The sequence below is a fragment of the Halorhabdus sp. CUG00001 genome, from assembly GCF_009797925.1.
Classification (GTDB): Archaea; Halobacteriota; Halobacteria; order Halobacteriales; family Haloarculaceae; genus Halorhabdus.
On the sequence record NZ_VOLB01000001.1, the window covers coordinates 2,036,388 to 2,485,643 of the forward strand.

General features: G+C 62.9%; 439 protein-coding genes, 9 tRNA genes, 6 pseudogenes and 1 CRISPR repeat array (2 of these 455 running past the window's edge). Of the genes and pseudogenes, 233 read left to right on the plus strand and 221 right to left on the minus strand.

What is annotated here, in order from left to right; genetic code table 11:
• Together FR699_RS10100 and FR699_RS10105 are read left to right on the plus strand one after the other, a co-directional pair.
• On the plus strand, positions 1–72 hold the final stretch of the coding sequence (locus FR699_RS10100) for a DNA polymerase II large subunit (protein ID WP_158855334.1). Its footprint begins 4,959 nt before the window's first position; 72 of the gene's 5,031 nt are visible here — the last part of the coding sequence; its start codon lies beyond the left edge, outside the window; the stop codon is at positions 70–72.
• Between the two features lie 287 nt (positions 73–359).
• A complete protein-coding gene (locus FR699_RS10105) occupies positions 360–1,271 on the plus strand; it encodes a carbohydrate kinase family protein (RefSeq protein WP_154552883.1) in 912 nt (303 codons plus the stop codon).
• A 29-nt stretch (positions 1,272–1,300) separates the two neighbouring features.
• Here FR699_RS10105 and FR699_RS10110 read toward each other — a convergent pair whose 3' ends face one another.
• The 3 genes from FR699_RS10110 to FR699_RS10120 form a co-directional block, all read right to left on the minus strand.
• The gene (locus tag FR699_RS10110) at positions 1,301–2,113 is read right to left on the minus strand and encodes a BtpA/SgcQ family protein (RefSeq protein WP_154552882.1); all 813 of its coding nucleotides are present in this window, start codon (positions 2,111–2,113) and stop codon (positions 1,301–1,303) included.
• A 174-nt stretch (positions 2,114–2,287) separates the two neighbouring features.
• Positions 2,288–2,998 carry a DUF47 domain-containing protein gene (locus FR699_RS10115; RefSeq protein WP_158855335.1) on the minus strand — a complete coding sequence of 237 codons (711 nt, stop codon included), beginning with the start codon at positions 2,996–2,998 and terminating at the stop codon, positions 2,288–2,290.
• A 95-nt stretch (positions 2,999–3,093) separates the two neighbouring features.
• Complete coding sequence (locus tag FR699_RS10120) at positions 3,094–3,561, minus strand: hypothetical protein (protein WP_154552880.1); 468 nt, start codon at positions 3,559–3,561, stop codon at positions 3,094–3,096.
• A gap of 481 nt (positions 3,562–4,042) precedes the next feature.
• On the opposite strand from FR699_RS10120, the gene FR699_RS10125 reads away from it, so the two are divergent.
• From FR699_RS10125 to FR699_RS10140, 4 genes and pseudogenes are all read left to right on the plus strand, one after another.
• Complete coding sequence (locus FR699_RS10125) at positions 4,043–4,342, plus strand: hypothetical protein (protein ID WP_158855336.1); 300 nt, start codon at positions 4,043–4,045, stop codon at positions 4,340–4,342.
• 87 nt (positions 4,343–4,429) lie between these two features.
• Positions 4,430–4,663 (plus strand): annotated as a pseudogene (locus tag FR699_RS10130) (deoxyribonuclease); the annotation flags it as partial.
• 1,491 nt (positions 4,664–6,154) lie between these two features.
• Complete coding sequence (locus FR699_RS10135; RefSeq protein WP_154552877.1) at positions 6,155–7,042, plus strand: hypothetical protein; 888 nt, start codon at positions 6,155–6,157, stop codon at positions 7,040–7,042.
• Positions 7,039–9,402: a VirB4 family type IV secretion system protein gene (locus FR699_RS10140; RefSeq protein WP_158855337.1), complete on the plus strand. Its 2,364-nt coding sequence runs from the start codon at positions 7,039–7,041 to the stop codon at positions 9,400–9,402. The genes FR699_RS10135 and FR699_RS10140 overlap by 4 nt, the downstream gene beginning before the upstream one ends.
• Before the next feature lie 428 nt (positions 9,403–9,830).
• Here FR699_RS10140 and FR699_RS10145 read toward each other — a convergent pair whose 3' ends face one another.
• From FR699_RS10145 to FR699_RS10150, 3 genes are all read right to left on the minus strand, one after another.
• Positions 9,831–11,651, minus strand: coding sequence for a hypothetical protein (locus FR699_RS10145; protein ID WP_158855338.1), 1,821 nt, complete (start codon positions 11,649–11,651; stop codon positions 9,831–9,833).
• A 30-nt stretch (positions 11,652–11,681) separates the two neighbouring features.
• Entirely contained in the window at positions 11,682–12,041 is a 360-nt protein-coding gene (locus tag FR699_RS13345) for a hypothetical protein (protein ID WP_229770477.1), read from the minus strand.
• Positions 12,042–12,156: 115 nt separating this feature from the next.
• Positions 12,157–12,756 carry a S16 family serine protease gene (locus FR699_RS10150; RefSeq protein ID WP_233263392.1) on the minus strand — a complete coding sequence of 200 codons (600 nt, stop codon included), beginning with the start codon at positions 12,754–12,756 and terminating at the stop codon, positions 12,157–12,159.
• A 252-nt stretch (positions 12,757–13,008) separates the two neighbouring features.
• On the opposite strand from FR699_RS10150, the gene FR699_RS10155 reads away from it, so the two are divergent.
• From FR699_RS10155 to FR699_RS10200, 10 genes are all read left to right on the plus strand, one after another.
• Positions 13,009–13,938 carry a hypothetical protein gene (locus FR699_RS10155; RefSeq protein ID WP_154552874.1) on the plus strand — a complete coding sequence of 310 codons (930 nt, stop codon included), beginning with the start codon at positions 13,009–13,011 and terminating at the stop codon, positions 13,936–13,938.
• Between the two features lie 66 nt (positions 13,939–14,004).
• Positions 14,005–15,351, plus strand: a complete 1,347-nt coding sequence (locus FR699_RS10160; protein WP_158855340.1) for a hypothetical protein — start codon at positions 14,005–14,007, stop codon at positions 15,349–15,351.
• Positions 15,352–15,451: 100 nt separating this feature from the next.
• On the plus strand, positions 15,452–17,365 hold the full coding sequence (locus FR699_RS10165) for a hypothetical protein (RefSeq protein ID WP_158855341.1): 1,914 nt from the start codon (positions 15,452–15,454) through the stop codon (positions 17,363–17,365).
• Positions 17,366–17,373: 8 nt separating this feature from the next.
• Complete coding sequence (locus FR699_RS10170; protein ID WP_158855342.1) at positions 17,374–18,123, plus strand: hypothetical protein; 750 nt, start codon at positions 17,374–17,376, stop codon at positions 18,121–18,123.
• Between the two features lie 103 nt (positions 18,124–18,226).
• Positions 18,227–18,778, plus strand: a complete 552-nt coding sequence (locus tag FR699_RS10175; protein ID WP_158855343.1) for a hypothetical protein — start codon at positions 18,227–18,229, stop codon at positions 18,776–18,778.
• A 173-nt stretch (positions 18,779–18,951) separates the two neighbouring features.
• Complete coding sequence (locus tag FR699_RS10180) at positions 18,952–19,509, plus strand: hypothetical protein (RefSeq protein ID WP_233263393.1); 558 nt, start codon at positions 18,952–18,954, stop codon at positions 19,507–19,509.
• Positions 19,510–19,527: 18 nt separating this feature from the next.
• Positions 19,528–20,415: a hypothetical protein gene (locus tag FR699_RS10185; protein WP_158855345.1), complete on the plus strand. Its 888-nt coding sequence runs from the start codon at positions 19,528–19,530 to the stop codon at positions 20,413–20,415.
• A 116-nt stretch (positions 20,416–20,531) separates the two neighbouring features.
• Positions 20,532–21,158, plus strand: a complete 627-nt coding sequence (locus FR699_RS10190; protein WP_158855346.1) for a hypothetical protein — start codon at positions 20,532–20,534, stop codon at positions 21,156–21,158.
• Positions 21,159–21,342: 184 nt separating this feature from the next.
• A complete protein-coding gene (locus tag FR699_RS10195; RefSeq protein WP_158855347.1) occupies positions 21,343–21,879 on the plus strand; it encodes a hypothetical protein in 537 nt (178 codons plus the stop codon).
• Between the two features lie 190 nt (positions 21,880–22,069).
• Positions 22,070–22,621: a hypothetical protein gene (locus FR699_RS10200; RefSeq protein WP_233263394.1), complete on the plus strand. Its 552-nt coding sequence runs from the start codon at positions 22,070–22,072 to the stop codon at positions 22,619–22,621.
• A 150-nt stretch (positions 22,622–22,771) separates the two neighbouring features.
• Here FR699_RS10200 and FR699_RS10205 read toward each other — a convergent pair whose 3' ends face one another.
• Entirely contained in the window at positions 22,772–22,993 is a 222-nt protein-coding gene (locus tag FR699_RS10205; RefSeq protein WP_158855349.1) for a hypothetical protein, read from the minus strand.
• A 20-nt stretch (positions 22,994–23,013) separates the two neighbouring features.
• Between FR699_RS10205 and FR699_RS10210 the strand changes: the two genes are divergently transcribed.
• Together FR699_RS10210 and FR699_RS10215 are read left to right on the plus strand one after the other, a co-directional pair.
• Positions 23,014–23,472 (plus strand): TRAM domain-containing protein, encoded by a 459-nt coding sequence (locus FR699_RS10210; RefSeq protein ID WP_154552865.1) that lies wholly within the window; start codon positions 23,014–23,016, stop codon positions 23,470–23,472.
• Between the two features lie 89 nt (positions 23,473–23,561).
• Positions 23,562–24,347: an SDR family oxidoreductase gene (locus FR699_RS10215; RefSeq protein WP_154552864.1), complete on the plus strand. Its 786-nt coding sequence runs from the start codon at positions 23,562–23,564 to the stop codon at positions 24,345–24,347.
• Between the two features lies 1 nt (position 24,348).
• Here FR699_RS10215 and FR699_RS10220 read toward each other — a convergent pair whose 3' ends face one another.
• Positions 24,349–24,555, minus strand: coding sequence for a hypothetical protein (locus tag FR699_RS10220; protein ID WP_154552863.1), 207 nt, complete (start codon positions 24,553–24,555; stop codon positions 24,349–24,351).
• A gap of 119 nt (positions 24,556–24,674) precedes the next feature.
• Complete coding sequence (locus tag FR699_RS10225; protein WP_158855350.1) at positions 24,675–24,959, minus strand: hypothetical protein; 285 nt, start codon at positions 24,957–24,959, stop codon at positions 24,675–24,677.
• Positions 24,960–25,096: 137 nt separating this feature from the next.
• On the opposite strand from FR699_RS10225, the gene FR699_RS10230 reads away from it, so the two are divergent.
• The 3 genes from FR699_RS10230 to FR699_RS10240 all read left to right on the plus strand — a co-directional run bounded on the left by FR699_RS10230 (position 25,097) and on the right by FR699_RS10240 (position 27,182).
• Positions 25,097–26,032, plus strand: coding sequence for a replication factor A (locus FR699_RS10230; RefSeq protein WP_154552861.1), 936 nt, complete (start codon positions 25,097–25,099; stop codon positions 26,030–26,032).
• Positions 26,032–26,643 (plus strand): RPA family protein, encoded by a 612-nt coding sequence (locus tag FR699_RS10235; RefSeq protein WP_154552860.1) that lies wholly within the window; start codon positions 26,032–26,034, stop codon positions 26,641–26,643. The genes FR699_RS10230 and FR699_RS10235 overlap by 1 nt, the downstream gene beginning before the upstream one ends.
• A gap of 107 nt (positions 26,644–26,750) precedes the next feature.
• The gene (locus tag FR699_RS10240; protein ID WP_158855351.1) at positions 26,751–27,182 is read left to right on the plus strand and encodes a CopG family transcriptional regulator; all 432 of its coding nucleotides are present in this window, start codon (positions 26,751–26,753) and stop codon (positions 27,180–27,182) included.
• A gap of 7 nt (positions 27,183–27,189) precedes the next feature.
• Here FR699_RS10240 and FR699_RS10245 read toward each other — a convergent pair whose 3' ends face one another.
• Complete coding sequence (locus FR699_RS10245; RefSeq protein ID WP_154552858.1) at positions 27,190–27,642, minus strand: DUF5814 domain-containing protein; 453 nt, start codon at positions 27,640–27,642, stop codon at positions 27,190–27,192.
• Between the two features lie 180 nt (positions 27,643–27,822).
• On the opposite strand from FR699_RS10245, the gene FR699_RS13215 reads away from it, so the two are divergent.
• Positions 27,823–27,984 carry a hypothetical protein gene (locus FR699_RS13215; RefSeq protein WP_195837582.1) on the plus strand — a complete coding sequence of 54 codons (162 nt, stop codon included), beginning with the start codon at positions 27,823–27,825 and terminating at the stop codon, positions 27,982–27,984.
• Positions 27,985–28,174: 190 nt separating this feature from the next.
• Here FR699_RS13215 and FR699_RS10250 read toward each other — a convergent pair whose 3' ends face one another.
• The 4 genes from FR699_RS10250 to FR699_RS10265 form a co-directional block, all read right to left on the minus strand.
• Positions 28,175–29,479 (minus strand): dicarboxylate/amino acid:cation symporter, encoded by a 1,305-nt coding sequence (locus FR699_RS10250; RefSeq protein WP_154552857.1) that lies wholly within the window; start codon positions 29,477–29,479, stop codon positions 28,175–28,177.
• Positions 29,480–29,946: 467 nt separating this feature from the next.
• On the minus strand, positions 29,947–30,582 hold the full coding sequence (locus tag FR699_RS10255; RefSeq protein WP_154552856.1) for a DsbA family protein: 636 nt from the start codon (positions 30,580–30,582) through the stop codon (positions 29,947–29,949).
• Positions 30,583–31,117: 535 nt separating this feature from the next.
• Positions 31,118–31,188: transfer RNA gene (locus tag FR699_RS10260), tRNA-His, on the minus strand.
• Positions 31,189–31,323: 135 nt separating this feature from the next.
• Positions 31,324–31,695 carry a spore germination protein GerW family protein gene (locus tag FR699_RS10265; protein ID WP_158855352.1) on the minus strand — a complete coding sequence of 124 codons (372 nt, stop codon included), beginning with the start codon at positions 31,693–31,695 and terminating at the stop codon, positions 31,324–31,326.
• A gap of 144 nt (positions 31,696–31,839) precedes the next feature.
• Here FR699_RS10265 and leuS point away from each other — a divergent pair, with 144 nt between their 5' ends.
• Positions 31,840–34,515, plus strand: a complete 2,676-nt coding sequence (gene leuS, locus FR699_RS10270) for a leucine--tRNA ligase (RefSeq protein WP_158855353.1) — start codon at positions 31,840–31,842, stop codon at positions 34,513–34,515.
• On the opposite strand, the gene FR699_RS10275 is transcribed toward leuS, so the two are convergent.
• Positions 34,516–34,947 carry a class I SAM-dependent methyltransferase gene (locus FR699_RS10275; RefSeq protein ID WP_154552854.1) on the minus strand — a complete coding sequence of 144 codons (432 nt, stop codon included), beginning with the start codon at positions 34,945–34,947 and terminating at the stop codon, positions 34,516–34,518.
• Between FR699_RS10275 and FR699_RS10280 the strand changes: the two are divergent.
• Both FR699_RS10280 and FR699_RS10285 read left to right on the plus strand, forming a co-directional pair.
• Positions 34,931–35,806 (plus strand): annotated as a pseudogene (locus tag FR699_RS10280) (glycoside hydrolase family 3 C-terminal domain-containing protein); the annotation flags it as partial. The gene FR699_RS10275 and the pseudogene FR699_RS10280 overlap by 17 nt on opposite strands.
• Before the next feature lie 77 nt (positions 35,807–35,883).
• Complete coding sequence (locus FR699_RS10285) at positions 35,884–36,090, plus strand: hypothetical protein (protein WP_154552852.1); 207 nt, start codon at positions 35,884–35,886, stop codon at positions 36,088–36,090.
• 37 nt (positions 36,091–36,127) lie between these two features.
• On the opposite strand, the gene FR699_RS10290 is transcribed toward FR699_RS10285, so the two are convergent.
• Complete coding sequence (locus FR699_RS10290) at positions 36,128–37,114, minus strand: ornithine cyclodeaminase family protein (RefSeq protein WP_158855354.1); 987 nt, start codon at positions 37,112–37,114, stop codon at positions 36,128–36,130.
• 93 nt (positions 37,115–37,207) lie between these two features.
• Positions 37,208–38,476 (minus strand): tRNA(Ile)(2)-agmatinylcytidine synthase, encoded by a 1,269-nt coding sequence (locus tag FR699_RS10295; RefSeq protein ID WP_158855355.1) that lies wholly within the window; start codon positions 38,474–38,476, stop codon positions 37,208–37,210.
• Between the two features lie 165 nt (positions 38,477–38,641).
• Here FR699_RS10295 and FR699_RS10300 point away from each other — a divergent pair, with 165 nt between their 5' ends.
• From FR699_RS10300 to FR699_RS10310, 3 genes are all read left to right on the plus strand, one after another.
• A complete protein-coding gene (locus tag FR699_RS10300; RefSeq protein ID WP_158855356.1) occupies positions 38,642–39,601 on the plus strand; it encodes a transcriptional regulator in 960 nt (319 codons plus the stop codon).
• Between the two features lie 65 nt (positions 39,602–39,666).
• Positions 39,667–41,043: a UDP-N-acetyl glucosamine 2-epimerase gene (locus tag FR699_RS10305; protein WP_158855357.1), complete on the plus strand. Its 1,377-nt coding sequence runs from the start codon at positions 39,667–39,669 to the stop codon at positions 41,041–41,043.
• An 84-nt stretch (positions 41,044–41,127) separates the two neighbouring features.
• On the plus strand, positions 41,128–41,463 hold the full coding sequence (locus tag FR699_RS10310) for a multidrug efflux SMR transporter (protein WP_154552847.1): 336 nt from the start codon (positions 41,128–41,130) through the stop codon (positions 41,461–41,463).
• 45 nt (positions 41,464–41,508) lie between these two features.
• Here the strand turns inward: FR699_RS10310 and FR699_RS10315 are convergent, their stop codons facing one another.
• From FR699_RS10315 to FR699_RS10345, 7 genes are all read right to left on the minus strand, one after another.
• The gene (locus tag FR699_RS10315) at positions 41,509–41,763 is read right to left on the minus strand and encodes a glutathione S-transferase N-terminal domain-containing protein (RefSeq protein ID WP_158855358.1); all 255 of its coding nucleotides are present in this window, start codon (positions 41,761–41,763) and stop codon (positions 41,509–41,511) included.
• Between the two features lie 103 nt (positions 41,764–41,866).
• A complete protein-coding gene (locus FR699_RS10320) occupies positions 41,867–43,309 on the minus strand; it encodes an NCS2 family permease (protein ID WP_158855359.1) in 1,443 nt (480 codons plus the stop codon).
• Positions 43,310–43,391: 82 nt separating this feature from the next.
• Positions 43,392–44,108, minus strand: coding sequence for a phosphoribosyltransferase family protein (locus FR699_RS10325; RefSeq protein ID WP_154552844.1), 717 nt, complete (start codon positions 44,106–44,108; stop codon positions 43,392–43,394).
• Between the two features lie 85 nt (positions 44,109–44,193).
• Entirely contained in the window at positions 44,194–44,724 is a 531-nt protein-coding gene (gene pyrE, locus FR699_RS10330) for an orotate phosphoribosyltransferase (protein ID WP_154552843.1), read from the minus strand.
• A 66-nt stretch (positions 44,725–44,790) separates the two neighbouring features.
• Positions 44,791–45,963, minus strand: coding sequence for a hypothetical protein (locus FR699_RS10335; protein WP_229770472.1), 1,173 nt, complete (start codon positions 45,961–45,963; stop codon positions 44,791–44,793).
• 4 nt (positions 45,964–45,967) lie between these two features.
• Positions 45,968–46,339, minus strand: coding sequence for a phosphoribosyl-AMP cyclohydrolase (gene hisI, locus FR699_RS10340; protein ID WP_158855360.1), 372 nt, complete (start codon positions 46,337–46,339; stop codon positions 45,968–45,970).
• A gap of 227 nt (positions 46,340–46,566) precedes the next feature.
• Positions 46,567–47,550, minus strand: a complete 984-nt coding sequence (locus FR699_RS10345; protein ID WP_158855361.1) for an A24 family peptidase — start codon at positions 47,548–47,550, stop codon at positions 46,567–46,569.
• Positions 47,551–47,807: 257 nt separating this feature from the next.
• On the opposite strand from FR699_RS10345, the gene FR699_RS10350 reads away from it, so the two are divergent.
• The gene (locus FR699_RS10350) at positions 47,808–49,214 is read left to right on the plus strand and encodes an ATP-binding protein (RefSeq protein WP_158855362.1); all 1,407 of its coding nucleotides are present in this window, start codon (positions 47,808–47,810) and stop codon (positions 49,212–49,214) included.
• A 158-nt stretch (positions 49,215–49,372) separates the two neighbouring features.
• Here the strand turns inward: FR699_RS10350 and fer are convergent, their stop codons facing one another.
• From fer to FR699_RS10370, 4 genes are all read right to left on the minus strand, one after another.
• The gene (gene fer / locus FR699_RS10355; protein WP_154552839.1) at positions 49,373–49,762 is read right to left on the minus strand and encodes a ferredoxin Fer; all 390 of its coding nucleotides are present in this window, start codon (positions 49,760–49,762) and stop codon (positions 49,373–49,375) included.
• Positions 49,763–50,403: 641 nt separating this feature from the next.
• Positions 50,404–50,485: transfer RNA gene (locus tag FR699_RS10360), tRNA-Ser, on the minus strand.
• A gap of 28 nt (positions 50,486–50,513) precedes the next feature.
• On the minus strand, positions 50,514–50,717 hold the full coding sequence (locus FR699_RS10365; RefSeq protein ID WP_154552838.1) for a hypothetical protein: 204 nt from the start codon (positions 50,715–50,717) through the stop codon (positions 50,514–50,516).
• A complete protein-coding gene (locus tag FR699_RS10370; RefSeq protein WP_158855363.1) occupies positions 50,707–51,096 on the minus strand; it encodes a Rid family detoxifying hydrolase in 390 nt (129 codons plus the stop codon). Before FR699_RS10370 ends, FR699_RS10365 begins: the two co-directional genes overlap by 11 nt.
• Before the next feature lie 89 nt (positions 51,097–51,185).
• Here FR699_RS10370 and FR699_RS10375 point away from each other — a divergent pair, with 89 nt between their 5' ends.
• The 3 genes and pseudogenes from FR699_RS10375 to FR699_RS10385 all read left to right on the plus strand — a co-directional run bounded on the left by FR699_RS10375 (position 51,186) and on the right by FR699_RS10385 (position 53,168).
• A complete protein-coding gene (locus FR699_RS10375; RefSeq protein ID WP_154552836.1) occupies positions 51,186–51,476 on the plus strand; it encodes a hypothetical protein in 291 nt (96 codons plus the stop codon).
• Between the two features lie 231 nt (positions 51,477–51,707).
• Complete coding sequence (locus tag FR699_RS10380) at positions 51,708–51,848, plus strand: DUF2080 family transposase-associated protein (RefSeq protein ID WP_158855364.1); 141 nt, start codon at positions 51,708–51,710, stop codon at positions 51,846–51,848.
• A 3-nt stretch (positions 51,849–51,851) separates the two neighbouring features.
• Positions 51,852–53,168: pseudogene (locus FR699_RS10385) on the plus strand (RNA-guided endonuclease InsQ/TnpB family protein).
• Position 53,169: 1 nt separating this feature from the next.
• Here the strand turns inward: FR699_RS10385 and hisH are convergent.
• From hisH to FR699_RS10410, 6 genes are all read right to left on the minus strand, one after another.
• A complete protein-coding gene (gene hisH, locus FR699_RS10390; protein ID WP_158855365.1) occupies positions 53,170–53,835 on the minus strand; it encodes an imidazole glycerol phosphate synthase subunit HisH in 666 nt (221 codons plus the stop codon).
• A 232-nt stretch (positions 53,836–54,067) separates the two neighbouring features.
• Positions 54,068–55,066: a CAP domain-containing protein gene (locus FR699_RS13350; RefSeq protein ID WP_233263396.1), complete on the minus strand. Its 999-nt coding sequence runs from the start codon at positions 55,064–55,066 to the stop codon at positions 54,068–54,070.
• Positions 55,067–55,429: 363 nt separating this feature from the next.
• Positions 55,430–55,555 carry a hypothetical protein gene (locus tag FR699_RS13425; RefSeq protein ID WP_255470256.1) on the minus strand — a complete coding sequence of 42 codons (126 nt, stop codon included), beginning with the start codon at positions 55,553–55,555 and terminating at the stop codon, positions 55,430–55,432.
• A 12-nt stretch (positions 55,556–55,567) separates the two neighbouring features.
• Entirely contained in the window at positions 55,568–56,326 is a 759-nt protein-coding gene (locus FR699_RS10400) for a VOC family protein (protein ID WP_158855367.1), read from the minus strand.
• Positions 56,327–56,388: 62 nt separating this feature from the next.
• Positions 56,389–56,847, minus strand: coding sequence for a TIGR04206 family protein (locus tag FR699_RS10405; RefSeq protein ID WP_154552833.1), 459 nt, complete (start codon positions 56,845–56,847; stop codon positions 56,389–56,391).
• 4 nt (positions 56,848–56,851) lie between these two features.
• A complete protein-coding gene (locus FR699_RS10410; RefSeq protein WP_158855368.1) occupies positions 56,852–57,964 on the minus strand; it encodes a GTP-binding protein in 1,113 nt (370 codons plus the stop codon).
• A 110-nt stretch (positions 57,965–58,074) separates the two neighbouring features.
• On the opposite strand from FR699_RS10410, the gene FR699_RS10415 reads away from it, so the two are divergent.
• Together FR699_RS10415 and FR699_RS10420 are read left to right on the plus strand one after the other, a co-directional pair.
• A complete protein-coding gene (locus FR699_RS10415) occupies positions 58,075–58,275 on the plus strand; it encodes a hypothetical protein (protein ID WP_154552831.1) in 201 nt (66 codons plus the stop codon).
• Positions 58,276–58,399: 124 nt separating this feature from the next.
• Entirely contained in the window at positions 58,400–58,885 is a 486-nt protein-coding gene (locus tag FR699_RS10420) for a 50S ribosomal protein L11 (RefSeq protein ID WP_158855369.1), read from the plus strand.
• Positions 58,886–59,002: 117 nt separating this feature from the next.
• Here FR699_RS10420 and FR699_RS10425 read toward each other — a convergent pair whose 3' ends face one another.
• The gene (locus tag FR699_RS10425; RefSeq protein WP_158855370.1) at positions 59,003–60,673 is read right to left on the minus strand and encodes a sensor histidine kinase; all 1,671 of its coding nucleotides are present in this window, start codon (positions 60,671–60,673) and stop codon (positions 59,003–59,005) included.
• A gap of 190 nt (positions 60,674–60,863) precedes the next feature.
• Here FR699_RS10425 and FR699_RS10430 point away from each other — a divergent pair, with 190 nt between their 5' ends.
• Genes FR699_RS10430 through rpl12p form a run of 3 tightly spaced genes read left to right on the plus strand, consistent with a single transcriptional unit; the run spans position 60,864 to position 62,918 of the window.
• Positions 60,864–61,502: a 50S ribosomal protein L1 gene (locus tag FR699_RS10430; protein WP_154552828.1), complete on the plus strand. Its 639-nt coding sequence runs from the start codon at positions 60,864–60,866 to the stop codon at positions 61,500–61,502.
• Position 61,503: 1 nt separating this feature from the next.
• A complete protein-coding gene (locus FR699_RS10435) occupies positions 61,504–62,556 on the plus strand; it encodes a 50S ribosomal protein L10 (RefSeq protein ID WP_158855371.1) in 1,053 nt (350 codons plus the stop codon).
• A gap of 14 nt (positions 62,557–62,570) precedes the next feature.
• A complete protein-coding gene (rpl12p, locus tag FR699_RS10440; RefSeq protein ID WP_154552826.1) occupies positions 62,571–62,918 on the plus strand; it encodes a 50S ribosomal protein P1 in 348 nt (115 codons plus the stop codon).
• 61 nt (positions 62,919–62,979) lie between these two features.
• Here rpl12p and FR699_RS10445 read toward each other — a convergent pair whose 3' ends face one another.
• The 4 genes from FR699_RS10445 to FR699_RS10460 all read right to left on the minus strand — a co-directional run bounded on the left by FR699_RS10445 (position 62,980) and on the right by FR699_RS10460 (position 66,135).
• Complete coding sequence (locus FR699_RS10445; RefSeq protein ID WP_158855372.1) at positions 62,980–63,924, minus strand: nucleoside hydrolase; 945 nt, start codon at positions 63,922–63,924, stop codon at positions 62,980–62,982.
• 57 nt (positions 63,925–63,981) lie between these two features.
• Positions 63,982–64,905 carry a ribokinase gene (locus FR699_RS10450; protein WP_158855373.1) on the minus strand — a complete coding sequence of 308 codons (924 nt, stop codon included), beginning with the start codon at positions 64,903–64,905 and terminating at the stop codon, positions 63,982–63,984.
• Positions 64,906–64,972: 67 nt separating this feature from the next.
• Positions 64,973–65,473 carry an RNA-binding protein gene (locus FR699_RS10455; RefSeq protein ID WP_158855374.1) on the minus strand — a complete coding sequence of 167 codons (501 nt, stop codon included), beginning with the start codon at positions 65,471–65,473 and terminating at the stop codon, positions 64,973–64,975.
• 131 nt (positions 65,474–65,604) lie between these two features.
• A complete protein-coding gene (locus tag FR699_RS10460) occupies positions 65,605–66,135 on the minus strand; it encodes a hypothetical protein (protein ID WP_158855375.1) in 531 nt (176 codons plus the stop codon).
• A 117-nt stretch (positions 66,136–66,252) separates the two neighbouring features.
• Between FR699_RS10460 and FR699_RS10465 the strand changes: the two genes are divergently transcribed.
• Positions 66,253–67,572: a ribonuclease R family protein gene (locus tag FR699_RS10465; RefSeq protein WP_154552821.1), complete on the plus strand. Its 1,320-nt coding sequence runs from the start codon at positions 66,253–66,255 to the stop codon at positions 67,570–67,572.
• Between the two features lie 20 nt (positions 67,573–67,592).
• On the opposite strand, the gene FR699_RS10470 is transcribed toward FR699_RS10465, so the two are convergent.
• Positions 67,593–68,480 carry an NAD(P)-dependent oxidoreductase gene (locus tag FR699_RS10470; protein WP_158855376.1) on the minus strand — a complete coding sequence of 296 codons (888 nt, stop codon included), beginning with the start codon at positions 68,478–68,480 and terminating at the stop codon, positions 67,593–67,595.
• Between the two features lie 304 nt (positions 68,481–68,784).
• On the opposite strand from FR699_RS10470, the gene FR699_RS10475 reads away from it, so the two are divergent.
• The 3 genes from FR699_RS10475 to sepF all read left to right on the plus strand — a co-directional run bounded on the left by FR699_RS10475 (position 68,785) and on the right by sepF (position 70,658).
• Positions 68,785–69,015, plus strand: coding sequence for a hypothetical protein (locus tag FR699_RS10475; protein ID WP_158855377.1), 231 nt, complete (start codon positions 68,785–68,787; stop codon positions 69,013–69,015).
• A 223-nt stretch (positions 69,016–69,238) separates the two neighbouring features.
• Entirely contained in the window at positions 69,239–70,216 is a 978-nt protein-coding gene (locus tag FR699_RS10480; protein ID WP_154552818.1) for a phytoene/squalene synthase family protein, read from the plus strand.
• A gap of 82 nt (positions 70,217–70,298) precedes the next feature.
• The gene (sepF, locus tag FR699_RS10485) at positions 70,299–70,658 is read left to right on the plus strand and encodes a cell division protein SepF (protein ID WP_154552817.1); all 360 of its coding nucleotides are present in this window, start codon (positions 70,299–70,301) and stop codon (positions 70,656–70,658) included.
• A gap of 1 nt (position 70,659) precedes the next feature.
• On the opposite strand, the gene FR699_RS10490 is transcribed toward sepF, so the two are convergent.
• Together FR699_RS10490 and FR699_RS10495 are read right to left on the minus strand one after the other, a co-directional pair.
• Positions 70,660–71,055, minus strand: a complete 396-nt coding sequence (locus tag FR699_RS10490; protein ID WP_154552816.1) for a DUF5611 family protein — start codon at positions 71,053–71,055, stop codon at positions 70,660–70,662.
• Between the two features lie 48 nt (positions 71,056–71,103).
• A complete protein-coding gene (locus tag FR699_RS10495; RefSeq protein WP_158855378.1) occupies positions 71,104–71,820 on the minus strand; it encodes a hypothetical protein in 717 nt (238 codons plus the stop codon).
• 152 nt (positions 71,821–71,972) lie between these two features.
• On the opposite strand from FR699_RS10495, the gene FR699_RS10500 reads away from it, so the two are divergent.
• Positions 71,973–72,269, plus strand: a complete 297-nt coding sequence (locus tag FR699_RS10500; protein WP_154552814.1) for a DUF6432 family protein — start codon at positions 71,973–71,975, stop codon at positions 72,267–72,269.
• 161 nt (positions 72,270–72,430) lie between these two features.
• On the opposite strand, the gene FR699_RS10505 is transcribed toward FR699_RS10500, so the two are convergent.
• The 6 genes from FR699_RS10505 to FR699_RS10530 form a co-directional block, all read right to left on the minus strand.
• Positions 72,431–73,243: a molybdopterin-synthase adenylyltransferase MoeB gene (locus FR699_RS10505; protein WP_158855379.1), complete on the minus strand. Its 813-nt coding sequence runs from the start codon at positions 73,241–73,243 to the stop codon at positions 72,431–72,433.
• Positions 73,244–73,307: 64 nt separating this feature from the next.
• Positions 73,308–74,702 (minus strand): response regulator, encoded by a 1,395-nt coding sequence (locus FR699_RS10510; RefSeq protein WP_158855380.1) that lies wholly within the window; start codon positions 74,700–74,702, stop codon positions 73,308–73,310.
• Positions 74,703–74,823: 121 nt separating this feature from the next.
• Entirely contained in the window at positions 74,824–76,434 is a 1,611-nt protein-coding gene (locus tag FR699_RS10515; protein ID WP_158855381.1) for a tryptophan--tRNA ligase, read from the minus strand.
• 204 nt (positions 76,435–76,638) lie between these two features.
• On the minus strand, positions 76,639–77,679 hold the full coding sequence (endA, locus tag FR699_RS10520; protein ID WP_158855382.1) for a tRNA-intron lyase: 1,041 nt from the start codon (positions 77,677–77,679) through the stop codon (positions 76,639–76,641).
• Between the two features lie 54 nt (positions 77,680–77,733).
• Positions 77,734–78,489, minus strand: coding sequence for an endonuclease NucS domain-containing protein (locus FR699_RS10525; protein ID WP_158855383.1), 756 nt, complete (start codon positions 78,487–78,489; stop codon positions 77,734–77,736).
• Positions 78,490–78,685: 196 nt separating this feature from the next.
• The gene (locus FR699_RS10530) at positions 78,686–79,114 is read right to left on the minus strand and encodes a hypothetical protein (protein WP_158855384.1); all 429 of its coding nucleotides are present in this window, start codon (positions 79,112–79,114) and stop codon (positions 78,686–78,688) included.
• A 388-nt stretch (positions 79,115–79,502) separates the two neighbouring features.
• Here FR699_RS10530 and FR699_RS10535 point away from each other — a divergent pair, with 388 nt between their 5' ends.
• The 6 genes from FR699_RS10535 (at position 79,503) to FR699_RS10560 (ending at position 85,234) form a co-directional block, all read left to right on the plus strand.
• Positions 79,503–80,345: a DUF6159 family protein gene (locus FR699_RS10535; protein ID WP_229770471.1), complete on the plus strand. Its 843-nt coding sequence runs from the start codon at positions 79,503–79,505 to the stop codon at positions 80,343–80,345.
• Positions 80,346–80,573: 228 nt separating this feature from the next.
• Positions 80,574–81,377, plus strand: coding sequence for an ABC transporter ATP-binding protein (locus FR699_RS10540; RefSeq protein WP_154552806.1), 804 nt, complete (start codon positions 80,574–80,576; stop codon positions 81,375–81,377).
• The gene (locus tag FR699_RS10545; RefSeq protein ID WP_233263397.1) at positions 81,370–83,106 is read left to right on the plus strand and encodes a hypothetical protein; all 1,737 of its coding nucleotides are present in this window, start codon (positions 81,370–81,372) and stop codon (positions 83,104–83,106) included. Before FR699_RS10540 ends, FR699_RS10545 begins: the two co-directional genes overlap by 8 nt.
• A gap of 113 nt (positions 83,107–83,219) precedes the next feature.
• On the plus strand, positions 83,220–83,636 hold the full coding sequence (locus tag FR699_RS10550) for a DUF2178 domain-containing protein (protein WP_154552805.1): 417 nt from the start codon (positions 83,220–83,222) through the stop codon (positions 83,634–83,636).
• Positions 83,637–83,639: 3 nt separating this feature from the next.
• A complete protein-coding gene (locus FR699_RS10555; RefSeq protein ID WP_154552804.1) occupies positions 83,640–83,843 on the plus strand; it encodes a helix-turn-helix transcriptional regulator in 204 nt (67 codons plus the stop codon).
• Positions 83,844–83,917: 74 nt separating this feature from the next.
• The gene (locus FR699_RS10560; RefSeq protein WP_158855385.1) at positions 83,918–85,234 is read left to right on the plus strand and encodes a DUF6498-containing protein; all 1,317 of its coding nucleotides are present in this window, start codon (positions 83,918–83,920) and stop codon (positions 85,232–85,234) included.
• Positions 85,235–85,737: 503 nt separating this feature from the next.
• On the opposite strand, the gene FR699_RS10565 is transcribed toward FR699_RS10560, so the two are convergent.
• A complete protein-coding gene (locus tag FR699_RS10565; RefSeq protein ID WP_154552802.1) occupies positions 85,738–86,313 on the minus strand; it encodes a response regulator transcription factor in 576 nt (191 codons plus the stop codon).
• A gap of 415 nt (positions 86,314–86,728) precedes the next feature.
• On the opposite strand from FR699_RS10565, the gene FR699_RS10570 reads away from it, so the two are divergent.
• The 5 genes from FR699_RS10570 to FR699_RS10590 all read left to right on the plus strand — a co-directional run bounded on the left by FR699_RS10570 (position 86,729) and on the right by FR699_RS10590 (position 93,025).
• Positions 86,729–87,475 (plus strand): SDR family NAD(P)-dependent oxidoreductase, encoded by a 747-nt coding sequence (locus FR699_RS10570; RefSeq protein WP_154552801.1) that lies wholly within the window; start codon positions 86,729–86,731, stop codon positions 87,473–87,475.
• A gap of 186 nt (positions 87,476–87,661) precedes the next feature.
• A complete protein-coding gene (locus tag FR699_RS10575) occupies positions 87,662–88,093 on the plus strand; it encodes a winged helix-turn-helix domain-containing protein (RefSeq protein WP_154552800.1) in 432 nt (143 codons plus the stop codon).
• Between the two features lie 153 nt (positions 88,094–88,246).
• A complete protein-coding gene (locus FR699_RS10580) occupies positions 88,247–89,899 on the plus strand; it encodes a PAS domain-containing protein (RefSeq protein WP_158855386.1) in 1,653 nt (550 codons plus the stop codon).
• A complete protein-coding gene (locus FR699_RS10585) occupies positions 89,896–91,578 on the plus strand; it encodes a sensor histidine kinase (RefSeq protein WP_158855387.1) in 1,683 nt (560 codons plus the stop codon). Before FR699_RS10580 ends, FR699_RS10585 begins: the two co-directional genes overlap by 4 nt.
• A 100-nt stretch (positions 91,579–91,678) precedes the next feature.
• A complete protein-coding gene (locus FR699_RS10590; RefSeq protein ID WP_158855388.1) occupies positions 91,679–93,025 on the plus strand; it encodes a hypothetical protein in 1,347 nt (448 codons plus the stop codon).
• A gap of 78 nt (positions 93,026–93,103) precedes the next feature.
• Here FR699_RS10590 and FR699_RS10595 read toward each other — a convergent pair whose 3' ends face one another.
• On the minus strand, positions 93,104–93,559 hold the full coding sequence (locus FR699_RS10595; protein WP_158855389.1) for an RDD family protein: 456 nt from the start codon (positions 93,557–93,559) through the stop codon (positions 93,104–93,106).
• A 104-nt stretch (positions 93,560–93,663) separates the two neighbouring features.
• Between FR699_RS10595 and FR699_RS10600 the strand changes: the two genes are divergently transcribed.
• Positions 93,664–94,338 (plus strand): DUF5518 domain-containing protein, encoded by a 675-nt coding sequence (locus FR699_RS10600; RefSeq protein ID WP_158855390.1) that lies wholly within the window; start codon positions 93,664–93,666, stop codon positions 94,336–94,338.
• A gap of 128 nt (positions 94,339–94,466) precedes the next feature.
• Entirely contained in the window at positions 94,467–96,038 is a 1,572-nt protein-coding gene (locus FR699_RS10605) for a bacterio-opsin activator domain-containing protein (protein WP_158855391.1), read from the plus strand.
• Positions 96,039–96,085: 47 nt separating this feature from the next.
• Here the strand turns inward: FR699_RS10605 and FR699_RS10610 are convergent, their stop codons facing one another.
• Complete coding sequence (locus tag FR699_RS10610) at positions 96,086–96,742, minus strand: AIM24 family protein (RefSeq protein ID WP_158855392.1); 657 nt, start codon at positions 96,740–96,742, stop codon at positions 96,086–96,088.
• 104 nt (positions 96,743–96,846) lie between these two features.
• Complete coding sequence (locus FR699_RS10615; RefSeq protein ID WP_158855393.1) at positions 96,847–97,842, minus strand: HAMP domain-containing sensor histidine kinase; 996 nt, start codon at positions 97,840–97,842, stop codon at positions 96,847–96,849.
• A 212-nt stretch (positions 97,843–98,054) separates the two neighbouring features.
• On the opposite strand from FR699_RS10615, the gene FR699_RS10620 reads away from it, so the two are divergent.
• The 3 genes from FR699_RS10620 (at position 98,055) to FR699_RS10630 (ending at position 99,847) form a co-directional block, all read left to right on the plus strand.
• A complete protein-coding gene (locus FR699_RS10620; protein WP_158855394.1) occupies positions 98,055–98,462 on the plus strand; it encodes a winged helix-turn-helix domain-containing protein in 408 nt (135 codons plus the stop codon).
• Positions 98,463–98,567: 105 nt separating this feature from the next.
• A complete protein-coding gene (locus tag FR699_RS10625; RefSeq protein WP_158855395.1) occupies positions 98,568–99,578 on the plus strand; it encodes a hypothetical protein in 1,011 nt (336 codons plus the stop codon).
• 80 nt (positions 99,579–99,658) lie between these two features.
• A complete protein-coding gene (locus tag FR699_RS10630) occupies positions 99,659–99,847 on the plus strand; it encodes a hypothetical protein (RefSeq protein WP_154552789.1) in 189 nt (62 codons plus the stop codon).
• Between the two features lie 414 nt (positions 99,848–100,261).
• Here FR699_RS10630 and FR699_RS10635 read toward each other — a convergent pair whose 3' ends face one another.
• The 3 genes from FR699_RS10635 to FR699_RS10645 form a co-directional block, all read right to left on the minus strand.
• Complete coding sequence (locus tag FR699_RS10635; protein WP_158855396.1) at positions 100,262–101,290, minus strand: hypothetical protein; 1,029 nt, start codon at positions 101,288–101,290, stop codon at positions 100,262–100,264.
• Positions 101,287–102,264: a S49 family peptidase gene (locus FR699_RS10640; RefSeq protein WP_158855397.1), complete on the minus strand. Its 978-nt coding sequence runs from the start codon at positions 102,262–102,264 to the stop codon at positions 101,287–101,289. Before FR699_RS10640 ends, FR699_RS10635 begins: the two co-directional genes overlap by 4 nt.
• Before the next feature lie 277 nt (positions 102,265–102,541).
• Positions 102,542–103,711, minus strand: coding sequence for an outer membrane lipoprotein-sorting protein (locus FR699_RS10645; RefSeq protein ID WP_233263398.1), 1,170 nt, complete (start codon positions 103,709–103,711; stop codon positions 102,542–102,544).
• Between the two features lie 150 nt (positions 103,712–103,861).
• Between FR699_RS10645 and FR699_RS10650 the strand changes: the two genes are divergently transcribed.
• The gene (locus FR699_RS10650; protein ID WP_154552785.1) at positions 103,862–104,503 is read left to right on the plus strand and encodes an HAD family phosphatase; all 642 of its coding nucleotides are present in this window, start codon (positions 103,862–103,864) and stop codon (positions 104,501–104,503) included.
• Between the two features lie 186 nt (positions 104,504–104,689).
• On the opposite strand, the gene FR699_RS10655 is transcribed toward FR699_RS10650, so the two are convergent.
• Positions 104,690–104,860: a hypothetical protein gene (locus tag FR699_RS10655; protein WP_154552784.1), complete on the minus strand. Its 171-nt coding sequence runs from the start codon at positions 104,858–104,860 to the stop codon at positions 104,690–104,692.
• Between the two features lie 112 nt (positions 104,861–104,972).
• Entirely contained in the window at positions 104,973–107,342 is a 2,370-nt protein-coding gene (locus FR699_RS10660) for a DEAD/DEAH box helicase (RefSeq protein ID WP_158855737.1), read from the minus strand.
• A 493-nt stretch (positions 107,343–107,835) separates the two neighbouring features.
• Here FR699_RS10660 and FR699_RS10665 point away from each other — a divergent pair, with 493 nt between their 5' ends.
• The 4 genes from FR699_RS10665 (at position 107,836) to hjc (ending at position 111,064) form a co-directional block, all read left to right on the plus strand.
• Positions 107,836–109,026, plus strand: a complete 1,191-nt coding sequence (locus tag FR699_RS10665) for a hypothetical protein (RefSeq protein WP_158855399.1) — start codon at positions 107,836–107,838, stop codon at positions 109,024–109,026.
• A gap of 46 nt (positions 109,027–109,072) precedes the next feature.
• Positions 109,073–109,483 carry a hypothetical protein gene (locus FR699_RS10670; protein ID WP_158855400.1) on the plus strand — a complete coding sequence of 137 codons (411 nt, stop codon included), beginning with the start codon at positions 109,073–109,075 and terminating at the stop codon, positions 109,481–109,483.
• A 199-nt stretch (positions 109,484–109,682) separates the two neighbouring features.
• The gene (locus FR699_RS10675) at positions 109,683–110,567 is read left to right on the plus strand and encodes a universal stress protein (protein ID WP_158855401.1); all 885 of its coding nucleotides are present in this window, start codon (positions 109,683–109,685) and stop codon (positions 110,565–110,567) included.
• 56 nt (positions 110,568–110,623) lie between these two features.
• Positions 110,624–111,064 carry a Holliday junction resolvase Hjc gene (hjc, locus tag FR699_RS10680; protein ID WP_199268314.1) on the plus strand — a complete coding sequence of 147 codons (441 nt, stop codon included), beginning with the start codon at positions 110,624–110,626 and terminating at the stop codon, positions 111,062–111,064.
• Positions 111,065–111,083: 19 nt separating this feature from the next.
• Here hjc and FR699_RS10685 read toward each other — a convergent pair whose 3' ends face one another.
• Positions 111,084–111,275, minus strand: a complete 192-nt coding sequence (locus FR699_RS10685; RefSeq protein WP_158855402.1) for a hypothetical protein — start codon at positions 111,273–111,275, stop codon at positions 111,084–111,086.
• Positions 111,276–111,513: 238 nt separating this feature from the next.
• On the opposite strand from FR699_RS10685, the gene FR699_RS10690 reads away from it, so the two are divergent.
• Complete coding sequence (locus tag FR699_RS10690) at positions 111,514–111,732, plus strand: hypothetical protein (protein ID WP_154552781.1); 219 nt, start codon at positions 111,514–111,516, stop codon at positions 111,730–111,732.
• Between the two features lie 228 nt (positions 111,733–111,960).
• On the opposite strand, the gene priL is transcribed toward FR699_RS10690, so the two are convergent.
• From priL to FR699_RS10705, 3 genes are all read right to left on the minus strand, one after another.
• Complete coding sequence (gene priL, locus FR699_RS10695; RefSeq protein WP_158855403.1) at positions 111,961–113,043, minus strand: DNA primase regulatory subunit PriL; 1,083 nt, start codon at positions 113,041–113,043, stop codon at positions 111,961–111,963.
• Positions 113,044–113,130: 87 nt separating this feature from the next.
• Positions 113,131–113,736, minus strand: coding sequence for a hypothetical protein (locus FR699_RS10700; RefSeq protein ID WP_154552780.1), 606 nt, complete (start codon positions 113,734–113,736; stop codon positions 113,131–113,133).
• A 130-nt stretch (positions 113,737–113,866) separates the two neighbouring features.
• A complete protein-coding gene (locus FR699_RS10705; RefSeq protein ID WP_154552779.1) occupies positions 113,867–114,610 on the minus strand; it encodes a DNA polymerase sliding clamp in 744 nt (247 codons plus the stop codon).
• A gap of 240 nt (positions 114,611–114,850) precedes the next feature.
• Here FR699_RS10705 and FR699_RS10710 point away from each other — a divergent pair, with 240 nt between their 5' ends.
• Positions 114,851–115,621, plus strand: a complete 771-nt coding sequence (locus FR699_RS10710; RefSeq protein ID WP_158855404.1) for a 23S rRNA (uridine(2552)-2'-O)-methyltransferase — start codon at positions 114,851–114,853, stop codon at positions 115,619–115,621.
• Between the two features lie 42 nt (positions 115,622–115,663).
• Here the strand turns inward: FR699_RS10710 and FR699_RS10715 are convergent, their stop codons facing one another.
• On the minus strand, positions 115,664–116,368 hold the full coding sequence (locus tag FR699_RS10715; RefSeq protein WP_154552777.1) for a queuosine precursor transporter: 705 nt from the start codon (positions 116,366–116,368) through the stop codon (positions 115,664–115,666).
• The gene (locus tag FR699_RS10720) at positions 116,358–116,534 is read right to left on the minus strand and encodes a ribbon-helix-helix domain-containing protein (protein ID WP_158855405.1); all 177 of its coding nucleotides are present in this window, start codon (positions 116,532–116,534) and stop codon (positions 116,358–116,360) included. Before FR699_RS10720 ends, FR699_RS10715 begins: the two co-directional genes overlap by 11 nt.
• A 265-nt stretch (positions 116,535–116,799) precedes the next feature.
• Here FR699_RS10720 and FR699_RS10725 point away from each other — a divergent pair, with 265 nt between their 5' ends.
• Positions 116,800–118,011 carry an inorganic phosphate transporter gene (locus FR699_RS10725; protein ID WP_158855406.1) on the plus strand — a complete coding sequence of 404 codons (1,212 nt, stop codon included), beginning with the start codon at positions 116,800–116,802 and terminating at the stop codon, positions 118,009–118,011.
• Between the two features lie 62 nt (positions 118,012–118,073).
• Here FR699_RS10725 and FR699_RS10730 read toward each other — a convergent pair whose 3' ends face one another.
• A complete protein-coding gene (locus FR699_RS10730; protein ID WP_158855407.1) occupies positions 118,074–120,254 on the minus strand; it encodes a twin-arginine translocase subunit TatC in 2,181 nt (726 codons plus the stop codon).
• Positions 120,255–120,359: 105 nt separating this feature from the next.
• On the opposite strand from FR699_RS10730, the gene FR699_RS10735 reads away from it, so the two are divergent.
• Complete coding sequence (locus FR699_RS10735; RefSeq protein ID WP_199268315.1) at positions 120,360–122,444, plus strand: twin-arginine translocase subunit TatC; 2,085 nt, start codon at positions 120,360–120,362, stop codon at positions 122,442–122,444.
• A 549-nt stretch (positions 122,445–122,993) separates the two neighbouring features.
• Here FR699_RS10735 and FR699_RS10740 read toward each other — a convergent pair.
• Positions 122,994–123,422 (minus strand): hypothetical protein, encoded by a 429-nt coding sequence (locus FR699_RS10740; protein WP_154552771.1) that lies wholly within the window; start codon positions 123,420–123,422, stop codon positions 122,994–122,996.
• Between the two features lie 335 nt (positions 123,423–123,757).
• Here FR699_RS10740 and FR699_RS10745 point away from each other — a divergent pair, with 335 nt between their 5' ends.
• Complete coding sequence (locus tag FR699_RS10745; protein ID WP_158855408.1) at positions 123,758–124,246, plus strand: hypothetical protein; 489 nt, start codon at positions 123,758–123,760, stop codon at positions 124,244–124,246.
• Between the two features lie 4 nt (positions 124,247–124,250).
• Here the strand turns inward: FR699_RS10745 and FR699_RS10750 are convergent, their stop codons facing one another.
• From FR699_RS10750 to FR699_RS10760, 3 genes are all read right to left on the minus strand, one after another.
• Positions 124,251–125,399: a hypothetical protein gene (locus FR699_RS10750; RefSeq protein WP_158855409.1), complete on the minus strand. Its 1,149-nt coding sequence runs from the start codon at positions 125,397–125,399 to the stop codon at positions 124,251–124,253.
• A 114-nt stretch (positions 125,400–125,513) separates the two neighbouring features.
• Positions 125,514–126,518 (minus strand): ATP-dependent sacrificial sulfur transferase LarE, encoded by a 1,005-nt coding sequence (gene larE, locus FR699_RS10755; RefSeq protein ID WP_158855410.1) that lies wholly within the window; start codon positions 126,516–126,518, stop codon positions 125,514–125,516.
• 90 nt (positions 126,519–126,608) lie between these two features.
• Positions 126,609–126,878 (minus strand): hypothetical protein, encoded by a 270-nt coding sequence (locus FR699_RS10760; protein ID WP_158855411.1) that lies wholly within the window; start codon positions 126,876–126,878, stop codon positions 126,609–126,611.
• A 206-nt stretch (positions 126,879–127,084) separates the two neighbouring features.
• Between FR699_RS10760 and FR699_RS10765 the strand changes: the two genes are divergently transcribed.
• The 3 genes from FR699_RS10765 (at position 127,085) to FR699_RS10775 (ending at position 132,027) form a co-directional block, all read left to right on the plus strand.
• Positions 127,085–128,113 (plus strand): LLM class flavin-dependent oxidoreductase, encoded by a 1,029-nt coding sequence (locus FR699_RS10765; RefSeq protein ID WP_158855412.1) that lies wholly within the window; start codon positions 127,085–127,087, stop codon positions 128,111–128,113.
• A 102-nt stretch (positions 128,114–128,215) separates the two neighbouring features.
• Positions 128,216–130,000 (plus strand): PAS domain S-box protein, encoded by a 1,785-nt coding sequence (locus FR699_RS10770; RefSeq protein WP_158855413.1) that lies wholly within the window; start codon positions 128,216–128,218, stop codon positions 129,998–130,000.
• Between the two features lie 47 nt (positions 130,001–130,047).
• The gene (locus tag FR699_RS10775) at positions 130,048–132,027 is read left to right on the plus strand and encodes a helix-hairpin-helix domain-containing protein (protein ID WP_158855414.1); all 1,980 of its coding nucleotides are present in this window, start codon (positions 130,048–130,050) and stop codon (positions 132,025–132,027) included.
• Between the two features lie 18 nt (positions 132,028–132,045).
• On the opposite strand, the gene FR699_RS10780 is transcribed toward FR699_RS10775, so the two are convergent.
• Entirely contained in the window at positions 132,046–132,726 is a 681-nt protein-coding gene (locus tag FR699_RS10780) for a TOBE domain-containing protein (protein ID WP_154552766.1), read from the minus strand.
• Positions 132,727–132,825: 99 nt separating this feature from the next.
• On the opposite strand from FR699_RS10780, the gene FR699_RS10785 reads away from it, so the two are divergent.
• The 12 genes from FR699_RS10785 (at position 132,826) to FR699_RS10840 (ending at position 146,953) form a co-directional block, all read left to right on the plus strand.
• Positions 132,826–133,851, plus strand: coding sequence for an extracellular solute-binding protein (locus tag FR699_RS10785; RefSeq protein ID WP_158855415.1), 1,026 nt, complete (start codon positions 132,826–132,828; stop codon positions 133,849–133,851).
• Positions 133,844–134,677 (plus strand): ABC transporter permease, encoded by an 834-nt coding sequence (locus FR699_RS10790; protein ID WP_158855416.1) that lies wholly within the window; start codon positions 133,844–133,846, stop codon positions 134,675–134,677. The genes FR699_RS10785 and FR699_RS10790 overlap by 8 nt, the downstream gene beginning before the upstream one ends.
• Positions 134,674–135,711, plus strand: a complete 1,038-nt coding sequence (locus tag FR699_RS10795) for an ABC transporter ATP-binding protein (protein ID WP_158855417.1) — start codon at positions 134,674–134,676, stop codon at positions 135,709–135,711. The genes FR699_RS10790 and FR699_RS10795 overlap by 4 nt, the downstream gene beginning before the upstream one ends.
• A gap of 81 nt (positions 135,712–135,792) precedes the next feature.
• Complete coding sequence (locus FR699_RS10800) at positions 135,793–137,034, plus strand: MFS transporter (RefSeq protein ID WP_158855418.1); 1,242 nt, start codon at positions 135,793–135,795, stop codon at positions 137,032–137,034.
• A 65-nt stretch (positions 137,035–137,099) separates the two neighbouring features.
• The gene (gene serB, locus FR699_RS10805) at positions 137,100–137,771 is read left to right on the plus strand and encodes a phosphoserine phosphatase SerB (protein ID WP_255470263.1); all 672 of its coding nucleotides are present in this window, start codon (positions 137,100–137,102) and stop codon (positions 137,769–137,771) included.
• 47 nt (positions 137,772–137,818) lie between these two features.
• Positions 137,819–138,841: an alpha/beta hydrolase gene (locus FR699_RS10810; RefSeq protein ID WP_154552760.1), complete on the plus strand. Its 1,023-nt coding sequence runs from the start codon at positions 137,819–137,821 to the stop codon at positions 138,839–138,841.
• A 103-nt stretch (positions 138,842–138,944) separates the two neighbouring features.
• The gene (gene heR, locus FR699_RS10815; RefSeq protein ID WP_158855420.1) at positions 138,945–139,721 is read left to right on the plus strand and encodes a heliorhodopsin HeR; all 777 of its coding nucleotides are present in this window, start codon (positions 138,945–138,947) and stop codon (positions 139,719–139,721) included.
• A 54-nt stretch (positions 139,722–139,775) separates the two neighbouring features.
• Positions 139,776–140,525, plus strand: a complete 750-nt coding sequence (locus FR699_RS10820) for a dolichyl-phosphate hexose transferase (protein ID WP_158855421.1) — start codon at positions 139,776–139,778, stop codon at positions 140,523–140,525.
• Between the two features lie 121 nt (positions 140,526–140,646).
• Positions 140,647–143,163 (plus strand): bacterio-opsin activator domain-containing protein, encoded by a 2,517-nt coding sequence (locus FR699_RS10825; RefSeq protein ID WP_158855422.1) that lies wholly within the window; start codon positions 140,647–140,649, stop codon positions 143,161–143,163.
• A 98-nt stretch (positions 143,164–143,261) separates the two neighbouring features.
• On the plus strand, positions 143,262–145,649 hold the full coding sequence (locus tag FR699_RS10830) for a methyl-accepting chemotaxis protein (RefSeq protein ID WP_158855423.1): 2,388 nt from the start codon (positions 143,262–143,264) through the stop codon (positions 145,647–145,649).
• Complete coding sequence (locus tag FR699_RS10835) at positions 145,649–146,089, plus strand: chemotaxis protein CheW (RefSeq protein WP_158855424.1); 441 nt, start codon at positions 145,649–145,651, stop codon at positions 146,087–146,089. Before FR699_RS10830 ends, FR699_RS10835 begins: the two co-directional genes overlap by 1 nt.
• A gap of 111 nt (positions 146,090–146,200) precedes the next feature.
• Positions 146,201–146,953 carry a helix-turn-helix domain-containing protein gene (locus FR699_RS10840; RefSeq protein ID WP_154552758.1) on the plus strand — a complete coding sequence of 251 codons (753 nt, stop codon included), beginning with the start codon at positions 146,201–146,203 and terminating at the stop codon, positions 146,951–146,953.
• 131 nt (positions 146,954–147,084) lie between these two features.
• Here the strand turns inward: FR699_RS10840 and FR699_RS10845 are convergent, their stop codons facing one another.
• The 7 genes from FR699_RS10845 to FR699_RS10875 all read right to left on the minus strand — a co-directional run bounded on the left by FR699_RS10845 (position 147,085) and on the right by FR699_RS10875 (position 151,256).
• Complete coding sequence (locus tag FR699_RS10845) at positions 147,085–147,462, minus strand: hypothetical protein (RefSeq protein WP_158855425.1); 378 nt, start codon at positions 147,460–147,462, stop codon at positions 147,085–147,087.
• A 2-nt stretch (positions 147,463–147,464) separates the two neighbouring features.
• Positions 147,465–147,689: a hypothetical protein gene (locus tag FR699_RS10850; RefSeq protein ID WP_154552756.1), complete on the minus strand. Its 225-nt coding sequence runs from the start codon at positions 147,687–147,689 to the stop codon at positions 147,465–147,467.
• A gap of 215 nt (positions 147,690–147,904) precedes the next feature.
• Positions 147,905–148,147 carry a thioredoxin family protein gene (locus FR699_RS10855; RefSeq protein ID WP_154552755.1) on the minus strand — a complete coding sequence of 81 codons (243 nt, stop codon included), beginning with the start codon at positions 148,145–148,147 and terminating at the stop codon, positions 147,905–147,907.
• 42 nt (positions 148,148–148,189) lie between these two features.
• Positions 148,190–149,350: a permease gene (locus FR699_RS10860; protein WP_158855426.1), complete on the minus strand. Its 1,161-nt coding sequence runs from the start codon at positions 149,348–149,350 to the stop codon at positions 148,190–148,192.
• A gap of 57 nt (positions 149,351–149,407) precedes the next feature.
• Positions 149,408–149,590 carry a hypothetical protein gene (locus FR699_RS10865; RefSeq protein ID WP_158855427.1) on the minus strand — a complete coding sequence of 61 codons (183 nt, stop codon included), beginning with the start codon at positions 149,588–149,590 and terminating at the stop codon, positions 149,408–149,410.
• Between the two features lie 71 nt (positions 149,591–149,661).
• The gene (gene arsB / locus FR699_RS10870; protein WP_158855428.1) at positions 149,662–150,849 is read right to left on the minus strand and encodes an ACR3 family arsenite efflux transporter; all 1,188 of its coding nucleotides are present in this window, start codon (positions 150,847–150,849) and stop codon (positions 149,662–149,664) included.
• The gene (locus FR699_RS10875; RefSeq protein ID WP_158855429.1) at positions 150,846–151,256 is read right to left on the minus strand and encodes a metalloregulator ArsR/SmtB family transcription factor; all 411 of its coding nucleotides are present in this window, start codon (positions 151,254–151,256) and stop codon (positions 150,846–150,848) included. The genes arsB and FR699_RS10875 overlap by 4 nt, the downstream gene beginning before the upstream one ends.
• Positions 151,257–151,682: 426 nt before the next feature.
• Between FR699_RS10875 and FR699_RS10880 the strand changes: the two genes are divergently transcribed.
• Complete coding sequence (locus FR699_RS10880) at positions 151,683–154,136, plus strand: cation-translocating P-type ATPase (RefSeq protein WP_158855430.1); 2,454 nt, start codon at positions 151,683–151,685, stop codon at positions 154,134–154,136.
• Between the two features lie 3 nt (positions 154,137–154,139).
• On the opposite strand, the gene FR699_RS10885 is transcribed toward FR699_RS10880, so the two are convergent.
• The 4 genes from FR699_RS10885 to FR699_RS10900 all read right to left on the minus strand — a co-directional run bounded on the left by FR699_RS10885 (position 154,140) and on the right by FR699_RS10900 (position 158,694).
• Entirely contained in the window at positions 154,140–155,774 is a 1,635-nt protein-coding gene (locus FR699_RS10885; protein ID WP_154552750.1) for a TrkA family potassium uptake protein, read from the minus strand.
• Positions 155,775–155,876: 102 nt separating this feature from the next.
• Positions 155,877–157,523 (minus strand): PAS domain-containing sensor histidine kinase, encoded by a 1,647-nt coding sequence (locus FR699_RS10890; RefSeq protein ID WP_158855431.1) that lies wholly within the window; start codon positions 157,521–157,523, stop codon positions 155,877–155,879.
• Between the two features lie 64 nt (positions 157,524–157,587).
• Positions 157,588–158,223, minus strand: a complete 636-nt coding sequence (thiE, locus tag FR699_RS10895) for a thiamine phosphate synthase (RefSeq protein ID WP_154552748.1) — start codon at positions 158,221–158,223, stop codon at positions 157,588–157,590.
• Positions 158,224–158,262: 39 nt separating this feature from the next.
• Entirely contained in the window at positions 158,263–158,694 is a 432-nt protein-coding gene (locus FR699_RS10900) for a DUF123 domain-containing protein (protein WP_158855432.1), read from the minus strand.
• 220 nt (positions 158,695–158,914) lie between these two features.
• Here FR699_RS10900 and FR699_RS10905 point away from each other — a divergent pair, with 220 nt between their 5' ends.
• The 4 genes from FR699_RS10905 to FR699_RS10920 are packed head-to-tail and all read left to right on the plus strand — an operon-like array spanning position 158,915 to position 161,923.
• On the plus strand, positions 158,915–159,154 hold the full coding sequence (locus FR699_RS10905) for a FeoA family protein (protein WP_154552746.1): 240 nt from the start codon (positions 158,915–158,917) through the stop codon (positions 159,152–159,154).
• 2 nt (positions 159,155–159,156) lie between these two features.
• A complete protein-coding gene (gene feoB, locus FR699_RS10910) occupies positions 159,157–161,058 on the plus strand; it encodes a ferrous iron transport protein B (protein ID WP_158855433.1) in 1,902 nt (633 codons plus the stop codon).
• Positions 161,058–161,267, plus strand: coding sequence for a hypothetical protein (locus FR699_RS10915; RefSeq protein ID WP_158855434.1), 210 nt, complete (start codon positions 161,058–161,060; stop codon positions 161,265–161,267). The genes feoB and FR699_RS10915 overlap by 1 nt, the downstream gene beginning before the upstream one ends.
• 41 nt (positions 161,268–161,308) lie before the next feature.
• Entirely contained in the window at positions 161,309–161,923 is a 615-nt protein-coding gene (locus tag FR699_RS10920; protein ID WP_158855435.1) for a rhomboid family intramembrane serine protease, read from the plus strand.
• On the opposite strand, the gene FR699_RS10925 is transcribed toward FR699_RS10920, so the two are convergent.
• Complete coding sequence (locus FR699_RS10925; RefSeq protein ID WP_158855436.1) at positions 161,924–162,679, minus strand: ribonuclease H-like domain-containing protein; 756 nt, start codon at positions 162,677–162,679, stop codon at positions 161,924–161,926.
• 167 nt (positions 162,680–162,846) lie between these two features.
• Between FR699_RS10925 and cas6 the strand changes: the two genes are divergently transcribed.
• From cas6 to cas2, 8 genes are read left to right on the plus strand one after another with little or no spacing between them, the layout of a single operon-like run.
• Positions 162,847–163,659 (plus strand): CRISPR-associated endoribonuclease Cas6, encoded by an 813-nt coding sequence (gene cas6 / locus FR699_RS10930; protein ID WP_158855437.1) that lies wholly within the window; start codon positions 162,847–162,849, stop codon positions 163,657–163,659.
• Positions 163,646–165,817, plus strand: coding sequence for a type I-B CRISPR-associated protein Cas8b/Csh1 (cas8b, locus tag FR699_RS10935; RefSeq protein ID WP_158855438.1), 2,172 nt, complete (start codon positions 163,646–163,648; stop codon positions 165,815–165,817). The genes cas6 and cas8b overlap by 14 nt, the downstream gene beginning before the upstream one ends.
• Before the next feature lies 1 nt (position 165,818).
• The gene (gene cas7b / locus FR699_RS10940; RefSeq protein WP_154552739.1) at positions 165,819–166,898 is read left to right on the plus strand and encodes a type I-B CRISPR-associated protein Cas7/Csh2; all 1,080 of its coding nucleotides are present in this window, start codon (positions 165,819–165,821) and stop codon (positions 166,896–166,898) included.
• A 2-nt stretch (positions 166,899–166,900) separates the two neighbouring features.
• Positions 166,901–167,704 carry a type I-B CRISPR-associated protein Cas5b gene (cas5b, locus tag FR699_RS10945; RefSeq protein ID WP_158855439.1) on the plus strand — a complete coding sequence of 268 codons (804 nt, stop codon included), beginning with the start codon at positions 166,901–166,903 and terminating at the stop codon, positions 167,702–167,704.
• The gene (locus FR699_RS10950) at positions 167,705–170,299 is read left to right on the plus strand and encodes a CRISPR-associated endonuclease Cas3'' (RefSeq protein ID WP_158855440.1); all 2,595 of its coding nucleotides are present in this window, start codon (positions 167,705–167,707) and stop codon (positions 170,297–170,299) included.
• Positions 170,296–170,874, plus strand: coding sequence for a CRISPR-associated protein Cas4 (gene cas4, locus FR699_RS10955; RefSeq protein WP_158855441.1), 579 nt, complete (start codon positions 170,296–170,298; stop codon positions 170,872–170,874). The genes FR699_RS10950 and cas4 overlap by 4 nt, the downstream gene beginning before the upstream one ends.
• A gap of 3 nt (positions 170,875–170,877) precedes the next feature.
• Positions 170,878–171,870: a type I-B CRISPR-associated endonuclease Cas1b gene (gene cas1b, locus FR699_RS10960; RefSeq protein WP_154552735.1), complete on the plus strand. Its 993-nt coding sequence runs from the start codon at positions 170,878–170,880 to the stop codon at positions 171,868–171,870.
• A gap of 1 nt (position 171,871) precedes the next feature.
• Complete coding sequence (gene cas2 / locus FR699_RS10965) at positions 171,872–172,135, plus strand: CRISPR-associated endonuclease Cas2 (RefSeq protein WP_154552734.1); 264 nt, start codon at positions 171,872–171,874, stop codon at positions 172,133–172,135.
• Between the two features lie 102 nt (positions 172,136–172,237).
• Positions 172,238–174,370: direct repeats of the CRISPR family, unit length 21 nt; unit sequence GTTTCAGACGGACCCTTGTGG.
• A 144-nt stretch (positions 174,371–174,514) separates the two neighbouring features.
• Here cas2 and FR699_RS10970 read toward each other — a convergent pair.
• Positions 174,515–175,483: an inositol monophosphatase gene (locus tag FR699_RS10970; RefSeq protein ID WP_370454791.1), complete on the minus strand. Its 969-nt coding sequence runs from the start codon at positions 175,481–175,483 to the stop codon at positions 174,515–174,517.
• Between the two features lie 175 nt (positions 175,484–175,658).
• Here FR699_RS10970 and FR699_RS10975 point away from each other — a divergent pair, with 175 nt between their 5' ends.
• Positions 175,659–177,179, plus strand: coding sequence for a hypothetical protein (locus FR699_RS10975; RefSeq protein WP_158855442.1), 1,521 nt, complete (start codon positions 175,659–175,661; stop codon positions 177,177–177,179).
• A gap of 6 nt (positions 177,180–177,185) precedes the next feature.
• On the opposite strand, the gene FR699_RS10980 is transcribed toward FR699_RS10975, so the two are convergent.
• Complete coding sequence (locus tag FR699_RS10980) at positions 177,186–177,407, minus strand: hypothetical protein (protein WP_158855443.1); 222 nt, start codon at positions 177,405–177,407, stop codon at positions 177,186–177,188.
• 129 nt (positions 177,408–177,536) lie between these two features.
• Between FR699_RS10980 and FR699_RS10985 the strand changes: the two genes are divergently transcribed.
• The gene (locus FR699_RS10985) at positions 177,537–177,905 is read left to right on the plus strand and encodes a hypothetical protein (protein ID WP_158855444.1); all 369 of its coding nucleotides are present in this window, start codon (positions 177,537–177,539) and stop codon (positions 177,903–177,905) included.
• Positions 177,906–177,918: 13 nt separating this feature from the next.
• On the opposite strand, the gene FR699_RS10990 is transcribed toward FR699_RS10985, so the two are convergent.
• Positions 177,919–178,365: a TIGR00725 family protein gene (locus FR699_RS10990; RefSeq protein WP_154552730.1), complete on the minus strand. Its 447-nt coding sequence runs from the start codon at positions 178,363–178,365 to the stop codon at positions 177,919–177,921.
• Positions 178,366–178,464: 99 nt separating this feature from the next.
• Here FR699_RS10990 and FR699_RS10995 point away from each other — a divergent pair, with 99 nt between their 5' ends.
• Complete coding sequence (locus tag FR699_RS10995) at positions 178,465–178,797, plus strand: cupin domain-containing protein (RefSeq protein WP_158855445.1); 333 nt, start codon at positions 178,465–178,467, stop codon at positions 178,795–178,797.
• 41 nt (positions 178,798–178,838) lie between these two features.
• On the opposite strand, the pseudogene FR699_RS13355 reads toward FR699_RS10995, so the two are convergent.
• A pseudogene (locus tag FR699_RS13355) lies at positions 178,839–178,952 on the minus strand (class I SAM-dependent methyltransferase); the annotation flags it as partial.
• A gap of 186 nt (positions 178,953–179,138) precedes the next feature.
• Between FR699_RS13355 and FR699_RS11000 the strand changes: the two are divergent.
• Positions 179,139–179,396: a hypothetical protein gene (locus FR699_RS11000; RefSeq protein ID WP_199268316.1), complete on the plus strand. Its 258-nt coding sequence runs from the start codon at positions 179,139–179,141 to the stop codon at positions 179,394–179,396.
• Between the two features lie 248 nt (positions 179,397–179,644).
• Here the strand turns inward: FR699_RS11000 and FR699_RS11005 are convergent, their stop codons facing one another.
• The 3 genes from FR699_RS11005 to FR699_RS11015 form a co-directional block, all read right to left on the minus strand.
• Positions 179,645–180,151, minus strand: coding sequence for a hypothetical protein (locus FR699_RS11005; protein ID WP_158855446.1), 507 nt, complete (start codon positions 180,149–180,151; stop codon positions 179,645–179,647).
• 5 nt (positions 180,152–180,156) lie between these two features.
• Positions 180,157–180,714: a hypothetical protein gene (locus FR699_RS11010; protein WP_158855447.1), complete on the minus strand. Its 558-nt coding sequence runs from the start codon at positions 180,712–180,714 to the stop codon at positions 180,157–180,159.
• Positions 180,715–181,219: 505 nt separating this feature from the next.
• A complete protein-coding gene (locus FR699_RS11015) occupies positions 181,220–182,554 on the minus strand; it encodes a glutamate-1-semialdehyde 2,1-aminomutase (protein WP_158855448.1) in 1,335 nt (444 codons plus the stop codon).
• Positions 182,555–182,657: 103 nt separating this feature from the next.
• On the opposite strand from FR699_RS11015, the gene FR699_RS11020 reads away from it, so the two are divergent.
• Positions 182,658–183,299 carry a cyclase family protein gene (locus FR699_RS11020; RefSeq protein ID WP_158855449.1) on the plus strand — a complete coding sequence of 214 codons (642 nt, stop codon included), beginning with the start codon at positions 182,658–182,660 and terminating at the stop codon, positions 183,297–183,299.
• A 21-nt stretch (positions 183,300–183,320) separates the two neighbouring features.
• On the opposite strand, the gene FR699_RS11025 is transcribed toward FR699_RS11020, so the two are convergent.
• From FR699_RS11025 to hemB, 6 genes are all read right to left on the minus strand, one after another.
• Positions 183,321–183,974: a DUF998 domain-containing protein gene (locus FR699_RS11025; RefSeq protein ID WP_158855450.1), complete on the minus strand. Its 654-nt coding sequence runs from the start codon at positions 183,972–183,974 to the stop codon at positions 183,321–183,323.
• A gap of 84 nt (positions 183,975–184,058) precedes the next feature.
• Positions 184,059–184,517, minus strand: coding sequence for an Lrp/AsnC family transcriptional regulator (locus tag FR699_RS11030; protein ID WP_158855451.1), 459 nt, complete (start codon positions 184,515–184,517; stop codon positions 184,059–184,061).
• Between the two features lie 15 nt (positions 184,518–184,532).
• Entirely contained in the window at positions 184,533–184,886 is a 354-nt protein-coding gene (locus tag FR699_RS11035) for a P-II family nitrogen regulator (protein WP_154552720.1), read from the minus strand.
• On the minus strand, positions 184,883–186,238 hold the full coding sequence (locus FR699_RS11040; RefSeq protein WP_158855452.1) for an ammonium transporter: 1,356 nt from the start codon (positions 186,236–186,238) through the stop codon (positions 184,883–184,885). The genes FR699_RS11035 and FR699_RS11040 overlap by 4 nt, the downstream gene beginning before the upstream one ends.
• 351 nt (positions 186,239–186,589) lie before the next feature.
• Positions 186,590–186,955, minus strand: a complete 366-nt coding sequence (locus tag FR699_RS11045) for a P-II family nitrogen regulator (RefSeq protein WP_158855453.1) — start codon at positions 186,953–186,955, stop codon at positions 186,590–186,592.
• A gap of 66 nt (positions 186,956–187,021) precedes the next feature.
• Positions 187,022–188,002, minus strand: coding sequence for a porphobilinogen synthase (gene hemB / locus FR699_RS11050; protein WP_158855454.1), 981 nt, complete (start codon positions 188,000–188,002; stop codon positions 187,022–187,024).
• A gap of 187 nt (positions 188,003–188,189) precedes the next feature.
• On the opposite strand from hemB, the gene FR699_RS11055 reads away from it, so the two are divergent.
• Together FR699_RS11055 and FR699_RS11060 are read left to right on the plus strand one after the other, a co-directional pair.
• On the plus strand, positions 188,190–188,834 hold the full coding sequence (locus tag FR699_RS11055; RefSeq protein ID WP_154552714.1) for a helix-turn-helix domain-containing protein: 645 nt from the start codon (positions 188,190–188,192) through the stop codon (positions 188,832–188,834).
• Positions 188,835–189,046: 212 nt separating this feature from the next.
• Entirely contained in the window at positions 189,047–190,648 is a 1,602-nt protein-coding gene (locus tag FR699_RS11060; RefSeq protein WP_158855455.1) for an oleate hydratase, read from the plus strand.
• A 151-nt stretch (positions 190,649–190,799) separates the two neighbouring features.
• Here FR699_RS11060 and FR699_RS11065 read toward each other — a convergent pair whose 3' ends face one another.
• From FR699_RS11065 to FR699_RS11085, 6 genes are all read right to left on the minus strand, one after another.
• Positions 190,800–192,131 (minus strand): glutamate-5-semialdehyde dehydrogenase, encoded by a 1,332-nt coding sequence (locus FR699_RS11065; protein WP_233263400.1) that lies wholly within the window; start codon positions 192,129–192,131, stop codon positions 190,800–190,802.
• Positions 192,124–192,963: a glutamate 5-kinase gene (proB, locus tag FR699_RS11070; protein ID WP_158855457.1), complete on the minus strand. Its 840-nt coding sequence runs from the start codon at positions 192,961–192,963 to the stop codon at positions 192,124–192,126. The genes FR699_RS11065 and proB overlap by 8 nt, the downstream gene beginning before the upstream one ends.
• Positions 192,956–193,081 carry a hypothetical protein gene (locus FR699_RS13430; protein WP_255470257.1) on the minus strand — a complete coding sequence of 42 codons (126 nt, stop codon included), beginning with the start codon at positions 193,079–193,081 and terminating at the stop codon, positions 192,956–192,958. Before FR699_RS13430 ends, proB begins: the two co-directional genes overlap by 8 nt.
• Positions 193,082–193,710: 629 nt before the next feature.
• A complete protein-coding gene (locus FR699_RS11075) occupies positions 193,711–194,481 on the minus strand; it encodes a pyrroline-5-carboxylate reductase (protein WP_154552708.1) in 771 nt (256 codons plus the stop codon).
• Between the two features lie 147 nt (positions 194,482–194,628).
• Positions 194,629–195,369, minus strand: coding sequence for a DNA-directed RNA polymerase subunit epsilon (locus FR699_RS11080; RefSeq protein ID WP_154552707.1), 741 nt, complete (start codon positions 195,367–195,369; stop codon positions 194,629–194,631).
• 175 nt (positions 195,370–195,544) lie between these two features.
• Positions 195,545–196,150 carry an MBL fold metallo-hydrolase gene (locus FR699_RS11085; RefSeq protein ID WP_158855458.1) on the minus strand — a complete coding sequence of 202 codons (606 nt, stop codon included), beginning with the start codon at positions 196,148–196,150 and terminating at the stop codon, positions 195,545–195,547.
• Positions 196,151–196,279: 129 nt separating this feature from the next.
• Here FR699_RS11085 and FR699_RS11090 point away from each other — a divergent pair, with 129 nt between their 5' ends.
• From FR699_RS11090 to serS, 4 genes are all read left to right on the plus strand, one after another.
• A complete protein-coding gene (locus FR699_RS11090) occupies positions 196,280–196,459 on the plus strand; it encodes a DUF5786 family protein (RefSeq protein ID WP_154552705.1) in 180 nt (59 codons plus the stop codon).
• Positions 196,460–196,531: 72 nt separating this feature from the next.
• Positions 196,532–197,110 (plus strand): DUF99 family protein, encoded by a 579-nt coding sequence (locus tag FR699_RS11095; protein WP_158855459.1) that lies wholly within the window; start codon positions 196,532–196,534, stop codon positions 197,108–197,110.
• A 58-nt stretch (positions 197,111–197,168) separates the two neighbouring features.
• Positions 197,169–197,753, plus strand: coding sequence for a uracil-DNA glycosylase family protein (locus FR699_RS11100; RefSeq protein ID WP_154552703.1), 585 nt, complete (start codon positions 197,169–197,171; stop codon positions 197,751–197,753).
• A gap of 379 nt (positions 197,754–198,132) precedes the next feature.
• A complete protein-coding gene (gene serS, locus FR699_RS11105; RefSeq protein WP_158855460.1) occupies positions 198,133–199,491 on the plus strand; it encodes a serine--tRNA ligase in 1,359 nt (452 codons plus the stop codon).
• A gap of 200 nt (positions 199,492–199,691) precedes the next feature.
• Here serS and thsB read toward each other — a convergent pair whose 3' ends face one another.
• From thsB to FR699_RS11125, 4 genes are all read right to left on the minus strand, one after another.
• Complete coding sequence (thsB, locus tag FR699_RS11110) at positions 199,692–201,326, minus strand: thermosome subunit beta (RefSeq protein WP_154553239.1); 1,635 nt, start codon at positions 201,324–201,326, stop codon at positions 199,692–199,694.
• Positions 201,327–201,541: 215 nt separating this feature from the next.
• Positions 201,542–202,567, minus strand: coding sequence for a lysylphosphatidylglycerol synthase transmembrane domain-containing protein (locus tag FR699_RS11115; protein ID WP_154552701.1), 1,026 nt, complete (start codon positions 202,565–202,567; stop codon positions 201,542–201,544).
• A gap of 26 nt (positions 202,568–202,593) precedes the next feature.
• The gene (locus FR699_RS11120; protein ID WP_158855461.1) at positions 202,594–203,742 is read right to left on the minus strand and encodes a sulfatase-like hydrolase/transferase; all 1,149 of its coding nucleotides are present in this window, start codon (positions 203,740–203,742) and stop codon (positions 202,594–202,596) included.
• Between the two features lie 72 nt (positions 203,743–203,814).
• Positions 203,815–204,675 carry a polysaccharide deacetylase family protein gene (locus FR699_RS11125; RefSeq protein WP_158855462.1) on the minus strand — a complete coding sequence of 287 codons (861 nt, stop codon included), beginning with the start codon at positions 204,673–204,675 and terminating at the stop codon, positions 203,815–203,817.
• A gap of 97 nt (positions 204,676–204,772) precedes the next feature.
• Here FR699_RS11125 and FR699_RS11130 point away from each other — a divergent pair, with 97 nt between their 5' ends.
• On the plus strand, positions 204,773–205,861 hold the full coding sequence (locus FR699_RS11130; protein ID WP_158855463.1) for a glycosyltransferase family 2 protein: 1,089 nt from the start codon (positions 204,773–204,775) through the stop codon (positions 205,859–205,861).
• A gap of 80 nt (positions 205,862–205,941) precedes the next feature.
• Positions 205,942–207,765 carry a glycosyltransferase family 39 protein gene (locus tag FR699_RS11135; protein WP_154552697.1) on the plus strand — a complete coding sequence of 608 codons (1,824 nt, stop codon included), beginning with the start codon at positions 205,942–205,944 and terminating at the stop codon, positions 207,763–207,765.
• On the opposite strand, the gene FR699_RS11140 is transcribed toward FR699_RS11135, so the two are convergent.
• Positions 207,762–207,902 carry a hypothetical protein gene (locus tag FR699_RS11140; RefSeq protein ID WP_154552696.1) on the minus strand — a complete coding sequence of 47 codons (141 nt, stop codon included), beginning with the start codon at positions 207,900–207,902 and terminating at the stop codon, positions 207,762–207,764. The two genes, FR699_RS11135 and FR699_RS11140, sit on opposite strands and share 4 nt — an antisense overlap.
• Before the next feature lie 54 nt (positions 207,903–207,956).
• Between FR699_RS11140 and hisA the strand changes: the two genes are divergently transcribed.
• Complete coding sequence (gene hisA / locus FR699_RS11145) at positions 207,957–208,679, plus strand: 1-(5-phosphoribosyl)-5-[(5-phosphoribosylamino)methylideneamino]imidazole-4-carboxamide isomerase (RefSeq protein ID WP_154552695.1); 723 nt, start codon at positions 207,957–207,959, stop codon at positions 208,677–208,679.
• Between the two features lie 31 nt (positions 208,680–208,710).
• Positions 208,711–209,934 (plus strand): sugar MFS transporter, encoded by a 1,224-nt coding sequence (locus FR699_RS11150; protein ID WP_229770465.1) that lies wholly within the window; start codon positions 208,711–208,713, stop codon positions 209,932–209,934.
• Positions 209,935–210,065: 131 nt separating this feature from the next.
• Here FR699_RS11150 and FR699_RS11155 read toward each other — a convergent pair whose 3' ends face one another.
• Positions 210,066–210,845, minus strand: coding sequence for a sulfite exporter TauE/SafE family protein (locus FR699_RS11155; RefSeq protein ID WP_154552694.1), 780 nt, complete (start codon positions 210,843–210,845; stop codon positions 210,066–210,068).
• A gap of 161 nt (positions 210,846–211,006) precedes the next feature.
• Between FR699_RS11155 and hisB the strand changes: the two genes are divergently transcribed.
• From hisB to FR699_RS11175, 4 genes are read left to right on the plus strand one after another with little or no spacing between them, the layout of a single operon-like run.
• Positions 211,007–211,594 (plus strand): imidazoleglycerol-phosphate dehydratase HisB, encoded by a 588-nt coding sequence (hisB, locus tag FR699_RS11160; RefSeq protein ID WP_154552693.1) that lies wholly within the window; start codon positions 211,007–211,009, stop codon positions 211,592–211,594.
• Positions 211,595–211,596: 2 nt separating this feature from the next.
• On the plus strand, positions 211,597–212,115 hold the full coding sequence (locus FR699_RS11165) for an amino acid-binding protein (RefSeq protein ID WP_154552692.1): 519 nt from the start codon (positions 211,597–211,599) through the stop codon (positions 212,113–212,115).
• A gap of 55 nt (positions 212,116–212,170) precedes the next feature.
• Positions 212,171–212,620, plus strand: a complete 450-nt coding sequence (locus tag FR699_RS11170) for a DUF2085 domain-containing protein (protein ID WP_158855464.1) — start codon at positions 212,171–212,173, stop codon at positions 212,618–212,620.
• 36 nt (positions 212,621–212,656) lie between these two features.
• Positions 212,657–213,088, plus strand: coding sequence for a TM2 domain-containing protein (locus tag FR699_RS11175; protein WP_154552690.1), 432 nt, complete (start codon positions 212,657–212,659; stop codon positions 213,086–213,088).
• Between the two features lie 26 nt (positions 213,089–213,114).
• Here the strand turns inward: FR699_RS11175 and FR699_RS11180 are convergent, their stop codons facing one another.
• The gene (locus tag FR699_RS11180; RefSeq protein ID WP_158855465.1) at positions 213,115–213,960 is read right to left on the minus strand and encodes an alpha/beta fold hydrolase; all 846 of its coding nucleotides are present in this window, start codon (positions 213,958–213,960) and stop codon (positions 213,115–213,117) included.
• A 104-nt stretch (positions 213,961–214,064) separates the two neighbouring features.
• Between FR699_RS11180 and FR699_RS11185 the strand changes: the two genes are divergently transcribed.
• Positions 214,065–215,357 carry a glucose-6-phosphate isomerase gene (locus FR699_RS11185; RefSeq protein ID WP_154552688.1) on the plus strand — a complete coding sequence of 431 codons (1,293 nt, stop codon included), beginning with the start codon at positions 214,065–214,067 and terminating at the stop codon, positions 215,355–215,357.
• Between the two features lie 8 nt (positions 215,358–215,365).
• Here the strand turns inward: FR699_RS11185 and FR699_RS11190 are convergent, their stop codons facing one another.
• Both FR699_RS11190 and FR699_RS11195 read right to left on the minus strand, forming a co-directional pair.
• The gene (locus FR699_RS11190) at positions 215,366–215,800 is read right to left on the minus strand and encodes a type II toxin-antitoxin system VapC family toxin (RefSeq protein WP_158855466.1); all 435 of its coding nucleotides are present in this window, start codon (positions 215,798–215,800) and stop codon (positions 215,366–215,368) included.
• Positions 215,797–216,090, minus strand: coding sequence for a hypothetical protein (locus tag FR699_RS11195; protein WP_158855467.1), 294 nt, complete (start codon positions 216,088–216,090; stop codon positions 215,797–215,799). The genes FR699_RS11190 and FR699_RS11195 overlap by 4 nt, the downstream gene beginning before the upstream one ends.
• Before the next feature lie 126 nt (positions 216,091–216,216).
• Between FR699_RS11195 and FR699_RS11200 the strand changes: the two genes are divergently transcribed.
• Together FR699_RS11200 and artA are read left to right on the plus strand one after the other, a co-directional pair.
• Positions 216,217–217,140: a hypothetical protein gene (locus FR699_RS11200; RefSeq protein WP_233263401.1), complete on the plus strand. Its 924-nt coding sequence runs from the start codon at positions 216,217–216,219 to the stop codon at positions 217,138–217,140.
• A 111-nt stretch (positions 217,141–217,251) separates the two neighbouring features.
• Positions 217,252–218,247 (plus strand): archaeosortase A, encoded by a 996-nt coding sequence (artA, locus tag FR699_RS11205; protein WP_154552684.1) that lies wholly within the window; start codon positions 217,252–217,254, stop codon positions 218,245–218,247.
• A gap of 5 nt (positions 218,248–218,252) precedes the next feature.
• Here the strand turns inward: artA and dph5 are convergent, their stop codons facing one another.
• Together dph5 and FR699_RS11215 are read right to left on the minus strand one after the other, a co-directional pair.
• Positions 218,253–219,044, minus strand: a complete 792-nt coding sequence (gene dph5 / locus FR699_RS11210; RefSeq protein WP_154552683.1) for a diphthine synthase — start codon at positions 219,042–219,044, stop codon at positions 218,253–218,255.
• A gap of 98 nt (positions 219,045–219,142) precedes the next feature.
• On the minus strand, positions 219,143–219,979 hold the full coding sequence (locus tag FR699_RS11215; protein WP_158855469.1) for a hypothetical protein: 837 nt from the start codon (positions 219,977–219,979) through the stop codon (positions 219,143–219,145).
• A 239-nt stretch (positions 219,980–220,218) separates the two neighbouring features.
• Here FR699_RS11215 and FR699_RS11220 point away from each other — a divergent pair, with 239 nt between their 5' ends.
• Together FR699_RS11220 and FR699_RS11225 are read left to right on the plus strand one after the other, a co-directional pair.
• Entirely contained in the window at positions 220,219–221,199 is a 981-nt protein-coding gene (locus FR699_RS11220) for a class I SAM-dependent methyltransferase family protein (protein WP_158855470.1), read from the plus strand.
• Positions 221,200–221,316: 117 nt separating this feature from the next.
• Positions 221,317–221,391 (plus strand) — tRNA-Thr (locus FR699_RS11225).
• A gap of 263 nt (positions 221,392–221,654) precedes the next feature.
• Here FR699_RS11225 and FR699_RS11230 read toward each other — a convergent pair.
• Positions 221,655–222,197, minus strand: a complete 543-nt coding sequence (locus FR699_RS11230; protein ID WP_158855471.1) for a type IV pilin — start codon at positions 222,195–222,197, stop codon at positions 221,655–221,657.
• A gap of 178 nt (positions 222,198–222,375) precedes the next feature.
• Here FR699_RS11230 and FR699_RS11235 point away from each other — a divergent pair, with 178 nt between their 5' ends.
• On the plus strand, positions 222,376–222,582 hold the full coding sequence (locus FR699_RS11235) for a YMGG-like glycine zipper-containing protein (protein ID WP_154552679.1): 207 nt from the start codon (positions 222,376–222,378) through the stop codon (positions 222,580–222,582).
• Between the two features lie 11 nt (positions 222,583–222,593).
• Here the strand turns inward: FR699_RS11235 and FR699_RS11240 are convergent, their stop codons facing one another.
• Positions 222,594–223,616 carry a lactonase family protein gene (locus tag FR699_RS11240; RefSeq protein WP_158855472.1) on the minus strand — a complete coding sequence of 341 codons (1,023 nt, stop codon included), beginning with the start codon at positions 223,614–223,616 and terminating at the stop codon, positions 222,594–222,596.
• A 117-nt stretch (positions 223,617–223,733) separates the two neighbouring features.
• Between FR699_RS11240 and aroC the strand changes: the two genes are divergently transcribed.
• The gene (gene aroC, locus FR699_RS11245) at positions 223,734–224,933 is read left to right on the plus strand and encodes a chorismate synthase (protein WP_158855473.1); all 1,200 of its coding nucleotides are present in this window, start codon (positions 223,734–223,736) and stop codon (positions 224,931–224,933) included.
• A gap of 106 nt (positions 224,934–225,039) precedes the next feature.
• Here the strand turns inward: aroC and FR699_RS11250 are convergent, their stop codons facing one another.
• Positions 225,040–225,252 carry a hypothetical protein gene (locus FR699_RS11250; protein ID WP_154552676.1) on the minus strand — a complete coding sequence of 71 codons (213 nt, stop codon included), beginning with the start codon at positions 225,250–225,252 and terminating at the stop codon, positions 225,040–225,042.
• 234 nt (positions 225,253–225,486) lie between these two features.
• Here FR699_RS11250 and FR699_RS11255 point away from each other — a divergent pair, with 234 nt between their 5' ends.
• A complete protein-coding gene (locus FR699_RS11255) occupies positions 225,487–227,217 on the plus strand; it encodes a BCCT family transporter (RefSeq protein WP_233263402.1) in 1,731 nt (576 codons plus the stop codon).
• A gap of 37 nt (positions 227,218–227,254) precedes the next feature.
• Here the strand turns inward: FR699_RS11255 and FR699_RS11260 are convergent, their stop codons facing one another.
• Positions 227,255–229,489, minus strand: a complete 2,235-nt coding sequence (locus FR699_RS11260; RefSeq protein WP_158855474.1) for a PAS domain S-box protein — start codon at positions 229,487–229,489, stop codon at positions 227,255–227,257.
• Positions 229,490–229,594: 105 nt separating this feature from the next.
• Here FR699_RS11260 and FR699_RS11265 point away from each other — a divergent pair, with 105 nt between their 5' ends.
• On the plus strand, positions 229,595–230,227 hold the full coding sequence (locus tag FR699_RS11265) for a uracil-DNA glycosylase family protein (protein ID WP_158855475.1): 633 nt from the start codon (positions 229,595–229,597) through the stop codon (positions 230,225–230,227).
• Positions 230,228–230,231: 4 nt separating this feature from the next.
• Here FR699_RS11265 and FR699_RS11270 read toward each other — a convergent pair whose 3' ends face one another.
• On the minus strand, positions 230,232–230,642 hold the full coding sequence (locus tag FR699_RS11270) for a CBS domain-containing protein (RefSeq protein ID WP_233263403.1): 411 nt from the start codon (positions 230,640–230,642) through the stop codon (positions 230,232–230,234).
• Positions 230,643–230,778: 136 nt separating this feature from the next.
• On the opposite strand from FR699_RS11270, the gene FR699_RS11275 reads away from it, so the two are divergent.
• The gene (locus FR699_RS11275; RefSeq protein ID WP_158855477.1) at positions 230,779–231,519 is read left to right on the plus strand and encodes a DUF2064 domain-containing protein; all 741 of its coding nucleotides are present in this window, start codon (positions 230,779–230,781) and stop codon (positions 231,517–231,519) included.
• Between the two features lie 15 nt (positions 231,520–231,534).
• On the opposite strand, the gene FR699_RS11280 is transcribed toward FR699_RS11275, so the two are convergent.
• The 3 genes from FR699_RS11280 to panB form a co-directional block, all read right to left on the minus strand.
• Positions 231,535–233,799 carry a CDC48 family AAA ATPase gene (locus tag FR699_RS11280; RefSeq protein WP_158855478.1) on the minus strand — a complete coding sequence of 755 codons (2,265 nt, stop codon included), beginning with the start codon at positions 233,797–233,799 and terminating at the stop codon, positions 231,535–231,537.
• The gene (locus tag FR699_RS11285) at positions 233,796–234,023 is read right to left on the minus strand and encodes a hypothetical protein (protein WP_154552670.1); all 228 of its coding nucleotides are present in this window, start codon (positions 234,021–234,023) and stop codon (positions 233,796–233,798) included. The genes FR699_RS11280 and FR699_RS11285 overlap by 4 nt, the downstream gene beginning before the upstream one ends.
• Before the next feature lie 102 nt (positions 234,024–234,125).
• Positions 234,126–234,932, minus strand: a complete 807-nt coding sequence (gene panB, locus FR699_RS11290; RefSeq protein ID WP_154552669.1) for a 3-methyl-2-oxobutanoate hydroxymethyltransferase — start codon at positions 234,930–234,932, stop codon at positions 234,126–234,128.
• A gap of 140 nt (positions 234,933–235,072) precedes the next feature.
• Here panB and FR699_RS11295 point away from each other — a divergent pair, with 140 nt between their 5' ends.
• Positions 235,073–235,249 carry a DUF5822 domain-containing protein gene (locus FR699_RS11295; RefSeq protein ID WP_370454837.1) on the plus strand — a complete coding sequence of 59 codons (177 nt, stop codon included), beginning with the start codon at positions 235,073–235,075 and terminating at the stop codon, positions 235,247–235,249.
• A gap of 22 nt (positions 235,250–235,271) precedes the next feature.
• On the opposite strand, the gene FR699_RS11300 is transcribed toward FR699_RS11295, so the two are convergent.
• Together FR699_RS11300 and FR699_RS11305 are read right to left on the minus strand one after the other, a co-directional pair.
• On the minus strand, positions 235,272–235,808 hold the full coding sequence (locus FR699_RS11300; RefSeq protein WP_158855479.1) for an HAD family hydrolase: 537 nt from the start codon (positions 235,806–235,808) through the stop codon (positions 235,272–235,274).
• Between the two features lie 89 nt (positions 235,809–235,897).
• The gene (locus FR699_RS11305; RefSeq protein ID WP_158855480.1) at positions 235,898–236,506 is read right to left on the minus strand and encodes an undecaprenyl diphosphate synthase family protein; all 609 of its coding nucleotides are present in this window, start codon (positions 236,504–236,506) and stop codon (positions 235,898–235,900) included.
• Between the two features lie 144 nt (positions 236,507–236,650).
• Here FR699_RS11305 and FR699_RS11310 point away from each other — a divergent pair, with 144 nt between their 5' ends.
• Both FR699_RS11310 and FR699_RS11315 read left to right on the plus strand, forming a co-directional pair.
• The gene (locus FR699_RS11310) at positions 236,651–237,991 is read left to right on the plus strand and encodes a DUF92 domain-containing protein (protein ID WP_154552665.1); all 1,341 of its coding nucleotides are present in this window, start codon (positions 236,651–236,653) and stop codon (positions 237,989–237,991) included.
• A complete protein-coding gene (locus tag FR699_RS11315) occupies positions 237,988–238,437 on the plus strand; it encodes a GNAT family N-acetyltransferase (RefSeq protein WP_158855481.1) in 450 nt (149 codons plus the stop codon). Before FR699_RS11310 ends, FR699_RS11315 begins: the two co-directional genes overlap by 4 nt.
• A 14-nt stretch (positions 238,438–238,451) precedes the next feature.
• On the opposite strand, the gene dnaG is transcribed toward FR699_RS11315, so the two are convergent.
• Complete coding sequence (gene dnaG / locus FR699_RS11320; protein ID WP_158855482.1) at positions 238,452–239,774, minus strand: DNA primase DnaG; 1,323 nt, start codon at positions 239,772–239,774, stop codon at positions 238,452–238,454.
• Positions 239,775–240,067: 293 nt separating this feature from the next.
• Between dnaG and FR699_RS11325 the strand changes: the two genes are divergently transcribed.
• From FR699_RS11325 to FR699_RS11335, 3 genes are read left to right on the plus strand one after another with little or no spacing between them, the layout of a single operon-like run.
• Positions 240,068–240,289 (plus strand): DUF3311 domain-containing protein, encoded by a 222-nt coding sequence (locus FR699_RS11325; RefSeq protein ID WP_154552662.1) that lies wholly within the window; start codon positions 240,068–240,070, stop codon positions 240,287–240,289.
• Positions 240,282–241,751 carry a sodium:solute symporter gene (locus tag FR699_RS11330; RefSeq protein ID WP_154552661.1) on the plus strand — a complete coding sequence of 490 codons (1,470 nt, stop codon included), beginning with the start codon at positions 240,282–240,284 and terminating at the stop codon, positions 241,749–241,751. The genes FR699_RS11325 and FR699_RS11330 overlap by 8 nt, the downstream gene beginning before the upstream one ends.
• 35 nt (positions 241,752–241,786) lie before the next feature.
• Complete coding sequence (locus tag FR699_RS11335) at positions 241,787–242,710, plus strand: DUF6293 family protein (protein ID WP_154552660.1); 924 nt, start codon at positions 241,787–241,789, stop codon at positions 242,708–242,710.
• Positions 242,711–242,738: 28 nt separating this feature from the next.
• Here the strand turns inward: FR699_RS11335 and FR699_RS11340 are convergent, their stop codons facing one another.
• A complete protein-coding gene (locus FR699_RS11340; protein ID WP_154552659.1) occupies positions 242,739–243,074 on the minus strand; it encodes a glutaredoxin in 336 nt (111 codons plus the stop codon).
• Between the two features lie 73 nt (positions 243,075–243,147).
• Entirely contained in the window at positions 243,148–243,411 is a 264-nt protein-coding gene (locus FR699_RS11345; RefSeq protein WP_158855483.1) for a BolA/IbaG family iron-sulfur metabolism protein, read from the minus strand.
• A gap of 304 nt (positions 243,412–243,715) precedes the next feature.
• Here FR699_RS11345 and FR699_RS11350 point away from each other — a divergent pair, with 304 nt between their 5' ends.
• Both FR699_RS11350 and FR699_RS11355 read left to right on the plus strand, forming a co-directional pair.
• The gene (locus FR699_RS11350) at positions 243,716–246,388 is read left to right on the plus strand and encodes a valine--tRNA ligase (protein WP_158855484.1); all 2,673 of its coding nucleotides are present in this window, start codon (positions 243,716–243,718) and stop codon (positions 246,386–246,388) included.
• Between the two features lie 75 nt (positions 246,389–246,463).
• The gene (locus tag FR699_RS11355) at positions 246,464–246,655 is read left to right on the plus strand and encodes a hypothetical protein (RefSeq protein ID WP_154552656.1); all 192 of its coding nucleotides are present in this window, start codon (positions 246,464–246,466) and stop codon (positions 246,653–246,655) included.
• A gap of 21 nt (positions 246,656–246,676) precedes the next feature.
• Here FR699_RS11355 and FR699_RS11360 read toward each other — a convergent pair whose 3' ends face one another.
• From FR699_RS11360 to FR699_RS11365, 3 genes are all read right to left on the minus strand, one after another.
• Positions 246,677–247,438, minus strand: coding sequence for a DUF1405 domain-containing protein (locus FR699_RS11360; protein WP_154552655.1), 762 nt, complete (start codon positions 247,436–247,438; stop codon positions 246,677–246,679).
• A 75-nt stretch (positions 247,439–247,513) separates the two neighbouring features.
• On the minus strand, positions 247,514–247,657 hold the full coding sequence (locus tag FR699_RS13220) for a hypothetical protein (protein ID WP_195837578.1): 144 nt from the start codon (positions 247,655–247,657) through the stop codon (positions 247,514–247,516).
• 121 nt (positions 247,658–247,778) lie between these two features.
• Positions 247,779–248,240, minus strand: coding sequence for a universal stress protein (locus FR699_RS11365; protein WP_154552654.1), 462 nt, complete (start codon positions 248,238–248,240; stop codon positions 247,779–247,781).
• A gap of 528 nt (positions 248,241–248,768) precedes the next feature.
• Here FR699_RS11365 and FR699_RS11370 point away from each other — a divergent pair.
• From FR699_RS11370 to FR699_RS11390, 5 genes are all read left to right on the plus strand, one after another.
• A complete protein-coding gene (locus FR699_RS11370; protein ID WP_158855485.1) occupies positions 248,769–250,136 on the plus strand; it encodes a serine hydrolase in 1,368 nt (455 codons plus the stop codon).
• 294 nt (positions 250,137–250,430) lie between these two features.
• Positions 250,431–251,879: an MATE family efflux transporter gene (locus tag FR699_RS11375; RefSeq protein ID WP_154553236.1), complete on the plus strand. Its 1,449-nt coding sequence runs from the start codon at positions 250,431–250,433 to the stop codon at positions 251,877–251,879.
• A 96-nt stretch (positions 251,880–251,975) separates the two neighbouring features.
• The gene (locus FR699_RS11380; protein ID WP_154552652.1) at positions 251,976–255,023 is read left to right on the plus strand and encodes an FAD-binding and (Fe-S)-binding domain-containing protein; all 3,048 of its coding nucleotides are present in this window, start codon (positions 251,976–251,978) and stop codon (positions 255,021–255,023) included.
• 80 nt (positions 255,024–255,103) lie between these two features.
• Positions 255,104–256,420 (plus strand): helix-turn-helix domain-containing protein, encoded by a 1,317-nt coding sequence (locus FR699_RS11385; protein ID WP_154552651.1) that lies wholly within the window; start codon positions 255,104–255,106, stop codon positions 256,418–256,420.
• A 77-nt stretch (positions 256,421–256,497) separates the two neighbouring features.
• Positions 256,498–256,572: transfer RNA gene (locus FR699_RS11390), tRNA-Glu, on the plus strand.
• Positions 256,573–256,873: 301 nt separating this feature from the next.
• On the opposite strand, the gene FR699_RS11395 is transcribed toward FR699_RS11390, so the two are convergent.
• The 6 genes from FR699_RS11395 to FR699_RS11420 form a co-directional block, all read right to left on the minus strand.
• Entirely contained in the window at positions 256,874–257,080 is a 207-nt protein-coding gene (locus tag FR699_RS11395; protein ID WP_154552650.1) for a hypothetical protein, read from the minus strand.
• A 17-nt stretch (positions 257,081–257,097) separates the two neighbouring features.
• Complete coding sequence (locus FR699_RS11400; protein WP_154552649.1) at positions 257,098–258,165, minus strand: TrmB family transcriptional regulator sugar-binding domain-containing protein; 1,068 nt, start codon at positions 258,163–258,165, stop codon at positions 257,098–257,100.
• An 18-nt stretch (positions 258,166–258,183) separates the two neighbouring features.
• Positions 258,184–260,412, minus strand: coding sequence for an ABC transporter ATP-binding protein (locus FR699_RS11405; RefSeq protein ID WP_158855486.1), 2,229 nt, complete (start codon positions 260,410–260,412; stop codon positions 258,184–258,186).
• Complete coding sequence (locus FR699_RS11410; protein WP_229770463.1) at positions 260,412–261,446, minus strand: ABC transporter permease; 1,035 nt, start codon at positions 261,444–261,446, stop codon at positions 260,412–260,414. The genes FR699_RS11405 and FR699_RS11410 overlap by 1 nt, the downstream gene beginning before the upstream one ends.
• The gene (locus FR699_RS11415) at positions 261,433–262,440 is read right to left on the minus strand and encodes an ABC transporter permease (protein ID WP_158855487.1); all 1,008 of its coding nucleotides are present in this window, start codon (positions 262,438–262,440) and stop codon (positions 261,433–261,435) included. The genes FR699_RS11410 and FR699_RS11415 overlap by 14 nt, the downstream gene beginning before the upstream one ends.
• Before the next feature lie 142 nt (positions 262,441–262,582).
• Positions 262,583–264,478: an ABC transporter substrate-binding protein gene (locus tag FR699_RS11420; RefSeq protein ID WP_158855488.1), complete on the minus strand. Its 1,896-nt coding sequence runs from the start codon at positions 264,476–264,478 to the stop codon at positions 262,583–262,585.
• Positions 264,479–264,578: 100 nt separating this feature from the next.
• Here FR699_RS11420 and FR699_RS11425 point away from each other — a divergent pair, with 100 nt between their 5' ends.
• Together FR699_RS11425 and glgP are read left to right on the plus strand one after the other, a co-directional pair.
• Entirely contained in the window at positions 264,579–264,848 is a 270-nt protein-coding gene (locus tag FR699_RS11425; protein WP_154552644.1) for a hypothetical protein, read from the plus strand.
• Between the two features lie 243 nt (positions 264,849–265,091).
• Positions 265,092–266,798: an alpha-glucan family phosphorylase gene (gene glgP / locus FR699_RS11430; protein ID WP_158855489.1), complete on the plus strand. Its 1,707-nt coding sequence runs from the start codon at positions 265,092–265,094 to the stop codon at positions 266,796–266,798.
• Positions 266,799–267,088: 290 nt separating this feature from the next.
• Here glgP and malA read toward each other — a convergent pair whose 3' ends face one another.
• Positions 267,089–269,020 carry an alpha-amylase MalA gene (malA, locus tag FR699_RS11435; RefSeq protein WP_233263404.1) on the minus strand — a complete coding sequence of 644 codons (1,932 nt, stop codon included), beginning with the start codon at positions 269,018–269,020 and terminating at the stop codon, positions 267,089–267,091.
• 691 nt (positions 269,021–269,711) lie between these two features.
• Here malA and FR699_RS11440 point away from each other — a divergent pair.
• Positions 269,712–271,994, plus strand: a complete 2,283-nt coding sequence (locus tag FR699_RS11440) for an alpha-amylase family glycosyl hydrolase (protein WP_158855490.1) — start codon at positions 269,712–269,714, stop codon at positions 271,992–271,994.
• A gap of 30 nt (positions 271,995–272,024) precedes the next feature.
• Here the strand turns inward: FR699_RS11440 and FR699_RS11445 are convergent, their stop codons facing one another.
• Positions 272,025–274,301: an alpha-amylase family glycosyl hydrolase gene (locus FR699_RS11445; protein WP_158855491.1), complete on the minus strand. Its 2,277-nt coding sequence runs from the start codon at positions 274,299–274,301 to the stop codon at positions 272,025–272,027.
• A 619-nt stretch (positions 274,302–274,920) separates the two neighbouring features.
• Between FR699_RS11445 and FR699_RS11450 the strand changes: the two genes are divergently transcribed.
• From FR699_RS11450 to FR699_RS11460, 3 genes are all read left to right on the plus strand, one after another.
• The gene (locus tag FR699_RS11450) at positions 274,921–275,739 is read left to right on the plus strand and encodes a hypothetical protein (protein ID WP_158855492.1); all 819 of its coding nucleotides are present in this window, start codon (positions 274,921–274,923) and stop codon (positions 275,737–275,739) included.
• Positions 275,740–276,102: 363 nt separating this feature from the next.
• On the plus strand, positions 276,103–277,206 hold the full coding sequence (locus FR699_RS11455) for a TrmB family transcriptional regulator (RefSeq protein ID WP_233263405.1): 1,104 nt from the start codon (positions 276,103–276,105) through the stop codon (positions 277,204–277,206).
• Positions 277,207–277,287: 81 nt separating this feature from the next.
• The gene (locus tag FR699_RS11460; protein WP_158855493.1) at positions 277,288–278,769 is read left to right on the plus strand and encodes a glycoside hydrolase family 32 protein; all 1,482 of its coding nucleotides are present in this window, start codon (positions 277,288–277,290) and stop codon (positions 278,767–278,769) included.
• A gap of 54 nt (positions 278,770–278,823) precedes the next feature.
• On the opposite strand, the gene FR699_RS11465 is transcribed toward FR699_RS11460, so the two are convergent.
• The 5 genes from FR699_RS11465 to FR699_RS11485 all read right to left on the minus strand — a co-directional run bounded on the left by FR699_RS11465 (position 278,824) and on the right by FR699_RS11485 (position 284,781).
• Positions 278,824–280,014, minus strand: a complete 1,191-nt coding sequence (locus FR699_RS11465; protein ID WP_158855494.1) for an ABC transporter ATP-binding protein — start codon at positions 280,012–280,014, stop codon at positions 278,824–278,826.
• A gap of 6 nt (positions 280,015–280,020) precedes the next feature.
• Positions 280,021–280,980, minus strand: coding sequence for a carbohydrate ABC transporter permease (locus FR699_RS11470; RefSeq protein WP_158855495.1), 960 nt, complete (start codon positions 280,978–280,980; stop codon positions 280,021–280,023).
• Between the two features lies 1 nt (position 280,981).
• Positions 280,982–281,980, minus strand: coding sequence for a carbohydrate ABC transporter permease (locus FR699_RS11475; RefSeq protein WP_158855496.1), 999 nt, complete (start codon positions 281,978–281,980; stop codon positions 280,982–280,984).
• Between the two features lie 282 nt (positions 281,981–282,262).
• Positions 282,263–283,738 carry an extracellular solute-binding protein gene (locus FR699_RS11480; protein ID WP_158855497.1) on the minus strand — a complete coding sequence of 492 codons (1,476 nt, stop codon included), beginning with the start codon at positions 283,736–283,738 and terminating at the stop codon, positions 282,263–282,265.
• Positions 283,739–284,190: 452 nt separating this feature from the next.
• Entirely contained in the window at positions 284,191–284,781 is a 591-nt protein-coding gene (locus tag FR699_RS11485; RefSeq protein ID WP_158855498.1) for a hypothetical protein, read from the minus strand.
• Between the two features lie 181 nt (positions 284,782–284,962).
• Between FR699_RS11485 and FR699_RS11490 the strand changes: the two genes are divergently transcribed.
• Positions 284,963–286,561: an alpha-amylase family glycosyl hydrolase gene (locus FR699_RS11490; protein ID WP_154552631.1), complete on the plus strand. Its 1,599-nt coding sequence runs from the start codon at positions 284,963–284,965 to the stop codon at positions 286,559–286,561.
• A 165-nt stretch (positions 286,562–286,726) separates the two neighbouring features.
• Here the strand turns inward: FR699_RS11490 and FR699_RS11495 are convergent, their stop codons facing one another.
• Positions 286,727–288,979, minus strand: coding sequence for an alpha-amylase family glycosyl hydrolase (locus FR699_RS11495; protein WP_233263406.1), 2,253 nt, complete (start codon positions 288,977–288,979; stop codon positions 286,727–286,729).
• 109 nt (positions 288,980–289,088) lie between these two features.
• Positions 289,089–290,687 carry a 4-alpha-glucanotransferase gene (gene malQ / locus FR699_RS11500; protein ID WP_255470258.1) on the minus strand — a complete coding sequence of 533 codons (1,599 nt, stop codon included), beginning with the start codon at positions 290,685–290,687 and terminating at the stop codon, positions 289,089–289,091.
• Here malQ and FR699_RS13360 point away from each other — a divergent pair, their 5' ends adjacent.
• Positions 290,688–290,909, plus strand: a complete 222-nt coding sequence (locus FR699_RS13360; RefSeq protein ID WP_233263408.1) for a hypothetical protein — start codon at positions 290,688–290,690, stop codon at positions 290,907–290,909.
• On the opposite strand, the gene FR699_RS11505 is transcribed toward FR699_RS13360, so the two are convergent.
• The 3 genes from FR699_RS11505 to FR699_RS11515 all read right to left on the minus strand — a co-directional run bounded on the left by FR699_RS11505 (position 290,863) and on the right by FR699_RS11515 (position 293,231).
• Positions 290,863–291,843 (minus strand): 5,10-methylenetetrahydromethanopterin reductase, encoded by a 981-nt coding sequence (locus FR699_RS11505; protein WP_158855743.1) that lies wholly within the window; start codon positions 291,841–291,843, stop codon positions 290,863–290,865. The genes FR699_RS13360 and FR699_RS11505 overlap by 47 nt on opposite strands.
• A 52-nt stretch (positions 291,844–291,895) precedes the next feature.
• The gene (locus FR699_RS11510; RefSeq protein ID WP_158855500.1) at positions 291,896–292,651 is read right to left on the minus strand and encodes a coenzyme F420-0:L-glutamate ligase; all 756 of its coding nucleotides are present in this window, start codon (positions 292,649–292,651) and stop codon (positions 291,896–291,898) included.
• Positions 292,652–292,736: 85 nt separating this feature from the next.
• Positions 292,737–293,231, minus strand: a complete 495-nt coding sequence (locus FR699_RS11515; protein WP_154552627.1) for a metallophosphoesterase family protein — start codon at positions 293,229–293,231, stop codon at positions 292,737–292,739.
• A gap of 88 nt (positions 293,232–293,319) precedes the next feature.
• Here FR699_RS11515 and FR699_RS11520 point away from each other — a divergent pair, with 88 nt between their 5' ends.
• A complete protein-coding gene (locus tag FR699_RS11520; RefSeq protein WP_158855501.1) occupies positions 293,320–294,564 on the plus strand; it encodes an NUDIX domain-containing protein in 1,245 nt (414 codons plus the stop codon).
• A 152-nt stretch (positions 294,565–294,716) separates the two neighbouring features.
• Here FR699_RS11520 and FR699_RS11525 read toward each other — a convergent pair whose 3' ends face one another.
• From FR699_RS11525 to FR699_RS11555, 7 genes are all read right to left on the minus strand, one after another.
• A complete protein-coding gene (locus FR699_RS11525) occupies positions 294,717–295,064 on the minus strand; it encodes a rhodanese-like domain-containing protein (RefSeq protein ID WP_158855502.1) in 348 nt (115 codons plus the stop codon).
• Positions 295,065–295,137: 73 nt separating this feature from the next.
• Positions 295,138–295,674: an NUDIX hydrolase gene (locus FR699_RS11530; RefSeq protein WP_154552624.1), complete on the minus strand. Its 537-nt coding sequence runs from the start codon at positions 295,672–295,674 to the stop codon at positions 295,138–295,140.
• Positions 295,667–296,080 (minus strand): hypothetical protein, encoded by a 414-nt coding sequence (locus FR699_RS11535; RefSeq protein ID WP_154552623.1) that lies wholly within the window; start codon positions 296,078–296,080, stop codon positions 295,667–295,669. The genes FR699_RS11530 and FR699_RS11535 overlap by 8 nt, the downstream gene beginning before the upstream one ends.
• The gene (locus FR699_RS11540; protein WP_158855503.1) at positions 296,081–296,539 is read right to left on the minus strand and encodes a DUF5809 family protein; all 459 of its coding nucleotides are present in this window, start codon (positions 296,537–296,539) and stop codon (positions 296,081–296,083) included.
• A 24-nt stretch (positions 296,540–296,563) separates the two neighbouring features.
• Complete coding sequence (locus tag FR699_RS11545; RefSeq protein ID WP_154552621.1) at positions 296,564–297,043, minus strand: DUF5810 domain-containing protein; 480 nt, start codon at positions 297,041–297,043, stop codon at positions 296,564–296,566.
• Between the two features lie 67 nt (positions 297,044–297,110).
• Positions 297,111–297,626, minus strand: a complete 516-nt coding sequence (gene rimI, locus FR699_RS11550; protein ID WP_154552620.1) for a ribosomal protein S18-alanine N-acetyltransferase — start codon at positions 297,624–297,626, stop codon at positions 297,111–297,113.
• Positions 297,627–297,691: 65 nt separating this feature from the next.
• Positions 297,692–299,665, minus strand: coding sequence for an aconitate hydratase (locus tag FR699_RS11555; protein WP_154552619.1), 1,974 nt, complete (start codon positions 299,663–299,665; stop codon positions 297,692–297,694).
• A gap of 276 nt (positions 299,666–299,941) precedes the next feature.
• On the opposite strand from FR699_RS11555, the gene FR699_RS11560 reads away from it, so the two are divergent.
• From FR699_RS11560 to FR699_RS11585, 6 genes are all read left to right on the plus strand, one after another.
• On the plus strand, positions 299,942–300,406 hold the full coding sequence (locus tag FR699_RS11560) for a deoxyuridine 5'-triphosphate nucleotidohydrolase (protein WP_154552618.1): 465 nt from the start codon (positions 299,942–299,944) through the stop codon (positions 300,404–300,406).
• Between the two features lie 302 nt (positions 300,407–300,708).
• On the plus strand, positions 300,709–301,374 hold the full coding sequence (locus tag FR699_RS11565) for a helix-turn-helix domain-containing protein (protein ID WP_158855504.1): 666 nt from the start codon (positions 300,709–300,711) through the stop codon (positions 301,372–301,374).
• A 103-nt stretch (positions 301,375–301,477) separates the two neighbouring features.
• Positions 301,478–301,777: a HalOD1 output domain-containing protein gene (locus tag FR699_RS11570; RefSeq protein WP_233263409.1), complete on the plus strand. Its 300-nt coding sequence runs from the start codon at positions 301,478–301,480 to the stop codon at positions 301,775–301,777.
• Positions 301,778–301,839: 62 nt separating this feature from the next.
• Positions 301,840–302,211, plus strand: coding sequence for a methylglyoxal synthase (locus FR699_RS11575; RefSeq protein WP_154552616.1), 372 nt, complete (start codon positions 301,840–301,842; stop codon positions 302,209–302,211).
• Between the two features lie 58 nt (positions 302,212–302,269).
• Positions 302,270–302,343, plus strand: a tRNA-Phe gene (locus tag FR699_RS11580).
• Between the two features lie 564 nt (positions 302,344–302,907).
• Positions 302,908–303,600, plus strand: a complete 693-nt coding sequence (locus tag FR699_RS11585; RefSeq protein WP_154552607.1) for a type 1 glutamine amidotransferase domain-containing protein — start codon at positions 302,908–302,910, stop codon at positions 303,598–303,600.
• A 244-nt stretch (positions 303,601–303,844) separates the two neighbouring features.
• Here FR699_RS11585 and FR699_RS11590 read toward each other — a convergent pair whose 3' ends face one another.
• Positions 303,845–304,375 (minus strand): 50S ribosomal protein L16, encoded by a 531-nt coding sequence (locus FR699_RS11590; protein WP_154552606.1) that lies wholly within the window; start codon positions 304,373–304,375, stop codon positions 303,845–303,847.
• 147 nt (positions 304,376–304,522) lie between these two features.
• Between FR699_RS11590 and FR699_RS11595 the strand changes: the two genes are divergently transcribed.
• The 3 genes from FR699_RS11595 to serA all read left to right on the plus strand — a co-directional run bounded on the left by FR699_RS11595 (position 304,523) and on the right by serA (position 308,676).
• A complete protein-coding gene (locus FR699_RS11595; protein WP_154552605.1) occupies positions 304,523–305,512 on the plus strand; it encodes a glutathione S-transferase family protein in 990 nt (329 codons plus the stop codon).
• 185 nt (positions 305,513–305,697) lie between these two features.
• Positions 305,698–307,005, plus strand: coding sequence for a hydroxylamine reductase (hcp, locus tag FR699_RS11600; RefSeq protein WP_199268317.1), 1,308 nt, complete (start codon positions 305,698–305,700; stop codon positions 307,003–307,005).
• 105 nt (positions 307,006–307,110) lie between these two features.
• Positions 307,111–308,676 carry a phosphoglycerate dehydrogenase gene (gene serA / locus FR699_RS11605; protein WP_158855505.1) on the plus strand — a complete coding sequence of 522 codons (1,566 nt, stop codon included), beginning with the start codon at positions 307,111–307,113 and terminating at the stop codon, positions 308,674–308,676.
• Positions 308,677–308,700: 24 nt separating this feature from the next.
• On the opposite strand, the gene FR699_RS11610 is transcribed toward serA, so the two are convergent.
• Positions 308,701–309,969, minus strand: a complete 1,269-nt coding sequence (locus FR699_RS11610) for a M48 family metallopeptidase (protein WP_158855506.1) — start codon at positions 309,967–309,969, stop codon at positions 308,701–308,703.
• Between the two features lie 193 nt (positions 309,970–310,162).
• Here FR699_RS11610 and FR699_RS11615 point away from each other — a divergent pair, with 193 nt between their 5' ends.
• From FR699_RS11615 to FR699_RS11625, 3 genes are all read left to right on the plus strand, one after another.
• The gene (locus tag FR699_RS11615; protein WP_158855507.1) at positions 310,163–310,744 is read left to right on the plus strand and encodes a J domain-containing protein; all 582 of its coding nucleotides are present in this window, start codon (positions 310,163–310,165) and stop codon (positions 310,742–310,744) included.
• A 45-nt stretch (positions 310,745–310,789) separates the two neighbouring features.
• The gene (locus tag FR699_RS11620) at positions 310,790–311,482 is read left to right on the plus strand and encodes a phosphoglycolate phosphatase (RefSeq protein ID WP_154552601.1); all 693 of its coding nucleotides are present in this window, start codon (positions 310,790–310,792) and stop codon (positions 311,480–311,482) included.
• Positions 311,483–311,585: 103 nt separating this feature from the next.
• Entirely contained in the window at positions 311,586–311,954 is a 369-nt protein-coding gene (locus FR699_RS11625; protein ID WP_154552600.1) for a hypothetical protein, read from the plus strand.
• A 313-nt stretch (positions 311,955–312,267) separates the two neighbouring features.
• Here the strand turns inward: FR699_RS11625 and FR699_RS11630 are convergent.
• Together FR699_RS11630 and FR699_RS11635 are read right to left on the minus strand one after the other, a co-directional pair.
• A tRNA-Ile gene (locus FR699_RS11630) sits at positions 312,268–312,342 on the minus strand.
• 353 nt (positions 312,343–312,695) lie between these two features.
• Positions 312,696–312,768: transfer RNA gene (locus FR699_RS11635), tRNA-Asn, on the minus strand.
• A 115-nt stretch (positions 312,769–312,883) separates the two neighbouring features.
• Here FR699_RS11635 and cca point away from each other — a divergent pair.
• On the plus strand, positions 312,884–314,236 hold the full coding sequence (gene cca / locus FR699_RS11640) for a CCA tRNA nucleotidyltransferase (protein ID WP_154552599.1): 1,353 nt from the start codon (positions 312,884–312,886) through the stop codon (positions 314,234–314,236).
• Here the strand turns inward: cca and FR699_RS11645 are convergent.
• The 4 genes from FR699_RS11645 to FR699_RS11660 all read right to left on the minus strand — a co-directional run bounded on the left by FR699_RS11645 (position 314,215) and on the right by FR699_RS11660 (position 317,876).
• Positions 314,215–315,225: a histone deacetylase gene (locus FR699_RS11645; RefSeq protein WP_158855508.1), complete on the minus strand. Its 1,011-nt coding sequence runs from the start codon at positions 315,223–315,225 to the stop codon at positions 314,215–314,217. The two genes, cca and FR699_RS11645, sit on opposite strands and share 22 nt — an antisense overlap.
• Positions 315,222–315,662 carry a histone gene (locus tag FR699_RS13455; RefSeq protein WP_154552597.1) on the minus strand — a complete coding sequence of 147 codons (441 nt, stop codon included), beginning with the start codon at positions 315,660–315,662 and terminating at the stop codon, positions 315,222–315,224. The genes FR699_RS11645 and FR699_RS13455 overlap by 4 nt, the downstream gene beginning before the upstream one ends.
• 60 nt (positions 315,663–315,722) lie before the next feature.
• A complete protein-coding gene (locus FR699_RS11655) occupies positions 315,723–317,150 on the minus strand; it encodes a single-stranded DNA binding protein (protein ID WP_158855745.1) in 1,428 nt (475 codons plus the stop codon).
• A gap of 87 nt (positions 317,151–317,237) precedes the next feature.
• The gene (locus tag FR699_RS11660) at positions 317,238–317,876 is read right to left on the minus strand and encodes a hypothetical protein (protein WP_158855509.1); all 639 of its coding nucleotides are present in this window, start codon (positions 317,874–317,876) and stop codon (positions 317,238–317,240) included.
• 116 nt (positions 317,877–317,992) lie between these two features.
• Between FR699_RS11660 and FR699_RS11665 the strand changes: the two genes are divergently transcribed.
• Positions 317,993–318,065, plus strand: a tRNA-Arg gene (locus FR699_RS11665).
• Between the two features lie 444 nt (positions 318,066–318,509).
• Here the strand turns inward: FR699_RS11665 and FR699_RS11670 are convergent.
• On the minus strand, positions 318,510–319,061 hold the full coding sequence (locus FR699_RS11670; RefSeq protein WP_158855510.1) for a hypothetical protein: 552 nt from the start codon (positions 319,059–319,061) through the stop codon (positions 318,510–318,512).
• Positions 319,058–320,401: an NRAMP family divalent metal transporter gene (locus FR699_RS11675; RefSeq protein ID WP_158855511.1), complete on the minus strand. Its 1,344-nt coding sequence runs from the start codon at positions 320,399–320,401 to the stop codon at positions 319,058–319,060. Before FR699_RS11675 ends, FR699_RS11670 begins: the two co-directional genes overlap by 4 nt.
• Before the next feature lie 136 nt (positions 320,402–320,537).
• On the opposite strand from FR699_RS11675, the gene FR699_RS11680 reads away from it, so the two are divergent.
• Positions 320,538–321,158, plus strand: a complete 621-nt coding sequence (locus FR699_RS11680; RefSeq protein WP_154552593.1) for a DUF309 domain-containing protein — start codon at positions 320,538–320,540, stop codon at positions 321,156–321,158.
• 24 nt (positions 321,159–321,182) lie between these two features.
• Here FR699_RS11680 and FR699_RS11685 read toward each other — a convergent pair whose 3' ends face one another.
• The 3 genes from FR699_RS11685 to FR699_RS13225 all read right to left on the minus strand — a co-directional run bounded on the left by FR699_RS11685 (position 321,183) and on the right by FR699_RS13225 (position 324,522).
• A complete protein-coding gene (locus tag FR699_RS11685; RefSeq protein WP_154552592.1) occupies positions 321,183–322,409 on the minus strand; it encodes a proteasome-activating nucleotidase in 1,227 nt (408 codons plus the stop codon).
• Positions 322,410–322,524: 115 nt separating this feature from the next.
• Positions 322,525–324,315: an oligoendopeptidase F gene (pepF, locus tag FR699_RS11690; protein ID WP_158855512.1), complete on the minus strand. Its 1,791-nt coding sequence runs from the start codon at positions 324,313–324,315 to the stop codon at positions 322,525–322,527.
• Between the two features lie 57 nt (positions 324,316–324,372).
• On the minus strand, positions 324,373–324,522 hold the full coding sequence (locus FR699_RS13225) for a hypothetical protein (protein ID WP_195837577.1): 150 nt from the start codon (positions 324,520–324,522) through the stop codon (positions 324,373–324,375).
• 188 nt (positions 324,523–324,710) lie between these two features.
• Here FR699_RS13225 and FR699_RS11695 point away from each other — a divergent pair, with 188 nt between their 5' ends.
• From FR699_RS11695 to trpA, 4 genes are all read left to right on the plus strand, one after another.
• Positions 324,711–324,956: a CopG family transcriptional regulator gene (locus FR699_RS11695; protein WP_154552589.1), complete on the plus strand. Its 246-nt coding sequence runs from the start codon at positions 324,711–324,713 to the stop codon at positions 324,954–324,956.
• A gap of 97 nt (positions 324,957–325,053) precedes the next feature.
• Positions 325,054–325,839, plus strand: coding sequence for an indole-3-glycerol phosphate synthase (gene trpC, locus FR699_RS11700; protein WP_154552588.1), 786 nt, complete (start codon positions 325,054–325,056; stop codon positions 325,837–325,839).
• Complete coding sequence (gene trpB, locus FR699_RS11705) at positions 325,836–327,083, plus strand: tryptophan synthase subunit beta (protein ID WP_158855513.1); 1,248 nt, start codon at positions 325,836–325,838, stop codon at positions 327,081–327,083. The genes trpC and trpB overlap by 4 nt, the downstream gene beginning before the upstream one ends.
• A complete protein-coding gene (gene trpA / locus FR699_RS11710; RefSeq protein ID WP_158855514.1) occupies positions 327,080–327,970 on the plus strand; it encodes a tryptophan synthase subunit alpha in 891 nt (296 codons plus the stop codon). The genes trpB and trpA overlap by 4 nt, the downstream gene beginning before the upstream one ends.
• 33 nt (positions 327,971–328,003) lie before the next feature.
• Here the strand turns inward: trpA and FR699_RS13230 are convergent, their stop codons facing one another.
• Positions 328,004–328,159: a hypothetical protein gene (locus tag FR699_RS13230; RefSeq protein ID WP_195837576.1), complete on the minus strand. Its 156-nt coding sequence runs from the start codon at positions 328,157–328,159 to the stop codon at positions 328,004–328,006.
• A 115-nt stretch (positions 328,160–328,274) separates the two neighbouring features.
• Positions 328,275–328,943, minus strand: coding sequence for a helix-turn-helix domain-containing protein (locus tag FR699_RS11715; RefSeq protein WP_229770453.1), 669 nt, complete (start codon positions 328,941–328,943; stop codon positions 328,275–328,277).
• A gap of 15 nt (positions 328,944–328,958) precedes the next feature.
• Here FR699_RS11715 and FR699_RS13365 point away from each other — a divergent pair, with 15 nt between their 5' ends.
• The 4 genes from FR699_RS13365 to FR699_RS11730 all read left to right on the plus strand — a co-directional run bounded on the left by FR699_RS13365 (position 328,959) and on the right by FR699_RS11730 (position 331,856).
• A complete protein-coding gene (locus FR699_RS13365) occupies positions 328,959–329,864 on the plus strand; it encodes a homing endonuclease associated repeat-containing protein (protein WP_233263410.1) in 906 nt (301 codons plus the stop codon).
• Between the two features lie 70 nt (positions 329,865–329,934).
• Positions 329,935–330,007, plus strand: a tRNA-Gln gene (locus FR699_RS11720).
• A gap of 189 nt (positions 330,008–330,196) precedes the next feature.
• Positions 330,197–330,478 carry a DUF2795 domain-containing protein gene (locus tag FR699_RS11725; RefSeq protein WP_158855515.1) on the plus strand — a complete coding sequence of 94 codons (282 nt, stop codon included), beginning with the start codon at positions 330,197–330,199 and terminating at the stop codon, positions 330,476–330,478.
• Between the two features lie 190 nt (positions 330,479–330,668).
• Positions 330,669–331,856 carry an MFS transporter gene (locus FR699_RS11730; RefSeq protein WP_158855516.1) on the plus strand — a complete coding sequence of 396 codons (1,188 nt, stop codon included), beginning with the start codon at positions 330,669–330,671 and terminating at the stop codon, positions 331,854–331,856.
• 18 nt (positions 331,857–331,874) lie between these two features.
• Here the strand turns inward: FR699_RS11730 and FR699_RS11735 are convergent, their stop codons facing one another.
• Together FR699_RS11735 and FR699_RS11740 are read right to left on the minus strand one after the other, a co-directional pair.
• Positions 331,875–335,063 (minus strand): cellobiose phosphorylase, encoded by a 3,189-nt coding sequence (locus tag FR699_RS11735; protein ID WP_158855517.1) that lies wholly within the window; start codon positions 335,061–335,063, stop codon positions 331,875–331,877.
• Positions 335,064–335,101: 38 nt separating this feature from the next.
• Positions 335,102–337,852 (minus strand): GH36-type glycosyl hydrolase domain-containing protein, encoded by a 2,751-nt coding sequence (locus tag FR699_RS11740; protein WP_158855518.1) that lies wholly within the window; start codon positions 337,850–337,852, stop codon positions 335,102–335,104.
• A 245-nt stretch (positions 337,853–338,097) separates the two neighbouring features.
• Here FR699_RS11740 and bglX point away from each other — a divergent pair, with 245 nt between their 5' ends.
• The 3 genes from bglX (at position 338,098) to FR699_RS11755 (ending at position 341,718) form a co-directional block, all read left to right on the plus strand.
• Positions 338,098–340,296: a beta-glucosidase BglX gene (gene bglX / locus FR699_RS11745; RefSeq protein WP_158855519.1), complete on the plus strand. Its 2,199-nt coding sequence runs from the start codon at positions 338,098–338,100 to the stop codon at positions 340,294–340,296.
• 60 nt (positions 340,297–340,356) lie between these two features.
• Entirely contained in the window at positions 340,357–340,956 is a 600-nt protein-coding gene (locus FR699_RS11750) for an IMP cyclohydrolase (RefSeq protein WP_158855520.1), read from the plus strand.
• Positions 340,957–341,058: 102 nt separating this feature from the next.
• Positions 341,059–341,718 (plus strand): metallophosphoesterase, encoded by a 660-nt coding sequence (locus tag FR699_RS11755; RefSeq protein WP_154552582.1) that lies wholly within the window; start codon positions 341,059–341,061, stop codon positions 341,716–341,718.
• A gap of 41 nt (positions 341,719–341,759) precedes the next feature.
• Here FR699_RS11755 and FR699_RS11760 read toward each other — a convergent pair whose 3' ends face one another.
• Positions 341,760–342,938, minus strand: a complete 1,179-nt coding sequence (locus FR699_RS11760) for an aspartate kinase (protein WP_154552581.1) — start codon at positions 342,936–342,938, stop codon at positions 341,760–341,762.
• Positions 342,939–343,191: 253 nt separating this feature from the next.
• On the opposite strand from FR699_RS11760, the gene FR699_RS11765 reads away from it, so the two are divergent.
• Positions 343,192–344,928, plus strand: a complete 1,737-nt coding sequence (locus FR699_RS11765) for an ABC transporter substrate-binding protein (protein WP_233263411.1) — start codon at positions 343,192–343,194, stop codon at positions 344,926–344,928.
• Positions 344,925–345,791, plus strand: a complete 867-nt coding sequence (locus tag FR699_RS11770; protein WP_158855522.1) for a phosphatase PAP2 family protein — start codon at positions 344,925–344,927, stop codon at positions 345,789–345,791. Before FR699_RS11765 ends, FR699_RS11770 begins: the two co-directional genes overlap by 4 nt.
• 8 nt (positions 345,792–345,799) lie before the next feature.
• On the opposite strand, the gene FR699_RS11775 is transcribed toward FR699_RS11770, so the two are convergent.
• Together FR699_RS11775 and FR699_RS11780 are read right to left on the minus strand one after the other, a co-directional pair.
• A complete protein-coding gene (locus FR699_RS11775; RefSeq protein WP_158855523.1) occupies positions 345,800–346,711 on the minus strand; it encodes an NAD(P)/FAD-dependent oxidoreductase in 912 nt (303 codons plus the stop codon).
• A gap of 130 nt (positions 346,712–346,841) precedes the next feature.
• A complete protein-coding gene (locus FR699_RS11780; RefSeq protein ID WP_154552579.1) occupies positions 346,842–347,225 on the minus strand; it encodes a hypothetical protein in 384 nt (127 codons plus the stop codon).
• Positions 347,226–347,462: 237 nt separating this feature from the next.
• On the opposite strand from FR699_RS11780, the gene FR699_RS11785 reads away from it, so the two are divergent.
• Positions 347,463–348,731, plus strand: coding sequence for an aryl-sulfate sulfotransferase (locus FR699_RS11785; protein WP_154552578.1), 1,269 nt, complete (start codon positions 347,463–347,465; stop codon positions 348,729–348,731).
• A gap of 91 nt (positions 348,732–348,822) precedes the next feature.
• On the opposite strand, the gene FR699_RS11790 is transcribed toward FR699_RS11785, so the two are convergent.
• Together FR699_RS11790 and FR699_RS11795 are read right to left on the minus strand one after the other, a co-directional pair.
• Entirely contained in the window at positions 348,823–349,383 is a 561-nt protein-coding gene (locus FR699_RS11790; RefSeq protein WP_154552577.1) for a TATA-box-binding protein, read from the minus strand.
• 288 nt (positions 349,384–349,671) lie between these two features.
• A complete protein-coding gene (locus FR699_RS11795) occupies positions 349,672–350,514 on the minus strand; it encodes a hypothetical protein (RefSeq protein WP_158855524.1) in 843 nt (280 codons plus the stop codon).
• A 333-nt stretch (positions 350,515–350,847) separates the two neighbouring features.
• Here FR699_RS11795 and FR699_RS11800 point away from each other — a divergent pair, with 333 nt between their 5' ends.
• Together FR699_RS11800 and thsA are read left to right on the plus strand one after the other, a co-directional pair.
• A complete protein-coding gene (locus FR699_RS11800; RefSeq protein ID WP_158855525.1) occupies positions 350,848–351,867 on the plus strand; it encodes a methyltransferase domain-containing protein in 1,020 nt (339 codons plus the stop codon).
• Positions 351,868–352,524: 657 nt separating this feature from the next.
• Positions 352,525–354,072, plus strand: a complete 1,548-nt coding sequence (gene thsA, locus FR699_RS11805) for a thermosome subunit alpha (protein WP_158855746.1) — start codon at positions 352,525–352,527, stop codon at positions 354,070–354,072.
• Positions 354,073–354,262: 190 nt separating this feature from the next.
• Here the strand turns inward: thsA and FR699_RS11810 are convergent, their stop codons facing one another.
• The 3 genes from FR699_RS11810 to FR699_RS11820 are packed head-to-tail and all read right to left on the minus strand — an operon-like array spanning position 354,263 to position 356,818.
• A complete protein-coding gene (locus FR699_RS11810) occupies positions 354,263–355,456 on the minus strand; it encodes a bifunctional oligoribonuclease/PAP phosphatase NrnA (RefSeq protein ID WP_158855526.1) in 1,194 nt (397 codons plus the stop codon).
• 55 nt (positions 355,457–355,511) lie between these two features.
• On the minus strand, positions 355,512–356,405 hold the full coding sequence (locus tag FR699_RS11815) for an SDR family oxidoreductase (RefSeq protein ID WP_154552573.1): 894 nt from the start codon (positions 356,403–356,405) through the stop codon (positions 355,512–355,514).
• Positions 356,402–356,818 (minus strand): DUF5791 family protein, encoded by a 417-nt coding sequence (locus tag FR699_RS11820; protein ID WP_158855527.1) that lies wholly within the window; start codon positions 356,816–356,818, stop codon positions 356,402–356,404. The genes FR699_RS11815 and FR699_RS11820 overlap by 4 nt, the downstream gene beginning before the upstream one ends.
• A gap of 126 nt (positions 356,819–356,944) precedes the next feature.
• Between FR699_RS11820 and FR699_RS11825 the strand changes: the two genes are divergently transcribed.
• A complete protein-coding gene (locus FR699_RS11825; RefSeq protein WP_154552571.1) occupies positions 356,945–358,024 on the plus strand; it encodes a tubulin/FtsZ family protein in 1,080 nt (359 codons plus the stop codon).
• Between the two features lie 6 nt (positions 358,025–358,030).
• Here the strand turns inward: FR699_RS11825 and FR699_RS11830 are convergent, their stop codons facing one another.
• The 4 genes from FR699_RS11830 to FR699_RS11845 form a co-directional block, all read right to left on the minus strand.
• A complete protein-coding gene (locus FR699_RS11830; RefSeq protein WP_158855528.1) occupies positions 358,031–358,675 on the minus strand; it encodes a hypothetical protein in 645 nt (214 codons plus the stop codon).
• 77 nt (positions 358,676–358,752) lie between these two features.
• On the minus strand, positions 358,753–360,096 hold the full coding sequence (locus FR699_RS11835) for an alkaline phosphatase family protein (RefSeq protein ID WP_158855529.1): 1,344 nt from the start codon (positions 360,094–360,096) through the stop codon (positions 358,753–358,755).
• Between the two features lie 336 nt (positions 360,097–360,432).
• Positions 360,433–361,062 carry a class I SAM-dependent methyltransferase gene (locus tag FR699_RS11840; RefSeq protein WP_154552568.1) on the minus strand — a complete coding sequence of 210 codons (630 nt, stop codon included), beginning with the start codon at positions 361,060–361,062 and terminating at the stop codon, positions 360,433–360,435.
• A 54-nt stretch (positions 361,063–361,116) separates the two neighbouring features.
• Positions 361,117–361,650: an inorganic diphosphatase gene (locus FR699_RS11845; protein ID WP_154552567.1), complete on the minus strand. Its 534-nt coding sequence runs from the start codon at positions 361,648–361,650 to the stop codon at positions 361,117–361,119.
• A gap of 189 nt (positions 361,651–361,839) precedes the next feature.
• Here FR699_RS11845 and FR699_RS11850 point away from each other — a divergent pair, with 189 nt between their 5' ends.
• The gene (locus tag FR699_RS11850; protein ID WP_154552566.1) at positions 361,840–362,199 is read left to right on the plus strand and encodes a PadR family transcriptional regulator; all 360 of its coding nucleotides are present in this window, start codon (positions 361,840–361,842) and stop codon (positions 362,197–362,199) included.
• 4 nt (positions 362,200–362,203) lie between these two features.
• Here the strand turns inward: FR699_RS11850 and FR699_RS11855 are convergent, their stop codons facing one another.
• Together FR699_RS11855 and rnhA are read right to left on the minus strand one after the other, a co-directional pair.
• On the minus strand, positions 362,204–362,782 hold the full coding sequence (locus FR699_RS11855; protein ID WP_158855530.1) for a rnhA operon protein: 579 nt from the start codon (positions 362,780–362,782) through the stop codon (positions 362,204–362,206).
• On the minus strand, positions 362,775–363,371 hold the full coding sequence (rnhA, locus tag FR699_RS11860; RefSeq protein ID WP_158855531.1) for a ribonuclease HI: 597 nt from the start codon (positions 363,369–363,371) through the stop codon (positions 362,775–362,777). The genes FR699_RS11855 and rnhA overlap by 8 nt, the downstream gene beginning before the upstream one ends.
• A 320-nt stretch (positions 363,372–363,691) precedes the next feature.
• Here rnhA and FR699_RS11865 point away from each other — a divergent pair, with 320 nt between their 5' ends.
• From FR699_RS11865 to FR699_RS11925, 13 genes are all read left to right on the plus strand, one after another.
• Positions 363,692–364,657 carry a transcription initiation factor IIB family protein gene (locus tag FR699_RS11865; RefSeq protein WP_154552564.1) on the plus strand — a complete coding sequence of 322 codons (966 nt, stop codon included), beginning with the start codon at positions 363,692–363,694 and terminating at the stop codon, positions 364,655–364,657.
• A gap of 137 nt (positions 364,658–364,794) precedes the next feature.
• Positions 364,795–366,690 carry a flippase activity-associated protein Agl23 gene (locus FR699_RS11870; RefSeq protein WP_158855532.1) on the plus strand — a complete coding sequence of 632 codons (1,896 nt, stop codon included), beginning with the start codon at positions 364,795–364,797 and terminating at the stop codon, positions 366,688–366,690.
• Positions 366,691–366,741: 51 nt separating this feature from the next.
• Positions 366,742–368,646, plus strand: coding sequence for a flippase activity-associated protein Agl23 (locus FR699_RS11875; RefSeq protein WP_158855533.1), 1,905 nt, complete (start codon positions 366,742–366,744; stop codon positions 368,644–368,646).
• 61 nt (positions 368,647–368,707) lie between these two features.
• Positions 368,708–369,898 carry a 5-(carboxyamino)imidazole ribonucleotide synthase gene (locus FR699_RS11880; RefSeq protein ID WP_158855534.1) on the plus strand — a complete coding sequence of 397 codons (1,191 nt, stop codon included), beginning with the start codon at positions 368,708–368,710 and terminating at the stop codon, positions 369,896–369,898.
• 84 nt (positions 369,899–369,982) lie between these two features.
• Positions 369,983–371,029 carry an ABC transporter ATP-binding protein gene (locus FR699_RS11885; protein WP_154552561.1) on the plus strand — a complete coding sequence of 349 codons (1,047 nt, stop codon included), beginning with the start codon at positions 369,983–369,985 and terminating at the stop codon, positions 371,027–371,029.
• Positions 371,022–371,810, plus strand: a complete 789-nt coding sequence (locus FR699_RS11890) for an ABC transporter permease subunit (protein ID WP_158855535.1) — start codon at positions 371,022–371,024, stop codon at positions 371,808–371,810. The genes FR699_RS11885 and FR699_RS11890 overlap by 8 nt, the downstream gene beginning before the upstream one ends.
• On the plus strand, positions 371,807–372,643 hold the full coding sequence (locus FR699_RS11895; protein ID WP_158855536.1) for an ABC transporter permease subunit: 837 nt from the start codon (positions 371,807–371,809) through the stop codon (positions 372,641–372,643). The genes FR699_RS11890 and FR699_RS11895 overlap by 4 nt, the downstream gene beginning before the upstream one ends.
• A gap of 78 nt (positions 372,644–372,721) precedes the next feature.
• On the plus strand, positions 372,722–373,363 hold the full coding sequence (locus tag FR699_RS11900; RefSeq protein ID WP_158855537.1) for an AIR carboxylase family protein: 642 nt from the start codon (positions 372,722–372,724) through the stop codon (positions 373,361–373,363).
• 220 nt (positions 373,364–373,583) lie between these two features.
• On the plus strand, positions 373,584–373,988 hold the full coding sequence (locus tag FR699_RS11905; RefSeq protein ID WP_158855538.1) for an NADH-quinone oxidoreductase subunit A: 405 nt from the start codon (positions 373,584–373,586) through the stop codon (positions 373,986–373,988).
• A gap of 3 nt (positions 373,989–373,991) precedes the next feature.
• Positions 373,992–374,690: an NADH-quinone oxidoreductase subunit B gene (locus FR699_RS11910; RefSeq protein WP_154552557.1), complete on the plus strand. Its 699-nt coding sequence runs from the start codon at positions 373,992–373,994 to the stop codon at positions 374,688–374,690.
• On the plus strand, positions 374,687–376,366 hold the full coding sequence (locus tag FR699_RS11915) for an NADH-quinone oxidoreductase subunit D (protein WP_158855539.1): 1,680 nt from the start codon (positions 374,687–374,689) through the stop codon (positions 376,364–376,366). The genes FR699_RS11910 and FR699_RS11915 overlap by 4 nt, the downstream gene beginning before the upstream one ends.
• Complete coding sequence (locus tag FR699_RS11920) at positions 376,363–377,442, plus strand: complex I subunit 1 family protein (protein ID WP_158855540.1); 1,080 nt, start codon at positions 376,363–376,365, stop codon at positions 377,440–377,442. Before FR699_RS11915 ends, FR699_RS11920 begins: the two co-directional genes overlap by 4 nt.
• 34 nt (positions 377,443–377,476) lie before the next feature.
• Complete coding sequence (locus FR699_RS11925; RefSeq protein ID WP_154552554.1) at positions 377,477–377,938, plus strand: NADH-quinone oxidoreductase subunit I; 462 nt, start codon at positions 377,477–377,479, stop codon at positions 377,936–377,938.
• 328 nt (positions 377,939–378,266) lie between these two features.
• Here the strand turns inward: FR699_RS11925 and FR699_RS11935 are convergent, their stop codons facing one another.
• From FR699_RS11935 to FR699_RS11945, 3 genes are all read right to left on the minus strand, one after another.
• The gene (locus FR699_RS11935; protein WP_158855541.1) at positions 378,267–378,695 is read right to left on the minus strand and encodes a type II toxin-antitoxin system VapC family toxin; all 429 of its coding nucleotides are present in this window, start codon (positions 378,693–378,695) and stop codon (positions 378,267–378,269) included.
• Entirely contained in the window at positions 378,695–378,964 is a 270-nt protein-coding gene (locus FR699_RS11940; protein WP_154552552.1) for an AbrB/MazE/SpoVT family DNA-binding domain-containing protein, read from the minus strand. The genes FR699_RS11935 and FR699_RS11940 overlap by 1 nt, the downstream gene beginning before the upstream one ends.
• Positions 378,965–379,027: 63 nt before the next feature.
• Complete coding sequence (locus tag FR699_RS11945) at positions 379,028–379,513, minus strand: DUF456 domain-containing protein (RefSeq protein WP_158855542.1); 486 nt, start codon at positions 379,511–379,513, stop codon at positions 379,028–379,030.
• A 185-nt stretch (positions 379,514–379,698) separates the two neighbouring features.
• Here FR699_RS11945 and FR699_RS11950 point away from each other — a divergent pair, with 185 nt between their 5' ends.
• The 11 genes from FR699_RS11950 (at position 379,699) to FR699_RS12000 (ending at position 390,290) form a co-directional block, all read left to right on the plus strand.
• Positions 379,699–379,872, plus strand: coding sequence for a DUF4177 domain-containing protein (locus FR699_RS11950; protein WP_154552550.1), 174 nt, complete (start codon positions 379,699–379,701; stop codon positions 379,870–379,872).
• 138 nt (positions 379,873–380,010) lie between these two features.
• Complete coding sequence (locus FR699_RS11955; protein WP_158855543.1) at positions 380,011–381,096, plus strand: ABC transporter ATP-binding protein; 1,086 nt, start codon at positions 380,011–380,013, stop codon at positions 381,094–381,096.
• Positions 381,093–381,923 (plus strand): ABC transporter permease, encoded by an 831-nt coding sequence (locus FR699_RS11960; RefSeq protein WP_158855544.1) that lies wholly within the window; start codon positions 381,093–381,095, stop codon positions 381,921–381,923. Before FR699_RS11955 ends, FR699_RS11960 begins: the two co-directional genes overlap by 4 nt.
• A 136-nt stretch (positions 381,924–382,059) precedes the next feature.
• Positions 382,060–382,344: an NADH-quinone oxidoreductase subunit J gene (locus FR699_RS11965; RefSeq protein ID WP_154552547.1), complete on the plus strand. Its 285-nt coding sequence runs from the start codon at positions 382,060–382,062 to the stop codon at positions 382,342–382,344.
• Positions 382,341–382,664 (plus strand): hypothetical protein, encoded by a 324-nt coding sequence (locus FR699_RS11970; RefSeq protein ID WP_158855545.1) that lies wholly within the window; start codon positions 382,341–382,343, stop codon positions 382,662–382,664. The genes FR699_RS11965 and FR699_RS11970 overlap by 4 nt, the downstream gene beginning before the upstream one ends.
• The gene (gene nuoK, locus FR699_RS11975) at positions 382,664–382,966 is read left to right on the plus strand and encodes an NADH-quinone oxidoreductase subunit NuoK (RefSeq protein ID WP_199268318.1); all 303 of its coding nucleotides are present in this window, start codon (positions 382,664–382,666) and stop codon (positions 382,964–382,966) included. The genes FR699_RS11970 and nuoK overlap by 1 nt, the downstream gene beginning before the upstream one ends.
• Before the next feature lies 1 nt (position 382,967).
• Positions 382,968–385,010, plus strand: a complete 2,043-nt coding sequence (gene nuoL / locus FR699_RS11980; RefSeq protein WP_158855546.1) for an NADH-quinone oxidoreductase subunit L — start codon at positions 382,968–382,970, stop codon at positions 385,008–385,010.
• On the plus strand, positions 385,011–386,543 hold the full coding sequence (locus tag FR699_RS11985; protein ID WP_154552544.1) for a NuoM family protein: 1,533 nt from the start codon (positions 385,011–385,013) through the stop codon (positions 386,541–386,543). It begins immediately after the preceding gene.
• Complete coding sequence (locus FR699_RS11990) at positions 386,543–388,036, plus strand: NADH-quinone oxidoreductase subunit N (protein ID WP_158855547.1); 1,494 nt, start codon at positions 386,543–386,545, stop codon at positions 388,034–388,036. The genes FR699_RS11985 and FR699_RS11990 overlap by 1 nt, the downstream gene beginning before the upstream one ends.
• A gap of 111 nt (positions 388,037–388,147) precedes the next feature.
• Positions 388,148–389,119, plus strand: coding sequence for a phosphomevalonate decarboxylase MvaD (mvaD, locus tag FR699_RS11995; protein WP_158855548.1), 972 nt, complete (start codon positions 388,148–388,150; stop codon positions 389,117–389,119).
• A 37-nt stretch (positions 389,120–389,156) separates the two neighbouring features.
• The gene (locus FR699_RS12000; protein WP_158855549.1) at positions 389,157–390,290 is read left to right on the plus strand and encodes an NAD(P)/FAD-dependent oxidoreductase; all 1,134 of its coding nucleotides are present in this window, start codon (positions 389,157–389,159) and stop codon (positions 390,288–390,290) included.
• 48 nt (positions 390,291–390,338) lie between these two features.
• Here FR699_RS12000 and FR699_RS12005 read toward each other — a convergent pair whose 3' ends face one another.
• Complete coding sequence (locus FR699_RS12005; protein WP_158855550.1) at positions 390,339–391,322, minus strand: chemotaxis protein CheW; 984 nt, start codon at positions 391,320–391,322, stop codon at positions 390,339–390,341.
• Positions 391,319–392,230, minus strand: a complete 912-nt coding sequence (locus FR699_RS12010) for a ParA family protein (RefSeq protein ID WP_154552539.1) — start codon at positions 392,228–392,230, stop codon at positions 391,319–391,321. Before FR699_RS12010 ends, FR699_RS12005 begins: the two co-directional genes overlap by 4 nt.
• A 195-nt stretch (positions 392,231–392,425) precedes the next feature.
• On the opposite strand from FR699_RS12010, the gene FR699_RS12015 reads away from it, so the two are divergent.
• Together FR699_RS12015 and FR699_RS12020 are read left to right on the plus strand one after the other, a co-directional pair.
• On the plus strand, positions 392,426–392,932 hold the full coding sequence (locus FR699_RS12015) for a FlaD/FlaE family flagellar protein (protein ID WP_158855551.1): 507 nt from the start codon (positions 392,426–392,428) through the stop codon (positions 392,930–392,932).
• A gap of 113 nt (positions 392,933–393,045) precedes the next feature.
• A complete protein-coding gene (locus FR699_RS12020) occupies positions 393,046–394,194 on the plus strand; it encodes a hypothetical protein (RefSeq protein WP_154552537.1) in 1,149 nt (382 codons plus the stop codon).
• A 15-nt stretch (positions 394,195–394,209) separates the two neighbouring features.
• Here FR699_RS12020 and FR699_RS12025 read toward each other — a convergent pair whose 3' ends face one another.
• On the minus strand, positions 394,210–394,386 hold the full coding sequence (locus tag FR699_RS12025; protein ID WP_154552536.1) for a hypothetical protein: 177 nt from the start codon (positions 394,384–394,386) through the stop codon (positions 394,210–394,212).
• A 136-nt stretch (positions 394,387–394,522) separates the two neighbouring features.
• Between FR699_RS12025 and FR699_RS12030 the strand changes: the two genes are divergently transcribed.
• On the plus strand, positions 394,523–396,394 hold the full coding sequence (locus FR699_RS12030) for a restriction endonuclease (RefSeq protein WP_158855552.1): 1,872 nt from the start codon (positions 394,523–394,525) through the stop codon (positions 396,392–396,394).
• Between the two features lie 79 nt (positions 396,395–396,473).
• Positions 396,474–396,938 (plus strand): methylated-DNA--[protein]-cysteine S-methyltransferase, encoded by a 465-nt coding sequence (locus FR699_RS12035; RefSeq protein WP_154552534.1) that lies wholly within the window; start codon positions 396,474–396,476, stop codon positions 396,936–396,938.
• A gap of 6 nt (positions 396,939–396,944) precedes the next feature.
• Here the strand turns inward: FR699_RS12035 and FR699_RS12040 are convergent, their stop codons facing one another.
• Positions 396,945–397,550 carry a CPBP family intramembrane glutamic endopeptidase gene (locus FR699_RS12040; protein WP_158855553.1) on the minus strand — a complete coding sequence of 202 codons (606 nt, stop codon included), beginning with the start codon at positions 397,548–397,550 and terminating at the stop codon, positions 396,945–396,947.
• A gap of 126 nt (positions 397,551–397,676) precedes the next feature.
• Positions 397,677–399,773 (minus strand): ATP-dependent protease LonB, encoded by a 2,097-nt coding sequence (gene lonB, locus FR699_RS12045; RefSeq protein ID WP_154552532.1) that lies wholly within the window; start codon positions 399,771–399,773, stop codon positions 397,677–397,679.
• 165 nt (positions 399,774–399,938) lie between these two features.
• Between lonB and FR699_RS12050 the strand changes: the two genes are divergently transcribed.
• Positions 399,939–400,496: a nicotinamide-nucleotide adenylyltransferase gene (locus FR699_RS12050; RefSeq protein WP_154552531.1), complete on the plus strand. Its 558-nt coding sequence runs from the start codon at positions 399,939–399,941 to the stop codon at positions 400,494–400,496.
• Positions 400,497–400,546: 50 nt separating this feature from the next.
• Complete coding sequence (locus FR699_RS12055) at positions 400,547–401,314, plus strand: S-adenosyl-l-methionine hydroxide adenosyltransferase family protein (protein ID WP_158855554.1); 768 nt, start codon at positions 400,547–400,549, stop codon at positions 401,312–401,314.
• Positions 401,315–401,337: 23 nt separating this feature from the next.
• Here the strand turns inward: FR699_RS12055 and FR699_RS12060 are convergent, their stop codons facing one another.
• Both FR699_RS12060 and FR699_RS13235 read right to left on the minus strand, forming a co-directional pair.
• Entirely contained in the window at positions 401,338–401,808 is a 471-nt protein-coding gene (locus FR699_RS12060; protein ID WP_154552529.1) for a carotenoid biosynthesis protein, read from the minus strand.
• Between the two features lie 99 nt (positions 401,809–401,907).
• The gene (locus FR699_RS13235; protein ID WP_195837574.1) at positions 401,908–402,078 is read right to left on the minus strand and encodes an HVO_0758 family zinc finger protein; all 171 of its coding nucleotides are present in this window, start codon (positions 402,076–402,078) and stop codon (positions 401,908–401,910) included.
• Positions 402,079–402,194: 116 nt separating this feature from the next.
• On the opposite strand from FR699_RS13235, the gene FR699_RS12065 reads away from it, so the two are divergent.
• The 4 genes from FR699_RS12065 (at position 402,195) to FR699_RS12080 (ending at position 405,656) form a co-directional block, all read left to right on the plus strand.
• The gene (locus tag FR699_RS12065; protein WP_154553230.1) at positions 402,195–403,331 is read left to right on the plus strand and encodes a CynX/NimT family MFS transporter; all 1,137 of its coding nucleotides are present in this window, start codon (positions 402,195–402,197) and stop codon (positions 403,329–403,331) included.
• Positions 403,332–403,399: 68 nt separating this feature from the next.
• Entirely contained in the window at positions 403,400–404,494 is a 1,095-nt protein-coding gene (locus FR699_RS12070) for a glycosyl transferase family 2 (protein WP_154552528.1), read from the plus strand.
• Between the two features lie 43 nt (positions 404,495–404,537).
• A complete protein-coding gene (locus FR699_RS12075; RefSeq protein ID WP_158855555.1) occupies positions 404,538–405,023 on the plus strand; it encodes a hypothetical protein in 486 nt (161 codons plus the stop codon).
• A gap of 42 nt (positions 405,024–405,065) precedes the next feature.
• On the plus strand, positions 405,066–405,656 hold the full coding sequence (locus FR699_RS12080) for a CoA pyrophosphatase (protein WP_154552526.1): 591 nt from the start codon (positions 405,066–405,068) through the stop codon (positions 405,654–405,656).
• A gap of 54 nt (positions 405,657–405,710) precedes the next feature.
• Here the strand turns inward: FR699_RS12080 and FR699_RS12085 are convergent, their stop codons facing one another.
• Positions 405,711–406,202, minus strand: a complete 492-nt coding sequence (locus FR699_RS12085) for an Hsp20/alpha crystallin family protein (protein WP_158855556.1) — start codon at positions 406,200–406,202, stop codon at positions 405,711–405,713.
• Between the two features lie 95 nt (positions 406,203–406,297).
• Positions 406,298–406,453, minus strand: a complete 156-nt coding sequence (locus FR699_RS13240) for a hypothetical protein (RefSeq protein ID WP_195837573.1) — start codon at positions 406,451–406,453, stop codon at positions 406,298–406,300.
• 429 nt (positions 406,454–406,882) lie between these two features.
• Here FR699_RS13240 and FR699_RS12090 point away from each other — a divergent pair, with 429 nt between their 5' ends.
• The 6 genes from FR699_RS12090 to FR699_RS12115 all read left to right on the plus strand — a co-directional run bounded on the left by FR699_RS12090 (position 406,883) and on the right by FR699_RS12115 (position 415,190).
• A complete protein-coding gene (locus FR699_RS12090; RefSeq protein ID WP_154552524.1) occupies positions 406,883–407,941 on the plus strand; it encodes a zinc-dependent alcohol dehydrogenase family protein in 1,059 nt (352 codons plus the stop codon).
• Between the two features lie 175 nt (positions 407,942–408,116).
• Positions 408,117–409,835, plus strand: a complete 1,719-nt coding sequence (locus FR699_RS12095; RefSeq protein ID WP_154552523.1) for a radical SAM protein — start codon at positions 408,117–408,119, stop codon at positions 409,833–409,835.
• A gap of 239 nt (positions 409,836–410,074) precedes the next feature.
• Entirely contained in the window at positions 410,075–411,892 is a 1,818-nt protein-coding gene (locus FR699_RS12100) for a flippase-like domain-containing protein (RefSeq protein WP_154552522.1), read from the plus strand.
• A 250-nt stretch (positions 411,893–412,142) separates the two neighbouring features.
• On the plus strand, positions 412,143–413,114 hold the full coding sequence (locus tag FR699_RS12105; protein WP_154552521.1) for a transcription initiation factor IIB family protein: 972 nt from the start codon (positions 412,143–412,145) through the stop codon (positions 413,112–413,114).
• A 92-nt stretch (positions 413,115–413,206) separates the two neighbouring features.
• A complete protein-coding gene (locus tag FR699_RS12110; RefSeq protein WP_154552520.1) occupies positions 413,207–414,091 on the plus strand; it encodes a methyl-accepting chemotaxis protein in 885 nt (294 codons plus the stop codon).
• 64 nt (positions 414,092–414,155) lie between these two features.
• Positions 414,156–415,190 (plus strand): DNA methyltransferase, encoded by a 1,035-nt coding sequence (locus FR699_RS12115; RefSeq protein WP_158855557.1) that lies wholly within the window; start codon positions 414,156–414,158, stop codon positions 415,188–415,190.
• A 37-nt stretch (positions 415,191–415,227) separates the two neighbouring features.
• Here FR699_RS12115 and FR699_RS13370 read toward each other — a convergent pair whose 3' ends face one another.
• The gene (locus FR699_RS13370) at positions 415,228–415,437 is read right to left on the minus strand and encodes an ArsR family transcriptional regulator (RefSeq protein ID WP_233263413.1); all 210 of its coding nucleotides are present in this window, start codon (positions 415,435–415,437) and stop codon (positions 415,228–415,230) included.
• Positions 415,438–415,562: 125 nt separating this feature from the next.
• Positions 415,563–415,916 (minus strand): TrmB family transcriptional regulator, encoded by a 354-nt coding sequence (locus FR699_RS12125; protein ID WP_158855559.1) that lies wholly within the window; start codon positions 415,914–415,916, stop codon positions 415,563–415,565.
• A 169-nt stretch (positions 415,917–416,085) separates the two neighbouring features.
• Here FR699_RS12125 and FR699_RS12130 point away from each other — a divergent pair, with 169 nt between their 5' ends.
• On the plus strand, positions 416,086–416,763 hold the full coding sequence (locus FR699_RS12130; protein WP_154552518.1) for a type I 3-dehydroquinate dehydratase: 678 nt from the start codon (positions 416,086–416,088) through the stop codon (positions 416,761–416,763).
• A 53-nt stretch (positions 416,764–416,816) separates the two neighbouring features.
• Positions 416,817–417,257 (plus strand): zinc ribbon domain-containing protein, encoded by a 441-nt coding sequence (locus FR699_RS12135; RefSeq protein WP_154552517.1) that lies wholly within the window; start codon positions 416,817–416,819, stop codon positions 417,255–417,257.
• Positions 417,258–417,275: 18 nt separating this feature from the next.
• Here the strand turns inward: FR699_RS12135 and FR699_RS12140 are convergent, their stop codons facing one another.
• Positions 417,276–418,442, minus strand: coding sequence for a 3-dehydroquinate synthase II (locus FR699_RS12140; RefSeq protein WP_154552516.1), 1,167 nt, complete (start codon positions 418,440–418,442; stop codon positions 417,276–417,278).
• 138 nt (positions 418,443–418,580) lie between these two features.
• On the opposite strand from FR699_RS12140, the gene FR699_RS12145 reads away from it, so the two are divergent.
• Positions 418,581–420,260, plus strand: coding sequence for a hypothetical protein (locus FR699_RS12145; protein WP_158855560.1), 1,680 nt, complete (start codon positions 418,581–418,583; stop codon positions 420,258–420,260).
• A 26-nt stretch (positions 420,261–420,286) separates the two neighbouring features.
• Here FR699_RS12145 and FR699_RS12150 read toward each other — a convergent pair whose 3' ends face one another.
• Complete coding sequence (locus FR699_RS12150) at positions 420,287–420,871, minus strand: immunoglobulin-like domain-containing protein (RefSeq protein ID WP_158855561.1); 585 nt, start codon at positions 420,869–420,871, stop codon at positions 420,287–420,289.
• Between the two features lie 122 nt (positions 420,872–420,993).
• On the opposite strand from FR699_RS12150, the gene FR699_RS12155 reads away from it, so the two are divergent.
• Complete coding sequence (locus tag FR699_RS12155; protein ID WP_154552513.1) at positions 420,994–421,602, plus strand: helix-turn-helix domain-containing protein; 609 nt, start codon at positions 420,994–420,996, stop codon at positions 421,600–421,602.
• A 4-nt stretch (positions 421,603–421,606) separates the two neighbouring features.
• Here the strand turns inward: FR699_RS12155 and FR699_RS12160 are convergent, their stop codons facing one another.
• Positions 421,607–422,401, minus strand: a complete 795-nt coding sequence (locus tag FR699_RS12160) for a 2-amino-3,7-dideoxy-D-threo-hept-6-ulosonate synthase (RefSeq protein ID WP_154552512.1) — start codon at positions 422,399–422,401, stop codon at positions 421,607–421,609.
• A gap of 142 nt (positions 422,402–422,543) precedes the next feature.
• On the opposite strand from FR699_RS12160, the gene FR699_RS12165 reads away from it, so the two are divergent.
• Both FR699_RS12165 and FR699_RS12170 read left to right on the plus strand, forming a co-directional pair.
• Positions 422,544–423,743: a pyridoxal phosphate-dependent aminotransferase gene (locus tag FR699_RS12165; protein ID WP_158855562.1), complete on the plus strand. Its 1,200-nt coding sequence runs from the start codon at positions 422,544–422,546 to the stop codon at positions 423,741–423,743.
• A gap of 59 nt (positions 423,744–423,802) precedes the next feature.
• Positions 423,803–424,588: a nucleotidyltransferase domain-containing protein gene (locus tag FR699_RS12170; protein ID WP_158855563.1), complete on the plus strand. Its 786-nt coding sequence runs from the start codon at positions 423,803–423,805 to the stop codon at positions 424,586–424,588.
• A gap of 11 nt (positions 424,589–424,599) precedes the next feature.
• On the opposite strand, the gene FR699_RS12175 is transcribed toward FR699_RS12170, so the two are convergent.
• Positions 424,600–425,049: an adenylyltransferase/cytidyltransferase family protein gene (locus tag FR699_RS12175; RefSeq protein ID WP_158855564.1), complete on the minus strand. Its 450-nt coding sequence runs from the start codon at positions 425,047–425,049 to the stop codon at positions 424,600–424,602.
• A 22-nt stretch (positions 425,050–425,071) separates the two neighbouring features.
• Entirely contained in the window at positions 425,072–425,581 is a 510-nt protein-coding gene (locus FR699_RS12180; protein WP_158855565.1) for a Mov34/MPN/PAD-1 family protein, read from the minus strand.
• A 132-nt stretch (positions 425,582–425,713) separates the two neighbouring features.
• On the opposite strand from FR699_RS12180, the gene FR699_RS12185 reads away from it, so the two are divergent.
• A complete protein-coding gene (locus FR699_RS12185; RefSeq protein ID WP_154552508.1) occupies positions 425,714–427,636 on the plus strand; it encodes a DHH family phosphoesterase in 1,923 nt (640 codons plus the stop codon).
• A 185-nt stretch (positions 427,637–427,821) separates the two neighbouring features.
• Here the strand turns inward: FR699_RS12185 and FR699_RS12190 are convergent, their stop codons facing one another.
• From FR699_RS12190 to FR699_RS12205, 4 genes are all read right to left on the minus strand, one after another.
• Positions 427,822–429,459 (minus strand): phosphatidylserine/phosphatidylglycerophosphate/cardiolipin synthase family protein, encoded by a 1,638-nt coding sequence (locus tag FR699_RS12190; RefSeq protein WP_158855566.1) that lies wholly within the window; start codon positions 429,457–429,459, stop codon positions 427,822–427,824.
• Positions 429,460–429,516: 57 nt separating this feature from the next.
• Positions 429,517–429,732, minus strand: a complete 216-nt coding sequence (locus FR699_RS12195; protein ID WP_154552506.1) for a hypothetical protein — start codon at positions 429,730–429,732, stop codon at positions 429,517–429,519.
• Between the two features lie 13 nt (positions 429,733–429,745).
• Positions 429,746–431,014, minus strand: coding sequence for a HEAT repeat domain-containing protein (locus FR699_RS12200; protein ID WP_158855567.1), 1,269 nt, complete (start codon positions 431,012–431,014; stop codon positions 429,746–429,748).
• 99 nt (positions 431,015–431,113) lie between these two features.
• Positions 431,114–431,824 (minus strand): protein sorting system archaetidylserine synthase, encoded by a 711-nt coding sequence (locus FR699_RS12205; RefSeq protein WP_154552504.1) that lies wholly within the window; start codon positions 431,822–431,824, stop codon positions 431,114–431,116.
• Between the two features lie 125 nt (positions 431,825–431,949).
• Here FR699_RS12205 and FR699_RS12210 point away from each other — a divergent pair, with 125 nt between their 5' ends.
• The 5 genes from FR699_RS12210 to FR699_RS12230 all read left to right on the plus strand — a co-directional run bounded on the left by FR699_RS12210 (position 431,950) and on the right by FR699_RS12230 (position 435,676).
• Positions 431,950–432,369: a plastocyanin/azurin family copper-binding protein gene (locus FR699_RS12210; protein ID WP_158855568.1), complete on the plus strand. Its 420-nt coding sequence runs from the start codon at positions 431,950–431,952 to the stop codon at positions 432,367–432,369.
• Positions 432,370–432,460: 91 nt separating this feature from the next.
• Positions 432,461–433,639: an MFS transporter gene (locus tag FR699_RS12215; protein ID WP_158855569.1), complete on the plus strand. Its 1,179-nt coding sequence runs from the start codon at positions 432,461–432,463 to the stop codon at positions 433,637–433,639.
• Between the two features lie 37 nt (positions 433,640–433,676).
• A complete protein-coding gene (locus tag FR699_RS12220) occupies positions 433,677–434,294 on the plus strand; it encodes a bifunctional 2-polyprenyl-6-hydroxyphenol methylase/3-demethylubiquinol 3-O-methyltransferase UbiG (RefSeq protein ID WP_158855570.1) in 618 nt (205 codons plus the stop codon).
• 276 nt (positions 434,295–434,570) lie between these two features.
• Positions 434,571–435,236, plus strand: coding sequence for a peptide-methionine (S)-S-oxide reductase MsrA (gene msrA, locus FR699_RS12225; protein ID WP_158855571.1), 666 nt, complete (start codon positions 434,571–434,573; stop codon positions 435,234–435,236).
• Positions 435,237–435,343: 107 nt separating this feature from the next.
• Entirely contained in the window at positions 435,344–435,676 is a 333-nt protein-coding gene (locus FR699_RS12230) for a hypothetical protein (protein ID WP_154552499.1), read from the plus strand.
• 253 nt (positions 435,677–435,929) lie between these two features.
• On the opposite strand, the gene FR699_RS12235 is transcribed toward FR699_RS12230, so the two are convergent.
• The 10 genes and pseudogenes from FR699_RS12235 to FR699_RS12280 all read right to left on the minus strand — a co-directional run bounded on the left by FR699_RS12235 (position 435,930) and on the right by FR699_RS12280 (position 444,584).
• On the minus strand, positions 435,930–437,993 hold the full coding sequence (locus tag FR699_RS12235; RefSeq protein WP_158855572.1) for an ATP-binding protein: 2,064 nt from the start codon (positions 437,991–437,993) through the stop codon (positions 435,930–435,932).
• Between the two features lie 430 nt (positions 437,994–438,423).
• A pseudogene (locus tag FR699_RS13375) lies at positions 438,424–438,519 on the minus strand (30S ribosomal protein S3ae); the annotation flags it as partial.
• Positions 438,520–438,582: 63 nt separating this feature from the next.
• Complete coding sequence (locus FR699_RS12245; RefSeq protein WP_158855573.1) at positions 438,583–439,974, minus strand: ATP-binding protein; 1,392 nt, start codon at positions 439,972–439,974, stop codon at positions 438,583–438,585.
• 254 nt (positions 439,975–440,228) lie between these two features.
• Positions 440,229–440,918 (minus strand): hypothetical protein, encoded by a 690-nt coding sequence (locus FR699_RS12250; protein ID WP_158855574.1) that lies wholly within the window; start codon positions 440,916–440,918, stop codon positions 440,229–440,231.
• A gap of 303 nt (positions 440,919–441,221) precedes the next feature.
• A complete protein-coding gene (locus FR699_RS12255; RefSeq protein WP_158855575.1) occupies positions 441,222–441,626 on the minus strand; it encodes a transcriptional regulator in 405 nt (134 codons plus the stop codon).
• Positions 441,627–441,647: 21 nt separating this feature from the next.
• Positions 441,648–441,953, minus strand: a pseudogene (locus tag FR699_RS13480) (DUF6516 family protein).
• A gap of 193 nt (positions 441,954–442,146) precedes the next feature.
• Positions 442,147–442,767 carry a 30S ribosomal protein S3ae gene (locus FR699_RS12265; protein ID WP_154552494.1) on the minus strand — a complete coding sequence of 207 codons (621 nt, stop codon included), beginning with the start codon at positions 442,765–442,767 and terminating at the stop codon, positions 442,147–442,149.
• Positions 442,760–443,005 (minus strand): KEOPS complex subunit Pcc1, encoded by a 246-nt coding sequence (locus FR699_RS12270; RefSeq protein WP_158855576.1) that lies wholly within the window; start codon positions 443,003–443,005, stop codon positions 442,760–442,762. Before FR699_RS12270 ends, FR699_RS12265 begins: the two co-directional genes overlap by 8 nt.
• Complete coding sequence (locus FR699_RS12275) at positions 442,998–444,119, minus strand: recombinase RecJ (protein WP_158855577.1); 1,122 nt, start codon at positions 444,117–444,119, stop codon at positions 442,998–443,000. Before FR699_RS12275 ends, FR699_RS12270 begins: the two co-directional genes overlap by 8 nt.
• Positions 444,120–444,584, minus strand: coding sequence for a 30S ribosomal protein S15 (locus FR699_RS12280; RefSeq protein WP_154552491.1), 465 nt, complete (start codon positions 444,582–444,584; stop codon positions 444,120–444,122). It lies immediately after the preceding gene.
• Positions 444,585–444,882: 298 nt separating this feature from the next.
• Between FR699_RS12280 and FR699_RS12285 the strand changes: the two genes are divergently transcribed.
• A complete protein-coding gene (locus FR699_RS12285; protein ID WP_158855578.1) occupies positions 444,883–446,424 on the plus strand; it encodes a hypothetical protein in 1,542 nt (513 codons plus the stop codon).
• 24 nt (positions 446,425–446,448) lie between these two features.
• On the opposite strand, the gene FR699_RS12290 is transcribed toward FR699_RS12285, so the two are convergent.
• The 5 genes in view from FR699_RS12290 to FR699_RS12310 are tightly spaced (each overlapping or abutting the next) and all read right to left on the minus strand, a layout consistent with a single transcriptional unit that may run on beyond the window.
• Positions 446,449–447,195: a hypothetical protein gene (locus tag FR699_RS12290; protein ID WP_158855579.1), complete on the minus strand. Its 747-nt coding sequence runs from the start codon at positions 447,193–447,195 to the stop codon at positions 446,449–446,451.
• The gene (locus tag FR699_RS12295) at positions 447,188–447,667 is read right to left on the minus strand and encodes a hypothetical protein (protein WP_154552488.1); all 480 of its coding nucleotides are present in this window, start codon (positions 447,665–447,667) and stop codon (positions 447,188–447,190) included. The genes FR699_RS12290 and FR699_RS12295 overlap by 8 nt, the downstream gene beginning before the upstream one ends.
• Entirely contained in the window at positions 447,658–448,623 is a 966-nt protein-coding gene (locus FR699_RS12300) for a hypothetical protein (RefSeq protein WP_158855580.1), read from the minus strand. The genes FR699_RS12295 and FR699_RS12300 overlap by 10 nt, the downstream gene beginning before the upstream one ends.
• The gene (locus tag FR699_RS12305; RefSeq protein WP_154552486.1) at positions 448,611–449,237 is read right to left on the minus strand and encodes a hypothetical protein; all 627 of its coding nucleotides are present in this window, start codon (positions 449,235–449,237) and stop codon (positions 448,611–448,613) included. Before FR699_RS12305 ends, FR699_RS12300 begins: the two co-directional genes overlap by 13 nt.
• Positions 449,237–449,256, minus strand: the 3' end of a protein-coding gene (locus tag FR699_RS12310) for a hypothetical protein (protein WP_158855581.1). The gene runs 517 nt beyond the window's last position; the window shows 20 of its 537 coding nt (coding positions 518–537); its start codon lies beyond the right edge, outside the window; its stop codon occupies positions 449,237–449,239. Before FR699_RS12310 ends, FR699_RS12305 begins: the two co-directional genes overlap by 1 nt.

The following is a 449,256-nucleotide window of genomic DNA, read 5'->3' on the forward strand; positions in this document are numbered from 1 at the left end:
CTCGATCGGTCTATCAAGCGCGTCTTCGAGGACGATACGAGCAAGCAGACGGGGATCGCGGACTTCATGTGAGGAGTCGGTACGATCCGAGCGAAGCGAGGATGGTTTTTTTTGGTCCAGATCTTTGCGCGAGCGGTCGCGAACGCAGTGAGCGACCCCGAGCGGAAAAAGGTGGGAGAGATACGAGCAAGCAGACGGGAATCGCGGACTTCATGTAATGTCTGTAGGACCGGGACTGGAAGGTGTCGACGGATTCTTGTCACGCGATCGCATGGACTGAGATATGTTTAGGTCCGCCGCTGTCTCTGGATCGACTCACCGGACACGATACTCTTTGGACTGTTTGCGGGTGGCCTAGCGTGGCCTCGATACTGACGGTCGGGAGCGCGGTGCTCGATCGCGTCTACACCCTCACAAACCTCCCCGAACGGGACGGTGGGGCCTTTGCCACCGACTCTCTCGAGCGGGCCGGTGGCGTCGCCGCGAACGTCGGCTGTGCCCTCGCGACGCTCGATCACGATGTCGGGGTCATCTCGCGGGTCGGCGACGACGACGCGGCCGAGACCATCGTTGGCTCCCTGCACGATCACGATGTCGACACCTCTGGGGTCCGGCAGGGCGATGGCACGTCCTCGTACACGCTCGTCCTCCGGGGGCCTGACGGCGACCGTATGATCGTCGCCGGGGGGAATAGCGTGCCACAGTTGCGACTTCGGGCGACCGATCGCGAACGGCTACGTGGGGCCGACTGCGTGTTCACGAGTGCTTACGCCCCCGATACCGTCGTGACTGACCTTCTGGACCTCCGTGAATCGGGAGTATTCGACGCTCTCGCGTTCGATCTCGCCGGCCCGCTCGAAGAGCTCGAAGGTCGTGGGACAGCACCCGAGACGATCGATCGTCTCACCGAGAGCGCCGACCTGTTCGTGGTCGGGGAAGTGGCTGCCCGGTCGTATCTCGGAACGGGTCCACGGGACGCCGCCGAGCGACTGTGCGCACGCGGGGCCGACCGGGTTGCAGTTACCGTCGGGGCAGAGGGAGCGTACCTCGCCGCGGACGAACTGTACCGTGTCGATGCTGTCGAGGCCGACGTCGTCGACACGACCGGCGCTGGTGACGCGTTCACTGCGACACTGATCGATACGTGGGTGTTGGGTGACTATCCGGCCGCGGCCGCAGGCCGCCTCGCGGCGGCCGCGGCGGCCCAAAACTGCACCGCCTCGGGTCCCCGTGGTGGGCTCCCCACGCGCGAGGACCTCCCCGAACCCTAACTCCAGCCCTCAGCTTGCGCGCTGGGCTATCAGCGGTCGCCGTCGGCTTTTGCCGCTTCGACCAGCTGCTGTACCCGTTCTTCGTCGACGGGCCCAGTCGTTTCTCCGTCTTGCTTGAGTGCGGTGCCGACGATCGCGCCGTCGGCGAGAGCGAGCGTCTCAGCCGCCGTCGACGCTGTGACGCCGCTCCCGACGAACACCGGCGAATCAACCCCGAGCTCGTCGCGTGCATCGACGACGCGACGGAGATGGTCGCGGTCCGTCTCGGCCCCGGTTCCCGACCCGCTCGCGACGACGCCGTCAGCGTGGCCTCGTTCTAGCAGCTCGGCGATTTCTTCCTCGAGTGGCCGGTCGGCCAGTGGCGCAGAGTGTTTGACGTCCACGTCCGCGAGTATCGAGACATCGGTGTCCAGGCGCTCACGGAGCCGGACTGTTTCGGCTGCCCGCCCGGTGACGACGCCCTGGTCGGTGAGGCGCGCACCCGAGTGGACGTTGACGCGGACGAACGACGCCCCGGCCGCTGCCGCGATCGACACCGCCGCTTCGGCGTCGTTTCTGAGCACGTTGACGCCCACGGGCAGGTCGATCTCTCGACGGAGGTCGGTGACGAGAGCTGTCATCGATGCGACGACGTGTTTTGGCACGTCTTCGGCATAGAAGGGTGCATCACCGAAGTTCTCGACCATCACGGCGTCGACGCCGCCGGCGGCCAAGCGCCGGGCATCTCGCACCATCGTCTCTCGGATCGCGTCCCTGTCGCCGTCAAACGCCGGCGCACCGGGCAACGGTGGTAGGTGTACCATCCCGACGACCGCTCGATCGCCGCCGAAATCGAGACTCATCGGTAGGAGCGCCCTCCTGTTGCAGTCTCTTGGCTTTCGGTCTCAAGCTTGCCAGCGATACTGTTGTCGTATGTCATATCTGACCCACGTGCCACGTGCAGAAATATGTTCAGTCAGCCGGCCGCGTCCGCTCTACACGTGACCTCGACGGATCGACGGTCGGGACCACCGCTCTTACTCTTCAGCAGGGTCGATCTCGGTGACGAGGCTCGGTTCGTCACTGGCGATGACGATGATCCGGTCGGTGACGTCTTCCATCGTGTTGGCGAGGTCGTCGAAACGGATCGCCAGTTCCCGGTACATCAGCGCTTTGGCGGTCTCTTCGTCACGGAATGCGGTCTCGATGACGTCGTTTTTGATCCCGTCACACCGACTCTCCATGTCCCTGATGGCTTCGATCTCGTCGTAGAGCGTGTCTGACCCACTGGTCGTCCCGAGGCCGTGAACGAATCGCTCGACGACATCTTCTAGGGTCTCGGTCATATCAGCGACGTGTTCGGCCATCTCTCGAAGCCCGCTATAGCAGTCGGTGTCGGTCGGTGGTTGCATCATCGAGAGCTCGTCGGCGATCAATTCGGTGACGTTCGCCAGCGAGTCGACTTCCTTGTAGAACTCGATGAGTTCCGACTGGTTCTGGTTGATTCGGGAGTTCAACAGCCCCATATCTTCCGGGTCCGCGTTGGTGATCGAACTCGTAATCGAGCGAATCATCCGATCGCCCTCGCTCTCGAGTTCGCCGATGCGGTCGACGGTCTCCGCGTAGTCCTCGTCGTTCTCGTACTGTTCGAGCAGCTCCGGCAGGAGTCCGACACACTCGTTGAGGTGATCGAGATACGTGTCTGTCTGTGATTCGAGCTCGTCGCCGAAGTCGTATCCTGGTGGCATGTTCTAGCCACGCGCACAGAGCGTAAAGAGCGTTCCTTCCTTCTCCGTGCGTGTATATACCACCCTCTAGCTGATCTGGCCTGCCCTGGCCGGCCTCACTCGCCTGGATCGAGGCGATACCGGGTCGTCGACTGCCCGAGAAAGCGCGGCCCGTCGCCGACAGCGGTGAACGCAGCGGCCTCGACTGCCCGCCGGACAGCAGCTTCCTCTTCGGGGACCAGCAGTTCCACGTCCATGTCCTCACGACGCGCAAAGCCGATCGGCTCCTCGAGCAAGCGTGTACACGCCGGTTCGGTGCCACCGATCTGGGTAACGTAGACTGTCTCACCGCGGACGTCGAAACTCACGAACCCGACGAGTGAGGGCGTCTCGTCCTGCTCTGGCGACGTGCCCGGAGTTTCAGCACTGTCCGCCGCCGGACTGTTCTCGGCGGCCTCCGCGTCGTTCGCGATCGCGACCCGGACCGTCCGGTCGTGGACCAGGTTCCGCATCACGTCCACGGGCGAGTCAGCAAGCGCTGCCAGGCCATTGGCATCAGCTTCGACCGCGTTGCGGACGTCCATCGATTTCCCATGCGGTCCCGACGTAGTTAATCGCTGTGGCGATGACTGTGTTGCGTGCCGGAAATTCCAGCATCTCCCTCACTGGTGCCCATACACTCAATCCAACAACGGCAATGCGGTCTGAAGACAACTATAAGCAGGATCTCCCTGCTGGAGGCACATCGAATACACCCGTTGTGGGGCACTATTACTACATGCAAATCCAGAGGCGACTGATAATATGTCTACCTTAGAGGATCTTAACACGGTTACCAGGAGACAACTCGTGGCGTCCGCCGGCGTGACAGTCACTGGCACGGCAAGTGCATACGTTTATGTCAAGTCTTCGATCGAGGGGACCACCGACATTCGATATCGAAGTCCGATCGGCTGATGGCAGCGTATTGGACTCGACAGAAATCCTCGTCGAATGTGGGCCGGCCGAGGAGATCACCTGATCGCCAGCGAAGCACCGAAGTGAGTGCTCGCGTATCGATTTCATATGTACGTCTCACCGGCAGTCCGTTCGATCCAGCGCCATCCGATCGACGGCGAGATGGCGACACTCCTCGTCCGTCTCGATGACGCGGCCGACGTCGAGACCGTCGCCGAACAGATCCGGGAGTGTGGCGGCACGATCGAACAGCGCCTCGAATTCGATGCGCTGGCGATCACTGTCGACCATTCCGCCGTCGCCTCAATTTGTGAGCTCGATGGCCTCTCAGCCGTCGAAACCGACGACACGCTGACGATGGGGGCCGACGGTGCCGGCGAGGACGTCAGGCTCGGTGACCAGTCATAGTCGCATTCTGCTCGGCAAATCTAACTGATCGGCAAGATCGGACCAGACGCAAACGTTTTGCCGACACACAGATAACCTCGAATCAGCATGCCGGACTGTCCACTCGCCGACGATTGCCCCGAATTTACCGAGCGGATCGAGGGGATGGGGTGTACCCACTATGGCGACCGTGGGGGCGCCGAGTGGTGCAACCACTACAACCAGCCGATCTCGGATCTGCAGTCACAGCCAGTCAAGCCGGGCGAGGAAGTCGTGGTGACCGTCGAAGACATTCACGAGAGCGGGGCCGGCTTTGACCCCATCGCGGACGCGCATACGATCTGATAGTATTCCTTTCCCCGTCAATACTCTCGCTTTTACAGTCCTTACCGAAGCTTCGCCGCCTCCTCACAATACATGTTAGTATATCCTAACAATTAGTATGTTAGTTCAATTAGAAACTTATACGTGTATGTGGAGATCGTATTGCATGATATGAAGACAGTACTAATACCCGGGAAAATACTGCGAACCAATCTCATCTTGGGACTGACATTTAACGAGCTAATCACGCTCGGGACGATACCGCTCGTTGTCGTCCTTCCGAGTTTGTATATCGGCCAAATCCCTCTCTCAATTTCTATCGGAACTATCGTTTTAATGACTTTACTTGTTGGACTAGTCATCGTTCAAACGCCTGAGGGGCAAACCCCCCTCAGCTGGGCTCCAGCTGCGTTCAAACGCCGAATCACTCCTGATACGTATTATCTCAAACCACGGGCAGTCGGCCGAGGCCGGGTGACACATCTGGATATCGTCCATACCATTTCTGAACTGGGAGATACGTCAACAAGCACTGGTCAGTACACAATCCAAGACTCTGACGAAGCGGATAGCAACGGAACACTGTGGAATAAAATCGCGTTTGATGATATTTTCGGGAATTAAATAAAGATGACTAATAGTTCTCCATCTACAGCACCGAGTGAAGAGATCGAAACGGAGGCGGCTCATCTCCTAGAGGAGACAACTGCTTCAGTCCAAGATCGCATTTCTCGGCTTGAATCTCTCCTCGATGGAGAGGAGGCCTTGGAAGATGCCCTGGCCACGTTTGCGAAGGCCGGCGAACAGCACGTGTTAATCGGTGAAGGCCGGCGATTAGCCCACCTCGAGCGATATTGCCAGCGATTACCAGAGTCGTACGATATCACGCTCACACGGATACTGGCTCACACATTGGACAATGGGGTTTCGACGAATTCGCTTCGAGCTGCGATCGAGTCGGCTGACCATCTTTGTACTGAACAGATAGATCATCGGCTATCTCTGCTCAGTTCAATAGAGCAATTATCGTCCTCTCATACTGTAGACCAATCCCAACAAGGCGCATCCGACCCGAAACTGTCGGAGAGACATAGCACGGAACCCCAAGACGGCACCCCAACCGAAGCAACTGCCGAAACGACCGGCCATTTCTCCCGAGAACAGGCCCGTTCACGAGACGCAGATCGTGATAGGCCTCCGAACAAAACTGCCCGGGATAATGTCTCGTCTCCCACTGACCAATCCAGTGAAGATAACACGTTACGGTCCGGTGAACAATCGACGAACGACGACAAAGCTACTAATGAACAGTCTGGAAGTCCCCAATCGGACCGTCTTTCTCAGAGTTCTGTGACAGACTCTTCTTCAGTGGATTCGACAGTATCGACAGCACAGTCAGAGCAGTCTGATGAAGGAGCCGACACGCTTTCTCAATCAGCGACACTCTCGGAGACGGAGACTGTTAGCGACCAAGGGTGCCAGCAAACATCAACTTCCAGTTTTGGATCTATGGAATCGGACGACACGGGTGTCTCCCAAGCACCTGATGACCGTCATCGAGGCACTATCGATCCCCCGCAGCGCCGTGACCCCACTGAAAGTGGTTCGCTGTCGATATCAAATTATGCTCAAGACCTCGTCTCTTTCGATTTTGTTCTCGACTCGAACGAAGAATTCGTACCAGACGACGTTCGGGCTGGCGGCCTCATCAAATTAGATGACAAACAATATGCTGGAATCACCCGTGTCCACCCCCGGACGTGGTCAATCCACACGAATGAAAAGAAAGCGGAGATTGTCGGTGCGTATAAATCTTCGTTCCTAGCGACACTGGATTTCCCGATCCAAATTGTTTCGTATCCTACACACTTCGATATTTCGGACCACTTAGAGCGGCTACAATCTGTACGTAATCTCTCAGAAGATGACTATGGAGAGAGTGGCCTTGCAGATATGGGACGGTCACTCTATCCCGAGTGGCTCACACAGTTTCTATCTGACAACGATATGAAACAGCGCGAATTCTACATCATTGCACCGATATCAGCCGACCAGATCGACCAGTTTCGAAGTGATGATGACGGGTTCCTTGATTCACTGGCTGATTCGTTTCCGCCGGCAGAGCCGGTTGCTGACTTCTTTGGCGACGATTCTGAATCAATCAGCACCCATCAAATACTGCGAGAACTGGATTCACGGCTCAACCGAATTTCGAGCGGACTACAACGGTTCGATGTCCAGTCAGAGCGGCTCACTGATCGAAACGAAGCAATGGCTGTTCTGTACCACTATTATAACAATGAAAAACCATTGACTGATGAATTTTCTAAAGGAATGCAAATTGACACAGAGCCGTTCAATCTGGATAGCTCAAACGTGAGGGATGACGATACATGATAGATAGTGCGACGCCGATCGAGTTTACGATCAGTGGTATTGATCATAGTACCACGTTGGTACCGTTATTGATTCAGGACTTTTTAGACACGTTCGGGGTAGTTCCAACCGTTGGAATCCTCCTTGGTGGCGGTATTGTTTTCATCGGTGCAATTGTTCTAATGGCGCCAATTGACGGCCTTCTCGAAACTGATCTCAGTATGGGGTCTGCAGAGACTTCGAAAGACGATATCGATACAGAGGTTCTCACAGAGGCAGCACGCCGACTCGAACAATCGAGTGAAGATATATCAGAAGAAACGCTTTCAGAGCATATTGAAGCAGTTCAACAGGATAAACACTCTGAAGACTCGACTGATGTCGGTATCATTGGCGATGAGAACAAACGGAGTGAATCAGCCAGAGTCAATGTCGCCCCCGATCGTATCACAGAAACCCAAAGCTATGTCAAACGGTTAGGGGATTCTGGTGGGGAACGATACGCTAGGATACTTATAATTTCGAGTTTTCCGAACCGAGTGGCCCTTGGATGGCTCGACCAGGCATTCACGAGTGGGTTATCGGTAAATGGAGCAGAATTGCGCGTTTCGTACCAGATCTGGCCACGTGATTCCGAGCAAATGAAACGAAAACTCGATGTGAAAGCAACCCGACTCACTTCTCAAATCCGTCGGAAAAAAAGTGATGGGAAACTCAACACGATTGAAGAAGAAAAGCAACTCTCTCACGTTGACCGTCTACGGGAGGGATTGACTGAGGGTTCGACGAAATTGTTCGACTTCGGCGTCTACTTTGAAGTTATTGCCGACTCCGAAGAGACGCTAGACGAAGCAACGAAGGAACTCAAACAAATCCTCTCTCAATCGAACGCTCGTGTGACGACCTTGTACGATAGACAGCTCGAAGCGCAGAATGCCGTTGCTCCTCTCGGAACAGATAGCGTCAAGAATACCCAAATTATGGACCTTGAGGCTCTCGGCACAACCTACCCATTTACTGATAAGTCTGTCGTGGAGTCAAGCGGTGTCCTCATGGGCTTTCAGATGTCAACCAACGCTCCAATAATCGTGGATCGGTTTGCTCAGTCGGGCCACAACATGTTGATATCAGGGAAGATCGGCTCTGGGAAGTCCTATCTAGCCAAACTCGTCATGTGGCGTCGATTGATGATGGATCCCGAGACAGAAGTTCTCATTATCGATCCTGTGGGTGGATTCGGTGATCTGGTGGAAGCGGTAGGTGGGCAGAGAGTAACGATCGACAACCAGACCACGATCAATCCACTCGAAATCAAGCAGGTAGAAAGCATCGACGATATCGAAGGTGATCCGTACGACGACAAGATCCGGAGTGTGATGGGGTTGTTCGAATCGCACTTCAGAGGCAAACGCGAGTTAGGCAAAGAAGAAGAAGGTGTCCTCAGACGGGCGATCCGGTATGCGTACCTCGAACGGGGGATTACGAAGGATATCGGCACCCATCACCAACCCAGTCCTCAAATTGGGGATGTGATAGATGTCTTACGCAAGATGTCCAACGGCGATCCACCAGGAGAGTTCCTCGACGTTCCAGAATCAGTTCGTTCAGAAATAACGACAATAAACACAGAAACATCTGTCGAAGAACGCGAGCAAGCCGAACGAATTGCCGATTACGCTCATAGTGTCTTGCTGGGACTGGAAGACTTCAAACAGGGCGGGCAGCGATCGAATCTCAATGGAGAAACGAACGTCCGCCTCGAAGATCGCATCGTACAGTTCGATCTCTCGAGCGTCGCCGATGGCAGTAACGAAGGGCTCATTATGCATATCGTGCTCGACTGGCTATTCCAGCGAGCGAAGGCGAACACCGAGAACATGGTGGTCATGATCGACGAGGCACACTATATGCTGGGTCACGAACAGGCACTGGACATGCTCAACCTGTTTGCACGGCACAGCCGCCACTATGGAAGCGGTCTCACTCTCATCAGTCAGACCGTCGATGAATTTATGGCCAATTCGAAGGCGAAGGAAATCTACGACCAGTGTGACATTCGTGCGCTGATGCGACACCAGGATATCGGCGACACAGCGATCGAAGCACTCGATCTCACTCCCCGAGAACGGGATTTCGTATTACAAGCCCAGGCGGGTAACTCAGCGGAGTACTCTGAATCGCTACTGTATGTCACTGACAAAGGGAAGATGCGCATGCGAGTCATTTCGAACGAATTCGAACATCACGTCATTGACAGCAATATGAACGTCTGGGCATTACTCTACGATAATGAGATGATCGACTGGACAGATATTCCAGACGACGAGCGACAATCTGTCCACCAAATTCTTGAATCGGACTCGCCCGGCACGGTTAGCTAAGCATCTGTAACTCGCTTTCGGTCAATCGGGACAGTATACAATGAGGTGCCGACCCGCCGGTATAGTGCACTCTTTACGTATAATAATTCGACGCGGGATGTCGGTGCCGTGTGTCTGAGATTTCTGACGGACGGTATTCCAGAACGTGATGTGCCGACTGCAACTCGAATCCGCTTGATGCGGCGCTCGTTCTGAGAGGTCTTTGAACTGCCGAACTACTACGCTGCAGCCGGTACCCGCAACCAATCGAGCGGGAGAACCGGAGTGACAACACTGCATCCGTGATGGTCTGTCTCGCGTCGATAGTAGCCACTGAACGATTGTAAGCAGTTCTCTAACTGGACATTGCGGCGTCCCGAGCGAGTAGTGACCCTTTGAAACCAGTCACACGGACACGTGTGACGTGGTGAGATAGATATGCTCTATATTCATTCGAACAATCCAAAGTGACGGATGTACCCATACAGAAACACGAGCGGCGCTACAAGGAGTATCGTCTCCAGTAGTGAATGCGCTCGCTCCAATAGCAGTACATTCGGAAGGAACGTCCTCGATGCCACTGTTTGTCCGTAAAACACTGATCCTGTTGGGCTTTCCCAGTCGTCTTGTTGCACTCTCGCTCTGACCAGCGTATTCGTTCGTTTTCCCACAACGTCTCCAGAAGCGTCAGTAATGGCGACACCGTTGGGGTTTGTTCGGTTGGGATCGACGCCGTAGAGACGCACTTGGCGACCTCCCAACGGCTGGTTCGTAGCTGGATCTTCGACGTGAATCTTGACTCGGTTATCGGAGATCGCAGTTATCGACACGTTCGGTTGCCGATATTGGAGTACTTCGTCGACATCGACTTCTACTCGCTTGCCGTGGATCGTCCTCAAGGACGTGACGTTACCAGGTGCGTTCTGAATTACGAGACGCGAATATTCGATCGGGACCGACGGATCGATCGTTACCTCAGAGTGATTTGTCTGTGGCAACGTCACGTTGTATCCTTCGAATCCGATTATTTGCGAACTCGACACAGATGACGATCGATCTACCGGGTTGATCGTTGGGCGACGGTCTGTTCCTATCAAGAACGTTCTGGGTACCTGCGGCGGTGAGTGGATAGTATTCGAACCACTCTCGGTAAACCGTCGGGCTTGGGTATACTGTCGCGCAGAATAGGTTCGCCAGGTCGAATCGACGAATGCAGTCCCTGACCCGATCGTCAGGTGGCTCCAGAGTAATCGATCCATGAGGTGCTTCGTACGAACAGCATTGTTTCCGCGCGGACCATCCAGTGTGAGCACGATGTGACTCGTTTCGTTGTTGACGTTGATGATGCGTTGGTGGATGTCTAGATCGCCCGTGTCAGTTACCAAGGTATCATATGATGCACTCGACAAACTAACACTATCCTCCCGATACAAGCTCGGGGATCCTGTTGTACTGTCCCAGTAGCCGTCGCTCCATCCGTCTGCATACCGTGTCCTCGGGTTCCAGTCTCGATAGATACGCGTTTCGGTTACGCGGACGGAGACTGACCCGCGCATACTGAGGTCCACTTTGGAATTCGACGTGAGCCCAGTATACTGAATGGTGTCTTCTCCAGAAAACGATCTTCCACCGATAGACACTCTACGAGTATCTTCGACCTCCATCGAATATCGATAGCAGGTTTGGGAGCCGTCAATCCAAAATGTTTCCACAACCGAATCGTTGTCGTAATCCCTGGTACGTGTGTCTTTGTCCTTGGGTCCACAGTAGTCAGCCGGCGGGATATCCTCACGAATTCGATAGTCGAGATGCGATAACACTGTTCCCTCAGAGCCAATTACAAACGTATTTGCCAGCGCATGTGAGCCGTGGCGCCCGCTTCGTGCCAGACTCATTGCCCCGCCGTGTATGCCCAGAAACGTTACGTGTGCGTCTTTGATAATATTCGAATCAGTAGTTTCTGAACGATCTAATACAAAGGATGAACGCAGGTCTGAATCTATGTTATCCAGACTGTCTTTTTGGTATTCGAAGAGTGTTGTATTTCCAATCTCGTACTCCGGCTTTGTGGTATAATACGGAATATCGGCTATTTTCACAAAATTTTCTGGCTCGTTCGGGTTGGACAACTGGCTTCCGTTGATGTCATCGTCATCAGAGAAGAACGCTCGCTCCTGATCCGATGATACTGCCGTGGCCGTGACCATCGCTCCAGTGACTGCTGTGATCGAGACGAGAACGACCAGTAGCGCTACCAACTCCTTCTTCATTGGTTAGCCAAGGAGATATCTCGAATCAGGTTAGACCATGTTGGCAAGCACTTGCACTGCCATCATGACGATTGCGGCCCCTCCGGCACCGATGAAAGAGTTGCGTATCCGTTTACGGCCTTTGTCACTTTGTTCCGTGTCCGTCCCAGCAGTCATCCACTGGAATAGCCCAAATGCCCCATTGGGTACTGCTACGGCGACGATGACTATCGAGAGAAATTGCCCGACTTGATTGATCTTATTTTTTAGATCTTGCTGGGTCGGGGCACTCGAATTATTTTGCGCAAGGGCAGGGCCAACGGTTAGTGTCAACACGACCGTCAGGATGGCCAGTATTCGTAGTATCTGTCCAAGTTCAGACGTCAATCGCTGGTTGCATCTGCGCGTCATATAGCCAGAGAATACATTATTGTCTTAAAAGATCTTTGATTTGGATGTCTAGAAATGCAATTAAAAATGTATGTACATATTGCCTGTGTGCTGTATAATCGGCTTACAGAGCTGTTTAGCAACTTGCACTCGACTCTAGGGCTCGATCTGCGGCCTGTTCGAACGTCCCAACTTCCACGACGCTGATGCCACTTACATCAATACCCTGATTTGGGGGGACGAGAAATACCTGTATCCCCCGATCACTTGCGGTTTGGGCTTTCTCACGCACGTACTGTACGTCCACGATGGTCCCGTCTGTGGTGAGGCCGCCCGTCGCAGCGACACTCTCGTTTATCCGGGTACAGGAGTTGGTCCCAGCAAACCCGAGCGCGAGCGACAGTGCTGCACTCCCGCCGCCGACGGTCTCCCATTCGGACGGGGGTTGCAATTGGAGCACCGCACCCTGGTGGGCTGGCGGCGTGTCACTCTCACTTGCGACAGTCCACGCCCTGGCCATCGAACGCTGGACGTCTGATGTCTGGGCCACGTCACTGATATCTGTATAGAGCCCATCGACTGGGATCGAAACGACAGTCGCAGGAATCGCAATCCCGTCTCCGGAACGTGTGCTGTAGGCATAGAGTGACACCGATTCTCTCGTGGGCTCGATGCCACTTCGGTTGACACCGGCAAACACACCGAGTACGTCCTGAGAGTCTTCGAGCGTCTCCAACTGTGCTTTTAGCTCGGTAACACGATGATTAACCGCTCCAGTCCAGCTGGCGGTGATGACGACGAACCCTATTAGAACTCCTATAGCAATATGCGAACGGTTCACTATATTGAACGCACCAATTAGATATTCATACGCAGATGGAATAATATTTATGCAATTGGAATATACAGAGTGGTGAAACAAACTGTGCTGTGTGGGGGTACTGATCGACAGCAACGGGCTGCTACCAGCTTGAACGAATAGTTGTATATGAGTGATGTTTTCTGGTCGATTGTGTTGTTACCGTTCGTCCCTGACGTATATAGCGTCCTCAAGGACGCAGTAACGTGGCTGCTCACGACCTTCGTCGACGGTCTCATGGATGCGTTGAACGTCGTTCTCTCGGCGGGATTCGAGACGTTCTTGTTTTTCCCGAATCCGGCCGACGTTCAGGTGCTAGATACGTTATGGTGGCTCTCCCTCAGTATTTTGGCAGCTGCCGGTGCTCTCTCTATCGTCTACGTTCTGCTGTTGTCACAGTTTTTCCCGGGGAAAGACAGCGCTGACCTGCAGTACTACATCGAAAAGTTCCTCAAAACGTTCATTATCGTCTTCATTTCGCGTCCGCTAATCTCGTTCAGTGTTGCATTCTCTCATGGGTTGACTGGGATTTACTACAAAACGACGTACGATCTCTCTATCGCGGTCTCGATCAGTACACAACTCGTCGATCAGTTCGGCTTGTTCGTGGCGCTTTTGTGGGGTTTGCTCGCCTCGGGTGTGTTACTGGTAGCCGGGGTTGGATTTATCATTCTCCTTGTTGTCAGGATGCTTATCGTCTACGTCACCTTCGCGTTGTTACCGGTGTTGATGGGGTTCCAACTCGTTGAAGTCGGCCCCTGGTCGCGAGTAAATCAGATGGGAAAGAAGTTCATCGCGGCGAGTGGGAAATTACTCATCTTTGGGGTGTTCATCACGGCACTCATCTGGGGGAGTACGATACTGACCGACTTCGACCAGTACGATTCCTCGGGCGGGACGTTCGCCGGTGGCACGGCAGAGCAGGCCCAACCGCCGGCGGGTAAGTTTGGGTCGGCTGGTGGCGGCATTTCGACGCTGATACTCGATTTTTTCAAATTAGTCACGCCACTGTTGGTTATCAACTTCCTTGGATTTCAGTACGTGATGGAGGTGATTTGAGATGATCTTGCAGTATGTCCAGCGGTTATCATTACACGCAGTATACCAGAGAAGGGGTCGTGATGTATGATTGGGCGTTTGCAGAACATGCGGATGATCGTCCTTATGTTCGGCATCAAGGACACGATTCGATCGATCATCAACGACCTGTTCAACACAGTGTTCGATTTCATGCTGGAGCTCTTTGCAGATCTCACGAATGCCTTTTTGACGCTTGATCCGGCCCAGCTACAGCCCTTCGAGGAAATTTGGACCGTGGGGACACTCGCCTTTTTCAGCATCCTCACTTTGTATGCTGCTTCGATGCTGGGATTGGCACAGATTTTTCCAGGCGCTCAACAGACCGACCCAGCCCGATTCTTCTCACGAGCGCTCGCTGCGACACTTTCTCTGTGGATCGTCAACCCGCCCGACTGGGGATCGGATCTGTTCTCGAAAGGAGCGTTCGGCTGGGCGTTCGTCGTCGTAAACGAGATCTGTACGGTGTACCTCGATCAGGTCGGGACGACTTTTTCCTTCCAGAGCGAGGCCCTCGCCGGTGCACTGGGTGGTGGATTCATTCTTCTCGGATTCGCCTTCTTCATTGGCTTACCGATACTGGTATTCGAGTTCGTCCTCCTTGCCCTCCTCGTCGCCAGGCAAGTCATTGTCTTCTTTACGTATGGACTCTATCCCGTGTTGATCGTGTTCTGGGTAGCCGACGCTGGTCCACTGCGGTACGGCAAGCAACTCTCTTCGAAACTGTTCAAAACGGCTATCACGGCACTGGTTGGTGGCATCCTCATTGCGGGTATCTTCACGACTGGCATAGCTCTCATCAGTGGTAATAGCCATGTCTTCGGTGGTGGGGTAGTGGCTCAGGGTGTGAGTGGGAGTGCCCCTGTCGCAGAGGGCGTGTTCGCCACAGGATCTTCGAGCGATTACCTGACGACCATCGTCTTCAAACTGATGGTCATCGGTGCAACGTGTCTGTTGCCGACTCTCATGCTGGTCCAGATGCTCGGTGCAATTGGCGGTGGTATTACGTCGGTCGCGCGACTGGGTGCCGCCGTCGTGTCGGGTGGTGCGAGTGTCGCTGCGTCGGGGGCGATGATGGCCACCAAGGAGATGAGCAAGAAAGGCATCAAGAAGGGGACCAAATCGGCAGCCAAAAAGAGCAAAAAGAAGGCCAAACAGGGGATCAAAGATCGGGCGAACTCCGCAGCCAGTACAGCCGCCGAGCGGGCGAATCCCGTCGCCAGGGGGAGCGGAGGGACGGGTAGCGGTGGGGAAAAATCTGTCTTGAAACGCAACGCCCCCCAGCTACAACAGCCCCAGCTTTCAGGGGGCCAGTTTGACGGTGACGAATCAGCGACCGACGAGGACGACGAGACGTCGGGCCAGTCGAAATATCGTCGCGATAACGGTCGATGAGATGCGCAGCCGGTACTGTGGCCGATCCGTCGTGACAGGTACTTTGACAGAGATAACAACCATTAAGTACGCATACGGTACGTAGTTGTAACGTACACCAATGGGGGTGCTGTTTGCGGGTGAGGTCCAGTGGTTGGTTGGCAGCCTCTCCAGCAACGGCGTCGTGTTGATCAGTTTCGGTCTCGACGCGCTCGTCGAGTGGATCAACACGCAGATCTTCAATGCGGTGTTCACGCTGATCGGGTATCTCCTCAACGGGTCGATGCAGACGCTGTTGCACCTGAACCCGACTGCACTCAAGCAGTTTCAGGACATGTGGGAGCTGTCGGTGGGGATCTATTTCGCGCTGTTGACAGTCTTTGCGCTGGCCCACCTCGGGATGTTTCAGTTCTTCCCGGACGGCAAGAAGTCGGACCCGTATCGGTTCGCCGGGCGGGCACTGGCGGCCACGCTGTCGTTGTTCATCATCAACCCCCCGGGGTGGGGGCCGACGCTGTGGGGGCAGGGATTGTTCGCCGCAGCGTTCCAGGTATCGAACGCGACGATCGACATGTTCCTGGAGTCGACGACGTTCACGATATCGGCGAGTCCGAACACGGGCGGCGTGGGATCGTTCGTGCTGTTGTTGTTCGGGCTGGTGATGGGGTTGATCGTCACCATCGGGCAGTTGCTCATGTTCGTGGTGTTGATCGCCCGGAAGGTAATCGTCTACCTGACCTACGGCCTCTATCCCTTGCTGATCGTGTTCTGGATCGGCGAACTCGGCCCACTGAAGTACGCGAAGGCGGTGAGCGAGAAGCTATTCAAGGCGACGGGGATGTTGATCCCGGGTGGCATCCTGATCGCGGGCGTGTTCGCGGTGGGGATGGAGTTTGCGACGGGGACGCTGGCGATGCTGGCGGGCGGGTCGGTCGGCTCGGGCGGGGTCGATGGGGCGTTCGCGTCGGGGAATTCGGTGCATCCACTGCTGGCGGCGGCGATGCCGTTGATGGCAGTGACGGCGATGAACCTGGTGGCGATCACGTACGTGGTGAAGTGGTTGAGCGGTGCGATGGGTGGTGCGGCAAGCAAGATGACGGGCAAAGCGAAGAGTGCGATGAAGGGTGGGGCAAGCAAGGCGAGCAGAGCGGTGTCGGGCGGTGCAAGCGGCGGAATGGTCGGTGGGATGAGTGGCGGACTGATGGGCGGCGGCGATCAGACGGCAGTAAACAACCGATTTGGCGGTGGGTCACCAGCCCCAGCGGGTGCTGCTGGCGGTGGTGGCGGTCGTGACGAGCGTGATTCGAAGACGGTCACCGATACAGCGCCGGACTTAGAACAGTCCTCACTGAATCAGTACGGTGAGGGCAGGCTGGCCGAAGGCCAGCGCGAGGAATACACCGAGCCCGGTCGTGAGGAGTACGAAGAGCCTGATGCCGACAGTGGGGAGCGTAGTGGAGACGTGGAGGGTCGCCTCGACAGACTCGAAAGCGAGGTAGATGCAGGGAGCGAAGAAGATCCGGCAGCGTCGTACACGCCGGGAGAATTAACAATAGACGAAGCGAAGTCGATGACGGACAACGAGGAGATGGCAAAGACGATGGTGGCGATGGATGAGAAGATGGCGTCACTGTCCGAGCCCGATGAGTCGACGGCGATGGGTCAGGAGGCGGCGAAAGGCGCGGTTGCCGGAGCAGCGGGCGCGGGCGCAGGGCAAACGGTCGGTGCGGTGCTAGGCGGCATCGGTGGATCAATTGCAGGGCCAGCTGGGACTGTAGCAGGAGCGGCACTGGGTGGTGCAATCGGCGGGGCGGCAGGCGGTATTGGCGGCCACGCAGCGTCGCGGATGGTCGGCGAAGGGTCAGTGCGAGGCGGCCTCGAACGCGTGTCGGACGCGACGAGTGGGATAACGAACAAGACCAAACAGACGTTTTCGGATGCCTTGCCTGGCGGTTCGGGCGAAGGCGAGTCGGGGAGTGAGGAGTCAGCGAATGTCGGAGACACAGATGGAAAAGATGCAATTAGAAATGACTAATAATATCTATGGAAACTGAAATAACTGGGTCTCACCCCGAGCAAGGCATTGGAGTTGATGTGTACGACGAAAACGACCACTACCACTGGCTTGCGATAATGTGGGATGGCTCCGTTGATGCGCATGAAACCGACGACTACCCCCACGAACCAGAAGACCGAACGGACGACGAGCAGCGGATCATGTGCCAGGTCGAGGAGCGCTCCCGCTACGCGGCTCAACAGGAGTTTCCGGATGCAGACATCCTGGATCCGCTGTGGGACCCGGAGCATATCGAAGAAGGGCTCGAAGCGTTGACGAACTACCCATTAGCAGATTTCCAAGAGCAGTTCAGAGACTACTACGAAGCGTTGCAGCGGCCGTCAGAGTTCGTGGACGACCCGAAGATGGACCCAGAGACGTCGGGGATTGCGAAGCCATTCCGAGTACGCAATGGCCAGGTCGTAGAGGTCTCAGATATCGAGATAGTCTACGAGCGGACAGACGGAACGGCACACTCGACGGGGAAGACGTGGGAGTACCCGCGCGAGGAACTGATATTCTGCAAAATGCCACGAATAGCGTTCGAGGACCACATCACGTTCGAAGAGCACTTCCCGGATTTTCTGGTCAATCACCTGATGGCCCAAATACGAGACATCTACCTGAATATGGGTGAGCAGCCACCGCGGGAATACCGGGTGCAGGGGCACGGAAAATTAGATATCTACGGCGACGAAGACGGATCGGCCGAAGAGTTGCTGCTAGAGGGAATGTAGGTAGAGAAGAGTCGTGTTGCAGTGTCGTCGCGGTCCCCAGCGTTCGAAGGTTTGGAACGCCCTGGTAGCAAAGCCGTCGACTGGCGAGGAGCGTAGTGGAGACGTGGAGGGTCGCCTCGACAGACTCGAAAGCGAGGTAGGTGCTGAAGACGAGGCGTCCGAAGCCGAGAGCGACGAGAGCGTGGTGATGGACGAGCAGGCCTACACAGAGCTAGCTGGTGGTGACAAGCACCTGGCCCAGCAGTTGCAGGCGCGAGACGAACTACTCCAAGAAAAGCTCGAAGGTGCCCAATCAGAGGGACTTTCGAAGACTGTCGGTCGGAAAACGGCGGGTGCGGCGGCCGGGATGGTCGTTGGAACAGCACTGGGCGGGCCAGCGGGAACGCTGGTCGGGGCGGCGGTCGGGGCGGCAGCCGAGCGCAAGAGTGGGCCGCCTATCGAGAAGGGTCAGAGCTTAGCCAGGCAGTTGCCAGATACGGTCCGATCCGGGTTTACCACGGTCGAATCGAAGGCTTCCGAGTACCGGGACTGGGCAGACACAACAGTTGATGACATTCAAGAGCGCGTCTTCGATGACGCTGGCGGTTCGGGCGAAGGCGAGTCGGAGAGTGCGGGCCAAAGTAACGATAGTAGTGGGCGTAAGGAATTCAATTAAATATGGATGCAGAAATATACGGTCACGACGAGGCAAATTGTGGTGTGGAGGTAACCGATGAGAACAATTACCTTCATTCCGTTCTTGTAAATTGGAATGGGGATATTGATGGACATTACGTAGATGAATACCCCCACGACCCAGACGACCGGACTGAAGAAGAACAACGTATCATGTCCCAGGTCGAAGAACGCGCCCGCTACGAAGCCCAGCAGGAGTTCCCCGAGGCAGATATCCTGGATCCGATGTGGGATCCGGAGCATATCGACCGCGGAATCGAAGCGCTGGTGAATCACCCACTGGAGCAATTCCACGAGGAATTCAGAGACTTTTACGAGGCGCTGGACGATCCGGTCGCGTACCTGGGCGAGTCATACGATGGTGTCGAAGACGATTCCTTCACGATCACGAAGTCGTACACGCTGTCGCCAGATGATCGCATTGAGGTGGTCGATGACGTATCGATCTCGTATCGGCGTACCGACGGCACGGCACAGCGAGTCGGGCCGTTTCGCGAGCCGGGAGAGGGCGTCGTCGTCTGTGGGATGCCCTGGTTGGAGTTTAACGACGATTATAATTTCGAGGAAGAGTTCCACGACTTGGTTGTGACGCATTTGCTCGCCCAGATACGCGATATCTATTTCCACATGGGCGAGGAACCACCAGACGAGTACAAGGTACAGGGGATCGGCAAGCGTGATATCCACGGCGATGGAATTGGCGAGACGTAATTAACCAGCGAGCAAGGAATGATCGTTGAGCAGCCCGCGCTGTCAGGCGGCGTGATGGGCGGTGGTGATCAGACGGCAGTGAACAACCGATTTGGCGGCGGCCCGGCTCCGGCAGCGGCGTCGGCTGCTGGCGGTAGTGGCGGTCGTGACGAGCGTGATTCGAAGACGGTCAATGATACAGCGCCAGACTTAGAGCAGACGCCGATGTCGGCCTTAGAAAGTGACCGCCTGGCCGAGGCCGACAGCGACCGGCAGGAATACACGTCCCCGGAGAGCGAGTCCGAGCAATCCACCGCGGATGATTCAGAGCCGACGACGAGCACCGAATCGTCCGATGGGGTCGAGGAGTCACCGTCGGATCTGGAGAGCCCGAAAGCGTCGGATATCCACTTCGAGGAGATCGAGCGCGAGGAGTTGGGTGAAGCGATGACGAAGATGGACGAGGAGGAACAGGGCAAGCTACTGTACGACGTGATGAACAAATCCCGGACGGTGGACCAGGCCCAGGGTGATGATGGGAACAAGTACCTGCGTGGAATCGGTGGAGATGCAGTGAAGGGAGCGGTGGGGACAGGAGTAGGGATAGCAGCTGCTGGTGGAGCAGCGCCGATGGTAGCGGCTGGCGCGATAGCAGGTGCAGCAGTGCTCGGCGCTGGCCAGGGGATTGCTGGGACTGGAATGGAATCGATCACGTCGAAAATCGGCCAAGGGAAGGACCTGAAGAACTCGTTCAAGAGTGAGCTATCAGAGTTCAAGTCGGAGCTGAAAGACTGGACGGAGAAGGGCTCGGTGAAAACGGCGGAGTGGCGCACTGGCGATGGCGAGTCGGCCGGCGGGAGTGCAAGCGCCGACCGTGGATCGACGGGAGATACCGAACACACAGAACACTTCGAAACTGAAACATGAATGTGGAAATAGCAGGTGCTAATGAAGGAAGCTCTGTAGGTGTACGGGTATTTGATGAAAACGACTACGAACACAGAATTACGATTAACTGGGATGGGTCAGTTCGAGTCCACGAAGTGAACGAGTACCCCCACGAACCAGCCGACCGAACGTTCGAAGAGCAGAAGCTGATGACGCAGGTAAAAGAGCGGGCGAAACTCGCGGCCCAACAGGAGTTTCCGGATGCAGAAATCCTGCCGGCAGGGTGGATTCCGGCAGAACTGGACCGGGCGATGCTGGCTTTAGAGACGCTCCACGTCGATGACTTCGCCGAGAAGTTCGAGGACTGCTACCGGATGCTAACGGATCCGGCCTCGGTACCGGAAGTGACAGAGGGATCGGCAGAGATCCTGCACCAGCCGTTTTTGATCAACGATGCGGACGAGGTGGCATACGTGCCGACGCCAGTCATCCAGTATCGAGACGAGTCGGGGGAGGCTCACTACACGGCACGGGAGTCGCGATACGAGGAACTAGTGGGCGAACCCCATCTGACGAAGTTTCAGATCACACTCCCGCCGCTGGAATTCGACGAGGGTGCCTACGAATTCCCGGACGGGTTCCAGATATTCATCATCGAGCATCTGTTGGCCCAACTTAGAGACGTCTATCGGCACGTGGGTGAGGAACCACCGGAGTACTGCAAGGAAACGGACATCTGGGGCAAGCCACTGACGACGGAAGACGAGGAATACTACGACTAGTGACGACGAGCGTGGTGAGTGGTGGCGTTGGGCGGTCGATTCACACGACGCCGGACTTAGAACAGTCATCGCTGGATCAGTACGGTGAGGGCGGGCTGGCCGAAGGCCAGAGCGAACGCGAGGGTACACCGAGCCCGGACGTGAGGAGTACGAAGAGCCATCGAGCGAGGAGCGTAGTGGAGACGTGGAGGGTCGCCTCGACAGACTCGAAAGCGAGGTGGATGCCGAGGACGAGGCGTCCGAAGCCGAGAGCGACGAGAGCGTGGTAATGGAGAAGGAGGCCTACATGGAGATGGCCGGTGGCGACGAGCAACTGGCCGAGCAGTTAGAAGCGCGCGACGAGATGATCGAGTCGAAGCTGAGTGATGATAGCACGGCAAAGGGGATGACAAAGGAGATAGCGAAACAAGGCGTCTCAGTGGCAGTCGGCACAGCGATCGCTGGCTCTGGGCTTGGTGCAGCAGGCGTGGCAGGGATGGCGTTAGCGACGGGAGCGCAGGCGGCTGCGGGCGGGATTGGCGGGTACATGGCAGCGCGAAGTATCGATGAGGGAGCGTTGGGGACGTTCAAAGAAGCGAAGACAGCAGTGACAGATAGCGCGTCGGCGGTAAGTGAGTACACACGAGATACGGTGAGCGAGTACTACGGCACTGGCGGTTCGGGCGAAGGCGAGTCGGGCGGAGGGGATGGTGTTGACCACTCTGACAACCGTTTCTCATAATTTGTAGACAACAATGAAAACCGACATATTGGGGCACGATGAAAAAGCAATTGGCGTTGAGGTAATTGACGAGTGTGACATTCGTCATATTGTAAATATCGAATGGGATGGTTCTATAGAGAAACATTCTCGGGATGAAGGGACATATCCAAAGGAACCAGACGACCGGACAGACGAGGAGCAGCGGATCATGTGCCAGGTCGAGGAGCGCGCCCGCTACGAAGCCCAGCAGGAGTTTCCGGATGCAGATATCCTGGATCCGATGTGGGATCCGGAACACCTCGATGCGGGACTCGAAGCATTGATCAATTACCCGTTGGACCGATTCCACGAGCAATTCAGAGACTTCTACGAGGCGTTGGCCGATCCAGCAGCATTCATTGAGAAGCCGTCGATCAACCTGGAGGGTGTGGTGGTGCTGAAGGTGTTCCGCTTCCAGGGAAGTGAGATACTGGACGTCGCACCGGTATTCGTTCGGGAGGTACTCAACGAGCGAGAAGCAAACGATTACGGAACGTTCCCCGATTATCCCGAGGACGAACAGATCGTGTGTGCCATCCCAGCCTTAGAGTTCGAGGAGGGGTTCACCTACGAAGAGGACTTCCACGAGTTGGTGGTGGAACACGTGATGGCACAGATACGAGATCTATACCTGCACATGGGCGAGGAACCACCGGAGGAGTATCTGGTGCAGGGGGTCGGGAAACTCGACATCCACGGCGATGGCATTGGCGAGACGTAGGGTTCGAAACGACCCACTGGGAGCTGTTCTGAAGGGTCCTGGAGCCTCCGAAGCGGCGATGCCGTTGATGGCAGTGACGGCGATGAATCTGGTGCCGATCAGACGCCGGTCTACGATCCGGGCATTCGATGAAGGAGTCTAAGACAGCGGTCACATCGTTCCGTTCCGATTGCTGTTGCCATAGATGGTTCCCAAGTTGCCAAATCGATCAGTCAACGTCCGATCGATGGCTTCGAATCGGCCGAGACCGAGAACACGCTGGTGATTGACGCTGACGGCGCGGGCGAAGGCGTCGAACAACACTGCTTTCAGAAGAGCTGACGCGGAGCGTTCGAGTGAGTGGACGGATAGACGCAAACGTTTTGCCGACACACAGATAACCTCGAATCAGCATGCCGGACTGTCCACTCGCCGACGATTGCCCCGAATTTACCGAGCGGATCGAGGGGATGGGGTGTACCCACTATGGCGACCGTGGGGGCGCCGAGTGGTGCAACCACTACAACCAGCCGATCTCGGATCTGCAGTCACAGCCAGTCAAGCCGGGCGAGGAAGTCGTGGTGACCGTCGAAGACATTCACGAGAGCGGGGCCGGCGTCGGCCGCACTGAGGACGGATTCATCCTGCTGATCGATGGCGTCCTGCCGGAAGCAAAGGCCCGTGTCAAGGTGACGACCGTCCACTCCAATCACGCCCGTGCAGAGGAACTCGAACGCCTGCCGATGGACGACGAACAACCGCAAGCGGACCCAGCGGACACCGACGAGCCCGTCGACGAGGAGCCAGACGACGATCGTGACGGCCCGGATCGGCCCGAACTCGGCAGCCGTGATAACTTCTGGGGCAGCTAAGTACCCGCCTCGGCCGCCATATGTCGTCAGATATCTCGCCACAAGCCACTCCCCGTGGCCCTTTTTGAGACGCCGTTCGATTTCCGAACATGGATCTCGAGCTATCGGGCAACGTTGCGCTCTGTACCGCAGCCACCAGCGGCCTGGGTCTCGCCAGTGCCCAATCCCTCGCCGCCGAAGGCACGAACGTCGTCGTCTGTGGCCGGACCGAATCCCGACTGGAAACGGCCCGCGAGCGACTCCAAGCGGCGGGACCGGGCGACGTTCACGCCATCGAGGCCGATATCACCGAGCCCGATCACGCGACAGCCTTGGTCGAGGAAACAGTCGAGACGTTCGGCGGCTTAGATCACGTGGTGACCAGCGCCGGTGGCCCGCCCAGCGGCTCGTTCATGGACACCCCGGTCGAAGCGTGGCACGATGCCTACGAACTCCTCGTTATGAGCGTCGTCCGCCTGACCCGCGCAGCGTATCCATACCTCCAGGAAAGTGCGGCGGGAACGATCGTCAACATCACGTCCCGGTCGGTCAGGGAAGTCATCGACGACCTCGTGCTCTCGAATGCGGTCCGACGTGCTGTCATCGGCCTGATGCAGACCCAGGCGCGGGAGTTCGCCCCTGACGTGCGGGTCAATGCCGTCTTGCCAGGCGCACACGAGACGGCCCGGATCGAGGAACTGATCGACGATGCGGTCGATCGTGGGGAGTACGACAGTTACGAGGCGGGCTACGCGGACTGGGCTCAGGACGTCCCGATGGAACGTATCGGTGAGCCACGGGAGCTTGGCGATGTCGTCGCGTTCGTATCTAGCCCCCGGGCGAGTTTCGTGACGGGCACGGCCGTTCCCGTCGATGGCGGGTCGATCAGGGAGTGACCTACCGGCCATCCGGGCGCGTCATCGAGAGAGCGATCATGACGCCGACGGCAATCACCGAGACGCCCATCGCACCGACGTACCCGACTGGCGGCATCTCGCCCCACGGCGGGTTCGGATAGAAGAAATCGACGACCAACACGACGATCGCGCCCAGAGAGACCATCACTGACAGGGCAAAGCCCCAAAACCAGAGGTACCCGCGCATACGGTAGCGTTCTCCGGGATGACTAAAGGAACTTCCGGGTGCCTGCCCACCGCTACAGCTACCCGCGTCACTCCATTTCCGTTTGGCGTGATACTGCGCGCTGTACCTGGGGCGCTCCCTTACCACGTTTCGACGGTGCCGTCCGCGATGTCTTCGATACAGCCCTGGCAGTCGGGATGGTCGGCGTCCAAACAGTGGGGTCGGCCCTCCTCATCGAGCCGAACGGTCCGTCGCTCGGCGTGTCGCCGACAGACGATCCGTGCCTGGCCCTGCTCGTCTACGGGCAGATCCTCCTGGGCCGACCGCTTGGCATCGTCGTAGGCCTGCCTGGCTTCGGCCAGCTGGCGGCCAGCCGATCGAAGCGTCGATCGAACCAGGTTGGTGAGGTGATCGTCCTCGGCCATACGTCTCCATCTGGACTGGCCAGCTATCAATCTTCGCGCCCCGGATTTCACTTTCGGTCCGCTCGCCGCGATTTTAAATAGGAGGGCGACCAAGCTTCGGGTGTCTCCCACCGAAAACACGCGGAGACAGCACAGCTATGACGGATTTGCATACCCACGCGGAAGAGATACACGAGCAGTTTGCCGACCAGCTCGACGTTTCGATCGACGACATCGAGGAACGCCTCGAGACGCTGGTCGAGGAGTACCAGGTTCCGATCAGTGAGGCCCGCCGGAGTGTCACCAACTCCTATCTCGACGAGGCTGACCTGGAGCGCGAGGACATTCGCAGCGGCGATGGGGGCAACGAAACTGTCCAGGCCGCCGACGTCGACGCACCTGAAGAGTGGGTGGACATGACTGCGAAAGTCGTCGAGCTCTGGGACCCACGGAGCGACGCTGTCGCCCAGGTCGGTCTGCTTGGTGACGGGACGGGGACGATCAAGTTCACCAAGTGGTCGAAGTCAGATCTGCCCGAACTCGACGAGGGCAAGACGTACCACCTCCGGAACGTCGTCACCGACGAGTACCAGGGTCGATTCTCGGTGAAGCTCAACCGGACGACCGTCATCGAGGAGGCCGACGAGGACATCGAGGTCGGCGACGATTCCCTGGAAGTCGAGGGGGCCTTGGTCGACGTCCAGAGTGGCAGTGGGCTGATCAAGCGCTGTCCGGACGACGACTGTACGCGCGTCCTCCAGAACGGCCGCTGTTCAGAACACGGTGAAGTCGAAGGCGAGTTCGACCTGCGGATCAAGGGCGTCCTGGACGATGGCGACGACGTTACCGAGGTCATTTTCGATCAGGAAGCCACCGAGAATCTGACCGGGATCACCTTAGCGGAGGCCAAAGACATGGCGATGGATGCACTGGACACGAGTGTCGTCGCCGACGAGATGCGCGAGAAGATTCTCGGGCGCTACTATCGCGTCCAGGGGCCGACCTTCGGTCGGTACTTGCTGGCCGACGACGTAGCGCAACTCGACGATGCCGTCGATCCTGAAGCGGCCCTCATCAAAGCGAGGTCGATATAATGGCTGCAACACCGACCCGAGAGGTTGCCCAGCGTGTCTTTGCCGGCGAGTTCAACGACGCAACCTACACGTTCAAGGAGAGTGACGACGACCGCGCGCCGGTGTACGTCCTCCTCCCGACCGGCGAGCGTGCCAATCGTGTGTTCATCGTCGGCACGCTCACCGAGACCGAGGACGTCGGCGAGGATAGTGAATACTGGCAGGGGCGGGTCGTCGATCCCAACGGCGACACGTTCTTCGTCTACGCCGGGCAGTACCAGCCCGACGCGGCCTCAATGTTGCGGGAACTGGAGGCGCCCGCCTACGTCGCCATCGTGGGCAAACCCCGCACCTACGAGACCGACGACGGCGAGGTAAACGTCTCCGTTCGCCCCGAGTCGATCACGCCGGTCGACGAGGGAACCCGCGACCGGTGGGTCGTCGAGACGGCCGAGCGGACCCTCGAACGCGTCACCCAGTATCGCGAGGCCGACCCTTCCCAAGAAGAGTTCGCGCCCGACGAGTACGTTCGCATGGCCCACGAAGAGTACGAACCGGCCATCGAGAACTATCGCCGACTCGTCGTCGATGCCCTCGAAAGTCTCGACGAGGAGACCGAGACAGAGACCTAACAGTTGTCGTTGGGTCGCGTCGGCTCACAACGCACGAGGCCAGGTACTGCCGCCGGCAATCGTCTGACAAATCATTAAGTAGGTGCGCGAGGGACCGTCCAACAACAATGGGCAACAAAAACAAGACGATCTCTTTTCGGGTCAGCGAAGAGAAATTCGAGACCCTCAGGGAGATCGCCGAGGAGCGTGATCTCTCGTTGTCGGCGGTCTTCCGTGATTACGTCGACAAGCTCGTCGACCACAACGGGCAAATCGAGGTCGTCCCCGAGCACGAACTCAACGGCGGCGAGGAGAGCGACGACGATTCGTTCCCACCGAAAGTCGAGGTGCCAAAGGCCTTCATTCGCGAACACGAGCGCCTCGAACTCGAAGCCGACCACCTCCGGGAACAGTTAGAGGAGTACAAACGCTACGTGACGAATCTCCGAGACGAACTCGATGGCGACGAGGAAGAGGTCATCATGCTCGAAGAGTTAGATGCTAGCGACGAGGAAGACAGCGAGTCGGCCTATCGGATCGGCGAGTTCGAAGAGCCCTAGACCGTCCCTACAGCAACTGTTCGCGTCTGTGCTGTGCCTCTCGCGCGACGTCTCCTTCGCCGTCGACGTCTGCCAGTGATTCGATCGCTTCTAGCGTCCGGACCGAATTGTCGAGAAAGGAGAGCACATCGCCGGGATAGGCATACAGCATGTAATCGTCGCCCATCACGTCGACGATGGCGTCGGGGCCGAGCCCGTTGGCACGCAGTTCGAGCAGATAGTGGGCGAACTTCTCCTGCGGGTGGCCACAGTGCGGTGCCGACTCACAGTCACAGTCCATGAAATCCTCGGCGAAGTCCATGACTCGATCCTGGGTTGCGTCGTCCAGATTCGCCAGATTCTCCCCGCGAAAGAGCACGTCCAGGGTCGCACCGGCGAAGGCACTCTTGGGAAACGACTGTTCCAGCTGGGAGACCAGCTGGCGGTGGTTCTTGACGTACACTTTGTCGGTGATCGCCACGGTAGCTCAATCGACGTGATGGGCGGGCAAAAGCGTCCCGGACGCTGGTGACGTCCCGTTTTTCCATCCCGCTTGGCGGGCACTGTTCGGTCGGCGTAGATAAAGCTCGAAGCACCTAGATCAAACGTCTTTAGGGCACCTAGATCAAACGTCTTTAGGTATCGTTCGCGTAGCATGTGTATGAGCGAGACCGAACACGAGCACGAGAAGACACCGGCTGGCAAGCAGACGGCAGTCACCGTCACGGATCACCTTCAGCACGCGCTGGGTGCCACAGACGACGAAAACGTCGAGTACCACCTCACCACGGCCTTAGAGATGCTCGTCGGCCAAGACCAGTAACCGTGCGCTTGTCGGTGGCCAGCATCGAGACAGCCTGAGCACGGTCGGCGGGCACTTCCGAGCAGCACTTTTGGACCCGATCGAGAGCGCGATACCGGGAGTGGCTTCCAGAGGCTCCTGCCCGGTGTGGGCCAGTACCCGTCCCGACGCTGCTGTCTTCGGGCAACCGTCACTACTGCAATCGACCTCCCTAATCGTCGCCTGCAAGCCCGCTGGTACCGCCCCTCAGGTCCGTTGCCCACACGCCTTCGTCGAGATCGAGTGCGTCGTTCCACTTTCCGACGACCGTCGACACAGCGAGGTCACCGGTGACGTTGTTCATGGTCGCAATCCGTCCGAGGATGGGATCGACGCCGGCGACGAACCCAACGACCTCGAGTGGGAGCCCGACCTGCGTGAGAATCACCGTGAGCATGACGATCCCAGCCCCTGGGACGCCTGCGGTTCCAATACTGATGAGGACAGCAACGAGCAACACGAACACTTGCTCGGGCACCGCGAGTGGCTGTCCAACGGCGTTCGCGGCGAACATGACCGTGATCGCCTGCCGGATCGCAGCGCCGTCCATGTTCGCCGTCGCCCCGACCGGGAGCGTGAACGAATAGATGCGCTCGCCGATGCGAAGATCCTCTTCGGCGTTGCGCATCGTGACCGGGAGCGTTCCGGTCGACGAACGTGTCGCGAACGCCGTCACCATCGCATCTTTTGCCCCGCTGAGGAACGCAATCGGGGACACGTCGACAACTACACCCATGAGAACGATCAGGTAGGTAAAGACGATGTGTACGACGATCGCGATCGCGATCGCCAACACGAGTTCACCAAGCGAGGTGAACACGCCGATGCCCTCGGTCCCGATGCCGGACGCCATCAACGCGAAGATGCCGAGGACACCGAATTCGAGGACGCCTCGAACGATCACGAACATCGCCTCGGCACCGACTTCGAACGCTTCGAACACCGAATCAACAGCGTCTGCGAACTGTGCTTGTTGTGAGCGGACGTAGGTCAGCGCGATGCCAAAGACGATGACGAAAAACACCGTCGCGAGCAAGTTCCCTTCGGCAAGTGCCGCGACGGGATTGTTCGGGACGATACCGAGAATTACCTCCATCAACGACGGTGGTGCCTGTGATTGGGCCTCGCCACTGACAAACTCGACTCCTTTCCCAGGTTGGAGTACGTTCGCAACGACGAGACCGATGACTCCCGCAAACGTTGTCGTCACGGCGTAGAGGGCGACTGTCGCTCCACCGATCTTCCCGAGTTTCGCCGGCGAGAGTTGTCGAATCCCGGTGAGGAGTGTGAAGACGATAATCGGGATGACCAACATATTGAGCAGCCGAAGAAAGAGCTCGCCTACCGGCTGTACGACGGCCATCCGTTCGCCGAATGCAATGCCAGCGGCCGATCCCACCACGAAGGCGACGAAGATACGCCAGATGAGTGGAACCGACCGATATTGACTCCACAAGCGACTCCCGACAGTTACCATGTTCTACAGCACCCGCTGGACTCCCAAAGCGCCGTCCGCCCCGCCAGTATCTGGGGCCATCTCTGATCGACTTTCGTTTGGGCAAAGCTAGCCCTATTTCGATATATCGGATGTATATTGTAACTTATCGCAGGTTTCCTGGATACTCATGGGTGTATACTCTATATATCTGCCTTATTTTAACCAGATGGGATCACAGCGAGCTATAGTTACTGGCAACTTTTGCAGGCTTTTTGGCTGTCAGTGTTCGTGACGACGGCTGCTTCGTTCGACGGTCTTGGGGTGGACCCCGGGCTGTCGTCTCTCAGACCACGCTGTAGTCGATGTGCGCCAGCCACTCGCATCCGTCCATGCTTTCGACCAGAAACCCACGCTCCAACGTTCTCGCCGGCACCTGAGCAAGCTCATGTCTCGACGGCCAGTCCTGTAGGGTCACGTCTGGCCGCTTTAAACGGGGAGAGCGTGAGTTACGTTCCTTCGACGAGTCGTTCGAGTTGTTCGGGCGGGACTGCACCCCGAGCCCCCTGCTCGTCGTAGACGAACGTCGGGACTCCTCTCACACCGGCTTGCTGGGCTTCGGTGAATCGTTTCCGCAGCCGGTCGCGAAGGTGTTCGTCGGCGACTGCTGTTCGAATCTCGTCTCCGTCGATTCCCGTCTCCGCTGCAATGTCAGCCAGTACGTCACCGTCACCGATATCTTTCCCATCGATCCAGAGCGCTTCGAAGATCGCTTCGTCGAAAGCGAGCCACTGCTCGGGATATTCTGTCTTCACGTAGAACGAGGCAACCTGGGCGTCGAGTGAATCCAAATCTTCGGGGAGCTCCTCGAACTCGAGCATCTCGTCTGCGCCGTACTCCGCTTTCAATCGGGCGACGTTCTGTCGGGCCTGCTCGAAATAGTCCTCGTCTTTGCCATCGTCGATCGAGTGATCGATCTCACCGTCGGGACCGCGCTTGTGACGCCGGAGATCGAACGGCTGCCAGTCGATTTCGAGGGCCGTATCGCGTGTCTCCTGATACGCCTCTAATGACTGTCGACCCAAGTAGCAAAACGGACACACGTAATCCGAATACACCGTGATTTGATCGTCGCGTCCTTCCATCGTGTCTCAACACGCCCGCCAACTGGATAAGGCTTCCAGTGGCCGGAATCGTGGTTGGGACTGTTGTCAGTTTGTCTCGGTATGTGGGCCTGTACAGCACTGTCAGTATCGCTGCACCCGACTCGATCGGGTATACCGGTCGTGGTCGTTTGTCCGGCGGCCTGTTCGGCGTGTGCTCTGGGCTCGATCAGTGTCTCGTCGAAGTCGCCGTGACCCCGTGTGTTTCCGGGTGCTGCTGGACTCGGCCGCCCCGCCACCGCTGATAGCACGACGGCTCTGGGACTCCCATGGGGGAGCGTCGTCCGGGCGCGGGAATCTGAACCACGGTCGTTTCGCTCACTCTGTTCGCTCTACTCCCTGATTCAATTCCCTTTTGGGATGTTCGGTTGCTCAGGTTCGTCCCCAGACAGAAAGTCCGGACGCGGGAATCTGAACCGAAGGAAGAAATGCTCGTTTGCCCCGCTCACTGCGCGTTCCTTCCAGGGTTCAATTTCGCCCATAGACCGGTGGCTCGTCACGTCTGTGTCTCAAAAAGGTCCGGGCGCGGGAATTGAACCCACGTCTTGGCCGCCACAGGGCCAAAGGATACCACTACCCTAGCCCGGACACGCACGTGAACGTAGCCGAGTTCGAGTAAAATACGTTACGACTTGTGATCCACCGGTACTTAGATTGCGAGAAGGTTCGTTCCCTGTCTCAGTCCCGCCTGCCCCTCTCATTACTCACCGGAGTAGTCACTCGTCACTGCAGCAAGCGCCGGGCCAGCCAGCCGACCAGGAGACCCACTGTGAGAGCGCCGGCCAGCTGTCGGCGGTCACTGACCCGGACGAACCGTGTGCCATCCTCCGTGATTTCGAGCGCACCGACCGGTTTCGCCATCCCGCCGCCGCCACCGCCAGCCCCAGACCCGCTTCCGGCAGGCTCGCTTTCGCCCTCCGTTTCGGTGCTCGTGGCCGATCCCTCGCCGACGCCACCGCCAAACCCGTAGGCGACTCTGGCGACGGGGACGACAGTCCGGCCGTCGCGGTCGATCGGGTCGCCGTAGACGCGCTCGACGCTCGCCCTTTCGGTGATCTTCTCGACGGCCGTGGTCATCGCATCCGGGACCTCCATGGCTACGCGTACTGTCGCCCGCCGGTAAGATAACCGTTCGTGTGGGGCGGGGTTGCGTTCGCTCCCTTTCGGCGATTCGATCTTGCCGTGTTGGCTCTCGAAGAGTAAGGTATAGCAGTGTCGCCCCCCCAGAGTGGGCCAACGATGCCAGCAGAGCACGACCAGCGAGAACGTGGGTTCGACCACACTCAGATCGAACCCGCCTGGCAGGAAGCGTGGGACGAGGCGGACGTGTTCCGCATCCCCGACGACGCCGAGGACCCGGCGTACGTCCTGGCGATGTTCCCCTACACGTCGGGGAATCTCCACATGGGGCACGTCCGGAATTACACGATTACCGACGCCTTCGCCCGCTTCGAGCGGATGCGCGGCGAAGATGTCCTCCATCCGATGGGGTGGGACTCGTTTGGCCTGCCCGCAGAGAACGCCGCCGAGCAACGAGACACCAATCCGCGAGATTGGACCCTCGATTGCATGGACTCGATGCGTGAACAACTCACACGCATGGGCTTTGGCTACGATTGGGACCGGGAACTGGCCACCTGCGATCCCGACTACTACCGCTGGAATCAGTGGTTGTTCCAGCGCTTCCAGCAGGAAGGGTTGGTCGAACGCCAGGCCGCCGAGCTGAACTGGTGTCCGTCCTGTGAGACCGTCCTCGCAGACGAACAGGTCGAAGGCGAGGCAGAGCTGTGCTGGCGGTGTGACACACCGATCGAACACCGTGAGATGGATCAGTGGTTCCTGACGATCACGGACTACGCCGAGGAACTCCTGGCGGATCTGGATGGCCTCGAGGGCTGGCCGAACAACGTCCGGGAGATGCAGCGCAACTGGATCGGCAAACAGGAGGGCGCGAGCGTCGCCTTCGAAATCGACGGCTACGGCGCGGTGGATATCTTCACGACGCGACTCGACACGATCTACGGCGCAACTTACTTCTCGTTGGCGCCTGGTCACCCCGTCGCCCAGGAAATCGCCGAATACAACGACGAGGTTGCCGAGTACATCGAGATGGCCGAGCAGGCCGAGGAAGACGACCTCGACGTCACCTCGGGCGTGTTCACCGGCGAGTACGCGATCAACCCCGCCACGGGCGCGGAGATTCCGGTCTACGTCGCCGACTACGTGCTGACGGACGTCGGGACGGGTGCGCTCTACGCCGTCCCCGGCCACGACGACCGCGACCACGAGTTCGCGACGGCCCACGACATCCCGATCCAGCAGGTCGTCGAACCAGTCGAGGCTGCCGAGGCTGATCCCGAGGCTATCGACGTTCAGGAAGCGGCCTACACCGAGGACGGCGTGCTGATAAACAGCGGCGAGTTCGATGGACTGGAAAGTGAGGAGGCCCGCGACCGGTTCGTCGCCGAGTTCGACGGCGAGCACCGAACCGAGTACAACCTGCGAGACTGGGGCATCTCCCGGCAGCGCTACTGGGGCACGCCGATCCCGATGGTGTGGTGTGATGACTGTGGCGCGGTACCTGTCCCAGAAGAGGACCTCCCGGTCGAACTCCCGGAGTTCGTCCACACGACCGGCAACCCACTCGACGCCACAGAGGACTGGAAGCACGTCGCGTGTCCCGACTGTGGAGGAGATGCCGTCCGGGAGACCGACACGATGGACACCTTCATCGGGTCGTCGTGGTACTTCCTGCGATACGTTTCGCCGGGCTTGGAGGATGCCCCCTTCGACACCGAGCGTGCCACAGAGTGGATGCCCGTCGATCAGTACGTCGGCGGGATCGAACACGCCGTGATGCACTTGCTGTACGCCCGCTTTTTCACGAAGGTCCTCGACGATATCGACCTGCTCGATGGCGTCCGCGAACCGTTCGAGAACCTGACCAACCAGGGGATGGTGCTGGGCGAAGACGGCCTCAAGATGTCCAAAAGCCGCGACAATGGTGTCTCCCCCCAGCGGATCATCGACGAGTACGGGGCCGACACGGCTCGGCTGTTCATCATGGAGGCCGCCCAGCCCGAGAAGGAGTTCGCCTGGAGCGGGGAGGGCGTTCGCTCGGCCCATGACTTCCTGCAGAGCCTCTACGAACTCGCCAGTGCGTATTCGAGCGGGGCTGTCGAGACGACCACCACAGGCGACGGCGATATCGCCGCGTACGTCGCCCGCGAGATCGAGGCGACGGCCGCAAGCGCCACGGACGAATACGAAGACTTCCGGTTCAACCACGCTCTACAGGCGGTCCGGGAACTCGTCTCGCTGCTCCGGCGCTACCGGGAGGTCACGGCCGTCGATCCCGAGACCTTCGAGGACGGACTGATCACGGCGACGAAGTTGCTCGCGCCGGTCGCCCCGCACGTCGGCGAGGAGATCTGGGCCGAACTCGGCAACGATGGGCTGCTCGCCGAAGCCGACTGGCCGGATGCCCAAGCGCCCGAAGGCTACGACCTCGAAGGCCGCCTCATCGAGGGCACTCGCGAGGACGTTCGAGATATCGTCGAGACGGTCGGAATCGAGGATCCCGCGGCGATCACCCTCGCCGTCGCGCCCGCGTGGAAACACGACGTGGCGGACATCGCTCGCGAGGCCGACAACGTGGTGCCGGCGGTCATGCAAAACGAGGGCCTCCAGCAACACGGCGAGGCTGCAGCGGACTTCGCGAAGGACCTGGCGGCTCGCGGCCACGTCGAAACGTTCCTCTCCCCCGAGCGCGAGCAGGCGGCACTCGAACGGGCCGCCTGGCTGATCGAACGCGAATTCGAGGCTAGCGTGACGGTGCTGGCTGCCGAAGATGCGCCCGACGACCTCGCCGGGGCGGCCGAACCCGGTCGGCCGGCGATCGACATCGCTGAATAATCACAGACGGGTGGCCTTCACGCAGAGGAACACTGGTTCGTTGGATTCGGTTTCGTAGCGCTCCGGCCGCCGTTCTTCGAAGGCTGCGGTCGGCTGTGGTTCGCAGACTGCATCCAGCCGAAATCCGGCCTCCAACAGTGGGTCGATGATCGCTTCGAACGGCCGTCTGTCGTACGGAACGTCCACGGCCCACTCGTGGGTCTGTTCTTCGACCGCGTAGTACGTCGATGACTCGTCCGCCTGGAAGGTGTCCAGCGGATGCATCACGGAGAAGACGAGAAAGCCACCGGATTCGAGGAGCCGTGCAAACTCCGAGAGTGGGGTTTTCCACCGTTCGACGTAGCCGAGTGCGAGGGAGCTAACGATACCGTCGAAGTCGTCGTCGTCCGCAAACGTGAGTGCGTCGCCGAGGTCCCCACGCGTCGAGGGCATCTCGCTGGTCGACAGTCTCACCGGCAATTTCGAGTCTGCTGAACCCGCGGGCGACGTAGATATCGAGAGCGCGGCGGACGCGGCGGCCGAGGCCGACGTCGCCGTCGTCTTCGCCCGCGACGTCGCGACCGAAGCCCTCGATCGGGAGTCACTCGCACTGCCCGATCGCCAGGACGAACTGATCGAGGCCGTCGCCGAGGCCAACGACCGGACGGTCGTCGTGCTCAACACGAGCGGGCCGGTTGAGACGCCCTGGCGCGATGCGGTGGCGGCCATCGTCGAGAACTGGTACCCCGGCCAGGCCCACGGCGAGGCCATCGCTGCGGTCCTGTACGGCGACCGGGATCCCGCCGGCCGACTCCCGGTCACCTTTGCATCCGAGGGAACGTACCCGACCGCCGACGAACAGCGGTTCCCGGGCGTCGACGGGAAGGCCCACTACGAGGAGGGCGTCTTCGTCGGCTACCGCCACTTCGACGCCGCCGACGCCGAGCCGACGTTCCCCTTTGGCGACGGCCACTCCTATGCGGACTTCGAGTACGTCGAGGCGACGCTCGCGGGCGACACGCTCACAGTCACCGTCGAGAACGTCGCCGAGCGAGCGGGCACCGAACTCGTCCAGGCCTACGTTCGCCCGCCGACTGTCGCGGGCGTCGACCGCCCCGAACGGGAACTCGGTGGCTTCGCGGCCATCGATCTGGACGCTGGAGAGCGAACGACCGTCACGATCGACCTCGACGACCGCGCATTCGCCCGGGACGACGAGGGGGCGGGCTGGACGGTCGATTCCGGCGAGTACGTGATCGAAGTCGCTCGCTCCTCGCGGGACGCCCGGATCGAACTGACGACCGAGCGATAGTGGACTGTTGGGCCTGGACTCGGCGACGGACTGCCGGCGGCGCGTGTTTTATACCCTCTCTCCGAGTACGAACCACCATGAGCACGTCCAATGGGGACTCCGAGTCTGTCGTCGAGACGCTCCGGACGGTGACGCCTCTCTCGACGGACAGTCCCGATACTCAGATGAATTTCTTCGGCTACATGGTCGCTGCCCCAATTTTCGTCATTTTGCTCCCGCTGTTGCCGTTCGTCGTCGCGGGATGGCTCGTTTCGAAGGGGCTCGGTGCACTCCGGGGGAGTTGAGACGACCGCAAACCTGTTCGGACTGTTGGGCGAGCAGTCAGGACGTGGTGTCGACCAACCGATAGTCCTCGCCGAGCCCCGCGGCCTGTGCACTCTCGTAGGCCACGTGGCTCGCTGCGACGTCCTGGATTGCAAGCCCGGTCGAGTCGAAGACGGTCACGCCGGTGGCTTCCGTCCGGCCGGGAACTTCCCCGGCGACGACGGCCCCGAGTTCGGCCCCAATGTCGTCGTCGGTCAGGACGCCCTCGCTGTAGGGGACGTTGAGTTCCCCGGAGTGAACACACTGCTCGTAATCGTCGATGACGAGCCGGGCGTCTTCGAGGACGGCGTCGGCGATCTCGTGTTTTCCGGCTGCGTCGGCCCCCATGGCGTTGACGTGGGTCCGCTCGCCGACTGCCATGACGATCGGGTCCCTGACGGGCGTGATCGTCGACACCACGTCGCAGGCGGCCGCTTCGTCGATCGTCCCCTCGCGCACGTCGAAGCGATCCCCAAACCGATCCAGAAACGCCTCGACGGCAGCGCGATCGGTGTCGGCGACGATCACGGTCTCGATGTCTCTGACTGTCGCGATGGCCGCGAGTTGCGTGTATGCCTGTTGTCCCGCACCGACGAGGCCGAGCGACGACGCGTCCTCGCGAGCGAGGTACTTCGTGGCGACGGCCGCTGCTGCGCCGGTCCGCAAGCGCGTGATCGTCGTCCCGTCCAGGATCGCCAGCGGGAATCCGGTCTCGGGGTCGGTGTAGACGATCGTCCCCATGACCGTCGGCAGGTCGTGGTCGGCGGGGTTGTCGGGGTGGACGTTGACCCACTTGACGGCCGCCCCCTCGAACTCGCCCGTATCCAGATAGGCCGGCATCGATCGGAAGTCCCCGCCATACTGGGGTAAGTCGACGTAGGATTTGGCGGGCATCTGGGCGTTCCCGCGGGCCTCGGCGACGAAGGCCGCCTCGACGGCGTCGACCACGTCGCCGATCTCGATTACACTCTTCACTGCTTCGGGGCCGAGCAGGACCGTCTCCATGGGTAAGTATGACTAGCCTGCGTACTTAAGCAGTGGTCCGGTTGTCGCCGTAGATCGGCTACAGGTGGCCCACGCAGTCTCGTCACTGGGCTCTCAGCGCTCGGGATGGGTCGGCGCGTCGAACCCGCCCCGGACCAGCGGTTTCGCGATGTGGCGGCGAGCGACCGGTGGGACCTCGTACCAGCCGACTTCGAGGTCCCGATCGAGGCGACGCTCCGTTTTGCCGTCCCTGCTCGTCGTACAATCCCGGCAGCGATACCCCTGGTCGCGGCCGGCACTCTCCATCGATCGGCCACAACTCGGGCAGGTGGGGGTGACCAATTCGGTCTTTGCGAGGTCTCGGACGGCGAATTTCTCCAGTTTGAGCGTTCCGTCGGCGACTTCTCCACAGGCTGTGATCCGATCGCCAACCCGGAGGTTCCGAACCCGGTCCCGGAAGCGCTTGGTCGGCTCGAAGGCCGCACACTGGAGTCGCTCACTGCTGTCATCGCCCGCTACTTCGAGAAAGACGTGCCCGCCTTCCCGCGTTTCCGGGGCCGTCTCGACGGTGCCCGTCACGCGATAGGCGCGCCCGTCTGTTACCGTCCCGAGGCTCCCTGCTTGCAGGTGGGCGTCGGTTCCCTGATTCGTCACGAACAGCGAGCGGCGTTCGACTGGCTCGCTCTCGATCGACTCGGCGACGTCCTCGACGACAGCGCGATCGTCACCACGGATGCCATGGAGGATCGGCCCGGGGGTGTGGGGGACACAAACGAGGTCGCCCTCGACGCGATCGACGGTGTCCCAGGCGTCGGGATAGGCCCGGTCGGCGGCCCCAAAGACCGACTCGGCGTCGACGTCTCGGGGCGCGCCGCGACGGGCCGGTTCGCGGTAGGAGATACACTCGTCGGTCCACTCATCGTGGGCCTGCCAGGCACCGACGGCAGCGAGGGCGCCGATCAGGCCACGCCCGTTGCCACCCTCGCGAGTCTCGTACCCGTAGTCGCCGATCTGTTCGCGAGCGTCCGCTATCGTGTGATGGCTTCGGACGGCCCCGCGAGAAAATTCGACGACCCTTTCGGGGACCGCGTCCGGATCGTCCGGTGTGACGACGACGCCGGGATTCGTCCGCGGATCGGCACTCGCCACGAGATCGAGGTCGGTTTCGACGGCCTCCAGCGCGGCGGCAGGTGGGGCCGACGTGTGAATCGCCAGCGCGGCGTTCCCGCGGGTTTTGTGCTCGACGGCCGGGTTGAGACGCACGAGGAGGCGCCGCTTGACAGGCCAGTCACTGGCCAGCCGATCGGCGACCCGTGCGGCGAGATACGTCGTGCACATCCCGCGCTGTCGGGAGTCCGTGTCGTCGATCCCGATGACCGTCACAGCGGGTCCTATCCGGGCGGGCGACTAACGGGTTTCGACAGGAATCGAACCGATACATATTTGAAACAACAGTTCGCCCGGGTTAGCCGAATCGACAGAAGGCGGTATATCGGACGGCACAACGCATTTATAGAACGATCTCCATACCTTTAGGTAGCGATACCTATGTCACGATCGGCACTGGTCAGTAACGTCACAGCCATGCTCGAGGACGCGGGCTTCCTCGTCAGCGACCGGTGTGCGATCCGACCGAAGAGCTTCGACATCGCGGCCCGCCGTGGGAGAGACACCGTTCTGGTGAAGATATTGGGGAACATCGACGCCTTCGACGCCCAGACGGGTGCGGAGATGCGACGCCTCGGCGAGTACCTCGAAGCGACGCCGATGGTGATCGGTCTCCGGACACGCGACGAGGAACTCAAGCCAGGCGTGGTGTATTTCCGGCACGGCGTGCCCGTGTTGAGCCCGGATACGGCGATGGACCTGTTCGTCGAGGAAGTCCCACCGCTGATCTATGCCGCACCCGGTGGCCTGTACGTCAACATCGACAGTGACGTCTTGGCCGACGCACGCAGAGACGAAGAGATGAGCCTCGGAAAACTCGCCAACGAACTCGGCGTCTCCCGACGGACCGTCTCGAAGTACGAGGACGGCATGGACGCGTCCGTCGAGGTCGCAGCCGAACTCGAAGATCTCTTCGACGAGCCGCTGACCTCGCCGGTGGCGGTCTTGGAGGGGGCCGAGGACGTTCGCGACACGGAGCCGATGCCCGACGAACCCGAGGTCGAAAGCGAAGACGAACTCGTCATGACGGTCCTGACCCGGGTCGGGTTCGACGTGCACCCGACCACGCGCGCGCCGTTCAAGACGGTCAGTGAGAACGACCGCCGGCGCGACCGGGTGCTGACTGGTCATTCGGAGCTGACCGAAACGGCCGAAAAACGTGCCCGGATCATGTCCTCGGTCGGTCGCGTGACCGAGACACGCGCGGTCTACGTCGTCGACCGGGCGACCCGAGAGGCCGTCGACGGGACGGCTCTCCTCGAAGAGGCCGAACTCGAAGACATCGAAGACGCCGACGAACTCCGCGATCTGATCCGTGAGCGCGGCGAAGAACCGGCCTGACCGGGCCAGTGCGGCTACCGGTCGAAACCGGAACGCACTACTCACTGCTTCTCCCAGAGCATCCTATGACAACGGAGATGACGGTCTACGACGACCGTCTCGCCCGCCAGATGGACAGCGGCGAGTTCGTCCTCGCCGTCGTGACAGCTACCAAACCTGATTTCTACAAACAGGCCCCTGTCGTCACGGCCGCCCGCGAACACGGGATGCCCTGTTTTGTCCTCCACACCGGCCAGCACTACGACGATGTGCTTGGCCACGGTCTCGCCGAGTACGGCATCGAGGACCGCGTTGCCGTCGATCTGGGCATCCGTGGGAGTCTCTCGGAGAAGACTGCCCAGGTCCATCGCCGCATCGACGCTCTCACCGACCGGCTGGCCGAGCAATGGCCCGAGACGACGGTCTTACCGATCGTCCACGGCGACACCCACGCTGCCGGCATCGTCCCCCAGGCGTGGCTCTTTGCCACCAATCAGGCCGTCGCCCACAACGAGGCTGGCCTCCGCGGGATGTCCCCCGACTACGACGATTACGACGATATCGCCGCATTCATCGAACGCCAGTGGAACGGCGAGTGGTCGATCAACCGTGCCGAACCGTTCCCCGAGCAGTACGACACCTTCGTCGGCTCGGCTGGGTCGATCTATCAGTTCGCCCCCGTCGAACTCAACCGCGAACACCTCGAAAACGAAGGGTATCCGGCTGAAGTCGACGGCCAAGAGCGGATCCCGGTCGTCGGCAACAGCGTCGTCGACGCCATCGAGATGAAAGCCGATGCCGACCTCGAAGAGAGTATCTTCGACATCTACCCCGTTCTGGAGGAACGTGACGACTGGCTCCGTGTGGACATCCACCGCCGGGCGAACCTCTTGCCCGATCGCTTCGAGGCGATCGTCGAGGGCGTCATCGGCCTGGTCGAGGCTGGCTACAACGTCAACTTCGTCGAACTGCACGCGACCGAACAGGCCCTCAAAGAGTACGGCTACCGCGAGAAACTGCTCGAACTCGACGAGAATCGGGAGAACTTCCTCTTTACCGGGCTCTGGAAGAAACACGCTCACGTCTATGAGTTTCTCACCTCCGGGCAGTGTTTCGCGGAGTTCACCGACTCGGGAAGCATGCAGGAGGAACTCAACTACATCGACGAGGCGGCCTGTCTGACGGCGCGGTTCAACACCGACCGACCCGAGACGGTCTTCGACGCCCAAACGAACCTGCTGGTCCCACCGATCGACGGCGAGTACGTCACGGACATGATCGAGTACGTCGCCGAGACTGACGCCGTCCGCGAGGAGATCGCGACCGGGCCGAACCTCTACGGTGGTGACGTCGGCGAGACGATCGTCGACTATCTCGAAGACAAACGGGACACAGCCCCCTTCGACTGGGCGCACGAACGCGTCGGCTTTTCGACGAGCGACCAGGACTTCGAGTACCTCTGAGACGGACCGAGCGCGTCGACGACCGCCCTCGAAACGCCACCTGGGTTGGAAACTGACTTGTTCTCTGCCTGCAGTCCAGTGACTATGCGACCGTTCTTTGCCCTCGCCGTCGCGATCGCCTCGGAAATACTGGGTACGACCGCGCTGAAACTCTCTGACGGCTTCACGAATCCGCTCCCGGTCGTCGCAGTCGTCGCTGGGTACAGCGCCTCGTTTTATTTCCTCTCGATAGCGCTGGAAGCGCTCCCGATCGGCCAAGTCTACGCGATCTGGGCGGCCGTCGGTATCGTCGGGACCGCGACGGTCGGCGTTGCCTACTTCGGGGAATCACTCGATGCGACCGCCGTTGCCGGGCTGGCACTGGTCGTTGCCGGAGTCGCGCTGCTGACGCGTTCCGATGCGTACGCGGCCGCCCACTGAGTCGACCACGACCCTCTCTACAGAAAGACTCGGACGAACCCTCCCTTACGCGCCGTTGCCGTAGGTCTCTTCGAGATACTCGACGATATCGTCGCTCTCGGGCATCCCCTCGATGCCGTTGTCGGTGTCGACGAGGACGGGGACGCCCGTCTGACCGCTGACTGCCTTCACTTCCTCGCGGGCGCTCTTGCTGGATGGGACCTTGTGTGACTCGTACTCCAGTCCGAGCTCGTCGAGTTTCTCCGTGACTTTCGCACAGTACGGACAGCCCTGCAGTTCGTACAGTTCGAGGTTTGGCATCGTCGAAAGCTACGACGCCGACTCAAAAGAGTCCGGCGGTTGTCTCAATCTGTCCCTGCCGACGGTGCCGTTCACGCCGTCTCCCACAGAGACGACGGTGTGCTTAGAACGCCACGAACTCCCCGTCGACCAGGAAGAAAAACACGTAGTAGACGACCAAGAGCAACGCAAGAACCCACTGGCCGAGTTTGACGTCTTCGCGCTCACCGGTCGCGGTCTTGATCAGCGGGTAGCTGCTGATCCCGGCTGCGAGCCCGTTGGCGATCGAAGTGGTCAACGGCATCACGGTGATGGTAAGGCCACTCGAAATCGCCCAGGCGGGGTCGTTCCAGTCGATGTCGGCCACGCCCTGGAGCATGATGATCCCGACGACGACGAGGGCGATGTACGTCGCGTACTGTGGGATCAGCGAGATCAGCGGGACGACAGCGAGCGAGACGACGAACAGGAGCCCAACGACGAGCGCGGTGAACCCGGTGCGGCCCCCCTCTTCGATTCCCGTCGAGGATTCGATGTAGGTCGTCACCGTCGAGGTTCCCATCATCGAGCCCACGGTGGTACCAACTGCATCTGCCATGAGTGGCTTGTCCATCTCGGGCAGATTGCCGTCTTCGTCGAGGAATCCGGCGATGCCGGAGACGCCGATCAGTGTGCCGGCGGTGTCGAAGAAGTCGACGACGAAGAACGTGAACACGACGAGTACGAAGATGGCGGGATCCGCAGCAATCTGTCCCAGCCCATCGATGAACCCCTCGACTAGCGGGAGGAAATTGTACTGGGTGTCCAGTAGATATTCGACCGTCCCCTGACTCTGCAACTCGGTGTAGCCCGGTGGCGCGAACGTATCCTCTCCGCCCGACGCCAACAGTGTCAGCAGCCAGCCGAAGACGGCTGTCGACGCGATGCCGATGATGATCGAGCCGTTCGTCCCACGGGCATACAGGAACAGTGTCAGTGCAAGCCCAGCCACCGCAAGGACGGCTACTGGGTCCTCAATGAAGTTCCCGAGCGTCGCGACGGTTGCCTGGTCGGCCACGACGACGCCCATCTCCTGAAGGCCCAGAAATAGCAGGAAGACACCGATCCCGGCTCCGACTGCGCGTTTGACTGGTTCGGGAAAGAGTTTGATTACGTACTTGCGTGCCCCGATAGCAGTGAGCGCGATGAAGACGACCCCCTCGACGAAGACCGCAGCCAGCGCGACCTGCCAGGGGACGCCCAATCCGAGCACGACAGTGAACGCGAAAAAGGCGTTGAGTCCCATCCCCGGTGCCAGCCCGAACGGCCGCTTTGCATACAGCGCCATGACGGCGGTCGCGACGACCGATGCGAGGATCGTCACGACTGACAGTGCCTGCAGGACCTGCTCTTGGCCCCAGCCCGCCGGCGGATCGGTCATGATTGCCGGCCCGATGATCGTCGGATTGACCACGACGATGTAGGCCATCGCCAGGAACGTCGTCGCTCCGGCGAGGGCCTCGGTACTGAAATCCGTGTCGTGGGCGTCGAACTCGAAGTACTCTGCGATCGTGTCGGTTAGCGCCATGTATCCACCACGATCGACCAACTTGCACAGAGAGACTTAATCGTTTATTTATCTACGCCCAAAGTATACAAGAACTTGTATATCACTCGGCGAGTGACGTGAACGCGACGACGGGGGCGTCGGCCCGGTTTCGTACCGATTCGATCCCGTCGTCACCGACGGCGATGAGCGTGATCACGGCTGTGACGGTGACACCGGCCTTTTCGGTGAGTTCCAGCAACAGCTGTTGGGTGTTGCCCGAGCGAACGAAGTCGTCGACGACGATCACTTCGTCACCGCGATCGAGCGCATCGGCGGGCAGCGAGTAGGTGATCTCGATGCCCGGTGTGACCCGCTGGCGGGCCTCGACGAATTCGGGGACGGCAGTCTCGCGGGACTTCTTTGCGTAGACGGCGGGCACGTCGAACTGTCTCGCCATTGCGCTGGCAAACGTGATCCCGTCGGTGGCTGCAGTCAGGACGGCATCGGGCGCGGTGAGACCCTCGGACTCGACGGCGACGCCGGCCACCAGGTCCAGTAGTGTCTGATCGAAGACAACCGCGGTGTTGTCGACGTAGCCGTCCTCGTCTCGGTCGATCCGCGCTTCGATCTCACCGGCGAGGACGTCCGGGCCAACCTCCCCGACGATTCGCCGGGCGCGTTCGACGCCTGGGAGGACGTGGCCGTTGACGTAACGGTTGAGATCGCCCGCCGACAGACCTGTCTCGTCGGCGAGGGTGTCGTACGTACGGGTCGCTTTCAGCTCTCGGAGCATGGAGACGGCCCGCAACTGGAGGGCTGCCTTCTCGTCTCGTCTCATACGCACCCATTGTCACGTCACGAACGTGAATATTTCGAATGGGAAGAACGGAGATCTATACACTTTCGTGGGGTCGGACGCACTCTCACTCGTCGTCTCGCTCGGCCAGTAGCTCCTCGGCAGTCACCAGTGACTCAAGTTCGACGTCTCTTTTGGCGAGGTTCTCGGCAGCACCCGCCTGGCGATCGACGACGACCAGCACGCGATCGACGACGGCCCCCGCCTCGCGCAGTGCCTCGACGGCCTCGACAGCGCTCTGGCCGGTGGTGGCGATATCTTCGAGGACGACGACTTCCTCACCGGCTTCGAGGTCGCCCTCGATCAAGTTCCCCGTTCCGTACTCCTTGCGCTGTTTCCGCACGATGACGTACGGGCTTTCGGTTTCGACGCTCGTGACCGCGACCAGTGGGACCGCACCGAGGGCGACCCCGGCGAGTGTCGTCTCGTCCAGTCGCCGGGCGAACGCCTCGGCGATCGCCCCCAGACAGTCGGGACTGGTCTCGAAGACGTACTTATCGACGTAGTAGTCGCTGGTGCCGCCGTGTGAGAGTTCGAACTCGCCGTACTGTACGGCGTCTGCTGCCCTGAGCGCGTCGATGAGGTCCTGGTTTGCCATGTGCTCGAATCCGCAAGCGGAGAGGTATAATAGCCATCGGAATCGGTGCGCTCGGTCGCTGCTTCGCTATCGCTCCGGGTGGGCGTCGAGGGCCTCGCCGAGCGTCTCGCGTGCGGGCCGTACGGTCGCCAGCTCGTCTTCGACGGCCCCACTTTCGAGCCGTTCGCGTTCGTCGTCGTCGAGTTGCTCTCTGGCACGGACACTCTCCCGCAGGCGCTCGTAGTCGACTGTCTCTGGTAGTTCCCGGATTGTCCGCAGTTTGGTCACCGTCCCGTCGGGGGCAAACTTGCCGACGACCGGGATCAGTTCCCGACACCGCCACCACAGCGTCTCCGGATCCGGCGGGGGCCAACTTACTGTCAGGGGCTCGGCGTCGAGCCGGCGGAGGTACGTCTGGTGGGTAGCGACGTTGCGTTTCAGTTCGCGGGCATCGGGGACGTAGTGCTGTAGTTTCGAGATCGAGTACTCGGCGTATTCGAGCAGCGTCGGAATCGATTCCGTCCCGGCCTCGCTATCGGTGACGTAGGTCGCCAGATCGGTCGGGGGCTGTCTGTATTCGACCAACGGATCGGTCTTGGTCGCCTCGACGAACGCCAGCACGTCGCGGGTCGATCGATCGCGTTTGAACGTCTCGAAGGCCTCACTGACGGAGCGATTGTACTGCTCGATCGGCTCCCGCAGTTGCTCGACCGGGGCATTCAAGTCCGCATCGCCCAGCGCCAGCAGCGACTCCAGGTCGTCGATTTGTCGAGCCAGTTCGCGTTCGCGGGCGGCGACGTCGTGGCGCGCTTCCCGATACTGGTCGCGGGCACGCTCTCGCTCGTCTAACCGTTCGACGAGCGTCGCGATCGGCTGGAGTGCATCCCGTGCCGCCTCGAAGTCCGACTGCTTGACCCACCGCTGGTGCATCTGCTCGTCGACCGCCTCGAAGGCGTCGTAGTGATCTATGTCCTCGGGTAATCGCTCGATGAATCGACCGACCTTCTCCTGAAATTCGATGAACGCCTCCATGTCGACGTCCGTCTCACCGTCACTGGTCGCCTGTTCCTCGTAGCGATCCAGCAATCCCGCAATCTCGTCGTAATACTCCCTGAGTTGCACGAGTCGGTCTTCTCCGGCCTCTTCGACCCGCTTGCACGCCTGCTCGTAAGCTGTCGCTGTCCGTTCTAGCTCGGCCACCAGTGCCTCGGCGTCGGCCTGGACGTCCTCGACCGCCGAGACGTCTGCGTGCTCGCTCATGGATTCACTCGTAGACGGCTTCGGGGTCGAAAACTTGCTCGCCGACGACTTCGCCGTCGATCGTCCGGTGGAAACAGGACTGATACCCCGTGTGGCAGGCTCCACCCTCCTGGTCGATCAGATACAGCAGGGCGTCGCCGTCACAGTCGACGCGGATCTCCTCGACGTGCTGGACGTGGCCGCTCGATTCCCCCTTCTGCCAGAGTTCGTCGCGACTCCGCGAGTAGTAGTGTGCCAGCCCGGTCTCGCGCGTTCGCTCCAGAGCGTCCCGTGTCACGTACGCGAGCATGAGGACGTCGCCCGTCTCGGCGTCTTGGGCCACTGCCGGGAGATACGTTTGCTCGTCGAAGGCGAGATCGACCTCGGCGCCAGTCATATCTTCCCAGTCGGAGGTGTCCCCGCATAGGCCTTTTGTCGCGATCGAAGCTGTCGTTGCAGACACCTTTTGTCGCGATGGCCCGACTGTGAGCCTCGCTTCCGCCGATGGCGGACAACTCACCGGCCCAGCCGGTCCCGAAAACGAGTCCACTGATGGCGAGGCTCGTCCGGATGGGCACGTCCACCCACAGCGAGCCGCCCGATCACCCACGTTTCACTGTCGACTCAAACCGCGCCCAGCCCGACCAGCGAGAGCAACCAGACGAGGATGTCCCCGGCCGTCAGGCTGACCAGCAGGCCACCGAACATCGGGACGAGGAACGGGATCCCCGGTGTGATCCAGACGGTTTCGGCCGACGCGAGGACATCCAGCCCTTCCCGAAGCCCCTCGGGCGTCGTCCCATAGGCCGTGCTGTCGATATCGTCCAGAAACGCCTGGGCTCCCCAGGGGTCGTCGAACTCCCCGCCGTCCGGGAGCGCCACACGGTCCTCGCCGACTGGAATCGACCCATCACCGGGCGGGTTCGGATCGGCCGGGAGCGACTCGGGATCGCGATACGCTTCTGGGTCGGCCCGGAGGTCAGAGAGCGAACACCCACGCCAGCGCAGGTACATCCGTAGGGCATCGAGATCGAGCCCCCGGCGAGTGAAGCCAGCGGGTGTCTCCAGGAGTCGGCCGTACTCCTCGATCGCACGCTCGGCCGAGATCGGTCGCCCGATGAACATCGCCTTGCCGAGGTGGCCGCCCAGGGCGTTCCGACCGGCGAGTGCGAGCGGGTACGCCAGCCCGACGAGCACGGCGTTCGAGAGGATCGTCAGCGAGAACACACCCAGCGTCGGTTCGAGTGCCGGCAGGACGAACCCGTCGAACAGGTAGGTCGGATATGTCGGGAAGATAATCGCCAGGACGATCAACGCTTTGGCGTCAGCACCGCCGAACCCACCGAACCACCAGAAGGCGTAGGCAAACGGCACTAGCAATCCCAGGCTAAACGCCACACGCAGGGCGAATAGCCTGGGGTCTACAACTTGCATGCTCGTCCCAGTCCAGGCCAGCCACCCGTCCCAGGCCAGCAAGACGACTCCAAGCACGCCAAGTGGGAGCCACGTTCGGTTCGGCACTCGCCGCGTTCGCACGTCCCGCCAGGCAGCCCAGCCGAGGACGGGCACGACGACGAGCCTGAGCAGGTCCGGAAGCGTCGCGTTCACAGTCGCATCTCTCGTGGCCGGGAGTTAGCCCTTGTGGAAGCACTCATCCCCTATCGTCTCTCCCGAGCGACTGCTGTCTCTACGACTGGTCGGGTTCCCAACGACGAAAGAGTGGGACGCGTTAGATGACGCGGTTCTCTTTACCCCCGTATTTACATACTCTAACGTTCCGTTGTTCCAACTACCGTAGTTTGAGCTACGATAGTTTGAGCTACGCTATCTGCACGTTTTATGTGCTGGTGGTTCAAAGGTGGGGTATGCCTGCGTTCGTGAACCGAGAACAAGAACTCGACAGACTCCACGATTTATACGACAGTGACTCTGCGGAGTTGAGCGTCGTCTACGGACGTCGGCGGATGGGCAAGACAGCGCTCGTTGTCAAATCCATCGAAAACCGTGACGACGCGGTGTACCATCAAGCTGCACACGGGACAACGGAGCAGCAACTCGACTCCTTCATCGCTGATGCTGCAACGGTGTTCCCGGGAGTCAACCGGATTCGGAAAGACTGGGAGAATGTTCTCACGTACCTCGCTGAACAGGATGCGATCGTAATCCTCGACGAGTTCCCGTACCTCGTGGACGAAAACGAAGCGCTCCCGTCCCTTATCCAGCGGATCTGGGATCACGAAGTCGCTGATACGGCTACGACCTTCGTGTTGACTGGCTCGGCGATCGGGATGATACACAAAATCGCGCTCGACGGGAGTTCACCGCTGTACGGTCGCATCTCGAAACGGCCGAACGGAAAACTCGAAATCGGCCCGTTACCGTTCGGTGCCGCGATGGAGTTCTTCCCGAACTACGCGCCGGCTGAGCAGGTGATCGCGTACGGCGTGTTCGGGGGGACGCCGGAGTACCTCCGTGCTGTGGACGACACGCAGTCACTCCAGGGAAACATTACGGAAACCTTGCTTCTCCGTGATGGCGGCCTCCATGAGGAGCCCGAGGACGTCCTGTACCGGGAACTGGACGAGGTGGATCGGTATTTCGCCGTTCTGAAAGCGGTGGCGGAGGGGAACCACAAGCGAAACGAGATCATCCAGGCTGCTGGTATCAACGCCAACAGCGCGAGTTACTACCTCTCCCGCCTGCGGGAACTCCAGATAATCGAGCAGGAGTACCCAGTAACGGTTGACCCGTCCCGGAGTCGGAACAGCCGGTATCGAATCCGGGACCAACTGTTCGCGTTCTGGTTCCGGTTCGTGCACGGTCGCTCGTCTCGGTACGAAGTGTTCGGGGCGGATGCATACGACGAACTGGTCGAACCACATCTTCCGGACTTCGTCAGTTCGTCGTTCGAACGACTCTGTCAGCGGGCCGTTCTCTACGAGTACGGAGACGTGTACACGTTCACGGAATCCCCGGGTCGGTGGTGGGACACCGACGGACGCGAGATCGATATCGTGGCCCCGACGAACGGCGACACGCTACTGGTCGGGGAAGCGAAATTCCAGCAGCAACCGATGGGGTACGATGTTCTCGCCCAGCTTGAACAGGAGGCACCCGAAATCGAGTGGTCGCCGACCGACGGCGACGTAAACTACGAGTACGCACTGTTCAGCCGAAGCGGGTTCGTGTCGTCACTGGAGGAAGCAGCCGAGGAGCGGGACGGCCTCGGTCTGTTCACAGTTGACGGCGTCGTTGAAACACTGTCCGAATAGTCCGAACGAAACCCGAAAACACAGATCTGTTCTGAACGCAGTTGGTGCTGAAGAGAAACGGTCAGGAGGGAGCTAGTTCAGGCCGGAAACAGCTGGTCCGAACTGTCGCTACCCCTCGAAGGGACCGCATCTGTGTAACGAGCGTTTTACGCTGTTAATTAGATGACGCGGTTTTGCAGGTAATCGAGGTGCTTTGCGTTGTAGACGATTTTGACCTCGTCGGTGGCCGGCGTGCCGACACAGGTCAGGCGGACGCCTTTGTCTTCGACCTCTTCGTCCGAGAGAATCTGCTGCATGTCCATGTCGATGTCGCCTTCCTTGACGATGGAGGCACAGTTGGCACAGGCACCGGCCCGACACGAGAACGGCCAGTCGTAGCCCTGTGCTTCGGCGGCTTCGAGGACGTACTCGCCCTCGGCGACTTCGACTGTCCCGTAATCCTGGTCGTCGAGACCGGCCCCCTCGGCCTTCTCGAAGAGGTCGTCGTCGTCCATGTCCCATCCTTGGTCGTCCAGTGCTTCGTAGTTGAGGTACTCTACAGTGGGCATCACTGCCAGTGTTCACACCCCTGACTGTTAGACTTTGCTGTTCCGGGAGTCGCTTTCCCGGAAACGCCGGCGAAAATCCCCGGAAAACGGTCGATTGTGCCACTTTCGACCACCTGGTACACGCACCGTCTGGCGTCGCCTTTTATGTCTCTCCATCCGGCCGCACTTCACACCCGCCCTATTGCATCTGTGCCGCTCGCGAGTTGCTCGCGTCTCTCACGGTTCGCTCCGCTCACGGGTCAGTTCGTTCCCCGTTCCCAATCCCGCGGTCTCACTTCCCTCGACCGCGCTCTCCCCGTTCGAGAGTTCGGCGACCCCTCACAACGTTCGGGTCGTCCACGCCAGGACTGGGAGTTCGCCGAGCCTCGCGAGGCGAACTTCGGGAGCCGAACGAAGTGAGTCTCCCGGTGGTGAGCAGACGCAGAGCGTCTGCGAGCCTCGCGGGACGCGATGCGTCCCGCGGTGTTTGAACCGGAGGAAGACGTTCCGGGCGTGTGACCTCCTGCCTCACGGCTTCGCCGTTCGGCACCTCGAGGTCGCTTCGCCCCCTCGCAACGCTCGGTCGTTCCGGGACTGTGACTTCCAGGGCTTCAAATTCCAGACTGGTCGCTTCGCTCGTCACGTCTGTTCCTCACAGAAGACGCCAGGACTGGGATTTGAACCCAGAATCCCGAAGGGGAACACGCTTTCCAGGCGTGCGCCTTACCGTTCGGCCATCCTGGCTCGCGGTTGCTGTTCAGTGCGGGCGCGGTTAAGCGTTTACGTTCTCCGCCAGCCGTGGACCGACGATCGCACTCAGTATGCTCGCCCCGATCGTCACTGCCAGGGCCGTCCCGAACTTCACCAGCGGATCGACGGCAATCGCACTCACAAGCTCGTAGCCCTGGAGCAACACCAGATACGAGAGCCCGCCGACCAGTCCCCAGACTGCCCCATTCGGCCAGTTACTCTCCATCGCCAGTCGTCGCGATGGCTTCGATTTCGATGTCGACGCCTTTGGGCAACGCCGCCACCTCGACAGCACTCCGGGCTGGGGGCTCGTCCTCGAAGAACTCCTCGTAAGCGGTGTTCATCGCGTCGAAGCGCTCGATGGAAGCCATATAGACGGTGACTTTGAGCACGTCGGCCATACTCACGCCTGCTTCCGCAAGGACGGCTTCGACGTTTTCGAGGGCTTGCTGGGTTTGTACGTCGATCGCGGCGTCGTCCAGCAGATCACCGTCGGGCGTCAGTGGAATCTGGCCGGCGGTGAACACCAGGTCCTCGGTCGCCGTTCCCTGACTGTAGGCCCCGACCGCGGCGGGCGCGTCGTCGGTTTCGATCGTCCGTTTCATGTGTGTTAGCGTGTCGGCCAAGCGCATAAAACCCACTTTGTGACGGGCGATACCCCGTATTTAATTGAGTGCCCGTCGACGGCGTTGGTATGAACGACCGCTTTCGCTACGGACTGGGCGTGCTCATGCTCGGACTCGGGAACCTGTCTTTGGGTGTCTCACAGCAGCTTTTCGGCGAGCAGCCGACGGTCACGATCGTCTTGGAGGTCGGTGTCGGTGCCGTCTTGACGGTGTTCGGTGGCCTCGTCGTCAACAACCCCGAACGAATCGATCCCGACCAGCTCTCGCCCCGCGTGTTGAAGATCGTCGGCTGGCTCGGCATTGTCCTGGGAATCGGGATGGTGGCTTGGGCGGCAACACTCGTCGTGACGTCGCTTTAGCTGATTGCAGGCGCTAAGCCCCCTTCCTCAAGGAGTAACGCAGGGAGCGGAGCGACCGAGTAGCGTTAACGAGAACGGAGTTCTCGTTCGCACATCAGAAATCGAAGATTTCTGAGGACGCAGTAGGAAGGGGATACAGCGCCGTCTTTGTCTCTTTTGTACCTTCCCGTTGCTGGCCCACAGGCCAACGAACCGACACGCTTATGTTGAAACAATGTCTAAACACTGGTAATGGATAGACACGAAATTGAAGGCCACGAAGTCATCGAAGGCGAGGTGAAAGCCACCGGCAACGGCGCACACGTCCTCGTTCCGAAACGGTGGCGTGGCGCAGACGTGAAAATCGTCCGAACATCAGAACCAACCGACTAACCGATGCACTGCGCCTACAGGTTCCGACTCAAGCCAACCGGCGAACAGCAGCAACTGCTGGACTACCACCGCGATACCTGTAGGCAACTTTACAACCACGCGCTCAGTGAGTTTAACGAGATTCCTGAGTCTGAAGGAACACTCAATCAACGAGTGCGACAAGTCCGCGACCAACTTGCCGACCTCAAAGACTGGTGGGATGGATTAAACGATCTGTACTCGACGGTTGCACAGGCCGCTGTGATGCGTATCGAGGGTAGCGTCAAAGCACTTTCCGAACTGAAAGAGAACGGATACAACGTCGGGAACCTCAACTGGAAGGCACCCAGAGACTTCCACAGTTTCACCTACGTCCAGTCTGGCTTCGAGTTCGACAAGAAGAACGGTCAGACTGTACTCTCGCTGTCGAAACTTGCGGATATACCGATTGAGTGCCACCGGGACATTCCAGATGAGGAGACTGTCAAGGAAGTCACGATCAAGAAAGAGCCGACTGGAGAGTGGTACGCCTCCTTCGCCGTTGACGACAAGGATGAACCTTCCAAACCGCCGCTTGAAGATGTTGACGCCGACGACATGGTTGGCATCGACGTGGGGATTCTGAAGTATGCCCACGACACTGACGGCACAGCAGTTGGTTCACTTGATCTCTCGGACGAACGCGACAGACTTGAACGAGAGCAACGGAAGCTCTCACGCAAAGAGCATGGGTCGAACAACTGGGAGAAGCAACGTTAGCATGTCGCTGAGTGCCACCAGCAAATCAAGCGCAAGCGGCGTGATTTCCTACACAAACTCTCGAACTACTACGCTCAGGAGTACGAGCTAGTCGCGGTCGAAGACCTCGACGTGAAAGGGATGATAGAATCGCCGCGTAACAGCCGCAACGCGGCATCAGCGGCGTGGAATACATTCACCGACCTACTCGAATACAAGTGCAAACGCGAGGGCGCGCACTTCGTGGAGGTTGACCCTGACGGCACCACCAAAGAGTGCGCTCAGTGTGGCGTCAAAACCGAGAAACCGCTGTGGGTACGTGCACACTCCTGTCCTGCCTGTGGTTTTGAGGCTGACAGGGACGCAAACGCGGCGTGGAACGTTCTTTCTCGCGGACTCACCGACCTAGGAGTGGGTCACTCCGAATTAACGTCCCCAGAAATCTCCGATTTCTGGCGGGCGAACGAATCGCAGAGCGATTCGTCAACGCCTGTGGAGACTGCGCTCCCTGTGGACACTGCGGTTGTGTCTGCAAAGCGCGTCGTGGAAACAGGAAGCCCCTGCCTCAAGGAGCCGCCAACGGCGGCGAGTAGGCAGGGGTAGTTCACTCGGCTGTCGACGCTTCAGCACCGACGTAGGCGACGAAGTTCCGTAAAATCGTCAGTCCCGTCTCGCCTGATTTCTCCGGGTGGAACTGCGTCCCGATCACGTTGCCGGCCTCGTTGGCAACGACACTGGCAAAGCGCTCGCCGTAGTCGGTCTTGGCGACGACGGCTCCCTCGTCGTTCGGATCGGCATAGTAGGAGTGGACGAAGTACGCGTACTTGCCGTCAATCCCGTCGAACACCGGGTGGTCGCGCTCGACCCGGAGTTCGTTCCAGCCCATGTGAGGGACCTTCTGATCGGTCGAAAACCGGACGTTCGTCCCGGGGATCAAGTCGAGCCCTTCGGCATCGCCCTCTCCGGCGTGGTCGGCTTCCTCGCTGGTGGTCAACAGCATCTGCATGCCGAGACAGATCCCGAGCAGTGGTGTCCCGGCCTCGGCCGCCTCGATGAGGACGTCCCGGAACGGGCCGGCGTTGTCCATCCCCTCGCTGAACGCGCCCACACCCGGCAGCACGATGCCGTCGGCGGCGTCGATGTCCGCGGGATCGTCCGAGATCGTCACCGCGGCGTCGGCCCGCTCCAGGCCGCGAGTGACACTCCGGAGATTGCCCAGTCCGTAATCGACGACCACGATCTCTGGGGTCGTCCGCCCGCGCTCGCTCATACGAGCCGTTCGTCACGCCCAGTCTTGTCCCTTTCCGTTCGTGGGAGCGTCTCATAGCAAGATCTGCATGCGCTATCCGTTCAGGTCTTGTCAAGACTCGCAAGCAAGATACAGGGCGCAAGTGCAGCACCCCTCCTACCGAGGGTCAGCTCACTACACCCCACTATTTGTGCCTCGTCTGAACGGTTTCAACCAGGGGATTCCAAGTATTGGCACGACCGCCCGAAACGACTCAACAGAAAGTCTGGGAAGCGTATACCTTGTTACCAGACACCGCTATTCCGACGCCAAGTTCAGTCCACTCCTCATTGAGGATATTTGCCCGGTGGCCGTCAGACCTCATCCATCCATTGACTAAGTACTTCGCTAACTCTTTTTCTGTGGTCAGATAGACAGTCTCGTTTGTGCCCCAGGCAGTAAAGCTCTCCTCATAGTATGCACTGGCAGCGTTCTCACCAAAGGAGTATCCCGACCCAGTATAATCACAAACGTCTTGATAGCGCTCTTCTCCGGTTTCTCCGTTTGGTTCAGTGTGGCCGATGTAATCGTGCTTAGCCATGTTTTCGGAATGTTCCCGGGCAGCGCTCGCGATTCGCGGGGCATAACTCACGTTGCTCAGTCCGTGCTGGGAGCGTTCAATGTTAGTATAAATCCAGATCCACCGTCCGATTCTCGTGTTGTTTAGGCCCTTGTCATCAGTATCGGTTGTTGTCGGACGCGAACTGTCGGTCTGTGGAGTGGGAGTATTGTCGTTACCTGCTTTGGAGGGTGATTCGCCTGCAAGCGCACTTCCGTCCGCTACTGAATCGAAACTACCGATAGTAACACCAGCGGTTAATCCTGAGACGACCAATACGGCCGCAACAACCACAACCAGAAGTTTCGGACCAATTACGGTGCGCCGGAACTGTATACTCGGGACAGACCGAGTAATCCATCGGAAGCCCGGCCAACCGGGTTTCCATCCGCACGTGTGGCATTTTAGAATCCATTTTCCCTGCTTTCTGTATCGCTGAGCATCACAGTTGGGACACCGCTCATAATAGATTCCCTGGGTGCCTCGGTTGAGCCAATAACGGATACGGTATACCCATGCAATCACCCATCGGACACAAATGTAGACGACTACGCCAATAGCAAAGCCGGTTCCTATGCTCTGTTCGTTTTGGACAGTAAACCAGATTGCTCCGATTGCGCTAACAGCAGCAATTGCAATCTGGCCCCAATACATACTCAAACACTAAATATTTCAGAGATAAATAATTTATTAGGCATTCTCCTGTTGAATCGGTGAGTCATTTATTGGCGCAGTTAGAACTCACAGTAAGCGATAAATCCTGGAAACTTTGCTTGTTGAGAATCAGATGAAACTGGTTCAAATCACGGTTGCCAACGGCTGAACTTGGGATCGGACGAGTACAGGCCGAGTTTCGGCAGTGCTACCAACAACCTGCTTCTGAAGAGCGTTGCTGGATATATCCTCTGTATCTTGCACGGTCTGCTGCAATCGTATCTGATCTAACAGCTCCTCTCAGGGTATACCGTCCCAGATCGCCTGCGAAGGATTCTATGACAATCTATTCGTGAATTGAGTTCACCGCCGGAGCGACCCCTCGATGAGCGCCGGGTAGGTGCTCGCCACATCCGAGACGCTCGCCTCGCTCGCGTCTCGCTGCTCGCGGATCATTCTTCCCTGCTCGCTCGTATCGAGGCCTCGCATCGCTCGGCCTCGCTACCGCTCGACGATCTCGATCTCGTGGCCGTCGGCGTCCTTGGTGAACGCGTAGTTGTAGTCACAGGATTCGGGATCGCGGTAGTCCTCGGCTTCGCGCCGGCAGAGCGTCTCCCAGGCGTCTTCGAGGGTGCCCTCTTCGACGCGGGCCGCCAGATGGCCCCAGGCGTCGCCCATCTCGTAGGAGCGCCCGTCGTAGTTGTAAGTCAACTCGACGGACATCGCTTCTTGTGGGGCGTCTGCTGGTTTCAGGAAGTACAGCGCGAAGGAGTCGTGTTCGCTCCGGCGAAAGAGATCGTACTCGAGCGCGCGTGTGTACCAGCCAATCGCTTCGTTTGCGTCCTCGACGCGGAGCATCGTGTGGTCGAGACTCCAGCGCGCGCCGTGATCGCGCTCGACGATCTCGATCTCGTGGCCGTCCGGGTCTTTGACGAAGGCATAGCCCGGGTTGTCCTCGGGCCGGCGGTAGTCCTCGACGCCCTCGTCCATGAGTTCGTAATAGGCCTCCTCGACATCCTCGACGCGGACGGCGATGTGACCCCAGGCGTCGCCCATCGTGTACGAGCGCCCGTCGTGGTTGTAGGTCAGTTCGAGTGTCGCGCCGCCCTCGTGGACGCCTTCGGGGGCGAGGTGGACGTTGGTGAACGTCTCGGCCTCCCAGCGATCGACCTCTTCGTAGCCGAAGTGGGACTGGTACCACTCCAGTGATTCCTCCAAGTCCTCGACGCGCATCATGACGTGATCGAGTGTGCCGTCCATGTCTGAATGGACGAGCGCGTCGCCGAAAAACGTGCCGGAGGTGGAGGGTACGTGACGGCGTGTCAGCCCCGATAGCGTTCGAATCGGCCGATCGCTCGCAAGTCCGGCCAGTAGAACCACCACGCGATCGTCCAGGCGAGCAGGGTTCCCAGTGGCACGACAACGTAACTCCCGCGACGTACAAATCCCCAGGCGACCGTCAACTGCGTCACGCCGACGAGCACGAGCAGCCCACCGGTCAGGCGCGGATCACCGCGCTCTATCGTCTCACCGAGCGCGCTCATCACTGCCAGGCCGTAGATGCCGACGCCGAGCGGCCAGGCGAACAGGAAGGGGGGCGGGCCACTGCCCGTGGCGGCGAGGTACTCCGGCAGGAGCGTCAGGTGGGGGCCGAACGGATCGAGGAGTCCCCAGGGTACCAGGAGTGTCACGTATCCGTCACTCAGCAGTCCCGTCCAGGGAACCACCAGCAACGAGAGGACAGCACAGAGCCGTATCCGAGCGCTATCGTTCGTGGGCACGCCATCACCGATTGACGACGATCCGGAGCACGTCTTCGTCTGTGAGCTCGTGGTCACGGCCGACCTGCTGGTCGTCGTGGGCGGCGCTCTCGCCGGAAACGCGCGCAAACCGGAAGCGATCGTCGAAGCGCCCGCCGATCTTTTCACAGGCGTCGCCGACGGTATCGCCCGCGGTGAGGATCAGCGGCTCCTCGTAGTCGATCCCCCGACCCGGCTTGTCCATGTAGATGCGAATGAGGCCGAGTTCGTCCCAGATGCGCTCGGTGAGACTGTCCAGCCCCTTCTCTTTCTCGGCACTGATGAAGATGGCCTCCTCGGGATCGACGTCGACGTCCCGGAGATCTGCCTTGACGGTGTCGACGTAGCTCGGATCGATCAGGTCGACCTTGTTGACCGCGACGATCGAGGGGAGATACTCGCGGTTGTCCATGATGCCGTCGATCAGGCGATCGATGTCGATGTGCTCGCCGATGGTCACGTCGGCGTTGACGAACTCGTGTTCCCGGAGGACGCTTTTGATCGTCTGCTCGTCCAGATCGAGGTCGACGGAGGCGTTGACGGAGATGCCGTCCTTGTGTTTCTTCCGGACGGTGACTCGGGGGGAATCGACGTCGAGCCGCACCTTGTTCCGGTACAGTTCCTCCCGGAGGCGCTCGTACTGCTCGATCTCGAACGCCGAGAGGACGAACAACACGAGGTCGGCCGTCCGGACGACCGAGAGGACCTCCTTGCCGCCCCCGCGCCCGCCCGCAGCCCCCTCGATCAATCCTGGCACGTCGAGTAGCTGAATGTTCGCGCCGTTGTACTGGAGCATCCCCGGATTGACGTCCAAGGTCGTGAAGTCGTAGGAACCGACTTCGCTGTCAGCGTTGGTCAGGGCGTTGATCAGCGTGGACTTGCCGACGCTTGGAAACCCAACCAGAGCGACCGTGGCGTCGCCGGTCTTCTCGACGGCGTACCCCGGTCCACCGCCAGAACCGGACTGGCGCTTTTCGAACTCCTCCTTTTTCTCGGCGAGTTTGGCCTTCAGGCGGCCGATATGCTCTTCGGTCGACTTGTTGTAGGGGGTGGATGCGATCTCCTCCTCGAGTTCCCGGATCTCCTCCTCAAGGCCCATCGTCGAATCCTCGGCCGTCGCCCCTCAAAAGGGCTTCCGTCCGAGACGGTCGATCGCGTCGGATCGGGATTCCGATACACTGATACGACGGGACGGCGAGAACTGAACCGATGTCAACCGCCGCCCGTTTCCGGGACAGCACCCAGATTCAGCTCCCGGCCGACGCTCTCGAGACCGTCGGGCCAGCCCTGACCGATCGGTTTACAGTGACGGTCCGCCACGAGGACGCGGGTGTCCGGATTATCGGCAGCCCGGTCGAGATCAAGCGAGCCAGTGATTTTCTCGCTCGGAACGGGATCGCCGTCGAGTGACAGTCCGGTCGCGTGCAGGCGACCATCGGCGGCGGTTTCGAATCGCTCTCTCCATCCCCGTCAACGAATGGCGGTGCCGATATCGAAAAGCAATTCTTAACTCTGCGCCGACGGATTCTCGTGTATGGCTGAAACGATCGAAGTTCTCGTCGCTGGCGGCCAGGTCGATCCCGGACCGCCGCTCGGCCCCGAACTCGGCCCGACGCCGGTCGACGTCCAGGCCGTTGTACAGGACATTAACGACCAGACAGCGGCCTTCGACGGTACGGAAGTCCCCGTCACTATCGAGTACGAGGAAGACGGTTCCTTCGAGATCGACGTGGGCGTCCCGCCGACGGCCGCACTGGTCAAAGACGAGGCCGGCTTCGAGACCGGAAGTGGCGAGCCCGCCGATGAGTTCGTCGCCGACCTCTCAATCGAGCAGGTCAAAACCATCGCCGAGCAGAAACACCCCGACCTGCTGGCCTACGAACTGACCGAAGCCGCAAAGGAAATCGTCGGCACCTGTGTCTCCCTGGGCGTCACTATCGAGGGCGACGACCCCCGCGAAGTGGCTGCACAGATCGACGACGGTGCCTACGACGACACGTTGGCCGCCGAGACTGCCTGAGACGTCCGGCCACTCCTGCTGCTGGCTGGCGTGTGAGTGCATCGGGAGAGCCGAGCCTCTGTTCGCTTTTCGCCCGTCGTACTCGTTTCTCACCCGACGACGCGCCACGTTGCTCGGTTACTCGTCCGTCGGCGGCGTCGCGGGCGCTGGCAAGTGGATCGTGACGGTGGTTCCTCGGTCGATGCCCGTCGAGACCGAGACGGCCCCTCCGAGCTGGTCGATGAGCCAGTTTGCCAACCACACGCCCAACCCGCTACCGTGTTCGATTGGTGTCTCTTCGAATTGATTGGTCAGCAGTGCTTCTTCGACCATCGGCAGCCCAGGACCGTTATCGGCGACGACGATCCGCGTCTCGTGTTCGGTCTCGATACACTCAGTCGAGTCGTGTTCCGGTTCGACGGTGACGGTCACCGTTCGCTCAGCTTCCGGTAAGTCGTTGTGGACGATCGCGTTCCGGACAATCTCTTCGACGACGATCGGGACCGCCGTCGAATCGAGCGCCCAGGCACATTCTGGCAGCGTCGTTTCGATCGTACTCTCGGGGTACTCTGCGGCCAGTCTCTCCGTCCGCTGTTCGACGATCGTCGTGACGTCGACGGGTTCGATCGTCTGTGTTGGCGTCGCCAGGAGATCGTCGTACAGCGTCCGGGCGTGCTCACTCGTGTTGATGAGCCGGGTCGCAGTCTCGTGGATCTGCTCGACGTCTTGTTTGACTGATGCCGGCGTGTCGTCGTCGGCCAAGGCCCGCTCTGCCCGGGCCGTAATCACGTTCATGTCGTTGCGCAGGTTGTGCCGGAGGACGCGATTGAGCACGCGCAACTGGGAGTCCCGCTGTTCTAGCGTCTCCGCCAGTGAGTTGAACCGCTCGCTTAGCTGTCGCCACTCCTCGATGTTGCCGAGGTCGAGGGCGGTCCGGTAGGCCCCAGATTCCAGATCGGCCGCCGCTTCGAGGAGGTCTCGGATACGCGTCAACGTCGTTCGTGAGATCCAGACGCCGACGATGCTGACCGCCAGTAGTGCGATGAACACGCCACCAAACTGCATGGCCGTCGCCAGGGTAAGTCTGCCAGCGATCGTCGATCGCGGGCGCTCGACAGCGACGGTCCAGCCGGTCTGTCCGACGGTCGCGGTCGCTTCGAGTGTCTTCCCATCGGCCGAAGAGTCTGCCAGTAGCGTCGTTCCGTTTGCCGTGATCCGAATTCGGTCGTCGTCGTGGCCCACGCTGGCGATGTCTCCCAGCAGTGATCCGTCGCCGATCTCGAACGTCCCGCTGAAGACGCCGGCGACGGAGCCCCTCTGGGTTCTGATCGGGGCGGCGATTCGGAAGACGTGTTGGCCCGTTACCGACTGTGTCGGCTGCCCGACGTAGACGTCCCCGGCGAGTGCCTCCTGTACGAACGGTTCGTCCGTGTAGTTGTGCCCGACCAGTGTCTCGAAGTCCTCGGGCGTCAGTCCCGATCCGGCGACCAAGGTGAGGACGCCATCTGCCGTGTAGAGCCCGGCTCTATCGAATGCCGTCCGATTGGTGAACGTATTCAGTGCGCTGAACTGTCCAACCGGGCCATCGCTCGTGACGGCGATGCTCGCTCCCCATAGATCGACGGCTTCGACTGTCGTCGTCAGGCGCGCGTCGATCCGGTTGGCGACCACAGCGGCCGTGCGTTTGACGTCTTCGCGCTCCTGGTCGACGACGCCGTTTTTGTGCATCGTGAACCCGGCGTAGATCGTCCCCGAGAGGACGACTGCGACGAGGAGTAACACGCCGAGCAGCGTCGTCCGGAGGCGCATCGGGCTAACAGAGGCCCGAGAGCGGTGAAAAGCTCCGCGGTCGACGGCAACCGGCGGTAGATCGACGTTACCTGCCGTCCTGACGGTTCGACGGGTTTAAGTGTCGCTTCGGCGTTGCTTCGGTCGAGACAGGCAAGCCGCCTGTTTCACTGACCCGTAGGAGCCAAATGGCGCACTACGGAGGTGAACAATGGCAGATCAGGACATAGAGGATGCAGTCTCTCGCGCACTCGAGGATTCGCCCGACCGGAATTTCACCGAGACGGTGGACCTCGCAGTCAATCTGCGCGATATAGACCTTGACGACCCGTCGAATCGTATCGATGAGAGCGTGGTTCTTCCAGCCGGCACTGGCCAGGAGACCACCATCGTGGTCTTCGCCGACGGCGAGACCGCGATCCGTGCCGAGGACGTCGCCGACGACGTTCTCGACGGCGACGATCTCGAAGACCTCGGCGACGACGACGACCAGGCCAAAGACCTCGCCGACGAGACCGACTTCTTCATCGCCGAAGCGTCGCTGATGCAGGATATCGGTCGGTATCTCGGGACTGTGCTCGGTCCACGCGGGAAGATGCCCGAGCCACTCCAGCCCGACGACGACGTCGTCGAAATCGTCGAGCGGATGAAAAACACGGTCCAGCTGCGCAGCGGCGACCGACGCACGTTCCACACGCGCGTCGGTGCCGAGGACATGTCCGCCGAGGAGATCGCGGACAACATCGACGTCATTCTGCGCCGGCTCCACGCCGACCTGGAGAAAGGGCCGCTGAACCTCGACTCGGTGTACATCAAGACGACTATGGGTCCCGCTGTGGAGGTGGCCTGAGATGAGCGCCGAGCGCAAGACCGAGACGATTCCCGCCTGGAAGCGGGAAGAAATCGACGACCTCGTCGAGACGCTTCAGTCGTACGACAGCGTCGGTATCGTCGACCTGACGGGGATCCCCAGCCAGCAGCTCCAGGACATGCGCCGGAACCTCTACGGCACCGCGGAGCTGCGGGTCAGCCGGAACACACTCGTCGAGCGTGCCCTCGAAGCGGTCGACGACGGCCTCGGAGAGCTCGTCACGTACATCTCGGGCCACGTCGGCCTGATCGGGACCAACGACAATCCCTTCGGGCTCTACCAGCAACTGGAAGCCTCGAAGACGTCGGCCCCGATCAACGCCGGCGAGGTCGCACCCAACGATATTGTCATCCCCGAGGGTGACACGGGAATCGACCCCGGGCCGTTCGTCGGCGAGCTACAGAGCGTCGGCGCCAACGCCCGCATCCAGGAAGGCTCGATCAAGGTCCTCGAGGACTCGACAGTACTCGAAGCCGGTGGCGAAGTCTCGGCCGAGCTTTCGAACGTGCTGGCCGAACTCGGCATCGAGCCCAAGGAAGTCGGGCTGGACCTGCGTGCCGTCTACGCCGAGGGCGTCCTCTTCGAACCCGCGGACCTCGAACTCGATATCGAGCAGTACCGCAGCGACGTCCAGGCGGCGGCCGGCCGTGCCCGGAACCTCTCGGTCAATGCCGTCTTCCCGACGGCCGAGACGGGGCCGACGCTGCTCCAGAAGGCCCGCGGCGAGGCAAAGAGCCTCGGCCTGCAGGCCTCCATCGAGAGTCCGGACCTGGCCGACGACCTCGTGAGCAAGGCCGACGCACAGGTTCGCACGCTCGCGAGCCGGATCGACGACGAGGAGGCCCTGCCGGAGGAGCTTCAAGGCGTCGAGGTCACCCCCGAGACCACCGAGGAACAGGCAGACGAAGACAGCGATGCCGAGGACGCCACCGAGGAAGCCGAGGCGGCTGACGCCGACGGCGACGACGGCGACGACGGCAACGACGGCGACGACGAAGACGGCGGCGATGCACTCGGCGAGATGTTCGGATAACGGAGGATACACCAATGGAATACGTTTACGCAGCACTCATCCTGAACGAAACGGGCGAAGAGATCAACGAAGACAACCTGACGGACGTGCTCGACGCTGCCGGCGTCGACGTCGAGGAATCCCGCGTGAAGGCCCTCGTGGCCGCCTTAGAGGACGTCGACATCGACGAGGCCGTCGAGGAAGCCGCTGCCGTGCCTGCCGCGACGGGCGGCGCTGCCGGCGGCGAAGTCGAAGCTGCTGAGGAAAGCGACGACGAGGAAGCCGAAGCCGACGACGAGGACGAAGGCGGCGACGAGGAAGAAGCCGGCGACGACGATGACGAGGAGGCCGACGGCGAAGGCCTCGGCGAGTTGTTCGGCTAACTGCCGACGGCACCGTCTTTTCGACGTTGACTCTGCCCCCACAGCGACTGGTCGGTCTCGTTTACTCGCGTGCCCGATCCGGGTCGCCAGCGACGAGCGTCTCGACGAGCACTGCTTGGAAGCCGTCCGCATCGACGGACTCGATGACGTCGGTTCGTGGCTCGCGGTCCGTGACGTCATCGCTGTCGACGGACGTGTACCCACGCGTCAGCCCCTCGCGGTCGTCTACGTCGACGGCGTCGGTCCGGCGTCGCTCGATCAGCTCCGGGAAGACAGCCACAGCGGTCGCGAGCGCGTCGGGCTGGATGCCGGAACCGTCGACGTCACCCGGCTGGAAGACCGTCTCGTAGAACGAAGCCAACCGGGCGTCCTCGGCGGCGTCGACGATTCGCTTTTCGGCGGTCCCATCGAGCGTGCCGTCCCGCAGGGTGAGTCCCCAGTCGACCAGCGTGACGTCGAAGCGGTCGAGAACGATCTTTGCCGCGTCGGGGTCGGCCCAGAAATTGAATTCGGCAGCCGGCGTGACGTTGCCCGCAGTGTGGACGTTCCCGCCCATGACGACGATATCGGCGAGGAGGTCGTTCAGATTCGGCTCGCGTTGGACGGCGAGTGCGAGGTTGGTGAGCGGGGCCAGACACACGAGCGTGATCTCGTCGGGATGCTCGCGGGCCATCTCGACGATATACTCTGGCCCGAAGCCATCGGCCGAGGGGACGTCAGTCTCAGCGACGAGATCTGGCCCGAGTCCGCCTTCGCCGTGGACGTCCGTGGCGTGGTCGTGGTCTTTGACCAACGGCGATCGTGCGCCCTCGTAGACAGGGATCTGCGCGGCGGCGTCAGCGAGCTGTAGCGTGTACTTCGCATTTTCGACCTGGCGATCGAAAGCAACGTTGCCGGCCCCGATCGTCAGTGCTTCGACAGTGACGCGGTCGGATAAAACGGCAAGCAGAATGCCAAGTGTATCGTCGGTCGCGGTGTCGGTGTCGACGATGATGCGGTCTGCCATGTCGTCGGTTCTGGTCCTCGACTTAGATATCTTGTGTCGCGCGGCCTGCCGGGTCTTTCACGCGTCTTGACGGATGTCTTGGATCGCTGTCCGCCTCGGCAGCGAGGGCGTCGCACCGGCCTCGGTCGCCGCGAGTGCTCCGGCGGCAGTCCCGAGATCGAGCGCGTCACGGAGCGAGAGGCCATCACCGATCGCCGTAGCGAACGCACCGACGAACGCGTCCCCTGCCCCGGTGGTGTCGACGGGATCGACAGCGTAGGCGTCCAGCTCGATTGTCTCCGACGGTGTGCTCGCGAAGACGCCCGCCCCGCCAAGCGTGACGACGACGACCTGCTCGTCGTGTGCACGCAGATCTGCGGCCGTCGCCGCCAGCTCGGCCATCGAGAGCTCGCTGTCGGCGTCTCCATCGCTGTAGAACAGGGCTTCCGTTTCGTTCACGACGAGATAGTCGACGACTTCGAGAAGCCCGTCACGAACGTCCTCGGCCGGTGCCGGGTTCAAGATCGTGGTCGCGCCCCGGGACTGTGCCCACTCGAAAAATGCCTGGATCGTCGGCTGTGGGACCTCGAACTGGGAGAGGGCGACGGCCTCACCGGTTATTTCGACGTCTGTGACGTGTTCCGGGGCGAGTGTGGCGTTGGCTCCGGGGACGGCGACGATGGCGTTTTCGGCGTCCGCATCGACGGTGACGAGCGCGACTCCGGTCGAGGTGTTCGGCATACGCCTGACGTGTGCCGTCGAGAGTCCGTCTTCAGCGTCGAGATCGGCCAGCAATTCCTCGCCGAATCGATCGCTGCCGACGGCGCCGAGCAGGTCGACGGACGCCCCCGATCGTGCGGCTGCAATCGCCTGGTTGGCTCCCTTTCCGCCAAGCGCGTACGAGACGGACTCGCCCGAGACCGTCTCGCCGGGCCGCGGTCGGCGCTGGACACGCGCCGTGATATCCTGGTTGATGCTGCCGGCGACGTAGACGTGGCTCATACCGTCCTATCCGTCGGCTCGCGAAATACGTCTTCTCCCCGAAGTCCGTGTCTCCCGGACCGGTGACTCAGCCCGCAAACTCGTAGAGGTCGTCCCCGACGTGGTGGATCGTGTCGACGACCTTCCCCTCCTCACCGACCATCTCTGCGCCGTCGACCCGCGCCCGTCCGACTGCCAGCACTTTCCCGTGGTTCTCCTCGGCGATGACGACCAGATCGCCGGCCGCGATCGACTCGTCGGCTTCGGTGATCCCGGGCCGCATCACGTCTGCCCCGTCGGAGACGAACGAGATCGCGCCGGCGTCGACGGTGACGACGTTCTCGGCGGGTGGGTGGTCGTTGGCACCCCGGACCGTCAGGAACGGGTCGTCGGCCCCGCCGGAGTCGTCGTCGGGGACATAGAAGACAGTGGGTTCCCCGTCGACGAGGACGACCTCCCAGTCGCTGTCCTCGAAGGTGACTTTCTCGTAGGTGTCGGCGCCCAGTTCGACGCCCAGTCCGTCGGCCAGGGCGTCCTCGATCGCATCGATGGCGTCCGCCCGGAGGTGGTGGCGGGATTTGACGTTCATATCCGTCCACTGGCGTCGGCAGGGGTTAAATCGACCGCTCTCCGCCACCGGCGTCTCGCTCGGCCGGTGTCTCCACCTGCATGGTCGTCTGCCAGGAGCATTGCACTCCGTTAGGGGTCGATACCGAGGAGTCACTCGTCCCAGGACTCGTTGCTCACGTAGATTTTGTACCCGACGGACTCTGGGTCTGCGTCGCTGAGATTGAGAGGGCCGAGACTGAACGTGCCGGTTTCCGCTGGATCGAGATTCCCCACGAACATCGCGTCCGTCTCGCGTCGGTCGTTGGGATACTCGATATCGAGGAGAACAAACGAGCACGTACTGTCGCTCCCCTCGTTTCGGACGGTTCCCTCGACGTAGTATATCTCGTCGGTCGTGGCTGCCAGCGAGTGGTTCACCACGTCGATGTCGTCGTGGTCGGGACAGAATGCAACGTCAGGTGCGGTGGCCACGTCCGTTGGCTCCTCGACGGTGACGTCTTCGACGGTGACAGTCTCGACAGTCACGTTCGCCGGGTCCGGAACGGTGATATTCCCGACCGTCGGGACGTCGGCGGTCGGGCCAGCGCTGGAGGTCGCGGTGTCCTCGCTGCCTTCTGTGCAACCCGCCAGGGCACTCCCGACGACGCCACCGAGGACAGCGAGGAGGTCACGACGCTTCATGGCCCAAACTACGCACAATAGTCGGAAATAATTGCCCCTAACGCTGTGTCATCGCCCAGCACTTCGTCGGTGGACGGCGTCGAAACGCCTACCTACCGGCTGACCGTACCGGTGGGCATGACCGCCCAAGAGGAAGACGCCCAAGCCGCCCATGGCACGCCCGAGGGTCAGGGGCCAGTCGAGATCGACGAGGAGATGGCCCGCCACTTAGCGAACAAACGTGAGGAACTCTTCGAGAAGTTCGAGATTCCAGACGGCTTCCCCCCAGACGTCATCGAGGAGGCCGAGGAAGCGACGACGAACTACGAAGCCGACATCGCCGACGCCGTCGACGAGCGCCAGGATCTCCGCGAACTGACGACGTGGACGACCGACCCGATCGATGCCCAGGACTTCGACGACGCTATCTCGATCGAACGCCGCGACGACGAGATCGTCCTGTGGGTCCACATCGCCGACGTGACCCACTACGTGAACCCGGACACGGCGATGTGGCGTTCGGCCGTCGAGCGGGCCAACACCGTCTACTTGCCGGGCTACACCGTCCACATGTTGCCGCCGATCCTCGCCGAGACCGTCTGTTCGCTGGTTCCCAACGAGGACCGGCTGGCTCACACCGTCGAGATGCACTTAGATCCCGAGACCCTCTCATACGAGAACATCGAGATCTACAAGTCCGTCATCCGCAGCGACGCCCGGTTGACCTACACGGAGGCCGAGCGCTTGCTCGACGAGCCAGAGACGGCCGAAGATGTCCTCGAAGACCAGTCGGTCGATCTCGCCGAAAAGACCCAGCAGGTCTGGGAGTTGGCCGACCAGATGCACGAGCAGCGCAAGGAGGACGGCAGCCTGGTCTTGAATCCCCGTCGGGATCGTGCCCACACGATCATCGAAGAGTGCATGCTCAAGGCCAATAAGGCCGTCACGCACGTCCTCATGTGGGATCGCGGCGTCGAGGCGATGTACCGCGTCCATCCCCAACCTAGCCCCGACGAGTGGAGCGAGGCCCTCCAGGAAATCCAGGATCTCGATGGTGTCTCGATACCCGGCGGGGCCTGGGACGACCCCCGCATGGCCGTCAACGCCACCCTCGAAGATGCCCCTCAGCGCCAACTGGACAAGATCCAGTGGGCCGTCATGAAGGTGATGCCCCGGGCGAAGTACATGAACGACCCCTTCGGGGGCCACCACGCGCTGAACTTCGAGATCTATGGGCACTTCACCTCGCCCATCCGCCGACTTTCCGATCTCATCAACCACTGGATCGTCCACACCAACGACGTGCCCGAAGACCTCCTGGCGTTGTGTGATCGAGCCAGCGACAAACAGCAGGACGCAGAACAGTGTGAACGTGAGTACAAAGGCTTTCTCGAAGAAGTCGGTCTCGACCCCGCGGCGGTCAACAACCGCGGCATCGAAGTCGTCGCGGACGACTGATCGCCGCCACTGGAGCCAACTTAGACGAACGCCGGCCCGCTGATCGATTCGTCTTCGGCGGTTTTCCAGGAATGCTCTGGTTTCCAGTCCAGCAGTGACTCGGCCTTTGCAGTCGAGAACGCCGATTGCTCGCCCGTCAGGTCACAGTCCTCGGGCAGGGAGCCAAAGCCTGCCTCGATTGCTCTGGCCGTCTCGACACCGAGGAAGTTGTCGGGGCCGAACGCGTTGAACACTTCGTGGCCCTCGAAGTCAGCCTCCAGTGTCGCCTCGACGAGCGAGGCGACGTCCCGCACGTCGATGTACGACCAGAAATTGCCGAAGCGTCCGGCACTCTCGACGTCGAACTGCTCCCGGAGCGGCGTCACCTCGTATCGGCCGGGATACTGGACCCAGGAGACACGCAGTGAGGCGACGGAGACGTCGAACGCGTTCGCTACACGGGTGGCTGCTGCCTCGCCCGCGAGCTTCGACGTCTCGTAGCCGTTCCACGGCTCGACCGGCTGTGTTTCAGGTATCGGCAGTGAGTCCGGGAGTTCCGGCTCGGGCCAGTGGGTCCCGTAGACGGTTTCACTCGACGTCCAGACGATGTCCGCCCCGGCCCGCCCGGCCGCTTCCAGGGTGTGATACGTGCTCGTGACGTTGTTCTCGTAGACGTCCCCACCGGCGTTGTCTTCCTCGTGAGGAACGTTCCCACAGTGAACGACTGCGGCCGGATCCGCATCCAGAATGGTCTCCCAGACCGGTCCCTGGTCGGTCAGATCGACCGCCTGGAAGTCTACACTATCGACAGTGGTTGTCTCCGGCAGTGTCAGATCGACGGCGACGACGGTGTACTCCCCTCGTAGTCTCTCGACGAGCCAACTCCCGACACCGCCGAGTGCGCCAGTGACGACGATTGTCTCGGGCATAGGTCGCTTTCTGATCCGCTGGACATAAAGATGCGTTCTGCCCTTCCACGAGCTACATTCCGGCGTGGTGTTCAGCGGAGATCCCTCCCCGTCGACGAACATCGAGGCCAGTTGCCGGGCCCGCCAATGAGACGCAGACGTAACCGACCGTCCATAACTTATGCGTTGAATATAAATATATTTTCGTAACTTTTATGTGTGTTTTATAGAATAATGCAGACTGTTTCGCGTGTGTTCGTTCAAGTCTTGCAGAATTTTTTTAGTGCGGACAGCGATTAGTGACAGACGAGGTGAAACGATGGCTGTGAGTGATCGTTCCCGCGGTTTGACCGTCGGCAAGCGCCCACTTGCTCTGCGGTCCCGGTACGATATCCATCTCGCGGCCATTCCCGTGGTGTTCATCGTGGCCGCGATGATGAGCAGTATCGGCTCGCTACCGATCCACGTGACGATGGTTGGGGCCTCGCTTCTGGGTGCGGTGGTCGTACTCGATGGACTGTTCTTCAATCCGCCCCGGGTCGGCGACTCGCCGTGACTCGCGACACATTTTCGTGGCCCCTCGTTCGGTGTGCGTGATGTCGCTTGCAAAGCTGACTCGTCGGGAGCCGGCAGTGGGTGTCGTTCCCAAACTGGTTGGGTATTCTGTTTAACAAAATCCTCAGCTAATGTCTCACGTGACAACGAAGTCACCACATTGCGACTGTCGGTACCCTTACAAACGACGGATGCTAACAGCGTCACTGTCACGATAGATCTCGATGTCATCTGAACCCATCACAACCAGCAAAGCCATCCATCGCCGCACAGGGACGACGTTCTACGTCGCGACGAGACTACTGCCAAATCGGACTCGGCGAGCGACGTACGTACTGTACGCGTTCTTCCGGATCGCAGACGAGGTCGTCGATCAGGAGGATCCCCCACCTGTCGACCAACAACGGCACAAACTGAACGCGATTCGCGCTGCGGCGAAAGGTGAGAGCGCGGAGACGTCAGTGCTCTCGGCGGACGAACGGGAGGTTCTCGATGCGTTCCGGACGCTGGCCGAGCGCAACGACCTCGATTCCGACGAGATCGATGTCTTCGTCGATGCCATGGAGCAGGATATCGAGAAAGCACGCTACGAGACCTACGACGAACTGACCGAGTACATGCGTGGGTCGGCTGCCGCCGTTGGCAACATGATGATGACAGTCATGGACGTGGCCGAACGCGACCGCGCCGACCCTCACGCCCGGTCGCTGGCGGAAGCCTTCCAGCTGACGAACTTCGTCCGTGACGTTCGGGAAGACATCTGTGAGTACGACCGGGTGTATCTCCCCCGTGAGACTCTCGAACGCTTCGACGTGACGGAAGACCAGCTCAGACGGGGCGAGATGACCGAGGACGTCGCTGCCGCGATCCGGACTGCTCTGGCCCGAACGGAGTCGCTGTACCGCCATGGAGTCGCGGGGATCCGCTATCTGCCTTCCGACGCCCAGTTTGCCGTCCTGCTGGCGGCGGTCCTCTATGCCGAGCACCATCGGCGCATCAGAGCCATCGACTACGATGTCTTGAACGAAGACGCTTCACTGTCGAAAACCCGGCGGCTGTGGCTCGTCGCCAAGACCTACTACCACTGGCGCCGCACCGGCGACCCGGAGACGGCGTTCTACGCCGCCAGTGCGATCGGCGACACCGACGAGGACGCCGATCGAAGCCGGGCTTTCCGGACTGTCCCGGAGCAAGTCGCCTGAAGTGCTCGTGCCTGGACGTCTGGCGTTCCCTGCCACTGTGTCTGACGTAAAGCCTAAACCCGTTCCGGCCGCTCACACGCCTATGGGACTAATGAGCAAGATTCTCGGCGGCACTGGTACCTCTCGGCGGACAGACGATTACGTCGAACTGGACGCACAAGACATCGACACGACAGCGGAAACCGCCCAGCGAGAGGTCCGGATCGCCCGGATCGGCGAGAAACAGGACGTCATCGAGATCAAGGATGCGGTCTACGACGGCGATATCGTGATCGCCGATATCACGCGCCACACGACCAAAGATCGGACGATGGAACACATCAGCGACGAACTCAAACAGGTCGCAAACGAGGTCGGCGGCGACATCGTCCAGAAAGACGACGACCAGTTGATCATCACCCCATCAGGGGTCGCGGTCAGTCGCGAACGCCTCGGCCGGTAGATTACGAGATATCGTCGGGTGCGTCGGCGTCGTCTTCGACGTCTCGCTTCATCGAATCCCGGCGTGCTTTCGCGTCACGACCGGTCGACTCTTCGAGGAAGTCGTTTTTGATCGCGACGGCTTCTTCGGCGGCTTCGACGTCTCCTGCCGCGATGACTTCCTCTGCGGGTCGTTCCTCGATGTCGAGTGCAAGCTTGTCTTTCTTGCCGCTGTAGGGGACAGTGCCGACCGTTACCCGTTCGAAGACGGGGTTGTCCGGGTCTTCGACGATGAGCAATTCCGTGTCGTTGTACGGTTCAGTGCCGGCGATGGGGCCGAAAAACTCCTCGACTTTCGCCCGCATGTCCGGGACGCGCTCTTCGAGATATTCGCCCCGTCGCATCTTGTACTCGCGCATGGAGGTCCGTTCGTGAAGCGCGGGTTTACCCTTTTCGCGTCGGTTCGATCACTCGGCCTCGTGGACGAGTGTGCCCCGGTGACACTCCGGACAGTAGTCCCCAGCGCGGAGCGACGAGGCTTCGACCGAGGTACTGAACGCACACTCGCTACACTGGAACTGCCCGTCCGGGACGGTTGCCGTCGTCTCACTGGCCTGCTCGCCATCCAGATCGGGTGCCGTCTCCGACCAGACGGCCGAGTCGGCTTCTTCGGCGTGGTCCTCGACCGACGGTGACTCCTCGCCGACAGACAGCTCTTGTTCGGGCGGTTCCAGATCCACCGGCGGTTCGGCCTCCGGTTCCGCGGTCTCTTCTTCGGGCCACTCCCCAGGGTCACGACCCGATTGCTCGGGTTCGTCGTCTTCGAGGATGACACCGTCGTCCTCGGCCGCCGACGTCGGCGGCTCGACGGTTGCTTCCTCGGGGCCAGAATCGGGGGTCCCGCCATCGTCGCCCGCTTCTGCGTCGACGATCTCGGCGTCGCTCTCGGCTGGGTCCTCGGCTTCCGACTCGTCTGCAGCGTCGGCCCCTCCTAACGCCACGTCGTCGGGCGTTTCGACGGTCGTTACTTCCTTGTTCTCGGAGACGACGCGCGTTTCGCCACAGCGCTCGCACGTTTCGACTTCCCGGATCGTGATGACGACCTCGCTCCCTTGCTCTTGGCGCTCGCGCTCGACGGCCGCCTCACCGAACGCGTGTCCGAACAGCGAACACTTGATACCCATTGCCATGAAGTCGCCGCCTACAGGTTAAAAGCGTACTGCTTGGCGGAGTCGTCGGTTCCCCTTCGAACGAGGACGCCGTCGTTCGATCCTCGGGTTCTCTGCTGGGCCGTGTCGGGAACAAGCGTAAATCCCATCGCCTCGAACACAGCGATATGCAAGTCAAGCCGGAGTACCGCACGCGTGAGGAGACTGAGGTCGCGGTACTCGATGCGCTCGCCGAACGCGCCGAGGACGGCATGACTGTCTTCGAGATTCGGTCGCGTGTCTCGGTCGACATCGACCGCCTGGAGACGGCCCTGGCCGATCTCAAAGCCGACGACCTGATCGAGGCGACCGAGGAAGACGACGGTCGGACAGTCATCGTCCCCGACGAGGACGTGATCGGGCCGGAGTCGGACGAGCAATCCCCATCACTCTTCGAGCGCGTTCGCGACCAATTTGGCGTTTGAATTCGTCGTCGCCGCGACCACCGAGTGGAGTGGGCTCGGCAATAACTGAGTCGACAGGGGCCGCGCCACGGGGCGTCGATACCACTGCAGGCCCCACCCGATCCCAACAGTCCTTGCTTGTTGGCCTTTCGTGAATACGTGTCGGACCCGCTGCTCGTCGCTCACTCTGTGATCGCACAGTCGCCCTCGTAGGTGACGGCCTGGACCGAATCGACGGCCGGCTGGTCGCCACAGATCGGGCACTCCGGCCGGGATTGCAGCGGGACTTCATCGACGTTCATCGTCGTCGCGTCGTAGTGGAGCACGCGGCCCTGAAGAGAGTCCCCCAGCGCAAGCAGGTGTTTGATGGTCTCGGTCGCCTGGATGGTCCCGATCGTGCCGGGCAAGATCCCGAGAACGCCCGCCGTCGCACAGTCGGGGATGGCATCTTCCGGTGGGGCCGTCGGGAACAGACACCGGTAGCAGGGACCGGTTCCGTCGAAGGTCGTGACCTGTCCTTCGAAGCGATAGACGGCACCGTGGACGAACGGCGTGCCCGTCAGCGTACAGGCATCGTTGATGAGGAACCGAGCCGGGAAGTTGTCGGTCGCGTCGACCACCACGTCGTACTCGTCGATGAGGGCCGGCGCGTTCTCGGCCGAAAGCGTCGTCTCGTGGGTCTGGACCGTGACGTCCGGGTTGAGATCGCCGACGAACGCCGCGGCGCTGTCGACTTTCGGCCGCCCGACGTCCTCGGTTCCGTGGACGACCTGTCGCTGGAGGTTCGATCGTTCCACGACGTCGCCGTCGACCAGCCCCAGCCGGCCAACGCCGGCGGCGGCCAGATACTGGACGACCGGCGCGCCGAGTCCGCCGACGCCGACGACCAATACGGCACTGTCGAGCAGTTGCCCCTGGCCGTCTGGGCCGACTGATTCGAGGACGATCTGCCGGGAGTAGCGATCGAGTTGCGCTGGATCGAGCGACGCCGCCATACCTACGCCTGGGGGGCCTGGATCATAAGCGGGTCGTTCCAGCCGACCGATCGCTCGGGGCGTCTCACTCTCTGGCTTGGGTCCGCACGTCGACTCGCGTCTCGCCCCCGCTGTCGTCGATATCGATCGACCAGCCGTGAGCCTCGGCGATCGTCCGGGCAATCGCCAGTCCGTAGCCGTGCCGGTCGGCTTCGGTCGTGTACCCGACGTCGAACAGTCGATCGTGCTCGCCCGCCGGTGGACCCGGCCCCTCGTCGGTCACAGCGAAACCCGCTGCGGTCTCGCGAACCGTCACCGTCGGTTCCGGACCGCCGTGGACCTCGGCGTTCTCGAGCAACTCCTCGAGGAGTTGCTCCAGTCGCTTGGCCTCGGCTTCGATCGTCGGGTCGCCATCGACGGCCAGCGTGCCCGCAGTGTCGAGGCGATCCCAGCTTTCTCGCGCCAGTGTCTCGACGTCGATGGTCGACGTCTCGTCGACCGGCTCGCCGGCTTCCGCGAGCGTGACCGTCGTTTCGATGCGCGCCTCCAGATCCCTGTGTGCCTGGAGTACCGTCGAGAGATGCTCGCTGTTGCAGTCCTCGGTGACCAGTTCGAGGCGACCGGCCGCCAACTGAAGCGGATTTCGTAGCTCGTGGGAGACGGCGGTCCGGAGTCCTTCGACCAGCCGGTGATAGCGGTCACACTCCCGCTTTGCGTCTTCCCGTTCGGTCACGTCCCAGGTCGCCCCGACCACTCCAGTCACTTCCCCGTCCTCGTCGCGCCAGGGGACTTTCGTGTTCCGAACCCAGATGTCACGTTCCGGGTCGTACCGCTCTTGATCGACGATCGGTTCGCCGGTCTCGATGATTTCGAGTTCTTCGCGGGTGGTTTCTTCGGCCCACTCGGCGTCGAAGTACTCGGCGTCAGTCTGCCCGACGAGGGCCGGTGAGCCGAAGCCGTAGTCGCTGACCCAGGTGTGGCGGGCCTGCTCGTCTTTGACGTAGACGTGTACCGGGACGTGTTCGAGAATGGCTTCGAGCACCCGGTCTTTTCGGCGAAGTGATCGTGTCTGATCGCTGAGGCGCTGTTGGGCGCGGTGCTGCTCGACGGCGTTTTCGATGCGGTTTGCCAGGATCGCCACCCGCTCGGTGCCAGTCCCCTTCCGGACGTAATCGGTGACGCCGGCGGCGATGGCGTCACTGGCGATTTCCTCGCTGCCCTTGCCCGTAAACAGGACGAACGGAAGATCCGGGTACCGTGTGCGGACCCGATCGAGTAACTGTAGACCGTCGACCCCGGGCATCTGGTAGTCACTGACGACACAATCGAAGGTATCACTCGCCAGCCGACCGGGCACGGCTGCCGGGTCCGATTCGATCTCGACGTCGAAGTGGTCGCTGTGGCTGGCCAGTAGTTCGGCGACCACTTCGGCGAATTGCGGATCGTCGTCGACCTGTAGTATCCGAACCGGCCCGTCCATACGCCCCCATTCAGCACACGGTGCCAAATCTCTATCCCCGTCACGCCAGGCCCCCCAGGCCTCGGTTGTCTCCTTTAACGGTTGCTGACTGCTCCGCGAACGCTTTTATTCTGCAGCCACGTCACCGCTTGCGGGCCGAATCGAACGACATATCGAGGTCGTCGAGTCGCTCCGCCCACTCTTGGCGGTCCTCTTGGTGGTCTTCGAGGAACTGTGCCATCAGTTCGGCGGCCTGCTCTTTACAGCCGCCACAGAGGCGTTCGCCGCCGGCACACTCCTCGTAGACCTCGGTCGCCAGGTCGTCGTCGTCGTTCGCCAGGAGATACGCGTACAGCTCGTAGACCGGACACTCGTCGGGCTTGCCGCCCTTCTCGCGTTGCTCGTCGGCTGTCTCGCGGCCACCCGTCGTCGCGGCTTTGACTTTGTCGTACCCGTCTTCGGGGTCGTCCAACAGGCTGATGTGACTCGCCGGGACCGACGAGGACATCTTCCCGCCGGTCAGCCCGGTCATAAAGCGGTGATAGATCGAGGATGGCGCCAGGAAGCCATAGCCGCCGTGGTCGAGTTCGACTTCGCGAGCGAGTTGCTCGGCTTCGGCGTGGTCCAGGTCGAAGGCGTCGATGTGTTCGTCGTAGACGCGCTTTTCGCCGTCGATGGCTTCGATCAGCGCCTCGAAGGCCGCCTCGGTCGCGTTGCGATCGAGGAACCGAACCCGGGGCCGGAGTGGTTCCTTTCCAGCTTCCCGGAGCATCGTGATGACGCGATCGACGGTCATCGCGTCGGGATCGGTGGCGTCGCGATCCCGCCCGTTGTCCAGATACGTAGCGGCGTCGCCACACCGGATGGTCTGGTCGGGATGCTGTGCTGTGAGCGTCTCGTAGGCCGCCGCGAGGAGCTGCCGTTCCTCGTCGTCGGTCTCGAAGGAGGCGTAGGCCGCCGTGACGCCGAAGTATCGCGTCCGGGCGGCGACGTCCCGTGCCAGGCGCATGTGTGGGTCCTGGTCGGGGCCGACCGGGATGACGGTCGGCTTTGGCTCCGCGAGTTGTGGGTAGAGGATGTCGGCCATCTGGGTGACGACGCTTTGCATGTGGCTGACGTCGGTCTCACCGTCGAACCCGTAGATCCCCTCGAACTCGGCAAAGCGGGCCTCTGCGCCGAGTTCGAAGGCCAGGTCCTGCAACTCGCGGTTCTCGGACTGTCGATAGAGCGTCCCTTCCTCGGGGTCGAAGCCGAGTGCGAGCAGCGAGAGGATGTAATCCCGGGCGTGCTCGTCGATCTCCTCCCAGGTGAGCCCGCGGGCGGCGTGGGCTTCCAGATCGGCGATCAGCCCGTAGGCGTCCCCGCCCTGCTGTTGATGCCAGATGATCTCGTCGAAGACCAGCTTGTGGCCGATGTGGGGGTCGCCGGTCGGCATGAACCCCGAGAGGACCGCAAAGGGGTCGCCATTGCGCATCGCGCGGGCGACCGGTCGGTAGTCCCGATGGCCGAAGATGACGCCACGGCGCATCAAGTAGTGGGGATCGGGCACTTCGGGGAGTATCGTCTCGAACTCCTCGATGCCGAACTCCTCGAAGAGATTGCGGTAATCGGCGACCGTCGAAGACCCCCACGGATCAAGCGTCGTGTCGTCTGCGCCGGCGGCGGCCCCGCCGTCAGTGCGGAGATGTGGGTCTATCGGCCCGCCCTGTTGGTTGTCTATCGATTCGTCGTCGGAGTGTGTATCTCGCGTCATTGCTGTCGTGTCTTGCGTGATTGGAGTCTGCAACCACCGGGCCGAGAAAGCGGAGGGAGCATCGCCCGCCGGGCGACGAGTTACGCCCGCCGGCCGGCGACGGCGACACTGTCCACTTCCCGGGGGTGCCAGCGACGGCCGTCGGGGGAAGTGGACGCCATGTGCGTACGTCTCCACCAGGAGGGCTTTAATGGTTTTCCATCCTCACGGCGTCAGTCGGCCGACTTCGAGCCACTCGATGTCCGTCTTGCTGTCGGAACTACTCACCAGTGCGAACACCATCCGTTTGCGGACGCCGTGTGCGAGGCGTACGTCGAGCGCGAGGTCACGCGGCGAACACGCGTGGTCGGCGGGCAGCACTCGGACGAGCAACTCGGAGTGGCCCAGTGAATCGACGGTGTCGACGTCAGCGTAGGTCCGGAAGTCCGCACCGAACTTGTACCCCGTCTTGGGCACGACGCCACGGTCCCGGAGGGCGCGGTAGACTGCAAGCCGGCGGTCGAATCGCTCGCCTTCGACCTCACGGCCACACTCGACGATCGCGTCCTCGCCACCCGCGACCTCGAGCACGCCACGCCCGGCCAGGGCCGCGGCCTCGACCAGTGAGAGCTGGAGCGGTTTGCCCGCGTCGTCGTCCAGCGGCTGTCCGTAGAACCCTTCGTGGTAGAGTCTCGACGGGGGCTCCCATACCAGCACCCGATCGCCCAGCAGGTCGGCCTCGACGTCGGTCGGTAGATCGAGCCCGGAAGTGCCCTCGACAGTCGGGTAATCGGTTTCGAGATACGTGATCGCCGACTCCTCGTCGACGACCGCCAGGACGCTCTCGCCGAGCGAGGCCGCCGAAACGGCCGTCCGCTCACTTTCGGCCCGCACGCGGTAGGCCACCTCCTCGTCCCAGGGGCCGTTCCCACGAGGATAGACGACGAAATCCGCCCCCGAAGGATCGTCGACCCAGCCGTCCCGTGCCGGCGAGAGGTAAAAGCCCCGATCCCGCAGGTCCTTATACACGAGGACGTCGATCTCGGAGACGGCAGCCGAGGACAGCAGTGCCCGGAAGTCCAGCGATTCACCGCTTTCCGCGTCTCGAACGGACTCGATGTCGCTTCGATACAGCAGGTGGGCCGCCTCGACGGGGGCCAGTTCGAGGCCCTCCGCGACCGGCCGGCCGTACCCTCGCGAGTCGTAAAACTGCTCGCGAGCCCTGCCATCGCCACGGACGACACCGCTTTCGAGGACCAGTTCCATGTACTGAGGTTCTAACGCGGGATCAAAGGGCCTGCGGTCCGCCCTCGGCGTGCCTCAGGCGTTCGCCGGTGTCTCTGATTCCGGTGTCCGCCAGGCTTCACAGGTCGCGTCCAGACACCGCTGCCCGCCGGCCGTCTCGAACAGCGGCAGGCCACAGTCACATTCGTCCACGACGACACCGGCTGGGAACGCAAATCCCGTGTCACACGCTGGGTACTGTTCACATCCAGCGAGCAACCCACCGCGGCGAATGATCCGAAGGGCACTTTCGCAGTTCGGACAGTCCCACTCCCGATCGAAGGCCTCGGTGACGGCCTGGTCCATCGACTCACAGTCCCGGTCGACACAGACTTCGAACGCCCGGCCTCGTTCGACTCGCATCCGCGGGAGACCACACTCACACTCGGTCTCGAGCACCTCGGCGTCGCCGGGGAGTCCGTACCGGGCGTCACACCCCGTACAGACCACCGCGTCGGCGGCCCGGACCAGCACATCACGACAATCCGGGCACTCGCCCACTGGCGTCCCGGCGGCGCTTGCGGGGTAGCGACCGCTCGCCGTTTCGTCGTGAATCGTGACCGCGAGGCGCTGGTCGCCGTCGCTGGCAACGAGGTGTGCCCCGTCGATCGTCACCGTCTCGGCGCGGGTGAGCCAGGCGATCGGCTGGTAGCCGTCGGCGTCGTGGACCAACACGGTGTTGTCGGGTTTGACGACCACCAGTACCTGGCCGCGCTGTTCGTGCTCGCGAACCCGCGAGCCGTCGAAGGTAGTCGTACACTCTCCGGCAACGACGTAGATGCCATCGTGCATACGCCCGCTGGCCGCCCTCTCCGGTATAAACGAACGGCACGATCGACCCCTGCGGCCCGGATCGACCAGCCTCAATCTCCGGTGTCTCCGTCCCATGCTGCCGCTGGTCGCGGCCCGCTCGCCGCTTCATGGCGGTCGGTCACCCTGTCGGGTACCGCTCGTGTTTGCCGCCGTTCCGAGAGGCCAGTGTCATCTCTCACCGTGTGCCCGGCTCGACGATCCAGTCGGCGTCCCCCTCGACGGCGTTGTGGATCGTCAGTCGGGCCACTTCCGGGTGGGCGTTGGTCTCTCCGCCGGCAGGGAGAAATTCCATCGTCTTCGGGCTGCCACTGTCGCCGAGGTGTGCCGCGAGGGTGAGGACGGTCCCCGCCTCGGCAGCGACGAACTCGCGGTAGACCTGGGTTTCGCCGCCGGGGACCGTCGTTTCGAGCGCCGCCTCGCAGTCGTCTTCGAGGACCGTGATCGAGACCCGTACCGACTGGTTGGCCACGTTCTCGATCACGACCGTTCCGCCTGGGTGTGTCGGCTCGGTCCCGTCGAGCACCCCCGGTCCGGACCAGGCGAGGATCGATGCGACTCCGAGCGCGCTTCCGACCGCTGTGAGGAACTGGCGTCTGTCAGCCATCGGTTCGGGAGTCGCCGCTGGCAATCGCTCGGGGCACTGTTTGCCAACTCTGTCTCTCGATTCTTCGCTCGCTGTAGCCTCGTCTGGAAGGGACCGACGTCCCGCCCGACGTGAGCCGGGGGAGACGAACGCTTCGGCCCAGTGCGATGCCGACGGAGGCGAACGTGGCGGGCATGGGTTGGATTCCTGACGTGGGGCAACGGGTCGACGTCTCGTTCTACGGGCGTCGGGACCGATCGTCGATACTGCGTTCGTTGTCCTCTTCGGACGGAGTGTCATATACGGGTTGTCCAGCGTTTCGCGTTGGGAAACTGTGTCTGGCCTTTATCCGTCCCCGTCCGGAAACGCGGGCATGGGTATTTTCAGACGCTTCAAAATCGGGTTCGGCATGGCACGCCGGAGCGGTCGCGTGCTCAGAACCCATCCGAAACTCCTCGTATTCCCACTGCTCGGTGCGCTCTCCGGTATCGCGTTTCTCCTGACGCTGTTCGGGAGTCTCCTCGTGGCTGGGCCGGTGTTCGAAGAACCCGGTCTGGCGATCTTCGGTGCGCTGTTCGTCGCGTACCTCGTCGAGACGTTCCTCGCGTCGTTTTTCACGGCGGCACTGATCGCGGCGACCCGGACCGCCTTCCGTGGTGAGGACCCGTCGATCCGTGCCGCTCTGGCGGCCGCCTGGCAGCGGAAATTGCCACTGCTTGCCTGGTCGATCATCGCCGCGATCGTCGGCGTGATTCTCCGCGCAATCGAGAGCGAGGACAATCTCGTCGCCCACCTGCTCGCCGCGGTCTTCGCCGTCGCCTGGAGCGTGATGACGTATTTCGTCGTCCCGGTGATCGTCTTCGAAGACCCCTCGGTCACCTCGATGTTCAAACAGAGCGCGCGGACGTTCAAGGACACCTGGGGTGAATCCATCGGCGCGTTGGCCACGATCGACGTGGTGACGCTCCTCCTGGCACTCGTCGGCGTTGTCCTCGGTGCGATCACCTACGTGGCCACGACCGGCCTGGGGACTGTCCAGCTGGTGGCGACACTGCTGGTCGGTGGCACCGCTATCGTCATCGGCTTGCTCCTCGGTAAGGCCCTCAGCGGGATCGCCAGAACTGCCTTGTACGTCTATGCGACCGAGCGTACCGCGCCCGAACACTTCGACGGCATCGACTTTGGCGAACTCGGCACCGACGGACCGTCTTCGACCACCGCCTCCCGTGGCGGCGGTTCCGGTCGGATCTGAGCGGTCGTTTTGCGGGGGTCGGCCACTTCCACAGCCCCTGAGCAACTGCTGTCGATTGTTCGCCGTGTCACATCGTCGCCACATTTATGCACCTGTGTAAAACATGCTTTACTGTAAAGAGTAATTTACACCCATGCTGGACGACTTCCCACCACGGTCCCTGCGGCACGCATCGCCACGCTGTCGACGCCTGCCCGCCGATCGTTTGTCCGCGCGGAGTGATAGCTCGTGACCGACCCTGCGATCGTCGCCGACGGCCTCACGAAACGCTACGGCGACGATATCGCCGTTGCTGACCTTTCGCTGTCGGTTCCACGAGGGAGCGTCTACGGCTTCCTCGGGCCGAATGGGGCCGGCAAGACCACGACGATGCGACTGCTGGTCGCCCTCACTGAACCGACAGCCGGATCCGGGGAAGTGGCCGGCGTGTCCCTCTCGAATCGGCCGGCGTTGACCCACAAGATCGGCTATCTCCCGGCCGACCCGCCAGTCTTCGACGAGCTCACTGCCTGGGAACACTTGCGCCACGTCGCCCGCCTCCAGGGCATGTCAGACGCTCGGGCCGACGAACGGATCGAGACGCTCCTCGATCGGTTCGGTCTGCTTGGCGATGCCCACAAGCGCATCGAAACCTACTCGACGGGGATGACCAAGAAAGTCGGCATCATCGCGGCGCTGTTTCACGATCCCGACGTGGTCTTTCTCGACGAACCCACGAGTGGCCTCGATCCACGTGCCGCCCGCACTGTGCGGGACACGATCGCCGATCTCGTCACCCGCGAGATGACCGTCTTTCTCTCGACGCACATCCTGCCGGTCGTCGAAGAGCTGGCCGACACCGTCGGCGTCATCGACGACGGGACCCTCGTCGCCGAGGCCCCGCCCGCACAACTGAAACAGCAGGCCGCGGCATCGCCCGACCTCGAGACGGCGTTCCTCGAGATCACGGCCCAACGGGACGGCCCAGCCCCTGACCAGCCGGCCTCGGCAGCTACCCAGCCAGCCACTGATGGAGGCGGGGCGGATGGCTGATGGGTCTGCCAGCCTCTCGGGGTCCTCGGCGCACGTCTCGGACGACCCCGGTGTCCGCTCGCCAGCAGGCAGACGTAACTCACTCGTGCCAGTCCCTGCCCGGAGTGTAGAGATCGCCCGGATCGACCTGCTTCGGGGGTACCGTTGGGTCAGACAGCAGGACCTCTGGCTCGCGTTCATGGCGGTCGTGGGCGTGATGGGCGTGTTCTTTCTCGTCCAGACCTACGCGGTCGCGAGCGATGTCGGCGCGGCCCTGGCCGCCGGGGAGGGACTGCCACCGTGGCTCGTCGTGGCGACCAGCGTCGTCTGGCTCTTCCTGACGGTCTTGTTGGCGGCAGACGCGTTCGGAACGAACGGTGACCTCGATCACGGTGGGCAGTACCTGACGATCCGGCCGACCCCGGACGTGATCGGCGGCTTGTTGCTCTCGGCCGCGGCGAAGTTTTCGGTGTACACGATCGGCCTGGCCCTGGCCGGCGGCGCGGGGCTCGTCGCCGGGACTGGCTCACCGCTCCCGTTGGTCGGGATCACCGCCACAGCCGTGCTCGTTCCGGTGACGGCGACCGCCGTCGGCTACCCGATCGGCCTGGCGCTGAAAGGCGTTGTCCGTCGCTCGGCGAATCTGGGGCGGCTGGCGACGCTGTTCGGTGTCGCGATCGGCTTCGCGTACGTCACACTCTCGGTGACCGGTGAGTTGCTCACCCTGATCGTCCGTCTCCAGCCGGTTCTCACCTCACCCCCGCTGACGTGGTTCGGCGCGCTCGCGTTCGCGACGACACCCGGTGCCGGTGTGCCAGCCGTCGACGTCTTTGCCCTCCTCGCTGTCGGCCCGCTTGCCGTCGTCGGTGGCACGATTCTCTCGGTCCCGGTCGCTCGCTACGCGTGGGTGGCGGATCCGACCCGTACGACCGTCGACGCGGATTCGACTCTCCAGACGCCCCCCGATTCCCGGCTCGATGCCGTCCTCGCCGGGCTCTGTCGAGCGCCCGCGACGCGTGGCGTCGCGAGTACGACACTCCGCCGGGCGGTCCGGTCGCCCTTCCAGTTCGTCTTCGTCGCCCCGCCGTTGCTGGCCGCGATCCTCTTCGTCGAGCGCGCCCTGACGACCGGCACCGTCCCGTGGTACCTCCCCTGGTTCGTCGTCTGGTACGGCGCGTGGGCGGCCGGTGCGGTCGTGCCGCTGAACCCACTGGGCATCCAGGGCGCGACGCTCCCGGCGTTGCTGACGGCCCCCGCCCGGGGTCGGCACGTCGTCCATGGGACTGTCCTGGCGGCGATGCTGGTCGCCGCTGCCCCGACCGTCGGCATCGCGCTCGGGGTCGGCTACCTGGCTGGCAGTTCCCCGCCCGTGCTGGCCGCCCTCGGCGTGACTGGCGTTGCCGCGGTCGGCGCAAGCGCTGTCCTTGCCAGTGGTATTGGCTCGGTCTTTCCACGCTTCGAGGGGCTCAGTCTCGACGGCGCTCGGCGGGCGACACCGCCGAGCAAGCGTGCCTACACGCTCTTTTCGATCGCACTGAGTATGATCGTCCTCGCGATCGTGGTCGCCGTCGAGGAGACCGCCCGGGTGCTTGGCGCTGTCTTGCTGTCGCGGTGGCTACCGTTCGGACTCGACGTCAGTCCTGGCACGGTTACCACGGGTGGGTGGCTCGTCCTCGCCAGTGCTGTCCTCGCAGTTCCGCTCGCCTACCGGCTGGCCGTCCATCGTCTCGAAACCTACCAACTCCCGTGACTGTGGCCGCTCGCCTCTCTCGTTCCCGATCGACCCGTCTCACCAGAAGCCGGATGACGCCACCTTTATTATCTCGGTGTAAACCACTCTTTACTACGAGACGGAGCTCAATCGTGACTACTACCAACGGACCGAAACTGACGCGCCAGCGCTACCGTGGACTCGTTTACGGCATCGCCGCCGTCGCCATCCTCGGATTCCTGGCCGGGTTCGTCCTCGACCAGCACCTCGCCGGGGCGGTCGTCTACATGCTCGGGGCGTGGCTCGGGGGCGGCATCGCCGTGGGGGCACCGCTGTGGAGTGACCGGACGCTGCAAGACGAGCGCGATTACCACCTCCACAACCGGGCGAGTGGGTTGCTCGTCGGGATCACGATGGTCCTTGGTTTGAGTCTGCTCCCAGCGCTATACGTGCTCGACGCCGGTGATATCGTCGAGATCTCGGGTGTCGTCTCGGGCATCGTCCTCACACTCTCGGCGCTGTTCTTGCTGTATGGCGTCTGTTTCGGGATCGCGAAACAGATGGAGTGACCGATGCGCAACGACCTCTCTGCACGGCGGGAAGCCGAGGGCCTCAGCCAGGGCGAGCTCGCCCAGGCAGTCGGTGTGACCCGCCAGACGATCAACGCGATCGAGCGCGATCGCTACGATCCGTCCCTGGAACTGGCCTTCGCTCTGGCCGAGCACTTCGAGTGTGCCATCGAGGATATCTTCGATCCGGTCGAGATCGATCCGTGAGTCCCGATCCAGTGACCACCGCCGAACTGCTCGACCGACAAACCGAAGCCAATTCCGGCCTGTAACCTCGATACGTGCGCGCCGCCCCCTCCATCACCGATTCGTTGCCCGCACCTGCTTGGCTTCGTGATCTCCCCGTCGTCGTGGGCAATCTCGTCCCGATCGCCGGCGTCGTCTTCTTTGGGTGGTCACCGACGGCGTTGTTACTCGTCTATCAGGCCGAACTGGCCGCGATCTGCGTCTGGACCATTGTGCAAATCCCCTTCGCCCACAAGCGACCCAACAACGCCATCGACGACCGCTTTAGACTGCTCGGGCCGCTACAGGAAAAGCGAGGGGCCATCCGACTGCCGGGACCACTCCCCCCAGTGTATCCGCGCAATCTCCCGACGCTCGTCTTCTCGGTGGTCATCGCGCCCGTCGTCGTGGGACTGGCCTTTTTTGCCTTCGCTCTGACGCGACCGACGGTCACCGAGGCTGATGCGGCCGCGTTCCTCCTCGGTGGGGCCGCCGTCTTTCTCACTCGTGGGATCGACACCTACCGCGAGTACTTCCGTGAGAGCGGGTATCGCGAACACTCTCCGCGATCCTTGCTTCTCGTGCCGTTCAAGTACCTCTTCGTCGTTGGTCTCCTGTTTATGGTCTTTCTCGGCCTCGAATCGACCGTAAACACGACCGCGATCCTCGATCCCGGGCGGTCGGTTCTCGCCCTCGCGATCGGCAAACTCGCCTACGACATCCGGGCGAGCCGACTGGAACGTGACGACGATCGCCGGAGTCTGTTCTCGCTGCTGTACGGCAGCAAACGTACCGAGATCGAACCCGAACCGGTCGAGATGCCCGCGGGAGAACCACGTCTCCGGACCTCGATGAGTCAGCGGGCGGCGATCGTCGACGCCCTGCTTCACGGCGGTGCCTATCTGGCGGGCTCGATCGGGTTCGTCACCACTTTGATCGTCGGCTTTGGCGTGCTCGCATCGAGCGTCGGGATCGTCGTCGTTGGCCTCGGCCTGGGTGGGTTCTTCGTCGCATTGCGGGCGACAATCCGCTATTTCCGGTACGGGACGCTCGAATACTACTGCTACGACGACGTTCTGGTGGCCTACGACCGACTGCTCGAGGAACCACAGGCGAAACTGGACGCCCACACGGTCACCGGGGTGACCCGTTCTGCGGGACGGCTCGATCGCTTGCTTGGCACTGCGTCCCTCGAATTCGACGTCTACGCGACGGACGAGACGACAGTCGAGCTGTTCGTCCCGGCCCCCGAATCGGTCGACACCGACGACGATGCCAACGAGAGTGTCCCGATGACCGTTCCGCACCTCTCGGAGCCTCGTTCGATCGTCGAGACGCTTGGTCTCTCGTGGCGTCTCGACGACGAGGACTGAGTGAACGCGCCTGCGACCCTGGCGGTTGCTCGGCGCTCGGACAGAGCGACTGGCTCAAACACGCGTTTGACCGTCTGTTAGGTATATAGTCGTGGCTCGTGTCCGGTGAGATGTGGCGATATCACAATGGCGCTGCTGAAATGTTCCCACTGCTCTCGTCGGTTCGACTCGCTGTCAGACGTCCGTGCCCACGTTTCCAGCACCCACGAGCGAAACTCGACAGCCGGTTCCCGTCGTTGAGAGGCCTCGCCGACGCCCTTTCCGGCGGCGACCTCCGCTCGTCGCGGACTGTTTCACGGGCAGAAATCCGGTCCGGGGCTTGATGGTCCATCCCGCCGTCGCTTCGCTTGCCCGCCCGGTTGGCGGGCAGCGAGTCGCCCCCACTTTCCCCGTCCGACGGCCGTCACGCTCTTTCCCCCACCTCCCGACTGCTTTTGGCCGTGCTGGCAACCGGGGCCACCGAGGCCGCGTTGGTCGGCCACTGTGGCGGGCCACTGGGCGGGTTACCGACTCCCGCGGGCGATATCGTCGAACGCGTCGAGGAGGGCCTCCGCATCGCCAAGCAGCCGGCGCGCACGCTGTTGTAGTTGTCGTGCCTGCTGGTGGCTGTGCTGATACGCCTCGTGGGACTCCCGCTGCTCGGCCGGGAGCTCGGCCGCGATAACCTGGCGCGTGGCCTCGACGCTGAAGTACTCTCCGAGCGTCGCGTAGCCGAGGATCGTACACTGCTGGGTCACGGCCGCCCGGACGTCCTCGCGGTCGACCGGCTTGCAGAGATAGTCGTCGAACGGCATGTCGAGGATGTCGAAGTCGGGATCGATCGCGGTGATCATGATGACGCGACCGGCAAAATCCATCGCTTCCAGTTCCGCCAGAACGTCGTCGCCGGATAGACCGGGCATGTGTCGATCGAGCAACACCACGTCGATCTCGCGATCGCTGACGATTTCGACGGCGCTTTCGCCGTCGTAGGCGGTCTCGACGTCACAGAGTCCGCGCAAACGCAGTGCGTAGGCGTCGGCGACCTCCCGCTCGTCGTCGACGATCAACGCCTGCGGGAGCTCTTCGGTGGCACCCATCGGTCACAGTTGGACGGCGACCGCCTATAAATGCCGGTCCTTCCAGCAAGATGGGGCGCCGTTCGTTCTTCCGCCCTCGAGCCAGCCTCGCTCACAACCGAGTAGCGCCCGTCCCGCCTCCTCTCGGTTCTGTTTGACGACTCGATGGTGTCGCTACTCTGCCATTCTGTCAGTGGCTCCGATCCGATCGCCATAGCGCATTCCTTTGGGTACGTTACGCTATTTTCTACGTATACTATCATACAGTTATTCACTAACTATCGGGATGCCAAATGGTACGAGCAATAGGTCTCCGTTTAGCGTTCCAAACTTGGAAAATAGTGTCACGATCGGTTAAAATTTCGGCATATTTCATCGGTTCTGGAAGTATCCACTGTACTATCATCGAATCGATCGAAGTCCTTGCCGTCGTACGATGAATGGCATCCAAGATTCGGTGGCGATCGTGACAGGTGCGAGTACCGGGATCGGTGTGGCGGCTGCAAAGCGCTTCGCTGGGGAGGGCGCCGCGGTCGTGGTGGCCGACGTCAACGTCGAAGCCGGGACGGAGACAGTGACCGAAATCGAGGCGGCAGGCGGTGAGGCGACGTTTGTCGAGACGGACGTCAGCGATCCCGACGCCGTCGATGCGATGGTCGAGACGGCTGTCGAGACCTACGGTGGTCTCGACTTTGCGTTCAACAACGCGGGTATCGACGGAGAGCGTGCACCGACCGCCGATCAGTCTCTCGATACCTGGGAGCGCGTGATCGATGTCAACCTGAAGGGCGTGTTCCTGTGCATGCAAGCCGAGATCCCTGCCATGCTCGAGGGTGGCGGCGGGTCGATCGTCAACACGTCTTCGATCGCTGGCCAGGTCGGGCTAAGCCACGTCAGCCCGTACGTGGCGAGTAAGTTCGGCGTGATTGGCCTGACGAAGAACGCGGCCCTGGAGTACGGGGCTGAAGGGATCCGCGTCAACGCGATCTGTCCCGGATTGATCGAGACGCCGATGACCGATACCAACCAGGAGTTTGTCGACCGGGCGATCGCAGCCACGCCGATTGGCCGAGGCGGACAGCCCGAAGAGATCGGTGACGCCGCCGTGTGGCTCTGTTCGGAGGACGCTTCGTTCGTCACTGGCGAAGCGATGGCTATCGACGGCGGCTATACCAGCCAGTAGTCCGAGCGTCTGTCGGCACACCGACGTCGCCGTGCGGTCGTTTTCTCTCCTCGGCCCGGTCTGGCACTCTCGTGACCATCCGTGGGCCACCGTTCTGGATCTATATAACTAGATCGTGCTGGTCGCCGGGACCTCGATAGCTAGCTGCTATCGATACCAGCTCGGGCTGTCTGTCTCAACGTATCGATGTCGAGCGAACCAGTCCGGCCCCGAGTTGGTCCCGACGCTCCGAAAGCGGCCCCACACGCGAAGAACCGAGACGACGAATGGCACCACGACGATCCGACGGCACTGCTCGACGCGCTCGGCGACGAGTACACGCGGGCAGCCTTCCAAGCCGTGCTCGATCGTCCACGAAGCGGACGGGAAGTCGCGGCGGCGACTGCCATGTCCCGGCCGACTGCGTTTCGCCGACTCAACACACTTCTCGAAGTTGGCCTGCTCGAGACCGAGCGTCGGATCGACGCGGCTGACGGCCACCACCACAAGGTCTATCGCCCCGTCGTCGAGTCCATTTCAGTGACGATCGACGACGAAGCGGTCGCTGTCGTCCTCGAATCCGCTCTGCCGGCCAGCCCCCAAGTCGAGCAGTCGACACCCGTGCCAGCAAACGACTGACCGCATCACGGTACCATTTCCTCACCCCTGGCATCCAAGTGTCCCCGGCTGTCACTCGAAACCACGCGCTGACGATCGGCTGTAGTCGTCCGCCAATTCGTCGCTGTGAGGCTCGTTGCAGGCGGCTGCCGATCCCTCCGGATCGACTGACCCATGGTGTTGTTCACCGCACTCCGGCTTGGAATGACTGCCCTCGCGGCGGGCGTAGCTGTTGGGCTGTTCGCGGCGCTCCTGGCCGACCGGGAACGGGCCAGTGCCCGGGCGCTCCTCGGTGTGAGCGTGGCTGTGGTGGTCGGGACCGTCTGTCACTTGCTCGTCGCCGATCTCACGCCGCCGAATGCGGCCCTCGCAGTGACGGGCTGGGACTTCGAGTCGACGACGTGGGTCCTCCTCGCTACGGCCACCGCGGTCATCGTCGGCGGGCTGTGGGTCCTGTTTGCGTTTCGGTACACGGGCCGCTCACGGCGCCTCAACCGCGTTACCACTGGCATTGTCGCCGTGGTCTCCGTTGGAACCATCGGCATCGTCGCGGTCACGATCGGGGACCCCTCGACGATCGCGTTTCAATTGCTGACGGTGACGTACCTCCTGATCGGATTTCTGGTGACGATCGGCGTCTTCTTACTCGTCTGGCTATCGGTCGGACAGCAGGCGGTTCCTCTCCGGGAGCCGCTGTTGCTGTCTGCCGGAGCGGTCGTGTTGGTCTCCGGGAGTTTCGTCGCACAGGTCTTCGAACGGCCGCTACTTCTCCCCGTGTGTACGTCGATCGGGAGTGGCTTATTGCTGGTTGCCGTCTGCCGGTATCCAGTCTTCGAGACGCCGCCGGCGGCCCGAGTGTTGGGCCGTGATCGGGTCGTCGAGGAACTGGCCGATGCCGTTCTCATCTCCGATCGGCGTGGACGGCTGCGGGACCTCAATCCCGCGGCACAACGAGTGTTCGACGTCTCACGCGCGTCAGTTCTCGGGGACTCGATTGCCTCGCTTTTCCCGTCCGCGATCGATCCTGAGAGCCTGGCCAGAGCCGAGGAGCCGATCCGGATCGAACTGGCCGAGGAGACAACACTGTCCGTGACTGCTGATGTCGTCACCGACGACCGGGGCCGCTCGTTCGGGCACCTGGTGCGCTGTACGGACGTCACCGACCAGCGCCGGCGGGAGAACCAACTGACGCTGCTCAGCCGGTTCGTCGTCGACGTGATGCGCGATCGCATGGCGGCAGTCGCCCAGGAGGCGTCCCCGCAGGCAGCGACAGCCACTGACACTGGGGCCGTCGCGGATCGCATCTGGACCGATACGACCGAACTGACGACCCTCATCGCCCAGACGCGATCGATCGAGCGTGCTATCGCCGAGGGACCGGCCAGCGCCGACCAGCGACTCGCCGTCGAGCCCGTCGTTCAGGACCTCCAGGAGTCGATCGCGGCCGCGGACGATCGATCGGTGGCGGTCGCTGTCCAAGGCGAGGCCATCGACACGACCGTCAGCCAGGCGCTGCTGTCGTCCCTGCTCGAACCGGTCCTCGCCGATGCCTGCTCGCACGCGGCGACCCGCGTCGAGATCAGCGTCGCCAGTGGGGAGCCGACGATCCGGATCGCCGACGATCGACCGGTAGCGACGGATCGCGGCGGTAGGCGACGTACGCCAGCGCTGCCACTGGCGGTCACGCGCCTGGCACTCGACCAACTCGGCGGCTCCTTGTCGGTGAGACGGACAGACGCCGGGCGACGGCTGGTGGTCCTCGCACTCCCCCACAACGAGACACGCGAAGACGGGCACACCGTCGTCACCGGGGGTGCTGGTCGGTGAGCCAACTCGGCTGGGCCGCTCTCGGTGTTCTCGTGGTCGCGACCGGTGTCCTGATCGCTGGACGCACCGCCCGCCGCCATCGCCATCCCGGGATCGTCCCGTATGGACTGCTTGCCGTCCTGCTGGGGACTCTGGGCGGGGTGATCGCGTTCAGCCGGTCCGGCATCGTCCCTATCGAACTGACTGCCCTCAGCGAGTTGCTGCTCATCGGCGGGTACGCCTTCGCGTCGTTACTCTGGATCGCGTTCGTCTTCGAGTACACCGGCCGGGGGCCGTCGATCACGTCGCGTCGCTGGGTCGGACTCGGACTCCTCGGTGGCTTGACGGTCGCCAGTACGGCGATCACGTGGGCTCAGCAGACCGGCCGGATGCAGCTAGGCCCGCTCGGGCGAGTGGCCGCACTCACGACGTTCGTCTTGCAGATGACGGTCTTTTCCCTGGGGCTGCTCGGTGTGGTGTTGCTCGTGCGTTCGGCCGTGACATACGACGATCTGCCGGCCGGGTCCGGGGCGGCGTTCGTCTTTGCGGGACTCGGTATCACGTTCCTCCCGCTTGCGATCGGCTACGGGGGGCAACTGGGTGAGGAGTCGATCTATCTACTCGCCTTCGTCCAGATCGCGGCCGTCGTCGCCATTTTCGCCTGGATCGCCTTCGGCACCGACGCCTTCGAGCGCGGTGCTGCGGCCGGCCATCTCGCCCGCGAGACGGCCCTCGATGCGATGTCGGTTCCCGTGGTTGTCGTCGATCGATCCCGACGACTGCTTGACGTCAACCGGGCCACAGAGCGCACCTTCGGCGTCGAGCCGACCCGACTCCGGAAACGATCTCTTGCCGCCGTCGCGGACATCCCCGACTCTCTTCCCGAGGAGCGGCCACTCACCCTCCAGACGACGGCCGGACGACGCGAGTTCGTCGTCGACCGAACCGAGATCACCGATACGGACGGTAACGTACTCGGCCAAGCCTACCGGTTTGCGGACGTCACGGACCGCCAAACCCGCAAACAGCGGATTCAGGTTCTCAATCGAGTCATCCGTCACAACCTTCGCAACGACCTCGACGCGATTCGCGGGTTCGCCGAACCGATCCGTGAGGAGGGCCTGCCAACAGCGGAGGCGAGCCAGTATTTCGATCGGATCGAGACGCTCGCGACCGGGCTGGTCGACCTTGCCGATACAGTCAACCGATCCGAACGCGTGTTGACGGAGGCACGACTGAAACGAGAGCGGTGTGACCTCGTTGCGATCGCCCGGACGGTTGGGACGGGGCCGATGGACGCCGATATAACGCTCGAAGTCCCCGACAGCGTCTCGATTCGCTCTGACCCGGACGCGATCGAGTTGGTACTCGAAGAGCTACTCGACAACGCCGTGACACACACCGACCGTGCGACGCCGTCGGTGACGATCCACGTCCGCTCGACGGCCGATGGTGGACGGATCGCGGTGGCAGACGATGGGCCGGGGATCCCACCCGAGGAGCGGGCCGTGCTCCTCGAAGGCAAAGAGACCCCGGTCAGACACGGGAGCGGCGTTGGCCTGTGGCTGGTCGCCTGGACCGTGACACGGCTTGGCGGTAGCCTCTCTTTCGAGACACGGGAGCCACGCGGGAGTGTCGTGCTCGTCGACCTCCCCGATTTCGATACCGTAGCCCGTCTCGGCCCGACCGAGGGCGACTAGTGTCGACCGCCGGCCACGGCCCGTGAGGACATGGTTTATGCCGCTGGTTGCCCAACGATTCGGCCAAGACGGCCGCTCTCCCGGTCGGTGATCGCTACCCATGACATCCCTCCATCGCCGTCGATTCCTGCGCCTCGGTGGGGCAGCGACAGCTGTCGCACTCGGCGGTTGCCTCGGCACGACGAACGGCTCTCCCTCGTATGCGGAGTGGCTCCCGGCGCCGGACGGCGGCGTCAACGTCGCCTATCTGGATTTCAGCATCGCGAGTGAGACGGCGGGCGGCGACGAACTGCTGCCCCTGATTCTCCCGGCAGACACGGCTGGAGGCGCCGATCGCGTCTTGACCGACGTCTCGGGCTTCGATAGCGTCGATGATCCGTTGCTCTCTTGGCCACTCGCCGTGGGCGGGCGGCTGGTCGCCGGGGCTGCCCTGGCGATTGCCGTGTCCGGATTCGGGCCTCTCATCGACCCCGAACAGCCAGATCGCGGGATCGGTGAGCTGTTCATGGCGGGCAACGTCGCGATCGGATTGGGCGAGTTCGATCGCTCCGAAGCCGCGGAGACGCTTCGCTCCGGGTCTGCTGGCCCGGTCGGTGACGTCCCGTTCGAGGAAACGGGGTCTATCGGCTCGTTCACGCTGTATGCACCCCCTGGTGAGGAATTGGACGGTGTGACGGCGATCAACGACACCGCTGTCGTCGTCGCAGACACCCGCGAGGAGATCCGCCGTGTCGTCGAGACCGCGAACGGCGATCGTGCAAGCGCGATCGAGCACTCCGAGACTCTGACGTGGCTCCTGGAGACGGCCGGGACCGGCCACGTCGCTGGCGGGTGGCTCGGCCCGGTCGATCTCGACGACGCGTATTTCGGCGAGCCGGCCGACCGTCCCGTGACTGACCTCATCCGCCCGACGGACGATGTACTCGCCTCGGTGACGTTCGAACCCGACACCGGCCACATTCGGGCCGATTTCGCCGTCCAGCGCTCTCTCGATGACGAGGTTGCCAGCCAGTTCGACGCACGGTTTGGCTCCGCAAGCGAAACCCACTCCGTGTCGATCGACGGCGATCGGGTGACTGCCAGTGGGACCTACAGTGAGGGCGTCCTCGATTTCGAAGTCATCCAGCCAGATCGAACGACGACCGCGACCCCGGACACGAGCGCCCCTGTCGATCCGCCCGAGGCAGTCGCGACAGCCGTTCCGGACGAGGCCTTCGCGTTCACCTACGAGGCCGACCAAGAGCGCGTTCGGGTCGGTATCACCAAGCCCCTCGACGTCGACGAGGTGGCCTTCGAGGCGGTCGAATCGGGCTATGAAGCCTCGACGACGACTCCGCGGGCGGACATGTACATGTATCTCTACGTCGATCCAGACGGCGACACCGTCGTCGTGACCGCTACCGTCGACGGCACGTCGGGCGTCGTGGCCCGCCGAGCGGTTCCGTGAGTCCCTGGACAGCCACGCGCTCTCCCAGGCGTCCCGACGGGCGCATCGAGGTGGGGCCCCCTCACCCAGTCGTGTCGATCAGGACCGCACGACGATCGTCTTGCCGACGCGATCACCGAGACGCCTGTCCGTCTCCGAGACCGCGATCGTGACGATCCCGACCAGATACAAGAATGGCAACCAGTCGATAAGCCGGAGCACGTTCCGGGCGAGCGAGCCACGCAACGACGGTAACGACCCGTCCGGTCGCGTGACGCTGATGGCGACGAGATACTTCCCGAGCGTCTTGCCCCACCGCCACTCCAAGAGCGTGTGATACAGGATCGAGAGCCCAAGCCAGAGGGCAGTGCCTCCCAGCGCCGGACCGCCTTCGAGGTGGGTTTCGATCCCTTCGCTCGTGGTCTGTAGCTCCCCGGTCAGGAGGCCGACCGCCGAAACAGCACCCATGAACAGCGCGATCCAGACGATCGAGTCGATCGCCATCGCGACGCCACGGATACCGACGCCACACCGTCGTTCGGGACGCTTGGTCATCGTTACTCAGGTGTAGACGGTCTCTCCGTATAGTTCGGATTCGCGTGTTTCTACCGGTGAAACGCCTGCCGATGTGTTATTGTGCTCGGACCATACTGACCGCTATGGCATCGACTGACCGATCAGCACGCACTGGCCCCGAACCGACGCCCGCCTTCGACCGACCGCTCGACTGGGCGATCGGTGCCGTCCTGGGCGTCTTTGGCCTTCTGGTTGCCCTCGGCGGGGCGGCCCTCCGGGCGGCGATCGAGCGCCCGGCTATCGCGACACTCCTCCGAGACAGCGAGTTTCACTCCGACGTCCTCACCGAGGCCGAGGCGATCGATACCCTGGTTGCACTCGGTGAGTGGGGTGGGCTCGGCCTCGTCGTTGCTGGCGTCTCGATTGCCCTCCTCGGGATCGCCGTCGTCGTGGCCCACGGGCGGGCCCGACGCGACGGCCGGCCGACGCCCCGGTGGATCCTCGGTGTGGTCGGTGCGATCGTCAACACCGTGCTCAGCTTCGTCCCCCTCTCGCCGATCCTCGGCGGCGCGGCCGCGAGTTACCTCTCGACCGATCGCGACAGTGGTGTTGCGACCGGTATCTTCGCCGGCCTCTTTACGATCGTCCCGGCGCTTCTCGTGGTCGTGTTCGTCGGCGTCGGACTGTTTACCGGACTTCCGGGGCCGAGTGCGGCGGCTGCCGTTGCAGTGGTGGTGGTCGCTGGCCTGTTTGGGATCGCTTACGTCGTCGGGCTGAGTGCACTCGGTGGCTACATCGGCCGCCGGAGCAACGCCTGAGGGGCGACCGGCCACGGTGTATGGTAGCCAGCTTTCCCGGCCCGTCGAGGGTGGGGACTGCCATTTTGGTCGTCTGTCATCGCCGCCAGGCGTACCCTTAACAGGCCGCCAGACGGTGACTCAATACGATGGATACTGGGTTCGCGCACGCACCGATCGGGATTCTCGAAGTACGCCCGGACGGAGTCGTTCGTGACGGCAACGACGCCGCCGAGACGCTTCTCTCTGTGGACATGGGCACTGTCGCCGGCGAGTCGATCGCGACTGTCTTCCCGGACTCCGTCGAGGGCCGCGTCCCGCAGGCCTTCGAGACCCCGGACGGGGAACTGTCCGTCGAAGAATACTACCCGGAGCTGGACCGATGGCTCGCAGTCGATCTCGTCCCGGCAGAGGAGGCCGTCTACGTCTATCTTCGAGACGAGACCGACAACCGACGTCGCGAGCAGCAACGAGACGCCCTCCAGTCGGACCTCCATCGGCTGACGATCGGTACCGAACTCATCGCGGACGTCCTCGGTGACCTCGTGGCGGCCTCGACGCGGGAGGACATCGCCGAGACCATCTGTACCCAGTTGGGCGGAACCGACATCTACGAATTTGCCTGGGTTGGTGAGCGCGCTGTCGGGGCCGAGACGATCGTGTTGCAGGCCGCCGCCGGGACGACCGGGCGCACGCTCGATCGGATCGAGGCGGCCCTCGACGACGACGCGGACCTGCCCGAATTGCGCGCGATCGAACGGGGTGAACCGACGGTCGTCGCGTCGCTTGGCGAAGACGAGTCCGTGCCCGAGCCGATCCGTCGGGCGGCCTTTGCCGACGGACTCGGGTCGTTGCTCGCCGTCCCGCTCACCTACGGGTCGAGTGTCTACGGCGTCGTCGGCGTCTACGCGACCGAACGTGACGCCTTCACGGCCCGCGAGCGTGAGACCTTCGGGACCGTCGGGGAGATGGCCGGCTTTGCTATCAACGCGACCCGCAACCGATCGTTGCTCGCGGCCGATCGGGTCGTCGAACTCACGCTCAGACTGTCCGATCCCGCAACCCCGTTCGTCGCTGCGACCGCCGATACCGACGCCCGGATCGACGTCACGGGCGTCATCCAGCAGGGCGAACAACTCCTCTGTTATGTCGACGCTGCGACCGCTTGCCGGTCGGTCGAGGCGATGGCGACGACGCTTTCGGCCCACGAGGCCGTGACCGAGACGCGGGTCGTCGCCGAACACGACGGCGGCGGTTCGATCGAATTGATGCAGCGTATCGAGACGCCACTGGGCCAACTCGTCAGTCAGGGCGGGACGGTCCAATCGGCCACGTTCGGCGCTGCCGACGATCGCATCGTCGTCGAACTCCCCCCGGACGAAGACGTTCGCCGGATCGCCGACGCGATCACGCGCCGCTACGACGCTGCGGTACTCGCAAAGCGCGAGCGCCGACGGGACGAACAGACGACGGGGGCGGTCCGAGACACCGTGACTGCCCGATTGACCGATCGCCAGGCCGAGGCCCTTCGGACTGCGTTCTTCGCGGATTACTTCGAGTCTCCACGAGGGAGTACCGCCGAAGATGTCGCGACAGCCCTGGGGATCACCGGCCCGACGCTGCTTCACCATCTCCGGGCCGGACAGCGGAAACTTCTGGCAGCGGTGTTCGACGCAACCGACGAACAGACCGATTCGGGACGATCGAACGGCGACCGTTGATGTGTCTCTGCTCGTTTGCTCTCTTTGGACCCAGCGGACAGTGCCGATCAGGCGTGTTCTTCGAACGGCTGGACGACGACGAAGCCACCGGCGTCCGTGAATTCCATCTGGAAGCGTTCACCCGATTCCTGGCCGATCATGTCCGAGAGATTGGTGTTGACTTCGACCGCCGGCGTGGTTGCGCTCCAGGCGACTGTCGCCCCCGGGTCCGTCGTGACGGGTGGGTCCAGTACGACCGGCTCGCCGTGGGTCGTCAGCGCGACGTGGCCGGGACCTTCGAGGGTAACGTTGGTGAACCCGCCGGCAAACGAGCCTGCGAGGCTGTCCATCGTGGTGATCTCGTAGGACAGTCCCGACTCGAAGGCGAGTACGTCCTCGCCGTTGATCGTGATCGACTCGCTGTCGTCCAGTGTGAGGATCTGAACTTTCTTCTCACGATCGGCGAGCATGAGCGTCCCGGTACCCTCGACGCGCATGATCGGTGTCCCCTCGCCGGTGGCGGCTTCCTTCAGAAAGCCAGTGATGCCGCCTTCAGGGGTTGCCTGGCCCGTAAACGAGAGGTCTCCCGTGTAGGCGACCATCGAACCGGCTTTGGCCAGTACCGACCCGTCGACGGCGACGTCGAGTGTGTATGTGTTTTCGAGGCTGAACGTCTCGGCGGCGTCTGTGGGCGCGTGTTGCGCGGTGAAATCTTCTACGTTCATGGGTTTCGGGAGTCGTGCAACTTTCCTCCGGGTTCCCATCGAAGGGATACGGCCATGAACGGTAGCACAGGGTTTCTGTCTGCGAAATCCGTTCGACCTGTCGCTCACGGGCGTTCGAGACCGGTAATCTCGAAGCGAGCGCCGCCGGTCGCGGCGTCGGTGACGGCGATCGACCACCCGTGGAGGTCGACGATGCGGCTGACGATCGACAGCCCCAACCCGGTCCCGTGGTCGTCGGTACTGAACCCGGGATCGAAGACGCGTTGGCGTCGCTCCGGTGGGATGCCCCGGCCGTCGTCGGTGACGTAGAATCCCGCCGCGTCGGCGAGTGGGCCGACCGTTACCGTCACGTCTGTCCCCCCGTGCTCGACCGAATTTCTGAAGAGATTTTCGAAGAGCCGCCGGAGGCGATCGGCGTCGGCGACGATCGTCGGCAACGACCTGTCGAGGACGACTGTCGCGTCGTCGGTCTCGACGGTTTCCCACGCTGCGTTCGCGGCGGCGGCGAGCTCGACTCGATCGTCGGGCTGGACGACTGCGGTGCCCCTGGCCAGCGTCAGTACGTCTTCGACGATCCGTTCCATCCGCTCGTGGGCCGTCGCGACGTGTTCGAAGTGTTCGGTCTCGCCGGTTTCCCGGGCTGCGTGCAAGCGGGCTTTCGCGACGTCGAGGGGGTTTCGGAGGTCGTGACTGATCGCGCTGGCCACGTGGTCGAGCCCAATTTCGCCGGCCTCCTGGGCCGCCGTCGGGAGGGGTGTAAAGAGGAGGACGCCGCCGTCTGCCTCTGCGGTCACGACGCGAAGGAGAAACCGGTCACGCGAGGGTGTTCCCGAGGTGGATGGCTGTGTTTCAGTTTCGACGACGAGCCGATCGTCGGTCCTCCCGACGGCACCCGGATCGGCTTGGCCCTGTACGATCGAGAAGTCACCCGTCTCGAACAGCGCTCGTACCGGTTCGCCCGCCGATACGGGTCCGAATGTATGCTCGAAGGCGTCGTTCACCGATTCGACGACTGGGGTGCCATCGGCATCGGCGTACTGACAGAGCGGATCGGGCCACTGCTCGCCGGCGAACGGTCCCGTCGTCTGTGTCTCGGTCATCGCTCGTGTGTCCCTGTCTGTGACTTCTGTGGTGTGCCGATCGGGCACAGTCGTGCGGCTCTCATCTTTCGGGAGCGATGATCGTCGTTCGCCCCGTCCGGCTAAAGTCCTGAAGGCTAGGCATATAGACAGCACCGGCCTGGCCCGGTCCAGTTCCCGACTCAGTGTGCCTAGCCAGCGAATTCAGGCGGCCGTCGGATGTGTCTCTCCCTATGACCGGACGACACCCACGCGGCCGTAGCGGGGCTGGAGCAGCGACCGACGCGCCCGGCCACCAGCACTGCGAGCAATCTTCCCCGGACAGCGCCTCGAGTGGGGCGCTTCTCTCGTTGCTCGGGGATACCTACGCCCGCCAGATTCTGGCGTTGCTCGTCGAACAGCCACGGACGGGCCAGGAACTCGGCGCGGCCACGGAGATGTCCCGACCGACGATCTATCGACGGCTCGAACGATTGGTCGAACACGGCCTCGTCCGGACGGAGATGCAGTTCGATCCGGACGGCCACCACCGGAAGCAATTTCACGCTACCGTCGACGGCTTCGAGTTCTCGCTCGGCGAGGACGGGATCGACTCTCAGGCTCGGCGTCCGGATGCCGACCTCCCCGACGACCATCAGTGAACGCGAGGGCGTTGGCGGCCGCCACCCACGGGCTGGACGAGCACGCCTTTCTCGTTTAGAAACAGCGCACCCATTCGTAAGGTCGCCGTCGCCGTCCCTCGATACATGCCGACCAGACGAACGCTCCTCTCACAGGTTGCCGCCATCACGCTCGGCTCCTCACTGCTGGGTGTCGAAGCGACTGCAGCGAGTCCGCCCGCCGAAGACGACACGTCTCCGTCCCCTCGACAGGACGTCACGACTGTCTCTGTTTCGGGCGATCCGACCGTCTTTGGCCACCTCGGCTTCCCGGCGGCGGCCAGTGGGTCCCTCGGAGCGATCGGCCCCTACGCCACAATCCTCTCCTCGAGTGACGTCTCTTGGGTCTCCGGGACCGTCCAGACCCGGGACGGGGCACTCGACGCCGGATCGGGCACGGCTGTGGGTGCGTTCGATCCGAACACGATCGCCACCGACCTTAAGCGCCACACCGCCTTCAGCCGGCTCGACCGGTCGTCTAGATCCACTGCCGGTGTGAGCCCAGACGTGTCCCGTGTCGGTGACTCGTCCGCCCCATCCCAGCCAGACCGTCGGTACAGCACGACGGACGCGCGCAGTGAGACCCTCGTCCAGAGCGCTCCCGCTTCGGTCGCGCGCATCGCGCCGACCCGGATCGACGTGGCCGTCGACACCAGCCGTCCCGATGTGAGTGCGCGACTTGCGAGGCGGCGACGCCGCTTGGCAACCGCCGACGACTGTGCCTCCCGGACTGTCGACCCCATCTCTGTCCACCAGCGTGACCTGCTCGCCCACGTCGATCTCGGCACCTCGATGCGAGGCCGCCTCCTCGATATCGTCCCCGCCAGTGCCCGGCAACTCAACCGGTTCGTCCGGTCGATTCGGGAAGCGAGCGTCGCGATCGACGCAGGGCCGGAGACGACTGCTCTCCAGTATGGGGCTTTGCTTTCCGAGGGCGACCGGGCCAGCGAGGCATTCCGGGGGCTGCTGGCGGCGCTCTCGGCCGACGAGCGGACACAACTCCTCGACCGTACCGTCACCGCCCGTACCGTCAGTGCCCACGTCTCGATGCCGACAGATGCGGTCTGGAACCGCCACGGCGGCCTTCTCGATGAGTGATTTGCCGTGTTGCACCTCGCTTGTGGCCCGTCCGCGATGTCGAACGGCATATCCGCCGGCCGACAGTACACACCCCGCGTATGAGTGAACCCAATTTCGTGCAACTCACGACGCTGTGGTTCGTGATCCTGGTTTTCATCCAGACGAACCCGGGGAATGCCGACGGGGCCCTGATCACCGCAGTCGGCATCCTCGCGATTCTGCTCATGTACTTCCTCCCGGTCCTGATTCTCTCAGCACTTCTCGCGCGGTTCATCGAATCCGAATAGGCTGTCAGCACTTCCTCGTCCCCTTTCGACGGCCCGAGACTGGAGCGATCCGACACAGTTTGCCCCGGTGAGACTGCTGGCGCGTACGTGTGTTGCTCCCCCACGTCGTGTCGGATCCGAGCGTGCTGGCGTCGGCGTCTGTGCGTTCGCCGTCGCTTGGCACGGGGACCGGCTTGGGATGAGGGTCGGGCTCTTTGTCGGCACGATGTCATATCGTTGCCATCGATCGGAACGCCCTGTGGCTGTTGCTGTTGCTGTGGCTCGCTGGACCGTTCCGCGAAAATATCGGTCGTATCCGCTGTTCAACCAGCCGTCACAGTACTAACTGGATCTGTGTTGTGAGCCATCCGCTTCGACTCGAGAGGAGGGTCGGCCAGAGCGTTCCTCTCTGTCCGACCGGTCACGACGGCCGTCTCACGGGTCCCTCGGCGACTGCACTCCCCCGTTTCCCGGGACTGCCCCATCGCTCGATTCGCCCAGTTGCTCGCGTGCACTCTCGTTGACTGTCCCGGTGACCAGGTAGTCCGCGACGTTGCCGATCAGTACGTTGTTGTCCGCGCGGTAGGCGTTCTCCGGTTGCAGGAAGCTCGTATCGCCCACGATCGCGACGTTCTCGGACACGGCCGCGACCCCGTAGGTAGCGGTTCGCTGTGTCGTCGAGCGTTCGGCGTTCGGTTCGACGACCAGTGCGGGTGTCCTCTCGGCGTGGCCGATCGAGGCCGCGCCACGGAAGACGACCTGCTCGACGCCATCAGTTAGGCCAGATGCGCCCGTCGGCTCGGCGAAGATACTGAGGTAGTTCTGATCGTTCTCGGCGACGTTGTACAGGTAGCCCGTCTCCTGGTAGATGCCGATGGCAGCACCGATGTCGGTGACGCCGCGTGCCTCGCCGGGGTCGGCCCCGACGAAGACCCGCCCGCCCGCGTCGGCGAAGTCGGTCACCGTCTCCCGGTCTGCCGCCGAGAGCGCGCTCGGGGCAGTCGTGAGGAAGGCGTCGGCGTCTGCCAGTTCGTCGGCGAGCGTCGGCGACTCACCGAACGAGTTGGTGCTCGTCGATCCAGTGTACAACGTCACGTCGTGCCCGTTGTCCACGAGCGTCGACAGCAGCGTCGTGACACCTCGTTCACGGCCGGCAGCCGAGCCAGTCGTGATCGCTTTCTCTGCTCCCTGGAGTGGGATCCCGTCCAGCACCGACCCGCCACTGCCCTGGGCCGTCCCGACGTGGACGACCACAGTGTTCGTCGGCTCGGTGCTTGCCATCTCGATCGCCCCAGCCTCGCTGGCGCTGTCTGGCTGGACGTTGTCTAGTTGCCACTGACTCGTCTCGAGTCCGGGCTGGTCGGGCGTCTCTTCGGTGAGGACGACCCCACCGACGGTGGCGGTCCCGACGGTCACCACCAACACTGCGAGGAACACCCCGAGTGCGGTCACGTATCGGTTCATTCGGCGTCACCTCCAGTGTCTGAGGCCCGCTCGCCGGCCGGTCGACGCCGCTCGTCGGCTGTGGCGGTCGTGCCGGAATGGGAGACGATCTCGACGTCGTCCCCGACAGCGCGATCGAGGAACTGTGGGGCAACGGCCAAAACGAGCTGTCGGTCGAGTCCATCGTCCGTCCGGACGGTCACGACGGCGTCGCTGTCGGCGTCACCGATCGGCAAGCTACCGAGGAGGCTTCCCTGTTGTTCCATCTCGTGGGTCTCGACCGCGTAGGTATCCAGGCCGGCCCGGTCGGCAACGTCGGCGATCGCGTCGTCGACGAAGCCCAGCTTGTCGGCGAAGCCGTTATCGACGGCCTCTGTACCCAGATAAATCTTCGCTCTGGAAATTTCCGTCCGGTTCAGCTCGATCTCGTCGCCGCGCTGGGTCAACACACTTTCGACGAACAGCTCGGCGAGGACTTCCCGATCCTCTCTGGCCTCGTCGGGGTGGAGGCCACCCTTGTTCGGCCCGGTGTCACCGGCCGACGGCGACAGGGGCCGTGGGGCGGCTCCAGTCACGCCGACGCTCCCGATCGCCTGGGCCGACGGGGCGACGTAGATCTCGTCGGCCGGGACCATCGAGAGATACGCGCCCGAGGCCCCAAGCGTATCGACCGTTGCGATCACGGGCATCCGCTCGCTCGTCCGCTCGACTGCCGCGTAGATCCGTTCGCTCTGGCCCGGGAGCCCACCCCCGCTCTCGACGTCGAGGACGACTCCCTTGATCGAATCGTTGTGCCGGGCGTCCCGGAGCTGTGCCTCGACGAACTGGGCCGTGGGCTCGTCGATCGTCCCGGAGAGTTCGACGACGGCCACGGTTCCATCCGGCCCGGTCACTGCACTGTACACCTGTGGTGTGAGTATCACACCGGCTCCGATCGCGAGAATCGCGACCAGAACGAGTCGGTTTCGTCTCGAACTGTCTGGACCAACGACCATACAGCCCCGATTCTACCGGGACAGCAAAGGTGGGCACGCGCTGTTTCTGACTCTGAGACACTGAATCGTACTTTAGGTGTCTCTCGGGCGTCGGTTGCGCTATGCGTTCGACCGCAACACGCATCGCCGGTGTTGTACTGCTCGTGATCGCCTTCGTCGCCGCGCTCAAACTCCGTCGCGGCCCCGATAGATCAGCGTGAGCCCGACCGCGGTCGCTGGCCAGTCCGCGTCGGTTCCTTGTCCTCACCCATTCTGCCGCTGGTCGCGATCGCGTTTTTCACCCGCAGTCGATCGATTCGCCGACAGCGCGGGCTGTCTCCCCCGAGATATCGCCAAAGACACTGTACCGATACCCGCCACAGGACCACCGGAGCGACGTCCCACTATCGAAGGTCTGTCCGATGGCCTGCTGGCCGTTGATCTCGAGGCGCTCGCCCTCTGTGAGCGTCTCGATGTCTCCTCTCGGGTCTGCCTTCGTCACTCGGAGCGTCGCCGTCTCGTTTGTGTACTGGAGTGACGTCCTGACGGTCCCGTTGTCGTTGAACCGCCGTCCGGAATCGAACGCCAGGGAGTCGGGCACCGACGGCTCCGGAATCGTCATCTCGCTGGCCGCGGCTAGATCGGCTCTGGAATCGAACGACTGGCTGGTGACGGTCCGTTCGACGATCGTCGCGTTCGCGGGCGGTTCGAACGTGAACGTCCCGGCCGGGATTTCGGGGTTGAACGTGACGTTTCGGAGGGTCGTCGTCACGGTCTGTGGCCCGTTCTCGCCCGAAATCGTCGCCTGCCACTGGATCGGATGGTACCACTCTTGGTCGAGCCACATCGTCATGTTGCTCGCCTGTGTGTCCCCGCCCGGTACGATTTCTACCACGAACGTCTCCCGACCGTCGACGGCCTCCGTCCCCGCGTAGCTCAGCGAGGCGTCTGTGAACTGTTCGAGCACTCCCGCGTACGGTTGGCCGCTGCTACCAGTAGACGGGAGAATAAGCGGATTCAACACGCCGTCCGCGTTGGCGTCGTCGCCGTTCGCGCTCAACCGCCCGAACATCGACTGCAGCACTTTCGCATATTCGGTGGTATTGCGCCCGCCGCTGTCTGCACCGTGATGGGTCAGACGAACGGTATTCGCTGCCCGATCGTATCGCCAGGTCACCGACTCGTTTGCCACGACCAGCGTTTCGGACCCGCTTGCTTGGGTCCTCGCCCGTCGCCGCTCCGTTCCGAACTCGAACACTGTTTGGTGTTTGGATATCGCTGTGCCGTCGAGCGAGGATACGATCGTCGCTTCGACTGTATCGAGTTCATCGACAGTCTGTTCGACCGCTTCCTCCGTCGGTAAGGTTGTCTGTTGGCTCCCCAGTGAGACACAGCCGGCAAGCAATCCGCTCACTGCAAGCGTCACTACCAGGAGCAGATACATGCGAGAGATGGAGGGCGTGTGCATATCTGGCTCCTTCTGGATCGATCCAGTTCAATTGTGTGGCTCCTGGCGAGGCTTTCCAGGCCGGTGGCCTCGGTGTCCGGGGCCAGACAGGCCGTTTCGGTCCGGAAGCTGAATCGCCATGGCTTTGTCCCGCCTGCCAAACATCGAGGTATGACTGCAGTCCTCTGTGACATGGACGGCGTGATCGTCAGCTCCGAGGCCCACTGGAAGCGCCACGAGAGCCAAGACATCTATCCCGAAGTCGTGCCCGAGGAGGATGTCCCGCCCGAGGAGACGACGGGGATGTACTATCGGGAGATCTACGACTACCTCGACGATAATTACGGCGCGGCCATCTCCCGCGAGCAATTCCTCGAACTGTTTGAGGCTGCCGGCCGGCAGATCTACGGTGAGGAAGCCGAGATCGTCGCGGGCGTCCCCGAACTCCTTCGGGACGTTCGCGCGGAGGGGGACAGTGTCTCGCTGGTGACCTCCTCGCCCCACCACTGGATCGACGTCGTCTTGGACCGCTTCGGGCTGGAAGATGACTTCGACGCGATCGTCAGTGCGGCCGATGTCGAGGCAGGCAAGCCCGCCCCCGACGTCTATCAGCGGGCCGCCCGGCTGGCCGGCGAGGATCCGAGTGACTGTATCGCGATCGAGGACTCGACGAACGGGGCGTCGGCGGCGAAGGCCGCCGGTGCGTTCACGATCGGCTTTACCGGTGTCCACGACGGCATCGACCGCTCGATCCCGGATGTCGTCGCCGAAGACGTCGACGAACTGCGCGAGCTGCTGCTCGAACGGGTCTAATCCTGTTTTCCCCGGCGCGTCACTGCTGGCACGTCGTGAGCGGCAATTGCCTCATCGGCTTGCGTTGGCCGGGAAGAGCCACCTAGCGAGGCCGTTGCTGCCGGGACGGTCGCCCACTGACGTGTCTCGTCGCCGAGCGATGGCTCTGCCTGCAACGCCTCGCCAGCGACGATAGCTACCCGACTCCTACGAGAAGATCTGGTAGAGCAAGAGTACCGACAGCAGCCCAATGACTGTCGTCTCGAAGGTCACCAAACTGAGTCCGTGGCCTGCGTACAACCCCACGAACAAGACTAGTCCGATGACGTCCCGTGGCGGCACTCCGTCCCCCTCGGAACGTGCTGTCTCTGCCTCCATGGTGTGTCTCGGAGCTATGACATACGACTATCAAAAAGCCCGCTGTTTGGGATGACGGCGACAAACCACGCCTCTTCGTACCGATAGCAGGGCTCTTCGAGCGGTGACGATATCACACGACGGCGACCGATCTGGTCGCCACCACGGGCTGGAGGGGCAACTCCGGGAACGTCACTTCGATCGCGAACTCCAACTCCTCGGCGTCGCCACCGAAGACACCCACCGGAAGCGTCTCTTCGCCGAGGTAGCTGTCGGTACTCGACATCTCGACATCGTTGACGGTGACGCGGACGCCGGCCCGTGTACCGCCGGCACTGTTGTGGACGGTCACTTCACACATCTCGTTGTCGCCGTGGGCGATCGTCTCGGGGAACTCGCCCCACTCGACGTCGATGGCCGGCAACTCGGCCGCGCTATCGCGAACGCGTTCTGCCACCCCTTCGCTCAGCCCCGCTTCGACGAGACCGTCGACCCCTGCCGAAACGACGTCAGCGGGCGTTTCCAGGCCTTCTGTGGCGAGTTTGCTCGCGCGTCCCGAGCCGACGCCGTCGACGGCTGTCAGTCCGACAGCGCTGGCGCTGATCCCGTGCTCGACGCGGGCCTCGACTCGACGGGCGAGATTGGCTCCACGTGACCCGTCGAATTCGTCGAGAAAGGCCCGCAGGGCCGCGAGCAAGCGCATCGCGTTCTGGCGGATGACCCAGGCGTCACTCTGCAGTTCCGCGGGCGTCGTCCCGCGCATGCTCGCCTCCAGGATCGCCAGGACCTTCCGCTGGCCGGCATCGAGATCCACGTCGAGGATGGTGGCAGGCTCGTTGGCCTCACCCAGGACCGCACGGACGGCATCGCGTTCGTCCGTCCGAGCGTTGACGCTGTCGAACTCGCCGGCCCCAGCGACCGCCGTCAGCACGTCTCGCTCGGTGAGGTCGACGTCGCTGGCCGCCTCGGCCAGATCGGCGAAGTGCCGGGCGGTATCCAGCCGGAGGTAGAACCGGGAGGCGAGCCGACCCAGCGGTGTCGCCGAGACACGGAGGTCCTCGTCCATCTCGACGAACCCGCGATCGACCAGCCCGCGGAGGGCACTGGAGGCTTGCTCCCGGAGCGATCCGGCCGCCTCGTAGCGGTCCGGGGCGGCCTGTGCCCGGACGTAGTAGAAGGTGGTCTCAAGCCAGTCCAGGACGTCATCCAGATCCCGCAACGTCCCCATCGCAATCTCGGCGTTGAGGTGGGCATCCAGGCTCTCGGCCAGCCGGGACTCGATCTCTTTGCCGTCACGCAGCAAGCGCCGGTACTTGTCGGCGTCACTCCGATCGGCGATGACCCACGCATAGCCCTGGTCGTCGTAGCCTGGCCGGCCCGCCCGCCCCAGCATCTGGAGGACGTCCAGCGGACTCATGTCCACCTCCCCTTCCAGGGGATCGTGGAGTTTCGTATCCCGAATGACGACACAGCGGGCGGGGAGATTGACACCCCAGGCGAGCGTCGAGGTCGAAAAGAGGATCGCCAGTTTCCCCTCCCGGAACCAGGCCTCGACGCGGTTCTTGTCTTCCCGGGAGAGGCCGGCATGGTGGAAGCCGACCCCGTCCAGCACCGACTGCCGCAGCGTGTTGTTGTTCAAATCCGACGCCTCGTTGTGGAAGTCGTAATCGCCGCGAGCGCCGACGGGAATGTCTCGCTCGGCGAGTTCGTCACGGGTCTTCTTTGCGGCCTGGACGGTGTCCTGGCGGGAGGAGACGAACACGAGCGCCTGGCCGTCCTCCCGCAGATGGGGTTCAGCCAGATCCAGTGCTCGATACAGTCGGCGGTACTTATCGGCGAAGGCGTTCTCGCCGTGGCTGTAGGTCTTGACGTCGGCGTTGAGCGGGACGGGACGGTACTTCTCGCCGAAGGCGAAGGTGGCATCGGGCGGGGCATCGAGCCACTCGGCGACGTCTTCGATGTTGGTCATCGTCGCCGAGAGGGCGACGATCCGGGGGTCACAGAGCCGTCGGAGCCGCGAAATGGTGACTTCGAGGACGCTCCCGCGCCGAGCGGCGTCGAGCAGATGCACTTCGTCGATGACCACACAGTCGACGTCGGTGACGAACCCGTACCGGCGAGAGTCGTGCTTGCGGGTCGCCGAGTCGGCCTTCTCGGGGGTCATGACGAGTACGTCGGCCCGCTCGGCCCGGCGGGAGTTCAGATCGCGCTCGCCCGTGACGACGTAGACGGAATAGCCCAGCTCCTCGAAGCGCTCCCACTCGCTCTCTTTCTCGTTGGTGAGCGCTCTGAGAGGGGCCAAAAAGAGGGCCGTCCCGCCCCGATCGAGGACCTTCGAGATGGCGACCTCGGCGACGGCGGTCTTGCCGCTTGCGGTGGGCGCGCTGACGACGACGTTCTCCTCGGTCTCCAGCAGGGCCGGGAGCGTTTCGGCCTGCATCGCGTTGAAGGCCTCGAAGGGGAACGCGTCGGCGAAAGCGGGCAACACGTCGGCGACGGGTATCTCGCTGGTCTCGACTGGCTCTGCCACGCGTACATCAACGACAGGGCTGGGGCGGCCATAGGCGTTTCTGTCGCGGGCGGCGAAAGCGTCACGCTACTCAATATAGCTCGGAAACAGCGTACACAGAGGATTCTCTCTGGTTGGAGAGGAATTAACGAGCGTCACGAATAGTGTATCAATTAGCACCAAAGGTTTTGGCTAGCCAAATATAAAAATTTAATAACCTTCCGTAAAACTTCCAATTTGGTTGTTCAGTATGGCTGAACCGAATTGGTCCCGCGGAACGAGTCGACGCACGGTCCTCAAAACGACTGCCGCTTCGATTGCCGGGCTCTCCGGAGTGAGTTCACTGTCATCGCTCGCTCGGGGTGCCGAGGCCTCGGGTCCGCAGCCAGTCACCGATCCGGATCCCGCGCCCGCACCTGACCTCTACATTGGCCCGGACCTTCGCGAATTCAACTGGCTCGTGCTTTTGGGCAACGAGCGTGATTCGATGGCCGACGCACTCACAGGTTACGTTGACGAAGCGACAGTCGATCGGGAACAAAAGCGCGCGGCCCGCGAGTCGCTGAAAGACATCTGGGCGGATATCGAGATCAAATCCCAGACCAAGCCCTGGCACGTGATCCAGAAGCAACAGGAGAAACGGAAGCGCAAGCGGAACAAAAAGCGCAAACAGGAACGAAAACAACGCAAGCAGAAGCGCGAGAAGGATCACGGGCCCGAGAAAGAAGGCAAGACGACGCTTTACACACTCAAGAGTGACAAGTCGTCGGCTACCCAAACACTCGAACGCGTTGAATCGAACCTTCAAAGCTCAAAGGGTATCCGGACAGCCAGTACACAAAAATCAGAAGTGACAGCACTACCTGCCCTTTCTGAAATCATTAATTCTGGCGTGAGTGATAGCGAACCCGATAGTGGTACTGTGATCAGGCCGATGTGGTTCCGAAATCCATCTCATTTTCAAATAACTGGTGCAGCAGTTGACAATTGGAATAGTTTCCAACCTCCATCGAAGAACGATTTATGCAGTTGGTCAACCTGGCCTGATGAACCAGATCAGCATAGTGAAATAGAATATAATTTGGTCGTTCCAGATTGGTTCCCGATTGATGTGTTCCCCGAAGATGGTGCGAAAGCATACGCACACGCGTTCAATCCACAATATGATGCAGCAGATTATATTTCCCCGGCCCCTATTCCGGCTGGTGACGGACCAAACTACACGGATCAATACATGACGACTGCAATTGGGAAAGCTAGTTACAAGCATCTAGGATTTGCATTACATATCATCGAAGATCTGGCAGTTCCCTTTCACACAGGAGCCTGGGCAAGAGGGACTGGGCTTTCCAACGCTCAATCACGGTATGAAAATGCTGTAAATGCGAGCATCAAAGAGGATTATCTTGATCATTTAGAAAGTATCGATAACTGCTATGTGGTACCTGACTCTGCGTGGTGGGATCCAGATAGCGGTTTTGTCAAGCACGCGAAGAACATTGCTAACAAATCAACCGACTACGCTCATTCGTTTACTACGAAGATTACGGAATGTGATGAGGATCAGCCACAGGAACTAATCGATGCATGTGGGATCAAGGAGGAGACACAGCATTTACTCGGTCAGGCGACTATGTATGCTATGGGCCTCATCCGAGAATTCAAAAGAGAAACATAACCAGATTCACGAAAACAGTTAGGACTGTCAAATGAGATCGAAGTTAATGGTTATGACCTTGTCGTTGTTGCTCGGCTTCATACTCGTTACTAGCGGTTGCTTAGGTATAGTCAGCAATGACGGGCCACCAGACAAGTTCAACGTAACATTCGAAGAACCCACAACAGGCGAAGTATTTACCAATATGTCCTATTATGGTCATACCCACAGCGAGCTCAGCTATGAAGTAAATGCTTCTACTGCAGTTGACCGGACCGATGAAATTCGGGTCTATAGACAAAACAATGATAGCTGGGAACTATTCTATCGGATTAACATAACGTCTGATTTTGTTCACTTCGATATTCATGCTCCACCCAGCCGATTCGCCTCTCCAAAACATCATCAGATACGGGCCTGGAACGAGACGTACGGTGTGATCGATATACTCAACGCGACATCTCGTTACGAAGGGTGATACTGCCAGCTGTTACATTTCGAACGAATTCGGCCTGCCGGTGGGCCGAATATCTTCACGAACTCACGGCCGGCAGTATGAGTCTGGCCGATTACTACCTGCCACAGATTCTCCAAGATGGGGACCGATGCGTGCATAGGCGTTTCTGTCGCGGGCGGCGAACTGTTTTCACTTCGCCGTCACAACGTCTACATTGAACATGTACGACCAAATCCTCCTCCCGGTCGACGACACTACCGGACCGGCGGAAGTGCTGCATCACGCCGGCGAAATGGCCCACTATCTCGACAGCGAGATCCGACTGTTACACGTCGCCGATACCGAACAACACAGCGTAACCCTCACCGAGGAGGGTGTCGTCGACGGCCTCGTCCGGCAGGGGGAACGGATCGTCGCCGACGCGGGCGAGACGCTGGAGACGCTGAACGTCGCGTATTCGACCGACGTCGTCCAGGGGAGTCCGGCCGAGACGATTGTCGCGTACGCCGCCGAATACGACTACGACCTGATCGTGATGCCGACCCACGCTCGCCAGGGACTCGCCCGGTACCTGCTTGGCAGCGTCACTGAGAAAGTGGTCCGACTCTCGGACGTGCCCGTCCTCACGGCTCGAATGCAGGAAGACGACGAATTCACGGTCCCCTACGAGGACATTTTGCTTCCGACCGACGGCAGTGCGGGCGCCAGACAGGCCGCCAGCCACGGCATCGACCTTGCGACGACCACAGACGCGACCGTCCATGCGCTCTCGGTGGTCGAGACGGCCGCACTCGGGCCGGACGTCCGTTCAGACGTGACAATGGGTACGTTCGACCAGGGCGCACGCGAGGCAGTCGACGAGATCGCCGGCATGGCCGACGAGCAGGGCGTCGACGTAGCGACCCACGTCCAGAATGGTTCGGCCGACGAGGAAATCCTGGCGGCGATCGAGGCCCAGGACTGTGATGCCGTCGTGATGGGAACGACCGGCCGCCGGGGTGTCGACCGAATCTTGCTGGGTAGCGTCGCCGAGAAAACAGTCCGCACGGCACCAGTACCAGTCGTGACCGTCCGGCACGCAGACCAGGGTGACGACGGGCAGTAGTCGACCGCGGGATGGCAGCCGACGCGTTCAAGACCGCGGCCGGCCAGGTGCCGACAATGGCAAACTCGAATGCGAAAGGTGACCGCCGCGAGCGCGAACTCGTCAACGAACTCGACGAGGCGGGCTTTGCGGTGATGCGAGCGCCCGCCAGTGGGTCGGCCACCGAACGGGAGCTGCCCGACGTACTCGCCGGTGACGGGGAGGACTTCTACGCCATCGAGGCCAAATCCAGTGCTGGCGACCCCATCTATCTCGACGGCGAGGAGGTCGAAAATCTCGTCTACTTCGCGCAGAACTTCGGCGCGAAACCACGCATCGGTGTCCGTTTCGACCGCGAAGACTGGTATTTCTTCCACCCGGCCGATCTCTACACCACCGACGCCGGAAGCTATCGGGTCAAAAAGGAGACCGCACTCGCGGATGGGACCGACTTCACAGAGCTGACCGGCGAGAGCGAACGGACGAACCTGACGGAATTCGACGGCGACGAGGCCTGACCGCTCTCCCGAGGACGATTCAGTACCTCTCGTCGATATCGCCACTCATTGCTAGTTCGCTCGTCGTCGTGTGAGCGTTGGTCTCGGACGGTCCCGCTCCGGTGACGAGCTCCTCGCGAGCGTGGGAACGCGCGTCCTCGGCGACGACGGTATCTGTCCCGCTGGCACTGTCGACGCCGTACTGGCCCGCACGGCGTGTGCGATCGGCCATCAGTTCGAGCATGGCCCGTGCCGCGTGGTCGTCCAGCGGCCGCAGGTCAGCTGCGAGTGGAACGCGTGTGGCTCCCGTGGGTGGTGGCTATCGGTCATCTACGGTCGGACACGGCTCGTTTCTGGTATACGTCCACACGAAACGAGGGGATCCAGGGGCCGTCATCGTACGGCGAGCGGTGGCTGTCAACAGTGCTTCGAAGCGCTTTTCGGGCGTCCCGCGGAACGCTCAGCACAGAATGGACCGAAAAACGCAATTACAGATCGGAGTCTCTATCGGCGTCGTGTTGGCGTTCATCGGTGTGCTGGCGGTCCTGAGTACGTCCCTCTCGACGAACGCTGGGATGACCGAAAACGGTGGGTACGCGTTGGTCGCCGCACTGCTCGGGTTCGTCTTCGTCCTTTCGGGCGCTGGCTTGTGGATTTCCAGCCGCTTCGACGATAGCGACGCGAACTAACTCCGTCAAACCGTTCTGTCGGTGGCCGATCACTCGTCGCTATCGTGGCTCGCGGGTCACTTCGCTGCTCGCTCGCTTATTCCGAGGCCGCCTGCTGGTCGGCCTCGCAGCTCGCGGTTTCACCGCTCGCAACCTCCGCGCTCTCACTTTGTTCGACCGCGCGGTTCGTGTGTCGCGCTTTCCAGTCGCTCCCGCTCGCTTATTCCGAGGCCGCCTCGTTCCTTCAACTCACTCGGCGGCCTCGCGCTCCCGCCAATCGACCACTTCATCTTCGTCGGTATCCTCTAACTTGGCCTCGTAGTAGGACAGCGGATGGGAGATCTCCTCACAGAGATCGTCCATGTTCACGCAGTCACCGTAAGACTGCATGGTCGCACAGGCGGGCGGGGAGTATTCGGTCGGTGACGTTTCGCCCCGGATGTGGTCGGTCTGGTAGCGCGTCATCTCCTCGCCGAAGCCAGGATTCATCTCGTAGAGGTCGACGATATCGTCGGTCGTCATTCCGATCGAAGTCAGAAACGAGGTGATCGCGAACCGCGAGTGATGGGCGAGGTGTTCGCCCTTTTGTATCTGATCGAGCAAGGCGGTCATACAGGGGGGAAACAGTTCGGGCACGACGGTATCGATCTCCCGGGTCAAATCGAGTTCGTCGAGTCGCTCGCTGATGGTCTCGACGTCCTCGGTGAGCCCCTCGGCGATCGGCTCGGGGACGTTCAGGGGCAACCCCTCTAGTACTCGTTCTTCGACGGCCGCCCGAAGCAATTCGAGCAATTCCTCGCGGTCGATCGGCACCCGACCGTCGGCAAGCGACCGGTTGACGAGCCGCCAGTCGTCGCCGTACTCCCCGGCCGCCAGTTCCAGGTAGGTCCCGACGGCCACCGAAAACCGATCGGCATCGTCCAGACCGGTGGTCCCGACCGGCTCGACAGCCCCGCGCAGATCGAACTCGGCAAGCAACGTTCCGAGGGTTAGCTGCTGTCCGTCCGTCGAACGGAACGACGTTGCCGTCAAGTCCTCCTGAAAGCGCTCGTGGGCTGTTGCGGCCTCGGCACGGGCATACCGGTGGGTCAGGGCCGGCTGGTCGACCAGCGAGACGAGGACTCGGGCCACCGGATAGGAGAGCAGTTCCACGCGGGGTCGGCGATGGGTCTGACCGACTGTCCCCTCGAACAGCCCCGAGAGGATTCGCTCGCGACCGCGATCGACGGCCGGTCCGCCTTCGCGGGCAACAGTCACGAGATCGACGTCGGCCGCTTCGACGGCCTCCCTGGCCGAGCCCAGAAACGGATACCGCGCGTGGCGTGGCTCCATCGACGGCAGGGTTGCCACTGCGGGCGAATAAACCCTCGGGAGCGCTCCCGACGACGCGATCGGTCGAACCGGCGAGGAGAGGGGGCCTCAGTCGTCGTATTTCGACTCGATCTCCCGGATTACCTGCGACTCCTCGCCGCCGTCGCTGATCGCACGAGCGTACCGCTGGTAGTCCTCGCGGCTCACCTCGACGGTTCTGGTCTTCCCCTGGCGAGTGACGCGCAGGCGAACCGTCCCGTGGGGGTTGTTCCGGACGTGCGCGCCGGCCATCGCCGCAAAGACGAACCACAGCGCCAAACAGCCCCCGAGAAAGTAGACGACGGCCGTCGGGAACGCCAGACTCTGTGGGCTTGCCGTCCAGCGACTGGGATAGGCGTAGGCAAACAATGCGACGCCGCCCACGGCGATGGCTGCCCCGACGACGACCCCGATGCGCTGGCGACGCGAGGTCGGCAGGACGGCGACGACACCCAGGAATGCAGCGGGCACGCCCAGGCCGGCGACGATCCCGGCGACGCGATAGGTTTCCATTTCACCGAGACCGAACACGGCCGAAAGCGGTGTCGTTACGAGCCCGATCGCAGCCACGATCGCGATTGCCCCGGCAGCGAAGACGGCAATCCCCGCCCAGACCTGTCTGGGGTCGCGATCGCCCCACCGGGAATCGCCGTAGGCGTCGCCGAGACTCGGCATACGCGGGTGTTCGGACTTCGCACACAAAACGATGCGTCAGACGCGCGTCCGACGCCTGGGGACCAATCCACGGGTCGTGTGAGCGCGGGCCGGCCGAGCGGTCCTGTCGAACGGACAGACAGCCACTCGATCAGTCGCTCTGGACGCGTGGGGCGAGCATGTACGTGACCGACCCCTGTCCCTCGGCGATGTCGAAGTGCATCTTGACGGGGAATTCCTCGCCAAGTTCCATGCGCACCTCGGCGTCGCTCGGGATCGCCTTGTTCATGTCCTTCAGATAGTCCAGCGAGAACAGCGACCGCGCGGGACCGGCGGTGAGATCGATCAGCTCCTCGCGACCGAGTTCGAAGTGGACGTCGTCGGTGTCGCCCTCCGCGTCGACGTAGAACATGTCTTCGGCCTCGTCGACCCCCAGGGCGATGTGATCTGACACCATATCAGATGCCTTGACGGCCCGGTTGACGTCCCGGCCTTCGAGGACGATATCGGCAGACAGATCCAGATCGGGGAGATCGGGTTCCTGGCGGATCGAGTCGGGGTCGATCAGCGCCAGGGTGTACTCCAACCCGTCGATGGCGATTTCGAGTTTGCGGGTCTCCTCGTCGAGTTCGAGGTGCACCAATTGGCCTGCCTCGGCCATCCCGGCGATGTCTTCGAGTCGCGAGAGGTTCACGCCGATGACGCCGCCGTCGGTCTCGTAGGACTCGAAGGCTGCCGCCGACAGCGAGAGATCGACCATCCCTACGTTGGCCGGGTCGACGGCCCTGATTTCTAGCCCATCTTCCTCCAGCCGGAGCTTGCATTCCTCGACCAGCACGCTGACCGAATCCAGCGCCGTCCGCAACGTATCCGCGCTCACGATGGCGTTGAACATCTTGAAATCGAATACGATCGCATCATTTAAAAAGACTTCATGTTCCGGCGGCGAACGGCGGTGGTTTCGCTGTCGTTTCCAGTCCCCTGAGCGTCTCCCGGAATCCCGTCGTCCTGGCAGGCTGGGCCTGCTTCGTGGCCACCAGCATCTATCCGACGTGTATTTCCCCCTCGGTGGCGTCTAGCCGTCTATGAACGCGCATTCGCCAGCGACCGACGGCGACCTCACGGTGAGAAATCCATGAGCGGCAAAGACGAGTATTACAACCGCGCCAAACAAGAGGGCTATCGCGCCCGCTCGGCCTACAAACTCCAGCAACTCGACGAGACCGCCGATTTGCTCGGTGAGGACCGTACGGTCGTCGACCTCGGGGCTGCGCCCGGCGGCTGGCTGCAGGTGGCTGCCGAACGCGTCGGCGAGGGCGGCCGCGTCGTCGGCGTCGACCGCCAGCGTATCGATTCACTCGAGGAGCCTGCGGCCCTCGTCGAGACGATTCGTGGCGATATCACCGACGAGGCGACCATCGAGGCGATCACCGATTCGGTCGGGGAAGCCAACCTCGTCCTCTCGGACATGGCGCCGAACGTCACCGGCGAGTACGACCTCGACCACGCCCGGTCGGTACACCTGGCCCGACAGGCCCTGGAGGTGGGCCTCGAACTCCTCGCTGCCGGCGGTGATCTCGCGGTGAAGGTCTTCGACGGCCGCGATCTTGACGACCTGAAAGCCGACATCGAGGCGGAGTTCGAGTACGTCCGTGAGGTGCGCCCGGACGCCTCGCGTGATTCCTCCTCGGAACTCTATCTGGTCGGCAAGAGTCGCCTGACTGCACCCGTTCGCGAGGGTGACTCTGTCGAGGTCGAGATCGTCGACGAAGGTGAGGAGGGAGACGGTATCGCCAAGGTCGAGGACTTCACGCTGTTCGTCTCGGGGGCAAGCGAGGGCGAGACGGTGACGGTCCGGGTCGACGACGTGAAACCGCGCTACGCGTTCGCACAGCCAGTAGAGTAAGCGGGTGTCAGGCGATCACTCGCCTGGGAACGTATCGACCGATTAGTCTCCGACTGCGGGCGACGGCGAGCGGCCGCGACGCCGGACGAACCCGACGACGGCGTAGACGAATGGCGTGTCGAACAGTGCGACGCCGAGTTTGATCAGGTACTGGCCGACGATCAATCCCAGGGCGTCGCCAAGGGGCATCCCTTGAAAGACGATGAACGCGACGGTGATGAAGATCACCGTGTCGATCGCCTGGCTAGTCAGCGTCGAGCCGAGGTTGCGCACCCACAACAGGCGGCCATCCGTGCGGTCGCGAAGCCAATGGAAGGTGACGACATCCAGATTTTGGCTGACGAGATAGGCGAGCATACTCCCGACCACGATACCCGTACTGGAGCCCAGCACGTCCGAAAACGCCGACTGGCCGACCGGCGAGTTCGCGAAGATGGGTGCTTCGATGGCCAGCCAGACCAGCCCAAGCAGGACGAAGTTCATCGCGAAGGCGACGTTGACCAGCCGCGTCGCGTCTTCTCGGCCGTACAGCTCGGCGTAACAATCGGAAGCAAAGAACGTCACTGCGTAGGCGAAGGCTGCGGCGGGAACGAGTATCATCGACTCGACGAAGGGCAACGAGACCGGCAATTCGATCCCGATGACTTTGCTCGCGGTGACCTGGGAGGTCACTAACGCGGTGACGAACACCGCAATCAGGCCGAGTTGTGGCAGCGGGATCGAGACACTCTCCTGGTTAGTGTTCATCCTCTGCCCTCCCGTGTCGCTGGTCGATTTCGTCTAAGAGATCCAGCGTCTTCCGGACCGACGCCCGGATCGCCTCGCTACGGTTGACGAACTTTCTGTCTTCGCCGACGTGATCGTCGAGGTCGGTGAGTAACTCCGCGGGCACCTCGACGCTTATCTTGGGCATATTCAGCGATTCGTTCGGGAATACTTGAGCATCGCGATCCGCAGCGGCCGGTGCTTTCACTCGCGTTACGTTTTTCTCACCCGAAAGCTGTGCCAAGATAGCCGCCTTCCTGCGTGGTCTGAGACCAGCGAGGCACAGACCGAGACATCCCCGAGTCGACTGTCCCATCGTGATCCCTTTCGGGCAGTCCCGTCGGCTCTGCCCTAACCGTGCGATTGATAGTGGGCACGGCAGTAGCCACCGACGACACACTCGGGGTGATCGAATGGTCGAGACGCTACTGGTCGTCGGTGTTCTGATCGCGTGTTTCGTCGCGTACAACGTCGGCGGTGCCACGACGGGGCCGGCCTTCGGGCCGGCCGTGGGTGCAGGCGCGATCGGGAAGGTCGCTGCGGCGGGGCTCATGTCGGTGTTTTTCTTCCTGGGGGCGTTCACGATCGGCCGCCGCGTCGTCGACACTTTGGGCCGGGACCTCTTGACCGATCCCGGTGTCTTCTCGCTGCCGGTCAGCATCGTCGTCCTGTTTTTCATCGGCGGGGCGCTCTTGCTCGGCAACGTCTCAGGCGTTCCCGCTTCGACGTCGATGACGGCTGTCGGGGCGATCGCCGGCCTCGGCATCGCGACCGGGAACCTCGATTGGGGAGTCGTCGGCGGCATCGTCTCCTGGTGGCTGGCCTCGCCGATCCTCGGGTTCTGGGTTTCGGCGGTGATCGGCCGGTACTTCTACCCCCGACTCCGACGGTTGATCGCGATCGACCAGTCGGCTGGCCCGCTCGTGGTACTCGACCGGGAGGGGTTCGTCCCGCGTCCCGTCCCCGGACCGGAGACGAGCCGACGGGAACTGGTCGGGACGGTCGTCCTGGTCGCGATCGGCTGTCTGATGGCCTTCAGTTCCGGGACGAGTAACATCGCCAACGCCATCGCGCCGCTCGTGGGCTCGGGCGAATTGGATATGAACGTCGCTATCGTCGTCGGGTCGGTCGCCGTCGCTGTCGGGACCTTTACTATTGCCCGCCGGACGATGGAGACACTCGGCAACGACATCACGGACCTGCCACTGACCGCGGCGATCGTCGTCGCAATCGTGGCATCCTCGATCGTCATCGGGCTGTCGGCGGCCACGATTCCCGCGAGTTTCGTCGTGATCGCCACGACCTGCATCGTCGGTCTGGGATGGGGGCGTGCAACCCGCGCCGTTGCCTTCGAGGAGGCGGTTGCTGGTCAGGAGTCGCCCCGAATGTCGGTCGGTGCCCTGGCGGCAGACGACGACGAGGCGACCGTCGGCGACCCGGATATCGAGGCCCCCGAGCAACCGGAACCGGAACCGATCGAAGCGGGTGAACCCGAGAGGGTCCCGAACGCGGCTGACCTCTTCGATCCCGCCACGACCGGTCGCGTCCTCTTCATGCAGAACGTGGTGCCGGTGCTCGCCACGGTCGCCTCTGCGGTCACCTTCGAGATCGCGTTTGCGCTGTGACCGAACGCTGTTGCACGATTCAGCTCACGGCAGCGACGGCCGTCGTTTCTTACCGTGGGACGTTACCCGGCGACTTCTGGTTGCCGACCGCCGCCCCGCCGACCGCCGAGCGTGATCGCCCACAGGAGTCCCAGCCCGAACAGGTACGCCAGCGCTACTGGCAGGGCAAGCAGGAGCATCGAGAACATGCCACTCGGGGTCAGCAGTGCTGCGACCACGAAGATGGCGATCACGACCCCACGCCAGTACTCGCGCATCGTCTGATAGGAGACGATGCCGCCCCGATCGAACAGCACCATCGACATCGGGATTTCGGCGAGCAGCCCGATCCCGACCGTCGTGAACACGACCAGCCAGCCGAAGCTGTTGATCCGGTAGGCGACGACCATGTGTGCCTCCAGGGCGTCGGCAGCCAGCCAGGAGATGACAGACGGGGCCAAAAACGTGTAGCCGATATAGCTCCCGAGCGTGAGGCCGGCGACGATCGAACCGCCCCAGACGAGCAACACACGGCGGTCGCCGGTCGCATAGCCTCGCTCTTTCAGCGCTGGCCAGATGTAATAGAGGATCAGCGGGAGGACGACGACCAGCGCCAGCAGCGTCGAGAACTTGATCTCGAAGATGAGGTGCTCGACGGGGTGGAGGTTGACGATATCGACGTCTGCGGCCATCTCCGCCGGGAGTCGCGAGACGAAGTCTCCACGGATGTCGTCGATCCCACCGGTGTACAGATACATGAACGCCGCCGCCAGAACGGTACCGAACACCGCGACTACCCGGAAGGCCTTGGACGTGAGCGAGTCGAAGATGAAGGCGAGGTCGTAGTAGTACCCGCCGATGTCTTCCTCGGTAGTCTCCTCCTCGGTGAAGGCATCGACGACGTTGGTCGTCGTCTCGGAGACGACACCGCCCTCCTTGGCTGCCTCGCTGTCTTGGCTTTCCGTGCCGTCCTGGTCGGCCCGTTCGACCGCCTCGTCGAAGCGCTCGATGATGAGTTCAGCCTTCTCGGGGTCGTCGTCGTCCATCGCGCGCTGGGCGTGAGCGAGTGCCTCTTCTTCGGCGAGCGATTCGAACGCTTCCGGGGGTGCTGCCTCGACGCCGGCCGCGTCGAGGTTGTCCAGGTCGATCGCGCTGGGATCACCGAGTGTCTGGGCCGCGAGGCCGGCTTGTTCGTCCAGCCGTGCCGAGACGGTCCGGTAGGCGACCCAACCGACGACCAGCAACGCGACGATACTCGCGACCAGCGCCGACGCGAGAGCGTTCGAGACGCCCAGCGCCTCACCGAGTGTTGGCACGCCTCCGATGTCGTATGGCACGGCGTCTAAGCCACGGTTGATGGCCGCGATTCCGCCGCGGGCGAAAAACGCCCAGACGGCACCGAAGGCAACCACGGCACTGCCGGCGAGGACGTTCCAGCGCTCGCGTAACGCGGCCATCACGTCGATGCGATCACTGGAGCGTTTGGCCACGACGACAAGCCGTGTGATCCGGAGACTGACGGCATAGAGGCCGACCAGCGGCGTTGCCCACATGAGCTGGGTCAACGGATCCGGCGGCGTGAACACGGCACCGCCGGCGTACAGGCCCAGGACGGCGTATTTCCACTTGTCGCGGAACGTCTCGTAGGGAACGATCTCGCTGTAGGCGAGCGTACTCATCATCAGCGGGAGTTCGGCCGCGAGACCAAAGGAGAGTGCAAGCAAGGCGACGAACTGAGCCCACTTGACGATGTGATAGGTCGGGGTAAACCCGGCGTTGATCGCGTTCGTCGCCAGGAACGAGAACATGATCGGGAAGAAGACGGTGTAGGCATAGAAGATCCCGCCGACGAACAGGACGACCAACGCCGTCGCCAGCAAGACGAGCTTCCAGCGGGCGACCGGTGCCTGTGGCCACCAGCCCCGACGGCGAAGCGCGTCACGGGAGAAGTAAAGCAACAGCGGGACCGCGAGCAGTCCACCGACGATGAGGCCGATTTTCACCTGCAGGAGGATCACGTCGAAGGGCGTGACGGCGACGACGCGTGTCGCCTCGCGAATCTCCGGGGGCATCTGGGCGAAGAGATCGACCTTCAACCGTTCCCAAGCGTAGGTGCGTAGGAACCAGATCGAGCCCACGAGACCGAGGACGAACGCGATGAAGATCTTCTGTAAGTCCTTTTGGGCCGATCGCATCACTGCACCGACCGTCTCCCGGCCGCTGGCGAGGGTGCGACGGGTGTCGTCGTCGAGCGCGCCGGACATAGCCGTTCGGTTGTGGTAACGAACTCTGTGTTATCAATTTGTTCATCGGCTCTCCCGGAAGCGAAAAGAAGGCTTACAATAGCCGGGGGCTAACCCGGCGAAACGATGACCGACGGCGACGTCCCCGATGGCGACGACGATGACGCCACCGCGGACGAACCCGCCCCCGAGCGATCGAACGGCCCAGACGACCAGAGCGATCACTCGGCGGCTTCTACCGAGACCAACGGGGACGATCGCTGCGAGGAGGCCGCGACGGCCGACGCGGACGACGACAGCCCCGATCCTTCGACGGCTGCTGCGGGCGACAAAGCGGCCGGTGTGGGTGGCCAAGAGGGTGACGACCGAGCCGAGGCGGACCCAAGCACCGAAGACGATGACGGACCCGCTACCGAGAGCGGCCACGAGTCCGGCGATGGGAACGGTGACGCGTCCGATGACGACGGTATCGAGCCCAGCGAAGAACTGGCCAGAGAACTCATCGACGAGGACAGCGTCACCGACATGGAGACGATGGAGCCGGATCCTGTCGATGGAAAGATCACCAGCGAAGACGAGTTCAGCACCGTCGAATGGGAGCCCGAAGACGACGAAGATCCCGATCCGGCAGCCCACGGCGACGCTGGGGTCCCGACCGAGGGTGGCGATGGCGACGATAGCGCCGACGAGTCCGAAGGAGTCCCCGACGGGCCCCAAGAGCAACGTGGCGACCGAGCGGCGGGACAGCCACCGTCTCCTCGACAGGACCACGCCGAGCGTGTCGACGACGATGGCCACCCAGCAGCGGGCGACACCCCAGAAGGCGACGCCTATCGAGGCGGCGAACCCGCAGGCGATGTCGCGCCCGATCACGCTCCCGACGACGAGGAGATGCCCCTGGCGGTACACGTCGAAGAGATGGTCAAGCGGTTGGGCTTCGTGATCGTGTTGATGGCCGGCGTCAGCGCCGTCGTGTTTCCGTTTGGTGAACAGATCATCAACACGATCTGGTACGCGTTCCTGCCGGGATCGTTCGAATTGTGTCCGACGACGAGTGCCGTTCCTCGGCAGCCGGCGACTATCGTCACGGGCGTGATGGGAGACGTTGGTGCCGGGCCGGGCGTGGCGATGGCCGATGCTGCGACGATCAAGCCGGCTTGTCCGCGGGTCTATACACCGCTGGCGACGATTTTTGCCCGACTCAAAGTCTCGACACTGGCTGGCTTCGTCATCGCGCTGCCTGCTTTCGTCTACCAGACGTACCTGTTCATGCGCCCCGGTCTGTTCCCGCGTGAACGGCGCTACTATCTCGCGGCCGTTCCGACGAGTCTCGTCCTGGCGGCGGTCGGTGTCGCCTTCGCGTATCTGCTCGTCCTCCCGGCGATTTTCACGTACTTCCTGTACTACTCCGAGGGGGCCGCGGACATCGCCTTCGGGCTGACCCAGACGTTCGACCTGATGGTCCTGATGATGGGCTTTTTCGCCGCGATCTTCCAGATTCCACTCTTTATCATGCTGGCGATCATGATGGGTGTCACCTCCCGGCAGTGGTTGGCCGACCGGCGCCTGCTGTTCTGGGCGGCCTTCGCCGGGGTCGCGTTCATCTTCAACCCGGACCCAACCGGGATGGCGCCGTTCATCGTCGCCGCGACCATGATCGTGCTGTTCGAGGGGACGCTCCTCCTCCTGTCTTGGACGGGCAGTGAGGGACTGTTGCCCGCTCCGGACGCGGTGGCTGCGCGCCGACCTTACGCCTGGGTTGTGGCCGGGCTGACGGGCTATCTCGCCAGTAGCGCCCCGTTACCGGAGGGGTACTACGATGTGCTCCCGGCCCTGGTCCGTGGGTTCATCGAGAGCAACGACCTGCTGGGCGTGACGCCGCTGGTCGTCGGTGGGGCGATCATCGCCGGCTACGAAATTGCGATGGTCCTGCTCCGACGGTACCTGCCGATCGGCAAGTGGCGTCGGAAACTGTTCACCGGCCGAGTGTCGCTCTTCCGGCTTCGGTCGCCGGTGTGGCTGCTCTCGCTGGTGGTGGGCTATCTCACGAGCCCGAATCCGTTCCTGCTGGATCGGGCCGCCGAGGTGGCGCTTGCCCCGATCGAGGCCACCGGGCTGACCGTCGGGCTGATCGTCGCCTTCGAAGCACTGCTAGTGCTGTGGCGATACCTGCGGCCCGAGAAAGGCGAGCGACTCCCGCTCGAGCAATAAGTTATTGATCAACGATTGGATGAGGGTGTTTGAGCTGTCCGTTACAAGCAGTGAACACAGAGTGCGACAATGGAGGCCATGTATAGAAAGACTGTCGAGAGCTACTCCGTGTTCACGTCGTCAAGGAGCATTCGCTTAAAGGCAAGCAGAATTCGTTTCATCCCGTTGTCGCTGAGTCGGGTATACTGCCCGTCGATGTCCGCTGGTGCAACGTTGAACGTTCCCCAAGGCGTGATCACTGAGTCGTTCTTGAGGGATGGTTTACCCTCTGCGTCCGGTCTTTCGGCAATGGGACGGTCCAATCGTGTTGTGCATACTGGCCACTCGAGTCTTTCGTGATTGTGACAAGTGAGTAGATGCGTCCGATGTTGGGGTGGTTTGGTGTTTTCATACCGTCGATAACGACTGCTGACCGGGTTCCAGACGCCCTGTATGGGTCATAGGAGAGATTAACCACATCGCGCTGTTGCAGCGCAAACATACAATACAGAGGTCCGCTCTAGAATAAAAACGCGAGCACTTGCTGGGTCCGCAAGCGAAACGCCATCGTTAGGCGTCGGGTAGTTCGTCGTCTATCTCCGATATTTCGTCATCAACAGCAGCATTAGAGAGCGAGTCCGAGTTACTGTCGGCCGATCCATCGTCGAGGTCCACTTCGTCAGCGGCAGCAGTCTTCTGGGCCATGTCTTGCTGGTGGGCGCTCCCGAGGGCGCGACGCGCGGCGGCGGCAGTCGCGTCGTCCTGTGGCAGGTAGTAGTGGCCGTTCTCGCTGTCCGCCGCGCCCATTTCGGCGAGACGTTTACACACGGTTGGGGCGTTGTCGGCCGGGATATCCGCGCGAGTGGCGATCTCCATCGGTGTGAAGGCCATCTCGGGGTTGCTCACGAGCACGGCAAGTGCGGCCGCCTTCTGGGTCCCCGGGGTGATCGAGAGTCCCGCTTCGGCCTGCGCTTTGAGATCGGCGATCTGCATCGGCATTGATATTCTATGTTAGTTCTTGTTATCGAGCGTTATTAACTGTTGGTTCTCTCGGGGAATACTGAGTCCAGTCGATCGATTACTGCCGAGCCACATCCAGCAATCACAGTAGGGCGACGATCCACCGTACCACACCCAATCAAGGGAGAAGCACGAGAACACTGTCCGGGCAAGCGGTTGGATTCCAGATCAACGACTCGGAGATGCGGAAATGGAGGCAAGCCCGTGGCGTTCCAGCCGACGCATCACAACACCCAGACGTAGAAAACAACGTCCAAGTCAGAGCACAATGCTTCCAAGGCAGCGACATACCCGACAGTCAAGACGCAGGAGTGGTGTCGAACACGACAGCGACCGTCGAACTCGGTGACGGCGAACCTACCCGGGTTGTCACCGAGATACCGGAACGAGACTCGTTGACTCAGGACGAAAAGAAACAGTTCCAGTGTCTCTACGGATTCGTCCAAAACACCGGTATCGACCTTTTGCCAATCCACAACTCCTGGCGCGGCGACAATGAAATCACAGGCTACACCTTTGACGTAGACCCTGTACCACAAGACGGAAGAATTATAGAAGGAATCCCCGCTGACTCACCAACAGACTACGGTGGACTAATCAACCTCAATTCAGGCACATTACTCAAAACAGAAGAAAACGAACTCGACCAATACGCCTCCAACATCAACAACCAAGACGTCTACAGCGACGGAGACACCCTATTCGGACAATTCCCCGCCGAAACAACAGCATCAAGTAGGGGTGGAAATCCGGTTAATAGAAACCCCCGGGCCTATTGTGAAGATCCTGATAATGAATGTTAGAAGATTAAGAGGGTGAAGGAGCCATTCCGGCTCCAGTATCCCACTCCTCCAACTCGCCGATGTCGTACAGGAACTCTGCATCCTCTACGCTATCAACTTCATTTGTATTGGCATCTATCCTCACGAATTCATCATCTTCAAGAGCGTGTTCATATTCTTGGACTCCCTGTCTGGCTTTCTCATATTCTTCGTTGATGTGGTCGAGGAATTTCCATCCATCAAAGTTCTCGAACTCGCTCTCAAGTAACTCGTAACCTGCTTCTGTGAATCCTATCTCGAAATCTTCAGGGGCGATGCCATCTTCATATGAGATCTGGTCAAATGCATCGCCGTAAAGTACCTGATGCAAGTCTTCATGAGTTTGCTCCCAATCTTCTTGACCCCAATCTTGATGACCTGTCTGCCAGAAGCTTTTGTCAAAACTGGAGCTAGCAATGTCTCCATCATCGCTGAAGAATTTACTTCCGGGCAGGTTTTGGATCATGTTTTGTTTGTCGGTGATGCCTGCTTGGGGGCTGAATGCGTCGAATCGTTTTTGTCCGTTTTGTGTTTTGTAGAGGAGTTGTGTCCAGTCGCCGGGGCCGCCGTTGTAGAATCGGGTGTGGTTGCCGCGGAAGTTGTTTTCGTTGGTCCAGTCGAGTTCTGTTTGTGCGATGTAGTTGATTGCGTCTGCGGCGGCGTCTCTGTCGTATGCTTCTATTGAGGCTTGGATGCCGAGTTCTGTGAGTTGTTCTCTCCGGGTGTCTTTTGCTTTGATTTCTTCAAGGTTGATGTCTCGAAGGACTGGGTCGATGTTTGACGGTTTGGATTCTTCCAGTCTCTGGGCGTGGATGTCTCCCGCAGTGATCTGTGATGGTTCGTAGTCATGCGGAGTGACTGTGTCTTCCGGTGTCGTTGTGTTTCCGGGTGTTGTAGTGGTGTCTTTAGGTGTGGTTGTTGTTTCTGTTGGCGTGGTTTCGTTTGTGACTGTGGTTGTGCCGTTTGGTGTTTCGACCGTGACTTCTGTTTCATTTGGCTGATACTCAGTATAGGTGTGGACCGGTGTTCCATTCGTGGTGTTTGCTGGCCCTGCATCGCCGCTGCTCGAACAGCCAGCGACGGCCCCTGTGATCGAAGCGCCGAGCGCGACGAGGAAGTGACGGCGCGTTTTCATACCAGGACTGTCCCGGGACTGGTACTTGATTCTGCTGGTCGAACCGGAGCACGCTCTGGCACGGCCCTCGATATCGGACGTGACGGACGGTATCTCGGAACCGCCACCAAGCGGTTACTGATCGCCCGCAGTGGGATATTCCGCCGAAAACACGTCCCCTTCCACAGAATTCTCACCCTCGCTGCTCGCGGCTTCGCCGCTCGCATTCTTCGAGACCTCACTCCGTTCGGTCTCGCTCCCGCTCACTCGCGGGTCACTTCGTTCCCCGCTCGTAGTTTCCGAGGGCTCCCTTCGGTCGCCCTCGCTCGGACTCACACTGCCCGTCCGATACCCCTCAAGATCCAGCGTGACGTGCTCGAAACCCAGATCACCGATATGCTCGCGGGCCGCGGCGACGAATTCGGGATCGAGCGCGGCTTCGAGTTCGTCTTCGCCGACTTCGATCCGGGCGATGCCGTCGTGATCACGCACCCGAAATTGCTCGAAGCCCCACGTCCGGAGGACGCGCTCGGCCTTCTCGATTCGCGTCAGTTTCTCCTCGGTGACTTCCAGACCAGTCGGAATACGGGAGGACAGACAGGCCATCGAGGGTTTCTCGGCGACTGAAAGGTCGTAGTGGCGGGCGATCTCCCTGACTTCTGCCTTGGTGATGTCGTGTTCGAGCAGCGGCGAGTAGGCATCCAGTTCGTCGACAGCCTGCAAGCCGGGGCGATGGCCCTCGCCGGGATCAGAGGCGTTGGTGCCGTCACAGACGGTTTCGATGCCGAGGTCCGCCGCGTGGTCGAACATCGCCGAGAGACGCATCGATCGGCAGTGATAGCACCGATCGCCGTCGTTTGCGGCGAACGCCTCGCTGTCGAGCTCCGAGAACTCAACGATGTCGTGCCGAATGCCGACCTCCTCGGCGACACGTTTGGCCTCACCGAGTTCGGCCTCGGGTAACGTCTCACTTCTGGCCGTACAGGCGAGGGCGTCTTCGCCCAGTGCCTCGGCGGCGATCGCGGCGACGACACTGGAGTCGACCCCGCCGGAGAACGCGACCAAGACCCCATCGCGCTCGGCCAGATCGGCACGGGCCGCCGCGAGTTTTTCCGTGACGGACCGCTGGCTGGATTCCATTTGACCGCGGTACGGTTCCGACGCCGAAAAGCCCGTTGTCCGATCCAAGCGGTCCCGACCAGCGTCCGGCCTCGACGCGCGCCGGGCGACTCAGCGTTTCGCCCCGACGGTCTCGCTCACCGTCGGAAGCACTGTCGAGACGGCCGTTGCGTAGCTGTACCAGCCAACGTATCGATCGATTTGGTCGAACACACTGTCTTCCTGTGCGATCCAACTATCATCGTCTGCAATCCGATCGGCGATCCGTTCGTCCGCAAGCGCGACTGCGGCTGCCATATCGGCGAGCATGGGACGGGAAAGCAACGGATACGACAGTTGGTCGCTCGCAGTTTCGAGGGTATCGATTGCCGAGCGATACACCCGGCGAGTCCGGACAGCGTGAGCGCTACACTCTGGAGGGCAGACCGCCGCGACAGGGGCATGCGTGAAGAGATCACATCCTTCAAAACAAACATTTTGGTATTGTACCCACCCAGCCGGAGCGACCGAATGAACGAGCGAGGAACCGACCGACTCAGCGTTGCTGGTTACCGAACGATTACCCCTGGCGACGCCCGAATATCGGCATGGATCTCTCGATTGTCGACCTCTCGGCGGTCCCCGACGGCGGGACCGCAACCGACGCCTACGCAAATACCGTCACTGCCGCACAGCAGGCCGAGCAACTCGGCTTCTCCCGGTTCTGGGTCGCCGAACACCACGCGATGGGTGACACCCTCGCGGGCACGACCCCGGAAGTGCTACTCGGCCATCTCGCGGCCGCAACCGACTCGATCCGGCTCGGATCGGGGGCCGTCCTGCTCAACCACTACAGTCCCTACAAGGTTGCCGAGAGTTTCGGCACACTCGACGGGCTCGCGCCGGGCCGGATCGACGCCGGCCTCGGCCGAGCCAACGGGTCGCCGGCCGCCGACCGCGCTTTGGGCACCGACCGCCGTGTCGACGATCCCGACGAGGACCACAAAGAGAACATCGAGGCCGTGATCGCCCATCTCTACGACGAGTATCCCGACGACCACCCCTACAGTGACCTGGAAATCCCGCGCTCGGGCGCGGCCCCGCCCGTCCCGTGGGTACTCGGGTCGAGTCCGTCGAGTGCGGCGATCGCTGGTGAACTCGGCCTCCGGTACTGTTTTGCGGCGTTCATCCGCCCGGGGTTCGCGACACAGGCGTTCGACGCCTACCGCGAGCACTTCGAGGCCTCGGACAGCGGTACGGGACTCGACGAACCTACGGGAATGGTCGCGGTCAATGCCATCGCCGCCGAGACCGACGCGGCGGCAGCCCGCAAGCGCGCGGTCGCCGAGGCATCGTTCCAGCGCATGGCTCGCGGGGTCGTCGGCTCGACGCCCTCCGTGGAGACGGCGATCGACGAACTCGGGGGCGTTCCCGAGCCGACGCCGGCGACACTCGATCCGGGCGAGTGGCCGCGGGCCATCTCGGGCAGTCCGGACACCCTCGCTGGATTGCTCGACCAGCTCGCCGACCGGGTGGGTGTCGAGGAAGTCATGCTCCAGCAGGTCGTCGCCGACCACGACGATGCGCTCCGGTCACACGAACTGTTGGCCGAAGGTGTCGGCATCGAGCCAACGTGATCCCAGCCGATCGCCTGCCGGGCCGGCCAGGGGCTGATTCGCCGAGATAGCAATGCCGCCGCCGAAGACACGCTTAAAGGTATTGTTGCCCAATAACTGGTAATGGATTCGGATGCCCTCGCCCAGCAGGCTTTCGAGGAGGCGGCGACGATCATGGTCATCCTCGGAGCCGACGGGACGATCCGGCGCATCAACGATCGGGGCTGCCGGATACTGGGGTACGATCGATCCACGCTCGATGGGGCCGACTGGTTCGAGACGGTCGTCCCCGCGGACAGCGACATTGGCTTGGCGGACGTGCTGTGGGCGCTTCGAGACGAAGACGGGTTCGACGTCCACGAGAACACGATCCGGACCGACGACGGGGAGATCCGCTGTATCAAGTGGCACGTCACGGGCGTCCGGGACGACACCGGGGCGATCACGTCACTGCTCGTCTCGGGATCGGACGTGACCGAGCGCGTCGAGACAGAACGCCGCCTCCGCCGGTACGAACAAGCTGTCGAAAGTTCGACGAACCTCCTTGCGGCCATCGACTGTGACTACACGTACCTTCTGACCAACAGCCGGTATCGGACGTTTCACGGGATCGACGACACGGCAGCGGGAGCGACAGTGACTGAGGTAATGGGGAGAGCTGGATTCGAGGACGTCAAAGCGCATATCGACAGTGCGCTCGACGGGGAATCGGTCGAGTACGAGACAGCACGCACCGGCCCGGACGGAGACGAACACGTCTTTGCCGTCCGGTATTTTCCGCTGGAAGCGGCCGACGGCTCCGTTCAGGGTGCCATGGCGTCGCTGCGAGACGTCACCCAACGTCGCGAGCGCGAGCGGAGGCGCAAAGAGACATTGGATACGTTCGAAGCACTGTTTCATGGCATCAACGACGCCATATTCGTCCACGATCTGGACGGCCGCTTTCTCGCCGTAAACAACACGGCTCACACGCGCCTCGGGTACGAAGAGAGCGAATTGCTCGGGATGACGCCGTGGGACATCGAAGCCAACGACGCGGGGGCGAAAATCGACGACCGGATCGAGACGATCCAGGAGGCTGGTACCTTGACCTTCGAGACGGCCCACCTCACGACCACTGGCACGGAAATTCCGGTCGAAATCACGTCTAGCCTCGTGACGTACTTCGGTGAGGACGCAATCTTGAGCGTCGCCAGAGACATTTCCGAGCGGAAAGAACGGGAACGAAAGCTCCGTCGGGAAATCGACCGCCTAGAGGAGTTTGCGGGCGTCATCTCTCACGACCTGCGAAATCCGCTGAACGTCGCCCAGGGACGGATCACACTGCTCGATGAGGAGTGTTCGACCGAACACACGCACATCGAGCCCATCGAGACCGCTCTCGACCGGATGGAGGCGATCATCGAGGATACGCTCACGCTCGCCCGCCAGGGCCAAACCGTCGGAGAGACCGAACTGGTCGCCATCGCGAACGTGGTCGAGCAGTGCTGGGACGGGGTGTTGACGGAGGCGGCGACCCTCGAACGCGACGCCGACTTTACCGTCCGGGCCGACCGCGACCGGCTCCAACACGTCTTCGAGAACCTCTTGCGGAATGCCATCGAACACGGCCAGACACGCTCGGACTCTCGGGCCGACCGGGACGGCCACCCCGACGACGCCCTCACCGTCCGGATCGGCCGGCTCGAGGACACCGGTTTCTACGTCGAGGACGACGGGCCTGGCATTCCGGTTGCTGACAGAGAGCGTGTCTTCGAGCCAGGAGTCACGACACAGGAACACGGGACTGGCTTCGGGCTCTCGATCGTGCGCCAGATCGCGGATGCACACGGCTGGACGGTGAGCGTGACCGACAGTTCGTCCGGCGGCGCGCGGTTCGTCTTCGAAGGCGTCGAGATTGTCGAGTGAGCGGGCGGCCGGGAAGTTTTTCTCGTGGGGCTGCAAGACACCGATAGATGGAACTGACGGCGATCCCGGGCGTCGGCGAGAAGACCGCCGACCGGCTGGCCGAACTGGACGACCCGGCGGCGGCGATCGAAGCCGGCGACGTCGCACGGGTCGCCCGTGCACCGGGGATCGGTGAGGGGCGGGCCGCCCGAATCGTCCGGGCGGCGATCCAGCAACGCCACGACGACACGGCGACGTTCCTCGCGACGCCCCGCGCCCAGGACGTCTATCAGGACGCCCTCGCACTGCTGGAAGACCGGACCGTCACCGACTACGCGGCCGCACGACTCCGGACTCTCTATCCCAGCGCCAGCCAGAGCCGCATTACCGACGTCCGTCACCTGGCCGAGCGGGCCATGGAACGGGATCCTGACGAGGCGACGCTGTCGGCACTGAGCGGCGTCGAGCCGCTCGACGAACCGGGCGACGTCCGGGTTCGGGACCGCTGTCTGGCGACGACGGACGGCGAGACCTACGCGACGGCGCGGGAGGCAATCCCCGAGGTCAGCGTCGAAGTCGTCGAGGATACCCGGGACCTGGCGGAACTCGCCCGCGGGTACGCGACGGTGATCGCCCTCGATGAGGCCTTTGCCGGTGTCGACGTCGATGGTGACGTGCGAGTCGAACCCAACGCCGTCGAGGACCCGGCCGCAGTCGTCCCCGAACGGCCCCTTTCGTTCTTTGCGCACAATCGTGACCGCCTGCTCGCTGCGATCGCGGTCCACCGGCACGCCGACCTGGAACCTCCCTGTGATCTGGATGCCCTCGAAGCAGCCCTCGATCGACTCGACGAGGATGGCACCCCGACCGGTGACGAGGAACTACAGCGACTCACCCGGGCCGTCGACGATCTCGACGCGGCGATGAGCGAAGCCGAGTCCGTCGCGAACGACCGTCTCCGGGCGGCAATCGAGCAACAGGACGTCACGATCGAAGGCGCGGATCTGCTGTCGCTGGTCGAACGCGGCGCCGGCGTCGACGAAGTGCTCTCTCGGGAACTGGCCGCCGAGTACGCCGATGCCGTCGCGGCGGCTCGCGAGCATGTCGTCGACACCTTGGATCTCCGGGAGACTGCCGATATCGCCCGGCGGGCGTTCTCGGACGAACCCACGTTTCCCGTCGAGCGTGAGGATAGCATCGTTTCACGGGCTCGTGAGGAACTGACGACTGCCCGCGATCGGCGCGCCGAGGCGCTGAAAGCAGACCTGGCCGACGACCTGGCGGCGATGCGCGAGCAGAGCGAGACCCTGGTCGAGGCCGCCCTCGAACTGGACGTCGAACTCGCGATCGCCCGCTTTGCCGCGGATTTCGACGCGACGTTGCCCGAACTGGGTGGCGAGGGGGTTGCGATCGAGGGCGGCCGGTCGCCGTTGCTGGACGTTCCCCACGAGGAAGTCGAACCTGTCGATTACGAGGTTTCCGGCGTTCGCCTCCTCTCGGGGGTCAACAGTGGTGGGAAGACCTCGACGCTGGATCTGCTCGCACTAGTGGTCATCCTCGCTCACATGGGGCTGCCAGTGCCGGCCGAGCGGGCTCGTCTCGGCCGGATCGATGCGCTGCACTACCACGCAAAGACTCAGGGGACCTTAGACGCCGGGGCCTTCGAGAGTACGCTTCGCTCGTTTGGCGAGCTGGTCGTCGAGGCCGCAAGCGAAGCCGAGACGCTCGTGTTGGTCGACGAGTTAGAGAGCATCACCGAGCCGGGGGCCAGCGCGAAGATCATGGCCGGCATCCTCGAAGCACTGGGCGAGCGCGACCAGACTGCCGTGTTCGTCTCCCATCTCGCTCGGGAAATCCGTGAGACTGCCGACTGCGAACTCGGCGTCGACGGTATCCAGGCCCTCGGGCTCGAAGACGGCGAGCTACAGGTCGACCGGACCCCACGAAAAGACACATTGGCGCGCTCGACGCCCGAACTGATCGTCGAGAAACTGGCTGCCGACGACACCGACGGCTTCTACACGACGCTGCTCGGAAAGTTCGAGTAGTCCGGCGCTGGTGTCCGGTCAACGCGCCAGTGCCCGCGTCGCCGTGGCCTTGAACGTCGCAACGACGGAACTACCGACCGTCAGGTCGAGTGTCTCGACGCTCGCGAGTGTGACGAGTACGTCGACCAGTCGGTCGTCGGCGACCGCGACGGTGACGTGGGCGATCGCTGCGCCACGTTCGATGTCGGTGACGGTCCCACGAAAGCGATTGCGCGCGCTCGTGTCGGCGGCTGGCGGGGCTGTCTCAGGGTGGTGGAGCGTGATCGCATCGGCCCGGAACAGGACTTCGACGTCCGTGGCAGCCTCGAACAGCAGGGCACGGATCGTGCCCGCCTTCGTCTCGATCGTCGCGAGTTCGCCCTCCCGATCGCGAACGGTTCCCTCGAGGACGACTTCCTCGGTCCGGGCAGTCCCTTCCAGAGTAGCCTGCAGGCGGGCGAATCGCGCCAGCAGCTCCTCGGCGTTGTCGGTGAGTTCACTGCCACCGCCGTCGGCCCCACCCCGGCGGCGTTCGACTAACGGGCCAACGGCCGCTTCGAGCTCGGTCACACGATCGTGGGCGCGTGAATACGACCGCCCGAGTGCGTCGGCCGCGGCCGAAAGCGAGCGGTGGGCGTCGATCGCCCGCAATAGGGCTGCGTCCGCAGCATCGAACGTGCAGCCGTCGATCACGAGATGGGCCGAAAAGCCCGCATTCATGTGCTCATCGTTCGACCGGCCCGTTCATAGACGTTACCACCACGACCGTGTTCGACACAACCGTTATGTCTGCTGGGACATATCGAACGCACGTCTTCGATGGTCTATCGACCGACGGCTCCCGACAGCACCGTCCGACAGCGGGTGCCGGGTCACCGTACCCGTCGACGATTCCTCGCCGGAGCTGCGAGTCTCGGTGTGGGTGCTCTGGGTGGGTGCCTGGGCGGTGTTGAGACAACGGTGTCGGTCCTCTCGGCCGGCAGCCTCGCAGCGGCATTCGAGGAGCAGGTCGGCCCGGCCTTTGCCGACGCGACCAGTTTCGCGTTCCAGGGGACCTACTACGGCTCGCGGGCAGTCATGCGACTGCTCGTGGACGAACAGCGACAGCCGGACGTGGTGGTCAGCGCCGATGCCACCCTCCTCCGTGATCGCCTCCAGCCCGCCATCACTGGGTGGGATGTCGTCTTCGCGACGAACGCCCTGGCCATCGTGTACAACCCGGCGACTGACGTGGGGCGTCGGCTCGGGGCTGGCGACCCCTGGCACGAAGTGCTGGCCTCCCCTGGGGCCGACATCGCCAGGACTGATCCGGCCCTGGACCCGCTTGGCTACCGGGCAATCCAGCTGTTCGAGCTCGCCGAATCGTACTACGACCACCCGGGGCTGGCCGCGACGCTCCGAGACAACACGACCATCGAGCCCGAAGAACCGCAACTGCTGGCGGCCGTCGAGAGTGGCCAACGCGCGGCGGCTATCGCCTACCGGAACATGGCTCACGACTGGGGGCTGCCAGCCGTCGATCTGCCGCCGAAACTCGATTTTTCGGCCCCTCGACTGGCCGATCACTACGCGACGGCGACCTACACGGGTGCGGACGGCACGTCACTCCCTGGACGGCCGATCAGGTACAACGCGAGTGTCCCGGACAGTGCGACGAACCCAGACGCAGGCCGACGGTTCGTCCGCTATCTCACCGAGCACCCGGACCTGCTCGAACAGACGGGACTGGTCGTCCCCGACAGCGTTCCGAGTGCCCACGGTGCCGTTCCGGAGGCGGTCCGCCCGTCAACCCCACGGTCTGGCGAGCCCGGAGCGAGCGACCACGAGGGGGACCACGATGAGTGAGGACACCCGTGCCGAGGAGAGGCTCACCGATCGACCAGTGCCGACACTCGGAGCGACCAGCCAGTGGACGGTCCTCGCGCTGTTGGGTGCCGTGCTGGCGCTATACCTGGTCGGTCCGTTCCTCGCGTTCTTACTCGAGAACGGACTCCCGGCCCCGTCGGCGTTCGCCGAGCCGGCAGTGGGGGCGGCGATCACGGCCTCGGTGGTGACGGCACCGGTAGCGACGCTGCTGGCGACGGTCTTTGGCGTCCCACTGGCGTACGTCCTCGCGCGGTACAGCTTCCGGGGGAAGCGACTGCTCGATGCGCTGGTCGTGTTGCCCCTCGCGATGCCGCCGGTCGTCGGTGGCGTCGTCCTGTTGAGTGCGTTCGGACGCCTCTCTGCGGTCGGCGGTCTGGCAGCCGCGATCGGGGTGCCCCTGACTGAGGGGTATCTCGGTGTGATCCTCGCACAGACGTTCGTCGCCGCCCCGTTTCTCGTCGTGACTGCTCGCTCGGGCTTTGCCGCGGTCGATCGCGATCTCGAACGGGCTGCCCGGAACCTCGGGAACGGGCCACTGGCGACGTTCTTTCGGGTCTCGCTTCCGCTGGCCAGGGGCAGCATCGTCGCCGGGATCGTCTTGACGTTTGCCCGCGCACTGGGGGAGTTCGGTGCGACGATGTTGCTTGGCCATCCGCCCGAGACAATGCCGACGCGCATCTGGGTCGAGTTCGTCAGTGGCGGGACCGAGGCGACGGTGCCACTGGTCGTGGCACTGCTTGCTGCCGGCTTGACGGTCGTGTTCGTCTTGCAACTGCTTGGGGAATCCCTGGAGGTTTCGCCGTGACGCTCGAACTGGCCGGCCTCGAAACCGCTTACGAGGGGTTCGCGCTCGGCCCCCTCTCGCTCACTGTCCCCGACGGCGTCACGGCCGTCCTTGGCCCCTCTGGGGCGGGCAAGTCGACCGTGCTCGAACTGATCGCCGGCTTCGAGAGCCCCGCGATGGGGACGATCACCCTGAACGGAGCGCGGATCGACCAGGTTCCGCCCGAGAATCGGGACGTGGGCATGGTGTTTCAGGATGCAGCGTTGTTCCCACACCTCTCCGTCGAAGCAAACCTTCGATTCGGCGCGCCAGCCGGAGCCGATATCGACGAGACAGTCAGCACACTCGCCGTCGGTGACTTGCTGTCCCGCGATCCGACGACGCTCTCGGGCGGGGAGCGCCAGCGCGTCGCCCTGGCCCGGACGCTGGTGACCGATCCCGACGCCCTGTTGCTCGATGAGCCCCTCTCCAGTCTCGATGCACCGATTCGACGCCGCCTTCGACTCGACTTGCGTGACGTACTGGCTGGCCTGGATATCCCGGTCGTCTACGTGACTCACGATCAAGACGAAGCCGCTATCGTCGGCGATCGGCTGGCTGTCATCATCGACGGCGAGATTCGCCAGGAGGGGGCCATCGAGGCTGTCTTCGACGCCCCGGCGACGCCTGCGGTGGCTCGCTTTCTCGGTGTGGCGAACCTCATCGAAGGGACGGTCATCGAGCGGACGGACGGGCGGACGACGGTCGATATCGGCCCCACGACACTCTCCGTCCCGATCGCAGACGATGGCGAGCCACTTCACGTGACTGTTGGGGTTCGTCCAGATGCGATCACCGTCCAGCAGCAGACGGCCCAGCCGAATGCCCTCTCCGTTCGTGTCGAGCGCGTTTTCTCTCAGCACGCGGCTGCCATCGTGGTTGCCACGAGCGACGACGTTGGCCCGCTCCGAGCGACGGTCGACGAATCCACGGCAGCAGCTCTCACTCTCGGACAGCGCTGTTCGTTCGTACTCGCCCCCGAGCAGATCCACCTGTTTCCCGCCGAGCACGCCTGATGAACGACGACCGCTCGCTGCCGCGCAAGCGATGAATTGATTCGTAACACATTTGGCTGCGCATTGGCGACCCACGAAAGAATGGATCTCAGTCGCGACCGGTTGCAGTTCTCTTCGCTGTATACGATGCGGTTTGCGGGAAGTTTCGGCTTCATGACGGTGATGACGCTGTTGCCCGACTACATCGACGCCCTCGGAGCGACAGGAATCACCATCGGCGTGTTCGTGACAGCACTGGAACTGGCCCGGACGGTCGGAATCGTCCCGATCGCGTGGGCTGGGGACCGCTATAGCAAGCGCACGGCCCTGCTGGCAGGGTTGGTGACCAGCGTTCTCGCGTACGCGGCCTTTGCGGTAATCACCAGCATCGAGGGATTCCTCGGCGCGCGCCTACTTCAGGGACTTGGCATGACTGGCGTCGGGTTGCTCGGGCTGGCAGTCGTCGGTGATCTGGCTCCCGCGAGCGACCGGGCGAACTACATCGGGAAGTACAATGCCTTCCGGATGGCCGGCGGCGGACTGGCCCCACTCGCCGCCGGTGGACTGTTCGCCCTCACCGGCTTCTCGACGGTGTTCGTCCTGGTCGCGGTCATCATGGGTATCGCGACAGTCGGCGTCTATGTGTTCGTCGAAGACGACCAGACGTCCATCGAGGGCTTTGCGTTCGCTGATCTGGCGGTCAATCGCCGCATTCTGACGATGGCGACGTTCCGCGTTCAATATGCCGTCGCGGTCACGCTCGTCCGGAAGTGGGTGCCGATCTTCGTCGGCGTCTCGGCCGCGAAGGGTGGGCTGGCCTACGGCTCGCTCGTCGTCGGCGCGGTCTTGGCTGCCGAACAGTTCGCGAACATGCTCGGCCAGCCCTACACCGGACGGCTGGCCGATCGGTTCGGCCGCGCCCCGTTCGTCATCGTCGGCGGCAGCGCCTACGGCGTGATCGCGATGGCGTTCCCCTTCATCTCCGGTGCAGAGGGGCTGTTCACTATTGGGGTGCCGATCGCGGGGGAGATTACCGGGACCGTTCTGGCTGCGATCGTCCTGAACGGATTGCTCGGTGCCGCCGACGCGTTCCGTGAGCCCGCAAGTATGGCACTGTTCGCCGACGAAGGCAAGGGAGAGGGGATCGCCAGCTCGATCGGGATTCGCTCGCTGCTCTGGAAGCCCGGCAGCATCCTCGCGCCATTACTGGGTGGGTGGCTGATGGGGGCGGTCGGGATCGAGTGGGTGTTCTTCCTCGGTGGTGTCGCCGCGTTGACCGGAGTCGGCTCGTTCCTCGCGGCGTTGACCTATCAATATGGCTGCGGTGCGTTTGCCCCCTGGTGAATGGAATCGTCCCGTGCTGACAGCCCGGATAGCCTGGTGTTGCGGACTGTGCCGTCCGGACGCGAATCGCACCCTTTGAAAAGGAGCGTCGCAAACCCGAAGCCATGATAGTCGCCTTCGACTTCGATGGCACCCTCTCCGGGGACGAGATGACGACGTTCCTGGCCGAGCGCTGTGGCGTCGTCGAGCAGATGGATTCGATTACCGAGCGCGCAATGGCCGGCGAGATCGAGTACGCCCAGAGCCTTCGCGAACGGTGTGGGCTCTTGGAGGGCTTGGACGACAGCGAGGCCGTCGAGGCCTTCCAAGAGGTCCACTTGCGACCCGGCGCAGCCGACGTGATCGAGGCGCTGAACGACGCCGGCGTCACCACCGCGATCCTGACTGGCGGCTTCGAGCGCGGGGTCGCGGCGGCACTCGAAACGGCCGCCGTTTCCGTCGACCGGATCGTCGCCAACCGATTGCCCGTCGAAGACGGCCAGCTCACGGGGGAGGTCGAGGGACCCCTGATCGAAGGTACCAAGGACGACGCCTTGGCAGCACTGGTCAGCGAGTACGGTGTCGATATGGACGAGACAGTCGCCGTCGGTGACGGCGCCAACGACCTGCCGATGCTGGAAGTCGCGGGGCTTGCCGTCGGTTTCGAGCCGAAATCGGCCGTCGAGCCGGCCTGTGATGTGGTCGTCGAGTCGATGCCCGAACTGCAGGCGCTTCTCGAAGACGACGGCGTACTCTGATAGCGGTCGACAGCGCCTAAGGGGATGGGATGCAAACGACTCGATAGATGAGCGAGTCCCCAGCGGGAACCGAAGACGACCCATCGGGTGCCGACGGGCCGGCCGTCGCCGTCCACGAGGACGTGACTTACGCCAGCCGGGACAGCGGCGATCTTCGGCTGGACCTGTTCGTGCCCGAGACTGCGGGACGGCCGCCGTTGGTCGTCTACGTCCACGGCGGCGGCTGGGTGTTCGAGACCCGAAAGAACGCACCGGCTCTACAGCGGTATGCGGCCGAGTGGGGGGTCGCGATCGCCAGCGTCAGTTACCGACTGGCCGAAATCCCGGATGGCGTGGCGATTCCGTTCGATATCGATCCCGAGAACCCGACGCCGCGGGGCGTCTTCCCCGACCAGATCCTCGACGTCAAAGCCGCGATCAGGTGGCTCCAGGCCCGGGCTGAGGCGTACGGCTTCGATCCCGACCGTATCGCGACGTGGGGGGCCTCGGCTGGCGGGCACCTCGCGTTGCTTGCGGGCTTCGTCGACGATGTCTCGGACGTCGCTGGCAACGTGTATGCGCCCGAGCGCGTCGAAAAGACAGTTGCGCCCGAGCAATCCGGGGCCGTCCAGGCTGTCGTCGACTGGTACGGTGTCACCGATCTGACTGCCGTGCCCGTCGCGCCTGCTGGCGTCGCGTCGTTGCTGGTCGGTGGCTCGATTTCACAGCACCGTGATCGTGCGCGCCGAGCCAGCCCGCTCACCTACGTGGATGCGGATAGCCCGCCTGTCCTCGTCATGCACGGACGGGCCGACGATGTCGTGTCGATCGAGCAGACCCGCTCGCTGGTTTCGGCCCTCCGAGGCGTCGACCTCTCGGTCACGAGCTACGAACTCCACGGGATGGGCCACGTCTTCGGGGCGGACTCCGAACGAACGGCGATGGCACAACTCACGGGCGAGGAGCGGCCAACCCAGACCGTGACGGCCAGCGCCAGCAGCGATCCGGGGGCCAGCGACGACCGACTCCTCCCGGCCCATCCGTTTGCCGGTCCGGACGCGATCGAGACGTTCCTCGATCGGACGCTTTAGACGGCCTGGGACCTCTGGCGGCTCGCGACCGTCCGAGTCCAGTCGGTCCGTCAGCGTCCCAGCTCGGGCAAAGAATCTTCATGGGTCCCTGTGAACAGCGAGTATGTCGAGTGCAACTCCCAGTGACTGGCATCTCCGCCGGTTCAACGCGGTGATGGCTGTCGTTCACTTCCTCCAGGGTGCGTTGATGGTTTACCTGAGCTCCTCCCGGGAGTGGACGATCAATGCGACATACCTCGCATTCGATACCGAGGCTGAAGTACTGACACCCGTTTTGACCGCGATCGGGGCGATCGAACTCGCCTCCCTGGCTGCTGGCTTCTTGTTCGTCTCCGCGATCGCTCACGCACTGATTGCGACGGTGCTGTACGACCGGTACGTCACGTATCTCGATCAGGGCATGAACCCGTATCGCTGGTACGAGTACGCTGTCAGCGCCTCGCTGATGATCGTCCTGATCGCGATGCTCGCCGGCGTCTGGGATCTGGGTACCCTGATCGCGCTGTTCGGTCTCGTCGCCGTGATGAACCTCTGTGGACTCGTGATGGAACGGCACAATCGCTTGACCGAGGAGACCGACTGGAGTGCCTTCCTCGTCGGCTCGCTTGCCGGCCTCGTCCCCTGGATCGCGATCGCTGTCACGATCGCGGGCACCTACACCTTCGGCGAGGGGAGCCCCCCGGACTTCGTGATCGCGATCTACGTCTCACTTTTCGTCCTGTTCAACCTCTTTGCGATCAACATGCTCCTCCAGTACAAGGGCGTCTGGAAGTGGAAAGACTACCTCTATGGCGAAGTCGCGTACATCGTCTTGAGTCTGGTCGCGAAGTCACTGCTGGCCTGGCAGGTCTACTTCGGGGCACTGAACTCCCCGGTGTAGCTCTCCTTTAGGCCAACCTAAAGCCTCAAGTGTGCGTGGACGAACGGGCGAGTAATGAGTGACGACGGGACCGGCGAGGACGTCTACACGTTCGCAGACGTCAGTGTCGTGATGGGGACGTACAACGAGCGTGAGGCGATCACCACTGTTCTCACAGACATCGATCGAGTGACCGACGGGCAGGCCGAAGTCGTTTGTGTCGACAGTTCGAGCGATGGGACCGCCGAGGTCGCCCGCGAACATGGGGCGACAGTGATCGAGCAAGAGCCACAGGGCTACGGTGTGGCCGTCCACGAGGCGATCACGACGCCCGACAGACCGGTGATCGTCACGACTGACTGTGACGACACCTACCCGATGGAGCGATTGCCGGACTTTCTGGACGCCATCAACGATGGCTACGATGTCGTCAGCGGTGATCGGCTCTCGAAGGGTGCACAGACGATGCCGCGATTCAATCGCCTCGGAAACCACGCCTTCGCGTGGTTGGCCAGCGCATTGATCGGCCAGCGCGTCCACGACACGACCACGGGGATGCGAGCCTATCGCCGTGAGGTGATCGAAGCCATCGAGTGGACCGAGAACACCGGACTGTCGGCGGAACTGATAGTCCGGCCGCTGTGTCGGGGCTACCGCGTGACGGAAATCCCGATCGCGTATCGCGAGCGGCTAGGAGAGACGACGCTGAACCCATTTACCGGTGGGGCGGCCATCGCGAAGTCGATCTGTAAAGTATCGCTTCTCGAGCGATTTGGCCGCCAGTCGGCGAGCGATCGCCCAGGGATCGATCGGGCAACGGAGTGACCGCTGGCGACCGTGTCTCGCCAAGCAACTGGATCGGTTCCGTGACGTCCGCCTCATCGGCCGCTCTCTCGACAGTGCCGACGGCCGTAAATATCTTGTTGGACGATACCAGTAAGCACGTATGCAATCTGTCGCGGGGGCACTTCGGATTCTCGCCGTTGGTTCGGACAGCGAGTGGCGGCGCTCGATCCGGGACGCCCTCGGTAGCGACCACCCCGAGGGCGACCTCTCGGTATCCGAAACCGTCGCCGAGTCGACGCCGCTGCTGGAAGCCAACGCCATCGACTGTGTATTGGTCGGCTGGCAGGGGAAACAAGCGTTCGTCCGGACCGTCGAAACGCTCCAGCAGGCTGATGCCACGATCCCAGTGGTAGCGGTGGTGGCCGACGACCGAATCGATACGGCCAGCAACGCGATCGATGCAGGCGCAGACGAGTACGTCCCAGCAGGGGTGGTCGTTGACTATCCGGAGGTGGCGCTGTCCCGAATTCGCGGGGTGATCGAGCACGGGAGGCCGCCCCGAGTCGACGCGTCCGACCACTGGATCACAGAACGCTCTGCTTCTGACGATGCTTCGACCGTCCCAGCAGCCCCGGAAGACTGCCTTGCCAAAGCTGTCTTCGATGCCTTTCCTAACGGGGCGGTGACGCTCGTCAACGAGCAGTTGACCTATCTGCTCGCCGGTGGCGATCTCTTCGACAACCTCTCGTCCGAACCGGGCGACGTGATCGGCTCACACGTCAGCGACGTGGGGCAGGGAGATCGAGACGTCTTCGTCAGGGCCTACACGGAGACACTCGCAGGGTCCCAGACGGCCACGGAGACGACGATTGGCGAGATGACGCTGCAACTGCGTACGGCACCGGTACGCGCTTCCGATGGCTCGGTCATTGCTGCTGTCGGCATGACACAGGATATTACCGAGCGCAAACGGTACGAACGGAACCTCAAACGCCGCGAGCGTATCCTCCAGGATCTTCACGTTGCCACGCGAGCGTTATACCCACCGGAGTCGCCCAGCGAGGTGTGGGCGTTCCTCGTGGAATTCATCGAGGAGTCTTTCCAGTTCCCCTACGTCAGCGTGAAACGCTTCGACGAGCAGGCAGGGGTGTTGCGTCCAGGCCCGAAGTCAGTGGCCTTTGGCGACGAGACCGACGGCCCCGGCGTCGTCGAACCGGGTACTGGTCCGCTCTGGGAGGCCTATCGCGTCGGCGAACGCCGCGAAATTGACATCTCGACGGTAGCGGGCCTGGCCAACAAGCCCCTTTCAGGTGTCCTTGCTGTTCCGCTTGGCAACTACGGCCTGATCGTCGTCGGCCAGCGCGACGGTACGATCGATGCCGTCGACCGGGATTTGATCGAACTGGTGGCCACAAACGCCAAAGCAGTCCTCGATGTCCTGAAACAAGCAGAACAACGGGCGAGATTAGCAGGCCAGCTGGACGCCGAACAGCAGTCCCTCCACGAGATGCGGACCGTCGTCACGGCGATCCAGGCGATTCAAAAGCGGCTCTCCGAGGCGGAGAGTCGAGACACCATCGAGACGGCAGTCTGTGAGGAACTTACCGGCATCGAGACGATCGATTTCGCCTGGGTCGGCCACCCACAGCGCAGTGATTCCGACCTCGAACCGAGTGCGTGGGCCGGTCACGGGACAGAGTATCTCGATTTCGCCTTACAGGAGACGGCAGGGTCACTCCCGGCTCGGCAGGCTACCGCAAATCGGGAGGCCTACGTCGTCCCCCGGATCTCAGAACGTGTCCACGACGATGCCTGGGCCAAAGAGGCCCTCTCGGCTGGATTTCGATCGGCGATGAGTGCGCCGCTGCTCTCCGATGGGGTACTGTACGGCGTCTTGACGGTGTATCTCTCTGTCGACGGCGAGCTCGATTCGGTCTACAGGGACTTAGTCGAAGACGTTGCCTCGTTGCTGGTTACCTACAGCCGACTCCTAGAACAGCGCCACTCAGGGGCGAACCAGCGGTACACTGCACTCGAATTCCAACTGGCCGATACCTCGTATCCGCTCCAGCGCCTCGCCGAGCAGACGGGTGCCCACATTCGATACGACACCGTTGCCGAGGTCGACGACGAATCTATCCGGATTCTGGTGACTGTGACCGACGGTGACAGGCAGGCGGTTCTGCAGCGGGCAACGGAGAGTCCTGGCATGGGCGAGCCACAGTGGTTCGGGGACAGCGATACAGGCCAGTTGACACTCTCTGTCGACCGGCCGTTTCTGGCCGACATTATCGTCAAGCACGGCGGCACTCTTTGCCAGGCCGTCTCGGAGCCTGCGGGAACCCGACTCAGCGTAGCAATCCCACAATCGACCTCGACGCGTCCGCTGCTCGAAGCACTGACCAGTCACTACACGGATATCGACCTCCGCGCCCAGCACAGCGAGGTCCAGCGTCCCGACGACTCGAAGTCCCTTCTCACCGAGCGACAATACGAGATTTTGAACGCCGCGTATCACGGCGGATACTACGAGACGCCACGATCTGTGACTGGTGAAGACCTCGCCGATACCTTCGACATCTCCGGGCCAGCAGTGTCGAAACACCTCCAGGCTGCCCACCGGAACGTGATCGGCTCGTTCCTCGATGGTGGGAGCAATATCAGGAATGATAATTGAATATTAAGATAGTAACCACCGATCCGGAGCAGGCCTTTCACACCTAACGGATTCCTTGACAACTCTTCACATTGTACCTCTATAGAGAGGAAAGACCAATGTCATTCACAGATCGCCTCACGATCGATCGATTCGACCTCCGGGCAAAGCTCGTCTTCGCGTTCGTGCTCGTCGCGGTACTGGTCGTCGTGACCGGTGCAGTCGGCTACTTGGCGGTCGGAAGCGTCGACGCAGAACTCCACTCGATCGTCGAGGACGACGTTGCCGAGGCCGACGCGGCGATGGAGATGAAGTACGACCTCGAAATGGAACGACGTGCGTTACTCGCTGTCCTCGCTGGGGACGACGGTGCCGTCGAGGAGTATCGTCGTGCCTCCGCGGACTTCGAGGAGTGGTACTCACAGCTGGCACAGCGGGACGATCTGACCGACCAGCAGCAGACACGTCTCTCGGAGATCGAAGCGGATCACGAAGAAGCCAGCCAGACGGCTCAAGCAGCGATATCGGCGATGGAAGCCGGGAACGAGGAGTTGGCCCGCGAACGTATCAATGACGCAGACAGCATTTACGAGGAACTCGAATCGGATACGATCTCGTTCGAAGAGGACGCCAACGAGAAGATGGAAGCGTCAGTCGCCGCGGCTGACGCCACGACCGATCAGAGTCACGTGGCCATCATCGGGTTGACGATCGTCGCCTTCGTCGTCGCGATTGCAATCGGGCTGTTCGTCGCCCAGCGGATCACGACGCCCGTCAAGCAACTCGAAGCAGCCTCGATTGCCATGAGTGAGGGCGATCTGACGACCGAGGTCGACGAGCACGTCGAGAACGACGAACTCGGGCGGATGAGTGGGGCATTCACGGAGATGCAGACGAACCTCCGGGAGGTGTTCGACGAGATCAACACCTTTAGCAACAATCTTGCGGCTGGCGACGACGATCTTCGGGACCGCGATCGGCAGACGGATTTCCCCGGGTCCTACGGCGAGATCATGACCAACCTCGATCGAGGGGCAGACGAAATGGTCGGCGGATTCGAGGAGATTCGAGCGGCCAGTGATGATCTGCAGAACGGCCGCCTCGATCAGGAGATCGACACCGATCGGCCGGGCAACTACGGCGCGATTCTGACGAGTTTCGACGATGGCATGGAAACTCTCTCGACCAGCTTCGGGCAGATCGCTGCTGCCAGCGAGGGCCTGAAAGACGGGCAGTTGGACCAGCGCCTCGATACGGATGCCCCCGGTGCGTACGGGCAGACGCTCGCAGACTTACAAGCGGGCATCCAGCAGCTGGGTGATAGCATCGAATCCGTCCAGTCGATTGCCACTGACGTCGCCGAATCCAGCGAGGAAGTGACCGCCAGTGCCGAGGAGATCGAGACCGCAAGCGAGGAAGTCGCGAACTCGGTCGAAGAGATCTCACACGGGGCCGAAACCCAGACCGAGAACCTCCAGGAAGTCGCCAACGAGATGAACGACATGTCCGCCACTGTCGAGGAGATCGCCTCGTCCTCCGAAGAGGTAGCCGCAACGGCGACGACGGCCGTCGAGCGAGGCGAAACTGGTCGCGACCACGCCGCCGAGGCCTCCACGGAGATCGAAGCCATCGAATCGACTGCCGAGGAAGCCACCACGCAGGTCCAGACCCTCGACGACAAGATGGACGAGATCGGCGAGATCGTCGAAATGATCACCGACATCGCCGAGCAGACGAACATGCTCGCGCTGAACGCCTCGATCGAGGCTGCCAGGGCCGGCGAGGCGGGCGAGGGCTTTGGCGTGGTCGCAAACGAGATCAAGTCACTCGCAGAGGAGGCTGGACAGGCGACGACGGAGATCGAAACCCGGATCGGGGAAGTGCAAGCGACGACCGACACGACGGTCGAAGAAATGGAAGAGATGCGCGAGCGGGTCGCTAGTGGGTCAGAGACGATCGAAGACGCCATCGACATGTTCGACGACATCGCCCAGGCAATCGAGGAAGCCGAAAGCGGCATCCAGGAGATCAGCGAGGCGACCGACGATCAGGCCGCCTCCAGTGAGGAAGTCGTCTCGATGGTCGATGAGGTCTCGAGCGTTAGCGAACAAACGAGTGCCGAAGCCAGCAACGTCTCGGCGGCAACGGAAGAACAGGCCTCGTCGCTCTCTGAAGCGACGACAAACCTCCAGCAAATGTCCGTACTGGCCGACGATCTCCACGACGAAGTGTCCGATTTCGAGGTCACTGCAAACGGTAGCGGGCAACTCGACACGAGTGACTACCAACCGACCCCGGAGGCTGCTAGCCACTCCGCCACGGCAAGCGCCAGCAAACCGGCCCAAGCGAGTGCGAACCAGGCTGTGGTGACCAACGGCGGTCGGGTCGAGACGAGCGACGAAGACGAAACGGACCAGACAGCCTGGACCGATTCGGGTGGGGACGTTCTCGATTCGCTCGACGACGAGGAGGACGCCGAGGCGGCCACGACGGGAGGGGACGACTGATGGCCAGTGCTGTCGCTTCCGTCGAACCACCGGCGCAAGTACTCGTGTTCTCGCTGGCCGATGAAGAGTACTGTGTCGGGGTCGACTGGATCGACGAGATCGTCAAGGCCGAAGCCGTCAGACCCATCCCTGACACCCCACGCATGGTCGATGGCGTGATGGACCGCCGCGGAGAGACGACGACGATCGTCGATTTGACCGTTCCCTTTGGCGTCACTCGTTCGGCCGACGAGCAACAGGTAATCGTCTTCGAGACCGACAACGATCGAAGTGTCGGTTGGCTTGTCGATTATGCCGATCGAGTGAGGGACTTCGAGAACCCGGACCTCGAATCGGTCGAAGACAACCGCTACATCAACGGCATTGTCCAGGCCAACGACAAATTTATTTTCTGGGTCGACCCCACGCAGGTGAACGACCAACTCGCGTCGACTGGGTAGCCGACGGGACCTCCGGCTGTGAAACCGTGGGTGATCTCTCTCCCATCCGGTTTGGGGTAATCGGCTCCGACTGGGGAATCGATTATCCTTCGTGAACGCCTTCGTCGAGACATGCGCGAACTCGTCTTCGCCCTGGAATACGATCCAGGGTGCAACGCCGTCGCGGATACGCTTGCGGAGTTCCCCGACGCACACATCCGCTCGCTGTCGCTACACGCCACCGACGAGCGTCTCTGGCGGGTCGACCACGCAAGCGGCTCGCCCGACGCCCTCGATGCCATCGAAGATACCTTCAAATCGACGGACTACTACGCCGACTGCTTGGCGACTGACGACTGCGGGGCGAGCCAGACGATGGACGTCCTCGACCGGTCGGCCGAGACGCTCGTGCTCTATTCGTATTGGGAGCGGACGCCCGTCTGCGTGTCCGTCCCGCATCTAGCATTGGATCACCTCGGCGACGGATTGCTCTTTGACACCCGCCACGAGGGCCGCCACTACACCTGGCGGCTCATCCACTCGGGGACCGGCGACGTGGCGGCTTTTTTCGACGCACTGGAGGCCGCTGTCGGTGACTGTGCCGAGATGGAGATGCTCCGGACGGGCGCGACGGCCGAGCCCGGGAGGGGAGTGGACGACGAATCAACGGGCCTCTCGGGCGAACAGGAGGCCGCGCTTCGGGCCGCTGTCGAACACGGCTACTACGAGACGCCGCGAGAACTCGACGTCAGCGAACTCGCCGACCACCTAGACGTCCCACGGTCGACGCTGACGTATCGATTGCGACGCGCCGAAGACTCTCTGGCGAAGGCATACGTTGCCGACGAGACGCGTCCCGATGCTTCACACACCGGGCGACCGTGAGCCCCAGATGTCCGCAGTCCCCATTGACCGGCCGGGTTGACTGTGCCGCCGAAAGAACGGCGAAGGCGGTGTCCCGAGTACCCGCTCTTAGCTGTCACTGCCCGGCCGAGGACGGGCCGAACGCGCCCCTCTCATCGAACTCGCAGCACTGCGGCAACCAGTGCCTGGGGGCGTACTTCGAGTGGCCCCAGCGACAGGGCTCGCCCTAGCCGACCGGGCGTTGCCTCCGCTCCGGCGAGGGCGACCACCGCACTTCCGACCCGTATCTCGGCGGTCAGAGCGGCCGCCGAAAGCACTCGCGAGAGCCGTGGAAGGCGCTCCCGTTGACCCCGCAGCAGACGAACGCCAGCCTCGACTGAGGGCACCTGTACGCGGATGCGATCTTCGACCGTGCTGATCGCGAGGTCGACATCGTCGATGCACACTGAGAGATTAGCTGTGACGCTGAGGGCTGGCCTGCTGCGAGCGAGACTCTCGATGGGTCCGACCACGTCGTCGCTCGCTGCCACGTTCAGTCCCTCTCGTCGGTCGTGATCCGAACTGTTCCATCGACGTGCCAGTGAGCGTGATCGGCGTCTTCCCCGACCTTGCTCGGAACGGCCACGTCCATGTCCTCGAACTCGTAGACGATCTCTGCCCCTCGGCCGGTCAACCTATCGTACAACCCGACTGCCAGTTCCGGCCAATTGGTTGTCTCGCCGATGTGGGCGTCGGATTCTTCGCCAGATTCACTCATGGTTTTTCGTTATGGTCCTGTCAACTTATACCTATGCCATATTTCAACAGCAACGACGACTCACGCGCCGGGACGCTCCCGACGGAGACACCGAGACAGGACCACCGACCACTTGCCCGTTCGCGTCGGTCTGTCGCTACTTGCTCCGCTCACTCGCGTTGTTTTCCCGCGCCGTCGCTCTGTGCGACCGGGTAGCCCCGACTCGCCCGGGCGGATTACGCGGATTCGAATATTTCGACGAGCTGGTCGACGTCTGGAATGTCGCCCTCGGTCTGGACGTCACCGTCGACGGCGACGGCGGGCGTGTGCATCACGCCGCGGTCGATGATCTCCATCTGTGCTTGGACTTTCTCGACGGTCGCATCGAACTCGTCGTCGAGTGCTTCGAGTGCTTGCTTGACGTGCTGTTCTGTTTTTTGGCACCTGGCACAGCCAGGGCCGATGACTTCGATTTTCATGGATTGTGTGGTGTTTTGTCGTGGTCGTTCGAGATCGATACGTCAGACGAGCACCAGGCCCCAGAGCAGGCCCGCGATGGTGGCTGCGACGGCGACGAGGCTGACGTACAGCGCGGTTCGCTTTGCGCCCATGGTCTTCCAGATGACGAGCATGTTCGGCAGCGACAGCGACGGCCCGGCAAGTAACAACGCCAGCGCCGGCCCCTCAGCCATCAGGCCGTTGGTGTAGCCGAACAACGAGCCGATGATCGGCACTTCCAGTAGCGTCGGCATGTAGAGGATCGCGCCGATAACCGATCCGAGGCCGGTCGAGAGCACGGTCGTCTCGCCGAAGATGTTCTGCGTGAGCAGGCCAGGTGCGACTTTGTGCGCGACGAACGTCTCCCCGCCCCGCGTGATCATCTCTAGAGGCCCCATATTCTGGGCGATGGCTGCGATCGCGCCGATGAGGCCAATGACGAACGTCCCGGCGATCAACAGCGGGAAGATCGTCCGCGTGAAGAACCACGTCTCCTGGAGCCACTCGTCGATCACGTCGCGATCGAACTTGGCCCACAGCAGATACCCAAGCAGGGCAAACAGCGGCACGAGTAGCGGCGCTTTGACCGCCCAGGTCAGCAGGCCAGTGGCGGCGATCAGCAGGATTGCAACCTGCGTGCCGAAGAAGCCGCCCGTCACCCACAGGGGGCGCTGGCGTTCGGTGACGACCTCTCCGCCGTCAGTCATGGCGGGTTGTGCCTCGGTGCTCTCGGCCTCACTACTCCCGAAGACGAACGCCATCGTCAGGCCGATCGCCCCAGCCATCGTGACCGCGAAAAACGCTCGTGCGCCCCCCAACGGGAGGCTGAGCGCACTCGCGGTGAACACCACGGCCAGGACGTTGATCGCCGGCCCGGAGAACAGGAAGGCCGTCGCGGGGCCGATCCCCGCGCCCTTCTTGTACAGGCCCGCGAACATCGGCAAGATCGTACAGCTACACACCGCCAGCGCGATGCCCGACACCGAGGCGATCGAGTAGGCCTGGAGTTTCGGGGCCTGGGCACTCAGGTACTTTTTGACGAAGTGATCCGACAATACGGCCGAGATCCCGCCGGCGATGAAAAAGGCGGGTACCAGGCAGGTGATGACGTGCAACGTCAAATACGATAGCGTCTCGTCGATCCCTGCCCGGAGTATCTGGACGAGGAGTTCGACTGGTGTCACTGGCTCACCACCATTTCAAATTAGATTTGAACAGCGTCGCACAAATACGCACCGGTTTCAAATAGTATTGAAATACGGTCGGTCAGCCAGCCGACGGCGACTGCTCTGTTCGGTGCGGTCGACGCCGACGTCGGCCATCGTCTCGATCACTGTATCGTGGACCGCCTCCGCGGGATCGGTGTCGCCGGTGAGAACCGCCAGTCGGCCGTCGAGTCCGCGTTCGGCGACGGCTGTGGACATCTGGGAGCGGCCGGCGTCCTGAGCACACCTGCACACGAGACGAGTCTTTGAGCCGATGGGTCAGGCAGGGCCTAGTCGTCTTCGGTGAGTGGGTCCGTGCCGCTCTCTGGGACACTCGGTGGTTTCGTACTGTCGAGTTGCCCGGTGGTGTGGCCACGCCAGTCGACATTGCGCTGGAGCCACAGCGCGACAGACACCAGCGAGAGCAACACGGGCACCTCGATCAGCGGGCCGATAACGGTCGTGAAAGCCACCTCAGAGCCGACACCGAAGACCGCGACTGCGACGGCGATCGCGAGTTCGAAGTTGTTCGAGGCCGCTGTAAATCCGATCGCCGTGGTCGTCGAGTAGTCCGCGCCGATCCGGTGGCCCATCGCGAAACTGACGACGAACATCACGACGAAGTAGATCGTCAACGGAACGGCGATCAACAATACGTCGGTCGGCTGAGCGACGATCCGCTCGCCTTGCATCGCGAACATCACGATCACAGTAAACAGCAGTGCGATCAACGTCAGTGGATCGACCGTCGGGACGAACTTCTGATCGTACCACTCGACGCCCTTGCTTCGAGTGCCGACGTACCGCGAGACAATCCCAGCGGCGAAGGGGACCCCGAGGAAGATCGCGATCGCTTTGAACACCTCGCCGGCAGTGACCTCGAACGCGGCGATCCCGGCGGTCAGTGTCTCCAACCCGAGTACCTCGGGCAGGAACAGCGCGAAGACGGTGACGTAGATCCCGTAGGTCAGGATCTGAAAGACGCTGTTGAACGCGACCAACCCGGCGGCGTACTCACTGGATCCGTCGGCAAGGTCGTTCCAGACCAGCACCATCGCAATGCAGCGGGCCATTCCAATGAACACCAACCCGAGGAAGAATTCGGGGCGCGCGGGCAGGCCCGGGACGACCCCACCGAAGAAGACGAGCGCCAGTCCGAACATCAACGTCGGACCGATCACCCAGTTTTGGATCAGACTCAGGCTCAATACGCGCCACTGGGCGAACACCCGTGGCAACTGGCCGTAGTTGACCTTCGCCAGTGGCGGGTACATCATCAGGATCAGGCCGATCTCGACGAGATGGAAGTCGTCGATCGGTTGGGTGACACTCGGTGCGATGTATCCGAGGCCGACGCCGATCGCCATCGCGCCGAAGATCCAGACGGTCAGATACTTATCGAGGAAATCCATCGACCGCGGATCCCCACAGTCCGGACAGTCACACTCCGGCCCGTGCTCGTGATCGACGGCACTCATTGATCTTGCTCCGTGCTGGCTCCCACGCTCCCTTCGAGGACCGTCACGATCGCGACCGCGCGGTTGGTGGCCCGGTATTTCTTCCAGCGACCGTCTTTCCGGCCTTCGACCAGTCCGGCCTCGACGAGCTCTGTGAGAGCGTGACTCAGCCCGCTCTCGCTGACGTCGACCAGCGGCTGGAGCTCACACACGCACAATTCATCCGCCGCAGCGACCAGCACCCGAACGAGCGTGTATCGGGTGTCACTCGCCAGCGCCGACAGTATGTCGAGTTCGGCTGCCAGCTGGTCGCCGACCGCTCGCTCTACGGTTCCCAACTCTTCGAGGCGCGCCTGGACGTCTTCGTCTCGGCACTCCCCCAGCTCGTCTTCCATATATCGCCGGAGTCGATCTGTCGCGTGACTCATCGCCAAATGGTTGAATAAGGCTTCAATTAAAGTTGTCGGATAACTCCGAGTTTTCCGCTCAGATGACCGGTCTTTAGTTTCCCGTCGTGTTGCTATACCCGAGTACGGAAGTCTCGTGTGTGGCTCCTCTCTGCGTCGAACGTGGCAAAATGCCGTTTTGCGGCCACAGCCATTTACTTGAAAATCTATTCAACAAAAAGTGCTCCCACCGCGGTCACCTGCTGCTCGCCTCGGCCTCAGCAACGCGCTGTTTGGCTACCTACTGCCCAACCGATCCTCGGGCAAGCGGCCACAACTCGTGGTCTCGCGTGTCTTGTCTGTCTTCTTTGTCTCATTCTCGTCCATCCCTCCCCGTTTCGACGAGCCAGCGGCACATTGGAATATTCCAACGAAGGCTTATCGAGCTGTCTCCCTTACGAGGCGGTAATGAGCGATGACGAGACTGCGGGGCGATCGATCGATCGCGAGGCCACCGGGCCGGCGGCTGATCGCGAGCCAGCCGATACGGTCACGACCCGGCTTGCCGTCCCGGAGATGGACTGTCCGTCGTGTGCGAGCAAAGTCGACGGGAGCCTCGAACGCGTCGCGGGGGTCACCGACGTGTCCCTCTCGCCTACGAAGGGCACCGCGGCAGTGACGTTCGATCCCACACAGACGACCGAAGCCGACGTGATCGCGGCGATCGAGGGCGCAGGGTACGAGGTCCTCGACGACGATAGCGGGGCCGACGGAGCCGCCACCGGCGGCCCTGACGTTGCCCCACCGACGGCAGTCTGGACGAGTCCGCGGGCGATCAAGACCTGGGTCGGGGCCGTCTTCCTGACGCTCGGACTGGCCATCGAGTTCGTCTTCACGGGCGCCAACGTCGACATCGCTGCCGTCCTGGCGTCTCCGATTACCGTCGCTGACGGCCTCTTTCTCGTTGCCATCGTCGTCAGCGGTGCGCCCGTCGTCCGCGGTGGGATCTATTCGGCGCGCAACCGGAGTCTGGACATCGACCTGCTGATGGGTGTGGCCATCATCGCGGCGACGGGGATCGGCTACGTCGTCGAGGCGGCGACGCTTGCGGTCCTGTTTTCCATCGCCGAACTGCTCGAAGACTATGCGATGGACCGGGCACGAGACTCTCTGCGTGAGTTGCTGGAACTTTCGCCCGACGAGGCGACGGTTCGCAGGGACGGTGAAGAACTGACTGTCCCGGCCGAGGCTGTCGAGGTCGGTGAAACCGTCCTCGTCCGTCCCGGCGAGAAGATCCCGCTGGACGGCGAAGTCATCGAAGGCGAGAGCGCGGTCGACGAGTCGCCGATCACCGGCGAGAGCATGCCCGTCGAAAAGAGCGAGGGCGATGCGGTGTTCGCAGGTTCGATCACCGCAGAGGGGTATCTCGAAGTCGAAGTCACCTCGACGGCGGGAGACTCGACGCTCGCCCGGATCATCGAACTGGTCCAGAGTGCCGAGGAAAACCGCACCGACAAAGAGCAGTTCGTCGACCGCTTTGCGGGCTACTATACGCCCGCCGTCGTCGTGGTGGCGATCCTGACTGCGGCCATCCCCCCGCTGCTGATCGCCGACAGCGCGACGTTTGCGGTCGCGGGGTACGAACTCGTCTTGCCCGGGGGTTGGCGACCCTGGTTCGTCCGCGGGTTGACGCTGCTGGTGATCGCGTGCCCGTGTGCCTTTGTCATCTCGACGCCCGTCTCGGTCGTCTCGGGGATCACGAGCGCCGCCAAGAACGGCGTTCTCATCAAGGGCGGCAACCACCTCGAAGCGATGGGTGCGGTCGATGCCGTCGCCCTGGACAAGACCGGGACCCTCACCCGCGGTGAACTCACCGTGACCGACGTCATCCCGTTGGGCGAACGCGACGAGCGCGATGTCCTTCGGCGGGCGGCCGCCCTGGAACGCCGGAGTGAACACCCGATCGCCGCCGCGATCCGCGACCGTGCGGGCCGTACAGGACTCGACGATGTGCCCGACCCTGCCGCCTTCGAGAGTTTGACCGGTAAGGGCGTCCGTGCCGAGATCGAGGGCGAAAGCGCTTACGCGGGGACGCCGGCCCTGTTCACGCAACTGGGCCACGACCTCGCGGCGGTCGGCGGTGGCGACAGTGACGACTCGCCACACCCCGACGGCGGGACCCTCCACGCGCGACCGGCGGCAGCGTCCATCAAAGAGCACGTCGAGACGCTCGAAACCGAGGGGAAGACGATCGTCCTCGTCGGCACCGAACGCGAGGTATGGGGGATCCTCGCGATCGCCGACGAGGTGCGACCCGGTGCCAGTCGGGCGGTCGAGCGCCTCCACGAACTCGGTGTCGAGACGGTCGTCATGTTGACCGGGGACAACGAGGGCACTGCCCGGGCGATCGCCGAGGCAGTCGGCGTCGACGAGTATCGTGCGGAACTGCTCCCCGAGCAGAAGGTCGCTGCCGTCGAGGAGTTACAGGAGACGTACGGCGGCGTAGCGATGGTCGGGGACGGTATCAACGACGCGCCGGCGCTGGCGACCGCGGACGTCAGCGTGGCGATGGGGGCCGCCGGCACGGACACTGCCTTAGAGACGGCCGATATCGCCTTGTTGGGTGACGATATCGGGAAGTTACCCTACCTCTATTCGCTGTCGCACGCGGCAAACGGCGTAATCAGACAGAACATCTGGACCAGTCTCGGCGTGAAGGCCCTGCTCGCGGTCGGCGTGCCGCTGGGCTACGTCAGCGTCGCGATCGCGGTCGTCGTCGGCGACATGGGGATGAGTCTGGGCGTCACCGGCAACGCGATGCGTCTGGCTCGACTCTCTCCCGATCACGGCACCGGTGTCGAACGCAACCAGGCGACGGCGGTACCCGGCACCGACGAGACGCCGGATCCGACCGCCGAGTGACGCTCATCCGAATCGTTCGTTGAACGCTCGAATCCCCTCGTCGGTGCCCGCGATGACGAGTTCGTCGCCGTCCTCGATCCGTACGTCCGGCCCCACGTCCGTCAGAATCTCATTCTCGCGTCCGACGCCGACCACGGTACAGCCCGTCTTCGAGCGGACGCGGGCCTCGCCCAGCCGGGTCCCGACGAGTCCGGGGGCGGCCGTCCGGACGACCTGGATCTGGGCTTCCACCGAGAGGACGGCCTCGTCGTCGAGGATCGCCGAAGCGATCATCCGGCCGCTGACGGTCGCAAGCGCCAACACGTAGTCGGCACCGGCGCGGTACATCTGCTTGACGTTGCGTGGTTCTTCGACGCGAGCGATAACCTCCGTCGTCGGGCTCAGATCTCGAACGACGAGTGTGGCAAACTGGGTCGTCGTGTCGTCGGGCAGGGCGAGGATGACCGACCGGGCGTCGTCGATGCCTGCCGCCCGGAGGGTCTCTGGATCGACCGCGTCACCGACCACGTCGACGCCATCCATCGCTTCCTGGTCGACGACCGTGAACGGCAAGCCCGCGGCATCGAGTGCGCCGACGATCGTCTGGCCGACTTCGCCGTACCCAACCACGATCGTTTCCCCGTCTCCGAACCGGCGAACGTCTGCGAGTGTGTGCTCCCGTAGCCGCTCGATGTCGCGTTCGTGACCCGCAACGAGCAGTACTGTGCCGTTGGTCAGTGTCGCCCCGGGATCCGGTGGAGCTTGGAACTCCCCGTCGAACCACGCGCCGATCACGTTGCCTCCGGCGTCTTCACGGATCCCGCTGTCGGCAAGCGTAGAGCCGACCAGCGGGCTGCCACGCTGGAGGGGCAACTCGACGAGCTCGAAATCCTCGCCGATCTCGACGGCATCCCCCAGATCGGCGTCGAGACTGGTCGTCACCTTCGCGGCCAGGCTCTGTCCGAGCAACGGCCGCGGCGAGAGTACCTCGTCGGCCCCGGCAAGGCGGTGATACGGTCGGCTCCCGGGCTCTTCGAGGACGCTGATGACCGGCACGTCGGCGTCGACTTCACCTGCCGCGAGGACGATGCTCGCATCTACCGCATCGGAGACGTCCGCGACGAGCGCTCGCGCCCCCGCCAGATTCGCTGCTTCGAGGCCGGCTGCCGTCTCCGGGTCCGCGTTGACGACCCGATACCCCGCATCCGAGAGTGCGGTAGCCTGCTGACGGTCCGGTTCCAGAATGAGATAGGGGACGTCCCACGAGCTCAGTTCGTCGATCAGCGCCTCAGCGCGGGACGTGTACGTACAAATGATGACGTGATCGGTGACCCCATCCGGGGCACGTTCGGGAACGGTCGTCTCCAGTAGTTCTTCGAGCAGCGGGATCGCAAGCACCGGCAGGGCCGTGACAATGAGAACGACGCCTGCAAGGTCCATGAAAATGACATAGACGGTCATCACCGCGCTGTTCCACGGGGAGTCGGCCCCGTACCCGGTCGTGGTGAACGTCTCGACGACGAACTGTACGGACTCCAGAAACGTCCGGGGTCGCCCGTCGTACACGGCCATCCCCTGCTGATAGAGCACGGCAAAGACGAGGATAACCACCGCCAGGATGGCTGCGTACCCGACGGTCCGGCGCTGCCAGGTCTTCATGCTGTGGGAAATCCGTTGCAGGCCCAAGAAACCACCGTGCGATATCTGGGCAGTGACCCGGATGGCCGCCGAGCTTGTCGAGACACCCCTCACGACGCCGCTTCACTCAGTCATCTGCTCGTCGGCGTGCCACGCACTCGGCGTCGGCAGTCGGATGGTGACGACGCTGCCGCGGGGCTCGTTCTCCTCGAAGGTCACCGTCCCGTCCGAATACTGGACGATCAGGTGTACCAACCACAGACCGATGCCACGGCCGTGATACAGCGGCTCGATGTCCCGATCCCCGGTCAGGACGTCTCGCTCCATCTCGGGCATCCCTGGCCCGTCGTCCTCGACGCTGATCTCGACGACGCCGTCGGTCGTCGCCAGGGAGACCTGCACCGATGGGGTCGCCCGATCGGAGTGGGTGACCGCGTTTTCGAGCAGTTCTTCGATCGCCCGATCGATGTACGTGACGGCAACGACCGGCTGTGAGGCGGGTCGCTCGACCGTCAGGTCGGCGTGTGGATATTCTTCTCGAACGTCCGTGACGGCACTCTCGACGATCGTGACGCCATCGTGCTCGACTGTCGGTCGTGATTCGGACAAGAACGTGGTAATCTCGCGCTCCTTTCTGGTGGTGGCCTGGAGTCGCTCACCCGTCCGGATGATGCGTTGGGCACTCCACTGCGGGTCCTCGACCTCTTTGTCGGCGATCGACTCCGCGTTACCCAGGATGACCGTCAGCGCATTGTTGAGGTTGTGCCGGAGCACGCGATCGATCGTCCGGATCTGGGTCATCCGTGCCTGCCGATCGGAGACGTCCCTGACGAGACCGATATAGCCCGTTATCTCTCCGTCTACTGTCCGGCGATAGAAGATGTTCGTCTCGCCTGGAAACACCTGGCCAGACTGTTTCTCGTAGCGGACCGTCTCGACGAACGTGGGATCGGCAGCCTGCCTGTCGAGCGTCTCGCCGATCGCCTCGAATTCCGCCTCACTCTCGTAGAGCAACGCGGTCGACTCCCCTTCGATCTCCTCGAGTGTGTACCCGAACAGCTCGGTAAACGCCGGGTTACAGTCGACAATGTGGCGGTCGGTATCGGCGACCAAGATGGCGTCCCGGATGCTGTCGAACAGTGACTCGTAGCGTTGCTCGCTTTGCTTGAGTTCCGCGACGATCGCTTTGCGTTCGGTGACGTCGCGGGCGATCGCGATCCGGTAGGCGCGGCCATCGATATCGACCGTCGCGGCCGATATCTCGACGGGGAACGTAGTCCCGTCGGCCCGCACGTGTGTGGTCTCGTAGTACTCTATGTCCTGCCCTCCGGCCGAGTCGATGAATGCCGCGAACGCTTGCGGGTCTTCGAATTCCGGGTTGATCTCGGCGACCGAGCGGCCCAGTAGCGCCGAGCGATCGTACCCGAGTGTCTCACAGGCTCGATCGTTGACGTCTGTAATCCGTCCCGTCTCCGGGTCGATGACGTAGACGCTATCGGTTGCTTCATCGACCAGGCGTCGAAACAGCGTCGCCTCCCGTTCACGTTCTTGCATCCGACTGGCTTGTACTGCCGTGACGAGCCCGAAGGCCACGAAGACAGCCAGGATGAGCACTCGAATGTACAACTCGTGGGCAGGAACATCGGTCACGAGCACTGCGAGAAACGACATCTCGCTGTAGAACAGGAGTGCATCGAGCACCGCATCGAGCACCCACACGCCGATGCCGAGCCCGGCGGCCAGGGCCAGCATCCGCCGTGGCGTTCCCATGTTCACTATTGACACCCGGCCCGTCATTAATTCCTCGGGCACGGGCAATCGACGGCCAGCTCGGTTACCGTGCCTCAGCAACGATCGCGCCCAACTCGCGGGTCGGGACTGCCGGCTCGGCCCCGTCCGTGATCTCGGTGATGACAGCGACGCCCTCGGCACCTGCCTCGATCACTTCGGCGGCGTTTTCGCTGGTGACACCGCCGATCCCGACGACTGGGATGTCCACGGCCGCGACGATATCGGCCAGTCGGTCGGTCCCGATGGCGTACTCCTCGTCGTCGATGTCGTCTTTCGAACCAGTGGCGTAGATCGCCCCGACGCCGAGGTAGTCAGCGCCGGCGGCTTGGGCGTCTTTGGCGTCTTCGACGAACGAGACCGAGCGGCCAATGGTCGCCTCCTCGCCGAGTAACTCACGGGCCACGGGGACCGGCAGATCCGCGTCGCCGAGGTGGACGCCGTCGGCATCGAGAGCCAGCGCCAGGTCGACGCGATCGTTGACGAGCAACGGCACGCCGGCTTCGCGTGTCAGTGCCCGCACTTCACGCCCGATTTCGTATCGCTTGCGGGCACTGACGTCTTTCTCCCGGAGTTGCACCACGTCGACGCCGCCCTCGATCGCCGCCGCCACGACCGCGGGCGTCGACTGCTCGCCCGAGAGCGATTCCTGCGTGACGAGATAGACGTCCCAGTCAGTCATGGCCGAAGGTGTGACCGGATCGATGGTGTGTATTGCGGTTCACTCCCCAGACCGAGCCTGCCGGTGGGCACGCTCGATCACATCGACCAACGCCGCCACGTCGGGCGCGTACACGAGATGCGTGTCACAGCCACAGTCCGAGGCCCCGATCCCGTCGATCGGCGTCGTCTCGGCTGTGAGCGTGCTGGCGACGGTACATTCGACGTCTTGTCCGGCCGTCGTCACGACAGCTTCAACGTGACTCTCTGGGTGGCAAAGCAGGTAATCGACGTGCCAGTGGCGCGTCTCGCGCTCGCCGGCGGCGAGTTCGCGATGGCGGTCGATCCGACTGAATCCGCCCGCGCCGAAGGCGCTGCCCGTGTACGCGTAGCCGCCGGCCTGGAGGTCGCGCTCGCCGGCTGCCCCGAACGTCACCGTCGTCTCCGTCTCGAGTACGATGCCGAGCGTATAGGTCCCTTCACCGTCAGTCATCGCCGGGACTCAGCGGCCAGCGGGCAAAGCCCCAGCGGTTGCGGGCCGTCACGTTTCCGGCTGGCTCCCACGCCGGCCCATACCACCGGCTGCATCCCCAATCTCACGAAGAGAGCGGTCGCCCTCATCTCTCACGTTTGTCCACATCTGTTTTCAGAAGTCGGGAACACCCCCTTTTCTTTTTGGTTGGCCTAGCTTATGCCGACTTAGGTGAGACTAAATGGCTGAGGTACTCGGCGACGTGGACTCGGGTGAGTTCGTCCGGCTGGCCGATGTCCCGGATGGAGACACTCGGGCGCGGCTGTTGCGGTTGGGGTTTTTAGACGGGACCGTGGAGTGTCGCCACCACATCCGCAAGGGGCCGGTCATCGTCCGGCGAAACGGGACGGAACTTGCGCTCGGTGCGGATCTCGCCGACTCGATCGAAATCGAGCGGCCACGCCCGGAGGCCAGTGATTGATCATGGAGGGGTGTCACGACGCCGGCTGTGACCCGACCGAGATCGATGCCGAGGACACGCTCGCGCTGGTGGGCTGTCCGAACGTCGGCAAGAGCGTCGTCTTTGGCGAACTCGCCGAGCAGTACGTCGACGTCTCGAACTACCCGGGGACGACCGTCGACACGACGCTGGCTGAATTCGGCGACTACACGCTGACCGACACGCCGGGTGTCTACGGCATCTCCTCGTTTTCCGAGGAAGAGCGCGTCACCCGCGACATCGTTTTAGAGACCGATGCCGTCATCAACGTCGTCGACGCGACGCACCTCGACCGTGATCTGTTCTTGACGCTGCAGTTGCTCGATATGGGCATCCCCACCGTCGTTGCGCTGAACATGATGGACGAGGCCGAGGCCGACGGGATCGATATCGACGTCGAGGCCCTCGAAGCGGCCCTGGGCGTCCCCGTCGTCACGACGGTCGCCATCGACGGCGAGGGGTTCGACGAACTCCGCAAGCGGGTCCCGGAAGCGACCGCGCCCGAACAGACGGCCATCGACGAGTTCTACGACGAACTCCCCGAACAACTAGAGGCCGATCGGCCGGAGAAGACCTTGCTGGTCGAGGGTGACGAGGAACTCCCCACGGCGTTTGACGTCGGCGGCGTCATGGCCGACGGTGGCTCGCCAGCACTGGTCGAGTCGGGCCTGCGTGAAGAGATCTACAGCCAGCGCCGCTCGCGCGTCCAGTCGATCGCTGACTCGGTCCAGACGGTAACCCGCACCGACGACTCGATCGCCGAGCGGGTCAGCGATCTCATGATCAACCCCCTGACCGGGACGCCGATCGCGCTTGCCCTCCTCGGGTTGATCTATTACTTTATCGGTGATCTCGTCGCTCAGCGCCTGGTCGATACCCTCGAAGGGGAACTGCTTGGTCCCCACTACATCCCGGCCGTCGAATCGTTCGTCGCCGGGCTGTTGCCCGACGTGGCCTGGCTCGAACCTCTCGAATTCCTGTTGATCAACGACAATCTCGGCCTGCTGACGGTCACTGTCCAATACGTTATCGGCACCCTCTTGCCACTCGTCGTCGCCTTCTACCTGGCGATCAGTGTTCTCGAAGACTCCGGCGTTCTCCCCCGACTCGCCGTGTTGACCGACCGTGGCCTCAACCGGATCGGTCTGAACGGACGGGCCGTCGTCCCGATGATCGTCGGTGTCGGCTGTGTCACCATGGCCGTGATCACCACCCGGATGGTCGGCTCGAAACGCGAGCGGACGATCTCGACGGCGCTTCTCGGGCTGGCCGTCCCGTGTTCGGCCCAACTGGGCGTCATCATGGGGCTGATGGCCGGGCTCGGGTTGATCTACTGGTTTGGCTACCTCGGTATCTTGTTGGTCGTGCTGGGGGTCGTCGGCGTCTTCCTCGACCGAACCCTGCCGGGCCAAAGCGAGTCCCTGGTGACCGAACTGCCGCGAATGCGCGCGCCACGACCGGGAAACATCCTCCGGAAAACGTACAACCGCGCGAAGATGTTCCTCCGTGAGGCCATCCCCTTGTTCGCTGGGACGGCGGTGGTCGTCTCGGTACTGGATTACGTCGGCGGGCTGGCGGCGATCAAGGATGGACTTCGGCCGCTGACCGCGCTTGTCGGGATGCCCGCGGACTTCGGGCAGATCCTCGTCCTCGGGTTGATCCGCCGGGACTTCGCTGCCGCGGGCATGACCGATATGGCTCTTTCGAGCGCGCAGGTCTTTATCGGCCTCGTCGTGATTACGCTGTTCGTACCCTGTATCCTCTCGATGGTGATGATCCTCAAAGAACGAGACGCAAAGAGCGCCGCGTTGATGTGGCTCGGCTCCTGGGTCACGGCGTTCACCGTCGGGGGCGTGCTCGCGGCCGCCTTCGGGGTGTTCGGGTGATGCAGTGTCCGACCTGCGAGTACGAGTTCGATCCTGCGGGCGACCTCCAGTGTCCTCGCTGTGGCTCGATGCTCTCGTGTTCGGCGACCGCCTGCGCAGAGTGTGACGGCTGTTCGGGACTGCTCGAACAGCTCCGCCGGAACGGCAAAGATCGCCTGCGATCGGACGGTGGCACACAAACTGATTCGGTCCCCTCCGACAACGACTGACCCGACCGACCGTTTTTGATCGCTCGGCTCCACACTCGCGTATGGATAGGGCCACGAGTCCGACCACGACGCTGATCGGCGTACTCGTCGTCGTCTTCCTGCTGCAAGTCGTCGTGGGACTGTTTGGCGGCTCTCCCGATGCGTTCGCACTCGCCTGGCCGCTGACCGAGCGCCCCTGGACCCTCCTGACGAGCGTCCTCGCCCACGGCGGTCCACTCCACCTCGCGACGAACGCCATCGGGCTGTTCGTCCTCGGACTCGTCCTCGAACGCCGGACGGAGCCCTGGCGGTTTTACGTGTTCTTCTTCGTCGTCGGAGCGATCGCCGGCGGTACAGAGGTCGCTGTTGGCCACGTTCTCGGCAACGAGATCCCGGTGTTGGGGGCCAGCGGTGCGATCTTCGGGCTGTTCGGGTACGTGCTTGCTGGCAACCGGCTCACTGATGCCATCGCCAGCCGGGTGGCCGTCAGCCCCCGCGTGGCGATCGTCGTCGTCCTCGGCGTCGCCCTCGCGATCACGTGGCTGACGCGGGGCCGTCGGGTGGCACTGATCGCCCACTTCACGGGCCTCGTGTTGGGACTGCTCGCCGGCCGGGCACACGTCCTCCGGCGTCCTGGGTCGACGACCGCGCGTGACGGTGACTGTCGTCGCGTCTAATCAGAGCCCACAACCGTCGGGCACCGTTCGCTCGTGAAGTCTGGTGACGACCCGATCGGCGACGGTCTGGAGATGATCGACATCCTCGCGGTTGTAGCCGACGAGTGTCTCCAAGGCGGCCTCGTCACCACGCTGGTAGTCGTTCCACAGCCGAACGGCGTCCTTTCCCGAGAGGTCCGGCCGGTCGCGCTGGATACCGACGTCTTTCTCGATCTGTTTCAGTCCGCCCGTCAGGTCGAGTCGCCGACAGGGATACATGAGATCGAGATGTGGTCGATCGAGCACACCGTCGAGGTCGAACGACTGCTCTAAGAATGGCACGTCGAAGCGCTTGCCGTTGAACGAAACCAGCAGGTCGGCGTCCGTGAAGGTTTCCCGGAGGCGCTGGGCCGTGAGGTCCCGATCGCGGACGAAGGTTTGCGTCTCGCCGCCCTGGCGGACGCTGACGGTCGTTACCGCGTCGTGGCGTTGATCCAGCCCCGTCGTCTCGATGTCGAAAAAGGCCGCCGACTCTTCGAAGGTCTCGTAGAGTCGCCACTGGGCCTGGCTGGGGAACTGCCGGCCGAAGTAGTGGCTGTCACGCTCGGCCAGGCGCTTGCGGGCGTCCTCGATGAACGCCTCGATGCGGTCGGCGGTGGTTGTGCCGACGGCGTCCGGTTCGAACTCGTCCCAATGGGTGATCCCCTGTTCCCACAGCGATCGCTCGGTCTGCTCGCCGACGCCCTCGACCGGGATGAAACTTGCTTCGACGCGCACGATGACTGGTCTCGGTCGTGGATCGCCCTAAAGGTCGCGGTGACGGGCGAAACCTTGTCTCTTAAGGGCTTCACTTTCACCTTGATACAATGAACCTTATTACAGAGCCGTCTGATTTCGAGGGCGCAATGCTGACAACTAACCGACGCGAGGTAGGGTGACTCTGGATGCGTGTACTCGCCCGCTTGCGGGCACGAGCCGACGCGGCTTATGACAACGCGTATCATCACAAACTCCGCGGGCGACTCTGGGGAGCGCTCGACGGGACAGCATATGAGGCCAGTCACGACGAAAACCGCCCGAAGGCGTTTACGTACTCGAACCCGTTTCCGCCGGGCGACATGGAGGAAGGTGACGAACGGACGCTACTCGTCGCCTCGCCGGAGGAAGAGCTACTCGCCCACGTCGCCGCCGATCTGAAGGACGACCCCGAGTTGAATATCGGCGAGATGCCATTCACCGTCGAGGAGCTTACGCCACTCTCGCCCGATGTCGGCGAGCCCGGAACGAACGGGACCATTTCGACTGGAACCGGCGTGTTGGTTCGGATTCCGCCCTGGCGTTTCGCGGAGTACGGGATCGACACCGAGCACGACGAGGCTGAGTTCTGGCGGCCCGAGCATTCGATGGAGCCGTTCCGCAACCAGATCGAGGCGAATCTGGACAAGAAACACGATCTGTTCTGTCCGGACTATCTGCCCGGACCGAGCGAAGTCGACGGCGAGTTGTTCGACGGCTACGAGTTGCTCAAGACCTTCGCGATCCCGGTGACGCCGACGACTGGCGAGACCGAGACGTGGGTGTTGAGCAAGTGGCGCTTCGAGTATACTGTTCGGGACGACGACCATCGACGGCACTTGAACCTGCTGTTGGATGTCGGGATCGGCGAACGGAATTCGCTCGGGTTCGGGTTCGTGAACATCGTCGACAAGACAGAAACAGGCGAGACGGAACTGGAGGGCGAGAATGCTTTCGCCTGATGAATTTCGCGAGGAGTACCCACCGGAGCGACTGGACGACGAGCTTCCGGACACGCCGATCACGTCGCTCCGGACGATACAGTACCTCTACGGAAAACTTTACACGCTCGCGACGGCGGGCGGTGGGACATACGGCCCCTATCTCACGCCGGACGAAGCGGGCGATCTCATCGACACCGACGACAGCCTGATCGTCGTCCGCGTGGATCTGAGCGGTGAGCAACCAGTCCTCGCCACGGACGGTAGCGGCCCCATTGAGGTCACCCGCTACAGTGCCGACCTGGTCGAACGCGTGGGCCACTGCAAGTATCCGGCTGCAGCGGGCATCGATCACAGTATCACCCACCAGGCGGGCCGGAACAGCGACCCCGAGAAACTCGCCCGCTATGCGAAAGAGCGCCTCACGAAATGGGCGACCGATCCGGTCGTCCAGGAGGCTTCAGGCGACCACGAGGACGGCTGGATCGTCGAGGCACTGGCGACACTCGGCGAAGACGATGACGCACTCGACCGTATCGAGGACGAACTCACCACCAAACTCGGCGGCGAGTCGACGACTGCACTGCTCACTGTACGGGTCAAAACCGAGCCCGACGGTGAATACCAGTGGCCCGGTGATCTCGACGTGTTCAAGGAGGCGATGCGCCAGCGCAAGCTCTCGAAACTCGTCACGAAGAACAAGGCCGACGATTCCTCGGGCGAGGCGACCGATCTCGTCACCGGACAGCGAACACGGACCGTCGGCACGTCCGAAGACCCGCAGAACTACTTCCTGGGCAAGCAACTGGAGAAGTTCCCTGGCCTCGATATCGAGGAAGCCTGGCGAACCCATTCCATCTCCGAAGACGCGGCAGTGACGGTGATGAACGCCGAGACGTTCGTCGAGGCCTGTAAATACCCAACCTTCGGAGCGAAGGTGTACTACCTGCCATACTTCTTCGGTCGGGCATCGACCGAGGAGATCTACGAGTTGTACAATCTGCTGTACCAGGCCACAACAGAGGATGACGACCTGACGCCAGTCGAGAAGGCCTACGAGGACTTCCAGGACCAAGACGACACGGCGCTCCGATTCTACGTCTCGGCAGTCATGCCACACCAGATGTCTCGCTACGACGTCTTCGGTGAGACACTGAACGGGCGGCTGCTCTATCCCCGGGATCTCGCCAGACATCACAATCGGATCGTCAGCGACACCTCGGCGTTCAACACTGACACGGACTGGAGTGCGCCGCTTCCGACCAACGAGAACTGGGGACTGCTGACAGCAGACACCGAAGCACTCCACTCAGTCTCGTCGGGATGGTACTTCTACCAGACGTTCGCGGAACGCGACGACGACGAAGCCGACGCCGACGACCCACGGATCGAGGCGCTCGTCAGCGTTCTCGGCGGGGATGCCATCGCCGTCGAGACGCTCCTCTCGGAGTACGTCGACCGGATCATCGCTGACGAAGACGACGATGACCTTGAGGGATTTCCGTCGTTCCGAGTCGCCTCACAGTTCGCCCAACTGTGCGCTCTGGCGACCGAGACACTCGATCTCCTGACGACCGACGACCCAGGGAAGCGACCGATCACGATCGAACCAGACTACGAGGTAGACATAATGGAATCACTCGAAGACATTCAAATCATCCCAGACGGCGGCCATCCCGCCGCACCGAAACTCGAATCGTTCATCGAAGACACGCCTGCGATCGCGCGAACGTCAAATGCTGACGAAGTGCTCGATGAGGCTGACGCAGAGCACCGCCAATCGGTCAGAAACCAGCGTCGAGGCGCGTTCATGCTCGGTGCTCTCGTCGGGGAGGTCGGGAGCTATCAGGAGTACAGCGAAGATCGGTCGACGACGCTCGTCGATCAGTTCCCGGTGAAGTCGATCACGCAATCCCGGGTGAAGAAAGTCACACGCGAAGCGATCGGCAAGACGCTCACCTACACCCGTCAGGAGAAGAAAAGCGGCGGCAGTTTCCCGGGCACGAAATTCGAACACGTGGTCGAAGAACTGCGGAAGACGATCGTCAAGCCCGACCCAGACGACTGGGACATCGATACCGAGGACCTCCGGTTCTACTACGCCCTTGGCGTGACGTACGGATTGAACGACCATCCCGAATGGGACAATCAAGCTGACGACACCGAAGAGGACATCTAACATGAGCGAATCCACACAGACCGTCGAGAACCGTTCCGAGATCGTGTTTCTGTACGATGCCGTCGACGCAAACCCAAACGGCAATCCACTGAGCGGATCGAACAGGCCGCGTATCGATCCCCAGACCCAACAGGCTATCGTCACGGACGTTCGGCTGAAGCGGTATCTTCGCGACCAGTTGGACGACGACGGTCACGGCGTCTACATCCGGAACGTGCAAGACGAGGGCGAGCAGTACACGCGCGCAGAACTCCTCGAAGACCGGCTGAAGGCCGTCGATCCCGACGATTACGACCTCGATGACGACGAGGAAGCGGCGCAGTTCCGAGACGATGTCTTCGGAGAGTACCTCGAAGAGAGTGCAGACGTGCGGTACTTCGGAGCGACGATGTCCGTCGATACGGACAACGCCTACGCGAAACACCTCCCGGACCACTTCACTGGTCCAGTCCAGTTTTCGCCAGGCAAGTCGATCCACGCTGTCAACGAAAACGAGGAATACGACAGTCTCACGAGCGTTATCGCCACTCAGGAAGGGAAAGAACAGGGTGGATTCGACCTCGACGACCACCGCATCCAGTACGGGCTCATCCGATTCCACGGACTCGTCGACGAACACGGGGCCGCCGATACAAATCTCACGCGAGCGGACGTAGAGCGTCTCGATACGCTCTGCTGGCGGGCGATCAAGAACCAGACCATCAGTCGGAGCAAAGTCGGCCAGGAGCCACGTCTCTACTGTCGGGTCGAATACGGGGAGGAGAGCTATCATCTCGGCGGCCTGGACAAGGATCTCACCCTCGACGACGAGGCCTCGAAGGACCACGACGAACTCCGAAACATCCGCGATCTCACGCTGGACATCGATGATTTCGTGGATCGGATCTCGAATGCCAGCAACCAGATCGAACGCATTCGAGTCGTGGCGAGCGATGTCCTGAAGGTTTCTCACGGGACCGACAGCGGTGGGCCGGACCTCCTGTACGACGCGCTTCGAACGGCAGTCGGAGCGGACCGAGTCGATGTCGTCGATATCTACGACGAGTACCCTGAAACGCTGCCACAGAACACTGGCGAGTGACCATGGATCAGGAATCGCCGAATCGGAGGGCCGGGATTCCCGGTGAGAGCGACGGCGATTTGGATCGCTGTCTGTCCTTCGAGATTCGGGGTCCGTGGGGACACTTCCGACGCGTCGAGGGGAATATCGTCAAACAGACCTACCGAATCATACCGCGAACGACGGTCGCCGGGTTGATCGCGGCGATGCTGGGCATCGAACGGGACGGGTATTACGACCTGTTCGGACCGGACGTATCCGCGATTGCCATCGAACCCGTCGAGGAACTGCGGACGGTCAACATGCCGATGAACACCCTCTCGACGGCAGCCAGTGACCTCACCTCACTCAATCCACGTGGGAAGATCAGCATCAAACTTCCCAATCCCACGAAACTCCGCCAGCAACACAACTACGAGGTACTCGTCGACCCTGCCTACAGGATCGACGTTGCGCTCGCTGACGACGAACGGTACGAACAGCTTCGTGAAACACTGGCCGCCGGGAAATCTCACTACGTCCCGAGTCTCGGTCTCTCCGAGTACCTCGCCGAGATCGACTACCTCGGGGAGTTCGATGTCGAACCTGGCCCGTCTTCTGGGACCATGGCCGTCGACTCGGCTGTGCCCGACGCGATGGACGACGTCGTCCTCGATTCCGAGACCCGCTGCCAGATCGAACAGTCGCCGGCGTTCATGGCCTCCGACGGGGGCGGACGGACGACCACTGAGTACACTGCGTACACTTACAATCCCGACGCAGAACCCTTGCAGGTCAGGGACGTACAAACCTCGCGAGTGGACGACCGGACCGTGGTGTTCGTCTGAATGGCAGAACCGTATTCCCATCCGCCCGAGGACGGGCGTGAAGGGGTCGCACTCGAAGCCCATCTTTCCGACGTCGCCGACCGCGTGGCACACGTCGTCCCTGACGATGCGACCACCCCGACCGACGAATCACTGCGATCTGTCGTCGAAACGCTGGCCTGGGTTCACGACTTCGGGAAAGCGACGACCTACTTCCAAGAGTATCTCCTCAAAGACCACGACGCTGACCCGCCGATGCTTCGGCATCACGCCCCGATCGGGTCGTTCGCGGCTTACCAGGCCCTCGACACGCAGGGGTTCGACACCGAAACGTGTCTGGCGGGCTTCGTCGCCGTGGCGAAACACCACGGCAACCTCCCGAACGTTGCGGAGTACGTCGTCGATCGAACACACCGACGAGACGGCGCTTCGAGACAGAACAGCGTGGAAAAGCGTCAAACGGTGGTACTCAAACAGATCAAGGACATCTACGACAATGTCCCGGATCTCGCAAAGAAGGTGTTCGAGAACGCGACTGGTAGTGCCGAGGGCTGGGAATCGTTCGTACGAAAATATCAGTCGGGGTCGCTACTGAGTGAGATCGAAGAAACGGTGGGAACGGAGACGGCCGGTCGCGGCGTCGACCCGGATACACTCTCCTCGTCGTGCTACGGGCTCGTCTTGCAGTGCTGGAGTGCACTCGTACTCGCAGACAAAACCAGTGCCGCCGGTGCAACGAACGAATCGGAGACGTACACACCCAGACAACCGGGATTAGAGACGCTTTCCGAGTATATCGAGGATCTGGAGGCTGGCGTTACAGCCGATACGGACGGGACGAAAACCGAGCGCCTGAACTTCCATCGATCGGAAGCCCGGAAAGATGTACTCGACAACGTGGCATCGTTCGCCGAGAGTGGAGGGGGCATTGGGACACTTACGCTCCCGACAGGAATGGGCAAGACGCTGACCGGATTGTCGGCCGCATTCGCACTCAGGGACGCCCTTGATGGCGATCGCGTGGTGTATGCGCTTCCGTTTACGAGCATCATCGATCAGGTCGTCGACGAGATCGAAGCGATCTATGAGACCGACACGGCAGGACGACTCTTCACTGCCCATCACCATCTCGCCGAGACGACGATTCGCGATATCGACGATCAGTCCGCCGACGATGCCGATCGGAACGACGACATCGCAGGGATGCTCGGTGAAAGCTGGCGGGCGGGCCTAACTGTCACGACGTTCGTCCAGTTGTTCGAGAGTCTGGCCGGACCGCAAAACAGGCAGTCGATGAAGCTCCCGGCACTCCGTGACGCCGTCGTCATCCTCGACGAACCACAGAGTCTCCCGCTGGACTGGTGGAAACTCGTTCCACGGCTCGTGGATGTTCTCACCGAGCAGTACGACGCGACGGTGATTGCGATGACCGCCACACAGCCACGACTGTTCGAGGACGAATTCGAACTCGTGGACGACCCGGACCGATATTTCGAAGTCGTTCGTCGCGTCTCCTACGCTCTCGACGAATCGACCGAGCGGTATATCGAGTCTCAGAGCGAGCCGAAACCCTACGCAGCAGCTGCCAACGAACTCCGTGAAGTCGTCGAATCGGGACAAACTACGCTCGCCGTTTGCAACACCATCGACAGTGCGCGAGAACTCACAGAGCAGGTCGGCGACGATGGCTTTGTCGATGTTGGTCGCCTTTACGACGACGAACTACAGAACCAGGGGACAGTTGAGGATGTTGATCCTGTAGAGATCGCGAAAAACGTTGCAGCGACCGACGATAATGCACTCCTTCACCTGTCGACTCGACTTCGACCAGCAGATCGCCTCACGTTGATCGAGACGGCGAAAGAGCTCACCGAACGGGACCATCCAACGCTTACGATCTCGACACAACTCGTCGAGGCCGGCGTCGACATCAGCTTCGATCGAGTGTTTCGCGACCTTGCTCCGATCGACAGTATCGTTCAGGCAGCCGGCCGGTGTAACCGATCCTTCGAGCGCGAACAGGGAGTCGTCACTGTCTGGTGGCTCGACGTGCCCGACGATCAGTCGAAGACGCCGGCCGAAGCCGTCTACAATCGGGGGACGACCCTGCTCCCCACCGTCGCAGATACACTCCGACAGATCCGGGACGAATCCGGATCGCTTTCCGAGATCGACGTAGCTCGAAGGGGCGTAGAGCGGTATTTCGAACGGCTACGAGAGGACAAGGATGTCGGGAAGCAAACGTACGCCGACTGGGTTGACGACGCGAAAGCGAAAGAACTCGGAACTATTTCGCTCATCGACGAACAGCTTTCGGCAGAGATCATCGTCAGTCGCACGCCTGCTGAACGGGAGCGGGCGGAAGCGATACGGAACGCCCAACACAATTTCGAATTCGAGGAACTGCGCCAGTTGCTTGACGAGACGAAACCGTTGCGTATCTCGGTCCCGTATTACTCCGAAGATAGCGAGACCGCCGACGCGATCACAGATCTACCCCCACTCGTCGAGGACGAAGGAATATACGAACTCGACGTACAGCAGAATCCGTCACACTTCGATCGAACGACGGGCTTCGTCGTTCCCGAGGCGAGCGTCGATCACCAGTTCCTATGAGTGGATCCGCTGACGATCGAACCGGAGAAGCCGATCCCGTCGATCTCCTGCTTGAATCCGCCCGCGACGAGGCCGTCGAGTCGCCGTTTCACGTCACCGGCGTGATGATGCAGTATTACGAGGTCTGTGAGCGCGAACTCTGGTTCGAAAGCCGGGACATCGAGATCGACCGGGAGAACCCGAACGTCGTCCGTGGCACGCACGTCGACGAGACGGCCTACGACGAGAAACGACGGAACCTGAGTATCGACGGCCGGATCGCGCCCGATTTACTCGACGACGGTCGCGTCGTCGAGGTGAAACCGTCCTCAACGTTGGTCGAACCCGCCCGCCTCCAGTTGCTGTACTATCTCTGGTATCTCGATCGGGTCGTCGGTGTCGAAAAGGAGGGGGTGCTGGCTCATCCAACCGAACGGAAGCGTGAATCAGTCGAGTTGACAGACGAAAATGAACAGCAAGTCGAAGACGCGATTCGTGGAATCTACGACGTTGTTCGGAGCGACACGCCACCGCCTGCAAAAGAAAAGCCGTTCTGTGAGTCGTGTGCGTACCACGACTTCTGCTGGAGCTGTTGACCCATGAACGACAACTATCACATTTTCTCGGACGGACGGGTCGAGCGGCATAACGACACCGTACGGCTCGTCACCGATGACGACGAGAAGAAGTACCTTCCAATCGAGAACGCCGAAGCGCTGTTTCTCCACGGGCAGATCGACTTCAACACGCGAGTGATCTCGTTTCTCGACGATCACGGCGTGGCGATGCACGTCTTCGGCTGGAACGACTACTACTCGGGGTCGATCATGCCCGAGCGCGGTCAAACGTCAGGTCAAACCGTCGTCGAGCAGGTTCGGGCCTACGACGACGAAGCCCACCGGGGTAAAATCGCTCGCGAGATCGTCGACGGGAGCATTCACAACATGCGGGCGAACGTCACCTATTACGACAACCGGGACTACGACCTCGATTCGACGCTCGATGCACTCGACCGTCGTCGTGAAGAGATACAGTCCGCCGAGTCCGTCGAGGAGGCCATGGGTGTCGAAGCAAGTGCTCGACGGGCCTACTACGGGATCTTCGATCAGATCCTGCCGGAAGGCTTCGTCTTCGGGGGTCGAAAGTACAACCCGCCGAACAACAAGGTGAACAGTCTGATCTCCTTTGGGAACAGCCTGGTCTACGCGAACATCGTCTCGGCGATCCGGGCGACGGCACTCGATCCGACGATCAGTTATCTCCACGAACCCGGCGAGCGACGGTACTCACTGGCGCTCGATCTCGCGGACCTGTTCAAGCCGGTACTGACTGATCGCGTGGTGTTTCGCCTCGTGAATCGGGGACAACTGTCCGATGACGACTTCGATTCGGAGATGAACGCGTGTCTACTCACCGAGACCGGGCGAGAGACGTTCTCCAAGGAGTTCGAACAGACACTCGATCGGACGATCGAACACCCTCGTCTTAACCGAAAGGTGAGCTATCAGTATCTCCTTCGAGTTGAGGCGTATAAACTCAAGAAACACCTGTTGACTGGCGAGCCCTACGAATCCTTCGAGCGGTGGTGGTAACGTGGTGTACGTCGTCGCCGTCTACGATGTCGAGGCGGATCGAACGCGCCTCTTCTTGAATTTCCTGCGCCGGTATCTGACTCACGTCCAGAATTCGGTGTTCGAGGGAGAGATCACGGAAGGCGATCTCGAAGAGATCAAGCGAGAACTCGATTCGATGTTGGAGGCCGGTGAATCCGTAATCGTCTACCGGATGAGCTCCGAACAGTACGTCTCGCGGACGGTCTATGGCGAAGACCCGACGGACGACAGTCACTTTCTATAGTGTCGTCATCGACCCCCCGGGTTTGAGGGGCCATTGCGGGTCGACGAAAATACTAACTCCCAGGCGCAGGTATGACGCTCTATATGGTCGATTTCGGCCATGGTTTCAGACGGACCCTTGTGGGGTTGAAGGTACGTTCTCAGTTACCTCGGGTGACTCTCAAATGAAGTTTCAGACGGACCCTTGTGGGGTTGAAGGCCTCCTTGGATACGATGTTGACAAGCAAGGGTATATCGTTTCAGACGGACCCTTGTGGGGTTGAAGGTTTGAGTCTGCACCGGATTTTGACACCCACACTTGTTGTTTCAGACGGACCCTTGTGGGGTTGAAGGGGTCAGCAGAAGGTGCCAAGCAACTCAAGCACGATAGTTTCAGACGGACCCTTGTGGGGTTGAAGGACTCCACGGGAGAATATACTCAAATAACTCCGGTAGTTTCAGACGGACCCTTGTGGGGTTGAAGGCATTCCGGGCTTCAGCGTATCTATAACCTGTTCGTGTTTCAGACGGACCCTTGTGGGGTTGAAGGATGATCGGGACGAACGGCGGGGAGAGCACGAGCCAGTTTCAGACGGACCCTTGTGGGGTTGAAGGGTGATAGGCGAGGTTAGTCATCGGCGACCCCCTCGAGTTTCAGACGGACCCTTGTGGGGTTGAAGGACTTGCGCTAATGGTTTTGCCAAGTTCTTCCTGCTGGTTTCAGACGGACCCTTGTGGGGTTGAAGGGTCGGCGGCTTTGTACCATTCACCCTCCTTTTTGAGTGTTTCAGACGGACCCTTGTGGGGTTGAAGGCATTGACAAACGGAGACTCCCAATCAATGTTGCTGGGTTTCAGACGGACCCTTGTGGGGTTGAAGGCCTTGTGGCGAGTCCGTCGTTGATGGATGCTCGCACGTTTCAGACGGACCCTTGTGGGGTTGAAGGACGTAGACTTCCCGGACGTAGTACCCATCTGCCTGGTTTCAGACGGACCCTTGTGGGGTTGAAGGCCCGCGATCATCCATATCATCCTCGGCGCTCTTGCGTTTCAGACGGACCCTTGTGGGGTTGAAGGTGAGCAACCGGCGCGACTAATCGCACTCAAAGCATGGTTTCAGACGGACCCTTGTGGAGTTGAAGCGTCCCTGCCTCCGCTGCTCCGGGAGACAGTGAGACCGGTTTCAGACGGACCCTTGTGGAGTTGAAGCAACGACAGCGGACAGCATGAGCTACGATTTGCGTGTTTCAGACGGACCCTTGTGGAGTTGAAGCAACGTGAGTTTGAGATTAGCACTGAAAGCGACGTTGGTTTCAGACGGACCCTTGTGGAGTTGAAGCCAATCCTAACCACTGGCCTTGCAGTTTCGACTAAGAGTTTCAGACGGACCCTTGTGGAGTTGAAGCGAGACGTTGCCCACGTCAAAGTACGTCTCATTTGCGTTTCAGACGGACCCTTGTGGAGTTGAAGCCTGATCGGCGATCCGGGCGTCGGGAAATCCGTGGCGCGTTTCAGACGGACCCTTGTGGAGTTGAAGCGCACCAACTACCGATATATTGGCCAGTTTCGGCGTAGTTTCAGACGGACCCTTGTGGAGTTGAAGCGTCATCAATGAACCGGATGTAATCAGTCCCGAGCGGTTTCAGACGGACCCTTGTGGAGTTGAAGCGCACCGAAGGAAGCGGCCAAGAGACTTCGGAATAGAAGTTTCAGACGGACCCTTGTGGAGTTGAAGCGCTATCATCCATTATATCCGTCCGGCGGTTTTTGATGGTTTCAGACGGACCCTTGTGGGGTTGAAGCTATCGGATGCTTTTGTCGCCCAGGCATCACACCCTTCGTTTCAGACGGACCCTTGTGGGGTTGAAGCAACCGACCTTCGAGCAGTGTGCCTTCTGTGCTGGAAGTTTCAGACGGACCCTTGTGGGGTTGAAGCCCCACGGAAACAATCTCAGACCTGAACGATGGGCTTGGTTTCAGACGGACCCTTGTGGGGTTGAAGCCGCCCCTGTAAGTGTTTGGGTGTAGAGGTAGCTGTGGTTTCAGACGGACCCTTGTGGGGTTGAAGCAAGAAAGTCCGTCTGTTGCCTGGGGACCGAACGGAAGTTTCAGACGGACCCTTGTGGGGTTGAAGCTGCGACATCTCTTGCAGTTTATGTCGAAAACCTCCGTGTTTCAGACGGACCCTTGTGGGGTTGAAGCGAGGACGGCCCGCTGGCCCTGCCACTGTTTGATTGGTTTCAGACGGACCCTTGTGGGATTGCACCTTCACACGTCGTGTTTGTGCGGGCCACTGAGCGGTCGAGGGTGCTGAAACGAACTCGTGTCTTCGTCCAGGCCTACTGTTCCTGGTGCTGCCCCGAGCCACGTTCAAATACTAATATTCCTTAAAAGTGAGTCGTCTAGTTCTCTTTGGCGGCTTCGATCTCTTGGGTTGCTTCGAGGACGAGATCGTGTGCACCACCGTTCGAAGCGACCAGGCCCGTGCTGTCCGGTCCCCAGGCGTCGCCGTTCAGGTCTGTCACCGTCCCGCCGGCCCATTCGACCATCGCTGCACCGGCGATCGTGTCCCACGGGTTCGTTTCGAGATTCGTGATCGCGGCTTCGATCTCGCCGGCAGCGACGAGTGCGAGTGCCAGTTGTGTCGAGCCGACCCGCCGGAGATCACTGAAGCGCTCGACGACGGCACGCGCCGCGACGGCGAACTGCTCACGGCTGTCGAAGCCCCAGAAGTACGTCGGTGCGACCATGAACCCGCTCGGGTCGGTGCGGTCGCTCACACTGACGGGTTCGCCGTTCCGGCGAACGCCTTCCGGAGTGCCGACGTAGGCGTCGTCCAGCGCTGGGGCGACCGAGGCGGCTGCGACCGGCTCGCCCTCTTCGACTGCAGCGACACTGGCACACCAGAGACGGTTGCCCCGGGTGAAGTTGTACGAGCCATCCAGTGGATCGACGACGAACGACAGTCCCGAGTCAGGCACTTCCTTCGCTGCGTCACCTTCTTCTCCGACGATCGTCGCATCGGGCTGTAGTCGTTCGAGCGTGTCCATGATCGCCGCCTGCGCCCCGCGGTCTGCTTTCGTCACGACGTTTGCCTTCGTGTCGTCTTTGTATTCGACCTCAATATCTCGGCGGAAGAGATTGGCTGCGACGGCGCTGCCGGTTACTGCTGCCTGTTCGACGACTGGCGCGTAGTCGGTATCGGTTGGCATGGGTGTCGGTTGGGTTTCGGTCGCTGTGTTGGTCTCCCGTTGCTCCGTCTGGAGGGATTCGGTTGTCTCCTGGCCCGAGGAACAACCAGCGAGCCCGATGCCCGCCCCGCTCGCTACGATCCCTTTAATATACGATCTCCGGTTAAGTGAGCGGACCATCGGCCAATTTTACCTATTTAGGCCAAATAAATGTTTTCTTTATATATTGAAACGTACTAAAAACACAGTGGCCGTGGTGGCCTGGGACCGGTAGCGGAACACGGCGTGGTGTGGTGGCCGGCGCGCTACTGGTCGACCCACCACGTTCAAGGGAGCCGACAAACAAGCCGCGGGCATGTCAGCCTCGGCGCTCGCCGCTGCGGTCCGTGAGGCGCTATCGGTCGATCACGAGGCGTTCCTGGCCAGAGCCGACCAGGAGGCCCACGACCTCAAAGCGGAGGTCAGGGCAGGGACGTTCGACAACAACCAGGCGATCGTCGGCTTGGAGTTCGAACTGTACGCGGCCGACGAACAGACCGACGCCCTCCGGCGAGTCCCGCGGCAGTTGCTCGAACGCATCGGCTTCGAGAAGGAACTCGGCCTGCACAACGCCGAAATGCAGACCAGTCCTCAGCCGTTGAACGACTACGGGCTCGACGCCCAACAGCGGGAGTTACAGGCCAACCTCGCGCCGGCCCTCGAACGGGCCAACACCGAGGACATCCGCCTGGTCAGTGACGGCCTGTGGACGGTGCCGCCAAACGGTGAGACAGCCACCGCGTATCTCTGTGACTCCGTTGCAGAGGACGGCATCCGCATCGGGACGAACATGTCTGACAGCGTCCGGTATCACGCAATCGCCAACACCGACTACCCGTGTGCGTTCGAACTCGATGCCCCACACGTCTCGGTGCAGGCAGACACCGTGATGCCCGAGAGTCTGATCACGTCGATCCAGCCCCATTACCAGATCCCTCACGCCCCCGACCTCCCGACGTATTTCCAGTACGCCCTGCGGATCGCTGGCCCGCTGCTCGCCCTGGGTGTGAATTCCCCGTTCTTTCCACCGGAGTGTTACGACGGAGACGCCCGCGATCGCGAGATCGTCGCCGACGCCCACATGGAACACCGGATCGGTGTCTTCGAGTCCGTCCTCAACCCGCCCGACGGCAGTGACGTCCAGCCGAAAGTCACCTTCCCCCGGGACCTCGAATCCGTCGAGGAAGCTATCGATCGCATCGTCGCCGATCCGTTGATCGTCCCGATGGACGTCGAGACCGGCCAACGCTTCGACGATCGCTTTGCTCACGTCCGACACAAACACGGCAGTTACTGGCGCTGGATCCGGCCGGTCTTCGACGGGGCAACGCGGTCGGACGCCAACGCCCGCATCGAATTTCGACCCCTGCCCGGCCAGCCGACGATCAGGGACGCGGTGGCCTTCGAAGCGGTCTTCGGCGGCCTGTTGGAGAGCCTGCCACGCCGGGACCACCCCGTACGGGATCTCGACTGGGAGACGGCACGGGAGAACTTCTATGCGGCGGCCCGTGATGGGCTCGAAGCGGAGTTGACCTGGCTCACGGACGACGGCGAGACGACGGCCATCGAGGAACTGTACGCCGACCTCTTCGAATACGCCCGGGACGGACTCGAACTCCGGGGTCTCTCGACCGAGCAGGCCCAACGATACATCGAGCCACTCCGCGAACGCCTCGACCGGCGGTTGACACCTGCCCGGTACAAACACGACATCGTGAGCCAGCAGGTCCAGGCCGGGGTACCGCTGGGTGAGGCGATCTGGGGCATGCAGTCACAATACATCGCCCGGCAGCGCGAGACGCTACTGGAGGGAACCTTTGTCGAGTGGCTGGCCTGAGAGCTGTTATCGACGTCTGACGAACGCTAGCCAGCGCTGCCAGACACGTTCACGAAGGTCTTCGGTGAACCGCCAGACGACGTATACGGGGATGACATAGTAGGCGGCGAAAGCGATGACGAATGGGGCCCCCAACCAGAAGCCCTTGGGCGGGTACAATTGCATCCAGGTATGGATAGAGACAAACCACAATGTGGTCGCCAAAAACAGGAATTCGATCCGATCCATAGTTCACCGATCACATCGAACTCTCAAAAGAGTATTCTATTCAATGCCAAGAACGTCCTCGGTGCCGACAGTCAAACCGAACGCAAACTGAGGGGAAACGCACTTGCCGTCGCTGGCCGGGAATAGCGTATGGCCACGGCACGGTTCGGCGTCGATCCGCGGCGGATCGCCGTTAACGGCGGACTTGGCGTGACGATGGCACTGTTCGGGGCGTTTCTCGTGGGGTCCTGGCGAGCGCTCACGAGTGAGACAGTTCCCGTCACTGAGATCGTCTTTACCCTCGCGGTCTTTTTCGTCTCGGCCCTGTTCTTCCTCTCGACGGTCGACCGATCGGCGCGAAGCCAACACCAGGGGCCGATCGCGGTCGGTGGCGCGCTCTTGGGTATCGGTGTCGCCCTCTTCGTCCCGCCCGTCTGGAGTGACCTCTCGGTCGTTCAGCTCCTTACGTATCCGTTCGTGCTGCTGTGGGTCTTCGCGCTCGTGGCGACCGGCGAGTGACGCCGCCGTCTCGTCACTCCTGTCTTCCCTGTTCGACGTATTCGACGGCCGCTCGCGGCGACGTGACCGCCTCGACGCCAGCAACGTCGTGGGTCTGTAGACCCGCAACCGGCTTGCCAGCGTCCAGTGCCAGTGCGATCTCCGAGAGCGTGCCCGTTCCCCCGTCGATCGCGATGGCGGCGTCCCCGTTCATGACGACCAGTGCGTTCCGGGCGTTGCCCAACCCCGTGGCGATCGCCGTCTCGACGTACTCGTTGGCCGCGGATCGATCGTCCCCCGGAAGGATGCCGATCGTATGGCCGCCGGCCTCGCTGGCCCCGCGACAGGTTGCCTTCATCACGCCACCGCGCCCACCACAGACGATCTCGTGGTCGCGCTCGGCCAACAGTCGGCCGACAGCACGAGCCTGTTCGGCCAGTTCCGGGCCGACTGTGCTCCCGCCGATGACGCTGACGCGCATAGTGGGAGCTCACTGCCCAGTTCCGTAGCCCTATCGGTCGCTCCGGTTGCCGAATATGTTCACCAGCAGCCCCAAGCGTGGGCCGGCCGAACGACGGGTATGAGCGACAATCAACTCGCGGACTTGGCCGGATCGGCACTCGAAGTTGCGGACTTGCTGGACTATCAGGACGGGGCGATCGTCAGCCGAACCTTAGTCGACCGGGAGGCCGCGACGCTGACGGTCTTTGCCTGTGACGAGGGCCAGACGATCAGCGAGCATACGGCTCCCCACGAGGCACTCCTGCAGGTGCTCGATGGCACGGCACGCGTCACCATCGACGGGACCGACCACGAACTGACGGCGGGCGAATCGATCGTCTTTCCCGCGGATACACCTCACGCCGTCGCTGCCGAGGAGCGGTTCAAGATGTTGTTGACGATGGTTCGATAGATCGCTTCGACGGCGCGTTCGGGGGCGGACTGTTCAGGGGTCCGAAAGACCCGAATCGTGTCCCGATTCGTCCGTTCACAGACGATCTGGGCCAGCCTCAGATCTGTGAAAACATCCTTCCAGTCGCGACGATAGAGCGGGAAGTCGTTCACGACGGATCGGTTGTTCCGACGGCATCTGTCTCTTCGGTCGTGTGGTGGTCGCCGATTCAATTATGCTACCTTAGCGTATCAACGCTCAAAGTATCATATTCAGAGTACGATCATGGAAAATACTATCGTCGATGCGGAGATATAACGGGGACGGGACAGTGGTGGTACGACGATCACGGGAACGACGTGATGGGCCTCACGACGGGCGAGACGCTGATCGCCGGCGAGTGTAAGTTCACGCAGGCTCCGCTCGGGTACGACGCATTCTCCAAGCTCCAGAACCACGTCGAGGAACTCCGATGGACGCCCAAAGACGGAGGCAATCGGGTCGAGACGTATGCGCTCCTTTCCCGGAGTGGGTTCATGTCGGCAGTCGAAGAAGCCGCTGCGGAACGCGACGATCTGAAACTGTTCAGTGCTGAGGATGTCGTCGAGGTACTCACATGAGCAAGTTTTGGGATGATGGAGCGGAAGGACTGCGTAATCGTCATTGGCTCTTCCCTAACTGAGCGAAACAACGGTCAGATTCTAGATATTATTACTGGTTGCCGTGCAAGATGAAGCGCGCGTATTCAGCACGAGCGGTTGTGTCCATTCCTCGATAGCGACTGTTTCACTATGTCCGGCAAGACCTTCGTGCCTTCATCAAGCACCACGAGCACATGAGAGAACCGGATTCGTGAGGAGCGGCTGTCTCACTGAACGTCTTCCTTCGAGACGCTGGGGATGTCGTCATCCCAGTCGATCACATCGAGGATGTCCACGAGATCATCGATTCGTCGATCAAAGACATTGAGCGGATGGACATCGAGAAATGCTGCACGCTCTCGTTGTACTGTCTCCCCGTTGTAATCGATCTGGAAATGACACTCTCCGAGATCCATATGGGTTTCGTCCTGATGCCATCCGAGCATGAGTTCACGTTCTGACTCGACCCACTGAATAGAATAATAATCGTGGGCGGCGTCCGCGGGAAAATCGAACGAGACTTGCAGCTCAGCTTCCTCGGCAGGGTAGGACGTCCCGAGGAACACGCTGGGAGTGATCCTCGCCTGGACGCCGACTTTGTTCCCTTCTGAGGTATGATACCAGACCTGTTCAATCGGCGACGTCTCGTCAGTGGCCTGGGTCTGAAGTTTGTTGTGGAGTCGCGTGAGGAGCGTCCGTGTATCGAGGTTCGCGCGATTAGCGAGGAAGATCATCGGGACTACTGAGTGAGTGAGACTGAAGAAGTCGAGGACGCGTTCCCTCCGGGATAGAGCGACCGAGCATCGTCGTAGAGTTCCAGCGCGTGCTTGAGGAGTCGTTTGTTGTCCTCGTGGCGCTCCCACTGACGGAGTACGCTGTTGCGGTCCCGAACAGCTTCACTGGTAAGCTCGTTGTCGGCCAGCGTCGATTCGAGTTCGTCTCGGGATTCGACGTCGAATTCACGCTTCCATTCGTCGATTGTCTCTTGGATCGTGGCGATCTCCTCACGCAGTTCCTCGCGCGTGTGACTGTTGATCAACTCGGCCACTTCGTCGAAATAGCGTCGCTGGTAATTCGGCGCGTACTTCGTGTTTCCGTCGTCACCCTCAATGGCGTGGATTTGCCCGAATTCGACGAGCATCTCCAACTCGTCTTTGGCGGTCTGCCAGGCGGAGACCTGCGCCTGGTCGCGCACCCACTCGACGGATTGCGGTTCGGTGAGCGTCGTTGCGATCTCCCTGACGCGTTCGCGGGCCGTCATGTCCTTCGTCCACGATTCGAGACCCTGGTCTGTCATATCCGATAGTAGTCTCCACACTCTATTATAGTTTTGGATGGATCACGGATATACGAGAGTGGGAAGCAATCTTGATACAGCGAAGGGGCCTCGGCGTCGATGGCGCTTCGCGCCGTCTGCCCGTGGCGTCGATAGTGATTCAAAGAAGTTCTGGGTACAACTTCAGCGAGACATGCCGCGTTCAACTCTGTAGACGGTGGACTTGTAGCCCGATATACCCAGAACTTCGCTTAGGTACTATCGATCTTCCGAACGACCCCAAGGCACTCGGCCTGCTCCGCCTGTAGAGGCATATCCCGCTCAAGAATAGTTATCGAGACCCAATGAAAGTGCCAGCGGTACGTTAGCAACTCACATGTAGGTTGTTCCGCAGTTCAAGATGCGGGACGAACATTACTCGCTTGCTAAGCCCACACTCTGCACAGGTCGATCCTATAATTTCGAGAGGAATACCGCTGTTTCGCTGTCTTCGGAAAGAACCTTGTTGCCTCAGGCTGACGCCGCGCTACAACGCTTCCTTGTACGCTTCAAGCGCTTCCTCGATGTCGCCCTCAGTATGAGCGGCAGAGACGAACTGTGACTCGAACTGGTTGGGGGTGAGGAACACACCCTCCTCCTTCATCGCCGGCCAGAACAGGCGCTCCCAGCGCTCGGTCTCGGCGCGATCGACGTCGGTCCCGTGTTTCGGACAGGTCTCGTAGCTCGGACAGGATTCCCGCTGGCGACAGCCCGATCCGCAGTGGTTCTCGCCATTCTCGCCGTCCCGGGTGAAGATCACCTTGAACATCGAGTCCGTCCCGACGACGGTGTACTCCGGGGCTCGATCCTCGACGATATCGGTCAGGCCCGCCCGCATCTGCCGGCCGAGGTCGTTGACCTGTTCCCAGACGTTGTTCTCTGTCGCGTACCGGAGTGTCTCTAGCCCCGCGGCCATCGTCACCGGATGGCCGGAGAAGGTGCCCGACTGGAAGACGTCGCCGGCGGGCGTAAACTGTTCGATGATCTCGCTTTTCCCGCCGATCGCACCCACCGGGAAGCCGCCGCCGACGATCTTTCCGAACGTGGTCACGTCGGGCTCGATCCCGAACTTGCCCTGGGCACACTGCGGGCCGCCGACTCGGAAGCCCGTGATTACCTCGTCGAAGACGAGCAGCGAGCCGTACTCGTCACAGAGGTCCCGCAGGGTCTCGTGATAGCCCTCCACGGGATGGACGATGCCGTGATTGCCCAGAATCGGCTCGGTCAGGACGGCCGCGATCTCGTCGCCGTGGTTCTCGAAGACGCCCTCGACGTATGCCTCGTCGTTGAACGGGACCGTAATCGTGTGCTCGGCGAAGCTCTCGGGAATGCCCGGGCTGGAGGGCTGGGTATGGTGACCCTCGCCCTCGACGAGGGTCGACTCCTGAGCGCCGTGATAGGACCCCTGCATGATGACGATCTTGTCCCGGCCCGTATAGCCACGGGCCAGCCGGACGGCCGAAACGGTCGCTTCGGTCCCCGAGTTGACGAACCGGACCATCTCGACGCTGGGGACGTGGCGCGCGACGAACTCCGCGAGTTCGACCTCGACTTCGGTGGGCGTGCCGTACATCGGCCCTTCGGCCGCGCGCTGCTGGATGGCCGACTGGACTTGCTCGGGCAGGTCGTGACCCAGCAGGAGCGGGCCATACCCCATCACGAAGTCGAGATAGCGATTGCCGTCGGCGTCGATGACGTGGCCGCCGTCGCCGCGCTCGACGAAGAAGGGGTACGGTTGGATCGCCCGGACCGAGGAGTTGACCCCGCCCGGGGCGACCGACAGCGCGCGATCGTACAGGTCCCGTGAGCGATCGTGGTTCATGGGCGGCGGTTCGGCCGGCAGTCGAAAGTACTTGACGACGAACGCGCCCCGATCGTTCGCGGGGTGCCCGTGGCTTTACTGTGCCTGCCGTCGCCGTTCACGTATGCGCGATCTCACCCACCCGATCGAGACCGGGATGCAGACCTATCCCGGCGATCCACCCGTCAGCGTCGAGCCGGTCGCCACCCACGAGTCGGATGGCTATCGAGAGTCCCGTCTCTCCTTGGGCTCACACACTGGCACGCACGTCGACGCCCCGGCCCACATCGTCCCCGGCGGTCGCACGCTCGACGAATTCGATCCCCAATCGTTCGTCCGGACCGCCCGCCGGGTCGACTGCCGGGATGTCGAGGCCCGCGAGGCGATCCCGGCCGATCGCGTGCCGAAAGTCGAATCGGCAGTCGACTGTCTCGTGTTCTGGACCGGCTGGGACGACCACTGGAACACCGACCGCTACCTCGATCACCCGTCTCTCTCGCCAGCGGCCGCCGAACGCTGTGCCGACCAGGACCTGGCGGTCGCACTCGATACGCTCAATCCCGATCCGACACCCAGCGACGGGGCCAGCGATGCCGAGCCCGAGGGCTTCCCGGCCCATCACGCACTGCTGGGATCGGGGCTGTTGCTCTTCGAGAATTTGCGGAACCTCGGGGCCGTCGACACGCGGTTCGAACTCCGGGCGCTCCCGCTCAAAATCGACGCCGATGGTGCCTCGGTTCGCGCTGTCGGAGTCGATCGCTCCTGATCGGGAGAAATCAGCGGCATCTCACGTCCGTGGGTCACGATCGGAATGCTCGTGTGCGGTTCCGATGAGCCACCCACCGAAGACGATCGTCCAGCACTGAATCGGGAGACTCACCACCCGTTCGAGCCCGCCGCGTCCGAGTGGCGTCTCCCCACCGAGTACCAGAAAGGCCAGCAGTGCCACCAGCGCGCTCGCACCGAACAGGACCGATAGCCAGCGAATCGCGCCTCGTGTCTCCCAGGCCGCAAAGAGGGCCGTCAGACCGCCACCGGCGAAGGCAACCAGTGCGGCGATGGCGTGTGGACCACCGACGTCCAACGGAAACACGGCGACCCCGACGACACCGGTCCCCGTTATCACGAGTGCACTCGCCAGCCGTCGGCCGAGTTCCGATCGAGCCACGGTACCGGCCAAAACCACAAGCACGCCGGAAAGTGCCATCGCCAGCGTAAACACCGCCGCGGCAGGCTGGAACCGTTCCCCCGACGGCCCGGTCGCCCCGAGTTCGCTGATCGTCTGGGTGTGTATCGAGTAGTCGGGATACAGCGCTCCAGCAACCACGATGCCGACCGTGATGAGCGTCCCCGCGACAGCCAGCGCTTCACCGGCCAGTCGACGACGGCCAGCCTCGTCTAATTCGGAAAGCAATGCCACGGCCCAACGATGTCGGCCCATATGCGACGTGTATGATCAACTGCCAAAATATCGTCGACCGTTCGACGGCTACGGCCAAGCGCCCACCCGGATCGACTGGGTGATTCAATCGTCCGAGTCGCCCAATCGAATCGGCTCGCCCGCCCGAACGGTGTCCAGCACCACGTCGACGGTGACCGACCGGACCGTCGGCTCGGTCAGCAGTTCGGCCACCTTCCCGTGCATGTCGTCGGTATCGCGGACGGTCCCGACCAGGATGCAGTCGTCCTCGCCGGTCACTTCGTATGCCGAACGAACCCAGGGATAGTCCCCGAGCGTCTCGCCGACGGTTTCGGTCGACTCGCCGACCCGTAGTCGGACGACGGCGGTCACGTCGTACCCGAGTTCGTCGTAATCGACCTGGGCAGTGTAGCCTTCGATGACGCCGGCGTCTTCGAGGGCTTCGATCCGACGATCGGCCGTCTCGACGGCGACACCCGCCTCGCTGGCGAGTGCCTGGATCGACGCCCGACCGTCCGCCATGAGGGCATCGACGAGCGCGCGATCGGTGTCGTCTATGTCCATGGCGTCCCCGTGTTCTCAGACTGCTTCGGGGCCGCTCTCGCCGGTGCGGACCTGCACGGCGTCCTCGACGGGGAGGACGAATATCTTCCCGTCGCCTTTCTCGCCGGTGTGGGCCGCCTCCCGGATCGCCTCAACCACGTCCTCGGCAGGGACTTCGGAGACGACACACTCGATTTTGACCTTCTGGAGCAGGTCGACCACGTACTCTTCGCCGCGCCACTGGCCCTTCTTTGCGGCCTGGGAGCCCCGGCCAGACACCTGGGTTACCGTCAGCGAGGGGGCTCCGATCTCCGCTAAGGCCTGTTTGACGGCCCCCAGGCGATCGGGCCGGATCATCGCCATAATCAGCTTGATGTCGTCGTCACTCATTCGTGTTCACCTCCGTTGGGCGAGCGACCGCCGTCGGTCCGGACTTTGCCCCCGTCGGGACTGACAGTCGGGCCGCTCCCGATCGAACCGGGTTCGCCGCCGACGAACTCGGGGTAGACCGTGACGCCGTGTTCGCCCTCGTCGAGGCCGACGGTCTCCTCTTCGTCGGTGACTCGAAGGCCGAACAGCAGGTCGGCGAGGCCGAAGGCGATCACGCTGCCGATCACGGCCCAGAGGCCGATCACGACCACGCCAACGATCTGCATCACGAGCTGCGTGCCCGAGAACCCGGCCGTCGCAAAGACCGGGATCAGCGCCGTGCCGAGGCCGCCGGCCATGCCGTGGACGGCGAAGACGCCACACACGTCGTCGATCTTGAGCGTGTCGACGGTGAACCGGAACGTCGGCAGCACGAGTGCCCCGGCCAGCAGGCCGAGGATGAGGCCGCCCCACCACTCGACGTGGGGGACCGCGCCGGTGACGGCGACGAGTCCGGCCAGCAGCCCGTTTGCGGTCCACAGCGGATCCGGCTTGCCCTGCCAGTACGACGAGACTGCCATCGCAGCGATTCCACCGCCGCCCATGCCGAGCGTGGTGTTCAGCGCGACGCGGCCGAGTTTGGCACTCAGCAGTTCGCCGCTGGCGTTGAAGATCGACGACGTCCCGACGTTGAACCCGTACCAGCCAAAGGCCAGGATCAGCGTCCCGAGAACGGCAAGCAGCATCGAGTGGCCGGGGATCGGCTGGCTGTTGCCGTTGTCGTCGTAGCGGCCCTTGCGGGGACCGACCATGTACGCGCCCACGAGCCCGGCGATCCCGCCGAGCATGTGAACGACCGTTGCACCGGCGAAGTCCTGGTAGCCGGTGCCGATCGCTTCGCCGAGGAACCCGCCCGAGGCCAGCAAGCCATCCCACCACGCGAACGCCTCGCTGACGGGGTAGATGAACGCGGTCATCACGAAGGCGACGACGACGTAGGCCCTGAAGTCCATCCGCTCGGCGACCGCGCCGGAGACGATCGTCGCCGCCGTCATCGCGAAGACGGCACCGACCAGCCAGGTGACCCAGCCGCCGGGGCTGCCCCAGTAGGCGAAGGCGGCACCGACGTCGATGCCGCCGCCGCTGGTCGCCGGGCCGACGATCCCGGCGATCCCGTACCCCAACAGGAAGTACGCGATCACGCCCAGCGTCCAGTCGGTCATGTTCTTCATCAGGACGTTCCCGACGTTTTTGGCCCGCACCTGTCCGGCCTCAAGCAGCGCGAACCCGGGCTGCATGAAGAAGATGAGAAACGCCACCGTCAACGCCCACACCATGTTGATGCCGCTGGCTATCTCACCACCGACTGCCATCTACGACACCTCCATTTCAGCGTTCGACGCTATTTCTGCTATTCCGTCTGCTTTTCTGCCGTATTCAGCAACGTTCGTGGTTGCCATCTCGGTTCGGCCCCAGGAACAGATGGTATATAATTCCTTGGGTGAACGCGTTTTTATTTCGGAGGCATAATAGGACAAGTGTCCAAACTGCAATAGAATATTATCTGTATAAGGTTGTTGTTCGTCAAGTGGTCCCATCGAGTACTCCGGCGAACTGGACGATCGTCGAGTGGGGGAGCCATCGCTGTCGCGTTCAAGCAGGTCGAAACGGCGCGCGCGCCGGATCCAATCGAAAATGTGGGGGCCGAGCGTCGGGGTCGGCGATCAGAGCGCGTCGACGCCGCGGTCGCCGGTCCGGACTTGAATCGCGTTGCTGACCGGGAACACGAAGATCTTGCCGTCGCCTTTCTCGCCCGTGTGGGCACCCTCTTCGATCGCTTCGACGACGGTCTCGGTCTGGTCGCTCTCGACGACACACTCGACTTTGATCTTCTGATGGAGGTCGACGACGTACTCTTCGCCGCGCCACTGGCTCGTCTTGGCTGGCTGGGAACCGCGACCGGAAACCTGGGTGACCGTCAGCGACGGCGCGCCGGCTGCCGCCAGCGCGGCTTTGACCTCGCTCAACTTCTCCGGCCGGACGATCGCCATCACCAGTTCGAGGTCGCCGTCGGCATTCTCAGCTGCCATGATCTTGACTGCCAGGCGTGACGGCATAAAACTCACTGCCGGCGTCGAGACCGGGTTCGGGGTAACTCAGAGGTGCGTGGCCAGGTCCTCGGCGAAATACGTCAGGATCAGGTCCGCGCCGGCCCGTTTGATCGAGAGTAGCGACTCGTACGCGGTTTCCTCCAGATCGAGCCACCCCTGCTCGCTCGCGGCGTGTACCATTGCGTACTCACCGCTGACGTTGTAGGCCGCCACGGGATGGTCGAAGCGCTCCCGGACGTCTCTGACGATATCGAGGTACGGCAGTGCGGGTTTGACCATCAACACGTCGGCACCCTCCTCGACGTCCAGTTCGACCTCGCGCATGGCCTCGCGGGCGTTGGCGGGATCCATCTGGTAGTGGCGGCGGTCGCCGAAGGCGGGTGCGCCGTCGGCGGCATCCCTGAATGGGCCGTAGAAGGCCGACTCGTACTTGGCGGCGTAGCTCATGATCGGGACCTCGGTGTGGCCGGCCTCGTCCAGTTCCTCGCGGATCGCCCCGACCATGCCGTCCATCATCGCGGATGGGGCAACCATGTCCGCGCCCGCTTTGGCGTGTGAGACGGCTGTCCGGGCCAGCACGTCGAGGCTCGCGTCATTGTCGACCGTCAGCGTCGGCTCCCCGCGAGCGTCTGCTTCGAGGATCCCACAGTGGCCGTGGTCGGTGTACTCACAGAGACAGACGTCGGTGATGACGTAAGCATCCGTCTCCCGGGAAATCTTTCGGACCGCCTTCTGGACCACGCCGTCCTCGACCCAGGCACGGGATCCCTCGTCGTCTTTCGATTCGGGCACGCCAAAGACGATGACGGCCTCGACGCCCGTCTCGCGGATTTCTGCGACGCGCTCGGCGGCCGCACTGACGGGCACGCGCTCGTGGCCGGGCATCGTCTCGATGGGGCGGCGTTCGTCGGTCGTCGCATCCACGAAGATGGGGGCGATCAGATCCGACGCCTCCAGGTCGGTCTCGCTGAGGAGGGGTCTGATCCCGTCGGTTCGGAGGCGGCGTGGCCGAGCAGACTGATTCATGGGCTATCGTAGCCGTCTCGGGGCCAAAGCCGTGACGCTTAGCCGGCGAGTTGTCGTCTATCACGTTCGCTCTCACCGTCCGCCTTCGATTGGCCGATGCGATACACGTGGTTTGCTTTCCCAGTAGCAGTTCCTCTCAACAGAATTATGCGTCGGCATTAACTCGGCACGTGCCAAATCAGCAACTATGAGCCTCGTTTGTGAGTTCGAACTACTCTCGTCGACCCTCCCCCTCACAGCGGTCGCCAGCGACCTCGAAACCGTGCTTCACGTCGACGACGTGATCTCCGGGACGAAGGCGGTCCCCGCGTTGGTGTTCTCGGTGACGGGTGTCGACCCCGACCGCCTCGAGGAGCGCCTGGATGAGCGGGCACTGATCCGTGAGTACGTCGCCCTCGAGTCAGCGTACGTCGAATCCAGATACCGGGTCAGGCTCGACGAGGATCCGACTGGCGTCTACACCCAACTCGTCGACCTCAGGACCCATCCGATCGGGGCGGTGGTAACCGGACGCGGGTGGAAAGTCAGTGCCCGTTTCGCGGACCGAAGCGACCTCGATGCGTTCCGCAACGCCTGTGGCGGAAGCGATGTCGAGTTTCGTCCGTTACGTCTCTTCGAGACCGAGGCCGATCCGGCCGACGACTACGGCCTGACCAGGCCCCAACACGAGGCGCTTCTCGTTGCCGCTCGGATGGGCTACTTCGACGTGCCGCGAAACGCGACGCTCTCGGATCTCGCCGACGAACTCGATTCGACGACATCGGCCCTTTCAGAGCGGCTACGGCGGGGACAACGCCAGTTGGTCGAACGGACGATCGCCGGGTCTGCCTGAGAATCGACGAGAGATCCGATGGATAAGCAGCAGGATATATCCTGCAAACTGTTAGCACCGGGGCGGTCGTAGTACCATGTGTGTAGAGCCGACGGACGATGCGAGTTGTGATCCGTCGCCATCGAACACGAGGGACCAGCTATGATCGCACTACTGAGGGTCGACCCGAGCATCGCACGCAGAACCGCGAGTGACGTGCTGGAGGGAGACCGATGACCGTCCGGAAACGTCCCCGCAAGCCCCGGGCCAGCGAGCGTGTGGCCCACTTCGCGGGCGGCGGTATCGCTGGACTCGCCGGGGCCGCCTTCCTGATCCGGGACGGCAACGTCCCTGGCGAGAACATTCACGTCTACGAGACACTCGACGTGATGGGCGGCGCGATGGACGGTGCTGGCGATCCCGAGGAGGGGTACGTCATCCGGGGCGGGCGGATGTTCAACTTCCCCGCCTACGAGTGCACTTGGGACCTCTTCCGGACGATTCCCTCCCTGGAAGACTCCGATCGCTCCGTCAAAGAGGAGATGAACGAGTTCAACCGGATCCACGAGTCCTACGCCGAGACGCGGCTGATGTCGGGCAGTCGCCGGATCGACGCCTCCCGGTACGAACTTGACACGCGGGATCGACTCGCGTTGGCCCGCCTGCTTGCGACGCCCGAGGAGCGCCTGGGCGACACCCGGATCGAGGAGTGGTTCCGCGAGGAGTTCTTCGAGACGAACTTCTGGTACGTCTGGGCGACCATCTTCGCCTTCCAGCCCTGGCACAGCGTCGCCGAGGTGCGCCGGTACATGTACCGCTTCTTCCACGAGTTCCCCCGCCTGCACACCATGGAGGGCATCGACCGGACGAAGTACAACCAGTACGACTCGATGATCCTCCCGCTCCGGCGGTGGCTCGACGACCACGACGTGAACTTCCACTACGACACCGAGGTGACCGACATGGACATCGTCACCTCGCGTGAGGGCCGGACGGTAGAGCGCATCCACGTGGAGACCGACGACGGCCACGAAACCGTCGGCGTCGATCCGACGGACATGGTGTTCGTCACGAACGGCTCGATGACCGATGGGTCCGACCTCGGGGCGATGGACGAAGCGCCCGAAACGAACGAGACCGGGGCGTCCTGGGAGCTCTGGCGAAATCTCGCCGAGGACAATCCACAGTTCGGGAATCCCGAGGTGTTCGCCGGCAACGTCCAGGAGACCAAGTGGGAGTCCTTTACGGTCACGTTGCACAACACCGACCTGTTCGAGCACATCGTCGAGTTCACGCGGGAACAACCGGGAAACGGGTTGGTGACCTACGTCGACTCGAACTGGCTCCTGTCGACTGTCGTCGCCGCCCAGCCTCACTTTGCGAACCAACCCGACGACGTGAAGATTTTCTGGGGCTACGCGCTGTTCCCCGACCGGAAGGGCAACTACGTCGAGAAGAAGATGTCCGAGTGTACGGGCCGGGAGATTCTCGAAGAACTGTGCTACCACCTCGACTGCGAGGACCGACTCCCGGAGATCCTCGAGGACGTCAACTGTATCCCCTGTATGATGCCGTTCATCACGGCACACTTCCAACCCCGGACCCCTGGCGACCGGCCGAAGGTCGTCCCCGACGGCTCGAACAACCTCGCCTTTCTCGGCCAATATGCCGAGCTGGACCGTGACGTGGTGTTCACCGTCGAGTACTCCGTTCGGTCGGCGATGACTGCCGTCTACGAGTTCCTCGATCTCGATAAGGGGGGGATCCCGCCGATCAGCAAACACTATCGCGACCCCACTGTGCTGTTGGACGGAATCAAAGCCGCCTACCGGTGAACCGCCTCGGGGACAGCGACTGCCGTTCGGCAGGCCAGACAAGAGTGGGGTGAGCTCGGTCAACAGCCGAATATTTCGGGATTGAACAGCAAGAGGCTCTGTCCTGTCGCACCCATAGCTTCTCCAGGTGGGACCTTCCGGGTGCTCGTCTCTAGAAGGGCCCCTCGAAATCCTCGTGAGTGAACGGCACGGCGTCCTCGCCGGCATAAGAGGCCACGAGGTGACCGTCGCCTTCGAGGTAGTACTTGTAGGTCGTCAGCCCCGCCAGGCCGACCGGGCCACGGGCGTGGATCTTGCCCGTCGAGATGCCGACTTCGGCGCCGAGGCCGTAGCGATACCCGTCGGCAAAGCGCGTCGAGGCGTTGTGGAAGACGCTGGCGGCGTCGATTGCGGTCATGAATTTTCGAGCCGCTTTCTCGTCCTCGGTCAGAATCGACTCGGTGTGTTTCGAGCCGTTCGCGTTGATGTGATCGATCGCCGCCGTCAGGGAGTCGACGACCTTGATCGCGAGGATCAGGTCGCCGTACTCGGTTCGCCAGTCCTCGGCCGTCGCTTCGAGCACGTCGACGCCCGTGTCCGCGAGAATCTCCCGCGTGCGTTTGTCGCCCCGCAGTTCGACACCGGCCTCGGCGTAGCGATCAGCGACCGCGGGCAGGAACTCCCTGGCGACGTCCTCGTGGACCAGCAGCGTCTCGACGGCGTTACAGACGGCAGGATACTGGACCTTCGCGTCGTAGGCGACCTCGACGGCCTCCGCTAAGTCGGCCTCGTTGTCGACGAAGACGTGACAGACGCCCTCGGTGTGGCCCAGGACGGGAATCTGCGTGTTGTCCTGGACGTAACTGACGAAATCCGAGGAACCCCGGGGCATCAGCAGGTCGATATGGTCGTCCATTTCGAGAACGGTATCGACAGCCTCGCGGGCCTCGATCAACTGAACCCAGCCGTCCGGGATGGCCTCGACTTCCTGGGCGGCTTCGCGGATGATCTCGAACAGTTCGCGGTTGGAATGGCTGGCCTCGCTGCCGCCCTTGAGGATGACTGCGTTGCCCGACTTCAGTGCGAGGGCGGCGATCTGGACCAGTGCGTCCGGTCGAGACTCGAAGACGGTGCCGATGACCCCGATCGGGACTGCCACCTTGTAGAGGTCCAGATCGTCGTCGAGATGGCGCGCTTCGAGGGTCTCGCCCAGCGGGTCGTCCATCGCGGCGACGCTGTCGACCATCTCGACGATGGAGTCGACCTTGGCGTCGTCGACTTTCAGTCGATCGACCAACGCCTGGGTGTACTCGCCGGCTTCGAGCAGTTCCTCGGCGGTCGTGACGTCCTCGTCGTTGACCGCGATGACCGCTTCGCGGTGCTCGTCGATGGCGTCGGCGATCGCCGCCAGGGCGGCGTTGCGGTCGGCGTCGTCGACGTTTGCGAGTTCGAGTGCCGCTTTTTCGGCGGCCTCGACCTTGCGTTCGGTGTCTCCGTCAGTCATCGTAGGCCCCGTTGACAGGCAGGAATATTGTGCCCACCGGTTCACCTTCGGCGATCCGTTCGAGGACGTTTGGCTCGGCCGATCCCGCGATCACGGCCGGGCTGCCGTGTTCGTTGACCGACCGCGCGCCCTCGACTTTGGTCGTGATCCCGCCAAAGCCATCACTGGAACTCTGCTGGACGATCTGCTGGATCGCGCCGTAATTTGTCCCCACGGCCTCGATCTTCTGTGCTTCCGGATCGTCTTTCGGGTTGCCCGTGTAGACTCCATCGACGTCCGTCAACGTCACCAGCAGGTCCGCGTCGATGCCGACCGCGATCGACGACGAAAGCATGTCGTTGTCGCCGATCTGGATTTCCTCGATAGCGATGGCGTCGTTCTCGTTGACGATCGGGACGACACCCCAATCAAGGAGGGTCTCGATCGTGTTGTGGAAGTTGGTGAACCGCTCGGGATCGTCGAGATCGGCCTGCGTGACCAGGATCTGGGCAACCTTGCGGTCGTAGCGCTCGAAACTCTCCGTGTACCGGCGCATCAGGTGGCTCTGGCCGACCGTCGAGAGTGCCTGGGAGGCCTCGACGGTATCGGTCTCGGATTCGACTCGCCCCTGGCCGGCCCCGATCGCTCCCGAGGAGACGAGGATGGCCTCTTTGTCGTGTTCGAGGAGGTCCACCACGTCGTCGACCAGTTTGTCGAGTTTGGCGTCGTCGAGGTTCGAGTCGTCGTCCGTCAGGGAGTTGGTTCCGGCCTTGACGACCACGCGTTTTGCACCCGCGGCCTGCTCGCGGGCACGTTCGATCGTCTCTGCTGCAAGGGGTTCCGTTTCAGTCATCGTCGACCTCGCTGGTGATCTCCGCCGACCAGCGCTCGGCGGTTGCGCAATCGTCAGTGCCGTCCCGTGTGTAGGATGTCTGCCCACTTTGGTGATCGATCAGAGTGGCGTGTCTCATTGTAGTGTGCCAAATGGGCGACGGACAAACCTACTACGATCCGTAACGAGTTCGGTCGGTACACTACAACCATCTCCAACGTGGATTTCGTATATCGCTCACGCGCAGATTCATATGGAGAATAATACAATCAGAGAATAGATATCGAGTATGGATTATAGAGTATCAAATAGTGTCGTCACTGTACTCTCCGTGGGCGTTATGGGATGGAGCCTCCTGTGGCTTGGCCAACTACTATTCGGGGTTGTGGTCGTCGCCGGTTTGACAACGACATATACCAGGTGGCGACAACAAAAACCCGCGGAGGCAGGTTTACTCGTGGCCCTCTGGAGTTTGATTGCGGTCGCTGCTTGGACAAGCAATCTACGCCTCATCGTCGGATCGGTCACAATAGCGGCAATTGTTTACGCAGCGTGGTCACTATGACGAATATCGGTATTTGAGGCTGTCCATGCCCCTCTGCGAACGCGTCCGAGAATGTGGCCCACCGAGACCCATCCACCCAGAACTGGTTTCAGTTCATCTTCTACACCCAAGCGAAGCGTCATTCCAACGCAGTCTCTCTCCACGACGGGGGTCAAGTTCCGCTGGTGAGTAGCGATTCGAGTGAACCTGTGGCCCCCATCAACTCACTCATCGCCGACCTCGCTGGTGATCTCCGCCGATCGCTCTTTGGTGGCGGCCACCGTCTCGCCGAGGACGGCTTCGACGTCGCTGTCCCACAGCACCTCCATGCCCTCGATCGTCGTGCCGCCTTCCGTCGCGACGGCGTCGATCAACTCGTCGACGCCCGTCTCGCTCTGGAGGACGGTCTCGGCGGCCCCTTTGAACGTCTGTGCCGCGAGGGCGTGGGCGGCGTCAGGATCGAGCCCACCGTCGATGCCCGCCTCGGCCATCGCACCGATCAGGTAGAAGACGAAGGCCGGCCCGCTGCCGTTGATCGCCGTCGCGAGATCCATGTGGGCCTCGTCGATGGGCACCCACGTCCCCAGGTCATCGAGCAACGTGGCGACGTTCGCTCCCGGCTCGGGCGAGACTGCTGCGGCCATCTCGCCGTACTCGGCCGCCACATTGGGCATCATCCGGACGACTGTGGCCTCCGTTCGTGCGTCGAGGAACGCCGTCGAAATCCCTGCTGCCACCGAGACGACGGTCTGGTCGGTACCGAGAGACAGGTCCCCCAGGAGAGCCCCAACGATATCCGGCTCGATGGCGAGGACGACGACCGGAGCCTCGGCCGCCTCCGTGAGGTCGGTCGTCGTCTCCTCGGCGACTCCGGCTAGCTCTTCAAGCGCCGATTCCTCGACGTCGCAGGCCGTCACCCGGTGCTCGCTGTCGGCGAGCCCACGGACGATCGCCCCGCCCATGTGGCCACAGCCGATGACGCTCACGTGAACCATTTCTTGTCTTCTCTGGGGCACTGAGCGATATACCGATGGCGATTCCCTCTGAACAGCGACCGGCCGCCAAGCACTGACTGTGACATCCGTCGGCAGTCCCGACGAGCCGGTGTCGGTTGCGTGTCTCCGGCGTCGTGGTGCAACCGCCTAGGCAGTGTCCGCGTCGCTTTCCTCGGCAATTGCCCACCGCTTGACGTTTTGACCGGAGCGACCGAAGACGGCGTCTCGAAGCCCCTGCTCGTCGAGTTGCTCGTCTAAAACCCGATCGAGTCGGTTGACGCTGGTCATGTCCAGCCCGTAGCTGTCGATCAACTGCCGGTATCGCTCGTCGTCGGTGATCGACTGGAAGTGATCGTACAGTGAAGCCATCTCGTCGGGCGTCAGTGCGGCGAGTCGCTCGGGGTCGTCCAGGCCGAGTGCCCCCTGGCGCTCGCTGTCGACGACGTGCTGGATGACCACTAGAGCGACCTTGGGGATCGCTCGCTGGCTGCCAAACGCCGTGAGGTCGATCTCGGTCACGATGCCAAGCACGCGATCGCGTTCCCAGGGCGTCAGATCCAGGGCGTTACACAGCGCGTGGGTGATCCGGGCCTTATCGAGGCGGTGCATCCGTTCGGCGTGGCCGGCCATGGCGGGATGTTGCTCGTTGTGGAGTCGCCGCAGTGAGTCATCGAGGTCGTCACCGGGGCGATCCGGGCGACCGATCGTGGTCGCACTGGGCGTCACCATGTCCCATTGCCGGATCAGTTCGTCCCGTCGGGCTTCCGCTCGCGACAGTGCCCCGTCGCCCGGCTCGGCGGAGACGTCTCGTTGCTTTCGCCACTCGCGACGCTCACGCTCGGCCGGTTCGGCGACCTGCCCACTGCTATCGACGCCCTCGCCGTTCATCGTCACCTAGTCGTCGCTACGAACAGTTGAATCCACGGGCTTTGGACCCACCACTCACGAGTATTGCTCCCGGAGAAACCCCGTCTATATCTTCACCTTGTAACCAGAACCACTTAAAGAGATGCGGGCAACAACTCGGGTGAAGCTCGGTCGGGAGAGCGGATTGTCCAGGTATTCAGTCGTATTTGGGCTCTCGTCGCTCGGCTCGTTGTAGTGCCGTCTGGACGACATCCCGGACGTCACCGTGGAAGACACCGCCGTGACCGCTATACATGTGTTCGACTCCCGCTGGTAGCCGATCGAGGATCTCGCGAATGCTCTCGATAAGTCGCTCACGGGACTGGCCCGGCTTGTCCGTCCGCCCGAAACTGCCGTTCTCGAAGGCACCGTCGTCGTGGACCACGACGTCACCCGAGAACAGCGCCGACTCACTGACCAGCGAGACGTGATCGTCGGCGTGCCCGGGCGTGGCGATGACCTCGAACGACTCGTCACCGATCTGGAGCGTGTCGCCGTCTGCGAGCGCGTCCGTCCGGCGTGGATGCCCAGCCTCGGCGTACAGATCCGCGTCGAAGGCATCGAGGACCGCATCGAGTTCGGCAACGTGATCGCCGTGCTGGTGAGTGAGCACGACGGCGTCCACTGTGTCGGTATAGTTCCGGATCACGTCGACGACACCAGCCATCGCACCGGCATCGACGAGCGTCGGACGCTCGCCGGTCGCCAGGTAGGCGTTGGCGGTGAACGTCTCCGCGTCGGCTGTGACATTGTACACGTCCATAGACGAGCGTGGGGCCAGCGCGCTGTTGAGTCTGACGGTGGTCTACGATGCGCTCTGTCGTGTCGCGTTAGCATGGAACGTGGAGTGTGCGTGTGATTTTTCACCACGAACGTCATAGCATCACACGATATGGGGTTCGGGAGTTACGACGAATCCGAACAGGAGAACCAGGACCTCGATGCCGATTTCGACGATGATGAAGGGGTTAACGCCGCGGAAAACACACACAACGGTGACGTCGAATTCGAGTTTACCGCCTCGAACGACGAACTGCTCGATAAGTTATCCGACATCAAGGAGAACACGTAACGTGAGCAGCGTCGCCGTCTCCGGGACCGCCTTCGAGAGGCACCTTGTCGACTACTCGGGACAGTTCCTGTCGTGAAATCCGGCGTCCGTGTCCTCGGGATCGCCGAATCCTTCGTCGGCGAGCAGTCGACGCTCTGTGGCGCAGTGGTCCGTGCGAGTCGTGTCGCCGACGGTTTCGTCTTCGGGCGGTGTACCGTCGGCGGGCGTGACGCGACCGCGGCCGTCCTCGGGATGGTCGATCGCTTAGACCGAGCGGACGTCCGCTCGCTTTTGCTCGCGGGGATCGCACCCGCGTGGTTCAACTTCTTCGACCTGCCGCGGCTCCACGAGGAGACGGGGCTGCCTGTCGTTGCCGTCACCTTCGAGGACAGTTCGGGCCTCGAAGCGACGCTCCGTGAGGAATTCGACGGCGAAGCACTCGCCTGGCGGCTGGCCACCTACCAGGCACAACCGACACGAGAGTCCGTCAGTGTCAACGGCGAGACGGTCTTCGTCCGGCAGGTCGGCTGTGATCACGCGGAGGCCCGAGAACTCCTCGCCGCGTTTACGCCCGACGGCGGGCGACCCGAACCACTCCGAGTGGCTCGACTGGCCGCCAGAGCTGCCGACGAACGGTTCGAAGACGACAGCGGGAGTCGATCGAGAGACTAGAGCACACGGCTCGGGAGCGATAGCGACGCTTTTGCCGCCCCGCGCCCCAGACCCGGCTATGGAACACATGGACGGCCTCTCCGTGAGGGGGTGTCGACGCTGCGAGGCGCTCGTCGAGTCGCGCTCGCGGATCGTCGACGGCGTTGGCCCCGCCGACGCCGACTTGCTGTTGGTCGGTGAGGCCCCGGGCGAGCAGGAAGATCAGGGGGGCGAACCCTTTGTCGGCCGGAGCGGGGGCGTACTGGACGAGGGATTGCGGGACGCGGGACTCGCCCGCGCGGACGTACGCATCACTAACTGTCTGCGGTGTCGGCCACCGGAGAATCGCGATCCGACGACCGAAGAACTGGAGCATTGTCGACAGTACCTCGAACGCGAGATCGAGATCGTCGACCCCGAAGTGATCGTCACGCTGGGAAAAGTACCCGGCGAGCACCTGCTCGGGCGAGACGTTGCCGTCACCAACGAAGCCGGCTCGATAGAAGACGTCGAGATCAGAGGGACGACCCGGCGTGTGCTGGTGTGTGTTCATCCTGCCGCGACGCTGTACGATCGGAGTCAGCGCGAAACCTTCGACGCGACCATCCAGCAAGCGAGCGACCTGGCCGGCGACGGCGGGCAAGCAGAACTGGGCGACTTTTGACTCCATCCCGAGCAACGACGCCTCGGCTGGACTCGACGGAGGTTCGCGCGTGTAACTGCCACCACCTGTCACCCAAGGTGACGCCAGGCGTGGTCGAATCGCAGCGTCATCGCGGCTCCATGGTCCACGTCGTGGGACGGCGAGCGCCTCTGATACCGCTGGATTCCGTTCGTCCACAACCCGGCACAGGCCACCTGACGGCAGCCCAATCGGCCCTGGATGACGATCGCGGTTTCCTTTAAGTGGTTCTGGTTACAAGGTGAAGATATAGACGGGGTTTCTCCGGGACACTTCGCTGAAAGCGGCTGTGCCGTCAGTCAGCAGCCGTGGCGACGGCCAGAACGATACGGTTTTGGGACGCCACCGAGAATCCGCGTCCATGTTACCACGCCAGTACATTCGCGAGCACCCTGAAGACGTCCGGAAGATGCTCGCGGCCCGCGGCGTCACTGACGTCGATCTCGATGCCGTCCTGGAGATCGACGAGGAGTGGCGCGAGTTGAAGGCCCGCGGCGACGACCTCAGACACGAGCGCAACGAAGTCTCTTCGAAGATCGGCCAGCTCAAACAGGACGGCGACGACGAGGCTGCCCAGGACGCTATCGAGCGCTCCCAGGAACTCAAGACCGAACTTCAAGACGTCGAGGAACGCGCCGACGAACTCGAGCGCGAGCTGGAACAGCGCCTCCTCGAAATCCCGAATATCCCACAGGACGACGTTCCCGAGGGTGACGACGAGAGCGATAACGTCGAAGTCCGCCGCTGGGGCTTCGATGAGCGCCGAGATCTCCCCGAGAACGTGGCCCCACACTACGACCTTGGCGAGGAACTGGACATCTTAGACTTCGAACGCGGCGCGAAAGTCTCGGGCGGCGGCTTCTACTTCTTGAAGGGCGAGGCTGCCCGGCTGGAACATGCCCTCATCCAGTTCATGCGCGATATCCACCGCGAGCAGGGGTACGAAGAGGTGTTTCCGCCGATCCCTGTTTCGAGTGAGTCGATGACAGGGACGGGTCAACTCCCCAAATTCGCCGACGACGCCTACAAACTCGAAGACGAGGACCTCTGGTTGTGTCCGACCGCCGAGGTGCCGGTGACGAACATGTATCGCGACGAGATCCTCCTCTCTGAGGATCTGCCGTTGAAACACCAGGCTTACACCCCGAACTTCCGCCAGGAAGCCGGCGAGCACGGCACCGAGACCCGTGGGATCGTTCGTGTCCACCAGTTCAACAAGGTGGAGTTGGTCAACTTCGTCGAACCCGACGACAGCGACGCACGTCTCGACGGATTGCTCGATGAAGCCGAAGCAGTCCTCCAGCGGTTGGGCCTCCCCTATCGCGTACTCGATCTCTGTACTGGTGATTTGACATTTGCGTCGGCCAAAACCTACGATATCGAGGTCTGGGCCCCCGGCGACGACATGGCGGAGGGTCCGGCGGAGGGCGGTCGCTGGCTCGAGGTCTCTTCGGCGTCGAACTTCGAGGACTTCCAGGCCCGCCGGGCCGGGCTACGCTACCGGCCAGAACGGCACGAATCGGCCGAGTATCTCCACACGCTGAACGCCTCCGGGGTCGCGCTGCCCCGCGTCTTGGTGGCGATTCTGGAGTACTATCAGAACGACGACGGCACCGTGACCGTCCCCGAGGCGTTACGCCCGTACATGGACGGCCAAGCACGCATCGAAGGCTCGGAGAAAGTCGGCGAAAGTGCCCTCGGTGCCGGCGACCGGGACTGAACGACTGACTCGATTCCGTCGCCCTCAAAGTTTCTATCTGGCACTTCGAAGCAGGTAGCTGTACTCTTTGGTCAAAACCTACGTATCGAACGGACAGAATCGCGTTGCTTTGCGTCGAGAGCGATTCGGGGGAGACGCCGGCTGGGCTGGGGGCCGATGGCCCGCTCGGCTGTCCGGAGAGTCTCAGTTCCTCGGCTCTCCTACATCATGCCGCCCATACCGCCGCCCATGCCGCCCATGCCGCCGGGGGCGCCGCCCGGACCGCCTTCGCCTTCCGTCTGCTCGGCCTGGATGATGTCGTCGATCTTCAGGACCAGGTTGGCGGCTTCTGCCGCACTGGAGAGGGCCTGGGTCTTGGCGTGGGCCGGTTCGACGACGCCGTCGTCGTACGTGTCGACGACGTCACCGCTGAAGACGTTCAGACCGGCGCGCTTGTCGCCGCTCTCGTGGGCCGAGCGGAGTTCGACCAGCGTGTCGATCGAATCGAGGCCGGCGTTCTCGGCCAGGACGCGCGGGACGAGTTCCAGCGCATCGGCGAAGGCTTCGACGGCGAGCTGTTCGCGGCCACTGACGCTGTCGGCGTAATCGCGGATCCGGCCCGCGAGTTCGACTTCCGTCGCGCCGCCACCGGCAAGCACTCGCCCGTCGCTGACTGTCGAGGCAACGACGTCCAGGGCGTCGTTGATCCCGCGTTCGAGTTCGTCGCTGACGTGCTCGGTCGAGCCACGGATCAACAGCGTCACGCCGTGGCCGTCGCTTTCGACGACGAACCAGCCATCGTCTTCCTCCCGGGTGATGTCGCCGGTGCCGAGGTCGGCCTCGGTCAGCGATTCCAGGTCCGAGACGATCCGTGCGCCAAGCACTTCGGTCAGGAATTCGATGTCGGATTTCTTGGTGCGTTCGACGGCCAAAATGTCTCGCTTGGCCAGGAGATGCTCGACCATGTCGTCGATGCCCTTCTGGCAGAAGACGACGTCAGCGCCGGCCGCATCGATCGTCTCGACCATCTCCCGGAGCTGGGCCTCTTCTTGCTCGATGAACTGCTGGAGCTGCTCGGGATCGTCGACGCTGAGCTGGGCGTCGGCTTCGGTCTCGTCGAGTTCGAGTGCCGTATCCAGCAAGAGAGCGTTCGCGTCCGTGAGGTCTGTCGGCATGTCCTCGTGGACGGGATCCTCGTCGACGACCGCGCCCTCGACGAGCGTGGAGTCGCTTGCGGGACGGCCCGGCTTGGACTCGATGTCGACGAACTCCAGGTCGACGATCGTCGAGCCGTCCTCGGCGTCGACGGTGACAGCCTGGATCGCGTTGACGACCAGATCCGAGAGGAGGTCGAGGTTGAGTTCGGCCCCCTTGCCCGTCATACTCGTCTCGGCGACGGACTTGAGAATCGCCTCGTCGTCAGGGTCGACAGCCTCGGCGATGTCGTCGATCTCCTCGCGGGCCTGCTTGACGGCCATGTCGAACCCACGAATGATCGCCGTCGGATGAATGTCCTGTTCGAGCAGGTCCTCGGCGTTTTTCAGGAGCTCGCCGGCCGTCGCGACTGCCGTCGTCGTGCCGTCGCCGGCCTCGTCCTCCTGGGCCTCGGCGACCTCGACGACCATCTCTGCCGTCGGGTTGTCGATGTCCATCTCCTGGAGGATGGTGACGCCGTCGTTGGTGACGGTGACGTCCCCGATCTGGGAGACGAGCATCTTGTCCATTCCTTTCGGTCCGAGTGTCGACCGGACCGACTGTGCGACCGCCCGAGCCGCCGAAATATTGTGACTCTGGGCGTCGTCGTCTTTCATCCGCTGGGCCTCGTCGTCGAGAATGACCATCGGTTGGCCCTGCATTTGCTGGCTCATGTGTCGATCGAAAGTTTGTCTGTGGTTCTATATAAATGTACGGGTTTCTGTCTCCGCCCGCGAGGGCGCTCACGGCTCACAGTTTGCCCGATAATCGCCGTACAGCGGGCAGAAATCGACTATCGTGCCATGGAATGGCATACGACTGGCCTGGGGCCATGCATCGTCTCCGATGCGGTATTTATATACAGTATGACGCTTGCTCACTCGCCGCTCGTCCGGGAGAGATCGAGCTGGATCGTGGGGTACCAACCCGCCAACGCCGGCAGGTAGACTCCCAGGAATCGATCGACCAGGATCGTCGGCGCACCGACCGCCGGTGGGACGCCCAGCGCGGCCAGGACGAGCGTTCCCGAGGCTTCGGCGACGCCGACACCGCCGGGCGTGACCGGCACGAACGTGACGGCGTAGGCGGTCACCAACGCCAGTGGGAGGAGGATCGCGGGGGTAAACGGCTCGCCGACGGCGTCTAAGAGCAACCAACTCCGTGCGGCGGGGACGGCCATGAGCGCGACGATCCACCCGGCAGCGTACGCGATTGGCGTCCGGGGAGAGCCAAGCAGCGTGGAAAACGTCTCGGCGGCATCGGCGCCCAGGTCCGGCAGCGCTCCCAGAAACCGCTCGATTGCCTCGCCCGCGAGCGGAATGCGATCAGTGGGAAGCCGTCGTTCGAGCCCGCTGGCGAGTGTGCCTACCCCGTCGAGGCGTGTCCCAGCGACGATCACCGTCACTCCGACAACGAGGTAGACCGCCGCCGAGACCGCCAGCGCGGCCAACAGCCACGGCGCCATCGACAACCCGAACACGAGTAGACCGACGGTAGCGACCAGCCCGTACAGCGTCGCGTACAGCGCGGTGTGGAGTGCGGCGACAGCAACGAGTGTCCCCCACGATCGGCCGGTGTACTGTCTGAGGACGACGGGAGCGAGCGACCGCCCGACGGCCTGGGTCGGGCTGAGGTGATTGACGAACGCGACCGACAGGGTCGTGCCCGCAGCCACGCGAAACGGCGTCCGGGCGAGTCGATTGAGCAGGACGTGCCAGGTCCAAAAGCGGGCCAACAGTCCCACGATAGAGAGGCCGAGGATCGCCACGACGACCAGCGGATCGATCTGCCCGAGAGTGCCGGCGACTTTCCCCCAGTCGGTCTGGCTCACCAGCCACGCCAACACCGCCAGCCCGATCGCGTAGCGGGCAGCGGTCACCAGGCGCTGTCGGCTCTCACTCATCGTCTCGCGCCTCGCTTGGGCGCTGACTAGCCAGCGTCAGCATACCCCAGATCCTTGAGTTGTTGCTCGACGGCCGCCGAGACGTCACTCGAACTGACGGCCGCCGTCTCCTCGCCGCGCTGGAACGATACCTCGGCGTCGCGAGCGATCAGTTTCCGCTCGAAGTCCTGCCAGCAGACCGTCGCCTGCTCGTGCCACGGCGCAACCGTTAGTGTCTGCTCGGTCCGTCCACTCGTGAGATCTGTCCCCTGCCAGGCGTTAGGGGTCTCCAGGCCGACGCCCGCGACCAGCGTCGGCGCGATATCGAGCAGACTCAGCCGCTCGCCAAGCGTCTCGATGCCGTCGAGGACCACCGGCACCTGTATCAACGAGTCGGCTACCCGGCGGCGATAGCCCTGGTGGTAGTAGTAGCCCTCTTCGCCGAGTTCTTCGCCGTGATCGGCCGCGAACGCGAAGATGGGATCGCTGTCGAGTGCGTCGAGCAACTGTTCGATCCGCTCGTCGGCCCGCCCGAGAGCGTCCCGATAGGCCGAGACGATCCGTTCGTGGCCCGCGTCGCTCACTTCGTTCGAGCCGAACCAGTGGCGCCCGCCCGCGGCCTCGGCCGTTCGATCGAGGGCGTTCGGGATCGCGTCGTCGCCCGAGCCGTACGGGCGGTGGGTGCCCATGAGGTGGACCCACAGAAACCGCGGCCCATCGGCGTCGTTGAACTGCTCGATCGCGGTTTCGAGGACTTCCTCGTCGTCGGGCAGGTCGTCCATATTGGCGGCCATCGGGTAGACGCGCCGGTAGACCTGCCGGACGAGATCGAACGAGCCCAGGTACTCCCGGAACCGGCTGCGTCGGTTCTTCGCGGGGTTGCCTGCCCCGGACATGAAGTTGTCGTAGTACTCGAAGCCGGCGTCGAAATCGAAGGTTGGATCGGCCTGGGCGGATGGCACGAGACCGATGGTGGTGTAGCCCGCCTCGCCGAGCACCTCCGCAAGCGTCGGCCCGATGACTTTCGACTCGACGGCAGCGCGCACCCGGGAAGATTGCAGTGCCGCCAGGCTCGGGCGCGTGTAGTGGCCGGCGGTCACCCCGGTGAGGACGTCGTGGCCGTCGAGAAACGACATCGCGTCGACGAAGTCGCGTCGCACGGAGTCGGCCGTCACGAGAACGATGTCGTCGGTCATGTCGATCTTGGGTCAACCTCCCCCCGGGCGAATACAATAGCTTCGGTCTGGCGATGGGCTTGGTCGGGTACCCTAGTTGTCCGGCGCCGCGCCCGGTTCGAAGGTGTCGGTCTCGCTCTCAAGTACCGAACGGGCAGTCACGAACTCGAAGTCGGCCTCCAAGATGCGTTCGAGCGCTCGCCACATCCACGCGCCGGTCCGGACGTACACCCGACGGGGCACCCCTTCGACGCGTGGCAGGTCGGCGAACTCCCAGGGGTGGACGTACAGCACCGGCGCAATCCCGCGCCGTGCCAGCCATCGCATGCCGGCGATCGTATAGCGGACGCCGAAAAAGCGCAGCCACGTCCCCGTCAGTGGTAGTCGAAGTCCGGGCATCACGGCGACCGGGAGTTCACCGATCGACGCGTTCGCGCCCGACTGGATTGTGTCGGCGGTCGTCGGCCGCTGGATCGACCACTCGCCGCCGTACCAGCCCGGAATCGACCGGCACGGGACAGTACTGGAGTCGTACTGGTAGCCCGTCTCGGCGAGCATCTCGAAGTGATCGGCCCCAATATCGAAGGATGGGGCACGGAAGCCAGTCACCGACTGGCCCGTGATGGTTTCGAGCGATTCTCGGGAGTCCCGCAGTTCCGCTTGGCGTGTGTCGGCAGCCAGATCCGTGAGGTGACGGTGAGTCACCGTGTGGGACCCGATCTCGTGGCCGTTCGCGGCGACCTCCTCGATCCGATCGGGGTGATCGCGTGCCAACTCGCCGACGACGAACCAGGTCCCTCGGGCGTCGTACTCGGCCATCGTCTCGACGAGTCGGTCGATCTGTTCGGGGCCGACATCCGGATCGGCGACGGTGCCACCGGCCGTCCGGTAGGCGGGCGTGTGGGCGAAGCTCTCGGCGTCGATCGTGAGGACGGCCCGCGGTGGTGACGCCATGGGTCGGCCCGGGAGTTCTCGCCCGGCCCACCTACGCCTGTCGGTGTCGGGGCCCGATGCACAAGGCCTAATATCCGCATCGCCGATCGTCTATCCAATGGGAGTATTGCCCCTCAAGCCGTTCGATTTGGGAGCGACGGTCCTCCAGACGCCCGCGCTGGGAGGGCCAGAACTGACGGCTGTGTTGGGTGTGTTGGCCGTTATCGTCTTCCTGTGGGGCCTGGAGCGCTACCGGACGACCTTCTCGAAGGCGGAGCTACTGGTCTCGCTGGCTCTCTCCGGTGGGATCGCGCTCATGGCCTTCGCGCCGACGCTGTTCAATCGGATTGGGACCCTGCTCAACATCGAACAGCGCCCGCTGGTCATCGCGTTGTTGTCGAACGTGACGCTGACGGTGCTTGTCCTCTGGCTGTTCGCCCGGACACGCTCGAATCAGCTCACGATCGGTGACCTCACCCGCTCGCTGACGGTCGAACGCGCCCCGACGGTCGAGACGCCGGAGGGGCCGGTCGCGTTCGTCGTCATTCCGGCCTACAACGAGGGTGGGGCAGTCGCCGATGTGGTCGCCTCGCTGCCCGAGCGTGCCGGTGGCTACGCCATCCAGCCGGTCGTCGTCTCGGATGGCTCGACGGACGACACCGCGAGCGTGGTCGCCGACACGCGCGCGATCGTCGCCGAACATCCGATCAACCAGGGCCAGGGTGGCGCCCTCCAGACTGGCTTCGCGATCGCCCAGCGCAACGGTGCCGACGCGGTCGTGACGATGGATGCTGATGGCCAACACCCCGTCGAGTACCTCGGAGAGTTGTTGGAGTTGATCGCGACCGACCAGGCCGACTTCGTGGTCGGGTCGCGGTACGTCGGCACCGACCGTTCGGACAACGGGCCGGCCAGACAGGCTGGCATCCGGGTGTTCACCGCACTGATCAATTTGGTCGCGAAACTCGACGTCACCGACTGTACCAACGGGTACCGGGCGATACGTGGGTCTGCTCTCTCCGCGTTGACCCTGACCGAAGAGCGATTCAGCGCCCCCGAACTCCTCATCGAGGCCCGGAAGAACGCGCTCCGGATCGAGGAGGTGCCGGTGACGATCCGGCAGCGAGACGACGGCGAGAGCAAGAAACCGACGCTTGGCTACGCGTTCGGCCTGACGCGGACGATTTTCGTTACTTGGCTGCGGTAGGCGTTCTGTCTGGCCCACGCTGGCCCGCTGCTCGGTCGCTCTCGGCAGGTTTATTCGGGCGAGCGCCGGATGATCCCCCGATGGGCGCCCTCCGTGAGTGGGTCGGTCGTGCACGCAGACAGGTCAAAACCGACCTGGCGGTAGACCGGAAACTCCGGTATATCCTGCTGTTGTCGGCGGTCCTGTCGCTGTTTTGGATCTGGCACCGCGTGCCCAACTTCGCGACCCGAGACGAGCGCTGGCGCGTCGTGGATCCGCTCGAAGTGCTGGGCTTTTATCTCGACGATCCAAGCATCCAGGGGATCCGGGACGGTCTGTCTCACTGGCGGGCCTACGGTCCGACGATGTACCTCTACGGACTGACGGCCTTGCCCGTCATCGCCGCGACGGCGTTTACGGGAGACTTCGAGACCTTCGCCAATATCCGGGCGACGGCGACGAAGGATCTCTTTGCCAACTGGCACGCGCTCCCAGGGTGGGTCTGGACGGGGAGTATCATCGCCGCGCGACTCGTGACGGTGCTCTTGGCCGTCGGTTGTGTCTATCTCGTCTATCGGATCGGAACCCAGTTACGGGACCGGGCAACCGGTCGACTGGCCGCGCTGTTGTTGGCACTGACCTGGGCGCTGGTCTCGCTGGCCCACGAAGCCGGCGAGGACATCCCCATGCTGTTTTGTTTACTCTTGGTCCTCTATCTCTCGCTCCGGTTTCTGGAAACTGGCGACGGGAACCTCGTGGTCGCTGGGGCCGGGCTGACTGGACTGGCGATGGCGTTCAAGCTCACCGCCGGGATCGGCGTGATCTTCTTTGGGGTCGCGTACCTGCTTCGGGCCCGACGGTCGGCTGATTTCTGGGGGTCGGTGTACCGACCGACGGTGATCAAGCGCTCGGTGCTACTCGGCTTGGTGGTGTTTTTCCTCTCGTTCCCGAGTGTCTTCGCCGAGGGGCCGATGGTCGTGCTCGAACGGATCGGTCGCGGTGTGTCCGCGAAGTCCTCGCCCCACGGCTGGCTGTACGATCACCCCTCGTGGTGGTGGCTCACCAGAAGCTACCTCAACGGCCTCGGCTGGCCGCTGTTCGTCGGTGTCCTCGGCGGCGTCGCCGTCTCTCTCGGGCGACTCCGTGACCGAACGCGAGAGACAGATGGCCTGCTCGTCGTCCTCTCGGGACTGTTCGTCGCACTCGCGGTGTTCTCGATGTGGTCGTACCTCCGGACCCACCACCTCTTGCCGACGATTCCGCTGCTCGTCGTCCTGCTTTCGATCGCGCTCAGACGACTGGCCGAGCGCCGCCAGCGCCTCGCCCGCGTGCTGGCCGTTGCCCTGGTGGTGTCGACGGCCGTCTATACCGGGATCGGCACGGTCGGCTACGCTACACAGCCCCGTGACCAGGCTGTCTCGTACGTTTCGAACAATGCCGGCCCGAACGCCACGGTCGAAACCTACCCGTGGGATCCACAGGAAGCAGCCGTCCCGCACGGGGTCGAGACCTATCGCTGGTCGAACCGCACTGATCCAGGCCAGTCGATCGGCGAGTGGATGCGTGATCTGCCAGCGCGGTGTCCGGAGTTCATCGTTCTCAACCACCAGCAGGCGCTGCTGTATCTTGCCCCTTCGAACCACAGCGCTCTCGCGGCACGTTACGAGGATCCGATCGTCGAAGCGTACCTCCGGGACCTCCTCGCTACCGACACCTACCCTTACGAGATCGGCGGCCGGTTCGGCCCAGCACCGATCTTCCGGTCGACTGGCGCGCCTCGCGATTCGACGTGGGATCTCCTCCAGGCTGGCGTCAACCCGCGTTCGATCCAATACGGTGATCCGCAGGACTTCGGTGTCGACCAGTACGCGATCGTCTTCGAACGGACCGGGGCCTGTTCGGTCGGGAACGCGACCGGCTCCTAACCGTCCCGGTTCAATCGCCCGACTGCCTCTTGGATCTGGTCTCCGTTGGCTGTCTGTACTTCGTTCCCGGCAGCGACCTTGGCGACTGCTTGGGCGATCGTCCCGCCTTGCTCGAGGATCGCTGCCAGATTCGCCACCGTGGTCTCGCCTCGATCGACACCCTTTATGGGGTGGCTGACGGCCAGAGAGGTATGTTCCCGGAGTTCGAGATCATCCCCGCGGTCGACATGCAGGACGGCGAGGTCGTCCAGCTGGTCGGTGGTGAACGTGGGACCGGAAAGACCTACGGCGAGCCAGTGGCGGCGGCAAAGCGATGGGTCGAGGCCGGCGCGGACACGCTCCACGTAGTCGATCTGGACGGTGCCTTCGAGGGCGAACGCCACAACGCCCCGGCGATCGAAGCCATCATCGACGCTGTGGATGTCGATATCCAGCTCGGCGGTGGCATCCGTACGGCAGAGGACGCCCGCGCCCTGCTCGATACCGGCGTCGATCGGGTCATCCTGGGGACGGCTGCCGTCGAGAATCCCGAGATCGTCGCCGGAATCAGCGAGACCCATCCGGGCAGCGTCCTCGTCAGTTTAGACGCCAGCGACGGCGAGGTCGTCGTCTCGGGCTGGACGGAGGGCACGGGACTCGATCCCGCCGAAGCCGCCCAACGGTACGCGGATCTCGGGGCCGGGGGAATTTTGTTCACCGACGTCGACGTCGAGGGGAAACTGGATGGGGTCCGCACCGGCCCGGTCGAGCGCGTTGTCGAGGCCGTCGATCTCCCCGTCATTGCAAGCGGCGGCGTCGCTTCGATCGCGGACGTTCGCGCCCTGGAAGGGGCCGGCGCGGCCGCAGTCGTCGTCGGTAGCGCACTCTACGAGGGCTCGTTCACACTCGGCGAGGCGATCGAGACGCTCCGGTGAGCACCTGTCGCTCGACGCCCGGTCGACATCGGTGGACTCAACTCGCCTCTGGGCCTACGCCGAGAGCGTGACCGACAACGGGCAGGCTCTGACCCGGCGGTTCTGGACGGGAGCGATCCTGCTGGCGGTCGTCCTGTCGGGGCTCGGCCTCCAGATGCGGGGTGCCGTCGTTCCGGAACTCGAAATCGAGTTCGTCGTGGGCAAGGACCTGCTCGGCTTCGTCGGACCCGCTGGCACCCTCGGCTATGTCCTTTCGATCGCGGTCGTCGGCGCAATCGCCGGACGGCTCCATCTCGTTCGCTGGTACACAGTCGGCCTCGCGGTGACGACTCTCTCGATTGCCGGGCTGGGACTTGCCCCGACGCTGTTGACCTTCCTCGCGGTCCTCGTCGTTCGCGGCCTGGGTGACGGCATCATTCGCGGGCTCGACCGTCCGATACTCAGTCACCTCTATCCCGACGACAGGGGTCGAGCCTTCGGGATCTACGACCTGGCGTGGGCAGTCGGCTCGGCTGCCGGCCCGCTGGTGATGACTGGCGCCATCGCGCTTGGCGACTGGCGGCTGGCCTACTTCGGACTGGCGGCAGCGCTCGTCCCGCTAGTCGCGTTCGTCTGGCGTCTCGATCTCCCCTTCGAGGCGGGGCGAGAGGCGATCCTCGACCGCGAAGCGCTGGGCGAACTGTTCCGGACCAGTGAGATCGTCGCGATGGCGCTGGCGATGTTCTTTCACACCGGTCTGGAGGGCGGCCTGTTCCTCTGGTTGCCCACCTTCGGCATCGAGGCCGCTGGACTCTCCCAGTCGAATGCAAACCTGTTGTTGTCGACCTTTACCATCGCCTATGTTCCCGGTCGACTCATCGCGACGGCCATCGTCGAGCGCTACGACTACAGCCTGTTGCTGGTCGGGATCGAACTGTTACTGGTTCCGACCTTCTTCGCCTCGTTTTTCGTCGTGGGCGGGGTCGCCACGTTCCCGATGGTGTTTGCCTTGGGGATGCTTGTCTCTGGGGTCTATCCCTTGCTGGTCGCGTTCGGGACCGACGCCGCCCCAGAGTACAGCGCCCCGATCAACGCCATCGCCGCGGTCTCCTCGTCGATCAGTTTCGCGCTCGTTCCGATGGCGATGGGGTTCGTTGCGGAAGCCCAGGGTATCCGGCCGGCGATGTGGATTCCGCTTGCCCTGACAGTCGGCGTGTTGCCGACGATTCTGGCCGCCCGGCGGTCGATCTCGATTCGGGACGGGGTCGGAACGTAACCCCCTCCAGTCTCGCTTTCATCGTCGTTTCGGTTCCCACACAGGTCGGGTTGTTCACCGACGGTCCGAGTCCCCGACTGTCCTGTTCAACGCACGGTTCCCGCCTTTCGAGTCCAACGCTTTCGCCCCTCTCACAGCACGAGTTGCTGGAAGACGACGAACCCACCGAGGCCGACGAACGCGAGACCGATGACTGTCGAGAGGCGTTCCTCGGAGACTAGATTCGCGTACCGCGCGGCGAGGAAGGCCCCGGCGATCCCACCGATCCCGCTGACACCCACGGCAACGAACGGGACGGACGACTCGACGACGAAGTGGCTTACGCCACCGAACAGCGCGGTAAAGATCATGATGAGGACGGACGTCCCGACGGCGGTGTGGACCGGATATTCGAGGACGAACGTGAGGGCGATGAGGATCATCACGCCCCCGCCAGCGCCGAAGACGCCGGTCATCGTTCCGATGAACGCGCCAGCGAGCACCGAGACGCCTGTCTTGTGGGCCCGGACAGTCGAGAGGTCGGCCCGCTCTCTGAAGGCCGCTATCCGCTCGTCGAGTGACTTCCGCATGAACGAGACGCCCATGAGCAAAATGACGATCCCGGATAGCCCGCCGAGCGTCGTCGAATCGACGCCCCCTGACGCCCAGCTCCCGACGATCGCCGCGAGAACCGCCGCTATCGCGATCCCCAGGCCGCTCCGGAGTCGGACGTTCCCGTTCCGCCAGTAGGTCGCTGCGGACACAGTAGAGGCAAAGACGTCCGTCGCGAGACTGATGCCGATCGCCGTGTAGGGGTCGTATCCCAGGACTGTGACGAGTACCGGCGTGACGACCACTACCGCGGACGCGCCGATCAGCCCGGTGACGACGCCGGCACCGATACCAGCGAGCAAGACGACAAGCAATTCCATGCAGCCGGTGATAGCGCTCGCCGGTATTTCTGATCGCGGGTTCGAACTCGCCCGTGTGAGTGATCTTGCATCCCGGTCGCTGACGGCATCTTGAGAGTGGTGGCCGCAAGCGGGACCTCCAGTGAGGTAGACACTTAACCCATGGCGACGTGTTCCAGGATATGACCGATCGAACCGCCGTAGTCTCCCGCGAGACGGGCGAGACGTCGATCGAGGTGACCCTCGATCTCGACGGCAGCGGCGAGGCGACCGTCGCGACGGGGATCGGGTTCCTCGATCACATGCTCGACTCGTTTGCCACCCACGGCCTGTTCGACCTGGCCATCGAGTGTGACGGCGACCTCGCTGTCGACGACCACCACACGACCGAGGACGTCGCGATCACGCTCGGAGAAGCGATCGACGCGGCGCTGGGTGACCGAACGGGCATCGTCCGCTTTGCCGACCGACGCGTTCCCCTCGATGAGGCCGTCGCCGAGATCGTCTTGGACGTGTCCGGTCGCCCGTTCTTTGCCTTCGACGGGGAGTTCTCTCAGGGCGAGGTCGGGGATCTCACGAGTGTCATGGCCGAACACTTCCTGCGCTCGCTGGCGACCAACGCCGGTTTGACGCTACACGCGAGTGTCAACGGCCAGAACGCCCACCACGAGATCGAAGCGTTGTTTAAGGGTCTGGCCAGGGCGCTCGATGATGCAACCCGAATCGACGACCGCCGGACCGACACGCCTTCGACGAAGGGCGAGCTGTGACCATGGCCGAGTCGGCCTCTTTCGAGGCGATCATGGAGAAGTTCGCAGACAGCCCCAGCCAGCAGCGGGTCATCCGGCTCTTGCTTGCACGCGGGTTCTCGGTCAACGACGAAGGGCGGGTCGTCTCGGGCGGCATCGAGATCCCTAATACGGGCATCGCCCGCGAGATCGATGTCGATCGTCGGGTGGTCGACGCCACGACCGACGCGATTCTGGCGGATCCACAACTCCGTCGGATCTTTCAGAATATCTCCTCGATCCCGAGTCTCCTCGATTTGGCTCCCGTCCTCGACTTGGCGGCGATGACCGTCACCGTTCGCGAGGCCGACGAGTCGGGGATCGTCGCCCGGGTCACGAACATGCTCGCCGAGCGGGAGATTCCGATCCGGCAGGTCATGACCGAGGATCCGGAGTTCACCGACCAGCCGCGGCTGTACGTCATCACCGACGAGCAACTCCCCGGCGAGTTCATCAACGAGATTCGCGCGTTACCCTTCGTCATCAAAATCGAGTTGCAGTGACCGCTCGGGCCCCTGATGGCGGGGATTGATGTCCGGGTCGGCCCACGCTATCGATATGGGTCTGTGGATCGAACTGCGACGGGGCCTCGCCCGAGCCCGTCCGTACCTCCTCACCCATCACCGCCCCGAGCAGCGCTATCGCTGCTATCGAGTGTCTCTCTTTGGCTCCCGGATCGCCCTTTGTGCGCGGTGTTCGGGCCTTTACCCGGGTGTCGCGGTCGGACTCATCGCGTTCTTTCTCGCTGGCCCGCCGTTTGTCGGCCTGGTACCGATCGCGTTACTTCCGGCACCGGCGCTCTGTGATTGGATCGTGACGTCGGTGCGTGATCGTCGCGGATCCAACGTGATCCGGACGGCGACTGGTGCGTTGTTGGGCTACGCGTACGGCCTCGGACTGGCCACGCTGTTTCTCGATGGCGACCTTCGTGTCCTCGGTATCGGGGTTGGCTATGCCGCGATCGCGGCGGTCCTTCTGGGCGTCGAGCGCGCCCGCTGGTCGGCGTAGTTATTTGTTTGTCGTGGCCGAATACTGCCCATCGAGATGAAACATTGCATCAACTGTGGCGTCGAGATCGCCGAGCAAGCCGACGTCTGTACGGAGTGTGGCGTCGACCAGTCGACCGAACTCGACGGTTCGTACGGCGATCGCGAACCGGACGAGCGGTACTGTCTCGCCTGTGGCGAACTGATTTACAAACAAGCCGCCATCTGTCCGGCCTGTGGCGTCGACCAACCGTCGACTGGCTCCGGCGACACCGACCAGGTTGCCGCGGGCATCCTCGCGATCCTGCTTGGCGGTCTCGGCGTCCACAAGTTCTACCAGGGGAACACACGCAATGGCGTGCTCTACCTCTGTTTCTTCTGGACTGCGATCCCTTCCTTGCTGGGATTGATCGAGGGGATTCTCATGCTCGTCGCCGACGAAGCCGAATACGACGAGCAGTTCTCGGATGGCTCAATTCTCGGGAAGTAAGCGACAGTCGCTTCGACGGCCGCCTGTCAGACTGAATCGAGAAACGCCTGGAGTTCGCTCGTCGCCCGTTCGCGCTCGTCCCGGAAGACCGTGTGGCCGGCACCGTCGACGTGAACGAGTTGGCCGTCAGGGAGCTGTGAGGCGATCGATCGATGCTGGTTCCGTGCCGCTTTGTCGGCGTCGGCCTTGATGAGCAGCGTCGGTGCCGTGATGTCGGGGTAGGTTTCGCGTGGATCCAGCCACCCGTCCTCGAAGACGGCCACGATCGCCGGATCGACGCGTCGACGGGCGGCCGCAAGTCGCTTTGCCAACCGCTTTTCCCCGGCCTCGACGTGTGCCTGGAGTTCCGGATCGGCTTCGATGAGCTCCTCGGTCGTGTGGTCGTGCCACTCGGCGATCTGTTCGCGGACCGCCGCGACGATCTCGTCGTGGTCCCGTTCGGGATCGTCGTCTCTTCCGCTGTCGAGCAGTCCGGCAGGATCGATCAGCGCGAGGGCACGAACGCGGTCGGGGTGGGTCCCAGCGGTCGCCGCGACGGTATCCCCGCCCATGGAGTGACCGACAAGTGTTGCTGTCTCGATCTCCAAGGCGTCCAGCAGGCCCACGAGGTCGGCGACACGATCGGCCATCGCGTATCCCGACTGTGGAGCCGAGGAACGACCGTGCCCGCGGGCGTCGTAGGCGATCACGTCGTACTCCCCGGAGAGTGCCGCTATCAACGGTTCTCGACATAGCGCGTCGTCGAAGGCCCCGTGGGCGATCACGAGCGGCGGGCCGTCGGTCCCTGTTCTGACGTAGTGCAGCTCGATGCCGTTTGCCTGCACCGTCGCGCTCGTCCAATCCGCCGCCAGTCCGGGCGTCTCGTCGTTCATCGATCGGGTATTCACCGGACGCGATCAAAAGGCTCCGGTCGATTCCCGTTCGACGCTCGCTCGGGATCGATAGAGGTACGTGGGTGCCGACAGATCCCTGTCGTATGCAGGTAGACATCGGCAACGCACTTGCGGAAGTCGCTTCGCCGGGTATTCCCCGTGACGCACTCGACCGACTCGACGACCGGGTTGGGACGGCCCACGAACGCATCGAGGACGGGCGAGCCAACAACGAACACGGGTACGAAGCGCTCAACCAGCCCGACAACGTCGACGTCGCGGCCATTCAGGAGGCCGTCGAACCGTTCGAGGACTGTGAGACGCTCATCAACGTCGGCATCGGCGGCAGTGCGCTGGGTGCGGCGACGATTTCGGCTGCCCTCGATAGCGACGTCGAGGCCTACTACCTCGACAACGTCGACCCGAAGTGGGTGGCCGATCACGTCGACGAGATCGACCTCTCGAAGACGGCGTTGAACGTCGTCTCGAAATCCGGGACGACTGCCGAGACGCTCTCGAACTTCCTGGTCGTCCGGGACGCCATGGACGAGGCTGGCGTCGACTGGACCGAACGGACGTGGGTCACGACCGGTCCCGAGGGCAACCTTCGGGACCTCGCCGAGAAACACGATCTGCCCTCGCTCCGGGTCCCTGACGGCGTGCCCGGCCGCTTCTCGGTCCTCTCGACGGTCGGCCTCGCGGCGGCGGCCCTCCAGGGCCACGATATCGAGGCTATTCTCGACGGCGCGCGGGCTGCCGACGAGGACCTCGGCCCGTCGCTCTTTGACTCGCCGGCCTACGCCTACGGCGCGGTCGCCTACGCCCTCGACCAGCGCGGTGCGGGCATCAACGCACTCTTGCCGTATGCCGAATCCTTAGAGACGCTCGCCGAGTGGTACTCCCAGCTGTGGGCAGAAAGCGTCGGCAAAGACGGGCTCGGCCAGACACCCGTCCGGGCGATGGGCGCGACCGACCAGCACTCCCAACTGCAACTGTACCGGGCTGGCCCCCATAACAAGATGGTGACGTTCATCCGCCCGACCGAGCGTGAGGACACGGCGATTCCCGAGACCGATCTGGAGGGCCTCTCGTATCTGGGCGGCTCGACGCTGGGTGAGTTGATCGACGCCGAATTCGAGGCCACCGAGGCCAGCCTCGCGAACGCCGGACTCCCGAACGTCCGCGTCGAGATCGACCGTGTCGACGAGCACGGGATCGGCGAACTCCTCTACAGCATGGAGGCCGCGACGGTCATGGCCGGCGAGTTGTACAACGTCGACGCGTTCGTCCAGCCGGCCGTCGAGTGGGGCAAGAAAGCGACCCGCGGGTTGCTGGGCGGTGGCGACTTCGAGGAAGCCGACGAAGTGGCCGAAAAGACCGAGCTCACGATCGAGTAGGCCTCTTCTCAGGATATCTCGCCCGGATCGAGACGGTCGACGATCCCGTCGAAATCGTCGTCGAACGCCAGTACGTGGTCGATGTCACGATCCTCGACGAGTGCAATCGTCGTCGCATCGGTGAAACTCAGATCGTGGTCGTCGTAGCGCTCGAACGTGTCGACGGCGCGTTCGAAGTCCGCTTGGTCGGTTACGAGGCAGTCGATGGCCGATGGAAACGCTCCACGCCCGAGAATTCTGTCCGCGGCTTGTTGTGCTTCGTCGTAAGAGTCGGTCCGAGCCCGGACGAGCGTTACTGCCTCATCGAACACGTAATCGCTTGTGAAAACCAGGCCGTACTCCGAGCTGAGAACAGTCTCGAACGCGGCTTTTGCTACCTCGTGACGGGTTGCCCGTTCGTTCTGGAGCGCGTAGAACAGCCCGGTATCGAGAAACACGCTCATTCGTCCAGTGGCTCCTCCTCGTAGAGGATTCGGTCGACCTCTGCCTCACTCGTTTCCATTCCCCAGTCGCTCGTCCCCGAGAGGAACTGTTCGATCTCCGCCTCCGAGAGTCCCTCGAAGTCGTCCCGGAAGGAGTCGATCAGCGCCCCCTTCGAGTCGAACCCGTGTCTGACGAGCCGATCGAGCAACTCCTGTTGGGTCACCTTCCGCCCCGTTTCGAGCTTGATCTCGGCCTGTAACTGCTCGAGCTTGTCCTTCGTGTTCGTCGCGATCTTCACAGACGTCGTCATGATTACCCGTAGTAGTTACTACTCTGTATACTTTTCCACCCTTTACTCTCCACGGTCTTCCCGATAACTCAAACGCCTGTTGTAGTCATCTCAAGCCCCTTTACACGAGATTTCCAAATGACAGCTATGCACCGACGCGAGCTTCTGACACTCGGCGGACTCGCTCTCGCCGGTCTCGCCGGCTGTCTCGACAACTCCGGGGCCAGCGGTGACGACCAGACCGAAACAGAGCCATCGACACCAACAGACACGAACACATCGACCGTAATTGGGACGACCACGCCGACCGAGACGAACACGGAGACACCGACGGAGACCACCACGATTGGAGAGAGTTCTCAGTTGTCAGTCTCTATCGAGCGTCTCCAGCCGGCCGTCGTGGAGATGGGGACGCCAGATAGCCTCACAGTGACCGGCGGCGAAGAAACACAGTACCTCTATCTCTGGATCGAGGTGGCGGCAGGGAAAGCGCCGGCATGGGACGATCTGACATTTCGCCTCGGGGGCGAGCGCCACGCGCTCCGGCCGTCCGAGCACACGCTTGGGCTCTGGCGGGCGTACAACCACAGCGAGAAGTGCTACGATGCCGAACGCGGCTCGGGCTGGGTTCTCTTCGAACTCTCCGACGTCGACGATGCAAGCGATCCAACGCTGGTCTGGCCCGGCGGCGAGTGGCAACCAGGGGCTGACATCCGCCAACGCCTTTCCTCACAGGCCCCATCGCTATCCGTCGAGTGGTCGGCCCCCGACACCGTTACTGTGGGCGACCAGCCGCCCATCGAGTTCACCGTGACAAACGAGAGCGACCGACCGGGGCGGTTCGTGGCGGCACTCAACCGAACTGGCGGCGGGATCGTGTCCATGCCCGTGGCAGGGATCAGCAAGTCGGTCCCGGCTGGTGAGACCGTCTCCTGGTCTCTGACCGACACCTACGATATTCGGGCACCCGGCGGAGATGAACAAATCGGCGATGGCGAACCCGATATGACCTACAACCTCGCTTTGATCGGCGATCGGCTGGAGCAGGATATCCGCATCGTCGCCGGGTGATCGGCCGGTGTGGACTGATCTCGTGTGGGGTACGTCGGTCCGACAGCAATCGCCGAGCAGTCGACAACGACAAGCCCTTTATTCGGACTGACGAAAGGATAGACAGACTCAATGGTAGAGCCGATCATCGACGCCCTGGCGGCGCTACACGGCTATGCGGGTTCGATCGCCTGGCTCGTGCTCGGGGTGTTCCTCGCCGGGACTCTCCTCGAACGGTACGACGAGGAGTTGGGCGCTCGCGTCTACGCTGCCGGGTGGGTGGTCCTCTCCGGGTACTGGCTCGCGTACGTCCACTACTTCGTATTCGCTCAGAAGTCGATCACCGAGAGCGCCGGCGTCATCATCGGTATCCCGCTCTCGCTGTACGTCGCCTACTTGATCGTCGACGGGCGCCATCGTCTGCTGGTTGTCTCACGAGCCGTGACCTTTGCCTGGGTGTTCTTCCTCCCGTTGTCGGCACTGGCGTTCGTCCGCCGGCCACTGATCGAGCTGACGACTGCTCACACCGATTTCGTCCTGTCGCTGCTGGGGAACAACTATCAACTCGGAGACTGGTATCCGGCACTCCCGGCTGGTCTCGAACTCCCCGGCGGGTCGACGCTGGGCACCGAGAGCACGCTCCCGGACAAGAACTTCCCGTATCGGAACACGTTCCTCTATGCGCCCGACGGGCATGCAGTCACGTACACGATCCGGATGGCCTGTACTGGCATCGGTAGTATGTCCATTTTCGTCGGTCTGATCGGTGCGGTCCGGGGCACACTTCGGAAAAAAGCCACGGCACTTGCGGCTTCGATCGGCGTCATCTACGTCCTCAACATCGTTCGGAACGTCTTTATCGCCTACACGATGGGCAACCAGCGGCTCCACATCTTCCCCGACGTGATCCTGTCGCTGTTCTCCGCGACCGATCCGTATCTGGTGTCGTACTTCATCGGTGATCGCATCATCGCCCAGTTTGGCTCCGTGATCGCGCTCCTCGCCATCACGTGGCTCGTCGTCCGCTGGGTACCGGACGTCCTCCGCGTCGTCGAGGAGGGAATGTACCTCCTCACCCGCCGCGAGTACGACCTCAAAGGGGCACTGGGCGTCGAAACGACTGAATAGCCGATTCACTCGGCGAGGGAGTCCTCGAGCAGTGACTCGGGAGCGTCGGCGATCGTCGCCAGTGCATCCCGCTCGATGTAGTGGAGTGAACTCGGGAGCAAAAGCAAGTGAAGCGGCTCGCCAAAGTCCATCTCAGCGAGTGCGTCGAGGCGGTCGGCCCGGACGACGGGATCGGGACTCCCGGCCCGAGCGACGACGACCCCGAGGGCATCTGGACGCCAGTGTTCGGCGAGCAGTTCGCCAGCGGTGTCACCGGCCATGTAGGCCTCTCGGTCGTCGTCGACGTCGATGTCCAGAAAGACCAGCGTGTGCAGATCACGCTCGGCGTTTGCTTCGATCGTCTCGATAACGCTCGCTGGCACCCCGTCGCCGCCGTGTGAGCGCTCGAAGGGGAGGGTCGTTGCCTTGCCAAACCGGTAGTTTTGCAAGCCAGTCAGCGAACTGGCGGCCGCCTGGGCAGTCGTCCCGTGGATGAGGCGGGTCTCGATGCCTCGCTGTTCGGCCCGCAGGCGGAGGTCGACGTGCGTCGTCGAGATCATCGTATCCCCGGCCGTCAGGAAGACCGCGTCGCCTGCTGCTGCAGCGTCGAGAATCGGGTCCGGCGCTTGCTCGACGCCCGCTCGGTCGCGAACCTCGATGTCGACATCGTGGAACACTTCGAGGTCAGCGACGGTCGCGTCGACGAGGCGACTGGTGTAAAACTCCGCAAAGATACGGTCAGCGTTGGCGATGGCGTCCCGGCCGGCGAGCGTGATCGAGCGCTCGTCGTAGAGCCCGAGCCCGACGAACGTGAGCATACTGTTTCTCGGCGTGCTGGCGGGAAAAGCGCCCGGATCCGCTATCGATAGTATCGACCGGCGAAGCCCCTTCCCGTGGCCGCGTGAGAACGCCGGTCTCAGCCGATCCAGTAGTTGTCGGGATCGTTGCCGCCGATAACGGTCCCACAGCCGCTACAGCGCCAGGCGTTCGCCCCGACTTTCTCGTAGCCGGATTCGAGGTCGGGGCCGTGCCACGTGCCCCAACTGAGGCTACAATCCGGACACTGCTTTGGCAGGCCACTTATTGTCGGATCGTTATCCTCGCGAACATCGTTGATCATCCGTTTCATTTCCTCTCGGCGATCCCGTATATTGTCGAGATCGCCGGGTTGGAGATACTGTTTGAAGTACGTGAGGTGTGATTCCATCAGATCTCGCGACGCCGTGAGTTTCCGGAGTCGTTCGTCATCGTGTTCCTCTTCCAGCTTGGCGAGTCGGTTTTGCCTGGCGATACACAGCGAGTAGTACCGTTGTAGTGCCGTTTCGTAGTATGCCCGAATGTAGAGCCGCTTGAGCCGATTTTGAAACGTCTTGCGGTCGGCCGACTTGTAGAAAATTTCGTCGTGTGGGATCGGCTTCTCCCTGATTCGGTCCCGGTCGCCCGTCAGGAGTCCAATTCTCGCGTATTTCGTTTCCTGGACCGTGCTGAGACTCGCTGTCAGTAACTCGGCTTCGGGGAGCCCCATCGAGAGCAACACCACTGCAACGTTTCCGGCCAGTCCCTCTGTGAGCGTGTCCGCGTCTTCGTAGGTTCGCACGGAAATTACCTCCGGAATTGCCTCCTGAATCGACCGCTTCCGGGCTCGATCCCGGGCGAACAAGAAGATCTCGGCCCGGAGCTCCGGTGCCCTCCCTTCGATCTCGTCTCCAGCGGTCGCTTCGAATAGTTCGTCTTGCTGATTGGACTGTTTCATCCGCCGTTGCTGTGTGTATTGTTGCCATTCCTAATAAATCATTGTTCGTTTGTCGATTCTGGGCACGCATCGGCTCCGACAGTCTCCTGTGGGCACTTTCGACACGCTCGGCTGTGATAGCGGTCTGGCCCACTGTTTCGGGTGGTTCGCCGCCAGTTACAGCGGAGTCGTCTTCGCGCCGTCCCACCGGTCTGTCGGTGAAGCGTTAGGCTTACCGCGAGCAGGGACTGACTCGACGTATGACCGTCCCGTGCGTTCGCGTCCCGCGTGCAGACGGCGAGGAAACCAGAGCGGCCCTTGCCGACCGGGACGTCATCGCCGAAGACTACCAGATCACCGTCGAGGACGGATCGCTTTTCATTCCTGTGACAAACCCTGACACAGTTCCGTCGGCATACACCGTCGTCGAGCGAGCGGTGCCCGTACGGAACACGCAGACGATGCCCGAAGATATTCTGGGGTTCGAGCCCAGCTACGAGCGGTTGGGTGAGGTCGTCATCCTCGACGAAGATGATCCCGACCGCGCCCGGGAAATCGCCGAGGCGATCATGGCCTCGGATCTGCCGGCCGAGACGGTACTCAACCGTGCCTCGAAAGTCAAAGGCGAACAGCGCGTCCGCGAGTGGGACGTCCTGGCCGGCGATGGCACCGAAGCCCTCCACCGGGAGTACGGCTGTGAATTCGCGGTCGACCTCGCGAAGGTGTATTTCTCGCCGCGTCTGGCCACCGAGCGCCACCGCGTCACCGAGCAGGTCACGGCCGGCGAGCAGGCTCTGGACATGTTCGCCGGCGTCGGTCCCTTCGTGATTCCCTTCGCCGACCGCGGTGTGACCTGTGTTGGCGTCGACGTCAATCCCGATGCGATCGAGTACCTGCGGGCAAACGCCCGGCACAACGGTGTCGAGGAACGCGTCACAGCAATCGAGGGCGACGTTCGGGAGATCGTCCCCGAGTACGCAAACTGGGCCGACCGGATCGTCATGAATCTGCCCCACAGTGCCGGGGAGTTTCTCGACACGGCGATCGAACTGGCCGGTGACGAGGCCGTGATCCACTACTACGACATTCAACACGAGGACGACCCCTTTGGCCCGGGCGAGCGCGCGATCCGCGAGGCGGCCGGCGATGAGTACGACGTCGACGTCCAGACTCGACGAACCGTCCGGTCGTACGCCCCCCACGAGTTGAACGTGGTGCTGGACGTGGCACTGACTCGCTAAGGGATTCGGATTCGCAATCCTTATTGTGGTAATCAGACCTACGTTGTGGTACGCGCCGGTGTCTCGCCGAACGCAGCGAGGCAAGGCTCGGGGCGCGAGGAACGGAGTGACGAGCGCGCCGGTGTAGCTCAGACTGGCTAGAGCGAATCCTTCGTAAGGATTAGGCCGGGGGTTCAAATCCCCCCACCGGCTTTCTGCTGCGAACGAACTTGCCCAGCGAAAGCAATGGAGATTTGAATCAGGGAGTGGGGCGTAGCGGAACGACCGTGGTTCACAATCTCCCCCACCGGCTTTCTGCTGTGAACGAACCTGCCCAGCGAAAGTCATAGCGATTTGAACGAGACGAGACGCGCAGCCAAGCGCGTCGTCTCGGCGGCGTTCACACGTCTCTATCGGCTTCGGTGGCGTCTCTGCAACGCCGTTGTGTACACCGTCCTGTCGGGATCCGTGCTCGCTTAGGTTGCGGACAACGTTCGTTCGATTACGACCGCGTTTGTCGGCGTATGGACGACGCGAACAGTGATCGTCTCACCGCTGTTGAGTTGGCATCCTCCGCTCTTAATTCGAAAAGTAGCAGTTTCGCCAGCACTCCAAGTCCCGTCTGCACTCGTATCAAGTTCTCCTCCGTCCGGGCTATAATAGTCAAATATGTTATCGCCGTCGTAATTTGTCGAGCCAAGGGTGTTTGTTGGGAGATTTACAATCCGCGATCGCTTCCCACAGGCATCAGTTGCGTCCACAACTATTTCCAACTCGGATACGGTTAAATCATCGCCCGCAACGTGGGTAAGTCGAACGATTTGATCATCACGTGTGCCGGTCGGTTGGTCAGAAACAAGTTCCCCGCTCGACTGGCCGACGATCGGGCCGGGTTGGGCCCCGTCCTCGGCAACTCCGAGTGCAAACGTGGAGGCCGTCGCGGCGAGTACCACTACGATCGCGACCAGCAAAATATTCCCGACGACCGGTGTCGCCGCCCGCGATGATTCGGAGAACACGTTATGTCTGGTACTCGTCCAGTGCCACTAATTTGTTTCCCCTCCGTCGGCACTTGCAGCCGTGGGCGGGACGGATCGTTTCCAGCGGCGAGGGCCGGCGATTGGCTGGGTCTTTCCTCGCCCGCCGTTTGCTCACGCCCCGCGTACCTTTATGATGCTTTCACTCGTTCGTTTCCGTATGGGAAAACGAATGCAGAAAGCCCTGAGTCGAGCGAAGTTCGCCGCGGCCGGTGGAGCGATCGGTGCCGCCGCCGGTGCCGTGATCAGCCGCAATGCCGCCAGCACGGGCGCGGGCGTGGGCGCACTCGTCGGTGCGACGATCGGCGAGAAACGCGTCGACTTGGGTGACATGGCCGAGAAAGTCACGGACCGTTCTGCCGAGTGAGGTGCTGGGTACTACCGCGGGCGAACACACACGGGGGCCGGGACAGCAATCGGCTGGTCTGTTGCCGCCAGGCGCCCGGTCGCGTCGTCGATGGCGAACGGGACGAGTGTATCCGTCTCAGCGTTTGCGACGAGCAGCTGCTCGCCGTCGCGATCGAGCGCGAAATCGCGGGGCCACTCGCCGCGGGTCGAAACGGTGTCGACGACATCCAGGCCGGTCGCAGTGACTTCGAACGTCGTGATGCTGTCGTGGCCCCGGTTGGACGCGTAGACGAACCAGCCCGAGGGATGGATGGCGACAGCACCGGGTGCGTTCTCGCCGTCGTAGTCGGGCGGGATCGTCTCGACAGTCTCGCGGACCGTCAGCGTGCCGTCGGTCGCCCGATCGAAGACCGAAAGCGTCGAATCGAGTTCGTTGACGCAGTAGACCCTTCTGTCGGGAGCGTACTCGAACTGGCGCGGCCCGGCACCGTCGTGCAGAGAGACAGCCCCCTTCGTATCGAGTGTTCCCGTCTCGGCCTCGAGCACGTAGCGGACGATCTCGTCCGTCCCGAGATCGGCGACGTAGACGAAGCGACCGTCAGGGCCTGGTTTGATCGTGTGCGGATGGGGACCGGTCTGTCGCTCCGGATCGACACTCGAGCCTGCACGTTCCTGAACCGTCGGTTCACCCAGGCGACCGTCGTCGTCGATCGGCACCACCGAGAGTGCCCCGCCGGTGTAGTGGGCGACCAGTAGGTACTGGCCCGTCGGATCGACGCTGCAGTGGCAGGGATCGGCCGGACCGATCGCCCGGCGGTTGAGTCGGCGGAGGTCGCCGTTGGCCTCGATCGCAAACGCGGTTGCCCCACCGTCCTCGACTTCGTTGACGGCGTAGAGATAGTCACCGGACGGATGAACGGTCAGATACGACGGATCCGTCGCGTCGGCACCTAGCCGTGCCTCGCCACGCTGTCCACCGTCGGTATCGATGCGGTAGATCCCCTCGCTGTCGCCGTCGGTGTACGTGCCGACGTACGTGTGGGCGGTAGGCATTGCTGGCCTGTCGTCCGGCCGGCCCATGAGCGTGTCGGCGGTGAGGACCTGCCGGTCACCGGCCAGGGACCCGGCCATTCTCAACAACTAAATGGCCCCACACCCCACACCGGGACAATGAACGGCAACAGTTTCGGTCGACTCTTCGACGTCACCACGTTCGGGGAGAGCCACGGCGAGGCGATGGGGTGTACCGTTTCGGGTGTCCCCGCCGGTGTCGAGTTGAGCGAGGACGACATCCAGCAGGACCTCGACCGGCGCAAGCCCGGCCAGTCGATGATCACCACCTCGCGGGACGAACCCGACGCCGTCTCGATCAAGTCTGGCCTGCAGGACGGCTACACGACGGGCACGCCGATCGGGATGGTCATCCAGAACAAAGACTCCCGGTCGGGCAAGTACGAGCCGTTCGTCACGGCTCCCCGTCCGTCCCACGGCGATTTCACCTACTCGGCGAAGTTCGGCACGCGCAACTGGGGCGGGGGCGGGCGCTCTTCGGCCCGAGAGACCGTCAACTGGGTCGCCGCGGGGGCCATCGCCAAGCAGGTCTTAGACCAGAGCGAGTACGACGTCCAGATCAAGGCCCACGTCAACCAGATCGGTGACATAGAGGCCCCAGAGGTCTCCTTCGAGGAGATGCTCGAACACACCGAGGACAACGACATCAGGTGTGCCCATCCCGAGACGGCCGCGGCGATGCGCGATCTCGCCGAGCAGTACCAGCAGGAGGGCGACTCCATTGGCGGCTCGGTCTACTTCGAGGCCCGCGGTGTCCCGCGCGGGCTGGGTGCGCCCCGCTTTGACTCCATCCCGTCGCGGCTGGGCCAGCTCATCTACTCGATTCCGGCGGTCAACGACTTCGAGTACGGGGTCGGCCGCGACGCTCGCACGATGGCCGGCACCGAGTACAACGAGGACTGGGAGTTCGACGAGAACGGTGATCCCACGCCCGTCGGCAACGATCACGGCGGCATCCAGGGCGGGATCACGACCGGCGATCCCATCTACGGCGAGATTTCCTGGCATCCGCCGGTTTCGATCCCGAAAGCCCAGGAGACCGTCGACTGGGAGACGGGCCAACGCAAGGAGATTCAGGTCGTCGGCCGCCACGATCCCGTTTTGCCACCCCGTGCGGTCCCCGTCGTCGAGTCCCTGCTGTACTGTACAGTGCTCGACTTCATGCTGCTGGGTGGCCGCCTCAACCCCGACCGACTCGACGACCGGCCCGGCGAGTACGACACCGACTATCACCCGAGCAGTCCGGTCAACGATCCAGACGACGCCCCCACGCAGGCCGAGACACTCGACGACGAGTAAGTCTGTGCACGGGCCAGGGCCACGTCGCAGCTGGCGGACGAGCGACGGGCGAAGCCGCTCTCTCAGGCCGTGAAAGCGGCGGACTGGCTGTTACCCTCGTGGTCTGTCAGTCCCCGGTTGATGCGTCCTCACCCACCAGCGAGGTGTCCATCGACCGCCACCCGCGGACGGCACACACCAGTGAGTCAAGGCCCACGATGGCGACGCCGACGATCCCGAGCAACTCGAGTGTTGGATACGTTGTGAACACGCCTGTAAACTGCTGGACGACGATGAACGCGAACAGGTACACCACGCGTCCGATGCGTCGACGTGACATACGTCGTGTTAGGGCCTCACGCATATGAGCGTACGGACTGCAGCCGAACGTCTCGCGGCGTTCGTGCCATTGCCTGCCGACGCGGCTTACTTATTTGATGGCGGACTGTGATTGCTCGTGTATGTCTCGTCTCGACGCCGGTGTGCTGGCGTTCGGGCGCGTTCGCGGCCTCGCCGACTCGTCGCTTTGGCACCGCGATCGGACCTCTCGCCGTGTCAGCGTCGGTGGTGCCCGGTGACCGATCCCACCGAAGAGACGGTGACAGATGGTGAAGAGACGATCCGGGAACGCCTGTTCTATGCGGACGTGGCGCGGGAGCCTGGCGATACCAACGTCCGCCACTGGGGTATCGAGGTCCACCCGGTCGTGTTCCCGCTCGCGTTGGCGTTCATCGTCGGATTCGTCGCGCTGACGGTCGGATTCGGTGACGGTGCCGCCACCGCGTACGAAACGGTCTTCGATGCCGTCACTGCAAACTTCGGCTGGTTTTACGTTCTGTCGGTCAACGTCTTCCTCATCGCGCTGGTTGCGTTCGGGCTGAGTGAGTACGGCACGATCAGGCTCGGCGGTCCCGATGCTGACCCCGCGTTTTCTACCGTTGCCTGGCTGGCAATGTTGTTCAGCGCCGGCATGGGGATCGGGCTCCTGTTTTTCGGTGTGGCCGAACCGATGTACCACTTCCTGTCGGGCGGTGGATCGTTTTTCGACGTGCCGGCTCGCTCACCGGCCGCGGCGCGGTCGGCGACGGCCCTGTCGATGTTCCACTGGGGGCTGCACCCGTGGGCGATTTACGGGATCGTCGGCCTCGGACTCGCCTTCTTCTCGTTCAACCGTGGCCTGCCGATCACCGTGCGATCGGTTTTTTACCCCCTGCTCGGTGAACGGATTTACGGCTGGCCCGGCCACATCGTCGACCTCGCAGCCGTTCTCGCGACGGTGTTCGGACTGGCGACCACGGTGGGGCTGGGCGCACTCCAGATCCATGCCGGCCTCGACTTCTTGGGCCGGAACTACCTCGCCACTGGCTTGCCAAGTGCGACCTGGGTGACGACTGCGATCGTCGCGGTCATCATCGGCCTCACCACGCTCTCGGTCGTGGCCGGGCTCGAAGGCGGGATCAAACGGCTGTCGACGGTGAACGTAGTGCTCATGGTCGGGCTGCTCGGGTTCACGCTCGTCGCTGGGCCGACGGTCTATCTACTCGATGGCTTCGCCAGCGGTCTCGGTGTGTACTTGGGGAACTTCTTGGCGTTGAGCTTCTACGCGGAAGCGTTCGCTGGGGCTGATGCCGGCTGGCAACACGACTGGACGACCTTCTACTGGGGCTTTTGGATCGCGTGGGCGCCGTTCGTCGGCATGTTCATCGCTCGGATCTCGAAGGGGCGGACGATCCGCCAGTTCGTGGGCGGCGTGTTACTCGTCCCGACGCTGTTTTCGCTGCTCTGGATGGCGGTGTTCAACGGCTCGGCGCTGTTCGTCGAACTCAACGTCCTCAGTGGTGGCATCCTCGGCCCGCTGCAAGAACACGGGCGAGCGGTCGCGTTGTTCGAACTGCTGTCGTCCTATCCGCTTACCTTCCTCACGAGCGTCGTCGTCACTGCGAATCTGCTCACGTTTATCGTCACCTCGACCGATTCGGGGGCGTTAGTGACGAGCTATCTGGCTGCTGGCGGCAAGCAAGACACTCTCGCCCGCCAGCGGGTACTGTGGCCACTCCTGATCGGCGCCACCGCGGTGGCACTGCTCGTCGGGAACGGCCTGAACGGCCTCCAGACGGCGGTGATTGCGGCTGGCCTGCCCTTCGGCGCGATCATGCTGCTGATGGTCTATACGATCTCTCTCGGTCTGCGTCGTGAACTCGATATCCACCGGTCGCCAGCGTATCGCGCGGCCGTCGAGGACGCTACAGACCAGGGGACTACCGCTGGCGACTCGTCGTCGAAGGCCCGCGGCCGGAGGGAGTGACGTTTCTGCCACGTTGCACGCCTGCTGTGTCACACGCTCAGGTCACTCTCGGGAGTTCTACGACGAACACCGCGCCCGCGGGATCGGTGTCCTCGATGTCGACCGCGCCGCCGTAGCTTTCGACCAGTGTCTCGACCAGATACAGTCCGATACCGGTCCCCGAACTTTCCAGTCCCGTCTCGCCCTTGCCGAAGATCGCGTCTTGCTGTGCGGGCGGGACGCCGGGGCCGTTGTCCGCGATGCGAACGACAACTGACGCTTCTTGGGCCGTCGCCGAAACGGTGACTTCCGGGACGTCTTTATCGTTGTGCTGGACGGCGTTTTTCAACAGGTTCCGGAAGACCGACGCGAGCATGCTGCTGGCCCGGACTGTTTCGGCCGGAATCTCGGTGTCGACGGTGAAGACGGCGTCGGGATAGGCCGAGCGAACCTCGTCGAGTTCGCGTTCGAGGACTCCTTCGAGGTCGACGTGCTCGATGTCGTCGTCCGCCGAGAGCATCACGTCGGCCATCTCTCGGGCCGTCTGCGTGAGTTCGATCGCGTGTTCGGCACTTTCCAGCACCGTTTCGATGTACTCTCCGGTCGATTCGTCGTCGGATTCTTCGGCGACGAGCTCGGCGTAGGCGGTGACCAGTTGCAGATCGTTCCGGATATCGTGGCGCAACACGCGATTGAGCACGTCGAGGTTGTCCCGTTGGGCTTGGAGGCGCTGTTCGTACTCTTTGCGTTCGGTTATGTCCCGGACCAGGGCGTGGAGGGCGGGCTCGTTCTCGTACTCGAAGCGACTGAGCTTCACCTCGGCGGGAAACGTCGTGCCGTCGGCCCGCTGGTGGGTCCACTCGAAGAACGCTTCGCCCGTCTCGAAGGCCCGCTCGATGTGTTCGAAGGCATCGTCCTTCGAAGGCGTGCCGTCGGGCTGTGTCTGTGGGGCCAGTTCCCAGGGTGCGCGGTCGACGAACGCCCCGACCGAATCGAGGCCGAACAACTCGAGGGTCCGTTCGTTGCAGTCGATGTAGCCGTCCCGGTCGAGAACCATGAGCGCATCGCGGGTACCTTCGAACAGATTTCGGTACTTCCGCTCACGCGCTTCCAACTCGCGCTCGTGTTCTTTCCGTTCCGTGACGTCGACGAGATAGCCCAGCAAGTAGCCCTGCGCTGCCGGTTCGTCGACGATTTTCGTATGCTCCATCACCCATCGAACAGCCCCGTCCGCGGTCCTGATTCGATACGGGTCCGGACTGAGGCGGTTGCTCCCGTTTGAGCGTTGCTCGGCAACCTCTTTGGCGACCCGCTCGCGATCGCCGTCGTGGAGGAGGTCGCTGAAGCGGACGTTTCCCGTCTGGAGTTTCTCGGGCGCGTACCCAAACACCGCCTCGACGTTTTCCGAGACGTACTCGATCGGCCACCCCGCCGCGTCCGCCCATTTGAACACGACGGCCGGCCCGTCCGTGAACATCTCCCGCTCTTCTTTCAGCGCCAACTCGGCCCGCTTGCGATCGTCGATGTCCTGGTGGATGCCGACCGCCCGCAACGGCGTGCCGTCATCGGCACGCTCGACTACCGTCCCCATCGTCCGGACCCACTTCCAGTCGCCCGCCTTCGTCTGCAGCCGGTACTCACACTCGTAGTACGGCGTCTGGGCTTCGACGTGTTCGGCCAGGGCTCGGTCGTGTCGCTGCTTGCCCGCCGGATGGACGAGCGCTTCCCAGTCACGCAGGTGCGCCCCCATCTCGGCGGGCGTGTAGCCGAGCATCTCGGTCAACAACTCGTCGCGTTCTACCTCGTCGGTCACCATATCCCAGTCCCAGATCCCGAGGTTTGCCCCCTCTAGGGCCATCCGCATGCGTTCTTTCGTGGTGGCGAAATCGGTATCGCGGGCCTCGCGCTGGTCGATCGGGCGGCTGGTCACGAGAAACTCACCGCCCACGCCGTCGGGCACACACACCACTCTCGATTCGACCCACCTACAGGACCCATCTGCCCGCCGTGTGCGGACTTCGACGGTCTGTGGTTCGTCGGCACTGACCCGTCGTTCCTCGATCGTCTCACTGACGGACGCACGATCAGCGGGATGGATGTATTCGCTGACCAGCTCGCCCGTCAGGTCGTCGGGGCTGTATCCGAGAATCGCTTCTACCGCAGGGCTGACGTACACTATCGTCCCATCTGCGTCTACGATCGTTGCCGCGTCGGGTGACAACTCGACAAGCTGGCGGTGCCAGTCTGGCCCCGCCTGGTCGCCGTTGGTCGCCGTGTCCCCGGGATCGGCCATCAGTGTCTCTACTGTCGTCGGTATGGGACTTAAACTGGGTGCCCGTTGGCGGGCCTCGTCGCCGCAACCAGTCGCGTTTTGAGCCAGCCCCACTAGTCCAGTCCTATGACTCCCCACGCGCCCGATCCACAGAACCCCTACGGCATGGACGCGGAGTGTCAGAACTGCCCGGCACTCGTCGAAACGCGCGAACAGGTCGTCCACGGGTACGGTGACGTCGAAGCCGACGTGGTCGTCCTCGGTTCGGAACCCACTGCCGGCCCCGATCGCACCGGGGTCCCTTTCACGGGCGACGAACCCGGCCGGAGCGTCCAGCGGATCCTCGCCGAGTTGGGATTCAACGACGCTGCCCCGGACAGTACCGAACCCGAGCTCGAAAACATCTATCTCACCTACGTCACGCGCTGTCGCCACCCGGATCGCGACGCCACCGACGACGAGACGCGCAACTGCGAGGGGTATCGGACCGCCGAGTTGCGGATGATCAACCCCGAACTCATCGTCGCCGTCGGGCAGGCGGCTCTGGACGCCTTGGCGTTCGAGTACACGACCCGCAGCGCCGAGGAGTTAGACGTGACTAGCGAACACGCGACGACGATCCGGGGCCGTGGCTTCGAGATTCTGCCGATGCGCTCGCCGAGCGAGGCCAGTGAGGCCCAACTGGAAGCGTTCCGAGCACACTTCGCCGACGAACTCGGTCGGGATTATCGACAGACCAAAGGGCAACGTCGGAAGTGAGCGCTCAATCCAACTCCCACTCCTCGGGTCGCGTGTTCAACTTGCCGACTTCCGCGCGGATGTCAGAGAGATGCCAGACGATGTCGGTCAGCGTAATCATGCCGACCAGTTCCAGCCCGTCCATCACGGGCACTTTCTTGACGTCGTTGTCGGCCATCTTCTCTGCGACCCCCTGGACGGTCGTCGCGGGATCCGTCGTTACGACCGGATGGTGGGCGAGCTTGTCGACAGGGATCTCCTCGAAGGGTCGCTCGGTGACGTAGCCCGCCCGGAGTGTGTCGGATTCGGTGACGATTCCCACCGGGTTCCCCTCGTCGCTGAGGACGACCACCGAGCCGACTGCGTGTTCGAGTAGCTGCCCGACTGCATCTCGCACGCTCGCATCGACCGGGACCGTGATGACCTCGGTCGACATCAGGTCCTCGACGAGCATTTGCCTGGGATAACTACGTGGCCGAGACGTATAATGGCACCTGGTGGCACGATGACGACTCACTGCGCACACTCATTCGAGCGGCGGGTTCAAGGATCCACTACGCGAAGGTGACGACATGGCTACTGTCGCACTCCGCACACAGCGACCAGTCGAGGGCAACGCACTGGCTGAACTGGCGGCCGGGACGCCGTTGACCGACACTGAGGCGGCGACGCTGTATCGCCACGCCTGCAAGGATGTTGCCGAAATCGCCGAGTCCAGTGGGGCATCGCTGCTCGTCACCTATCCGGAGGGGAGCGAGGCACAAGTCATCGAGATGGTCGAGCCGGCGCTCGATGACCCCTCGGAAGCACGATTCGAGCCACAGGTCGGGTCGACGCCAGCGGCGCGCATGGGGAACACGGTCACGCACTTACTCGAAGCAGAAGCCGAATCGTCGGTGGCGGTGCTCGATCCGACGGCCGTGCTTGCCACCCGGAGCACGATCGATCAAGCGGCGATGAAACTCCGGTCCAGCGCAGTCGTCGTCGGGCCGGCCGCCGCAGGTGGGATCTACTACGCGGGGTTCACCGACACGCTGGACTTCGAAGACATCGATCGCCAGCCGATGGTCGAAACCCTCGTCGATCGGGCCGCCGAGGCAGGGCTCTCGACGGACGTCCTCGCGCCGTCGCCCACACTGTCGACCGTGCCGGACTTGCAATCGACGCTGCCGATCCTGTGTGGGCGTCGCCAGGCCGGTCTGCCAGTCCCCGAGCGGACGAGTCAGTATCTCGCCGACCTGGATCTACACGTCACTGCATCGGACGAAACTGGTGTCGAAAGCAAGAAATCGTCACCGGCGGGCGGCGAGTAGTGGCGGCAGCGGCCCTTACTGGAAGGTCCGGGACGTTTCGGTCTCTTCGAGTTCGTTTTCGCGCTTGTCGAAGCGCTGTTCGATCTCCTGGTAGCGCTCGCGGGTGTCGCTGTCGACGCTCGGACCCACCTCGTCCATCGCAGTCTCGAAGTGTTCGGCGTTGATCAGGACGTTCCCCATGCTGTCGTCGACGTCCTCGGGATCGACGCTCCGGATGAACTCCCGGGTGGCCGCCATGGCGGCTTCGCGGGCGACGGCTTCGATGTCGGCCCCGACGTACCCGTCGGTCCGGCGAGCCAACTCGTCTAAGTCGACGTTCTCGGCCAGTGGTTTGTCGCGGGTGTGGACCTCGAAGACTTTCCGGCGGGCCTCCTCGTCGGGAACGGGGACGTGGATGTGTCGGTCGAGTCGCCCCGGCCGCAAGAGTGCAGCGTCGATGAGGTCCGGTCGGTTGGTCGTCGCGATGACCACGACATCCTCCAGGTCCTCCAGGCCGTCCAGTTCCGTCAGCAACTGGGAGACGACGCGTTCGCCGACGCCGGAGTCACCCATGTTGGCCCCGCGTTCGCCGGCGATGGAGTCGATCTCGTCGAAGAAGATGACGGTCGGGGCATTCTCACGAGCCTTGCTGAAGACCTCGCGGACGCCCTTCTCGCTCTCTCCGACGTACTTGTTGAGTAGTTCCGGTCCTTTCACGGAGATGAAATTCGAGTCCGCCTCGTTGGCGACGGCTTTCGCAAGCAGCGTCTTGCCGGTCCCTGGCGGGCCGTACAGCAACACGCCCTTCGCGGACTGCATGTCCATCTGTTCGAAGACCTGCGGGTACTCCAGGGGCCACTGGATGGTCTCTCTGAGGCGTTCGTTCGTGTCTTCGAGGCCACCCACGTCCTCCCAGGAGACGTCCGGCACTTCCACGAACACTTCCCGGAGTGCAGAGGGCTCGATACCCTTGTGGGCGGCCTTGATGTCCGTCTCGGTCACCTCCAGGGATTCGAGGATCTCGGCGTCGATCTCGTCGGCTTCTAAGTCGATCTCGGGGCGAATGCGCCGGAGGGCGTTCATCGCCCCCTCCTTTGCCAGTTGTTCGAGGTCGGCCCCGACGAACCCGTGGGTCCGTTCGGCGTACTCGTCGATGTCGATCTCCTCGTTTAGGGGCATCCCGCGGGTGTGGACCTGCAGGATCTCCTTGCGGCCTTTCTTGTCCGGGACGCCGATCTCGATCTCCCGGTCGAAGCGCCCACCACGCCGGAGAGCGGGGTCGAGCGCATCGAGGCGGTTGGTCGCACCGATGACGATGACGTCCCCACGCTCTTCGAGCCCATCCATCAACGAGAGCAGCTGGGCGACGACCCGACGTTCGACGTCACCGCTCGTGTCGTCGCGCTTGGGCGCGATGGAGTCGATCTCGTCGATGAAGACGATCGCCGGGGCGTTCTCTTCGGCCTCGTCGAACATCTCCCGCAACTGCTCTTCGCTCTCGCCGTAGTATTTGGACATGATCTCCGGCCCCGAGATCGTCGTGAAGAACGCGTCGATCTCGTTGGCGACGGCCTTGGCCATCAGCGTCTTGCCGGTTCCCGGTGGGCCGTGCAGGAGGACGCCTTTGGGCGGTTCGATACCGAGCTGATTGAACAGCTCGGGGTGGCGCATCGGCAACTCGATCATCTCACGGACTTGCTCTAGCTCGTCGTCGAGTCCACCGATGTCCTCGTAGGTCACGTCCGGGGTCTGGCGCGCCTCCTCGGGTGCCTCCCCGGTGATCTGTTCGGCCGGCTGCTGGCTGACCTCGATCTCGGTCTGGTCGGTGACGACGACCGTCCCTTCGGGGTCAGTGTCGGCGATCTTCAGCGGAATCTTCTGGCCGCCGACCGACGAGACCGGCCCCAGTCCCAGCGAGAACGGGACGGTCTGGCCGGTCGTGACGGCCTGCCCGGAGAGCTTGTTGCGGACGTGCGGGCCGATGTTGCCCCGGACGCGGAGGTTCTGGGGGAGAGCGACGGAGATCGATCGGGCGGGCTTGACGTCGGCCTTCTCGACGTCGATACGGTCGTCGATCCCGACGTCGGCCTCCTGGCGAAGTTGCCCGTCGATCCGAACGATTCCCTCGCCCGTGTCCTCGGGATAGCCCGGCCAGACGCGAGCGACCGCTCGCCCGCCTTGACCATCGAGTACGACGTAGTCCCCGTTCTCCAGGCCGATTTCGTCCATCGCCGCGCGATCGACGGCGGCCAGGCCACGGCCGGCGTCTTTCTGTTTCAGTGGTTTGACAGTGAGCTTCATTGGTCCACCTCGATAGTGAGGACGCCGTTTTTCATAAACGCTGTTGCGCCCTGATTTTCGGGTAGCGAGAGGTCGTACTGCCCGTCGTCGGTGACGACGATCGCGGTGTTGCCCACCACGTCGATCTCGGCCCCGTCACCGAGATCAGCCACGAACGTCGTCGCGTCGTCGTAATCGAACCGGCGGATCTCCGCGTCGCCGACCGTCTGCTGTTCGAGTGTCATGCTAACCTTGAGTTAGCTCTAGGAGTATATAAATCTTTCTCCAATGTGACCCTTCAGTCCGGGGGTAACAGACTAACGGTTGAATTGCGGTTCACACCGAACTCAGTCGAGATCGAGGGTGGATTCGTCGTGGGTGTGTTCCCTCGCGGGGAACGAGTCGTCTTCGACCGCCTCGACGTACGACTCGATCGCGTCGGCGTACGCTGAACGGACGTCGCCAAAGGCCTCGGCGAACGGCGGCGTCGATTCGCTCAGGCCAACGGCGTCGTCGACGACCAGCACTTGGCCGTCACACTCCGGACCAGCGCCGATGCCGATTGTCGGGATCGAGAGGTCCTCGGTGACGGTACGTGCGAGGTTCGCGGGGACGTGTTCGAGGACCAGTGTGAACGCGCCGGCGTCCTCGTGGGCGCGGGCGAGTTCGCGGATCTCGTCGGCCGCTTGCTGGGTCGTCCCCTGGCGGGTATAGCCCAGGCGATTGACGTGCTGGGGTGTCAGTCCGAGGTGGGCCATGACGGGGATGCCCAGGTCGGTGAGGCGCTCGGTCAACTCGACGGTGTGGGGACCACTCTCGATTTTGACAGCGTTCGCGCCGGCTTCCTTGAGCATGCGCCCACAGTGCTCGATCGACTCGCTCTCGTCGACGCCGACGCTGAGAAAGGGCATGTCGGCGACGACCAGCGCGTCGTCGGTCCCGCGGACGACCGCGGCCGTGTGGCTGTGCATTTCTTCGACGGTCACTGGGAGCGTAGTGTCGTGCCCGAGGACGACGTTGCCCAGGCTGTCCCCGACCAGGAGCACGTCCACGCCCGCTTGCTCGGCCAGCTCGGCGGTCGTGGCGTCGTAGGCCGTCAGCATCGTAATCGGTTGCTCGCCAGCCTTCTCCCTGACGTCCCTGACCGTAGGCATAGCCGAAGATCCTCGTGGCTCGGTCTTACGCCTTCGGGTCCGGAACGACCGATAGACGCAAGACCCAGGCGTCCCCAGCAGTTCGTGTGCCAGACCGTCTTGGCAGTACTGACCCGGAGGGCGTCGACTACGGGTGGGTTATGCAGGTCACGTTCGCGCTGACGATCGTCGCCGGGGCTCCGATCGTCGCGGTTGCCTCCCTCGGTGTGGCGCTTCCGACCTGGAGTGAAAAAGCGATCTTCGCTGTCCGGGTCGGAGCTGTCGTCTGGTTCCTCACGGCGAGTGCAGTCTATCTGTACGCACGCTCGCGGCGATAAGCCTCTCCGAGGCTTCTTTGGGCTATGCCGACAGCCGTTGTTCGACGTACTGAAACGGCATGCCGGCGCGCTCGGCCGTCGTCTCGTCCGTCCGGGAATCGCCGACGAACACCGTCTCGGCTGGATCGACGCCGAGCCGATGCACGACGGTACGTAGCGGTTCGGGATGGGGTTTCTGTGTCGCGACACTATCTCGGCCGACCACGGCGTCGACGGCCATTGCCAGGTCGTGGCGCTCGAGGGCCATCCGGACGGCCGACTCGGCGTTCAACGAGCACACCCCGACCGGGACCCCAAGCGGCAGTTCCTCCGCCAGTGCCAGCCGATCTGACGTCCGCGCTCCCACGCGTTCGTGGGCCGAAATGACTTCTTCGGCGACGTCGCCGACCCCGGCAGCATCGGCTCGTTTCAGCAGCGTCCACAGATCGACGTCAGCCGTCGCCACACCCCGAGATTCGAGACGGTCGGCGACCTCGCGTGTGACGACAGCCCAGTCGACGTCGAGGCCGACCAGGGTTCCATCGAGGTCGTAGACGACCGCCTGATACGACTCGCCCATACCGGACGTTTTCGGGTCCACACCAAAGGCGCTTCGACGTCACCTGCTGCTTTCCTGGGTGGGCTGGGCGCACGGGATGGCTGTTCCGATCACCGTCCGTATCGCCGCTGTCGCTGCTGGTAGTCACGGATCGCCCGGAGATACTCCCGCTTGCGGACGTCCCGCCAGTTGACGTCGGTGAAGTACAGTTCGGAGTACACCGATTGCCAGATCATGAAATCCGAGAGTCGCTCGGCACCCGTCTTGATGACGAGATCGGGTTCGGTCGGAAACACGAGTCGGCGTTCGATCTCGTCTTCGTCGATGGCAGCGGGGTCGAGATCGCCGGCCTCGACTTCCCTGGCGAGCCGCCTGACGGCGGTGGCGAACTCGTGTTTACCTCCCAGACCGATCGAGATCGCGATCGGGGCCTGGGCGCGCTGGTCGTCTTCGGGGCCACGGACGGCGACCGCTCGCGGGGCATCGATCGCTTCGAGTTCTCGCTGTAGGGTCGGTACAGCGCCCTCGTCGAGGACACTCACGTAGACCATCAGCTGCTCGGCACCGTACTCGATGGCCCACTCGAAGACGGATTCGAGTGTCTCGTATGCCCCTTGTTCGAGCAAGTCCCGTTCTGTCAGGACGATCGCGACGCGCTCGGGCAGGGCAGCGTCACTGTAGCGGACGCGAGCGGCGAGGTAGCGGTCGTACAATCCCACGGCCCGGCTTTTGGCCGGGTCGACAAGAAGGTCACGGGATTGCCGACTGACTGGCGCCCGCAAACGAGACACTGGACGAACACGTCCGCTCGCGGTCGGGCGCGGGTCGGAACTGGTAAGTATCTCTCGGGGAAACCGCCGACAGTGACGACCGCAGTCCGACGCGCGGGAGCGTTCGCCGTCGTCGGGGCGGGGGCGCTCCTCATCCCACTCGCCGCTCGACAGCTGCCGCCGGCGGCCGCGACGGTTCTCGGGACGGTCCCGTTTCTGGCGCTGGCAGCCGCCGCCTTGCAGTTTATCGACGCGGGATTCGTCTTCGAGCTGTTCGCTCGCCCGGGCGACCGACGAGACGGGCGATTGTACGGCCTGGCCGGATTTTCGCTTTCGATCGCCGCACTCGGGCTGCTCGCTTTGCAGTTCGACATGCCGGTCGCCGTCCCGGTGATGGCCGCGTTCGTCCTCGGGGTCGGCAATCTCGGTGGCCACGTCGCTAGCGACTTGGGGGCCGACCCCGTGGGATCGACGGCCGGGTTCGTTGCCACCGGCTCGGTCGCCGGCGTCCTCGGCCAGCTCGCGAGCAATGGGATCGTCGGAACCACAGCGGCGATGCCCGTGACCGTGTTCCTGGCCGTCAGCGGTGCCTTACTCGGTGCGCTCCTCCGGTCTGTCTTGTTCGAACGCGACGATCCACTCGTGCTCATTTCGATCGGACTGCTGCTGTGGCTGTTCGCCGATCTGCCACTCTCGGTGACGCCGACCGGCATCGCGCTCGCGCTCGCGATCACGGTCGCATTGGGGTACGTCTCTTATGCCCTGGACACCGCCTCGCTGCCGGGGATGTTGACCGGCGTCTTCCTCAGCCTGCTGACGATCGTCGTCGGCGACTACGGCTGGTTCGCCATGCTGATCACTTTCTTTGGCGGTGGCGGGTTGGCCAGCAAGTTCAGATACGCCGAGAAAGTAAAGCGCGGGGTCGCCCAGGAGAACGAGGGGGCACGCGGCAGCGGGAACGTGTTGGCGAACTCGCTGGTCGCTCTCGGGGCCGTCCTGGCGGCCGCCGCAAGCCCCCGACTCACGACGCTCTCCCCGGAGGTGTTTTTGTTCGTGTTTGCCGGTTCGGTTGCGGCGGCCATGAGTGATACACTCTCGAGTGAGTTTGGCGGGCTCTACGACGCGCCGCGACTGATCACGACGCTGGAACGCGTCGAACCGGGCACTGACGGTGGTGTCACCTGGCAGGGGGAACTCGCCGGGTTGTCGGGCGCGGCGCTCATTGCGGCTATCGCGCTGGTCGCCTTCGAGACCATCGCCGCGTTGGGCGCGACAGTCATCGTCTGTAGCGGATTCGTGGGCATGACCGTCGACAGTCTCCTCGGGGCGACACTGGAAGGCCAGTGGCTGGGCAACCAGGGTGTCAATTTCCTGGCTACGCTGTCGGCCGGTGTGGTCGGCGGGGTGCTCGCCGTCGGCGTGGGGCTGGTGTGACCGACGCCACACCGGCCGTCCGGATCAGGTCTGCCAGGGAGAGTGACCTGCCGGTGCTCCGGTCGATTCAGCACCGAACACTGGCCGAACCAGCCCCGGACGTCCTGACTACGATCGTCGGAGGGGCTGGGCTGGCCCTGGTTGCCGTCCGTGCCCAGCCAGTCGGCTACGTGCTGGCGTTGACGCCGGGCAAACTCGCGTACGTGCCGGAACTCGCCGTTGTGCCCGCCCACCAGCGGAACGGGATCGGGACCCAACTCCTCGAACGTGTCGTCCAGCGAGCGGGAGCCGATGGAGCGAGGCAACTACGTGTGACTGTTCATGCCGACGACGAGTCGGCCAGACGGTTTTATCGCGACCGCGGGTTCGACATCGAGAAGCGTCTGCCCGAGCAGTTCGATGCCGGGTCCGGTGTCGGTCTGCTCTTGGTCCGGGACTGCGGGTGATCGAGGGGTGGACGTCAGGCCACTTCCACGGTCGAGACGCGCACGCTCGTCGGTTGTTTGACGAACTCGTCGCGGTCGGCGGCGACGATCCGGCCCACACCGCGCTGGGCGGCCACGTCGAGCAACCGCTGGGTGACCCCGCCATCGAGGACGACCGTCGCGGGGACCGGATCGGCGCCACGGACCGCTTCGAACGCTTCCTCGGCCGGGGCCTCGGCCAACGTTGCCAGTGAGTCATCGAGAAGGCGGACGGCTGCGGTGCCGTCACCGATCACGGCCTGGACGTGATCGTCCAGGGTCTCGTCTGCAGCCGGCTCGGTCTCCGTCTCTCCCCCGCCCTCACCGTCACGTTCGCGTGTCGCGGGCTGGTCGCTGGTCGCCTCGTCCGTTCTCGCTTCTTGGGTGGTGTCGGCGGGTGGGGTCTGCTCGTCCTCGCGGCCCCCGCGTTCACTCTGTGCTTGTAGGCTGTCTTCTGTGGCTCCGCCGTCGGCTCCCTTCGCGGAAGCGTCCCCGCTGTCGGCCCGCCCGATCATCTCCTCGGTGACTGCTTTGGCGGGGACCTTCTCCTGTAGTGCCCCGGTCACTTCCGACCGCGAGAGGTCCTCGACGGACCGGCCCGCTGGGGCAAAAGCGACGTAATCGACGCTGCCGACTTGCGCGAGTTCTTTCAGGATGAGGTCGCCCCCGCGATCGCCGTCCAGAAAGGCGGTCACGGTTCGCCGCTGGGTCAACTCGGCGATGGAATCGGGAACGTCAGTTCCTTCGACAGCAACCGCGTTCTTGATTCCGTATTCGAGCAGCGTCGTTACGTCGGCACGACCTTCGACGACGACGATCGCATCACTGTTTGCGACGCGTGGGCCGGCCGGCAGCCCCTCGTAGTCGGTGATCCGGTCGACCCGGACCCGACGGCGGACCTCCTCGACGAGTTCCTCGCTGGTGACGGCCTCTTCGTCGAAGGCCGCGAGCAGTTCCTCGGCTCGATCGACGATCGCCCTGCGTTTTGCCGTCCTGACGTCCTCTAACTCGGTGACTTCGACGTCAGCCCGGCACGGACCAACGCGGTCGATCGACTCCAGGGAAGCCGCGAGAATGGCCGTCTCGACGCGATCGAGGCCGCTGGCGATAGTGACGTTTCCGCGCGATTGCCCGTCCTGTGCCTGGACTTCGACGTCGATCCGGCCGACTTTCGAAGACTCCTGAAGCGTCCGGAGATCGAGGTCGTCGCCGAGGAGCCCTTCGGTCTGGCCGAAGATCGCGCCGACGACGTCACTCCGCTCGACCACCCCGTTGGCTTCGATCTGTGCGTGAATGAGGTATTTCGATGAATCTTGCATTGGTGATCTGCCCCGTGATGAGGCGTGATGATGGTGATGATGCCATGGCCGGTCGCATGGACGCCCACGAGTACGGTATCCGATAGCAAATACCTGTCGGGATGCAGACATCGGGTGTCCGTTGCCAGGGGCAGAGGCACTCTCGCCGGCTGCCGTTGCCCTCTTTGGGCCGTTCGCGTACTGAATGGCCTTCTTCCGTTTGACTCCAATTTGTTCAGATTTTCTTTTCGAACGGGCCGATTGGATATGGGTAGTAACTATTAAACCGAAACGTCGACACATCGAATATACAGATGGGAGACGCCCGCGAAACGTGGTTTTGGGGTGCCGTTGCCCTCCTGTTGAGTGGCCTGGCGATTCCGTGGTTTCTCTGGGGCAGCGACACCGTCGTCGCCGGCCTTCCGGTGTGGCTGTGGTGGCACGTCGGTTGGATGGGTCTGACAGCCGTTGTCTTCTATCTCTTCACCAGGCGCGCCTGGGGTGTCGGCATCGACGGGGGTGTCACGGATGGCTAACGTGGCCGTCCAGGTCGGCATCGTTGTCGGCTATCTGTTGGTCGCGTTGGCGGTCGGACTGGTCGCGTACCGCCTCACCGAGCGCTCGGCCGAGGACTACTACCTGGCCGGCCGGACGATCGGGACTGTTGTCCTCCTGTTTACGACCTTCGCGACGCTGTTGTCGGCGTTTACCTTTTTTGGCGGCCCCAACCTGGCGTTCGGTGCTGGCCCGGAGTGGATCCTCGTCATGGGCCTGATGGACGGCGTTATCTTCGGGATCCTGTGGTACGTGATGGGCTACAAGCAGTGGCTGATCGGCCGGGCACACGGCTATGTCACCGTCGGCGAGATGCTCGGCGACCGGTTCAACTCCCGCAACTTGCGCGGGCTGATCGCGGCGATCAGTCTGTTCTGGTTGTTGCAGTACGTGATGCTCCAGCAGGTCGGGGCCGGTCGCGCACTCGAATCGCTCACTGACGGTGCGATCCCCTACTGGGCGGGCGCGACACTGATCACCGTCTTCATGATCGGGTACGTCGTCCTGGCGGGGATGCGTGGTGTCGCCTGGACGGACACGCTCCAGGGGCTGTTCATGCTCGGGTTGGTCTGGATCGCTCTGGGCTGGGTCGTCCTCTCTGCTGGCGGGCCGAGCGAGCTGACGGCGGCGATGGGCGAGGCCAAGCCCGCGTTTCTCGCCTTGGGCGGGGGGCTGTACTCGCCACAATACATGCTTTCGATGGCCATTGCCATCGCCTTTGGCGTCGCCATGTTCCCCCAAATCAACCAGCGATTCTTCGTTGCCCGCAGCCAGCGCGTCCTCAAGCGAACCCTCGCGTTGTGGCCGGTGCTGGTCATCTTGCTGTTCGTCCCGGCGTTCATCCTCGGTGCCTGGGCGGCCGGACTCGGCATCGCCCCGAACGCCGAGGGCAATATCCTCCCGCCGCTGTTGAACGCCTACACGCCGACGTGGTTCGCGGCGCTGGTCGTCGCCGGCGCGATGGCCGCGATGATGTCTTCCAGTGACTCGATGCTGCTGTCCGGGTCGTCGTACCTGACGCGGGACCTCTATCGGCCCTTCGTCGACCCGGATGCCAGTGACCGTCGGGAGGACTTCGTGGCTCGGCTGGCTGTGGTTGCCTTCGCGCTGATCGCGCTCGTGATGAGTCTCGGGACGGACTTGACGCTGATCGAGATCGGCGCGACGGCTTTCAAGGGCTACGCACAGCTGACCTTGCCCGTACTGGTCGCGCTGTACTGGCGGGGAACCACGCGAGCGGGCATGCTCGCCGGGATCGGTCTCAGTCAGGCGTTCTACCTGCTAGCGACGTTCACCGACGTCGTACCGGCGACCTACTTGGGCTGGCAGGCCGGTCTCGTCGGGATGGGGCTTGGCCTCGTGTTGACGGTCGGTGTCTCGCTGGTGACCACCGCCAGCCAGGACGCCGATCGGTCGCTGTTCGAGGGGCTGAACGCAGACTGAGTACGTTTAACAGGTGTACCTGAGAACTCATACCCATGCAAACACACATCGTTCCGGTCGGGTTCGACTACGACCGGCTCATCGCGCCGCTGGTCCGGGAGCAACGTACCGTCGACCGCGCCATCCTGCTGGAAGGAGCGATCGGCACCGAAGCCAACGCCGAATACTCTCGGCTGTTGACTAGCCAACTGGAGAAAGACTTCCAGAACCTGCTTGGCTCGAACACCGAGCGCATCCTCGTCGAGGACGTCTACGACTACGATGCCGCCTTCGAGCAGGGTTTCTCGCTGATCAGCGCGGAACTCGACCGCGATCCCGACGCCGAAGTTTGGCTCAACATCTCGGCGATGCCACGGACGGTCAGCTTCGCCTTCGCCACTGCGGCCCACTCGATCGCCGTCGAGCGGGAGGGCGATCGCGAGCGGATCCACACCTACTACACGGCCCCCGAGAAGTACCTCGAAACGGAACTCGCCGAAGAGTTGCGCGAGCAGATCGACCTCTTAGAGGATCTCTCGGCGGATGTCGACGCCGAACAGATCGACGACCGCCTGGCCAGCGCCACGGATCTCATCGAGGAGTTCGACGAGCGCGGGACGACCATCGGCGCAAAGGAGATCGACGGCAGCTACATGGTCGAAATCCCCGTCGCCTCCTTCTCGAACATCAAACCCTTCGAAGAACTCATCCTCTTTACGCTGGGCGAACACGGCGAGTTCGAATCCGTCTCGGAACTCGCTCAGGCCCTGGCCGAGGACCTAGAGGAGGAGTACACTGATAGTTTCCGCTCGAAAGTTCTCTACAACGTCGATCGCCTCGGGCCGGGCGGGAAAGGCTACATCGAGCAAGAGGAACACGGCAAGTCCTATCGGACGCGCCTCTCGCGGATCGGCGAACTCTGGGTTCGTGCCCATTCTGGCGAGCGACCGGACGCCGCTGTTTCCGGCACCGGCTCGTAGTCGCCGTCGGTGAGCGTTCTGTTCCCTCTCAGGCCTGTAGAACGGCGGCGAGATCGCCGCTGTCCTCGTGTTCCTGCAGGATGTCGCTGCCACCGACGAACTCCCCGTCGACGTACGTCTGGGGGACCGTCTCCCAGCCGCTGTGGTCCTCTAAGGCCCCCCGGTACGCGGGCAACGATTCGAGGACGTTTACCGTCACAAAGTCCTCGCGATGGGCACGTATCAACCCGACCGCCCGCTGAGAGAATCCACACTGGGGGCGCTGTGGTGTCCCTTTCATGAACAGGACTACTTCGCTGTCGGCGATAATTCGATCGACCTGATCGGCGACAGCTTCCGAGCCTGTGGGTGTCTCTGTTGACATCGTCAGTGCCACGCCTCGTGGCGGGCTACCTGTTGGGGACGGAGCAATATCCGCCCCTTCCTGTGACGTGCTATCAGGGGTCGGGGTCGTCGACGCTCGACTCGGCTTCAGCCGGCGTGCGAGTCGTTACCTTCAGCGCGTGGATGTCCGTCGTCATCTCCGCTTCGAGGGCGTCGTAGACCAGTTCGTGTTGGTCGACGAGTGACTTCCCTTCGAAGGCGGGTGAGACGACCTCGGCGGCGAGGTGCTCGGTGTCGTTCGGTCGCGGGTGGGTGACGGTCGCCTCCGCATCGGGAATGGCCGCTTCGATTCGGGCCTCGACGTCGGCGGGGTCCATAGCTGTGCTGGCTGATCACCGGCCAAAGGGATTGTGCTCGTGACAATCTTCGTCCCGCGGTCTCTGTCCGAACCAACACGAAACCTTCAATCCGGCGGGCCGTCGAATCGGGTATATGCGACGGTACGTCCAGTCTGCCGGCCGCGCCACGCCGCCGACCGAGCCCGCTGTGGACGCCCATCTCGTAGTAGTAGGGGCGGCCTAGCCCCACCACTCTCCTCACCAACGTTTCAGTTGCAGATTGTGAGCACAGCCAGTCAGCGAATACGGAACACGGAAATCACCGACCACCAACGGACAAATAATGAGCACGGATCACTCAGACGACGCGAGCGACGAACCGACACCTGATGCCACACTCGATGGGGACTACGACCCCAGCGAGGCAGAGCCTGCGTGGCAGGACTACTGGGTCGAGACGGATACCTACGCCTACGAGGAACCCGACACGCCCGACGCCGATACGCAGTTCACCATCGACACGCCGCCGCCGACGGTTTCAGGCGATCTGCACATGGGCCACCTCTATCAGTTCACCTTACAGGACTTCGTGGCCCGGTTTCACCGGATGGCCGAGGACACGGCGTACTTCCCCTTTGGCTACGACGACAACGGCATCGCTTCCGAGCGCCTGACCGAGCGGGAACTGGGGATTCGCCACCAGGACTACCAGCGCCACCAGTTCCAGGAGAAGTGCCGAGAGGTCTGTGCCGACTACGAGGCCGCCTTCACCCACAACGTCCAGTCGCTTGCTATCTCGATCGACTGGGACAACACCTACAAGACGATCGAACCCCGCGTCCAGCGCCTCTCTCAACTGTCCTTTCTCGACCTGTACGAACAGGGCCGGGAGTACCAACAGCGCGCGCCGACGATCTGGTGTCCCGACTGCGAGACGGCCATCTCCCAGGTCGAACAGGAAGACACGGACAAGGCAACCACGTTCAACGACATCGCCTTCCCCTTGATCGAGGACGGGGCGGGCGATGCCGACGACGGTGAGACGCTGACGATTTCGACGACTCGCCCGGAACTCCTGCCGGCCTGTGTCTCGATTTTCGTCCATCCCGACGACGACGAAAATCAGCATCTCGTCGGCGGGACCGCCGAAGTCCCCCTCTTTGGTCAGGAAGTCCCGATCATCGAGGACGAGCGCGTCGACTTAGAGACCGGTAGCGGCGTCGTCATGTGTTGTACCTTCGGCGACCAGACCGACATCGAGTGGTACCAGGCCCACGACCTGCCCCTCCGGATCGCTATCGACGAGTCGGGGACGATGACCGACCGCGCCGGCGAGTACGAGGGTCTGAGTACCGAGGAGGCCCGCGAGGCCATCATCGAGGACCTCGACGACGCGGGACACCTCCTTGAGAGTCGCGACCACCAGCACACGGTCCAGGTCCACGAGCGCTGTGAGCACGAAGTCGAGTACCTCGTCACCGAGCAGTGGTACGTCGAGATGCTCGATCGGACCGACGAATACCTCGAAGCCGGCCGGGAGATGGACTGGTACCCCGAGAAGATGTTCTCCCGCTATCAACACTGGATCGAAGGGCTCGAGTGGGACTGGTGTATCTCCCGCCAGCGGGACTCGGGTATCCCGATCCCGGTGTGGTACTGTGATGAGTGTGGTGAGGCGATCCTCGCCGACCACGAAGACCTGCCGGTTGATCCACTCAGTGACGACCCCCCCGTCGACGCCTGTCCGGAGTGTGGTGGGGAGTCGATCACGCCTGAGGAGGACGTCTTTGACACCTGGGCGACCTCCTCGCTGACGCCGCTGATCAACGCCGGTTGGGACTACGATTCCGACGCCCAGGCGTTCACCTTCGACAACCCGGAACTGTACCCGATGAACCTCCGGCCCCAGGGCCACGACATCATCTCCTTTTGGCTGTTTCACACGATCGTGAAGTGCTACGAGCACACGGGCGAGGTCCCCTTCGAATCGGTGATGGTCAACGGCATGGTGCTCGATGAGAACCGCGAGGCCATGTCCAAATCGAAGGGCAACGTCGTCACGCCTGCGGAGGTTCTCGACGAGTTCCCGGTCGATGCCGCCCGCTACTGGGCCGCCGGGACCTCCATCGGCGACGACTTCCCCTTCAAGGAGAACGACCTCGAAGCCGGCGAGCGCTTACTCCAGAAACTCTGGAACGCCTCGAAGCTCGTCGACCAACTCGCCCCCGAGACCGAGCCCGCCGAGCCCGACGAGCTGGCGGCGATCGACCGCTGGCTGCTGGCGAGTCTGGACAACACCGTCGAGAACATCACCGAGAAACTCGCCGACTACGAGTTCTCGAAGGCCCGTGACGAACTGCGAACCTTCTTCTGGTCGACGTTCTGTGACGACTACCTCGAAATCGCCAAACAGCGTGAGGACGACTCGGCGGCCTACGCACTCTCGGTCGCTCACCGCACGTTCCTGCAGTTGTTCGCCCCGTTCTTGCCCCACGTCACCGAGGAGATCTGGCAGGCTCGCTACGCCGACGGCGAGTCGATCCACACGACAGACTGGCCGGAAGTGCGGGGCTATACGGCCGATATCGCGGCCGGCGAGCAAGCGATGGCCGTCATCGGGGCGCTTCGACGGTACAAGACCGAGAACGGTCTCCCGCTGAATGCCGATCTGAATCGGGTCGAAGTCTTCGCGGATGTCGCCGGCTTCGCCGAGGCCATCAGCGGCGCGATGCACGTGGGCGAACTGATCGTCAGGGACGACGCCCCCGAGATCGGGACCGAAATCGTCGACATCGACCTCGATTACGCGACGGTCGGCCCGAAGTACGGCGACCAGGTTGGCGATATCGAGGCGGCGATCGCCCAGGGTGACTACGAGATCGACGGCGAGCAGTTACACGCTGGCGACATCACCCTCGAAGCCGACGCCTTCGAGGTTCGGGAGGCCCACACCTACGCCGGCGAGGGCGAGCTACTCGAGACCGAGGGCGACCTGGCGGTCGTCGTGCAGGATTGAACACTGGCCGATAACTCCCGACAGCCTTCGCCGCTTCCCGACGTGGGTTATCCGTCGAACCCGTAGGCCGACTCGATGGCACTCGAATTCGACGGCACGACGACCGGTATTGCCTTTCTGGTCCTCCTGGCCGTCTTGATCGGTGGTACCGTGATGAGCCCCATGCAAACGAGCACTGTCGCGATGGTCTCGGGCGGGCTGGCTGTCTTTGGCCTGGTGACGCTGTTGCTGGGCGTCAAACACGGCGAGTATCGCGCCGGGCACTGACCACGACTCGTTTCTGGGCGTTCACTCCCGTTGTTTGATACGGTGGGTCAAGAGCGCAAGCACCGTCGCGAGGACGGTCAATCCAACCGCCCCGATAGCGGCGAGGTGGTGGGCGGCGACAGTGTGGTCGAAGGCGCCATTGACGTAGGGTTCGGCCCGCAGCCAGGTGTGATGTGGCCCGTCCAGTACCGGCCAGAAGTAGTCGACGAGATCGTTCAGCCCGTACCAGCCGACGGCGAGGCCGATCGCGGGCAAGCTGAAGGTAGCGTAGCGGTGGATGACGAACGCTTCGAGAGCCATCGCCAGGTGACTGCCGATCAGGAAGACGTACAGCCAGGTAGCGATCCCCTCAGGGCCGTTGAGAAATAGCTGGACAAACGGGGTCCAGAATCCGAGCTTGATACAGCCAAAAAAGGCCAGCACGTGCAGCCAATCGACGTCGAGATCGAGTCGCCAGGCGATCAACGAGAGCCCGATCAACAGCGTCGCCACGGGGCTGTCGGGGATCAGCGGCCAAGCTGCAAGTGGCGCCGCGCCGAGTTGCCCTTCGATCAGCGGCGGGGTGACGTCCAGTGGTCGACCGGCGTAGTACCAGACCCCAAAGACAGTGCCAACGAGATTGACGATGGCGATCGGCCAGGCAAGTCCCAAACCAACGTCTTCGAGCCACGCGGGCAACGGCGCGACGTAGCGTGGGGCGTCACCCCGTTGTGGCAGGTCGGCGGACGTATATCGGGCGACGATCCCTCCCGGGCGCCGCCCTGGCCCGTGGCTGTCGGTCATACACAGGGCAACGGCGACCGGAGGCAAAACTCCCGTGATCGGCGAGTGTGTCGGTGATATCGAGCCCAGATCCCGTCAGGCTCGCCACTCGTGGCCACACGCCTCACAGGCGAAATAGCGCCAGTCGATGCCGCCCGGGACCTGATCGGTGCTGACTCGTTCGCGGTCGCCGCTGCCACATGCCGGACACGCCGAGAGGGATGACACACTCGTTGCCATGGCCGACGAATCGATGGCCTGACAAAAAGAACTTACAGAAGGGGCAATCTCGAAGGGGTTCTCTGTGGCTGCCCACCTGGGCTCGACGGCGACGGTCGCTGACGTGGCGTTCAGGAGCCGATCACTCCATCGAGAGCGTAATCTCTCCGTCGAAGTTCAGGATAACCTCCTGGGTGACGTCGCCGAACAACGCTTTGCCGGTCGGTGAGCGTCGCTGCCCGACGAGGAATACGTGTTCACAGTCGTTGTCTCTGGCTGTCGAGAGGATCGTCTCGGCACGCTCGTCGTCGTCGACGATAGCCAGGCGCACCTCGGCAGTCACGTCAGTTCCGTCGGTGGCTTCCTCGGCTGCCTTCCTGGCATCGCTTTTCAGCCCCTCCCGGAGTTCGTCGTCGGAGTAACTCCGTTGTTCGACCTCACCGATCGTCTCCATGGTCTCTGCCATCTGATCGTAGTCTGCCGGGGAAGCGGTACGCAACACCAGCAACTCCGCTCCACGACAGTCACTGAACGCCGTCGCCGTCTCCAGCAGCTCGATCTCTCGCTCGTTGCCGTCCATGACGACAACCAAGTGTCGTGCCATGCCCACACGTCCGGCCGAAACCGTAATCAACGTGGCGGTCAGCCAGGCACCGGAGTCAGCTCCGCCCGTGCAATCCCGCCCGACGGGGGTACGAGCGAGACTGAAGCCGGCCGTCGGGAGTCGATCCGAAGAGGAGTGAAATCAGGCGAAAAATCATCTTTCGTAGATACGTCCAAGTCCCAACGCGATATCGCCGAGGACACGCTCACCTGTCCAGTATTCACTATTGTGTGGCCCGTTGGTGGTCTTTCGCCTGCTGCACGGCGCCTATCGCGTGACAGATGCGATCTGGCTGGGCCAGTACTTGGCCGACGCCGTCGGCGCGCTGTCCAGTGGCAAATCCTCGGCGATGCTGGTCGCTGTGAGCGGAGGGTCGACGCCACGTGTCCTGGCCCGATCGCTGTCCACTCGCCCGAGGCGTCTTTGCTCTCCATGTCCACGATGACTCGCCGACAGGTGTCAATAGCCAACGGAGCCATTTTTCCGCGTTCCAAACCTTGAACCGCATCTTGGGGTCACGGTGTACGTATGGGAAAGCCCTCCAGACGATCGGTGCTCGTGAGCCTCGGGACGGCAATCGCCGGACTCGCCGGCTGTTCGGACGCGACGACGTCACCGACCAACAGCGGACCCAGCGACACGACCGCACCGATGGGGACCACTACAGCGACGCCGACGCACAGTGGGACCGAGACGACAGCCCGGGCCGAAACGATCCCGAAGACCGGTCAGCCGGGCGGCGTCGAGACCTTCGACGAGGCACTTCCTCCATTTCTGGAGGAGTGGGGGATTCCGGGCGCGACGGTAGCGGTGATGGAGCGGGAACAACTCGTGTTCACGCGCGGGTACGGGACCGTCGGCCCGGACAGCGACGAACCCGTCCGCCCGGCGGCCCCATTCCGCATCGGCAGCCTCTCGAAGCCGATCACCGCCGTCGCAACCCTTGATCTCGTCGAGAAGGGGACACTGTCGCTCGACGATCGGGCCTTCGAGATCCGTTCGGACCTGCTCCCGGCCGAGGGACCGGCCGATCCCCGTGTCGAGGAGATCACGGTCCGCCAACTTCTCGCCCATACGGCTGGCTGGGACCGCGGGACGATCGGGTTCGATCCGGTATTCGCGCCGACCAAGGTGGCCAAAGCACAAGGGACAACGCCGCCAGCCAGCGCGGAAACGACGGTCGAATTCGCGCTCACCCGGGACCTCGGCTACGATCCCGGAACCCAATTCCAGTACGCTAATTTGGGCTACTGCGTCCTTGGCCGTGTTATCGAGGGTGTCACCGGCGAGGACTACGAGCGTCACGTCCGGGAGACCATTCTGGAACCGCTCGGCGCGGGGGATGTCGCCATCGGTGCGACCCGAAAGACGAACCTCCGCGCCGAGGAGGTCAGCTATCTGAGTCACGCCACGGTCGAGTCCCCGTTCCCCGGTGAAGGGGAGGTTCCGCGTCCCTACGGCGCCGGAGTCCTGGGAGAAGCCCTGGACGCCGACGGCGGGTGGGTCGGATCGGCCCCGGACCTGTTGCGGTTCGTCCGTGGCATCGATGGGCTGGGTGGTGTCCCGGACGTACTCGACGTCGAAACCAGGGAGCAAATGTTCGCTCGCCCGGACGTGAGCCACTGGGACGGTGCCGATCAGTACTACGGCCTGGGCTGGTTCGTCGATCGCAGTGGGGACGGGACGCTGCTCTGGCATAACGGATCGCTGCCCGGCAGTTACGCCTTCCTCGCACACGACCGGACCAACTCACGAACCCTCCTCGCCCTGTTCAACGGACGGTCACCGGACCAGCTGTTCGAACAGTTCAACGTGGCCGCCCAGCGAACCCTCCTCCGAGCCACTCGCAACGTCGACACCTGGCCCACTCGTGACTACTTCGAGAACGACATCTGAGACAGGGGCGACCACGATTGGAGACGAATACGGTCGAAGGCACACACCGTCTAGCTGTTGCGGAATCGCTTTTGACCTCGTTCGAACGCACTTTGTCAACCTCCCGGAGGATACCGACTGGCTGTTTGCGGAGAGGATTCCACGGCCAGTGACTGTTTGCGGGGGGGACCGACGACCGGCGAACACCCGGACGGCAACGATCCGAAGAGTATTAAACCACAGCGGGTGAACTATTTCTTCGTGGGGAAGTCTGAGTCCCAGAGCGATATCACCGAGGGGACGCTTATCCGCCCGATGCTCTCTATCGCCTGGCCGCTGGTGGTCTTTCAACTGCTGAACGTCGCCTACAACGTGACAGATACGATCTGGCTGGGCCACTACTCGACCGACGCCGTCGGTGCGCTGAGCATCGCCTGGCCCCTCATTTTTCTCTTTATTTCGATCGCTGGCGGGTTCAACTCCGCCGGCGCGATCCTCGTTGCCCAGTACACCGGTGCTGACAGCGATGGCTCGGCCGGCAAAGTGACGGGCAACCAGTTGACCTTCGTCATCAGTATGGCCGCGATTCTGGGCATCACGGGCTTTTTGTTGTCCGACCAGTTGCTCGCCTTGCTGCCGTCCGGGGCGGCGACGACCGAGCGGATCATCCCGATGGCCAACGACTACATGGAAGTCTTCTACCTCGGGTTGCCGTTCCTGTTTACCTTCTTCGTGTTCTCGACAGTGATGCGTGGGTACGGCGACACGAAGACGCCGATGTACGTCATGGCCGGCAGCGTCGCACTGAACCTCGTTATCGATCCCATCCTCATCTTCGGGTTCGCCGACAACCCACTGTTCTACCCGCCCGGTCTCGACGCGATCGGTGCGACGCTGGCCGACCTGACGGCCTTTGGCGGCCTCGGCATCGAGGGTGCAGCCATCGCGACGGTCTCCTCGCGCGGGCTGGCAGCCGTCGTCGGGATCGCGCTGCTGTTCTTTGGCGGGTACGGCCCGGCTGTCGAGATCCGCCACCTGTGGCCGGATCTGCGTGTCATCCGGGATATCGTCGACCTGGGCTTGCCGACGACGGCCGAGCAATCGGCCGCAGCGCTGGGACAGATCACGATGACGGCGATGGTTTCGATGTTCTCGCCCGCGGTCGTGGCCGCCTACGGCCTCACGAATCGCATCGGGACGATCGTGTTCCTGCCGTCGATGGGGCTGGGTCGGGCGACCAACACCATGGTCGGCCAGAACCTCGGGGCCGGCAAGCCCGAGCGGGCCGAACGGGCCACCTGGCTCGCCTCGAAAGTCGCTGTCGGCGTGCTGTTGGTCGCGGCCGTGGTGGCTTTCATCTTCCCCGAGCAGATCGTCGGCGTGTTCCTCGGGACCGGGACTGAAAAAGCGGCAGTTACGCTCGCGTTCGCGGCGACGTACCTGCAAGTCAGGGCCTTCGAGTTTGGCTTTATGGGCCTGTTTCAGGTCATTCTGGGGGCGTTCCGCGGTGCGGGCAACACCCGGATCGCGATGGTCCTCTCGATCGTCGCGCTGTGGCTCGGTCGTGTCCCGCTCGTGTACCTGCTCGCGGTCGATCCAGGGATGCTCGGCGAACTGGGTATCTGGATCGGCTTCGCGGCCGGTGACGTCATCGGTGGGATCGTCGCCGTGTTGTGGTTTACTCGTGGGACGTGGAAAGAGGCCGTCATCGAAGAGTCCAGTGGCGAGGAGTCCGCTAGCGAGGAGGCTCCCTCTGCTGGATAGACGGCAACGGCCGCGGCCACCGTTCCCTGTTCGGTCAGTGACACCCGGCGCGCCGAGAGCGTGACATATATCTCGGTTGGGTCGTAGCCTACTCCCATGGGAACGAGTAACCAGGTCGGACCGGGGGTACCCGAGCACACGGATCCGGCTACGGACGTCCGCGCGGATTATGACTATACGAGCGAGGAGGTACAGCGGCCGGGGCTCGTCGCGGATCTTCGCGAGCGGATCGACGGGGACGTCCGCTTCGATGAGTATTCACGGGAACTGTACGCGACCGACGCAAGCGCCTACGAGGTGTTGCCCATCGGCGTCGTCTTCCCGACATCGACGGCCGACGTGGCCAGTGTCGTCGAATACTGTGCCCAACGGGAGATTCCGGTCCTGCCACGGGGTGGGGGTACGAGTCTGGCCGGCCAGACTGTCAACGAGGCCGTGGTCCTGGATTTCACTCGCTACATGGACTCGGTGCTGGAGACGGACCCCGAGAACGCTCGGGCTCGGGTCCAAGCCGGGACGTACATCGGCGACATGAACAAGGAGTTCGCCGAACACGATCTCAAATTCGCGCCCGACCCGGCCTACGGCGACAAAAGCGCCGTCGCCGGCGCAATCGGCAACAACTCTACCGGCTCACACTCGCTGAAGTACGGCAAGACCGACGCCTACGTCGACTCGGTTGAAGTCGTCCTCGCGGATGGGACGGTCACGGAATTTGGCGAGGTCACGCTGGAGGAACTACAGGATCGAGCCGATCCGGACGGCGACCTCGAATCGCGGATCTACGCGGAGGTCGATCGGATTCTCGAGGAGGAGGCCGACACCGTCGACGAGCGGTTCCCGGACCTGAAACGCAACGTTTCGGGATACAACCTGGATCGGCTGATCGAGGAGGCCGCGGAGGGCACGGTCAACCTCGCGCGCCTGTTGGCCGGGAGCGAGGGTACCCTCGCCGTCATCACCGAGGCCGAGGTCTCCCTGGAGCCGGTCCCCGAAACGAAGTCCATCGCGCTGTTGGCCTACGAGGATCTCGTCGCCGCGATGGAAGACGTCGCCGTCATCCTCGAACACGATCCATCGGCGCTTGAAGTGCTCGACGAGACACTGCTGGAGCTTGCGGGACAAACCGAGGATTTCGGCCCGCTCGTCGCGGAGATGGTTCCAGAGGGGACGGGGGCGATGTTGCTCGTCGAATTCTACGCCGAGACCGACCAGGAGGGCCGCCAGAAAGTCGCCGATCTGATCGCCGACCGTGTGCCCGATGGCGAAAGCGAACTGCAACCCAGCGACGGGGCCACAGAGATCACCGACGATCCCCACTACGCCTTCGACGCTCAGGAGGCCCACGCCGACGACGAGCGCAAGCGCTTCTGGAAACTCCGCAAGAGCGGCAACCCAATCTTGCTGGGCCGGACGACCGACGCCAAACACATCAGCTTCATCGAGGACACGGCCGTCCCGCCGGAGAATCTCCCCGAATACGTCGCGGACTTCCAGGAGTTGCTCGAAGACGTCGGGACCTTTGCAGCCTTCTACGCCCACGCCGGCCCGGGCTGTCTGCACATCCGGCCCTTGGTCAACACCAAGACCACGGAGGGCATGGAGCAGTTCGAGGCTATCGCTGAAGGGGCGACCGATCTGGTCGTCGAGTACGGCGGTAGCGTCTCTGGCGAACACGGTGACGGGCGGGCTCGCTCGCAGTTCAACCGCAAACTGTACGGCGATGATCTCTGGGAGACCTTCGAGGAACTGAAGACCGCGTTCGATCCCGACTGGTTGCTCAATCCGGGCAACATCTGTGGCGACCACGACATGACCGAGCACCTCCGGTTCAGCCCCGACTACGACTTCGAGCTCGGGTTCGAGCCGACCCTCAACTGGGACAACGACAACGGGATGCAGGGTATGGTCGAACTCTGTCACGGCTGTGGTGGGTGTCGCGGTCCCCAGGATACGACCGGCGGCGTGATGTGTCCCACCTTCCGGGCAAGCGAGGAAGAGATCACCTCGACTCGGGGTCGAGCGAACATGCTCCGCCAGGCCATGAGTGGCGACCTGCCCGACGACGTGACCGACGAGGAGTTCGTCACGGAGGTGCTCGATCTGTGTATCGGCTGTAAAGGTTGTGCCAAAGACTGCCCCAGCGAGGTCGACATGGCCAAGCTCAAAGCCGAAGTCGTCCACCAGCACCACCAGGAACACGGCTCCAGCCTCCGGGACAAGCTGTTTGCCAACGTCGATCGACTGTTCCCACTCGGGAGTGCACTCGCGCCGGTTTCGAACTGGGCACAGTCGGTGCCCGGAGCGAGCTTCCTCCAGGAGAAACTTCTCGGGATCGCTCGCGAACGGAGTTTCCCGACGTTTTACCGGGAGACGTTCGTCGACTGGTTTGCCGACCGCGGACCGCAGGTCCCCATCGAGGAGGCCAAGCACAAGGTGTTGCTGTTTCCCGATACGTTCTCGAATTACAACCGGCCCCAGGCCGGCAAAGCTGCCGTGGAAGTGCTCGAAGCTGCCGGGGTCCACGTCGAGGTCCCCGCCGCGGTCGAAGACAGCGGCCGGGCAGCCCACTCGAAGGGCTTTCTCGATATGGCCCGCGAGCACGCCCGCGAGAACGTCGATACGCTCGCGCCCCGGGTCGCCGAGGGCTGGGACGTGGTGAGCGTCGAACCCTCCGTCGCGGTGATGTTCCAGCTCGATTATCTGGATCTCCTCTCGGGTTCGGACGTCGAAACGCTCGCCGAGAACGCCTACGGCGTCTTCGAGTATCTGGAGACGCACGGGCTGGTCGAGCAACTTGACGTCGAGCCGACCGGCGAGACGTTGACCTACCACGGACACTGCCAGCAGAAGGCCGTCAAGAAAGACCATCACACGTCGTCGGTGCTGTCGCGCGTCGGGTTTGCAGTCGATCATCTCGACAGCGGCTGTTGTGGGATGGCTGGTTCCTTCGGCTACGAGGCCGAACATTACTCGTTGAGCCAGGCCGTCGGGCAGATCTTGTTCGATCAGATCGAGTCGAGTCCGGGCGAGCGCGTCATCGCCCCTGGTGCGTCTTGCCGCCACCAGATCGGCGAAGGTGAGACTGCCAGTGACGATCCGCCCCATCCCGTCGAGGTGTTGGCCACGGACCTCGTGGCGTAATTGGTCGCCGATTCACCCGACGTGGCGGGGACGAACCCAGTCACAGCGCTTATATGCTGGCGAGCGGACTAGTCGAACAGATGTCCCGACGGGTCGCTGCGGTCGGGTTCGTCCTGGTGGTCGCCGCCCTCGTCGGGGCCCCGATCGCAGCTGCAAACGGTCTGCCTCTTGCCTTCTCGTCCGGTGACCAGCTGGACGAGGCGGCTCCGTCTTCCCCCTCACCTGCCGTCGCGGCTCCCGATCGTGGGGCGACGCTTCTGGCGGTCGGGGCCGAGGACTTCGATCAGACTTTGTTCCGCATCGAGGTTTCACAGACGACTGCTGCACGTTGGACGTTCCAGTATGCGCGGGTATTCGGCGACAACGAGTCTGAACGGGACAACTTCGAGGCGTTTGCAGCGAACTTCCGGACCAACCAGACGGATCTGTATGCTGGGTTCGTCGATCAAGCAACAGCGCTCGCGGCGACTGGGGCGAACGTCACCGGGCGCTCGATGAACGCGACGAACTTCAGCCGTGATGCCTACGTCACACCACTGGGTAACCGTGGCGTCGTCGAAATGTCGTTCACGTGGACGAACTTCGGGACACGCCAGGGCGAGGACATCCTCGTGAGTGACGTCTTCCAGGGCGGCCTCCACATCCAGTCCGACCAGCGACTGCGGTTCGTCGCCGGGCCCGAGTTGGCGTTCGAACGCGCCACCCCATCACCGACCAACAGCTCCGGATTGACGATCCCACAGAGCGACTCCATCACTTGGGTTGGCGAGCAAACGTTCACCGACCAGCATCCGTCCGTCGTCTTCCAACCGTCCAGTGCCCTTCTCACGCCAACGACGACAACGCGCCAAGCCGGCGGGACCGAGCCAGGCGGAACCGGATCGACACCGACTGCGACACCAGCCCTGACGACCACCGGTCAATCGCCGACGACCGCCGCCGGGGCCACGGGTCCCGATTTCGGTCCCCTGGTGGTCCTGGCAGCACTCGGTCTCATCGCCCTCGGGATCGGGGTTGCAGCCTGGCTGAATGGCGTCTTCGACCCGGATGAAGCGGGCGCCAGCGGGACGACCACCGACGACACTGACCGACCGGCCGACACTGTGGCCGACTCCCCCACCCCCGCCGAACCGAGCGTCGACGAGGCCGAGTTGCTCAGCGACCGTGATCGGGTTGTGAATCTTCTGGAGGAGCATGGTGGGCGGATGCGACAGACCGCTATCGTCGACGCCACCGAGTGGTCGAAGTCCAAGGTGAGTATGCTCCTCTCGGAGATGGAAGACGACGACGAGATCACCAAACTGCGGGTCGGCCGAGAGAACATCATTAGTTTGCCGGGCAACGAGCCTGCGGCCGCTCGATCACCGTTCGACGATATCGATGACAGCGAGCAGTGAGCGTGGCCCTGTGAGAGAATAGCGTAATCGAGTGAAAGCGGAACCGTTAAACCCGTCTCTACGCAACGTCTGAGTGCGCTCTGGTGGTGTAGTCCGGCCAATCATCTTGCCCTCTCACGGCAAGGACCAGGGTTCAAATCCCTGCCGGAGCACTTCTGTCGCGAGCAAATCCGTGAGTGACGCATGCAGCATTTGAACCGGGGCCACAGTCCCAGAACTGAAACGAAGTGAGCACCCCGGGACGTCTTCACTCGGCTCAATCCCTGCCGGAGTTCTCGTGAGCGAGCGTTCGCGAGCGAACGAGGGCACGGGAGACGGGCGGCACTCGTCTCACGGTGCACTTCTGTCGCGAGCAAATCCGCGAGCGACGCACATTCCCCGGGTTTTGACCGATCACCATTCACGTGCGACTCGAGAACCAAGTGAGTTCGAGCAATCAGCGCCGGGTGTCGGCTACGCTTCAGATCCCGAAAACGGCACCCAATCGACACGGAGAATGAGGACGATACCGGCCAGAATGATGAGCTGTAGGATACCTGTCACGATTGCGATGGCGTGGACGGCCGTGCCAGGTTCGATCACTGGGAACACCAGTGCGAGCATCGTCATCAGGATGAGATCCATCGTCAACAGGAACGACCACAGCGTGTTCATACTCATAGCTGGCAGCTACTCTATTACTTGTGCAGGGTGATATCAAGTGCCCGGTAATCCTCGAGGAACGCCCCTTCGCCACCCACTTTGATCTCATCTGCCCCGATCTGTAGTTTGAGGCCGTATTCGAGGGGGAAACTGTTCGTCGTGGGGGCGACGAGGCCCTGGATGACATCGATGACATCGCCTGTGATCTCTCGTTTCCGGGTCCCGTTGACCGGCACGGCAGTAGCCGTGGCCTTGATGGGTTGGTCTCTGGCGACGTGGAGGATCGCCTGAATGGCTGCCGGGCGGATATGATGGTAGGTGAGCGGCAGGTCCCGCGGCGGAGCCAGATATATCTCTTCGCCCATCTGCCAGAACCCACTCACGTACGAACCGAACAGGGCGGTCGTCAGGCGTCGCTCGACGACCGAGATACTGTCCGCTTCGGGCCGTGACCCGGCGATGAGGTCGTGATCACCGATCATGCCAGCCCGGTTGTCCCGCGCCAGGACGAACGGCGTCGGCTCTCCCCAATGTCGGACGACGGTCGCGGCGCCCTCGTACTGTTCGGTATTCTCTCTGAGGTCTTGTCGGTTCCCGGCTGTTTTCAGCAGGTAAATCGAGACGTCCCGATCGATCGCCCCAGAGAGTGACGGCCGCAGCTCGTCGAAGGTGGACTTCGGGGCGACGAGGAACAGCTCTTCTTCGGCGTCCCCGATCATTTCTCGAAGCTGTTTGAGGGCCGTCTGGCGGGATTTGATCACGTCGAAGGTGATCATCTCGTCGGGATTCTCGTCGTATCGCCGTGAGAGGAGATCACCAACCGCTTCGAGATCGCCGACGATCTCGTCGATCACTTCCTGTGGCGGTCGACTTTCGATGATCCGGGGTTCGGTGTAGTCGTGGACTTTCACGAAGCCGTGGTCTTCGAGCTCTTCGACGAGACTGTAGACGTATCGCCGCGAGATATCGGCGTTCTCGGCGATCTCACTCGCAGTCCCCTTCCCCAGATCAAGGATCTCCAGATACGTCTCGATCTCCTTATCCGAGAGGTCGAGCCGTTCGAGTTGCTCGATGATCTGTGATCGCTGTTTCGCTTGACTCATGACAGGCGAATGTGGGCGTTATACCGTTTCGTCGATGGAAGCCATTGTGTCTTCGTCGGTGAGCGGTTCACTGTCCCAGTATTCGTGATCTTCGTCGTCCCGGAAGCAACTTGCGGAATGGGTTCGTCCACCTTCGATGTCGCCACCGAGGGCCGGAGACTCGTGTTTACAGACTTCTCGGGCTTCAGGACACCGCGTGTGGAACCGACAGCCCGACGGCGGGTTCACCGGATCGGGGATGTCGATCGATCGAATCGGCGGCTCCGAAACCTCCTGGTCGGGTTCGACCGAGGCAGTTGCCCACTTCAGGACTTTCGTGTAGGGATGTTTCGGATCTGTGAGCACTTCGCCCGCAGGACCGATCTCGACGATCTCGCCCAGATACATGATGCCGAGTCGACCGTCGGATTTCTCGGCGAGATACCGGGCGTTCGAGAGGTTGTGAGAGATGAACAGGTAGGACGTATTGAACTGCTCTTGGAGCTCCAACATGAGGTTCATCATCTCGACGCGCAGCGAGACGTCGAGCGCCGAGACGGCCTCGTCGGCCAAGATCATGTCGGGGTTCATCAACAGTGCGCGGATCAGTGCGACCCGCTGTTGTTCGCCACCCGACAGTTGGTGTGGATAGCGATTGGCGTAATCAGCTGCCGGTTCGAGCCCACACCGCTCGAGCATTCCCAGGACGCGTGCCTGTCGGTCTTCGCTCTCTAAGTCCGGTTGCCACCGCTTTAGCGGTGCGGCGAGAGATGCCATTACGGTCCGGTTGGGGTTCAACGCGCCGCCCGGATCCTGGTGGATGATCTGGAGGGATTTGCGGATCTCCTTGTAGTCGATCTCGCCGATCCCGTCGTCTTTGGTGGCCCAGATGTCCTGACCTCGATAGGAGACAGTCCCGCCCGTTGGTCGCTGGGCGGCGATCCCGGTCTTGCCAAGCGTCGTCTTGCCACAGCCACTCTCCCCGACCAGCGCCACCACGTCGTTTTCTGGAATTTCCAGGGAGACGCCGTCGACGGCCCGGACGATGTCCGGCTCTTCGAAGAGATCGAGGATGTTCTGGTCTTTCTCGAAGTGGACTTCGACGTCATCGAGAGTGACGACTGTCTCGTCGTCGGCCGTCGGGCGCCGTTCCCGATCGACGGTACCCTCGTAGGCGTCGGCGTCGATCTCGAGTGGCATCTCCGCTCTGGCTCGCTCCCAATGATAACACGCCGCGAAGTGGTCTTCGTCCGTCGACGCTGCCCCGCCGTTGTCCGTCCCGATGTCGTGGAAGGGCGGGTGTTCTTCTAGACACTCTTCGGTCGCGAGCGAACACCGGTCGGCGTACGTACAACCTGCCGGGATATTCGAGGGATGTGGGGCCGATCCGTCGATTGGTTGCATCGTGTCCAGTGGCGCATCGAGGTTCGGAACGGCCTTCAACAGCGATCTGGTGTAGGGGTGGCCCGGCTCCGTGATGATCTCGTCTGATGGCCCCAACTCGACGATCTCGAAGGCGTACAGGACACCCAATCTGTCAGCCAGCCCCGCGACCAGCGGGAGGTCGTGGGTGATGAACACGATCGAGAGATTGTACTTCTCCTGGACGTCGTCGATCAGGCTCAAAATCGAGCGCTGCATCAACAGGTCCAGGGCGCCGGTCGGCTCGTCCATGACTAGCACTGACGGTTCGAGGACGATGCTCAGCGCGATCAGTGCTCGCTGGGACATGCCGCCACTGAGTTCGTGTGGATACGAATCCAGTACCCGATCCGGATCGAGATACAGGTCAGAGAGCAGTTCCCTGGCCCGCTCGATGCCTTCGTTTTGACCGACGTCGTGGGCTCTGAGCGTCTCCTCGAAGTGGCCCTTGATCGTCATCGTCGGGTTGAACGAACTGAGTGCCCCCTGGAAGACCATCGAAATCTCCTCCCAGCGAAGCGACTTCAGCTGTGCGGTCGGGATGTCGAGGACGTCGATCGCCTCACCTTCTGCTGGTTGATAGGTAATGTCTCCCGAGACCTTTCCGGGCTTCTCGACGGCGTCGAGCAGTGCCGAGGCGAACATCGACTTGCCACTGCCGCTTTCGCCGACGATACCGAGGATCTCTCCTCGGTGGATATCGACGTCGACGCCGTTGACGACGTTTGCCTTGCCTTCGCCCGTCTCGTAGGAGACGACCAAATCTCGGACGGTCATGATATCGTCTTGCTGACCGCCGATCGGTTCCGCCTGCGTCACCGTGTCGATAGAATCGTTCGTTGCCATTATGAAACCGCTCCTACGGAGGTTGTCGGTTCACTTTCTTCGTCCTCTTCGGGTCCGTCTTCCCCGGTTACTGTCTCGGCGTGGCGCGCACGCACGCGCGGGTTGAATAACCTGTCTGCCGACTGCGCGAGCAACGTCAGGCCGAGTGCGACGAGGACGACTGCGAACATCGGCACTGCGAGCCAGTGGAACGCCTCGAGTGACGTGACAGCACCGGCTTTCTGGTATGCCGAGTTCATCATCACTCCCCAGTTCGTGCTGCTGTAGGGCAACACGCCGAGGAAGTACAGTGCGACAGAGTTGAAGATCACCCAGCGGGCCTGCTGGACGAAGTTCATCGCGATGTACGGCATCAGATTCGGAATGATGTCGATCCCGAGGATGCGCGTCAGCGAGATATCCATGATCCGTGAGGCCTCGACGTACTCAGACTCCCTGAGCGTCAGCACCTGCGAGCGCAGCGAGCGGGCCAGTCCCGCCCACGCGTTGATCGACAGCAGAATGCCAATGAGGTACGGATTCCCGGCGATCGGCAGCGATGCCGCGAGGATGATAACCAGGGGCAGGCCGGGGATCGTCATGGCGATGTCAGAGATCGTCATCAGGACGCCATCGACAGTCCCGCCCTTGTATCCGGCCGTCGTCCCGATTACCGTCGCGACGACGACGGTGAACAGGGCCCCGGAGAGGATCATCTTCAGCATGCTCGGCGCGCCGTGGACGAGCTGTGCCAGTACGCTCTCGCCGAGATAGGTCGTCCCAAGCGGATATTCGAGGGTTCCCCACGGCCACGGTGCTGCCAGGAGCGGGCCGAGTGGTTCCGGCCGCGCGACCAGGCTAGGCGCGATCAACGAGAGAAAGAGGAACAGCCCGATGATGAATAGTCCGATGCGTGCTCGCCAGTCTGTCCAGAGGATCCGGGCTGGGGCAAGCAGGAACTGGTCGACGCGATGGCGGATCCGATCGCGCCGTGACAGTGTCTTTTCGGCCGTTACTTCGAATGCATACTCCGAATCTGCGTTAGTACGACTCACGTTCAGCACCTCCGCTAGCTCGCGGGTCGATAAGACCGTACGTCAGATCGGCGATGAAGACGCCGATCACCACTGCGATCGTGATGAGGAGGAACGCACCCATCATCACAGGGAAGTCACGCCGCCCGATCGACTGGATCAGCTTCCGGCCCAGCCCCGGATACGCGAAGATCTCTTCGAGGATGACCGAGCCGCCAAACATGTAGCCAATCGAGATGAGCAACAGCGTGTACATCGGCAACAGCGCGTTCCGGCCGACGTATCGCAGCGCGATGCGGCCCTCCGAGAGTCCCCGGAGTCGCGCGACCCGGAGGTAATCTTCTCCGAGGATCCGGATACTGTTGCCCCGCATGTTCAGCGCCCAGCCCCCGAACCCGGTCAACACGAGTGAGCCGACCGGGAGTGTCGCGTGTTTGATCGAGCTAATGACGAATTCGAGGTTCAATCCAGGTGTGACCCCGGACGCGTAGTGGCCCCCGGTGGGCAACAGTTCCCACTGGTAGCCGACGAACGCGATCAACACCAGTCCAACGACGTAGAACGGGACTGACTGCAGGAGGATCCCAACGCCCGTCGTCGTGATGTCGAATTTGCTCCCTTCCCGGTAGGCCATGAACGCCCCGAGTCCGATCCCGATGACGAACATCAGGAACAACCCAGTCGTCATGATGAACAGCGTCCACGGCGCTCGCTCGGCAAGGACCATCGAGACTGGCTCGTTGAGCCAGACGGACTGGCCTAAGTCACCTTGGAGGAGCCCCCAGAGATAATTGCCGTACTGTACCCAGATTGGTTCGTCCGGAGAGATCGCCGTCAATGCCTCGATCCGTGCCTGCAACTCGGATGGAGAGATGCTCGGATTTTGCTGCATGAGGTAGCCGCGCAGGGCTTGCATTGGGCCACCGGGTAACAATCGGATCAACCCGAACGTGAGCGTGATGACGGCCCAGACGGTAAAGACAGCGCGTCCGGTTCGTTTTAGTACATAATTCATGGTTATTCGTCGTGTATTGTGGACGAAACGGAAGTATTTGTGGTGGTTTCGTCACCGGCGTGCCGAGCGAGCGACCCTGTGGGGAAGTGGACGATCGGCGTGTGGTGGACAACCGCTCGCTCGCCAGCCGGTGTGTCGTTGTCTATTCGAGCTTGGCCGTCCAGTCTCCCCGTCGCGGGAGCCACTCGTTGGGCCAGTAGGTCTGGAGCTTGTCGCTATCCTTGGCCGGGACGTTCCAGTCGTCGGTCGTCATGAACGTCTGGGCCTGTTTCTCCATCATCGGGATCGCCGGCAGTGACTGGTTGATGATCCAGGCCAGCTCTTTGACGAGTTGCGCGGCCTGGTCACCGGTCGCAGACGACAGCTTTTGGAGCTTCGGAAGCGGGTTGACTTCTTCCGGTTCGGCGTCCGGCTGCCCGTACGGCGGGACCTCGACGGTCTCGGGCACGTTCCAGTAGGACGTCGCATCGTTGCTGTTGAGCATCCAGCTCTGGTGGAAGAACGGGTACCGTCGGCCGTAGTCCGTCCAGGACTGGGTGGCCATATCGAAGTCGCTGTTGACGTAGGATTTCCCCCAGTACGTCGAGGACGATTCCGTGATCAAATTGGCGTCGATCCCGAAGTCCTGTAGCAGTGAGACGATGGTCTGGTCGGCAGAGACCCAATCGGAGAACGCCGACGTCACTTTCAGATTCATCGAGATCTTGTTCCCGTCGCTGTCGCGCCACATGCCGCCGGATTTGGAGTAGCCGGCCTCGCGCATCAGCGTGGCTGCCTTCTCGGTGTCGTACTGGTACTTTTCGAACTTGTCGTAGTCGTCACCGAGCCACTCCTTGACGTCACCGGTCAGCTGACTGGTGATTCCACTCGGCACGTTGACGCCGGCCTTGGTGCCGGTGCCGCCGCCGGAGTTACGAGCGACGAGTTGACGCCTGATCGCGTAGGCGAACGCCTGGCGGACCTTTCGCTTACCGAGGTGCTCGTTGTCCCAGTTGGGAATCAGTCCCATCCCGTAGTGGCGCGGGATGGTTCCGATCGTCACGCTTTCGGGGAGTTTCTTGACCTGGTTTTGGGGCATGAACAGGGTGTCGTACCCGTCCGTGACCCCGTTCTGGAGCATCTGCCAGCGCTTTTGATTCGACGGCGCGTAGAGGTACTCGATCTCCGGGAAGTTGAACTGGTCCGCATCCGGATGGTCCTCGTACTTCGTGAGGAGGGTCCGCTGTGAATCGGCGTCTTCGAACTGGAAGGGACCAGCGCCGACCGGATCGTCGTCGGGTGTGATCGTCCACTTGCTGGTCAGTTCGTTGGTGACTGCCGAGCGCTCGTCGTCCGTCGTGGCGTCGTGATAGCGCTCGACGAACCGCCCGAAGCCGTCGTAGGACGCCCCATCGAGAGTGTAGGGCGTGTAAATGTGCTTTGGCTGCAACAGGCCCATCGCGATGGACGTGTTGACATCGCTCAACCGGAGCTCGACCGTCTTGTCGTCGATCTTCTGGACGGATTCCTGAATGTCCCCAGCGAGGTAGTTCTTCAGGGTCCCGCCGGTGTACATGTCCAGTTCGAGCTGGGCGAGGAGGTCGTCGGCGGTGACGGACTGGCCCGTCTGCCACGTGAGCCCGTCCCGGACGGTCAGGGAAATCGTGTTGCCGTCCCACTCCCAATCCGAGACAGCGTAGCCCTCGTACTCTCCCGACGCCAGGTTGAAGTACATGAACCGGTCGAACATGAACCGGCGGGGCTTCGGGAAGTTCTTCGTGTTGTACGGGTTGTAGTTCGACGAATTCGGATTGGGCCACTGGGCGAACGAGAGGGTTGGATCTGCCGGATCGCCCTGCTCGCTGGTCTCGGTTTCCTCGCCAGTGTCTCCCCCTCCGGTGTCCGTCTCCGTCGGCGTCCCATTGCTGTCTTCCTGTGTCGTCGTGTCGCCGCCACCACACCCGGCCAACATGCCAACTGCCGCCGCACCGCCGGCACCCAGCAGCCGGCGTCGTGTCATCCAGTTCATCTCCGTCGCGTCGGTATTGCCGTCCGGCATACCCCCATAGTTTATAGCCGTGGTTGAAATAATTTGTGCTCCAGTTGTTCACCCCGATTGGTGACACAATATTTATAACGGAAGACGAGAATGTACCAGTATGAACGCAGATTCTACCGCCAAAGCGGCTCCACAGTCGCTGCTTGGTGGCTTCAGGGACGACCACCCGGCAATCGTCGGTTTCGTCGTATTGGAGCTGGCTGTGGTACTCTTATCAGTCATGACGAGTGTTCTCGCCGGCGGGCAAGGTGGTGAACAAACGTTACTCAACGAGCTGGCTGGACTATTGTTCGCCGTCGCGATCATTTACGGCGTTGTCGGGACGATCGGGTTCGCTATCGTCCTCAGTGTGCGCTTTTTCACCACGTGAGGAACTGGACACGTTCACGCTTTGCCCGCGCGACGCGAGTTGCTTATAAAAACATAGGATCGCAGAAATCTGAATAAAACTATCTCTTTTTCAGATTGAATATAAAATAGCGAAAAATCATCGTTGAGCTCTTCTAACGTCGGTATTTAGCAGTATCGGTCGTTCATTCGATATCTGTCGTTTTCGTTAGCACTCGAATATTCCATCAGATTTTTAAATGCGGGTAATCGAGATGCGAGAACGATGACCGCAACCGATACGACCACCGACTTCGATGGACGCATCGCCTACTATACGATGGAGATCGCCATCGACAATGCCCTCAACACCTACAGCGGCGGTCTGGGTGTCCTCGCCGGCGACACGATCCGCTCGATGGCCGATATGGAGGTTCCCGCTGTGTGTGTCACACAGCTCAACGAGAAAGGGTATTGCCGACAGACCCTCGAAGAAGACGGTTCACAGATCAGCGAACCGGACCCCTGGCCGGTAGAGAAACACTGTGACCGACTGGACGTCGAGACGACCGTCTCCGTGTTCGGCCGTGATGTGACCGTGACGGCCTGGCGGTACGACGTCGAGTCGACGAAGAGTGACGGCGTCGTCCCGATCATCTTTCTGGATACCAACGTCGACGACAACGACGACAAAGCCCGTCAGTTCACACAGCGCCTCTATGCGCCGGGATACGGTGAGGACGTCACTCTGGCCCAGGAACTCGTTCTCGGGATCGCCGGGACCCGGATCCTCGACGAACTCGGCTACGACGTCGACACCTACCACATGAACGAGGGCCACGCGGCGTTTCTCACGACCGAACTGCTGCAGGGCCGCGGACTCTCCCCGGAGCAGGTTCGTGAGAAGAGCGCGTTCACGACCCACACGCCGGTCGAGGCCGGTCACGACGAGTTCGATTGGGAGATGGTCACGGACGCCCTCGGCCCGTCCTTCGACGTCGACGCGCTTCGGGCCTACAGTCACGATCAGGGCCTGAACATGTCGCTGCTGGCGTTGCACCTCTCGGGGTACGCAAACAGTGTCGCCAAGAAACACCAGGAGGTCTCGCAGAACATGTTCCCCGAGTTCGACATCGATGCGATCACCAACGGCGTTCACGTCCCCTACTGGATCGGGGACGCCTTCGGTGACCTCTATGACGACCACATTTCGGGGTGGCGCGAGAACCCCTACAAGTTCAAACACGCCACGGTGCTTCCCGACGAGGATCTCTGGGAGGCCCACCAGGCACAGAAGCGCGAGACAATCGAGTTCATCAACGAGCGTGAGGGCGCCGACCTCGATCCCGAGACGCTGACGATCGGCTTCGCCCGGCGGGCGGCCGCCTACAAGCGTGCCGACCTGCTGTTTTACGATACTGACCGTCTACGGGAGATCGCCGAGACCGTCGGTGACTTCCAGGTCATCTACGCCGGGACGGCGTTCCCGGGAGACGAGAACGGCGAGCAGAAGATCCGCGATGTCGTCGCCAACGCCAAAGACCTCGAGGGCGTCGTCGACGTCGAGTACGTCCAGAACTACGACATGGAACTGGGCGCAAAGCTGACCTCGGGTGTCGACGTCTGGCTCAACAACCCTCGCCGCCCACTCGAAGCCTGTGGGACCTCCGGGATGAAGGCTGCCTACAACGGTATCCCGCAGTTTGGAACCCTGGACGGCTGGTGGGTCGAGGGCCACATCGAGGGCGAAACAGGCTGGAAAATCGGCCCCGAACCTGCAGAGAGCACCCCTGACCAGACCTCCGACGAAGAAGAGACCCGTCAGGACGCGATGGCGCTGTACGATCAACTCGAGAACGAAGTCGTCCCGACGTACTACGACGACCGCGAGCAGTGGATCGACGTGATGCGCCAGACGATCGCGTTCAACGGTCCGTACTATCACACTCGCCGGATGGTCCGGGAGTACCTGATGGACGCCTATACGAACTGACCGGCGCTGAGAACACTTTCTTCGCGTCTCTTTTGTGTTCGTCGCGGGAATCGCTTCGATACGTCCACTCGCCCGCCTTCGACCAGCGGGGAGCACGCGTGATCAACCACTGTGGCGGCGCGGAGACACGATTGCCGTGCCAGCGTGGAGGCACGATTCGAACTCACTGGCGGTGCCTTCGTGGAGTCTCTGCCTGTTTTCTCTTGGCTGCTGTACGACATCCGGCACTGGCGGACTGCCCAGCCGTGTACACGTCTTTTCACGCACCCGGTCGAAACGCTCCCGTTTCCTTACTCTGCCGGGAGGATGACGGCGTCCTCGACGGTAACACCGGCCTCTGTGGCTACGTTCTCGTCGCTCAGTTCGTCGACTGGCTCGACAGCTGTCTCGGGGAGTCTGACTGCTCTCGGTTCGTGGCCGAAGTTCAACACGACGACGTAGCGGTCCGTCCCGCTCCCGCGAGCGTAGGCTACGACTCGTTCGGAGTCTGTTTCGACTTCGACGGGTTCGAACTCAGCCTCGCCTCCTAGGGCGTCGATCTCCTCGCGCGTGCTACTGAGTTGTCGGTAGAATTCGAGTAACTCCTCGTCCGGGTGGTCCCAGTCGGGCTCCCCGCGCCGCTTGCGCTCGCCGAACTCCTGGCCCGCATAGAGCATCGGCATGCCGGGCAGCGTGAACGTCGCTGTCGCGGCCGCCCGGACAGCGTGGGTCCCGACTGCCGACACGTACCGTTCCTCGTCGTGGTTCTCGATGTACGTCAGGAAGCCTGCGTGATCCGGGAAGCCGATCCGGTAGCGACTTTCCAGGGACTCATAGAGCTGTTTGGCCGGCTGATTGCCCCGTCCGATCTGCAACAGGTCGAAGTACAGCCCGGCGTCGAAGTGGACGTCGAAACAGAGGTTGTGGAAGTCTGCGACGTACGGAATCGTCTCGTCCATCAAGAGGAACTCCTCGTCGACGGTCTTGACTGTCTCGCGGATTTCCTGCCAGAATGGCATGGGGACAGCCCAGGCCATGTCACACCGAAAGCCGTCGACGATCCCGGCCCACTTCTGGACCGCATCCAGCAGGTGGCGACGGACTTCGAGGTTCGTATAGTCGAAGTTCGCGATCAACTCCCAGTCGAAGTACGTCTCGGGTTCACGGGCCTCGCGGTCCTTCCAGTCGTACCATTCGAGGTACTGTTCGTCACCGGCCAGGGCACGCTGGTAGAACTCGTGGTCCCGGGCCGAGTGATTGAGCACGAGATCGAAGAGGACGCGCATGTCCCGATCGTGGGCCTCGGCGACCAACGTCCGGAACGCGTCTTCCCCACCGAGGTCTTCTGCGATCGAGAAGAACGCCGTGATATTGTAGCCGTGATCGTTGCCGTCATGCTGGAGGACGGGCGTGAACCACAGCGTGTCGACGCCGAGATCTTGCATGTAATCGAGTTTCTCGGTGATCGCCTCGAACATCGACTGGCCGGGCTCGGGGTCGACGTATCCTCGGACGTAGATCTCCGAGAGCGTCATCTCCTTGCTCCAGGCCGGGGGCTCGTTGAGCCGGTCGACAGTCCCATCCGGGTGGAGGCAAACCGAATCGGGTACGCTGTACTGCTCGCCGACCGCGATGGCATGAACGCGGGCGTCGTCGTCGAGTGCCTCGATTGGGACGTGTAGTTCACGACCGTCGACTGTATACCCATCCAGTGTATCACGGTCGTCGACGTAGAATTCGACGTCGAGATCAGCGGCTGGCGCGCCGCGGTGTGGTTCGGTCTGTGGCTGGGCTCGCAAGACGACTGTGCTCCCGTCTTGTTCGCTTTCGAGTGTCAGTCGTGGTCGCGCTTTGCCGGGCTTTGGAGGGCCATGCCCGGAGCCAACGCCCGAATCGGATCGGCCTGTGGTCCCGCTTGTCTTTCCAGTCTCACTGCTACCGCTCGCGCCGCTGTGTCCGTTCGTGGGCGTCGCTGTCTCGTCGGCGATTGCCATCTCAGCCGGGAACGTTCGGATGGTGAGTTCGTGTTCCCCGTCCGGTGCTGAGAGGACGATAGTGTATCGCCCCGGGACATCCGGGGCGAACGTCTCGACGGCATCGTCGCCCACTACTGTGTGACTCCCGTCTGGAGCCTCCTCGATACGCCAGGTGTACGTACCCGACGGGTCGGGCTTTCGCGGGGCGAGCTCGGTCGACTCTCCCACGGCGAGAAAGCGCGGTGGTCCAGGATGGTGCATGGACATAATCTACCTGTTTGGTACGGGTGTTGAAAATAACTGTGGGAGTGACGTTCACCGACCACTCTGCCTCGGGGCTCTACTGGCCAAGGGGGACCACGCTCTCGGACACCCTTTCGCATTATCGGCGGAGCAAACGCAATACTACGGCTATTCGACCGTGGATTCGCGCTGGCACTCCACGATACAATCCATCGGCAACACCACAGCTGGCCATTCCACGGTGTTTAAAAATAAGCGACCCATACCAATGAGTAGCAGATATAAACCGCATGCAGCCTTTGGGTCTGTCGTATCCAGAACCACTCCCAGATGGTTGCTGCATCTCATCGACTACACGGCCTAACGGTCGAAATGCCCGGCGAGTGCGGTTATCATCGCCGCCCAGTGTGTACGGACGAAGATGATGCCGGTCGTGTTGGGCGTGGCTTGTGGGAGTGCACCCGATGCGGTATCGTTGCACAGAGCGACGTGCACGGAATCGGTACCAGCAGACAGAAACCGCTCCCCGTGACTTCCCACTCGGTGATAGCTAACGGCTGTGTGGCACAGCTATCGCCACACTTGTTCGACTGCGCGGGCGGGACGTCCACCACGAGAGAACAGGCCGTCTCGTCGACCGGCAAATGTCCGACTTGCGGTACGGGACGCCGTCCCTCTCCGCTTATGGCGGAGAGAACATCACTCGATAAATACGATGACAGAACACGACGATTCTGACAGCCACCATCCGGGTCCGCCACGGTTTCTCCAGTTGGGAGAGAGCATCGCCGACCCGATCTACGTCGACATGGAACATGGCTACGACAGAGACAACCTCGCGCCGACGATCACGGGCACGCCTGAACGCGATCCCGACCCATATCGGAAAGAGACGTTCGTCTGGCGCCTCCGAGAGAAACCAGAGGGCAGCAAAGCGGGCCTCGAGTACGCGCCGACGCCCTTCGAGAACGACGCCGAGCAGTACGACGAGGGGACACACAATACCGCCGAATTCGAACCGGACAAATCGGGGACGTACGTCTTCGAACTCGATGCACCAGACGGTACCCACGAGCTGACCATCGAGGTGGTTCCGCCGCCAGTTACCGAAGACGGCACCGAGCTATTCGATATCGAAGACGAACTCCCGACCGACGCCCGAGAGGCGACCGGCGGGCCGCCACGGCTCGCACTCGACGGGGCCTACGATGCTGACGCCGGTGAGTTCGTGATCGAATCGAACCCGGAACTCGCGCCCGATAGCTACGCGGCCCCCGAGGATCTGGCTGTCTTGGTTCTCCCGCACGACGCCGCGTCTCTCGATCGTGACGAGATCGACGTCGAGGGGAACACTGCCCGCGTGCCCATCGAGGCACTGGATGGGCCGACGCGAGTGTTCGCCGCTCCCTACGATGGCGTCCGCCTGGGCACGACCGACGAGATCGTCCTCGACCCGGACGAGACGGCGGTGTCTTACCCTAATCGTGCCCCCGAGTGGCTCGACGATGCCGTCGTTTACGAGATTTTCACGCGGTCGTTTGCCGGCCAAAAGGGCGAAACCGACTTCGAGTTCCTCACCGAGAAAGTAGAGTACCTCGACGAGTTGGGCATCGACCTCCTCTGGTTGACGCCGATCGTCCCTGCCTGGAGCGGGACGGCCGACACCCCGCCGGGCGGTCCCCACGGCTACGATACCAGCGATTACTTTACCGTCGCCGAAGATCTGGGGACGATCGAAGAGTTCGAAGCGTTCGTCGAGACCTGCCACGATCACGACATCAAAGTAGCGTTCGATCTCGTCGCCAATCACGTCGGCTGGGACCACGCGTACTGGCAAGACACGATCGCCGATCTCGGCGACGGTCCGGAAGATCCCAACGGGTTCCCCGAGGTCGACGCCTGGGATACCGACTCGCCGTACTTCGACTGGTTCGACCGCCAATCCCGGACCAACGGCATCGACGCCACCCCGGCCCAGACGAGCTTCTTCGACGTCCGCCTGCACCCGAACCTGAACTACGGTAATCTGGCGCTGCGAGAGCACATTCTTGCCGTCGTGGATTTCTGGTCGGATATCGTCGACGCGTTCCGGTGTGACATCGCGTGGGGCGTCCCCCACTCCTTCTGGACGGAAGCCCGGCGGTTGACCCGCGAGAAAGACGAGGCCTTCCTGTGGCTCGATGAATCGATCCCACGCATCCCGGAGATGGGCGAGTCCGAATTCGACCTGCACTTTGACTCGACGGAGTTCATGCGGACGGCCCACGCCGTCGCTCGCGGGGAACGACCGCCAAAAGACCTCATCGGTGCCATCGAGGTGCGGCAAAACGATGGCTTCCCGTCGTACTCACGCGTCATCAACGCCACCGAGAACCACGACGAGTCCAGACTCTACTACGAGGCGACAGCCAACGGCCACCGCACCGACCCCGCGGCGGCCCAGCGTGCGGCCCTCGCCGCCGCGTTCACGCTGCCGGGCGTCCCCTTCCTCTATTATGGCCAAGAGCGCCTGATCTCCGAATACGGGGAGCGCCGGGAGAGCCCTTATGCCGGTCGCGAGGACCAGACGGGCGACATCAAGGCCGACCCGTACAAGCGGGCGTTCATGAACTGGGCGGAATACGACGCCCCACACCTCGAGTTCGTCTCGGCCCTCGTCGACTTCTATCACGAGTCGCCGGTCTTGGGTCCAGAGGCGACCCTCGTTCGGGAGGCCCACCGGGCGGCGGCCGGTGACGACGTGCTGGTGTTTGGCCGCGACGCTGGCGAGGAAAAACGCGTCGTCGTGATCAACTTCGCTGATCACTCTCACTGGGTCGACCTCCGGCTGCCGGTCGAGACACACGATCTATTCACTGGCGAGGACTTGCTCGTCGATCGCAAAGACGACGCGGTGACCGTCGAAGTCGAGACGCTCGCCGTCTTCGAGACGCCGACGCTGTTCGAGCAGGGTGGCAACTACTGGCACGAGGACGAACCACTGCCGAACGATCCGTAACCTGTCTCCCGGTCCCGTGTCGGACCCTGGTTACGGACGATCCAGCCCGCTGAGTACTGTCCCATCGCCGGCCGTTGCCCCGTAGCGGTCTGGTGACCACTCGACTACCTTGCCGTCACGCTTTTTGAGCCACTCGAACTCGAAGGTGGTGCCTTCGGGAACCTCGATCTCGGCCGTCCACGTCGGGTACTCGTCGGCGGCCATCGGGACTGCTTTGTCGGGATCGAAGTTCCCGAGTGCGTCGAGACTCCCTGTGAGGTAGACTTCCGTTCCCCATTCGGTCTCGACATCGACCGCGATGGGCGTCGAGACTGGCTCACCCGACTCGAACTCGGGAGCGGGCTGGACCCACCGATACCCGTACGGAGCCACCAAGAGTCGGCGGTCGGCGAAGGTCACTGTCTCGTCGTCGAGGATGTCTACGAGTCCGCCCCGCGTCCAGACGTCCGCGAGTCCGTCCAGTGGCACTGCCTGTGGCTCGCCCGAGAAGTTCGCGAATGCCAGCATGCGCTCGTCGTCGTAGACGCGCTCGACGGCGAAGACCTCGGCTGGCCCGACCTCGAGGACGCGCTCGTCGCCTTGGGCGTGTACCGGCGTCAGTCCCTTTCGGGCATCCGAGAGCGCGGCGATCCCGTCAAATAGCCGCTGTTGGACGGTATCGTCTTCGGTTCGCTTCTCGGCGGCGTCCCAATCGAACGACGGGCGGTGGACCCACCGGTTGTCGTCGGCCTTGAGCGGATCAGCGAGATACGAGAAGTCGTTGCGCTGTCCGATCTCGATGCCGCTGTAGAGGAGTGGCATGCCCTTCATTGCGTAGACGACGCTGTGCAACAGGAGGCCACGGCGGATCGCCGTATCGACATCTTCACCGTCGCCTTCGATTTGGGCACGCTGGAGACCGGTTAGGGCCGCCATCGTTCCGGAGGTACGGGCCTCGCCGGTCGCTTCATCGACCTGGAAACGGTACCCCTCTGCGTAACTGTCTGTCGTGTCGCCGGCGTAGAAGTCCGCACAGAACCGGCGTTCGGCCGTCGGATCGCGCCCGAGGGCGGCTTGGACGTCGCCGTTGTCCAGTCCCCAGCCGATGTCGTCGTGACACCGGACGTAGTTGAGCCAGGTCGCCGACTCGGGTGTCTGTGGGAGTTTTGCCATCGCCTGAGAGAGCAATCGGGCGTCCTCACGGGCCAGTGCGTGCCAGGCGTGGGCCATCAGCGGCGCGCCGTAGGCAATCTCACATTCCTCGCCCTCGTGGCCGCCCGTCCCGAGGTACTTGACCGTCTCTTCGGGTGAGACGATCGCTTCGGCCTTAAAGAGGACACCCGGCGCGGCAATCCGCACCAGGGCGCGGTAGGCCCGGAGAATCTCGTGGGCCTCCGGCCGGTTCCGGCAGTCTGTCCCCATCTCTTTCCAGAGGAATGGGACTGCATCGAGGCGAAGCGAATCCGTCCCAACGTTTGCGATAAACAGCATCTCCCGCAGCATCTGAACGAAGACGTCCGGATTCGCGTAATCGAGATCCCACTGGAAGTCGTAGAAACTCGTCCAGACCCACCGGTCCATCGCTTCATCGTAGGTGAAATTGCCCGGCGCAAAGTCGGGAAAGACCTCGGGAACGGTCTCCTCGTATTGGTCGGGCTCGGTCCGGTCCTCGAAGGTGAGATAGAACTGCTCGAAGCGCTTCTCGCCGGCACGGGCGGCTTGTGCCCACTCGTGTTCTCGGGCAGTGTGGTTCATCACGAAGTCCAACGATAGCAAGATGTCCTCCTCTCGGAGATCCGCGGCGAGGGTGCGGAGATCCCCCATCGTCCCGAGATCGGAATCGACCGACCGGTAGTCTTTGACTGCGTACCCTCCGTCAGACCGCCCGTCCCGGGGCTCTAGCAGTGGCATCAGGTGGAGATAGGTCACCCCGAGCTCTTTCAGGTACGGGATCTTCTCGCGGACACTATCGAGATCACCGGCAAACAGGTCTACGTAGGCCATGTACCCGACGTGGTCGGGTTGCTGGAACCAGTCGGGCTGCTGGGCGCGCTCACGATCGAGTGCCCGGAGTTCCTCGTCGCGACTTTCGTATCCCGAAACCGCCGCATCGACGGCTCGAATCGCCCACTCGGCCGATCGGGCGTCGTCGCCGTAGACCGTCGAGAACGCTTCCCAGAACGTCTGTAGGTTCGCTTCGAGACGGTCGAGGATGGTCTCGGCCTCAGGGTGGTCGGCATAGCGGTCCGTGAGTCGTTCGTGTAGTGCTTCTACCGGATTGTTGTCGTCCCAGTTGGCTGGGTTGACATCGGGATCGTGTCTAACCATCGTATCAGGCTTCTCTTATACTGTGTGCAGTGTCCGTCACTAGCGCTCGATGCTCCGCTCTTCTGTTAGTTTCTTCGACCGCCGGCACCGAGTCGGTGCCTCCTGTGGGGGTGTTCTTGTCCGCGTCACTCTGTGAGACGAATCGTCGTCGGTCACTCCCGGATCGACCGGATATAGCCGTCCGATCGTCCCGAGAGACGGGACGGCAACCTGCCTGCTGGCTCGTTTCGAGCCTACCGTCCCCTTTCGCTTTGCTGGCATCCCGGTGTCGGCACTGACGGCGTTATCGGTCCTGGCCCGTCTCACAACGCGAGCTCTCGTTTGGGTCTCGTACGCTCATCTGCGGGCCTCGCTCATTGCTGTTTTGATCGATCGTTGGCGCAGTTCGGTGACAGACGCCCGCTCGGTTGGGTTCACTGCTCGACGTTCGAACAGCCGCTGCATTTCCTTCCGGGGTGCCCCCACAACGACGAGAACGCGTCCCTGGCAGGCGGCCTGGCGATCATCTATCGAGACTGCCTTCGCTCTCGCTTGCTCGATTGGCCCTCCGCCACGTGAGTGTCATTGTGAGACATCGTATCCACAGCAGTCATTACGACCCGTCACGACAATCGGAGATATGGATCCTCTCAAGCAACTCACGGAGCCAGCCTACACCGGCGAGAATCGGTGCTTGCCGTGTACTGTTGTCAACACCGTTCTGGTGGGTGTGGCCGCGGCGCTGCTGTATCGACGAGAGCGAACGCTCACCAGTCTCGCGGTAGCCGCGATCGGCGCGGGCCTGGTTTACCTCCGTGGCTATGTGGTCCCGTACACGCCGAAGTTCGCTCCGCGCCTCGTCGAGGCGGCCCCGATCCCGTCCTCGATATTTCACGACGGAACACCGACACCAGGTCCCGAAGCATCTACATCGCTCGGCGACGTCGAAGACGACGGCGATGCCGTCTTGGACGAACTCGCGGCAGCTGGTGTCGTCACGGTCGCCGACGACACGGTCGAACTCACTGATGCGGTCGATTCGAGTTGGCACGACGAAATGCAGCGACTCGCGGCCCTTTCCGACGAGGAGCTTGCAACCGAGATCGAACGAACGATTCCACATATCACCGACGCCGAACCACTGGACGTCGAGGACCAACTGTGGTTCGTGCTCGGGGCCAACGACGAATATCTCTCCCAACTCGTCGCAATCACCGAACTGGGTGCCTATCGGGCGCTGGAATCGTCTCTCGACGATTCGCTTCGACTCGCCGGGGCACGCTCTCTCCGGATGTTTCTCTCTGTCTGTCCCGTCTGTGGCTCCGAGATCGTCCCCTCGACAGAGGCCAACTGCTGTGGGGCCTACGCGGATTCCGGTGTCCCCCCGAAGGATCTCCTCGTCTGCCCGGAGTGTGAACAGCGAGTGTTCGAGTTTCCCGCCGAAGACAGCGTTGCCTGATCAGGTGCCAGTGCCAGTTTACGGTCACCAGCCGTTCAGGAGTACCCGAGGGACGTCGCCATCACGGGCAAATTCGTCTGTGCCAGCCGATCGGTTCGCTGTGTCCCACCGCTGTCCGGGACGTCGCCGTCTGCGGGCGTCTCTTCGAAGGCGCGTTATGTCCCTCGAGTCGACGAACTGACCCGCGAAAAGATTTTTACAATTCGGGTTGTAAATCTATTGCTAGTATGGGTCACGACACTCCGCAGTTCACGTCGCTTTTGCGAGGCGATACTGGTGGCCCGGGTTCGACACGTCGGTACAGCCGGACAATCGCCGGTAGCGTGCCGACCGCGATCGTATCGACGACATCTATCGAATACAATGACTGACACTTCCGAAACGCAGGCGATGAACGAGGCGACACTCACGACGATACTCGAAGACGCTGGGCTCTCTCCGTACCAGGCCAGTGCGTACGTCGAGATTCTCAAGCTCGGATCGGCGTCGGCGACGACAATCGCCAAGGAGAGTGACGTTCCCGATCCGCGGATCTACGACGTGCTGCGAGATCTTGAGGAAGCTGGGTACATCGAGACCTACGAACAGGACAGCCTCCGGGCCAGAGCGTTCAGTCCCGCGGCCATCTTGGAGGATCTCCGTGAGCGGGCGACCAACTTCGAGACTGCTGCCGACGAGATCGAGAACCTGTGGGAAGCGCCGACAATCGAGACTCACACGGTGAATTTCGTCAAGCGGATCGACACGGTTCTCGATCAAGCTGCGGCGATCATCCGCGAAGCGACCGACCAGGTGCAGCTGGCAGTGAACCTCGACCAGTTCGAGCAACTCCGCCCCACGCTTGAGGCGGCCCACGAGAACGGCGTTCACATTCGGATTGGGATCTATATCGACGAAGACAGTGACGAACCGTTTCCCGACCTCGACGAGCTGGAAAACGTCGCGACGGAAGTCGGTTACCGGCCAGTCCCGGTCCCCTTCGTGGCGGTCGTCGATCGGACGACGACCTGTTTCGCGCCGCACAAACTGTCGATGAATCGATACGGGATGATCGTCAAGGATCGAACCTACGCCTATATCTTCCACTGGTTTTTCCTCGCCGGTATCTGGGAGTCGAACTTAGAGCAACTCGTGACGGACGCTGACGCCCCACCGATGACGTACATCAACGTCCGTGAATGCATCCGAGACATTGCCACGCCCCTCTCGGACGGGGCCACGATTACGGCGACGATCGACGCTGTTGCTGTCGACACCGAGGCTTCTCGTTCCCTCGCCGGGACGATCGTCGACGTCTACTACACCGGACTCGAGAAATATCCGGCCGACGCGCCAGTCCTGTATCACGGCGGGCAGGCGACCATCGTCTTAGACACTGGAGAGCGGGAAATCGAGATCGGGGGCTGGGGTGCCGTCATCGAAGATTACGAGGCGACCCGCATCGTCATCGAATCGATCGAAGACTGACGACCGCTTCGAGACGAATTCGCCGACGAAACGTCGGGGCCGTCCGTCGGGTTTTATACTCCCGCTCGCTCGCACCAACGTATGGACCACGTGACGGCACTTCCGGACCGGATTGCGGAGCGAACCGCCGAGGCGCGGGCCCGGCGACGACGCTTCGACGATGACCCGTTCCGTCCCAACTACCATTTTTTCCCGCCGGGGGGAGTGCTTCACGATCCTAATGGAGCCCTGTACTGGAACGGTCGGTATCATCTGTTCTATCAGTTTTGGCCGCCGACTATCCCCGAAACCCGCGAGTGGGACGCAGCTATGCACTGGGGGCACGCTGTCAGCGACGATCTCGTCCACTGGCGTGATCTCCCGATCGCTCTCGGGCCAGACAGTGGTCCCGAACGCGGGTGTTACAGCGGACAGGCACTCGCCGAAGACGAGCGCGTACTCCTGGCGTACTTCGGAACGGATGCGGGGATCTGCCTCGCGACTGGAACTGACGAGTATCTCCTCGACTTCCAGAAGTTCGAGGCGAATCCGGTCGTTCCGGTCGACGAGGACGCGCCCTACGAGATCTTCGATCCCTGCCTGTGGGCCGACGGTGAGATCTATCGCTTGCTGTCGGGCTGGAAGACCGACCGCCGGGCCACCGAGTTTCTCTTCGAATCCGACGACCTCCGGGAGTGGACCTATCGCGGGCCACTCCTCGAAGACGGGTTCTATACCGACCCCGACGAAGACGGGGCGGTCCCGAACTTCTTTGCCCTCGACGGAAAACACGTCCTTCTCTGTTTTTCCCATCCGCGAGGACCTCACTATTACGTCGGTGAGTACGACGATACAGGGCCGACCTTCGATATCGAAACGCACGGCCGCTTGAATCACGGCCCCGTCGACCAGGGGAACCTCCACGCACCGTCGGTCCTCCACGAGGGCGACCGACGCGTCGCCTTCTTCAACGTGGTCGAGGGCCGGCGGGACTGGCAGGACACTCCCACTGAGGGCTGGGCGGGCGTGATCGGTCTGCCCCGCGACCTCTCGATCGAGGACGGCCAACTCCGCCTCGAACCCGTCGAAGAACTCCGGACGATACGGCGCGATCACCGTCGTGTCGAATCAGTCTCCCTCTCGCCCGAAGACGAGTGGCAGTTCCCCGAACCCGGCGGTCGGAGCATCGAACTCCACGCGACGGTCGATCTCGGTGATGCCGACCAACTCGATCTCGGCGTGTTGGGGTCCCAGGATGGGTCCGAACGGACGACGATCTCCTACTGGCGTGGAAGCGACGCCCTCGGGATCGACACGAGTCACTCGAGTACCGACGCCGCGGTACTGGCCCGCCCGCCGGAAGTCGGTTCGCTCGTACTCGACGACGACGAGTTACTGGACCTCCGGGTGTTCGTCGATACAACTATCGTCGAGGTGTTCGCCAACGGCCGCCAGACGCTTACGGCGCGGGTGTATCCGAACGTGGAGAGTACTGCTATCTCGCTGCTCGCGCGTCGGGGATCGGCCCACCTGCACTCTCTGGACGTCTGGACGATGGACGATATCTGGCACGCCAACGAGTGAGTCAGACGCCCGACGATCGGTCCGGCCAGACTACGCCCGAAAAACGACCGCCGTTCAGTCGTCGGCTTGTGCTTCGTCTTCGCCGGACTCGGTACCCATCATCGCACCCTGGATCACTCCGTGTGAGATCGCAGCGCCACTATCCGTATCGAAGAGGTGGAGCCGGGACCGGTCGAAGACGATCTCGACCGTTTGGTCTTCGGTGATGTCGGTCGCCGGATCGACACTCATCAACAGGCCCTCACGCTCTTCGACGCTTCCCATCCCGTCTTCACTGCCAGCCCCGACCGGTTTGAGATAGACGAAAATCTCATCGCCCATCGGTTCGAGCACGTCGGTGACGACCTCGACGCGGGTACTTGGCTCGGCCGCTTCTGCTTCGTTTTCGACGAGATAGATATCTTCGGGCCGGATGCCGATTTCGACCGCTTCGCGGGCGGCGAGGCCGTCGACGGCGGCGGTATCGTACGACAGGGAGTACCCGTCCGCCTGCAGGTCGCCGTCTCCCACCGTTGCGGGAACGAAGTTCATCGACGGCGAGCCGATGAATCCCGCGACAAACTGGTTGGCCGGCTCGTTGTAACAGGTCAACGGCGGGGCAATTTGTTGGAGTTCGCCCCCGTTGATGACGGCGATCCGATCGGACATGGTCATCGCTTCGGCCTGGTTGTGGGTGACGTAGATGATCGTCGTCTCCAGTTGCTTGTGTAGCCGCTGGAGTTCGGTCCGCATGTTGACCCGGAGTTTGGCATCCAGATTCGCCAGCGGCTCGTCCATCAGGAACACGTCCGGGTCCCGGACGATCGACCGAGCAATCGCGACGCGCTGCCGCTGGCCACCGGACAACTCGTCGGGCATCCGGTCGAGCATCCCCTCCAGCTCGACAATCTCGGCTGCGTCTTCGACCCGCTCGTCGATCTCGTCTTTCGGGAAATCACGAAGCCGGAGGCCAAAGGAGATGTTGTCATAGACGTCCATGTGGGGGAACAGTGCGATGTTCTGGAACACCATCGCGATCCCACGGTCCTTTGGCGGGAGGTTCGTGACTTCCCTGTCGCCGATGTGAATGGTCCCCGATGTCGGCTTGGTGAGTCCGGCGACTGTCTCGAGTGTCGTCGATTTCCCACAGCCGGACGGACCGACGAGCGTGATGAACTCGCCGTCCTCCAGATCGAGATTCATGTTGTTGACTGCCATTACGTCCTCGTATGATTTCGATACGTCGTCGAGTTTGACTCGTGCCATCGTTAGTTACTCCTTGAGTGCTCCTTGTGTCAGTCCGCTTACGATCTTATCCTGTGCGAGGACGACGAGGATCGCGACCGGCACGATCGCGACGAGACTCGCTGCGGCCTGTAGATCGTACCGAACGGTGTACCGCGACTGGAAGGCGAGGACGCCGTTGACGATCGGTGCCCACTCGCTTGCTGCATCGCCGGTCATCAGGAACGAGAAGAAAAACTCCGTGTAGACAGTAATGAACGTCAGGATGCCGGCTGTGGCCACTCCCGGTGCCGACAACGGCATGATGACTCTGAACAGCGCCCCGATCCGGGTCGACCCTTCGACTCTGGCGGCGTCTTCGAGTCCGTCGGGGATCTGCGCGTAGAACGTCATGAGGATGAAGACCGCAAGCGGCATCGTGAACGCACTGAGCGGGGCGATCACGGCCCCTGGGGTCCCGTATACCTCCGCCGGGAGCATGAAGAGGCCGAGCATCTTCACCTGCTGGTTGAACGCCCGGAACAACGGCAAGAACAGTGTCGCGGGCGGGAACCAGCTCAGTACGAGCAGTGAGAACAACAGCGGAAGTTTGCCGCGGAAATCCAGACGGCCGAACGCGTATCCTGCCAGACTCGCGACCAGAATCACGACGACGGTGACGGTAGTCGCGTAAAACAGGCTGTTGAACATGAACCGCGCGAACGGCACTTGCTGGAAGATATCCACGAAGGCGTAGAGATCGATCTTTGTGGGGATCAGTGGGATGTTCGTCTGGCCTGGCGGTGCCATCGCAACCGCGAACAGCCAGTACAGTGGGAACAACGTCGTCGTCAGCAAGACGCCGCCCATGAACACACCCAGCACCGCGTAGGCCTTCTGTGGGTTGCGTATCCAGTCGGCGGCCCACGCTTGGATTCGGTTTTTCGACTCCTCGTCCTGGTCGTCGAGCGTTTCTGCGTCGTCGTGGTCTTGTGCGTCGATACTCATACTATGTCAACCCCAGGCTCTGGTTGCTGTACCGGATGAACAGCAGATATACCGAGATGAACACGCCGACCGTGATGGCGATGAGGACGCTCACGGCTGCTGCTGACCCGTACAGTGTCGTCGATCCGAAGGTAAACTCCGTCACCAGACACGTCATCGATGGGACTGTCGAACAACCGACTCCGGTGGACTCGATGATCCCGTAGACGCGGAGTGCCCCCATCGTCCGGAATAGCATCGCGACCATGAGCGCGGGGAAGACCAGTGGGAACGTGATGTACCGGAACCGCTGCCAGGTCGAGGCACCCATCACGTCGGCTACTTCGTACAGGTCCTGGTTGACGCTCTCCATCCCGGCCAGGATCAACAGCGCCATGAACGCCGACGTCTTCCAGATGTCGGCTACCGTGACGATGACAAAGCCACTGAATGCATCACCCAGCGGTAGCTGTGAGAACACTCCCAGCTGATGGAGTGGGCCGGTCAACAATCCGTACCCGGGCCGGAACAGGAGGAAGAAGATCATCCCCTGGATGACGATCGGAATGGCCCACGGGATGATGATCAGGACGCGGACGAGTCGCTGGCCACGATACTCCGCTTTCATCAACATCGCGTACGCGAATCCGAGCAGGGTCTCCCCGGCGACGCTGATGATCGCGAACAACAGCGTCACGACGAGCGCCTGCTGGAGGAGCGGCGTTTCCATCGCCGGATCCAGGAACGTCAACGTCGCGAAGGCGTTCGAGTCGGTGAGCAAACTGACGTAATTTTCGAGCCCGATGAACCCGCCCAGACTCTCCGGGCCGACGATGACGTCTTCGAAGAACGACATCCGGAACGACGATGCAAGCGGCCAGAAGGCGAACAGGAGCAAGATGAGAAATCCTGGAGCCAGCAACAACAACGCGTAGGTTTGCTCGCTCAGGTTTTCCGTCCACGTCGCCAGGCGCGAGACGATGCCACCCCGCTCTGAGGACCGTGTTCCCTCAACTCCCATGGGTCGGGGCACCTCTGTCAGTATTTGCGTGTGATTGCCACTCAATCATGCGTTCGGTCATCCTCAAGTCTATCATTTGAATATTGTGATTCGTTTGAACGTGTGTCCCAGCTTTGGTTGTCTCTCCATGCCGACGGGATCGGTCCAGACTGCTCTCCGTCTCGAGGAGGTGCCTGATAGCACGGGTATCCGCCGTCCCTGGGCCCCTTCTCCACTACAGGCACCCTGTCGACTTTGCTCGGTGTTCTCTATCGAGCCGGACCGGCCTTCGACGCGATCGTCCTAGGCCTGGTCTTCGATCGCTTTGATCTTGGTTTCCAATTGCTGGGCTGCGTCGGCTGCCGACTTCTTTTTCGTGAGTGCAGCGTTGACTTGTTTCGCGATAACAGTCGATTGGGTGGGCCAGACGGATGTCGTCGGCCGTGGCATGAGGTTCTCGGCGGCGTAATTGAGGGGTTTGAAGTACGGCCCGTAGGTCGGGTGTTCCTTGACGTAATCGTACAGCGACGGCTTGGGCGGCATGTAGTTTGCGACGTCGAGTTGGGTCTTGTGCATCGCGTCGCTCCACCAGGCTTTGATGACTTCCTTGGCTGCAGCCTTGTTGTCGCTGTAGGGATTCATCGAGAGGATCCAGCCACCCTGGGCGTGCCAGGAGCCGTTGGGCCCTTTCGGTAACGGCATCACGCCGAGTTCCGCGTCTGTGCCCTCGAACTTGTTCGCCGCGCCACCGATGGCGTACGTCCAGTTGCGCTGGGTGACGGCGTTCTGGGCTTCGAAGATGCTCTTCGTGTCGGGTTCGATCCACCCGGCGACCTCCTTGGGTGAGACGCCTTTGACGTCCAGCGGCGATTCGCCCTCACCGTAGATCAGGTCACGCCCGAGTTCGATTCCGTCGATGGCCTTTTCGTTCCCGATCGTGACCGGACGGTCTCCGATCGGACCAAAGAGGTTGTCCTCGCCACCGAAGAAGGACCCACCCATGCTCGTCAGGAACTCGTTGAACGTACAACACGACAGCCCGCCGTAGTTTTTACCTTGCCAGACGTGGCCGTACTCCACGTCGCCGGCCTGTTTGGCTTCTGCGACGATACTCGAGAACTTGCTCCAGCTGATCGGGTTCGACTGCCACTGCTGGAAGTCGGACTCAGTATAGCCGACCTCTTTGAAGAGGTCCTTTCGATACTGCACGGTCGGGAAGTCCGGGAAGACCGGAATCGAGTACAGATCGCCCGTATCTGGGTGTTGTCCTGTCTGTACCATCGACCGGACGCCTTCGTCGTAGACCTGGGAGATGAACTCGTCGCTCATCTCCTCAGTCAAATTGACGAGATCGCCCCGAACGATGAACGGGATCGTCCATCCGTTGTCCGTCAACACGAGATCGGGGTCCTTCGACTCCGCGTTGATCTGTGTTCTGAGACGCTGCTGTTTGCTCCCCGTCTGTTGGGCAGCGGAGTTGAGTTGGATGTCGACCGAATCCGGCACGCCCTGTTCGTGAAGGACTTTCGTGAACTTGTCCTCGTTCTGTTCCCACACCTTCCCCGCGAACACCGAGACCTTCCCACCGATCTCGCCACCGTCGGCCGTGCCAGTCGTGGCGCCGTCTTGGTCGTCTCCGCCCGTATCGCCCCCACTGTCTGTCGTGGTGTCTCCACCGCCACATCCTGCGAGACCCGCTGTCACGCCTGCCGCGCCAGCAGCCTGGATGAACCGTCGCCGGGACACGCTCGACGAACTGCCGTTGTTGCCGTTGGGCATATTTTATTCCAGTGTTCTGGGGCCACTTCAATCTTCCGCCGGTATGACTACAGTTGTTGTAAACTTCTCTCACTACCGACAAATAACATCCTCTAGTGACATGATTACGTACTCGAAGATTCACAGCGCTGCTCTACCGTCTGCTGTACTGTGTCCGGTCGTCGACAATGGGGCCGACAGCCGTTGGGGGTCTTCGGCGTGCTGTATACGCCCTTCGTACTCCTGGACGGGCTCTCCTGGCGCTGTCTTGGCCCCTTTGTCGTCGCTGGTCTCTCTCACTCACACTCGATCGTTCCCCACTGCTGGCAGACAGTGCGCGCTCGTTCTATCCGGTCTCACACATTGCCATCACCCCGCGGACAGAGCCTCCAACCCCATCTCTCTTCTCCACGTCACGTACAACCACCTGCGGGGACCGCTAGGTCACACTCCCCTCGTTCATCGCTTCGCTTTCAGGACCCTGTGTCGGCCATCCACGCATCGACCACACGGGGGAACAGTCCTGTCGCCGTTGCGCTGACAACGAGCGACCATAGCACTCCAGCCGCCACTCCTGTTTGGCCAGCCACGATACTCCCACCGTGGATCGCAACGAGGAGGATGCCGTTAAAATAGAGCAGTCTGAGCCAGATGAGCGTGGGCAACAAGCGAGCCCACCCCGGAGCGTCGGTCAACGGTGGCGAGATCCAGCCACCCCTGAGGAGCGTCCCGACAACGATCATCGTCAGCAGGGCCACAATCCACGCCTCGAACAGGGCGCCCGGTTCCCGGACCGGGGCGACAGGGAGATACAGCATCACCGGCAGTGTGAGGCTTCCGACCTCACCGGCAATCCGACCGATATCGGCCAGCACCACACCGAGGTGCCCTTTCTCGCTGCCGGTCCGGTTTCCGATGGCCAGAAACTCCCGTCGGTAGTTGGACGTGGCCGCGCTCGTCTCTCGACCGGGCGGCCCATGTCGTGGACTGTGCCCCCCACCTCGATGTGCACGCGTCCTGTTTGGCAACCCGTCGCCTCGGCCTGGCCGTGTCGAGTCGCTCATTACGTTTCCTTTCGAGTAAGTGGAGTTAAATGTCCCTCCGGACACTCTCTTGGGCGCGCTCTCAGACGAGCGTCGCCTCGAAACTGTCGGGACTCGACCGGCGAACCTTTGTATGCACCTCTCACATCGTGACGTATTGCAGAGTGCCCCTCCGCGGGACGCCACGAACGGAGTGATTACGATGACAGACACAATCGAAACGCTGTGGGAAGACATCTACGGGACAGCGTATCCAGACAGGAAAGCCGCGCTCCTCGAATTACTCGAGGAACGCAACGAACAGGCCACGTACGTCCCCGAAGAGACCGACTGGTATCAAACCGGCGTCGTCTACTCGCTGTACGTCGATCTGTTCGCCGAGGACTTTCACGGGTTGATCGATCGACTCGACTATCTCGAAGAGTTGGGCGTGACGGTCGTCTGGCTGTTGCCAGTTCTCGAATCGCCGATGGTCGATCAGGGATTCGACGTCGCTGACTTCTCGCGTGTCCGAGACGAACTCGGCGGGAACGAGGCGTTCCTCACGTTCATCGAGGCAGCTCACGATCGCGATATCAAGGTCGTGTTCGATGTTCCCATCAATCACACATCTGACCAGCATCCGTGGTTTCAAAATGCTCGCGACAGTCCGGATGCTGCGTACCGTGACTACTACATCTGGAACGACGATACCGACAAATACGCCGAGACGCGTCTCCTGTTGAAAGGCGTCTCGGACTCGAACTGGACGTACAGCGAACCCACAGACGAGTACTACTTCCACCGGTTCTACGACATCCAACCGGATCTCAACTACGAGAATCCAGCCGTCTTGATCGATATGATCCGGATTCTGACCCGCTGGCAGGTGGCGGGCGTCGACGGGTTCCGGATGGATGCCGCGCCCTTCCTCTGGAAACGTGAGGGGACAAACTGCGAGAACCTCCCCGAGACCCACACGATCTTGCAACTCTTCCGGGCGGCCTTCGATTACGTTTCGGAGGGGACGGTCATGATCGCCGAGGCCAATCAGGAACCGTCCGACGTCGTCGATTACTTCGGTAGCGGCGATGAGTGCCACGTCGCGTACAACTTTCCGATCATGCCGACGTTCTTCCTGGCGCTCGCCGAGAACGATCCGACCTACATCACCGACGAGCTCGAACGCCTAGAGACACTCGATATCCCCGACACCGCACAGTGGTTTACGTTCCTGCGCGTTCACGACGAGTTGACCTTGGAGTTCGTCGACCCGGACGAGCGCCGCCTCCTCAACGACGAGTATCGCAGGGACGACGACTGGGACTTCCGTGACGGGGAGGGTATCTCCGGGCGGCTGTATGACCTTCTCGAGACAGATCCCGAGCGTGTCCTGCTTGCGTACTCGCTTCTGTTCTCTATCGAGGGGACGCCGATCATCTATTACGGTGACGAGATCGGCATGTCGAACGATCGTGCGTTTTTCGAGGAGATGAACGAGAAACTCGGCTACGACGATAGCCGCTACCTCCATCGTGGCCCCTTCGACGAGGAGCGCAAGGCAGCCGCGATGGCCGGCGACGATCCAGATGCCCACACGATCTGGACTGGCCTTCGGGAGATGATCGGGACTCGAACCAGTAATCCGGCATTGTTCGCCGAACAACCGACCTACCGGGTCGAAAACGGTGTCTTCGTCTCGACGCGAACCCACGGCGACCGGACCCTCTCTACGTACAACAACGTGACGACGGCCTCACGCACGGTCGACGGCATCGACCTCGATGGCCACGAATACGTCTGGCGTCTCTCAGACCGATAGATCCAGGGGACGGCCGACAGTCGTGCCCGAACCGAGCCGGAGACGCTGGGAGTTCAACGTGGCCGCTACCAGGCGATAGCCCTTCGCGTCCCTGGAGTGTTGTTCGGATCGGCCCGATCGACCGTTCGAGCTCTTCCTAGACCGGGGACGACTCGGCTGGCGGCCTCACCTGGAGTCGCCCTGATCGAACAGCGTCGGCGTCTCGAAGACGGCGAGCGTCTCGACTTCGACGGTCACCGCGTCTTCGGCACTCGCAACTTCGAGGTCGGTATCGGAGAACTGATCGTGCGTGTCCACGACACTGCGTAGATCGACCTGCTTGGGTTCCGCACCGAAGTTGATCACGACGACGCGTTTTTCCTCGCCGGCGTCGCGGCCAAACACCAGCACGTCCTCGCTGGCGTCGGTCCGGTAGGCTTCACGGACCAGCGTCGCCTCGGGACCCGTGACTGGCGACTCGTGATAGAAGTCGACGAGGGCCGAGACGAACTCGAGGTGTGGGGCGTCGTATTCCTCCCAGTTCATGAACGCCCGCTTGTACGGGTCGGCTTCGATGTCGTCGGTCTCGTCTTCCCGATCGCTGAATGGACTCTCCCGGCGTTGCCCGTACTCACCGATGAGTCGCTCTTGGCCGTAGTACAGCATCGGTACGCCCGGGAGTGTGAACGACGCCGCCAGTGCCCCACGCTCGGCGGCGGCCGGGTCTTCGCGGACCCCGTTGGCTTTGGCCTCGTGATAGATGCGTGATTCGTCGTGGTTCTCCGTGGCGTTGATGAGGCGGCTGTGTTCGGGGAACCCGTAGGATCGCCGGGCTCGGACCTTCTCGAAGAGGTCTTCCGGCGGCCGTTCGCCCCGAGCGACGGCGTGGGCCGTGTGCATGTATCCCATCGAGTCAAAGTGCAGGTCGAATTCGGACTCGCCCATCGACGGAATCCGCGGGATCGACTCGTCGAGCCACATGAAGTCGGTATCTTTCTCGCGAGTCAACCGACGGGCCTCCGTCCAGAAGGAGTGGGGGACGCCCCACGCGATGTCACACCGGAACGCGTCGACGATATCCGACCAGAAGTCTACGGCGGCGAGGATGTGTTCTCGCAGCGCCAGATTACCGTAGTTCAGGTTCGGGTGCAGGCGGACGTCGAAGAAACTCGTCTGTGCGGGTGTGGCATCGTTGTCAGTCGAGCCTGTCTGGCGGTCGAACCAGTCGAAGTACGGCGACTCGGTGTCCCAGGCCTGGATATCAGGAAACGCGTAGGGGTCCTCGGGATCGTCGCCGAGGTCGGCGATCGTGTCTTGCCAGTACGCGTGGTCCCAGCCGGCGTGATTGACCACGAGGTCGAAACACACCTTGATGTCGTGATCGTGGCAGGCTTCGGCGAACGCTTCGAACTCTTCGATCGTCCCCAGATCTTCGGCGACATCGAAGAAGTCGCTGGTATCGTAGCCGTGGGGACCGCCCGGCGGGGTGTCGACCGTCCCACTCCAGGCGGGCACGATCGGTGTCAGCCAGACGACGTCGATGCCCAACTCGTCGAGATACGTGACTTTCTCGGTGAGGAACTCGAAGTCGGTTTCGCCCTTTTGGCCGGCAAACGACCGCGTGAAAATCTCGTAAACGACGGCATCGTCGAGCCACTCGGGGGCACGATTAGGGTAAGACACCGCCGTTTCGTCCGGGTCGAGGACGATCTCGTCGGTCGCGCCGAGTGTGACGCCGTCGAAGGGAGCGGCGAACACCCGCGTCGGCTCATCCAGTGCCTCGATGGGCACGCGAGCAGTGTTCCCCTCGACGTCGATCTCGTCACGATCGAGGCTGGCTCTGTCTTCGGGCAGAAACGACACGCGCAGATCAGATTCGGTCGCGAAGCTGTCGGGCGCGAGTTCCGGGTTCGATTCGATCACGAACGATTCGGACTCTGGGTCGTAGTGGCTCTCGAGGTCGATGCGTGGTGGGCCACCCGCTTTCTCGCCCCAGGCGTCGTCATCGTCGAGATCGAATTGCTCGAAGCCGTCTTCGAGGCCCGGTCCAGGGAACACCTCGATGGTCAACTCGTGGGTGCCGTCCGGGGCCGTCAGTTCCAGCACGTACGTTCCCGGCTCGTCCGGCTGGAACTCGGCCGTATTGTGCGATCCCTCGTCGTACCGCACCGCGTCGCTGTACGGGTTGGGGGCATACTCCAGGCCAGCCTTCGATCCCGCTGGTTTCTCCCGGAGCTGCCAGGTGAACGCGTCGGCGTCGTAGGCGTCGGGATCTCGCTCTGGGTTACCCGCGATCGTCGGCGCGAGGTTGTCTCTGTCGTAGCCGTGTCCCAGGTCGACGAAGCCGGGATCGACGATACGCTCTCCGAGTTGCAGAAACCGCGGTGGTCCGGGGTGGTGGCCCCCGGTGCGTTCGGTATATGTCATGAAATTTTTCATCAGCGGCGTTGTGCCGACTATCCGGATACCCGATTTTTCTCCTTAAAAATGTTGTGTCTCGGGAATTTACTCGCTGTTTCAGCCCAGAGCCCGTCTCGCTGGCCTGAAATCAGGCTCTATCGGTACGACGACTCACGGCGGCGAGTCGCTCGGCAACGTCGTCAGTCAGCTCCGATGGCAGGACTCGCCATTCCCAGTTGCCCTCGGCGGTCCCGGGGAAGTTAAACCGGTGGGCAGTCCCGAGTCCCAGCAGGTCCTGACACTGTACGAGCGTCAGGACGGCCTCGGACGCCCAGATCGTTTCGACGATGTTCCAGTGGGGATCGTCGCTGTTGCCGTCGACGACGTCGTGGAGGCACTCCCGTTGTGCGTCCGACAGTGACGCGTACCAACCGGGTACCGTGTCGGTGTCGTGGGTACTCGCATAGGCGACCGTGTTTTCGGTATAACTGGCCGGATGATGTCCCTGGCTGGGATCACACCAGTCGGCCATCGCGGCGACGCTCATGCCCGGGAACTCGAAGGCGTCCCGGAGGGCACGGGTCTCCTCGGTGATGTGGCCCAGGTCTTCGACGATGATCGGCAACTCGCCAAGTTCCGCTTCGACGGTCTGGAACAACGCTTCGCCGGGGCCGGTCACCCACTCTCCGTCGACGGCGGTGTCGTGGTCGGCCGGAATCTGGTAGAAACTCTCGAAGCCCTTGAAGTGGTCGATCCGGAAGACGTCAAAGCGGTCGAGCAACCCCTCGAACCGTTGGAGCCACCACTCGTACTCGTCTTCGGCGTGGGCCGCCCAGTCGTAGACCGGCATCCCCCAGAGCTGTCCCGTCTCGGAGAACTCGTCCGGCGGCACGCCCGCGACGTAGGCGGGTTCGAGGTCCTCGTCCAGCTTGAACAGCTCGGGATTGGCCCACACGTCGGCGCTGTTGGTGCCGACGTAGATCGGCATGTCGCCGACCAGTGAGACGCCGCGATCGTCCGCATACGACCGGAGCGCCTGCCATTGGGTCTCGAAGACCCACTGGAGGAACTTTCGAAAGCGGATCTCTTCGGCGAGTTCCTCACGATATCGATCGAGTGCGTCGGGATCGCGGTGTTTGGCTTCGGCTGGCCACTCGACCCACTCGCCGTCGAAACGGTCGTTCAACGCCCGAAAGAGTGCGTACTCTTCGAGCCAGTCGCCGGCCTCCCCACAGTAGGTCTCGAAGTCCGTCTTTGCCGCCGGCTCGGCGTCCGCCTCGAACCCGGCGAAGGCATCACGCAGCGCCTCCTGCTTGAACGCGTCGACGCGATCGTATTCGACCTCACGCTCGTCGAACCCCGGCCGGTCGAGGTCGGCCAGCCAGCCCCGATCGACGAGTGCATCCAGATCGATGAACAGTGGATTCCCGGCCCGCGCTGAATACGCCGAGTACGGCGAGTTCCCCACGTCGGGGTCGGTCGGCCCGATCGGGCAGGTCTGCCAGAGTGACTGCTCGGCCGTGGCGAGGAAATCGACGAACGTCTCGGCCGGCGCGCCGAGCGTCCCGATTCCATCCGGCCCAGGAAGTGACGATACGTGTAGGAAAACCCCGCTTTGCTTTTCGAACGCCATGCTTCCGGTCGGTTGACGGCACTCCCTTGAAAGGCTGTCGCGTTCGCGCCTGCTCACGCCTGGCCGAGAGTGCCCAGGCCAAGCATCCAAGTGCCCTGGCTGCGAAGTCGTCACATGGCCTCGTTTCTCACGAAGCTGGTGAACAGTCTCTTCGACGCACCTGCCGAATTCGTCGACGTGGCGAGCCAGGGGCCGATCAGCGCGCTTTTGGTCGCACTGGGGGCCCTGTTCGTCGGCGCGGCGGTCCTGGCCGGCGGGGTACTGGGTCTTCGTGCTGTCGTCGACCTCCTCACGCCATTCCGGTCCGATCGAGTGCATCGGCCGCGAGATCGATAGCTGTCTCGACGTCGGGGCCAAGCGGTGAGGCGACGACGACACTATCGACGTACTCGCCGGCTGCTTGGAGGCGATCGGCGACAGTCTCGGGCGTTCCCGCGATCGTGAACGCGTCGATCATTGCCGGTGTGACAGCCTCGAACGCGGTGTCGAAGTCACCTTCCTGAATCGAGTCACCGATCGCGTTCGCTCGCTCGTGATCGAGGTCGTGCCGATCGAGCACCGGTGGGGCCGCGCTCCCGGCGATAAAGGCGACCGGCGGCCGGGCTGCTTCGCGAGCGGCCTGGGCGTCGTCGGCGACGCTGACGCTCGCGTAGGCGGCTACGTCCAGTTCACCACGATCGTCCGGCCGGTCGGCTTCTCCCTCGGCGATCCGGTCGGCCGACCAGGAGAGATCGCGGGGATGGGCAGCGTTGACCAGCACGCCGTCGGCGTGCTTTCCGCTCATGCGGAGCATGTGTGGCCCCTGTGCGCCGACGTAGACCGGAATCGCGTCCACTTCGTAGTTCAGGCTCGCGTCGCTCACTTCGAACAGTCCGTCGTGGTCGACGGTCTCGCCCGCCCAGAGTCGCTGGGCCACTTTGAACGTCTCCAGAACGCGCCGGAGTGGTGACTCGCGTTCGACGCCGAGGTTCGACAGCGTCGCGGCGTCACCGGCACCGATCCCGAAGACACCACGACCGTCGCTGACCTCCTGTAGGGTCGCCATCCGGGAGGCCAGTCTGACGGGGTGGGTCTCGTAGGGGTTGACGACGCCCGGACCCAGGTCGATCCGGTCGGTCGCCGCCGCGATCGCCGAGAGCGTCAGGAACGGGTCGCGGTTGTTGTAGTGGTTGCTGGCAAAGACCGTATCGAAGCCGGCGGCTTCGGCACGCTCGGCCAGTTGCGTTACGTCCTCAACGGGGTGTTCGGGGGTAAGTTCGATTGCTCGCATGTGTGTGGGGTTGTCGATCGGGTCGGCGGTGGTGCTGTCGGCGTTCGATGTCTCAGTCGGTGCTGTACTCATAGCCCCTGAGTGCCTGGCGGACGAGATCCGACTCGGGGTCGCGAAACAGGGCGTCGTGACCGTCGTGGTCGCCGAACGCAAACTCGCGGACGACGGCCACGGGCCGGCCGTCTGCGCCTTCGCCGGTGACCAGGTTGGCCGTCGCGGCGAGTTCGTCGGCGACGGCCTCGACGGTCGCCGTCAGTTCCCGGCCCTCGCGGTCGTGTTCGCCCCGCCAGTCACGGCAGGCTGGCAGACCCGCCCAGCCCAGAGCCACACCGCGTTGGCCCTGTCGGAACGGTCGTCCGGACGTGTCGGTGACGACGACGGGGACGCCGAGCGCGTCGTGTAGCCGTCGTGCACTCGCCGTGGGGTTTTCGGGCAACAGCAGTAGGTCCGTCTCGGGGACGTTCGAGCGATCGATGCCTGCGTTGACCGTGATATGGCCGAACTGTGTCACCGCGAGGATAAACGGGGCCCCAAGCAGGATCTCCTCGCTCTCTTCGAGGACGGCCTGGGCGAAGCGGGGGTCCTTTGGCTCGTCGGCGATCTCGCCGATCCGCTCGGCGATCGCCCGTGCACGCTCGCCCGGTTCGAATGCCGCCAGATTGGCCCCGCGGCCCTCGGCCTTTGAGACGACCGTGCTGGCGACACAGAGAACGTCACCGTCCTGCAGGTCGACGTTGTCCTCGATCAGGCCCGCCAGGTCCTCGCCCGGGCGGACCTCCGGCAATCCATCGACCGCGAAGACCTCCATACGTCGACTCGGGTGGGTGGCCCAAAAAGTCGCCCGGTCGTGACGCTTTCAGCCGACGACGAAACCCTGCGTGTCCGTGGCTGGCTTACTCTCGGTGGACTGTCACGTCGAGTTCCCCGTTGGCGACCTCGGCGGTCAGCATCGTCGCCTCCGCTGCGGGTGCCGCGCCGGTGACGCTGCCGGGGTTGAGCAGGCGGACGCCGTCGACGGTCTCGTCGCACAGTTCGTGGGTGTGGCCGGCGACACCCACCGTCGGGCCGGCTGTCGCCGCCTCGTCGACGATTTCGGCGACGCGCTGTTCGTACTCCTGGCGCGAGCCAGTCCCGTGCGTGATGACGAACTCGACGCCACCCAGCGTCACGGTCTGTCTCTCGGATAGGCCAAGCGATCGGGGGTCCATGTTGCCCGCGACGGCCGTCAGCCGCGGGGCGACGGAGCGAACGTCTGCCAGCGCTTTCGAGGAATCGAAGTCGCCGGCGTGGATGACGTGATCGGCCGCTCGCATGCGATCGCGTGCCCACGAGGGTATCGAACCTTCTCGCGACGGGACGTGTGAATCGCTGACGATGGCAACCTCCATGTTCGGGCTACCGTGACGGGGCGTCTTAACTTCGTGGTCACCCGATCCTCGCGCCACTTTTGAGAGCATCCGACCTCTCACTCTCGATATGGACGAAACACACGTCGTCACCTGTTTCCTTCGTCAGCGGGGCGAGGTGTTGCTCTTGGATCGCAGCGAGGCGGTCGGCTCCTACAGCGGCCAGTGGGGGGCCGTCTCGGCTCACCCAGAGGGTGATCCGGACGCGGCTGCCCGCCAGGCGATCGCCGAACAAACGGGACTCGACGGGCGTGTCACGCTGATCCGTGCGGGAGAACCGCTCGATGTCGTCGACGAGGGCCGTGACACGCGGTGGGTCGTTCATCCGTATCTGTTCGACAGCGACGACCGAACAGTCGAGCCCAACTGGGAGACCAGTACATTCGAGTGGGTCCACCCGACGGCGATTCTCCGTAGGGAGACCGTCCCCGCCCTCTGGGCGTCCTACGAGCGCGTCCGCCCGACCGTCGAGACCGTCCAGTCCGATTGGGAACACGGCTCGGCCTGGCTCTCGATGCGGGCGCTGGCGGGACTCCGCGACGAGGCCGGACAGGTAGCGACGGGAACGCAGGCGGGTGACTGGGATCGACTCGCGGACGTGGCCGCAGACCTTCGGGCGGCCCGTCCGTCGATGCCCGTCATCGAAAATCGCGTCAACCGCGTCATGGCACGGGCGGACCAGACGCCGGCGAGCATCGAGACGACGGCCATAGACGGACTGGCACGTGCGGCCGATGCCGATAGCGAGGCGGCGCGAACCGCGGCCGAGCGGTTGCCCGATCGCGTCGCCACGCTGTCGCGGTCGGGAACCGTTCTGGCAACGCTCGACCGCGCGACCCCCGAGGCGGTGTTGATCGCCGAGTCACGGCCGGGCGAGGAAGGGGTCGACGTTGCAGCATCACTGGCTGGGGAGATGGATGTCACGCTCAGCCCAGACGCCGGCCTGGCCTGGGCGATTTACGACTGGGACGCCGAGGCACTCCTCGTCGGAGCCGACGCGATCTATCCTGCTGGGACGGTCCGCAACAAGGTCGGCACGCGAAGCGCGGCCCTCGCCGCTGCCTACGAAGGTATCGATGTGCTCGTCGTCGCTAGCGTCGACAAAATCGACCCTGATCCGAGTGGCTCCCTCGAACGCGCTGACCCAGCCACGATCTACGACGGCCCGGCAGCCATCTCGACCGCCAGGCCGATCTTCGACGAGACGCCGCCCGATCTGATCGACGCGATTTGCACAGAGCGTGGGGTCCTCTCAGTCGAAGATATCGAGGACATCGCGAGGGTACACCGGGCCAACGCGGACTGGTCCGCGTGAGGGACGCGCAACGTCGTCGACTGGAGGTGGGCAACTTATCTGCTTGCCAGTCCAATCGGCCAGTGGTGGCGATGACGAACAGTTACCCCCACTGAGCCCCTTCTGATGAGAGCCTTTCCCGAGCCACCGTCTTCGTGCCCGACAGCGACCGCTCAGTTCGCGTCGGATTGTTTCGGCGGGTCCTCGCTGCCTGTTTCGAGGTCGCCGTCCCAGCCTTCTAGTCCACATGCGAGACTCTCGACCGGGCCCGAACAGCCCTCGTAGGCGGCGATCAATCGGGCGGCCCGGACGCTGGCCTGGCCGTGCGGGCAGACAGTGACCACCCGATCGGCCCCGTCGAGACGCTCGATCTCCTCGGGCAGGCCCGAAAGCGGCAGATTCTCGCTTTCGGGAATGTGGCCCCGTTCGAAGGCTCTTGGCGGTCGAATGTCGACGATCCGCAGGTCGGCCTCGGACTCGCGCAGTTCTCGTAGTTCTGCAGCTGACAGTTCCCCGTCCATATCCTTTCTCAGTGCTGTCGCCGGGAAAACCGCGACGATAGCCGCCGGCTATTCCGCTATCTCCGGTGGCGGTTTAGAGTACCCCGTCTGCCTGAGCCAACAGGAGCGCCTCGATCGTCGCGTCGTTGGCGGGCTCGGCCCGGACACGATCTACTGCGTCTTCGATGGGGACGGTGACGACCTCCAGAAACTCGTTGTCGTCGAGACTGGCCTCGACGGGTTCGAGCCCTTCCGCGAAGACGATCCCGCGCTCGTGGCGCATCGCACCCGTCGCCACCCAGAAGTCCTCGAGGAGTGCAGTGCCGGCCGGATCGAAGCCGGTCTCTTCCCGGAGTTCACGCGCGCCGGCTTCGGTGTAGGATTCGCCGTCCTCGACGATTCCGGCCGGCAGTTCGAGACAGTGCTTGCGGATCGCCGGCCGATACTGCTGGACCATCACGATCTCGTCGCCGGCCACCGGCAGGACGACGACCGCGGGCGGTAGCTCGGCCCAGTAGTAGCGTTTCGTACTCCCGTCTGGCTGTTCGACCAGATCGTAGCCGGCGGTGAACCAGCCGGTCTCGTATTCGGCGACCGATTCCCGGATCGGCCAGTCGTGATCTTCACTCATCGGCCGTTCCTCCCAGCTCTTGTGTGATTGTCACTCTGTAGTAGCGGTCGCCGTCACGGACGTAGATAGCGTCGCCGTCGTTCGCGTCGGGATTGCGCTGCCGGAGGGCGTCGATCTCGTCGAACGGCGAGTGAGTGAACGCCTCCTTGAAACCGATGTACCCCTTCCAGTAGCGATCCGAGCGCCCGGACTCTCCTTCGCTTGCGGCAGCCATCGCGGCCGCCGTGTACGGATACCGCCGCTCGTCGAGGTCGCTCACGTTGACAGCCGAGTGCTCCTCGACCGGCGTCGCGGTCAGGTAGTAGGGATCACCGCTCTTGATGAGACTCGGCAGCGCCCCCAGCGCCAACAGGAAGACGACGATACCGAGGACGACCAGCGCCGCGATGCGGGTCCGTCGGCGCATCTACTCGCCCTCCTGTCGATCGTCGCTGTCTGGATCGCCGGGATCGGCCAGGATATCACGGTACAACTGACCGAACGCTTGCCTGCGGAGGGTTCCAACGGCAGCCTCCCGGGCGTCTTGGAACGTCGTCGCGACGATCCGGTCGGCAAACGGCGGGGCGTGCCAGACAACCCGATCGACGTTTTCACTCCCGGTCTGGACGAGTTCGGCGTCTCGCTTCCCACAGACGGTCTCGAATTCCTCGCGTGTGCCGACCGTGACCTCGAGCATGGACGCAAAGAGTGCGTCTTGGGCCGTCTCGACGACGGTCTCGGTCACATGGCGGTCGAATGCTTCGCTGCTCAGGTCCATCGCCCTGGCCACCTCCCGGACGACGACGTCTGCGACCGGTCTGAGTTCCGCGTACCGGTTGCGGGCAGCGTCCCGAGTGTCCGGGGTAAACAGCCCCTCTGTTTCCATGCGCGTCGTTTCGAGTGGCGGCCACTACTCGGTTTCGCCCGTCTCGTCTTCGCCCTCGTCTGCTCGCTCTCGGCCGCCGCGTTCACGTCGTGCCCGCGTCATCTCGTAGGCCTCCTTGAGGGCAGCCTGGGCATCCGTGTCCAGTGGTGGGTTCGAATCGGCAGTGACGGCCTCGTCGAAGTCATCGAACGCGACACCAGGTTCGTGTTCCTCAGTGTCGATCTCTGTCACTCCATTTGGGCGGTCGGCCCGTTTGCCGGTCGCGTCCGGCGATCCCTGCGTGTGATCGTGCGGGTCGCTGTCTCGCGAGAGTTCCGTCTCTTCGGCATACTCGAGGACCTGTTCGGCCAGGCTGTCGTCGTCGGCATCTTCCCAGTCTGGCGCGTGTTCTTCGAGCCAGGATTCGTGGTCGTCGTCACCCAGCAGTGCCGTAAACGCCAGGTGGTCGGCAAGGTGTTTGGCGTCGGCCTGTGGGGACGTACAGACCGGACACGCGTATCCCATAGTCGTATCGAGGCAGGCCCCACGGAAAGACTTCCCGACTGTACACCACTGGCGTCTGTCTCCGGGCTCACCCCCAGGTTTGCAACATGACGAGGGCGTCTTCGCCGTCGTCGTAATAGCGTGGAATCGTCCGTCGGTGGACGAACCCAGTCCGCTGGTAGAGGCGCTTTGCCGGATCGTTGCTCTCCCGAACTTCGAGCTTGATCGAGCCAACGCCCGTCGAGCGCAGTGTACAGACGGCTCGCTCGAGCAGCTGGCGGCCGATCCCCGTTCGGCGGCAGTCGGGGTGGACGGCCAGGTCTTTGACGTGCCCGAGTGGCGTCCCGTGATTTGGCACGGCATCGGCGACGATGTACCCGATGACGGCGCCGTCCTGGCCACTGTCGCGATCGACGGCAACGAGAAACGCGGGGGCGTCGAGAAATCGCTCGAAGGCACCGATCGACCACGGCTGCGGGAACGACCGCTGCTCGATATCGACGACGGCCAGCAGATCCGAGCGCCTGGCCGACCGGATGAACGGCACGGTCGTCGTCTCGGAAGCGATCGCCGTCACAAACACGGGTAGGAAACCGATCGGCATAGGGCTATCGCCCTGGTCAGTCGGTGACCGACCCGTCGAAAACCGAGACCGACACGACTCTGCGATCAGTCGTCTGCGGGCGTTTCGGTGTCTGAATCCTCGTATTGCATCTTCGTGTGCGGGAGCTTCCCGCCGTTGGCGAGGATCTCACGCTCGCGCTCGGAGGCATCCAGGTGGCCGGTCGCTTCCCACTCGTCGTTGACGCGGATCGTGAACTCTTGGGCACCCGAGCGGACGGCACCCGCGACGTCGTCGACGATCTCGATATCGTCGCCCTGGTCGATTTTCTCGTAGGTGTCTGCGTCGATCTCCAAGGGCAGTAGGCCGAAGTTGAACAGGTTGGCCTTGTGGATGCGCGCGAAGCTCTGGGCCAGTACACCCTCGACGCCCAGATACATCGGGCACAACGCTGCGTGTTCACGCGAGGAGCCCTGGCCGTAGTTCTCGCCGGCCACGAGGAAGCCACCGTCGGCCTCCAGAGCGCGGTCGGCGAAGTCTTCGTCGACCCGTGAGAGCGTGAACTCCGAGAGTTTGGGGACGTTGGACCGATACATCAGGATGTCCTGGGTCGCCGGGATGATGTGATCGGTCGTGATGTCGTCACCCATCTTCAGCAGCGTCGGCCCACCGAGGTCGGCGTCCATCGGGTCCTTCAGGGGGACGTCCGCGATGTTCGGCCCCTTGATGAGGTCGTCGTCGACGGCGTTCTCCGGCTCGATGATGTCCGTGTCGGCGCCGTAGTACTCCTCGGGCAGTTCCATGCCCGGGGCCTCCAGGTCGCCCAACTCCTCGGCCAGATCGCGCGGATCGACGATCTCGCCGGCGATGGCCGCGGCCGTCGCGACCTCCGGGGAGACCAGGTAGACGTTGTCGTCTTCCAGGCCCGAGCGCCCCTCGAAGTTGCGGTTGAACGTCCGCAGGCTGACCGAATCGCTTGCGGGCACGTGGCCGATCCCGATACAGGCGCCACAGGTCGCCTCCGAGAAGTTGACGCCGGCGGCCATCATCTCGGAAGCCCACCCTTCGCGGGCGAGCATCTCCGAGGCCTGCTTCGAGCCGGGCGCGACGATCATCTCGGTCGTCGGATCGATCTCTCGCCCTTCGAGCATCTTTGCCGACGGGAGGATGTCCTCGTAGGCGCCGTTGGTACAGGAACCGACGATGACCTGTTCGACGTCGGTGCCTTCGACTTCCCGGACTGGGACGACGTTGTCGGGCATCGACGGCGTCGCGATCAGCGGTTCGAGCTCCGAGAGATCGACCGTGATCTGGTCGTGGTACTCGGCGTCCGCGTCGGGGCCGATCTCGACGTAGGCGTCCTCGCGGTCGAGCCGGGAGAGGAAGTCTCTCGTCTCCTCGTCGGTCGGGAAGATCGAGGTCGTCGCGCCCAGCTCCGTCCCCATGTTGGTGATGGTCGTCCGCTCGGGCACGGTCAGCGTCTCGACGCCCGGGCCGGTGAACTCGAGCACCTTGCCGACGCCGCCTTTCACCGAGAGCCGGCGCAGTAGTTCGAGGATGACGTCCTTGGCGGTCGCCCACTCGGGCAACTCACCCTCCAGGCGGACGTTGACGATCTCGGGCATCTCGATGTAATAGGCCCCACCGCCCATCGCGACCGCTAGATCGAGGCCGCCGGCACCGATCGCCAACTCGCCGAGTCCGCCGGGTGTCGGCGTGTGACTGTCCGACCCGAGCATCGTCTTGCCCGGCGCAGCGAAGTGTTCCTTGTGGACCTGATGGCAGATCCCGTTGCCCGGCCGCGAGAAGTACGCCCCGAATTTCCCCGCCGCCGATCGCAGGAAGCGGTGGTCGTCGGTGTTTTTGAAGTCGAATTGATACGTCTGGTGGTCACAGTACTGGGCGGCCAGCTCGGTCTGTACCTCTTCGAGTTCGAGGGCCTCGAACTGCAGCCAGACGAGCGTCCCAGTCGTGTCCTGTGTGAGCGCCTGATCGATCTCGATCCCGATCTCCTCGCCGGGGACCAGGTCCCCTTCGACGAGGTGATCGTCGAGGATCTTCTCCGTGAGCGTCTGTCCCATATCGTCCGGAGACACACCACGCACGGACATAAATCCCCGGTGTTGGCGCGAATGCTGCGGATTTGCCCTCGGGCGGTTTTGCCGGTTTCTATCGATCGACCGTGTTAGTTCGTTCACCGCACTGATTCGGGACGACGGATGTGGTGGCGGTCTCGTGTTCGGCCTCGGCGATGTGGTTGGCAGCGAGCCGGCCGACTCGCTCGGGACTCGCTCGCAGCCACCGTCGTTTCAGGGCTGTCGGAACGCTCTTGGTCGTCCCCGGCCACCGCAGAGACGATGTTCGAGAGTGGACAGTTTGTCGCGGCACAGCTCGATGACCTCCGCGCGGATCAGATACAGCCAAACGGTGTCGATCTGACTGTCGAGGCGGTATTCGAGCAGGTCTCTGCGGGACGGATCGGACGGGATGGCAAGGACGTTGGCGACCGCGAGCCCGTCGAGACCGACGACGGGCACTTCCATCTCGACCCCGGCGGGTACGTCGTGCGATACGCGGAACCGGTCCGGATCCCCGACGGGCACGTCGGGTTCCTGTTGCCCCGCTCGTCGCTGCTGCGCAACTCCTGTATGCTCGATACCGCGGTTTGGGACGCCGGCTACGAAGGGCGTGGTGAGGGACTGCTCGAAGTGTATCACGAGATCGAACTCGAAGTCGGTGCCCGGATCGCCCAACTGGTGGTCGCCGAAGCTGCCCACCACGATACCTACGACGGTGACTACCAGGGAGAAAACCTGTCTTGATACCTCGCCCGTACGCAACTCGCTTGCCGGAGACTAGTCGCTTATATACTGCATGAATATACAGGTGTCATCATTATTATGCGTGGGGTAAGATGTTCGACCACGGTGTTGGCAGTATCCGCCCGTCTCCGGAGCCTGTGCCTCTGACATCTCTGTGCTCCGGGGGTTGCCGGCACCGTGGTCGGAACCGGGGGGAACACCGTCCGGTCCCGTTTTTCCCAACGCCGCTCTCTGGCCAGTCGTGCGTCGATCGCGACGTTTATATCGCGCCGCATTGAGCATCGATCCACGACGTCCGGACAATGATCGCCTGTTGTACGTTCGCCGCGCCGGTTCTCGAAGCGACGTTTTCGACGTGTCCGGACTTGTACCTCGAAGTCGAGGGCATGGATGCTGGGGCATCCGTTCCACTCCGGCTGGTGTTTTGGGCACGGGGAGCCACCGCCGAGACACTCGATGACGCCCTGGCCGACGATCGGACCGTGGCCGATGCGACACAGCTCGCGTCGATGGACGATGCAATCCTCTATCGATCGATTCACGGCGCTGATCTGCCGACGACTGCCGTTTACAATGCTGCCCTGTCCCACGATGCCGTCCTCCTTGCGGCGACCAACGATGGTGACGGCTGGGACGTCCGTATGCGGGTCCCCGATCGTGACGCGCTATCCGGGTTTCTCGATCAGTGCAACCAGTTGGGCGTCGACGTGGCCGTCAACTCGATTCGCGATCAAGACCAGATGAGTCGCTACGGGTTCGGATTGACGCCCTCTCAGCGAGAGATCTTGGCTCTCGCCTGGGATCGTGGCTACTTTTCGGTCCCACGGGAGACATCGTTGGGTGATCTGGCGGCCGACCTCGATATCTCACAGCAAGCGGCTTCCGAACGCCTTCGCCGTGGGTTGTGGCAACTCGTCTCTAACACTGTCTGTGAACGCGAGCCTGCCACGGCCTGTCAAAACTCCTGACCGGCTCGGTACGACTGGCTTGTCGATCCCCGTTGTCTCGTCTCAGGGGCCGCTGGCGGCCGGCGACGCTCTTTCAGCGCGCGAAACTCCTCCGAGGTGCTTTATGCACGACGTCCTTCCACACAGTCACATGTGTCCGGGTGATCGCTATGTCATCCCAGACGGCGCGGACGAGGATTCCTGGATTCAGCCCCGTGCTATCGATACCCTCGTCTTCGATGCTATCGCCGCGGCGACCGACACTGATCCTGCAGCTCTCGATCCGCTGGCCGAATACGTCGACCAAGCGGCCCTCGCGTCGGTATTCGACGACACCGACGGCGCTACCGAATGTTCCTTTACTGTCGAGGCGTACGACGTGACTGTCCATCGCTCGGGAGACGTCGACGTCCAGGGTCCCTAGGCCGGTCGCGATCCAGTCGTGAATACTCAACTTCTTTATTCGCCGCCCTGTCTGGTAGACGTATGACACGGATCGCGCTGATCGCTCACGACGACGAGAAGCCCGAAATGATCGACTTCGTTCGGACTCACGAGGACGCCCTCTCGGAGTTCGAACTCGTCTGTACCGGGACGACCGGGAAGCGAATCATGGAAGAGACTGACCTTGCCGTCGAACGCAAACAGTCCGGCCCCCTCGGTGGCGACACCCAGATCGGGGCGGAGGTCGCAGACGAGGCCGTCGATGGTATCGTCTTCCTCCGTGACCCGCTGACCGCCCAGCCACACGAACCCGATATCTCGGCTCTGTTGCGCATTTGTGACGTCCACGATACCCCGATGGCGACCACTCGCACGTCGGCGGAGTTCCTCATCGACGGGCTCGCCGAACAGTAAGCTCCGGCGCCGGCTTTCGAAATCCTTTTTGTGACGGTCACCGACGTTCGGAGTACGCGCCGCCTTAGCTCAGACTGGGAGAGCACTCGACTGAAGATCGAGCTGTCCCCGGTTCAAATCCGGGAGGCGGCATTCCACTTTTGCTTCGTCGGATCGTTTCGCGTCGCTTCCCTACCCAAGCGGATCGAACTGTGCGATACGCCCGCATCGATCGTGACGACCCGAACGGCCACTGGGTGGCTTAACCATCTCGATTGGGCTGCTCTGGTCATCAATCGTCGGACTGACGGCAGAACGGTGGCTGCCTGGGCTCGCAGTCGCTCCATCCGATCTGGACATCGCCGATACCGACCGCTGCGAAGGCGACACGGCAAGTTGTGTCTCAATCTAGCCGACGGCCGACTTGGTGTCGGACCTCGTCGACCCCACCGCGTTTTGACTGTGGGTTCGCTGGAGTACTTTCGAGGATCGGTCAATACCGGTCTCCAGACCCCGGGGCGCTGTCGCCGGGAGCGACTCGATTCCTGCGAGATGCTCGTCACCGTAGAACAGATACAAATCGCCCCCGTATCGCGGTGCCGAGTAGCAATCCAGAGCCGTCCGGAACGTCTGCTTGTTGCATCGAGCGTGTCCACACTCGCCAGCGGGTTGCCGTAGCCAATCAGTATTTCACTGTTCGTCCACTACTTCCCATCGATGCCGACTGCACTATTCATTGTCAGTGAACACGGCTATTGGGGCGAAGAATGTATCGAACCGTTGACGACTTTCGACGAAGCGGGTGTCGATATCACTGTCGCGACGCCATCTGGCGGTCCTGCCGTTTTGGACGAGCGCTCGGTCGATCCCGATGAGGTCGGCGAGGAGACGGCCCAACGCGTTCGGGAGATCCACGAGAACGACGAGCGATTGAACGATCCCGAACCGCTTGCGGCCCTCGACCCGACGTCGTTCGATGCGATCGTCTTCCCCGGTGGCCACGGCGCTGAATGGGACGTCAATCAAGACAAGCACGCACGGACAGCCCTTCGAGAGGCCGTCGAAGGCGACGATGGGAAAGCCCTCGTCGTTTGTCACACCGTCGGGATCTTGGCGTTTACGCGCGATAGCGACGGCGGGTATCTCGTCGACGGGCGCTCGGTCACTGGCTTTCCCAACGAGTGGGAAGCCGGGATCGTCGACGATCACGACCGCATGCCTGACGGCCGGAAACTACCGTACTGGGTCGAAGATGAGGTCAAAGCCGCTGGGGCCGACTGGGATGCACAACTCGATGCTGAGACTAGCGTCACCGTCGATGGCGACCTCGTGACTGCGCGTGGACCTGGTTCCTCGGCCGCAGGCGCACGGACGTTCCTCGACGAACTGGGCATTTCTTACGACGGATAACGCGGCCTCGTCGCCGCTCGTAACCTCCCAGGTGACGTTCGGCGTACTGACCACACGGGCCAGTCACCAGTCGTGACAGATCGCAACTCCTCGTGTGGCTCGTTGGCGTTTCCTCGATGTGCCTGTTCGTAGCGTTGGCGTCGTCATTCCGGTCGACGGCGAGTTGACTCTCTTCGTGCCAGTCGTGGAGGGCCAACGCTGCGAGTTACCGTGGACAGAGTGGCGACGAGAAAAGTGGGTGGCGTTACGCGATCAGCAACTCTTCGCCACGCTCGATTTTGATCCGGCAGGGCGGTGTGATCTTGTTGTAGGCCCGACGGAAGGCTTCCTTGACGGCGTCGGCCTGATCGACGTCACAGTAGGCGGTGAACAGCCGTTCCCCCGCTTGGACGCGAGCGGCCGTGCCGACGATCTTGCCGAAGGACTGACGCATCCCGTCGGAAACACGGTCGGCACCTGCGCCGGTTGCCTGCTTGTTCTCCCGGATGACCTGGTGGGGGAACTTCCGGAGGACCATCTTGTAGTTGCCCTCGCCCAGTTCCTTGATCAGATGGCGGTTGGCCGACAGCCGCGAGGCCTCCATCGAGCCGTGGCGAAGCTGGACAGTCTCCTCGACGACCAGCGAGATCTGGACGGGATAGTCTTCAGGGTCGGTGTCAGCGTCGCCCATCTTGTGCTGTGCGATCTTCGAACCGGGGATACCGGTGATGTATTCGCGCCGGGTGTAGGACGGCTTGTCGATGTCCCGGTACATCGAGGCTGGTTTTTCCGACATGGGTTTCTCTTGGCGAATCAGAGGGAAAGGCGTCAAATAAGGGCTTCGAAGCCAGTTTCACCGGGCAGATCTCACGCCAGTGCAACTGGTGGTAACACTCACGTCACTCTGAGGTTTATGCGTCGCGGTCGCCAAGTAAGCGGTACAATGAACATGCTCGTCGATGGTGAGTGGCGTACCGACGCCTACCAGACGACCAACGAAGATGGTGCTTTCGAGCGCCAGACGACTGCTTTCCGCGATCGCATCGAGGACGATCCCGACGCGCGATTTCAGCCCGAGGCCGGCCGGTATCACCTCTACGTCTGCCGGGCCTGTCCGTGGGCACACCGGACGCTGCTCACGCGGACGCTGAGGGGACTCGAAGACGCGATCACGGTCGATTACGTCGATCCTTACCGCGGCGACGACGGTTGGCAGTTCACCCCCGAGAAAGACGGCTGTACACCCGACACGATCAACGGAAGCGACTACCTTCGAGAGATCTACGTGGCGGCCGATCCCGACATGACTGGCCGCGTAACCGTGCCGGTCCTCTGGGACAAACAGGAAGACACGATCGTCAACAACGAGTCCGCCGAGATCATGCGGATGCTCGATACGGAATTCGACGATGTGGCCGACAACGACGTCGATCTCTATCCCGAGGGCTATCGCGAGGAGATCGACCGGCTCATCGAGGACATCTACGAACCGATCAACAACGGTGTCTACAAGGCTGGCTTCGCCGATTCCCAGGATGCCTACGACGAAGCACTCGAGGAGTTGTTCGATGCCCTCGATCACTGGGATTCGGTGCTCGCCGACCAGCGCTATCTCGCGGGTGATCGTCTGACTGAGGCCGACATCGCGATGTTCACTACCCTCGTCCGATTCGATGCGGTCTATCACACCCACTTCATGTGCAACCACAAGCTGATTCGGGAGTACGACCACCTCTGGCCGTATCTGCGTGACGTGTATCAAACGGGAGACGTCGCCAAGACGGTCGACCTGGCTCATATCAAAGAACACTACTACACGACCCATCCCGACGTGAGTCCCAAGCGCATCGTCCCGACGGGACCGGATCTGGACTTCGAGGCCTCCCACGATCGCGATGACCTGCCGGGCGGGCCGCCCGCCGATCTCGCCTGACTTCCGGGAACAACATCATTTTACATAATCGTTCACTGTTCTGTACGTTCTGGCCGCTACTGTACGCGAAATTCGACGTTCGCAAACACCGTATAAACAACCTGGACGAACGTGTTCGCTCCCGTTCCCAGAAGACGGGGAGTTGGTAGACGAGGTATATGGGTGGCGTCCGGACAGTGACGTGTATGATGGACTGCCTGCAGTGTGAGCAAACGCTCGACGGTGGCTGTACCGTCCAGGGCGTCTGTGGCAAGGACCCGAACCTCGACAGTTTACAGGAGACGATGATCCTCGGCGCGAAAGGCGTCTCGGCGTACGCCCATCATGCCCGCGAGATGGGATACGTCGATGAGGGTGTCGATGCGACCGTCCACGAGACGCTGTTTCACACGCTGACGAACGTCAACTTCGACATGGACGAGACGGTCGGCCAGGCCCTGGACCTGGGCTCGGCCGCCATCGACGCCATGGAACTGCTCGATCAGGCTCACGTCGACACGCTGGGCAAACCCGAACCCGCCGAAGTCCCGGAGAATCAGGTCGATGGGAAGTCGATCGTCGTTACCGGCCACGATCTGTACGCCCTGAAGGAACTGCTCGAACAGACCGAAGGCGAGGGGATCAACGTCTATACCCACTCGGAGATGCTGCCCGCCCACGGCTACCCCGAACTCGCCAAATACGACCACCTGAAGGGTAACGTCGGCGAAGCGTGGTTCGACCAGCGGGATCTGTTCCGTGAGTTCCCCGGCGCGATCGTCGGGACGTCGAACTGCTTGATGCCGCCGGTCGATGATTACGTCGATCGGTTCTACACGACGACCGTCGCCGGCCTTGAAGGGGCGACCCATATCGAGGACGGTGACTTTGCGCCCGTCATCGAACAGGCCAAGGAACTGCCCGAACCCGCCGACGACGAGTGGAACAGTGACGAAACCCTCTCGACGGGCTTCTACCACGAGACGGTCCTCGACCTGGCACCCCAGATCGTCGAAGCCGTCGAGGAGGGCAAGCTCCGGCACTTCTTCGTCATCGCGGGCTGTGACGCCCCGACCGACGGTCGTGCCTACTACCGCGAACTCGCCAAGAACGTCCCTGACGATTGTGTCGTCCTGACGACCGGCTGTGGCAAGTTCCGCTTCAACGACCTCGAATACGGCACCGTTCCCGGGACGGACATCCCCCGCTTCATCGACCTGGGGCAGTGTAACAACTCCATCTCGACGGTCAAGATCGCCCAGGCACTGGCCGAAGCCTTCGACTGTGGCGTCAACGACCTGCCCGTGAGCATCGTCCTCTCGTGGTTCGAACAGAAAGCCGTCGCCGTCCTGCTGGGCCTGTTCGACCTGGGTATTCAGGACGTCCGCATCGGCCCGACGATCCCCGAGTGGCTCACCGACGACGTGGTTGAGCTCCTCAACGACGAGTTCGGGCTCCAGGCCATCGGCGATCCCGAAGAGGATCTCGCCGAGATGCTTGGCGAACCGGTCTGAGGCTCCGAATTTCCGTTCGGCGACCCCTCGTTTTCTCGGCGGCGGTGACTCGCGCGTCGCGACGAACTCTAAAAGGTTAATGTGGTGGGGAAATTCCCTCCAGGCATGAAGGTACTGGTCACGGACCCGATCGACGACGCTGGTCTGGCGCGCCTCCGGAGTGCCGGCCTGGACATCGTCGAGGACGTCGACATCGATACCGACGGCGTTCTCGAGATCGTCGAGGATATCGACGCAATGCTCATCCGCGGGACGGAGATTACCCGTGAGGTTTTCGAGAACGCACCAAATCTCAAGGTCGTCTCGCGGGCGGGGATCGGGGTGGACAACATCGATATCCCGGCAGCGACCGACCACGGCGTCATCGTGGCCAACGCACCCCGCGGAAACGTCTATGCCGCGGCCGAGCACACGATCGGCCTGGCCTTTAACGCCGCAAAGCGCATCCCGCAGGGCCACATGCAGGTCGGCGATGGCGGTTGGGATGGGGCGTCTTTCGAGGGGCTGGAACTGGGCGGGATGACCGCCGGGATCGTTGGCCTGGGTCGCCTTGGCCAGGAAGTCGCCTGGCGCTTTGACAATCTCGGGATGGATCTGCTCGCCTACGATCCGTACCTGGGAGAGGCTCGCGCTCGCCAGATGGGCATCGAACTCCTCGACCTCGATGAACTGCTCGAACGCGTCGATCTCCTCTCGGTCCAGGCTCGCCTGACCGACGAGACGCGGGACCTGATCGGTCCCGAGCAGATCGATCGTTTCGGCGGCGATCTCGTCGTGTTGAGCTCCCGTGGTGGTATCATCGACGAGCAAGCGCTTGCCGATGCCGTCGAGAGCGGCGACATCGAGGCTGCCGGCGTGGATGTCTTCTCGACGGAACCACCGGCCGAGGACAATCCGCTGCTCGCGGTCGACGACGTTGTCGTCACACCCCACCTCGGTGCCAAGACCTACAACGCGCAGGTCAACGTCGCTGTTACCGCCGCAAACAGTATCATCTCCGGGCTCGAGGGTGACGAAGTCCAGAACGCGCTCAATATCCCCTCGACGGACGCGAGTTCCGATCCCGAGACGCGAGCGTACGTCGACGTCGCCGAGACGGCCAGTAAACTCGCCTTGCGACTGTTCGACGGTCGCGTCCAGTCCATCGAAATCGAGTACGCCGGCGAGTTGGCCAACGAGGAAGTCGACCTGCTCACCGCAGCCGTGTTCAACCCCTTCGGCTGGCAGGACGTCGTCGTCGACGCCCCGACCCGGATCGCCGAACAGCGCGGGATCCAGGTCGTCGAGAGCCGCCGCCGCGAGACCGAAGACTACCAGAATCTGGTGTCGATCACCGTCTCCGACGACGAGCACGAACTGACCGTCAGCGGAACCCTCTTTGGCGACAACGAACCCCGGATCGTCGAGATCGATGGGTTCCGCGTCGATGCGACCCCACACGGCACGATGCTCATCTCGTACAACAACGACGAACCGGGCGTCATCGGCTCGCTCGGCTCGATCCTCGGCGAGTACGACATCAATATCGCCGGGATGGCAAACGCCCGCGAGGCCATCGACGGCGAGGCCATGTCCGTCTACAACCTCGACACGCCTGTCAGCGACGAGGTTGTCGATGCCATGGAGGCCGACGATCGAGTCACGGACGTCGAAGTCGTCGAACTGAGTTAGCCCACTCGTCTTGGGGGCACAGACTTACACTTGTGCTGTCTGTTCGCTTTTGCCCGCTGTTTCCCGAATGTGTTTGATCCGGTCCGGGATCGGCGGGTGATCGTAGTGGAAGGTTGCATACAGCGGATGGGGAAACGGGTTCGAGAGGTTCTCGCCGGTCAGATCACAGAGTGCCTCGACCATGGCGTCGGCCTCGATGACCTCGACAGCGAAGGCGTCGGCCTCTCGCTCGTGGGCCAGCGATAGTCGGTTCGAAAGCGGCGCGGACAGCCGTGCGACTGGTTCGAGCAACAGTGCAGCCACCCCGAGGCCGGCGTAGATCGGCTCCCCCGCGATGCCGAACATGTCGTACAGCCAGGTGGCCTCGACCAGCAGGGCGGCACCGAACAGCAACACGCCGATCTGGACGGTCCCGGCGGCCAACTGTTTCCAGACGTGACCACGCTTGTAGTGTGCCAGTTCGTGAGCCAGGACAGCCTGCAGTGACGGCACCGAGAGCTGCTCGATGAGCGTGTCGAACAGGACTACGCGCTTGGTGGCCCCGAACCCGGTGAAGTACGCGTTGGAGTGACTCGACCGGCGGCTGGCGTCCATCTCGTACAGTTGCGAGCAAGTGAAGCCGGCTCGATCAAAGACGTCACTCACGGCGTCTGCGAGGTCACCGCCCTCGATCGGCTCGAAGTCGTTGAACAGCGGCGCGATCACACGCGGATACAGCACCTGCATCACCAGCGCGAACGCGACGAACAGTAGCCACGCGGCCACCCACCACAGGCCCCCAATCGCGTCGATCGCCGCGAACAGTGCTGCTGCGAGTACCCCGCCGAGAGCGACCAGCACGACCAGCGAGACCACGAGATCACGGAGCCAGAGCGTGAGCGTCTGCTGGTTGAAGCCGAACTGCGATTCGACGACGAAGGTATCGACGACATCGAACGGGAGCGCGATCGTCTGGAGGGCGATAGCGGCCCCGAGGACGAACACGGCCCCGCGGACGACGAGAGGCCACCCAGTCGCCTCCAGAGCCGCGACGGCGTCGGCGTACACTCCCGAATACAGCACCAGCAAGACGACGAGCAGCGTCACCCACGTCTGGAGTTGTCCCAGTGCCGTCCCGAGTCGGTTGTAATCCAGCAGTTCCTGTGGCTCCTCGACGCCGAGTCGGTCCCGCAACCACTCGCGTTCCTCGCTGACGGTCCGCTCGGCGTGTCGCAGGTTCAGCGCGGCGAGTGCGGTGAAAAACGCCTCGGTCCCCACTAACAGGGCGACGAAGACGAGCTGAGAGACGAGCATAGCCGCCGGTTGGGCACGGGGGATAAAAAGGGCCGTGCAGCCAGACTCGGCGCCACCGGGCGAGCCAATCCGCACGGAAGACGAGCGCGGCATCGCCCGGTGGACATCCGATCTCCCCGGGGGGCCGCTTGCACTGAGTGGCGGGACCGCCGGGGGCGAGAGGCTTACGGAACTGCCACCACAAGTGAGCGACGTGCACCGATCGCGGCTGCTCGTGGGCCTCGCCGCTGCGTTCGCACTCATGACAGCAGCCTTGGCCGCAGCTGGCATCCTGTACAACCTCGCGATCCTCGGGCCGGCGGCGCTGTTCGGGACCGTGACGTACATTCTCTGGGCACACGGCACGGGGCGACTCGCGGCCCGCATCTATCGCCGCGTCGAAGGCCGCGCCGCGACCAACGGCGGGCGCGCCGGATCCCGGGAGCCGGGCCGCCAGGCCGGGGATCGTTCGGGTGGTCGCGCTCGGGCGAGTGCTGAGCGCCGACATCGACGGGCAGCCAACGGCGGTGGCCCCCGGACCACTGGCCGGCGTCACCGGGCGGCGAGTGGCGACGCCAGTCACTCCCAGAGAACGCCCGGTACAGCGCCAGGGGCCGGTCCGTCGATGGCCCCCAGCGACGCCCGTGACGTCTTGAACGTCGATCCGGACGCCGATCAGGCGACGATCCGAGCGGCATACCGTGAACGCGTCAAGGCGGTCCACCCGGATGCCCCTGATGGCGACACTGATCAGTTCAAGCGCGTCCAAGAGGCCTACGAGACGCTCACAGCGTGACGGCGAAACGCAACCGGCATGCCGGCCGCCCGCGTTCGTAGACGTATGTCCGCCGCCTCGGTGCCGCTGGTGACAGACATCGACGGAACGCTGACCAACGACGAGATGATCCTCGATCCCCGCGTCGGGACGGCACTGCGGGCCTGGAACGGGCCGGTCGTCCTCGCCACGGGGAAAGTCCTCCCCTTTCCGATTGCGCTCTGTAACTACATGGGGCTGCAACGCAACGTTATCGCCGAGAACGGCGGCCTCTCGTTCGTCGACGGGGCCGATACAGTCCGTATCCACGGCGATCGCGAGGCCGCCCAGGCGGTCGCCGACGCCTACGTCGAAGCCGGCTACGATCTCGGCTGGGGGCCAGCCGATCTGGTCAACCGCTGGCGGGAGACGGAGATCGCTCTAGCCCACGATATCGCGGTCGAACCGCTGGAATCGATCGCCGCCGAGCACGGTCTGGAAGTCGTCGATACCCAGTACGCCTACCACGTCAAATCGCCGAACATGAGCAAGGGCGATGCACTCGAATCGGTCGCGCCGGCCCTCGGCTACGACACCGACGATTTCGTTGCCATCGGTGACTCCCAAAACGACGTCTCGACGTTCGAGCGAGCGGGGACCGCAATCGCCGTCGCGAACGCCGACGAGGCGGCGATCGACGCCGCCGATCATGTCACTAGCGCGGCCTTCGCCGATGGCTTTCTCGATGCGCTCGATCGTGTCGACGCAGGCGAGTGGTAGTTGCCCTCTGGACCGGTTCGTCGATCAGCGTCGGGAGTTTGAGCAGCGACGTATCGAACGTGCTTCGTGAGGGTATTATACAATCACCGGTGTATCCCGAGGTATGGAGCGATACGATACGAAACTCGACGACGGGACACTGTACGTCCAGTGGGACGATGGCTGGCTCGAACTCGGGTCGATGGCGACGATCCGTGACCTACTCGGCGGGGACACCTACGAGATCGAGTACGACGACGACCAGTCGAAAGTCCCGTGGCTCGAGAACGAACTGGAAGACAACACGCTCACGTTCGACGTGACGGAGGCCATCACAGACATGGATTTCAACGGCGACTTCGTCAGTGAACTGGCCGAGGTCTCCATCGACGACACTGGCCGGGCCGGCCATCCTCAACGAACGGCGGCCTTCGCCGAGAAGATGCGCGAAATCTGGGACGCACAGGGTCAGACTGCCGACAACGACGACTGACGCGACTCCCTCGACGGATCGAGTACCCGTCGGCCAACCGCCAACGTACCCGTCTCGTCGCCGCTTCGAACCACGAGGGCGTGTCTTGATCTCCGTGGCCGGTGGCGGTCACCGAGAGAACGCCTTCCCAGCACGAACGGGTACGCACACCCCCTCGTTTCGGGTCTCAACGTCGCACAACCGCGAGAGGGCTGTCCAGCAGTTGGACGAGATCTCACAATCACGTTTCCGAAAAATCTATACTACGCGATTTCGGGGTCGTGAGGCAGCAACTAGCCGTATTAGAAAAAATCCAAAACGGTCAGTTACTGGATGGGCCCGCTCGGATTTGAACCAAGGACGAAGCGGTTATGAGCCGCTCTCTCTAACCAGACTGAGATACGGGCCCTCACACGGCCATATCCGGTCGGTCACTAAAATTGTACCGTCTTCGTCAAGAGGGAGACTGTCGCTCTTCACAAGTTGCCGCTGGCAGAACCACGCCGCCGTCAGAGCAAACTCTGGCCTGCCGTGACTTTCACCCCAACTCACGGCCGCCGCTAGGACTCGAACCGATCCAAGACGGTCCTGCTCACTCACTATGTTCGTTTCGCGGGCTGGGACTGCCGGGCTCGAGTCCTGACGGAATTTCGTCGACACTGCCCACGGACGACTCGCTATCGCTCGCGGTTTCACCGCTCGCATCGAGGGCTCACTTCGTTCGCCCTCGCTACGCTCGTCGTCATGTTCGCAGTAGAACGACGCCGCCGCCAGGACTCGAACCTGGGACAACCACGTTAACAGCGTGGTGCTCTACCATCTGAGCTACGGCGGCAGGCATCCCGAGGTAATCGGAGTTATTTGATAGGGCTTTCGTTTCGAGTCCGCTGCCGGCCGGCGGTCGCGGGCGCACCGTTACGCTTTCCCGTCACTGCCGAATCTTCCCAGTCATGAGCGACGAGGTCACGGCTCTGCTCGATACCGTCCGCGAACGCGTCGACCCCGACGCCGAGGAGCGCCGAAAACTCCGAGACGTCACCGAGACGGTTATCGAGCGAGCCGAGCGTGCCATAGAGAGCCACGACCTCGCGGCGGACGTGATGCTCGTCGGCTCGACCGCCCGGGACACCTGGATCGCCGGCGATCGTGATATCGACGTTTTCGTCCGGTTTCCACCCGAAACTGATCGGGGGCGACTCGAGACGCGTGGCCTCGAAATCGGCCACGACGTCTTGCCGGACGGCCACGAGGAATACGCTGAACACCCATACGTCGTCGGCGAGATCGATGGCTACGACGTGGATCTGGTCCCTTGTTACGACGTCGAGGATGCGACCGCCATCCAGTCCGCTGTCGATCGAACGCCGTTCCACACGCAGTATCTCCACGCTCGACTCACTGACGAGCTCGCGGCCGACGTCCGGCTCTGTAAGGCCTTTCTCAAAGGTATCGGCGTCTACGGGAGCGACTTGCGGACGCGGGGCTTTTCGGGCTATCTGACCGAATTACTGGTGGTCGAACACGGTGGCTTCCGGCCACTCGTCGAAGCTGCGGCCGACTGGCAGCCACCCGTTCGCTTCGATCCGGCGGCCCACGGACAGGCGACGTTCGACGATTCCCTCGTCGTGATCGATCCCACCGATCCCGAGCGCAACGTCGGGGCTGCACTCGCCAAAGCCAACGTCGCAACCTTCCAGCATTACGCCCGTCAACTACTGGCCGACCCCCGTGAGTCACTCTTCGAGCCGGCCGATCCCGACCCGATCTCGCCCGACGACGTGCGTGCGTTCTTCGAGCGGCGTGGGACGACTCCTCTCGCCGTGACGCTGCCGACGCCTGATCTCGTCGAGGACGATCTCTACCCACAACTCGAAAAGTCCCTCGAAGGTATCGTCGGGCTGCTCGATCGCCGGGGATTCGACGTGCTTCGTGCCGATGGGTTTGCCGGCGACCGGGTTGTCCTGCTGGCCGAACTTGCGGTCGCCGAGCGACCTGCCGTCGAACGCCACGTCGGGCCACCCGTGCACGTTCGCGACCACGCCGAAGGCTTCTACGAGTCGTATCAAGATACTGATGCGTATGGCCCCTTTGTCGAGGGCGATCGGTACGTCGTCGAACGGGAACGGGACTACCGCTGTGCCGACGCGTTGGTCCGGAGTGACGAACTCTTTCAGGTCGCACTCGGCACGGCGATCGAAGACGCGCTCGAAGACGGCTACGAGGTCCTCGTTGGCTCGGCGGCCGCCGATCTCGCGACCGATTTCGGCACGGAATTGGCCGCTTACTGCGCGCCAAAGCCCTGATAAATCAGTGCGTCTCGAACGTTACGGCCGTCTTCGCCGGGATCTCCCTCGACTGGTTCGGGATCCTTGCCACTGAGTACGTCTTGGACTTCCCGCACTCCCGCAGAGAGGGTCTCTAATCCGTACCCTCCTTCCAGTACGAACGCCAGCGGTGCGTCGATACGGTCGGCCAGGGTCGCCAACCGCTCGGTGAGCATTCCGTACCCACCCGTGGAGACGAGCATCCGCGAGATCGGATCCTGTTCGTGGGCGTCGAACCCGGCACTCACCAGCAGAAGGTCCGGATCGAACGCCTCGAACTCCGGTTCGACGATGACGTCGAACACCGAGCGATAGTCGGCGTCACCGCATCCGGGCGGGAACGGGACGTTCAGTGTCGCCCCCTCTCCCGGCCCCTCGCCAGTCTCGCTGATGTCGCCAGTCCCGGGATAGAGTCCTTCTTCGTGGATTGACGCGTAGTAGACGTCACCGCGGTCATAGAAGATGTCCTGCGTCCCGTTCCCGTGGTGGACGTCCCAGTCTAAGATCGCCACGCGATCGACGTCCCGTTCGGTCAGTGCCCGCTCGGCGGCGACGGCGACGTTGTTGACGAAACAAAAGCCCATGGCGTCGTCGCCGACGGCGTGGTGGCCAGGTGGCCGGCCGAGCGCGAACGGCGTCTGGGCACCGTTCGCACCGTCGAGTGCGGCTTCGGCCGCCCAGGCGGCCAGGCCGGCACTCGCCATCGCCGCGTCCCAGGTTGCCTCGACAGCGACCGTATCGGCGTCCCAGTTACCGCCGCCGTTGGCGCAGAACTGCCGGACTGACTCGACATACGCCTCGTCGTGGACGTCACGCACTTCCGCCTCGCTCGCGGCCTCGGCCGCGACGTAGGTGACGTCTTCACTGTCTTCGAGCGTCTGCCTGATGGCCCGCAACCGGTCCGGACTCTCCGGATGGCGGCTGCCGGTGTCGTGTTCGAGGCAGATCTCGCGGTACCCGAATTTCATTCAACGTATTGCTGGAGTTGAAAGTAGACTTCGACGTCCGCTGCCTTAATCGTTCGGCGTCCCGCGTGTTCGGCCAGCGACGCCGCGGCGGCAGCGATGTCGTCGCCTTCCTCTTCCAGAATCGATGCCAATGCGATCCTGGCGTCCATCGCGACCCGGTACCGGTCGTCGATATCGAGACGAGCAATCCGATCGACGGGTGCGATCGGCACTTCGAGCGCGTCTTTTTCGGGGACGGTTTCGACGCCGAAATCAGCTGCCATCAGCGTCTTTCGCCCATCGTTGTCGGCCTGTGCAGCGGCGTCGACGGCCAACTCCGCCCCGCGGGATTGGATCCGGCGAGTGAGTTCCTCGGTCGCCTCGGCGCTCACCCGCAATCCACCGGCGTTGCGCCGGATGATCGAATCGACGGGGGCGAACGGTAGCTCGACGCTCATACGCCACACGGGGGCGGTTTGGGTCTTAAGGGTTTCCACCCGGCGGCGATCACTTTGTTCTCAGAACAGTTCTTCGACGTCGATGCGTCCCTCGTGGCGCTGTCCTCGCACCGTCACTTCCTCCCCGAGACGCACTGACTCACCGGTTTCGACACTGACCGTCTCCTCACCGTCGTCGATGATGACGGGATCACCGGTCTGGACGACGGTGCCGGTAAACTCGACCGTTTCGCCGTCGCGCTGCTCGCCGCTCTCGTCGACGCTCGATCCATTCTCGTCGTTCGTGCCTTCGTCGGCAAACTCGGAGAGGCCGGTGTGGCCTTCCTCGCCCCCGGCGTCGCTTTCTCCCTGGTCGGCGGAGGGTGCCATCGAGGCCCCGTCTTCGAGCACGACGACCGTCGATTGCCACCCGGCCGAAGCCTCCAGATCGTCTTGGTAGCCGTCCTGGATCTCGACGTCGGCACAGACGACTTCCTCGCCCGGCGCGAGGTCACGATCGGCCTTCTCGCCCCAGAGCGCGACCCGGATGTCACCGCTGTCGTCCTGGATGCGGATGTTCTTGACCTGTCCCTCCGAGCCGTCGTCTCGATCGAACGTCCGCGTGGGATCGGTCGAGCGAACCACGCCACCGATGTCGACGGTTTCGTCTCTCTGGACGTCGTCGATAGGTGTCGTTTCCGGGGCGTATTCGACGTCGGCGTCTGCGATGGTCTCTATGGCCCCCTCTTCGCCGAGGTGGACTTCGAGGTCGCCGTCGCGCTCGCGGACGTACCCGTCGACGACTTCGACGGCATCGCCCGACTCGACTGCCGTGGCGCGGTCGGCCTGTTCGTCCCACAGCGTCACGCGGACGCGACCTGTCTCGTCGCCGATCGCGACGTTGGCGACCTGCCCCTCCGAGCCGTCGTCCCGTTCGAAGGTCCGGATGGGCTCGGTATCGAGTACGACACCCCGAACGGTGACGCTCGATTGACCCAGCGACAGCGCGTCGATCGTTTCGCCGCCGCCTGGCTCGACGTCGATCGTCACCGCTTCGTCCGGTTCGGCCTTGTCCACGCTGACCTCCAGTCCGTTGTAGCCGTCCTGGGGGCGGCCCTGGATCCGGAGGACGTCACCGACTTCGAGTGCCCCGTCGTCGATGGCTGTCGCCTCTTGGTCCCAGAAGGCCAGCCGGACTGTGCCCGTCTCGTCGGCGGCCTCGACGTTGATGACGCGGCCGTCTTCGGTGTCTTCCCCGTCCCGTTCGAAGGTCCGCAACTCGCCGATCGAGAGGGCTTTGGCGACGAACTGCACTTCCTCCATGCCGGCCTCGATATCTGAGACGGTTTCGACCTCGTTTTCGGTGAGCTCGTGGGCGATGAGCATCGCCGCTGTCTCCTCGTCTGCCAGGCCCCCCATCTGTTCGACTTTCTCCTCGACTGCTTCGCGGAACTCCGCTTCGGAAATATCGGCGTCAAGATCCGCGTATACGTCCTCGATCGCGCCCATCTGTCTACCGATGGGCACGGTAGCGTTCCGTTTAAGCGTTGTCGTCGGCTTTGGGGTCGCTGCTTGCGTGCGATTCTCGCCCTCTCTTCAGCTGTCGTCTGGGCCGGCGCTGACGGACCCGTGGGCCGCACTCGCGATGCCCTGGCCGTCGTGACTGACCGAGGCGTTTTCGGGCAACTCCTCCTCGAAGGTCAGTCGCGCCTCGTAGGTGATGTCGGCGATACACTGGGCACTCACCTCACAGTCCTCGCGCTCGACAGATTCGATGGCGATCGAGACCGAGCGTTCCCCACTGTCGTAGGCGATGTCGGTGAGTTGGGCGCGATAACAGAGGTCGTCGCCGCTGATGATTCCTTCCACGATGAGTTCCCCAGCGTCCGTGTCGAATTCGATATCGGTCTCGTCGGCTCCTTGCCCACACTCCGGCGGGCCGGACGAAAACTCGAAGGCAACGCCGTCCATCCGTCCGCCGCTGGCCCACCCGACGCTACTGGAACTGTCACCTTCGGTCGTTGTCGAATCCCCGGTCTGGCCCCCGTCCTCGGTCGGTTCCGTCCTGTCACGCTCTGTCGGCGTGGCGTCGTCGGTCGGCGTCGCGGAATCGCTCGGCTCGCCGGTGTCGTTTTCGCTTGGCTGGTCTGTTTCAGCGCCACTGTCCATACAGCCAGCCGTGAGCCCGATCGCGCTGACGATGCCTGCTGTCTTGAGGAATCGGCGTCGTTCCATATCCGATAGGTTGGGAGGGGTGAAAATGGGCCTTCCGTAGGTTCAAACGAGCCTTTGTCCCGTCGCCCTCGCTGAACCGTAACCCCTTTATCCGGGAGCGCGAAATGGTGAGTTGAGTCCGGATAGGGTAGTGGACTATCCTCTTGGCTTGCGGAGCCAGGGACCGGAGTTCAAATCTCCGTCCGGACGTTCACTTCGTTCGCAGTTTTCTGCTCGCTACGTTCACGTCCGGACGTGCCCCACGCACACTTGGCTCGCGTGGGACTCCGTCCGGACGGTTCCTGCCCACGCCAATCGTCGAGCGATAGCGAGGGGACCGCGTCGGTAGAAACTCGATCAGGGAATTTGAGCAAGGAAGCCATGGCCCGGGAAGCGACGGTAGGGAGCGATCCGGACGTCTCCACGAGTTCAAATCTCCGGTCGAACTCCGTTCGACCGTGGTCAGTGCTCATCGCATTCGCACTGACCTCCGTCCGGACGTGCCCCACCCTCACCGCTCATGGCTTTGCCGTTGTCTCGCGGCCCCGCTGTTCGACTGTCTGTGGAACTTCGTTCCACGCTCTTGGCCGTTTCCGAGGCGCTCCCGCCGGCCGCGTCTCCCAGTACTGACGCGTTCGACAACCCGGAGACTGCTCATTCGAGATTGATCGTCCAATCGACGCGCTCCCGAAGCGTCCCCACAACGTCGCGTTCTCGCCGTGAAACCGGATTTTCGGCCCCGAGTTCGTCGCTCTCGAAGGCGTTGAGCACGGCACACTCCGCGTCGGCCAGGTGATCGACGAGCAGGCTAACGTTCCCGTGGTCGGCCTGGAACGGGATCGTCGCGTCGTTGACGAACACGGCCGTCGGTTTCGGCGCTGCTTCCAGCACTGTCCGGGCGTGTTCGGCGTTCTCACGGGCCAACGCGAGCGCTTCGTCGTCGCTCGTGGCGTCGGCCCGTGGCGCGTGTGCGTCCAGGACGCCGTGCCAGACGTCGTCTGGGACAGACGTGAACCGATCCAGGCGACCGCCCAGCAACTCCCCGTCGCGTTCGACTTCCGGTGCGAACTCCAGGACGACGACGCCGTCGGTCCCGTGTCGGTCCAGCCACGCCTCGAAGGCCCGTGCAGTGGTCCGGGTCTTGCCGACCTGTGAGGGACCGGCCAGCAACGTCGTCCCGCTGAGTGGGACCGGCGAGTCCGTCATGCCGGCTCAGAGTCGATCCGGGCACTCGGTCGATCGTGGATGTACTTGCCAACCAGCGCGACAGTCGCGATGCCCAGTATCCCTCCGAACGTCAGCACGGCCCCGGAAAGCGGATCGATGCCGGCGTTCACTTGCTCGCGGACGAAGTTCGCCGCCAGCCCACTAGAGACCACCAGCAACGCGAGGCCCCCGATGTTCCCAAGCGTTGAGTTGGCTTCCGGAACAGCCCCCGAGTTCAGCAGATAGAGGACGACGGCAATAGCGAAGGGGGTCCCGACGGTGCCAAGCGCCAGCACGAGGACGAGTTGGCCCAGTACCTCGCCGCCGATGAACGCGCCGGGGGCCGACAGCAAGGCGAAGCCAGCCAGCAGCGCCCGGTAGCGACTGTCCGCGACGGTCGTGCCCCATCCCAGTTTGTCCGCGAGGAGGAACGGTGGGACGATCGTGTTGCCGCCCAGCGTCGAGATGGCCGCGCCACCGAGTCCCAGCAAGAACAGCCACTCGGCGCTGGTCCCGACCAGCGGGCCGAGGGCCTCGGCCGCGCCGACCGTCGTGAGATTGGGCTCGCTCAGGACGCTTGCAGTCACGAGGAAGATCGCCACGCTGTAGGCGCCAAAGGCGACCAGCATCGACGCGCCGACGTCGACGGTCGCCAGGCCGTACTCGTCTATCGTCCACTCCCGCGCTCGCATCGTATAGGAGTGCATCGTGATCAGGGTGATGTGGACGGCCCCCCCGAGGATGCCCGCTGCGACGACTGCGCCCCCGCCGGGGATCGACGGGACGAGGCCACCCGCTGCCGCGCCGGGGTCGATCGGGACGACGAACAGCGACGCGACGAACGCGATCACGACCGCCGTGACCAGCAGCTTCGCGACGAGTTCGACGAACCGATAGCCGCGCCCGGCCAGCCCGGCCGCCAGCACGAGCGCCCAGACGACGCCCCACAGGCCCGCGTCGAAACCGGTGATCGACGCCGAGACCGTCGCCGCGGTGTTCATGATCACCAACTGGGCGACCCCGGCCGCGATCACGGCGTCGGCGACGAGGACCCAGGCCCACCACTCGCCTACGTGATCCTCGACGACGGCGACGATCCCACGCTCGGTCAACAGTCCCAGTCGCATCGCGAGATACTGCGCCATCGCGCCGGCAAACGCCGACAGGACGACGACCCAAAGCAGTGCGTAATCGAACTGTGCGCCCGCCGTGACCAGACTCGCCATGGTGGCCGGGCCGGCGGCGATCGCCCCTGCGACCCACGACGGCCCCATCTTCCCGAGATATTCACCGATAGCACCCTCCCGCACGGCTGTGACAGCAGTCGTCGGCCGATTCATGTATCGGTGATACCACTCGATAATAAAAACCGTGCCGACTCCGGACGCGTTGGCTGATGGCGTCGTGATCATAGGCTGGCGGATGGCACTGGCCGGCGTCGGAGCCGTTTAGTCCGCTCGTCCGCAAGCCGGGCGCATGGACACGGCCTTACGGGCAGGTATCGCGCTGTACAACGCCGGGCGCTACCGGACCGCCCACGACGCCTGGGAACACGATTGGATCGGGATGAGCGACGCTGACGAACGCAAGGACTTCCTGCAGGGGCTGATCCAGTTTGCCGTCGCGATCCACCACGCGACCTCGGGCAACGCGGCCGGGGCGATAAGTCTCGCCGAGAAAGCCCCGACGTACCTCGATGGCTACGGCGACGCCTTCGCCGGCGTCGATCTCAAGCCTGCCAGGAGCTATCTCGCTGCGGTCCGAGAGGATCCGACGGTCGTCGACCGGCGAGAGCCGCCGACCCTGACCCACCACGGCGAGGCGATCGCACTCGACGATCTGGACTTCGACGGGACTGTGCTGGCGGCCGACGCCATCGCCGAGAGCGAGGGAGAGAGCGAAGAAGCGTTGATCGAGCAGGCGATCGAATATGCCAGAGCTGATCTGGATGCTGGCGAGGAGGGAAGCCAGTTCGTCACGTTCCTGTTCGATTACGTGCGGGAACCGCAGGCGCGGGCCATTGTGACCCAGCGACTCGGCGAACACGTCAGCCGACGACAATCCCGAGAAGACGACGTCTCTGGGCTGTTCGAGTAACGGGGTGGGGGCGGTCGTTCCGGATCAGTGGAACATGACCGGCGTTCCGACGCTGTCCTCGTGGTCGTCTTCCTGAATCTTCTCGATGGCGTCCGTGAAGTCCTCACGCCGGACGTCGGTGCGACTGTCCCGGATGGCGAACATTCCGGCCTCGGTGGTCAAACTCTCCAGTTCCGCGCCGGTCAGCCCGTCAGTTTCGGTCGCGACGGCGTCGAGGGCGACTGTTTCGGCGAGATTCATCTCGCGGGTGTGGATCTCCAGGATGCGTTCGCGGCCTTCCTGATCGGGTTCGGGCACTTCGATGAGACGGTCGAAGCGACCGGGCCGGAGGATGGCGCGATCGAGCATGTCGAAGCGATTGGTGGCGGCGATGATGCGGATCTCCCCGCGGTCGTCAAAGCCATCCATCTCGCTGAGGAGTTGCATCATCGTCCGCTGGACTTCGGCGTCCCCGGAGGTCTTCGAGTCGGTCCGTTCGGAGGCCAGGGCGTCGATCTCGTCGATGAAGATGATCGCTGGCTCCCGTTCCTCGGCGAGTTCGAACAGATCACGGACGAGTTTCGCACCCTCGCCGATGAACTTTCGGACCAGTTCCGAGCCGGCCATCTTGATGAATGTGGCGTCGGTCTCGTTGGCGACGGCTTTGGCCAGCATCGTCTTGCCAGTTCCCGGCGGGCCGTGCAAGAGGACGCCACTGGGCGGGTCGATCCCGACTTTGCGGAACTGATCGGCGTTGATCAACGGCTGTTCGACGGCTTCTCGGACCTCCCGGATCTGGCTCTCGAGTCCACCGATGTCGTCGTAGGTGACGCCAGGCGATTCCGAAATCTCCATCGCCTGGGCGCGAGCGTCCGTCTCGGCTTCGAGCGTCGACTTCACGTTGAACGAGTCGTTGATCGCGACTCGCTCGCCCGCTTCGATCTCGCCTTCCAAGTTGGTCGGCAGATCGGTCAGCACTTCCTGATTGTTACCGTGCTGTTTGACGATCACGCCGTCGTCGGCGACCTCTTCGACGGTGCCGATGTACAGCGAGGACGTCTTGAGCGCTTGGTTTTCACGTTCGAGCGTGTCGACTTCTTCGGCGAGCGAGCGCTGCCGTTGGCGGACGGCCGCGAGTTGTTCGTTCAACTCCTCGTTGACCCGAACGACGTCGACGTAGTGCTCTCTGAGCGCTGCGAGCCGCTCAGAAGGCGACATCTCGGGGTCGAGGTCCAGCGTGGGGCGATCCGGCAGCGAGGGACTGCGGGACATCTAACGTATGAACGTAGTCGGTCGGAGAAAAAGTGCCTTTGGGTCGCGGCTTTGCCCGCCCGATCGACACGTCACCGACGTTTCGTGATGCCCTGTCTAGCCGCCAGGGCGTGTCTCAGAGCAAGTCTGCCATCCGATCGAGGTTGTCGTCGTACTCGGCGATCGCGTCCTCGATCGGGCTGGACTCGGACATGTCCACCCCGGCGGTTCGGAGTAACTCGAGCGGGTAGTCGCTGGACCCACTGGCGAGGAACGCCCGATAGCGCTCGGCTGCCTCATCGCCCTCCTCGTCGATGGCCCGGGCCAGCGCGACGGCCGCCGAGATCCCGGTCGAATACTGGAAGACGTAAAACGACCGGTAGAAGTGTGGGATCCGCAGCCACTCGCGGGCGATCCGGTCGTCGACCTCGGCGGGCTCGTAGTAGTCGCTTTTGAGTTCTCGATAGAGATCGTTCAGCCGGTCGGGCGTCAGCGGCTCGCCCGCCTCGCTCATTTCGTGGGCACGGTGTTCGAACTCCGCGAACATCGTCTGGCGGAACAGCGTCGACCGGAAGCGTTCGAGGTACTGATTGAGCACGTGGCGACGCAGGTGGTCGTCCTCGACGGTCGCAAGCAGATGGCGGGTCAGCAGTGCCTCGTTGACCGTCGAGGCGACCTCGGCGACGAAGATCTCGTAGCCCGAGTAGACGTAGGGCTGGTTCTCGCTGGTGTACTCGCTGTGTAGCGAGTGGCCCAACTCGTGGGCAAGCGTGTACATCGACTCGACGTCGTCCTGGTAGTTCAGCAGAATGAACGGCTGGGAGTCGTAGGTCCCGCCCGAATAGGCCCCGGCCTGTTTCCCGCGGGTCTCGTAGACGTCGACCCACCGCGACTCCAGACCCTCGGCGACGCGGGACTGGTAGTCCTCTCCCAGCGGTGCGAGAGCCTCGACGACGTACTCACAGGCCTGCTCGTACTCGATATCTGGACTCTCGGTCTCGGTCAGCGGGACGTACAGGTCCCACATCTGCAGGTCGTCGCCGTCGGTGTGTTCTCGCTTGAGTTCGGCGTGGCGGTGCAGCGGGTCGAGATTGTCCCGGACCGTTTCGATCAGCGTGTCGTAGACTTCCACGGGGATGTTCGGGCCATGGAGCGACGCCTCGCGGGCAGTGTCGTAATTGCGGGCGGTCGCCAGCTTCGACCCCGTTTTGACCGTGTTCTTGTAGGCCGTGCTCACGGCGTTGTGGACCGTGTCCCACTCGTCGTAGAAGGCTTCGTAGACGTCTTCTCGGAACTCGCGATCGTGACGCTGCTGGAGGGTGGTGAAGTTGTTGAGCGTGATCTCGACGGCCTCGCCGTCGGGGTCCTCGACGGTGGGGAAGGTCATGTCGGCGTTGGTCAGCATGTCGTAGACCTCCCCCGGTGCGCCCATGACCTCACCCAGATCGGCCAGCAGGGACTCGACTTCTGTCGAGCGCGTGTGCGGTTTCATCCGCAACACGTCGTCGAAGTAGTGCTCGTACTCTTCGAGCTCCGGTTGGGCCTCGATCAGCGCCTCGACCTCCTCGCGGTCCAGGGACTGTATTTCCGGTTCCAGGAAACTCGCCGCACTGGAGGCTCGTGCCGAGAGTGACTGGGCGCGAGTAGCCATCGCTTGGGCGTCGTCGTCGCGGGTGTCCTCGTCGCGGCGCATTCGCGCGAACGAACTGACGTTCGAGACCGCGCGCATCAGCTGCTCGTAATCGTCGAGGACCGATAGCAACGTTTCGGCGTCTGCGGTTGCCTCTCCCTCGTAACTGGCGACGACCTCGATCAATTCCTCAGCGTCCTCGTAGGCGTCTTCCCACGCCTCGACGTCTGCATACAGTGACTCCAGAGCCCACTTGTACTCCTCGTCGATCTCGCTTCGTTCGGGTACGGAACTCACGCTCAACGCATAGGGCAGGCGGGCGCTAAAACGTTCGGACGCGACCCGAGCGAATCCTCATCGGTCCGGTTGGACGGTCAGATCGGTCGCAATCCAGCCATCGGGATTGCCGTCCTCCGTGAATACGGTCCGGTTGGGAGACGATTCGAAACACTGCACTGGGACCTCTCGGTCGCGACCGCCGTCACCATTGTCGGTTCGGGCCATTACCTCTCCGTAGGTGGCGTGGCACGTATCAGTGTTTTGGCTAGCCTAAAACACTGGGAACGACAGCGGCACTGATCCGCTACTCACTACGGACGGGGTCCCTCCGCCACTGGTTTCGGGCCTGGGGTGTGTCTGGGCGGCCGGCACCGAGGGATAGATTCATCCGGATGCAACACTCACCGTCGGATATGCCGAAAATTTCGATCTCGTTGGCCGACCGTATCGAGAGCGACATCGACCGACTCATCGAGCAAGGTGAGTTCGTCAATCGCGACCAGGCCGTCGAAGAACTCCTGACGATGGGTGTCTCGGCCTACGAGACGACCGAGGAAGCGACCGAACTGGCCGAAGACGATCTGTTCTCCCAGACCGTCGAAGACCAGCAGGATCCCGCGATCCACGACGACGACCCCGACGAAGGGTACACTTTCTGAACGCCCTGGCAACGGCGGTTTTTCCACTTTCGCTTCCGTGTAGGGACGGGTCTGTGTCGCAAGTCTTATGAACATGTCTGTACGTTAGTGTACGGTAATGGACGCTAGTGAGGAGATGGCGCCCGAAGTACGATCGATCATCGAGGCTGCCCGCGACCGTGGCGAGGGCGACGGGCGGATCGACGTCCAGCCCCGGTCGGTGTCTGGGGCCTTCCAGCGGGCCGAGGGCGACGGGCGCGTGCCGACGATCGCCGAGGTCAAGCCGACGAGTCCAACGACAGAGGGGACGCGCGCTGACGATCCAGTGGCCCTCGCCGAGCAGATGGTCGACGGCGGTGCGGCCGCGCTGTCGGTGCTTACCGAACCCGACCACTTCGGGGGGTCGCCCGAGACGCTCCGGCGGGTTCGGGCGGCCGTCGACGTGCCGATCCTCCGGAAGGATTTCCTGCTCTATGAGGCCCAACTCGACGTGGTCGAGGCAGATATCGTCCTCTTGATCGTCCGATTCCTCGAAGCGGACGGGACAGACGACCTCGAAGCGATGCTCGCGGCCGCCCGTGACCGGGGCTTTCAGGTACTCGTCGAGACCCACTCCCGCGAGGAGGTCCAGCAAGCGATCGACGCGGGTGCGGAGCTCATCGGCGTCAACAACCGCGATCTCGCCGACTTGGAGCTGGATCTCTCGACGTTCGAGTCGGTTGCACCTACGGTCCCCGACGACGTGACGCTGATCGCCGAGAGCGGGATCGAGACGACCGCGGACGTGACCCGGATGCGGGACGCAGGTGCGGACGGACAACTGATCGGCTCGGCGATCATGGACGGCGACGTGCGTGCGAACACGGAACGACTGACAACACTCCCGGAGAACACAGAGCTATGAGCAGCGACACTGACGGCAAGTTCGGTGCCTACGGCGGCCAGTACGTCCCCGAGGCACTGATGCCCGCGATCGAGGAATTGCGCGACGCCTACGAACGATACGTCCTCGAAAACGAGGACGGCTTTATGGACGAGTTCCGACGGCGGCTGGCGGACTTCGGCGGCCGTCCCACCCCACTCCAGTACGCCGAGCAGTTGAGCGACCGTTACGACACCGAGGTCTATCTCAAACGGGAAGACTTGCTTCACGGTGGCGCCCACAAACTCAACAACGCGCTGGGACAGGTCCTGCTGGCGAAGTACATGGGCAAAGACCGCATCATCGCCGAGACTGGTGCAGGCCAACACGGCACCGCGACCGCGATGGCTGCCGCCCATTTGGACATGCCCTGTGAGATCTTCATGGGGTCGACCGATATCAACCGTCAGCGGCCCAACGTCTTCCGGATGCGACTCAACGGTGCGGCGGTCAACCCGGTCACGACTGGCCGCGGGACGCTGAAAGAGGCCATCAGCGAGACGATGCGCGACTGGGCGACCAACGTCGAGGACACCCACTACGTCATCGGGTCGATCGTCGGCCCGGACCCGTTCCCGCGGATGGTCCGTGACTTCCAGTCGGTCATCGGCCAGGAGGCCCGCGAGCAAATCCGCGAGGAGACTGGCGCCCTCCCGGATTCTGTGGTCGCCTGTGCCGGCGGGGGGTCGAACACGATGGGTGCCTTCGACGCGTTTCGTGAGGACGAGGCCGTCGATTTGATCGCCGTCGAGGCCGGTGGCTCCTCCCTCGACGTCGACGAGGAGACGGGCGTTGCCCCCAACTCCGCGACGCTATCGACCGGGGAGGAAGGCGTCCTCCATGGCGCGCGGACGAAACTCCTGCAGGACAGCGACGGCCAGATCATGGAGTCTCACAGCGTCTCCGCGGGCCTGGACTATGCCGGTGTCGGCCCCGAACTCGCTCATCTCGTCGACTCGGGTCGCGTCCGAGCGGTAAACGTCGACGACGAGGTTGCCCTGGAGGCGTTCCATCGTCTTTCCCAACGGGAAGGGATCATCCCCGCCCTGGAGAGTGCTCACGCGTTCGGGTATCTCCAAGAGCACCCGGATGCCGTCGGCGACGTGACGGTCATCAACCTCTCGGGACGCGGTGATAAGGACTTAGAGACTGTCATCGAGGAAACGGAGCAACGCGATTTGGATGTCGACGTCGACATGAGTGTCTTCGCGGAGGCCGAACGATGAGCAACGACGCAATCGAGGCGGTGTTCGCGGCCGGCGAGCCCGCATTTATCCCCTACCTGGTCGCCGGTGATCCGGACTACGAGTCCTCCCTTTCGTACGTCGAGGCACTGGACCGTGGCGGGGCAGACATCATCGAACTCGGGCTCCCGTTCTCGGAGCCGATCGCCGAAGGGTCGACGATTCAGGACGCGATCGTTCGCTCCCTGCAGGCGGGGATGACGCCCGCCCGCTTCTTTTCGTTCGTCGACGATCTGGACGTCGAGGCCCCGCTGGTCTGTATGACCTACTACAATCTGATCTATCAATACGGGGCGAGGGAGGTCCACAGCGCCTCGGAAACGCCAAGCGGCGAAGCCACGAGCCAGGAGCCAGGACCCGAGGCCTTCGTCGCGCGGGCCGCTGAATCCGGGATCGCGGGGCTGGTCGTCCCCGACCTCCCGGCCGAGGAGGCCGACCCACTCCGGGCAGCGTGTGACGAGTACGGACTGGATCTGGTCTTCATCGTCGCGCCGACGACGGAAGGCGAGCGCCTCCAGCGGATGATGGAGCGGGTCTCGGGGTACGTCTACGTTCAGGCACGCTTGGGCACGACCGGTGCTCGCGACGACGTGAGCGATCAGACCGACGAGAGCCTCGCACGCCTCGCCGAGTGGGATGTCCCCAAGGCCGTCGGCTTCGGCATCAAAACCGGCGATCACGCCGAGCGGATCGTCTCAGCCGGTGCCGATGGCATCATCGTCGGGAGCGCACTGGTCGACATCGTTGCCGAAGGCACGGACAACGACGACCCGACCGAGGCCGTCGCCGATCGCCTCGAAGCCAAAGCCCGGGAACTCTCGGACGGAGCACTCCGGGGACTGACGCCGACGGCGGACGCTAACGACTAACTTGGCTCCGGAGCGTGTTGTTGTCGGGCGGTTTCACTGCGGTTCTGCTTTGCCGGCGTCGAAGCCGATCGACGCCAGGTCAGCCCGGTCGTAGACGAGTCGGCGACCGTCGACGTCCACCGTCACGCGAACCGCCGCGCGGCCCTCGGACAGTTCTAGCGTTTCGTCGATCGGTGTGTTCCGTGTCATACCGTTCGATGGTATGTGATGGGGCTGAATGCCTGTTGTCGCGAAGTACTTCGGGGTTTATACGGCACGGCGTTCGATCGACCGGCACGCCCGGCGATCGCGCCGAGCGGAGTCGTCAGTCTTCCCCGGGGAGGACGCTCTCGACGAGGTGTCCAAGTGCCCGGCGGAGCCGCACTGACATCGTGGACTCGGCGACGTCGAAGCGGTCGGCCAGGGTCGCGAGGTCGGTTTCGCGGGGTACGTCGAAGTAGCCTGCCTCGTGAGCCACAGACAAGACCTCGTGGGCATCAGTTTCGAGGGGGACCGGCAGCTCACCGATCGGCTGGCGCGCTTCGAAGACTCGTTCGAGTCGACAATCGATATCGTGGTCGCCACAGAACGAGAGGAACTCGCGGATCGACTCCCGGTCGGTCGTTCGGATACGGACGCGCCACCCCTCGGCCGTCGAACGCAGATCGAGCAGTTCGTCGCCGAAACTGGCCACGTGTTCGGTCATCACCGGGACGTCCGGGGCGATAGTCAGGCGATACGTTCGCCGGTCGGCGTCGGCCCCAAAGACCTCGCTTGCGGCGACGGTCGGATCGGCCGCAAGCGCCTCCTCGAAGGCGGGGAAATCCGACGTCAGCACGGTCACGTGAAACCAGGTCGTCTCCTCGTGGGAGACCGGCAATCGCTCGGCGTACACCGTCACGTCGTGATCACTGGCGAGTGTCGGCCCGAGCACGACGCGTGCGGATGCTACGGTCAGTTCCGCGATAATCGTCTGCTCGTCCACACGCGCCATTGGAGGGGCCACGATATGCCGATTTCGGCTTCTGCAGCGAACGGGCCTCCCTTTATAACGGATGACGAACACAGCAAGGGCGTGGCTACGGAGCACGACTGCATCGAGGCACTCCGAGACGCCGCGGCGGAACTCGGAGAATCGCCGACGAAAGCCCAATACGAGGCCCTCGGGATGACGCCTGCAGCGTCAACGATTCTTCGCGTCGTCGGTGGGTGGAACGAAGCGAAACGACGCGCTGGACTAGGAACATCGCCGTCGACGGGGACTCGCGTCGCACCGAAACCGGATGAGGTTGATCTCCCCGAGAATTTGGCGTGGACAGAACTCACCCAGGACCAGCGGTGGCACTACAAACACGTCGATCGGAACACGCAACGAACCTTGCAACGGCGACATCGACTTCGTGCGTGGGTGAACGATCGGAAAGCGCAACGTGGCTGTCGGAATTGCGGTGAATCCAATCCCGCCTGTCTCGATTTCCATCATTCGAACGATGATAAAGAGATGGCAATCACAGATATGATCACGCACGGGTATTCGATCGACCGCTTGAAGGACGAGATTGCCACCTGCGAGGTGCTCTGTGCGAATTGCCATCAGAAACAGCATGATCGACGTCCTGCTGTCGTTCGTGACGAAACAGCGTCGCCGACGACGAAGCGTGAACGACTCCAGGTGTGGACGTTCGCGTATCGCCGCCAGGCTGGCTGTCAGCGATGTCACGAGACCGATCCAGTCTGTCTACAGTTTCATCACGAGACGCCAGAAACGAAGACTGACTCAATCGGCAATCTGATCGCTAACTCGGCTCCGGAGGCAGCGGTGCGAGGTGAAGTCGAGAAGTGTATCGTACTCTGTGCAAGTTGCCATCGAAAAGAACACCGTGAGTCGCCTGTAGAGATTGGTCCTGATACGTGAGTGTGCCGTCCTGACACGGAACGGCACGCTTCGCAAAACTCAAGTACGACAACTGGATATGTCTCAATGCAGTCCTGTGGTGTAGTGGCCAATCATGTAGCCTTCTGGGGGCTACGACGGAGGTTCGAATCCTCCCAGGACTATTTTACGACGAACAAAGTCGTGAGTCGTAAATCTCCCTGAGATTCGAACCAGGGAACGGAGCATCGCGGAGTGACTGCTTTTCCACCGGTCTCCCGGTGCCAGTGTAACCACAAAACCGGGAGTGAAACGTAAAAAGCCGCGATATTGGGGGATGATATACATACTCTCTCACATCCACCGGGCGCGTGATGTACATCGACATCGAGACGCTCATGGAGGGGGTGTCATACCCTGCGGACTGCGAGGAAGTTATCGAGACGTGTGGGGGTCGGACGGTGGAACTACAGCAGGGGGAGGAGACGGTCGCCGAAGCGCTCGGTCGCTGTAACGCTGGCGAGATTCAGACAGCCCAGTCCGCCCGCGAGACGCTGTTGGCGTCGCTGAGCGAGGGGGCAATCGGTCGGAAGTACTACAGCGATCGCGACCCGCCGGTCCCTGGCACGGAGTGGCGGGAACCACTCTCGCTGTGAGACGAGAGTCGGGCGGTAACCGACCGCTTTCGATGGGCGACGCGACGAGCGGCCAGCATTGAAGGGTCCGTAGCGCGATGAGTCAGGCGATGCGTGTCGAGACGGGACAGCTACCCGACTGCGTCCCCGGTCGTTCGTGTCGGACGTGTTGGCGCTCAATCCAGTGGTTCAGCAATCGCTCTCCTCACCCATGACCGAGCGGAGGCGCCTGGCCTTCGTTGTCTGGGCCGTGTTGGTCTCACAGGTGTTTCTCTATCCCGGCCTCGAGCAGCTGGTCCGGGCGCTGGGCGGTGGTGGGGGAATCCTCCCGCGAACCTGGTTTCTGGTCGCCGAGTTCGGTGCGTTCGTGGTCTGTGCGGTGTTGTGGGGACTGGCCAGCGATCGGCTCGGCCGGCGGACGCCGCTGGTCGTCGTCGGGGCGGCCGGGGGCGCAGCTAGCTACCTCGCTGTCGCGTTCGCGCCGCGTCTGGGTGTTGGCTTCGACGGTGTGTTGGTGCTTCGGGTGCTCGGCGGCGCGTTCACGATCGGTGCGTTCTCGTTGTCGATCACGAAGTTGATGGATCTCGCCGGTGGCCACGGCCGGAACATGGGTGCTGCCGGGGCGGCGATCGGCTTTGGCGCAGCACTTGGCTCGATTACCGGCGGTGGGCTCTCGACGGTCGATCCCCTCGCTCCGCTGTACGCGGGTGCAGCCGTCCTCGCCGGCGCAGCGCTACTCGCGGCGACGGTCCCGGACCGGACGTCGGGCGGCGGTCTCGACCTCGGCCCGCTGCTGGCTCGATTGCGCGGGAGACCGGCATTGATCGTGCCCTACGCGTTCGGGTTCATCGATCGCCTGACGGCCGGCTTTTTTGCACTCACTGGGGTTGCCTACTTCACCGATGCCTTCGGCGTCGGCCCCGCACTCGCCGGCGTCACCCTCGCGCTGTTTTTCTTCCCCTTCGCAGCGCTGCAGTATCCCATGGGGCATCTCTCCGATCGTGTCGGGCGGTTTCTCCCCGTTGTCGTCGGCTCACTCCTCTACGGTGTGACGATCGTCGCCGTGGGAGTTGCGCCGGTGTTCGCCCTCGCCGCGGCGCTGATGGTCGTCGTCGGGGTCTGCGGGGCGGCGGTCGCCCCAGCGACGATGGCGCTCGTGACTGATCTCGTCCCAGCCAGCGAGCGTGGGTCGGCCATGGGCGGGTTCAACGTCTTTGGCAGTCTCGGGATGCTTGCGGGGTTCCTCGTCGGCGGCGTCGTCGCCGACCGCTATGGCTTCCTCACTGCCTTTCTGGCCGCTGGGGGCCTCGAAATCGCGATCGCACTGCTGGCGGCACGAGCTGTCTATCGACTCACCGACGGCCGGATATTCGCCGGCAAAGAAGAGGGCGTCTCGTGAGCGTCTCCGTATCGGGTGTCAGCGCAGTTCGACCGTGATCTGTTCGGCCTCTCCCGACCGGACCCGTCGACTGTACGGTTCGCCGACCGTCCCACCGTCGACCTCCACGGTTTCGCCGCCTTCGAACGTGATGGTCACGGCCGCCGGGGCGACACCGTCCCCGAAGGTGTCCTCGCCCGCCGGATTGCGGTACTCGACGGTCGTCTCACCCAGGAACGTGCCCGTGAGGCGGCCGTCGTCGAACAGCCAGTCGGGCAGTCGCGGGTCCAGGGTGAGGGTGAGTTCGCCGTCTTCGAGCCCGAACGGACGCTCGCCGAACAACATGTGATGGAGCATGCTGAGAAACTCCACTGTCGAGCCGGTCAGCCGGGCGACGAACCCGCGGCCGTGCAGGGATTCGTCGGGGTGATCGGAGGAGACGAGGAACGAGGAATTCTCCAGTGGACTCCGTCCGTACTGCTCGGGATCCTGGAAGGGAATCGCCGCTTCTTGGAGGTCGGCGAAGAACTCCTCGTAGAGGCCAGCCCGCAGCAGCGCCTTGAGGTACTTATACTCCATGTGGAGCCAGATGGACTCGTTTTCGAGCCAGCCGGGCGTGAACGTGCGGGCGCGGCCGATGTCGAAGGGTTGGTCCGAGAGATCGGCGTTGACCTTGTACATGCCCAGCTTCTCGTCGTAGAGCCCACTGTCTTTGACCTGCTCGTAGATCGTCGCCGCATTGCCCGCCTCGGCACCGCTTTTGAGCGCTCTGACGGGGCCTTCGAGGAACAGCGGGAGGGGCTCGGGCTCGAAGGACTCCACCTCGACGAAGGCAGCGTCGTGATCGAGCCCTTCGGGAACCTCATCGACGTTGCGTTCACTGTGCTCCTCGACGTGGAACCGGAAGTACGTCGGGACCTCGCCGTCGTTGCGGTCTTTGGCGCGAGCGATCCCGTCGTCGACTTTCCCCTCGAAGGCCGCGAGGGCCTCGTCCAGTTCCCCGAGGTCGAGGTCGACGGTCTCGCCGTCGAAGCCCCAGTGGACGCGATCGCGATAGCGCTCGCGGGCGGTCGCGATCCGATCCCAGTAGGCGTGATCGCGGTCATCGCGATCGGTCTCGCGGTACCACGCCAGTGCGTCCCGGACCTCCTCCAGCAGATCGTAGATCTCGACGGGCAGCGTGAGGCTCTCGACCTCGCTCGGGGCGTCCGCGATGGCGTCTCTTGCCATCGCGAGCAGCCGGGAGAGTTCGTAGGTCTCGGGCATCGACGACCCGAAAATCGCTGGGAGGCCGGCCATCGCGTCGTCCCAGCCGGGGTTGCCGGCCTCCATCTCGATGCCCATGCCTTTCGGGTCCATCGTTGCGAACTTCACCAGCCCGAGTGCGGTGAGTTTCCCGAGGAGGTTCGTCTCGAAGACCTCGCCGTGGCCGTCGTCGGTCCGGACCGCGTACGGTCGGGCGTCCCGCGATTCGATGAGTTCCCGCTTCTGTTCGTCGTGTTCGAGCGTGTTGGCCTGGCGGATCTGGCCGTCGATGTCGACGTACTTCAGCTTTCGCGGGCGCACCTTGACGGCGGTGTCCTGGAAGGTGTACTCCTCGCGGCCGAAGAACAGATCGGCCTTGCGATCGGGGTAGATGTCCAGATACTTCTCGATGGAATCGAGGTTGTACGTCCAGTGGTCGACCCAGTAGCCGTCCCCGAAGGAGGTCTCGAAGTGGCGGGTGGCTTTCTCCAGGGCGACCGAGAGGAACGCCGCTGCATCGACCGTCAGACCGCCGTCTTCGACGATCGCGGCGGTGAGGAGCCCGCCGGGCGTAAAGGCGTCTTCGAGGGTGTCCTCGACGGCGTCGGGTGCCTCGACCAGATCGAGGATCGCGTCTCGATCCGCGGGTTCGACGAAAAAGCGGTTGCCCTCAAGCACCAGCGGGTTGTACCCGTCGGCCTGGACGAGATTCATGTAGGAGACGACGTTGAAGTCCTCGACGCCGGGCTTGAGCCAGACGTCCTCCCGGCGGTTCTGCAGGACGTCACGGAAGTTCCCGTTGCCCTGGGAGTAGAACTCGGGGGCGACGTAGAAGTCGTTGTAGTCCCGTTCGAGGTCGCCGTGTTTGCGGGAGTAGACGTGCTGGACGACATCCTCGTCTTCGCCGAGCAAGACCGGCCAGCCGCCACGGAGCACGTTGTCGAAGAACGTCTGGCGGGTATATTCGTCGAAGGTCTCGTCTGCCGTCTCGACGGCGACGTGATCCGTCAGGTCCCTGGCGAGATCGTTGGCTCGCTCGCGCTGCTGGGCGGCGAACTCGGCGTCCAGCCGTGCGGCGTGATCGAGTGCCTGCTCGTGCTCGCTGGCGTGGCCGACGAGCTCTTCCAGCGAGAGGGTCTCGCCGGGTGCGAGAGTCTCCTCGGTACCGAAGAAGCCACACGGCGTCCGCCCGACGGTGATCTGTTCAGCGTCGTAGACGGCATCGAGCCCGCCGTCACGGAACCGATCGGGGGCCGAGAGGGACGTCTCCTGGCCGAAGACGACGTTCGGATCGACCACCGGGTCGAGTTGTTCGCCGTCGGCGACGGCCGTGTAGAAGTGCCCGCCGTCGGCCTCCTCGAGCGTCGCTTCCTCGCCCATCGTCGGGTTGACCTGGTAGAAGGGTACGCCCGACTCGAGGTGCTTGACGGCCATCCAGGCCTCGCTGGTCCGGGCGACGAACTTGAGCTCCTCGTCGGGAACGCCGTCGGGGACGACGACTGGCAGACCGTCCAGTACCGAAAGTTCGACCGATTCCGTCCCGGTGTTTTCGATATCGACCTCCCGGACCAGTCCCGCGAACGGCTCCTCGGTCACAGTGAAATACCGGACGGTCACTTCGAGGCCGTGTTCGTCGTGGGTCTCGGTGAGTTCGAGTTCGTTCGCGCCGACGGCCATCTCCCGGTTGCCCGCCGAATCGGGGGCGAACGGTTCGTAGAACTCGCCGTCGACGTCGAGGAAGGTCCGAAAGCCGACCTTCGCTGTCTGGCGGTAGGCCTTGTTCGCCGGCAAGAACTCCATGATCGCGCTGTCCTTGTCGCCGACGCCCATACTGGTGATGGCCTGCCCGCGGTTGACGTACAGCACCCACAGCGGGATGCCCATCTCGCCGGCGATGCCGGGCAGGAAGCTCGAAAAGGGATCGCGGTCGTCGTACTCGCTGATAACGAATCGGTTGCGGTCGTCGAATGAGTGTCGGTCCATAGTTGGGGTAGTGTGGATCGTATCGTTGCTCTCTGTCGCTATTCGAGCGTGACGTCGAGGTCGTGGACTGCCTCGCTGTCGAGGGCAGTCACGCGGTCGCGATCGATCACGACGCCGTCGTCGGTCCGTTCGAAGGCGATAGCTTCGCCGTTCAGTGTGACCTCGCTGATCGCATAGTCGCCAAAGTCAGCCTCGGCAGGATTGTGGTAAGTCACGTCGAGTCGGCGGTCGGCGAACTGGCAGGTCACGCTCGCCTCGCCGTCCTCGAACTGCTCGGCCAGTAACTTCGGTTCCAGCAGCAGGTCCCCGAGCTCACCCGTGACGCCGAAGACCTCCGTGACCGTCGTCAACAGCAGCCAGCTCCCCGAGCCGGTGAGGAACGTGTACAGCCCGCGGCCCCGCTCGTTGAAGTACTCCGGAATCCCGGGGTAGATGCGGCTGACTTCGAAGTCTTTGCTCTGTTCGTAGATGCCAGCGAGGACCTTGTGGCCGGCCTCGACCTTGCCCCGGCGGTACAGCGCGTTCGCGTACATGACGGCCATGTGGCTGAACATCGCGCCGTTCTCCTTGTGGCCAAAGGCAAAGCCAAAGCCACGCCCGAGGTCGGTCTTGACCTCCTCAAAGTCGGTGTTCAGCCGGTAGCCGCGCATCTTCGGTTCGTAGAGGTACTCGTCGGCGGCGTCGACGATCGCATCGGCTTGTTCGTCGGTCGCGACCTCGCCCATCAGCGTGAAGACCTGCCCGGTCAGCGTCATCCGGACGCCGTTCTCGTGGTCGCCTTCGACGCGCCGGCCACTGTCGTCGTAGTAACCGTTGAACCACTGGTGGCCGTCCTCGTTCTCGATGAACTCCTGGTCGCGCAACTGCTCGTAGCACCACGCAGCCTTGGTTTCCAGGTCGGCTGCCAGGGCCTCAATCGAAACGGCCACCGTCTCGCCGGAAACCGTCCGTTCCCAGGTGTCGAGGTACTCGTCGAGTCGGGCCTGCTTGGCTTCGGGGTCCTCGTAGTCGACTGACTCGCCGAGCGTGTCGAGCAGCGTTTCCATCTCCTGAGCGATCTCGATCTCTTCGACGCCGAGTTCGGTCTGGAGATCGCCGAGCAACTCGCTCATGTCGCGCATATTCCATGCATACAGCGCGGTGAAGGCGGCGCTCTCGCCGCGCTCGGGGGCCATGTCCATGGCGTCGTTCCAGTCGGCGTCTTCCAAGCGCATCACGTTGTGCTCGCCGACGTTGAAGAACTGGGTGAGGTGCTGGACGAGCAGGTGCTCTAAGACGGTGCCCTCGTAGACCTCGCCGTCCTCCGTGTACAACTCGGTGCCCTCGGCGGGCGACCACGCGTCGTCCTGCTCGCTGGCCCGGTTGACGTGGAGGTCCTTGTAGTAGCGCTGGTCGCGCAACAGGAACTCCAGATCGCCGCTGAGATCGAGGTAGAAGCGGGTCGTCAGCCACGGCCAGGCGCCGTGGTCCATCCAGACGCGGGGGATGTTGTTTCGGTCGGCTTTGAACTCGCCGGGCTCGTCGCCGATGATCGTCGCGTTCGAGCCATCGAAGCGCACGCCGGCGAAGTTGTGATAGAGGAGATCGGTGACGTTGTCGGGTTCAGTTAGCAACAGCGAGAGGATGTCCTGCCAGAGGTCCCGCCAGCCACGGCCACCGCGGCCGTAGTCGTGATACGGCAGGAAGGAATTGCCAAAGAGACGCCGGAAGACGGGCTGGAGCGTGACCCAGCGCATCCACTGGTCGAAGGTGTCGTCGCCGGTGTCGAACGCGACGGCACTGGACTTCTCGGTCCAGTGGGCCTGGCAGGCTTCGAGTTCTTCGGCGAAGGCCTCGCTTGAGCCGTACCGGTCGACAAGCGTCGCCGGATCGGGATCCCCGTCCCAGACCGTCTGCATGACGACGTATTCGGCGGTTTCGCCGGGATCGAGTTCGGTCGTCGAAAAGCGCAGGCCACCCAGGCTCTCGTAGCCGTCGACCTCGGTGCCGGCCGGAACGCCCTCTAGATCCTCGACGACGGCTTCAGGCCATTCGAGGTTACCGCCCTCACCGATGAAGTCTTCGACGACGGGGTAGAAACTCTCGGGAGCCGTCCCGTCGGCGTCAGTTCCGAGGACGCCGTAGGTCGTCTCGTTGCGCGTGTGGCCACGCTCGTCGAAGGAGAGCGTCGGACTGACGAGGACGCCGTACTCGTCGGTCCAGGTCTCGTGCAGCAGCGAAGTGACGTGGCGGTGATCGCGGATGTTGTCGGCCGAACGGCCGTAGAGAGGTACCGCAGCAGTCGGTGTGATGGTCTTGGCGTCGTCGCCGGTGTTCGTGACCCGGACACGCATCAGTTCGACCATGTCGTCGCGCACCGGCGCGAAGTTGGTAATCTCGGCTTTCAGCCCGCGTTCGTCGTTTTGACGGGTAATCTCGTGATAGAGGAGGCCCCCCTCCATCGAGACAGACTCCACGCCGTCGGACCGTTCGTCGGGAATCTGTGTGGCACTGTTGCCGGCGGCCGACCACGGCCCCTCGCCGTGTTCGTACACCCAGAAGTTTCGGGCCGTGCGCTTGTTGTGCAGGTCCTCGACGGCTGTCGGCGGCGTCAGGAACTCGTGTTGGCTCGCGTTGATATCGCCGTGGAGTTTCGGCGTGATCGCCGACATGATGCCGGCCTCGTTGACCAGCGGGAAATACAGATAGCTCGACCGCTGGGGGGCGTCCAGTTTGAACGTTCCTTCGTCGTCGACGAACGCCCAGTCATCGACAGTTGTTTCGTTGTCGTGTAAATGTCGTTTCGCCATGCGTCAAGAAACGGAAACCTGCCTTGAATAACTTTCTAACCCCGTTTTTCGGCGGAATAGATATTCGCAGATGTATGTGTAACATCCAACCTAACAATTTCTATATGTATTAGAAATGCGAATATTTGTCCGTGATCGGCAGCCTCACTGGCTGGTTGGACCGTCTTCATTCCGCCGCGGCTATTTCGAGGATGAAATTGTTCTGCAAAGATTAAAATGGGCGCGGGAGCGTAGCGCTCTATATCATGCCACTTTCGGACGGTCGGCTCGGCCAGTACGTTGCGGACGGACGTCGGGCCGAGATCCAGTCGCGTGTCAGTTCGCTACTGGAGCAAATGACGCTCGAAGAAAAAGTCGGCCAACTCAACCAGCGGTCGGTCCACTTCGTCACGGGGACCGAAGACGAGGGGGCAGCATTGGAGAGTGCCGTCGCCGACGGCGAAGTCGGCTCGTTGCTGAACGCGACCGATCTCGAGACGAAACGCCACCTTCAGCAACTGGCCGTCGAGGAGTCACGCCTGGGTATCCCGCTGTTGATCGGCTTCGACGTGATTCACGGCTACGAAACGATCTTTCCGATCCCACTTGCCCAGGCGGCCTCTTGGAACCCTGACCTGGCCGAGCGGGCCGAACGGATCGCAGCCACGGAAGCGGCCGCCGCCGGCCACAACTGGACGTTCGCGCCGATGGTCGACGTCTCGCGGGATCCACGCTGGGGTCGCGTCATGGAGGGGGCCGGCGAGAGCCCAGTCCTGGGCAGTGCCTTCGCCGAGGCCCGAGTCCGCGGCTTCCAGGGCGAGGATCTGAGCGATCCCGACACAGTTCTGGCCTGCGCGAAACACTTCGCTGCCTACGGCGCCGTCGAGGGTGGCCGGGAGTACAACACCGTCAACGTCTCCGAGACGGCCCTGCGTGAACGTCACCTCCCGCCGTTCGAAGCGAGCGTCCAGGCTGGCGTCGGCTCGCTCATGAACGCCTTCAACGTCCACGAGCGCATCCCCGCCAGCGGCCACGAATCGCTCGTCGACGGCGTGCTCAAGGGCGACTGGGACTTCTCGGGCGTGCTAGTTTCGGACTGGGCCTCGTTCCGGGAACAGATCCAGCACGGCACGGCCACGGACCGCCGCGAGGCAGCGCGCAAGGCCATCGAGGCTGGCTCGGACATCGACATGGCGAGCGAGGTCGTCATCGACGAACTCCCCGGTCTCGTCCGCGAGGGGGACATCAGCGAGGAGCGTCTGGACGACGCCGTCCGGCGCGTGCTGACGGTCAAGGGCCTGCTCGGCCTCTTCGAGGACCCCTACCGGTACTTCGACGCCGAGCGCCGCGAGGAGGCCATGCTCGCCGACGAACACCGCGAGGCCGCCCGCGAAGCCGCTTGCGAGTCCTTCGTCCTCCTGCAAAACGAGGGCGACCGGCTCCCACTCGATCCCGAGGCCGACGTCGCACTGGTCGGCGCGCTGGCCGACAGCGGCGAGGACACGCTCGGGGCCTGGAGCTTCGAGGGCCGGCCCGAGGACGCGATCACGGTCCGCGAGGGGCTCGAATCGTTCCTCGATCGGGCGGTCCCCTTCGCGCCGGGCTACGAACTCCCGGGTGAGGTGACCGAGGCGTCGATCGAGGCGGCGGTCGAAACGGCCACCGACGCCGACGTGGCAGTCACCGTCGTCGGCGAGACGGCTGCAATCACGGGTGAGGCGGCCAGCCGGGCGGATATCGACTTGCCCGGCCACCAACGGCGGTTGGTCGAGGCGCTCGCCGAGACTGACACGCCTGTCGTGGCCGTGTTGATGAACGGCCGCCCGCTCGCGATCGACTGGTTGGCCGAGTCGGTCCCGGCCATTCTCGACGTCTGGCATCCCGGGGTCGAAGGCGGGCCGGCCGTCGCCGAGACGCTCTTTGGCGAACACGTCCCTGCGGGCCATCTCCCGATGAGCTTCCCCTCCTCCGTCGGACAGGTCCCTCTCGCCCACGACCGATTGCCGACCGGCCGTCCCGCTGAGGATGCCGAGAGCGGGTACACGACGGGCTACATCGACGCGCCGAACGAACCGCTGTTCGCCTTCGGTCACGGCCAGAGTTACACCGGCTTCGCCTACACCGACCTGACGCTGTCGACGGATGCCATCGATGCCGGCGAGACCCTCGAAGCGACAGTCACCGTCGAGAACGTCGGTGACGTCGCCGGCCGGGACGTCGTCCAGTTCTACGTTCGCGATCTCGTCGGGAGTCGCTCTCGACCCGAGAAGGAACTACTAGATTTCGAGACCGTCGAACTCGCGCCCGGCGAACGCGCCGACGTGCCCATCACGATCGAGGATACTGACCTGGCGTTCTGGACGGCCGACCGTGAGTGGGCCGCCGAACCCGGCGAATTCGACCTCATGGTGGGCCACGCCGCCGACGACATTGCCCACACCGAGCGGTTCGCGTTGCTGGAGTGAGGCCACCCGTTTCGAGTGGAAACCGAACGTGCTTTCTGGGATGGCTGGGTGGGGTCGTCTATGTACGTTGGCCGATTCGTCGTCGTTGGACCGGACGTGGGCGCGTATCGGGTCTCCTCGCGCTCGTTTCCAAACCGGAAGGCACTCGATCGTGACGGGACGATCACGGTGGCGCCGACCGCAGACGCCCCCGAGACGGACAACCCCTACATCTCCTACAACTGCGTGCAGGTGACTGATCGCGGTGCCGTCATCGGTAACGGCTCACACGTCGATCCGATCGCCGAGAAACTCGCCCTCGGCGTCCCGGCCCGGGACGCACTGGCCGGTCCCCTGCAAGCCCTCGACTTCGAGAAGGACGACTACGACACGCCCCGGATCGCCGGGATCGTCGGCCTCGATGGCGAGGATCCGACTGCAGGTGAAGCCGGGGCGGCAATCGGCATCGTTCGCCGGGACGCACTGCTGGTCGAAGCCGTCACCGAACCGACGCTCGTGGCGACCTACGAGCGTGACGAGCCAGTGGGCTTCGACCTCGACGCCACGACCGCCGCCGATGCCGCACGCGAGGTGTACGATCATCGCTTCGAACACGCGGTCTGTGCGGCCGGCGTCGCCGGCAGCCCGGGCGATTTCGAGACGGCGATCGTCAACGAGTAAGGCGAGTTGCCAACAGGCGAGCCACGACGACTGCGCCGCTATCGTCTTGTCTTGCCAACGTGAAACTATCACTTCTAACTTTCTTGAGTGTGAACGGAGCGTGTGAAGATCGCTGTCATTTCCGATATTCATTCGAACAAGGTCGCCCTGGAGGCGGTTGTCGCCGACCTTCCCGACGTCGATCGGATCGTCTCGGCTGGTGACGTCGTCGGGTACGGTCCGTGGCCGGCGGACTGTCTGGAGTGGGTCCGCGAGCGCGAGATCCCGACCGTCCAGGGGAACCACGACCGGGCTGTCGCGACCGGCGAGTACCCGTCGTTCAACGACATGGCGGCCGCCGGGGTCGAGTACGCACGTGAGCAACTATCGATCGACCAGCGAGAGTGGCTCGCGTCGCTGCCGACCGAGCAAGAACTGTTCGACGGCCGGCTGAAAGTCGTCCACGGCCATCCCGACAATCCCGATCACTACACGTTTCCCGAGGAATTCGGGCCGGGGTTGCTCGGCGACGAAGACGTCCTGGTGCTCGGCCACACCCACGTCCAACACGCCGAGCAATTCACGGAGGGGATCGTCCTGAATCCGGGTAGCGTCGGGCAACCTCGCGACAGCGACCCGCGGGCGGCCTACGCGGTCGTCGATCTCGATGCGATGACGTTTGAACTGCGCCGCGTCGAATACGACGTCGGGGAAGTGCTGACAGCTGTCCGAGGGACATCCTTACCACGCCGGGTCGGGACCCGACTCAGCCGTGGCCAGTGACCGCTGTCGACATTCGTCTGAAAGATCGCCCCGCGTCGCAGTCAGAACGCCTTCTGGATCAGCTTCAGTGCCTGTTCACGGTCTTCCCAGGGGACGAACACGGCGATCGATGTCGCACTCGTCACGACATCGAGGAGATTGATGTGGGCCGCGGAGACGGGATCGATTACCTGCTGGATGACGCCCGGTTCGTCCGGGAGTTCACCGCCGGTGACGCGAATGATGGCGATCTCGTGTTTGACCGTGATACTCGAGAGGGTGTCGTCGTCGACGACCTCGTCGTGGAGGATCGCCTCGGCGTCTTTGGCGACGTCCGTGTCGAGATAGAACGTGACCGAGTCCATGCCACTGGACACTGCTTCGACGTTGATGTCCTCCTCGGCCAGTGCCGTCGAGAGTTCAGCGAGGATTCCCGCCTGGTTTCGAATCGCCCGCCCGGCGACGGTCACACAGCAGAGTTTGTTCTCCTGGAGGTCGATCAGCTTCTGGAACTCACCTTCGATCGAGGTCCCGCCAGACAGCAGATTCTCGTGTTGGTAGTGGACGACCCGGACGTCCATCGTGCCGCCCTTGTACGCCAGCGCGCTGGGGGCGACGACTTCGGCCCCCCGAAAGGAGAGGTTCCGGAGTTCGTCGACGGTGATCTCGCCGACGTTGCGAGCGCCTTCGACCACGCGCGGATCGCCGGTCATGACACCCTCGACGTCGGTGACGATGATCACCTCGTCGGCTTCCATGTAGCTGCCGAGCATCACGGCGGTCGTGTCGCTGCCGCCGCGGCCGAGCGTCGTGACGTCACCGTGGTGGTCTTCCGCCAGGAATCCGGTGATAACGGGCACGACGTCTTGTAGCTGGCCAGCGAGTGCGTGGGCACGTTTCTGGGTTTCGTCGACATCGACTTCGCCGTACTCGTCGGTGATGATCGGCCAGTCTTCGACGCCCGGCTCGAAGAACGCAGAGTCGATCCCGCGGGCCGCCAGGGCTCCCTTGAGCATCCGGACCGACGTGCGCTCGCCCATGCTGACGATCTCCGCTCGGTCGGCCTCGTCGGCCTCGAACTCGATCTCGCTCAGCAGGTCGTCGGTCGTCGACCCCATCGCACTCGCGATGATGGCGACTTCGTGGCCCTGTTCGACCACTTGGGCGATCGAGTCGGCCGCTCGCTCGATGCGCTCGCCGCTGCCGAGACTGGTCCCGCCGAATTTCACTACGACGCGCATGCGAGACCCCCTCCTGTGTGACTATCAATCATTGTGCATCCTGATTGGTCCCCCTTCGAATAACTGCTTTCATTCGTTGCGGACTGAGTTGTTGTCTACTCTTGGCTACCCAGCCCGTTCTAGGACTGTCCGTGGTAGCCACTGGACTGCCTGCGGTCTTGCTCACCAACCACGAGACGCTACTGTTATGTGTTACACGGGAGAAAACTGGATTGTAAGGTTTTATACGGCCGACAGCGACAGTTCGCTCTCCATGTCGCGTCGTGGGTTACTCGCGGCATTCGCTGCCGCATCGAGTAGTGGGTGTCTCCAGCGCGCGAGGACTCTGGTCAATCGACGCTCACCTGAGCAGGTCTCTGTGACGATCAAGACCGTCCCCGCAGACGACGACGAGGCCTCGGTCGAAATCGCCCGCCGTTTCCAGGAACACATGGCCGCCGTCGGCATCAACGCCACTATCAACCTGCAGGACGAGGCAGTGTTTCTCCGTGACGTCGTCCTGAACAACGATTTCGATGTCTACGTCGGTCGATTCCCGCCACGGGTCGAGCCTGACTTCCTGCGTGCGACGCTTCACTCACAGTTCGTTTCCGAGCCTGGCTGGCAGAACCCGTTCGGTCTCTCGGACCTCGAACTGGACGAGGCCCTGTCCGCTCAGCGCACACTCACTGGCTCGTCCCGACGCCGGACTATCGAGGAGATCGCGACGTCTATTGCAACGATTCAACCACTGTTACCCATCTGCTTTCCGACAGAATCGATCGTCGTCCAAACGGATCGGTTCGAGGGGTGGCCCGACGACGGCCAATTGACGCCGCTTGATTACTTGCACGTCCAAGCCAGCAGCGACGGGACGGCGAGCGACGTCACTCGACTCGCCGTCTCCTACACCGACGCCCGGATCACCCAGAGCCTCAACCCGATCGCTGTCGAGTATCGACGACGCGGGACCATCACTGGGCTCCTCTATGACTCGCTGGCACGGCGGCACGATGGCACCCTCCGGCCGTGGCTTGCATCGCGTATCGACTGGGAGACTGAGACGGCCAAGACAACGGCAACCATTTCACTCCGAGATGGTGCGACATGGCACGACGGCCGGTCACTGACTGCGAGCGACGTGGCCTTCACCTACCGCTTTTTCGACGATACGACACTCGGCGACGGGGACGTTTCGGTCCCTGCCCCACGGTTCCGCGGTCGGACGTCCCTCGTGGAATCGGCCACGACAGTCGACAACACAACAGTCCGCCTTTCGTTCGGAGAAACCAGTCAGACAGTCGCCGAACGCGCGTTTACTGTCCCGGTCCTGCCGGAGCACGTCTGGGAGGACAAAACTGGGAGCGCGGATCTTGCGGGCGTCGACGTCTCGACGGCCATTACGGAGGCGCTCGTGTGGCCGAATATCGACGACCCTGTCGGGAGCGGCCCGCTTCAGTTCGAATCCAGGCAACACGGTGACGAACTCGTCCTGTCGACGTTCGAGAATCACTTCAGGGTGACCGATCCGCCGTCGTGGTTCGATGCGGAACCGGCCTTCGACGAACTCCTCGTGCGGATCGCCCCCTCAGAGACAGCGGCGATCACACTGGTGACAGAGGGACAAGCCGACGCGACGGGTACCCCGGTCCGTCCCGCTCACGACGTGGCACCGACTGATGCCGTCGAAACCAGCGTCGGCACGTCCAGATCGTTCTATCACGTGGGCTACAACACGACGGTCGATCCGTTCGGCAACGTTCGCTTCCGGCGGTTGCTGTCCCAACTTCTCGATCCGTCGTCGATCGTGGACACGGTATTGGGTGGCGATGGGATACCGGCAGCAACCCCACTGGCAGGGACGGAATGGACGCCATCGGAGCCAGAATTGGACGGGACTGATCCGGTTGCCCCGTTCCTGGGGACGGACGGCGAATTGGACGAATCGGCTGCCAGGGATGCCTTCCGGGAGGCCGGCTTCCGGTACGACGGTGATCGACTGGTGCGATGACGCTGTTGCTCGAACTGCTGGCGTCTGTGACTGGTGTGACGCTCGCGGTCGTAGCCGTCGCGTCGCTCGTCGTCATCGGTCGGCCCCGACTCCGGGCGTTTCTGCACCAGTACCGAACACGACTGCGATCCGCTGTGCCGTTCCTCGCGGTGCTCGGTGGCGTTCTCGCCGTCAATAGCATCGTTCGCCAGGCCGGGATGGAAATCTCCTGGATGATCGGGTGGAACATCACGTACGATATTTACGCGCTCGAAGGCGGCTTTGTCCCGTTCGTCCAATCGTTCGCACACCCGACAGTGACACGATTGCTCTCTCTTTCGTACATCTACGGGTACGTCTTCCTGCTGGTGTTCCCGATTGTCGCGTATCTCGTTCTGGCAGACGATCGCTGGCTGCGGACGGCCGCGCTGGCGTACTCGCTGAACTACGTCATCGGCCTGGGCTGTTATCTGCTTTTTATCGCCTACGGGCCGCGGAATCTCCTCCCGGATCTGGTCGATCCCTTGCTGTATTCGGAGTGGCCATCCTCGAAATTCCTGACGAGCAAGGTGAACACGAACACGAACGTTTTCCCATCACTACACACGTCCCTGTCGGTCACTGTGATGTTCTTGGCCTATCGAAGCCGCCGCGAGTACCCGCGGTGGGTGCCCGTGGCCGCGGTCGTCGGCACGAGCGTCATCGTTTCGACGATGTATCTCGGGATCCACTGGCTGACGGACGTCTTCGCCGGCATTGGTCTCGGGATCGGGAGTGTGGTACTCGCCGAACGACTGGTCGACCGTGGCGTCGTCAAAGAGTGGTGGGAGCACGTCGTGATATCCGTCCGAGAACGACTGCGATCACTCCGAGGGGACGACTGACTCGTCCCTTACGCTTCGATCTTCTTGTAGTCGACGTACTCGCCGCCCCGAAAGTCCTCTAAGAGGTTGATCGCCGCCGTGGTCCCCTCGCCCACCGAGACGTTGACCTGGCGTTGGCCGCCGGTGATGTCGCCCGCGGCGTAGACGCGATCGACGCCCGTGTACTGCTCGCCGTCGACGTCGAGGTAGTCACCGTCGCGGGGAATGCCGAGCATGTCCGCGATGTCGGTCCCGCCGGCCGCACCCAGCGCGACGAAGACACCTTCGACGTCGATCACGTCGCCGGACTTCAACTCGACGCCCTCGACCACGTCGTCGCCGACGATCCGGTCGGCTGGCGCTTCGATGAGTTCGATGCCTTCTTCGGCGAGTCGTTCGAGGAGGGCGTCGTCGATCTCGACGGTCTTGCCGTTGGTGAGGATCCGGACGTCGTCGGTGTAATCCAGCAGCATCATCGCCTCCTTTGCGGCGTAGTTGCCCGCGCCGACGACCGCGACGGGGGCGTCCTGATAGAAGAAGGCGTCACACTCGACGCAGTAGGAGACGCCACCGCCCTCGTAGTCGTCGACGTCTTTGATCGCGGGACTCTCGTAGGAGGCCCCCGTCGCGAGGATGACGCCCTCGACCGCGTACTCGTCGACCTCAGTCTCGATGCCGTAGCCGTTGCCCTCCTCGCCGACCTGGACGACCTCCTCCTCGACGATCTCCGCGCCGAACTTCGTCGCCTGCTCCTGGCCTACGTCGACGAGTTCGGGACCGCTCGCCCCCTCCGGGAAGCCGTAGACGTTCTCCATCCAGTCGACGTCTCTGGTCGTGCCATCGCCCTTATCGAAGACGAGCGTTTCCTGGTCTGCGCGTGCCGTGTAGACGGCGGCGGCCAAACCGGCCGGCCCGCCACCGATGATCGCGACGTCTGCCATTGTGTGTAAGTAGTACAATACCGTACAGTGATAAACCGCTCGATATGCGTGTATATATCTCAAACGAACTGCCTAGACAAAATATTCGGTTCGTATACGATCGCAGAAGTGGTCGGGAGTAGCAATACTGTCAGACAAAGCCCAGCAGGTTCGCCAGCGAAATCCCGAGTGCGGTCGCGAACGCGAAGTGCAACAGCGTCAGGGCTACTGTCGCCCATCTATCGAGTCGATAGGTCCTCGCGATCGCTAGCCCGTCGGCCAGTAGCGTCGCGCTGACGACGACCAGCACGCCCAGTTCTGCCGAGATGAAGGCGACACTCTCGATGCCCCACCGGCCCAGCAGAATCGAGACGATCGCCGGCACGGGACCAACCGTGGCGGCCTTCTGACTGGGGACGTCGCCGAGGAAGAAGGTTGCAGCGAGGTGGAGGGTAAGCGCATAGAACACCGAGACGGCCAGGAAGATCGCGATCGTCGCGACGATCGGGGCTGCGATCCCGGTCTGGAGCAGCATACTCGCCGTTGGAACGCCGCCGGTATGTACGATCGGGTTTCGATCGCCTTCCTGGGGACCAAGCAGCCGTCTGGGTCAATTCACCTACAGATCACAAGACAGATATCGCCGCTGTTTGACTACTCACTCAGCTAGTATGGTTGTGTCCCTCGCCGAGACGCATCTTGTCCAGCGTCACTCGACTCACGACAGCGGTCTGAGCCTAGGCCGTGCGGTTCGAGAGACAGTGACGGGACCATGACCCTCGACACCTCGTCCTGGCGATTTCGACGGCTAGTGGTCCTCGGGGTCGTCCTCGTGTTGCTCGCTCCCGCCGTCGTCAGTGGACTCACGCACGAACCCGACACCGTTCACACGAACGTCACGGTGGACGGGAACGCGACTGCCCTCTCGAATGTCACGTTCGCTGGCATCCAGGGACCCTTCGGCACGTCCGGGCACGGCCGAGTGGTCGCAGTCGATACCGACTCCGGGGAGTTGCTCTGGGAGTACGCCAACGAGTCGGCTGCCGAGAACGTCCTCTATTACGACGTCGACCCCCTCTCGGCCCAACGGCTCTTGTTCGTCGAAGAGCGTTCAAGCGGCAACGGATCGGCTATCGTCTACAACTGGCAAACGGACGAACTGATCGACCGCTTCGAGGTGCCTTCCGACACTCACGACGTGGACGCTCTCGGAAACGATCGCTACGTCGTCGCTGACAAGTACAACCACCGCGCCTACGTCTACGATGCAAGCGCACAGCGAATCGTCTGGGAGTATCGCTTCGCCGAGCACTTCCCGGAGTATCCTGAAGCGGGTGAGGCCCCGTCGAGTGAACCATCCGGTGTCGGCGGGTACACCCACCTCAACGACGTCGATGTCGTCGACAACGGCTCGGCGTTCCTGCTCAGTCCCCGTAACTTCGACCGGGTCGTGCTCGTGAACCGCTCGACGAAGACCGTCGAGTGGACACTCGGCGAACAGGACAACCACGACATCATCAAAGAACAGCACAATCCGGACCTTCTCCAGCGCGATCCGCCAGTCGTCTTGATCGCCGACAGCGAGAACGATCGTGTCGTCGAGTATCGTCGGACCAACGACACCTGGACCCGGACCTGGGCTTACAGTGGCAGTCTCCACTGGCCGCGAGACGCGGACCGACTCCCGAATGGTAACACACTGATCGTCGATACCTACGGACAACGCGTTCTCGAGGTCACACCCGACCACGAAATCGTCTGGGAACGGGACCTCTCGACGATGCCCTACGACGCCGAACGCCTCGGGACAGGCCCCGGTTCGGATGGCCCGCCGATCGACCGGCTCCGAAACGCGTCGACGCTCGACGATGGCGAGAGCGGCGTTTCCATCTTTCGGCAGTTCTACGACTTGTCGTTGTACATTCTGCCAACCTGGATCGGCTTCGTCGAGTTCTACGGGGTGGTCGGGGCGATACTCGGAGCGCTACTCTGGACGGCGATCGAACTCGGTGTCCGAATCCGTGACTGGCGGACGTCCTGAGAGAACAGATTTGACCGTCGACAGACGCTCGACGGTTACAGACGAGAGAGACCGATCCGAATCGAGCCGTCTTCTACGATCCGGGGCTGGCTTACTCCAGCAGGCCTAACTCTTCGAGCCGGGAGACGATCTTGTCGACGGCTTCTCTGGCATCGTCGGGCTCTTTGCCACCGGTGATGACGAGTTTACCCGAGCCAAAGAGTAGCGCAACGACGTCGGGATCGTCGAGACGATAGACCAACCCGGGGAACTGCTCTGGTTCGTACTCGATGTTCTCTAAGCCCAGTCCGATGGCGATCGCGTTGAGGTTGAGGTTCCGGCCCAGATCCGCCGACGTCACGATGTTCTGGACGACGATCTCGGGATCCTCGTCGACCTGAATCTCCAGATCCCGCAATTTGTCGAAGACGATGCGGAGACTCTGGTGGACGTCGTCGGTGCTTTTGGCACCGGTACAGACGATCTTGCCCGAGCGGAAGATCAGCGCCGCCGACTTCGGTTCCTGGGTCCGATAGACCAGCCCGGGGAACTGCTCGGGGTCGTAGTCGGCCCCCTCCAGGTCCATCGCGACGCTCTGGAGGTCGAGCTCTTGACCGATGCCCGTCGAGGCCACTACGTTTTCGATGTTGATCGTTTCCTTGGGATCAGCCATGGTTCGCGTCATAAATCGTATTTAAGTCTTATAAAGGTTGGTATTTAAGATATATAAGCACCCCCATATTCGGGGTCCCGGCCATTTCAGGCCCGGACAGGCGGGATCGGCGATATGCCTTGGGTATCCCGAAGTGTGTCATAGCGAAATTCTGGCGCTTTCCTTTGCCACATCTGTCAGGTCCTCCGTCCAAGAGACAGGGTGCGGATCGGTCACCGGTTGGTTGCCATTCAGCGACGACGCATCTTGGTAGATGTTGGCGATGTAAGTCCCAACGATAGTGAGATTCTACTCCCAAACGATTCGTCTCGAATCGAGTTCGACCTGTCCAGAATCGATGGTGGCCGTGATTCGCTTCTCTTCGTACCCCCGACACGCCGAGATGCGCTTTTCAGCCCGTCCTTCTTCGCTGGAAACTTCAAGTACGTACAAATCCCCAATCGGAAGCGGGAGTGACACATCTGTGTTGGACATCGGGTCTACTTGGACAGATCTCTCTGTGACAACCCGGTCGTCACGCCGGAGGGTCAACTCGGCCCTGGCACTGCTGTCGGTCACGTTACGGACCTGTATCGAGACTTCGCGGTCTCCTGGACACCCGATGACTGGCTCATCATCGCCGCGAATACTAACGAGTAACATCGGATAGTTCTGCTCTGACGGGATCCGCCACTCCGTTGTCGTTGACCGGCCCTCCTCGACGGACACTGTAACGGTATACCGACCAGCTGTGGCTGTCACGCCGTCGAACGACAGTGATTCGCCGTTGGTGAGTGTCTGTGAACATGCAAAGAATGTGTTGTCGTCGTGCGCGATGGCGAGCGTGACCGTTGTTTTGGATGCAGTCTGGTTTCGAATCTCGACACTTCCCGATTGGTATGTCTCCGCTGCTCCCGGGATTGAGTACGGGAGTTCGTGGTCGGTTGCACACGGGAACGGCGTGTCCGTCCGCTCGGTGGTTGCTGTGGGCTCTGGCGGTTCGGTGGTCGGCCCGGCGGTTGTTGTCGTATCCTTTACAGGCTCGGTGGTCGGTTCTGTTTGGTCAGTAGAGAGGCCTGAACACCCTGTGAGACCAGCCCCGAACCCGATCCCCATGTACCGAAGGACTGCACGACGAGATGAACCTGTCATAGCGGAGCGACCGAGTTTGCCGGGATAGGCTTTGTGGTGGGAAAGTCGGCTTCCGAACCGGCAAGCGAACGCTCTCTGCGTGGGTGCCAAGACACAGTGAACGGAGAGTTCAGGAGTTGTGATACGAAAACGGGTCGTCGTGTTGAATATACCCTCTATCTCTTGCACTGCTTTCTGTCACTATATCTGTCTTCATATTTTCACATCCCAGGTTGCCCCGCAGTAAATCGACTATAACGGGATCTTTGACACGCTGCTCCAACGATGCTCACCACCGTCCGTTTGCGACACCGAACCGCCAGAGCCAAGCGCCGACGCCGCGACCGTGCTACCGTGTATCTGCTGGAACTAGCCGGCACCGACGACGATTTCGCGGCCACCGAGGCAGCCAGTGCTGCTAGTGATGTCACCGTCGTTGCCGGCGGGCTCGCGACGGCTCAGGAAATCTCCGCGCAGGCTTCGACGCTTTCGCTCACCCATCGCGTGAGCGACCTCCTCGGGACGGCCCAGCCAACAATTGCGGCGGCCCGAGAGACTCTCGAATCGGCGGCGCTCGACCGCACGGGATCTGTTGCCGTCCGCGCCCGTGACGTCAGGGGGGCGACTGGTGTGAGCACCCAGGCCACAGAGCGCGAACTCGGCTCGGTGCTGGTCGAAGCGGGCTTTACCGTCGATCTTGAGGACCCAGATCACGAACTCCGTGTCGTCTTCGCTGGCTCCCCGTCGGTTGGCGACTCTCCGGCTGCCGACGTCGCGTCCGGCGCGGACGCAGGGGCCTGTGCGATCGGGTGGCTCGCTACCGACCCACCACGGACGTTTACCGAACGCGCCCCGACCGAGCGCCCGTTCTTCCAGCCCGGTAGCATGGATCCCACACTCGCCCGTGCGCTGGTCAATATCGCTGGTGCGCGGCCCGGCACGACCGTTCTCGACCCGATGTGTGGCACCGGCGGGCTGTTGATCGAGGCAGGGCTCGTCGGTGCCACGCCCGTCGGCGTCGACGCACTCGAAAAGATGGTCCAGGGTACCCGAGAGAATTTGGGCACCCTGATCGACGAGGAGTTTGCCGTCTGCCGGGGGGACGCGCGTCGACTCCCGTTCGCGGACGATGCCGCCGACGCGGTCGTCTTCGATGCGCCTTACGGCCGACAGACGAAGATCACCGGCGAGACGCTGGCGGCGCTGGTTGGCGACGCACTCGCGGACGCCCGACGACTCGCGGCCCGGACAGTCATCGTCGGCGATCGGTCCTGGCAGACCGTCGCCGAGGAAGCTGGCTGGACCGTCACAGCCCACTTCCAGCGTCGTGTCCACCGGTCCCTCGATCGCCATATCCTCGTCCTCGAACGCTGAGGGCGCGGTCGCCGTCGGAATCGGCACTCAGTGGCGCTCGACCGTGACGTGATGTTCGGTGCCGGCCGTCACTTCGCCAGGCTGTCGGCGTGTTCCTGACCGAGACAGCGCTCCGGTCCGGCAGTTCGGTCGCCTCTCTTGGTGGTTCACCACCAGTGTCCCAATGTCGCCGAGTTGTTCCTACTCTGCGTCCGCTGAAAAACCCAACCCTGCCGGCTCCTGGCACCTTGGCTGTTGGATTCGAACCGCGATTTCTGCGTTTCAATCCCGAACGATGCATGCTACATCGCTCCATCACGCCGTCTCCCTGCCACTCAAACGCCGTCCCGGTACCAATCGTGGGCCGACGAGCTTTCCCCGGTGCCCTTCCCGCACGCCGCGAGCGTTGTCCGTACACAGTCGTCTGGGAGTGCCGTGGGCTGTCGATCGTCCCAGCTCACACATTGGAATTGCTCGGAAGGCGGCCTCGGTGGCTTGTTGCGGTACGTTCCGTCGACTGCCGCTATAGCCGTCTTAACGGCCCTTGGCACGGCCAACGGTGCTACCCTGGGGCGTCCCGCTCTGGGTGGATTCTAAGCGCGGATAGCAATATTTATATAGAACCGCAATGGATGAACTAAGTGAAGATCCACTATGTCACAGTCCGGACAGCCGCGCATGGGCGGTCAGCCGATGTTTATTCTTAGCGACGACTCCCAGCGCACACAGGGCAAAGATGCACAGAGTTCGAATATCTCCGCGGGGAAGGCGGTCAGCGAGGCCGTCCGCACCACCCTCGGCCCCCGTGGGATGGACAAGATGCTCGTCTCCGACGGTGACGTCGTTATCACCAACGACGGGGCGACGATTCTCGACGAGATGGACATCGAGCATCCCGCCGCGAACATGCTCGTCGAAGTCGCCGAGACCCAGGAAGAGGAAGTCGGCGACGGCACGACGACGGCCTCGATCCTCGCCGGCGAACTGCTGGCCAAAGCCGAGGACCTGCTCGATGACGATGTCCACGCGACGACGATCGTCGAGGGGTATCACGAGGCTGCTCGGATCGCCCGCGAGGCCGTCGACGATCTCGTCGTCGACGGTGACTTGGACGACGAATCGCTGATCGAGGTCGCCGAATCCAGCATGACTGGCAAAGGGACCGGCGATGTCGCTGCTGGCCCCCTCGCGGAGACGGTCGTCGAAGCGATCAGCCACGTCCGTGACGGCCGCGTCGAGCGTGAGAACATTACGATCCACGCTCAGGTCGGTTCTTCCTCTAGCGCGACCGAACTCGTCGAAGGTGTCATCGTCGACGAGGAACCGGTCCACGACAACATGCCCCGTACCGTCGAGGACGCCGCGATCGCCGTCATCGACAGCGATCTCGACCTGCGTGAGAGCAACATCGACGCCGAGTACAACGTCAACAACGTCGATCAGCTCAACGCCGCTATCGAGGCCGAAGAGGAGGAACTGCGCGGCTACGCCCAGCAACTGGCCGATCTCGACGTCGAGGTCGTGTTCGTCAGTGGTGACGTCGAGGATCGGGTTGGCGCGTACCTCGCCAAGCACGGCATCCTGGCGATCGAGGGCTCGGACGATCTGGAAGCCATCGCCGGCGCGACCGGCGCGAGCCGCGTCGGGTCCGTCGAAGATATCGAAGCCGGCGACCTCGGTGAGGCCGGCAGTGTGTCCGTCCGCATGTACGGCGACGAGGAGCTGACGTTTATCGAAGGCGGCACGGCCGCCGAGGCCGTCACGATCTTCGCCCGCGGTGGCACCGAACACGTCGTCGACGAACTCGAACGCGCGATCATGGATTCCCTGGACGTCGTGACCGCTGCCCTCGAACACGGTGGTGTCGTCCCGGGTGCCGGTGCGACCGAGATCGCGGTCGCCGACCACGTCCGCTCGGAAGCCGCCGGCGTCGAGGGTCGCAAACAGTTGGCCGTCGAAGCGTTCGCCGATGCTATCGATGTCGTTCCCCGCACGCTCGCGACGAACACCGGCATGGACCCGATCGACGCCCTGGTCGACCTCCGGGCTGCCTACGAGGGCGGCGATCTCTCTGGGCTCATCAGTGAGGGCCAGACCGGCGTCGTCGCCGACCCACTCGAAGCAGGCGTGATCGATCCTGCTGCCGTCAAACGCGAAGCCCTCGAGAGTGCGACCGAGGCCGCGACGATGATCGTCCGCATCGACGACGTCATCGCCGCGAGCTAACGCTTCGCTCTCTCCGGAAGCGCCTGATTTTGGTCGTGTCGGTTTCGCAGACGCCACTCGTGTCGACACACTTGTAGGTCCTCGTCGGCTCGAAACGTCCGCACAGCCACTTCGTGAGGCCCGCCGTGATACCGCTTGGCCGAGGTGTCATCTTCGCGGATGATCGAGAAAAGCGGTATCTCAGGGGCTGCTACTGTCGATCGCCAGTCATCGCTTCGAAGAGGCGTTCGTAGAGCTCGTCTCTGGAGACGCCCTCGCTCGGTCCGAGACCGGCCATGTGATCGAGACGCAGTTGACCGCCGCCCATTCGAGCGTGTCCGCCGGCTTCGGCCATCGGGACACCGTCGACGGCTGCCTGGAGTGCCTTTCCCATGTGGACGCGATCGTCACGCGAGCGCCCCGAGAGGTGGAGGCGGCCGTCGGACTCGCCAAGTACGACGACTGCTGTCACGCCTTCGAGACACAGGAGCTCGTCGGCCGCCTGTGGAATCGCGTCGACGTTCGAGACTTCGCCGACGTCGCTGGCGGCGAAGGCCCCACGGACGTCCCGCTCCATGATCGCCCGGGCTTTGGTTTCGAGGACCGCCGTATCGATCTCCGGATTCGCGACGCGATCGAGGGCATCTTCGTCGATACCTGGGTAGAGATACGAGGCAGCCTCGAACTCGGCCGAGGTACAGCCCTTCGTGAGGTGGTTCGTATCGGCCTGGATGCCATACAGCAAGCCTGTCGCAACGTCCGGGGGGAGATGCTCGCCGGTCTCGATCGCGGTCGCGGCATCTGGATCGATCGGCTCGAACCCGAGAGCGTCGAGGTATTCGGTGACGAGTGTCGCACAGGCGCCGTACGACGGGCGAACGTCGGTGAACGACGACCCCGTTCCGTCGCCCGGATGATGGTCGACGACCGCTACGGGTGAGACACCGTCAGCGCCCGCAAATCCGCGTGGCTCGTTGTGATCGACCAACACTACCGCCTCGCCGTCGAGTGCAGCCGCCTCCTCGATTCGATCGAGATCCAGTTCTAAAACCGTCTCGAAGGCGCGATTCTCCTGGTGGCGGATCTGTCCGGGGTGTTTGAGAGTACAATCGGTGTCGACGCTTGCGGCCAGTTCGGCGACGCCCTGGGCGGCCGCCATCGCGTCCGGATCGGGGTTCGGGTGCAGCAAGACGCTTACCTGATCGTACCCGGCCAGTACGTTGCGAAGGCGCGTGCCCGGCGTGCGCCTGCGACGGCGAACGATCACCGCGAGCCCGACGACGACGAGCAACCCCGTGAGGACGATCGCCCCAGCGAGAAGCGGGTCGGCCGCGACGAACTCCCTGCCCTCGGCGAGCAGCGACGCGGCCGTCTCCCCGATGTCCGCGGGCACCGAAGCCGACATACCGGTCACTGTCTCTCCCGGCTGTTAAGAACTTTCGGCCCGGGTGGGCCACCCGTCAGGTCTCGTCGCTGTCGGCGAGGTACTGGGCGATCGCATCTCGATACCCCTCACGAAACGTGGGGTAGGCAAACTCGTATCCGAGTTCCCGGAGGCGGTCGTTACTGACGCGCTTGTTCGCTCGAAGGCGCTGTCGCCGTTGGTCGGAGTCGACAGCTTCGAGACGGCTCGCCAGTGTCTCTTTGGGCGGGTCGGGTTCCTCACACTGACTTGCGAGCCAGTCGGCGAACGCCCACTTCTCGACGGGTTCGTCGTCGACGACGTTGACGACAGCGTTCCGCCCGTGGTTTGCTTCGAGCAGGAAGCGAACCGCACCGGCCGCGTCTTCTCGATGGACCATATTGAGATGGCCCGCCGTGACTGGCCCGTCGAGATATCGCTCCAGTCGGTACCGATCTGGACCGTACAGCCCACCGAACCGAGCCACTGTCCCGTCGATGCCTGCCGGGGGCCGCTGGCGGGCGATCCGTTCGGCCTCGACCAGCACACGGGTCTTCTCGGTCGTCGGCTGCAGGGCGGTATCTTCGTCGACCTGGGCTCCATCGTGGTCGCCGTAGACGCCCGTACTCGAAGTGTAGACGATTCGCTCGGGGGGCGAGGATCGAGCGGCGAAATGGTCGATGGCCGTCTTGAGGCCTTCGACGTAGGTGTCCCGGGCCGCCTCGGCGTCGCGACCGCCGGCACTCGCCGCAAAGACCAGCCAGTCGGCGTCGGGCACAGCTTCGAGGGCATCCGGCACAGTCACGTCTGCCTGTACCGGCCGTCCACCGGCTGCCTCGACGGCTGCCAGTCCTGCGTCCGACCGGCGCACGCCGACGACATCGGAGTCGGTGAGTTGGCCCGCCAGCGCACAGCCCACGTACCCACAGCCAAGAATGACGACCCGGGTCACCGTTCCTCCGTGACGGCGGCCAGCACGTCTGCATACTCCCCGAGACCCATCGGGTGGCGCCCCTCGATTTTCTGCTGGAGTTCTTTGGCAGTCACGTCGGCGTCGAGAGCGCCCGCCAGTCCGTCGACGTCGAGGACGGCACTCGACATCGCCAACAGCAGGCGGTCGCGGGCGTCGGCGGCGATTGCGTGGGCATCACGGCTATCCTCGAGGGCGCGGATCGCTGCCGCATCGGCGACCGTCAGATCGAGTCCTTCCCCGGCGGCAATCGCCGCGATCGTCTCCCGATCGAGGGCCGTCCGGTCCCGGACCGTCTCGACGCCGGCCGTCTCGACGGTCGTCTGCAGAGCCGTCTCGAAGGCCTGCCGGAGTGACACGGCATCGTGCTCGCCGGGATCGATATCGTCGAACATGGATTCGATAGGGCCTGGCCCTACAAGGGCGCGTCGCCACCGGAACGCGAACCGGCGGCGGGACGAACCTCCGTCGACTCGTGAATTGTCACAAGGTTGAATACCCGCTGACTCAAGGCTGTGGGTATGAAGGTCGTCCTGATTGGTCTCGGCCAGGCCGGTGGGAAGGTCACCGAGGCGCTGGCAACCCACGACTACGAACGGGGATACGACGCCGTTCAGGGGGCATTAGCCGTCAATACGGCTAAGACCGACCTCCAGGCGCTCGATATCGAGACGATGGTCATTGGCCAAGATCGGGTCAAAGGTCACGGCGTGGGTGGTGACAACGAACTCGGCGCCGAGATCATGCAAGCCGAAGCGACGGAGGTATTGGACGGCCTCGACGGCCGAATTACCTCCCGGGCGGAGGCACTGATGGTTGTGGCCGGCCTGGGCGGTGGCACCGGGTCGGGCGGCGCACCAGTGCTGGCAAAGGAACTCAAGCGGATCTACGACGTGCCAGTGTACGTTCTGGGTATCCTCCCCGGACGGAGCGAGGGCTCGATCTACCAGGCCAACGCGGGCCGCTCGCTGAAGACCGCTGCCCGGGAAGCCGATGCGACGCTACTCGTGGACAACGACGCCTGGCACTCTGCCGAGGAGAGCGTCGCGGAAGGGTTCTCGACGATCAACGACAACATCGCCCAGCGGATCGGCCTCCTGCTTGCCTCGGGCGAAGTCGTCGAGGGTGTCGGCGAGAGCGTCGTCGACTCCAGTGAGATCATCAACACGCTCCGGCCGGGTGGACTCGCGGCGCTTGGCTACGCAAGCGCACAGGCAAGCGAGGACAGCGCCGAGAACGTCAACACGATCACGAGCCTCACGCGCAACGCCCTCCTGACTGGGACCAGCCTCCCGAACGCCGTCGAGGCCGAAACGGCCCTGCTCGTCATCGCCGGCCAGCCCGACCGTATCTCACGGAAGGGCGTCGAGCGCGCTCGTCGCTGGCTCGAAGAAGAGACCGGCAGTCTCGAAGTACGGGGCGGTGACTTTCCACTAGACAGTGAGCGCCTCGCCGCACTGGTGTTGCTTGGCGGCGTCGAACGCTCCCAGCGGCTCGAAGCCTTCCTCGACCGTGCGGCCGAAGCCTACCAGGGCGCAAACGACCAACCGAACGATCCGGTCGACGACTTCCAGAACGACGAACTCGAAGACCTCTTTTGACGGTCCTTACTCGCCGTTCGAGTCGGCGTCTGCCGCTTTGTCTTCTTCGGCCAGATCGATATCGGCGATCGCGTCGGCGATCTCGTCGTCGTCGGCGCCGCCTTCCGCCTTCTCGCCCGCGTCGTCGGCTTCAGCTGGCTCGTCGCCACTCTCCGATGGCGGTTCGAGATCGTCCGAATAGGCGAACTCGCTGACGCCCGTGTCTTCGAGAGTGTCGGGCGTGGGCTGCTCGTCTTGGGAGTCGAGACTCGTCGCGGATCCGGCTTCGGTCTCGCTGGGAGGCGACGATTCCGCCGGTGTGTCCGGCCCATCACTCTCCGTCTCTGTGTCGCCGGCAAACTCGAAACCGCCGGCTTCAGCCGTCTCCGTGTCGTCGTCCCACGCCGTTTGGTCGCGAGACTCGTCGATCCACTCTTCGGCCTCGATCGATACGTCCTCGAGCGAGCCGGTAGCCTCGATCGCGCCCCGGAGCCGTTCGATTTCGCTTTCCAGGGCGTCGATACGGGACGCGAGTTGCTCGCCGGGCGGACGAAGTACGGCCTCTCGGTGTTCGAGTAGCCACCGGGCATAGGCCTCGGGGCTGTCGAAGCCACGCTCGGTCGCCTCGGCTGTGAGGTCACCAGCCAAGTCCCCGTCGAGATCCAGCTCCATTCGCTCGCTGATACGCGACCTCAGCGCAAAAATCTGTGGCACGCGCCCGCAGGTGAGTCGGGCGGTCGATCGGCCCGTCAGACCAGGCTCGAGCCGTCGAATGCAGCCCGATCGTACTCGACGTCCAGCAACGAGAGGAGCGTCGGCGCGATGTCGTACAGATCGACGTCGCTGATCCGGGCGTCATCGTCGTCGACGAACAGGCAGGCGTTATCGAAGCTGTGCATGCCGTTGCGTGGCCCGACACCGAAGACGTCTGAATCGCCCTTGAACCCGGCTTTCAGATCGAAGCCGTGGTTGGGGATGACGACCAGATCGGGGGCGATATCGTCGTGTTCGCCACGGTACGCTTGCTCTTTGGTGACGACACGATCGGCCACGGGGCGGCCGTCCGGCCCTTCCCAGGCTTCGAGCTTCGCTTTGAGGTCGGCTCTGACACTCTCGTAGTCGTCTTCCGGAACGCTACCGTTCGCCTCGCGGTCTTCTAGGTTGACGTAGAAGCGGCCGGGAATCAACGAGTAGGCTTTCGTCGACTCGTCGAGATCGCCCAGTTCTTCGGGCTCGTCGGCGTCGTAGCTCAGCCAGCCTTCTTCCCGGAGCCACTCGTTGCAGTGAACCTCGTGATCGAGGGTGGTAAAGCCGTGATCGGAGGCAACGACCATCGTCACGTCGTCGGCCAGCAACTCGCGGAGCTGACCCAGGTAGTCGTCGACTTTCTCGTAGAACTCCAGGAATTCTTCCTTGTACTGGCCGTCTTCTTCGTAGTCTTCGAACAGGAAGTGGTTGACGCGGTCGGTGGTCATGAAGACCCCGAAAAAGAGGTCCCAGTCGTCGCCGTGGACGTACTGCTCGAAGGCCTCGAAGCGCTTCTCGAGTGTCTCGTGGGCATCCTCGATGAACTCCGTCTTGTCGTCGTTGTGGCCGAGCTTGGCGTTGACGTCGATCCGATAGTCGCTGTCCTGGAGCGTCTCGCGGATTTCGTCGGGATAAGCCGCCTTTTCGACGCCGGGCGAGAGGAACCCGGAGACCATTCGCTGGACGTCACGCTGGGGCGGGAACGTGACGGGGACGTTCATCACCGTCGCGTCCCGGCCGGCCGACTGCACGCGGTCCCACAGGCGGGTCGCCTGGACGTCGTTCCCCATCGGGACGTACGTCTCCGCCGACCCGACCTCTCGGTCCTGAAAGCCGTAGACACCCGTCTGACCCGGGTTGACGCCCGTCGTCAACGATGGCCAACAGGCGCTGGACTCGGGGGGCACGATGCTGTCGATGGCGCCGCCAGCCCCCTCCTGGGCGATAGCAGTGAGGTTCTCGAAGCGATCTTCGTTGTCGGCGATCAGGCTGTACGGGACGCCATCGATGCCGAAGAAGGCGACCCGGGGCTCGTCGTCGCCGCGAATCCGATCGAACAGTCCCATACTCGGCGGTACTGGTGACTGACACAAGAAGGTTCTTTTCGCGGCCGTCCCTGACGGGCCACACCGACACCGGCAAAACGGGCAGCGATCAGTCTCCGTCTGTCGAGGCGCTCGTTGGCGCTTCTACGGAGTCTTCGTGGCGGAAATTCTCTGGCACGACGGTCGGGTGGTCGATCCCGACAGCGGGGCGTTCGGTGGCCATCACGAACAAACGTAGGGCTGACACACTCAAATAATTACCCATAATTATACTGCATGGCCGCAACGGGCGGTGATAACCGGGACACATCAGCCGGCCGATCCCGACTGGCGACGCGAAGGCGTTCGTACTCGGTGTCAGGCACGCGCCCAGACGAACGGTTTCTTCGCCGGTTCGTCGGCGACGTCATCCATGACGCGATCGACGCCCTCGACGCTGAATCCGGCGTCGTCGAGCAGCTTCCGGGTTCGGTCCAGTCCGGGGATGTCCCAATACATCGGTCCGCCCATCCCCATCCAGTCCTCGTTGTGGCCCGCCCAATCGGTATCACCGACCGTACAGAGCACGGGCGCTCCGGGCCGACAGACGCGATGGAACTCCGAGAAGGCGTCTTCGTGGCGTTCCCGGGGCACGTGGATGACCGCGTAGAACGAGGTGAGTCCGTCGAAGCTGTCCTCAGCGAAGGGTAATCGCGTCATCTCTCCCTCGACGAACGAGTGGGCCGGAAGACGATCGGTCGCCAACGACAGTTGTTCGCGAGAAAGATCGAGGCCGGTCACTGTACACTCTTCGGCCAACAACGCAGTGACCGGTGTCCCCGTACCACACCCAGCGTCGAGGACAGCTGCGTTCGCCCCGAGAGCGTCCCGAAACCGTTCGACGAGGGACACGTCAGTGTCGTCGGTCGAGCGTTGCTCGTCGTACTCGGCAGCGATGCGATCGTACCCGTCCCGAACGCGGGCAGTGAGGTCCCGCTGGTCGTCCATACCAGCCAGTCGGGGACTTCCCGCAAAAGAGTTGTTCCGGCGATGACCGTCCGTTTACGCGAACTCTTCTTCGTAGAGGTCCTGGGCGTGTTCGATCGCGTCCATCGCCGCTTGTTTGTCCTCCCAGCCCAGCGTCTCGACCTCTTTGCCTTCCTCTAAGTTCTTGTACGTCGCGAAGAACTCGTCGATCTCGTCGAGGGTCTGCTGTGGGATGTCGTCGAGGTCCTCGATGTGATCGTAGCGGGGGTCCTCGGTGGGGACGGCGATGACCTTGTCGTCGGCCTCGCCGTCGTCGTCCATCTTCATCAGCGCGACCGGACGGGCCTCGATGACACAACTCGGGAACGTCTGGTCTTCGACGAGAACGAGTACGTCGAACGGATCGCCGTCGTCGTAGTACGACTGTGGGATAAACCCGTAATCAGAGGGGTAGTGGACGTTGCTGTGCAGGACCCGATCGAGGACGACGCCGGGGATGTCCTTGTCGTACTCGTACTTGTTGCGCTCGCCCTTGAGGCACTCGACGACCGCGTAGATCTCTTCGGGCGGATTCGGTCCCGTTTCGAGGTCTTCGAAGAGGTTCACCATCATCTCCGTCTGCGGCAGGCCACCAAAAATGCCTTTCGAGTTGCCCGGCATCCGGCCCACTGTCTGCTACGGAGGGTGATCGATCGGCCATCAATCGCTTTTCCGTCTTGCGAAAATCGGCTCCGGGAGTTACGCAGATGATCGTTACAGTTAACAAAGGTTAAATGGCGTGATGACATATATCCTACCATGTCAGAGGCGCAGGCTGAGACGGAAGCACCGAGTATTGCCCGAGAACTGACCGCATTCCAGCAGAACATCCTGGCTATCCTCGCCGAGGAGGCACGCTACGGACTCGCTGTCAAACGCGAACTAGAAACGTACTACAGTTCTGACGTCAATCACGGGCGGCTGTACCCCAATCTCGACGACCTCGTCGAGATGGAGTTAGTCGAGAAAAGTGAACTCGACAAGCGAACCAACGAGTACTCGCTGACCGAGAAGGGCTACGACGTCCTGCTCGAACAGCTCTCCTGGGAGTTCTCGAAGATCGTCCAGACCGAAGATCGAGCCGACGACCTCGAAGCGCTCCTCGAAGACGTTCGATAAGTTTTCACACTGGGGGGTGTTCGACCCCAGCGACGTCGAAGGCGATCCGGAGCGACTGCTCTAAGACGGCTCGCTGTTCGTCGTCGGGCCAGACGTTGCGCGGATAGTACTCCTCGCGAAACTCCCGAACCTGGGCCGACGTCGCCACAGCGATCCGACAGACGTGGTGGTTCCCGAGGAAATCCGCGAACGCCCGGACGTTGGCTTCGTGTACGGGACCGTGATGTTCGCCAACGCGGGCGACAATCTCCCGGTTTGCCGCTTCGACGACATCCCAGTCGTCCTCGCCGGCGAGTGGCCGCTCGACCCCGCGCGATCGGTCCTCGATGCGGTCGAAGACGACCTCACCATCCCGGAGCCACTCGGCCGGATAGCAGACCAGGACGTCGCCGTCGTCGTCCGCACGGAGGCGGGCCTCGTATCCGTGAGTGGCCAGCATGGCGTCACGGCGCTGGCGGTGGGTCTCGGCGCGCTCACCGTCCGTCCGTCGGGCCAGCCGCGTCAGCCGGACCGCTTCCTCGAGTACGTCCGGCGGGAGCTCACTGTCTTCGCCGGCCGGCGCCGGCTCGTCGTCGTCAGTCATCCTCGAAGGCCTCGTTTGCCAGTCGGTCGGCCCGTTCGTTGATCTCGCGGGGGACGTGTTCGATCGACCACGCCGAGAAGCCCGTCAACAGCTCCCGGACCCGGACCCGCTGTTCGCGCAGGTCCGGATCGTTCGTGTCCCACTCGCCACGAATCTGGCGCACGGCCAGCTCCGAATCGCTCCGGATCTCGACGCTCTCGAAGCCGTACTCCTCGGCGATCTCCAGTACGTGGACCAATGCTGCATACTCGGCGTAATTGTTCGTCGCGCGCCCGATTCGCTTGCCCCCTTCGGTGACGATGCCCCCCTCACCAGTTACGATCACCCAGCCGATCGCCGCCGGGCCGGGATTACCCCGTGAGGCACCGTCGACGTAGACGTGTGCACGTCCGCCCTCCTCTCGTAACACGGCAGTGAGCCGCTCGGCGTCACTGCCCTGCACGACGACCTTCCCGTCGTAGGCGATCGCCGTCGCACCAGCCTGACTCGCCCGCCAGCGCTCGTGATCCGTGTTCCCTGCCTCGATGTCGACCCCAGCGGCTTCCAGTCGCTGTCGAGCAGCCGCCTCGTCACACTCGATAACCGGCATCGAAAGACGATAGGCCGCCATCGTGTTAGGGCGTTCCGATCCACCGACCGCCCAGTGCTCTGGCTGCACGACACGAACATGCCAGTTGCCGCCTGCGTTTCGAGCCAGCTCAATCACAGCACTGAGCCGAATCGACGTCCAACGGCCACTAGACGCACGGCAACTCCTACCCGGCGACGGTAACCGGCAAAGCCCCGCTACTGGCCGGGAGACTCGTTCTCCAGGCCGTTCGAGTGGACTCCCTCGCTGGTTGATGTGACAATAGGGATAAATTAAATCCAAGGATTTAAGTCGGGAGACACTGCTACTATAAAAGTGCGATGACACGGTCCACCCGCCAGCGGGAGCGCGAGCGTGAATCCGAGACCGAATCCGACGAACGAGAGGGGGTGAGAGAATGTCCGGAGTGCGATTCTGACAATCTCGTCAAGGACGCAGACAGGGGCGAGATCATCTGTGACGACTGTGGCCTCGTCGTCGAGGAGGAGAACATCGATCCAGGACCGGAGTGGCGGGCGTTCAACCACGAGGAGCGCCAGGAGAAATCCCGGGTGGGCGCGCCGACGACCCAGACGATGCACGATAAGGGGCTGACGACGACCATCGACTGGAAGGACAAAGACGCCTACGGCCGCTCCATTTCTTCGAAGAAACGCTCCCAGATGCATCGCCTGCGCAAGTGGCAGGAACGCATCCGGACCAAGGACGCGGGCGAACGCAACCTGCAGTTCGCTCTGAGCGAGATCGACCGCATGGCCTCGGCACTGGGCGTCCCGCGCTCGGTACGCGAGGTCGCGTCGGTCATCTACCGTCGCGCACTCGACGAGGACCTCATCCGCGGCCGCTCGATCGAGGGTGTCGCGACCTCGGCACTGTACGCCGCCTGCCGGAAGGAAGGCATCCCGCGGAGTTTAGAGGAGATCAGCGAAGTCTCCCGCGTCGAACGCAAGGAGATCGGCCGGACCTACCGGTATATCTCTCAGGAACTCGGCCTGGAGATGGAACCCGTCGACCCCAAGAAGTACGTCCCCCGTTTCTGCTCGGAACTCGATCTCTCAGAGGAAGTCCAGTCGAAAGCCAACGAGATCATCGAGACCACCGCCGAGAAGGGGCTGCTCTCGGGGAAATCCCCGACGGGCTATGCTGCCGCCGCGATCTACGCCGCCTCGTTGCTCTGCAACGAGAAGAAGACCCAGCGCGAAGTCGCCGACGTCGCCCAGGTGACCGAAGTCACGATCCGCAACCGCTACCAGGAACAGATCGAGGCGATGGGCATCCACAGCTAGGCCACGCGCGTCGACCCTATTCGCTCCGGGTCTGTGCCCTCCCGAACAGACCTAAGAGACGTCACTTGCTCCCAGACTGGGGGCGTCCGTTTCGGATACCAGAAGGATTCTAACCCCCCGGCCCACAGCAAGTCAGTATGTCCGACGGTTTCGCGGCCACCGATCCCGCCGCTGGGACGGGGCCTGGCCAGCGGGTCCGGGCTTACGTCCGGACCCATCCAGTCGTCGTCGCCGTCCTCGCGGTGGCGGCACTTGGCCTGCTGGCCAGGTTCTTTCAACTCGGCTGGCGTGTCGCTCACTGGGACGAAGCCCGGGTCGCCTACTGGGTCGATCACGCCGTAGAGACGGGCCACTTCGCGTACAACTCCCACACCCACGGCCCCTTTATCCAGCACGTCGGCCGGTACCTCTTCGGGCTCCTCGGTGCGAACGACTTCGTTGCCCGCCTGCCGGTCGCGGTGATCGGCGGTCTCCTGCCGATTGTGGCACTGCTATATCGTGAACATCTCGACGATATCGAGACGGTCGCCCTGGCAGCGCTGCTTGCGGCCAACCCCGTGTTGCTGTACTACTCTCGGTTCATGCGCAGCGATCTGCTGGTCGCGGCGTTCATGTTCACCGCGTTTGGCCTGCTCGTTCGCTTCTACGATACCCGCAAGCCGCGATACGTCTACGGCGCGACAGCGTTGCTCGTCTTCGGGATTGCTTCCAAGGAGAACGCACCCCTGTACGTCATCACCTGGCTGGGAGCCGGCGCACTCTGTCTCGACGCGGCTTTCTACCGCCCCCGGGCGTATCGGAGTGCGGGCGCGCTCGTCAGGTCGAAATTGGGCGGTATCCGCGACCGACTGTTCGACGGGAGTCGAAGCCTGCTGGGCTGGATTTTGTATTACGGTGGCCACAGCCTCGGCGTGGCCGTACTGTTCGTCGCGCTGTTCGTGTTCATGTTCGCGCCCCGGGGCGGGGGAATGGCCGGGATGCTCTACCCCCCAAGTGACGCCAGCGCGACCCTCGGCCTGTGGGACGCGGTGACTGCGCCATTGAAACTCCCCACGCTCGTCGTCGATACGTTCGCGTACGTCGTCTATCCGACGGCGGAGTACTTCCAGTTCGGTGGCCTCGACGGGGTCGTCCTTGACCTCCCCGGGCCACCAGAAGTCAGTGGCACGAGCAACACGGTCCCCTATCTCGAACGCCTCGGATCGATGACCGAAGGGCTGCTCGTCAAGTCCTTCCCGCTACTGCTCCTCGCGGCGATCGGATTCGTGCGGGAACGGTACGCTGCCGCCCGGAGCCGGACGCTGGTGTTGTTCATGACCTACGCTGGCGTAGCCTCCTGGCTGGGCTACCCGCTGACGTTCTCGATCGGGAGTGGCTGGAAGTGGGGTATGACTCACACGCTCGTTCCCCTCGCCATTCCCGCTGCGGTGGGACTTGGCCTATTCGGCCGGTGGGCGATCGACGCCATCCGTCACGACGACCAGATCGAATTCGGCCTCTCGACGGTCGTCATCGGCTTCGTTGCCGTACTGGTTGTCTCGACGGCCGTCGCTGGCGCGTACGGGGCTAACGCCCGATCGGGGGACAATCCGCTCGTCCAATACGGCCAGCCCGGTGACGACCTCCGGCCGGCCCTCGAACAGATCCAACATATCTCCCCAGTGCACGACGGGGCCGACGTCCTGGTCTACGATGGCTCGATAGACGACGGCGGATCGTTCGTCACGGAAAACGCTTCTACCGCCCACAAGGACTTCCGGCCTGTCTGTACGGTGTGGGGCAACACGATCCCGCTCAACTGGTATCTGGCGGCTTACGACGCTGAGACCGAGTGTGCAGCAAACGAAAGTACGCTGCAGGACAGCATCGACGGCGAGGACCCAGTACCGGTCGTCATCGTCCGTGAGAACGACAACACGGTCCCTGAATCGGCATTCGAAGCCGACTACTACGCGCTGACGTACGAACTCCGCACCCACGGCTCGGAAGCGACCTTCTACGTCCACAAAGAGTGGTGGAACGCGGGACAGTGACCACCGTCGCGAACGGAAACCGCAAAGTACCCGCACTCTGGAGACTCCATCGTGACCGACGACGAACGTGAGGGCCACTCCGCTCGTGAGACGACGACAGCGGCTATCGGGCGATTGCGCGAGTCCTATCGATCCACGCTTGGCGAGTACAAGCCGCTCGTGGTCGCGCTGGTCGCCATCGTCGCCGTCGCTTTGATACTGCGCCTGTTCGCCCTCGGTGTCCGCCTCGCCCATTACGACGAGGGACGGGTGGCCTACTGGGCACTACACTTCGCCGAGACTGGTGATTTCGCGTACCGGTATATCATCCACGGGCCGGTCCTCCAGCACGCCACCCGGTGGCTGATTCCGGTCCTGGGGCCGAGCGACGCGACGATTCGCCTCCCGGTTGCTCTGGTCGGTGCTGCTCTCCTGCCGGCATCGGTCTGGCTGTTTCGAAAGCACCTCCGACGGTCCGAACTCGTCGCGACAGCCGGACTCTTGGCACTCAATCCGGTTCTCCTCTATTACTCGCGGTTCATGCGCAGCGATCTGCTGGTCGCGACGTTCATGTTCGTGGCGCTGGGCCTGCTCGTCCGCTTTTTCGACACGCGACGCCCGCGATACCTCTACGCGAGTGCAGTGTTCGTCGCGCTCGGCTTCGGCTCGAAAGAGAACGCCGTCGTCTATCTGTTGACCTGGTTCGGCGCGGCTGCCCTGCTCGTCGAGCACACGCTGTACAAGCCAGCGGCGTACGACAGCGGGGTCGCCCTGCTGGCGACGAACGCCCAGCGACTCGCCAGCCAGGGCCGGACCACCCTTCGCCAGGCAGGGACGTCCCTCGCCCATCTCGTCGGTGCAGCCCTGGTCGGTGGATTGACCGTCTTGTTCATCTACGCCCCGCGAGGAGCTGGAATGGCCGGCCTGGAATATCCCCGCGGTGAGGGTGACGTTGGCCTCTGGGCGGCGGTTTTCGATCCGACGAAACTCCCCGCACTCGTTGGGACAACCGTCGATCATATCGCGGACGGGCTGGCGTACTGGTTTGGCCACAGTGGCGCGCCCAGTTGCTCGACGACGGGCGTGGCTGGGATCGATCTCGCCGGGCTGGCCGGTGTCGATTCGATTACTGGCTACCCCTGCGTCCTGGGTCAATTCCTCGAAGTCCTGCTCGTCGCTGCCCTCCCTCTCACTGCCCTGGCGGTGGTCGGGACGCTCCTCGAACGGTACGGGCGTGGCACCTCTCGCACACTGGTGATCTTCACCGGCTACGCGGGCTTTGCTTCCTTGCTCGGCTATCCTGTCGGTACTGACATCTTCGGGGCGTGGTTGTTGATCCACGTCCTCGTCCCGCTGTCGATTCCGGCTGGTGTCGCACTGGCAGCGATCTATCGCCGTGGCTCGATCGCGCTCGCCCACGAGGACTCGATCGGCGCTGCCATCGCTGGCGTGGTAATCGGCCTCCTCGTCGTGCAGATGCTGGCTGTCAGTACGGGCGTCGTCTACACGAACAGTGCAGGGGGCGACAGCGGACTCGTCCAAGGAGACGGGAACAAACTCGTCCAGTACGCTCAGCCCGAAAACGCCCTCCGCGGGCCGGTCGAGGACCTGGATCGGATCGCAGGCGAGCACGACGGAACGGATGTCATCGTCTACGGCGAGTCAGTGACGCGACCGGCCGGCCAGACGCCGTCACTGGATACCCGGCCCCTGTGTGTCAAGTGGTACAATCCGATGTTGCCACTGCCGTGGTATCTCTCCCGGAGCGACGCGGCCGTCGAGTGTGTCCGCGATGCCGAAACACTTCGAAATCAGATCGGCGACGACCCACCACCGATCGTCCTGACGGCCGGTGAGGACAGAATGGTGCCGACGGACATCCTTGAGGCAGAGTACGTCGCTTCCGAGGCCGCGATACGCCAGGGTGGCGACCGGATGCGGACGTTCTGGATACACGAGGACTGGGTGGCCGACTGAGAGTGGCCCCATCTCGGCCGGTTCTGAAACGCTTAACCGTCATCGCTGAATCTCCCCGCACATGAACGTGACAGCGCCCGGCCCGACCGTCGGCGTCGTCGGTGGGGGACAACTCGGTCGGATGCTGGGGGAAGCCGCCGCGCCGCTGGGGATGGAGCTGCTCGTTGTCGATCCGACACCGGACCCGCCGGCCGCGCCGGTTACTCGCGACCAACTCGTCGCCGATTTCGACGATCGCGACGCCCTCCGGGAACTCGCCGAGCGGGCTGCGTATCTCACCTACGAGATCGAACTCGCCGACCCGGACCTCCTGGAATCAGTAAGCGAGCAGACGGGCACGCCCGTTCACCCCCATCCCGACACGCTTCGGACGATCGAGGACAAGCTCGTCCAGAAGCGCCGCCTCGAAGACGCGGGCGTCCCGGTTCCCCCGTTTCGCGGCGTCGATTCCCTGGCCGAACTGCGCGAGGCGCTCGACGAACTGGGCTATCCTGCCATGCTGAAGGCCCGAAAAGGAGGCTACGACGGTCGCGGGAACGTCCCGATCGAGACCCCGGAGGACGCCGAGAGTGCCTTCGAGACGATCGTCCGGGCTGGGCCGGGGGCCACCCCCGAGGACCCCGCTGGCGCGGCGATGATCGAGGGCTTTGTCGACTTCGAACGCGAACTCGCCGTCATGGCTGTCCAGGGCGACGGCGAAGAAGATGCCTTCCCCGTCACGGAGACGATCCACCGCGCGGAGATTCTCCGGGAGACGGTCTCGCCGGCCCGGGCCGAGCCAGCGGTCCGCGAACGCGCACGTGAGATCGCCTTCGACGTACTGGACGTGCTGGATGGCCGTGGCGTCTTCGGCATCGAGCTATTCGAAGGGTCAGACGGTGACATTCTGCTCAACGAGATCGCCCCGCGGCCGCACAACTCCGGCCACTGGACGATCGAGGGCGGTCTGACCTCGCAGTTCGAACAGCACCTCCGGGCCGTCGCGGGGTGGCCCCTGGGCGCGACCGACCGACGCTCGCCGACGGTGACGGCGAACATCCTGGGTGACGTCGAGAACCAACAGCCGGCGACGCTCCGAAACGTCGATCGCGTGCTGGAAGCCAGCGGTACCGCACTGCACTACTACGGGAAAAACGAGGTCCGTCAGCGCCGAAAGATGGGCCACGTCACAGCGGTGGGAGACAGCGATAGCGAGCCGACAGCACTGCTCGAACGGACGCGAGCGATTCGCGACGACCTGACGTTCGAGTGACGGCGGTTGCAAGCCGATTGTCAGTGCTATCTCGGTAACCGATATTTTCATAGGCCGATCGGCCGATTGCCTACGGGATTCAGTATGCCGGCGATCCGAACCGATGGGCTCACGAAGTACTACGGGGACGTGCGAGGTGTCGAAGCCCTCTCCTTCGACGTCGCGGAGGGGGAAGTGTTCGGCTTCCTCGGCCCGAACGGGGCCGGCAAGACGACGACGATCCGGACGCTGATGGGTTTTCAGTCCCCCACTGATGGGACGGCGACGATCCTCGGTGCGGACATCCGGGATGCCCAAGCGCTCCGGGCGGTCCGGGCCGATATCGGCTATCTCCCGGCCGAACCCAGTTTCAACGAGAACGTCACTGGCCGGCGACTGCTGGCCTACCACGGCGCGTTGCGGGGTGACGTCCGCAGCGACGAGATGCTCGATCTGTTCGATCCACCTCTCGACCGGAAGGTCAGAGAGTACTCCCGCGGGAACAAGCAGATGCTCGCGATCGTCCTGGCGTTCATGCACGATCCCGACCTGCTGATCATGGACGAACCCACATCGGGGCTGGACCCGCTGAAACAGGAGGAGTTACTCGAATTCATCCGCAGCGAGCAACAGCGAGGCAAGACCTTCTTGTTCTCTTCGCACATCCTGAGTGAGGTCCGGAAGGTGTGTGATCGGATCGCGATCATTCGGGATGGTCGGCTTATCGAACTCGAAGACGTCGAGTCACTGATCGACCGCAGCGGCAAGACCGTCCGGGCACGCCTCGGCGGCGACGTCGACCCCGCGGCGATCGGGATCGAGGGCGTCCACGACGTCGAGGTCAGCGGCGACGGGGCCGCCGACAGTCCGGACGAGCAGGCCGAGGCGGCTGCCGGATCTGATCACGCGACGAGCATCTCGTTCACCTACACCGGGGCCTACGAGCCGCTGCTAGACCGCCTGCTCGAATACGACATCCGCGATTTGAGTATCGAAGAGGCACCGCTCGAAGACGTGTTCATGCGGTTCTACGGCGAGGATCCCAGCGAGCGTGTCGAAGCCGTCGAAAACGGGACGAGACGAGACGTCGCGGACGAAGACGACGAAACCGGGGGGAGGATGGCCGAGCGATCGGAGGAGGCCGATGTTTGAGACGACGCGCTTCGAGGCGGAACGACTGGCGCCCAGTTCGGTCGTCATCGGGGCCAGCATCGCGGCCTTTGGCGGGATGATGACGCTCATCGCGCCCGGGATCCTCGGCGACGTGGATCTGGAGACGCTGTTCGAGCAGTTGCCCGCCGCCATGGTCGAGCAGATGGGGCTCGGGCACATGGGGACCCTGGAGGGATTCATCGCGATCGAACTCTACGAGTACGTCTGGCTGCTCGGCCTGGGTGCCTATCTTTCGTACCTCGCCGGGGGCACCATCGCTGGCGACGTCGAGAACGGGCGGATGGACACCCTGCTTGCGGCTCCGGTCTCGCGGGCGCGTTTGCTCGTCGAACGGTACCTCGCCTTGCTCACACCGATCGTGGTCGTGAACGTCGCCGTCTTCGTCGGGGTCTACGGCGCGACGCTGGTGATCGAGGAGACGATCCCGCTCGTCGATCTCGCGGCCGTCCACGCCCTCTCGGTTCCGTACTTGCTCGCCTGTGGCGCGTTCGGTATGGGCGTCTCCGTGGTGGCCCCCCGACGGCGCATCGCGGAAGGCGTCGCGGCCGGGACCATCATCGGAACCTTCCTCCTCGAACTGCTCGTCTCGGGGACGGACGTGTCCTGGCTGGGGGCGATTGCTCCCATGCGCTACTACGATCCACTGGCCATTCTCACCGAGAGCGTCTACGATCCAGTCGGCGCTGGAATTCTCCTCGTCGCTGCAATCGTCCTGCTGGGCGGGAGTGGCTGGCTGTTCGGGGAGGTGGACGTCCAATGAAGACGGTGGCCGACGCCAGGGATACAAACACACCAGTCGAGTCGAGTCCGCTCAGCCAGGTCGCTCGCTTCGAGGGGCGCAACCGCTTGCCGGTGACAGTCGTCCTCGCGGTGCTGTTCTCGCTCTTCGGAGCGCTGTATATATGGGTCGGCCCGCAGATGATCGACGCCGGCTTCTCGGAGATGCTGGACGCGATGCCCGCAGTCGTGAACGAGTTGTTCGGCTTCGAGAGTCTCGCGTCGATCGAGGGCCTGCTGGCCAGCGAGTTTTACACCCTGGGCTGGATCGTCGGGCTCGGTGGCTATCTGGCATACACGGCTGCCGGGACGGTCGCCGGCGATCTCGGCGAGGGACGCATGGACACGCTACTTGCCGCTCCTGTCGCCCGGCGGAGCGTCCTGGGTGGGAAGTTCCTGGCGCTGCTGGTGCCGATCGTCGTCCTCAACGTCGTGGTCCCGGCTGTCCTGTCCGTGATGGCCCTCGCCGCGGGGCAGTCGCTGTCGATCGTGGATCTCGCGGTCGTCCACGCCCTCTCGGTTCCGTACCTCCTCTTTTGGAGTGCGTTCGGGCTCCTCGTGGGTATCGTCGTCCGTCGTGGTCGGATGGCGGGTCGCCTCGCACTCGGCGTCGTCTTTCTCGGGTGGCTCGGCGAGTCAGTGATTGCGACGACCGACCTCGCGTGGGTCGGCGCGATCTCGCCGATGCGGTACTTCGACCCCCAGGGAGTCCTCATCCACGGAACGTACGACATCGCCGGGGCGACACTCCTCCTGATCGGCACAGCCGTCCTCTTGGCTATCGGTCAGCGCTGGTTCCGGAGCCACGACCTCTGAAATCGGAGGACACCCTCGACGGGTCAGCGGACACTCCAACCCGACAAAGTTAGGCCACCCCCGCGAGCACAGCCAGCCATGACGACCGCCCAGAGCGTCCAGTCGCTGATCGACCGACTCGAAGCACAGGCTCAAATGGACCGGCCAGCCGCCGAAACCCCCGACATCGGGATCATTATGGGATCGGACTCGGACCTGGACGTGATGGCTGGCTCGGAAACCGGCCGTCAGGGTGCCTACGACGTCCTGACCGAACAACTCGGATTCGAGGAGCAGACAGACTACGAGGCCCCACCCGAGTCGCAGTTCACCTTCGAGACGTTCGTCGTCTCCGCCCATCGGACACCCGAATTGATGTATACCTACGCCGAGACGGCCGAGGATCGCGGGCTCGACGTCATCATCGCCGGCGCAGGGGGCAAAAGCGCAGACTTACCGAACATGACCGCCTCGATCGCCTATCCCCTTCCGGTGATCGGCGTGCCAGTCCAGGAGAAGTCCGTCGACTCGGTGATCGGGATGCCACAAGGTGCGCCACTCGTCGCCGTCGACGCGGGCAAGTCCTTCAACGCCGCGCTGTCGGCCGTCCAACTGCTCGCCCGAAAGCACCCAGAACTGCGGGAGCGACTCCTCGCCTATCACGATGGTCTCCAACAGGCGGTTGGCGAGGTCTCGCGAGACCTGCACGAACGCGGGACGACCGCGTTCAGAGACCAGTAACAACGAGCCCGATCCCAGCCACGCACCGGCGTATCGGATGTGTTCGCGACCAAGCGACCGATAGCGTCGAATGCATCCAGACCGGTATCTCGTCGGGTTGCCACAGGCTGTTCAGCCGAAACTCCGGAAAACGGCAACATCGGCCGCTATTGGGCACGTTTCCGGGTAAAACACTGAACCCTTATGTGGGACCGCTCCCAAGCCGATCCAGAGAGACCGAATGAGCAATCCCTGGATCGCAATCGGTGCCTTGGCGCTGGTAGGGGTGTTGATCCCGCTCGGCATGATGAGTGTCTCGGCCCTGCTGCGTCCGAGCGTGCCCGAAGACAGCAAGCGGGCCATCTACGAGAGCGGCGAAGTGCCGACCGGCAATACCCGGATCCGGTTCAATATCCAGTATTACATGGTCGCGTTGCTGTTCGTCGTCTTCGATATCGAGACCGTCCTCATCTTCCCCTGGACAGTCATCTACGGTGACGCCGTCGATGCCGTCGGCCTCGGGCCGGCCCTGCTGCCGATGGTCTTGTTCATCGGGATCTTGGGTGTCGGCCTCGCCTGGGCGTGGCGCAACGGCGCCGTCAAATGGGTGCGGAGTCCGCGCGCACAACAGGAACTGACCGAGTGAGTTATGAGCAGCGACAACACACCGCCGGCCGAGAGTACCGACCTAAAAACGACGCGTGAGGCCCGGATGGGCGAGGGCGTCGACGACCGCTTCAACTCCCGACTGCGGGAAGCCTTTGGCTCCTCGCCGTTCATCCTCACGAAGTTCGACCAGTTCATGAACTGGGTGCGGGGCTCGTCGATGTTCATGCTCCAGTTCGGGATCGCCTGCTGTTCGATCGAGATGATGCATACCTACGCCGTCAAACACGACCTCGATCGCTTCCACGCGGGGGTCCCGCGGGCCTCCCCGCGCCAGGCCGACGTGATGATCGTCCCCGGGACCATCGTCTCGAAGTTCGCCCCGCGGATGAAACGCGTCTACGACCAGGTGCCAGAGCCAAAGTTCGTCATCGGCATGGGCTCGTGTACGATCTCCGGGGGCCCCTTCCAAGAGGGCTACAACGTCGTGAAGGGTGCCGAGGAGGTCATCCCGATCGACATCCACGTTCCCGGCTGTCCACCACGGCCCGAAGCGCTGGTCTATGGCGTCGCGAAACTGCAAGAACGCATCGCCAACGGCGAATCGTCCCCGGTGGTCGTCAAACCGTACGAACTCGAAGAGTTCGGTGATCTGGAACGTGACGAACTCGTCGATCACCTCGCCGACCAGATCGACGAGGAAGACCTCGTGATGCGGTTCAACTGGGCTGATGCGCAATGAGCCTCCAGGAACGATCACCAACGGAGCCAGACGTCGGCGTGACCGAAGACGGGTTGGACTACGACGCACTCGAAGCACTGCTCGAGGGCCACGTCCTCGATCGCGAAGAGCACGTCAACGCCGAGGGCTTCGTCATTCGGCCCGACGAAGTCGTCGACGTCCTCTCGACGCTGAAAGAGGAGGCCGGCTTCGATCACTGTTCGGCGGTCACGGCCCAGGAGTACGACGATCGCTTCGAGTCGATCTATCACCTCAAGAAGTACGACGATCCGACCCAAGAGCTGAGTGTCGTCGTCCCGACGAGCAAGGACGAACCGGTCAGCCAGTCGGCGGCGGGCGTCTACGAGACGGCCGACTGGCACGAGCGGGAGGCCTACGATCTCGTCGGCATCCACTACGAAGGCCACCCCGACCTGCGACGGATTCTCCTGCCCGAGACCTGGCAGGGCCACCCGCTCTCCGAGCGGTACGACCAGACGCAACCCCAGATCGTCTCGCTACGCGAACACGCCAATCCACTGCAAGAGGACCACCGCGCAAGCGACGATTCGGACACGATGTTCGTCAACGTCGGGCCACACCACCCCGCGACACACGGCGTCCTCCACGTCAAGACGGTGCTGGACGGCGAGCAGATCGTCGATCTGGACCCCGACATCGGGTATCTCCATCGCAGCGAAGAGCAGATGTGCCAACAGGGCACCTATCGCCACCAGATCATGCCCTACCCCGACCGGTGGGACTACACGCCGGGCGGGTTGCTCAACGAGTGGGCCTACGCGCGGGCCGCCGAAGACTTAGCGGACATCGACGTCCCCGAATATGCGCAAGTCCTGCGGACGATGAGCGCGGAGTTGACGCGGATCGCCGCCCACTTGCTCGCGGTTGGGACCTTCGGCCTGGACGTCTACGGGGACTTTACGGCTATCTTCATGTACGCCGTCCGCGATCGGGAAGTCGTCCAGAACCTCTTAGAGGACCTGACTGGTCAGCGGCTCATGTTCAACTACTTCCGGCTGGGCGGGGTCGCCTGGGACCTCCCCGAACCGCGCGACGAGTACCTCGAAAAGGTCCGGGACTTCCTCGATGAGATTCCGGATCGACTCGACGAGTATCACAACCTCATCACGGGCAACGAGATTTTCCAGTTGCGCTGTGTGGATACGGGCTATCTCTCGCCCGAGACTGCAAAGAACTACGGTGCGACTGGGCCGGTCGCCCGCGGCTCGGGGATCGACTACGATCTCCGGCGGGACGATCCCTACGGCTACTACGACGAACTCGACTGGGACGTCGTCACCGAGGACGGCTGTGACAACTATTCTCGCGTTCTCGTTCGGATGCAAGAAGTCGAGGAGTCGGCGAAGATCATCAAGCAGTGTGCCGACCTCCTCGAAGACTGGCCCGAAGACGACCGCGAGATCCAGTCGAACGTCCCCCGCACCCTGCGCCCGGACCCCGATACGGAGATCTACCGGGCCGTCGAAGGGGCGAAAGGTGAGCTGGGCATCTACATCCGCAGTGACGGGACAGACAAGCCCGCCCGGTTCAAGATCCGCAGCCCCTGCTTTTCGAACCTCCAGACGCTGCCGGTCATGTCCGAGGGTGAGTACATCCCCGACATGGTCGCCTCGCTTGGCAGTCTCGACATCGTGTTGGGGGAGGTCGATCGATGATCCCGTTGCAGACGATCACGCTGACCGACCGTCTGTTGAGCGTGCTTGGCCTGGAGGGGGCCGGGCCGTTGGCCGTCTTTGTCGTCGCCTTTCTGGCTGCCGGACTCATCGGGACGTTCGTCCTGTTGAACACGGCACTGGCCGGCCCGTGGGCAAAGCGAAAGATCACCGCTTCGTTCACCGATCGGGTTTCGGTCAACCGGATCGGGCCGGCGGGGATCGGGACGATCGTCGTCGACGCGGTGCGACTGCTCTCGAAGGAATTGATCATTCCCGAGAAGGTCGACCGACCGGCCTACGACTTCGCCCCGATCATTCTGGCCGGCTCGGCACTGCTCGGGTTCGCGGTCATTCCCATGGGGAGTGGCATCCAGCTGGCCGATCCCGAGATCGGGCTTGCGTACGTCTTTGCCGTCGCCTCGATCGCAACGCTTGGCCTTCTGATGGCCGGCTACGCTTCGAACAACAAGTACTCGTTTCTGGGCGGCCTGCGGGCCGTCGCACAGAATCTCGCCTACGAGATCCCGCTCGTGCTGACGGGCGCGTCGGTCGTCATCTTCGCTGGAACGCTCCAGTTGGGGAACGTCAACGCTCCGGGGACGATCGTCGGAGCCCAGCAGGCGACCCTCGTCACGATCGCGGGGATTTCGATCCCACAGTGGTTCGCGTTCGTCAATCCCTTCGCGTTCGCGTTGTTCCTGATGGCCAATCTCGCGGAAGTCGGGCGCAATCCTTTCGACATTCCCGAGGCACCGACCGAGATCGTCGCCGGCTACCAGACCGAATATTCGAGCGTCTACTTCGTCCTGTTCTATCTCGGGGAGTTCATTCACATTTTCCTCGGCGGGGCGATCATCGCCACGCTGTTCCTGGGCGGCCCGGCTGGGCCGGTCCTACCGGGGATCGTCTGGTTCTTGATCAAGATCTGGGGCGTGTTCCTGCTCACCCAGTGGGCACGCTCGGCACTCCCGCGGGTGCGCATCGATCAGTTGATCGAGATCGGCTGGAAAGGGATGCTCGTGCTCTCGCTGGCGAATCTGCTGTTGACGGCGGCCATCGTCGGGGTGATCGCCTGATGACTGTCCCGACCCTACTCGGAGGGAGATTCCAATGATTGGCATTCTCAAAGGCATGGCGACGACGATGAAACACGCACTGGACGGCAAGACCTTCACCGTGAAGTATCCCGAGGAGGCCCCCGAAGTGAGTCCGCGCTTCCGGGGCGTCCACAAGTACAGCCAAGAGCGGTGTATCTGGTGTCGCCAGTGTGAGAACGTCTGTCCGAACGACACCATCCAGATCGTCATGGACGACCAGCGCAACGGCGAGCAGTACAACCTCCACGTCGGCCAGTGTATCTACTGTCGACTCTGTGAGGAAGTCTGTCCGACCGACGCCATCGTCCTGACCCAGAACTTCGAGTTCACCGGCGACACCAAGGACGATCTGGCCTACAACAAGGAGCAACTCAAGAACGTCCCGTGGTACAAAGACATCGATCCGCTGGAGTCGCGGGAACCGGATCGCGGTAGTTGGGTCGGCGAGGGCGAAGGCGAAGTCGACTATCAATAGCGCATACGCGGCCGGAGGCCGCGTTTCGCTCGACGGAGCGAAGCGGAGTCGAGTTATTTTTGGTCCAGATTTTTCAAGGAGCGGTGCGCCGAAGGCGCACCCGACGCAGAAAAAGGTGGAGGGTGTCGATCCGCTAGAGTCGCGGGAACCGGATCGCGGTAGCTGGGTCGGTGAAGGCGACGGCGAAGTCGACTATCAATAGCGCATACGCGGCCGGAGGCCGCGTTTCGCTCGACGGAGCGAAGCGGAGTCGAGTTATTTTTGGTCCAGATTTTTCAACGAGCGGTGCGCCGGAGGCGCACCCGACGCAGAAAACGGTGGTGGGCGATCAATCGGACGGATCATCGGCAGTTTCCAGCCGCGTGATGTGCTCGATCGCGTCGAAGTCGTCGTCGAACGAGTACAGGTATTCGATCCCCTCTCGTTGCATGTACGCGGCGATCGTCGCATCACCGAACGACAGTCCTGCGTGAGTTTCGAAGAGCTTGATAGCGTTGGTAAAGTCCTTTTGTGCAGCGTGGCGCACCTCGAATCCGGCTGACTGATTCAAACGTTTGTACGTCTCCACGGCCTTTTCATGCCGTTTCCGGGACTGTATCCAGTTCAGTGTTTCAAGTGCAACGTAGTTTGTCACCCGGCCGGCTGGGAGGTCGCCATGATCCATACCACGAACAATCTCCATGGCAACGTCGTGGTGTTCGTCGTCAGCGTCTGCCATCCCGATGAGAACACCCGTATCGATAACTGCGACTGCCATCAGTTCGTCTCCGACAGCGCGGGATCGTCTTCGTGACCGGCAATGTCGTGGGATTCGGACCCGCCCCCACCCATTGCCACCGGCTCGAAATCGTCGAAAGCGCCGTAGCGCTGCTGGACGACTTCGACCGAAAGCTCTCCCTCCGCATCGGTCTCCCACCGGAGTTTGTCGCCCGGTTCGATGTCGAGACGCCGGCGGAGGTCCGCCGGGATGGTAACCATCCCCCGGTCGCTGACCGTCGTTTCCATGGGAGCCTCGTCAGTTGCCATACGTGATTCTACAGGCTTACTCGCCATACATGTTGCGCCCCATGTGGGTGTCTTTCCGCGCCCTCAGACGACGAGCAGAACGAGAAAGGCCACCAGCATCGATAGCGTCAACACGAACTGCATCACGCTTGAGCCAAGGGTTCCGACGAGTGCGTACACGGCGGCTCGGAGACTCTCGTTGCGAGCGTTCCCACGGTAGAGTTCGAGCGCGAAGACGGTAGCCGTGATCCCGAGCACGATACCGACCGGGCCAAGCACGAAGAACAGCGCAAAACCGACGAGGCCCCCGGCCAGACTACTCAGCGCCGAGGCGCCGCCGACCTTCGCGGCGATCACGCCGGCCAGATAGTCGACCACGACGACCAGCAAGCCGACGGCGACGAACCCGGCGAAGACGAGCGGCCCCGGCGTGACGTAGCCCGTGTTCCACCAGTAGACGGCGATGCCGCCGATCGAGAGCAAGCCCGCCGGGACCATCGGGACGAAACTGCCCACGACGCCGCCAACCAGCAACGCCAGGGCGACGACGAGGAAGACCGAAAGCTCCATGCATCATACTGCTGGCCGGGCCTGAAATGCGCACTGGCACTCCCATCGGCCCGGGACCGTCGTTGGCGTCGACGGTCACGGTTACGGTAGCTCGAAAAACGAGCCAACCGTCGAGTGCTCGGCAAGGCGCCATCGAATTGGGACTCAGGTCGCCCTTTTTGCCTCTGGCGTCCGTTGTCTCGGGTATGTCGGACCAACAATACGTATACACCGTCCACGAAACGGAGGCGTCCAAACAATCGATCGGTGACCTGGATGCGATCATCAACGAGTACGCATCCGAAGGGTGGCAACTCAGCGAGACAGTTGCCCAAGGCGGCACGACAGTCGGTCTCGTCTTCGAACGGGAAGTCCGATAACACCCCAAGCTGACCGAACGCGGGGCGACGAGTTCGGGGTGCTGCGAGCGACGAGAACTCCAAGATGGGCAGCTACCTTCGGTCACTCTCACAGAGACACCTTTAGGTGACCGGGTTGTCAACCCCGGCACGATATCGATGGGCCGCCCGCCACACCCCCCAAAGCAGGCTTCTACAGCAGAGGCACCGTCCAGTCGGTGCGCGAGCGACGACGTGGGCAAAAACGACGAGGGAGCTGCCTTAGCCGTCGATGGACTGTCCAAAACGTTCGGCAGTGGCGAGGAGGCAGTCACCGCCGTCGAGGACGTGTCCTTCGCGGTCGAGCCCGGCGAAGTGGTCGGGCTACTCGGTCCGAACGGCGCGGGAAAGACGACTACGATCAAGTCGATTCTGGGGCTGGTCGTCCCCGACACCGGTGATGTCCGGATCCAGGGCATCGACGTGTATGATCGCCCACGGCGCGCCTACGAGCACGTCGACGCGATGTTGGAGGGTGCACGCAACGACTACTGGCGACTGACCGTCCGAGAGAACCTCCGCTATTTTGCCGCGATTAGGGGACACGACCCCGATACCTTAGACGAGCGCCACACCGAGCTGCTTGCGGCCCTCGAGATCGAGGCGAAAGCCGACACACAGGTCCGGGAGCTTTCGCGAGGGATGAAACAGAAAGTCTCGCTGGCGAGCGTGCTCGCGAGTGACGTCTCGGTCGCGTTTCTCGACGAGCCAACCCTCGGGCTTGACATCGAGAGTTCGATGACGATCCGGCGGGAACTGGTTCGTCTCGCCGAGGAACGTGATCTGACGCTCTTGGTGTCGAGCCACGATATGGACGTCATCGAGGCCGTCTGTGATCGGGTCATCATCATGAACGACGGGCGAATCATCGTCGACGATACCGTTCAGAACCTACTCGAGGAGTTCGAAACGACGGGGTACCGAGTTACCGCCCGCGATATTGCAGACACGACGATCGACACATTGTGCGCGGACTTCGATGTCACGGCCGTCGAACGGCTGGGCGACCGAACCGCGTTCGAAGTCGCAGCGGATTCAGCGACGTTCTACCGGCTAATGGACCGACTGGAGGCGGCAGACGTCCAGCTTGCCGGTGTCGAAACGGTCCAACCCGATCTCGACGAGGTATTTCTGGAGGTCACTGGCAACGGACACGGGACGAACGGTGCGGTGTCGCCTGTCGGGGGCGGGAGGCCGGAATCGTGACAGCTACCAATCGCGGCGACGGCGAGGGGACAGACGGTCCTTCGCCCACTCGGTCCGGTGGATACTATCACTTGATTCGGGCGGTGATTTATCGGGATCTGCTGATCTGGCTTCGCTACCCCGTCAACGCTGTCCTGGGGGTCGTGGTGACCGTGTTCTTCTTCGCGTTGCTGTTCTATGGCGGACAGATGATCGCGGGCCAGGCACTGACCGACACGATCGAAGGGCTGATCGTGGGCTATTTTCTGTGGACGCTCTCTCAAGGGGCCTACATGGGGGCAATGCGTGCTGTCCAGTCGGAGGCCAGTTGGGGCACTCTCGAACGCCACTACATGACGCCGTTTGGGTTCGGGCCGGTGATGGCAGCCAAGGCGGTTGCCGTCCTGTTGCGAACGTTTCTCACGTCCTCGGTCGTCCTCGCGTTGATGTTACTGATGACCGGGACGGCCCTGAACGTACACGCTCTGACGATCGTCGTGATCGCCGCTCTCGGCGTCGCATCGGTGCTTGGTATCGGCCTCGCGATGGGCGGTCTTGGCGTGTTGTACAAGCGGATCAGCAACGTCACGAACCTCTTGCAGTTTGCGTTCATCGGGCTGATCTCCGCGCCGGCGTTCGAGATCCCCTGGGCGGCGTTGCTGCCCCTGGCCCAGTCAAGCACGATGCTCCAGCAGGCGATGACCGACAACGTGCGGCTCTGGGAGTTCGAGCCCATCGCCCTGGCGGTGCTTCTGGGGACGGCCGTCGGCTACGTCGCACTCGGCTACCTGGGATTCGTCTTGACGACCCGACGGGCACGCAGTCTGGGGGTTCTCGGGGATTACTGATCGACAGCCGCCACCCGGCTACAAGGGCCAATTTCGGCGCGTTACGGGCCAACGTGGCCGATGGCGGCCGAAATTGCCGGAATCTTTACGTGATAAAGAAATCTTCAAAGGGCGGGCGGGCGCAAAGGCACCTAGCATGGGAGTACTCGAGACAGTCACGTTTGGGCTTTTTGCGCTGACGACCGTCGGGGCCAGCCTGGGCGTCGTCCTCGTCCGGGATGTCTGGCACTCGGCGCTGTTGCTCGGCGTGGCGCTACTCAGCGTCGCCGTCCACTACGTCATGACCCAGGCACCGTTCGTCGCGGCGATGCAGGTCCTGGTATACGTCGGCGGCGTGCTCATCCTGATCACCTTCGCCGTCATGCTGATGCGGGAGAGCAACGGCGACGCCGAACCAGCCCAACGCGGGGTGAGACAGTGAGCCGTCCCCGCTTGGCTGGCGATCTCAATCCCGTCGGCGCGGTGGCCGCCCTCGCACTGTTTGCCGTGCTCACAGCAGTGTTTCTCACCGCGACGTTCCCGGCGGCCGCGGGCTTCGAAGCCGGCGCGAGTATCACTGCCGGGCTCGGCTACGCCCTGTTCGATATGGCCGGGCAGTCACCGCTGGTGACCGAGGGGTTCTTGGTTTCGTTTATCCTCATCGCGATCGTGCTCGATGCCGCCCTCGACGGGGCGATTCTACTTGCACGGCGCGAAGAAGGGTCAGTACTGGACCGGCTTCGCGAGGGGGGTGAGGAGTGATGGTCGGTGTCGTCCACTATTTGATGCTCTCGGCGGCCGTCTTCGCGATTGGCGTCTTCGGCGTCATGGCTCGCTCGAACGCCCTCATGTTCTTGATGTCCGTCGAGTTGATGCTCAACGCCGCGAACATCAATCTCGTGGCTTTCTCACTCCACTACGGGAATCTCACGGGGCAGGTGTTTGCCCTGCTGGTGATGGCCCTGGCGGCCGCCGAGGTCGCGATCGGACTGGGTATCATCCTCGTGTTGGACCGGAACTTCGGAGATATCGACGTGACGGTACCGACGACGATGCGGAGGTAACATGACAGGAGCATTCGACTTCGCGCCGGCGATCGCACTGTTACCGCTTGCAGCGTTCGTGGTTGCGCTGTTCGGCGGGAAGTATCTCCCCAAACGTGGCGCCCTGGCCGGCATCACGGCCCTGACCGGCTCGCTCGTCCTCTCGATCTGGTCGCTCGTGACCGTCGCGGGCGGCCAGACCTACAACGCTGACCTCTATACGTTCGTTGCGGGCCAGGAGGCGCTCACGCTGCATCTGGGCGTCTTGATCGACCCGCTGTCGGCGCTCATGTTGGTCATCGTCTCGCTGATCGCCCTACTGGTGTTCGTCTTCTCGCTTGGCTACATGAACGACGAGGGCGAGACCGGTCTGCCGCGATACTACGCCGAACTCGGCCTGTTCTCCTTTAGCATGCTTGCCTTTGTCCTCGCGGACAACCTTCTGATGGCGTTCATGTTCTTCGAGCTGGTTGGGCTCTGTTCGTACCTGCTGATCGGTTTCTGGTTCCGCGAGGAGGGACCGCCCTCGGCGGCGAAAAAGGCCTTCCTCGTGACTCGCTTCGGGGACTACTTCTTCCTCGTCGGAACCGTCGGGATCTTCGCCACCTTCGGGACCGGCATGTTCGCCGGTACCGAGAGCTTCCCGCACCTAGCCGAGCAGGCCCTCGCTGGCGAACACAGCGTAACGACGTACTTCGGCCTGGGCGAACAGGCCTGGTTCACGGTGCTCGGCCTGCTCGTGTTGGGCGGTGTGATCGGTAAGTCCGCCCAGTTCCCGCTGCACACGTGGCTGCCTGACGCGATGGAGGGTCCGACGCCCGTCTCGGCACTCATCCACGCGGCGACGATGGTCGCCGCCGGGGTCTATCTGGTCGCGCGGATGTACGGGTTCTACCTGCTGTCCCCGACCGCACTGGGCGTGATCGCGCTCGTCGGTGGGTTCACCGCCCTGTTTGCGGCCTCGATGGCCCTGGTCAAACAGGAACTCAAGCAGGTGCTGGCGTATTCGACCATCAGCCAGTACGGGTACATGATGCTCGCGCTGGGTGGCGGCGGGTACGTCGCTGCGGTCTTCCATCTGACCACCCACGCGATCTTCAAGGCACTCCTGTTCCTGGGAGCCGGCGCGGTCATCATCGCCATGCACCACAACGAGAACATGTGGGACATGGGCGGGCTCAAAGAGAAGATGCCCGTCACCTACTACGCGTTCCTCTCGGGCTCGCTGGCGCTTGCGGGTATCTTCCCCTTCGCCGGCTTCTGGTCGAAAGACGAGGTGCTCTACGAGACGCTGATCCACGGGCTGGGCGGCAACCCACTCCTGCTCGCGGGCTACGCGATGGGCCTGCTGGCCGTCGCCTTCACCGGCTTCTACACCTTCCGGATGGTCTTTTTGACCTTCCACGGTGAACCCCGGACCGAGACGGCCGAGGATCCCCACGGCGTCCGCTGGAACGTCAAGCTTCCACTGGCCGTGCTGGGGATCCTGGCGGCCGTCGCGGGCGTCATCAACCTCGCGCCGATCGAGAAGGTCACCGGCGTCCATCTGACCTTCTTACACGACTGGCTGGACAAGGCTCCCGATTCGTTCGGAACGGCCGTCCACCACTACACCGGCGACCACGGCCTGATGCACGAGTTCGCGGGCTACACGGCCGCCAACCCACTGGGTGAAACTGGAACCGTCCTCGCGGGCGCGGCGGTTTCGCTCGGACTGGCGCTGCTGGGTGCCGGGATTGCTTATCGGCTGTACGCTGTCCCGAGCCCCGAGGAACACACCGACAAACTCGGCTCGCTGAAGACGCTGCTCATGAACAACTACTATCAGGACGAATATCAGGTCTGGCTCGCAGAAGACGTGACGCTGCCGCTGTCGCGGAAAGCGGACACGTTCGATCAGAGCGTCATCGACGGGGTCGTCAACGCAACCAGCAGCGTGAGTCTGTTTGCCAGCGAGCGCGTCCGGCGCATCCAGTCGGGGATCGTCACCCATTACGCTACCCTACTCACGCTGGGACTGGTCGTTATTCTGGTCGTCCTCGGCGTCTACGGGGGGTGGTTCTGAATGCTGCTCGAGGCTCTCCTCGTGAGCGTACTGGTCGGTGCCGGAGTCGTCGCGGTCGCACCCAACCGCTATGCCGGGAAGTTGGCCGCGGCGATTAGCCTCGTCCCACTGTTAGGCAGCCTCTACCTGTGGTCGGCCTTCGAGGGGGCGAGCAACGCCCTGCTCGGAAACAATCCTGCCTTCGAGACCACGATCGAATGGCTTGGCCTGGCGGGCTATCAGCTCCAGTGGCACGTCGGGCTGGACGGCGTGAGCCTGCCCCTGGTCATCCTGACGACGATCCTCACGACCGCAGCGATCGTCTCGGCTTGGACGCCGATCGACGAGCGACAATCCCAGTTTTACGCCCTCGTCCTGTTGCTGGAAGCGGGCCTACTGGGTGTGTTCGCGGCCCTGGATTTTTTCCTGTGGTTCGTCTTCTGGGAAGTCGTACTGGTGCCGATGTACTTCCTGATCGCGATCTGGGGCGGTCCGCGCCGGAAGTACGCCGCGATCAAGTTCTTCGTCTACACGAACGTCGCCAGCCTGGCGATGTTCATCGGCTTCATCGCCCTGGTCTTCGGGCTGGGCGATAGCGTCACGACGCTTGGCCTCCCGGAGATCACACAGGCGCTGCAGGAACCGGGTGCTCTCTCGGGGCTGGCCGGACTCGGCCCGGGTGCACTGAAGGGTGCGGCCTTCATCGCTATGTTCGCCGGCTTCGCGGTCAAGGTTCCGATGGTGCCGTTCCACACCTGGCTGCCCGACGCCCACGTCGAAGCGCCGACGCCGGTGTCGGTGCTACTGGCTGGTGTCCTCCTGAAGATGGGGACCTATGCCCTGTTGCGGTTCAATTTCACCATGCTGCCCGATGTTGCGAAAGCCAACGCGGAGATCATCGCGATCTTCGCCGTCGTCAGTGTGATCTACGGTGCCTTGCTCGCGCTGGCACAACGTGATCTCAAACGGATCGTCGCCTATTCGTCGATCTCGTCGATGGGGTACGTCCTGCTGGGCCTGATCGCCTACACCGTCCACGGCGTCGGCGGGGCGACCTTCCAGATGGTCAGTCACGGGTTCATCTCCGGGTTGATGTTCATGACTGTCGGTGTCATCTACAATCAGACCCACACGCGGATGGTCGGTGACATGTCCGGGCTCGCCGATCGGATGCCCGTGACGGTTGGCATCTTCGTCGCCGCAGCCTTTGGCTACATGGGGCTGCCCCTCATGAGCGGGTTCGCCGCCGAGGTGCTGATCTTCCTCGGGGCGTTCCCCTCGACCGTGTTGCCGGGCGCGCCGATCTTCACCGCCCTGGCGATGTTCGGCATCGTCATCGTCGCCGGCTACCTGCTCCTCGCGATGCAGCGGACGCTCTTTGGTCCGTTCGACTTGGAGACGGACTACGACCTCGGTCGGGCACCGCTCGAAGACGTCGCGCCGCTGGTGGTGTTGCTTGCCTGCGTGATCGCCCTGGGGGTTGCCCCTGACCTCTTTTACGGGATGATTCAAGATGCGGTTCGTCCGATCCTCACGCTGGGGGGTGGTGTCTGATGGCGGCGATCGAACTGCCGACGTGGGCCGCACTGGCACCCGCGCTCGTCCTCGCTGTGACCGCACTCGTGTTGTTCCTGATCGACAGCATCGAACCGGAACCTGACACGACGAGTCCGGTACTGTTGACCGCCGTGGGACTGGTCGGTGCGCTTTCCGCCCTCGCGTTCAACGTCTGGTACCTGCTCGCGGGAACCGGCCAGAGTCCGGCAATCGAGCTGTTCGGCGGCCAGCTGATGGTCGATGGGATGACGCTAGTGCTGGGGACGATCGTCGCCAGCGTCCTCGCCCTAGTCGTGCTCGGGAGTTACGATTACATCAGAGACGAGCCCCACCAGGCGGAGTACTTCTCGTTGCTCTTCCTGGCAGCTACGGGGATGACGCTGCTGGGCGCCGTCGACAGTTTCGCGACGGCCTTCCTCGCCCTCGAACTGTCGAGTCTCCCGTCCTACGCCCTGGTTGCTTACCTCAAGGACAACCGCGGTAGTGTCGAGGCCGGGCTGAAGTACTTCTTGATCGGTGCCCTCTCCTCGGCGATTTTCGCTTACGGGATCAGTCTGATCTACGGCGCGACCGGGTCCCTCCAGTTCGACGCTGTGGCGGCCGCGGTCGACCCGACTGCATTACCCGGCGTCCTGGGTGTCGGGATCGTGATGGTCACCGGTGGCGTCGCGTTCAAGACCGCGAGCGTCCCGTTCCACTTCTGGGCGCCGGAAGCCTACGAGGGTGCGCCGACGCCAATCTCGGCGTTCATCTCCTCGGCCTCGAAGGCCGCCGGGTTCATCCTGGCGTTCCGGATCTTCACGACGGCGTTCCCGATCGAAGCCGTGGCGACGACCATCGACTGGCTCGTCCTCTTCCAGGCGCTTGCGGTCGTCACGATGGTCCTTGGCAACTTCGCCGCCGCGACCCAGGAGTCGGTCAAGCGAATGCTCGCTTACTCCTCGATCGGCCACGCCGGGTACGTGCTGATCGCGCTTGCGGCCCTGACGCCAACAGCCAACGCTGATCTCGTGCTTGGGGCCGGCATGCTCCACCTGCTGGTCTACGGGTTCATGAATACGGGTGCGTTCCTGTTCGTCGGCCTCGCCGAGTACTGGGACGTCGGCCGGACCTTCGAGGACTACAACGGGCTGGCAACGGAGGCTCCGGTTGCCTCCGTGGCGATGACGATCTTCCTGTTCAGCCTCGCGGGCCTGCCCGTCGGGGCTGGCTTCCTCTCGAAGTACGTCCTCTTTGGCGCAGCGGTCGGTGCGGGCTTGTGGTGGCTGGCGGCGGTCGGGGCGATCGCCAGCGCCCTCAGCCTGTTCTACTACGCCCGGGTCGTCAAGGCGCTGTGGATCGAAGAACCGAGCCAGGACTTCGAGATCGACTCTTATCCGCTTGGCCTCTATGTGGCCATCATCGTCGCGGCAGTCGTGACGGTACTTCTCTTGCCCGCCTTCGGGTTCGCCAGCGAGGAAGCCATCGCCGCCGCCGGGGCACTGCTGTAGGCCCTGGGTCCTCGCCCCCGCAGGCGACACTCCCGACTGTCGCCTGCTTTCGGCGGCCCGAACCGGTTCCGATTACGCGGTATCTAAGTGCCGGCAGGGACAGAAACAGGTATGAAAGCGACAGCGACAGCCCATCCGATCCAGGGACTGGTGAAATACCACGGGATACGCGATTCCGACCTCCGGACGCCGTATCACGATTCGATCAGTCTCTGTACCGCACCGACTGAATCGACGACGACCGTCGCCTTCGAACCCGATCGTGACGAGGACGAGTACGTCATCGACGGTGAGTCGGTCGAGGGGCGCGGTGCCGAGCGGATTCGGACCGTGGTCGATCACGTCCGCGAGCGGGCTGGCATCGATCACGCCGTCCGGATGGCAAGCGAGAACAACTTCCCGACAAACGTCGGCTTTGGCTCGTCGTCGTCGGGCTTTGCAGCACTGGCGATGGCGCTCGTCGAAGCGGCCGGTCTCGACCTCAGCCATCCCGAAATCTCGACCGTTGCCCGCCGTGGCTCGACCTCTGCGGCACGGGCGGTCACCGGCGGCTTCTCGGATCTGCGGGCGGGCAGCAACGACCAGGACTGTCGGGCCGAGCGACTCGATGTCGCCTTCGAGGACGACGTTCGCGTCGTCGGCGCGGTGATTCCTGCCTACAAGGAGACCGAAGCGGCCCACGCGGAGGCCGAAGACAGTCATATGTTCCAGGCCCGCCTCGCCCACGTCCACACCCAACTGGCGGATATGCGGGACGCGCTCGGCCGCGGTGACTTCCAGCGCACCTTCGAGATCGCCGAACACGACACGCTCTCGCTTGCGGCGACGACGATGACCGGGCCAAGCGGGTGGGTCTACTGGCAACCGGAGACCTTGGAGGTCTTCGAGACGGTCCGTGATCTCCGGGACGAAGGCGTCCCGGTGTACTTCTCCGGGGATACCGGTGCAAGTATCTATGTCAACACCAGGGCTGAACACGCCGATCGGGTCGAGTCGGCGATCGCCGATCTCGGCGTCGAAACGCGCGTCTGGCGGGTCGGCGGGCCTGCCCGCGTCCGGGATGCCGACGCCGCGCTGTTCTGAAGCGTGCATTTAGGCAGCTGGCGATGTAATCGAAACTATGCGCGTTGCCGTCTTTGGCGGCGGGTACGCCGGCCTCGGCGTCGCCCGTCACCTCGAACAGTCGTTGCCAGCCGATGTCGAGATTCATCTCGTCGACAAGTCCGGCATTCACGTCGTTCGCCATCTACTCCACCGGGCGATCCGCCGGCCGGAGGTCGCCCAGTCCCTTTCGATTCCGCTGCGGGAGCTGTTGGGTCGGACGATAGTCGACCAACGGCGCGTCACGGATCTCGACGTCGAGGCCGGGCACGCAACCATGGCCGACGGGTCCGAACTACAGTTCGACCTCGGCGCGGTCTGTATCGGTGCTGAACCGGCGTTTTACGGGATCGACGGTGCCGAGGACCATGGGGCGGTCTTACACCGGGCTGGCGACGCGGCACGGATCCGCGAGGGGTTCATGCCCGTTCTCGACGATGGCGGCCGGGTCGTTGTCGGCGGCGGGGGCTTGACCGGCGTGCAAGTCGCAGGCGAACTCGCCACACTCGCGACCGAGCACGACGCGAGCGAACACGTCGAAATCACCATTCTCGAACAGGCAGACGCTGTGCCGCCGGGACTCGACGAGCGGATGCAGGAGGCGATCGACGAGGCCCTCACCTCGGCCGGCATCGACGTCAGGACCGGCACGACGATTACTAGTGTCGACGCCGACCGCGTCGGCGTTGCCGAGGGCAAGCACCTCGCCTACGATCAGTTCGTCTGGGCCGGCGGGATCCGCGGGCCAACGGCTGTCGGGGCACATCGACCGCGCGTCCCGGCGACGCTACGCCTGAGCGAGCGAGTATTCGGTGCTGGCGACGCTGTGGAAGTCATCGACGAGAACGGTCGGAGTGCGCCGGCGATGGCCCACACCGCGATCCGGCAAGCGCCGGTCGTTGCCGAAAACATCGCGCGACTGGTCGAACACCGCCGATCGGACGCTTCGTCCTTCGAACCGCGGCTGGATCGGTATCGGGACGACGATCTCGGCTGGACGGTCAGTATCGGTGCCGATGCCGTCGCGGCCGTCGGCCCCAGTATCCTCACTGGCCCCGCGGCAGTCGGCGTCAAAACGGTCGTCGGCGCGGGCTATCTCGCCGATATCGGGGCGGTCAGTGAGGCCATCGAACACGTCAGGGAGGCGCTCTAGCCGACGGAACCGCCCGTCGTGCTGTCCAGCCTCGAAAACATAGCACGGCTAGTCGTCGGCCCCGACGTCCAGAGCCATTTCGGGACTCGTCCAGATGACGAACTTGTCGTCGCGCTCGATGACGCCGTTGATGTACGGTTCGTCGATCGGTGACTCTTTGACTTCTGACTCTGTGATCGGCGTGACCTGATTGACTTCGTCGACCAGCCAGCCGATGTATCCGTGATCGTCGAACGTGTCGGCATCGAACACCAGAATGAGCCGGTCGTCGCTCTCGCCCGCGATATCTACGGCCGTTTTCGGGTCGAGGATCGTCGTAATCTGGCCGCGGAGGTCGACGACGCCGCTGACGTACGCGGGCGTGTTTGGCACGCGAGTGATCGCTTCTTCGCGCACGATCTCCTCGACGTAGGTGATATCGAGACAGTACAGCTCCTCGCCGAGACGGAACTCCAGGACGCGGGTCTCCTCTTCGTGTTGCTCTACAACGTCTGCATCCGTGACTGTCGTCCCGGCCGGGGCCCCAGCTTCGTCCGTCGACGCCTCACCGGATGCGGCCTCGCCAACCGCCTCCTCGACGTCCATCGACACCGCTCCGTCGCCTTCGAACTCACTTGCCGCCTGGGCGGCCGCCTGGGCGGCCGATACGGCTTCCTCGTCCGACTCCGGGCCGGCTCGACTCTCTTTGGCCGGGTCAGTCCCGGCTGTCACACCCTCGCCGCGATCTTCCGCCATCGACTGGCCGGTGTCGGGCTTTTCGTCAGTGCCAGGCGTTTCGGTACCGCTTCCCGTCGACTCCTCGCCGTCGCCTGGCTCTGACCTTGCACCCTCGTCGTCGCCAGCGTTCGTCGCATCTTCGCCATCCGCGTGGGCGTCGTCTTGCCCGTCCGAACCAGCAGATTCCGACGGCTCGTCGCGATCCTCGTCCGTGTCAGGTGACTCGTCGGTTGGTTCGTCGCCGCCACGACGACCTTCCCGAAGGTTTCGGATGCGGCGGGCGCGGTCCATCCGCTCGTCGTCTTCGTCGCTCATGCTGTCACCTCCTGGGGCTCCCGTTCAAAGTGTGTCTCGAACTGTTTGGCGATATCCAGAAACACGTCTTCCATGTCTACCTGTTGTTCGTAGGCGAAGATAGATGTGCCGGCCGAGAACGCGCGCTGGAGGGCGACGCGCTTTCGCACTTCCCAGAGCGGGTAGTCCTCGAACACTTCGTTGAGCCACGATAGCATCGTCGCGTCTTCGTTGGTCTGTTCGACCCGATTGGCGACGACGCCAACGGTATCGACAGTGATGTCGACCTGTCCCTCCAGGGCGGCGATCTGGTCGATGAGCAACTCGATCGCTCGCTCGGACGTCGCCTCCGTGAGTGCCGGTACGAGCACGTTCTGGGCGGCGTAAATCGCCGTGTCGGTCAGCTTCCCGTAGAACGGCGGCGAATCGATGATGACGTAATCGTATTCCGTCTCGACTTGCGCCAGTGTCTCATCGAGGGCATCGAGGGCGTGCCCGCCGGTGATCGCCTCGGGCGTGATATTGATCGCCATCTGAGAGAGGGCGGCTGGGTCGACTGCCACCGAGTCGTCGGTCTTGGCCCACGCGAGGAGGTCGGCGATCGTCAGTTCGTGTTCGGCCTGAAGGAGATCGATCGAACTCGGCAACACGTCCATCTCTTCGTGTTCGACGATCAACTCCTCGACCGAGGTCCGTACCGCGTGGTCGGTCAGGACGTCGAACAGCGTCGGCGGTTCGGCGTCGTAGGCATCGAGCAGTCCGAGCCCTTCGGTAGCGTTACCCTGTGGATCGATATCCACGAACAGGACGTCGTGACCGCGCTCGTTGAGTGCCCCGGCGACGTTGATCGCGATGGTTGTCTTGCCCGTTCCGCCCTTTGCGTTGGTCACGCAGACGGTTGGCGTCCGGGCCGATGTCTGGCTGGGCATTGTCAGTTGTTCAACGTTCAGGTTCGACACCACATAAAAATACGCTCGCGGGTATCAAATCCTGAAATCACCGACGGGCGGCGATCACCAACCGCGCTAGTGGCGAAATCCCGGACTTCGGCCTGTCAGACGTACGTACGACGTGACTGCAACCTTTAACAGAGAGTAGCCTGTAGGTATCGGTAACAGAGAGTCATGACGATCAACCCGAAGGATTACGACCTCGACGAACTCCGGAAGATGGCCCGTGAGCGCGGCGGGGCCACGATCCCGGTTGGCGACGAAGATGTCGAGGAAGAGGCCCCGACGCCCGGCTTCGACACCGGCGGTGGCGGACTCGGCGGCGATGTCCTCGGTGATGGGGATTACCGGTCTCAACTGTACCGCCAACTGTTGCCCTTAGAGAGTATGGTCGGGGGCGAACTGGAGAAGCCGTATCTGCACGGACTGCCCGAGAGTTACGCCGGCGAATTGATCGTCTTCGAATGGCTCTCGTTCCTGTTGGAGAAAGCTGGCTTTCGGGGGGCCAACGAGGCCGTCGACTACTACGCCCAAGTCGGCTGGATCACCGAGGACGTCAGCGACGACCTCGAAGACTACTTGCTCGGTCTCGAGGAGACGGGCAGCGACCACTCGGAGTTGTCGATCGACGACCACCTGCTGAGCCTGGTCCACGTCGCCAAACTCACCTCGATGCAGTGAGTGACTGACTCGCTTCTGACTCTCTCCCCCGGCGGGCCGCCTCCGTCCGTCGGTATCAGCGCTGATTTTTCGACACGTAGTTATATACTGTCGCGGGGACAATCGCCCATCGTATGAGTGTCGAGGATGCCGAAACAGACGAACCAGCCGAACAGGAGGACGAAGAAGAGCCACAACCGGATACAGACGAGGATACTGTCGAGGATTCGACGGCAGATGCGGCGGAATCGACGCCGGACGAGCAGCCGGTTCCAGTCGGTGTCAAACTCGGGAGTACGCGGACGGTCCTCGCGAAACCCGACCGCGAAGGTGGCCTGGACACCACCCAGACGCTGACCTGTCTGGCGACCTACGACGACCCCATTAGTGGCGAAGAACAGGTGCTCTACGGAGCGGAAGCCGCCCAACAGTACCCCGATCGCGTTCAGTTCATGCTTCGCTCTGGCCTCCCGGAAGACGAACGCGGTGCCGAATTGACCGAGCGGTTCTTCACCTCGGTCATCGAGGCCAACGACATCCCGGCAAACAGCGGTGTCGTCTACGCCATCCCGACGATCGACAACGAGCGCGGCCTGTCCAATCTCCAGTCGGTCGTCGAGGGCAGCGGTATCGGCGAGCACTTCATCCAGAGCTACCCCGAATCGCTGTGTGGCGCGATTCCCGCCTTCGGTGATGGGCTCGAAGCGATCAACGAGATCTTCCTCGCGGTCAACATGGGCTCGACGAACTTGGAAGCCTCTGCCTACCGCCGTGGCGAACAACTCACGCCCTTTACGACCGGCTCAGTCACCGGGAACGAAGTCGATCGACGGATCGCCACGAACGTCGAGAGCGAGACCCAGGGGCGGGTCAACATCGACGCCCAGACGGCTCGGGAATACAAAGAACAGCACGCCGATTTCAACAACTTCGAGCCGTTTACGGACGTCATCCAGCAGCCCGGCGGCGGTGCCCACGAGTTCACGATCGAGCGATCGGTTATGGACGCCTGTGACGCCTACCTCGATGAGGCCGTCGAGGAATTTGCCAACACCTTCCTGGCCGAACTCGCCAACGATCACATGAAGGTCTATCAGCTCGCCTTAGACCAGCCGATCGTCCTCACTGGCGGGATGGCCTGTATCCCCGGCATCGTCGAGGAGTTCGAAGACCGTCTCAGCGACGCCCTCAATCGTGACGTCGAAGCCATCGCACCCGACGAGCCGAATCTGGCGGCGACGATCGGTGCCCAGCGGATCGCCGCTCGGATGACCGAGAACTGATCGATCGAGACTCGCTCAATCGGCCCAGCAAGCCAGCCACTGTTCGATACGGGGCTGTTCCGTGGCGTCGTCTCCGTTGGGCCGATCGATCGAGTGGTGACTCGACACCGGATCGGACCGCCTCGAACGGTCGGGGCGGGTGTCCGTCCCGGCACCGAGTTCAGTCGGCAGCGAAAGGACGAGCCGTGGCATCGATCCAGTCTTTCCTCGACGGATACGTAAATGCCTGTCAGACGGACGTCCGCCGGCAGGCCGACACGCCTGATTGCCGGGCTCGTATCGACGCGTCAACCGAAAAACAATAGGTGTCTCGTCCGAACGAAGGGGTATGCAATCCGACGACCGTGAGGTCGTCGACGAGCGACTCCTGACGGAGACCGGTCGCGGGGGGCTGTTCGGGGAGGGGTATCTCGCCGACCTACCGCTCGAAGCCCACCTCGGGCTGGCCGAGCAGCCGCGGGTGGTGTTCCCGAGTGGCGACCGTGGGATCGTCTACGAACGCGGGCGGACAGAGACGACCTACTCTCCTGGGTCTGGCTATCGGGCGCTCGTCGCGATCACCGGCCGCCGCATCGTGATGGCAGTCGGCGGTGCAACAGCGGACGACAGTGATCAGATCCACGACGTGGCACTCGATACAATCGAACACGTCACCGTCGAGCGGGGTGGGGGACACGTCGCCGTCCAGTGCTGGAGTGGGGAGACCGAACACTGGACGTGGTTCCCCGTGGGAATCGATGCTGAACTCGCCGCACGGCGGGTTCGTGAGGGCGCTCAGGCCTGGATCCGGTTCGACCGACTCCTCTCTGAGGCCCGGGCAGCCCTGGCGGAGGCTGCCCGCAACCGGACGACCGGCGCGTTCGAGGCCACACGGCGGGCACTCGACCGGGCCGAGAGCTCACTAACCGAAGCCGGCCAGACGGCGGCCGCCTACGACGCCCCAGCAAGCGGGATGAACGGCCGGCTGGCACGCCTCGAGTCACGCCGCCGTGACGAACGCCGGCGGTTGTCGCTTGCTCGCGCCCGGTCGTTTCGCACTCGGGCCGAGAATCACTGGCGGCAGGAACGCTACGAACGAGCCGCCGAGTACTTCGAGCGTGCCAGAGCGACGTTCCAGTCCCTTCGCAGTCGCGAGGATCTTTCCTCGGTGATGGCTGCCAGCGTTCGACAGCACGTGACGGCAATCGACGACGATCTCGACCGGCTCAGTGTGTCCCCGTTGTCCCGTGCGATCGCCGCCCAGCGAGCGGCCGAGCGAGCTGCCGATCCACTGGCAGCCGTCGACCACTGGCGGGACGCATTCGAGCGGTTTCGCGCGCTGCTCCAACTGGAGTGGGGACGAGCAGACGACCGATTCGCTGGCGAGCGATCGCTCCTCCGTGACCGCTTGGCGACAGTCGTCGAGGGGCTGGTCGTCGCCCAGCAGCGTGCCGCGGAGCGACGCTCCCAGGAGGCCCAGCGACTTCGGGACGACGGCCAACTCGATGCAGCGCTGTCGGCTTACGACGATGCACGCGAATCGATCGACCGAGCCCTCGCCACGGCAGCGGAATTCACACCTGAAGATCGCGACGCCCTTCACGAGCGGCGTACCGATATCCGGTCCCAAATCGAGGCGATAGCGCGTCAAAAGCATGGGGACGACGACACGGACAGTGCCTCGGCGGTGCCCGACGAGCCCATCACAGCCCCGACACTGGAGTGTACCGACACCTCGGTCGGGGACGTCGGACGCCACGACTCGGCGCCAGCCCGACAGGCATTCGAGGCGGGCACAGCCGACAACATCGACACGAACCAGCGCCAGTCCGTCTGTCGTCTCCAGACACTCGACGACGACGGTACAACAGCGGCAGTGGGGCGCATCTGGCAGGAACTGGGCTGGACCGTCGACTTGCTCGAGGAAGCCGGACCCGACGCGATCGCAACTCGATCCAGAGACGACCCCACACTCCTGTTGTGGGTCCGTCGTCGGGGCGTCCCGGTGACGGCTGAGAGAGTCGAGGCACTGATCGCCCAGCGAAACCGTCGCGAGGGGGATCACTCGGCGATTCTGGTGACGACTGACCCGATCGATCCCGCCGCGTTCGACGCCGCCATGACACACGGTGTGACGCTCGTTGACAACCACAGACTTAGCGAACTCGCTCGAAAGACGGGCGTCCGTCCGGATGCTATCGACGACGGGGCCGGCGACTGAACCCCATTGCGACCCACAACCGACGACGACGGGCCAGCCCACACGAATCTTGAAGTCCCGATCAGCCGAACCCACCGGTATGGACGAGACTGCTGGCATCTATGCCCGGGACGTCCCCGCTCTGGACCGAGCCGTGCAGGTAGGGATCGCGAGTGGCCGCGTCATTTCCCTCTCGTTTCCGATGGACCCGCCGCCGGATGCCGACCAAGCCCACGACGTACTCGACCAGATCGACGCCTATCTGGACGGTGAGGCCGTCTCCTTTCGGGATATCGAGGTCGCATTGACGATGGCGACTGAGCAGCGAGATGTCCTCGAACGCGTTCGCGACGTGCCCTACGGCGAGACGATCACCGTCGAAGCACTGGCACGGATGACACCCGGACTGGACCCGGACAGCGACGACGCCCGCGGCGTCGTCAGAACGGCTCTCGCCGAAAACCCGGTGCCGCTGCTCGTGCCGGATCATCGCGTCAGGGACGGTCCGAGTACCGCGCCACCACCCGTCGAGCAGCAACTTCGCGTCATCGAAGGGCTCACCTAGGCCCGATCAATCCACAGACGCCGTACTGTCGAGCCACTCGTGGACGAGCAATTCGATCCCATCGAGGACGTAGTGGGCGACGATCACGACAACCAGATTGTCAGTGATAACGTACCCAGAAGCCAGGACGAACCCGAGACCGCCGGTGACGACGACGCCAGTCCGGCCTTGGATGGCGTGACAGCACCCGAACGCGATCGAGGCGGGGACGGCAAGCACCCACGGCGAGAGGCCAAGCCCTGCCGCCGAGGCGCCGATCGCGCCGGCCCGGAACAACAGTTCCTCGCTGATGGCCACGAGCGGGAGCACGACCACGAGGACGGCAAGCCATCCGCCGGCGGTTGCTGGCGCAAGGAGGCCTCGGAGTCGTTCGTCCGGCTCGACTCCCAGGGCCGTACTGAGCGTCGTGGCTGTTTCGCTGGCCAGCCAGAGGACGGTCCCGAACGCGACCCCGATGAGAACCGTCGAGACGGACGGCGGTATCTTCGCGAGCCCGAGGACGGAAGCCGGGACGGCAACGTACCAGACACCAGCCAACACGACACCGGCCAGCAGGGCTTGTGTGAGTGCGACGTTCGCGAGCACTGCCGGTGTCGACAGTGAGCGTGCCATCTCGTCAGTCGAATCCGGCTCATCAGTTGCAGCCGCGACGACGCGCTGTGTGTGTCGAGTCAACACGAAAACGAGTGCGATAAGGAGCCAACTGAGGCCGACGAAGCCGGCCCACCGGAGCACGGGTTACTGCGGGCTCGGGTTCGTCCGACCGACGTTCGTCTCTAGGGCCTGGCCGGTGATCGACTTGAGGCGATCGACCAGCGAATCCTTCTCGGGTTCGCCGGCCAGAGCCACTTCGAGCACCTCCGAGAGGTGTGTGACGGGGATGATCTCGATTTGGTCCTTGTATTCGTCTTCGATCATCACGTCCTGTTCGTTGGCTTTGGGGATGATGACCTTGTCCAGGCCGGTCTTGGCGGCGGCCTCGATCTTGTGGGTCACGCCACCGACCGGCAAGACGTCGCCTCGGACCGACAGCGAGCCGGTCATGGCGATGTTCTGCTCGACCGGGATGTTTTCCAGGGCCGAGATGACGGCCGTCGCGACGGTGACAGACGCCGAGTCACCCTCGACGCCCTCGTAGGACTGGACGAACTGGATGTGGATGTCCTTCTCGGAGATGTCTTCATCCGAGAACTTCTTGATGATCGCGCTGACGTTCTGGACGGCTTCCATCGCGATCTCTTGGAGTTTCCCGGTGGCGATCACCTCGCCAGGCCCCTGAGACGGGGCGACTTCTGCCATGACGGGCATGACGATCCCGCTGTCTTCGCCCATCACCGCGAGGCCGTTGACGCGACCGACCGCGTCCCCAGCGTTGACGGTGAGTTCGTAGTCCTTGCGGCGTTCGATGTAGTTGTCCGCCAGTTGCTGCTCGATCGAGCGCGAACGCCGCTTGGCCTGGAGGACGTCATCGCGCTCGGTGTACTCCTTGTCTTCGGCGCGGGCGATGTCACCCGCAACGCGAACCAGTCCACCCAGGTCACGGAGCTTCAGGGAGAGATGCTCCTTGCGGCCGGCCCGCCGCCTGGCTTCGAGGATGACCTCCTCGACAGCTTCCTTCGTGAAGTGTGGGAGCCGCCCGTCTTTCTCGACCTCCTGGGCGACAAAGCGGGCGTACTTCCGGCGCATCTCGGGTTCGTCGTCGATGGTATCGTCCATGTAGACCTCGTACCCGTAGCCTTTGATCCGGTCGCGCAGGGCCGGGTGCATGTTCTCCATGGCATCGAGGTTCCCCGCCGCGACCATGATGAAGTCCGTCGGGACGGGTTCGGTCTGGACCATCGCGCCCGAAGAGCGCTCGCTCTGGCCGGTGATCGAGAACGCACCCTCCTGGATGGCCGTCATCAGCTTCTGCTGAGAGCGGATATCGAGCGTGTTGATCTCGTCGACGAACAACACGCCCTTGTTGGCCTTGTGGATCTCGCCGGGTTCGACCCGGTCGTGGCTGGGGGTCTCCATCCCGCCGGACTGGAAGGGATCGTGACGAACGTCACCCAGCAGTGCGCCGGCGTGGGCACCCGTCGCGTCCTCGAAGGGCGCGGTCTGCTTGTCGGCGTTGTTGATCAGGAGGTTCGGGATCATCGAATCGTTGCCCCGGGCTCCATAGCGGAAGGCCAGATAGATGACGCCGGCTGCGAGGATGCCAAGCAGGATCTGACCCGCGATGAGCAGCGAGTAGCCCATCACGATGGCGATGATGATCCACATCAGGAACGAGCGCATCTGGTTGCGCTTGTTGGCCTCTTCTTTGTGGGCATCGACGATCTGCTCGCCTTTCCCGGCCGGCACCGTCCGGACTTTCGGCTCGTTGCCGTCGTCCGGGTTGTGGTAGACGAGCACGTCTTGGAGATCCTCCTTTGGAAGGAGTTGGCTCATCGCTTTCGCGAGCATCGATTTGCCCGTCCCGGGCGAACCGATCATCATCACGTGACGGCGCTGTTTGGCCGCCTTCTTGACGATATCGCGAGCGTGATCCTGGCCGATCACCTGATCGACCAGCCGGTCGGGGACTTCGATGTCTTCGGTCGACTCGATATCGAGCCCGCCGAGGGTGTCGTCCTCGTCGTCGATGACGGCCACGTCCTCGTCATCGAGCGTGACGCCACTGCCCAACTCGTCGATCTCCGCGTCCGATCCGTCGCCCTCAGCCGGTGGTGTTTCCGCCGGCGTTTCCGTCGCGTCCGACGGGGATTGCTCAGTCGTCGACTGGGCGTCCGTCGTCTCTTCGTCCACCTCGTCTTCGGGTGGCGGATCGTCCGTATCGATGTTCTCACTCATTTTGAACGGGTCGGTTACTGGAAATCAAGGACTGTCGATTCATATACTTTCTCCTAGCCCCCGTGATTGCCGCGCAACCAAAATCGGCATAGGGCGGCCGGATCGTGACGCAATCGCCGGCTGACGACTCGCCGGGTTTATGAAAACCCCGCCCTGAGTGTGGGTATGACTCGCGGGTTCTACATCGGCCGCTTTCAGCCCTATCACAACGGGCACCAGACGATGATCGAACACATCGCGGCCGACGGGGAAGTCGACGAACTCGTCCTCGGAATCGGGAGTGCCGGCGATTCCCACACGGTTCATGACCCCTTTACTGCCGGCGAACGGATCATGATGGTCACCAAGGCCGTCGCGGAATTCGATCTGGTCACCTACGTCGTCCCAATCGAAGACCTCGATCGCAACTCCGTGTGGGTGAGTCACGTCCAGAGCATGTGCCCGACGTTCGACCTGGCGTACTCGAACAACCCGCTCGTAATCCAGTTGTTCGAAGAAGCCGGCATCGAGGTCCGCCAGTCACCGATGTTCGACCGTGATCGCTTAGAAGGAAGCGAAATCCGCGAGCGGATCATCGATGGCGAGACGTGGCGCGACCGGGTGCCCGACGCCGTCGTCGAAGTCATCGACGAGTGCAACGGTGTCGAACGACTCCGGACGATCTCCCGGTCGGATGTCGTCGAGCGCTGGGAGGCCAGACCGGACGAAGCGAGCCAACACTGACCCCGAGAAGTCCCGAGCGTCTTTGTCGGTCCCGCCGCTAAGCCACCGCAATGATCACGCTCAGTTCCGACTTCGGGTCGCCGTATCCGGCGGCGATGAAAGGCGTCTTGCTCGGCCAGACGGACGCACGCTTGATCGACGTCTCCCATACCTTTCCCCGACAGGACGTCTGCGCGGCCGCCTTCTGGCTCCGTGAGGTCCTGCCGTACTTCCCGCCGGCCGTCCACCTCGTCGTGGTCGATCCCGGCGTCGGCACCGAGCGGGCAGCGCTGGCGATCCGGGCCGGTGAGCACGTCCTCGTCGGCCCGGACAACGGAGTCTTGCTCCCAGCGGCACGCGCACTCGCCGGCGACGAGGGGGATTTGACAGTTTTCGCCTACACGTACGACGATCCAGAGAGCGTCACGTTCCACGGCCGGGACGTCTTTGCCCCCGCCGCGGCGATGGTCCACGAGCGCGGGCGACTGGATTTTGCGTCCAGCGACCGCTTTCACCGCCGTGAGGAGTTCGAGCGGCTGTCGTTTCCCGCGCCGACGATCCGCGAGGACGGGATCGATGGGGACGTGTTGGTCGTTGATGACTTCGGGAACGCGATCACGAACGTCCCTGGCCAGAGCGTGGCCGACCGGTTCGGTGACGCTATCACGGTCAACGGTGCCTGGGCGCCTGTCCGCCGAACTTACGCCGCCGTCGAGGCCGGCAACCGGCTCGTCACCGTCGGCAGCCACGGGAACGTCGAGCTCGCCGTCAACCAGGGCCGGGGCAAAGAGCGCTTCAGCGTCTCGACGGGATCACGAGTCCGACTCCGTTGGACGTGACTCCGTGTCCCTCTTGGCCTCGCTCACAGAACCGCCACGGGAAGGGTTGCTGTCGTTGCACTGATCGTGAGCCAGCCCAGATAGTTCCACCACGGCACCCCGCGAAACCGTGGTCCCGGCAGATCGTCGGTGTAGGTCCAGTACCCGTTTACAACTCCCTGGTGGTCGGTCAGTAGATCAGCTGTCGTCGCGAGTATCGCACCGACGGCGACTGCCGGCCACCCCGCAGTCCACAGCAATGCGAGACGAAACGCGACGTACACCACCCCTGTCCAGCCAAAGAGGACGTACATGGGGACCCCGAAAATCTTCGGACCGACGTGGTGTTCGAGCAAACCGAGAGCGATCACGACGGCCTCGGCGACGAACGCGACCACTGCGCCACCGCCAAAGAAGGCGACTGTAGCCGCCGGTGGCCAGGTGAGGGCGGCGTGACCGAGCGCGACCAGGCCCAGCGCCACCGTGCTGGGGACGAACGGGCGATTGTCAGGCACACCTGCCACTGTGGGACCCCAGTGCTATGAGTGCGAGGGCCAAGCGTTCGTGCGGTCTTCGAGTCAGACAGAAAGCGCAGCCGATCGGTTCCCCCCGGGCTAGCCGACCTGCTGCCACCGGCGGCCACACTCCGGACAGGCCCGGACCGACCCGACCTCTTCGGGGTCGTTCTCGGTTTTCAACTCTTCGTCGCAGTCCGCACAGCGCAATCGCTCGTAGGTGTCTTTCTTCAAATCCCCCGATCGGAGTCCTTTCCTGACTGATTTCATACGTGGAGGTATGTGACGACCTGTCAAAAAGCCCGTGCCTGCATCGCAAGGATATAGATGTGTCCCTGGGTAGCCCGATTGTGTCCCGTCGTTCGGTCTTTACCAGTCTCTGTGGCATGGTCCTCCTTGTCAATCTGGGGCGGGTCGTCTTTGCCCCGTTGCTCGACCCGTTGCGCCAGCAGTTCGGTACGTCGGCGGCAGCGGTCGGCTTACTCGCGACGCTGGCGTGGCTCGGCAGTGCCCTCTCGCGGCTCCCGACGGGCTATCTGCTGACACGGTATCCGCGCCAGCAGGTAATCCTCGGGACGGGGCTGTTGTTGACTGTCGCGGCCGTCGTCGCTGCCACCGCCCTCGACGTGTGGATGCTGATGCTGGGGGCCTTTCTGTTGGGACTGTCCAGTGGGACCTACTTTATCGCGGCCAATCCCCTGGTCAGCGAACTCTTCCCGGACCGGGTTGGCCTCGCGCTGGGCCTGCACGGCACTGCGAGCCAAGTGGCTGCCGTCGGCGCGCCGCTTTTGGTGACGGCGACGCTCGCGCTTGGCCGCTGGCGGCGAACGTTCCAGTTGCTGGCCATCCTGGCCGTGCTGGCGACGATCGCCTTCTATCTCGCCGCGCGACGCAACGAGCTCCCGGCCGCCGGCAGCGAGGATCGTGACCTTTCGGCCGCGGTCGTCCACCAGTGGCGGATCGTTCTCGTTGGCGTCGTCGTGGTCGGCTTCGCGGGCTTCGTCTGGCAGGGTCTGTTCAACTTCTACGTCACCTTCTTGAAGACACTGGAGTACTCGGGGGCCACCGCGCGACTCCTGTTGACTGTCGTGTTCGCCGCTGGCTTGCCCGCGTTTGCGTTCACGGGCTGGCTGGCCGATCACGTCTCGCCGCTCCGACTCCTGGTCGCCATTTTCGCGGCGTTCGGGGTCTCGGTGTTCGCGCTGACCCTGCCCCTCGGGCCGGCCTGGTTGATCGGGACCAGCGTCCTGATGGGCTACGTGATCCACTCGCTGTTTCCCGTCGCCGACACCTATCTCCTGGGCTCGCTGCCCGACCGCCATCGGGCGAGCGCCTACTCGGCCTACAGCGCCACGATGATGATGGTCCAGGCGGCCGGCAGCTGGGTCGTCGGGCTGTTGCGGGACGCGGCGATCCCGTTCCCCGTCATCTACCGGGCGTTCGCGATCGGATTGGTCGCCTGTGCGGTCGCGCTGTTCGGCCTGTATCGGCTCGGCAAACTCCCCGCCGTCGCTCGCGCGTGAGGTGCGCGTCGATGGGCACTCGTCGGGGGGCGTAACCTTTCTGTCCGTCCCGGTCGCAGGGCGATCCAATGGAGTACGTTCAACAGCGGATCGCGACCCTCCACGATTTCGACTCGGCGGCCCCGTCGGCCCCGACCGACCGGGCGGCGGTCGTCGTCCCGATGACCGGTCGCGACCACGCCAGCCTGGCCGCCGAACGCGTTCTCTCGACGCTTGAAACCGTTGCCCCCGGTGAGGTCATTGTTCCGCTACGAGCCAGTAGTGAGGAACTCGCCGACGTCAGCGCGTGGCTGTCGTCGTTCGACCTGCCCCTGGAAGTCCTGTGGTGTTCGGCCCCCGCAGTCGAAACGACACTCGATCAGGCGGGCCTCGCTGGCCCCACCGGGAAAGGTCGTGACGTTTGGCTCGCACTCGGGCTGGCGGCTGCGCGTGCGGAGTACGTCGTTGTCCACGATGCCGACGCCGAGAGCTACGCCCGAACGCACGTCCCGAGACTCCTGTTCCCGCTTGCAAACGGGTTCGCGTTTTCGAAGGGCTACTACGCCCGCGTCGAGAACGATCGCCTCTACGGCCGTCTCTTCCGGCTCCTGTACGCGCCCCTGGTCGAGACGCTCGCTGGCGCTCACGACGCACCGATCTGTGCGTATCTGGGCGCGTTCCGGTACGCCCTGGCCGGCGAGTTCGCCGCGACGGCCGATCTCGCGACCCGCTTGTCCCCGCCGCGCGGTTGGGGCCTCGAAGTCAGTACGCTCGGTGACGCGTTCGCGGCGGTTGGCTTCGACGGCACTGCCCAGGTCGATCTCGGCAGGCACGAACACGATCACCGGGCCGTTGGCGGTCCGTCGGGGCTGGGCGAGATGGCAAGCGAGGTCGCAGACGCGTTGCTCACGGCCGTCCAAGCCCACGGCCTCACTCCCGACTACGAGACGCTTCCCGACCGGTACCGCGAGACCGCCCGGTCGTTCATCGAGCGCTACGCCGCCGACGCCGCGTTCAACGACCTGACGTACGATCGAGAGGGCGAGCGAACGCAGGTCAGGACCTACGCCGATGCGATCGAGCCACCGAGCGCCGAGCAGTTGCCGGCCTGGCGGGACGCACCCCTCGATCCCGAGCAGATCGCCACCGTCGCCCGGGAGGCCCGTGCGGAGCACGTGCCCTGACCCGCCCCGCCGCGTTGAAGGGGCTCGCATCCGGACGCCCAGTATGAACCTCTCAGCCGACGAGATCGCCGGGGTCGTCGATCTGTTCGGTGCACTCCCCCGGGCGACACTCCGGACAGCCCTGTCTGAACTCGCGTTCAAACGGGGCATAGCGTCCGACCCAGACGAATTCGAGGCGGCCATCGCAGACGCGATCGACAGCTATCACTTGCTCGAACTCAGCGACGAGAGCACCCAGACGCCGCTGGTCGTCGTCGGCCCGACGGCCTTCCCGAAACTTCCGGACGGAGCGAGTGACCTGCCACACATCCTCGATATCGACGACCGGTCGATCGACCGCGACCGACTCGGGGCGGCAGCCGAGCAGCGCTTTCGGGCTGACGCGAGCCGGGCCGTCGAGGCGGGCACCGACCACCGGGTCCGCGAACTCCTCGACGTGAGCTACGAGCTAGACGCCTGGGGACCAGTCGACCTCGAGACGACTCGCGACCGTCTCGATGCTGCCCTCGAAGGGACCGATGGTGCGTGAGGCCCCGAGCGAATTAAGGGCCATCGACGACTGATTTCGGGTATGAACCTTCGGCCGGTCGCCGATCACGATCCAACCACTGTGACCCACGAACGGGAAGCGGCGGTGCTCGCTGGTGTGATCGACCGGCCGACCGGCCCCCACCTGTTGTTTACCAAACGAGCCGACCATCTCGAAGACCACCCTGGCCAGATGAGCTTTCCCGGTGGCGGACGCGAACCGTTCGACACGGATCTCGAAGCGACAGCCCTGCGAGAATCGAACGAAGAGGTTGGACTCGAACCGACCCACGCGTCCATCGTCGGCCGACTCGACGACATTCGGACGGTCAGTGCCTACGCGATCCGGCCGTTCGTCGCTCGGATCCCGGACTGGGAATACGATCCTCACGACGCTGAAGTAGCCGAAATCGCCGTCCTGCCCGTCCCCAAGCTACTCGACGTTGACAACTACGACACGGAGTGTCGCGACCATCCCACCGAGGGGGCGGTCCGCCTCCATTACTTCCACGTCGAGGGCTACACCGTCTGGGGGGCGACCGCCCGCATGCTCGTCCAGTTGCTCGAACTGGCGACCGACTGGGAGTGTCCACCCGGCCCCGACTGTCAGACCCGGACGAATCCGCCTGTTTGAATCACACTCATCGCGGTTGGTCTCCCCGAGGGACTCACGAACAGCGGCGTGACTTCACTCGCCGTCGGTCCGTCCGTCGTCGTGAGCTGCTTGCTCGGATCCGACGGTCTCGTCCGTCTCGCCGTCCCCAGCCTCGTGCTCGGCCTCGACATCGACCGCCGTTCCGCCCTCTCGCTTGGGGACGTGAACGTGTAACGTCCCGTTCTCTTGGAGAGTCGCACTGGCGGCGTCGCCGTCGACACTGGCCTCGACAGGCAGCGTTACGTGGCCGTCGAGTGTCAACCCGCGACCGGGGAATCGCATCTCGAAGTGCTCTCGTGGGTCCCGAAAGCGATCGATCCGGACCTCGACGCGCCGGTCTTCGAGACGTACCTGCACGTCGCTGCCGACTGCACCCGGCGCGTCGAACACTGCCAGGTACGCGTCCTCGCTCTCGAGCAAATCGACCGGCAGTGGGGTGTGTTCTTGGGCGCGGCCGACGGCGCGACCGACGTTCTCCAGGACGTTCTCGCCGATGGACTCGGTGAACTTACGGAGGTCTCGCATGTAGCGACTCGTTCGGTCGGCGCGACCAAAGCCCTTGTGCCCGCCCCGAGCCGACAGAATTCTTCGATACCTCGCCGAACGCTTCCCGGAACCGTCTACAGCTCGATGGCGTCCAGTTGTGTCCCGCCACAGACCGGACACTGGAGGTCCTCGATGCCGTGGTCGTCGGGCAGATCGTAGGTGTAGTGCACCTCGAACATGTCCAGAAAGCACTCTGGGTCCGTACAGCGGATTTCTGACGTTGCAGGCATGGCCGAGCGTTGGGACGACTGACGGATACCGGTTACGCCCAGAGGGACGTTGCGGCGCTCTCACAGTCGAACGACCGGTGACCGCCACCGGACGCACACCTCTCGATCACCACCGTTCACCTCCCCCATCCGTCGACACCTACATACAGGAGACAGCGATTCCACATCACACGGCTGTTTTTTCTCGTGCCGGAGTGATCGCGTTTGCCCCGACTCCCCTTCTCAGTCGCGTGTTTCCGGCTCCTGTTGGGTCTACATACTGTCTCGCCTCTGGGTCCGCGTCTGGACTGTCGCCCTCCCGAGTCTCTCTGTGCCCTGGAGTGCCTAGCGCTCCGACGGCCGAGCGCAGAATCACGATCTGTGGGGCCACGTAAGAACGAAGCTCCTCTCATAAAATTTAAGCCATTTTAACCTTCAAGTATCGAAGATATGCGAGCAGCTGTAATGGAGGCGTTTCAGGAACCGCTGACGATCAAAGAAGTCGATGATCCAGAGCCCGATCCCGACGGCGTCGTCGCACGGGTCGACAGTGTCGGTGTCTGTCGCTCTGACTGGCACGCGTGGCAAGGCCACTGGGACTGGATCGACTATCGGCCCGAGCCGCCACACATTCTCGGCCACGAACCTGTCGGGACGATCATCGAGACGGGGTCCCAAGTCCAAGAGGTAGAAGTCGGCCAGCAGGTCGCGATTCCGTTCAACTTCGGGTGCGGTCACTGTCATCTGTGCCGCACCGGCCACGAAAACATCTGTGAAAATCACACCGGCCTCGGATTCTCAGACGAAGCACCTGGCGCGTTCGCCGAGAAGGTCCACATCCCGAGTGCCGACGTCAACGCCGTCCCACTCCCGGACGCCATCGATCCGAAGACGGCTGCCGGGATCGGGTGCCGGTTTATGACGTCGTATCACGGTGTCGCCCACCGGGCCGACGTTGGGGGCGGCGACGATGTGGTGATCTATGGTCTGGGCGGGGTTGGCCTGTCCGGCGTCCAGATCGCCGACGCACTGGGCGCGAACGTCGTCGGTGTCGATCTCGACGATCAAAAGCTCGAGAAAGCCGAAGAGCTGGGTGCTGTCGAAACCGTCAACGCAAACGAGGTCGATCCCGTCGAGGCGGTCACCTCGATTACGAACGGTGGAGCGGACGTCTCCGTCGACGCGTTGGGGATCAAAGAGACGACCCAAAACGCGGTCAACTCCCTCGCAAAGAACGGCCGCCACGTGCAACTGGGGCTGACGACCGAAGCAGAGAGTGGCGAAATTCCGCTCCCGGTCGATCAATTCGTCGCGATGGAGGTCGACTTCTATGGCTCGTTCGGCCTTCAGCCGTCCCACTACCCCGAGATGCTCGATATGATCCGCACCGGGAAACTCGATCCGACCGAACTCGTCTCCGAGACGATCAGTCTCGACGAGATCCCCGGCAAGCTCGAGGACATGAGCGACTTCAACACGATCGGGCTCCCGGTCTGTAACGAGTTTTAAACGGCCACTCGGTCCGCGATCACCGTTCGACCGTCTCTCTGCAGACCGTCCGAGCAGGGCGACAGCACGTCCCCGTCTGCCGTGATCGACGCGAACCGATCCGCCAGAGACACAGCGAACCGACACTCGAGACGTGGAGACACGGTTTTAGGCGTCGGGCGGCTACGCTCACGTCATGACTGACCCTGCGGACCTCTCGGTGACGATCGTCGACGGCTACGTCGACGAGCCGGCACACTTCGGGGTCCCCCCGTACATCTCTACGTATCCCCGGTACGTCGCCGGCGCACTGGTCGATGCAGGCGTGCCTCACGGGCAGATCACCTATCACACCATCGACGCCCTTCGTGAAGACAATCGCCGCTGGCAGGACGTCGAGGCCGCGGATTTGACGGTCTACGTCGGCGGGATGACCGTCCCCGGCAACTACGTCGGTGGGACGCCGGCCGAACCCGACGAAGTTCGGCGGATCGCCTGGATGGCCGACGGAACGAGCCTGATGGGCGGGCCGGTCCGCTTTGGCGTCGGCGAGGAAAACGAGGGGGCGAGCGAACCCGAGCGCGACGACCTGGACTTCGATTACCTGGCCGGGGCAGACGTCGAGGCCGCCGTCTTCGATCTCGTCGCAAACGGGCTAGAGGGGTTCGAGCCGCGCTACCGGACTGTCGGAGAGTCCTCGCGCTGGGCGCAGGCGGGGGCGTTCATCGTCGAACAACATCCCAACCACCCCGAGTATCTCATCTGTGAGATCGAAACCGGTCGGGGGTGTGCCTATCGGTGTTCGTTTTGCACGGAACCGCTGTACGGCGACGCTACCTTCCGGGACCCCGAGGCCGTCGTGAGCGAGGTCGGTGCACTGGCAGAGCATGGCGTTGCTCACTTCCGGCTGGGCCGGCAGGCTGACATTCTGGCCTACGGCGGCGACGGCCAAGCCCCCAACCCCGACGCCCTCCGGGAGCTCTACAGTGGCATCCGTGCGGTCGCTCCCGATCTGGAGACGCTACATCTCGACAATATGAACCCCATCACGGTGGTGAACTGGCCCGAAAAGGCTCGGGAGGGCATCCGGATCATCGCCGAACACAACACGCCCGGTGACACTGCAGCCTTCGGCGTCGAGTCGGCCGATCCCGCCGTCCAGAGTGACAACAACCTCAACGTCACCGCCGAGGAGGCCATCGAGGCAGTTCGGATCGTCAACGAAGAAGGCGGGTTCCGCCCCGGCGAGGAGCCGGGAACCGGTCCCAGCACGGGTGGCGACGCCGGCCGTCGCCTGCCGAAACTCCTGCCCGGGATCAATCTCGTCCACGGGCTGAAAGGCGAGACGAGCGAGACCTTCGAGCACAACAAGCGCTTCCTTCAGCGTATTCTCGATGACGGACTGATGATCCGGCGGGTGAACATCCGCCAGGTTATGGCCTTCCCGGGGACCGAGATGGACGAGACCGGCGCGGCGATCGCCAACGACCACAAACGACAGTTCAAAGAGTACAAGCGGGAGGTCCGGGAGACCATCGACAACCCGATGCTGGCCCGCGTCGCCCCGCCGGGGACGATTCTCGAAGATGTCCACCTCGAATACCATCAGGACGGCAAGACCTTCGGCCGCCAGTTGGGGACGTACCCGCTCCTCGTCGGGATTCCGGGCGAGCGACCACTCGGGACAACGATCGACATCGCGATCACCGACCACGGCTATCGGTCCGTCACTGGTGTGCCGTATCCACTCGACGTCAACGCGGCGTCGATGGACGAACTGACGGCGATTCCGGGTATCGGTTCCCAGACTGCCGGCAATATCGTCGTCGGCCGGCCACACGAGTCGGTCGAAAGATGTGACGTCGACGCGCTTTCGACGTTTGCCGTCGCCACCGGGGCCGACCACGCAGACTGACGCCCAGAGAGCCGAGCCACCGAGTGCGAGCCCGCAAGCCGTCGGTTTGCTGTCGAGCGTGTACTCGACCGGACTGGCTGTCTGTCGCGTCGTGGCGGCTCTGTGAATCGACGCCGACGGACGTCTCCGGTGTCTCTACTGTCTCCCGAGCGGGTGACCGAGACGGCGTTTTCACAGATCACCGCCGAAAAGGCGTGGTATCAGAAGGTTCTTGATGGACGCTGGCCGACGGCATACCAATGGCGTCAGCCGTCACAGTGAGCGTCGTCCTCCCGGCGTACAACGAGGCGGCCACCATCGAACGGACCGTCTCCGAGACACTCGACCAACTCGGGACATTTCTCCCGGCAGGGAGTTTCGAGGTGATCGTCGCCGAGGACGGCTGTGACGATCGAACGCCGGACATTGCCTCTCGGTTGGCAAGCGAAGACGACCGGATCCGACACATCCACAGCGACGAACGCCTCGGCCGTGGCGGCGCACTCGAATACGCCTTCGACCGGGCTGACGGCGAGACCCTCGTCTACTTCGATACGGATCTGGCCACTGACATGGCCCATCTGGAGGAACTCGTCGAAAGCGTCCGCACTGAGGGCTACGACGTCGCGACGGGCTCGCGGTGGTTGCCCGACAGCGACGCCGACCGGCCGAAAAAACGTGGCATCCCGAGCCTGGGATACAACACGCTCGTCCGACTCGTCCTCCGGTCGGACTTACAGGACCATCAGTGCGGATTCAAGGCCATCGATCGCGAGGCCTTCGAAACGCTGGCCGACGAGGTTGAAGACGAACACTGGTTCTGGGATACGGAACTGCTGGTGCGAGCCCAGCGCCGCGGGTTCGACGTCGTCGAGTTTCCCGTCTCTTGGACGCCGAAGGGCGATTCGAAGGTCGATCTCGTCCGTGACGTCTTCGGGATGGGGAGTCAGATCCTGCGCACGTTCTGGCAACTGTCGGTGAGTCCACGGATCACCCGCACGCGGAGTATGGCCGCCGGAACGGTCCTCGTTCTCGTCGCCATCGCGTTGATGACGCTGTATCTCGATCCGTCGACGGTCCTCGAAGAGATGCGTGGGGCCGATCCCCTGTTAGTCGGCCTCTCGGGGCTCGTCTATCTGAGTTCCTGGCCGCTTCGGGGGTATCGCTATCGGGATATTCTTGACGAACTGGGATTCGGCTCTGAGACGGGCTTTCTGACCGGGGCGATTTTCATCAGCCAGACTGGGAATTTGGTGTTCCCGGCCAGGCTGGGTGATGGCATCCGGGCGTACGTGATGAAGGCCCGGCGGTCGGTCCCGTACCCTTCGGGATTCGCCTCGCTGGCGGTCGAACGGGTCTTCGATCTGTTGACGATTGCCGGGTTGGCTGGGGTCGTCCTCGTCGGCCTCGCGATCGGTGATCCGGCGCGGCTGGCGGGGCTGAGCGCCGAGTTGACGAACGGCCGCGAGAGCGGCCGTATCGGGCTGCTCGTCGCCGGGGCGGTCGGCGCGGCAGCCGTCGGTGTGACCGTCCTGATCGTCCTGACGGCACGCTCGGATCGCAACTACGTACAGGCTCTCCTCACCCGGTTCAGCGACGACGCCTACGCCAGCTACGTCGCCGGGGTCGTCGGGAGCTTCGTCGGGGACGTCCAGCGGATCGCCAGCGATTCCCGAGCGTTTCTCCGGGTCGCGGCCTCCAGTGGCCTCATCTGGACGATCGACGTGTTGACCGCGATCGTCGTCTTCGCGGCCTTCGACGTCGGACTGTCGCTGGTTACGCTCGGCATCGTCTGCTTTTTCGCCGTCAGCGTCGGCAATCTCGCGAAAGTGCTTCCCCTTTCGCCGGGCGGCGTTGGGCTGTACGAGGGCGCGTTCACGCTCATCGTCGTCGGCCTCACGCCCGTGGCCGCGCCCGTCGCGCTGGGCGTTTCGATCGTCGATCACGCGGTGAAAAACGTCGTGACGATCGCCGGCGGCCTCGTCTCGATGGCCTGGCTCAACGTCTCGTTGACGACTGCCGTCGAAGAGAGTGCCGAGGCCGAGGAAAGCGTCGAAACAGCACCGTCTCAGGACTGACCGACCGGTTGTCCGTGTCACTCGCCCGTCCGGGGTGCCGACTACCGGTTGGGTCCACTCGCCCGATACGCAACCCTCACGTACTTCAATGGGGGTGTCAATAGTACCCAAACTCCACACAGACCTGCCAAACCACCGAACCGCTAGGGGCCACCAAAACTTTTTAATAGTTTTCGGAATAACCCATTGTTCACCGACTGACCGCCGGGTTTTTCGACGCCGCTGCCCGGTAGGGTTCGCCTTGACACTCATGAGCGACACAAACACTCGCACGCGACTCGACCGATCCTCGACAGTGGACGAACAGGAAGACGAATCGACCGAGGCAGACTGTCCCGAATGTAGCGGGAAACTCATCTCCGATACGGAACGCGGGGAGACTGTCTGTACGGACTGTGGACTGGTCGTCGAGGAAGACGAGATCGACCCCGGCCCGGAGTGGCGCGCCTTCGACGCCAAGGAGAAAGACGAGAAGTCCCGCGTCGGTGCGCCGACGACGAACATGATGCACGATAAGGGCCTCTCGACCAACATCGACTGGCGTGACAAAGACGCCTACGGCAATTCGCTTGGGTCTCGCCAGCGTGAGAAGATGCAGCGCCTCCGGAAGTGGAACGAGCGCTTTCGCACCCGCGACTCCAAAGAACGCAACCTCAAGCAGGCTCTCGGTGAGATCGACCGGATGGCGAGCGCGCTCGGCCTGCCCGAGAACGTCCGCGAGACCGCTTCTGTCATCTATCGCCGGGCCTTGGACGAAGACCTCCTGCCCGGTCGCTCCATCGAAGGTGTTTCGACGGCATCGGTGTACGCTGCTGCCCGCCAGGCCGGTGTTCCGCGGAGTCTCGACGAACTGACGGAAGTGTCTCGCGTCGAGAAAGACGAGATCGCCCGGACGTATCGATACGTCGTCCGTGAACTCGGCCTGGAGGTCAAGCCGGCCGATCCCGAGAGCTACGTTCCCCGGTTTACCTCGGACCTCGAACTGAGTGAGGAAGCCGAACGCCGCGCCCGTGAACTCCTCCAGAACGCCAAAGAAGAGGGCGTCCACTCCGGAAAGAGCCCCGTCGGACTGGCCGCGGCCGCGATCTACGCCGCCTCGCTGTTGACCAACGAGAAGACGACCCAGGCTGCGGTCTCGGAAGTCGCGGATATCTCCGAGGTCACGATCCGCAACCGCTATCACGAACTGCTCGAAGCCGAGCAGTCGATCCCCGCGGCCTGATCGGCGACCGCCGTGCCGAGTCCGCGAGGAACTATCAGACCTGATAACCGAGGGGTCACGTTTAATCCGCCCCAAGACAGCGAGTTAGACATATGGCATCAGATTCGGGGACCGCAGATGCGGACGTGGACCTGAGCGGTTCGGCCGCTGATCTCGGTGGGTCGATCGACGAACTCCTTCGGACTTCTGAGAGTGTCTCCCAGAGTTCCCAGCAGATCAGTGACCTGGCTACGGAACAATCGGAGAACATGCAAGAAGTCGCGGGAGAAGTGTCGAACCTCTCGGCGACGGTTCAGGAAGTCGCTTCCAGCGCAAACGAAGTCAAGGCCGTCAGCCAGCAGGCTAGCCAACTTGCCGACCAGGGTCGGGACGTTGCAGACGACGCGATCAGCGCGATGGAAGCCGTCGACGATGCAAACAAGGACGTCTCGACTGACGTCAAACAGCTGCGTGAGCGCATCGACGAGATCGACGAGATCGTCGAGGTAATCAACGAGATCGCCGACCAGACGAATATGCTCGCGCTGAACGCCTCGATCGAGGCGGCCCGCGCTGGAGAGGCCGGCGAAGGCTTCGCTGTCGTCGCAAACGAGGTCAAGAGCCTCGCCGAGGAGTCCCAGCAGAACGCGACCGAGATCGAGACGATGGTCGCGGATATCAAAGCCGAGACCGAGAGCACTGTCGGGAGCATCGAGGAGGCAAACGAACAAGTCGAGGCCGGCATCGAGCAGGTCGGTGAAACGGTCGATATCCTCCAGAAGATCGACCAGGCAGTCACGGAAGCCGCCGAAGGCGCCCAGGAGGTCGCCGAGGCGACTGACGATCAGGCCGCCTCGACCGAACAGGTCGCCTCGATGGTCGACCGGACCGCCGAGACTGCCGAGGAAGTCGCCGACGAGATCGAACAGGTCGCGGCCGCCAACGAGCAACAGGCTGCGAAGGTAAACGAGCTGCAGTCGATGCTCGATCGCGCCTGAAGGTAGCACGGCCGCGGCGCGCTCGGACCGCAACCCACGTCACCGTTCGTCTTGATTTCGCTGTATGGAGACCGACCACGCCGTCCGCGTCGGCGACGCCCGCGAGTTATCGCTGCCTACAGAGTCGGTAGCACTCGTCGTCACCTCGCCCCCGTACCCGATGATCGACATGTGGGACGACGTGTTCAGCAGTCTCGACCCGGATATTGAGGCCGCACTGGCGGCAGCAGATGGTGAGGCGGCCTTCGAGGCGATGCACGACGTCCTCGAAGCCGTCTGGACTGAATTGGCTCGCGTCCTCGTGCCCGGTGGTATCGCCGCGATCAACGTTGGTGATGCTACCCGGACGCTGGATCGGTTCCGGCAGTACCCCAATACGGCCGAGATCACGCGCCGGATGGCCGCCCTGGGATTCGACCCGCTGCCGGATATTGTCTGGCGCAAACCGGCCAACAGCGCCGCGAAGTTTATGGGCTCGGGGATGGTCCCGCCAAACGCCTACCCGACCCTCGAACACGAGTCGATCCTCCTCTTTCGGAAGGGGTCTCGTCGGTCGTTCCCACCCGGCGACGAGACGCGCTATGAGAGTGCGTACTTCTGGGAGGAACGCAATCGCTGGTTCTCGGATCTCTGGGAGGTTCGAGGGACGGCCCAGGACCTCGATGCCGGACTCCGTGACCGTTCGGGGGCGTTCCCGCTCGCGATCCCGCTCCGACTCATTCGCATGTTCTCCGTCCGGGGCGACACCGTTCTGGATCCGTTCTGGGGGACTGGCACGACGACGCTGGCGGCGCTGCTCGCTGCCCGCAACTCCGTGGGCTACGAGATCGATGCCGAGCTGCGGGCGTCTTTCGACCAGCGGGTGGCGGCCGTTCCCGAGCGTTCGCGGGACCGAGCACGCGAGCGACTGGCCCGCCACCGCGAGTGGGTGGCCGAGCAGGGCGAGGGCGGCGCGGATCTGGCCTACGAGAACGACCACTACGAGACGCCTGTCCGGACGAAACAGGAGCGAAAACTCCGGCTGTACGCCGTCGAGGATATCCAGGAGACCGACGATGGGTACGCCGCGACCCATGCCCCCATCGAGGAGTTTGCGTAATCCTTCTCACAGTGTTCGACGAACAGCCAACGACGAACTAGTTGCCGGGTGCTGGCGTGTACTGGCTTAATGCCTCGATCGCTGCCACGACCAGCGACTCATCGAGCGCTCCTTGCTGATCGTCGAGGTCACGATGTTTGACCGTCGTCACGTACCACGGCGAGATGTACGCACGTTTCTGCGATCCACCACGAATCCACGCGTCGTCGGGGACGGGAATGCTATCTGGATGGCGTTGGGTCCTCATGCCCACGACGATGGACTTTACGTCCGCGAACGGGTGGGATGAATCGCTGACTAGCAACCACGGTCGGTATGCTGGATCAGAATTGTGTGGTGCTGGTCCCCACCAGACACCCCCCTGTTCGTGTCTCATGTATCCGTTCCGTTCACGCCTGGTCCCCACTCGTCGGGGTCTTCCGCTCCGAATCGTTCCGTCGCCGTTCGCGCTGTCGACATTGCATTGAGTGTCGTTTCGACGTCCACGCCCTCGCTGATCGCCCAATACTCGCCCCGGTGTCGGAGTCGCCCACGCTCTTCGAGACGGGAAAGCACGACACCCACGCTGCCTCGTTTGACGCCGGTCGCCTCGTGGATTTCCTTTGGCGTGTATGCCTGGTCGGCGGACGAAGCGAGGAAGGACAATATCTTCTCCGCATTCGTTCGTCCACCTGCCTGGAGCTCCTTGGAGGAGCTCTCTTCGAACTGCCCGATATCGATAGGCATGGTTGCTAGTACGTAATAGCTGTAATGGGTGCAATTAAACGAGCCACACCCTGTTGGTCTGGCCCCTCGTGGCGACGCTGTGCAACAGGGCGCTTGGCGATCCGGGTTCGGGAATGCCGACACGAGACTGAAGCGGCGCGTTTTTGCCGCATGGCTCCCCACAGCGGGTATGGACTTTACGTCGTTCAGACTCGCGGCTGCCACCGCCGAGCTGGACTCCGAACCCGACGCTCGTGAGCACGCCGACCTCATCGAGTTACGAATGGATCTGGCCGACGAGCCACTCTCGCAACTCTCGGCCTACGGCGGCGAGTTGCCGGTGTTGGTCACCAACCGGCCGACGTGGGAGGGCGGCGAGGCCGAGGCCGACGGGCGTCTGACCGCACTCGAGGCGGCCATCACCGACGACGCCGTCGGGGCAGTCGATGTCGAACTGGCGACCGCTCGCGAGGGTGAGGCCGACCGGCTTATCCAGACCGCCAGCGAACACGACGTCAGCGTGATCGTCTCGGCCCACGACTTCGAGGCAACGCCGTCGATGGGCGAGTTACAGGAGACCCTTCGGGCTGCTTGTGAGTACGGCGACGTCGGGAAACTCGCGGTGACGGCCACGTCGCCGGACGATGTGCTCGATCTGCTGGTGGCTACCCGTGCGGCCACGGTCGAGGGCCACACCGTCGCGACGATGGCGATGGGCGAGGCCGGTCGCCACTCCCGGGCGGTCGCCCCGATATACGGCTCGAAAATCGGCTACGCGCCCGTCGATCCAGCGGAGGCGACCGCACCCGGCCAGTACGACTTGGCGACGCTTTCGACGCTGGTCGAGCAACTGTCCGAGGCTGACTGAGCGACGACAGCGCTTGAAAAGGTTAACGTCGGCGGCCGCCGTTTGGAGAGACAGTGACAAACGGCAACTCGCGGCGGCGTGCGTGGCTGGCGGCCGGGCTGTCCTTACTCTTGCCTGGGCTCGGACACGCCTATCTCCGGCGCTGGGCGCGCATGGCGCTTTGGTTCGGATTCATGTTCGTTTTCGGGACTGTCCTCGTCGTCCTCCCAATCGTCCCGGCCGAGACGTTCCCACAGGAGTTCTCAGTCGACGCATTCTTCGAATTCCAGCGTTCCTTGCCGGCCAGTGTCGACATCGCACGGTGGCTGGTGACTGGCCTCATCGCCACCGACGCCTTCGTCATTGCCCGACAGGAGACGCACGAACAAACCGTCGAGTCAGGGCAGCGCTGTCCCGACTGTCGGAAAGAACTCGAAGACGACTCCCTTTCGTTTTGCCCGTGGTGTGGGGCGGAATTCGGGGCCACCACGAAAGAGGACGAATCAGGCCAGTAACGGCCCCGGCCTTGCCGCTTATTTCTCGATAATAGACTCCTCGACGGCCTCGCCGAAGTGGCGAGCCTGATCTTCGTGATAGACCAACACTTCGTCGCCGACTTCGAGGTCAGTCACGGCCGTCCGGTCGTCCGGGGTCGCGACCTTGATCGTCTCGGCGTTCTGGAGCAGCGTCTCGATGGTATCGCCTTCGTCGGTCTCGGCCTGGAGGCGGAACATGGGCCGTTGCTCGATTTTCGCCCGGCCGACGATCGCTTCGCGGGTCGTCCCATCGCGGTTGACGACCTGGACTTCCTCGCCACTCGACAGCTCCGAGAGGTACTTCGTCTCCCCGCCGGGCGTGCGAACGTAGGCGTGGACTGCCCCGGCGTTGACCCGGAACGGCCGAGAGGCGACGTAGGGTGACTCGGCTGTCTCGGCGTGAACGAAAAAGAGCCCGCGGGCCATCGACCCGACGAGCATGCCCTCGTCGTGGTCCATGATCGAGCCCGTATCGACACAGACGCGATCGGCCGAGCCCGTCTGCTCGATGGCGGTGATCTCGGCGTACTGGAGGTCCAGTGTCTCTCGGCCCACTGCGTCCCGGACCTCACAGGTCTCGCGGATCTCGTCGGGGCTGTCGGTGTCCAGCAATACGGCATCGGCGCCGATTTCGAGCGTTTCGTAGGCTGTGCGTGCGTCTTCGGCGGTCTGGACGCCGGCGATCAGCGTCGTCTCCTCGCCGACGCGGGCGATGAGGTTCTCTAGAGGAATGATCTGCCAGTCTTCGCTGACGACGATCGTGTGTTCGGCGTCTTCGGCGACGGCTTGTGCGAAGGCTTCGTACTCCTCGTTCAGGATGCGAACGTACCCGCCGTTGGCGCCGTCACGACCGCGCAACCCGGAGAGATCAGCCGATCCAGAGAAGTCCGACGGAAGGTCGACTGTGCCGTCGCCTTCCCCGTCTTTGCCGACGATCACTGCATCAGCAGCCGGACCGTCGACGCCTTCGGCTTCCATGACGTGGACGTCGTCTCCAGCGAAGGCGGCGACGTTGACTTCGCCGAGGTCCCGGACGCGTTCGACGTCGTGTTCGTCGACCAGTACCCAGTCGACGCCGGCTTCCAGTCCCGCAGTGATCCGACGCTTGCGCGCCTCCCAGTCGCCGACTTCGTCGTCGGCTTTCAGCCACACGGAGCGTGTCATGTGTCCACGCTCGCGGCGGGCCGGCTTGAACGTGGCGGATCCACCCATTGTTCGCCTGGGCCGATCGGGACGATCGGGGACGCCTGGTCTCGCCCGGTCGTTCAACAGTTAAGACCGTGGCCGTTGAATCCCTCCCATATGGCTGAATCAGATGGCGACGAGACCTACGAGAACCGACTGTTCGAGGTAGCCGAACACCTCCAGGTTCCCGATAGCACGCTCCAAATCTCTCGCGTTCGACTGGACCGACTCGGCGGCGACGCCGATATCGAGGAAGGACAACTCGACAGCATCGCTCCGGCAGTACTGGCCCTCTCCTGTCGTGAAGACGGGTTGCCCTTATCAGATCAACACATCGTCGAGACGTGGCTCGACGTGGTAGACGAAGAGATAGACGCCGGGTCAGTCGACGCCGGCCGGTTGCCCGAGCAGATCGAGGCCGTCGCCGATCGCCTCGACATCGACCACCCACCGGCCCGACCCGACAGGCTCCTCGACCGTTATGCCGAAGCATTCGACACGTCCGCGGAATTGGTCGCCGTTGCCCATCGGATCCTCGATGACGCTTACGAAGCATCTCCGCGGGCCGTCGCCGAGGCATCTTCGCCGAGCGAAACGGCCGCGGCGGCCCTCGTTTTGGCCGCCGAGATCAACAGCGTCGACGGGTACGGGCCGAGTGACGTCGCTGATGTCGGTGCGGCCGGTGGCGTGACGATCAAGAATCGCTTCAAGGCCTTCAGGGACGCACTCGGCGAGGACACGCTCCTTTCGAGTGAGCGCTACCGCGTCGATGCCATCGACGCCGATACTGTCACGGACGCGGACAGCACGGAACCACCGGCCAACCGAGAAGCGACCGAGACAGGCGACGACCAGACACCGATCGCGGACGCAGAACCCTCCCCGGCCGGCGAGCCGGATGTGGCTGTCGAGACGCGTCCGACGTCGGTAACGGATCACTCGGCCGAGACGAGTGAGACCCAAGCGGACGACCACTCGGCGGAACCATCACAGGTTCCCGAACCCGAAACTGACACCGATGGCGATGCTGAACCCGAGACCCAGGAGCACCCGGACGCGACCGTCGAAGACATCCAACAGGAAGTCGACGGACTTGCGACCGCCGTCGACGCCGACGCGTCGCTGCGACTGTTCGCTCGCGGGCTCGTCAGCGAGGCTGCTGTGGACGTTGCCGCCCAGGAGGCAAGCGAGTTCGCCGGTGCCGCGCTGATCGCCAGCAGTCGGCTCAACGACGGCGATCTCGACCCGGGAACGGTCGCCGCCGAGCGATCCTTCGAGCCCCGGGCGCTGTACCACTGGATCGACCGGCTCGACGAGCGTGCAGACGTCGAGATCCCCCGCCAGTCGGCGACCGATGTTGTCGCCGATCTCGTCGCGAAACTGGACCTCTCCGAGACCGTCGACGAGGAGAGTCGGCGCACGATCGAGCAGTACCGTCCCGACGACGGTTCGTTCGCCGCACCCGAACTGGCCGCTGGTGCCGTCTTCTTCGCTGCAACGACGGTCCGTGAGCCCGTCGACGTCGACGAACTCGCCGACGCAATCGGGTTCGCGCCCGAGAACGTCTCCGACGCGATGAACAGCGTCTTCGTCTCGCTGTGTCGGGGCCTCTTGCGTGGCGAGATCGCCTACGACGCGTGTGGCTGGACCGACGAACTCCTAGAATCCGATCACATCGCCGAGATCGGCGACCCCCATACCGGCCGGGTCGTCGCCGCGGCGAAGACGTACATCGCTGGCCGGGAAGGCGAAAACGTCGACGACGGCACGCTGGACGTCTTGCTCGCTGAGAACTGACACAGCGTTCGAGCCGTAGTTTTCAGTTACGGTACGATCGTGAACTCGACGGCGACCGACGGGTCGGGTATCTCGTCGTCGTACGTTCCAGGTTCGACGAGTCCGTGATAGACGAACCGATACTCGCCGGGGGGCATCGACGTGCAGGGTTCGTACCCCCACTCGGAGAACCCGTCGTCCGCGAGGCGGACGTTCCAGGTGTATCCCGTTCCGGGGTCGTGGGTGACGAGCGTCGCGTTCCAGCCCGTCCGCCCTTCCTGGGCACCCAGGACAGTTTGCCACTTGCCGTCGACGTGCCGCTGGAGGACGAACATGCGTTCGGTCCCAGTCCCGTGAGATTCGTCGTCGACGTTCCGGAGGGCGATTTCGAGACTGTCGCCCCGCTGTAGCGTCGTCCCGTTGGTCTCGATTTTGAAGTTAGCGTCCTGTTGAGGCAGCGAGTCCGTCGTGACACCGACATCGAGCCGTTCGAGATCGCCGGCGCAGTCGGCGATTCGTTCGGTGGCGGGCGAGTCGATCGGCGACGAGCCGCCCGAGTCGACGACGCCGAGACACCCGGCCGTCGTGACGACGGCCAGGAGACCGATCACCGCGAGCAGCCTGTTCGACATAACTGGACGATGCCGCCGGCCCCATCTGTAGCTATCGAGTATACAAACGCGCGTTTGACCGGCAGTTACACTCAAGGGAGGACGAACCCCACTGATAGTATGCAGCAGTTCGGAGGCGATCGATGAGTCGCTTACTCCCTGGTCGGCCCGATCCCACCACGGAGGATCGAGAGCCGACGATGCTCGCCCTCGACGATGACCGCGCCGACGAGGTCTTCGATGCGCTCGGCTCGGAGACAGCCCGGACCATCCTGCAGTCCCTTCATGGCGACCCCCGGCCCGCCTCGGAACTGACCGACGAGGTGGGGACGACTCTCCAGAACGTCCAGTATCACCTCACGAAACTCCAAGCCGCCGACCTCGTGACGGTCGTCGACACCTGGTACGGGGAAAACGGGGCCGAGATGGACGTTTACGCGCCAACCGACGAGGCACTGGTGTTGTTCGCCGGCGAGGATCCCGAGTCGTCACTCCGAACGCTGCTTGGACGGTTCGTGGGCGTCTTTGGGCTGCTTGCGCTGGGCGCACTCGTCGTTGCTATCGCGGCCAGTCGATTCCGTGAGTCCGAGCCAGCGCACTTCTCTTCGGGCAGTCCCAATGCCAGCAGCGACTACACGGTCGCGTTCGAGCCGATCGTGCCCGATCCACTCCTCGTCGCGATGATTTTCGTCGCCGGCGGGTTGGTTGCGTTGGCGGCGTTGCTCGCGATCGGTCGAATCCGTTCCGCGTAGGCTCTCAGATGTCGACCGTGAGGCCGGCACGCTCGGCGGCGTCGTCCGCCCCCGCGTCCTCGTGAACGACGGCCGAGATGGCCTGCGTGATCGCCTCGGGGCGCTCGTGCTGGAAAATCGACCGGCCCATCGAGACGCCTGCTGCGCCGCCCTCGATCGCCCCTGCGACCATCGCCAGCGTCTCGCGGTCGGTGCCTTTCGAGCCGCCGGCGATCAGAACCGGTTTGCTGGCGGCCGTCGCGACGCGTTCGAAGGAGTCGGCATCGCCGCTGTAGGCGGTCTTGATGACGTCTGCCCCGACTTCCTCGGCCAGCCGGACGGCGTGGGCCAGGGCGTCGGGATCGGACTCGTCGATGCCAGGCCCGCGGGCATAAGCCATCGCCAGGACCGGCATGCCCAGGCGCTCGGCGTCGCTGGTCACTTCCGTAAGCTGTGAGAGTTGGTCGGGTTCGTAGTCGCTGCCGACATTGATGTGAAAGGAGACAGCGTCGGCCCCGGCCCGGACGGCGTCCTCGACGGTCCCGGTCGGGCGTTTGTCTTCCTCGTCGGGCCCGATCGTCGTCGAGCCGTTGAGGTGGACGATGAACCCGGAGCCGTTACGGTTGCCGTGGACGCGATCGGCGACGCCTTTCTGGGTGAGAACGGCATCTGCCCCACCGGCCGTGATCGCGTCGACCGTCGATTCGAGGTCCGTCAGGCCCGTGACTGGCCCCATCGTGAGGCCGTGATCCATGGGGACGACGAGGTACCGCCCTCCTGTCCCGATACGTTTGAGGCGTGCAGTTTTCCCGGCAGTCATTGTGTCATGGTGTGGCAAGTGACGGTTATGTGCGTTCCGGTCCCGGCGTCTCGGGCCTGGGAACTGTGCCCCGACAAGTACCGTCACCCCCGTTGTGGAGACGGAAGAGTATATACGCTATCCTCGTCTGCATCCAGACAGTATGAATCAGGACTTCGCCGAACGGGTCACGCGCGTCGAACCGAGTGCGACCATCGCCATCAGCAACCTCGCCGCCGAACTCGAGAGTGAGGGTGTCGATGTCGTCGACCTGAGTGTCGGCGAACCGGACTTCGACACGCCAGAGAACGTCAAAGACGCCGCCAAGGCGGCGATGGACGCCGGCGAGACGGGCTACACCCCCTCCGATGGCATCCCCGAACTCAAGGATGCCATCGTCGAGAAACTCCACGCCGACGGTCTCACGCAGTACGGGACCGAGAACGTCCTCGTGACGCCGGGCGGCAAGCAGGCCCTCTATGAAGTCTTTCAGACCCTGATCGACGGTGCTGACGGGCATGGCCCGTCAGCTAGCGGGACTACGTCCCGCTCTGGCGACGAAGTGGCCCTCCTCGATCCCGCGTGGGTCTCCTACGAGGCGATGGTCAAACTCGCCGGTGGGAGCCTCGCCCGCGTCGACACCGCCGCCCACGACTTCGATCTCGAACCTGCCCTCGACGATCTCGCGGCGACCGTCTCTGACGAGACCGAACTGCTCGTGGTCAATTCGCCGGGCAACCCCCACGGGTCGGTGTACTCCGACGCCGCTCTGGAGGGCGTCCGTGACCTGGCCGTCGAGCACGACATCACCGTGATCTCCGACGAGATCTACAAGGAGATCACCTACGACGGTCGCGAGGCAACCAGCCTGGGGACCCTCGACGGCATGGCAGACCGGACGATCACACTCAACGGCTTCTCGAAGGCCTACGCGATGACTGGTTGGCGGCTTGGCTACTTCGCCGGCCCCGAGGAACTGGTCGATCAGGCCGGGAAGCTCCATTCGCACTCGGTCACCTGTGCCGTGAACTTCGTCCAGCACGCCGGCGTCGAAGCGCTGCGAAACACCGACGAGAGTATCGCGGAGATGCGGGCGGCCTTCGAGCAGCGTCGGGACATGTTGGTCGATCTCTTTGCCGAGCACGGCAAGGACGTCCCGGAACCGGAGGGTGCGTTCTACATGATGCTGCCGGTCCGGGAGGACGATCAGGCCTGGGCCGAGGAAGCTGTCGAGGAGGCCGCCGTCGCGACCGTGCCGGGCAGTCCGTTCGGCACGCCGGGCTACGTCCGACTCTCGTATGCGGCCAGCCAGGAGCGACTCCGGGAAGCGGTCGAGCGACTGGCTGACGCTGACTTGCTCTGATATCGATTACACCAGTAGGAAGCCGGTCGCTTTTTCTCGGTTGCTACGCGATTCAGTCTATGCAAGCGTACCATCGCGATGCCCTGGAGACGGCCGTCGACGTCGCCGAGTCCGACGAGGATATCCTCGCGTGCATTCTCACGGGCTCGCTCGCGAGGGGCTGGGAACGTTCGGATTCTGACGTCGACGTGATCTTCGTCGTCACCGACGAAGACTACGACCGCCGTCGGGCCGACTGGGATCTGCACTACCATCACGACGATCCCTGCGACCACGAGGACATCTACATCGACGGGAAGATCGTCGACGTGGAGTTTCTGGAGGAGGTTGCCGACCACGGCAGCGAACCCGCCCGTGCCGCCTTCGTCGGGGCCGAGGTCGAGTACTCGACCGACGCGCGGATTTCGGAACTGCTCGAGACGATTCCGGTCTATCCGACCGAAAACAAGAGCGAGCGCATTCGCACCTTCTACAGCCAGATGGAAGCGTACAACTGGTACGTCGGCGAGGCAAACACGCGTTCGGATGCCTACCTCGGCCACCACACGACAGCCCAGCTCGCGCTGTTCGGCGGTCGGCTCCTGCTGGCACACAACGAGACGCTGTTCCCGTATCACAAGTGGTTCTCTCGGGTCCTGAGAGAAGTGCCCGAGAAGCCCGAGGGGACGATGGACGTCTTCGATCGCCTGCTCGAGGACGGCACGCCGGAGGCCGCCGAGGCATTCACGACCGCGATCCGGGAGTACCGCGACTGGGAGACGCCAGAAGTCGGCTGGCCCACCCGGTTCCTACTGGATCGGGAGTGGCAGTGGCGTGATGGCCAGCCAGCGCTCGAAGAACTGTAGGCTGTGACCGCTCACCTTCGCTCGGCCAGAATGCGATCGATGATCTCTCCTGTCGACAGTACGGCCCCGTCGTAGTCGGGATCGCAGGCACTCGCCCGCCGAACCGTACAGTCGATCCCCCGGTCTGTCAGCGCCGCAGCGATCGACTCTTCGTCGTGGTGCTGGTCGTACCCGAGCACGAGTACGTCTGGGTCGATCCGTTCGACGGGCACGAAGATGTCCTCGGGGTGGCCCAGGTGGACCTCGTCGACGGGCTCGAGCGCTCCGACCATCTCGCGCCGCTGGGAACCGGGGAGGATCGGCGGTTCCTTGTGGGAGACGTTCTCGCCGCGAGCGACGATGACGTGGAGCCGATCCCCCATGGTGGCTGCCTCCCGGAGGTAGTGATGATGGCCCGGGTGCAACAGGTCGAAGGTGCCCTGTGCGAGGATGTCGGTCGTTTCGGCCGGTCGGTCACTCATCGCGTGCTCACCTCGCCACCGTTCATCGCCACCCCTCCCGACTGTCGCTCTCTTCGCGAAGTTCCGCGTCGATGTCTTCCTGCGTGAAATCGAAGAAGGCCTCCTCGGGTGGCTCGACGTCGAGGACGTCCAGGTCGATCGGGTCGCCCTGGCTATCGAAGGCTTGCCAGTCGTCGCGTTCGTAGGGCGCGCCGACGATGATGTGGGCGTCCCCGCGCTGGAAACTCGCGCGGTCGGCGTCGCTGGGCTGGAGGACGCCGTTAGGGTGGGAGTGGATGGAGCCAACGCTCTGAATGTCGTTGGGGATCATACTCGTCTTGACGGTCGCACTGACGGGGTTGGATTCGGTACCAGGAATGACCAACACGTCGGTCACGACCGTCCCCTCCCGATCGAGGCCCAGCGAGCGGGCATCCTCTCCGCGGAGCATCCCCATATACTCGTGGGGGTGGCTGTCACGACTCGCCGCCAGGGCAAAGGACAGCGCCGCTTTGGCAATGCCGATGACACCCGCCGAGCGAAACAGCCGCATGCCACAGCGTCCGGCCGGACGCCTTCTAAGGGTTCCGATGCTGGCAGTCCCCTCCCGGGACGTTCGGCTCCCAAACCGCTCCAGGCGGGTTTCCAAAGGTTGAAACGGAAACGACGCCGATTTATTTTCAACATGTCCGACGGATCTCCTGACGACGGCAACGGTGGGGCCGAGCAGTCGGCCGACGACCGACCGGTCGTCTACGATCTCGATCCTCGCTGTCCCTTCGAGGATGTCGAGGAGGGTGCGATGTATCATGCGACGGTCAACGGCGTCGTCGAGTACGGCGTCTTCGTCGATCTCTCCGAGGAAGTCTCCGGCCTGGTCCACGAGTCGAACCTCCAGGGGAGTTACGGCACGGGTGAGAAGCTCATCGTCGAACTCGAAACTGTCCGGGAGAACGGCGATCTGGCCTTCGCCGAGCGACGGCCGACCGACTACCGGACGGTCGCCGTCGACCACGACGACGGTATCAACGGTGACGATCTCGCCACGCAGGTCGGCGAATCTGTCCGTCTCGACGGGGCGGTTGTTCAGGTCCGCCAGACCGGCGGCCCGACGATCTTCCAGGTTCGAGATGGCGACCGTATCGTCCCCTGTGCGGCCTTCGAGCAGGCCGGCGTTCGCGCCTATCCTGCCGTCGAGATCGGCGATCTCGTCTCCGTTCGGGGTCGGGTCGAAGAACGTGAAGACAGCCACCAGATCGAGGTCGAATCACTGGACGTCCTCGAGGACGACGCTGCCGAGGAGCTGCAAGCACAGTTAGACGCCACACTCGCCGAGGCCGCCGAGCCACACGATGTCGATCCGCTCGTCGACTGGCCGGCACTCGACCCGCTGCTCGATGAGCTCGAAGACGTCGCTCGACAACTCCGAGAAGCCGTCCTCGAAGGTCGACCGATCCGGATGCGCCATCACGCCGACGGTGACGGCCTCTGTGCCAGTGTCCCGCTCGCGGTCGCCATCGAGAACATGGTCGAGGACATCTACGCCGACGGCGACGCTGCCCGGCATCTCCTCAAACGGCTGCCATCGAAAGCGCCCTACTACGAGATGGAAGACGTCACGCGTGACCTGAATCACGCCCTGGAGAGTCGTGAACGCCACGGTCAGCAACTGCCCTTGCTGGTCATGCTTGACAACGGCTCGACCGAAGAGGACACGCCGGCCTACCGGAACCTCGCTCACTACGATGTCCCGATCGTCGTCATCGACCATCACCATCCGGACCCCGAAGCCGTCGAGGGGCTCGTCGACGCTCACGTCAACCCGTACCTCCACGGTGAGGACTACCGGATCACGACGGGCATGCTCAGCGTCGAACTCGCCCGGATGATCGATCCCTCTCTGACCGACGACCTCCAGCACGTCCCCGCCGTTGCCGGCCTGGCCGACCGCTCGGAAGCCGACACGATGGAGTCCTATCTGGATCTCGCTGCCGACGCGGGCTACGAACCCGACGACCTCCGGTCCGTGGGCGAAGCGCTCGATTATGCGACCCACTGGCTGCGCTACAGCGCCGGCGACCCGCTGATCACCGACGTCTTGAACGTCGACTGTGACGACCGGGCGCGCCACGAGGAGATCGTCGAGTTCCTCGCCACACGAGCCGAGCGGGACGTCGAGGACCAGCTCGATGCGGCCATGGAACACGTCGAAAGCGAGCCACTCGACAACGGTGCCCAGCTGTACCGGCTCGACGTCGAGAACGCCGCCCGCCGGTTCACCTACCCGGCCCCGGGCAAGACCACTGGCACGATCCACGATCGCAAAGTCGAGGAGACTGACCAACCGGTCATCACGATCGGGTACGGGCCTGACTTTGCTGTCCTGCGGAGCGATGGCGTGCGCCTCGACATTCCGGAGATGGTCGAACAGCTTCGCGAGGAAGTACCTGGCGGTGGCGTCAGCGGCGGCGGCCACCTCGTCGTCGGGTCGATCAAGTTCGTCGAGGGGCAACGGGAGGCTGTCCTCGATGCACTGGTCGAGAAGATGGCGGCCGCAGAGATCGACGAGGAACTGCACAGCTCCGCGGCGCTTCCCGAGGACGTCTAAAACGGGGTTATCGTCCGCGACGCCGCCGTTCGATTGTCCGTCGGCCTCGACCAACCCACGGGTTGTCGCCTGGACGTCTCGGTGTTCGACGAACGTCAGCAATTACCTTCTCGCGTGATCCGTCGATGCCAACTTCTCGGAGGCCATTTCCCCGCAATTGCCAACGACACGTGTTTCACTGTGTCTCAGTATCGACCAACAGAGCTGTGCTCGTGGTCGTCCACACACGCTTGTGGGCTTGGACTGTCCTGAAACGCGATGTGTCGCCCGACGAACCCCGCGACCGAGAGGGCAGCCAAGACGGCGACCAGCAGGCCGGCCGTCACTTGCCAGATGGTCGCCCGCCAATCGTCGCGGAAGACACGATCGTAATAGCGAGCCGGTCCACTCCCGTCTAGGGCGATCACGACCTCCCGGTTCTGTCGAGCCGAGTGGTCGTTCCAGTTGAGGCTGCCGAGGAGTACTTCATCACCGTCGACGATTGCCCCTTTCGCGTGGATCTTTTCGAAGCGATCGCGTGGTCGGGCCAGTCTGACAGACAGCGGCGCGTTCCGTTCGTTTGCCCACGAGTCCAGCGAGTCGGCGACGGCCCGATTGTCCTCGCGGGCGTACCAGGCTCGCGAGAGCAAGAGTCGGACCTCGACGCCCCGTGTGGCCGCTCGCTTCAACGCCCGGACGAACGATTGATCGGGGCCGCCGACACCCACCTGGACGACGTGAATCGACTCCGTTGCGGCGTCGAGCCGCTCGATGACCCCCGTTTCTGCGTTCTCGGGGGCGAGCAGTACCGACGTGTTCGCTGCGCTGAACGTCCGTGGCTGGTAGCGCTGCCTGAATGTCTGGGTTGCCTTTTCGCCATCCGTCACCGCTGCTTCACTCCTGAACTGTTCCCAAGCCACGGCGTCTCGCCAGCCGGCGTCTGCCTCGAACGTCGAGACGAGTGCCCTTGTCGCCGAAGGCTGGGTGAGCACGACACCCCACCCTCGCGAGGACTGTCCACCAGTGCCGGCCGGCTTCCAGTTTTCGGTCAGGACGACCGCGCGGTCGTCGACGACGGCGTATTTGGCGTGGTGGTGATCGACGCGTGCATACGGGCCGTCGACGACTCGAACGGAGACGTTCGCGGCGACCAACCGATCGAGGAGTCGGGCCTGGCGGGCTGTCATCCCGCCGACTGGGCCACCTTCCAACAGCACGCGGACGTTCACGCCCCGCTCGTTGGCGGCGATCAGCGCGTCGGTCGCCCGCCCAGAGCTGAACGTATACCCCGCAAGCAGGATACGATCGTCGGCACTCCGCAGTAGGTCACTCGGGAGTCCACCCGCGTCGGGGAACACGAACGTCCGAACCTGCCCGGGGCCGGCCGTCCGGACGGGAAAGTCAGTCTTGCCAAGCGATCGCCACGTGAGTGTGCCGTTCTCGACGTGACCGACCGCTCCTTCGGGCGCAGCTGTATAGCTGAGACGGGCACGCACGCGGTCGCCGTCGCTGACGGTCACGTTCTCACCACTGTTGGCGAGTGCGACGTGCCCCGCCAGCTCGACGACTGTCGCGTCGGTACGATTTCGGACCGGAACCGGATTCGTCGAGAGCGCGACCCGCCCTGAGACCGTCACGTTCGGTAGTGCGACGGTCCGATGATCGTCCGATAGCGTCCAGCCGGTCAGGTTCGTCTCCGGTGGGACCGAGAGGACGACGTACTCGCCCGCATCGTCCTCGGCGACGGGGTTTGGATAGATCTCGACGATTTCAGCACCCGCGGGTTCGGAGTGTGCGCCAGCAACGTACGTACCGCTCGCGAGCAAGAGTACCACCACAAGCATGGCCAGCCCCCTTGACACGGCGGGCTCTGGTGCGGTCTACTACTTGAACGGACGGACTCATTCCTGACGCGTCGTCCAGGCGCTCAACCCAGCGAAGACGACTCCGAACAGTAGGCCCTGCCAGCCAGCCCGAAGCGGCGACTGGCCGAAGGCTGTGAGCACTCCCGCAAAACAGATCGCCGGAACCCCGCCGTAGAGCGTCCCCCACACCAACGGACGCGTCCGTCGCCACTCACGCAGCCGGCGGTCGACGCGGCGATAGGGCTGTTTCATCGAAACTGCTCAGTTAGACGCCAGCGGCTTTTTCGGCTTCGACTTGGACGACGTAGGCGCGATCGTCGGCGTACTCGGCGGCGATTTCCAGTGCGCGCTCGGTGCCGATCTGGTTCAGTGCCCACGCTGCGCTGGCCCGCACTTCGTCGGCGTCGTCCTCGGCGAGCACGTCTGTGAGGGGCTCGATCGCCCGGGTATCCCCGAGTAGGCCCAGTGCCCGTGCCGCTGCACTCCGGACACTGTCGGTGTCTGCCGCCAGTCGGTTCGCGACCGCCTGCGTGGCCTCGTGGCTCCCGATCTCGCCCAGTGCTTGTAACGTCACCCGCTGGAGGGCGGGGTCGCCGTCGCCATCGATGAAGTCGACGAGCGTCTCGACGGCTCGCTGGTCGCCGATCTTCCCCAGCACTCGGACGGCCTGTTTGTCGCGCCGACTCGCCCGCTGTTGGACTGGCTCGTAAGCCTCGGGCGGGGCGATCCGCTCGAAGACGTCGAGGATATTTTCCTCCATGAACTCGGAGTCAAGAAGCTCGAACGCCAGCAGGATCGGCTCGACGTCTTCGGGATCGCGATGGTCCTTGTAGCGTTTTTCCCAGACGAGAATGGCGTTCAACTCCGGCGGATAGTCCTTCTGGTGGTCGCCCTCGATGACTTCGTAGAACCCTTCGAACGTCAGCTTCTCCCGGACCGAGAGGTCCTCGTACGCTTGGGCAGCTTCCAGGTCGTCGTTCAGTGTCTGCGCTGCTGTACGGAGCGTCGCGATGGCGTCACTGTCCTCGTCGGGGCCGAGATCGAGAGCGGCGATGGCCTCGCTCGTCGCCCAGAGAGCGTCGCCGGCTTCCTGGGCGGACTCCACTTTTTCGACTTCGACGTGCCCGTCGACGGCCTCACCGAAGGCCGCGACCGCATCGAGGACCTGGGTCTGGCCGTCGTCGGTCCAGCGGGTGTCTTGGGCGGTAGCCCCTGCAGCCTCGACGTCTTCGGCGACGTCCTCGACGTACGGGCCACGCTGTTCCTCGATTCCGTCACGGAGACTGGACAGTCGTGACTCTAAGGCTTCCTGCGGGTCGTCTTCGTCTTCCTCGTCGGGAGTGGGCAGTTCAGCCGCGTCGAGATCAGTCTCGATATCAGCGAGTGTCGCTGCAATATCGTCGAGGTCGGCTTCGGTCTCGGCCGCTTCAAGTGCTGTCTCGGCTGCGTCCAGTCGTTCCTCGAAGAACGCAACCGTTCCCGGCTCGGCGTCGATGTCGCCGTCCCCGTCGGCCTCGCTGTCCTCGTCGCTCATAGCTTCTTCTGCGGCGCTCTCGGGCAAATGCGTTTCCCTTCCTGCAACCCAGTACCGCAATGGGCGCCCTGAGCGGGGCTGGAAGCCCTGCCGTGTCCGTCACGACTCGACACGCGGGTACAGCCACGGCGCAAACAGGAGATACGCGAGTGCGGCCGCCAGCAGCGCCCGCGGGAAGAGTCGATAGAAGACGGCAGGGGCCAGGACCGCGCCCGTCTGGACGAGCCCCATCGCCAGCGCGTCACGCTCCCGAAGATCGGGATACGGAATCCGCGTGACCATCAGATACGCGAGGACGACACTGGCGAGCAAGACCAAGACGAGCTGTATCTCGCCGGCGAGTGTCGCCGCCGCGAGGACGGTTGCTGCGAGGGTCGTCTGGACGCCCTCGGTCGTTCGCGCGCCGACGTCGTAGGCGGTGTACATCGCCAGGCGGACGACTGCCGCGGCGACGACCAGCGCGGGGATCCCGACGGCTGCGGTGAGATGCAGTGGGTCCGCGATCCCGAGGAGTTCCCCACCGTTGCCCCACTGGAGGCGGGCGAGGCCGACGACCATCGCCGCGGGTGCAACGCCAAAGGAGACGGTATCGGCCAGTGAGTCGACGAACTCGCCGACGGGTGTCGAGCCGTACCGCCGGGCGACCAGGCCATCGAGGCCGTCGGCGATCGCCGCCAGGAGGATGAGGCGGGCGGCCAGCTGGGGCTCGAACGGTGCGAGGACGGCCGCCGTGAACCCGACGAAGGCGTTGACGACCGTCACGATGTCGGCCGGCCCGAGCCGACCCAGAAAGCGCGGCCGAAGATCCATATCCGTGCCGTTGGCGAGGGCGGTCTTAGTCCGTTCGATCCGCCGACGGATTGGTCTCGCTGCCATCGTCGACGAATCCAACGGCAACCGGGGTGCATTTGTCGGTCCAGTCCAAACAACCGACGATGGACAGACGTGCGTTCCTCGCGACTGGGGGTGCCCTCGTCGCCGGCCTTTCGGGCTGTCTCGCCCTCGGAGAAGACGACGGCGAGTACGACATTGGCATGTCCGACTCGCGATTTCTTCCCACAGAGTACCGTGTCGACCTGGGGACGACGGTCGTCTGGAAGAACACGAGTGCCCGCGCCCACACCGTTACGGCCTACGACGCTACCCTGCCCGACGGTGGGGCGTACTTTGCGTCCGGGGACTACGACAGCGAGCAGGCCGCCCGCGAGGGCTGGTTCGAGTCCGGCGGGGGTGCGATCTACGCCGGGGAGACGTACACCCACACGTTCGAACAGCTCGGGACGTATCCGTACGTGTGTCTGCCACACGAGGCCGATGGGATGGCTGGGACGATCGTCGTCGAAGACCCCGAGTAACGACCGCGGACGGTGACAGCCCACGGTCCGGCCCATTTTCAGGGGACGCGAATCCGCACATACATTCTTTCGGCGTTCATTGCCCGAAGTAATGAGCGGTCTGTATACGCAACGTCGCCTGCAGATCATCTTCGGTGTCACATTGATGGGCGTGATGGGCGTGAGCCTCATTTCGCCGGTCTTCCCATCGATGATCGAACACTTCGAGATTACAGACCAGCAGATCGGCCTCATCGTCACGGCCTATACGTTCCCCGGTGTGGTGGTCTCGGTCCTCATTGGCGTGCTCGCTGACCGCTACACCCGGAAAGGGGTCTTGGTGCCGTTGTTGCTGTTGTTCAGCGTTGCAGGCGTCGCTCAGGCGGCCGCGCCGACGTTTCAGACGCTGTTGGCACTCCGCGTCCTCCAGGGAATCGGCGGTGCCGGCCTCGTTACCCTCTCGACGACGCTGATCGGCGATTATTACGACGGGGCCGAGCGTGGGGCTGCGATGGGGCTCAACGCGAGTGTGTTGAGCATCGCGACAGCCGCCTACCCGATCATCGGCGGGCTCCTCGGAACGATCGGCTGGTACGCGCCCTTTGGCCTGTACGCCATCGCGTTTCCGATCGCCGTCTGGGCACTCTTCGGGCTGTCCGAGCCCGCATCGGCGGGAGCAGTCGGGATCCGCGAGTACCTGAAACAGCTTCTCTCGATTGCGACGGCAGGCGAAACGATCGCCGGCTCGCTGGCGGCATTCCTGGCGTTCGTCCTCCTGTATGGGGGAATTATCACGTACATTCCAGTGCTCGTCGCAGGACGATTCGGCTCGTCGTCGGCAATCATTGGGGGACTGCTCTCGGCTATGTCACTCTGTATCGCCCTGATCAGTTCCCAAACGGGACGGCTAATCGAGCGCTACTCCGAGCGAACGCTCTTTACCGTCGGTTTTCTGGGCTATGGCGGTGGGCTCGCGTTGATTCCGTTTGCCGGGTCGCCGGTGTTGCTGTTGCTCCCACTGGCGCTGTTCGGGGTGGGCCACGGTCTCGTCGTCCCGACCGTACAGGTTTTCATGACGAAGCTCGCCCCGGCACAGTTCCGGGGCGCGACGATAAGTCTGTACAATATGGCCCTCCGGTTGGGACAGACCGTTGGGCCGCTACTGTTTGGTGTCGTCTATACGGTTGGCGTCGATGGGGTCTTTCTCGTCGGCGGGGCGATCGGAGCGGGTGCGTTCGTGCTGTTTGCAAGCATCTTTCGGGCCGGTATTGCAACCGCAACCACGACGTAGGCGACGGAATTTAGCGTCAGGCTCCCGTGATGGGTGTATGGACCCGTCGAGGAATCGCCGTGGGTGGGCCGAGCGGACGGGAGAGTTCTCGCCGACGTATTACGCGGAGCTCGGGCCAAACAAGGTGAGCAACAGCCTCGTGACGCTCCTTGATCACTACAGTAGCACGGACGCGTCCATCCTCGAACTCGGCTGTAGCTCCGGGCGACATCTGGCACACCTGCGGGAAAACGGGTTCGACGACCTCACCGGCATCGACATCAACGACGACGCTTTCGACGTGATGGCTGATGCTTTTCCAGCCCTCGCCGACGGGGGGACGTTCCACACGGGTGCGATCGAGGATCTCGTCCCCGAGTTTCCGGACGACGCCTTCGACGTCGTTTACTCAGTCGAAACACTCCAGCATGTTCACCCGGACGACGAGTGGGTATTCGACGAGCTTGTCCGCGTCGCCGGCGATCTGCTCGTCACGGTCGAAAACGAAGGCCCCGATCCGGATGGGGGCAAGACAGACGAGACGATCACGTCTGTCAAGGGCGAATTTCCGATGTATCGCCGCAACTGGGGAACGATCTTCACCGAACGCGGACTCGAACAACTGCTCAGCAAACCCGGCAAGCCGGATACGATCCGCGCGTTCGCAACGCCCTGATACGGATTGCTCTAAGTCATTACCATATCAACCGCTCGCATTCGGGCGGTTATCACGGTAAACAGTTAGAGCAATCCGTATGAGTGACTTGCGTATCGTCGCCCGAGAGATGGTGCCGTCGCGGCCCACTGCTTTTGCGGTCCCGAGCCCTGTCTGGCAGTGTGACAGCCTCACCGATCGACAACGACGAAGAGCGGCGGCGGGCCGTCGAGGAACGCCACGACGACCGGCCCGAAACGGCGATAAACCCATATCTCACCGTCTACTGAAACGGGTATGTCCGGGATTGAATTGCCCACCAACCAGCCGACGACGCTAGCCCGCGATGCCGAAGCGTTGAGGCCCGCGGAAACCGAGACGGCGACGTTCGGCATGGGCTGTTTCTGGGGCCCTGACGCCCTGTTCGGAGCCAAAGAGGGGATCGTCCGGACGCGAGTGGGCTACGCCGGCGGCACCGCGCCCGACCCAACCTACCACGACCTGGGTGATCACACCGAAGTCGTCCAGCTCGAATACGATCCCGATACCTGGACCTACGCCGAACTCTTGGACGTTGTCTGGGCGAACCACGACTGGACGGGTTCGCAGAAACGCCAGTATCGCGGTGTCATCCTCACCCACGACGACACACAGCAGGAGGTCGCCGAGCGTTCCCGCGCGGCGCTCGCAGGTCGAACCGGACAGTCAGTCGCCACCACGGTAGAGCTACTCGATCAGTTTTATCCCGCCGAAGACTACCATCAGAAGTACGAACTGCGGACGCTACCCGTGGTCGCCGACGAACTCGAAGACCTGTATGGCGATGTTTTCACTGCCTCGACGGTTGCCGCCCGCCTCAACGGCTTCGCCGCCGGCTACGGTAGCGAGGAGCAACAGCACGACCTCCTGGCGACACTCGACCTGCCACCGACCGTCCTTGACGAGGTGCGACGGCGACTCTGAACGTTTTCGTGTCACGCCGACCCATCGAGTCGACATCGACGGCGATTTTCCAGTCCAGAGCCGGCACCGAGGCAAATGCTTATTCGCGATCCACCCAACGACAGCCCATGAACAGACGGCTCAGCATCGGACTCCTCATGGGGGCGTTTCTGGGAGTTTTCTGTATCTTCGGGGTCGGACTTCGGATCGGATTCGACGGCAACGAGTTGTTCCTCTTCTCGATGTGGTACAATCGCGTCGTCATGGGGCTCGTGATCGGGCTGGCGGGTGGGCTCGAATTCGTCGATTCGAAGTACAACGTGTTCGTTCGGGGGCTCGTTTTGGGACTTGCCGTGACCGCGGCGATCACGTTCACGAGCGAGTTCCGTGACTGGCCGAGTTTCTTCGCCGGACTAGCCTACGGCGTGATTATCGACTGGGTCGCGACCCGGTATAGCTGAGCGCGCACACTCCTACGAGACTGTCACGGACTGTCACTGTCCGGCGAGTAGCTGCTGGGGCGGCCCGTCTCTTTTCCCGCTCGGCGGCCGATTCGCCGTCCGTCCGGTCCCGTAGCCGACAGCGTGTCTACGAACCGGACAGTCCGTTCACTCACGGTGTCTGCTCCCCGCCCGAGTATTGCTGTTTGCGGTCTCACTTTCCGACGCCGAAACCTGCTTTGGCGTGGTGATCCGGCCGTCGTGTTTCGAACAGTCACGTTGTCGCAGACACCGGAAGCCGAATCTCGACCGTCGTCCCCCGTTCGTACTCCGGAATCTCGATTTCGCCGTCGAGGTTCCTGACGAGCCAGTAGGCCAGCCACAACCCCAGGCCCTGGCCGTGAACGAGCGATTCCTCCACCCCGTTCGACAGCACCTCCCGTTCACTCTCCGGGATCCCCGGTCCGTCGTCTGCGATGGTGAGCACAATCCGGTCGTCTGTCTCTGTCACCCCGATCTCGACAGACGGGGTGTCGCCGCCGTGCTTTGCGGCGTTGTCGAGGAGTTCCCACAGGGCCGTCCGCACGCGTGGTAGCGACTCCGCGACGGCCGTCTCGGGGCTATCGAGTGTTACCGACGCCTCAGGATACTGCTCCCGGAGTTTCCGAACGCCCTCCTCGACGATCGGGACGACGTCGACGGGTTCCAGTTCCGGTGACTGCTCCCGGTTGGCTTCGATCTCGCGGGCCGATTCGGTGAGATCGAGTAGCCTGTCGGCGGTCTCGACGATCCGGGTGGCTTTCGATGCCCCATCACCATCGAGGTCATCCGCCAGGTACTCCGCGTACCCGTTGATCACACTGAGCTTGTTTCTGACGTTGTGGCGCAGTACGCGGTTGATCACGCTGATCAGTCCCTCCCGTCGTCGCCGCTCGGTCGCGTCCCAAACCATCGCCTGTGCCCCGACGATATCGTCGGCCGTTTTGGGTTCGTCTCCGGCGCTTGGCTCGTATATCGGTACCACGCGGATGTCCGCGTACACCGTTTGCCCCTCGCGGTTCGCCAACGGGAAATCCCGCACCTGGATTTTCTCGCCGCCCGCCACCTGGTCGAGATACTCCCGGGCCAAGTCCCTCGTCTGGTCGTCGGGCATGACGATATCGATCGGCTCGCCATCGATTTCCTCGGCACTGTAATCCAGAAACTTCTCGACAGACGGAGACACGAACGTGAACGCTTGCTCGTCGACGTCGATCTGGAAGACGAAGGCGAAACTCGCGGCGATGACGGCCCGGTAGAGCTCGTTTTGCTCGGCAAGCTCCTGTTCGCGCTGGTTCAGCTTTCGACGCTTTCGCTCGATACCGGTCACGTTCGTGAGTGTCACCACCTGCGCTTTTGACTCCCCGACTCCCATGTCGTTCGTGGAGACCAGATAGTACTGGGTCTGTTCACCGCGTTCGTCGCTAACGATCCGGTCGTCAGTGTCGATCGCTGTTGCCACTTCCGGGAGCACGTCCGCGAGGCGGTCACCGGCCCCACCCGCAAGTGCCGGGAACGCGCTCGTCGCTTCGGGAGCGTAATCCCGTATTCGGCCATCCCTGTCCAGAAATATCGACGGGACGCCACTCTGGACGGTACTTCGAACCGCCAAAAAGCGCGGCCCGAAGACGAACATCGTTCCGACCGCAAAGATTGCGACGCCGATCGGAGCGTAAATCACGTCTATCAGCTGTGGTGTCACCGTCGCGGCAACGTCGACGACGATTGGCACGGCGAGCATCCCCGTCAGCACCCCGAGTGGGCGGGTGTCGTAGCCCGACTGGACGTACAGCTCAAGCATCATGAACAACCCCACAGCCGCGAGTACGTACGATAGTCCGGTTGCCCCCCAGTGGAGCAGCCCGTGATCGATCGCCAGATATCGAAACGGTGTCGTCACCTCCCGAGTCGTGAAGTACATGTCGTGGAGCGGGTTCGTGAGTTTGAGCACCGCTACAGTGAGAAAGACACCGAGGCCGAGGCGCCGCAGTGTGGGGTTTCGATGGAGCGTCCGCCCGGTGTAGGCCGAACAGAAGTACAACCAGGCCCAGACGGTCCCGAACCCGCAGATGAGACCGACTGTGTAGGCCGGTTCCCGGAACGGATCCGGGGCCAGGAAAAACACCGTTTTGAATACCCCCCACGCCCCCGTTGTCGCCAGCAACCACACCATCCCGCGCCGTACCTCCGGATCGTCGAACGTTCTGGCACGGGGAACGAGGAGCAGACAGCCGACTCCGCTGAGCCCGAACAGACCGAGATACACCAAGCCAGCGGGATCGGCCCACGGTGACGGCATGAATCGACCTTGGCTACGCAGTAGACGCAGAAAAGAATATGCCCGCCATTTTCAAACGTGTGAATGGCCTGTTTCGGAAATGCAGCCACCGCCCCTCCCGCCACCGTTGAGGACCGCGGATGCAGGCTGCTGGGCAGTACTGATCTGGACGGGTATACCGATGTATCGCGGGTGATCCGTGCTGGCTCTTGCTCGATCCGGCGCTGTCTTCGTCTCGACTGACACCGGGTTCGTTACCGACGCCTTCTGCGGGGCGGCAAGTCCCTGTTCGTCGTCACCTGCCGTCTTGGTTTGTCCATGCGGATTCGGTACGCGGTCCCTTGCACTCTCTTCGGTACGTAGCCCTGTCTCGATGGTATCCTGGCCTGGACCACAGCAACTCGGCTGTGCGTGGGTCTATGACACGTCACCGAAAAGCGAAACCAGTGGTCTACTCGTCGACTTCGACGCTGGTCTCCTCTTCTTCGGCGACCTCTTCGGGGCGGGCCTCCAAGGTCGCTTTCTGGATCTCGACGCGGCCAAACGGATGGGCTACCTGTTCCAGCCCACACTCATTCCTGTGGATCTTTCTGTGTAAGGACGGGGGAAATCAGCTTGTCGACAGCAGCTCGTCAAAATCGTTTGCGTCGAACAGGGACCAGTCGTCACCGAGTTCCGTTTCGAGTCCAGGCTCGAATCCGGATTTCGAGAAGAGAGCGAACTGTTCGTCCCGTGTTTCCGGCCCCCAGCGCACACGATCCGCTTTTTCCCGAAGTGCCTCGGCGAGTCCGGAACCTACCGGCTCGGTCGTCCACTTGCATTCACCCAGAAGTATCCGGTCGTCCTCTGGGGCGAGGCCGACCAGATCGATCTCGTCCTCACCGTACCACCACCGACCGATTTCGGCATAGGGACCCAGTCGCTCTTGCCGGATCGCTTGCCAGAGCGCTTCCCGACAGATGTCCTCGAACACGCTCGCGACGTGATCCGGCAGGTTCGGCTCGATCGTTCCCTCGTAGACGATCTCCGGCGCTTCTTCGATACTGGACCGGCGCGGTTCGACGAACCGGAACCAGAACCGCAGGAATTCGTCCGCCACGCGATAACGGGATCGTTTGGACTGTTTTCTCGACGCCGTGACCGGAACCTCCCGCTCGACGAGGCGGAGACGTCGCAACGTCTGGAGGTACTTCGAGAGCGGTCCGGAGTCGATACCGGCCTCCCCCGAGATCTCGTTCGGCGTCGTATGGCCCGTCGCGATCGCCTCGAGGATACTCAGGTACCGCGCTGGCGTCCGTAACTCGCTCTGGAGGAGGAACCGCGGCTCGTCGTACAGCACCGCGGTCGGAGTGAGGACGTGTTCGCGGACGTTCTCGGCGAGCGACCGGGCGTAGTCGAACAGCGTGAGGTACATCGGCGTCCCGCCAGTGACCGCATATGACCGGACAGCGTCCCGAAACTCGTAGTCGATCACGGCTCGAGCCTGGGCGAACGAGAACGGTTGGAGGTCTATCTGGCCCGTTCGTCGCCCATAGAGTGGACTTTCGTGGCCCAGCACTTCGGATTCCATCGTCCCGACGCTCGATCCACAGAGGACGAGCATGGACTCGGTGTGTTGGAGCTGTTCGTCGACGAATCCCTGCACGTAGGACGGTAGCGAGTCATTCTCCGCGACGAGATACGGGAACTCGTCGATGACGACGACGATCGACTCCTCGTGAATCTTCTCACCGAGGTACTCGAGTGCCTCCGGCCAGGTCTCCGTCCGCGGCACGCGTTCGTCGAACCGCTCGGCGATCCGTTCGACGAACTTCTCCCGCTGGCGTTGCTGTGCCTCCTCGGCGGCGAGATAGTAGATGTGCGGTCGGTCGGCACAGAACTCCTTGAGCAGTGCCGTCTTGCCGACCCGACGACGACCGTAGACGACGTAGTAGTCGTGCCCCGGCGACTCGAACGCGGATCGTACCGCCTCGAGTTCCTCAGCCCGGTCGTAGAAGGTCATTATCTGGATAATGATTATCGCGATAATGACTTATGCTTTTTCCCGGTCGGTGCACTCCTCGTTGTTCGTTCGGCCGTTCCGTCGGAAGGGCGTGTCAAAGAACGCTTTGCAGGCTTCGTCTATCCAAGTTCTGCCACGACACGCGTGCAAGATACAGCGCGTGTATCTTGTAACCCCTCTACGAATGGGGCCTCTAAATCAATTAGATTGGAAGGACCATTCACTCAGGGTCGGTATACAGGAGGATCAATAATCTACGACTCAGTCACTTCGGATACTCGGGTAGAAATCTCATCTGCGGCGTTTGATATATGCTCCTTTGCCTCCGTTCCGTAGCGATACGTCTGCGGAAATCGCTTCATCTCGATTTCTAATTCGCGTTCTAAGTCCTCGTTCTCGATGATGTATATATCCAAATTATCTGAGAGTATACTGTATGCCGCAGGTGGAAGTTCTTGGCCCTCATGGATAATATCGTTCAGTTCCTTTATATAGTCTAACTGGTGGTAGTACGATACCAAATCCTCCGCCAAGTCTTGATTGAATCTACTGATTTCCGATGCTGTGGATTCATAGACTGTTGATGATGCTCTGGCTGACGGTGGTATATCTCCCGCTTCATAATTGGGGACCACCACTTTAGGTGTCGGCAGTTCTTCACCCAGACTTTCTTTCCATTCTTCTTCACTGGAGAACTGTTGATTCGGGTACTGAAAAGTTTCTGACAAGCCTACAATGCCATGTTGATCATAGTGTGGTTGCTGTCCGTTCGCCCAATACCGATTCTGTTGAATCTCTTGAATTAAGGCCCCCGCAATACGCTTCCGTCTTGTATACCTTCTATGATAGTATATTGTTAGTGCAATTAGGGGGGCTAACAATGCTCCAGCAGTCGCTAAAATGTTCAGTTGGGCTTGCGTAATATGGGGTATCCATCCGCCCATGTGTTCTACTCAAGCACGATATATCCCTGAGAGGGCAAAACGGTATCGCGTGGACCGTGAAAGGACAACGAAGAATATGTCGAGAGGGGCATAGACCGAGGCAGTCTTCAATTTGATTAGGTGAAGATAAGTCAACAGTTAATCGCATGAGTCAGTTGGAGAGACTCGAACGCTTTTTGCTGAACTCAGTCTCTATATCTTGCACTCTCTTCTGTAATCATATCTCTATCGACATTTCCTCTCTGGGTTGCACCCCAGCAAACCGACTGTGAACGGTTCTATAACCCGCTGAGGACGGCTAGATCACGGCGCGGCTGTGTCGACGTTGCCACTCGATCCCGCAAAGGGAATGTCGATTTCGAGACCGTCGTAAGCCAGCGTCGGCTTCTTCGCCTGTCCTGATCCGCTACCTTCGAACTCGAGAACACCGATGTCCTCGAGTTCAGAAAGGTTCCGATGGACTTGTTTGTAGTCTCGATCCACCAGTTCGGCGGCTTCGCTGATACTCGCAGGGTCGTGTTCGGAAATCGCCTCGAGCAGTTCTAGATTCTTCGGACTGAGGAGGCGGCTGAGTTCAGCGTACGAGCCGAAATTGAGTACCGGCTGGCTGTCGTCGAGGTCTTCACCCTCTTGGGCGGCCTTGATGCGGCTACGCGTGCGCTGATCGAGACGGTCGCGTTCGCCGACGGTGACTTTGAGCGTGGGCATGATGTCTCTCCTGGAGGCGTCCTACGTCGGCCAGTTCCACGAGACGGGGGTCATCTCTTCAACTTCCCGCGTGAAGCGGTCGTAGAGCGTCAACATCCCGGGGAACTGGATGGTTTCGACACCGTCCCGGGTATGACGCTCGTGACCTTTCGTCCGTTCGTGGGCGTTGTCGTAGCGGAGGATGGTGTCGCCGCCAATTTCCCCGAGGTGAAGGCTGTAGTCTCATCCACTCGGATACGTCTCGATCTCCGTTTGACGGATGGTCACGTCGACGACGTAGCCGTTTTCGACATCCTGCCAGTCCTCGATGGTCGTGTCGGACGCCATCCGTTACCCTATGGTATTAGGTGCATAGGAATAAACCCATGGACTCGATAACATAGAGGCCGGAGAACTCCCTGTTCACGCAGTAGACAGTATCAGTCCCGCTCTCGTCCTTGTCCCTATCCCTGGGGATTACACCGCAGCTAATCAGCTATGAATGCTTCGATGACACGGAGTCAAAAGCGAAACCAGTGGTCTACTCGTCGACTTCGACGCTGGTCTCCTCTTCTTCGGCGACCTCTTCGGGGCGGGCCTCCAAGGTCGCTTTCTGGATCTCGACGCGGCGCAGCGGGTAGATCGTCGTCGCTTCGTTGTAGATCGCACTCGAGAGGCGTCCCTCGACGACGCTGTCGACGAGGTCCTCGAAGGTGCGTTCTTCGGCGGCGTCTTCGATCATGTCGACCATCTGCTCGCGGATGGCCTGCTCCTGGCTGGCGTCGGCCTTCTTGGTCGTCAGGGCGACGGGCTGGATCTGGACGCGGTAGTCGTCGGTCGTCAGTACCGTCACGTAGGCCTCGACCTTCGAGGAGCCACGGCGGACGAGACTGCGGAGGTAGTCCCGCGTGAGTTCGTGTCTGATGAACTCCGTGTAGGCCGTGTCGCTGCCGAGTTCGCGGATACGGAAGGTCAGCTTGGTGTTGTTCTCGCCGGCGTCGTTCCGGAGGTCACCGAGCGTCGTCTCGATGGTCCGGTCGATCGCCTTCTCCTGTTCGTCTGCCAGTGTCTCACCGATCTCGGCCCGGTCGAACTCCTCCGGGGCGAGGACGGTGTACCACTGCTTTTCCTGTCGTTGTCGTGAGACTGAGCGTTCACTCATGGGTGTCGGTGTGTCTGTCTGTGGTGAGATCGGCGGCGACCGAGAGGTTCACCACGTAGTCGTCGACGGTCGCGGCGAGGCCACCCGTCGTGGCTCGCTCGATCGTCGTCTCGACGGTCGCCTCGTCGGTCGTCGTCGCCATCTCCTCGGTGTTGTCCGGTCGCAGTGCCCGCGCGAGACGGGTCGCCGTTTCGGCGTCCGCGTGGCTCGTCGTAATGGTCGCCCGGCGCTCACTCATCGCGGATCACCTCGCGGATCGCGGTGACCAGTGCATCGATGTCGCCTGGGTACGGCTGGGTCGCCAGGTCGGGGTCACCAGTGACCTGTCCCGAGAGATCGAACGATGCCGTGGCTGATTCGAGGACGGCTGTGGCGTCTCGCTTTCGGGCGGCCGCGAGCCCAATGCGGTCGCCATCGTGGACGAGCGTGAGTGCCTCGGGTGAGCGGAATGCCCCCAGCAAGCGAGCGACGGTCCTGATCGGCCCGTCGGCCCCAACTACGACGAGGCCGGCGTGACGCCGGACCGTTGCCGCATGGAGCGTCTCGTGTGCAGCACTGGCGTGTCTTCGCCAGGCCTCCAGAGCGGCCGCTTGCACGTCGTGGCCGAGCGCGAGTGCGACGGCCGTGCCTGGGTCTTCCCGCGCTGTCGCCCTGAGGACGTCTCCGTAGCCTCCGACGGTCCCGAACGGGCCGCCTGCGTGTGGGCGCAAGACGCCTTCGACGGCGGTCGCCGCTCGCGCTGTCGCCCCCTCGGCACCGATCGTTTCGAGGGCGACTCGCGAGGCGACCTGACGGCGTGTCTCCTCGTCGTCGGGTCGGGTCGCCGTCTCTAAGACGTCCCGAACGGCGTCGGGATCGCCCGAGAACGGGGCGTGGACGAGCGTCGAGTGAGCGAGTCCGTCCGCGAGGTCGTCGGTCGGGACAGCGACGCCAGGTCGGCGTTCGATACCCGCCTCGATGAGTGCCTCCGTGAGGGTCCCTGTTGGTTCTGCGCCAGCAGCGACGGCCCCGGCGGCGGCCAGTGCCGGATCGGCGTGCTCGCAAGCGAGTGTCCGGGCGACGTCGAACGCCGCCGCACTCGCCGCTCGGTGCTCGCCGATGGTCGCGTCGGCATCGGGACTGGCTCGATCGAGTGCGACCACGAGGTCGGCTTCGGTGGCCCGCGTCGGTGCAGCGTCGGTCACGACGCTGATCTGAAACGGGATGTCGATCGCATCGAGGGTCTTCGCGAGGACGCCAGCAGCCCCGATGCCGTCACCCGTCGCTGCCGGGGCCAGCCGGACGAAACCGGCGTCCCGGAGGCTCGAAGCGAGGGCGTCGGCGTCTGGCGACTGGCGACCGGTCGTGGCCATCTATTCGAGGAGCTCGACGGCGACGTCGTAGCTGTAGGTAAAGTCCGCGTCGAGTTCGTCGCCACGGTAGTAATCGACCAGGCGACGGATCTTCGACTCGGTGTTCTGTAAGGCGCGCTTGTTCTGGTGGTCGACGGGGTTGTCCTCCATGTGTTCACGGAGGCGAATGGCCCGCGCCATCAGGTTCCGGAGGTCTTCCGGAAGCTCGGGCGCGGCGTCGTGGTCGTCGAGAATCTCGGTCACCTTCTTGCCAGTGGCCAGCGAGACGTCCGGGATCGGGGTCCCCTGGACGCCTTCGTCTCGAAGTTTGATGCCGATCTCGCTGGGCTCGTGGCCCTGTTCTGCGAGTTCGACGACGCGCTGTTCGATTGCCTCGCTGTCCACGTCACTCCACTCCGGCGGATCGTCTGCCGCGGGCTTGTCCGAATCGGACGAGCCACGACGGCGTGTGTGCATTCGTGCCATGGTCTGAGATTGGAACGACACAGACCGCTACGTGTGGCCGCTCGCAGGTCCATTCGGACCCCGAACTGCCGGACACGTCCGCAATCCCGAGTCGCGCACGGCGAAAGAGGCCTGAGGCGTCATCGACGCCCGCGCGACGAGTCAGATTTGCGGTCGTGTGTTCCCACCGAACTGTTCTCGCTTGGCCACTAAACGGTTTCTACTTCGTGATTGTATCGTTCGGTCACGTACTCGTTGTGAATCGACCGTACCGGCAACGGCCAGTCGACTTATCCCCGCTGATCACGAATTCTCGGTGATGATCGATCCCGGGTCCGGTGAGCGCGCTCAGTCGGAGGCACTCGGGACAGTGTTGTTGCTCGGGCTGATCGTCAGTGGCGTCGCGATTCTGGGCGTCGTCGGCACGACGGCATTGAACGACACCCAGAAACAGGTCGGCACCGAGCGGGCGATCAACTCGATGACCCTGTTTGACTCGCGGGCGGCACTGGTTGGACTCGGTGACGCCGATACCCAGTCGGTGACTTTTGGCACCGGGGCAGGCTCCTACGAGGTCCGACCGGACGCCGGCCGAATCACAGTCACCCACTACAATTACAGCAAAGAGAAGCGGACGGAGACGATGTACAACGAATCCCTGGGTGCGCTCGTCTTCATGTCGGGCGAGACGGAAATCGCCTATCAGGGTGGTGGCGTCTGGCGACGCGGGGCAAACGGCGGCAGTTTGTTACTCTCGCCGCCGGAATTTCACTACCGGTCGGCGACGTTGACCCTGCCGATCGTTCGCCTCGCAAACACGGATATCGATGCCGCGTCCGGCGGTCCACGGGCGGTCGTCCGGCCAGGAGAGCGTGCCCGGAACGTCTTCCCAAACAGCTCTGGGACGCCGGATGGGTCCAGTGAGATCGGTGCCCCGTACGATCCCAACGCCGCGGGCAACGAGTTGCCCTACGACAATCCGATCCGCAACGGGACCGTCCGTATCACTGTCGAAAGTCGCTACTACCTGGGGTGGGCTCGGTACTTCAACCAGCGAACTGACGGCGATATCGAGATCTACAAGAACAACCAGTCGGTGCAACTCACCCTAGAGACCGTCGGCGGCAGCGTCGGTGACTTCGCGATGCCACTGGACGGCAATTCTCTCTCCGTCCAGGGGATCGCGTCGACGCATCCGGTGACCGACTTCGAACTCACACTCAATCCGGACGGCCACTACGGTAACATGCACTGGTCGTTGTACGCAGACGAAGGCGACGAGGGGTTCGAAGCGCACTTTCAGTCCTCGAATCCCGGCAAGTGCAAGAGTGGCTCCTTCGACGGCGAGCTCCGACTCAGCGTCTATTACTTCAACGACACCGGCAGCGACTACACCCACGAGGAGTGGCGCAACGAGACGATCGACCCAAACACCAATGCCGATGTTTCCGTGTCGTGTCCCAGCGGCGAGCTGACAGTCGATCTGCTCGGCGACGTTACCATGACGTACGACGATATCGAGGCCATGCCGGGCGTCAGTGGCAGTTCGAACAAGTGGTACTTCGGGTCACAGATCACCAGTGAGTCGATCACCGGCCCGACGAAGACCCTCGACGTCCACGGCGTCGATCCCGGCCAGCGTGACGTGGGTGAGACGGCCAAGCTTGGCTTCCTCGTCACCCATTACATGGGACTGCTGGGTCCGCAGTACGACCTCACGGTGACAGACGGTCCCGGCGGGTCCAGTCGCGTCGACGAGAGTACTTCGACGGGAACGCTCTCGTTTGGGTCCACGACGTCTGCGGAGTATCTCACGTATCTGCACATCACTGAAAACGAGATCGACATCGAACTCGATTGACGTTCCCCCGGGAAGGGCGCCGTTTCATGTCGAAATAGAGACGTCGATCCGAACGACTGACACCGCGACCGACGTTGCTGTCCCGCCAGTCAACTCACACGCGGTAACGTCGCTCGGCGTCGCGCCACCGGAGACACACGTGACGGCCGGGCCTTCGAGGGCGGCTTTCCACTGCTCGGCGCGCGGTGACGTGACGTTGACCCAGAGGGTATCCTCGGTGTCGTAGACTGCCAGAAACTCCGAGGACTGTTCGCTCCGTAGTCGGACGGTGCCGCCGCTGACGGTGTTCTCGTTTCGAGCCCGGGTGCCGACGACGGTCACGTGGACGCCGTCGGACGAGACGACCATCGGTGGTTCACGTACGACGACACCCCCGGTATCTCGCGTCCGAAAGACGGCCCCGCCCGCATAGACGATCTGTGCGTCGCCTTCCCCCCGGAAGATGATCGGCGTGATCTGCTGTTCGACCAGCGTCGCAGACCCGTTCGTGACGTTCATCGTGATCGGTGTCCCAAGCGAGAGACTGCCTGATGCGAGATCGACTTCGGTCGCGCGGCTCGGGGCACCGCCCGCGTAGACGTCCATCAGATTCTCGGCGATCACGTCGAACGCTCGCTCGGCGTTGTCGAGCTGTTCGCTCGTCCGGATATCCGCGAGTGCTGTGAGCCCGCTCGTCGAGACGAAGACGACGCTCGCCATGATCAGTGCGAACACGAGGACGAAGCCGATCACATCGCTCAGCCCGCGTTCGTCCAGTCGACCCTTAGGCATCGTCTACCTCGATCTTGCCTTCTACGGCGTCGTACCGAATCACGACTGTGCCGCCGGTTGTGACACTCGGGCTGACCGCCGTCGTCTTCTGGACGGGGATCGTCACCGAGACGTCCGGGCTCTCCGTCCGGAGTTGCAGGGACGCATTTGTACCGCTCCGGAGTTCGACGATATATGATTCCCCAGCGATTGTTGTCGGCATTCGGCGGTTGATTTTTCCTGTGTCGATCCCCGTCGGGTCGGCACTGACGACCCGATCGAGTTGTTCGATGTCACTGGCTAGGTGCTCGCCGACGATCTGCATCTCCGTTTCAATTGCCTGCTCGCGCTGCTCGGAGACGAATTGCCCGCCCGCGAAGATGAGCCCAGTCGCCAGTAGCGTGCCAATCCCGAGTGTGAGCACGTACGAGACGGTCGTCGATACGGCCCGCTCACTCCCACGCGTCGAGACGTCCCAGTCGATCACGGCCACTCACCCGGGGCGACCCGGACGGTTCCGTTGTAGACGATGCGCTCACTCCGTTGAGTGAGCCGGATCGCCGTTGCGTAGGCGGCATGGGTTACCCGGGGAGACCCCGACGAGCCCGGTTCGAAATACCGGTCCGGATCGGGACTGGCCGCGATCGTCTCGTCGTCGACGATCACTTCGAACGACCCAGTGGCCAGGTCGCCGTGGACGATCCCAAGCTCGTAGGGCGGGGCGGGCACGTTCGCCTGTAGGGCCGGGACGTCGTGTCCGTTGACCGTTCCCGCACCGAGATCGATCCGGACCGGCGGTGAGTCCTCGGGCGGACTGTACGTGGTCGTCGCGCCGCCAGCTCCTTCGATCTCGACAACCACGTCGGTCGCGTTCTCGTAGACGGCCATCCGCCAGACGTCGCCCCCGGACGTGGCGGTGAGTTCGAAGCACTCGCCACCTGGGGAACACGAGTCGCTCGTCGTCCGGTTGTCACTGACTTCGAAGACGAGCGAGCGCGCTTTGATGCCCCTGGCCAGTGTCCAGTTTGCCGTCCCGTTTCGATTCGTCAGATTGCGCCCTGAGTCGGGTTGGACGAGCCGGCTGCCAAGTGTGACCGACTCGACGGCGACGTTCGACAATCGGCCGTCGACGGCCCCTTGCCGGCCGGCGAGTGTACTGTACTCGTCGATAGCTGTCGTCAGGTTGTCTGTGATGGCGCTTTGGTCGGTGTTGTTGTGCGCAGTGACGTATGCGAGTAGCGACGCTACCCCGCTTTCTGCTTCGTTGCGGACCTCGATCGGCCCACCACCGGCTGCTGTGTCACTCCGGGTTGCGAGGTTCTCTGCGTAGATCGCCGAATTGAGAATCAACGCCAGCGCAACGAACGTTACCGCCAGCGTGAACCCGATCAACAGGATGATCTGTCCGCGATCCTCTCGTCGCTGCCCGTCTCCGCTCAGATGCGCCACACGACCACCTCCACGCGGACCACGTTGTACAGCCCGCTCGCACTCGCGTCCGGCGCGTAAAACGAGTCCGTCGCTGAGACGTTCGTACCTGTCGGTGTCTCGTCGGCCGCTCTGAGAACGGCCGCGTCGGTCAGCGTCACCAGCCGACTCGCCCGGACGGCACTGTCGCTTGGGGCGCCCTGATAGACCATCTGAATCCGTCGCCGTTCGCCCCCTGGGATAGCGTAGCTAATCCGGACGTTGTACGCGATTCCGCGGCGGTCGAACGTCTCTGCGAGCAACGCACCGAATTCGTTTGGCGGGGCCGAGGCGTAGCGGCCGCGTGGCCCCGCCTCGTGGAACGACGGCCCGCTCTCGTTCCAGTAGAGGACAGCGCTTTCGAGCGTGCCACTCTCTGCCGCCGAGGCAAGCACGCCGGTCGCTGCCGCTCGTTGCTGGTTTTGGATGTGCTGACTCGACGTACTCGCTGACAGTGGCGTCACGGCCGTCACCTGCAGGGCAAAGGCGATACTCGATAGCACGAGCAAGCCCGCGATAATCCCTTCGAGCGTGTGTGCCTGGGCTCGTCCGCCGGTGGACTGTCGGCTGCTCTCTCGACTTGTCGGGGGGGCCATCACCAGACCACCACCCGGA

What these genes read in the sequence shown, in the direction of transcription:
- FR699_RS10110 (WP_154552882.1), bottom strand. Translation starts at nt 2,113, where the DNA reads ATGAGTCTCGATTTCGGCGGCGATCGAGCGGTCGTCGGGATGGTACAC.
- FR699_RS10115 (WP_158855335.1), bottom strand. Translation starts at nt 2,998, where the DNA reads ATGCCACCAGGATACGACTTCGGCGACGAGCTCGAATCACAGACAGAC.
- FR699_RS10120 (WP_154552880.1), bottom strand. Translation starts at nt 3,561, where the DNA reads ATGGACGTCCGCAACGCGGTCGAAGCTGATGCCAATGGCCTGGCAGCG.
- FR699_RS10125 (WP_158855336.1), top strand. Translation starts at nt 4,043, where the DNA reads ATGTACGTCTCACCGGCAGTCCGTTCGATCCAGCGCCATCCGATCGAC.
- FR699_RS10135 (WP_154552877.1), top strand. Translation starts at nt 6,155, where the DNA reads ATGGAATCGGACGACACGGGTGTCTCCCAAGCACCTGATGACCGTCAT.
- FR699_RS10140 (WP_158855337.1), top strand. Translation starts at nt 7,039, where the DNA reads ATGATAGATAGTGCGACGCCGATCGAGTTTACGATCAGTGGTATTGAT.
- FR699_RS10145 (WP_158855338.1), bottom strand. Translation starts at nt 11,651, where the DNA reads ATGAAGAAGGAGTTGGTAGCGCTACTGGTCGTTCTCGTCTCGATCACA.
- FR699_RS13345 (WP_229770477.1), bottom strand. Translation starts at nt 12,041, where the DNA reads ATGACGCGCAGATGCAACCAGCGATTGACGTCTGAACTTGGACAGATA.
- FR699_RS10155 (WP_154552874.1), top strand. Translation starts at nt 13,009, where the DNA reads ATGAGTGATGTTTTCTGGTCGATTGTGTTGTTACCGTTCGTCCCTGAC.
- FR699_RS10160 (WP_158855340.1), top strand. Translation starts at nt 14,005, where the DNA reads ATGATTGGGCGTTTGCAGAACATGCGGATGATCGTCCTTATGTTCGGC.
- FR699_RS10165 (WP_158855341.1), top strand. Translation starts at nt 15,452, where the DNA reads ATGGGGGTGCTGTTTGCGGGTGAGGTCCAGTGGTTGGTTGGCAGCCTC.
- FR699_RS10170 (WP_158855342.1), top strand. Translation starts at nt 17,374, where the DNA reads ATGGAAACTGAAATAACTGGGTCTCACCCCGAGCAAGGCATTGGAGTT.
- FR699_RS10180 (WP_233263393.1), top strand. Translation starts at nt 18,952, where the DNA reads ATGTCCCAGGTCGAAGAACGCGCCCGCTACGAAGCCCAGCAGGAGTTC.
- FR699_RS10185 (WP_158855345.1), top strand. Translation starts at nt 19,528, where the DNA reads ATGATCGTTGAGCAGCCCGCGCTGTCAGGCGGCGTGATGGGCGGTGGT.
- FR699_RS10200 (WP_233263394.1), top strand. Translation starts at nt 22,070, where the DNA reads ATGTGCCAGGTCGAGGAGCGCGCCCGCTACGAAGCCCAGCAGGAGTTT.
- FR699_RS10210 (WP_154552865.1), top strand. Translation starts at nt 23,014, where the DNA reads ATGCCGGACTGTCCACTCGCCGACGATTGCCCCGAATTTACCGAGCGG.
- FR699_RS10215 (WP_154552864.1), top strand. Translation starts at nt 23,562, where the DNA reads ATGGATCTCGAGCTATCGGGCAACGTTGCGCTCTGTACCGCAGCCACC.
- FR699_RS10220 (WP_154552863.1), bottom strand. Translation starts at nt 24,555, where the DNA reads ATGCGCGGGTACCTCTGGTTTTGGGGCTTTGCCCTGTCAGTGATGGTC.
- FR699_RS10225 (WP_158855350.1), bottom strand. Translation starts at nt 24,959, where the DNA reads ATGGCCGAGGACGATCACCTCACCAACCTGGTTCGATCGACGCTTCGA.
- FR699_RS10230 (WP_154552861.1), top strand. Translation starts at nt 25,097, where the DNA reads ATGACGGATTTGCATACCCACGCGGAAGAGATACACGAGCAGTTTGCC.
- FR699_RS10235 (WP_154552860.1), top strand. Translation starts at nt 26,032, where the DNA reads ATGGCTGCAACACCGACCCGAGAGGTTGCCCAGCGTGTCTTTGCCGGC.
- FR699_RS10240 (WP_158855351.1), top strand. Translation starts at nt 26,751, where the DNA reads ATGGGCAACAAAAACAAGACGATCTCTTTTCGGGTCAGCGAAGAGAAA.
- FR699_RS13215 (WP_195837582.1), top strand. Translation starts at nt 27,823, where the DNA reads ATGAGCGAGACCGAACACGAGCACGAGAAGACACCGGCTGGCAAGCAG.
- FR699_RS10250 (WP_154552857.1), bottom strand. Translation starts at nt 29,479, where the DNA reads ATGGTAACTGTCGGGAGTCGCTTGTGGAGTCAATATCGGTCGGTTCCA.
- FR699_RS10255 (WP_154552856.1), bottom strand. Translation starts at nt 30,582, where the DNA reads ATGGAAGGACGCGACGATCAAATCACGGTGTATTCGGATTACGTGTGT.
- FR699_RS10265 (WP_158855352.1), bottom strand. Translation starts at nt 31,695, where the DNA reads ATGGAGGTCCCGGATGCGATGACCACGGCCGTCGAGAAGATCACCGAA.
- leuS (WP_158855353.1), top strand. Translation starts at nt 31,840, where the DNA reads ATGCCAGCAGAGCACGACCAGCGAGAACGTGGGTTCGACCACACTCAG.
- FR699_RS10275 (WP_154552854.1), bottom strand. Translation starts at nt 34,947, where the DNA reads ATGCCCTCGACGCGTGGGGACCTCGGCGACGCACTCACGTTTGCGGAC.
- FR699_RS10285 (WP_154552852.1), top strand. Translation starts at nt 35,884, where the DNA reads ATGAGCACGTCCAATGGGGACTCCGAGTCTGTCGTCGAGACGCTCCGG.
- FR699_RS10290 (WP_158855354.1), bottom strand. Translation starts at nt 37,114, where the DNA reads ATGGAGACGGTCCTGCTCGGCCCCGAAGCAGTGAAGAGTGTAATCGAG.
- FR699_RS10300 (WP_158855356.1), top strand. Translation starts at nt 38,642, where the DNA reads ATGTCACGATCGGCACTGGTCAGTAACGTCACAGCCATGCTCGAGGAC.
- FR699_RS10305 (WP_158855357.1), top strand. Translation starts at nt 39,667, where the DNA reads ATGACAACGGAGATGACGGTCTACGACGACCGTCTCGCCCGCCAGATG.
- FR699_RS10310 (WP_154552847.1), top strand. Translation starts at nt 41,128, where the DNA reads ATGCGACCGTTCTTTGCCCTCGCCGTCGCGATCGCCTCGGAAATACTG.
- FR699_RS10315 (WP_158855358.1), bottom strand. Translation starts at nt 41,763, where the DNA reads ATGCCAAACCTCGAACTGTACGAACTGCAGGGCTGTCCGTACTGTGCG.
- FR699_RS10320 (WP_158855359.1), bottom strand. Translation starts at nt 43,309, where the DNA reads ATGGCGCTAACCGACACGATCGCAGAGTACTTCGAGTTCGACGCCCAC.
- FR699_RS10325 (WP_154552844.1), bottom strand. Translation starts at nt 44,108, where the DNA reads ATGAGACGAGACGAGAAGGCAGCCCTCCAGTTGCGGGCCGTCTCCATG.
- pyrE (WP_154552843.1), bottom strand. Translation starts at nt 44,724, where the DNA reads ATGGCAAACCAGGACCTCATCGACGCGCTCAGGGCAGCAGACGCCGTA.
- FR699_RS10335 (WP_229770472.1), bottom strand. Translation starts at nt 45,963, where the DNA reads ATGAGCGAGCACGCAGACGTCTCGGCGGTCGAGGACGTCCAGGCCGAC.
- hisI (WP_158855360.1), bottom strand. Translation starts at nt 46,339, where the DNA reads ATGACTGGCGCCGAGGTCGATCTCGCCTTCGACGAGCAAACGTATCTC.
- FR699_RS10350 (WP_158855362.1), top strand. Translation starts at nt 47,808, where the DNA reads ATGCCTGCGTTCGTGAACCGAGAACAAGAACTCGACAGACTCCACGAT.
- fer (WP_154552839.1), bottom strand. Translation starts at nt 49,762, where the DNA reads ATGCCCACTGTAGAGTACCTCAACTACGAAGCACTGGACGACCAAGGA.
- FR699_RS10365 (WP_154552838.1), bottom strand. Translation starts at nt 50,717, where the DNA reads ATGGAGAGTAACTGGCCGAATGGGGCAGTCTGGGGACTGGTCGGCGGG.
- FR699_RS10370 (WP_158855363.1), bottom strand. Translation starts at nt 51,096, where the DNA reads ATGAAACGGACGATCGAAACCGACGACGCGCCCGCCGCGGTCGGGGCC.
- FR699_RS10375 (WP_154552836.1), top strand. Translation starts at nt 51,186, where the DNA reads ATGAACGACCGCTTTCGCTACGGACTGGGCGTGCTCATGCTCGGACTC.
- FR699_RS10380 (WP_158855364.1), top strand. Translation starts at nt 51,708, where the DNA reads ATGGATAGACACGAAATTGAAGGCCACGAAGTCATCGAAGGCGAGGTG.
- hisH (WP_158855365.1), bottom strand. Translation starts at nt 53,835, where the DNA reads ATGAGCGAGCGCGGGCGGACGACCCCAGAGATCGTGGTCGTCGATTAC.
- FR699_RS13350 (WP_233263396.1), bottom strand. Translation starts at nt 55,066, where the DNA reads ATGTATTGGGGCCAGATTGCAATTGCTGCTGTTAGCGCAATCGGAGCA.
- FR699_RS13425 (WP_255470256.1), bottom strand. Translation starts at nt 55,555, where the DNA reads ATGCGAGGCCTCGATACGAGCGAGCAGGGAAGAATGATCCGCGAGCAG.
- FR699_RS10400 (WP_158855367.1), bottom strand. Translation starts at nt 56,326, where the DNA reads ATGGACGGCACACTCGATCACGTCATGATGCGCGTCGAGGACTTGGAG.
- FR699_RS10410 (WP_158855368.1), bottom strand. Translation starts at nt 57,964, where the DNA reads ATGGGCCTTGAGGAGGAGATCCGGGAACTCGAGGAGGAGATCGCATCC.
- FR699_RS10415 (WP_154552831.1), top strand. Translation starts at nt 58,075, where the DNA reads ATGTCAACCGCCGCCCGTTTCCGGGACAGCACCCAGATTCAGCTCCCG.
- FR699_RS10420 (WP_158855369.1), top strand. Translation starts at nt 58,400, where the DNA reads ATGGCTGAAACGATCGAAGTTCTCGTCGCTGGCGGCCAGGTCGATCCC.
- FR699_RS10425 (WP_158855370.1), bottom strand. Translation starts at nt 60,673, where the DNA reads ATGCGCCTCCGGACGACGCTGCTCGGCGTGTTACTCCTCGTCGCAGTC.
- FR699_RS10430 (WP_154552828.1), top strand. Translation starts at nt 60,864, where the DNA reads ATGGCAGATCAGGACATAGAGGATGCAGTCTCTCGCGCACTCGAGGAT.
- FR699_RS10435 (WP_158855371.1), top strand. Translation starts at nt 61,504, where the DNA reads ATGAGCGCCGAGCGCAAGACCGAGACGATTCCCGCCTGGAAGCGGGAA.
- rpl12p (WP_154552826.1), top strand. Translation starts at nt 62,571, where the DNA reads ATGGAATACGTTTACGCAGCACTCATCCTGAACGAAACGGGCGAAGAG.
- FR699_RS10445 (WP_158855372.1), bottom strand. Translation starts at nt 63,924, where the DNA reads ATGGCAGACCGCATCATCGTCGACACCGACACCGCGACCGACGATACA.
- FR699_RS10450 (WP_158855373.1), bottom strand. Translation starts at nt 64,905, where the DNA reads ATGAGCCACGTCTACGTCGCCGGCAGCATCAACCAGGATATCACGGCG.
- FR699_RS10455 (WP_158855374.1), bottom strand. Translation starts at nt 65,473, where the DNA reads ATGAACGTCAAATCCCGCCACCACCTCCGGGCGGACGCCATCGATGCG.
- FR699_RS10460 (WP_158855375.1), bottom strand. Translation starts at nt 66,135, where the DNA reads ATGAAGCGTCGTGACCTCCTCGCTGTCCTCGGTGGCGTCGTCGGGAGT.
- FR699_RS10465 (WP_154552821.1), top strand. Translation starts at nt 66,253, where the DNA reads ATGACCGCCCAAGAGGAAGACGCCCAAGCCGCCCATGGCACGCCCGAG.
- FR699_RS10470 (WP_158855376.1), bottom strand. Translation starts at nt 68,480, where the DNA reads ATGCCCGAGACAATCGTCGTCACTGGCGCACTCGGCGGTGTCGGGAGT.
- FR699_RS10480 (WP_154552818.1), top strand. Translation starts at nt 69,239, where the DNA reads ATGTCATCTGAACCCATCACAACCAGCAAAGCCATCCATCGCCGCACA.
- sepF (WP_154552817.1), top strand. Translation starts at nt 70,299, where the DNA reads ATGGGACTAATGAGCAAGATTCTCGGCGGCACTGGTACCTCTCGGCGG.
- FR699_RS10490 (WP_154552816.1), bottom strand. Translation starts at nt 71,055, where the DNA reads ATGCGCGAGTACAAGATGCGACGGGGCGAATATCTCGAAGAGCGCGTC.
- FR699_RS10495 (WP_158855378.1), bottom strand. Translation starts at nt 71,820, where the DNA reads ATGGGTATCAAGTGTTCGCTGTTCGGACACGCGTTCGGTGAGGCGGCC.
- FR699_RS10500 (WP_154552814.1), top strand. Translation starts at nt 71,973, where the DNA reads ATGCAAGTCAAGCCGGAGTACCGCACGCGTGAGGAGACTGAGGTCGCG.
- FR699_RS10505 (WP_158855379.1), bottom strand. Translation starts at nt 73,243, where the DNA reads ATGGCGGCGTCGCTCGATCCAGCGCAACTCGATCGCTACTCCCGGCAG.
- FR699_RS10510 (WP_158855380.1), bottom strand. Translation starts at nt 74,702, where the DNA reads ATGGACGGGCCGGTTCGGATACTACAGGTCGACGACGATCCGCAATTC.
- FR699_RS10515 (WP_158855381.1), bottom strand. Translation starts at nt 76,434, where the DNA reads ATGACGCGAGATACACACTCCGACGACGAATCGATAGACAACCAACAG.
- endA (WP_158855382.1), bottom strand. Translation starts at nt 77,679, where the DNA reads ATGGAACTGGTCCTCGAAAGCGGTGTCGTCCGTGGCGATGGCAGGGCT.
- FR699_RS10525 (WP_158855383.1), bottom strand. Translation starts at nt 78,489, where the DNA reads ATGCACGATGGCATCTACGTCGTTGCCGGAGAGTGTACGACTACCTTC.
- FR699_RS10530 (WP_158855384.1), bottom strand. Translation starts at nt 79,114, where the DNA reads ATGGCTGACAGACGCCAGTTCCTCACAGCGGTCGGAAGCGCGCTCGGA.
- FR699_RS10535 (WP_229770471.1), top strand. Translation starts at nt 79,503, where the DNA reads ATGGCACGCCGGAGCGGTCGCGTGCTCAGAACCCATCCGAAACTCCTC.
- FR699_RS10545 (WP_233263397.1), top strand. Translation starts at nt 81,370, where the DNA reads ATGGCTGATGGGTCTGCCAGCCTCTCGGGGTCCTCGGCGCACGTCTCG.
- FR699_RS10555 (WP_154552804.1), top strand. Translation starts at nt 83,640, where the DNA reads ATGCGCAACGACCTCTCTGCACGGCGGGAAGCCGAGGGCCTCAGCCAG.
- FR699_RS10565 (WP_154552802.1), bottom strand. Translation starts at nt 86,313, where the DNA reads ATGGGTGCCACCGAAGAGCTCCCGCAGGCGTTGATCGTCGACGACGAG.
- FR699_RS10570 (WP_154552801.1), top strand. Translation starts at nt 86,729, where the DNA reads ATGAATGGCATCCAAGATTCGGTGGCGATCGTGACAGGTGCGAGTACC.
- FR699_RS10575 (WP_154552800.1), top strand. Translation starts at nt 87,662, where the DNA reads ATGTCGAGCGAACCAGTCCGGCCCCGAGTTGGTCCCGACGCTCCGAAA.
- FR699_RS10580 (WP_158855386.1), top strand. Translation starts at nt 88,247, where the DNA reads ATGGTGTTGTTCACCGCACTCCGGCTTGGAATGACTGCCCTCGCGGCG.
- FR699_RS10590 (WP_158855388.1), top strand. Translation starts at nt 91,679, where the DNA reads ATGACATCCCTCCATCGCCGTCGATTCCTGCGCCTCGGTGGGGCAGCG.
- FR699_RS10595 (WP_158855389.1), bottom strand. Translation starts at nt 93,559, where the DNA reads ATGACCAAGCGTCCCGAACGACGGTGTGGCGTCGGTATCCGTGGCGTC.
- FR699_RS10600 (WP_158855390.1), top strand. Translation starts at nt 93,664, where the DNA reads ATGGCATCGACTGACCGATCAGCACGCACTGGCCCCGAACCGACGCCC.
- FR699_RS10605 (WP_158855391.1), top strand. Translation starts at nt 94,467, where the DNA reads ATGGATACTGGGTTCGCGCACGCACCGATCGGGATTCTCGAAGTACGC.
- FR699_RS10610 (WP_158855392.1), bottom strand. Translation starts at nt 96,742, where the DNA reads ATGAACGTAGAAGATTTCACCGCGCAACACGCGCCCACAGACGCCGCC.
- FR699_RS10615 (WP_158855393.1), bottom strand. Translation starts at nt 97,842, where the DNA reads ATGACCGAGACACAGACGACGGGACCGTTCGCCGGCGAGCAGTGGCCC.
- FR699_RS10620 (WP_158855394.1), top strand. Translation starts at nt 98,055, where the DNA reads ATGACCGGACGACACCCACGCGGCCGTAGCGGGGCTGGAGCAGCGACC.
- FR699_RS10625 (WP_158855395.1), top strand. Translation starts at nt 98,568, where the DNA reads ATGCCGACCAGACGAACGCTCCTCTCACAGGTTGCCGCCATCACGCTC.
- FR699_RS10630 (WP_154552789.1), top strand. Translation starts at nt 99,659, where the DNA reads ATGAGTGAACCCAATTTCGTGCAACTCACGACGCTGTGGTTCGTGATC.
- FR699_RS10635 (WP_158855396.1), bottom strand. Translation starts at nt 101,290, where the DNA reads ATGAACCGATACGTGACCGCACTCGGGGTGTTCCTCGCAGTGTTGGTG.
- FR699_RS10640 (WP_158855397.1), bottom strand. Translation starts at nt 102,264, where the DNA reads ATGGTCGTTGGTCCAGACAGTTCGAGACGAAACCGACTCGTTCTGGTC.
- FR699_RS10645 (WP_233263398.1), bottom strand. Translation starts at nt 103,711, where the DNA reads ATGCACACGCCCTCCATCTCTCGCATGTATCTGCTCCTGGTAGTGACG.
- FR699_RS10650 (WP_154552785.1), top strand. Translation starts at nt 103,862, where the DNA reads ATGACTGCAGTCCTCTGTGACATGGACGGCGTGATCGTCAGCTCCGAG.
- FR699_RS10655 (WP_154552784.1), bottom strand. Translation starts at nt 104,860, where the DNA reads ATGGAGGCAGAGACAGCACGTTCCGAGGGGGACGGAGTGCCGCCACGG.
- FR699_RS10665 (WP_158855399.1), top strand. Translation starts at nt 107,836, where the DNA reads ATGGCCGACGCACTCACAGGTTACGTTGACGAAGCGACAGTCGATCGG.
- FR699_RS10670 (WP_158855400.1), top strand. Translation starts at nt 109,073, where the DNA reads ATGGTTATGACCTTGTCGTTGTTGCTCGGCTTCATACTCGTTACTAGC.
- FR699_RS10675 (WP_158855401.1), top strand. Translation starts at nt 109,683, where the DNA reads ATGTACGACCAAATCCTCCTCCCGGTCGACGACACTACCGGACCGGCG.
- hjc (WP_199268314.1), top strand. Translation starts at nt 110,624, where the DNA reads ATGGCAAACTCGAATGCGAAAGGTGACCGCCGCGAGCGCGAACTCGTC.
- FR699_RS10685 (WP_158855402.1), bottom strand. Translation starts at nt 111,275, where the DNA reads ATGGCCGATCGCACACGCCGTGCGGGCCAGTACGGCGTCGACAGTGCC.
- FR699_RS10690 (WP_154552781.1), top strand. Translation starts at nt 111,514, where the DNA reads ATGGACCGAAAAACGCAATTACAGATCGGAGTCTCTATCGGCGTCGTG.
- priL (WP_158855403.1), bottom strand. Translation starts at nt 113,043, where the DNA reads ATGGAGCCACGCCACGCGCGGTATCCGTTTCTGGGCTCGGCCAGGGAG.
- FR699_RS10700 (WP_154552780.1), bottom strand. Translation starts at nt 113,736, where the DNA reads ATGCCGAGTCTCGGCGACGCCTACGGCGATTCCCGGTGGGGCGATCGC.
- FR699_RS10705 (WP_154552779.1), bottom strand. Translation starts at nt 114,610, where the DNA reads ATGTTCAACGCCATCGTGAGCGCGGATACGTTGCGGACGGCGCTGGAT.
- FR699_RS10710 (WP_158855404.1), top strand. Translation starts at nt 114,851, where the DNA reads ATGAGCGGCAAAGACGAGTATTACAACCGCGCCAAACAAGAGGGCTAT.
- FR699_RS10715 (WP_154552777.1), bottom strand. Translation starts at nt 116,368, where the DNA reads ATGAACACTAACCAGGAGAGTGTCTCGATCCCGCTGCCACAACTCGGC.
- FR699_RS10720 (WP_158855405.1), bottom strand. Translation starts at nt 116,534, where the DNA reads ATGCCCAAGATAAGCGTCGAGGTGCCCGCGGAGTTACTCACCGACCTC.
- FR699_RS10725 (WP_158855406.1), top strand. Translation starts at nt 116,800, where the DNA reads ATGGTCGAGACGCTACTGGTCGTCGGTGTTCTGATCGCGTGTTTCGTC.
- FR699_RS10730 (WP_158855407.1), bottom strand. Translation starts at nt 120,254, where the DNA reads ATGTCCGGCGCGCTCGACGACGACACCCGTCGCACCCTCGCCAGCGGC.
- FR699_RS10735 (WP_199268315.1), top strand. Translation starts at nt 120,360, where the DNA reads ATGACCGACGGCGACGTCCCCGATGGCGACGACGATGACGCCACCGCG.
- FR699_RS10740 (WP_154552771.1), bottom strand. Translation starts at nt 123,422, where the DNA reads ATGCCGATGCAGATCGCCGATCTCAAAGCGCAGGCCGAAGCGGGACTC.
- FR699_RS10750 (WP_158855409.1), bottom strand. Translation starts at nt 125,399, where the DNA reads ATGAAAACGCGCCGTCACTTCCTCGTCGCGCTCGGCGCTTCGATCACA.
- larE (WP_158855410.1), bottom strand. Translation starts at nt 126,518, where the DNA reads ATGGAATCCAGCCAGCGGTCCGTCACGGAAAAACTCGCGGCGGCCCGT.
- FR699_RS10765 (WP_158855412.1), top strand. Translation starts at nt 127,085, where the DNA reads ATGGATCTCTCGATTGTCGACCTCTCGGCGGTCCCCGACGGCGGGACC.
- FR699_RS10770 (WP_158855413.1), top strand. Translation starts at nt 128,216, where the DNA reads ATGGATTCGGATGCCCTCGCCCAGCAGGCTTTCGAGGAGGCGGCGACG.
- FR699_RS10775 (WP_158855414.1), top strand. Translation starts at nt 130,048, where the DNA reads ATGGAACTGACGGCGATCCCGGGCGTCGGCGAGAAGACCGCCGACCGG.
- FR699_RS10780 (WP_154552766.1), bottom strand. Translation starts at nt 132,726, where the DNA reads ATGAATGCGGGCTTTTCGGCCCATCTCGTGATCGACGGCTGCACGTTC.
- FR699_RS10785 (WP_158855415.1), top strand. Translation starts at nt 132,826, where the DNA reads ATGGTCTATCGACCGACGGCTCCCGACAGCACCGTCCGACAGCGGGTG.
- FR699_RS10790 (WP_158855416.1), top strand. Translation starts at nt 133,844, where the DNA reads ATGAGTGAGGACACCCGTGCCGAGGAGAGGCTCACCGATCGACCAGTG.
- FR699_RS10800 (WP_158855418.1), top strand. Translation starts at nt 135,793, where the DNA reads ATGGATCTCAGTCGCGACCGGTTGCAGTTCTCTTCGCTGTATACGATG.
- FR699_RS10810 (WP_154552760.1), top strand. Translation starts at nt 137,819, where the DNA reads ATGAGCGAGTCCCCAGCGGGAACCGAAGACGACCCATCGGGTGCCGAC.
- heR (WP_158855420.1), top strand. Translation starts at nt 138,945, where the DNA reads ATGTCGAGTGCAACTCCCAGTGACTGGCATCTCCGCCGGTTCAACGCG.
- FR699_RS10820 (WP_158855421.1), top strand. Translation starts at nt 139,776, where the DNA reads ATGAGTGACGACGGGACCGGCGAGGACGTCTACACGTTCGCAGACGTC.
- FR699_RS10825 (WP_158855422.1), top strand. Translation starts at nt 140,647, where the DNA reads ATGCAATCTGTCGCGGGGGCACTTCGGATTCTCGCCGTTGGTTCGGAC.
- FR699_RS10830 (WP_158855423.1), top strand. Translation starts at nt 143,262, where the DNA reads ATGTCATTCACAGATCGCCTCACGATCGATCGATTCGACCTCCGGGCA.
- FR699_RS10835 (WP_158855424.1), top strand. Translation starts at nt 145,649, where the DNA reads ATGGCCAGTGCTGTCGCTTCCGTCGAACCACCGGCGCAAGTACTCGTG.
- FR699_RS10840 (WP_154552758.1), top strand. Translation starts at nt 146,201, where the DNA reads ATGCGCGAACTCGTCTTCGCCCTGGAATACGATCCAGGGTGCAACGCC.
- FR699_RS10850 (WP_154552756.1), bottom strand. Translation starts at nt 147,689, where the DNA reads ATGAGTGAATCTGGCGAAGAATCCGACGCCCACATCGGCGAGACAACC.
- FR699_RS10855 (WP_154552755.1), bottom strand. Translation starts at nt 148,147, where the DNA reads ATGAAAATCGAAGTCATCGGCCCTGGCTGTGCCAGGTGCCAAAAAACA.
- FR699_RS10865 (WP_158855427.1), bottom strand. Translation starts at nt 149,590, where the DNA reads ATGTCCACAGCCGTCGCCGAACGCGGACTCGACGGCCGACTGGCGGTT.
- arsB (WP_158855428.1), bottom strand. Translation starts at nt 150,849, where the DNA reads ATGAGTGCCGTCGATCACGAGCACGGGCCGGAGTGTGACTGTCCGGAC.
- FR699_RS10875 (WP_158855429.1), bottom strand. Translation starts at nt 151,256, where the DNA reads ATGAGTCACGCGACAGATCGACTCCGGCGATATATGGAAGACGAGCTG.
- FR699_RS10880 (WP_158855430.1), top strand. Translation starts at nt 151,683, where the DNA reads ATGAGCGATGACGAGACTGCGGGGCGATCGATCGATCGCGAGGCCACC.
- FR699_RS10885 (WP_154552750.1), bottom strand. Translation starts at nt 155,774, where the DNA reads ATGAAGACCTGGCAGCGCCGGACCGTCGGGTACGCAGCCATCCTGGCG.
- FR699_RS10890 (WP_158855431.1), bottom strand. Translation starts at nt 157,523, where the DNA reads ATGGGAACGCCACGGCGGATGCTGGCCCTGGCCGCCGGGCTCGGCATC.
- thiE (WP_154552748.1), bottom strand. Translation starts at nt 158,223, where the DNA reads ATGACTGACTGGGACGTCTATCTCGTCACGCAGGAATCGCTCTCGGGC.
- FR699_RS10900 (WP_158855432.1), bottom strand. Translation starts at nt 158,694, where the DNA reads ATGACTGACGGTGAAGGGACCTATACGCTCGGCATCGTACTCGAGACG.
- FR699_RS10905 (WP_154552746.1), top strand. Translation starts at nt 158,915, where the DNA reads ATGGCTGAGGTACTCGGCGACGTGGACTCGGGTGAGTTCGTCCGGCTG.
- feoB (WP_158855433.1), top strand. Translation starts at nt 159,157, where the DNA reads ATGGAGGGGTGTCACGACGCCGGCTGTGACCCGACCGAGATCGATGCC.
- FR699_RS10915 (WP_158855434.1), top strand. Translation starts at nt 161,058, where the DNA reads ATGCAGTGTCCGACCTGCGAGTACGAGTTCGATCCTGCGGGCGACCTC.
- FR699_RS10920 (WP_158855435.1), top strand. Translation starts at nt 161,309, where the DNA reads ATGGATAGGGCCACGAGTCCGACCACGACGCTGATCGGCGTACTCGTC.
- cas6 (WP_158855437.1), top strand. Translation starts at nt 162,847, where the DNA reads ATGCGTGTACTCGCCCGCTTGCGGGCACGAGCCGACGCGGCTTATGAC.
- cas8b (WP_158855438.1), top strand. Translation starts at nt 163,646, where the DNA reads ATGCTTTCGCCTGATGAATTTCGCGAGGAGTACCCACCGGAGCGACTG.
- cas7b (WP_154552739.1), top strand. Translation starts at nt 165,819, where the DNA reads ATGAGCGAATCCACACAGACCGTCGAGAACCGTTCCGAGATCGTGTTT.
- cas5b (WP_158855439.1), top strand. Translation starts at nt 166,901, where the DNA reads ATGGATCAGGAATCGCCGAATCGGAGGGCCGGGATTCCCGGTGAGAGC.
- FR699_RS10950 (WP_158855440.1), top strand. Translation starts at nt 167,705, where the DNA reads ATGGCAGAACCGTATTCCCATCCGCCCGAGGACGGGCGTGAAGGGGTC.
- cas4 (WP_158855441.1), top strand. Translation starts at nt 170,296, where the DNA reads ATGAGTGGATCCGCTGACGATCGAACCGGAGAAGCCGATCCCGTCGAT.
- cas1b (WP_154552735.1), top strand. Translation starts at nt 170,878, where the DNA reads ATGAACGACAACTATCACATTTTCTCGGACGGACGGGTCGAGCGGCAT.
- FR699_RS10970 (WP_370454791.1), bottom strand. Translation starts at nt 175,483, where the DNA reads ATGGTCCGCTCACTTAACCGGAGATCGTATATTAAAGGGATCGTAGCG.
- FR699_RS10975 (WP_158855442.1), top strand. Translation starts at nt 175,659, where the DNA reads ATGTCAGCCTCGGCGCTCGCCGCTGCGGTCCGTGAGGCGCTATCGGTC.
- FR699_RS10980 (WP_158855443.1), bottom strand. Translation starts at nt 177,407, where the DNA reads ATGGATCGGATCGAATTCCTGTTTTTGGCGACCACATTGTGGTTTGTC.
- FR699_RS10985 (WP_158855444.1), top strand. Translation starts at nt 177,537, where the DNA reads ATGGCCACGGCACGGTTCGGCGTCGATCCGCGGCGGATCGCCGTTAAC.
- FR699_RS10990 (WP_154552730.1), bottom strand. Translation starts at nt 178,365, where the DNA reads ATGCGCGTCAGCGTCATCGGCGGGAGCACAGTCGGCCCGGAACTGGCC.
- FR699_RS10995 (WP_158855445.1), top strand. Translation starts at nt 178,465, where the DNA reads ATGAGCGACAATCAACTCGCGGACTTGGCCGGATCGGCACTCGAAGTT.
- FR699_RS11000 (WP_199268316.1), top strand. Translation starts at nt 179,139, where the DNA reads ATGGGCCTCACGACGGGCGAGACGCTGATCGCCGGCGAGTGTAAGTTC.
- FR699_RS11005 (WP_158855446.1), bottom strand. Translation starts at nt 180,151, where the DNA reads ATGATCTTCCTCGCTAATCGCGCGAACCTCGATACACGGACGCTCCTC.
- FR699_RS11010 (WP_158855447.1), bottom strand. Translation starts at nt 180,714, where the DNA reads ATGACAGACCAGGGTCTCGAATCGTGGACGAAGGACATGACGGCCCGC.
- FR699_RS11015 (WP_158855448.1), bottom strand. Translation starts at nt 182,554, where the DNA reads ATGAACCACGATCGCTCACGGGACCTGTACGATCGCGCGCTGTCGGTC.
- FR699_RS11020 (WP_158855449.1), top strand. Translation starts at nt 182,658, where the DNA reads ATGCGCGATCTCACCCACCCGATCGAGACCGGGATGCAGACCTATCCC.
- FR699_RS11025 (WP_158855450.1), bottom strand. Translation starts at nt 183,974, where the DNA reads ATGGGCCGACATCGTTGGGCCGTGGCATTGCTTTCCGAATTAGACGAG.
- FR699_RS11030 (WP_158855451.1), bottom strand. Translation starts at nt 184,517, where the DNA reads ATGGACATAGACGACACCGATCGCGCGCTCGTCGATGCCCTCATGGCG.
- FR699_RS11035 (WP_154552720.1), bottom strand. Translation starts at nt 184,886, where the DNA reads ATGAGTGACGACGACATCAAGCTGATTATGGCGATGATCCGGCCCGAT.
- FR699_RS11040 (WP_158855452.1), bottom strand. Translation starts at nt 186,238, where the DNA reads ATGGCAGTCGGTGGTGAGATAGCCAGCGGCATCAACATGGTGTGGGCG.
- FR699_RS11045 (WP_158855453.1), bottom strand. Translation starts at nt 186,955, where the DNA reads ATGGCAGCTGAGAATGCCGACGGCGACCTCGAACTGGTGATGGCGATC.
- hemB (WP_158855454.1), bottom strand. Translation starts at nt 188,002, where the DNA reads ATGAATCAGTCTGCTCGGCCACGCCGCCTCCGAACCGACGGGATCAGA.
- FR699_RS11055 (WP_154552714.1), top strand. Translation starts at nt 188,190, where the DNA reads ATGAGCCTCGTTTGTGAGTTCGAACTACTCTCGTCGACCCTCCCCCTC.
- FR699_RS11060 (WP_158855455.1), top strand. Translation starts at nt 189,047, where the DNA reads ATGACCGTCCGGAAACGTCCCCGCAAGCCCCGGGCCAGCGAGCGTGTG.
- FR699_RS11065 (WP_233263400.1), bottom strand. Translation starts at nt 192,131, where the DNA reads ATGACTGACGGAGACACCGAACGCAAGGTCGAGGCCGCCGAAAAAGCG.
- proB (WP_158855457.1), bottom strand. Translation starts at nt 192,963, where the DNA reads ATGACTGAAACGGAACCCCTTGCAGCAGAGACGATCGAACGTGCCCGC.
- FR699_RS13430 (WP_255470257.1), bottom strand. Translation starts at nt 193,081, where the DNA reads ATGAGACACGCCACTCTGATCGATCACCAAAGTGGGCAGACATCCTAC.
- FR699_RS11075 (WP_154552708.1), bottom strand. Translation starts at nt 194,481, where the DNA reads ATGGTTCACGTGAGCGTCATCGGCTGTGGCCACATGGGCGGGGCGATC.
- FR699_RS11080 (WP_154552707.1), bottom strand. Translation starts at nt 195,369, where the DNA reads ATGAACGGCGAGGGCGTCGATAGCAGTGGGCAGGTCGCCGAACCGGCC.
- FR699_RS11085 (WP_158855458.1), bottom strand. Translation starts at nt 196,150, where the DNA reads ATGGACGTGTACAATGTCACAGCCGACGCGGAGACGTTCACCGCCAAC.
- FR699_RS11090 (WP_154552705.1), top strand. Translation starts at nt 196,280, where the DNA reads ATGGGGTTCGGGAGTTACGACGAATCCGAACAGGAGAACCAGGACCTC.
- FR699_RS11100 (WP_154552703.1), top strand. Translation starts at nt 197,169, where the DNA reads ATGGAACACATGGACGGCCTCTCCGTGAGGGGGTGTCGACGCTGCGAG.
- serS (WP_158855460.1), top strand. Translation starts at nt 198,133, where the DNA reads ATGTTACCACGCCAGTACATTCGCGAGCACCCTGAAGACGTCCGGAAG.
- thsB (WP_154553239.1), bottom strand. Translation starts at nt 201,326, where the DNA reads ATGCAGGGCCAACCGATGGTCATTCTCGACGACGAGGCCCAGCGGATG.
- FR699_RS11115 (WP_154552701.1), bottom strand. Translation starts at nt 202,567, where the DNA reads ATGAGTGAGAGCCGACAGCGCCTGGTGACCGCTGCCCGCTACGCGATC.
- FR699_RS11120 (WP_158855461.1), bottom strand. Translation starts at nt 203,742, where the DNA reads ATGACCGACGACATCGTTCTCGTGACGGCCGACTCCGTGCGACGCGAC.
- FR699_RS11125 (WP_158855462.1), bottom strand. Translation starts at nt 204,675, where the DNA reads ATGGCGTCACCACCGCGGGCCGTCCTCACGATCGACGCCGAGAGCTTC.
- FR699_RS11130 (WP_158855463.1), top strand. Translation starts at nt 204,773, where the DNA reads ATGGGAGTATTGCCCCTCAAGCCGTTCGATTTGGGAGCGACGGTCCTC.
- FR699_RS11135 (WP_154552697.1), top strand. Translation starts at nt 205,942, where the DNA reads ATGGGCGCCCTCCGTGAGTGGGTCGGTCGTGCACGCAGACAGGTCAAA.
- hisA (WP_154552695.1), top strand. Translation starts at nt 207,957, where the DNA reads ATGTTCCCGGAGTTCGAGATCATCCCCGCGGTCGACATGCAGGACGGC.
- FR699_RS11155 (WP_154552694.1), bottom strand. Translation starts at nt 210,845, where the DNA reads ATGGAATTGCTTGTCGTCTTGCTCGCTGGTATCGGTGCCGGCGTCGTC.
- hisB (WP_154552693.1), top strand. Translation starts at nt 211,007, where the DNA reads ATGACCGATCGAACCGCCGTAGTCTCCCGCGAGACGGGCGAGACGTCG.
- FR699_RS11165 (WP_154552692.1), top strand. Translation starts at nt 211,597, where the DNA reads ATGGCCGAGTCGGCCTCTTTCGAGGCGATCATGGAGAAGTTCGCAGAC.
- FR699_RS11170 (WP_158855464.1), top strand. Translation starts at nt 212,171, where the DNA reads ATGGGTCTGTGGATCGAACTGCGACGGGGCCTCGCCCGAGCCCGTCCG.
- FR699_RS11175 (WP_154552690.1), top strand. Translation starts at nt 212,657, where the DNA reads ATGAAACATTGCATCAACTGTGGCGTCGAGATCGCCGAGCAAGCCGAC.
- FR699_RS11180 (WP_158855465.1), bottom strand. Translation starts at nt 213,960, where the DNA reads ATGAACGACGAGACGCCCGGACTGGCGGCGGATTGGACGAGCGCGACG.
- FR699_RS11185 (WP_154552688.1), top strand. Translation starts at nt 214,065, where the DNA reads ATGCAGGTAGACATCGGCAACGCACTTGCGGAAGTCGCTTCGCCGGGT.
- FR699_RS11190 (WP_158855466.1), bottom strand. Translation starts at nt 215,800, where the DNA reads ATGAGCGTGTTTCTCGATACCGGGCTGTTCTACGCGCTCCAGAACGAA.
- FR699_RS11195 (WP_158855467.1), bottom strand. Translation starts at nt 216,090, where the DNA reads ATGACGACGTCTGTGAAGATCGCGACGAACACGAAGGACAAGCTCGAG.
- FR699_RS11200 (WP_233263401.1), top strand. Translation starts at nt 216,217, where the DNA reads ATGCACCGACGCGAGCTTCTGACACTCGGCGGACTCGCTCTCGCCGGT.
- artA (WP_154552684.1), top strand. Translation starts at nt 217,252, where the DNA reads ATGGTAGAGCCGATCATCGACGCCCTGGCGGCGCTACACGGCTATGCG.
- dph5 (WP_154552683.1), bottom strand. Translation starts at nt 219,044, where the DNA reads ATGCTCACGTTCGTCGGGCTCGGGCTCTACGACGAGCGCTCGATCACG.
- FR699_RS11215 (WP_158855469.1), bottom strand. Translation starts at nt 219,979, where the DNA reads ATGAAACAGTCCAATCAGCAAGACGAACTATTCGAAGCGACCGCTGGA.
- FR699_RS11220 (WP_158855470.1), top strand. Translation starts at nt 220,219, where the DNA reads ATGACCGTCCCGTGCGTTCGCGTCCCGCGTGCAGACGGCGAGGAAACC.
- FR699_RS11235 (WP_154552679.1), top strand. Translation starts at nt 222,376, where the DNA reads ATGGGAAAACGAATGCAGAAAGCCCTGAGTCGAGCGAAGTTCGCCGCG.
- FR699_RS11240 (WP_158855472.1), bottom strand. Translation starts at nt 223,616, where the DNA reads ATGCCTACCGCCCACACGTACGTCGGCACGTACACCGACGGCGACAGC.
- aroC (WP_158855473.1), top strand. Translation starts at nt 223,734, where the DNA reads ATGAACGGCAACAGTTTCGGTCGACTCTTCGACGTCACCACGTTCGGG.
- FR699_RS11250 (WP_154552676.1), bottom strand. Translation starts at nt 225,252, where the DNA reads ATGTCACGTCGACGCATCGGACGCGTGGTGTACCTGTTCGCGTTCATC.
- FR699_RS11260 (WP_158855474.1), bottom strand. Translation starts at nt 229,489, where the DNA reads ATGGCCGATCCCGGGGACACGGCGACCAACGGCGACCAGGCGGGGCCA.
- FR699_RS11265 (WP_158855475.1), top strand. Translation starts at nt 229,595, where the DNA reads ATGACTCCCCACGCGCCCGATCCACAGAACCCCTACGGCATGGACGCG.
- FR699_RS11270 (WP_233263403.1), bottom strand. Translation starts at nt 230,642, where the DNA reads ATGTCGACCGAGGTCATCACGGTCCCGGTCGATGCGAGCGTGCGAGAT.
- FR699_RS11275 (WP_158855477.1), top strand. Translation starts at nt 230,779, where the DNA reads ATGGCTACTGTCGCACTCCGCACACAGCGACCAGTCGAGGGCAACGCA.
- FR699_RS11280 (WP_158855478.1), bottom strand. Translation starts at nt 233,799, where the DNA reads ATGAAGCTCACTGTCAAACCACTGAAACAGAAAGACGCCGGCCGTGGC.
- FR699_RS11285 (WP_154552670.1), bottom strand. Translation starts at nt 234,023, where the DNA reads ATGACACTCGAACAGCAGACGGTCGGCGACGCGGAGATCCGCCGGTTC.
- panB (WP_154552669.1), bottom strand. Translation starts at nt 234,932, where the DNA reads ATGCCTACGGTCAGGGACGTCAGGGAGAAGGCTGGCGAGCAACCGATT.
- FR699_RS11295 (WP_370454837.1), top strand. Translation starts at nt 235,073, where the DNA reads ATGCAGGTCACGTTCGCGCTGACGATCGTCGCCGGGGCTCCGATCGTC.
- FR699_RS11300 (WP_158855479.1), bottom strand. Translation starts at nt 235,808, where the DNA reads ATGGGCGAGTCGTATCAGGCGGTCGTCTACGACCTCGATGGAACCCTG.
- dnaG (WP_158855482.1), bottom strand. Translation starts at nt 239,774, where the DNA reads ATGCAAGATTCATCGAAATACCTCATTCACGCACAGATCGAAGCCAAC.
- FR699_RS11325 (WP_154552662.1), top strand. Translation starts at nt 240,068, where the DNA reads ATGGGAGACGCCCGCGAAACGTGGTTTTGGGGTGCCGTTGCCCTCCTG.
- FR699_RS11330 (WP_154552661.1), top strand. Translation starts at nt 240,282, where the DNA reads ATGGCTAACGTGGCCGTCCAGGTCGGCATCGTTGTCGGCTATCTGTTG.
- FR699_RS11335 (WP_154552660.1), top strand. Translation starts at nt 241,787, where the DNA reads ATGCAAACACACATCGTTCCGGTCGGGTTCGACTACGACCGGCTCATC.
- FR699_RS11340 (WP_154552659.1), bottom strand. Translation starts at nt 243,074, where the DNA reads ATGTCAACAGAGACACCCACAGGCTCGGAAGCTGTCGCCGATCAGGTC.
- FR699_RS11345 (WP_158855483.1), bottom strand. Translation starts at nt 243,411, where the DNA reads ATGGACCCCGCCGACGTCGAGGCCCGAATCGAAGCGGCCATTCCCGAT.
- FR699_RS11350 (WP_158855484.1), top strand. Translation starts at nt 243,716, where the DNA reads ATGAGCACGGATCACTCAGACGACGCGAGCGACGAACCGACACCTGAT.
- FR699_RS11355 (WP_154552656.1), top strand. Translation starts at nt 246,464, where the DNA reads ATGGCACTCGAATTCGACGGCACGACGACCGGTATTGCCTTTCTGGTC.
- FR699_RS11360 (WP_154552655.1), bottom strand. Translation starts at nt 247,438, where the DNA reads ATGACCGACAGCCACGGGCCAGGGCGGCGCCCGGGAGGGATCGTCGCC.
- FR699_RS13220 (WP_195837578.1), bottom strand. Translation starts at nt 247,657, where the DNA reads ATGGCAACGAGTGTGTCATCCCTCTCGGCGTGTCCGGCATGTGGCAGC.
- FR699_RS11365 (WP_154552654.1), bottom strand. Translation starts at nt 248,240, where the DNA reads ATGGCACGACACTTGGTTGTCGTCATGGACGGCAACGAGCGAGAGATC.
- FR699_RS11370 (WP_158855485.1), top strand. Translation starts at nt 248,769, where the DNA reads ATGGGAAAGCCCTCCAGACGATCGGTGCTCGTGAGCCTCGGGACGGCA.
- FR699_RS11375 (WP_154553236.1), top strand. Translation starts at nt 250,431, where the DNA reads ATGCTCTCTATCGCCTGGCCGCTGGTGGTCTTTCAACTGCTGAACGTC.
- FR699_RS11380 (WP_154552652.1), top strand. Translation starts at nt 251,976, where the DNA reads ATGGGAACGAGTAACCAGGTCGGACCGGGGGTACCCGAGCACACGGAT.
- FR699_RS11385 (WP_154552651.1), top strand. Translation starts at nt 255,104, where the DNA reads ATGTCCCGACGGGTCGCTGCGGTCGGGTTCGTCCTGGTGGTCGCCGCC.
- FR699_RS11395 (WP_154552650.1), bottom strand. Translation starts at nt 257,080, where the DNA reads ATGAGTATGAACACGCTGTGGTCGTTCCTGTTGACGATGGATCTCATC.
- FR699_RS11400 (WP_154552649.1), bottom strand. Translation starts at nt 258,165, where the DNA reads ATGAGTCAAGCGAAACAGCGATCACAGATCATCGAGCAACTCGAACGG.
- FR699_RS11405 (WP_158855486.1), bottom strand. Translation starts at nt 260,412, where the DNA reads ATGGCAACGAACGATTCTATCGACACGGTGACGCAGGCGGAACCGATC.
- FR699_RS11415 (WP_158855487.1), bottom strand. Translation starts at nt 262,440, where the DNA reads ATGAATTATGTACTAAAACGAACCGGACGCGCTGTCTTTACCGTCTGG.
- FR699_RS11420 (WP_158855488.1), bottom strand. Translation starts at nt 264,478, where the DNA reads ATGCCGGACGGCAATACCGACGCGACGGAGATGAACTGGATGACACGA.
- FR699_RS11425 (WP_154552644.1), top strand. Translation starts at nt 264,579, where the DNA reads ATGAACGCAGATTCTACCGCCAAAGCGGCTCCACAGTCGCTGCTTGGT.
- glgP (WP_158855489.1), top strand. Translation starts at nt 265,092, where the DNA reads ATGACCGCAACCGATACGACCACCGACTTCGATGGACGCATCGCCTAC.
- malA (WP_233263404.1), bottom strand. Translation starts at nt 269,020, where the DNA reads ATGTCCATGCACCATCCTGGACCACCGCGCTTTCTCGCCGTGGGAGAG.
- FR699_RS11440 (WP_158855490.1), top strand. Translation starts at nt 269,712, where the DNA reads ATGACAGAACACGACGATTCTGACAGCCACCATCCGGGTCCGCCACGG.
- FR699_RS11445 (WP_158855491.1), bottom strand. Translation starts at nt 274,301, where the DNA reads ATGGTTAGACACGATCCCGATGTCAACCCAGCCAACTGGGACGACAAC.
- FR699_RS11450 (WP_158855492.1), top strand. Translation starts at nt 274,921, where the DNA reads ATGGATCCTCTCAAGCAACTCACGGAGCCAGCCTACACCGGCGAGAAT.
- FR699_RS11455 (WP_233263405.1), top strand. Translation starts at nt 276,103, where the DNA reads ATGACTGACACTTCCGAAACGCAGGCGATGAACGAGGCGACACTCACG.
- FR699_RS11460 (WP_158855493.1), top strand. Translation starts at nt 277,288, where the DNA reads ATGGACCACGTGACGGCACTTCCGGACCGGATTGCGGAGCGAACCGCC.
- FR699_RS11465 (WP_158855494.1), bottom strand. Translation starts at nt 280,014, where the DNA reads ATGGCACGAGTCAAACTCGACGACGTATCGAAATCATACGAGGACGTA.
- FR699_RS11470 (WP_158855495.1), bottom strand. Translation starts at nt 280,980, where the DNA reads ATGAGTATCGACGCACAAGACCACGACGACGCAGAAACGCTCGACGAC.
- FR699_RS11475 (WP_158855496.1), bottom strand. Translation starts at nt 281,980, where the DNA reads ATGGGAGTTGAGGGAACACGGTCCTCAGAGCGGGGTGGCATCGTCTCG.
- FR699_RS11480 (WP_158855497.1), bottom strand. Translation starts at nt 283,738, where the DNA reads ATGCCCAACGGCAACAACGGCAGTTCGTCGAGCGTGTCCCGGCGACGG.
- FR699_RS11485 (WP_158855498.1), bottom strand. Translation starts at nt 284,781, where the DNA reads ATGAGCGACTCGACACGGCCAGGCCGAGGCGACGGGTTGCCAAACAGG.
- FR699_RS11490 (WP_154552631.1), top strand. Translation starts at nt 284,963, where the DNA reads ATGACAGACACAATCGAAACGCTGTGGGAAGACATCTACGGGACAGCG.
- FR699_RS11495 (WP_233263406.1), bottom strand. Translation starts at nt 288,979, where the DNA reads ATGAAAAATTTCATGACATATACCGAACGCACCGGGGGCCACCACCCC.
- FR699_RS13360 (WP_233263408.1), top strand. Translation starts at nt 290,688, where the DNA reads ATGGCCTCGTTTCTCACGAAGCTGGTGAACAGTCTCTTCGACGCACCT.
- FR699_RS11505 (WP_158855743.1), bottom strand. Translation starts at nt 291,843, where the DNA reads ATGCGAGCAATCGAACTTACCCCCGAACACCCCGTTGAGGACGTAACG.
- FR699_RS11510 (WP_158855500.1), bottom strand. Translation starts at nt 292,651, where the DNA reads ATGGAGGTCTTCGCGGTCGATGGATTGCCGGAGGTCCGCCCGGGCGAG.
- FR699_RS11515 (WP_154552627.1), bottom strand. Translation starts at nt 293,231, where the DNA reads ATGGAGGTTGCCATCGTCAGCGATTCACACGTCCCGTCGCGAGAAGGT.
- FR699_RS11520 (WP_158855501.1), top strand. Translation starts at nt 293,320, where the DNA reads ATGGACGAAACACACGTCGTCACCTGTTTCCTTCGTCAGCGGGGCGAG.
- FR699_RS11525 (WP_158855502.1), bottom strand. Translation starts at nt 295,064, where the DNA reads ATGGACGGGGAACTGTCAGCTGCAGAACTACGAGAACTGCGCGAGTCC.
- FR699_RS11530 (WP_154552624.1), bottom strand. Translation starts at nt 295,674, where the DNA reads ATGAGTGAAGATCACGACTGGCCGATCCGGGAATCGGTCGCCGAATAC.
- FR699_RS11535 (WP_154552623.1), bottom strand. Translation starts at nt 296,080, where the DNA reads ATGCGCCGACGGACCCGCATCGCGGCGCTGGTCGTCCTCGGTATCGTC.
- FR699_RS11540 (WP_158855503.1), bottom strand. Translation starts at nt 296,539, where the DNA reads ATGGAAACAGAGGGGCTGTTTACCCCGGACACTCGGGACGCTGCCCGC.
- FR699_RS11545 (WP_154552621.1), bottom strand. Translation starts at nt 297,043, where the DNA reads ATGGGATACGCGTGTCCGGTCTGTACGTCCCCACAGGCCGACGCCAAA.
- rimI (WP_154552620.1), bottom strand. Translation starts at nt 297,626, where the DNA reads ATGCCGATCGGTTTCCTACCCGTGTTTGTGACGGCGATCGCTTCCGAG.
- FR699_RS11555 (WP_154552619.1), bottom strand. Translation starts at nt 299,665, where the DNA reads ATGGGACAGACGCTCACGGAGAAGATCCTCGACGATCACCTCGTCGAA.
- FR699_RS11560 (WP_154552618.1), top strand. Translation starts at nt 299,942, where the DNA reads ATGTTCGAGAGTGGACAGTTTGTCGCGGCACAGCTCGATGACCTCCGC.
- FR699_RS11565 (WP_158855504.1), top strand. Translation starts at nt 300,709, where the DNA reads ATGATCGCCTGTTGTACGTTCGCCGCGCCGGTTCTCGAAGCGACGTTT.
- FR699_RS11570 (WP_233263409.1), top strand. Translation starts at nt 301,478, where the DNA reads ATGCACGACGTCCTTCCACACAGTCACATGTGTCCGGGTGATCGCTAT.
- FR699_RS11575 (WP_154552616.1), top strand. Translation starts at nt 301,840, where the DNA reads ATGACACGGATCGCGCTGATCGCTCACGACGACGAGAAGCCCGAAATG.
- FR699_RS11585 (WP_154552607.1), top strand. Translation starts at nt 302,908, where the DNA reads ATGCCGACTGCACTATTCATTGTCAGTGAACACGGCTATTGGGGCGAA.
- FR699_RS11590 (WP_154552606.1), bottom strand. Translation starts at nt 304,375, where the DNA reads ATGTCGGAAAAACCAGCCTCGATGTACCGGGACATCGACAAGCCGTCC.
- FR699_RS11595 (WP_154552605.1), top strand. Translation starts at nt 304,523, where the DNA reads ATGAACATGCTCGTCGATGGTGAGTGGCGTACCGACGCCTACCAGACG.
- hcp (WP_199268317.1), top strand. Translation starts at nt 305,698, where the DNA reads ATGATGGACTGCCTGCAGTGTGAGCAAACGCTCGACGGTGGCTGTACC.
- serA (WP_158855505.1), top strand. Translation starts at nt 307,111, where the DNA reads ATGAAGGTACTGGTCACGGACCCGATCGACGACGCTGGTCTGGCGCGC.
- FR699_RS11610 (WP_158855506.1), bottom strand. Translation starts at nt 309,969, where the DNA reads ATGCTCGTCTCTCAGCTCGTCTTCGTCGCCCTGTTAGTGGGGACCGAG.
- FR699_RS11620 (WP_154552601.1), top strand. Translation starts at nt 310,790, where the DNA reads ATGTCCGCCGCCTCGGTGCCGCTGGTGACAGACATCGACGGAACGCTG.
- FR699_RS11625 (WP_154552600.1), top strand. Translation starts at nt 311,586, where the DNA reads ATGGAGCGATACGATACGAAACTCGACGACGGGACACTGTACGTCCAG.
- cca (WP_154552599.1), top strand. Translation starts at nt 312,884, where the DNA reads ATGAGCGACGAGGTCACGGCTCTGCTCGATACCGTCCGCGAACGCGTC.
- FR699_RS11645 (WP_158855508.1), bottom strand. Translation starts at nt 315,225, where the DNA reads ATGAAATTCGGGTACCGCGAGATCTGCCTCGAACACGACACCGGCAGC.
- FR699_RS13455 (WP_154552597.1), bottom strand. Translation starts at nt 315,662, where the DNA reads ATGAGCGTCGAGCTACCGTTCGCCCCCGTCGATTCGATCATCCGGCGC.
- FR699_RS11655 (WP_158855745.1), bottom strand. Translation starts at nt 317,150, where the DNA reads ATGGGCGCGATCGAGGACGTATACGCGGATCTTGACGCCGATATTTCC.
- FR699_RS11660 (WP_158855509.1), bottom strand. Translation starts at nt 317,876, where the DNA reads ATGGAACGACGCCGATTCCTCAAGACAGCAGGCATCGTCAGCGCGATC.
- FR699_RS11670 (WP_158855510.1), bottom strand. Translation starts at nt 319,061, where the DNA reads ATGACGGACTCGCCGGTCCCACTCAGCGGGACGACGTTGCTGGCCGGT.
- FR699_RS11675 (WP_158855511.1), bottom strand. Translation starts at nt 320,401, where the DNA reads ATGAATCGGCCGACGACTGCTGTCACAGCCGTGCGGGAGGGTGCTATC.
- FR699_RS11680 (WP_154552593.1), top strand. Translation starts at nt 320,538, where the DNA reads ATGGACACGGCCTTACGGGCAGGTATCGCGCTGTACAACGCCGGGCGC.
- FR699_RS11685 (WP_154552592.1), bottom strand. Translation starts at nt 322,409, where the DNA reads ATGTCCCGCAGTCCCTCGCTGCCGGATCGCCCCACGCTGGACCTCGAC.
- FR699_RS13225 (WP_195837577.1), bottom strand. Translation starts at nt 324,522, where the DNA reads ATGGCCCGAACCGACAATGGTGACGGCGGTCGCGACCGAGAGGTCCCA.
- FR699_RS11695 (WP_154552589.1), top strand. Translation starts at nt 324,711, where the DNA reads ATGCCGAAAATTTCGATCTCGTTGGCCGACCGTATCGAGAGCGACATC.
- trpC (WP_154552588.1), top strand. Translation starts at nt 325,054, where the DNA reads ATGGACGCTAGTGAGGAGATGGCGCCCGAAGTACGATCGATCATCGAG.
- trpB (WP_158855513.1), top strand. Translation starts at nt 325,836, where the DNA reads ATGAGCAGCGACACTGACGGCAAGTTCGGTGCCTACGGCGGCCAGTAC.
- trpA (WP_158855514.1), top strand. Translation starts at nt 327,080, where the DNA reads ATGAGCAACGACGCAATCGAGGCGGTGTTCGCGGCCGGCGAGCCCGCA.
- FR699_RS13230 (WP_195837576.1), bottom strand. Translation starts at nt 328,159, where the DNA reads ATGACACGGAACACACCGATCGACGAAACGCTAGAACTGTCCGAGGGC.
- FR699_RS11715 (WP_229770453.1), bottom strand. Translation starts at nt 328,943, where the DNA reads ATGGCGCGTGTGGACGAGCAGACGATTATCGCGGAACTGACCGTAGCA.
- FR699_RS13365 (WP_233263410.1), top strand. Translation starts at nt 328,959, where the DNA reads ATGCCGATTTCGGCTTCTGCAGCGAACGGGCCTCCCTTTATAACGGAT.
- FR699_RS11725 (WP_158855515.1), top strand. Translation starts at nt 330,197, where the DNA reads ATGTACATCGACATCGAGACGCTCATGGAGGGGGTGTCATACCCTGCG.
- FR699_RS11730 (WP_158855516.1), top strand. Translation starts at nt 330,669, where the DNA reads ATGACCGAGCGGAGGCGCCTGGCCTTCGTTGTCTGGGCCGTGTTGGTC.
- FR699_RS11735 (WP_158855517.1), bottom strand. Translation starts at nt 335,063, where the DNA reads ATGGACCGACACTCATTCGACGACCGCAACCGATTCGTTATCAGCGAG.
- FR699_RS11740 (WP_158855518.1), bottom strand. Translation starts at nt 337,852, where the DNA reads ATGGCGAAACGACATTTACACGACAACGAAACAACTGTCGATGACTGG.
- bglX (WP_158855519.1), top strand. Translation starts at nt 338,098, where the DNA reads ATGCCACTTTCGGACGGTCGGCTCGGCCAGTACGTTGCGGACGGACGT.
- FR699_RS11750 (WP_158855520.1), top strand. Translation starts at nt 340,357, where the DNA reads ATGTACGTTGGCCGATTCGTCGTCGTTGGACCGGACGTGGGCGCGTAT.
- FR699_RS11760 (WP_154552581.1), bottom strand. Translation starts at nt 342,938, where the DNA reads ATGCGCGTCGTAGTGAAATTCGGCGGGACCAGTCTCGGCAGCGGCGAG.
- FR699_RS11765 (WP_233263411.1), top strand. Translation starts at nt 343,192, where the DNA reads ATGTCGCGTCGTGGGTTACTCGCGGCATTCGCTGCCGCATCGAGTAGT.
- FR699_RS11770 (WP_158855522.1), top strand. Translation starts at nt 344,925, where the DNA reads ATGACGCTGTTGCTCGAACTGCTGGCGTCTGTGACTGGTGTGACGCTC.
- FR699_RS11775 (WP_158855523.1), bottom strand. Translation starts at nt 346,711, where the DNA reads ATGGCAGACGTCGCGATCATCGGTGGCGGGCCGGCCGGTTTGGCCGCC.
- FR699_RS11780 (WP_154552579.1), bottom strand. Translation starts at nt 347,225, where the DNA reads ATGCTGCTCCAGACCGGGATCGCAGCCCCGATCGTCGCGACGATCGCG.
- FR699_RS11785 (WP_154552578.1), top strand. Translation starts at nt 347,463, where the DNA reads ATGACCCTCGACACCTCGTCCTGGCGATTTCGACGGCTAGTGGTCCTC.
- FR699_RS11790 (WP_154552577.1), bottom strand. Translation starts at nt 349,383, where the DNA reads ATGGCTGATCCCAAGGAAACGATCAACATCGAAAACGTAGTGGCCTCG.
- FR699_RS11795 (WP_158855524.1), bottom strand. Translation starts at nt 350,514, where the DNA reads ATGACAGGTTCATCTCGTCGTGCAGTCCTTCGGTACATGGGGATCGGG.
- thsA (WP_158855746.1), top strand. Translation starts at nt 352,525, where the DNA reads ATGGGCGGTCAGCCGATGTTTATTCTTAGCGACGACTCCCAGCGCACA.
- FR699_RS11810 (WP_158855526.1), bottom strand. Translation starts at nt 355,456, where the DNA reads ATGTCGGCTTCGGTGCCCGCGGACATCGGGGAGACGGCCGCGTCGCTG.
- FR699_RS11820 (WP_158855527.1), bottom strand. Translation starts at nt 356,818, where the DNA reads ATGTTCGACGATATCGATCCCGGCGAGCACGATGCCGTGTCACTCCGG.
- FR699_RS11825 (WP_154552571.1), top strand. Translation starts at nt 356,945, where the DNA reads ATGAAGGTCGTCCTGATTGGTCTCGGCCAGGCCGGTGGGAAGGTCACC.
- FR699_RS11830 (WP_158855528.1), bottom strand. Translation starts at nt 358,675, where the DNA reads ATGGAGCTGGATCTCGACGGGGACTTGGCTGGTGACCTCACAGCCGAG.
- FR699_RS11835 (WP_158855529.1), bottom strand. Translation starts at nt 360,096, where the DNA reads ATGGGACTGTTCGATCGGATTCGCGGCGACGACGAGCCCCGGGTCGCC.
- FR699_RS11840 (WP_154552568.1), bottom strand. Translation starts at nt 361,062, where the DNA reads ATGGACGACCAGCGGGACCTCACTGCCCGCGTTCGGGACGGGTACGAT.
- FR699_RS11845 (WP_154552567.1), bottom strand. Translation starts at nt 361,650, where the DNA reads ATGGTGAACCTCTTCGAAGACCTCGAAACGGGACCGAATCCGCCCGAA.
- FR699_RS11850 (WP_154552566.1), top strand. Translation starts at nt 361,840, where the DNA reads ATGTCAGAGGCGCAGGCTGAGACGGAAGCACCGAGTATTGCCCGAGAA.
- FR699_RS11855 (WP_158855530.1), bottom strand. Translation starts at nt 362,782, where the DNA reads ATGACTGACGACGACGAGCCGGCGCCGGCCGGCGAAGACAGTGAGCTC.
- rnhA (WP_158855531.1), bottom strand. Translation starts at nt 363,371, where the DNA reads ATGCCGGTTATCGAGTGTGACGAGGCGGCTGCTCGACAGCGACTGGAA.
- FR699_RS11865 (WP_154552564.1), top strand. Translation starts at nt 363,692, where the DNA reads ATGACACGGTCCACCCGCCAGCGGGAGCGCGAGCGTGAATCCGAGACC.
- FR699_RS11870 (WP_158855532.1), top strand. Translation starts at nt 364,795, where the DNA reads ATGTCCGACGGTTTCGCGGCCACCGATCCCGCCGCTGGGACGGGGCCT.
- FR699_RS11880 (WP_158855534.1), top strand. Translation starts at nt 368,708, where the DNA reads ATGAACGTGACAGCGCCCGGCCCGACCGTCGGCGTCGTCGGTGGGGGA.
- FR699_RS11885 (WP_154552561.1), top strand. Translation starts at nt 369,983, where the DNA reads ATGCCGGCGATCCGAACCGATGGGCTCACGAAGTACTACGGGGACGTG.
- FR699_RS11890 (WP_158855535.1), top strand. Translation starts at nt 371,022, where the DNA reads ATGTTTGAGACGACGCGCTTCGAGGCGGAACGACTGGCGCCCAGTTCG.
- FR699_RS11895 (WP_158855536.1), top strand. Translation starts at nt 371,807, where the DNA reads ATGAAGACGGTGGCCGACGCCAGGGATACAAACACACCAGTCGAGTCG.
- FR699_RS11900 (WP_158855537.1), top strand. Translation starts at nt 372,722, where the DNA reads ATGACGACCGCCCAGAGCGTCCAGTCGCTGATCGACCGACTCGAAGCA.
- FR699_RS11905 (WP_158855538.1), top strand. Translation starts at nt 373,584, where the DNA reads ATGAGCAATCCCTGGATCGCAATCGGTGCCTTGGCGCTGGTAGGGGTG.
- FR699_RS11910 (WP_154552557.1), top strand. Translation starts at nt 373,992, where the DNA reads ATGAGCAGCGACAACACACCGCCGGCCGAGAGTACCGACCTAAAAACG.
- FR699_RS11915 (WP_158855539.1), top strand. Translation starts at nt 374,687, where the DNA reads ATGAGCCTCCAGGAACGATCACCAACGGAGCCAGACGTCGGCGTGACC.
- FR699_RS11920 (WP_158855540.1), top strand. Translation starts at nt 376,363, where the DNA reads ATGATCCCGTTGCAGACGATCACGCTGACCGACCGTCTGTTGAGCGTG.
- FR699_RS11925 (WP_154552554.1), top strand. Translation starts at nt 377,477, where the DNA reads ATGATTGGCATTCTCAAAGGCATGGCGACGACGATGAAACACGCACTG.
- FR699_RS11935 (WP_158855541.1), bottom strand. Translation starts at nt 378,695, where the DNA reads ATGGCAGTCGCAGTTATCGATACGGGTGTTCTCATCGGGATGGCAGAC.
- FR699_RS11940 (WP_154552552.1), bottom strand. Translation starts at nt 378,964, where the DNA reads ATGGCAACTGACGAGGCTCCCATGGAAACGACGGTCAGCGACCGGGGG.
- FR699_RS11945 (WP_158855542.1), bottom strand. Translation starts at nt 379,513, where the DNA reads ATGGAGCTTTCGGTCTTCCTCGTCGTCGCCCTGGCGTTGCTGGTTGGC.
- FR699_RS11950 (WP_154552550.1), top strand. Translation starts at nt 379,699, where the DNA reads ATGTCGGACCAACAATACGTATACACCGTCCACGAAACGGAGGCGTCC.
- FR699_RS11955 (WP_158855543.1), top strand. Translation starts at nt 380,011, where the DNA reads ATGGGCCGCCCGCCACACCCCCCAAAGCAGGCTTCTACAGCAGAGGCA.
- FR699_RS11965 (WP_154552547.1), top strand. Translation starts at nt 382,060, where the DNA reads ATGGGAGTACTCGAGACAGTCACGTTTGGGCTTTTTGCGCTGACGACC.
- nuoK (WP_199268318.1), top strand. Translation starts at nt 382,664, where the DNA reads ATGGTCGGTGTCGTCCACTATTTGATGCTCTCGGCGGCCGTCTTCGCG.
- nuoL (WP_158855546.1), top strand. Translation starts at nt 382,968, where the DNA reads ATGACAGGAGCATTCGACTTCGCGCCGGCGATCGCACTGTTACCGCTT.
- FR699_RS11985 (WP_154552544.1), top strand. Translation starts at nt 385,011, where the DNA reads ATGCTGCTCGAGGCTCTCCTCGTGAGCGTACTGGTCGGTGCCGGAGTC.
- FR699_RS11990 (WP_158855547.1), top strand. Translation starts at nt 386,543, where the DNA reads ATGGCGGCGATCGAACTGCCGACGTGGGCCGCACTGGCACCCGCGCTC.
- mvaD (WP_158855548.1), top strand. Translation starts at nt 388,148, where the DNA reads ATGAAAGCGACAGCGACAGCCCATCCGATCCAGGGACTGGTGAAATAC.
- FR699_RS12000 (WP_158855549.1), top strand. Translation starts at nt 389,157, where the DNA reads ATGCGCGTTGCCGTCTTTGGCGGCGGGTACGCCGGCCTCGGCGTCGCC.
- FR699_RS12005 (WP_158855550.1), bottom strand. Translation starts at nt 391,322, where the DNA reads ATGAGCGACGAAGACGACGAGCGGATGGACCGCGCCCGCCGCATCCGA.
- FR699_RS12010 (WP_154552539.1), bottom strand. Translation starts at nt 392,230, where the DNA reads ATGCCCAGCCAGACATCGGCCCGGACGCCAACCGTCTGCGTGACCAAC.
- FR699_RS12015 (WP_158855551.1), top strand. Translation starts at nt 392,426, where the DNA reads ATGACGATCAACCCGAAGGATTACGACCTCGACGAACTCCGGAAGATG.
- FR699_RS12020 (WP_154552537.1), top strand. Translation starts at nt 393,046, where the DNA reads ATGAGTGTCGAGGATGCCGAAACAGACGAACCAGCCGAACAGGAGGAC.
- FR699_RS12025 (WP_154552536.1), bottom strand. Translation starts at nt 394,386, where the DNA reads ATGCCACGGCTCGTCCTTTCGCTGCCGACTGAACTCGGTGCCGGGACG.
- FR699_RS12030 (WP_158855552.1), top strand. Translation starts at nt 394,523, where the DNA reads ATGCAATCCGACGACCGTGAGGTCGTCGACGAGCGACTCCTGACGGAG.
- FR699_RS12035 (WP_154552534.1), top strand. Translation starts at nt 396,474, where the DNA reads ATGGACGAGACTGCTGGCATCTATGCCCGGGACGTCCCCGCTCTGGAC.
- FR699_RS12040 (WP_158855553.1), bottom strand. Translation starts at nt 397,550, where the DNA reads ATGGCACGCTCACTGTCGACACCGGCAGTGCTCGCGAACGTCGCACTC.
- lonB (WP_154552532.1), bottom strand. Translation starts at nt 399,773, where the DNA reads ATGAGTGAGAACATCGATACGGACGATCCGCCACCCGAAGACGAGGTG.
- FR699_RS12050 (WP_154552531.1), top strand. Translation starts at nt 399,939, where the DNA reads ATGACTCGCGGGTTCTACATCGGCCGCTTTCAGCCCTATCACAACGGG.
- FR699_RS12055 (WP_158855554.1), top strand. Translation starts at nt 400,547, where the DNA reads ATGATCACGCTCAGTTCCGACTTCGGGTCGCCGTATCCGGCGGCGATG.
- FR699_RS13235 (WP_195837574.1), bottom strand. Translation starts at nt 402,078, where the DNA reads ATGAAATCAGTCAGGAAAGGACTCCGATCGGGGGATTTGAAGAAAGAC.
- FR699_RS12065 (WP_154553230.1), top strand. Translation starts at nt 402,195, where the DNA reads ATGGTCCTCCTTGTCAATCTGGGGCGGGTCGTCTTTGCCCCGTTGCTC.
- FR699_RS12070 (WP_154552528.1), top strand. Translation starts at nt 403,400, where the DNA reads ATGGAGTACGTTCAACAGCGGATCGCGACCCTCCACGATTTCGACTCG.
- FR699_RS12075 (WP_158855555.1), top strand. Translation starts at nt 404,538, where the DNA reads ATGAACCTCTCAGCCGACGAGATCGCCGGGGTCGTCGATCTGTTCGGT.
- FR699_RS12080 (WP_154552526.1), top strand. Translation starts at nt 405,066, where the DNA reads ATGAACCTTCGGCCGGTCGCCGATCACGATCCAACCACTGTGACCCAC.
- FR699_RS12085 (WP_158855556.1), bottom strand. Translation starts at nt 406,202, where the DNA reads ATGCGAGACCTCCGTAAGTTCACCGAGTCCATCGGCGAGAACGTCCTG.
- FR699_RS13240 (WP_195837573.1), bottom strand. Translation starts at nt 406,453, where the DNA reads ATGCCTGCAACGTCAGAAATCCGCTGTACGGACCCAGAGTGCTTTCTG.
- FR699_RS12090 (WP_154552524.1), top strand. Translation starts at nt 406,883, where the DNA reads ATGCGAGCAGCTGTAATGGAGGCGTTTCAGGAACCGCTGACGATCAAA.
- FR699_RS12095 (WP_154552523.1), top strand. Translation starts at nt 408,117, where the DNA reads ATGACTGACCCTGCGGACCTCTCGGTGACGATCGTCGACGGCTACGTC.
- FR699_RS12100 (WP_154552522.1), top strand. Translation starts at nt 410,075, where the DNA reads ATGGCGTCAGCCGTCACAGTGAGCGTCGTCCTCCCGGCGTACAACGAG.
- FR699_RS12105 (WP_154552521.1), top strand. Translation starts at nt 412,143, where the DNA reads ATGAGCGACACAAACACTCGCACGCGACTCGACCGATCCTCGACAGTG.
- FR699_RS12110 (WP_154552520.1), top strand. Translation starts at nt 413,207, where the DNA reads ATGGCATCAGATTCGGGGACCGCAGATGCGGACGTGGACCTGAGCGGT.
- FR699_RS12115 (WP_158855557.1), top strand. Translation starts at nt 414,156, where the DNA reads ATGGAGACCGACCACGCCGTCCGCGTCGGCGACGCCCGCGAGTTATCG.
- FR699_RS13370 (WP_233263413.1), bottom strand. Translation starts at nt 415,437, where the DNA reads ATGAGGACCCAACGCCATCCAGATAGCATTCCCGTCCCCGACGACGCG.
- FR699_RS12125 (WP_158855559.1), bottom strand. Translation starts at nt 415,916, where the DNA reads ATGCCTATCGATATCGGGCAGTTCGAAGAGAGCTCCTCCAAGGAGCTC.
- FR699_RS12130 (WP_154552518.1), top strand. Translation starts at nt 416,086, where the DNA reads ATGGACTTTACGTCGTTCAGACTCGCGGCTGCCACCGCCGAGCTGGAC.
- FR699_RS12140 (WP_154552516.1), bottom strand. Translation starts at nt 418,442, where the DNA reads ATGACACGCTCCGTGTGGCTGAAAGCCGACGACGAAGTCGGCGACTGG.
- FR699_RS12145 (WP_158855560.1), top strand. Translation starts at nt 418,581, where the DNA reads ATGGCTGAATCAGATGGCGACGAGACCTACGAGAACCGACTGTTCGAG.
- FR699_RS12150 (WP_158855561.1), bottom strand. Translation starts at nt 420,871, where the DNA reads ATGTCGAACAGGCTGCTCGCGGTGATCGGTCTCCTGGCCGTCGTCACG.
- FR699_RS12155 (WP_154552513.1), top strand. Translation starts at nt 420,994, where the DNA reads ATGAGTCGCTTACTCCCTGGTCGGCCCGATCCCACCACGGAGGATCGA.
- FR699_RS12160 (WP_154552512.1), bottom strand. Translation starts at nt 422,401, where the DNA reads ATGACTGCCGGGAAAACTGCACGCCTCAAACGTATCGGGACAGGAGGG.
- FR699_RS12165 (WP_158855562.1), top strand. Translation starts at nt 422,544, where the DNA reads ATGAATCAGGACTTCGCCGAACGGGTCACGCGCGTCGAACCGAGTGCG.
- FR699_RS12170 (WP_158855563.1), top strand. Translation starts at nt 423,803, where the DNA reads ATGCAAGCGTACCATCGCGATGCCCTGGAGACGGCCGTCGACGTCGCC.
- FR699_RS12175 (WP_158855564.1), bottom strand. Translation starts at nt 425,049, where the DNA reads ATGAGTGACCGACCGGCCGAAACGACCGACATCCTCGCACAGGGCACC.
- FR699_RS12180 (WP_158855565.1), bottom strand. Translation starts at nt 425,581, where the DNA reads ATGCGGCTGTTTCGCTCGGCGGGTGTCATCGGCATTGCCAAAGCGGCG.
- FR699_RS12185 (WP_154552508.1), top strand. Translation starts at nt 425,714, where the DNA reads ATGTCCGACGGATCTCCTGACGACGGCAACGGTGGGGCCGAGCAGTCG.
- FR699_RS12190 (WP_158855566.1), bottom strand. Translation starts at nt 429,459, where the DNA reads ATGCTTGTGGTGGTACTCTTGCTCGCGAGCGGTACGTACGTTGCTGGC.
- FR699_RS12195 (WP_154552506.1), bottom strand. Translation starts at nt 429,732, where the DNA reads ATGAAACAGCCCTATCGCCGCGTCGACCGCCGGCTGCGTGAGTGGCGA.
- FR699_RS12200 (WP_158855567.1), bottom strand. Translation starts at nt 431,014, where the DNA reads ATGAGCGACGAGGACAGCGAGGCCGACGGGGACGGCGACATCGACGCC.
- FR699_RS12205 (WP_154552504.1), bottom strand. Translation starts at nt 431,824, where the DNA reads ATGGATCTTCGGCCGCGCTTTCTGGGTCGGCTCGGGCCGGCCGACATC.
- FR699_RS12210 (WP_158855568.1), top strand. Translation starts at nt 431,950, where the DNA reads ATGGACAGACGTGCGTTCCTCGCGACTGGGGGTGCCCTCGTCGCCGGC.
- FR699_RS12215 (WP_158855569.1), top strand. Translation starts at nt 432,461, where the DNA reads ATGAGCGGTCTGTATACGCAACGTCGCCTGCAGATCATCTTCGGTGTC.
- FR699_RS12220 (WP_158855570.1), top strand. Translation starts at nt 433,677, where the DNA reads ATGGACCCGTCGAGGAATCGCCGTGGGTGGGCCGAGCGGACGGGAGAG.
- msrA (WP_158855571.1), top strand. Translation starts at nt 434,571, where the DNA reads ATGTCCGGGATTGAATTGCCCACCAACCAGCCGACGACGCTAGCCCGC.
- FR699_RS12230 (WP_154552499.1), top strand. Translation starts at nt 435,344, where the DNA reads ATGAACAGACGGCTCAGCATCGGACTCCTCATGGGGGCGTTTCTGGGA.
- FR699_RS12235 (WP_158855572.1), bottom strand. Translation starts at nt 437,993, where the DNA reads ATGCCGTCACCGTGGGCCGATCCCGCTGGCTTGGTGTATCTCGGTCTG.
- FR699_RS12245 (WP_158855573.1), bottom strand. Translation starts at nt 439,974, where the DNA reads ATGACCTTCTACGACCGGGCTGAGGAACTCGAGGCGGTACGATCCGCG.
- FR699_RS12250 (WP_158855574.1), bottom strand. Translation starts at nt 440,918, where the DNA reads ATGGGCGGATGGATACCCCATATTACGCAAGCCCAACTGAACATTTTA.
- FR699_RS12255 (WP_158855575.1), bottom strand. Translation starts at nt 441,626, where the DNA reads ATGCCCACGCTCAAAGTCACCGTCGGCGAACGCGACCGTCTCGATCAG.
- FR699_RS12265 (WP_154552494.1), bottom strand. Translation starts at nt 442,767, where the DNA reads ATGAGTGAACGCTCAGTCTCACGACAACGACAGGAAAAGCAGTGGTAC.
- FR699_RS12270 (WP_158855576.1), bottom strand. Translation starts at nt 443,005, where the DNA reads ATGAGTGAGCGCCGGGCGACCATTACGACGAGCCACGCGGACGCCGAA.
- FR699_RS12275 (WP_158855577.1), bottom strand. Translation starts at nt 444,119, where the DNA reads ATGGCCACGACCGGTCGCCAGTCGCCAGACGCCGACGCCCTCGCTTCG.
- FR699_RS12280 (WP_154552491.1), bottom strand. Translation starts at nt 444,584, where the DNA reads ATGGCACGAATGCACACACGCCGTCGTGGCTCGTCCGATTCGGACAAG.
- FR699_RS12285 (WP_158855578.1), top strand. Translation starts at nt 444,883, where the DNA reads ATGATCGATCCCGGGTCCGGTGAGCGCGCTCAGTCGGAGGCACTCGGG.
- FR699_RS12290 (WP_158855579.1), bottom strand. Translation starts at nt 447,195, where the DNA reads ATGCCTAAGGGTCGACTGGACGAACGCGGGCTGAGCGATGTGATCGGC.
- FR699_RS12305 (WP_154552486.1), bottom strand. Translation starts at nt 449,237, where the DNA reads ATGGCCCCCCCGACAAGTCGAGAGAGCAGCCGACAGTCCACCGGCGGA.